Annotated in this window: 443 protein-coding genes, 15 tRNA genes, 3 other RNA genes, 11 pseudogenes, 3 riboswitches and 1 other annotated feature (2 of these 476 running past the window's edge); of the genes and pseudogenes, 188 read left to right on the top strand and 284 right to left on the bottom strand. The window is 58.2% G+C overall.

The genetic code is table 11. The features are described from left to right. The 12 genes from OGM67_03165 to OGM67_03110 all read right to left on the bottom strand — a co-directional run. On the bottom strand, positions 1–292 hold the start of the coding sequence (locus OGM67_03165; GenBank protein UYJ35348.1) for a SpoIIIAH-like family protein. It extends 359 nt beyond the left edge of the window; the window shows 292 of its 651 coding nt (coding positions 1–292); it begins with the start codon at positions 290–292; its stop codon lies beyond the left edge, outside the window. Next, on the bottom strand, positions 289–834 hold the full coding sequence (locus OGM67_03160; GenBank protein ID UYJ35347.1) for a stage III sporulation protein AG: 546 nt from the start codon (positions 832–834) through the stop codon (positions 289–291). Before OGM67_03160 ends, OGM67_03165 begins: the two co-directional genes overlap by 4 nt. After that, positions 831–1,268: a hypothetical protein gene (locus OGM67_03155; GenBank protein UYJ35346.1), complete on the bottom strand. Its 438-nt coding sequence runs from the start codon at positions 1,266–1,268 to the stop codon at positions 831–833. The genes OGM67_03160 and OGM67_03155 overlap by 4 nt, the downstream gene beginning before the upstream one ends. Before the next feature lies 1 nt (position 1,269). Continuing rightward, on the bottom strand, positions 1,270–2,277 hold the full coding sequence (locus tag OGM67_03150) for a stage III sporulation protein AE (protein ID UYJ35345.1): 1,008 nt from the start codon (positions 2,275–2,277) through the stop codon (positions 1,270–1,272). 14 nt (positions 2,278–2,291) lie between these two features. After that, on the bottom strand, positions 2,292–2,675 hold the full coding sequence (locus OGM67_03145) for a hypothetical protein (GenBank protein UYJ35344.1): 384 nt from the start codon (positions 2,673–2,675) through the stop codon (positions 2,292–2,294). A gap of 3 nt (positions 2,676–2,678) precedes the next feature. Continuing rightward, positions 2,679–2,873 (bottom strand): stage III sporulation protein AC, encoded by a 195-nt coding sequence (spoIIIAC, locus tag OGM67_03140; GenBank protein ID UYJ35343.1) that lies wholly within the window; start codon positions 2,871–2,873, stop codon positions 2,679–2,681. 11 nt (positions 2,874–2,884) lie between these two features. Then, on the bottom strand, positions 2,885–3,358 hold the full coding sequence (locus OGM67_03135) for a hypothetical protein (protein ID UYJ35342.1): 474 nt from the start codon (positions 3,356–3,358) through the stop codon (positions 2,885–2,887). Then, positions 3,355–4,242, bottom strand: a complete 888-nt coding sequence (locus OGM67_03130; GenBank protein ID UYJ35341.1) for an ATPase, T2SS/T4P/T4SS family — start codon at positions 4,240–4,242, stop codon at positions 3,355–3,357. Before OGM67_03130 ends, OGM67_03135 begins: the two co-directional genes overlap by 4 nt. A 131-nt stretch (positions 4,243–4,373) precedes the next feature. Next, positions 4,374–6,365 carry an NAD-dependent DNA ligase LigA gene (gene ligA, locus OGM67_03125; protein UYJ35340.1) on the bottom strand — a complete coding sequence of 664 codons (1,992 nt, stop codon included), beginning with the start codon at positions 6,363–6,365 and terminating at the stop codon, positions 4,374–4,376. Positions 6,366–6,428: 63 nt separating this feature from the next. Further along, positions 6,429–7,064, bottom strand: coding sequence for a hypothetical protein (locus OGM67_03120; protein UYJ35339.1), 636 nt, complete (start codon positions 7,062–7,064; stop codon positions 6,429–6,431). A gap of 79 nt (positions 7,065–7,143) precedes the next feature. Then, positions 7,144–7,680 carry an NADH peroxidase gene (locus OGM67_03115; protein ID UYJ35338.1) on the bottom strand — a complete coding sequence of 179 codons (537 nt, stop codon included), beginning with the start codon at positions 7,678–7,680 and terminating at the stop codon, positions 7,144–7,146. 121 nt (positions 7,681–7,801) lie between these two features. Further along, the gene (locus OGM67_03110) at positions 7,802–8,332 is read right to left on the bottom strand and encodes a Gx transporter family protein (GenBank protein UYJ35337.1); all 531 of its coding nucleotides are present in this window, start codon (positions 8,330–8,332) and stop codon (positions 7,802–7,804) included. Between the two features lie 273 nt (positions 8,333–8,605). Between OGM67_03110 and OGM67_03105 the strand changes: the two genes are divergently transcribed. The 3 genes from OGM67_03105 to OGM67_03095 all read left to right on the top strand — a co-directional run bounded on the left by OGM67_03105 (position 8,606) and on the right by OGM67_03095 (position 11,936). Then, positions 8,606–9,202, top strand: coding sequence for a DUF4358 domain-containing protein (locus OGM67_03105; GenBank protein UYJ35336.1), 597 nt, complete (start codon positions 8,606–8,608; stop codon positions 9,200–9,202). Positions 9,203–9,340: 138 nt separating this feature from the next. Beyond that, the gene (locus OGM67_03100) at positions 9,341–10,735 is read left to right on the top strand and encodes an MBOAT family protein (GenBank protein UYJ35335.1); all 1,395 of its coding nucleotides are present in this window, start codon (positions 9,341–9,343) and stop codon (positions 10,733–10,735) included. Positions 10,736–10,751: 16 nt separating this feature from the next. Further along, positions 10,752–11,936: a DHHW family protein gene (locus OGM67_03095; GenBank protein UYJ35334.1), complete on the top strand. Its 1,185-nt coding sequence runs from the start codon at positions 10,752–10,754 to the stop codon at positions 11,934–11,936. A gap of 45 nt (positions 11,937–11,981) precedes the next feature. On the opposite strand, the gene OGM67_03090 is transcribed toward OGM67_03095, so the two are convergent. From OGM67_03090 to OGM67_03075, 4 genes are all read right to left on the bottom strand, one after another. Further along, complete coding sequence (locus tag OGM67_03090) at positions 11,982–12,899, bottom strand: hypothetical protein (protein ID UYJ35333.1); 918 nt, start codon at positions 12,897–12,899, stop codon at positions 11,982–11,984. Next, positions 12,869–13,867, bottom strand: coding sequence for a hypothetical protein (locus tag OGM67_03085; protein ID UYJ35332.1), 999 nt, complete (start codon positions 13,865–13,867; stop codon positions 12,869–12,871). Before OGM67_03085 ends, OGM67_03090 begins: the two co-directional genes overlap by 31 nt. Beyond that, positions 13,857–14,903, bottom strand: a complete 1,047-nt coding sequence (locus OGM67_03080) for a spore germination protein (protein ID UYJ35331.1) — start codon at positions 14,901–14,903, stop codon at positions 13,857–13,859. Before OGM67_03080 ends, OGM67_03085 begins: the two co-directional genes overlap by 11 nt. Positions 14,904–14,968: 65 nt before the next feature. Next, positions 14,969–15,304: a hypothetical protein gene (locus OGM67_03075; GenBank protein ID UYJ35330.1), complete on the bottom strand. Its 336-nt coding sequence runs from the start codon at positions 15,302–15,304 to the stop codon at positions 14,969–14,971. Positions 15,305–15,644: 340 nt separating this feature from the next. On the opposite strand from OGM67_03075, the gene OGM67_03070 reads away from it, so the two are divergent. Together OGM67_03070 and OGM67_03065 are read left to right on the top strand one after the other, a co-directional pair. Continuing rightward, complete coding sequence (locus tag OGM67_03070; GenBank protein UYJ35329.1) at positions 15,645–16,022, top strand: DUF421 domain-containing protein; 378 nt, start codon at positions 15,645–15,647, stop codon at positions 16,020–16,022. Positions 16,023–16,033: 11 nt separating this feature from the next. Further along, positions 16,034–16,402 carry a DUF4363 family protein gene (locus tag OGM67_03065; GenBank protein UYJ35328.1) on the top strand — a complete coding sequence of 123 codons (369 nt, stop codon included), beginning with the start codon at positions 16,034–16,036 and terminating at the stop codon, positions 16,400–16,402. On the opposite strand, the gene nrdR is transcribed toward OGM67_03065, so the two are convergent. The 33 genes and pseudogenes from nrdR to OGM67_02900 form a co-directional block, all read right to left on the bottom strand. After that, positions 16,382–16,855 (bottom strand): transcriptional regulator NrdR, encoded by a 474-nt coding sequence (gene nrdR / locus OGM67_03060; GenBank protein ID UYJ35327.1) that lies wholly within the window; start codon positions 16,853–16,855, stop codon positions 16,382–16,384. The two genes, OGM67_03065 and nrdR, sit on opposite strands and share 21 nt — an antisense overlap. A gap of 26 nt (positions 16,856–16,881) precedes the next feature. After that, a complete protein-coding gene (locus OGM67_03055) occupies positions 16,882–17,157 on the bottom strand; it encodes a hypothetical protein (protein UYJ35326.1) in 276 nt (91 codons plus the stop codon). Further along, entirely contained in the window at positions 17,130–18,314 is a 1,185-nt protein-coding gene (secF, locus tag OGM67_03050) for a protein translocase subunit SecF (GenBank protein ID UYJ35325.1), read from the bottom strand. Before secF ends, OGM67_03055 begins: the two co-directional genes overlap by 28 nt. Then, a complete protein-coding gene (locus OGM67_03045) occupies positions 18,205–19,197 on the bottom strand; it encodes a hypothetical protein (protein UYJ35324.1) in 993 nt (330 codons plus the stop codon). The genes secF and OGM67_03045 overlap by 110 nt, the downstream gene beginning before the upstream one ends. A gap of 44 nt (positions 19,198–19,241) precedes the next feature. Beyond that, the gene (locus tag OGM67_03040; GenBank protein ID UYJ35323.1) at positions 19,242–20,522 is read right to left on the bottom strand and encodes an aminotransferase class I/II-fold pyridoxal phosphate-dependent enzyme; all 1,281 of its coding nucleotides are present in this window, start codon (positions 20,520–20,522) and stop codon (positions 19,242–19,244) included. A 229-nt stretch (positions 20,523–20,751) separates the two neighbouring features. Continuing rightward, positions 20,752–21,090: RNase P RNA component class A (gene rnpB, locus OGM67_03035), an RNA gene on the bottom strand. Between the two features lie 67 nt (positions 21,091–21,157). Further along, positions 21,158–21,412 (bottom strand): pro-sigmaK processing inhibitor BofA family protein, encoded by a 255-nt coding sequence (locus OGM67_03030; protein UYJ35322.1) that lies wholly within the window; start codon positions 21,410–21,412, stop codon positions 21,158–21,160. Beyond that, entirely contained in the window at positions 21,409–21,621 is a 213-nt protein-coding gene (locus OGM67_03025; GenBank protein UYJ35321.1) for a hypothetical protein, read from the bottom strand. The genes OGM67_03030 and OGM67_03025 overlap by 4 nt, the downstream gene beginning before the upstream one ends. Before the next feature lie 10 nt (positions 21,622–21,631). Further along, positions 21,632–23,108, bottom strand: a pseudogene (gene spoIVA, locus OGM67_03020) (stage IV sporulation protein A). A 14-nt stretch (positions 23,109–23,122) separates the two neighbouring features. After that, the gene (locus OGM67_03015; protein ID UYJ35320.1) at positions 23,123–24,679 is read right to left on the bottom strand and encodes a hypothetical protein; all 1,557 of its coding nucleotides are present in this window, start codon (positions 24,677–24,679) and stop codon (positions 23,123–23,125) included. 218 nt (positions 24,680–24,897) lie between these two features. Next, positions 24,898–25,530, bottom strand: a complete 633-nt coding sequence (locus OGM67_03010) for a thiamine diphosphokinase (GenBank protein UYJ35319.1) — start codon at positions 25,528–25,530, stop codon at positions 24,898–24,900. Next, entirely contained in the window at positions 25,527–26,387 is an 861-nt protein-coding gene (gene rsgA, locus OGM67_03005; GenBank protein ID UYJ35318.1) for a ribosome small subunit-dependent GTPase A, read from the bottom strand. Before rsgA ends, OGM67_03010 begins: the two co-directional genes overlap by 4 nt. A gap of 14 nt (positions 26,388–26,401) precedes the next feature. After that, positions 26,402–28,321 carry a Stk1 family PASTA domain-containing Ser/Thr kinase gene (gene pknB / locus OGM67_03000; protein ID UYJ35317.1) on the bottom strand — a complete coding sequence of 640 codons (1,920 nt, stop codon included), beginning with the start codon at positions 28,319–28,321 and terminating at the stop codon, positions 26,402–26,404. After that, positions 28,314–29,063 carry a Stp1/IreP family PP2C-type Ser/Thr phosphatase gene (locus OGM67_02995; GenBank protein UYJ35316.1) on the bottom strand — a complete coding sequence of 250 codons (750 nt, stop codon included), beginning with the start codon at positions 29,061–29,063 and terminating at the stop codon, positions 28,314–28,316. The genes pknB and OGM67_02995 overlap by 8 nt, the downstream gene beginning before the upstream one ends. A gap of 35 nt (positions 29,064–29,098) precedes the next feature. After that, entirely contained in the window at positions 29,099–30,136 is a 1,038-nt protein-coding gene (rlmN, locus tag OGM67_02990; GenBank protein UYJ35315.1) for a 23S rRNA (adenine(2503)-C(2))-methyltransferase RlmN, read from the bottom strand. Between the two features lie 36 nt (positions 30,137–30,172). Continuing rightward, a complete protein-coding gene (rsmB, locus tag OGM67_02985; GenBank protein ID UYJ35314.1) occupies positions 30,173–31,480 on the bottom strand; it encodes a 16S rRNA (cytosine(967)-C(5))-methyltransferase RsmB in 1,308 nt (435 codons plus the stop codon). Further along, complete coding sequence (fmt, locus tag OGM67_02980; protein UYJ35313.1) at positions 31,477–32,397, bottom strand: methionyl-tRNA formyltransferase; 921 nt, start codon at positions 32,395–32,397, stop codon at positions 31,477–31,479. Before fmt ends, rsmB begins: the two co-directional genes overlap by 4 nt. A 3-nt stretch (positions 32,398–32,400) precedes the next feature. Continuing rightward, positions 32,401–32,916 carry a peptide deformylase gene (def, locus tag OGM67_02975; protein ID UYJ35312.1) on the bottom strand — a complete coding sequence of 172 codons (516 nt, stop codon included), beginning with the start codon at positions 32,914–32,916 and terminating at the stop codon, positions 32,401–32,403. A 33-nt stretch (positions 32,917–32,949) separates the two neighbouring features. Continuing rightward, positions 32,950–34,152 (bottom strand): primosomal protein N', encoded by a 1,203-nt coding sequence (gene priA, locus OGM67_02970; GenBank protein UYJ35311.1) that lies wholly within the window; start codon positions 34,150–34,152, stop codon positions 32,950–32,952. Continuing rightward, the gene (locus OGM67_02965; GenBank protein ID UYJ35310.1) at positions 34,082–34,888 is read right to left on the bottom strand and encodes a DEAD/DEAH box helicase; all 807 of its coding nucleotides are present in this window, start codon (positions 34,886–34,888) and stop codon (positions 34,082–34,084) included. The genes priA and OGM67_02965 overlap by 71 nt, the downstream gene beginning before the upstream one ends. Then, positions 34,875–35,219, bottom strand: a complete 345-nt coding sequence (locus tag OGM67_02960) for a hypothetical protein (protein UYJ35309.1) — start codon at positions 35,217–35,219, stop codon at positions 34,875–34,877. The genes OGM67_02965 and OGM67_02960 overlap by 14 nt, the downstream gene beginning before the upstream one ends. After that, positions 35,216–35,794 carry a guanylate kinase gene (gmk, locus tag OGM67_02955; protein UYJ35308.1) on the bottom strand — a complete coding sequence of 193 codons (579 nt, stop codon included), beginning with the start codon at positions 35,792–35,794 and terminating at the stop codon, positions 35,216–35,218. Before gmk ends, OGM67_02960 begins: the two co-directional genes overlap by 4 nt. A gap of 43 nt (positions 35,795–35,837) precedes the next feature. Further along, positions 35,838–36,052: pseudogene (locus tag OGM67_02950) on the bottom strand (DUF370 domain-containing protein). Positions 36,053–36,068: 16 nt separating this feature from the next. After that, positions 36,069–36,948, bottom strand: a pseudogene (locus tag OGM67_02945) (YicC family protein). Positions 36,949–37,111: 163 nt separating this feature from the next. Continuing rightward, on the bottom strand, positions 37,112–38,515 hold the full coding sequence (locus OGM67_02940; GenBank protein ID UYJ35307.1) for an oxaloacetate decarboxylase subunit alpha: 1,404 nt from the start codon (positions 38,513–38,515) through the stop codon (positions 37,112–37,114). Between the two features lie 22 nt (positions 38,516–38,537). Continuing rightward, entirely contained in the window at positions 38,538–38,915 is a 378-nt protein-coding gene (locus OGM67_02935; protein ID UYJ35306.1) for a biotin/lipoyl-binding protein, read from the bottom strand. A gap of 31 nt (positions 38,916–38,946) precedes the next feature. Next, positions 38,947–40,269 (bottom strand): propionyl-CoA carboxylase, encoded by a 1,323-nt coding sequence (locus tag OGM67_02930; GenBank protein UYJ35305.1) that lies wholly within the window; start codon positions 40,267–40,269, stop codon positions 38,947–38,949. Between the two features lie 137 nt (positions 40,270–40,406). Beyond that, the gene (locus OGM67_02925; GenBank protein UYJ35304.1) at positions 40,407–41,216 is read right to left on the bottom strand and encodes an rRNA pseudouridine synthase; all 810 of its coding nucleotides are present in this window, start codon (positions 41,214–41,216) and stop codon (positions 40,407–40,409) included. A 12-nt stretch (positions 41,217–41,228) separates the two neighbouring features. After that, a complete protein-coding gene (ytfJ, locus tag OGM67_02920) occupies positions 41,229–41,618 on the bottom strand; it encodes a GerW family sporulation protein (protein UYJ35303.1) in 390 nt (129 codons plus the stop codon). Between the two features lie 210 nt (positions 41,619–41,828). Next, a complete protein-coding gene (locus OGM67_02915; GenBank protein UYJ35302.1) occupies positions 41,829–42,662 on the bottom strand; it encodes a hypothetical protein in 834 nt (277 codons plus the stop codon). A gap of 6 nt (positions 42,663–42,668) precedes the next feature. Continuing rightward, complete coding sequence (scpB, locus tag OGM67_02910) at positions 42,669–43,241, bottom strand: SMC-Scp complex subunit ScpB (GenBank protein ID UYJ35301.1); 573 nt, start codon at positions 43,239–43,241, stop codon at positions 42,669–42,671. Next, entirely contained in the window at positions 43,238–43,963 is a 726-nt protein-coding gene (locus OGM67_02905) for a segregation/condensation protein A (GenBank protein ID UYJ35300.1), read from the bottom strand. Before OGM67_02905 ends, scpB begins: the two co-directional genes overlap by 4 nt. 4 nt (positions 43,964–43,967) lie before the next feature. Next, positions 43,968–44,624, bottom strand: coding sequence for a site-2 protease family protein (locus tag OGM67_02900; GenBank protein UYJ35299.1), 657 nt, complete (start codon positions 44,622–44,624; stop codon positions 43,968–43,970). A gap of 215 nt (positions 44,625–44,839) precedes the next feature. Here OGM67_02900 and rpmB point away from each other — a divergent pair, with 215 nt between their 5' ends. From rpmB to OGM67_02885, 3 genes are all read left to right on the top strand, one after another. Continuing rightward, positions 44,840–45,028: a 50S ribosomal protein L28 gene (gene rpmB / locus OGM67_02895; GenBank protein UYJ35298.1), complete on the top strand. Its 189-nt coding sequence runs from the start codon at positions 44,840–44,842 to the stop codon at positions 45,026–45,028. Between the two features lie 76 nt (positions 45,029–45,104). Continuing rightward, positions 45,105–45,278: a DUF4250 domain-containing protein gene (locus OGM67_02890; GenBank protein UYJ35297.1), complete on the top strand. Its 174-nt coding sequence runs from the start codon at positions 45,105–45,107 to the stop codon at positions 45,276–45,278. 43 nt (positions 45,279–45,321) lie between these two features. Beyond that, positions 45,322–46,515 (top strand): ATP-grasp domain-containing protein, encoded by a 1,194-nt coding sequence (locus OGM67_02885; protein ID UYJ35296.1) that lies wholly within the window; start codon positions 45,322–45,324, stop codon positions 46,513–46,515. A gap of 83 nt (positions 46,516–46,598) precedes the next feature. Here OGM67_02885 and OGM67_02880 read toward each other — a convergent pair whose 3' ends face one another. Then, positions 46,599–47,936: an MATE family efflux transporter gene (locus tag OGM67_02880; protein UYJ35295.1), complete on the bottom strand. Its 1,338-nt coding sequence runs from the start codon at positions 47,934–47,936 to the stop codon at positions 46,599–46,601. A 228-nt stretch (positions 47,937–48,164) separates the two neighbouring features. On the opposite strand from OGM67_02880, the gene OGM67_02875 reads away from it, so the two are divergent. Continuing rightward, positions 48,165–49,007 carry a sugar nucleotide-binding protein gene (locus OGM67_02875; protein UYJ35294.1) on the top strand — a complete coding sequence of 281 codons (843 nt, stop codon included), beginning with the start codon at positions 48,165–48,167 and terminating at the stop codon, positions 49,005–49,007. 61 nt (positions 49,008–49,068) lie between these two features. Here OGM67_02875 and OGM67_02870 read toward each other — a convergent pair. The 34 genes from OGM67_02870 to OGM67_02705 all read right to left on the bottom strand — a co-directional run bounded on the left by OGM67_02870 (position 49,069) and on the right by OGM67_02705 (position 84,047). After that, positions 49,069–49,145 (bottom strand) — tRNA-Pro (locus OGM67_02870). Between the two features lie 161 nt (positions 49,146–49,306). Beyond that, a tRNA-Pro gene (locus OGM67_02865) sits at positions 49,307–49,383 on the bottom strand. Between the two features lie 127 nt (positions 49,384–49,510). Beyond that, positions 49,511–49,863, bottom strand: a transfer-messenger RNA (tmRNA) gene (gene ssrA / locus OGM67_02860). 49 nt (positions 49,864–49,912) lie between these two features. Continuing rightward, positions 49,913–50,380 carry an SsrA-binding protein SmpB gene (gene smpB / locus OGM67_02855; protein ID UYJ35293.1) on the bottom strand — a complete coding sequence of 156 codons (468 nt, stop codon included), beginning with the start codon at positions 50,378–50,380 and terminating at the stop codon, positions 49,913–49,915. A gap of 72 nt (positions 50,381–50,452) precedes the next feature. After that, positions 50,453–51,049, bottom strand: coding sequence for a recombination mediator RecR (gene recR / locus OGM67_02850; protein UYJ35292.1), 597 nt, complete (start codon positions 51,047–51,049; stop codon positions 50,453–50,455). A 10-nt stretch (positions 51,050–51,059) separates the two neighbouring features. Beyond that, positions 51,060–51,401 (bottom strand): YbaB/EbfC family nucleoid-associated protein, encoded by a 342-nt coding sequence (locus OGM67_02845; protein UYJ35291.1) that lies wholly within the window; start codon positions 51,399–51,401, stop codon positions 51,060–51,062. 21 nt (positions 51,402–51,422) lie between these two features. Then, positions 51,423–53,129, bottom strand: a complete 1,707-nt coding sequence (gene dnaX / locus OGM67_02840) for a DNA polymerase III subunit gamma/tau (GenBank protein ID UYJ35290.1) — start codon at positions 53,127–53,129, stop codon at positions 51,423–51,425. A 64-nt stretch (positions 53,130–53,193) separates the two neighbouring features. Further along, an RNA gene (gene ffs / locus OGM67_02835) (signal recognition particle sRNA small type) lies at positions 53,194–53,293 on the bottom strand. A gap of 81 nt (positions 53,294–53,374) precedes the next feature. Next, positions 53,375–53,602 (bottom strand): acyl carrier protein, encoded by a 228-nt coding sequence (locus OGM67_02830; GenBank protein UYJ35289.1) that lies wholly within the window; start codon positions 53,600–53,602, stop codon positions 53,375–53,377. A gap of 19 nt (positions 53,603–53,621) precedes the next feature. Then, positions 53,622–54,797: an alanine racemase gene (locus OGM67_02825; GenBank protein ID UYJ35288.1), complete on the bottom strand. Its 1,176-nt coding sequence runs from the start codon at positions 54,795–54,797 to the stop codon at positions 53,622–53,624. Next, entirely contained in the window at positions 54,794–56,320 is a 1,527-nt protein-coding gene (locus OGM67_02820; GenBank protein UYJ35287.1) for an amino acid adenylation domain-containing protein, read from the bottom strand. Before OGM67_02820 ends, OGM67_02825 begins: the two co-directional genes overlap by 4 nt. 15 nt (positions 56,321–56,335) lie before the next feature. Continuing rightward, positions 56,336–57,913: an MBOAT family protein gene (locus OGM67_02815; GenBank protein UYJ35286.1), complete on the bottom strand. Its 1,578-nt coding sequence runs from the start codon at positions 57,911–57,913 to the stop codon at positions 56,336–56,338. Between the two features lie 18 nt (positions 57,914–57,931). Further along, entirely contained in the window at positions 57,932–59,260 is a 1,329-nt protein-coding gene (locus tag OGM67_02810; protein UYJ35285.1) for a hypothetical protein, read from the bottom strand. 167 nt (positions 59,261–59,427) lie between these two features. Then, positions 59,428–61,833 carry a homocysteine S-methyltransferase family protein gene (locus tag OGM67_02805; protein ID UYJ35284.1) on the bottom strand — a complete coding sequence of 802 codons (2,406 nt, stop codon included), beginning with the start codon at positions 61,831–61,833 and terminating at the stop codon, positions 59,428–59,430. A gap of 11 nt (positions 61,834–61,844) precedes the next feature. Then, a complete protein-coding gene (locus tag OGM67_02800) occupies positions 61,845–62,513 on the bottom strand; it encodes a methionine synthase (protein UYJ35283.1) in 669 nt (222 codons plus the stop codon). After that, the gene (locus tag OGM67_02795; protein ID UYJ35282.1) at positions 62,513–63,376 is read right to left on the bottom strand and encodes a methylenetetrahydrofolate reductase; all 864 of its coding nucleotides are present in this window, start codon (positions 63,374–63,376) and stop codon (positions 62,513–62,515) included. The genes OGM67_02800 and OGM67_02795 overlap by 1 nt, the downstream gene beginning before the upstream one ends. Before the next feature lie 16 nt (positions 63,377–63,392). Next, entirely contained in the window at positions 63,393–64,364 is a 972-nt protein-coding gene (locus tag OGM67_02790; GenBank protein ID UYJ35281.1) for an MBL fold metallo-hydrolase, read from the bottom strand. Further along, positions 64,354–67,713, bottom strand: a complete 3,360-nt coding sequence (locus OGM67_02785) for a DNA translocase FtsK (GenBank protein ID UYJ35280.1) — start codon at positions 67,711–67,713, stop codon at positions 64,354–64,356. The genes OGM67_02790 and OGM67_02785 overlap by 11 nt, the downstream gene beginning before the upstream one ends. 344 nt (positions 67,714–68,057) lie before the next feature. After that, positions 68,058–69,410, bottom strand: a complete 1,353-nt coding sequence (locus OGM67_02780; GenBank protein UYJ35279.1) for a HAMP domain-containing histidine kinase — start codon at positions 69,408–69,410, stop codon at positions 68,058–68,060. Continuing rightward, on the bottom strand, positions 69,392–70,063 hold the full coding sequence (locus OGM67_02775; GenBank protein UYJ35278.1) for a response regulator transcription factor: 672 nt from the start codon (positions 70,061–70,063) through the stop codon (positions 69,392–69,394). Before OGM67_02775 ends, OGM67_02780 begins: the two co-directional genes overlap by 19 nt. Before the next feature lie 11 nt (positions 70,064–70,074). Next, positions 70,075–70,935 (bottom strand): conjugal transfer protein TraX, encoded by an 861-nt coding sequence (locus tag OGM67_02770; protein ID UYJ35277.1) that lies wholly within the window; start codon positions 70,933–70,935, stop codon positions 70,075–70,077. A gap of 57 nt (positions 70,936–70,992) precedes the next feature. Continuing rightward, positions 70,993–71,736 carry a thioesterase gene (locus tag OGM67_02765; protein ID UYJ35276.1) on the bottom strand — a complete coding sequence of 248 codons (744 nt, stop codon included), beginning with the start codon at positions 71,734–71,736 and terminating at the stop codon, positions 70,993–70,995. 143 nt (positions 71,737–71,879) lie between these two features. Continuing rightward, a complete protein-coding gene (locus OGM67_02760) occupies positions 71,880–73,121 on the bottom strand; it encodes a spermidine/putrescine ABC transporter substrate-binding protein (GenBank protein UYJ35275.1) in 1,242 nt (413 codons plus the stop codon). Between the two features lie 2 nt (positions 73,122–73,123). Then, the gene (locus OGM67_02755) at positions 73,124–73,975 is read right to left on the bottom strand and encodes an ABC transporter permease (GenBank protein ID UYJ35274.1); all 852 of its coding nucleotides are present in this window, start codon (positions 73,973–73,975) and stop codon (positions 73,124–73,126) included. 1 nt (position 73,976) lies between these two features. Then, positions 73,977–74,798 carry an ABC transporter permease gene (locus OGM67_02750; GenBank protein UYJ35273.1) on the bottom strand — a complete coding sequence of 274 codons (822 nt, stop codon included), beginning with the start codon at positions 74,796–74,798 and terminating at the stop codon, positions 73,977–73,979. A 3-nt stretch (positions 74,799–74,801) separates the two neighbouring features. After that, entirely contained in the window at positions 74,802–75,848 is a 1,047-nt protein-coding gene (locus tag OGM67_02745; GenBank protein ID UYJ35272.1) for an ABC transporter ATP-binding protein, read from the bottom strand. A gap of 284 nt (positions 75,849–76,132) precedes the next feature. Beyond that, positions 76,133–77,335: an MFS transporter gene (locus OGM67_02740; GenBank protein UYJ35271.1), complete on the bottom strand. Its 1,203-nt coding sequence runs from the start codon at positions 77,333–77,335 to the stop codon at positions 76,133–76,135. A gap of 293 nt (positions 77,336–77,628) precedes the next feature. Continuing rightward, on the bottom strand, positions 77,629–78,267 hold the full coding sequence (locus OGM67_02735) for a TetR/AcrR family transcriptional regulator (GenBank protein UYJ35270.1): 639 nt from the start codon (positions 78,265–78,267) through the stop codon (positions 77,629–77,631). 261 nt (positions 78,268–78,528) lie between these two features. Then, positions 78,529–79,335 (bottom strand): hypothetical protein, encoded by an 807-nt coding sequence (locus tag OGM67_02730; GenBank protein ID UYJ35269.1) that lies wholly within the window; start codon positions 79,333–79,335, stop codon positions 78,529–78,531. Continuing rightward, positions 79,329–80,027, bottom strand: coding sequence for an ABC transporter ATP-binding protein (locus tag OGM67_02725; protein UYJ35268.1), 699 nt, complete (start codon positions 80,025–80,027; stop codon positions 79,329–79,331). Before OGM67_02725 ends, OGM67_02730 begins: the two co-directional genes overlap by 7 nt. Before the next feature lie 3 nt (positions 80,028–80,030). Next, entirely contained in the window at positions 80,031–80,408 is a 378-nt protein-coding gene (locus OGM67_02720; GenBank protein UYJ35267.1) for a GntR family transcriptional regulator, read from the bottom strand. Between the two features lie 135 nt (positions 80,409–80,543). Beyond that, positions 80,544–81,479: a lysophospholipase gene (locus OGM67_02715; GenBank protein UYJ35266.1), complete on the bottom strand. Its 936-nt coding sequence runs from the start codon at positions 81,477–81,479 to the stop codon at positions 80,544–80,546. 2 nt (positions 81,480–81,481) lie between these two features. After that, positions 81,482–82,747 carry a replication-associated recombination protein A gene (locus OGM67_02710; GenBank protein UYJ35265.1) on the bottom strand — a complete coding sequence of 422 codons (1,266 nt, stop codon included), beginning with the start codon at positions 82,745–82,747 and terminating at the stop codon, positions 81,482–81,484. 424 nt (positions 82,748–83,171) lie between these two features. Then, positions 83,172–84,047 (bottom strand): prepilin-type cleavage/methylation domain-containing protein, encoded by an 876-nt coding sequence (locus tag OGM67_02705; GenBank protein UYJ35264.1) that lies wholly within the window; start codon positions 84,045–84,047, stop codon positions 83,172–83,174. 466 nt (positions 84,048–84,513) lie between these two features. Between OGM67_02705 and OGM67_02700 the strand changes: the two genes are divergently transcribed. The 3 genes from OGM67_02700 to OGM67_02690 are packed head-to-tail and all read left to right on the top strand — an operon-like array spanning position 84,514 to position 86,535. Continuing rightward, complete coding sequence (locus OGM67_02700) at positions 84,514–84,942, top strand: MarR family winged helix-turn-helix transcriptional regulator (GenBank protein ID UYJ35263.1); 429 nt, start codon at positions 84,514–84,516, stop codon at positions 84,940–84,942. Then, positions 84,923–86,026: an NADH:flavin oxidoreductase gene (locus OGM67_02695; GenBank protein ID UYJ35262.1), complete on the top strand. Its 1,104-nt coding sequence runs from the start codon at positions 84,923–84,925 to the stop codon at positions 86,024–86,026. Before OGM67_02700 ends, OGM67_02695 begins: the two co-directional genes overlap by 20 nt. A 2-nt stretch (positions 86,027–86,028) precedes the next feature. Beyond that, complete coding sequence (locus OGM67_02690) at positions 86,029–86,535, top strand: flavodoxin family protein (protein ID UYJ35261.1); 507 nt, start codon at positions 86,029–86,031, stop codon at positions 86,533–86,535. Between the two features lie 176 nt (positions 86,536–86,711). Here OGM67_02690 and OGM67_02685 read toward each other — a convergent pair whose 3' ends face one another. The 8 genes from OGM67_02685 to OGM67_02650 all read right to left on the bottom strand — a co-directional run bounded on the left by OGM67_02685 (position 86,712) and on the right by OGM67_02650 (position 95,052). Beyond that, on the bottom strand, positions 86,712–87,503 hold the full coding sequence (locus tag OGM67_02685; protein UYJ35260.1) for a TPM domain-containing protein: 792 nt from the start codon (positions 87,501–87,503) through the stop codon (positions 86,712–86,714). Between the two features lie 16 nt (positions 87,504–87,519). Further along, on the bottom strand, positions 87,520–88,596 hold the full coding sequence (locus OGM67_02680) for a Trm112 family protein (GenBank protein UYJ35259.1): 1,077 nt from the start codon (positions 88,594–88,596) through the stop codon (positions 87,520–87,522). Next, the gene (locus OGM67_02675) at positions 88,596–89,033 is read right to left on the bottom strand and encodes a hypothetical protein (GenBank protein ID UYJ35258.1); all 438 of its coding nucleotides are present in this window, start codon (positions 89,031–89,033) and stop codon (positions 88,596–88,598) included. The genes OGM67_02680 and OGM67_02675 overlap by 1 nt, the downstream gene beginning before the upstream one ends. A gap of 50 nt (positions 89,034–89,083) precedes the next feature. Beyond that, the gene (locus OGM67_02670) at positions 89,084–90,406 is read right to left on the bottom strand and encodes an SPFH domain-containing protein (protein ID UYJ35257.1); all 1,323 of its coding nucleotides are present in this window, start codon (positions 90,404–90,406) and stop codon (positions 89,084–89,086) included. A 63-nt stretch (positions 90,407–90,469) separates the two neighbouring features. Further along, positions 90,470–92,221 (bottom strand): zinc-ribbon domain-containing protein, encoded by a 1,752-nt coding sequence (locus OGM67_02665; GenBank protein ID UYJ35256.1) that lies wholly within the window; start codon positions 92,219–92,221, stop codon positions 90,470–90,472. A gap of 42 nt (positions 92,222–92,263) precedes the next feature. Further along, a complete protein-coding gene (locus tag OGM67_02660) occupies positions 92,264–93,883 on the bottom strand; it encodes a hypothetical protein (GenBank protein UYJ35255.1) in 1,620 nt (539 codons plus the stop codon). A gap of 48 nt (positions 93,884–93,931) precedes the next feature. Then, on the bottom strand, positions 93,932–94,648 hold the full coding sequence (locus OGM67_02655; GenBank protein ID UYJ35254.1) for a hypothetical protein: 717 nt from the start codon (positions 94,646–94,648) through the stop codon (positions 93,932–93,934). Positions 94,649–94,665: 17 nt separating this feature from the next. After that, a complete protein-coding gene (locus OGM67_02650; GenBank protein ID UYJ35253.1) occupies positions 94,666–95,052 on the bottom strand; it encodes a hypothetical protein in 387 nt (128 codons plus the stop codon). Between the two features lie 200 nt (positions 95,053–95,252). Here OGM67_02650 and OGM67_02645 point away from each other — a divergent pair, with 200 nt between their 5' ends. Genes OGM67_02645 through OGM67_02635 form a run of 3 tightly spaced genes read left to right on the top strand, consistent with a single transcriptional unit; the run spans position 95,253 to position 98,531 of the window. Then, entirely contained in the window at positions 95,253–96,899 is a 1,647-nt protein-coding gene (locus OGM67_02645; GenBank protein ID UYJ35252.1) for a hypothetical protein, read from the top strand. Beyond that, positions 96,896–97,882 (top strand): hypothetical protein, encoded by a 987-nt coding sequence (locus OGM67_02640; protein ID UYJ35251.1) that lies wholly within the window; start codon positions 96,896–96,898, stop codon positions 97,880–97,882. The genes OGM67_02645 and OGM67_02640 overlap by 4 nt, the downstream gene beginning before the upstream one ends. Beyond that, a complete protein-coding gene (locus tag OGM67_02635; GenBank protein UYJ35250.1) occupies positions 97,860–98,531 on the top strand; it encodes a response regulator transcription factor in 672 nt (223 codons plus the stop codon). Before OGM67_02640 ends, OGM67_02635 begins: the two co-directional genes overlap by 23 nt. Here the strand turns inward: OGM67_02635 and OGM67_02630 are convergent. After that, positions 98,509–99,651, bottom strand: coding sequence for a HAMP domain-containing histidine kinase (locus OGM67_02630; GenBank protein UYJ35249.1), 1,143 nt, complete (start codon positions 99,649–99,651; stop codon positions 98,509–98,511). The genes OGM67_02635 and OGM67_02630 overlap by 23 nt on opposite strands. Continuing rightward, entirely contained in the window at positions 99,648–100,325 is a 678-nt protein-coding gene (locus OGM67_02625) for a response regulator transcription factor (GenBank protein ID UYJ35248.1), read from the bottom strand. The genes OGM67_02630 and OGM67_02625 overlap by 4 nt, the downstream gene beginning before the upstream one ends. 188 nt (positions 100,326–100,513) lie before the next feature. Between OGM67_02625 and OGM67_02620 the strand changes: the two genes are divergently transcribed. The 8 genes and pseudogenes from OGM67_02620 to OGM67_02585 all read left to right on the top strand — a co-directional run bounded on the left by OGM67_02620 (position 100,514) and on the right by OGM67_02585 (position 105,657). Then, complete coding sequence (locus tag OGM67_02620; GenBank protein ID UYJ36182.1) at positions 100,514–100,654, top strand: CD1871A family CXXC motif-containing protein; 141 nt, start codon at positions 100,514–100,516, stop codon at positions 100,652–100,654. Further along, positions 100,647–101,527 (top strand): annotated as a pseudogene (locus OGM67_02615) (4Fe-4S binding protein). The gene OGM67_02620 and the pseudogene OGM67_02615 overlap by 8 nt, the downstream one beginning before the upstream one ends. A 2-nt stretch (positions 101,528–101,529) precedes the next feature. Further along, the gene (locus tag OGM67_02610) at positions 101,530–102,444 is read left to right on the top strand and encodes a TlpA family protein disulfide reductase (protein ID UYJ35247.1); all 915 of its coding nucleotides are present in this window, start codon (positions 101,530–101,532) and stop codon (positions 102,442–102,444) included. A gap of 177 nt (positions 102,445–102,621) precedes the next feature. Continuing rightward, positions 102,622–103,269 (top strand): endonuclease III, encoded by a 648-nt coding sequence (locus OGM67_02605; GenBank protein UYJ35246.1) that lies wholly within the window; start codon positions 102,622–102,624, stop codon positions 103,267–103,269. Continuing rightward, on the top strand, positions 103,262–104,014 hold the full coding sequence (locus tag OGM67_02600; protein UYJ35245.1) for a GntR family transcriptional regulator: 753 nt from the start codon (positions 103,262–103,264) through the stop codon (positions 104,012–104,014). The genes OGM67_02605 and OGM67_02600 overlap by 8 nt, the downstream gene beginning before the upstream one ends. 55 nt (positions 104,015–104,069) lie before the next feature. Next, positions 104,070–105,023 (top strand): aspartate carbamoyltransferase, encoded by a 954-nt coding sequence (gene pyrB / locus OGM67_02595; protein UYJ35244.1) that lies wholly within the window; start codon positions 104,070–104,072, stop codon positions 105,021–105,023. After that, positions 105,010–105,438 (top strand): aspartate carbamoyltransferase regulatory subunit, encoded by a 429-nt coding sequence (locus tag OGM67_02590; GenBank protein UYJ35243.1) that lies wholly within the window; start codon positions 105,010–105,012, stop codon positions 105,436–105,438. Before pyrB ends, OGM67_02590 begins: the two co-directional genes overlap by 14 nt. 15 nt (positions 105,439–105,453) lie before the next feature. Then, positions 105,454–105,657 (top strand): ferredoxin thioredoxin reductase catalytic beta chain, encoded by a 204-nt coding sequence (locus OGM67_02585; protein ID UYJ35242.1) that lies wholly within the window; start codon positions 105,454–105,456, stop codon positions 105,655–105,657. A gap of 257 nt (positions 105,658–105,914) precedes the next feature. On the opposite strand, the gene OGM67_02580 is transcribed toward OGM67_02585, so the two are convergent. Beyond that, on the bottom strand, positions 105,915–108,251 hold the full coding sequence (locus OGM67_02580; GenBank protein ID UYJ35241.1) for an ATP-dependent Clp protease ATP-binding subunit: 2,337 nt from the start codon (positions 108,249–108,251) through the stop codon (positions 105,915–105,917). A 91-nt stretch (positions 108,252–108,342) separates the two neighbouring features. Here OGM67_02580 and OGM67_02575 point away from each other — a divergent pair, with 91 nt between their 5' ends. The 4 genes from OGM67_02575 (at position 108,343) to OGM67_02560 (ending at position 113,009) form a co-directional block, all read left to right on the top strand. Then, positions 108,343–110,082: an ABC transporter ATP-binding protein/permease gene (locus OGM67_02575; GenBank protein ID UYJ35240.1), complete on the top strand. Its 1,740-nt coding sequence runs from the start codon at positions 108,343–108,345 to the stop codon at positions 110,080–110,082. Next, positions 110,079–111,836 carry an ABC transporter ATP-binding protein/permease gene (locus OGM67_02570; protein UYJ35239.1) on the top strand — a complete coding sequence of 586 codons (1,758 nt, stop codon included), beginning with the start codon at positions 110,079–110,081 and terminating at the stop codon, positions 111,834–111,836. Before OGM67_02575 ends, OGM67_02570 begins: the two co-directional genes overlap by 4 nt. A 41-nt stretch (positions 111,837–111,877) precedes the next feature. After that, positions 111,878–112,888: an aspartate--ammonia ligase gene (gene asnA, locus OGM67_02565; GenBank protein UYJ35238.1), complete on the top strand. Its 1,011-nt coding sequence runs from the start codon at positions 111,878–111,880 to the stop codon at positions 112,886–112,888. A gap of 45 nt (positions 112,889–112,933) precedes the next feature. Then, positions 112,934–113,009: transfer RNA gene (locus OGM67_02560), tRNA-Thr, on the top strand. 150 nt (positions 113,010–113,159) lie between these two features. On the opposite strand, the gene rsmA is transcribed toward OGM67_02560, so the two are convergent. From rsmA to gmd, 15 genes are all read right to left on the bottom strand, one after another. Next, positions 113,160–114,023 (bottom strand): 16S rRNA (adenine(1518)-N(6)/adenine(1519)-N(6))-dimethyltransferase RsmA, encoded by an 864-nt coding sequence (gene rsmA / locus OGM67_02555; GenBank protein ID UYJ35237.1) that lies wholly within the window; start codon positions 114,021–114,023, stop codon positions 113,160–113,162. 22 nt (positions 114,024–114,045) lie between these two features. After that, on the bottom strand, positions 114,046–115,263 hold the full coding sequence (locus OGM67_02550) for a S41 family peptidase (GenBank protein ID UYJ35236.1): 1,218 nt from the start codon (positions 115,261–115,263) through the stop codon (positions 114,046–114,048). A gap of 159 nt (positions 115,264–115,422) precedes the next feature. Next, positions 115,423–116,634 (bottom strand): peptidoglycan DD-metalloendopeptidase family protein, encoded by a 1,212-nt coding sequence (locus tag OGM67_02545; protein UYJ35235.1) that lies wholly within the window; start codon positions 116,632–116,634, stop codon positions 115,423–115,425. Between the two features lie 30 nt (positions 116,635–116,664). Further along, positions 116,665–117,567 carry a permease-like cell division protein FtsX gene (gene ftsX / locus OGM67_02540; GenBank protein ID UYJ35234.1) on the bottom strand — a complete coding sequence of 301 codons (903 nt, stop codon included), beginning with the start codon at positions 117,565–117,567 and terminating at the stop codon, positions 116,665–116,667. Positions 117,568–117,592: 25 nt separating this feature from the next. Further along, positions 117,593–118,351, bottom strand: coding sequence for a cell division ATP-binding protein FtsE (ftsE, locus tag OGM67_02535; GenBank protein UYJ35233.1), 759 nt, complete (start codon positions 118,349–118,351; stop codon positions 117,593–117,595). A gap of 165 nt (positions 118,352–118,516) precedes the next feature. Then, a complete protein-coding gene (locus OGM67_02530; protein ID UYJ35232.1) occupies positions 118,517–119,602 on the bottom strand; it encodes a helix-turn-helix domain-containing protein in 1,086 nt (361 codons plus the stop codon). Positions 119,603–119,849: 247 nt separating this feature from the next. Beyond that, positions 119,850–120,476, bottom strand: coding sequence for a sugar transferase (locus OGM67_02525; protein ID UYJ35231.1), 627 nt, complete (start codon positions 120,474–120,476; stop codon positions 119,850–119,852). Between the two features lie 3 nt (positions 120,477–120,479). Then, positions 120,480–122,465 carry a polysaccharide biosynthesis protein gene (locus tag OGM67_02520; GenBank protein UYJ35230.1) on the bottom strand — a complete coding sequence of 662 codons (1,986 nt, stop codon included), beginning with the start codon at positions 122,463–122,465 and terminating at the stop codon, positions 120,480–120,482. Positions 122,466–122,656: 191 nt separating this feature from the next. After that, positions 122,657–124,498 carry a glutamine--fructose-6-phosphate transaminase (isomerizing) gene (gene glmS / locus OGM67_02515; protein UYJ35229.1) on the bottom strand — a complete coding sequence of 614 codons (1,842 nt, stop codon included), beginning with the start codon at positions 124,496–124,498 and terminating at the stop codon, positions 122,657–122,659. Between the two features lie 401 nt (positions 124,499–124,899). Next, positions 124,900–125,781: a class B sortase gene (locus OGM67_02510; protein UYJ35228.1), complete on the bottom strand. Its 882-nt coding sequence runs from the start codon at positions 125,779–125,781 to the stop codon at positions 124,900–124,902. 196 nt (positions 125,782–125,977) lie between these two features. Beyond that, positions 125,978–128,401 carry a phenylalanine--tRNA ligase subunit beta gene (gene pheT, locus OGM67_02505; protein UYJ35227.1) on the bottom strand — a complete coding sequence of 808 codons (2,424 nt, stop codon included), beginning with the start codon at positions 128,399–128,401 and terminating at the stop codon, positions 125,978–125,980. Between the two features lie 19 nt (positions 128,402–128,420). Beyond that, positions 128,421–129,443 (bottom strand): phenylalanine--tRNA ligase subunit alpha, encoded by a 1,023-nt coding sequence (pheS, locus tag OGM67_02500; protein UYJ35226.1) that lies wholly within the window; start codon positions 129,441–129,443, stop codon positions 128,421–128,423. A 345-nt stretch (positions 129,444–129,788) separates the two neighbouring features. Continuing rightward, positions 129,789–131,105 carry a sugar phosphate nucleotidyltransferase gene (locus tag OGM67_02495; GenBank protein ID UYJ35225.1) on the bottom strand — a complete coding sequence of 439 codons (1,317 nt, stop codon included), beginning with the start codon at positions 131,103–131,105 and terminating at the stop codon, positions 129,789–129,791. Positions 131,106–131,116: 11 nt separating this feature from the next. After that, the gene (locus OGM67_02490) at positions 131,117–132,061 is read right to left on the bottom strand and encodes a GDP-L-fucose synthase (GenBank protein ID UYJ35224.1); all 945 of its coding nucleotides are present in this window, start codon (positions 132,059–132,061) and stop codon (positions 131,117–131,119) included. Between the two features lie 33 nt (positions 132,062–132,094). Then, entirely contained in the window at positions 132,095–133,183 is a 1,089-nt protein-coding gene (gene gmd, locus OGM67_02485) for a GDP-mannose 4,6-dehydratase (protein ID UYJ35223.1), read from the bottom strand. A 218-nt stretch (positions 133,184–133,401) separates the two neighbouring features. On the opposite strand from gmd, the gene OGM67_02480 reads away from it, so the two are divergent. After that, the gene (locus tag OGM67_02480; protein UYJ35222.1) at positions 133,402–134,262 is read left to right on the top strand and encodes an AraC family transcriptional regulator; all 861 of its coding nucleotides are present in this window, start codon (positions 133,402–133,404) and stop codon (positions 134,260–134,262) included. Between the two features lie 46 nt (positions 134,263–134,308). Here the strand turns inward: OGM67_02480 and OGM67_02475 are convergent, their stop codons facing one another. The 7 genes from OGM67_02475 to OGM67_02445 all read right to left on the bottom strand — a co-directional run bounded on the left by OGM67_02475 (position 134,309) and on the right by OGM67_02445 (position 142,037). Continuing rightward, on the bottom strand, positions 134,309–135,607 hold the full coding sequence (locus OGM67_02475) for a WG repeat-containing protein (protein ID UYJ35221.1): 1,299 nt from the start codon (positions 135,605–135,607) through the stop codon (positions 134,309–134,311). 27 nt (positions 135,608–135,634) lie between these two features. Further along, on the bottom strand, positions 135,635–136,507 hold the full coding sequence (locus tag OGM67_02470) for a tRNA 2-thiocytidine biosynthesis protein TtcA (protein UYJ35220.1): 873 nt from the start codon (positions 136,505–136,507) through the stop codon (positions 135,635–135,637). A gap of 3 nt (positions 136,508–136,510) precedes the next feature. Next, entirely contained in the window at positions 136,511–137,641 is a 1,131-nt protein-coding gene (locus OGM67_02465; GenBank protein ID UYJ35219.1) for a cysteine desulfurase, read from the bottom strand. Between the two features lie 107 nt (positions 137,642–137,748). Then, positions 137,749–139,281 (bottom strand): DUF6056 family protein, encoded by a 1,533-nt coding sequence (locus OGM67_02460; protein UYJ35218.1) that lies wholly within the window; start codon positions 139,279–139,281, stop codon positions 137,749–137,751. After that, on the bottom strand, positions 139,268–140,032 hold the full coding sequence (locus tag OGM67_02455) for an alpha/beta hydrolase-fold protein (GenBank protein ID UYJ35217.1): 765 nt from the start codon (positions 140,030–140,032) through the stop codon (positions 139,268–139,270). The genes OGM67_02460 and OGM67_02455 overlap by 14 nt, the downstream gene beginning before the upstream one ends. A 12-nt stretch (positions 140,033–140,044) precedes the next feature. Then, a complete protein-coding gene (locus OGM67_02450) occupies positions 140,045–140,881 on the bottom strand; it encodes a YdcF family protein (GenBank protein ID UYJ35216.1) in 837 nt (278 codons plus the stop codon). After that, entirely contained in the window at positions 140,862–142,037 is a 1,176-nt protein-coding gene (locus tag OGM67_02445) for a phosphopentomutase (GenBank protein ID UYJ35215.1), read from the bottom strand. Before OGM67_02445 ends, OGM67_02450 begins: the two co-directional genes overlap by 20 nt. Positions 142,038–142,275: 238 nt before the next feature. Here OGM67_02445 and pyk point away from each other — a divergent pair, with 238 nt between their 5' ends. Next, positions 142,276–144,021, top strand: a complete 1,746-nt coding sequence (pyk, locus tag OGM67_02440) for a pyruvate kinase (GenBank protein ID UYJ35214.1) — start codon at positions 142,276–142,278, stop codon at positions 144,019–144,021. Between the two features lie 9 nt (positions 144,022–144,030). After that, positions 144,031–144,492, top strand: coding sequence for an S-ribosylhomocysteine lyase (locus tag OGM67_02435; GenBank protein UYJ35213.1), 462 nt, complete (start codon positions 144,031–144,033; stop codon positions 144,490–144,492). A 213-nt stretch (positions 144,493–144,705) separates the two neighbouring features. On the opposite strand, the gene pta is transcribed toward OGM67_02435, so the two are convergent. From pta to OGM67_02325, 22 genes are all read right to left on the bottom strand, one after another. Continuing rightward, entirely contained in the window at positions 144,706–145,671 is a 966-nt protein-coding gene (gene pta / locus OGM67_02430) for a phosphate acetyltransferase (protein ID UYJ35212.1), read from the bottom strand. 189 nt (positions 145,672–145,860) lie between these two features. Continuing rightward, positions 145,861–146,037 (bottom strand): hypothetical protein, encoded by a 177-nt coding sequence (locus tag OGM67_02425; GenBank protein ID UYJ35211.1) that lies wholly within the window; start codon positions 146,035–146,037, stop codon positions 145,861–145,863. An 82-nt stretch (positions 146,038–146,119) separates the two neighbouring features. Then, positions 146,120–146,356: a DUF1294 domain-containing protein gene (locus OGM67_02420; protein ID UYJ35210.1), complete on the bottom strand. Its 237-nt coding sequence runs from the start codon at positions 146,354–146,356 to the stop codon at positions 146,120–146,122. Between the two features lie 105 nt (positions 146,357–146,461). Then, a complete protein-coding gene (atpC, locus tag OGM67_02415) occupies positions 146,462–146,875 on the bottom strand; it encodes an ATP synthase F1 subunit epsilon (GenBank protein UYJ35209.1) in 414 nt (137 codons plus the stop codon). A 12-nt stretch (positions 146,876–146,887) separates the two neighbouring features. Then, a complete protein-coding gene (atpD, locus tag OGM67_02410) occupies positions 146,888–148,282 on the bottom strand; it encodes a F0F1 ATP synthase subunit beta (protein UYJ35208.1) in 1,395 nt (464 codons plus the stop codon). A gap of 28 nt (positions 148,283–148,310) precedes the next feature. Beyond that, positions 148,311–149,165 carry an ATP synthase F1 subunit gamma gene (gene atpG, locus OGM67_02405; GenBank protein UYJ35207.1) on the bottom strand — a complete coding sequence of 285 codons (855 nt, stop codon included), beginning with the start codon at positions 149,163–149,165 and terminating at the stop codon, positions 148,311–148,313. A gap of 21 nt (positions 149,166–149,186) precedes the next feature. Then, entirely contained in the window at positions 149,187–150,707 is a 1,521-nt protein-coding gene (gene atpA / locus OGM67_02400) for a F0F1 ATP synthase subunit alpha (protein ID UYJ35206.1), read from the bottom strand. Positions 150,708–150,749: 42 nt separating this feature from the next. Next, a complete protein-coding gene (gene atpH, locus OGM67_02395; protein ID UYJ35205.1) occupies positions 150,750–151,286 on the bottom strand; it encodes an ATP synthase F1 subunit delta in 537 nt (178 codons plus the stop codon). Further along, positions 151,283–151,789: a F0F1 ATP synthase subunit B gene (gene atpF / locus OGM67_02390; protein UYJ35204.1), complete on the bottom strand. Its 507-nt coding sequence runs from the start codon at positions 151,787–151,789 to the stop codon at positions 151,283–151,285. Before atpF ends, atpH begins: the two co-directional genes overlap by 4 nt. Positions 151,790–151,818: 29 nt before the next feature. After that, positions 151,819–152,058, bottom strand: coding sequence for an ATP synthase F0 subunit C (atpE, locus tag OGM67_02385; GenBank protein ID UYJ35203.1), 240 nt, complete (start codon positions 152,056–152,058; stop codon positions 151,819–151,821). Then, positions 152,040–152,954: a F0F1 ATP synthase subunit A gene (locus tag OGM67_02380; protein ID UYJ35202.1), complete on the bottom strand. Its 915-nt coding sequence runs from the start codon at positions 152,952–152,954 to the stop codon at positions 152,040–152,042. Before OGM67_02380 ends, atpE begins: the two co-directional genes overlap by 19 nt. Beyond that, positions 152,951–153,379: a hypothetical protein gene (locus tag OGM67_02375; protein UYJ35201.1), complete on the bottom strand. Its 429-nt coding sequence runs from the start codon at positions 153,377–153,379 to the stop codon at positions 152,951–152,953. The genes OGM67_02380 and OGM67_02375 overlap by 4 nt, the downstream gene beginning before the upstream one ends. A 15-nt stretch (positions 153,380–153,394) precedes the next feature. Then, positions 153,395–153,661 carry a hypothetical protein gene (locus OGM67_02370; protein UYJ35200.1) on the bottom strand — a complete coding sequence of 89 codons (267 nt, stop codon included), beginning with the start codon at positions 153,659–153,661 and terminating at the stop codon, positions 153,395–153,397. 118 nt (positions 153,662–153,779) lie between these two features. Continuing rightward, positions 153,780–154,121 (bottom strand): hypothetical protein, encoded by a 342-nt coding sequence (locus OGM67_02365; GenBank protein ID UYJ35199.1) that lies wholly within the window; start codon positions 154,119–154,121, stop codon positions 153,780–153,782. Between the two features lie 95 nt (positions 154,122–154,216). Beyond that, entirely contained in the window at positions 154,217–154,894 is a 678-nt protein-coding gene (gene plsY, locus OGM67_02360) for a glycerol-3-phosphate 1-O-acyltransferase PlsY (protein UYJ35198.1), read from the bottom strand. Between the two features lie 3 nt (positions 154,895–154,897). Then, a complete protein-coding gene (gene der, locus OGM67_02355) occupies positions 154,898–156,241 on the bottom strand; it encodes a ribosome biogenesis GTPase Der (protein UYJ35197.1) in 1,344 nt (447 codons plus the stop codon). Positions 156,242–156,258: 17 nt separating this feature from the next. Next, positions 156,259–157,587 (bottom strand): DUF512 domain-containing protein, encoded by a 1,329-nt coding sequence (locus OGM67_02350; GenBank protein ID UYJ35196.1) that lies wholly within the window; start codon positions 157,585–157,587, stop codon positions 156,259–156,261. 71 nt (positions 157,588–157,658) lie between these two features. After that, positions 157,659–157,844 (bottom strand): 50S ribosomal protein L32, encoded by a 186-nt coding sequence (gene rpmF, locus OGM67_02345; protein ID UYJ35195.1) that lies wholly within the window; start codon positions 157,842–157,844, stop codon positions 157,659–157,661. Positions 157,845–157,868: 24 nt separating this feature from the next. Next, positions 157,869–158,369, bottom strand: coding sequence for a YceD family protein (locus OGM67_02340; GenBank protein UYJ35194.1), 501 nt, complete (start codon positions 158,367–158,369; stop codon positions 157,869–157,871). A gap of 159 nt (positions 158,370–158,528) precedes the next feature. Further along, on the bottom strand, positions 158,529–158,933 hold the full coding sequence (locus tag OGM67_02335) for a type IV pilus twitching motility protein PilT (protein ID UYJ35193.1): 405 nt from the start codon (positions 158,931–158,933) through the stop codon (positions 158,529–158,531). 47 nt (positions 158,934–158,980) lie between these two features. After that, the gene (locus OGM67_02330; protein UYJ35192.1) at positions 158,981–160,315 is read right to left on the bottom strand and encodes a glucose-6-phosphate isomerase; all 1,335 of its coding nucleotides are present in this window, start codon (positions 160,313–160,315) and stop codon (positions 158,981–158,983) included. 110 nt (positions 160,316–160,425) lie between these two features. After that, positions 160,426–161,601 carry a D-alanyl-D-alanine carboxypeptidase gene (locus OGM67_02325; GenBank protein UYJ35191.1) on the bottom strand — a complete coding sequence of 392 codons (1,176 nt, stop codon included), beginning with the start codon at positions 161,599–161,601 and terminating at the stop codon, positions 160,426–160,428. Positions 161,602–161,738: 137 nt separating this feature from the next. On the opposite strand from OGM67_02325, the gene mtaB reads away from it, so the two are divergent. Both mtaB and OGM67_02315 read left to right on the top strand, forming a co-directional pair. Beyond that, complete coding sequence (mtaB, locus tag OGM67_02320) at positions 161,739–163,037, top strand: tRNA (N(6)-L-threonylcarbamoyladenosine(37)-C(2))-methylthiotransferase MtaB (protein UYJ35190.1); 1,299 nt, start codon at positions 161,739–161,741, stop codon at positions 163,035–163,037. A gap of 244 nt (positions 163,038–163,281) precedes the next feature. After that, on the top strand, positions 163,282–164,805 hold the full coding sequence (locus tag OGM67_02315) for a 4Fe-4S dicluster domain-containing protein (protein UYJ35189.1): 1,524 nt from the start codon (positions 163,282–163,284) through the stop codon (positions 164,803–164,805). A 63-nt stretch (positions 164,806–164,868) separates the two neighbouring features. On the opposite strand, the gene OGM67_02310 is transcribed toward OGM67_02315, so the two are convergent. From OGM67_02310 to OGM67_02275, 8 genes are all read right to left on the bottom strand, one after another. Then, on the bottom strand, positions 164,869–165,354 hold the full coding sequence (locus OGM67_02310; GenBank protein UYJ35188.1) for a 23S rRNA (pseudouridine(1915)-N(3))-methyltransferase RlmH: 486 nt from the start codon (positions 165,352–165,354) through the stop codon (positions 164,869–164,871). A gap of 10 nt (positions 165,355–165,364) precedes the next feature. After that, positions 165,365–166,153: an MBL fold metallo-hydrolase gene (locus OGM67_02305; protein UYJ35187.1), complete on the bottom strand. Its 789-nt coding sequence runs from the start codon at positions 166,151–166,153 to the stop codon at positions 165,365–165,367. A gap of 59 nt (positions 166,154–166,212) precedes the next feature. Then, on the bottom strand, positions 166,213–167,496 hold the full coding sequence (locus OGM67_02300; GenBank protein UYJ35186.1) for a UDP-N-acetylglucosamine 1-carboxyvinyltransferase: 1,284 nt from the start codon (positions 167,494–167,496) through the stop codon (positions 166,213–166,215). Positions 167,497–167,675: 179 nt separating this feature from the next. Next, positions 167,676–169,505, bottom strand: a complete 1,830-nt coding sequence (locus OGM67_02295) for a peptidoglycan DD-metalloendopeptidase family protein (protein UYJ35185.1) — start codon at positions 169,503–169,505, stop codon at positions 167,676–167,678. A 41-nt stretch (positions 169,506–169,546) separates the two neighbouring features. After that, positions 169,547–170,458 (bottom strand): RluA family pseudouridine synthase, encoded by a 912-nt coding sequence (locus tag OGM67_02290; protein UYJ35184.1) that lies wholly within the window; start codon positions 170,456–170,458, stop codon positions 169,547–169,549. Between the two features lie 137 nt (positions 170,459–170,595). Continuing rightward, positions 170,596–173,451, bottom strand: a complete 2,856-nt coding sequence (gene uvrA / locus OGM67_02285; GenBank protein ID UYJ36181.1) for an excinuclease ABC subunit UvrA — start codon at positions 173,449–173,451, stop codon at positions 170,596–170,598. A gap of 52 nt (positions 173,452–173,503) precedes the next feature. After that, complete coding sequence (gene uvrB / locus OGM67_02280; protein ID UYJ35183.1) at positions 173,504–175,540, bottom strand: excinuclease ABC subunit UvrB; 2,037 nt, start codon at positions 175,538–175,540, stop codon at positions 173,504–173,506. Between the two features lie 167 nt (positions 175,541–175,707). Continuing rightward, entirely contained in the window at positions 175,708–176,433 is a 726-nt protein-coding gene (locus tag OGM67_02275) for a DNA repair protein RadC (protein UYJ35182.1), read from the bottom strand. A gap of 156 nt (positions 176,434–176,589) precedes the next feature. Here OGM67_02275 and OGM67_02270 point away from each other — a divergent pair, with 156 nt between their 5' ends. After that, on the top strand, positions 176,590–177,558 hold the full coding sequence (locus tag OGM67_02270; GenBank protein ID UYJ35181.1) for an RluA family pseudouridine synthase: 969 nt from the start codon (positions 176,590–176,592) through the stop codon (positions 177,556–177,558). A 70-nt stretch (positions 177,559–177,628) separates the two neighbouring features. On the opposite strand, the gene OGM67_02265 is transcribed toward OGM67_02270, so the two are convergent. The 8 genes from OGM67_02265 to OGM67_02230 all read right to left on the bottom strand — a co-directional run bounded on the left by OGM67_02265 (position 177,629) and on the right by OGM67_02230 (position 188,813). After that, positions 177,629–178,738 (bottom strand): hypothetical protein, encoded by a 1,110-nt coding sequence (locus OGM67_02265; GenBank protein ID UYJ35180.1) that lies wholly within the window; start codon positions 178,736–178,738, stop codon positions 177,629–177,631. Between the two features lie 16 nt (positions 178,739–178,754). After that, complete coding sequence (gene ftsH, locus OGM67_02260; protein ID UYJ36180.1) at positions 178,755–180,791, bottom strand: ATP-dependent zinc metalloprotease FtsH; 2,037 nt, start codon at positions 180,789–180,791, stop codon at positions 178,755–178,757. 100 nt (positions 180,792–180,891) lie between these two features. Continuing rightward, positions 180,892–181,434, bottom strand: coding sequence for a hypoxanthine phosphoribosyltransferase (gene hpt / locus OGM67_02255; protein ID UYJ36179.1), 543 nt, complete (start codon positions 181,432–181,434; stop codon positions 180,892–180,894). Between the two features lie 13 nt (positions 181,435–181,447). After that, positions 181,448–182,713 (bottom strand): tRNA lysidine(34) synthetase TilS, encoded by a 1,266-nt coding sequence (gene tilS, locus OGM67_02250; protein ID UYJ35179.1) that lies wholly within the window; start codon positions 182,711–182,713, stop codon positions 181,448–181,450. A 115-nt stretch (positions 182,714–182,828) separates the two neighbouring features. Then, positions 182,829–184,232: a replicative DNA helicase gene (gene dnaB, locus OGM67_02245; GenBank protein UYJ35178.1), complete on the bottom strand. Its 1,404-nt coding sequence runs from the start codon at positions 184,230–184,232 to the stop codon at positions 182,829–182,831. A 22-nt stretch (positions 184,233–184,254) separates the two neighbouring features. After that, a complete protein-coding gene (gene rplI / locus OGM67_02240) occupies positions 184,255–184,701 on the bottom strand; it encodes a 50S ribosomal protein L9 (protein ID UYJ35177.1) in 447 nt (148 codons plus the stop codon). 30 nt (positions 184,702–184,731) lie between these two features. Then, entirely contained in the window at positions 184,732–186,699 is a 1,968-nt protein-coding gene (locus OGM67_02235; GenBank protein ID UYJ35176.1) for a DHH family phosphoesterase, read from the bottom strand. Positions 186,700–186,812: 113 nt separating this feature from the next. Further along, positions 186,813–188,813, bottom strand: coding sequence for a ribonuclease J (locus tag OGM67_02230; GenBank protein UYJ35175.1), 2,001 nt, complete (start codon positions 188,811–188,813; stop codon positions 186,813–186,815). 290 nt (positions 188,814–189,103) lie between these two features. Here OGM67_02230 and rnhA point away from each other — a divergent pair, with 290 nt between their 5' ends. Next, the gene (gene rnhA / locus OGM67_02225) at positions 189,104–189,565 is read left to right on the top strand and encodes a ribonuclease HI (protein ID UYJ35174.1); all 462 of its coding nucleotides are present in this window, start codon (positions 189,104–189,106) and stop codon (positions 189,563–189,565) included. Between the two features lie 24 nt (positions 189,566–189,589). Beyond that, positions 189,590–189,985, top strand: coding sequence for a hypothetical protein (locus OGM67_02220; GenBank protein ID UYJ35173.1), 396 nt, complete (start codon positions 189,590–189,592; stop codon positions 189,983–189,985). Positions 189,986–190,076: 91 nt separating this feature from the next. Here OGM67_02220 and OGM67_02215 read toward each other — a convergent pair whose 3' ends face one another. The 6 genes from OGM67_02215 to OGM67_02190 form a co-directional block, all read right to left on the bottom strand. Beyond that, the gene (locus OGM67_02215; protein ID UYJ35172.1) at positions 190,077–190,718 is read right to left on the bottom strand and encodes a GyrI-like domain-containing protein; all 642 of its coding nucleotides are present in this window, start codon (positions 190,716–190,718) and stop codon (positions 190,077–190,079) included. A 12-nt stretch (positions 190,719–190,730) separates the two neighbouring features. Continuing rightward, positions 190,731–191,063: a hypothetical protein gene (locus tag OGM67_02210; GenBank protein UYJ35171.1), complete on the bottom strand. Its 333-nt coding sequence runs from the start codon at positions 191,061–191,063 to the stop codon at positions 190,731–190,733. A gap of 18 nt (positions 191,064–191,081) precedes the next feature. Further along, positions 191,082–192,344 carry a diaminopimelate decarboxylase gene (locus tag OGM67_02205; protein UYJ35170.1) on the bottom strand — a complete coding sequence of 421 codons (1,263 nt, stop codon included), beginning with the start codon at positions 192,342–192,344 and terminating at the stop codon, positions 191,082–191,084. Positions 192,345–192,486: 142 nt separating this feature from the next. Beyond that, a complete protein-coding gene (locus OGM67_02200) occupies positions 192,487–193,872 on the bottom strand; it encodes an MATE family efflux transporter (GenBank protein ID UYJ35169.1) in 1,386 nt (461 codons plus the stop codon). Between the two features lie 227 nt (positions 193,873–194,099). Then, positions 194,100–196,517: an ATP-dependent DNA helicase gene (locus OGM67_02195; GenBank protein UYJ35168.1), complete on the bottom strand. Its 2,418-nt coding sequence runs from the start codon at positions 196,515–196,517 to the stop codon at positions 194,100–194,102. 36 nt (positions 196,518–196,553) lie between these two features. Next, positions 196,554–197,120, bottom strand: coding sequence for a uracil-DNA glycosylase (locus tag OGM67_02190; GenBank protein ID UYJ35167.1), 567 nt, complete (start codon positions 197,118–197,120; stop codon positions 196,554–196,556). Positions 197,121–197,190: 70 nt separating this feature from the next. Between OGM67_02190 and OGM67_02185 the strand changes: the two genes are divergently transcribed. From OGM67_02185 to OGM67_02170, 4 genes are all read left to right on the top strand, one after another. Further along, positions 197,191–197,808 (top strand): glycerol-3-phosphate acyltransferase, encoded by a 618-nt coding sequence (locus tag OGM67_02185; GenBank protein UYJ35166.1) that lies wholly within the window; start codon positions 197,191–197,193, stop codon positions 197,806–197,808. Positions 197,809–198,000: 192 nt separating this feature from the next. Next, positions 198,001–198,077, top strand: a tRNA-Asp gene (locus tag OGM67_02180). Between the two features lie 3 nt (positions 198,078–198,080). Continuing rightward, positions 198,081–198,156: transfer RNA gene (locus OGM67_02175), tRNA-Thr, on the top strand. A gap of 45 nt (positions 198,157–198,201) precedes the next feature. Next, positions 198,202–198,277 (top strand) — tRNA-Trp (locus tag OGM67_02170). Positions 198,278–198,883: 606 nt separating this feature from the next. On the opposite strand, the gene OGM67_02165 is transcribed toward OGM67_02170, so the two are convergent. The 13 genes from OGM67_02165 to OGM67_02105 form a co-directional block, all read right to left on the bottom strand. Next, positions 198,884–198,959 (bottom strand) — tRNA-Trp (locus OGM67_02165). 46 nt (positions 198,960–199,005) lie between these two features. After that, positions 199,006–199,081, bottom strand: a tRNA-Thr gene (locus OGM67_02160). Positions 199,082–199,084: 3 nt separating this feature from the next. Then, positions 199,085–199,161 (bottom strand) — tRNA-Asp (locus tag OGM67_02155). A gap of 132 nt (positions 199,162–199,293) precedes the next feature. Beyond that, a complete protein-coding gene (locus OGM67_02150; GenBank protein UYJ35165.1) occupies positions 199,294–200,526 on the bottom strand; it encodes a U32 family peptidase in 1,233 nt (410 codons plus the stop codon). 80 nt (positions 200,527–200,606) lie between these two features. After that, positions 200,607–201,935: an endolytic transglycosylase MltG gene (mltG, locus tag OGM67_02145; protein UYJ35164.1), complete on the bottom strand. Its 1,329-nt coding sequence runs from the start codon at positions 201,933–201,935 to the stop codon at positions 200,607–200,609. Between the two features lie 49 nt (positions 201,936–201,984). Next, entirely contained in the window at positions 201,985–202,806 is an 822-nt protein-coding gene (locus OGM67_02140) for a hypothetical protein (GenBank protein UYJ35163.1), read from the bottom strand. 73 nt (positions 202,807–202,879) lie between these two features. Beyond that, positions 202,880–203,554, bottom strand: a complete 675-nt coding sequence (locus OGM67_02135; protein UYJ35162.1) for a thymidylate kinase — start codon at positions 203,552–203,554, stop codon at positions 202,880–202,882. Next, positions 203,555–204,328, bottom strand: a complete 774-nt coding sequence (gene thyX, locus OGM67_02130; protein ID UYJ35161.1) for an FAD-dependent thymidylate synthase — start codon at positions 204,326–204,328, stop codon at positions 203,555–203,557. 1 nt (position 204,329) lies between these two features. Next, a complete protein-coding gene (locus OGM67_02125; GenBank protein UYJ35160.1) occupies positions 204,330–206,951 on the bottom strand; it encodes a UvrD-helicase domain-containing protein in 2,622 nt (873 codons plus the stop codon). 64 nt (positions 206,952–207,015) lie between these two features. Then, a complete protein-coding gene (locus tag OGM67_02120) occupies positions 207,016–208,074 on the bottom strand; it encodes a rod shape-determining protein (protein ID UYJ35159.1) in 1,059 nt (352 codons plus the stop codon). Next, positions 208,071–210,329 carry an ATP-dependent RecD-like DNA helicase gene (locus OGM67_02115; GenBank protein UYJ35158.1) on the bottom strand — a complete coding sequence of 753 codons (2,259 nt, stop codon included), beginning with the start codon at positions 210,327–210,329 and terminating at the stop codon, positions 208,071–208,073. The genes OGM67_02120 and OGM67_02115 overlap by 4 nt, the downstream gene beginning before the upstream one ends. A 209-nt stretch (positions 210,330–210,538) precedes the next feature. Beyond that, the gene (gene metK / locus OGM67_02110) at positions 210,539–211,687 is read right to left on the bottom strand and encodes a methionine adenosyltransferase (protein ID UYJ35157.1); all 1,149 of its coding nucleotides are present in this window, start codon (positions 211,685–211,687) and stop codon (positions 210,539–210,541) included. 81 nt (positions 211,688–211,768) lie between these two features. Then, a riboswitch (SAM riboswitch) is annotated at positions 211,769–211,867 on the bottom strand. A gap of 144 nt (positions 211,868–212,011) precedes the next feature. After that, a complete protein-coding gene (locus OGM67_02105) occupies positions 212,012–212,608 on the bottom strand; it encodes an ECF transporter S component (protein UYJ35156.1) in 597 nt (198 codons plus the stop codon). Between the two features lie 127 nt (positions 212,609–212,735). Continuing rightward, positions 212,736–212,875, bottom strand: a riboswitch (FMN riboswitch). Positions 212,876–212,989: 114 nt separating this feature from the next. Between OGM67_02105 and OGM67_02100 the strand changes: the two genes are divergently transcribed. Beyond that, positions 212,990–214,054, top strand: coding sequence for a mechanosensitive ion channel (locus tag OGM67_02100; GenBank protein ID UYJ35155.1), 1,065 nt, complete (start codon positions 212,990–212,992; stop codon positions 214,052–214,054). A 45-nt stretch (positions 214,055–214,099) separates the two neighbouring features. Here the strand turns inward: OGM67_02100 and OGM67_02095 are convergent, their stop codons facing one another. From OGM67_02095 to coaBC, 7 genes are all read right to left on the bottom strand, one after another. Beyond that, positions 214,100–214,582, bottom strand: coding sequence for a hypothetical protein (locus tag OGM67_02095; protein ID UYJ35154.1), 483 nt, complete (start codon positions 214,580–214,582; stop codon positions 214,100–214,102). Between the two features lie 9 nt (positions 214,583–214,591). Further along, the gene (locus OGM67_02090; GenBank protein UYJ35153.1) at positions 214,592–215,113 is read right to left on the bottom strand and encodes a hypothetical protein; all 522 of its coding nucleotides are present in this window, start codon (positions 215,111–215,113) and stop codon (positions 214,592–214,594) included. 45 nt (positions 215,114–215,158) lie between these two features. After that, a complete protein-coding gene (locus tag OGM67_02085; GenBank protein ID UYJ35152.1) occupies positions 215,159–216,445 on the bottom strand; it encodes a glutamate-cysteine ligase family protein in 1,287 nt (428 codons plus the stop codon). Positions 216,446–216,540: 95 nt separating this feature from the next. Then, positions 216,541–217,503: a P1 family peptidase gene (locus OGM67_02080; GenBank protein ID UYJ35151.1), complete on the bottom strand. Its 963-nt coding sequence runs from the start codon at positions 217,501–217,503 to the stop codon at positions 216,541–216,543. Between the two features lie 118 nt (positions 217,504–217,621). Next, entirely contained in the window at positions 217,622–219,166 is a 1,545-nt protein-coding gene (guaA, locus tag OGM67_02075) for a glutamine-hydrolyzing GMP synthase (GenBank protein ID UYJ35150.1), read from the bottom strand. Between the two features lie 206 nt (positions 219,167–219,372). Continuing rightward, positions 219,373–221,220: an asparagine synthase (glutamine-hydrolyzing) gene (asnB, locus tag OGM67_02070; GenBank protein UYJ35149.1), complete on the bottom strand. Its 1,848-nt coding sequence runs from the start codon at positions 221,218–221,220 to the stop codon at positions 219,373–219,375. A gap of 59 nt (positions 221,221–221,279) precedes the next feature. After that, positions 221,280–222,473, bottom strand: a complete 1,194-nt coding sequence (gene coaBC / locus OGM67_02065; protein ID UYJ35148.1) for a bifunctional phosphopantothenoylcysteine decarboxylase/phosphopantothenate--cysteine ligase CoaBC — start codon at positions 222,471–222,473, stop codon at positions 221,280–221,282. A 219-nt stretch (positions 222,474–222,692) separates the two neighbouring features. On the opposite strand from coaBC, the gene OGM67_02060 reads away from it, so the two are divergent. The 3 genes from OGM67_02060 to OGM67_02050 are packed head-to-tail and all read left to right on the top strand — an operon-like array spanning position 222,693 to position 224,286. Then, complete coding sequence (locus OGM67_02060; GenBank protein ID UYJ35147.1) at positions 222,693–223,469, top strand: type III pantothenate kinase; 777 nt, start codon at positions 222,693–222,695, stop codon at positions 223,467–223,469. After that, on the top strand, positions 223,466–224,068 hold the full coding sequence (locus OGM67_02055) for an alpha/beta hydrolase (protein ID UYJ35146.1): 603 nt from the start codon (positions 223,466–223,468) through the stop codon (positions 224,066–224,068). The genes OGM67_02060 and OGM67_02055 overlap by 4 nt, the downstream gene beginning before the upstream one ends. Beyond that, positions 224,065–224,286 (top strand): hypothetical protein, encoded by a 222-nt coding sequence (locus tag OGM67_02050; GenBank protein UYJ35145.1) that lies wholly within the window; start codon positions 224,065–224,067, stop codon positions 224,284–224,286. The genes OGM67_02055 and OGM67_02050 overlap by 4 nt, the downstream gene beginning before the upstream one ends. 186 nt (positions 224,287–224,472) lie before the next feature. Here OGM67_02050 and OGM67_02045 read toward each other — a convergent pair whose 3' ends face one another. Then, entirely contained in the window at positions 224,473–225,774 is a 1,302-nt protein-coding gene (locus OGM67_02045; protein UYJ35144.1) for a galactokinase, read from the bottom strand. Positions 225,775–225,993: 219 nt separating this feature from the next. Here OGM67_02045 and OGM67_02040 point away from each other — a divergent pair, with 219 nt between their 5' ends. From OGM67_02040 to OGM67_02015, 6 genes are all read left to right on the top strand, one after another. After that, positions 225,994–226,857 (top strand): AraC family transcriptional regulator, encoded by an 864-nt coding sequence (locus OGM67_02040; GenBank protein ID UYJ35143.1) that lies wholly within the window; start codon positions 225,994–225,996, stop codon positions 226,855–226,857. 21 nt (positions 226,858–226,878) lie between these two features. Next, a complete protein-coding gene (gene rlmD / locus OGM67_02035) occupies positions 226,879–228,240 on the top strand; it encodes a 23S rRNA (uracil(1939)-C(5))-methyltransferase RlmD (GenBank protein ID UYJ35142.1) in 1,362 nt (453 codons plus the stop codon). 28 nt (positions 228,241–228,268) lie between these two features. Continuing rightward, positions 228,269–229,366 (top strand): GGDEF domain-containing protein, encoded by a 1,098-nt coding sequence (locus tag OGM67_02030; GenBank protein ID UYJ35141.1) that lies wholly within the window; start codon positions 228,269–228,271, stop codon positions 229,364–229,366. 444 nt (positions 229,367–229,810) lie between these two features. Next, positions 229,811–230,203, top strand: a complete 393-nt coding sequence (locus OGM67_02025; GenBank protein ID UYJ35140.1) for a zinc-ribbon domain-containing protein — start codon at positions 229,811–229,813, stop codon at positions 230,201–230,203. A 6-nt stretch (positions 230,204–230,209) separates the two neighbouring features. Next, on the top strand, positions 230,210–231,064 hold the full coding sequence (locus OGM67_02020; protein ID UYJ35139.1) for a DUF5685 family protein: 855 nt from the start codon (positions 230,210–230,212) through the stop codon (positions 231,062–231,064). Beyond that, complete coding sequence (locus OGM67_02015) at positions 231,057–231,797, top strand: J domain-containing protein (protein ID UYJ35138.1); 741 nt, start codon at positions 231,057–231,059, stop codon at positions 231,795–231,797. The genes OGM67_02020 and OGM67_02015 overlap by 8 nt, the downstream gene beginning before the upstream one ends. Before the next feature lie 97 nt (positions 231,798–231,894). Here the strand turns inward: OGM67_02015 and OGM67_02010 are convergent, their stop codons facing one another. Genes OGM67_02010 through OGM67_02000 form a run of 3 tightly spaced genes read right to left on the bottom strand, consistent with a single transcriptional unit; the run spans position 231,895 to position 233,890 of the window. Continuing rightward, positions 231,895–232,575 carry a YkgJ family cysteine cluster protein gene (locus OGM67_02010; GenBank protein UYJ35137.1) on the bottom strand — a complete coding sequence of 227 codons (681 nt, stop codon included), beginning with the start codon at positions 232,573–232,575 and terminating at the stop codon, positions 231,895–231,897. Next, positions 232,572–233,399: an alpha/beta hydrolase gene (locus OGM67_02005; GenBank protein UYJ35136.1), complete on the bottom strand. Its 828-nt coding sequence runs from the start codon at positions 233,397–233,399 to the stop codon at positions 232,572–232,574. Before OGM67_02005 ends, OGM67_02010 begins: the two co-directional genes overlap by 4 nt. A gap of 32 nt (positions 233,400–233,431) precedes the next feature. Continuing rightward, positions 233,432–233,890 (bottom strand): C-GCAxxG-C-C family protein, encoded by a 459-nt coding sequence (locus tag OGM67_02000; protein ID UYJ35135.1) that lies wholly within the window; start codon positions 233,888–233,890, stop codon positions 233,432–233,434. Between the two features lie 237 nt (positions 233,891–234,127). Here OGM67_02000 and htpG point away from each other — a divergent pair, with 237 nt between their 5' ends. After that, positions 234,128–236,029 carry a molecular chaperone HtpG gene (gene htpG, locus OGM67_01995; protein UYJ35134.1) on the top strand — a complete coding sequence of 634 codons (1,902 nt, stop codon included), beginning with the start codon at positions 234,128–234,130 and terminating at the stop codon, positions 236,027–236,029. 226 nt (positions 236,030–236,255) lie between these two features. On the opposite strand, the gene OGM67_01990 is transcribed toward htpG, so the two are convergent. The 6 genes from OGM67_01990 to OGM67_01965 all read right to left on the bottom strand — a co-directional run bounded on the left by OGM67_01990 (position 236,256) and on the right by OGM67_01965 (position 240,964). Then, positions 236,256–237,224, bottom strand: a complete 969-nt coding sequence (locus OGM67_01990; protein ID UYJ35133.1) for a GIY-YIG nuclease family protein — start codon at positions 237,222–237,224, stop codon at positions 236,256–236,258. Between the two features lie 162 nt (positions 237,225–237,386). Then, on the bottom strand, positions 237,387–238,217 hold the full coding sequence (locus tag OGM67_01985) for an energy-coupling factor transporter transmembrane protein EcfT (protein UYJ35132.1): 831 nt from the start codon (positions 238,215–238,217) through the stop codon (positions 237,387–237,389). Continuing rightward, a complete protein-coding gene (locus OGM67_01980) occupies positions 238,207–239,931 on the bottom strand; it encodes an ABC transporter ATP-binding protein (GenBank protein UYJ35131.1) in 1,725 nt (574 codons plus the stop codon). The genes OGM67_01985 and OGM67_01980 overlap by 11 nt, the downstream gene beginning before the upstream one ends. Before the next feature lie 76 nt (positions 239,932–240,007). Beyond that, on the bottom strand, positions 240,008–240,559 hold the full coding sequence (locus tag OGM67_01975) for an ECF-type riboflavin transporter substrate-binding protein (GenBank protein ID UYJ35130.1): 552 nt from the start codon (positions 240,557–240,559) through the stop codon (positions 240,008–240,010). A gap of 246 nt (positions 240,560–240,805) precedes the next feature. Beyond that, positions 240,806–240,881, bottom strand: a tRNA-Gly gene (locus tag OGM67_01970). Between the two features lie 7 nt (positions 240,882–240,888). Beyond that, positions 240,889–240,964: transfer RNA gene (locus OGM67_01965), tRNA-Phe, on the bottom strand. 223 nt (positions 240,965–241,187) lie between these two features. On the opposite strand from OGM67_01965, the gene OGM67_01960 reads away from it, so the two are divergent. Beyond that, positions 241,188–241,697, top strand: coding sequence for a transporter (locus tag OGM67_01960; GenBank protein UYJ35129.1), 510 nt, complete (start codon positions 241,188–241,190; stop codon positions 241,695–241,697). 126 nt (positions 241,698–241,823) lie between these two features. Here OGM67_01960 and OGM67_01955 read toward each other — a convergent pair whose 3' ends face one another. The 6 genes from OGM67_01955 to OGM67_01930 form a co-directional block, all read right to left on the bottom strand. Further along, complete coding sequence (locus OGM67_01955) at positions 241,824–243,491, bottom strand: formate--tetrahydrofolate ligase (protein ID UYJ36178.1); 1,668 nt, start codon at positions 243,489–243,491, stop codon at positions 241,824–241,826. Between the two features lie 45 nt (positions 243,492–243,536). Then, positions 243,537–243,630: riboswitch (ZMP/ZTP riboswitch) on the bottom strand. Positions 243,631–243,679: 49 nt separating this feature from the next. Further along, positions 243,680–245,188, bottom strand: coding sequence for a hypothetical protein (locus tag OGM67_01950; protein UYJ35128.1), 1,509 nt, complete (start codon positions 245,186–245,188; stop codon positions 243,680–243,682). Between the two features lie 16 nt (positions 245,189–245,204). Further along, positions 245,205–245,744, bottom strand: coding sequence for a sigma-70 family RNA polymerase sigma factor (locus tag OGM67_01945; protein UYJ35127.1), 540 nt, complete (start codon positions 245,742–245,744; stop codon positions 245,205–245,207). Positions 245,745–245,893: 149 nt separating this feature from the next. Next, positions 245,894–246,682 (bottom strand): glycosyltransferase family 2 protein, encoded by a 789-nt coding sequence (locus OGM67_01940; protein UYJ35126.1) that lies wholly within the window; start codon positions 246,680–246,682, stop codon positions 245,894–245,896. A 2-nt stretch (positions 246,683–246,684) separates the two neighbouring features. Beyond that, positions 246,685–247,614: a homoserine O-succinyltransferase gene (gene metA / locus OGM67_01935; protein UYJ35125.1), complete on the bottom strand. Its 930-nt coding sequence runs from the start codon at positions 247,612–247,614 to the stop codon at positions 246,685–246,687. 144 nt (positions 247,615–247,758) lie between these two features. Beyond that, on the bottom strand, positions 247,759–248,958 hold the full coding sequence (locus OGM67_01930; GenBank protein UYJ35124.1) for an FKBP-type peptidyl-prolyl cis-trans isomerase: 1,200 nt from the start codon (positions 248,956–248,958) through the stop codon (positions 247,759–247,761). 236 nt (positions 248,959–249,194) lie between these two features. Here OGM67_01930 and OGM67_01925 point away from each other — a divergent pair, with 236 nt between their 5' ends. From OGM67_01925 to purB, 20 genes are all read left to right on the top strand, one after another. Beyond that, positions 249,195–250,487 (top strand): adenylosuccinate synthase, encoded by a 1,293-nt coding sequence (locus OGM67_01925; protein ID UYJ35123.1) that lies wholly within the window; start codon positions 249,195–249,197, stop codon positions 250,485–250,487. Positions 250,488–250,566: 79 nt separating this feature from the next. Next, on the top strand, positions 250,567–251,763 hold the full coding sequence (locus tag OGM67_01920; GenBank protein UYJ35122.1) for a cation diffusion facilitator family transporter: 1,197 nt from the start codon (positions 250,567–250,569) through the stop codon (positions 251,761–251,763). Between the two features lie 148 nt (positions 251,764–251,911). Next, the gene (locus OGM67_01915) at positions 251,912–253,087 is read left to right on the top strand and encodes an NADP-dependent malic enzyme (GenBank protein UYJ35121.1); all 1,176 of its coding nucleotides are present in this window, start codon (positions 251,912–251,914) and stop codon (positions 253,085–253,087) included. Between the two features lie 2 nt (positions 253,088–253,089). Beyond that, a complete protein-coding gene (locus OGM67_01910) occupies positions 253,090–253,929 on the top strand; it encodes a fumarate hydratase (protein UYJ36177.1) in 840 nt (279 codons plus the stop codon). A gap of 3 nt (positions 253,930–253,932) precedes the next feature. Further along, the gene (locus OGM67_01905) at positions 253,933–254,151 is read left to right on the top strand and encodes a hypothetical protein (GenBank protein ID UYJ35120.1); all 219 of its coding nucleotides are present in this window, start codon (positions 253,933–253,935) and stop codon (positions 254,149–254,151) included. Beyond that, positions 254,151–254,717: a Fe-S-containing hydro-lyase gene (locus OGM67_01900; protein ID UYJ35119.1), complete on the top strand. Its 567-nt coding sequence runs from the start codon at positions 254,151–254,153 to the stop codon at positions 254,715–254,717. The genes OGM67_01905 and OGM67_01900 overlap by 1 nt, the downstream gene beginning before the upstream one ends. Then, a complete protein-coding gene (locus OGM67_01895; protein ID UYJ35118.1) occupies positions 254,714–255,454 on the top strand; it encodes a class D sortase in 741 nt (246 codons plus the stop codon). Before OGM67_01900 ends, OGM67_01895 begins: the two co-directional genes overlap by 4 nt. Positions 255,455–255,499: 45 nt before the next feature. Beyond that, positions 255,500–255,583, top strand: a tRNA-Leu gene (locus OGM67_01890). 122 nt (positions 255,584–255,705) lie between these two features. Then, positions 255,706–256,908, top strand: a complete 1,203-nt coding sequence (spoIVB, locus tag OGM67_01885; protein UYJ35117.1) for a SpoIVB peptidase — start codon at positions 255,706–255,708, stop codon at positions 256,906–256,908. 287 nt (positions 256,909–257,195) lie between these two features. Then, positions 257,196–257,954 (top strand): sporulation transcription factor Spo0A, encoded by a 759-nt coding sequence (spo0A, locus tag OGM67_01880; GenBank protein UYJ35116.1) that lies wholly within the window; start codon positions 257,196–257,198, stop codon positions 257,952–257,954. Between the two features lie 473 nt (positions 257,955–258,427). Then, positions 258,428–258,925, top strand: a complete 498-nt coding sequence (gene purE, locus OGM67_01875) for a 5-(carboxyamino)imidazole ribonucleotide mutase (protein UYJ35115.1) — start codon at positions 258,428–258,430, stop codon at positions 258,923–258,925. Positions 258,926–258,975: 50 nt separating this feature from the next. Then, positions 258,976–259,689 carry a phosphoribosylaminoimidazolesuccinocarboxamide synthase gene (locus tag OGM67_01870; protein ID UYJ35114.1) on the top strand — a complete coding sequence of 238 codons (714 nt, stop codon included), beginning with the start codon at positions 258,976–258,978 and terminating at the stop codon, positions 259,687–259,689. Positions 259,690–259,849: 160 nt separating this feature from the next. Beyond that, positions 259,850–261,334 carry an amidophosphoribosyltransferase gene (gene purF, locus OGM67_01865; protein UYJ35113.1) on the top strand — a complete coding sequence of 495 codons (1,485 nt, stop codon included), beginning with the start codon at positions 259,850–259,852 and terminating at the stop codon, positions 261,332–261,334. Positions 261,335–261,437: 103 nt separating this feature from the next. Continuing rightward, entirely contained in the window at positions 261,438–262,478 is a 1,041-nt protein-coding gene (purM, locus tag OGM67_01860; protein ID UYJ35112.1) for a phosphoribosylformylglycinamidine cyclo-ligase, read from the top strand. Then, positions 262,475–263,068: a phosphoribosylglycinamide formyltransferase gene (gene purN / locus OGM67_01855; GenBank protein ID UYJ35111.1), complete on the top strand. Its 594-nt coding sequence runs from the start codon at positions 262,475–262,477 to the stop codon at positions 263,066–263,068. The genes purM and purN overlap by 4 nt, the downstream gene beginning before the upstream one ends. 3 nt (positions 263,069–263,071) lie before the next feature. Next, on the top strand, positions 263,072–263,803 hold the full coding sequence (locus tag OGM67_01850; protein ID UYJ35110.1) for an IMP cyclohydrolase: 732 nt from the start codon (positions 263,072–263,074) through the stop codon (positions 263,801–263,803). Between the two features lies 1 nt (position 263,804). After that, positions 263,805–264,986 (top strand): phosphoribosylaminoimidazolecarboxamide formyltransferase, encoded by a 1,182-nt coding sequence (locus tag OGM67_01845; protein UYJ35109.1) that lies wholly within the window; start codon positions 263,805–263,807, stop codon positions 264,984–264,986. A gap of 229 nt (positions 264,987–265,215) precedes the next feature. After that, positions 265,216–266,499, top strand: a complete 1,284-nt coding sequence (purD, locus tag OGM67_01840) for a phosphoribosylamine--glycine ligase (protein ID UYJ35108.1) — start codon at positions 265,216–265,218, stop codon at positions 266,497–266,499. 196 nt (positions 266,500–266,695) lie between these two features. Then, positions 266,696–270,382 carry a phosphoribosylformylglycinamidine synthase gene (locus OGM67_01835; GenBank protein ID UYJ35107.1) on the top strand — a complete coding sequence of 1,229 codons (3,687 nt, stop codon included), beginning with the start codon at positions 266,696–266,698 and terminating at the stop codon, positions 270,380–270,382. 63 nt (positions 270,383–270,445) lie between these two features. After that, complete coding sequence (purB, locus tag OGM67_01830; GenBank protein UYJ35106.1) at positions 270,446–271,882, top strand: adenylosuccinate lyase; 1,437 nt, start codon at positions 270,446–270,448, stop codon at positions 271,880–271,882. Positions 271,883–271,958: 76 nt separating this feature from the next. On the opposite strand, the gene OGM67_01825 is transcribed toward purB, so the two are convergent. From OGM67_01825 to OGM67_01760, 14 genes are all read right to left on the bottom strand, one after another. Continuing rightward, positions 271,959–273,110, bottom strand: a complete 1,152-nt coding sequence (locus OGM67_01825) for an FtsQ-type POTRA domain-containing protein (GenBank protein UYJ35105.1) — start codon at positions 273,108–273,110, stop codon at positions 271,959–271,961. Positions 273,111–273,176: 66 nt separating this feature from the next. After that, positions 273,177–274,295 (bottom strand): undecaprenyldiphospho-muramoylpentapeptide beta-N-acetylglucosaminyltransferase, encoded by a 1,119-nt coding sequence (gene murG / locus OGM67_01820; GenBank protein ID UYJ35104.1) that lies wholly within the window; start codon positions 274,293–274,295, stop codon positions 273,177–273,179. A gap of 44 nt (positions 274,296–274,339) precedes the next feature. Next, positions 274,340–275,620 (bottom strand): FtsW/RodA/SpoVE family cell cycle protein, encoded by a 1,281-nt coding sequence (locus tag OGM67_01815; GenBank protein UYJ35103.1) that lies wholly within the window; start codon positions 275,618–275,620, stop codon positions 274,340–274,342. A 61-nt stretch (positions 275,621–275,681) separates the two neighbouring features. Next, on the bottom strand, positions 275,682–276,692 hold the full coding sequence (gene mraY, locus OGM67_01810; protein UYJ35102.1) for a phospho-N-acetylmuramoyl-pentapeptide-transferase: 1,011 nt from the start codon (positions 276,690–276,692) through the stop codon (positions 275,682–275,684). A gap of 86 nt (positions 276,693–276,778) precedes the next feature. Then, positions 276,779–278,143 (bottom strand): UDP-N-acetylmuramoyl-tripeptide--D-alanyl-D-alanine ligase, encoded by a 1,365-nt coding sequence (locus OGM67_01805; GenBank protein ID UYJ35101.1) that lies wholly within the window; start codon positions 278,141–278,143, stop codon positions 276,779–276,781. Positions 278,144–278,202: 59 nt separating this feature from the next. Beyond that, the gene (locus tag OGM67_01800) at positions 278,203–280,662 is read right to left on the bottom strand and encodes a penicillin-binding transpeptidase domain-containing protein (GenBank protein ID UYJ35100.1); all 2,460 of its coding nucleotides are present in this window, start codon (positions 280,660–280,662) and stop codon (positions 278,203–278,205) included. Positions 280,663–280,827: 165 nt separating this feature from the next. Beyond that, the gene (locus OGM67_01795; GenBank protein ID UYJ35099.1) at positions 280,828–281,304 is read right to left on the bottom strand and encodes a hypothetical protein; all 477 of its coding nucleotides are present in this window, start codon (positions 281,302–281,304) and stop codon (positions 280,828–280,830) included. A gap of 12 nt (positions 281,305–281,316) precedes the next feature. Continuing rightward, positions 281,317–282,240: a 16S rRNA (cytosine(1402)-N(4))-methyltransferase RsmH gene (rsmH, locus tag OGM67_01790; GenBank protein UYJ35098.1), complete on the bottom strand. Its 924-nt coding sequence runs from the start codon at positions 282,238–282,240 to the stop codon at positions 281,317–281,319. A 19-nt stretch (positions 282,241–282,259) separates the two neighbouring features. Then, positions 282,260–282,676 (bottom strand): division/cell wall cluster transcriptional repressor MraZ, encoded by a 417-nt coding sequence (gene mraZ, locus OGM67_01785; GenBank protein ID UYJ35097.1) that lies wholly within the window; start codon positions 282,674–282,676, stop codon positions 282,260–282,262. A gap of 403 nt (positions 282,677–283,079) precedes the next feature. Continuing rightward, positions 283,080–283,553 (bottom strand): ATPase, encoded by a 474-nt coding sequence (locus OGM67_01780; protein UYJ35096.1) that lies wholly within the window; start codon positions 283,551–283,553, stop codon positions 283,080–283,082. Beyond that, a complete protein-coding gene (gene rsmD / locus OGM67_01775; protein ID UYJ35095.1) occupies positions 283,550–284,098 on the bottom strand; it encodes a 16S rRNA (guanine(966)-N(2))-methyltransferase RsmD in 549 nt (182 codons plus the stop codon). Before rsmD ends, OGM67_01780 begins: the two co-directional genes overlap by 4 nt. 163 nt (positions 284,099–284,261) lie before the next feature. Next, positions 284,262–284,336: transfer RNA gene (locus OGM67_01770), tRNA-Gly, on the bottom strand. A gap of 50 nt (positions 284,337–284,386) precedes the next feature. Beyond that, positions 284,387–285,484 carry a hypothetical protein gene (locus OGM67_01765; GenBank protein UYJ35094.1) on the bottom strand — a complete coding sequence of 366 codons (1,098 nt, stop codon included), beginning with the start codon at positions 285,482–285,484 and terminating at the stop codon, positions 284,387–284,389. 356 nt (positions 285,485–285,840) lie between these two features. Then, the gene (locus OGM67_01760; protein UYJ35093.1) at positions 285,841–286,479 is read right to left on the bottom strand and encodes an orotate phosphoribosyltransferase; all 639 of its coding nucleotides are present in this window, start codon (positions 286,477–286,479) and stop codon (positions 285,841–285,843) included. Positions 286,480–286,664: 185 nt separating this feature from the next. Between OGM67_01760 and OGM67_01755 the strand changes: the two genes are divergently transcribed. Continuing rightward, positions 286,665–287,567 (top strand): DnaD domain protein, encoded by a 903-nt coding sequence (locus OGM67_01755; GenBank protein ID UYJ35092.1) that lies wholly within the window; start codon positions 286,665–286,667, stop codon positions 287,565–287,567. 3 nt (positions 287,568–287,570) lie between these two features. Then, positions 287,571–288,530 (top strand): ATP-binding protein, encoded by a 960-nt coding sequence (locus tag OGM67_01750; protein UYJ35091.1) that lies wholly within the window; start codon positions 287,571–287,573, stop codon positions 288,528–288,530. A 55-nt stretch (positions 288,531–288,585) separates the two neighbouring features. Here OGM67_01750 and OGM67_01745 read toward each other — a convergent pair whose 3' ends face one another. The 8 genes from OGM67_01745 to OGM67_01710 all read right to left on the bottom strand — a co-directional run bounded on the left by OGM67_01745 (position 288,586) and on the right by OGM67_01710 (position 298,806). Further along, on the bottom strand, positions 288,586–289,950 hold the full coding sequence (locus OGM67_01745; protein UYJ35090.1) for an MBOAT family protein: 1,365 nt from the start codon (positions 289,948–289,950) through the stop codon (positions 288,586–288,588). A gap of 18 nt (positions 289,951–289,968) precedes the next feature. Beyond that, the gene (locus OGM67_01740) at positions 289,969–291,066 is read right to left on the bottom strand and encodes a hypothetical protein (protein UYJ35089.1); all 1,098 of its coding nucleotides are present in this window, start codon (positions 291,064–291,066) and stop codon (positions 289,969–289,971) included. 18 nt (positions 291,067–291,084) lie between these two features. After that, on the bottom strand, positions 291,085–292,863 hold the full coding sequence (locus OGM67_01735; GenBank protein UYJ35088.1) for an HAD-IIIC family phosphatase: 1,779 nt from the start codon (positions 292,861–292,863) through the stop codon (positions 291,085–291,087). Between the two features lie 128 nt (positions 292,864–292,991). Beyond that, on the bottom strand, positions 292,992–293,249 hold the full coding sequence (locus tag OGM67_01730) for a TIGR03905 family TSCPD domain-containing protein (GenBank protein ID UYJ35087.1): 258 nt from the start codon (positions 293,247–293,249) through the stop codon (positions 292,992–292,994). A gap of 11 nt (positions 293,250–293,260) precedes the next feature. Then, a complete protein-coding gene (locus tag OGM67_01725) occupies positions 293,261–294,127 on the bottom strand; it encodes a PHP domain-containing protein (protein ID UYJ35086.1) in 867 nt (288 codons plus the stop codon). Positions 294,128–294,369: 242 nt separating this feature from the next. Further along, complete coding sequence (locus OGM67_01720) at positions 294,370–294,753, bottom strand: BlaI/MecI/CopY family transcriptional regulator (protein UYJ35085.1); 384 nt, start codon at positions 294,751–294,753, stop codon at positions 294,370–294,372. 12 nt (positions 294,754–294,765) lie between these two features. Further along, entirely contained in the window at positions 294,766–296,775 is a 2,010-nt protein-coding gene (locus tag OGM67_01715; GenBank protein UYJ35084.1) for a M56 family metallopeptidase, read from the bottom strand. Between the two features lie 348 nt (positions 296,776–297,123). Continuing rightward, positions 297,124–298,806 carry a phospho-sugar mutase gene (locus OGM67_01710; protein ID UYJ36176.1) on the bottom strand — a complete coding sequence of 561 codons (1,683 nt, stop codon included), beginning with the start codon at positions 298,804–298,806 and terminating at the stop codon, positions 297,124–297,126. 216 nt (positions 298,807–299,022) lie between these two features. Here OGM67_01710 and OGM67_01705 point away from each other — a divergent pair, with 216 nt between their 5' ends. From OGM67_01705 to OGM67_01690, 4 genes are read left to right on the top strand one after another with little or no spacing between them, the layout of a single operon-like run. Continuing rightward, positions 299,023–299,700 (top strand): hypothetical protein, encoded by a 678-nt coding sequence (locus tag OGM67_01705; GenBank protein UYJ35083.1) that lies wholly within the window; start codon positions 299,023–299,025, stop codon positions 299,698–299,700. Continuing rightward, a complete protein-coding gene (locus OGM67_01700; protein UYJ35082.1) occupies positions 299,693–300,220 on the top strand; it encodes an HAD-IIIA family hydrolase in 528 nt (175 codons plus the stop codon). Before OGM67_01705 ends, OGM67_01700 begins: the two co-directional genes overlap by 8 nt. Positions 300,221–300,229: 9 nt before the next feature. Next, positions 300,230–301,039: a VanW family protein gene (locus OGM67_01695; GenBank protein ID UYJ35081.1), complete on the top strand. Its 810-nt coding sequence runs from the start codon at positions 300,230–300,232 to the stop codon at positions 301,037–301,039. A gap of 12 nt (positions 301,040–301,051) precedes the next feature. Continuing rightward, positions 301,052–302,581 carry a YifB family Mg chelatase-like AAA ATPase gene (locus OGM67_01690; GenBank protein UYJ35080.1) on the top strand — a complete coding sequence of 510 codons (1,530 nt, stop codon included), beginning with the start codon at positions 301,052–301,054 and terminating at the stop codon, positions 302,579–302,581. Between the two features lie 80 nt (positions 302,582–302,661). Here the strand turns inward: OGM67_01690 and OGM67_01685 are convergent, their stop codons facing one another. The 7 genes from OGM67_01685 to OGM67_01655 all read right to left on the bottom strand — a co-directional run bounded on the left by OGM67_01685 (position 302,662) and on the right by OGM67_01655 (position 310,481). After that, positions 302,662–303,714 carry a glycosyltransferase family 4 protein gene (locus OGM67_01685; protein UYJ35079.1) on the bottom strand — a complete coding sequence of 351 codons (1,053 nt, stop codon included), beginning with the start codon at positions 303,712–303,714 and terminating at the stop codon, positions 302,662–302,664. Then, the gene (locus tag OGM67_01680) at positions 303,707–304,867 is read right to left on the bottom strand and encodes a glycoside hydrolase family 3 protein (protein UYJ35078.1); all 1,161 of its coding nucleotides are present in this window, start codon (positions 304,865–304,867) and stop codon (positions 303,707–303,709) included. The genes OGM67_01685 and OGM67_01680 overlap by 8 nt, the downstream gene beginning before the upstream one ends. A gap of 303 nt (positions 304,868–305,170) precedes the next feature. Beyond that, positions 305,171–306,214, bottom strand: a complete 1,044-nt coding sequence (locus OGM67_01675; protein ID UYJ35077.1) for a DUF4340 domain-containing protein — start codon at positions 306,212–306,214, stop codon at positions 305,171–305,173. A gap of 9 nt (positions 306,215–306,223) precedes the next feature. Then, positions 306,224–307,645 carry a GldG family protein gene (locus OGM67_01670; GenBank protein ID UYJ35076.1) on the bottom strand — a complete coding sequence of 474 codons (1,422 nt, stop codon included), beginning with the start codon at positions 307,643–307,645 and terminating at the stop codon, positions 306,224–306,226. 15 nt (positions 307,646–307,660) lie between these two features. Then, positions 307,661–308,524, bottom strand: a complete 864-nt coding sequence (locus OGM67_01665) for an ABC transporter permease (protein UYJ35075.1) — start codon at positions 308,522–308,524, stop codon at positions 307,661–307,663. Continuing rightward, on the bottom strand, positions 308,521–309,507 hold the full coding sequence (locus OGM67_01660) for an ABC transporter ATP-binding protein (GenBank protein ID UYJ35074.1): 987 nt from the start codon (positions 309,505–309,507) through the stop codon (positions 308,521–308,523). Before OGM67_01660 ends, OGM67_01665 begins: the two co-directional genes overlap by 4 nt. A gap of 209 nt (positions 309,508–309,716) precedes the next feature. Then, positions 309,717–310,481: a DUF975 family protein gene (locus OGM67_01655; GenBank protein UYJ35073.1), complete on the bottom strand. Its 765-nt coding sequence runs from the start codon at positions 310,479–310,481 to the stop codon at positions 309,717–309,719. A gap of 276 nt (positions 310,482–310,757) precedes the next feature. Between OGM67_01655 and OGM67_01650 the strand changes: the two genes are divergently transcribed. Then, positions 310,758–310,844, top strand: a tRNA-Leu gene (locus OGM67_01650). Positions 310,845–310,870: 26 nt separating this feature from the next. On the opposite strand, the gene OGM67_01645 is transcribed toward OGM67_01650, so the two are convergent. The 3 genes from OGM67_01645 to OGM67_01635 all read right to left on the bottom strand — a co-directional run bounded on the left by OGM67_01645 (position 310,871) and on the right by OGM67_01635 (position 314,132). After that, positions 310,871–312,907, bottom strand: coding sequence for a recombinase family protein (locus OGM67_01645; protein UYJ35072.1), 2,037 nt, complete (start codon positions 312,905–312,907; stop codon positions 310,871–310,873). A gap of 21 nt (positions 312,908–312,928) precedes the next feature. Next, positions 312,929–313,588 (bottom strand): SHOCT domain-containing protein, encoded by a 660-nt coding sequence (locus OGM67_01640; protein ID UYJ35071.1) that lies wholly within the window; start codon positions 313,586–313,588, stop codon positions 312,929–312,931. Positions 313,589–313,781: 193 nt separating this feature from the next. Then, positions 313,782–314,132 (bottom strand): helix-turn-helix domain-containing protein, encoded by a 351-nt coding sequence (locus OGM67_01635; protein UYJ35070.1) that lies wholly within the window; start codon positions 314,130–314,132, stop codon positions 313,782–313,784. 169 nt (positions 314,133–314,301) lie between these two features. Here OGM67_01635 and OGM67_01630 point away from each other — a divergent pair, with 169 nt between their 5' ends. Continuing rightward, positions 314,302–314,520 (top strand): helix-turn-helix transcriptional regulator, encoded by a 219-nt coding sequence (locus OGM67_01630; GenBank protein UYJ35069.1) that lies wholly within the window; start codon positions 314,302–314,304, stop codon positions 314,518–314,520. 38 nt (positions 314,521–314,558) lie between these two features. Continuing rightward, positions 314,559–314,822, top strand: coding sequence for a hypothetical protein (locus OGM67_01625; GenBank protein UYJ35068.1), 264 nt, complete (start codon positions 314,559–314,561; stop codon positions 314,820–314,822). Here OGM67_01625 and OGM67_01620 read toward each other — a convergent pair. Then, positions 314,819–315,028, bottom strand: coding sequence for a hypothetical protein (locus tag OGM67_01620; protein UYJ35067.1), 210 nt, complete (start codon positions 315,026–315,028; stop codon positions 314,819–314,821). The genes OGM67_01625 and OGM67_01620 overlap by 4 nt on opposite strands. A gap of 63 nt (positions 315,029–315,091) precedes the next feature. Here OGM67_01620 and OGM67_01615 point away from each other — a divergent pair, with 63 nt between their 5' ends. The 42 genes from OGM67_01615 to OGM67_01410 all read left to right on the top strand — a co-directional run bounded on the left by OGM67_01615 (position 315,092) and on the right by OGM67_01410 (position 338,220). After that, positions 315,092–315,262, top strand: coding sequence for a hypothetical protein (locus OGM67_01615; GenBank protein UYJ35066.1), 171 nt, complete (start codon positions 315,092–315,094; stop codon positions 315,260–315,262). Positions 315,263–315,276: 14 nt separating this feature from the next. Beyond that, entirely contained in the window at positions 315,277–315,630 is a 354-nt protein-coding gene (locus OGM67_01610) for a DUF3846 domain-containing protein (protein ID UYJ35065.1), read from the top strand. Beyond that, a complete protein-coding gene (locus OGM67_01605; protein UYJ35064.1) occupies positions 315,627–315,830 on the top strand; it encodes a hypothetical protein in 204 nt (67 codons plus the stop codon). The genes OGM67_01610 and OGM67_01605 overlap by 4 nt, the downstream gene beginning before the upstream one ends. Next, positions 315,823–316,029 (top strand): hypothetical protein, encoded by a 207-nt coding sequence (locus OGM67_01600; GenBank protein ID UYJ35063.1) that lies wholly within the window; start codon positions 315,823–315,825, stop codon positions 316,027–316,029. Before OGM67_01605 ends, OGM67_01600 begins: the two co-directional genes overlap by 8 nt. A gap of 10 nt (positions 316,030–316,039) precedes the next feature. Next, a complete protein-coding gene (locus OGM67_01595) occupies positions 316,040–316,324 on the top strand; it encodes a hypothetical protein (GenBank protein UYJ35062.1) in 285 nt (94 codons plus the stop codon). 14 nt (positions 316,325–316,338) lie between these two features. Next, positions 316,339–316,584 carry a hypothetical protein gene (locus tag OGM67_01590; GenBank protein UYJ35061.1) on the top strand — a complete coding sequence of 82 codons (246 nt, stop codon included), beginning with the start codon at positions 316,339–316,341 and terminating at the stop codon, positions 316,582–316,584. A gap of 30 nt (positions 316,585–316,614) precedes the next feature. Further along, positions 316,615–317,547, top strand: coding sequence for a DUF1351 domain-containing protein (locus OGM67_01585; protein ID UYJ35060.1), 933 nt, complete (start codon positions 316,615–316,617; stop codon positions 317,545–317,547). Then, positions 317,531–318,475, top strand: a complete 945-nt coding sequence (locus OGM67_01580; GenBank protein ID UYJ35059.1) for a recombinase RecT — start codon at positions 317,531–317,533, stop codon at positions 318,473–318,475. The genes OGM67_01585 and OGM67_01580 overlap by 17 nt, the downstream gene beginning before the upstream one ends. Next, complete coding sequence (locus tag OGM67_01575) at positions 318,475–319,119, top strand: MBL fold metallo-hydrolase (protein ID UYJ35058.1); 645 nt, start codon at positions 318,475–318,477, stop codon at positions 319,117–319,119. The genes OGM67_01580 and OGM67_01575 overlap by 1 nt, the downstream gene beginning before the upstream one ends. After that, positions 319,116–319,598, top strand: a complete 483-nt coding sequence (locus OGM67_01570; GenBank protein UYJ35057.1) for a hypothetical protein — start codon at positions 319,116–319,118, stop codon at positions 319,596–319,598. The genes OGM67_01575 and OGM67_01570 overlap by 4 nt, the downstream gene beginning before the upstream one ends. A 16-nt stretch (positions 319,599–319,614) precedes the next feature. Next, positions 319,615–319,983 carry a DUF3268 family zinc-finger domain-containing protein gene (locus OGM67_01565; protein UYJ35056.1) on the top strand — a complete coding sequence of 123 codons (369 nt, stop codon included), beginning with the start codon at positions 319,615–319,617 and terminating at the stop codon, positions 319,981–319,983. Next, positions 319,980–320,309, top strand: a complete 330-nt coding sequence (locus tag OGM67_01560; protein ID UYJ35055.1) for a hypothetical protein — start codon at positions 319,980–319,982, stop codon at positions 320,307–320,309. Before OGM67_01565 ends, OGM67_01560 begins: the two co-directional genes overlap by 4 nt. A 39-nt stretch (positions 320,310–320,348) precedes the next feature. Next, on the top strand, positions 320,349–321,197 hold the full coding sequence (locus OGM67_01555; GenBank protein UYJ35054.1) for a DUF6291 domain-containing protein: 849 nt from the start codon (positions 320,349–320,351) through the stop codon (positions 321,195–321,197). Continuing rightward, complete coding sequence (locus tag OGM67_01550) at positions 321,151–321,513, top strand: hypothetical protein (protein ID UYJ35053.1); 363 nt, start codon at positions 321,151–321,153, stop codon at positions 321,511–321,513. Before OGM67_01555 ends, OGM67_01550 begins: the two co-directional genes overlap by 47 nt. Then, positions 321,503–322,030 (top strand): Holliday junction resolvase RecU, encoded by a 528-nt coding sequence (locus OGM67_01545; protein UYJ35052.1) that lies wholly within the window; start codon positions 321,503–321,505, stop codon positions 322,028–322,030. Before OGM67_01550 ends, OGM67_01545 begins: the two co-directional genes overlap by 11 nt. Before the next feature lie 6 nt (positions 322,031–322,036). Continuing rightward, entirely contained in the window at positions 322,037–322,519 is a 483-nt protein-coding gene (locus OGM67_01540; GenBank protein ID UYJ35051.1) for a hypothetical protein, read from the top strand. A 3-nt stretch (positions 322,520–322,522) separates the two neighbouring features. Next, positions 322,523–323,485, top strand: a complete 963-nt coding sequence (locus OGM67_01535; GenBank protein ID UYJ35050.1) for an SAM-dependent methyltransferase — start codon at positions 322,523–322,525, stop codon at positions 323,483–323,485. Between the two features lie 14 nt (positions 323,486–323,499). Continuing rightward, the gene (locus OGM67_01530; protein UYJ35049.1) at positions 323,500–324,567 is read left to right on the top strand and encodes a tyrosine-type recombinase/integrase; all 1,068 of its coding nucleotides are present in this window, start codon (positions 323,500–323,502) and stop codon (positions 324,565–324,567) included. A 10-nt stretch (positions 324,568–324,577) separates the two neighbouring features. Then, positions 324,578–324,901, top strand: a complete 324-nt coding sequence (locus tag OGM67_01525; GenBank protein ID UYJ35048.1) for a hypothetical protein — start codon at positions 324,578–324,580, stop codon at positions 324,899–324,901. A gap of 86 nt (positions 324,902–324,987) precedes the next feature. Next, positions 324,988–326,391, top strand: a complete 1,404-nt coding sequence (locus OGM67_01520) for a ParB/RepB/Spo0J family partition protein (protein UYJ35047.1) — start codon at positions 324,988–324,990, stop codon at positions 326,389–326,391. Next, positions 326,388–327,125, top strand: a complete 738-nt coding sequence (locus OGM67_01515; GenBank protein ID UYJ35046.1) for a hypothetical protein — start codon at positions 326,388–326,390, stop codon at positions 327,123–327,125. Before OGM67_01520 ends, OGM67_01515 begins: the two co-directional genes overlap by 4 nt. Beyond that, positions 327,122–327,286 (top strand): hypothetical protein, encoded by a 165-nt coding sequence (locus OGM67_01510; GenBank protein ID UYJ35045.1) that lies wholly within the window; start codon positions 327,122–327,124, stop codon positions 327,284–327,286. Before OGM67_01515 ends, OGM67_01510 begins: the two co-directional genes overlap by 4 nt. An 11-nt stretch (positions 327,287–327,297) precedes the next feature. Continuing rightward, positions 327,298–327,510 carry a hypothetical protein gene (locus OGM67_01505; protein ID UYJ35044.1) on the top strand — a complete coding sequence of 71 codons (213 nt, stop codon included), beginning with the start codon at positions 327,298–327,300 and terminating at the stop codon, positions 327,508–327,510. Continuing rightward, positions 327,507–327,770: a hypothetical protein gene (locus tag OGM67_01500; protein ID UYJ35043.1), complete on the top strand. Its 264-nt coding sequence runs from the start codon at positions 327,507–327,509 to the stop codon at positions 327,768–327,770. Before OGM67_01505 ends, OGM67_01500 begins: the two co-directional genes overlap by 4 nt. 188 nt (positions 327,771–327,958) lie before the next feature. Continuing rightward, entirely contained in the window at positions 327,959–328,945 is a 987-nt protein-coding gene (locus OGM67_01495) for a phosphoadenosine phosphosulfate reductase family protein (GenBank protein UYJ35042.1), read from the top strand. Continuing rightward, positions 328,933–329,292 (top strand): hypothetical protein, encoded by a 360-nt coding sequence (locus OGM67_01490; GenBank protein UYJ35041.1) that lies wholly within the window; start codon positions 328,933–328,935, stop codon positions 329,290–329,292. Before OGM67_01495 ends, OGM67_01490 begins: the two co-directional genes overlap by 13 nt. Beyond that, positions 329,289–329,453 carry a hypothetical protein gene (locus OGM67_01485; GenBank protein ID UYJ35040.1) on the top strand — a complete coding sequence of 55 codons (165 nt, stop codon included), beginning with the start codon at positions 329,289–329,291 and terminating at the stop codon, positions 329,451–329,453. Before OGM67_01490 ends, OGM67_01485 begins: the two co-directional genes overlap by 4 nt. Positions 329,454–329,465: 12 nt before the next feature. Continuing rightward, entirely contained in the window at positions 329,466–329,813 is a 348-nt protein-coding gene (locus OGM67_01480) for a hypothetical protein (GenBank protein UYJ35039.1), read from the top strand. Between the two features lie 3 nt (positions 329,814–329,816). Beyond that, positions 329,817–329,978, top strand: coding sequence for a hypothetical protein (locus OGM67_01475; GenBank protein UYJ35038.1), 162 nt, complete (start codon positions 329,817–329,819; stop codon positions 329,976–329,978). Then, positions 329,975–330,172, top strand: coding sequence for a hypothetical protein (locus tag OGM67_01470; protein UYJ35037.1), 198 nt, complete (start codon positions 329,975–329,977; stop codon positions 330,170–330,172). Before OGM67_01475 ends, OGM67_01470 begins: the two co-directional genes overlap by 4 nt. 10 nt (positions 330,173–330,182) lie before the next feature. Next, a complete protein-coding gene (locus OGM67_01465) occupies positions 330,183–330,533 on the top strand; it encodes an ASCH domain-containing protein (GenBank protein UYJ36175.1) in 351 nt (116 codons plus the stop codon). Then, complete coding sequence (locus OGM67_01460) at positions 330,523–330,801, top strand: DUF1653 domain-containing protein (GenBank protein ID UYJ35036.1); 279 nt, start codon at positions 330,523–330,525, stop codon at positions 330,799–330,801. The genes OGM67_01465 and OGM67_01460 overlap by 11 nt, the downstream gene beginning before the upstream one ends. Further along, positions 330,802–330,999 carry a hypothetical protein gene (locus OGM67_01455; GenBank protein ID UYJ35035.1) on the top strand — a complete coding sequence of 66 codons (198 nt, stop codon included), beginning with the start codon at positions 330,802–330,804 and terminating at the stop codon, positions 330,997–330,999. Next, positions 330,987–331,163, top strand: a complete 177-nt coding sequence (locus OGM67_01450; GenBank protein ID UYJ35034.1) for a hypothetical protein — start codon at positions 330,987–330,989, stop codon at positions 331,161–331,163. Before OGM67_01455 ends, OGM67_01450 begins: the two co-directional genes overlap by 13 nt. Positions 331,164–331,177: 14 nt before the next feature. Further along, entirely contained in the window at positions 331,178–331,594 is a 417-nt protein-coding gene (locus OGM67_01445) for a hypothetical protein (protein UYJ35033.1), read from the top strand. 244 nt (positions 331,595–331,838) lie between these two features. Continuing rightward, entirely contained in the window at positions 331,839–332,840 is a 1,002-nt protein-coding gene (locus OGM67_01440) for a hypothetical protein (protein ID UYJ35032.1), read from the top strand. Beyond that, positions 332,837–333,535, top strand: a complete 699-nt coding sequence (locus OGM67_01435) for a ParB/Srx family N-terminal domain-containing protein (protein ID UYJ35031.1) — start codon at positions 332,837–332,839, stop codon at positions 333,533–333,535. The genes OGM67_01440 and OGM67_01435 overlap by 4 nt, the downstream gene beginning before the upstream one ends. Continuing rightward, positions 333,526–334,677 (top strand): phosphoadenosine phosphosulfate reductase family protein, encoded by a 1,152-nt coding sequence (locus tag OGM67_01430; GenBank protein ID UYJ35030.1) that lies wholly within the window; start codon positions 333,526–333,528, stop codon positions 334,675–334,677. The genes OGM67_01435 and OGM67_01430 overlap by 10 nt, the downstream gene beginning before the upstream one ends. Beyond that, positions 334,658–335,191 (top strand): ParB N-terminal domain-containing protein, encoded by a 534-nt coding sequence (locus tag OGM67_01425; protein UYJ35029.1) that lies wholly within the window; start codon positions 334,658–334,660, stop codon positions 335,189–335,191. The genes OGM67_01430 and OGM67_01425 overlap by 20 nt, the downstream gene beginning before the upstream one ends. Before the next feature lie 296 nt (positions 335,192–335,487). Then, positions 335,488–336,048 carry a hypothetical protein gene (locus OGM67_01420; GenBank protein UYJ35028.1) on the top strand — a complete coding sequence of 187 codons (561 nt, stop codon included), beginning with the start codon at positions 335,488–335,490 and terminating at the stop codon, positions 336,046–336,048. Further along, a complete protein-coding gene (locus OGM67_01415; protein UYJ35027.1) occupies positions 336,035–337,957 on the top strand; it encodes a phage terminase large subunit family protein in 1,923 nt (640 codons plus the stop codon). The genes OGM67_01420 and OGM67_01415 overlap by 14 nt, the downstream gene beginning before the upstream one ends. An 8-nt stretch (positions 337,958–337,965) precedes the next feature. Continuing rightward, positions 337,966–338,220: a hypothetical protein gene (locus OGM67_01410; protein UYJ35026.1), complete on the top strand. Its 255-nt coding sequence runs from the start codon at positions 337,966–337,968 to the stop codon at positions 338,218–338,220. 72 nt (positions 338,221–338,292) lie between these two features. On the opposite strand, the gene OGM67_01405 is transcribed toward OGM67_01410, so the two are convergent. After that, positions 338,293–338,511: a hypothetical protein gene (locus OGM67_01405; GenBank protein UYJ36244.1), complete on the bottom strand. Its 219-nt coding sequence runs from the start codon at positions 338,509–338,511 to the stop codon at positions 338,293–338,295. On the opposite strand from OGM67_01405, the gene OGM67_01400 reads away from it, so the two are divergent. From OGM67_01400 to OGM67_01260, 29 genes are all read left to right on the top strand, one after another. Further along, complete coding sequence (locus tag OGM67_01400) at positions 338,471–339,979, top strand: phage portal protein (GenBank protein UYJ36174.1); 1,509 nt, start codon at positions 338,471–338,473, stop codon at positions 339,977–339,979. The genes OGM67_01405 and OGM67_01400 overlap by 41 nt on opposite strands. Next, positions 339,939–341,213 carry a Clp protease ClpP gene (locus tag OGM67_01395; protein ID UYJ35025.1) on the top strand — a complete coding sequence of 425 codons (1,275 nt, stop codon included), beginning with the start codon at positions 339,939–339,941 and terminating at the stop codon, positions 341,211–341,213. Before OGM67_01400 ends, OGM67_01395 begins: the two co-directional genes overlap by 41 nt. Continuing rightward, positions 341,206–341,619, top strand: coding sequence for a head decoration protein (locus tag OGM67_01390; protein UYJ35024.1), 414 nt, complete (start codon positions 341,206–341,208; stop codon positions 341,617–341,619). Before OGM67_01395 ends, OGM67_01390 begins: the two co-directional genes overlap by 8 nt. A 14-nt stretch (positions 341,620–341,633) precedes the next feature. Continuing rightward, complete coding sequence (locus tag OGM67_01385; GenBank protein UYJ35023.1) at positions 341,634–342,722, top strand: major capsid protein; 1,089 nt, start codon at positions 341,634–341,636, stop codon at positions 342,720–342,722. A 17-nt stretch (positions 342,723–342,739) separates the two neighbouring features. Further along, a complete protein-coding gene (locus OGM67_01380; protein ID UYJ35022.1) occupies positions 342,740–343,174 on the top strand; it encodes a hypothetical protein in 435 nt (144 codons plus the stop codon). Continuing rightward, positions 343,171–343,536, top strand: coding sequence for a hypothetical protein (locus OGM67_01375; protein UYJ35021.1), 366 nt, complete (start codon positions 343,171–343,173; stop codon positions 343,534–343,536). Before OGM67_01380 ends, OGM67_01375 begins: the two co-directional genes overlap by 4 nt. Further along, positions 343,533–344,201: a hypothetical protein gene (locus OGM67_01370; protein UYJ35020.1), complete on the top strand. Its 669-nt coding sequence runs from the start codon at positions 343,533–343,535 to the stop codon at positions 344,199–344,201. The genes OGM67_01375 and OGM67_01370 overlap by 4 nt, the downstream gene beginning before the upstream one ends. Before the next feature lie 5 nt (positions 344,202–344,206). Next, complete coding sequence (locus OGM67_01365) at positions 344,207–344,716, top strand: hypothetical protein (protein ID UYJ35019.1); 510 nt, start codon at positions 344,207–344,209, stop codon at positions 344,714–344,716. Continuing rightward, on the top strand, positions 344,692–344,958 hold the full coding sequence (locus OGM67_01360) for a hypothetical protein (GenBank protein UYJ35018.1): 267 nt from the start codon (positions 344,692–344,694) through the stop codon (positions 344,956–344,958). Before OGM67_01365 ends, OGM67_01360 begins: the two co-directional genes overlap by 25 nt. Before the next feature lie 12 nt (positions 344,959–344,970). Next, on the top strand, positions 344,971–346,395 hold the full coding sequence (locus OGM67_01355; protein UYJ35017.1) for a phage tail protein: 1,425 nt from the start codon (positions 344,971–344,973) through the stop codon (positions 346,393–346,395). A 14-nt stretch (positions 346,396–346,409) separates the two neighbouring features. After that, positions 346,410–346,928, top strand: a complete 519-nt coding sequence (locus tag OGM67_01350) for a phage major tail tube protein (protein ID UYJ35016.1) — start codon at positions 346,410–346,412, stop codon at positions 346,926–346,928. A 163-nt stretch (positions 346,929–347,091) separates the two neighbouring features. After that, entirely contained in the window at positions 347,092–347,451 is a 360-nt protein-coding gene (locus OGM67_01345; protein ID UYJ35015.1) for a hypothetical protein, read from the top strand. A 176-nt stretch (positions 347,452–347,627) separates the two neighbouring features. Next, a complete protein-coding gene (locus OGM67_01340; protein UYJ35014.1) occupies positions 347,628–351,809 on the top strand; it encodes a phage tail tape measure protein in 4,182 nt (1,393 codons plus the stop codon). Beyond that, a complete protein-coding gene (locus OGM67_01335; protein ID UYJ35013.1) occupies positions 351,809–352,021 on the top strand; it encodes a tail protein X in 213 nt (70 codons plus the stop codon). Before OGM67_01340 ends, OGM67_01335 begins: the two co-directional genes overlap by 1 nt. A gap of 30 nt (positions 352,022–352,051) precedes the next feature. Continuing rightward, complete coding sequence (locus OGM67_01330) at positions 352,052–353,077, top strand: contractile injection system protein, VgrG/Pvc8 family (protein UYJ36173.1); 1,026 nt, start codon at positions 352,052–352,054, stop codon at positions 353,075–353,077. Then, a complete protein-coding gene (locus OGM67_01325) occupies positions 353,077–353,460 on the top strand; it encodes a hypothetical protein (protein ID UYJ35012.1) in 384 nt (127 codons plus the stop codon). Before OGM67_01330 ends, OGM67_01325 begins: the two co-directional genes overlap by 1 nt. Next, a complete protein-coding gene (locus OGM67_01320; protein UYJ35011.1) occupies positions 353,457–353,855 on the top strand; it encodes a phage tail protein in 399 nt (132 codons plus the stop codon). Before OGM67_01325 ends, OGM67_01320 begins: the two co-directional genes overlap by 4 nt. Positions 353,856–353,867: 12 nt before the next feature. Next, on the top strand, positions 353,868–354,188 hold the full coding sequence (locus OGM67_01315) for a hypothetical protein (GenBank protein ID UYJ35010.1): 321 nt from the start codon (positions 353,868–353,870) through the stop codon (positions 354,186–354,188). Next, a complete protein-coding gene (locus OGM67_01310) occupies positions 354,181–355,353 on the top strand; it encodes a baseplate J/gp47 family protein (GenBank protein UYJ35009.1) in 1,173 nt (390 codons plus the stop codon). Before OGM67_01315 ends, OGM67_01310 begins: the two co-directional genes overlap by 8 nt. Continuing rightward, positions 355,340–356,260, top strand: coding sequence for a phage tail protein I (locus OGM67_01305; protein UYJ35008.1), 921 nt, complete (start codon positions 355,340–355,342; stop codon positions 356,258–356,260). The genes OGM67_01310 and OGM67_01305 overlap by 14 nt, the downstream gene beginning before the upstream one ends. 12 nt (positions 356,261–356,272) lie before the next feature. Next, positions 356,273–356,584, top strand: a complete 312-nt coding sequence (locus tag OGM67_01300; protein ID UYJ35007.1) for a hypothetical protein — start codon at positions 356,273–356,275, stop codon at positions 356,582–356,584. 1 nt (position 356,585) lies between these two features. Beyond that, a complete protein-coding gene (locus OGM67_01295; protein ID UYJ35006.1) occupies positions 356,586–357,065 on the top strand; it encodes a hypothetical protein in 480 nt (159 codons plus the stop codon). Beyond that, complete coding sequence (locus tag OGM67_01290) at positions 357,062–357,430, top strand: hypothetical protein (GenBank protein UYJ35005.1); 369 nt, start codon at positions 357,062–357,064, stop codon at positions 357,428–357,430. The genes OGM67_01295 and OGM67_01290 overlap by 4 nt, the downstream gene beginning before the upstream one ends. 14 nt (positions 357,431–357,444) lie before the next feature. Next, a complete protein-coding gene (locus OGM67_01285) occupies positions 357,445–358,533 on the top strand; it encodes an SUMF1/EgtB/PvdO family nonheme iron enzyme (protein UYJ35004.1) in 1,089 nt (362 codons plus the stop codon). Positions 358,534–358,755: 222 nt separating this feature from the next. Continuing rightward, positions 358,756–359,106 (top strand): diversity-generating retroelement protein Avd, encoded by a 351-nt coding sequence (avd, locus tag OGM67_01280; protein ID UYJ35003.1) that lies wholly within the window; start codon positions 358,756–358,758, stop codon positions 359,104–359,106. Between the two features lie 310 nt (positions 359,107–359,416). Next, complete coding sequence (locus tag OGM67_01275) at positions 359,417–360,502, top strand: RNA-directed DNA polymerase (GenBank protein UYJ35002.1); 1,086 nt, start codon at positions 359,417–359,419, stop codon at positions 360,500–360,502. Positions 360,503–360,678: 176 nt separating this feature from the next. Further along, positions 360,679–361,686: an N-acetylmuramoyl-L-alanine amidase gene (locus OGM67_01270; protein ID UYJ35001.1), complete on the top strand. Its 1,008-nt coding sequence runs from the start codon at positions 360,679–360,681 to the stop codon at positions 361,684–361,686. Positions 361,687–361,702: 16 nt separating this feature from the next. Then, a complete protein-coding gene (locus OGM67_01265; GenBank protein UYJ35000.1) occupies positions 361,703–361,996 on the top strand; it encodes a hypothetical protein in 294 nt (97 codons plus the stop codon). Then, on the top strand, positions 361,993–362,262 hold the full coding sequence (locus OGM67_01260) for a phage holin (protein UYJ34999.1): 270 nt from the start codon (positions 361,993–361,995) through the stop codon (positions 362,260–362,262). Before OGM67_01265 ends, OGM67_01260 begins: the two co-directional genes overlap by 4 nt. Positions 362,263–362,319: 57 nt before the next feature. Here the strand turns inward: OGM67_01260 and OGM67_01255 are convergent, their stop codons facing one another. The 7 genes from OGM67_01255 to OGM67_01225 form a co-directional block, all read right to left on the bottom strand. Continuing rightward, a complete protein-coding gene (locus tag OGM67_01255) occupies positions 362,320–362,586 on the bottom strand; it encodes a hypothetical protein (GenBank protein UYJ34998.1) in 267 nt (88 codons plus the stop codon). Between the two features lie 4 nt (positions 362,587–362,590). Further along, positions 362,591–362,806, bottom strand: a complete 216-nt coding sequence (locus tag OGM67_01250; protein ID UYJ34997.1) for a hypothetical protein — start codon at positions 362,804–362,806, stop codon at positions 362,591–362,593. Positions 362,807–362,824: 18 nt separating this feature from the next. Next, positions 362,825–363,016 (bottom strand): hypothetical protein, encoded by a 192-nt coding sequence (locus OGM67_01245; protein UYJ34996.1) that lies wholly within the window; start codon positions 363,014–363,016, stop codon positions 362,825–362,827. A gap of 51 nt (positions 363,017–363,067) precedes the next feature. Then, positions 363,068–364,000 carry an amidoligase family protein gene (locus OGM67_01240; protein ID UYJ34995.1) on the bottom strand — a complete coding sequence of 311 codons (933 nt, stop codon included), beginning with the start codon at positions 363,998–364,000 and terminating at the stop codon, positions 363,068–363,070. Between the two features lie 14 nt (positions 364,001–364,014). After that, positions 364,015–364,593, bottom strand: coding sequence for a hypothetical protein (locus tag OGM67_01235; protein UYJ34994.1), 579 nt, complete (start codon positions 364,591–364,593; stop codon positions 364,015–364,017). Between the two features lie 126 nt (positions 364,594–364,719). Then, positions 364,720–364,950 (bottom strand): hypothetical protein, encoded by a 231-nt coding sequence (locus OGM67_01230; GenBank protein UYJ34993.1) that lies wholly within the window; start codon positions 364,948–364,950, stop codon positions 364,720–364,722. A gap of 89 nt (positions 364,951–365,039) precedes the next feature. Further along, positions 365,040–365,174 carry a hypothetical protein gene (locus OGM67_01225; protein UYJ34992.1) on the bottom strand — a complete coding sequence of 45 codons (135 nt, stop codon included), beginning with the start codon at positions 365,172–365,174 and terminating at the stop codon, positions 365,040–365,042. A 145-nt stretch (positions 365,175–365,319) separates the two neighbouring features. On the opposite strand from OGM67_01225, the gene OGM67_01220 reads away from it, so the two are divergent. Next, positions 365,320–365,529, top strand: coding sequence for an XRE family transcriptional regulator (locus tag OGM67_01220; GenBank protein ID UYJ34991.1), 210 nt, complete (start codon positions 365,320–365,322; stop codon positions 365,527–365,529). 43 nt (positions 365,530–365,572) lie between these two features. Here OGM67_01220 and OGM67_01215 read toward each other — a convergent pair whose 3' ends face one another. The 7 genes from OGM67_01215 to OGM67_01185 all read right to left on the bottom strand — a co-directional run bounded on the left by OGM67_01215 (position 365,573) and on the right by OGM67_01185 (position 373,740). Then, the gene (locus tag OGM67_01215) at positions 365,573–365,827 is read right to left on the bottom strand and encodes a helix-turn-helix transcriptional regulator (GenBank protein ID UYJ34990.1); all 255 of its coding nucleotides are present in this window, start codon (positions 365,825–365,827) and stop codon (positions 365,573–365,575) included. Positions 365,828–366,091: 264 nt separating this feature from the next. Beyond that, positions 366,092–366,178, bottom strand: a tRNA-Leu gene (locus OGM67_01210). 157 nt (positions 366,179–366,335) lie between these two features. After that, positions 366,336–367,754 carry a glycogen synthase GlgA gene (gene glgA / locus OGM67_01205; protein ID UYJ34989.1) on the bottom strand — a complete coding sequence of 473 codons (1,419 nt, stop codon included), beginning with the start codon at positions 367,752–367,754 and terminating at the stop codon, positions 366,336–366,338. Positions 367,755–367,916: 162 nt separating this feature from the next. Continuing rightward, positions 367,917–369,041, bottom strand: a complete 1,125-nt coding sequence (glgD, locus tag OGM67_01200) for a glucose-1-phosphate adenylyltransferase subunit GlgD (protein UYJ34988.1) — start codon at positions 369,039–369,041, stop codon at positions 367,917–367,919. Next, positions 369,035–370,258 carry a glucose-1-phosphate adenylyltransferase gene (locus OGM67_01195; protein ID UYJ34987.1) on the bottom strand — a complete coding sequence of 408 codons (1,224 nt, stop codon included), beginning with the start codon at positions 370,256–370,258 and terminating at the stop codon, positions 369,035–369,037. Before OGM67_01195 ends, glgD begins: the two co-directional genes overlap by 7 nt. Before the next feature lie 137 nt (positions 370,259–370,395). Continuing rightward, positions 370,396–372,480, bottom strand: coding sequence for a 1,4-alpha-glucan branching protein GlgB (gene glgB, locus OGM67_01190; protein ID UYJ34986.1), 2,085 nt, complete (start codon positions 372,478–372,480; stop codon positions 370,396–370,398). Positions 372,481–372,729: 249 nt separating this feature from the next. After that, entirely contained in the window at positions 372,730–373,740 is a 1,011-nt protein-coding gene (locus OGM67_01185) for a GDSL-type esterase/lipase family protein (protein ID UYJ34985.1), read from the bottom strand. A 378-nt stretch (positions 373,741–374,118) separates the two neighbouring features. On the opposite strand from OGM67_01185, the gene OGM67_01180 reads away from it, so the two are divergent. Next, positions 374,119–374,958 (top strand): DegV family protein, encoded by an 840-nt coding sequence (locus OGM67_01180; GenBank protein UYJ34984.1) that lies wholly within the window; start codon positions 374,119–374,121, stop codon positions 374,956–374,958. Positions 374,959–375,171: 213 nt separating this feature from the next. Here the strand turns inward: OGM67_01180 and OGM67_01175 are convergent, their stop codons facing one another. From OGM67_01175 to OGM67_01165, 3 genes are all read right to left on the bottom strand, one after another. Then, a complete protein-coding gene (locus tag OGM67_01175) occupies positions 375,172–376,032 on the bottom strand; it encodes a LysR family transcriptional regulator (GenBank protein UYJ34983.1) in 861 nt (286 codons plus the stop codon). A gap of 133 nt (positions 376,033–376,165) precedes the next feature. Beyond that, positions 376,166–377,125 carry an exonuclease domain-containing protein gene (locus OGM67_01170; protein ID UYJ34982.1) on the bottom strand — a complete coding sequence of 320 codons (960 nt, stop codon included), beginning with the start codon at positions 377,123–377,125 and terminating at the stop codon, positions 376,166–376,168. A 3-nt stretch (positions 377,126–377,128) separates the two neighbouring features. Further along, positions 377,129–377,944 carry a Cof-type HAD-IIB family hydrolase gene (locus tag OGM67_01165; GenBank protein UYJ34981.1) on the bottom strand — a complete coding sequence of 272 codons (816 nt, stop codon included), beginning with the start codon at positions 377,942–377,944 and terminating at the stop codon, positions 377,129–377,131. A 471-nt stretch (positions 377,945–378,415) separates the two neighbouring features. Here OGM67_01165 and OGM67_01160 point away from each other — a divergent pair, with 471 nt between their 5' ends. The 4 genes and pseudogenes from OGM67_01160 (at position 378,416) to OGM67_01145 (ending at position 380,446) form a co-directional block, all read left to right on the top strand. Continuing rightward, positions 378,416–378,973, top strand: coding sequence for a manganese efflux pump MntP family protein (locus tag OGM67_01160; protein ID UYJ34980.1), 558 nt, complete (start codon positions 378,416–378,418; stop codon positions 378,971–378,973). 259 nt (positions 378,974–379,232) lie between these two features. Then, positions 379,233–379,556, top strand: a complete 324-nt coding sequence (locus tag OGM67_01155; GenBank protein UYJ34979.1) for a PadR family transcriptional regulator — start codon at positions 379,233–379,235, stop codon at positions 379,554–379,556. After that, positions 379,553–380,140: a DUF2812 domain-containing protein gene (locus tag OGM67_01150; protein ID UYJ34978.1), complete on the top strand. Its 588-nt coding sequence runs from the start codon at positions 379,553–379,555 to the stop codon at positions 380,138–380,140. Before OGM67_01155 ends, OGM67_01150 begins: the two co-directional genes overlap by 4 nt. Before the next feature lie 111 nt (positions 380,141–380,251). Next, positions 380,252–380,446: pseudogene (locus OGM67_01145) on the top strand (hypothetical protein). Between the two features lie 181 nt (positions 380,447–380,627). Here OGM67_01145 and clpB read toward each other — a convergent pair. Beyond that, the gene (clpB, locus tag OGM67_01140) at positions 380,628–383,240 is read right to left on the bottom strand and encodes an ATP-dependent chaperone ClpB (protein ID UYJ34977.1); all 2,613 of its coding nucleotides are present in this window, start codon (positions 383,238–383,240) and stop codon (positions 380,628–380,630) included. Between the two features lie 551 nt (positions 383,241–383,791). Between clpB and OGM67_01135 the strand changes: the two genes are divergently transcribed. The 3 genes from OGM67_01135 (at position 383,792) to OGM67_01125 (ending at position 385,232) form a co-directional block, all read left to right on the top strand. Continuing rightward, positions 383,792–384,073 carry an autorepressor SdpR family transcription factor gene (locus tag OGM67_01135; protein UYJ34976.1) on the top strand — a complete coding sequence of 94 codons (282 nt, stop codon included), beginning with the start codon at positions 383,792–383,794 and terminating at the stop codon, positions 384,071–384,073. Next, positions 384,060–384,725, top strand: coding sequence for an SdpI family protein (locus OGM67_01130; GenBank protein UYJ34975.1), 666 nt, complete (start codon positions 384,060–384,062; stop codon positions 384,723–384,725). The genes OGM67_01135 and OGM67_01130 overlap by 14 nt, the downstream gene beginning before the upstream one ends. A 129-nt stretch (positions 384,726–384,854) precedes the next feature. Next, positions 384,855–385,232, top strand: coding sequence for an SdpI family protein (locus OGM67_01125; GenBank protein ID UYJ34974.1), 378 nt, complete (start codon positions 384,855–384,857; stop codon positions 385,230–385,232). Between the two features lie 292 nt (positions 385,233–385,524). Here OGM67_01125 and pepT read toward each other — a convergent pair whose 3' ends face one another. Then, positions 385,525–386,739, bottom strand: a complete 1,215-nt coding sequence (gene pepT, locus OGM67_01120) for a peptidase T (GenBank protein ID UYJ34973.1) — start codon at positions 386,737–386,739, stop codon at positions 385,525–385,527. A gap of 195 nt (positions 386,740–386,934) precedes the next feature. On the opposite strand from pepT, the gene OGM67_01115 reads away from it, so the two are divergent. From OGM67_01115 to OGM67_01060, 12 genes are all read left to right on the top strand, one after another. After that, positions 386,935–387,984, top strand: a complete 1,050-nt coding sequence (locus tag OGM67_01115; GenBank protein ID UYJ36172.1) for a polysaccharide biosynthesis protein — start codon at positions 386,935–386,937, stop codon at positions 387,982–387,984. After that, positions 387,981–389,180, top strand: a complete 1,200-nt coding sequence (locus OGM67_01110) for an NAD-dependent epimerase/dehydratase family protein (protein UYJ34972.1) — start codon at positions 387,981–387,983, stop codon at positions 389,178–389,180. The genes OGM67_01115 and OGM67_01110 overlap by 4 nt, the downstream gene beginning before the upstream one ends. A gap of 14 nt (positions 389,181–389,194) precedes the next feature. After that, a complete protein-coding gene (wecB, locus tag OGM67_01105; protein ID UYJ34971.1) occupies positions 389,195–390,370 on the top strand; it encodes a UDP-N-acetylglucosamine 2-epimerase (non-hydrolyzing) in 1,176 nt (391 codons plus the stop codon). A gap of 18 nt (positions 390,371–390,388) precedes the next feature. Further along, complete coding sequence (locus tag OGM67_01100) at positions 390,389–391,606, top strand: glycosyltransferase family 4 protein (protein ID UYJ34970.1); 1,218 nt, start codon at positions 390,389–390,391, stop codon at positions 391,604–391,606. A gap of 197 nt (positions 391,607–391,803) precedes the next feature. Beyond that, complete coding sequence (locus OGM67_01095; protein UYJ34969.1) at positions 391,804–392,523, top strand: glycosyltransferase family 2 protein; 720 nt, start codon at positions 391,804–391,806, stop codon at positions 392,521–392,523. After that, positions 392,520–392,873: a DUF2304 domain-containing protein gene (locus OGM67_01090; GenBank protein UYJ34968.1), complete on the top strand. Its 354-nt coding sequence runs from the start codon at positions 392,520–392,522 to the stop codon at positions 392,871–392,873. The genes OGM67_01095 and OGM67_01090 overlap by 4 nt, the downstream gene beginning before the upstream one ends. 27 nt (positions 392,874–392,900) lie before the next feature. Beyond that, positions 392,901–394,403: an MBOAT family protein gene (locus OGM67_01085; GenBank protein ID UYJ34967.1), complete on the top strand. Its 1,503-nt coding sequence runs from the start codon at positions 392,901–392,903 to the stop codon at positions 394,401–394,403. 18 nt (positions 394,404–394,421) lie between these two features. Further along, positions 394,422–395,795 carry a hypothetical protein gene (locus OGM67_01080; protein UYJ34966.1) on the top strand — a complete coding sequence of 458 codons (1,374 nt, stop codon included), beginning with the start codon at positions 394,422–394,424 and terminating at the stop codon, positions 395,793–395,795. 2 nt (positions 395,796–395,797) lie between these two features. Further along, positions 395,798–396,337 carry a hypothetical protein gene (locus tag OGM67_01075; protein ID UYJ34965.1) on the top strand — a complete coding sequence of 180 codons (540 nt, stop codon included), beginning with the start codon at positions 395,798–395,800 and terminating at the stop codon, positions 396,335–396,337. Then, complete coding sequence (locus OGM67_01070; GenBank protein UYJ34964.1) at positions 396,337–397,356, top strand: acyltransferase family protein; 1,020 nt, start codon at positions 396,337–396,339, stop codon at positions 397,354–397,356. The genes OGM67_01075 and OGM67_01070 overlap by 1 nt, the downstream gene beginning before the upstream one ends. Before the next feature lie 142 nt (positions 397,357–397,498). Then, the gene (locus OGM67_01065) at positions 397,499–397,828 is read left to right on the top strand and encodes a PadR family transcriptional regulator (GenBank protein UYJ34963.1); all 330 of its coding nucleotides are present in this window, start codon (positions 397,499–397,501) and stop codon (positions 397,826–397,828) included. Between the two features lie 3 nt (positions 397,829–397,831). Further along, positions 397,832–398,527 (top strand): hypothetical protein, encoded by a 696-nt coding sequence (locus OGM67_01060; protein ID UYJ34962.1) that lies wholly within the window; start codon positions 397,832–397,834, stop codon positions 398,525–398,527. 246 nt (positions 398,528–398,773) lie between these two features. Here the strand turns inward: OGM67_01060 and leuB are convergent, their stop codons facing one another. From leuB to OGM67_01040, 4 genes are all read right to left on the bottom strand, one after another. Continuing rightward, a complete protein-coding gene (leuB, locus tag OGM67_01055; protein UYJ34961.1) occupies positions 398,774–399,844 on the bottom strand; it encodes a 3-isopropylmalate dehydrogenase in 1,071 nt (356 codons plus the stop codon). A gap of 119 nt (positions 399,845–399,963) precedes the next feature. Beyond that, the gene (gene leuD / locus OGM67_01050; protein UYJ34960.1) at positions 399,964–400,446 is read right to left on the bottom strand and encodes a 3-isopropylmalate dehydratase small subunit; all 483 of its coding nucleotides are present in this window, start codon (positions 400,444–400,446) and stop codon (positions 399,964–399,966) included. Positions 400,447–400,449: 3 nt separating this feature from the next. Continuing rightward, positions 400,450–401,709, bottom strand: coding sequence for a 3-isopropylmalate dehydratase large subunit (leuC, locus tag OGM67_01045; GenBank protein ID UYJ34959.1), 1,260 nt, complete (start codon positions 401,707–401,709; stop codon positions 400,450–400,452). A gap of 57 nt (positions 401,710–401,766) precedes the next feature. Continuing rightward, the gene (locus OGM67_01040) at positions 401,767–403,434 is read right to left on the bottom strand and encodes a 2-isopropylmalate synthase (protein UYJ34958.1); all 1,668 of its coding nucleotides are present in this window, start codon (positions 403,432–403,434) and stop codon (positions 401,767–401,769) included. Positions 403,435–403,516: 82 nt separating this feature from the next. Next, positions 403,517–403,767, bottom strand: a binding site (T-box leader). A gap of 201 nt (positions 403,768–403,968) precedes the next feature. Here OGM67_01040 and OGM67_01035 point away from each other — a divergent pair. Next, positions 403,969–405,108: a hypothetical protein gene (locus OGM67_01035; protein UYJ34957.1), complete on the top strand. Its 1,140-nt coding sequence runs from the start codon at positions 403,969–403,971 to the stop codon at positions 405,106–405,108. Positions 405,109–405,158: 50 nt separating this feature from the next. Here the strand turns inward: OGM67_01035 and OGM67_01030 are convergent, their stop codons facing one another. The 4 genes from OGM67_01030 to OGM67_01015 all read right to left on the bottom strand — a co-directional run bounded on the left by OGM67_01030 (position 405,159) and on the right by OGM67_01015 (position 409,432). Beyond that, the gene (locus tag OGM67_01030; protein UYJ34956.1) at positions 405,159–406,664 is read right to left on the bottom strand and encodes an IMP dehydrogenase; all 1,506 of its coding nucleotides are present in this window, start codon (positions 406,662–406,664) and stop codon (positions 405,159–405,161) included. A gap of 209 nt (positions 406,665–406,873) precedes the next feature. Then, positions 406,874–408,079, bottom strand: coding sequence for a DUF4097 family beta strand repeat-containing protein (locus tag OGM67_01025; GenBank protein ID UYJ34955.1), 1,206 nt, complete (start codon positions 408,077–408,079; stop codon positions 406,874–406,876). Further along, the gene (locus OGM67_01020) at positions 408,076–408,396 is read right to left on the bottom strand and encodes a PadR family transcriptional regulator (GenBank protein UYJ34954.1); all 321 of its coding nucleotides are present in this window, start codon (positions 408,394–408,396) and stop codon (positions 408,076–408,078) included. The genes OGM67_01025 and OGM67_01020 overlap by 4 nt, the downstream gene beginning before the upstream one ends. A gap of 316 nt (positions 408,397–408,712) precedes the next feature. After that, positions 408,713–409,432 carry an ATP-dependent Clp protease proteolytic subunit gene (locus tag OGM67_01015; protein ID UYJ34953.1) on the bottom strand — a complete coding sequence of 240 codons (720 nt, stop codon included), beginning with the start codon at positions 409,430–409,432 and terminating at the stop codon, positions 408,713–408,715. 245 nt (positions 409,433–409,677) lie between these two features. Here OGM67_01015 and OGM67_01010 point away from each other — a divergent pair, with 245 nt between their 5' ends. From OGM67_01010 to OGM67_00990, 5 genes are all read left to right on the top strand, one after another. After that, positions 409,678–410,319 carry a redox-sensing transcriptional repressor Rex gene (locus tag OGM67_01010; protein ID UYJ34952.1) on the top strand — a complete coding sequence of 214 codons (642 nt, stop codon included), beginning with the start codon at positions 409,678–409,680 and terminating at the stop codon, positions 410,317–410,319. A 137-nt stretch (positions 410,320–410,456) separates the two neighbouring features. Then, the gene (locus tag OGM67_01005) at positions 410,457–411,065 is read left to right on the top strand and encodes a thymidine kinase (GenBank protein ID UYJ34951.1); all 609 of its coding nucleotides are present in this window, start codon (positions 410,457–410,459) and stop codon (positions 411,063–411,065) included. A 560-nt stretch (positions 411,066–411,625) separates the two neighbouring features. Continuing rightward, positions 411,626–413,011, top strand: a complete 1,386-nt coding sequence (locus OGM67_01000; GenBank protein UYJ34950.1) for an extracellular solute-binding protein — start codon at positions 411,626–411,628, stop codon at positions 413,009–413,011. Between the two features lie 124 nt (positions 413,012–413,135). Beyond that, positions 413,136–414,047 (top strand): sugar ABC transporter permease, encoded by a 912-nt coding sequence (locus OGM67_00995; GenBank protein UYJ34949.1) that lies wholly within the window; start codon positions 413,136–413,138, stop codon positions 414,045–414,047. 13 nt (positions 414,048–414,060) lie between these two features. After that, a complete protein-coding gene (locus OGM67_00990) occupies positions 414,061–414,921 on the top strand; it encodes a carbohydrate ABC transporter permease (protein ID UYJ34948.1) in 861 nt (286 codons plus the stop codon). Positions 414,922–415,327: 406 nt separating this feature from the next. Here the strand turns inward: OGM67_00990 and OGM67_00985 are convergent, their stop codons facing one another. Next, complete coding sequence (locus tag OGM67_00985) at positions 415,328–416,191, bottom strand: AraC family transcriptional regulator (GenBank protein UYJ34947.1); 864 nt, start codon at positions 416,189–416,191, stop codon at positions 415,328–415,330. Between the two features lie 131 nt (positions 416,192–416,322). Between OGM67_00985 and OGM67_00980 the strand changes: the two genes are divergently transcribed. From OGM67_00980 to OGM67_00955, 6 genes and pseudogenes are all read left to right on the top strand, one after another. After that, positions 416,323–417,876, top strand: a complete 1,554-nt coding sequence (locus OGM67_00980; GenBank protein UYJ34946.1) for a glycoside hydrolase family 28 protein — start codon at positions 416,323–416,325, stop codon at positions 417,874–417,876. Between the two features lie 3 nt (positions 417,877–417,879). Beyond that, positions 417,880–419,032: pseudogene (locus OGM67_00975) on the top strand (glycoside hydrolase family 88 protein). Positions 419,033–419,044: 12 nt separating this feature from the next. Then, entirely contained in the window at positions 419,045–419,176 is a 132-nt protein-coding gene (locus OGM67_00970) for a hypothetical protein (GenBank protein UYJ34945.1), read from the top strand. Positions 419,177–419,190: 14 nt separating this feature from the next. Continuing rightward, positions 419,191–419,502: a TIM barrel protein gene (locus OGM67_00965; GenBank protein ID UYJ34944.1), complete on the top strand. Its 312-nt coding sequence runs from the start codon at positions 419,191–419,193 to the stop codon at positions 419,500–419,502. 51 nt (positions 419,503–419,553) lie between these two features. After that, positions 419,554–419,856, top strand: a complete 303-nt coding sequence (locus OGM67_00960) for a sugar phosphate isomerase/epimerase (GenBank protein ID UYJ34943.1) — start codon at positions 419,554–419,556, stop codon at positions 419,854–419,856. Positions 419,857–419,869: 13 nt separating this feature from the next. Beyond that, on the top strand, positions 419,870–420,844 hold the full coding sequence (locus OGM67_00955; GenBank protein ID UYJ34942.1) for a pectinesterase family protein: 975 nt from the start codon (positions 419,870–419,872) through the stop codon (positions 420,842–420,844). A gap of 169 nt (positions 420,845–421,013) precedes the next feature. Here OGM67_00955 and tuf read toward each other — a convergent pair whose 3' ends face one another. From tuf to rpsL, 4 genes are all read right to left on the bottom strand, one after another. After that, positions 421,014–422,219, bottom strand: coding sequence for an elongation factor Tu (tuf, locus tag OGM67_00950; GenBank protein ID UYJ34941.1), 1,206 nt, complete (start codon positions 422,217–422,219; stop codon positions 421,014–421,016). Positions 422,220–422,326: 107 nt separating this feature from the next. Beyond that, positions 422,327–424,423 (bottom strand): elongation factor G, encoded by a 2,097-nt coding sequence (gene fusA / locus OGM67_00945; GenBank protein UYJ36171.1) that lies wholly within the window; start codon positions 424,421–424,423, stop codon positions 422,327–422,329. Positions 424,424–424,478: 55 nt separating this feature from the next. Next, complete coding sequence (gene rpsG, locus OGM67_00940; protein ID UYJ34940.1) at positions 424,479–424,949, bottom strand: 30S ribosomal protein S7; 471 nt, start codon at positions 424,947–424,949, stop codon at positions 424,479–424,481. Between the two features lie 110 nt (positions 424,950–425,059). Further along, a complete protein-coding gene (gene rpsL, locus OGM67_00935; GenBank protein ID UYJ34939.1) occupies positions 425,060–425,485 on the bottom strand; it encodes a 30S ribosomal protein S12 in 426 nt (141 codons plus the stop codon). Between the two features lie 628 nt (positions 425,486–426,113). Between rpsL and OGM67_00930 the strand changes: the two genes are divergently transcribed. Continuing rightward, positions 426,114–426,419, top strand: a complete 306-nt coding sequence (locus tag OGM67_00930) for a hypothetical protein (GenBank protein UYJ34938.1) — start codon at positions 426,114–426,116, stop codon at positions 426,417–426,419. 179 nt (positions 426,420–426,598) lie between these two features. On the opposite strand, the gene pepF is transcribed toward OGM67_00930, so the two are convergent. The 4 genes and pseudogenes from pepF to OGM67_00910 form a co-directional block, all read right to left on the bottom strand. Further along, entirely contained in the window at positions 426,599–428,401 is a 1,803-nt protein-coding gene (gene pepF, locus OGM67_00925; protein ID UYJ34937.1) for an oligoendopeptidase F, read from the bottom strand. Between the two features lie 162 nt (positions 428,402–428,563). Further along, positions 428,564–428,914: an arsenate reductase family protein gene (locus OGM67_00920; GenBank protein UYJ36170.1), complete on the bottom strand. Its 351-nt coding sequence runs from the start codon at positions 428,912–428,914 to the stop codon at positions 428,564–428,566. A gap of 118 nt (positions 428,915–429,032) precedes the next feature. Then, positions 429,033–432,633: pseudogene (gene rpoC, locus OGM67_00915) on the bottom strand (DNA-directed RNA polymerase subunit beta'). A 53-nt stretch (positions 432,634–432,686) separates the two neighbouring features. Next, positions 432,687–436,509, bottom strand: a pseudogene (locus OGM67_00910) (DNA-directed RNA polymerase subunit beta). Between the two features lie 453 nt (positions 436,510–436,962). Here OGM67_00910 and OGM67_00905 point away from each other — a divergent pair. Then, the gene (locus OGM67_00905; GenBank protein ID UYJ34936.1) at positions 436,963–437,601 is read left to right on the top strand and encodes a DUF6198 family protein; all 639 of its coding nucleotides are present in this window, start codon (positions 436,963–436,965) and stop codon (positions 437,599–437,601) included. Between the two features lie 89 nt (positions 437,602–437,690). Here the strand turns inward: OGM67_00905 and OGM67_00900 are convergent, their stop codons facing one another. From OGM67_00900 to OGM67_00835, 14 genes are all read right to left on the bottom strand, one after another. After that, the gene (locus OGM67_00900; protein ID UYJ34935.1) at positions 437,691–439,073 is read right to left on the bottom strand and encodes a sodium-dependent transporter; all 1,383 of its coding nucleotides are present in this window, start codon (positions 439,071–439,073) and stop codon (positions 437,691–437,693) included. A gap of 197 nt (positions 439,074–439,270) precedes the next feature. After that, the gene (rpoD, locus tag OGM67_00895; protein ID UYJ34934.1) at positions 439,271–440,368 is read right to left on the bottom strand and encodes an RNA polymerase sigma factor RpoD; all 1,098 of its coding nucleotides are present in this window, start codon (positions 440,366–440,368) and stop codon (positions 439,271–439,273) included. Positions 440,369–440,422: 54 nt separating this feature from the next. Continuing rightward, positions 440,423–442,207 carry a DNA primase gene (gene dnaG, locus OGM67_00890; protein UYJ34933.1) on the bottom strand — a complete coding sequence of 595 codons (1,785 nt, stop codon included), beginning with the start codon at positions 442,205–442,207 and terminating at the stop codon, positions 440,423–440,425. A 186-nt stretch (positions 442,208–442,393) separates the two neighbouring features. Further along, positions 442,394–443,395: a deoxyguanosinetriphosphate triphosphohydrolase gene (locus OGM67_00885; GenBank protein UYJ34932.1), complete on the bottom strand. Its 1,002-nt coding sequence runs from the start codon at positions 443,393–443,395 to the stop codon at positions 442,394–442,396. Positions 443,396–443,544: 149 nt separating this feature from the next. Continuing rightward, positions 443,545–444,162: a YigZ family protein gene (locus OGM67_00880; protein ID UYJ34931.1), complete on the bottom strand. Its 618-nt coding sequence runs from the start codon at positions 444,160–444,162 to the stop codon at positions 443,545–443,547. 66 nt (positions 444,163–444,228) lie between these two features. Next, entirely contained in the window at positions 444,229–444,435 is a 207-nt protein-coding gene (gene rpmE, locus OGM67_00875; GenBank protein UYJ36169.1) for a 50S ribosomal protein L31, read from the bottom strand. A gap of 280 nt (positions 444,436–444,715) precedes the next feature. Beyond that, complete coding sequence (locus OGM67_00870; GenBank protein ID UYJ34930.1) at positions 444,716–446,959, bottom strand: topoisomerase IV; 2,244 nt, start codon at positions 446,957–446,959, stop codon at positions 444,716–444,718. 12 nt (positions 446,960–446,971) lie between these two features. Continuing rightward, complete coding sequence (locus OGM67_00865) at positions 446,972–448,951, bottom strand: toprim domain-containing protein (GenBank protein UYJ34929.1); 1,980 nt, start codon at positions 448,949–448,951, stop codon at positions 446,972–446,974. A 185-nt stretch (positions 448,952–449,136) separates the two neighbouring features. Then, a complete protein-coding gene (locus tag OGM67_00860) occupies positions 449,137–450,024 on the bottom strand; it encodes a glycoside hydrolase family 25 protein (GenBank protein UYJ34928.1) in 888 nt (295 codons plus the stop codon). A gap of 262 nt (positions 450,025–450,286) precedes the next feature. Further along, positions 450,287–450,796, bottom strand: a complete 510-nt coding sequence (locus OGM67_00855; protein ID UYJ34927.1) for a GNAT family N-acetyltransferase — start codon at positions 450,794–450,796, stop codon at positions 450,287–450,289. Next, positions 450,793–451,377 carry a pentapeptide repeat-containing protein gene (locus OGM67_00850; protein ID UYJ34926.1) on the bottom strand — a complete coding sequence of 195 codons (585 nt, stop codon included), beginning with the start codon at positions 451,375–451,377 and terminating at the stop codon, positions 450,793–450,795. Before OGM67_00850 ends, OGM67_00855 begins: the two co-directional genes overlap by 4 nt. Next, entirely contained in the window at positions 451,377–452,120 is a 744-nt protein-coding gene (locus tag OGM67_00845; GenBank protein UYJ34925.1) for an SDR family oxidoreductase, read from the bottom strand. The genes OGM67_00850 and OGM67_00845 overlap by 1 nt, the downstream gene beginning before the upstream one ends. Continuing rightward, positions 452,117–452,578 carry a nucleoside deaminase gene (locus OGM67_00840; protein ID UYJ34924.1) on the bottom strand — a complete coding sequence of 154 codons (462 nt, stop codon included), beginning with the start codon at positions 452,576–452,578 and terminating at the stop codon, positions 452,117–452,119. The genes OGM67_00845 and OGM67_00840 overlap by 4 nt, the downstream gene beginning before the upstream one ends. 9 nt (positions 452,579–452,587) lie before the next feature. After that, a complete protein-coding gene (locus tag OGM67_00835; GenBank protein ID UYJ34923.1) occupies positions 452,588–453,499 on the bottom strand; it encodes a CPBP family intramembrane metalloprotease in 912 nt (303 codons plus the stop codon). 379 nt (positions 453,500–453,878) lie between these two features. Here OGM67_00835 and OGM67_00830 point away from each other — a divergent pair, with 379 nt between their 5' ends. Further along, the gene (locus tag OGM67_00830; GenBank protein UYJ34922.1) at positions 453,879–454,757 is read left to right on the top strand and encodes a LysR family transcriptional regulator; all 879 of its coding nucleotides are present in this window, start codon (positions 453,879–453,881) and stop codon (positions 454,755–454,757) included. A gap of 223 nt (positions 454,758–454,980) precedes the next feature. On the opposite strand, the pseudogene OGM67_00825 reads toward OGM67_00830, so the two are convergent. From OGM67_00825 to OGM67_00815, 3 genes and pseudogenes are all read right to left on the bottom strand, one after another. After that, positions 454,981–456,265: pseudogene (locus OGM67_00825) on the bottom strand (NAD(P)-dependent oxidoreductase). An 89-nt stretch (positions 456,266–456,354) separates the two neighbouring features. Beyond that, on the bottom strand, positions 456,355–457,092 hold the full coding sequence (locus OGM67_00820; protein ID UYJ34921.1) for a nucleotidyltransferase family protein: 738 nt from the start codon (positions 457,090–457,092) through the stop codon (positions 456,355–456,357). Beyond that, positions 457,082–457,513, bottom strand: a pseudogene (locus OGM67_00815) (nucleotidyltransferase family protein). The gene OGM67_00820 and the pseudogene OGM67_00815 overlap by 11 nt, the downstream one beginning before the upstream one ends. Before the next feature lie 167 nt (positions 457,514–457,680). Here OGM67_00815 and OGM67_00810 point away from each other — a divergent pair. Then, positions 457,681–458,402, top strand: a pseudogene (locus tag OGM67_00810) (acetate kinase); it runs 486 nt beyond the window's last position.

Genomic DNA, 458,402 nt, shown 5'->3' with positions numbered 1-458,402 from the left:
CGGAATCCTGATTTACGCTGACAAGCTGTGCTTCGCCGTAGTTCTTGTCAGCGTCATCAACGGCGGAGACTTCTGCGTCCTCGGCGCCCGCAGCGGCTTCCACGGCCAGCGGGTCGGTGACAGGGGCAGCGGCGGCAGTCTCCACCGCTTCGGCAGTGGTATCGGATACAAGCAGGCTGGGCGGTGCCCCGCGGGAGAAAGACCAGTTCAGATATACGGCGGCCCCCAGCGCCAGTGTCAGGACGGCGGCTGTAGCGCCGCGGCTTTTCAGCTTGGCTGTAAGTTGCTTCATGGTTTGCCCTCCTCTTCATTGGTCGATGCCATCTTTGCTACGGTGATATGGTTGGCGCCTACGCCGGTCAGTGCCTCCACCAGCGCGGTCACGCGGTTCTGCACAGCCGCCGTGCCGCCGCCCTCACAGACAACGGCTACGCCCAGCACACGGGGTGTCTGTACGGTCTCCACAAGTCCGTCTGCGCCGCCGCTGCCCAAAAGCACATGGGTGGAGCCGCCATCGCGGTCCGTGTCCGTTGCATAGACGCTCTCACTGCCTGATTCCAGCGTGACCATGACGGCGGTATCGCCTGCGCCGTCCACACAGCGAATCAGTGCGGTCAGGCGGCTTTCCAGCTGGGCGGCGTAGTCGGCGGCCGTCTCCTGCACGGCGGCGGGGGCGGGCTGCGCTGCATCGTCTGCCGGCAGCCAGGCGGAAAATGCCAGCAGCACAAGACCTGCCAGCCCCATCAAAACCAGCAGATTGACACGCTGCTTTTCATCAGCCAGCGCGGTGCGCAGCCTTGCGGCCAGCGGGGCGATACACTCCCGGGCGGTCATGGTGTGCCCTCCGCTATGCACCAGGGCAGATCACCGGCATTGACGGCCAGCAGGGTTTCTATCGCGGCGCGGTCGCGGATGTCTACCGGTGTAATGACGCATCTGCCGTCCTGCCAGCTGACGGCGGCGCGGATGCCCGCACCCCGCAGGACTTCCCTGACAGCCTCCACAGAGGCAGTCAGGCCAAGCTCGCGGCTGTAGGCCGAGAAATCAGCGGAGGGGCGGTTCTGCCCGGCAGGCAAACTGCGGAGCGTCAGCACAATGCTGTCCCAGTCAATACCGCCGAGCATCTGGATGCCCGCTGTTAAAATATACAGCACCAGCACGGCATTTATGACGGATTTGAAGCCGTTGTCCGGCCAGAAAAGCCGCAGCATGCCCGCCAGTGCCGACAGCACACAGCAGCCCAGTGCCAGATGGCGGAATGATTCCATGCTATCCCCCGTTCCCTGCCAGCAGCAACAGCGCCGTGGACAGAAAAATCATAAAAAAATAAAGCACCAGCACCGATCCGCAGAGGCGTGCCCCCTCAAAGTACAGTCGGCAAAGCTGGGCACAGGGCTTTTGCCCGGTAGCCCCGGCAATGACACCGGCTGCCGCAAAGACGAGCGTATAGGCAATGCTTTGCAGAAAGACCGGTGCAAAGAGCGCCGCCAGCGCCAGCAGCCCGGCCAGTGCAAGGGACCCTTTGAGCAGCTGCAGCGCCGCTGCCGCTCCGGTCAGTGCGGCGGCAGCGGCATCCCCCACAACCGGGATCGCGCCCTGTAAAAGGCCCTTGCCGGTCCGCAGAGCGGCATTGTCCACCGTTGCGGCCAGCGTATTCTGCAGCCCCAGCACAAGGCTGAACAGTGCCCCGCAGACCTTGAGCAGCCAGTGCATGCAGCGGGCAAACAGCGCAGCGGCATCGGTGATGCCGCGGTTGCCCCAAAGACAGGCACAGACAGAAAAACAAAAGTATATCTGCATGACGGGCAGCAGCAGCTTCCGGATGACCGCACACAGAAAGCCTGACATGGCAAAGAACATCCCGCTGTAAACCAGCGCCCCGGAGGTCTGCCCGCCTGCGGCAGCCACACCGCCGAATACCGGCACAAAGGCGGTCAGATAGGTGCTGCAATCCTGCGCGGTCGAGCCGACAAGCGCCGTCAGCTGCATCGCGGTGGAAAGACTCAGCGAGCCGAAGCCCAGCACGGCAAGGATCTCAACATAAGCGCCGGCAGGTCTGCCGACCAGCAGCCCCAGCAGTCCTGCCAGCAAAAGATACCCGGCAGACTGCGCCGCAAAGTGCAGCGTGGGCTGAAAGCCGCTGACGATCCAGTCCCCCAGCAGCGCTGCAATGTCGGCAAGGGTCCATCCGGCGGCATCGGTGATGTCCGCGGGGCTGTCCTGCAGAATGTCCTGCACCTCCTGCGGCAGCTCGTCCGCAAAGGCAGGGGGCGGCACCGCCAGCAGGAAAATTACTGCAAATAGTCCGCAAAGGAGCCGAGCAGCGACCGCAGCAGCGGCAGAGCCTGCAAAAGCACCAGCACCCGGCCGCAGAGCTCGATGGCGGTGGAGGCCGCGCAAAGACCGGCCTCGCGGCAGGTATCGGCGGCAAACTGCGCGACCAGCGCAATGCCTAGGGCGCGCAGCAGCACCGCCGGGCTCTGCCCCTGAAAGTAGACCTCCAGTGTGCGAAGCCAAGCGAGCAGCGGCTCGATCTGGTGCATCGCCACAGCAAGCAGCCCGGCGGCGGTGCATACCGAGACCAAAAGCGCAAAGGCAGGCTGGTCCTTTTTTAAAAGAAGCGTCAACACAGCCGCCACAAGTACGGCAGCGGCCAGCTTGCATAATAAGATCATAGGTCATAGCTCAAACAATGCTTTTATCAAAACAAACAGGTCGCTGATCTGCCGCACCAGCATTGTCAGCACTACGATCAGCCCGGCCAGGGTCGTCATCATGGCCTGATCCTCCCGGCCGGAGCGGATGAGCAGCTGATTCAATACGGCCACAATGATGCCGGTGGCCGCAATCTTAAAAACAAGGTCAATGTCCATGAGGCCACTCCTTACCACAGCAAAATGGCGGCCAGTACGCCCAGACAGGCCCCAAGCCGGGGCCAAAGCAGCTGGGCGGCACGGTACTGCTCTGACCGGCTGCAGGCCTCCCCCTCACAGAGTGCGGCCAGCCTGTGCAGCGCCGCACAGGCGGTCAGGCGCGGTGATTCCTCAGCGGTGCGAAGCGTCTGCAGGGCCTCGCACCGCAGGGCCTCGGGCAGGCAGGACGGAAGCTGCAGGTCTGCCAGAGCTGCAGCACCAGCCGGGCAGAAGTCTGCAAATTCCGGGCAGCGCGCTGCGCGGTGCAAAAGCTCCGGGCCTGCAAGGGCCTGTGCGTTGAGCAGCTCTGCCAGATAGCCGAACAGCCGGGACAGGCTGTGCAGCTGCCGCTGGCAGTCCCGGATATGGGCTGCCGCCGTAAAGCCACAGCCCATGCCTGCACAGAGCAGAAGCATACCGCCCGCAACGTGCAGCAACGCTGTCACAGTGTGACCCACTGTGCCACGGTGCCGGGGTGGGCACGCCCGGACAAAAAGGCGGCTTTTGCAAAGGCGCCTGTGGCCAGCAGTGCGGCCAGCGGTGGCTTTTTATGTAGACCCGCCGGGGTATCGCAGTGTACAGTTGCAAAAAACACAACACCGGAGGCAACTCCCTGCGCAACAGCCTGTGCGTCCTCCGCTGTGCCCAGCTCATCACAGACAAGGATCTGCGGGTTCATGCAGCGCAGCGCCATGGCAATACCCTCCGGCTTGGTGCAGCGGGCATAGACATCGCAGCGGATCTGTGCGGCACGGGGCAGGCTGCCAGTCTCACAGGCCATCAGCTCACCACGCTCGTCAATGACGCTGACGAGGGAGTCACTCTCACAAAGCCGCTGTACGATCGATCGCAGCAGTGTTGTTTTGCCGCTGCCCGGCGGGCCGGCCAGCAGCAGTCCCCCGGTCCGGGCGGCCACGGCCTCCTCCAGCGCGGGCGGCAGTGGGCAGGTGATCCAGCGCGCGATGCGCAGATTCAGCGAGGTCACGGCAGAAAAGCCGCCCGGCCCCCGGCAGCCTGCCACCCCGATGCGGCAGCCGCCCTGCACGGTGAAATAGCCCTGCTGCAGCTCGTCCTCGTATGCGTAGACCGAACGGCGGCAAAGCTGCAGAAAGCAGTCCCGCAGCATGTCCGCCTCCATTGCAGCGGGTAGCCCCGCACCCGGCAGGAATTTTGCGGCGGGGCACAGCCGCCCACGGATCGTAAACTGTATCGGCTGCCCCAACCGCAGGCGGATCTCCTGTATATGCGGTGCGCAGCGGGCATCCAGCCTGCTAAGCGGTGTGCGCAGCGCAGGCGGAAGGCTATCAAGGATGCGGTAATACTCGTCCATCGTTTCTTCACCTCACACTGCCACTGTATGCCCGCCTGCGGGCGGATAGAACCGGGACGGCACCGCATAAAAAAACAGGACATCCCACATCGGGATGCCCTGCAAGGAAACGGCGTATAGAATGAAAACGGTTATTCGGATTTTTCTCGGATCAGCGCGTAGAGACCGGCCTCATCCAGCACCGGAACGCCAAGCGTCTGCGCCTTGGTCAGCTTGGAACCGGCCGCCTCACCGGCTACGACATAGCTGGTTTTTTTGCTGACGGAGCCGGCGGCCTTACCGCCGTTTTGGACGATCAGCGCCTCTGCCTCCTGCCGGGACAGGGTGGGCAGCGTACCGGTGACGACCAGCGTCATGCCTGCCAGTGCGGTACCCTTCTTCTCGCCGGTCCACTGCATGTTCACGCCGTCGCGCTCCAGACGCTGCAAAAGGTCGGTAGTGCCGTCCTTGGCGAAAAATTCCAGCACACTCTGCGCCATGACCTCGCCGAAGCCATCGATCTCGCACATCTGCTCGGCGGTGGCGCGGCGCAGCGCGTCCATGCTGCCGAAATGCTCGCCCAGCAGGGCGGCAGCCTTGTCACCGATGTTGCGGATGCCGAGGCCGAAGATCAGCTTATCCAGATTGTTGCGCTTGGAGTGCGCGATCGCATTCAGCAGGTTCTGGGCACTCTTCTTTTTAAATTTGTCAAGTGTGAGCAGCTGCTCCTCGCTCAAGGTGTACAGATCTGCCACGGTGGTGACAAGCCCCTTTTCGATAAGCTGCACAGCCACCGCCTCGCCCAGACCATCGATGGCCATGGCATTGCGGGAGGCAAAGTGGATCAGATTGCGCAGGCTTTGGGCCGGGCACTCGGGGTTGACACAGCGCAGGGCGGTCTCATCCTGCAGATGCACGACAGGTGCGCCGCAGCTGGGGCAGGTTGTGGGCATGGCAAAGGGGCGGCTGCCCGGCAGACGGGCCGACACGCCGATGACCTCCGGGATGATATCACCGGCCTTGCGGACCTTGATGGTGTCACCGATGCCGACACCCAGACTGGCGATAATATCGCCGTTGTGCAGGCTGGCGCGGGACACACTGGTGCCCGCCAAAAAGATGGGGTCAAATACGGCAGTCGGGGTCAGCACGCCGGTGCGGCCGACCGTGACTTCGATGTCGCGCACAACGCTCTCCTTGACCTCCGGCGGATATTTGAACGCAATGGCCCACCGTGGAAACTTGTTTGTGCTGCCCAGCGTGCGGCGGGCGGCCAGATCATTGACCTTGATGACAGCGCCGTCAATATCGTATTCCAGCGTGCCGCGCGCCTCGCCGATGGCCTCGATCTCCCGGATCGCATCTTCAATATTCTCAAACACGCTGTAGCGCGGCGAGACCGGGAAGCCCAGCGACTTGATGTAATCCAGTGTTTCGTGGTGCGTCTTGAAACTGCGGCCCTCGCACTGCTGCAGGTTGAATACAAAGATAGACAGCCCGCGCCCGGCGGTGATTTTGGCGTCCTTCTGGCGCAGCGAGCCGGCCGCCGCGTTGCGGGGGTTTTTAAAAGGCGTTTTGTCCTCAAGCTCCTGCTGCTCCTTCAGTTTGAAGAAGGCGGAGTGCGGCATATAGACCTCACCGCGCACCTCGAGAAAATCCGGCGCATCGGGCAGCTCATGGGGAATATCCCGTATGGTCAGAATATTCTCGGTCACATCCTCACCCACTACGCCGTCACCGCGGGTAGAGCCGCGCACCAGCTGGCCCATGCGGTACTCAAGGCTGACAGAGAGACCGTCGATTTTCGCCTCAACTACATACTCAGGCTTTACACCGGCGTCGCGCACGCGGGCATCAAACTCGCGTAGCTCATCAAAGGAGAAGGCGTCCTGCAGGCTTTCCATCTTGACGGCGTGGGTTACCTTGGTAAATTTGCTGCTGGCCGTGCCGCCCACATGCTGGGTCGGGGAGGCCGCCGTGACAAGCTCGGGATATTCAGCCTCAAGCTGTTTCAGCTCGCGGTTCAGGGCATCGTACTCGAAATCCTCCAGCTCGGGGGCGTCCTGATCGTAGTATAAGCGGTTGTTTTTTTCTATGATGACGCGCAGTTCCTCCGCGCGTTTGCGTGCCTGTTCTAATTCCATTTTGCTCCACTCCGTTTGTTGGTATCAGCGATGTCTTAGTATACCACATTTTCGAGTGCAAATTCAATCCTGCCCGGTCGCATACACATCGGGAATCTCGCCGCCGGCAAGCAGGCTGACGAGCGGGCAGGTCTGCTCCACGGTCAGGGTGGCGGTGCTGCCGTCCAGAATCATATTTACGGTGACGGATAGATGTAAAACCGCACAGTAGCGTGTGGTGTTGATCGAGAGAGACTCCGCAGTCTGCCGGATTTCCCCCTGCACATAGCCCTGCGGCTGCAGCTGTACCGGCCAACCGGGGCCAAGCCCGCTCAGCAGGGAATTGTTGGTCAGACTGCCGAAGGGTACACGGTAGGAAATCTCCGGCAAGGCGTCCATCTCAGCCTGTACGGCAGCGATGAGCGCTGCCTGCGCAGCACCGGCGCGTGCGGCATCCAGGCAGAGGATGCCGCCGTAGTCGGCAAAAAGTGTGTTGCAGAGTGCAGGCTGCCGTGAAAGCTCTGCCGCAACGGCACGGTTGACAGCCTGTACGGTGGCGGCGCGGGCTTCGTACTCGGCCAGCTCGTGCAGGGTGGGCTTGATGACGGTGTTGACATAGTGGTTTATATGCAGGGCTCCCGCCAGCAGCACTGTTGCAGCCAGCCACACAAGGCTGTGCCGCTTTGCCCTGCGCCGCCCTGCTGCTGTACAACGCCGCATACCACCACCCCCTCTTTATGCTATGCAAAAACGCCCCGGGGCGTTCAGGCTCCGGGGCGCGAGGTGGATTTTGGAAAAATTATTTGAAATAGCGATCCAGCAGACCCTGCATGCCGCGGCCGTGGCGGGCCTCATCCTTTGCCATCTCATGTACGGTGTCGTGGATGGCGTCGAGGTTCAGCTCCTTGGCCTTCTTAGCCAGATCCATCTTGCCGGCGCAGGCGCCGCACTCGGCGTCAACACGCATCTGCAGGTTCTTCTTGGTGCTGTCGGTCAGGACCTCGCCCAGCAGTTCTGCAAACTTGGAGGCGTGCTCGGCCTCCTCAAAGGCATAGCGCTTCCATGCCTCGGCGATCTCGGGATAACCCTCGCGGTCAGCAACGCGGCTCATAGCCAGATACATACCGACCTCGCTGCACTCGCCGTTGAAGTTCTCGCGCAGACCCTGCTTGATCTCCTCGGGAACATCCTTGGCGATGCCGACAACATGCTCGGTCACATAGGTGTTATCCTTCTTCTCAATGAACTTGGATGCCGGGGCCTTGCAGACCGGGCAGAACTCGGGGATGGAACCCTCAGCGATATAACCACAAACGGTGCAAACATACTTAGCCATAAGAATTGCCTCCTGTTATTTTGTAATTGCTCATAGGACACATTCCTGTGTCTGTGCCTCTATTATACGACATAGCTTTGCAGGTGTCAAGGGGTAAAACTACATTTTTTAAGAAAGATTCTTATTTTTTAAATGGACTCCCCTGCCGCTGCTCCCCCGCAGAGGCAGGCAGGGCAGCGAATAAGGCGCGGGAAAGCAAACAGCTGATGCCGCCCACCGCAAGGCCTGCCGCCAACAGCACGGGGGCGTACCCCAGAGCCATCGCGCTGGAAAGCAGCACTGCTGCCCCCGCCAGTTGGCCGAGGTTATGCGCCAGTGCAGCACCGGCACAAAAGATATACCCGCTGATCGGCAGGTGCAGCAGCACCAGCATGACAACCAGCGATAAACCGCCGCCGCAAAGGGAAAGAAAACCGGCGGTGGCGCCCCGCGTCAAAAAGGCGAACAGTGCCTTCAGCACCACCAGCAGCAGCGCGGTGCGGGTGCGCAGGAACAACAGCGCATACATGACAACCACATTGGAAAGCCCGAGCTTTATGGCAGGCATCAATCCCAGCAGCGGTGATACCAGTGATTCAAGGTAGGACAGTGCGATGGCCAAGGCAAACAGCATGCCGGTCCAAGCAGTCTCCCGCGCCTTTGTATTGCGCATGGTGGGCACCCCCCTTTTTCTGTAAGCTGCAGTTATCGGCGTCTCTGGCAGCAGGTAGTCACGCCGTATCACTTTGTTTTGAGTGTACCCGCCGGGGGCGCGTTTGTCAAGGCATAAAAAATTTACATATTTCCCGGCGGAAACACCCTGCGTTTTGCCGCGAACAGCTTGAAAAAGATGGCAAGATAGTGTATTCTTATAATGTATCGGGCAAGCTATGCCTGTGCGTAGAGGAAAACAATATCATACACTATATAAAGGAGAACTAAACCCATGAAAAAGCTGATTCCTGTAATTCTTTGCTGCGCTATGCTGCTGGCCGCCTGCGGCTCCTCTGCAGACAGCACCTCCACTGCTGTCTCCTCTGAGAGCAGCTCTGCTGCGGAAAGCACCATCGGCGGTGCCGATGGCCCGACGGATATCGTCATCAGCGAAAGCACCGATGCCTCCACCGGCGAGGAGGCCAACACCGCCAATCTGGATGCCGCCGTTGCTGCTATTGAGGCGGTCAACCCCATCGCCAACCCGCGCGCACTGGACGATTTCTCCGTTGAGAATGAGCTGATGCTGACAATGGACAACCTTGTTGCCTACAAGGGCGATGTGACTAACGATCAGGCGGACTGCGGCCTTGTCTTTGTGGCACAGGCCAAGGATGGTCAGGTCGATGCCGTCAAGAGCGAGCTGGAGGCCTACAAGGCAAGCCTGTCTGCCAATGACCTGTATGCTGAGTTTGCCGATAAGATCGCGCTGGCCAAGGATGCCCGCATCGTGACCAACGGCAACTATGTGGCCATCGTCATTGCCGGTATTGCAAACCCTGACTACGCTGCCATCGACACCGCACTGGAGACGGCGCTGAATTTCTGATGAGACCCTGAAAGAAGGCCGCTGCCGCTCGGCAACGGCCTTTTTTCATAACGACCACCAATGCATTGCCGCCTGCCCTGCGCCGTATCGGCGTTTTGGTTCGCACGGTGATGCCATCAAAAGAAAGGGAGTTCCGCCATGGTTTTTAACAGTGTGGTGTTCCTGTTCTGCTTTCTGCCGCTTTCCCTGCTGCTGTATTATCTGGTACCCGGCCGTGCCAAAAATGCAGTGCTGCTGGCGGAGAGCCTGCTGTTCTACTGCTGGACCGGCGTTGCATTTCTGCCGTTGATTGCGATTCTGATCGCATTCAACTATCTGTGGGGCCTGCTGACGGCCCGGGCCAGAACAACGCTGCGCGGGCTGCTGCCGCTGGCGGCGGTGCTGGTCAACCTTGGGGTGCTGGTGTATTTTAAGTATGCCAACTTCCTGATCGACACGCTGAATCAGATCGGCCACTTGGGGATCGCAGCGCTCAACATCGGTACGGTGCTGCCGCTGGGCATCAGCTACTATATCTTCAAGATCATCAGCTATGAGGCAGATGTCTACACCGGCAAGATCGAACCGGAAAGAAATCCGCTGACCTTTGCCGTGTATGTGCTGTTCTTCCCGCAGCTGATCGTCGGGCCTATCGTCAAATACCGTGAGATGGCGGATCAACTCCATGACAGCAAAAACCGCTGCACGATGGAAAAGGCGCAGCGCGGTGCCGAGCTGTTTGTCTTTGGTCTGGCCAAAAAGGTCATTCTGGCGGATTCTATCGGTGCGCTGTGGACCGGCATCATCGGCGCAGGCGGTGTGGGGCTGGCCAATGTCTCCACCCCGCTGGCCTGGCTGGGGATTTTGGCCTACAGCCTGCAACTATACTTTGACTTTGCCGGCTACAGTGAGATGAGTAACGGTCTGGCGGCGCTGCTCGGCTTTGACTGCCCTGCCAACTTTGACCTGCCCTATATCTCGGGCAGCATTACCGAGTTCTGGCGGCGCTGGCATATCACCCTGTCGGGGTGGTTCCGGGATTACATCTATATCCCGCTGGGTGGTAACCGAAAGGGGCAGGCGCGGCAGCTGTTCAATATGTTCCTTGTCTGGGCTGCTACCGGCATCTGGCACGGTGCAAGCTGGAACTTCATTGCTTGGGGGCTCTACTACTTTGTGCTGCTGACGATCGAAAAGACCTTCCTGCTCAAATACCTGAAAAAGGGCAAGGTCTGGCCGCATCTTTACACCTTGTTCTTTGTCGTGCTGGGCTGGGGTCTTTTTACAGCCAACCAGCCCGGTGCACCGCTGGGACTGCTGCTGCAAAAGCTGTTTGTGCCGCAGGGCGGTATCTCCGCTGTGTATAGTCTGCGCAACTACGGCGTGCTGCTGGCGCTGGGCTGCGTCTGCTCGTCTGCGCTGCCGCGGCGGCTCTGGGATAAGATCAGCCGGAACACGGTAGCCAAGCTTCTTGTGTTTACCCTGCTGCTGGTGCTGTGCGTCTGCTATGTGGTGGCTGCCACCAACGCAACAGCGCTGTATGCCAATTTCTGAGAGGAGGAACTGCTGTATGTCAAAGGTCATATACCGCAAGGGCGGCGGCAGGCGCCGCGTGGGCTTTCCGCTGCTCGTCCTCTGCGCTGTGCTGCTGTTCGGCTTTTCGGCTGTGAATATGCTGTGGCCCAAGCGGGAGCAGCTTGAGCTGGAAAACCGCAAGGCCGCACAGTTCCCTGCATTCAGTGTCAGTGCATTGCTGGACGGAAGCTGGCAGAGCGGCTTTTCCCGCTGGATGCAGGATCAGTTCTCCTTCCGTGATGCGGCGGTCAACACCCAGCGTGCCGCAGACGAGATTCTCTTCCGCAAGGCTGAGGAGGGCGGTATCCTGCTGGGCAAGGACCGCTGGATGTTTACAAAGCTGTTCACAGTGGACGATGCAACGGAAAAGCAGCTGAACAAAAACATCGCGGCCGTCAGTGAGTTTGCTGCCAATCACCCCGGCAAGGTTACCTTCCTGCTGGCTCCATCGGCCAGCGTCATCTACCCGGAGGAACTGCCCGCAGGCGCACCGATGGTGGATGAAAACGCGATGCTCGATGATATTTTTGCCAAAGTCGGCCAGAGCGCAGGAATCATCGACCTGCGCGAACTGTTTGCAGCGCGCAAGGACGAGTATCTGTATTTCAAGACAGACCACCACTGGACGCCCAACGGTGCCTACCGCGCGTATGAGGCATTCTGCGCACAGAAGGGGCTGACGCCCTTTGACCGCGATGCCCATGAGGGTGCGACTGTGACCGGCTTTGAGGGAACCCATTACTCCGCTACCCGCCTTTGGAATGTGGAGGACGACACGATCACCTACTACCCGCTTGACAACCTGATGACGATCTATAAGATCACAGGCGAGGCCGCCTATGAGCCGGAACGAACCGAAAACCTGATCAACGCCGACAAGTTTGCGACCCGCGACAAATACGCGGCGTTTCTGGACGGCAACAACGGCTACTCGACCATCGAGGGCAACGGGACAGGCAGTATTCTGGTTGTGAAGGACAGCTACGCCAACAGCTTTATCCCCTATCTGACCGCCAACTACGCCAAGATCGGCGTGGTGGATTTCCGCAACTTCAAGTACGGCCTTGATTCTACGATTGAAAAAGAGGGCTACGATGAGGTACTCGTGCTGTATAACTTCCAGACCTTTATAGCCGACACAAACCTGATTTATATTACCCGGCCCACCACCCTGCAGTAATCAGCTGCGCCCGACCCCGCATTTTGCGGAATCGGGCGCATTTTTTTATTCCCATAGAATCGTAAGCTGCGGGGCCGGTGCCGGGCTGCGGGGGCCGTACAGATTGGCGTGCCAGAACTGCAGGTGAAAAAAGTCGGCCGATCGTTCAGCGGTGAGTGCGGAAAAAGCCTGCAGCAGCTCGGTGCAGAACAATGCCTGCAGATCCTGCCCCGTCTGTGTGAGGACTTCAAACGCTGTATCGCGCAGGTGCAGCTGTACGGTGGTATCCTGCACCGTTACAGCAATGCGGGCGCGGCACAGGGCAGTCCCGTCCGCATAGGTCGTATAAAGGCGGTCCGTCTGTCCGCAGAGCACGGCGGCCAGCTGGGCGGCCAGACCTGCAGCGCGGTAAGGGGCGGGCTGCTGCTTTGCAAGCAGCAGAAGGTCATACCCGCTGTCGGCGCGGTAGCCGGGCACGGTGCAGCAGTCCGCCTGTGTAAAAAGCTGCTGCAGGCCGCAGTGCAGGCGGTATTCGGAGCGAACCGACTTCATGTCCTCATACAGGGCGGCGGCATCCTCAGCCCAGCTGTGGGGGGCTGTATCCAGCGCAAAGACCGAAAGCTCTGGCGCGGGCTGGGCTTTGTCGTAGAGCAGACTGCCCAGCTCGCGGGCAGTTTGCCAGTCGGCATCGGCCGGCAGAACGGCTAGATCAATCAAGCCGTAATAAAGGCGGCCCGGCAGCGTAGTTTCGGCCCGGTGGAGGGCCTGAGCAGCGGTGAAACCGCGTGCGGAGGAGGTCTTGTAGTGAAGGCCGTCCTCATTGTTGTTCTGGTCAGCCAGCAGCAGACAGACGGAATACTGTCCCTGCTGCCGTGCGAAGAACACGGCGCGGACAATCTCCCGCTCCGACAGCGCCTGCCCGCAGCCGCAGAGAAAAAGCGTGATGCAGGCGATCAGCAGCGCCTTATACTTCGGTACAGACATGCGGCCCCACCTCCAATCCAGGTCAGCAGCACAAAGCCCCAGGTCAGCGCACTGCGCAGCGGCAGCGCTGTGTCCAGGTCGATCTTGCGCAGCACGGCGCAAAGCAGCCAGATGCCGCCCAGATACACAGGAAAGCGGTCCAGCCCGGCGGCACTGTTCTCCGCCTTGCTTCGGCCGCCCAGCAGCCGCACCAGCGCATAGAGATAGAGTGCCAGCTTGACGGTGACAGCCATGACCCACAGGATGAACTGCAGCCATTCCAGCCGGTTGAAGATGGATAGAGCACCGCACCGCGCGGCGGCGTGGACGGGGTCTGCCCGCAGCGGCATGGCAGCGCCGTAGAACAGCTCAAGCAGCAGATGGATTGAGACATCGAATGCCAGCGCATACCCGGCCAGCCGCAGCAGTGTATGACGGCCGCGCTTGTCCTGTGCGGGCCAGAGGGCGGGCAGCAGATACTCCGGGTAAAGGGTCAGCTGATCCTTGGCGGCGGTGAAAAAATCTGCGCGCGTAAAAACGCTGTACTGCAGGTTCGTGATCCGCAGACGCGGCAGCACCGAGATCAGCATGACAGCGGTGGCTACCGCCAGCAGACAAAGCACGGCACGGGCCGTCTGCGACAGTGCAGATACCCGCCGCAGATAGACGACCGGCAGCACCGCCAGCAGACAGACGGAGCTCAGTGTGATCGCCCCGGGATAGAGCCGGTCGGCAAGCTGCCAGAGCCGCAGCAACTCCAAAACCGAGGAAAACACAAGCAATGCGCCGAACAGCAGCCTTAAAACCGGGTCGCAGGCCAGCCGCCAGCACCGGGCAAACAACCAGCCGACCGCCGCAAGCAGCAGTGCGCAGAGCGGGGCTGCTGCCAGACCGGCCCGGGGGCGGTAGGCTGTCTGGCTGCGCAGCAGCACGTTGACGAGCAGGCTGACGAGCAGTGCAGCAAACAGGCTGGGACATTCACGCTTCATGCTGACCGATCACCTCCCCGGAGCGGGCAAGGCGGCTCCAGATGCTGCGCACAAAACCGTCCCGCACGCTGGCCCTGCCCAGTGGCAGCAGCGGATAGAGATAGTCGTATCCAAAAGGCTCACTGCCGCAGGCCATTGCCAAAATCGTCAGTGCGGCGCAGGCCAGCCCCGGTACGCCAAAGCACCCTGCCAGCAGGATCACCGCGAAGCGGAACAGAATGGACTGCTCATACAGTGACGGAACGGCCAGCGTGGCGATGGTGGCTGCAGCAGCCATCGTCAGAACCGGCACGCTGACGATGCCGGCGCTGACGGCGGTTTCCCCGATGATGAGCGCCCCCACCAGACTGACCGTGTGGCTGATAGATTGCGGTGCGCGCAGACCGGCCTCGCGCACGATCTCAAGCAGCAGCGTTACGCAGAGCATTTCAAGCATGGGCGGCAGCGGCGTGGCAGCCTCCCCGCGGGCCAGCTTTGTCAGCAGCTGAATGGGGATGATCTCCGGCGCAAAAGCAACGGCCATGACATACAGCCCCGGCCCGAACACTGCCAACAGAAAAGCCAGATATTTCAGAATACGGATGAGGCCTGCAAACACAGCGCCGGAAGCGTAGTCATCAAGGCACTCAAAATGCTCAGCAAAAAAGCTGGGAATAATGAGCGCATAGGGGCACCCGGCTACCAGCACCACAACCTTGCCCTCGCACAGGCGGGCGCAGGCTGTGGCCGGGCGCTCGGTGTATGCGGCAGCCGGGAAGAGATTCAGCTTGTCCTGCTTGAGGAAGGAGGCAAAATAGGCGCTGTCGAGAAGGACCGGGATCTCGACATTTTCCAGCCGTGCGCGCAGCGCGGAAACGGTCTCCTCCGGGGCAAGGGCTTTGTCATAGCAAAGGCAGTATTCGGTTTTGGCGCGGGTATGGGCGGTTGTGATCTCCGCTACAAGGGTACCGGTGCGGAATTGACGCCGCAGCAGGGAAATATTGTTGCGCAGCAGCTCGGTAAACGCCTCCTGAGGGCCGCGCAGATTTCCCCTCACCCGTTGGGGTTGAAACGGCGCGCTGTGGCATTTCCTGCGTGGAAAAGGCAACCGCCCGGCTCACATCATCGATCAGCAGCACGGACAACCCCATTGCAGAGCAGCTCCACAAGGGCGGTCCTGTCGGTAACGGCCTCGGCCTCGGCGGGAATGCGGCTCTGGGTCAAAAGATAATCGCACAGTCCTGCCCCGCCGCCCAGCATGGCAGGGTCACGGTCCAGCATATCCAGCGCCATGCGGCAAAGCTTTTCCGGGGAGGAAAGCCCTGTAAACATGACGATGGCACATCGAATACCTGCAATCATCAGGCGCTTGGTATAAAAATCATCGGAACGGCCAAACATTTCTTCCAGAAACGCAAGGTTCTCGTCAAGCGAACGGTACAGCGGTTTTGGTGGCATCGGTGTTCCCCCTCTCACGCAGGATAGTGTGAGCCGTTCAGGGGTGTTTTATAAGGAGGCGGCAGGATGATTTCTACGGTGGTGCGCACGGTGCTGGTCTACTGCGCCGTCACGGTTGCCATGCGCCTGATGGGAAAGCGCCAGCTGGGGGAGCTGCAGCCGGCCGAGCTTGTGACGACATTGCTGATCTCCAATGTGGCATCGATCTGTATTGATGAGCCGGACCTGCCGCTGCTTGCAAGCCTTGTGCCGATCTTTCTGATTACGGCACTGGAAATTTTAAACTCTACCCTCTTGTGGTTCAGGCCCGGCCTATGCAGAGCTGCTGCTGGGCAGGCCTGTGACCGTCATACGCAATGGAAAGATACAGCAGGATGCGCTTGCGCAGCTGCGCATCACGGTATCCGATCTGACAGAGGCACTGCGCGGCAGGGATATTTTCTCTCCGCAGGAGGTCTATTGGGGCGTGGTAGAACCGAACGGCAGTATCTCGGCGGCCTCAATGCCGAAGGACGGTCAGGAACCGCCCCTGCTGCCGCTTCTCATCGACACGGCTGCCTGCAGGGAAAACCTTGCCTTTTTCGGGATGGATGAGGCGGCGCTCGATGCCCTGCTTGCGGAGCGGCACACGACACGAAAGAATGTGTTATTGCTGCTATACAACGGCAAACGGTCCGTACTGATACAGAAAAAGACCGCCCCCGAGGGGACGGTCTGAAAAAGGTGTTTATGAAACGAAACTGGTATGCCGTTGTGATCCTGTTGATGCTGTGTCTGCTGCTGTTGGCCGCAGGGCGGTATGTGGATCGAACCACCGAGGCACTTGTGCAGCAGGTGCAGGCCGCGTATGCCCTGGCCATGCAGGGGGACTGTCCTGCAGCCCGCCGTGCCTACGGCAGGGCTGCGGAAAAGGCACGGGAAAGCAGCGGTCTTTTAAATCTGCTGGTGCGCCGCAATATCCTTGACCAGATGAACCAGACGATGGCGGTGCTGCCGCCCTGTGCCGAGACGGACAGTCTGGCAGATCTGGAGATGGAGACACAGCGCGCCTGCACACAGATTAAGCAGGTGCGGCAATCATTTTTCGGCGGGCTTTGAGCGGCTGTCCAGCATATCCTTCAGCTCTTCCATGAAGGTGTTGACATCGCTGAACTGACGGTAGACCGAAGCAAACCGCACATAGGCCACATCGTCCATCTGCTTGAGCTCCTGCATAGCCAGATCGCCGATGTGGATGGAGGAAACCTCGCGGTCGTAGGAGTTGAGCAGCTGCTGCTCAATACGGTCGACCGCAGCGTCAAGCTGGGTATAGCTGACCGGGCGTTTTTCACAGGCGCGCAGCATGCCGTTCAGCAGCTTCTGGCGGTCAAACACCTCGCGAGAGCGGTCCTTTTTTACGACCATCAGCGGAACTGTCTCAACGATCTCGTAGGTCGTAAAGCGCTTTTTGCAGTTCAGGCACTCACGGCGGCGGCGAATCTTCTCGCCGTCCTCTGTCGGGCGGGAGTCGATGACCTTGGAATCCACTTCACCGCAATAGGGGCATTTCATATCGGTTTACCTCCTTGTGTGGATTTTCAGGCCTGTTTGGCAGCCTTTTTCTTGGTCTTCCAATCGACCCAAAGCGGCGTGGCGATGCAAATCGTGCTGTAAACACCGCTTACCATGCCGAACAGCAGCGGGAATGCGAAGGAATAGATGCTGTCCAGACGGTAGATGACCGAGACGATGCAGACAACTCCCAGCGCCAGACAGGTGGTGATGGAGGTCATCAGGGAGCGGGCGAAGCTCTGGTTGACGGACAGATTGACCAGTTCAGCCAGACTCAGCTGCTTTTTTGCTGTACAGGGCACTGTTCTCCGCGGATACGGTCATAGATAACAACGGTATCGTTGATGGAGTAGCCCAGAATCGTCAGCAGAGCGGCGATGAAGTTGCCGTTCAGAGGAATGCGCAGGATAACAAAGACGCCGAACACAACAAGCATGTCGTGCAGCAGGGCCACAATGGCGGTGGAGCCGGCCTTGAGACCGCCGATCCTGCGGAAACGATAGGCTACATACAGCAGGATCAGCACGCAGGCAGCGACCAGCGCCACAATGCTCTTGAGCATAAACTCCTTGCCGATGGTGGCATCGACATTGCTGACCTCGTTCTGAACGAAGGCGTTATCGGGGTACTGCTCGTTCAGGGTGGCCAGCAGGCTGTCCAGCTCCTCGGTAGTCAGGGTATCGCTGCCGGGCAGGGTGACCGTCAGGGTCTGGTTACCCGAAATATCAGAGCCGGTCTGCAGGGTCAAGTTGCTCTTGTTCAGCTCGGTGCTGATGGTGGACTTCAGGTCGTTCAGATCGGCATCGCCCTCATAGGCCAGCGTGATCATAGAGCCGCCCTTGAACTCGACATCCATCTTGACGCCGAACACACCGCAGAAAACCAGCACAAGGGCGAGCAGTGCGCAGGAGAAGGTATAGAACTTCTTGCGGTTGCCGATGAAGTTGATGGACGGGGTCTTAAAGTCGGCACCGCCGTCCTTACGGCCGCCGAACAGCCATGCCTTGCGCAGCGGCTTGAAATTGACAGCACCGCGGATCATAACGCGGGTCGCCCAGACGCCAAACACGAAGTTGAGCAGAACGCTGGTCAACAGGGTGAAGCCAAAGGAGTAGATCGTACCGGCAGTGGAGGGGCCGAACCAGAAGAAAATCGGGTTGAACACCTTGGCCCAGAAGCCGTCCGTGGGGCCGAAGGCACCCATCAGGATCGCGGCAACGATCACGATGGTCACATTGCCGTCAATGATGGGCGTCAGGCCCATCTTGAAGCCGCTCTTGACAGCGCCGTCAAGAGTCTTGTTCTTGGACAACTCCTCCTTGATGCGCTCGGCCGTGATGACATTGGCGTCAACGCCCATGCCGATGCCGAGGATGATACCGGCAATGCCGGGCAGCGTCAGCGTGGAGCCGGGGGAAAACGGTGAAATAACCGGAGACGACCGCCAGCGTAGCCGCAACCTGACCCAGCAGGGAGATGACGGCGATGGTGCCGGGCAGACGATAGCGGCAGATCATCATGATCGCAACGAGGATAAAGGCAATGATACCGGCCTGCACCATGACATCCAGGCTCTTGGCGCCCAGAGACGGGCTGATGGTGGAGTAGCTCTCAGCAGACAGAGCAAACGGCAGAGAGCCGGAATTGATCTGGTTGGCCAGCGCGGAGGCGCTATCCTGATCAAAGTTGCCCTTGATGATGGCCTCACCGCCGGTGATGGCCTCATTGACGGTGGCGGTGGAGATATTGTTGTCATCCAGCCAGATCGAGATGGTGCCTTTGTTGGCAGCCAACTCGGTGGTGGCGGAGGCAAAGGCGGAGGCACCGTTGGAATTGAACTTCAGCTGTACGACCCAGCCCTCAGTCTCATTGTAGGCGGCGTTGGCGGAAGCCACATCGTCACCGCTCAGGATCTCCTCACCCGTGGCGGAAGAGCCCTTGCGGAATACCATCTTGGCCGTGGTGCCGATCTCGTCAATAGCGGTCTGCGGGTTAAAGTCCGCCTCGTCGCTCTTCCACGGGAAACGCACGATGATACGATCTTTGTTGTTGTCAACATAGCTCTCGTAATCGGTGATGCCGAGGCCGACAAGGCGGTCCTCGATGACCGTTTTGGCTGCTGTCATCTGCTCATCGGTGGCATCCACATCACCGGCAGGCATGAATGTGACATCCACGCCGCCGCGGATGTCGATACCGAAGCGGATATCAGATGCGCCCTTGACATAGACATTCTTGGTATCGCCATAGGTATAGCTTACACCGAGGATGGCCGTCAGGGAAAACAGCACGATCAAAATTGCCACGACAAACAACGGCCATGACTTCCCTTTTCTGTTCATAGAAACCTCCAAAAACTTGCCCGCACCGGCGGGCGGGATAGATTTTACTGCTTGTCAGCAAGCAGCTTTTCAACAACTGCCAGACGCACACAGACGCAGAGCAGTGCAGAAGCGGTTTCGACCTCGTCCAGACTCGGGTAGGTCGGCGCAATGCGCAGATGCGAGTCATCGGGGTCCTTGTGGTACGGGTAGGCCGAGCCGGCACCCGTCAGGGTCAGGCCGCAGTCCTTGCAGAGTTGGGCCACACGCTTGGCACAGCCGGGCATGACATACAGGCTGATGAAGTAGCCGCCCTTGGGGTTGGTCCAATGGGCAATATCACCGCAGGGGGTCAGTTCGGCGGCAAAGGTGGTCTTTACCGCGTCAAAGCAGGGCACCAGACGGCGGCGATGCTTGGCCATGTGTGCCAGCACGCCTTCCTTATTTTTCAGGAAACGGACATGGCGCAGCTGGTTCATCTTGTCATAGCTGATGATCATCGTCGAGAAGCGCTTGCACATGTACTTCATCGAGTTCTCGCTGCAGGCAATGGCAGACACACCGGCACCCGGGAAGGTGATCTTGCTGGTGGAGGTGAACATAAAGACGCGGTCCTCATTGCCGTACTTTTTGGCCTCGTTCAGCAGGACCGGGGTCTCGATGATCTCCTCGGTCAGATGATGGACGATATACGCCTCATCCCAGAAAATCTTGAAATCAGGGGCAGCGGTCTTGAGGGCAGCAAAGCGGCGGATCGTCTCATCGCTGTAGGTGTAGCCGTCCGGGTTGGAATACTGCGGCACGCACCAGATACCCTTGATGGTGTCATCCTCGGCAACCAGCTTCTCGATCCTGTCCATATCGGGACCGTCGGGGCTCATGGGGATGCTGATCAGCTCAAAGCCCATCTCCTCGGTGATGGCAAAGTGGCGGTCATAGCCGGGCACCGGGCAGAGGAACTTGCGGTTCTCGACCTGACTCCACGGCTTGGGAGAATCCTGAAAGCCGAACATCATGCCGATCGCGACCAGATTGTACATCAGCTGCAGGCTGGAGTTGCCGCCCACAAAGACCTCGTTTGCTTTGATGCCGAACACATCGGCAAAAAGCTCGCGGGCCTCCTCCAGACCCTCAAGGTTGCCGTAGTTGCGCACATCGGTGCCGTCGGCAGCGGTGTAATCATCAAGCTTGAGCAGGTCCATGGCCAGATCCATCTGGTGAGGGCCGGGCTTGCCGCGAGCCATGTTCAGCTTCAGGCCCATGTCCTGAAACTTTTTGTACTGTGCCTCGAGCGCGGCTTTTTCAGCGGTGAGCTCGTCATGATTCATTGCAAAATAATCTGCCATAAGTACGATCCCCCTAATTCATTTCTATACTTTTCCCATACAGCTGCGGTATAAGTGCCCCTCTATCTTGGCACAACCACAGGCGTACACTAAATTATATACGATTTATCTGAAATAAACAAGCGGTTTTTGCCCGGTTTTGCGCTTTTTTATGTAGAAAAGGAACAGAAAAATACAAAAAAGCACATCTGTCTCAAAAAACAGGTGTGCTTTAACCGATTACAAAAGAAAAACGACTGGAACGTAAGCCGGGTTCTGTATCAAACGACGATCTATCTTGTCCTTGCGTTGCCGCAAGGCTCACGCCATCACCGGGACGCGCGAGACTCCGCATAATGTCCCATACGGATGTTGCTTCGAGCAGGGTTTACATAGCCGCAAAGTCGCCAGTGCGCTGGTGAGCTCTTACCTCGCCTTTCCATCCTTACCGCTTTCGCGGCGGTTTCTTTCTGTTGCACTATCCCTGGGGTCACCCCCGGCTGCCGTTAGCAGTTACTCTGTCTCTGTGAAGCCCGGACTTTCCTCAGGCAGCCCTTGCGGGCTGTCCCGCCGCCGTATGTTCCACTCGTTTTCCCAAAAAGTATACCATATTCCCGGCGCTTTGGCAAGAAAAATTATAAGCACCGTATCAGCCCCTACAGCAACAGCCGCAAAATCAGCAGTGCCGTCACGCCGGGCAGGCCCAATACCCCGGCACAGAAGGCCGTAAAGCGATTCAGTGGCAGACTGATCCCGGTAATAGGCTCCAGCAGGCCCAGCAGTGCCAGTACCCCCAAGCCGCATACCGCGCCGCCCAGCAGACTGCGCAGCCCGCAGTGCTGGCGGGCTGCGCAGCGCACCACGCTCAACAGGCAGACGACTGCCGCCGCATAGGGCCAGTAAGCCGTCATGGGTCCTCCCTGTCTGCCCGCAGCAGGCGCAGCAGCGCGCGGCAGCGGCACATTAGCGCCGCATGCAGGTAGGTCAGCTGCTCGATGGAAAATGGGTCCTGTGCCTCCCGGAAGGCGCTGTCAACGGCGCGCATCGCCTGCATTGTGCTGTCCAGCTCGGCCTTGGCGGCGCGGCGCTCCCGTTCGGCTCTGGTAATGCGTCTGAACATAACCCCTCCGTCACAGCAGAATACAGATCAGCCCGTCACAGCCCTCGTTGATGATGCGCTCAAGGGTCTGCTGCAGACGGGCGCGCGCCTCCTGCGGCATATGCAGCAGCTTGGCCTGTACGCCCTCGCTGACAAGCTCATTCAGGCTCTTGCCGAAGATGTTCGTGCTCCACAGCTTGCCGGGGTCGGTCTCAAAATCCGAAAGCAGGCTTTTGATGAGTTCCTCGCCCTGCTGCTCACTGCCCACTGTGGGGGAAAGCTCGGTGTGGATGTTGGCGCGCATGATGTGCAGGCTGGGGGCGCTGGCGCTGAGTCGTACCCCGTACTGGCCGCCCTGCCGCACGATTTCAGGGTCCTCCAGCGTCAGCTCATCAATGCCCGGCATGACGATCCCGTAGCCAGTAGCCTCGACCTGATCCAGTGCGGATTTGATCTTGTCATAGGCGCGCTTGGCCCGTGCCAGACTGACAACACAGGGCAGCAGGCTGGCTTCATCCACGATGTCCAGCCCGGTCTGCTCGCCGAGGATCCGGTAAAAAATATCGGGGTCCACGGTGACACGGAGCGTAACGCTGCCGGTGGCGAGATCCATACCGGCGAGGGAGGCGCCGGTGATATACTCGCAGCCAAGCTGGGGGCGTTTGCCGGCAATGTCGGCCATCTTGTGCAGCGAGGCAGCAAAATCCAGCATGGCGGTGTAGACGGCACTCTGCAGCCAGTGTCCGCTTTCAAGCATCGTCACCCAGCCGGGCATCTGCACAGCGATCTCCCGAATGGGGAACTCATACAAAAGCGCCTGCAGCAGCCGGTCAAGTGTTTCCACAGTCATTGTGGTGCAGTTCAGGGGGGAAAACGGCATGCCCGTAGCTTTCGGTCAGCTCAGCGGCAAGGCGGCGGGAATCCTCGCTGTCCGGGTCGGCGCAGTTCAGCAGGATGATATAGGGCTTGCCGATAGCGTCCAGCTCGGCAAGGATGCGGCGCTCCGCCTCCAGATAAGCCTCTCGCGGCAGGTCGGCAACCGAGCCGTCCGTTGTGACAACGAGCCCGACCGTGGCATGCTCCCGGATGACGCAGCGTGTGCCGGTCTCGGCTGCCAGGTCGAACGGTACCTCGTGGTCGAACCAAGGGCTTTTGACAAGGCGCGGCGCTTCGTTTTCCTCATGGCCCAGTGCGCCGTCCACCATGTAGCCCACACAGTCGATGAGCCGTGCCCGGAAGCTGCCGCCGCCCGAAAGTTCGATCCGAACCGCCTTCTCGGGGATGAACTTTGGCTCGGTGGTCATGATGGTGCGCCCGGCAGCGGACTGGGGCAGTTCATCATGGGCACGGGCCCGGCGTGCTTCGTTTTTGATGCGGGGCAGCAGCATAAGCTCTGCAAAGCGCTTGATGAAGGTGCTTTTGCCGCTGCGCACCGGCCCCACAACACCGAGGTAGATGTCCCCGCCGGTGCGCTGGGCAATGTTCTGGTAGATCTGTTCCTGTGTCACGGGTGTACCCTCCTTTACAGCGCAGCCGGAATCAGCAGGCAGGCGGCCTCGGTGGTCAGCTCCTGAGGCGGCTTGTCGGTCGTATCAAGATGGTTGGCGGCGGCAAGGTCCCGGGCGCGCGCATGGTAGCGCTTGGCAATGTCAAAGATGCGTTCCCCCTGCCGGGCATAATAGATGTACAGGGCCGGGCCGTCAGCGTCATCGTAGGCCTCCCCCAGCTCCACATCGCAGAGGGCGTCCGTACTGGCGGCCTGCATCAGGATACCGCTTGTCTCGATCTCAAGATCGACCCGCAGCCGTGCGCCGCTCTTGCTGCTGACGACCCGGACGGCAGCAGCACCCATGCTGGGCCACGCGGCATCTGCCGTGCCGGGCCAGACACCGTCCGGCTGCCAGAGAAAGGTCTTGTCATAGCAGGTCAACTCCCCGCGTGCATCGCCGATCAACACATGGGCGGTGCCCTTTCCCTGCAGGCGCAGGTGGGTTTCGGCCCTGTCACCGTCCGCAGGGACGGCGCAGGCTGCCCCCAGCGTTACAAAGCAGCCGATGACCGTTCCCTCGGCATCGGGCAGATCGTCCTCAATGGAAACGGAGATACGCCCCGAGAGGTCGGCAGTTTTCTGCAAAAGGCGGCACGGCGTTTGAACGGTCTGCGTCTTGCAGAGCGTTGAGTAGGCATCGGCGGCCACGCGGTATTGTACGGCACGCCAGACCTCAATGCGCAGCTTCCATGTCACCGAGAGCGAGGCCTCCCCTGCGCCGCCCGTACTCTCCGCTGCGCTGAGAACGCAGGCCAGCACCTCACCGCGCACCAGCGGGGCATCGTCCTCCGCCACGCCGGGCAGTTCAATCGTCTGTTGAACGGGAATATCCCTGCTGCGCACGGTCAGCTCGCCGCTGTCGGTATTCTGGCTGCAGATCTGTAGCTGCAGGGTCCCCTGCACGCTGGCCTGCCCGGCGGCCAGAACTGTGCTGCCTGCGGTAAAGCTGCCGGTGATGTCCAGCACATTCTCCCCGGCGGCGGGCAGTGCGGCAGACGACTCGGCTGTCAGCGTTTTTTCCTCAGTCACGGCGCATTGCATGCCCTGCAAAATGCGGGTGTACTGCTCAATGCCGCAGTCGGCCAGCGAGGTCAGCAGTTCAAGCTCCCGCCGCACAGCCACGGCGGCACACAGGATGTACGCCCCGCGAAGATCAATGCGATGCTCACTGACTGCGCGGCAGTTGCAGTATTCCGGCTCCCCCCAGACCTGCGCAGGCCCCTCGGCATACTGCCCGGCGGGCAGCTCGACCGATTTTTCAAAGGCAAATTTCTGCTCTGTGCGCAGCAGGCGGGCACCGGGCTCCTCGCTCTGGTAGTAAACGGTACAGCGCAGATAGCCCTCAGTCTGCCATCGGTTGCCGGTCACGCGGTTCTGCAGCACAACGGGCGTGATCAGGCATTTGACGATCTTAAAGACGGCGGGCAGATAATCGGGGATCAAAAGCTCGGTCTCCACAGGTAATTCCAGCCGCGTTTCCCAGCGGCCGCCATAAGATGCTATGGTGTCTTTGAACACCTTCAGTTCCATATTGCTTGCCCCTTTCCGGTTATGTTCTGGGGCATTATATGCGGCAGGGCAAAAAAATAGCCCCTGCCCGTAACAGGCAGGGGAAAAAATCATACCCTGAAGGCTGCGCGCAGAAGCCAGCGCAGGCCGCGCGGGCAGCGAACCACGACCACATGCATGACATACACCTCACTTTCCGTGTCTGTGTACGCCATACTATGCAGCGCGCTTACGGTGTGTTACGCATCATCGCGGGTCAGCACCACAACGCCGCAGCCGCTGCTGCACTGCAGGCAGGCGGTGTCAGCAGTAAATTCATTGCTGACGCCGAGGGGATACTCTGCGGTAAGAACGGCGTCCTCGAGCGGGTAGTACACGCCGCGCAGGCAGACGCCGGTGAGCGTTCCCTCCATAGGAAAGAGGGAGAGGAACTTCCAGTCGTGGTGTGCCAGCACCAGCGCACGGCCCGGGGTCAGAAAGCGCAGCTCGCTGCGCTCATCGGCCAGCAGGACGCTGACGCCGTTTTTGGCAAGGTACAACCCGGTAGCCAGATTGGCAAGAGTATGCTCAAGCCGGGCACCGCCCAAGGCACCCAGCAGCGTGATCTCATCATAGCCCTGCTCCAGAAGCCAACGCGCGGCATACTGGGTGTCGGTGTCGTCCTTCACATGGGGCAGAACGATGGTCTCCTGTGCAGTTTCGGGCTGCGGGGCGGAATCGAAATCACCCACGATCAGATCAGGCTGTAAACCGAGCCGCGCAGCATTGCGGTAGCCCGCATCGCAGGCTACGATAAAGTCCCCGGGCTGCACATAATGACCGAGGGCAGCCGCTACCGGCACAGCGGACAGGATAACGGCGCGCTTGCTCATTTTTCCCACTCCTTCCGCGCATTGGCCTCCTCATACATGGCAAGGTAGCTGGCGTAGCGCGTTTTGCTGATGGTTCCGGCCTCCACGGCCTCGCGCACGGCGCAGCCGGTCTCGCTGCGGTGAGAGCAGCCGGTAAAACGGCACTGCCCGAAATACGGCGCAAACTCCGGGAAGGTATGCTGCAGATCTTCCTTGGGAATACGGCAGAGCTTTTGTGCTTCAAGGCTGGCAAAGCCGGGGGTGTCCGCCAGTCTGCCGCCGCAGATCTCAAAGATCTCGACCTCGCGGGTCGTGTGGCGGCCGCGGCCCAGCTTTTGGCTGATCTGGCCGGTCTCTCGGTTCAGTGCGGGGGCCAGCGTGTTGAGCAGCGTTGACTTGCCGACGCCGGAATTGCCGCAGAAGGCGCAGAGGTGACCGCTGATATAGCGCTTGACCTCATCGAGGCCCTCGCCGGTCTCGTAGTTCAGCTGCACAAGCGGGATACCGCTGCCCGTGTAGGCGGTGCGCAGCATATCGGCGGCGGCAAGATCTGCCTTGGTGACCACCAGCACCGGCTGCACATCCTTGTAGATGGCGGCTGCAGCCAGTTGATCCAGCACAAGGGTGCTGGGCACTGGCTGGGTCGTGCTGGTGACGATGAACAAAATATCCAGATTGGCGATCGGCGGACGAATGAAAACATTTTTGCGGGGCAGGATCTCATCGATCATGGTGCCGTCGGCAGAAAGGGTCACATTGTCCCCTGCCACAGGCGTGATGCCGCGCTTGCGGAAGATGCCGCGGGCTTTACATTCCACGATGCCGTCCGGTGTTTTGACATAGTAAAAGCCGCCGATGCCTTTGGTGATATAGGCCATGTTTTCCTCACTTATCAGCCGATGGGATTGCCCTGCGCATCACATTGCTGGCCGTTCTCATTCCACATCGAGCCATCGGTACGCTGGTGGATCTGGTGGCTGCCGTCAGCACTCCACCAGGTGCTTTCCTGTACGGTAATCGTGCCGTCCGGGTTGACGGTCGGGCCGGTCTGCTCAGGCTCCGGTGCGACCTCGGGCACACCCGTGGAAACTACCAGCGTGATGACAGAGGATTTGCGCACGGTGGTATTCGCCTCAGGCGACTGGCTCAGGACGGTGCCGGCAGGCTGGTCGCTGGCCTGCTCAATCGTGCGGATGGACAGGGTCAGGCCCTTCACATCATTGCGGGCGTCCTCAATGGTCTTGCCGGTCAGGCTGGGCACAGTCACATCGCGGGCAACCTCAGAGCGGCTGACATACAGGATGACGGTGGTATCGCCCTCGACCGTTTCACCGGCGGCGGGCTGAGAGTAGATGACTGCGCCGTTGGCAACGGAGTTGTCCACCATCGGCTTCTTGGTCACGCGCAGGCCCATATCCTTGAGGGTCTGCTCGGCATCCTCGGCCACCATGTTCTTAGTCTCAGGGATCGTGACATACTGGGTGCCAAGGCTGACCGTCAGCACGATGCGCTGCTTTTCCTTGACGGTACGCCCTGCCTTAGGGGTCTGGCGGATGATCGTGCCGGCCGGCTCGCTGGAGTATTCCTCCGGAAATTCGGCGCGCAGCAGGTTGTTGTAGTCAGTGGCGAGAAACTCGTCCTTCGTCATGCCGACAAAGCTGATGACCTGCACATCGGCACGGTTGGAGAAGAGCAGGTTGCTGGAGTTTGTGAAGATCAGGTAGATGAGAATGGCAGCGCCGATAACGAACGCCACGGCCATGCCGAAGAAGATCGGCAGCAGAGAAAAGCCCCTGCCGGAATTTTTCTTCTTGCGCTTGGCCGATTTGCCGCGGCCCGGGTTGGCCGTGCCGACCCGGCGGGCATCGCTTGTGCGGATATTTGCGGATTTGGCGCTGGGCTTGGCACTGTTTACCACGCGGTTGATGCTCCTTTCCGGGTTGTCCTCGGCATTGCGGTATTCGTATTCAAAACGAATGGAGGGGTTGCGCTTGAACTCCTCGATGGCATCCAGCATTTCCTGGGCACTCTGATAGCGCTTGTCGGGGTCTTTTTCCATTGCCTTTTCGGTGATCTGGCGCAGACCGGCCGGGGTGTTGGGGGCAATCTCTGCCAGGGGCTTCGGCTTCTCGGAAATCTGCATGATGGCGATGGACACGGCGCCGTCACCGTCAAACGGCAGGCGGCCGGAGAGCATCTCATACAGCATAACACCGACAGAGTAGATGTCGGTGCGGGCATCGGTGCGTTCTCCCTTGGCCTGCTCCGGGCTGATATAGTGTACCGAGCCGATAGCCTTGTCGCTGACGGTCTGGCTCTGCGCGCGGGAGAAGCGCGCAATGCCGAAGTCCATCATCTTGATGGAGCCGTCCGCCAGCAGCATGATGTTCTGCGGCTTGACATCGCGGTGGATGATGCCCTTGGAGTGTGCATGCTGCAGGGCGCTCAGCACCTGTGTGGCAAAATGCACGGTTTCCTTCCAGGTCAGCGCGCCGCCGCGCTGCTTGAGGTATTCCTTCAGGGTGATGCCGTCCACATATTCCATAACGATGTACTGCAGCTTATCGGTGACAGATACATCGTAGACCTTGACGATGTTGGGATGGCTGAGGATGGAGATGGCCTTCGATTCGTTTTTGAAGCGTCGGACCAGCTCCTCATTGTCGAGAAATTCTTCCTTCAGAACCTTGACGGCGATCTGGTTGCCTGTTTTCAGATCAGTGCCGCGGTAGACATTGGCCATGCCGCCAACGCCCACAAGCCCCTCAATCGAGTAGCGGCCGTCCAGTCGTTTGCCAATCAGATTATCCATTGTTGACCTCCGTAGTTTCCACGCCCATCAGCAGGACCGTAATGTTATCCTGTCCGCCCGCCTGCAGGGCGCGGTCTACCAGGATACTGGTTGCATCAAAGAAGGGTACCTCACACAGTACCTGTGCAATATCGTCGTCCGACACCATATTCGTCAGACCGTCTGTGCAGAGCAGTAAAATATCCCCTTCTTCAATCTCGCAGCGGTTGTACTCCGGCACAATATTGGCCGAGACACCCAGCGCCCGGGTAATCAGGTTTTTTTGCGGGTGTATGGCCGCCTGCTCACGGGTGATCTGGCCGCTGTCCACAAGCTGCTGTACCATCGAGTGGTCGCGGGTGATCTGCCGCAGCGTACCTGCATGGAACAGATACGCGCGGGAATCCCCGGCGTGTACCAGATGGGCCATGCCGCGGCTGGCGTAGGCACAGACGCCCGTGGTGCCCATGCCCTGCATCTCCGGGTCGGAGGTGGATTTTTCATAGACGGCGCGGTTCGTGATGTCGAACCCGCGCATGATAAAAGTCTTTTCCATCCCGGGCTGCAGGGCCTTCATGTGGCGGGCAAAATACTGCTGCATGGTATCGGTGGCAATGCGGGCGGCAATGCGCCCGCCGTTTACACCGCCCATGCCGTCGCAGACAATGCCCCAGGCGGTGCCGCCTGCCAGCTGCTGCGCACAGTAATTGTCCTGATTTTCCTGCCGGCAGCTGCCGATGTCAGTGATCGCGGCGATCTTCATTCAGGTTGAGTCCTTTCTGCTGCCAATGGCAGAGCTTATTTTCCCTGCGCATCCTCGCGGCGCAGCTGGCCGCAGGCGGCGCTGATGTCGGTTCCGAGACGGCGGCGCACGGTGGCGTTGACGCCAAGCGCCTCAAGCTCCTTCTGGAAGCGGTGTACATTGGCATCATCTGTGGCGGAGTAGGGGCTGCCGTCCACCGGATTGATGGGAATAAGATTGACATGCGCCCCCATGCCACGGATGAGGTCGGCCAGCTTTTGGGCCATCTCACTGCTGTCATTGACGCCGCGCACCATGGAATATTCAAAGCTGATGCGGCGGCCTGTCTCCTTCTGGTAGCGGCGGCAGGCGGGGATCAGCTGCTCAAGCGGGTAGGCATCGTTGACCGGCATCATGCCCGAGCGCGTCCGGTTGTCCGGCGCGTGAAGGGATACCGACAGCGTAAGCTGCAGATGCCGTTTGGCCAGCTCGTCTATCTTGGGCACAAGGCCGCAGGTGGACAGGCTGATGTTGCGCATGCCGATGTTGACGCCCTCCGGGCAGGAGATGATCTCAAGAAAGTCCATCACATTGTCAAAATTGTGCAGCGGCTCGCCGATGCCCATTAAAACGATGTGGGAGACACGCTCCCTGGAGTCCTTCTGTGCAGTGTAAATTTCCGATGCAATCTCCCCTGCTGTCAAATCACGCACACGCCCGGCCTGCGTCGATGCGCAGAAGCGGCAGCCCATGGCGCAGCCGACCTGTGTGGATACACAGACAGTATTGCCGTATTTGTAGCGCATCAGAACGGTTTCGATGCAGTTTCCATCGGCCAGTTCCAAAAGATATTTGACGGTGCCGTCCCGGGATTGCTGGCGGCGGCGGATCGACGGTGCCGCAATCGTACACTGCTCCGCCAAAGCGGACAGCAGTGTTTTGGGCTGGTCGGTCATCTGGGCAAACTCCGTCACAAGCTTCTGATGCAGCCATTTGAAAATTTGCTTGGCGCGGAATTTCGGCTGGCCCAGACCAACGATGTAGGCGGTCAGCCGATCCAGCGTCATATCGGAAATACAGATCTTTTCACTCATGCGGGGTCACCTCCCTTTATAATAACGGATCATAGTTCAGTTTCGTTCCAGAATGGCGGCAAAAAAGCCGTCCGTTCCGGTTTTGTGCGGCAGAAATACCGTGCCCAGCGGTGTAATATCTGCCCCGGGCAGTGCGCTCTCGGGCTGCACAAGATGGAAATCAGGATTGGCAGAAAGGAATTTTTCCACCTGATTTTGGTTTTCCTGAACATTTACTGTACAGGTAGAATACACCAAACGGCCGTTTTCGGCAAGGGAATCCGCCCCGTTTTGCAGGATTTTTTGCTGTGTGTCGAGCAGATTCTCTATCCCGTCCAAATCCTTGTAACGAATGTCGGGCTTTTTGGCGATAACGCCCAAGCCGGAACAGGGCACATCGCAGAGCACACGGTCGAATTTCGGCCAAGTGTTATTGTGGACGGCGGCATTGTTCTCTACCGCTACGGCGCAGGTGATGCCGCAGCGGTCAAAGGCCTTTTGCAGCAGCGGCACCCGGCTGGGGGCAAACTCACCGCTGACAAGGCGGCCGTTGTCCTGCATACACTCGGCCAGCGTCAGGCTTTTGCCGCCCGGCGCAGCGCAGAGGTCAAGCACCTGCTGCCCCGGGCGTGCATCCACACAAAGGGCGGCGAACTGACTGGCCAGCCCCTGCACATGGAAAAGCCCCTTTTGGAAGGCGGCGCTTGCGGCAGGCGAGCCGGCAAAATCAACGATCAGCGCACCGGGCCAGGGGCCGGGGGAAACGGTGTGCCCTTCGGCCTGCAGCAGTGCTGTCAGGCTGGCGTCATCGGTGCGCAGCGTATTCACGCGGATCGTAGTTTTGGGCTTGCGGTAAAAGGCGGCTGCCAGCGGAAAGGCCTCTGCCCCGAGCTGCGCATAGAGCAGCTCCGCAACCGAGCGGGAAAGGCAGTAGTAGACCGACAGCCGCTCCAGCGGGTCAGGAAAATCGCTTTCCGAAACGGCAGCTCCGGCAGCGCGGCGCAGCACAGCGTTGACCATGCCGGCAGCGCTGGATTTGCCCAGCGCCCGGGTCAGCTTGACCGATTCATTGACAGCGGCGGGCAGCGGCACATTCATATACCGCGCCTGCGCCAAGCCTGCACGCAGTACGGCACGCACAGGCGCATCCAGCTTGGCGAGGGGCTTTTTTGTGAATTGGTTTAAGATATAGTCCAACAGAGGCAGGCGCTCAAGCGTTGTATAGAAGATGCGCGCAGCGAAGGCGGCGTCGCGGCCTTCCAAGGGTGGGGCGCATTTCTTCAACTCAGCATCCAGCACCAGATTGGCGTAACCGGCCTGCTCTTGATGGATCAATGCCTTGACGGCCAGACGGCGCGGCGTCACAGGCTGTCCCCCGCTTTCAGGCGGCGGCCGGCAGCCCATGCAGTGCCCGCCATTGGCTTGCCGCCCTCGGGCGTGACGGTCAGCAGTGCGACCGCGCCGTTTGCGGCAGCAATGGTCAGCGGCTTGAGAGCAAGCACTGTGCCGGGGGCTGCCCCAAGCGGATTCTCCGCCAAGCGGCTTTCCAGCACCTTGATGCGCTTGCCGTCCTGTGCAAACCAAGCCACCGGCCACGGGTTCATACCGCGCACCCAGTTGTGGATGTGGGCGGCGTCCTGCGTAAAGTCGAACTGTGCCATATCCTTGGTCAGCGGCGGGGCCATGGTGGCCTGAGTGTCATCCTGCTTCTGCGGTGTCAACTCCCCTGCCTCGATTTTTTCCAGCGCAGTGACCAGCGTTTTTGCGCCGACAGCGCTGACACGGTCGAACAGCTCGCCGCTCGTCTCCTCGGGGTCAATGGCGATCGGCTCCACCAGCAAAATGTCACCGGTGTCCAGCCCTTCGTCCAGCTGCATAATAGTGACCCCGGTCCCGGCGTCACCGTTCAGAACGGACCACTGGATGGGGGCGGAGCCGCGGTATTTCGGCAGCAGCGAGACATGCAAATTGATGCAGCCGTACTTGGCTGTATGCAAAAGCTGCGGCGGAATAAGGCAGCCATAGGCCACAACAACCACGACATCGGGGGCCAACTCCCTGATGATGTCATCAGAGGAGCCGTCCCGCAGGGTGCGGGGCTGGTAGACCGGGATGCCATGCTCGACAGCCAGCTGCTTGACCGGCGGTGCGGTCAGTATCTGCTTGCGGCCTACAGGCTTATCACGGCGGGTGAATACAGCGCAAACCTCATGCCCGGCGTCCAGCAGGGCGGCAAGGCTTTCGGCGGCTATATCAGGGGTTCCCATGAACAGGATGCGCATAAATCAGTCCTCGTTTTCCTCGGGGTAATCGTCCTCATAGAAATGCTCGGCAAGATCCATGATGGTAATGCCGTCCAGATGGTTGTTCTCATGCTGGATGCAGCGGGCCAGCATGTCATCGGCCTCCATCTCAAACCACTCGCCATGGCGATCCTGCGCCTTGACCTTGACATGCTTCGAGCGCTTGATCGCGCCGTTGTGCCCCGGGAAGGACAGGCAGCCCTCGTACAGCTCGACCTGCTCATCGCTCAGCTCAAGAATCTCGGGGTTGATGAACTCAATAAACTTGTATTCGTAGTTCTCGGGGACTTCCTCGGGCAGGTCGCGGTCGTCAAGGCAGATGAACAGGCGGCGCATCATGCCTACCTGCGGGCCGGCCAGACCAAGACCGTTTGCGTCGAGCAGGGTCTCCTTCATGTCGTCAAGCAGGGTGCCCAGACGATCGTCAAACTTGGTAACGGGGCGGCAGACTTTTTTCAGGATCGGGTCGCCGTCCTGAACGATTGTACGCAGTGCCATAAAAATAACCTCCAAATTTTGGGCGGTGATGCTTTACAGATCACCATCGGAATTGAAATCAAGGATCACGGATGCCTTCTGCGGCAGCTTTTCCGCATCGTAGGCATCCAGTGTCTCGTGCAAAAGCGCGCGGAACGCCGCGTCATTGCGGCATTTCAGCGTCAGCTTGTAACGGAATTTGTTGTTGAGCATTGTGATGTTCATCGGCGCCGGACCCAGAATGCGCAGCGGAATATCCGGCTTTTGGGCAGCATGCTCTCCCAGCAATACGCCGAACCGCTGCGCAGCAATCAGCACAGCGCCCTCCTGATCACCGATAAAGCCGATGACCACAAAGGAACAGAACGGCGGGTAAAGGCCAAACTTGCGGAAGGTGATTTCCTCCCGGTAAAAGCCCTCGTAGTCCTGTGCGGCGGCCAACTGCAAAACAGGATGATCCGGCACAGAGGTCTGGATGAGTGCGCGGCCTGGCAGCTCAGCCCGACCGCCGCGCCCTACGACCTGCGTAATGAGGTTGAACACACTCTCATAGGCGCGGAAGCCCTGACCAAACAGCAGTGAGTCGATGCCTAAGACCCCTACCAATGTGACCTTTTCAAAGTCAAGGCCCTTGGCAACCATCTGGGTGCCGAGCAGGATGTCATAGTCATGGCGCGCAAACTGCGCCAGCATTGTCTCATGGGCATCCTTGCGCGAGGTAGAGTCCTGATCCATCCGCAGGATGCGGGCTGTGGGCAAAAGCCCGGCCAGTTCTTCCTCGACACGCTGCGTGCCGAAGCCGCTGTAGTTGATTTTGCCGCCGCATTCGGGGCAGGTCTGGGGCAGCGGCTGCACCGTATGACCACAGTGGTGGCAGAGCAGTGCCTGCTGCGGCTTGTGGTAGACGAGCGGCACGCTGCAGTTGGGGCATTTCAGCACATGGCCGCAGACGGTACACATGCCGATGGTACGGTAGCCGCGGCGGTTCAAGAGCAGGATGCTTTGCTCGCCGTTATCCAGATTTTCCTGCAGCTCGCGGGCAAGGCGGACACTGACCTCGCGCGGGTTGCCCGCAGCCAGCTCGGCCCGCATATCAATAAAATCCACATGGGGCAGCGGCCGTCCACCGTAGCGATGGCGCAGCTCGACAAGCTGCAGACGGCCGCTTTTTGCGGCATAGTAAGTTTCAGTCTGCGGCGTGGCGGAGGCAAACAGAAGCAGTGCGTTTTCCATCACGGCGCGTTTTTTTGGCCACATCGTGGGCATCATAGCGCGGGGCAGACTCACTCTGATAGGTATGCTCCTGCTCCTCGTCCATGATGATAAGGCCGAGATTCTGCAGCGGTGCAAAGACGGCGCTGCGGGTGCCTACTACGATGTCGGCATTGCCCTGCTGGATCATCCGCCACTGCAAAAGCCGCTCGGTATTGTTGAGCGCCGAGTGCTGCACAGCCAGACGGCTGCCGAAGGTGGATTTGAGACGGCGGATCATCTGCGGTGTCAGGCTAATCTCCGGCACCAGCACCAGCGCTCTGCGGCCCAGCGCAAGCGTGTGCTGGATCAAACGCAGGAATACGATGGTCTTGCCGCTGCCGGTCACGCCATGCAGAAGCGCCGCGTGGGGCTTGTCATCCTCAAGGCTGGGCAGCAGCTCCTGAAACACCTGCTGCTGCTCTGCAGAAAGGGTAAGCGGCTGCGGGTCAAAGGGGATCGCAGCAAACAGATCAAGAGCCTTGTCCTGCTCGGCGGCCGTCAAAATTCCCTTTTTGACAAGACCGTCCAGCGTTGCCCGGGAAATTCCCACTTCATCCAGCTGTCGGGCAGTCAGGGGGCCATTTTTCAGTGCCTCGACTGCCGCCAGCTGGCGTGGGCCGGGCTTTGGCTTTTCGGGCAATGCACGGGCCAGTGTGTAGAGCTTTTCGGTGGAGCGGGTCAGCCGGCTCTGCATGACAGGGCGTCCGTCCACCGTCGCGGGCCGGTTACTGCGCCCCATAGGGAATGACAGCCTTGACGGCCTCAAACCAGGTGCAGAAGGTGCGCTCCTTCAAAAAGCGAACCAGTTCCAGCAGGTCGGGCGTCAAACGGGCCTCCTCGGGCGCGGCATCGTACAGGGATTTCAGCCGCTGGGGGGCATCGGTCTCCTCCGCTTCCTCCACCGCCAGCACGACCGCCATCCGAGCCTTATTGCCCCGGCCGAACGGCACCAGTGCCATGCTGCCGGGGTAAACCTTGCCGACAAGCTGTGCAGGGATGAGGTAGGAATACAGCCGGTCAAAATGGATATTGGCGTCATTTACAGCCGCCCGGGCAAGCAGCAGACTCATTCGTCGCTGCCGTGCTGCAGTCTGAACTGGATGATGGAGTAAAGGCTATCGGCGCAGGAATCCACGGCGATATTGACCACATGCTCATCGTAGTTGACCGAGTTGGCGATCTCAGTTTCGGCACGCTTGAGGCGGCGCTGGATGGTTGCCTCGTCCTCGGTGCCGCGGCAGCGCAGACGGCGCTCCAGCTCGGCCATGTCCGGGGGCAGGATAAAAATCGTGGTGGCACCGGGGTACATTTTTTTGATGTTGCCGGCACCCTCGACCTCAATGACCAGAATGACCGGGATACCCAGCTTCATGCGGCCCTCGATCTCGCTGCGCAGCGTACCGTAGTAATTCTCGCAGTATTTGGTATGCTCTACGATCTGGTCATGCGCCAGATGATCCTCAAAGTCCGCCACTGACATAAAATGGTAGTTGATGCCGTCCTTCTCCCCATCGCGCGGCGCGCGGGTCGTGGCTGAGACGGTATGCTGGATTTCGGGGTGCTTTTTCAGCAGGGCCGCCACAACGGTATCCTTGCCGGTGCCGGAGGGGCCGGAGACTACAAACAGATATTTCTCGCCTTTCATCGTTACTTCTCTTTTCTTCGCTTTCTTCTGCAGCACGCCCGGTGATGCTTTCCAATGGGATGCCGGACAAAATGACATGGTCGGAGTCCATGATAAGCACAGCCCTGCGTGCGCCGCCCGTAGCTGGCATCGATGAGAGCGCCCTTCTCGCGGGCATCCTGCACCAGACGCTTGATAGGGGCGGAATCCGGGCTGACAATGCCGATGATGCGGTCGGCGTTGACCATATTGCCGAAAACCGATGTTCAGCAGCTTCATGGTGTCCCCCTCCCGTTTACTCAATGTTCTGGATCTGCTCACGAATCTTCTCAATTTCGGATTTCAGCTCTACCACCAGCCGGGTGATGGCAACATCCTGACATTTGGAGCCGATGGTGTTGGACTCGCGGTTTAATTCCTGTGTCAGGAAATCCAGCTTACGGCCAATCGGCTCGTCCAACGCAAGGATCTCGCGGTACTGGGCCACATGGCTGTGCAGGCGGACGGTCTCCTCGTCGATTGCCGTTTTAATCGGCGAAGATCGCAGCCTCGGTTACAAGGCGGCCCTCATCAATGCTGCGGTCACCAAGCAGCTCCTGCAGGCGGGCATACAGCTTGTCGCTGTAGGCCTGCACGCGGCCTGCGCTGTTCTCCTCAATCTGGCCGACGAGTGCTTCGATCGTGGTCAGGCGGCCGGAGACATCCGCCTTCATCTTTTCACCTTCCACGGCGCGCATGGCAATGAAGGCGTCCACGGCCTGCTCGGCAACGGCGCGAACATCTTCCCACAGCTCGTCCTCATTTGTGGGGGCGGCAGTCTGGGTCAGGACATCCGGAAAGCGGGACAGCATGCCAACGGAGACATCGTTCTTCAGATCCATCCGCTCTGCCATGGCATTGAGCGCGGCGCGGTAGCCTTCTGCCAGCTGCCAGTTGACGGAGACAACGGTGTCTGCGGCTGTCACGGTCTGGATGGTGAGGCTCAGCTCCACCTTGCCGCGGCTGACCTTGGCAGCGACCAGCTTTTTCAGCCGATCATCCAAAAATGCGCAGGAGCGCGGCAGCCGGGAGGAATACTCAAAAAAGCGCGCATTGACGCTGCGCAGCTCAACCTTGATGTCACGGCCATGCAGCAAAGCCCCTGCGCGGCCGTACCCTGTCATGCTCAAAACCATAACCTACACCTCATAAAACACATATATTGTATATTGTACTATTTTTGGGGGCTGGATGCAAGGCTGGCGGTCGTTTTTTGCAAAATTTCACCTGTTTTTTTGCGTGAGCGCCACAAAAATAAAAAGCCGCCCCCGCGGCAAAGCGGGAGCGGCTGTATAGAAATCAGACGGGATGAGACTTGTTCTCGTAGTCGGCGTGCAGAGCATCGACACCCTGCAGGCGGGCATTGCGCTTCTCAAAGAACTTGGGAGCGACCTGCGGGAACATGGCGTAGGTCAGGACATCCTCCTCCTGAATGGCGTACTTGGAGGCCTCAGCCTTCAGCTTATCCATCTCAGGGGCCAGAGTGTCGGCAAAGCGGCAGGTGATGGGCTCCTCACCCTTCAGGATGAAGTCGCTGAACTCCTTCTTGATGGGCGCAGGGGTCTTGCCGTAATCGCCGTGGACCAAACCCTTGAACTCCTTGGTGACCATCTTGTAACGCTCACCCATGATAACGTTAAAGACAGCCTGTGTGCCAACAATCTGGCTGGTCGGGGTGACCAGCGGCGGATAACCGGCATCCTCACGGACGCGGGGAATTTCCTCCAGAACCTCCTGAAGCTTGTCCTCCTTGCCGGCATCCTTCAGCTGCTTGAGCATGTTGGAGAACATGCCGCCCGGCACCTGATACAGCAGGGTGTTGGCATCGACGCCCAAGGACTTCTGGTTGATCTGACCGTTGGCAATGTATTTCTCGCGCAGCTTGTTGAAGTAAGCGCGGACAACATTCAGCTGGTTCAGGTCAAGACCGGTGTCGTAGTCGGTGCCCTGCAGGGCGGCGACCAGACTCTCGGTGGGCATGTGAGAGGTGCCCAGAGCCAGCGGACTCATGGCGGTATCCACAATGTCGGCACCGGCCTCGATGCCCTTCAGGATAGACATAGAGGCAAGACCGGCGGTGTAGTGGCTGTGGATGTCAACGGGGATCTTGACAGTCTCTTTCAGCTCCTTGACCAGATCATAGCAGGTGTAGGGCTTGAGCAGGCCAGCCATATCCTTGATGCAGATGGAATCAGCACCCATCTCCTCCAGAGTCTTGGCATAGTTGGCAAAGTACTCGTTGTTATGAACAGGGCTCAGTGTATAGCTGATGCAGGCCTGAACATGCGCGCCCTCCTTGTTGGCTGCCTTGATGGCAGTCTGCAGGTTGCGCGGGTCGTTCAGTGCATCGAAGATGCGGATGACATCAATGCCGTTGGCAACGGACTTCTGGACAAAGTACTCGACGGCGTCATCTGCGTAGGGGCGGTAGCCCAGCATGTTCTGGCCGCGGAACAGCATCTGCAGCTTCTGGTGGGGCAGCTCCTTGCGCAGGATGCGCAGGCGCTCCCACGGATCCTCGTCGAGGAAGCGGATGCAGGAGTCGAATGTAGCGCCGCCCCAGCACTCAACGGAGAAATACGGGATCTTGTCCATTTCGGGCAGGATGGGGCGCATTTCATCCATGGTCATACGGGTGGCCAGCAGAGACTGGTGGGCGTCGCGCAGGACGACCTCAGTGATCTTAATGGGTTTCTTAGCCAATGTAATTCACCCGGCCTTTCTATTAGTTCATCGTGATGAGCAGGTCGCCGGAGTTGACAACATCGCCCTTGCGCACATTGACGCTGGCAATGGTGCCGTCCTGCGGTGCGCTGATCTCGTTCTCCATCTTCATGGCCTCGAGGATCAGCAGGGTGTCGCCGGCCTTGACGGAGTCACCGGCCTTGACCTTGACATCCAGAATGTTGCCGGGCATGGGGGCAGTGACGGAGACAGCACCGGCAGCACCGGCGGGGGCGGCAGCAGGTGCAGGAGCAGCGGCGGGAGCCGGGGCGGCTGCGGGGGCAGCAGCAGGTGCGGCAGCGGCAACGGGGGCACCGGTGCCCTCCTCAACGGTGACATTATAAGCAACGCCGTTAACGGTAACGATCAGGTTTTTCATAGAAATGTCCTCCCTATTTCAAGGTTGATGATTACAGGGTGATATTGCCGTGCTTCTTAGCCAGACGCACAGCACGCTTGCCTACCAGCATATCCAGTGCCTGAGCAACGCTTGCGCGGGCGGTGGCAGCATCGGCAACGGCGTCGGCAGAGCCGTTTGCAACAGCGGCATCGGCGCTGCAGACCTCCTTGGTGTAGGCAGCAGCCTTGGCCTTGGTGGCGTTGACGATGTTGTCAGAAGCAAAGATCTCGTCCTTGTACAGGACCGTGACGGCAGCCTCAGGGGCCAGCGGAGCCACGGTGCAGCCCTGCACGGCAACGCGCCAGTCAGCGCAGGCGGCAAAGACGGTGTAGGCGGGGCCGACAGCCTCACCGGCCAGAACAGCGACCTTGACAGTCGTGGCCTCGGCATAGACACCGGCCATACGGGCGGCCTGACGGATGCCGCCGGCCTCATCGTCACCCTCACTGCGGCCGAAGCCCTCGGTATTGACGATGGTCACAACAGGGATGCTGTAGGCATCGCACAGGCGGACAAAACGAGCGGCCTTAGCGGTGCATTTGTGGCACAGAGCCTTCTTCTCGGTGGCGACAATGCCAACGGCGCTGCCGTTGATGGTGGCCAGAGCGGTGACAATGTTCTTGCCGTAACCAGCGTACAGCTCCACAGCGCTGCCTTCGTCAGCCAGTGCGGCGACAGCGTCAGCGGCGGTGTACTTCACAAGGTCGAGAGCCTTGGAGGGAGCGGCAAAGTCGAACAGAGCGGGGCCGGCCAGATTGTTGGCAGGCAGCAGGGCAACGATGGAAGCAGCCTGCTTGGCGGCGGCGACTGCGTCTGCTGCGGTGACGGCGGCGACACCGGCCTTGGCAGCAAATGCGGCAGAGCCGGCGTTGGCAACCTTGTCCTCGGCATTGAACGGAGCGTTCAGGAACAGCTCGGCGTCCTCAGCCATGACGCAGACATCTGCGGAGGCGGCGTTGATGGCGTTGGTGCCTGCACAAGTGCCGGTGACAACGGCAATCTGCGGCACAACACCGGAAACGCGTGCGATCTCAGCGGTCAGGCGGGCGTTAGCGTTGAGCAGTGCAAGGCCGCCCTCCAACTTGGCACCCGTGGAGTCGTAGAAGGTCACGACCGGCGCACCGGTCTCGGCGGCCATCTCCAGCACGCGGATATTCTTCTCAATATCCTGCACGCCGACGGGAGAGCCGTCCTCAAATACGACATAGGCGTTCTGGCCGTTTGCACAGCCGTAAGCAGCACTTACTGCGCCATCGGTAAACAGCGGCGAGTAGGTGCCGTCATCAAAAAATGCTGCAAGGATCTCTGCCTTGCCGGGCTTATTTGCTGCCATACAGGTTCCTCCTATGGTAAAACTGACTGTTTTTTATAAAATTACTTCACAAAAAAACGCCATTTGACTGAATTATACTACGATTTTAATATTTTCACAAGTGGAAGTTTGCATATTTTTAGAATTTTCTGCATTTTTCAGTCGGAATTGCTGCGCTTTTTCAGGGGGCCGGGGCGTTTTGCCGGGGCAGCGGGGCGGGCAGACCCCTTGGCGGTGGATTTCATGGCGGCATTGCGCAGAGCGTTGATCTCACTCTTTTTCAGCTCGCGGTACTCACCGGGCTGCAGCATGCCGAGCTTGACGGGACCCTCGGCGCTGCGGCGCAGGCGCACGACCTGCAGGCCGACTGCGGAGCACATGCGGCGGATCTGGCGGTTGCGGCCCTCATGCAGAGTGATCTCCAACACGCTGCGGCCCGGCTCGTCCACGACGACATGGATGACACAGGGCTGCGTCTTGACGCCGTCATCCAGTACAACGCCGCTGGACATCTCGATGATTTGCTGCTCAGTGGCGCGGGGGTTGACCGTTACGCGGTACAGCTTGCCGACACCGCCGGACGGGTGGGTCAGCATATTGATAAAGGCACCGTCATCGGTCATGAGCAGCAGCCCTTCGCTGTCCTTGTCAAGACGGCCAACGGGGCGCAGCATGGCGGGCACATCGGCCACCAGCTCCATGACGGTCTTGCGGCCGCGGTCATCCGCGCGGGTGGTCAGATAGCCGCGCGGCTTGTGCAGCATGATGTAGGTGTACTGGCGCTTGCGCACGATGCGGACGGTCTTGCCGTCGATCATGACCTTGTCGTAGTCGGGGTCCATCTTGTCCCCCAAGGTGACGGGGTGGCCATTGACCTTGACCTTGCCCGCTGCGATCAGGCGCTCCGCCTCACGGCGGGAGCAGATGCCCTGATCAGCCAGCACTTTTTGCACTCTGTATTCTGCCATTCAATATACTCCTTATTCAGCGGGCTTATCAGCGCCCGGCTTTTCTTTTTTGATCAGTGCGGCGACCTTGTCGACCAACTCCGGCAGGGAGGCAATCACATTGTCCACGGCGGAGACCTTCTCCACCAGCTGGACGGTGCGCACATTGCCGTTGGAGACAACGAGGAACGCGACCGGCGTGACCGAGACGCCTGCGCCGCTGCCGCCGCCGAACATCTGCTTGCTGGAGGCGGGTCCCACATCGGAGCCGCCGGATGCAAAGCCGAAGGTGACGCGGGAAACGGGAATGATGGTGGTATCATCGACATGGATGGGGTCACCGATGATGGTCTCTGAGTTGACCATGTCACGGATCTTCTCGATCGTAACGCCCATCAGGCCCTGAATAGGATGCTCAGCCATGGAAAATTCCTCCTTTTATATAGGGCAACACCGCACAATTCCCGCCTGACGGCTTAAGCGCCGCTCCGGCGGCTGCGGCACGGCATCTGCGTTGCCAAAATGCTCGATAAGACATCCAGTATTATCTGCGCTTTTGGCTTAGCATCTGCCGCACCTCGCTCGCCGTATCGGCACTTAGAATTATGCGGTATTGCCATAGAAACCAACGAATTACGATGTGTGTGCAGGCTGCAGCTGCGGGTCTTTCCACAGGCGGTGCAACAGCCGCAGAAGGAGCCAGAGCAGTACGCCCGCGCAGGATTTGAGTGAAAATGAAATGCTTCGCTCCCCTGCCCGCTGCCCGGTGAAATCAGGCTCCAGCCAAAGGCGGTCGCTCTGCAGCCGGACATGCTGCTGCACAAAGGCCAGCAGATTATTGGCCAGCGCCATCTCTGCGCCGTAAAGTGCAGCGGTCGCAGCGGCTTCATCTGCGTGAACAGTCCAGAAAATATCCAGATGCGTCACACGCAGCGTGCGCAGACACAGCCTGCCAAGCCAGCCAGTGTGGTCCAGCATGCAGCTGGCGAAGGCCATCGGGTCGTCGGACAGAAGCTGCCGGGCTGCGTTGATATGCTCCGAGATGCCGAAGGGCAGTGAACCCTTCGGGGGCGTGCTTTCAGGCTCCGGCGGCGCGGTGTCAGCGCTGCCGGGCTGCGGAGCAGCTGCCGGCTCAGGCGGTGCCTGCGGTGCGGCAGCCTTCGCGGCAGGCGGGGCGCTCGGTTTGCCCGCTGTGGCAGCGGGCCGCATTTCCCCTTCTGTGGCTGCCGGTTTACCTGCGGGCGGTGCGGGGGCGGGCGCAGGCTGCGGCGCTGCAGGGGAATTACCCGCGCCGCCCCGCGGCCAAAGCGTAAATTGCAGCGGCCCGTAATATGCCCTGACCTGCAGGCTGCCGGGGTGGTAGGAAACCCGTATCCCCAGCGGCAGAACGAGCGCGGCGAGCAGGATAACCAGCAGCGCCAGCAGTATCCAGCCAATCAGCCGCAGGATAAACAAGAGAACAGCCATCGGCAATCACTTCCATTCCAGCTGCTCGGCATCGCTGTCGGCTTCGGGAGCGGGCTCTTCCTGCACCTCGCCGTGCAGCGGCGGCAGATCATTGAGGCTGCCCAGCCCAAACACGCGCAAAAAGGTGTCGGTAACTTGAAAGGCAACCGGCTTGCCCGGCAGATCCAGACGGCCGGCCTCCTCGATCAAGCCCTTATCAAGCAGCTTTGTGACGGTGGATGAGGAATCTACGCCGCGGACCTGCTCAATAAAGCTGCGGGACACAGGCTGGTTGTAGGCGATGACGGCCAGTACCTCAAGCGCCGCGGGTGAAAGCGGCGCATTACGGCGGGTGTCGAGAATCCGCTTGACCATTTCGCCGTAATACGGGCGGGTCGTCATCTGCCAACGGTCAGGCTCAAAAAACAGGAGGACCATGCCGCTTTCCTGCTCGTCAAGCCGTTTTTGCAGCTTTTGCAGCAGCTCGGTGGTTTCGTCTGTGTCCAGCCGCAGAGCATCCGCCAGGCGGGCGGTTTCCACCGGCTCCGCATGGGCAAACAGCATGGCTTCCAGAGAGCCAAGCTCCTGTCGTTCTGTCATTGCGTTTTGTCCTTTCTTCTGCGGTGTGTGCGGTCAAGCTGCAGGGCGCCGCTGTCGTCCACCTGAACGCGGCCGGCGCGGATCAGCTCCAGAAGGGCCAAGAAGGTGGCAACATTCGTGCTGCGGCTCTCCTCGCGGCTGAACAGCTCGCCCATCTTCTGCAAACGACCTTTGAGCAGCCCGCGCAGCATATGGGAAACACGGCTTGCAACGGAGACGAAGGGCGCTGTGACCAGCGGCTCAAACTTTTCCTGTGTGGGCTTCCGCTTGCGGGTGCTGCGGCCCATCAGGTTGAACCAGGCCTGCACCAGCCAGTTCGGGTCATGGCGGCGGGTATACTCGGCAGCGCCGACAAGCGGCATCGGCTCGCGCGCTGCGGTGTATAGATCCCGGGCACGGCTGCCCAGTTGGGCGGCAACCTCCTTACAGGCGCTGTACTCGATCAGGCGGCCGGTAAGCTCGGCCTTCATCCGCTCGGCCTCGGGGCTGCGGGGCAGCAGCAGGGCGCTTTTCATCTGTACCAGATGGGCGGCCATATCGATAAACTCGCTGGATACCTCCATCCTGTCCTGCTGCATCTCCCGGATGGCGGCGGTGTACTGCTCGATCAAGGCCATGATGTTGATGTCATAGAGGTTCATCTTATTTTTGCCCACCAGATAGAGCAGCAAATCAAGCGGGCCCTCAAAATCTTCTATCTTGAATGTCAGAATTTCCGGCAAAAAATCAATACCCCCACAACAATTCCACAAAGCCTGTCAGCTGCAGCATCAGCCGCCACATGCCGTTTACAAGCCACGACAGCGGTATATCCAACAGGCCCAAAAATACAAGCGCCAGAACGGTCAGCATAATGTACCGTTCATATTTCATGGCCTTGAAGTAGAGCCTCTGCGGCAGGAACAGCAGCGCGATGCGGCTGCCGTCAAAGGGCGGCACCGGCAGCAGGTTGAAAACGCCGAGACTCAGATTCATGGCAACCATATAATAAAAGAACATCAACAGAGCAGGCAGCGTCTGCCCCAGCCCGCTGTACCAGCAGAGCTTGTACAGGATCATCGACACCCACGCAAGCAGAAAATTGCTGGCCGGCCCGGCAGCGGCGGAAAGCGCCATGCCGAGCTTTGGATTTTTATAATTGTACGGGTTGATCGATACAGGCTTGGCCCAGCCGACACCGCCCACCAGCATGCAGAGCGCACCAAGCGGGTCAAAGTGGTGCATCGGGTTCATCGACAGACGCCCGGCCCGCACGGCGGTATCATCCCCCAGAAGATGGCTGGCCAGTGCATGGGCGGATTCATGAAATGGGATCGCAATCAGCACTACCACGGCACGCAGCAGATACTGCACGATCCGCGCCGGAGACAACAGTCCGTTCAAAAGCCAACACCACCCCATTAAAATTCTTTTCTATTATATCGTAGAAACCGCGGCAAGACAAGCCCCGCAGGGCCGCAAAACACAATATTTAGCGCCGGATTCAGACAAAAACGCAAAATTATGAAAAAAATTGAATTTTTTTCTTCAAAAACTCTTGCATTTTCTGCACATATACGCTATACTGTTAAAGCTATTGAAAAGGAGGTGCAAGCATTATGGCCAAATGTTCTTGCTGTGGCAAGGGTGTCACGTTCGGTATCAAGGTTTCTCACTCTCATCGTCGGAGCAACCGTACCTGGAACCCCAATGTCAAGCGCGTGAAGGCGATCGTGGACGGTTCCCCGAAGTATATCTACGCCTGCACCCGCTGCCTGCGCTCTGGTAAAGTTACCCGCGCGGTCTGATTGGAAGGAAAAAATGCCGGTCACATCGTGTGACCGGCTTTTTCTCTTTTTTATGGAATTTTTAGGAGGTAGACCCATGCTCCCCCATGACCCGATTATGCTGCTGAGCTATGTGAATACCCAGCTGCGCGACCGTGATGCCTCACTGGATGCTTTCTGCGACCGTGAGCAGGCGGACCGGCAGGCGCTTTGTGCGGCGCTTGCAGAGATCGGCTATGAGTACAGCCGTGAACAGAACCGCTTTGTATAAACGGCATATGCGCATCTTTTGAGAGAGGAAGTTGAAGAACCCGATGAACTTTATCTTTGTCAGCCCGCATTTTCCCAACACTTACTGGAATTTTTGCGACCGGCTGCACCGCAACGGTGTCAATGTGCTTGGCATCGGTGATGCACCGTTTGATGAGATTCCCGGTGAGCTAAAGCACTGCCTGACGGAGTATTATCGCGTGGATAATCTGGGCAGCTATGAGGAGATGCTGCGCGCTGTCGCTTACTTCACCTTCCACTACGGCAAAATTGACTGGATTGAGTCGAACAACGAATACTGGCTTGAGATGGATGCCCAGCTGCGCACCGATTTCAATATCAATACCGGTGCCAAGAATGATTTTATCGAGCGCATCAAGTACAAGAGCCGCATGAAGGAAAGCTACCGTGCAGCCGGTGTGCCAGTGGCACGCCACCACATGGTCAGCACTCTCGCGGCGGCCCGGGCGTTTATCAAGGAGGTAGGCTACCCTGTTATCGTCAAGCCGGATAACGGCTGCGGTGCCGAGGCTACCTATAAGCTGAAGAACTTCTCAGAGCTGAAAAAATTCTATGCCGAGCCCCATGCGGTGCAGTACATTATGGAGGAGTATATCAACGGTACGATTGTCAGCTTTGACGGCGTGGCCGACAGCCATTGTGTGCCGCTGTTCTACACCTCCAATGTGTTCCCCACCCCGATGCTGGACATCGTCAGTAAGAACGGCGATTTGAGCTACTGGACGCAGAAAACGGTTCCTGCGGCGCTCAAGGATGTGGGCTTCCGCACGATCAAGGCCTTTGGCGCTAAAAGCCGGTTTTTCCACTGTGAGTTTTTCCAGCTGAACGAGGATAAGCCGGGCCTTGGCAAAAAGGGCGATTATGTGGCACTTGAGGTCAATATGCGTCCGGCAGGCGGTTACACCCCCGATATGATCAACTATGCCAACTCTGTGGACTGCTACCAGATCTGGGCAGACATGGTATGTTATGATGAGGTGCGCAGTCTGGACCTGAATGGCCACAAGTATTTCTGTGTCTACGCTGGCCGCCGCGACTGCCACCAGTACAAGCACACCCACGCCCAGATCCTGGCGCGATACGGCAGCCGGATCAAGATGTGCGGGCGCATCCCGCAGGCATTGCGCCTAGATATGGGCGACCAGATGTATACGGCGGTCGTCCGCTCCACAGCGGAGCGTGATGCGTTCATCCGCTATGTGCAGGAGCAGGCATAAACACTGAAAGCCGGTGCTTTCCCAAATGGGAGGGCACCGGCTTTTTTTGGCATTGCCGCACGGGGCGTGCGGCGCTTGGGCGATTATATTCTGTTGAGCTTTACGCTTTTGTGGTAAACCACCAGCGAGATGGCAGCCGTCAAAAACTCTGTCAGCCAGAAGGCATGCCAGATACCGTCTGCGCCTGCAAAGTGACAAAACAGCCAGGCCAGCGGCATGATGACAACAATGTAGCGGCACAGGGAAATCACCAGAGACTCTATCCCCTTGCCAAGCCCCTCCAGAGCGCCGGAGACAACAACCGAAATCGTGGATACCAGAAAGCCCGTGCAGATGATGCGCAGCGCTGCGGTACCGATGGCAATGGTTTCAACATTAGTGCTGAACAACCCCATCAGCTGCTCCGACAAGACGAGGCATAGCAGCGTGCCGGCGGCCATAATGGCGGCGCACATGGCCATGGCAGTGCGGTAGACCTTTTTGACACGGCCATACTCCCCGGCACCATAGTTATAGCCAATGATGGGGCGAAGCCCCTGCACGATGCCGTTTGCCGGCAGATACAGGAAGGTCTGTAATTTATAATAGATGCCCAGCACAACGATATAGCTCTGTGAATAGACTGCCAACAGAGAATTAAGAAAGGTGATGAGCACCGACGGCAGCGCGAGATTTAAAACGGCGGGCACGCCGATCGAGTAAAGCTGCAGCCCCATTCTGGGGTTGAAATGCAGGCAGCTGCGGCGCAGATGTACGGGAATCGGACGGACAAAATAGATGATGAGATAGAACACCACCTGCATCATCTGACCGATGCCGGTAGCCAGTGCGGCACCGGCAATCCCCATCTCCGGGAAAGGGCCGATGCCGAAGATGAGCAATGGGTCCAGAACAATGTTGCAGACAGAGCCGAGCGACAGCCCTGCCATCGTGATCTTCATGCAGCCTACAGCTTGAAATATCTTTTCAAAAGCCATAGCAGCCATGATGATAACGGAAAAGAGAAACGCGATGCGCGCATAGGTAAGCCCCAGCGCAATAACGGTTTCATCCGTAGTGAAGCTGCGCAGGAAACGCGGTATGACGGCAATACCGGCAACGGAGGCAATGATGCCGTGCAGCAGGGACAGCACCATGCCGTGCGTCGCGGCGGTGTCAGCCTTCTCCTGATTGCCAGCCCCCAGATGCAGTGAAATCAACGCGCTGATGCCGATGCTGAAGCCGATGGCAACGGCGTTGATGAAGTTCTGCACAGGATAGACCAGCGAGAGGGCTGTCATAGCCTCCTCGCTGATGCGGGCCACATACAGGCTGTCCACAATGTTGTACAGCGCACTGACCAGCATGGAAGCGACCATGGGCAATGCCATGCTGGTCAGCAGCGGAAATACAGGTTTTTCTTTCATAAAGGTATCGTTCATACGCGTGCACTCCTTTTTTTGCACAAAAATCGCATAGAAAAAGCCACACAATGACCGGCTTGCACGGGTCATTGTGTGGCGAAAAGTAGTATCGGAACTGTAAAAATCCACACTGTGTTTTAGTAGAAAATAGTATACACAATGCCGCAAAATTTGTCAAGCAACTTGCATAGGGTGGGCAAAAACGGTACAATAAAGGCAATCCATGTACGATGCGGAGGGTGTTTTATGAAAAAGGTTCTGGTTTCCGGTGCGGGCGGCTTTGTGGGGGCGCGTATCATGACCCAACTGGCCGATCGGTATGAGCTGTGCAGCTTTCCGAAAGGAATGCTCGCCGCAGCAAACGAAACAGCAGTACAGGAGCATATCTGCCGAACACAGCCAGATGTGATCCTGCATACAGCGGCGATTTCTGACACGGGCTACAGTGAAAAGCATCCTGAGGAATCCTACCGCGCGAATGTTTTGCTCCCGCTTTGGATGGCACAGGCGGCAAAACGCGTAGAGGCAAAGCTGATATGCTTCAGCTCCGATCAGGTGTACACGGGCCTTAACGAAAACGGGCCGTTTGCAGAGGAACAGCCGCTCTGCCCTGCAAATGTCTATGGGCGCCACAAGTGGGAGGCTGAGCAGCGGGTGCTGTCTGCCCTGCCTGATGCCGTGATGCTGCGTGCGACCTGGATGTATGATCTGCCGGGGTACGGCCTGCCGATACGCGGAAATTTTGTGCTGAACCTGCTCACTGCGGCTATGAGGCAGCAGACGGTGCGATTCTCCTGCCATGACTATCGTGGCATCACCTATGTGCGCGAGGCCGTTGAAAAGCTGACGCAGGTTATGGAGCTGCCGGGAGGTATTTATAATTTCGGCAGCGAAAATGACTGCGATATGTATGAAACGGCGCTGCGCGCCTGCGAACAGCTGAATATCCGCCCTGACATAGAAAAGCAGGATTGGAAGCGCAGTCTGCGAATGGATGGCGGTAAGCTTCGCGCAGCGGCAGGAAGCGGCTTCTCCGATTTACAGACCGGGTTGATGCAGTGCCTGCAGGACTACGGCTTACAGATGTAATAAAAAACACCCGCCGGAGACGCTCCGGCGGGTGTTCTGCTGCTTGCTACAGCCCAATGTTTGGTCCGAGTGGCGAGAGTCGAACTCACGGCCTCTTGAACCCCATTCAAGCGCGCTACCAAACTGCGCTACACCCGGTCGAACCGGGCTGTCTCAAGTCAGCCTAATTATTATAGCGAATCGAGAGCGAAATGTCAACACCTATTTTGAAAAAATATGCAGAACAAAATCAAATCAAAATAAAAAATCGCTGAACCAAAACGGCTCAGCGATTTTGCTGATTGTCACAGCCCAATGTCTGGTCCGAGTGGCGAGAGTCGAACTCACGGCCTCTTGAACCCCATTCAAGCGCGCTACCAAACTGCGCTACACCCGGTCAACCGAGCTGTCTCAAGTCAGCTTAATTATTATAGCGAATCGAGAGTGAAATGTCAACACCTATTTTGAAGAAATATCTAAAAATAAAAACAGCGTATATTCCAACGAATCTACGCTGCTTTTTATGGTGGAGCTGACGGGAGTCGAACCCGTGTCCGAAAAGAAATCGGTTAGAGTATCTCCGGGCGCAGTGTGTTTATTGGATTTCCCTTGGTGCGGGCGAGCACACACGCACTACACCTTGGTAGCTTCATAAATTCATGCCGGGCCGCAAAGCTTAAGCCCGTTCACGTTCAGTACCTAATCGACGCCCTGACCCTATGCGGTACTAACACAGGCAGGACGGTAGCGCCTAATTAGGCAGCTACGGCAACAGGATAATTGTTGTCAGTTAATTTAAGTTGGCGCTTTTATCGTGGGTCACCGCCACGGCCCGCTGCTCACGCCTCTCTCTCCCCGTCGAAACCATTACAGCCCCGCATATTCGGTGGGGTGTCCCCCACCGGGAAAGTGAAGTGAAAACAACCTTATCGCTGCGTTTTCATAGCGCGGTCAATATCGCGCTTGGCATCGCGCGCCGCAGCAGACGCACGCTTGTCATACAGCTTTTTGCCCTTACACAGGCCCAGTTCCAGCTTGACGCGACCTTTTTTGAAATAGAGCGACAGCGGAACCAGCGTGTATCCCTGCAGCTTGATTTGCTGGCTCAGACGGCGGATCTCTGCCTTGTGTGCCAGCAAACGCCGCGGGCGGCGCGGATCTTTATTGAAGATGTTTCCCTGCTCGTAAGGGCTGATGTGAATGCCCTTTGCAATCAGCTCCCCATCGTCAATATCGGCCCAGGAATCCTTCAGGTTTACCCCGCCGGCGCGCAGACTTTTGACCTCGGTGCCGACCAGCTCGATGCCGGTCTCCAACGCCTCGATCACAAAGTACTCATGGCGTACCTCGCGGTTGACGGCAATCATTTTTTTTCCGCTTTTGTCCTCAGCCATGGGTACACCTCCTTTGCACTGGCAGGATACTCATTGTAGCGCACCTGCGCTTAAAAGTCAAGAAAAATTGTGTCACAGCTCGCCGCGGCCTGCCATGGCGCGGTAAAGGGTGGTTTCATCGGCATATTCCAGACTGGAGCCGACAGGCAGGCCGTAGGCAAGGCGGGTCGTTTTGACGCCAAGCGGCTTGATAAGCTTGGCGATATACATGGCGGTGGCTTCCCCCTCGACCGTGGGACTGGTGGCCATAATGACCTCCTTGACGGTGTCATTCAGGCGGGCCAGCAGCTCCTTGATGCAGAGCTGATCGGCACCGATACCGTCCATGGGCGAGATTGCGCCGTGCAGTACATGGTACAGACCATTATACTCATGGGTACGCTCGATGGCCTTGATGTCGCGGGGGGATTCTACCACGCAGATCACGCTGCGGTCCCGCTTTTGGGACGCACAGATCTTGCAGACATCACCTGTGGTGAAGTCCTGACAGATACGGCAGCGGTGCAGATCTTTTTTGGCGTGCTCGATAGCCTGAGCCAGCTCCATCGCCTGTTCCGCAGGCATGGACATGACCTGATAAGCCATCCGCACGGCGCTTTTGCGGCCGATACCGGGAAACCGGGCGAACTGGTCAACCAGATTTTCCAGCGGCTCCGTTTTTTGAAACATGGTGTGCCTCTCAGCCCAGGCCGGGGATGTTCAGACCGCCGGTCATCTTGGACATTTCCTCCTCGGAGTCCTTGTCAACCGCAGAAGAAGCGCTGTTGACAGCAGCTGCGATGAGGTCCTCCAGCATCTCGATATCGTCCGGATCAACAGCCTCAGGCTTGATCTTGACGGCGGTGATCTCGTGCTTGCCGTTCATCGTGACAGTGACCATCTCACCGCTGGCGGTGCCGGTATATTCCTTGGCCTCCAGCTCCTCCTGTTTGGCGCGGATATCATCCTGCATCTTCTGGACCTGACGCATCATGGCGTTGGGATCGGGACGGCCGTAGCCTTTGGGCAGTCTTGCTTTCATAGGTTTTTCCTCCAAATAAATTTACTTGTCAATGATTTTCAGGTCAACGCCCAGCGCCTGCATGGTGTGCAGGGTTTCATCCAGACTGACAGCGGGGCTGCTGTTTTCGGCGGCTTTCGGCTCTTCATAAGGGCCGATGCTGTACTTGGTTTTGGAAACGCGGTAAATCGCTTCCTTCAGCCGCTTGCTGACCTCGCGGTTGCTGCGGATATAATCCCGGAAGGCATCGCTGCATTCAAACAGCACACGCTTTCCGTCACAGTAGGCTTTTGTGCCCCGCAGAAAAGAAATCAGCATGGCATCATTCTCTTCAAGGTCGGACAGCACAGCAGGCCAGAAGCCGAACGGCTCCAGCGGGCCGACAGAACGCGCCGCCTCCGCTTTGCGCGGTGCGGGCTTAGGGACGGCGGGCTGTGCGGCCGGCACAGTCTGTTGGGGCGCGGGTTGTAGCTCGGGCTGCAGGAACGGCGGGTCGTCATCAATGGGCGGCGGCAGATCATCCGGCTCAGCCGAAGCAGCAGACGCAGTGCTTGACTGCGCAACCGGGGGCACGATGGCAGCAGCCGGCTGCACGGGCGGTGCAGATGCAAAGGCCTGCGGTGCTGCGGGGGCCGCGACCTGCTGTACCACAACAGGGGCTGCGGCAGTGATCTCCGGCTGCGTCAGCGAAAAGACAGCCAGCTCCAGTTCGATGCGCTGGTCGGTGCCGCGGCTCATCTTCTCAAGTGCGGAGCCGAAGGCGTTGATGGCGCGGATGGCATCGCCCTGCGGGAAATCCTGGCGCTGATTGTAGGCAGCCTCCTCCTCGGGAGAGATACCGGCCAGCAGTGCCGTGCCGCCCGGCAGGGCGCTGAGCATCAGGTTTCGGTAATGACCGGCAAGCTCTATGCAGAGGCGCCGCATGTCAACACTCTGCTGGCGCAGGGCGGCAATCTTTTCAAGCGCGGCAACCGAATCCCCGGCTGCAATCGCATCACTGATCTCAAACAGGTATCCCCTGTCTGTGACGCCTGCCATACGGCGTACCAGCGCTTCATCTACCTTATTATCCACACCGGCGCAGGTGTCGAGTATAGACAGTGCATCACGCATGGCACCATCGGCCAGGCGGCCAATCAGCTGTGCGGCGTTTTCGTCCAGATCGATTTTTTCCTGCCCGGCTACATAAAGCAGGCGCTTGGCAATGTCATCTGCCGTGATACGGGTGAAATCGTACCGCTGACAGCGGCTCAGGATCGTGACAGGGACCTTCTGAACCTCGGTCGTTGCCAGAATGAAGATGACATGCTCGGGCGGCTCCTCCATCGTTTTCAGCAACGCATTGAAGGCTGCCGTGGAGAGCATGTGGACCTCGTCAATGATATAGACCTTGTACTTGCAGACCGAGGGCAGATACGCCACCTCGTCCCGCAGGTCGCGGATGTCGTCAACGCCGTTGTTGGAGGCAGCGTCCATCTCGATGATGTCCATGACAGCGCCGGAGTCGATACCCTTGCAGATCTCACATTCGCCGCAGGGGTCAGGGCTGGAGGTATCCAGACAGTTGACCGCCTTGGCGAAGATCTTGGCGCAGGTCGTTTTGCCGGTGCCGCGGGTGCCGGTGAACAGATACGCATGGCCGATGCGGCCCGCTGCGATCTGGTTTTGCAGGGCTGTGACGATGGCTGTCTGGCCGACAACATCTGCAAAGCGCTGGGGGCGCCATTTGCGGTATAAGGCGCGGTACATCTGCCCACCTCCCGTTAAGATACAAATAAAGCGGGCAGAGCACGCGGCTGCGCTGCTTTGCGTACAGATGCAGGCTTGACCGCGGCACTGTGCAAGCACCGCTTAATGCTGCTCGGTTCCCCGCCTGACATGGTTCACAGGCTGCCCACGCGCGGGACCTGCATCTGTACGCGAAACAGCGCAATTCAGCCCTGTCCGCTTTTAGTATTATACAATAAGTCCCGGATAAATGCAAGCGTTTTCCGTCAATCTTCCTGCAGGCGCTCCACCATCTTGTAAAGGGACTCAGCACTGTTGAAGTTCTGCGGCATGATCTCAGAGGCGGGGATAGAGATGTCATACGCTTCATTCAGTGCGGAGATGATTTGCAGGATGTCGAAGGAATCGAGAATGCCGTCATCGATCAGCGTGGTGCAGGTCGTGAAATCTACATCCTCCTTGATCTCGCTCAGGATTTCCAGTAATTGTTCCATAATAATGCTCCTTTTTGGTTTACATATCCCCCAACGGGGTGTTGAGGGGGTGAGTTGGTGTGAGGGCGCGGACAAGCTGCGGCGCGCCGTTTTGCCACAGTACGATCTGCGGCAGGTCGCGGCTGAGGAAAAGCCCCAGTCCCTCTGTGACAGAGTAAGCGCCGGCATTTTCAAAGACGAGCAGGTCGCCGGGCTGCAGCCCGGTCAGGGAGATGCTGCGCACCAGAACATCGTTGGTCGTACACAGGCTGCCGCAGAGTGTCCAGTCCTGCTGCGTCCCCTGCTGCGCGGCAAAATGGCGCAGGTGCGGGCGCTTCATTCCCATGATCTGTCCCAGATAGTTCAGGTGGTTCATGCCGCCGTCCACTATGCAGTAATGCTGGCCGTCATGATCCTTGCAGTCCATGGCGGTTGTCAGGTAAAAGCCGCATTCGGCGGTGTAAAAGCGGCCCATCTCAACAGTCAGGTGCGCCCACCCTGCAGCCTCCTGCAGTGCAGGGGCGAGGGCTCTGGCAGGGGCAAGGGTGTCGGTGAAGTCATCGCCGTCAAAGTACGGCACAGGCAGGCCGGGGCCATATTCCAGCTCCGGCAGGCGCAGGCCGAAGGTCTGCTCGATCTCATCATAAAGCGCCTGCAGCATGGTCAGCTCTTTTTGCTGGGAGGTCAGCTTTTTGCGCTGGGTGCCGACAAAATAGTGAATGCCGATAAAGTCAAGATCCGGTGTTTCTGCGCGGTTTTTTAAGGCGGAAAAAAGATCCTGCTTCGACATGCCGAACTGACTGCCGGCGTTCAGCCGCAGCAGCACAGGCAGACGACGGCCCGCCGCGCGGGCAGCCTCCTGCAGATAGCGGACCTGCAAAAGGGATTCTGCGGTGTAGTTTCCGGCACCGTCTGCGACGGCACGGGCAATGTCGGCAGGTGTTTTGTTGACGCCGGAATAGATGACACGCGCATCCGCTGCCTGCAGGCTCTCACATACGGACAGCTCGCCGGGGCTGCATACCTCCAGCCGCGCAGTGACGGCGGACATGGCGGGCAGCAAAAACGGATTGGCCTTGATGGAATAGCAGAGCTTAATGTCCGGGCCGAATACCTCCTGTATAGCGCGCACACGCGCCTGCAGGGCATCTGCATCAAAGACAAAGGTCGGCGTGCCGTAGGCGGCCGCAAGCTGCTGCAAAATGGCATCTGTCATTTTCGGGCTCCTTTTTTGGTCAGTGCGGCCAGTGCCGTGCGGTCGATCTTGCCGTTTTTGTTCATCGGCAGCTCGTCCAGCTGCAGGGCCGTGTTCGGCTGCATAAAGGGCGGCAGGGCTGCTTTGAGCGCGGCCAGCAGGGCCGCTTTTTCGCAGCTGCCGGTATAGAACAGGTGCAGCCGTTGCTTCTCTGCATCAAAGATGCAGCAGGCGCGCGTCACAGCATCGCAGCGCATGGCTGCGGCCTCGATCTCGCCCAGCTCTACGCGATGCCCCATGTGCTTGATCTGAAAATCCTTGCGGCCTATGTAATAGAACTCCCCCGCCGCATCGCAGCGTGCAAGGTCGCCTGTGCGATAGATGCGCTCATACCAGCGGGTGTTCAACGGATTTTGGGTGAAGGCTTGCGCCGTGCGGGCCGGGTCGGCGTAGTAGCCAAGCGCCAGCGCCGTGCCGGAGACACACAACTCCCCTGCCTGGCCGGGTTCGGTGACAAGGCGGTCATTTTCGTCCAATAGAAACACCTTTTCATTGGGGAAGGCGTGTCCGATGGGAAGCACCTCCTCCGGGGCAAAGACACGGTCCGGCAGGATGTAGTAGGTGCAGTTGCAGGTGATCTCAGTAGGGCCGTAGAGGTTTACGAAACGGGCCTGCGGCAGGGCGGCCTTCCATTTGTTGAGATGCTTTATGGGCATGACCTCGCCGCTGAACAACACCTGCCGTATTGCGGTAGGCACGCGGTAGCCGAAACCGTTCATGATCGAGACAAAACACATCGCGCTGACAGCCCAGACCAGCGTTGTGACCGCATGATCTGCCAGATAGTCCATCAGCTTGGTGGGCTGGCTGAAATAGGCACGCGGGATGATCTGCACCTTGGCACCGGTGTATAAGGCGGTGTAGAGATCCTTGACTGAAACATCAAAGTCAAACGGAGCCTGATTGCCGAGAATATCCTGCGCTTTTATGCCAAAGATGGCGGCAAACTGCGGGATAAAGTCCAGCACCGAGCGGTGGCTGACCGTGACCCCCTTGGGAACGCCGGTGCTGCCGCTTGTAAAGTTGATGTACAGCGGGTCTACATCCACAGCCTGCGCACGGCGTGCAGCCAGCAGCGAAGGCTGTACCGCTGCTGTGAGCAGATCCTCCAGCAGGTAAACGCTGCAGGAACAGCCGAGCGCCGCGGCGGCGTCCGCATGGTCGCGGTCAGTGATGAGCAGGCACGGCTGCAGTGTGCTCAGCACCTGCTGTGTGCGAGCGGCAGGCTGGCGGGTGTCCAGCACGGAATAGCAGCAGCCCGCATAGACAGTGCCGAGCATTGCGGCGAAAACCGGCGCGGATTTTTCCAGATAGAACGCGACCGGGCAGCGCGGCGCGGTATGACCGGCCAGAAAGCTGCCGGCGCGGCGGGCGTTTTCTGCCAGCTGCGCCCAGGTGTAGTCCTGCTGCGCATCGCCGACAGCGGCGCCCTCCGGAGTATGGGCTGCGGTAGCTTCAAGCCAATCCAGAATATTGGTCTGCATATAAAATCTCTTTTCTTAGAAGTTTGCGTAAAGGAAACCGGAGGTCTCGGTCACGCAGATGAAGCTGAGGGTGACCAGAAACATTACAAGGTAGTAAAGACCCCAGCGCAGGGCAAGCGGCAGCCGCTGAACCTCTGTATACGGCTCGCGGCCCAGCTCTGCAATCAGGCTGTGAACAAAGACCAGCACAGTGCTGATGGCAACGATGCCCCACGCCGGCCCCGTGACAGCGGCAAAGGCGGCGGGAGCCTCAGCAGTCAGCGCCTCGGGGCGGAAGCTCACAAAGGTGTTGCGCAGATAAGCGGCTCCGAGGGAAAGCCCCAGCCGATCAAAATACCAGCCGATATTAACGATGACGAAGGTCCGCAGGATGCGGAAGATATGCCATGTACGGCTCTCGGTGGGGATATGCAGGGCGGTGTTCATTTTTTTGAAGGCAGGCTCGAGCAGATCGGCAAGGGCGATGACCATACCGTTATACAGGCCCCATACAAGATAATGTGCCTGCGGACCGTGCCAGATGCCGACTACGGCGAACACCAGCAGGTTGGCAACTGCAGCCGGCAAAACACGGCCGAAGTGCTTGCCCCAGTGCCCGGTGGCCCATTTGCCGAATCGCTGCATCGGCTTGGTCAGCGCGAACGGGTAGAACAGATAATCACGCATCCATGCGCCGAGGGAGATATGCCAGCGCCGCCAGAAATCTCCCAGCGAGGTGGAAAAATACGGCTGGCGGAAGTTGGGCATCATCTCAATGTCGAACAGTTGCGCGACACCCAGCACCATGTCGATGCCGCCGGAAAAATCCGCATACTGCTGCAGCGAATAGAGCAGGATCGCCAGCAGTGCCATCGACCCGGCGAGGGTGGGATCGTTCCGGTCAAGGATCGCGGCAATCGTAGGCGCAGTCAGGTTGGCAATGGCATACTTTTTCATCGCACCGAACAGGATCACAAAGAGGGCACGCTTGGTGCGCTCCCACTCCCAAGAATGCGCGGCGGTCAGTTGGGGCTCCATTGCTCCGTACCGGTTGATGGGGCCTTGGATCAGCTGCGGAAAAAATGAAATAAACAGCAGAAAACGGGCGGGGTTCTTTTCAGCCGGGTGGCGGCCGCGGAAGCAGTCAATCAGATAACCAATCGCCTGAAAGGTATAAAAGCTGATGCCGAGCGGCATGACCAGCCCCAGAGCCGAGGGTGCGGTGGCCGCCACCGCACCAGCCAGCAGGCGTACAAAATATGACCAATATTTAAAATAGCCCAGCACCAAAAAATTAGTGACCAGCACAAGCGCAACAACACCCTTTTTGCGGCGCTGCGTCTTGGCTTTGACAGCTTTCTTTTCGTCCTTTGTGATGCCGGGCGCTTTGCGCCGTGCGGCGCAGTCGGCGTCAAGGCGGGCAAGCCAGAGCCCGCCGCCCCAGACGGTCAGTGCGGTAAAAAACAGAAAGAAAATTCCCTGCCAACCGCTTGCCGCAAAAAAGACAAGGCTGATCGCCAGCAGGCAAAGCCACTGGCAGCGGCGCAGCACGGTGTAATACAGCACCAGCCCGACTGTGACGAGAAGGACAAATGCAAATGAGTAAATCTCCACAGTTTTCCTTTCTTTCTGTTAATAATCAACTTGCTGCTCATAGTAGCGTTCAAAAGGAACATCAGAGCCTACAACACGAGCATTAACGCGGAAGGTGTAGGTGCCGTGCTCCGTGACAGGATATTCAGCCCAAGAACGGTCTGTATAATTTGAAAAAGTGTGGTATTCTGTGTCATTAGGACCTTTGACAAGGTATTCATACTCTGCCTGTACACTGGGGCCGTGGTAGCAATTTGCAAGCAGAATAAATTTGTCACTATGCGATTCAATTAGAAAATAAACATTTGTGATATAATTTACCCGGGCTAAATATTCCTGCGGAGTTATAAATAGGGCATTGACATCCGCGCCGCTCTGACGCAACTGCAGAAACTTTGCCATCGACTGGCAGAAGGCTCGTCCGCCAGTTTTGTTCATGTGAGTATGATCGCTATAGTAGGAAAGCTCTTTATTTTTAAATAAAGAATCTTTTGCAAGATTAAAATCATAATAGGTCGCTCCGTGCGCCGCAAAAAAATCGCAGAAGGTCTGGTAGGTCTCAAAGTAATTTTCATAACTGACAATATCCAGTACCGGTTTCGGAGGACAAATTACAATCAAGTCAACATTATGTGTACGACATTGGTCGCAGATTTCAGCAAGCTCGTCATATCTTTTCTGTAAAAAGGTATGCGCAGAAAAATTCCATGTATTTTCAACACCAATGGTATCGAAATCAATCGTTTTATCTGGCGCATTCTGCCGATGGGATACATCGATTTCGCCAACAGAAGAGGCGGCAAAATTAGACTGTAATCGTTCTTTGATGTTTGCTGTCTCTTGTGTGATAGCCGCTTTCCAGTCTTTAGGCCAAGTACCGCTTTGCCAAGGAATAAGTGCGTTAAGTGAGGTGTCCTTGAAAAAGTTTGTTTTGCCTGTCATGTAGCGCAGTAATACGGAGGGAATCTGCGCTACAGGTGCAGTCTCCAGTTTACCATACAGAAAAGCATATTGAGCCTTTGGATAGGGGTCACTTCCCATATTGTAGTAATCCATAACCAAAATTGCGGTTTTGGGATGATGCTCCTGCAATATCGTATCGACTGCAATCTCAGTCATATCCCAGGATTGCATATTAGTTGCAAGACTACAGACGGATAGACCTGTGTTCTGGCTAAGTTCATCCTCTGGCAAGGCACAAGTAGCCAAGGACGAGCCGAAAACAGCCAAGTCGATGTCTGTTTTTTGATAATAGTTGCGCCACATGGCAAGGCTGGATCCATTGTCCGGCGGCATAAAGCAGCAGAGGATCAGATTTAAAAAGACGAAAATCGCCAGAAAAGCGGCGACCTTAGCAGCATGTTTCAAAAGAAAACTCCTGTAAACCACACAAAATAAGGAAAATGTACAAAAGCGCTAAACAAAGCTAGTATACCGCATTTTTACAGAAACTGCAAGGTGTATGGGGCATACCTGCATTTTTTACAACTTATTGCGAAAAAACCGCGTTTCATCAGCAAAACGCGGCGGTGGTATTATCCCAAAAGCTGTTTGGCCAGATCAGCGCTGGCCTTGGCATCTTTGCAGTAGTAATCGGCACCGATGCTGCGGGCGTAGTCCGGTGTAAGAACAGCGCCGCCCACCATGACCTTACAGTCTAATCCGGCGGCGTGCAGCGCCTCAATCGTGGCCTGCATATTGGGGACGGTGGTCGTCATCAGGGCAGACAGACCTACAAGCTTTGCACCCGTCTGTCGCACAGCCTCGACCACGCGCTCGGGGGCGACATCGCGGCCAAGGTCAAGCACATCGTACCCGTAGTTTTCCAGAATAACGCGGACGATGTTTTTGCCGATGTCGTGTACATCGCCCTTGACGGTGGCAATGACGATCTTGCCCTTGCTGCCCTGCGCCTGCCCGGAGGCGGCAATCTTCGCCTTGATGGACTCAAAGGCAGCCTGAGCAGCGGTGGCTGCCTGCAGCAGCTGCGGCAGGAAAACCGTTCCCTTTTCAAAGCCATCCCCCACGGCGTCCAACGCGGGAATCAGAGAGGTGTTTACGACATCGAGCGGCTCCCGCATCGTCAGGGCGGCGTCTGCGGCCGCGCGGGCCTCGGCCTTTAAGCCGCGCCGCACCGCCTCAAACAGTGCATCTCCGCCCGGGGCGGCCGCGCCGACCTCGGCCACGGTGGCGGCGGACTTGCTCGTCTGGGTGGTCTGGATCTGTACATCGGCGTAGGCGGCTACATAGTCGGAGCTTTGCTTGTCCTGACTTGTCAGCACTCGGTAGGCGCGCACGGCGGCCATCATCTCCGGCGTGTTGGGATTCATGATGGCAAGGTCAAGCCCCGCCGCCATGGCCATTGTCAGGAAGGTGGTGTTCAGATAGCCACGGCACGGCAGACCAAAGCTGATGTTGGAAACGCCCAGCACCGTGCGCACACCTAACTCCTTTTTGCAGAGGGTCAGCGCCTCCAGCGTCTGAACGGCACCCTCCTGCTGGGCGCTGGCGGTCAGCGTCAGGCAATCAATGTAAATATCCTCATTCGGGATACCGGCCGCATTGGCGGCAGCGGCAATGCGTTTTGCAATGGCAAAACGCCCTTCGGCGTCAGCCGGGATGCCATGCTCGTCCAGTGCCAGGCCGACAACGGCAGCGCCGTATTTCTTGCATAGGGGTAGGATGGTGTCCAGCGTCTTCTGCTCACCGTTGACCGAGTTGACGATGGGCTTGCCGTTGTAGATGCGCAGCGCGCGGGAAAGAGCCTCCGGATTGGAGGAATCGAGCTGGAGCGGCAGATCCGTGATGGCTTGCAGGTCCTTGACAAGCTGCTCCAGCGTGGCGGCCTCGTCAATACCGGGCAGACCGGCGTTGACATCCAGCACCTGGGCACCGACCTCGGCCTGGGCTACGGCTTGGGCGCAGGGATAGGCGCTGTCACCGTCCCGCAAAGCCTGCTGCAGCCGCTTTTTGCCGGTGGGATTGATGCGCTCTCCCACAACGGTGATGCCGTCCACCTCGACAAAGCGAACCGGCGTACACAGACAACTGCGGCGGATAGGGATCTTGTCAGCAGGAACCAGCGGGGCAAAGGTCTCCCGCAGCTTGGCGATGAAGTCAGGCGTTGTGCCGCAGCAGCCGCCCACCATGGAAACGCCGATCGAGGCATAAGCTTTCATCTCTGCGGCAAATTCCGCGGCATTCAGGTTGTAGCTGCCGTCCGGGTTGGGCAGACCGGCATTGGGCTTGACAAAAACCGGTACACCGGCCGGGACGCTGCGGCAGAGCCGCTGTGCAAACGGCAGGATCTCCTTGGGACCCAGCGAGCAGTTGATGCCCACGGCATCGGCACCGAGACCGGCTGCCGTGACGGCGTAGCTTTCCACCGTACAGCCGGTAAAGGTGCGGCCGCGGCTCTCAAAGCTCATTGAGGTAAAGACCGGAAGGGCACAGTTTTCCTTGGCGGCGAGAATGGCCGCCTTCAATTCATACAGATCGGTCATCGTTTCAAGAAAGACAAGGTCCGCCCCGGCTGCCGCACCGGCACGGATGACCTGCGCAAACTCGGCGTAGGCATCCTCAAAGCGCAGGGTGCCGGCCGGGACCAGCAGCTCGCCCAGAGGGCCGATGTCCAAGGCTACCAGTGCACCGGTTTCTGCGGCGGCGCTGCGCGCACAGGCAATCGAGGCAGAAACGACCTGCTCGACCGTGCAGGGGCAACCTGCAAGCTTTTTGACGTTGGCACCAAAGGTGTTGGCCAGCAGGATGTCCGCGCCGGCGCGGGCGTAATCGGCGTGGATGGCAGTCAGAGTATCCGGCATTTCCAGAGCGGCCAACTCGGGCTTTTGCCCGGGCTGCAGGCCGCGGGTCTGCAGCTGGGTGCCCATGCCGCCGTCCAGAAGGACAAAGCGTTTACGGTCAAATACTTCACGGATCTGCATACGATTCTCCCCTATCGATCTTGTTTGAAACAGGTCGTGCCGCGCTTGCGGAACGAACAGGTATCCCGTAGATGGCAGGTCGCACAGCCTGCACGGGTGCCAGTCACGGGGTGATCGGCAATGCCTAAAATGGCGGTGGTGCTTTTGCGTGGGGTCAGCAGGTGCTGGGGGGTCACAGCCAGACCGCAGCCTCGCACACTGTCCACGGTCAGGCAAAGGGTATCGTTCAGTTCCAGCGGGCAGTCGCCGTAGCCGGGTGCATAGCGCCCCGTCATGAAAACGCCCTGCGCCTGCACAGCGGCGCGCAGCTCACTTTCCAACTCATCACAGACCTGCTCCAGCAGTACGGAGGCCAGTGCATCGGCGGCGGTTGCCAGCGCAATGTCGGATACCTCCATCCGGCGCAGCAGCTTGTCGATCTCAGACCCAAGAGTCGCAGCCAGCAGCAGCACCTCCCCACAGCCGAGCAGGTGGCGGGTAAGATCTGTGCCGCAGTCCTCAAGCGGCAGTGCTGTGCGCGGCAGGCGGCGGTATACGGCGCGCGGAGCAGCCGCTGCCAGCACCTGCTCCTCTGCCTTGTCCAACAGGGCTGCGGTAGCGGTGTCCGGCGTCCAACCGGCGGCCCCCATATAGCGCAGCGCTGTGGCGCGGTCAATGGCGGCGGGCTTGCGGCGCTCCATTACAGCAGATCCCGGATGCCGTCGTAGACCTTGGCGGCCACGGCGGCATCGTTCATGGCATACAGGTGGATACCATCGGCACCGCCCTCGATCAGATCGCGCAGCTGTTTGACAGCATAGTCGATGCCGGCATCATACAGCGAGGCCGGATCGTCCTGATAGCGGGAGATCATACGGGTAAACTCCGAGGGCAGGCTGGCCGAGGAAAGTGAAACCGTGCGCTCGATCTGGCTGCGCTTGACGATCGGCATAACACCGGCCGAAACAGGCAGCGTGATGCCGGCACGGCGCGCCAGATTGAGGAAGCGATAGAAATGCATGTTGTCAAAGAAAAGCTGGGTCACAAGATGCTCGACACCGGCGGCCTGCTTGATCCGCAGATTCTCAACATCGTGCAGCAGGGTGTCGGCCTCGGGGTGCCCCTCCGGGTAGCAGGCACCGTGTACCGAGAAATCAGGCTTCTTCCATTTGATGAAGGAAGTCAGGTCGCTTGCATGGCGGAAGTCCGGGCTTTCGGGGCGGGTGGGGCTGCGGTCGCCGCGCAGGGCCAGTACATCGCGGACACCGACAGCCTCGAGCTGGTCGAGGATCTCAGCCGCGCGGATCTGGTCGTTGCCCATGCAGATCAGATGCGCAAGCGTGGGGATCTGCAGCTCGTTCTGGATATAGTCGGCAACTTCGGCAGTGGAAACGCCGCCGGCAGAGCCGCCCGCGCCGAAGGTGACGCTGATGAACCCGGGGTTGAGCGTCTGCATCTGCTGCAGGGTGGCTTTCAGCTTGTCCATCTGGGTGGTCTGTCTCGGCGGAAAGCACTCGATCGAGAAAACACAGCGTTTAGCTTTGAATTGTTCGGTGATCGTCATTTGTAACTCCTTGTCGTTACGCCGCAGGCGCGCAGGCATCTGCGGTGGTCTCCACGCTGAGCGTGTTATTCTGCCATAGAAAGGTGAGGCTGCCCTCCTGATCGGTGCGGTACACCTCGGCCCCGGCAGCTGCAAAATTTTCAAGTGCGGCGCGGTGGGGGTGGCCGTAATCATTATCAAGCCCGCAGCTGACGGCCACGGCGGCAGGCCTGACAGCCTGCAAAAAGGCTGCACTGTTGGAGGTATACGACCCGTGATGCCCTGCCTTGTAAAGCACGGCATGCAGGGCGGGGCCGTAGGTATCAAGAAGCCGCTGCTCAGCGGCTTCCTCGGCATCGCCGGTGTCGAGAAAACGAAAGTCTCCGACCGTGAACATCGTACAGAGCGAAATATCGTTGACGCTTGCGGCATCTTCGCTGCCGCCCTGCAGAATCATGAGTGTGCCGCCGCCCAGCGGGTAGCGATCCCCGGACTCCGCAGTGATTAGCTCGGTGCCGCTTTCTGCGGCACATTCAGCCAGCTGGCGGGGCCAGTCAGCGGTATCATCGGCACCCGGCTCCCACAGCGGCAGCAAAAGCTGTTTGACCGGGAAATCGGAAAGCACCGCCCGGACATTGCCGGTATGGTCGGCGTGGGGATGCGTGAGCACCAGATAGTCCAGCGATTCGACATCGAGTGCATGCAGGTCGTAGAGCAGTGCATCCTCGGCCTCGGCGGGGCCGGTGTCGATCAGGCAATACACACCGTTCTGACAGATCAAAACGGCATCCCCCTGCCCGACATCCAGCACATACACGGCGGTGCTGCCGGGGGCAGGCTTTGGTACGCTTTCCTCCGTGCGGAGCGGTACGCCCAGCGCAGCGCGCAGCTGCTGCCAGTCTGGCAGAGGGCCGCGGCCGCCCGCCAGCTGAATGATAAAGGCAGAAAGCAGCAGCAAGCCAGCCAGCACAGCGGCTGCGATGCGCCAGCCCTTCTGCTTATTCATCATATTGACCGTTGAGCTTGCGCTCCTCCCACTGGGCTTTTGTCACCAGCACGGCACGGGGCTTGGCACCCTCATAGGGGCCGATGATCTTTTCCTGCTCCATCTGGTCCATGATGCGGGCCGCGCGGGCGTAGCCCAGCTTGCAGCGGCGCTGCAAAAGGCTGGTGCTGGCCTGTCCGGCCTCGATGACGCACTCAACAGCCTGCTCAAACATGGCATCCAGTGCGCCGCCTGCCTCGCCGTCATCGTCCCCGCCCCGCTTGCTGCCCTTTTCGGCAACGGCGCGGCGCTCCATCTCGGCTATCATTTCCTCATCGTACTGTGCGGTGGAGGTGGACTTGATAAAGCTCAGCACGGCACCGATCTCCTCATCAGTGACAAAGGTGCCCTGCACACGGACCGGCTTCGATGCGCCGACCGGCAGGAAGAGCATGTCACCGTTGCCCAGCAGCTTTTCGGCGCCGCCGGAGTCCAGAATGGTACGGCTGTCGATCTGGCTGGAAACGGCAAACGCGATGCGGCTGGGGATGTTGGCCTTGATAAGGCCGGTGATGACATCGACACTGGGACGCTGTGTCGCAACGATCAGGTGGATACCGGCGGCACGGGCCTTCTGCGCAATGCGGCAGATGTAATCCTCGACCTCCTTGCCGGCAACCATCATCAGATCCGCCAACTCGTCAATGACGATGGCGATATAGGGCAGATGCTCCATGCCCGTTTGGGCAGCCAGCTTGTTGTAGGCCTTGATCTCACGGACATTGTTCTCGGCAAAAAGCTTGTAGCGGCGCTCCATTTCAGCTACGCTTGCACCCAGCGCACCGGCTGCCTTGCGCGGCTCGGTCACAACGGGCATCAAAAGATGCGGGATGCCGTTGTACTCCGCAAGCTCAACGACCTTCGGGTCGATGAGGATGAGCTTGACATCCTCCGGGCCGGAGCGGAACAGGAAGCTGATGATGATAGAGTTGACACAGACAGATTTACCGCTGCCGGTAGAGCCTGCAATCAGCAGGTGTGGCATTTTGCACAGGTCAGCAACCTGCGCCGTGCCGGCAATATCCTTGCCAAGCGCCATCGTGAGGGGGCTGCGCATATTGATATAATTCTGGGATTCAAAAACCGCGCGGATGTTGACCGTGGAGCGGATCTTATTGGGAACCTCGATGCCGACTGCGGGCTTGCCGGGGATGGGGGCCTCGATGCGCACGCCTGCCGTGGCAAGATTCAGTGCAATATCATCGGAAAGGCTGGTGATGCGGCTGACCTTGATGCCCGCCTGGGGCTGCAGCTCATACCGGGTGACAGAGGGGCCGCGGCAGATGTCGAGCATCGTGGTCTTGACGCCGAAGCTGTCCAGCGTATTTACCAGAATATCAGCGTTTTTCTTCATCTCGCGGGCGGCTCCGGCCTCGTCATCGGGGCGGGTCGCGTTGAAGAGATTCAGCGACGGATAGCAGTAGGGCTCAGGCGGCTGTTCCACGGAGGTGGGCAGGCGCATGGCGTTCGGGTCAGCCTTCGCCGCACAGGGCGGTGTATGGACCGGCGCACCGGCCGAGTTGCCGACGGCAGTGCTGACCTGCACGCGGGCAGCCTGCCCCTGCTGAGGTACGGTAAAGCTGCTCTGGGTCGTCTCGGCAGCCGGGCGGGTCATGGGCTGTGCTGCGGATGTGCTGTTGGCAGCGGGAGCCGCTGCAGGCTCTGCCGCCATAGCGTCCAGCATCTCGGACACCGAGCGGCCGGATTCCCAGGCGGCGCTGACTGCGCTGCCCGTATCACTGAAGCTGCCGCCCAGCGTCGGAATCGGTGCGGCAATGGGGGCTGCCGGGGCTGCGGGAGCGGGCGTACCCAGCGGGGGCATGTCCTTTGCAGCCATACCGGCGGCAAGATCCGCCGGAGAGAGCACTACGGTATCGCCCTGTACCCGCCCGGTCATGTCGAGCTGCGGCAGCTGTACGGGGGTCTGCTCCGGCTCCTCCTCCACAGGGATAAGCGGTGTGTCAAAGCGCGGCTCCTGCGGCACCGGGGTCAGCGGGGTCTCAAACTCTGCAGGCACAGGCAGTTCAAGGGTTGTCTCGGCGCTGACCTCCTGCGGGGTGTAGTAGGGGGCATGTCCGCTGACGGCACGGTTGATCAGTGCGTCCAGCTCATCAATGGGCTGCTGGGCAGCCGGTGCAGCAGCGGGCGATGCCGGTTCCTCGGCAGGCTCTAGCTGCAGCTCAAAATCCTCCTGCGGGGCAGGCGCGGGCTGCGGCGGCTGGGCGTAATGGAGCGGGCCGCTGGCCTTGCCGGACAGGGGGTCCATGCCGAAGGTGCCGCCCGGCCCGATGCTGACCGGCTCAAGCGGGTCGTTGGCCTCCGCCTTGCGGCGGGCGCTTTCGGTGCTGGACGGGCCGAGGTCTACATCAAAGCCCGGGCGTGCTGCGGCAGACTGCGCAGTAAAGGGGGCTTCGGGCGTGACCGGTGTGACGGGGGCTGTGTACGGCTGCCGGGACGGTGCAGCCTGCTGCTTCGGGAAGCGGCTGGTGTCAGCAATGACATCATAGACAGGATGGTGCGGCCGGGTGGCGGAATCGGGCAGCGCACCGGTCAGGTTCTCAACGCTCTCCTCCTCCGGTGCAGCGTTGAAAAGCCGGGTGTCGTAGGCTGTTTCAGCGGCAGCGCGCTCCTGCTGGCGCGTTTGAAAGGCTTTATACCGCGCGTCCAGAAAGAGGACAATATCGACCGGGGTGATGGCAAAAAAGAACATCACACCCAGCAGAAGGACGAGCAGCATAATAATATTGGAAGCCGGACGGCCGAACAGCGCCAGCAGGGTGGCGCCGATGGGGGCACCCAGAACGCCGCCCTCCCAGAAATAGGTGCCGCCGCGGGTGAAGAGCATCTTGATGATCTCCCCTACCTTGAGGCTTTCCACATTCAGCTTGGAGAAGATGACCGGCACGCTGGCGCAGAGAATCCCCATCAGGGAGACCTTCCCCGCAAAGAGCGCTACGCGGTAGCCGGAGGCCAGCAGATAGGCAAGATACAGCAGAAACGGCCCGACCAGATAGGTCGTGATGCCGAAGATGCCAAAATACCAACTGCGCAGCGTGCTCCAGAAATTCTGGCCGGGCACCAGCACAAGCGCTACGCACAGCAGGCCAAGGCCTACCAGCAGAACACTGCGGGTAAGGTTCGGGGTCTGCGCACGGCGCTGGGCGCGGCGGGACGGCTGCCGTTCATGCCCGGCACTGCTGCGTGCGGACGCAGTGCGCCCCGCATTGCTGCGGGAGGTACCTTTGGCAGAGCCGGAGCGCTTTTTGGTGCCGGAGCTCTTTGTGGATTTTTTGCCGGAACGAGATTGTGCCATGGTATTGCTTTTCCCTCTCTTGCTTTCTCAAAAAACGATATGCATACAGTTTATAATAATACAGCCTGCATATACAGGCGGATAAGGACATACGACTTTTATTTTATCACGATTGAAAAACCTTGTAAAGTGAAATGCTGTCTTAAGAATGTGAAATGGAGATACAAAAAAAGAAATCCCCGCCCTGAGGGATGGGCGGGGATTTACAAGAAAGGAGGAGAAGAACACATGAAAAATGTGGTTAAAGCTATTTGACTTGGGGTTCATTTAGCTTGCAACTAAATTGTAACTGTTTTGTCACCGAATGTCAAGAGTGTTTTGTCATTTTTTTGTAATTTCTCAATTTATTCACAAATGGGCAGGCAAAGCTCGGCGCAGCCGCCGGGTGTGTTGGATACCCGCAGGGTACCGCCATGGGCTGCAGCGGTCCTGCGTGCAGAATACAGTCCCAAGCCCTGATGGGCACTGTCGCTGCGCGCGGCATCTGTGTAGAACATCTCCCCCGCCCGGGCCAGTGCTGCGGCGGTAAAGCCGGGGCCGGTATCGGTCACGCGCAAAATAAAGCGGTTGTTTTCCCTTGCAACGGTCAGGGTGACGGTTCCGCCGCGCGGAGTGTGGGCGGCGGCGTTGTCCAAAAGGTTTTCCGCAGCACGCAACAGGTCGTTTTCTGCAGCACGGATCGTCCCCTGCCATTCCTCCTGTAGTATAAATTGGATTCCGGCAGGCGCGCAGAGGGCGCGGGCTGTCTGCGCCAGCCGTTCCGTGAGGGCGTGGCTGGCCAGCGATGTTTGTACGGCAGGTGCTGCGCCGGCTGTGCGCAGAGCGGCCAAATAGTGGCGTGCGCGCTCTGTGCCGCGCAGGATGGCTTCGACCTGTGTCTGCTGGTCGGCGGACAGAGCATCCTCGGCCAGCAGGTCGGCGTTGCCTTGTATGACGGTCAGCGGTGTTTTTAAGTCATGGGCTAATGCGGCGATCTGCTCGGTGCGCTGCTGCTCCATCCGCCACTGGCTTTGCAGGCTGTCCGTCAGTTCGCGGCCCATCGTCTGTAAGGCCTGTAAGGTGGCGGCAAATTCCCGGATGCGCACGCCGTCCGTGTCAATTTGCTCCAGCTGCCGGGCGGCAATAGCATCTACGGCCGCGTTCAGCCGGGCAGTCTCTGCGGCAAAGGCGCGCACGGTGCAGTGGGTCTGCCAGCCCAGCCAAACGAGGATGAGCACCGCCAGCAGCAAAATATAGCAGGTCTGGAAATCCGGCAGCGTGTCCCGCAGGGCCGGGTCAGCGTAGGGCAAGGCATAGTCGTACTGTAAAAGGCAAAAGCTTCCGTCCGCCATTTTAACATCGTACTGGTACTGCATCAGCACCAGATTGCCGCTGCCGCCGTGAAAGGCGTTGAGGGCAATTTTCAGATGCCGGTCATCCATGTTGGTCTGCAGCACTGCGTCATTCTGCACCACAGCCCAGCGGCATAAGTCGCTGATCTGCAGGGAATCGAAGGTGTCTGCCGTCATCGAGGCCACGGTCTCCCGGGCCTCGGCACAGGCCTGGGCAGACGCCACGGCAGGCAGCAGAAAACCGATGTTTATCAGCTGCATAAAAATGCCCCACCAGAGCACCAGAATCAGAGCGCACCCGCCGCCGCACAAAAGGAGATACCGCAGCAGAACACTGCGCAGGGATGTCAGTTTTCGTTTTGCCATTGGTAGCCTACTCCCCATATCGTTTGCAGCACCTCCCCTGCCCCGGCCGCGCGCAGCTTGGCGCGGATGTTCTTGATGTGCTGGGTGATGGCCGTGTCATCCGCTGTACCATCGTAACCGAACACCGCTTCATAGATTTGTTCTTTGGAAAAGGTCTGCCCTGCATGGAGGGTCAGCAGCTCGCAGATAGCGTACTCGGATTTTGTCAGGTGCAAAGGCGTGCCGCCAACGCTGGCTTCCTTGGCGGAAAGATCCAGCGCCACCCCGCCGCGGGTGATCTTATGGGACGGTGTGCGGTTCTGCCGCCGCAGGTGTGCTGCAACACGCGCACGCAGCTCCGCTATGCGGAACGGCTTGGTCAGGTAATCGTCCGCGCCAAGGCCAAGGCCTGTCAGCACCGACGGCTCATCGGTACGCGCGGTCAAAAATAAGATCGGCGCGTCTGTCTCGGCGCGGATGCGCCTGCAGACGGCGAAGCCATCCTCGCCGGGCATCATCACATCCAGCAGGATGCAGTCTGCCCAGCGGCAGAGCGTATCGGTCAGCTGCGTGCCGGAGGTGCGCGTTTCTACGGTGTGGCCGTCACGCTCAAGCGCTGTTTTTAGCAGCGTACAAAGGTCACGGTCATCATCGACCGCCAGAATGTTTGCCATAATAGCCCCTTTTATTGCAGTAAGCTGTAAACAAGACAGGATGCACCGTAAAGCAGGTAGACATGTGCCGGGTAGAACCGGTAGAACAGCTGCTTGTGGCCGCTGCCGCGCTGGCCGTTGTACAGCGCCATGCCGATAACGGCAAAAACGCCGAGCCACTCATAGTAGACTGTGAACATCTGGGAAAAGGCAAAATCCGGCAGACCGCGAACCTGCAGAAAGACCAGAACAAAATCACACAGGAAGGTCATAGCCGCCCAAACGACCAGCCGCAGGCGCTTGTGGTTATACAGCGCATACAGCGCGATGCCGCCGGCCAGAAAAGACCAGCCGCCATCGGTGATGGATGTCCACAAAGGCAGCGGCGCGGTGATGACCCACGCCAACACGGAGGAGCCGATCGGCGCGTCCTGAATTTTGGGAAAAAGCATCAGCAGCGCTACGATGCAAAACGGCCAGAGAATCGGCATGGCAGCAGCCAGTGCGCCCCGCACAAACCGGCGCTGACGCAGCCAGTCAATGCCCTGCCAGATGATGCAGAGCAGCATCAGATCCTGAAAAATGGCATTCATCGGGTAGAAGCCGTCCCCGCGGCGGAAGGCCCCTGCATAGAGCATGAAAAATTCCACCGTGCCCATCGCAGTACCGATGGCCCAGATGCGCAGAAAGTAGCGCCTGCGGTCATGGGTGTGGGCGAAGCCCTCCACGGTGCAGAACAGGAACAGCGGCGCGGACAGCCGTGCCAGCATACTGAACCATTCCGGCACAACGCCCGTAAATTCAAAAAAGTAGTGAATGTGATCCATCACCATGAGCACCAGCGCAATGGTTTTGAGCGCCGTGCCGGTCAGGCCGAATTTTTGCTTTGTCATAATAATAACCCCTTTACATTGTCGATGTAAACAGTGTAACAGGGGTTTGTGTAGAAATTATAAGCGTTTGAAAATCAGCTGTGCCTCAAAGGCGGATTTGCCTTCCCGCTCGCCTTCAAAATAGAAGGTGTCCTCTGCCGGTCTGGCGCGGCGCAGGGTGAAGCACTCCCCGCGGGGAACCTCACGGTGGTAGCTGATCGTAAAATCGCGGATTTGCGCGGTATCCCACACCTCCCATGGCACGGCGTCGCAGACGATGTCGGCATATCGGGTATTGTTCAGATGCCCGTTCATATCGCAGCGGGAGTAGACAGCCTGCTGCTCCCCCAGCACCTCGCAGTCCTCAGGGGCGATGCGGGGCAGTTTGATCGGCAGCTCAAACGGGACATCGGCGGCCCACTGGTCATTGAACTGTTCGGGGTGCTTGCGCAGGATGATGCGCTTTTCCGTATCAATGAGCACCCAGCGGCTGTCCATGACGGCGGCCTCTGCGCCGGAGGCATCATAAAAATGAGTGATGCGCTTGTTGACAGCCCGCTTGCAGTTTTCCGGCTGGGTGAGCAGGGTCAGCTCCTCATCAACGCGGGGCAGGCGCTCAATGTGCAGGGCCAGCTTGGCCAGCACATAGGCGGTGTGGGTCTTGCGGTACAGGGCATCGTTCAGCCCTACGGCCTCGGCGTGGGCGGTAGCGACCTGCTGGGCATAGCGCAGCAGGGCTCCCAGCTTGACATTGCCGAGGTGGTCGCCGTCCGTGCGGTAGACGGTGAATTTCTCTGTATAGGTGGTTTGCTTTTCGGGCATAGATGCGCCCTCCTTACCAATCAAATCAAAAATTACAAATGCTCAAATGGAGTATAGCACAGTCAGAGCAAAAATGCAAAGCGGCGTGCCAGCGCAGTGAAAATAAAAATGCAGTGCATCATGAAGCGATGCACTGCAGGGGGTCAGTAATTGTCGCGCGATTTCTTGCGGAGCTTGCGCCAGATGTTGAATGCGGAAATGAGGAGCGCGAGCATCAGCAGCACAACGACCATCCAGCCGCTGCCGCCATCCTCAAAGCTCTTCATCTCGCTCCACTGGGCATCCATGGCGGCGTTGATGTCATCGGGCAGCGTCTCAAAGACCTCCGCCTTGTCCAGAACCTCCGCGCTCGGGTAGGCGATTTCGCTGTACTTCAAATCGTCGTCCAGCATCTCCCACACGGCGGTGATGGGGGTGGAATAGCCGATGAAGTCCGCGTTGGCAAGGCCGACGTCCGGCTCACACAGGTAGTTGATGAACATTTCGGCGGCTTCCTTGTTCTTGGCGTTGGCCGGAATGCACATGCTGTCGATGAAGAAGTTGACGCCTTCCTCCGGGTGGACGAAAGCAAGGTCTGGGTTTTCGTCGATCATCGTGATGGCATCGCCCGCATAGTAGGGCGCCATGGCGGCCTCGCCACCCTCCATCTTGTCAAAGACCTCGTCCATGACGTAGGCCTGCACGATGTTCTTCTGGGCCTTCAGCGCATCGGTGATGGCGGTGATCTCGTCCACCGACTGCGGATTCATCGACAGACCAATCGTCTTGGCTGCAATCGCGTAAGCGTCGCGGGAATTGTTGAACATCAGCACATTGTTTGTGTACGCAACATCCCACATGTCCGCCCATTTCGTGGGCGGCTCCTCGACCATCGTCGTGTTGTAGATCAGGCCCGTTGTGCCCCACATGTAGGGCACGCTGTACTTGTTGCCTGGGTCGAAGCTGCGGTCCAGATATGTTTCACCGATGCCGGCAAAGTTCGGAATGTTGTCCATGTTCAGCTCGGACAGCATGCCCTCCTTGGCCATCTTGCCCACCATGTAATCCGACGGGAAGATAACATCATAGGATACGCCGCCGGATTTCAGCTTGGCATACAGGCTCTCGTTGGAGTCGTAGGTCGTGTAGTTGACCTTGATGCCGGTCAAATCCTCAAAGGCGGACAGAACGTTGATGCTCTCGTCAGAACCATCGGAGATGTACAGGCCGTTGTTGTAGACATTCAGCGTGATATGGTCGTTGGCAAAGCGCTTCCAATCGTAGTCGCCGGAGACGGAAATATCCTCGTTGACCTCGATGTCATCGGCGGCCAGCACCGGCGCGGCGCTCATCATGGTGACAGTCAGTGCGGCCAGCGCTGCAGCGGAAAACTTTTTCAGCTTCATCTTCAGCGCCCCCCTTCGTCCAGCATGGCTTTGCGGATGGCCTTCTGGTTGCGGCGGTAGGCGCGGGAGTCTGCGGCGTTGGAAATCAGGATGATTGCCAGAATGACGCAGAAGATGACCGCCGACAGCGCGTTGATTTCGGGGCTGACCTTCTTGCGGGTCATCGAGTAGATGGCGATAGGCAGTGTCTGCATTGTGCCGGAGTTGAAGTAGGAAATCATGAAGTCGTCAATAGAGTAGGTCAGGCAAATGAGGAATGCCGACAAGATGGCCGGGGACAGCTGTGGCATGATGACTTTGGTGAAAGCCTGGCGCGGTGTGCAGCCCAGATCCAGCGCTGCATTGTACAGGCTGGGATCGAGCTGGCGCAGCTTGGGGCCTACGTTAAAGATAACATAGGGAATGTTGAAGGTGATGTGCGCGATCAGCAGTGTTGTCCAGCCGAAGATGCCGCTCTCGCCGCCGATGCCGAAGTTCTGTGCCATGACAAAGAGAAGCATCAGCGAAACGCCGGTGATGATCTCCGGGTTGACGACGGGCACATAGCTGATGTTGTTGACGATGAGTTGGCTCTTGCGGGACATCGAGTTGATGCCGATGGTCGCCAGCGTGCCCAGCACCGTGGCAATGACGCTAGAAACCAGCGCCAGCACAAGGCTGAGCCCCAGCGCCGAGAGGATCATCTCGTTGTGGAACAGACTCTTGTACCAGCCGAGGGTAAAGCCCGTAAAGTTGGAACGGGACTTGCTCTCGTTGAAGCTGAAGGCAATCATGACTGCGATGGGCAGGTACATGAAGCAGAACACCAGAATGACGTAGGTGCGCATGAGCAGCGCGGAATGTTTCTTTGCCATCTCACATCACTCCTTCCATCTCGGACTCGTCAAAGCTCGAAGTGAAGCTCATGCAGAGCAGGACGATAACCATCAGCACCAGACTCATGGCAGAGCCGAGGTTCAGGTTGTAGGAGTTGCCGAGGAACTGCAGCTCAATCAAGTCGCCAATCAGCAGGTTGGAGCCGCCGCCCAGCATACGGCTGATAATAAAGGTGGAAACAGCCGGAACAAATACCTGCGTAATGCCGGTGGCAATGCCGGGGCCGGTCAGCGGCACCAGCACGCGGAACAAAATGTGCCAGACATTGCAGCCGAGATCCTGTGCTGCCTCAATGATCGAATCATCGATCTTGGTCATCGAGGTATAGATGGGCAGGATCATAAAGGGCAGATAGTTGTACACCATACCCAGCACAACGGCACCGGAGGTGTTGATCATGTTGAAGGGACCAAGGCCGAACAGGCCGAAGAATTTGTTGATGAGGCCGTTTTTCTCAAGCAGGGTCATCCATGCGTAGGTGCGCAGCAGAAAGTTCATCCACATGGGCAGCATAATAAGCATGAGCATGATATGCTGCTTGTTGGCGCGCAGGCGGGAGAGAAAATACCCGACCGGGAACGCCATGACCAGGCAGACTACTGTGGAAATGGCGGCCAGAATCAGGCTGCGGGCAAACACACTGGAATACCGGCCAATCTGGGTCAGGTTGTCAAGGGTGAACTGCCCGTCGGCGTTCGTCATGGCGTACCAGACGACGATGACCAGCGGCACGACAGTGAAAACGGCCATCCAGAGCAGATACGGTCCTGCCAGCCAGCGGGAGGACTTGGATTTGAGCATTGCTTACACCTCCGAACGCTTCATGATATGAATTTCGTCCGGGCCGATGTTCATGCCGATAAGCTCACCGGGCTGGCTGGCCTGCGTGGAGTGGATGATCCACTCATAGCCTTCGACATCAACATGCATTTCAAAGTGAACGCCCTTGAAGATGACCTCACGCACAAGGCCGGTCAGCATACCGACAGAGGGCGGCACAATCTGCACATCCTCGGGGCGGATAACGACCTGCACAGGCTCGTTCGGCTTGAAGCCGCGGTCCACACAGGTGAAATCATACCCGCCGAAGTTGACAAGAAAGTCCTTGAGCATGACGCCGTCCACGATGTTGGAATCACCGATAAAGCGCGCGACAAAAGCGTTTTTAGGCTCGTTGTAAATGTCTTGCGGGGAACCGATCTGCTGAATTTTGCCGCCGGACATGACCACAACGGTGTCCGACATGGTAAGGGCCTCCTCCTGATCGTGGGTGACATAGACAAAGGTGATGTTCATCTCACGCTGCAGGCGCTTCAATTCCAGCTGCATCTCCTTGCGCAGCTTGAGGTCAAGTGCGCCCAAAGGCTCGTCCAGCAAAAGGACGCGCGGCTGGTTGACCAGACTGCGGGCAATGGCAACACGCTGCTGCTGACCGCCGGACAGCTGATGGATGCTGCGGCGCTCAAACCCTTTCAGGCCGACGATCTCGAGCATTTCCAGCACCTTGGGGCGGATTTCCTCCTCGGTCATCTTTTTCAGGCGCAGGCCGAAAGCGACATTCTCAAACACATTCAGGTGCGGGAAGAGCGCATACTTCTGGAACACCGTGTTCACCGGCCGCTTGTAGGGCGGCATGTTGGCGATGTCCTTGCCATCAAAAAAGACATTGCCCGATTTCGGGGTGACAAAACCGGCAATCACACGCAGGGTTGTCGTCTTGCCGCAGCCGGAGGGGCCGAGGAAGGTGACAAATTCCTTGTCGTGGATGTCCAGCGAGAGTCCGTCCAGGACCTTTTGTCCATCGAAATCGACAACAATGTCTTTCAGAGATACGATCAGATTTTCATTCATTTTTATTGCATCCCCCTTTGCGGAATTTCCCGGCACAGGACCTTCTCATTGCGCCGTTTCTTCCTTAGGCCGGCACAAAGTCCTTGACGAGTCAGCGTCAATTATGCCGCCCCGCAAAGGTTTGTTACACGGCCCCACGCGCAGGGGGCCGCTGCAGCAGCACATACAACGCCAATGTGTCAGGGCAGAAAAGATTTGCCCTATAGATGCACACACAAGATACATTATACGGTTTGCAGAATGTTTGTCAATAAGAACTTTTTAATAAATTGGTAAAGAAGCGTTCATGATTTTGTAAAAGAGACGGCTTTTTTGAAAATGTGCGATGCAGCAAGGTTTATAAAAATCGAGGCAGCCGCCGCCGCAAAAAGCACGGCACTGGGCAAAGCGGCAAAGAGGCCATACAAAAGCCCGAGCGCAGCCTGCCCGGCTGGCTGGGTCAGGCAGGCACAGACAGTGATAAGGCTCATAAAGCGGCCTGTCTGCCCGGTGGGGGCATGGGCCTGGATTGCAGTAAACAGCAGGATTTGAAACAGTGCGGCGGCAGCCATCATGCAAAAAGCTAGTGCTGTGACGGCGATGTACCCGGCTGCGGCAGGCATACACGGCAGAACGGCCAGCCCGAGCAGTGCGCACACTGCCGTAATGCACCAGAGAGCCGCTGTGCCGCGGCGCAGGGACAACCGCTTTGCAAACGCCCCGGCCAGCACGCCGCCCAGCAGACCACCGGCACTCATGGCAGACTGGGTGATGGCCAGAGCGGTGTCGGAGAAGGCATAATAGCGGACGACCAGCAGCGGCACACCGACAGTAACCGCGGGTACGACAGCCAAATTGAGCAGGGCCAGCACCGCGGCCAGCCGAAGCAGCGGCCTTGCCCGGAGGAAAAGTGCTTTGGGCGGCAGACGCAGGCATGAACGTGCGGCGGGTGCATGCGGAATTGGCAGTGTACGCTCCCAGAAGGCGGATACGGCAAAGCAGACAGCACAGAGCAGCAGCAAGCCGCGCAGCTCAAGAGTGTGCAGTAAGACACTGCCCAGCAGAGGACCAAGCAGCTCGTCGATGGTATCCACCAGCTGGATGACTGCATTGCCCCGGGCCAGCGCAGCCCCGTCCAGCAGCAGAGGCAGACTGGCCTGCACGGCGGGCTGGTACAGCCCTTCCACGGCATACAGCAGGCAGAGTGCGGCCAGCACAAGCGGCGTTACGGGCGCAGCGGGAAGTATGACTGCGGCTGCGGCCATGCCGATGGCGGATACGGTATCCAGCACAGCCATGATTTTTTGTTTACGGCAGCGGTCTGCCAGCACGCCCCCTGCCAGCGTGCCCAGCAGCATCGGCACAAGGGCCAGCGCTGTGACACTGCCGTACAGTGCGGCGGAGTCAATCCGGCGCAGAAGATACAACGGCAGCGCAAACCGCAGTGCGGCATTGCCGAACAGCGTGATGATCTGGCAGACTGTTATTCTATAAAATGTAGGATTCATGGAGATGTGCCCCCCCCTGTTATGATAGTTTTGTACATACATACCGACTGGCGGTTTGTATGCGGGATGAATAATACGGCGGCTGAAACCGCCGTTGGAATGATAGGTTGTATTATATAAGGATAAGGGGCTTTGTGGGGGTGATCGCTGCGCACCCGGGGTTGCGGCAACAGCAAGGTCCCCGGGCGGATATGGAATCCGCCCCTACGGTGTAGGGGCCGATGCTCGTCATCGACCCGGAGATGCCCGACGCCACACGGCTTCTGCGGGCGAGCAATCAAGCCCGAAAAGCATCACTCTGCTTCGCAGAGCGCCGCCAGCTCCTCCGACTGCTCGTCAGTGAGAAGATCAAGGCCGAGGGCCTGTGTCAGCTGTTGGAATACCGCACACCGCGCGCGCTGCCGGGCGGGCGTGGTGGGGCGCGTCTGCGGGTTCAGCCAGAGGTCCGCCAGCAGGAACAACGCCTCGCACAGGGCGTCGGGGTCCGGCGTGTGAATGCTGCCGTCTGCTGTTCCCTGCCGGACCATCGGCTCCAGATACAGGGGGATGGTCTTTTCCAGCAGGTCGTGCAGCTCGATGGATAAAAACTGCGGGTCGTCCCAGAGACGCGGCAGTGCGCGCTGCAAGGTCTGCTGGCGCTGCGGAACCAGGCACACCGCAAAGACAGCCTGCAGCTTTTGCAGTCCGGTCAGCGAGGCATCGTCGCGGATGCGGGCCAACTCCCCCGTGACCTGTGTGCCCAGGCGGTCCCCGACCCTGGCAGCGATTTGCTCCTTCGATTGGAAGTGGTGGTAGACGGCTCCCTTGGAAAGGCCGGTGGCGTCAATAATGTCCTGCAGCGTTGTGTGGGCATAGCCCTTTTCCGCAAAGAGCTCGGCGGCGGCGTTCAGGATTTTTTCTACGGTCTGCTCCGGGTATTTGTTGCGCGGCATGGGATACACTCCTTTTTACAGACTGCTGGTCTGTATGCTTACTATACTGCAAATTGTAAGCAAAGTCAAGACATTTGCGCCGGATTGTTAGGAACGCCACCAACGCCACAACTGGCAAGCTGCACTGCTTTACATGCAGCGCTGAAAAAGCTCTATGAAAAGGGTCGGCACGGCGCGCAGGTGATAGCAGATTCTATAAAGTAAAAACGGCACAGAACGCTGCAGCTTTGCGTCCTGTGCCGTTTGGCTATTTGGCTATAGTCACGCCAGATTCAGCCGCTTTGTCATGAGCCACTGGGTCAGTGCCCACAGCAGGGCATCGACAAGGGCAATCAGCGCAAAGATGGCGAACAAGGTGAGCACGATAACGCCCAAGGTATTGTCGGAACCAAAAAACGACGCGCCGCTGAAGCCGGTATTGTTAAGGTACTTATACCCGCGGAACGCGACAAAGACTGCCGTCACAAGGGCTGCCATCTGCCCGATAAAGCCGATGACAAAGTAGGCGGCAATGCTGATGAGCAGCCGCTGCTGGGTAAACTGCGCGGCAAAGGCACAGGCCAGATATGCGTGCAGCAGTGCGCCCGCGATAAGGGCCAGTATAATCAAAAGCATTGCAGACCAGATGGCGACATCCTCGGCAGTGACGCGACTGAAATCAGATGCAAACCCGCCGCCACTGACCGTGTCGGTAGTAAGCATGCCGCAAAGTGTAAAAAATACCATGCCGAACAGCGTCCATACCGTGCCGCAGATGACCTTAGCAGCAATGTGCTGCCAAATGGGCACGGGCAGAGCCAGCATCAAGTACCCGCGCTCGCCCAACAGGCGGTAAAACTGCTGAATTTCAATAAAAGCGCAGATGGCGAGCACAACAAGAAGGCTCACGGCAGATGCCAGTGCCAGCAAGGCCATGGCGACCCCGGCCAGCGGCAACCTGTCGGAGGTGTTCTGGACAAAATGGCTCAGAATATTAGTAAAAATGTTCAGCACAAGCACGCCCGCCGCAATGGGCAGAACAACACGGCCTGTGGATTTGAACTCATAATGTAAAAGCTTCGTCAGCATTTGTAAACCTCCCGGAAGTAAGCGTCTACGCTCTCCCCTGTTTCCTCGCGCAGCTCGTCAACGGCGGCCTGGCGCAGGACCTTGCCGTCCTGTAAAAGAATGACCTCGTCCAGCACCTTCTCAATGTCGCCGATGAGGTGCGTGGACAGCATAAGCGCGGCATCCTCACTGTAGTTGTGCAGGATGGTGCTTAAAATGTAGTCGCGGGCGGCGGGGTCCACGCCGCCCAGAGGCTCATCCAGCAGGTAGAGCCTGGCGGCACGGCTCATCGTCAGGCAGAGCTGCATCTTTTCCTGTGTGCCCTTGCTCATGGAACCGATTTTGTCCCGCCCGCCGATATGCAGGTCGGCCAGCATGGCGTTTGCCTTGACTTTGTCAAAATCAGTGAAGAAATCCGCGTACAGGCTTACGGCATCGTCGGCGGTGAACTCCGTCGGCAGGGCCATACGGTCCGGCAGATAGCTGGTGACGGCCTTGGTGAAAACGCCGACAGGAACTTTATCAATAATGACGCTGCCCGTCGTGGGCTGCAAAAGCCCGGCAGAGATTTTCATAAGCGTTGTTTTGCCGCTGCCGTTGGGGCCAAGCAGGCCAACGAGCTTGCCCGGCGTGACGGCAAAGTCCACGCCGTTCAGCGCAGCAGTGCGGCCATAGCGCTTGGTCAGACCGTGTACCTCATAAATTGTATCCATAGTTTACTCCTTTTTTGGTGCCTGCTGTGCGGTCTCGCGCAGCAGGGTCTCGATTTCGGCTTTGGTCAGGCCGAGGGCCTGCATCTGGTGCAGAAACTCCGCCGCCAGCGTACCGGCGCGCCGACGGCGCAAGGCCTGCAGGGCAGTGTCATCCGCTGTGACGGTGCGCCCGGCGGTGCGCTGCGCCTGCAAAAGGCCGCGGCTTTCCAGCTCCTGCAAAGCGCGCTGCATGGTGTTAGGGTTGACCCCGGCGTCAGCGGCCAGCTCCCGCACGGGTGGAATGCGGCTGCCGGGCGGGAACTCCCCCGCAACGAGGGCAAGCTCCAACTGCTCGACCAGCTGCACATAGACCGGGCGGCCCGCAGTAATGTTCCAGTTCATGGTGTTTCATGCTCCTTTTGTATTATTGTGTTAAGAGCTTAATACAATAATACACGTGGGATGCAGCCTTGTCAATAGAAAAAACAAAAAAAATCCCCCGCCGGGCTGGCGGAGGGAATATTGCATGATACAACGTCAGGAAATGTGATCCTCGATCCATGTCAGCACATAGTCAAAGACCTCATCACGGTTGGTCTCGTTGTGCAGCTCATGGCGGCCGCCCTCAAAAATCTGGCAGGTCAGATCCTTGACACCGGCATCGCCCAGCATCGCCCAGACTTTGCGGACGCCCTTGCCGTAATCTCCAACAGGATCGCCGTCACCGGCAATCAACAGAACGGGCAGTTCCTTGTTGATCGACTCAGCCCAGGCCTTGCTGCTGACATGGTTCAGCGTGGCCAGCATCTCCCGGTAGGTGGAGGCCGTAAACTGGAAGGTACACAGACCGTCCGCATCATAGGCATTAACAACAGCCTCATCACGGGTCAGCCAGTCATTGGCAGACTTCGCGTTCTCGATTTTTTTGCAGTAGCTGCCGAAATTCAGCTTGACCATCAGCGGCGAAACATAGCGCGGCCCCTTGACGCGGGCAATCAGCCCGGCTAGTTTTTGGCCGATGACATTCATAAAGCTGGGACCTGCTGTGCCGGAAATGACCAGTGCCGTGATGCTCCCCGGCCACTTTTCGGCGTACCAGCGGGCGTAAAAGCTGCCCATGCTGTGGCCGTACAGGATAATGGGCGTATCCGGGAAACGCTCATGGAGCAAGCCGTTCATTGTGTGCAGGTCGTTCAGCAGATGCAGGCGGCCATCCGGCTCGCCGTAGTGGCCGTGCTCCCCTGCCTTGGCGGTGTCGCCGTGGCCGAGGTGGTCATTGCCCGCAAGGGCAATACCGTGGGCGGCATAAAACTCTGCCATAGGGGCATAACGGCGCACATACTCGCACATGCCGTGGCTAAGCTGCAGTACCGCACGCACAGGCTTGCCGGGCATGGTGTACAGCACAGCGGAGGAGGTATGGCGGCCGTCCGAGGACGGGAAGGTAATGGTTTCGCAGTGGAGTTCGGGCATGGTCACAGCTCTCCTTTGATTTTTTTCCAGTATTGTGCGAAGGCTTGCTCATTCTTGTTGTCACCGGGCTGATAATAGCGCCGATCCTTGATAGCATCCGGCAGATATTGCTGCTCGACCCAGTGATTGGGATAATCGTGCGGGTAGATATAGTGCTGGCCTTTGACTTTAGCGTCCGCGCCGTCATAGTGTTTATTCTGCAGCTGCCTCGGGATGGGCCCGGTGCGCCCGGCCTGAATATCGGCAATGGCTGCATTGATGCCGTCATGGGCGGAGTTCGATTTTGGGGCGGTGGCCACCAGCACCACAGCATCCGCCAGCGGCAAACGAGCCTCCGGCAGGCCGACAGCATTGGCAATATCGACCGCAGCCTTTACGATGGGGATGATCTGCGGCCACGCCAGACCAACATCCTCACAGGCGCAGACCATCAAGCGGCGGCAGGCGCTGGGCAAATCCCCTGCCTCAAGCAGGCGGCCCAGATAGTGCAGTGCAGCGTCCGGGTCAGAGCCGCGCATGGATTTCTGATAGGCGGAAACGATGTCATAGTGGTCATCGCCCAGTTTGTCATACCGCATGGCGGTGCGGGTGGCCACCTGCTGGATCATGTCAAGCGTGATGGTGCGGCAGCCGTTTTCGATGGGGGCTGCTGTGACGGCAAATTCCAGATTGCCGATTGCCTTGCGCATGTCACCGCCAGCGCTCTGGGCCAGATAGTCAAGGGCATCTTCCGGAATGAAAACCGGCGATTGATCCTCAGCGCCCAGCCGTGCGGCAGCGCTGCGCAGACCGGCACGAATATCGTCGGCGGTCAGCGACTTGAATTCAAACACCGTGCAGCGGGACAGCAGGGCGTTATATACATAAAAGTAGGGATTTTCCGTGGTGGAGGCAATAAGGGTGACAGTGCCCTGCTCAACACATTCCAGCAGGCTCTGCTGCTGACGCTTGTTAAAGTACTGGATCTCATCCAGATACAGCAGAATGCCACCCGCTGCCCCCAGTGTGCCGATGTCTGCCAGCACGGACTTGATATCGCTGGTTGAGGCCGTGGTACCGTTGAGCTTGTGCAGCTGCATACCGCTGCCCGCCGCAATGATGCTGGCAACGGTGGTTTTGCCAACGCCGGATGGGCCGTAGAAGATCATATTGGGGATTCTGCCGCTTTCGACCGTGCGGCGAAAGACCTGATTTTTGCCGAGTAGATGCTGCTGCCCGCAGACCTCATCCAGCGTGCGCGGGCGCAGGCGTTGTGCCAATGGCTCCATTGTGATTCCCTTTTTATATTATAAATAGGTTGATGCTCCGATTGTGCAGCAAAAGCGATGCTGCTATAGACAATTATACGGAATAACGGCAGCAGAATCAAGTGTAATCGTGCAGGATAACAAAGTGCGTTGCCGGGGGTAATCTGTGAGGAAAAAAATAAGCAGCACCATATCGCGGTGCTGCTTAGTGTGTTGAAAAGCGCGTCTTTCATTGCATGTCAAAAAATCACATTCTTGGCCTATTGAATGTGTAGGGGTGACCATTCGGTGCCCGCTGGCTTGGCGAAGAAACGCGTTTTCCGGGAAAGCTTTTCACAGGCTAAGGGGCAGGGGCGAGCAATGCTCGCCCCTACAAGAGATTTTTGATAGCCTGAGGCGAACAGTGTTTGTTCGAAAGCCTGATGCAGCAACGCTTTTAGCGGGATTATTTGGGGAGAGTTTCCGCGTATTTGGAATATTTATCTTTTACAAACTCTGAATAAGCGGCGTAGGCATCCTCAAGGGTTTCATATTTTGTGCCTTTGGTATAATCTTTGAATCTATCACCATTGGGAATGCGCTTCGAGATGGCGACATATGTTTGAGAACTGTTTTTGACAGGTCTTTCGGCGGTTATTGTTTCTGAAATATAGAACCCGCCGGTATCCGTACTGATAATAACAGGAATCGTTGTGTCGGCACCGACTTTATTTGTATCCACAGAGGTCCAAAACAAATAGGTATGCTTGTATTCGGGTCGTGCATCCCCGAGATACGCCCAAGTGCCATAACTCAGTAAACTGTTTTCGATGATACCTTGTTGTAGTTGCTTTAACATACTTGAATTTGGGCATTTCGAGTCTATTTCAAAAGTAGGAGTGGGGTACTTAACCAAAAATCCGGCTTTATTCACCAGACCGTGTATATCACTGAAATTCATTTCCACCTTTGTATTGTTTCCACCGCTTCCGCTCCATGTAAAAACAACGCCGACCGTAGCATCGTAGGAAACCTCACATACCCCGCCTGCAGTCGGGATGCCCTTCCAGTTGGCGGTTTCTTTATCCGCTTTATAATGCGTGATGCCCGCAATCGTGATGGGATCCATGGACTGCCAGTCATCCTGCTTTTGTTTGAGGTTTACCGTTTTGACCTGATTCTCCGTGTCGTTGGTCAGCGAGGCCGTCAGCACCTCCATATACGCCTCGCGCACATGGAGGACATCAGCGGTCTCAAGACTTTTCTCAATATATCCCTGCAGGGCGGGTATCAGCATCGCTGCAAGAACCGCGAGAATGGTAAGAACAACGATCAGCTCCACGAGAGTGAAGCCCCTTTTGTTATTCCGCAGTTTGTATTTCATTCATTCCCCTTGTCAATAAAACAATCCCCCGGGCTTTGGATAAAAGCCCGTCCGCCTTCTGACAGTTAGAATAGCTTTGACAAGTGGTAGTCATCATACCTGTCGCATTGCCCCGCGGGCCCCAAACAGTCAGTTGCGTGTGATATTATAGCAGAAGATGAATTGTCATACAACAGGAAAAGACAAAAAAATCGCAAGATTTTTCAAATGAGTAGGTGCTTTATTTGCTTTTCCCTGCCAATCAGCACCGGAAACGGCAGAAGAAAAGCAGCCTGACCGCCCTCAGCCGATAAAAAACAGCCGATTTGCGAAAAAACGCAATTTTTAAAGAGCGCAAGACAGCAATTTTTTACATCTTCGCTACTTGACAAAATCAAGTATCTGGATTATACTGACAATCGAAAGGAGTTGAAATCCATCTGCCATGTATCAGAAAACACTTTCCTATTATGTCGCTATGCTGTACCGCAGTTTTTCCGCCTTTACCGGGGAGCGCCTTCAGGCGGTAGGTCTGAATTTCGGACTCGTGTTTTTTATCGTGTATATCGGGAAAAAGCCAAACTGCACACCGTCAGAGCTGACTAAGGAGCTGGCCCTTGATTGGGGGCACAGCCAGCGATGTGTTAACCGACTGGTGGAGGACGGCTTTATAACCAAAGAAAAATCCGGGCGCCATTACCTGCTGAACCTGACGGAGCGCGGGCAGGAGGCCTTTGAGGCCGCCCACCGGGTTTTCTTTGACTGGGACAGCACTTTTATGACGAATCTCAACGCGAAGGAAAAAGAGCAGTTGCTTACTTTACTGGAAAAAGCAGCACAGGAGGTACCGCATCATGTACGAAACGATCAATAGTTCTGTCAATTACGGCGGTTTGGAGCTGAAAAACCGCATCATCTTTGCGCCGACGACCTTCGGTTTGTCGGACGAGGAGTATTTTGAAAAAATCCGCCGCATCGCTGCGGGCGGCTGCGCCATGGTCATCATCGGCGATGTGCCTGTGGGCAAAAGTATGATCGAGAAATCTCTGTTCGACAAGAAGGGCTTTGCCTATTACCAGAAGCTGACCGAGATCGTCCACAGCTACGACTGCCGTATCTGCGCGCAGCTGCACCAGTCGGATTCCAACATGCTTGCCATGCTCAAGTATGTGCCCGGCGTGCTGACCAAGAAAATCTCGATGCAGGAGCTGCGTCCCCTGCTGAACGCCGAGGTCGCGCCCTACATCTCCAAACTGTCTGTGAAGAAGATCAAAAAGATCACCGATGGCTTCGGCAAGGCCGCTGAACTGGCGGTCAAGGCCGGGTTTGACATGGTGCAGGTCCACGGTGACCGTATGTGCGGCAGCTTCAGTTCGACAGTCTTTAACAAGCGCACCGATGAATACGGCGGCAGTGCTGAAAACCGTGCCCGTTTTGCGGTCGAGGCTGTCAGGGCCATTCGCAGCCGTCTGCCGGAGCTGCCCATCGACTACAAGCTGGCTGTCCGTCAGGAGGAGCCGCATTACGGCAACGCCGGTGTGCTGGAGTCTGAGCTGGGCGTCTTTGTGCCGATGCTGGTAGATGCCGGTGTCACCAGCTTCCATGTAGCACTGGCCAACCATTCCAGCCTGGAGGATACGATCCCGCCGGCAAACCACCCCTATTTCAAGGGTCAGGGCTGCTTCCTGAAATACTGTGATGAGGTGCGCCAGTTTACCGATAAGCCTATCACCGGTGTGGGCGGTCTGACTGATCCCGCGTTTGTGGACGATCAGCTTGCCTCTGGCCGCATCACCTGCGCAGCCATGAGCCGCCAGCTGCTGGCTGACCCGGAATGGCCGAACAAGGTTGCCGCCGGTCAGCTCAAGGAAATCCACCGCTGTGTACGCTGCAACAGAAAGTGCCTCGGCGGCCTGCAGCAGCATCAGGGCACGCACTGCATTTATGAGAAAGGCTGATTATGAAGACTTCTGTCGTGTTCAGCAGTAAGACCGGCAACACACAGCAGCTGGCAAATGCCGTTGCCGCTGCCCTGCCGAAGCAGGAGCTCCTGTATACCGGTGCGCCGAATGAGGCAGCCCTTGCGGCTGACCGCCTGTATATTGGGTTCTGGACGGATAAAGGCAGCTGCAACCGTGAGATCGCCGCTTTTTTGAAGCAGGTCAAGGGCAAGGAGGTGTTCCTGTTCGGCACAGCCGGCTTTGGCGGGGACGCAGCCTATTTTGATAAGGTACTTACCGCCGTCAAAAAGCACCTTGACCGCAGCAATACGGTGATCGGCACCTATATGTGTCAGGGTAAGATGCCCCAGTCTGTGCGGGAACGCTATGTGAAGATGCAGGCCAGTCCCCTGCCCATCCCGAATCTTGACAGCCTGATCGAGAATTTTGACCGCGCAGCCACCCACCCGGACGCAGAGGATCTGCACTGGTTGACAGCTGCCGTTAAGCAGACGGAGAGCCGCTGATCACGGTCAGCCATAATAAACCAAACAAATACGCCGCCAAAGAGCGCGATACAGAATCGCAGCCCTTGGCGGCGTTTGTTATATAGATTGTCTGAAAGGCGTACCTGTTTTTCGCACAAAGGACCGACCTTGCCGAAAAAGCGGTGCTGCATTCTCTGCAATGAGAACGGTACAGTTTAGAATTTTCCGCCCGAGCTGCCGCCGAAGCCATCGCTGTCGGTACTCGAGCCGCTCGAGCTGCTCGAGCTGTCGTCCTTGACGGGGTCGTACGTTTCGGTCTCGGTGGTGTGGGTGTAGGTGTCCTCCACCACGGACAGCGCCAGACCCTCGGCGGGCATGTAGGCGTTGGCATGGGTCTGCTCGTTGGCAGTTTTCATCTGCGCGTAGAAGATGCCGCAGACGATGCTCGCCACAGCCAGCGGAATGACAAACACAAACACCCACTTGATCCAACCCTTGGCGGGGTCGTTGCCGCTGTCCAGCGGCGCACCCTTGTCGGCATAGAAATCAAGCGTGTCAGCGCACATTTCTATGTAAGTGTCGGAGGCCTTGTAATACGATCCGTCCGAGAGCATCGGCACGATCTTATCCTCGATCTGTGCGATGCGGTAGTCGGTAAAGGCGGTCACGCCGCCGCCGTAGGTGATGGTCACATAATCGCGGGAATCCAGCGCAATCAAAAACAGGATACCGCTTTTGCCCTCGCCGTAGCCAAGGTCATAGTTGCGGTACCAGTCCTTGGCAAATTCGCGCACGTTCTGGCCGCCGATGTCAGCCACTGTCAACAGGTAGACATTGACACCGTGTCCGGCACTGGCATCCTGCGCCTTTTGCTCCAATTCAGCGGTCACTTCGGGTTTGAACAGCTCGTAGGTGTCCATCACCAGCGGCATTTCGGCAAACGCCGGTACAGCGCAGAGCAAGCACAGCACCAGTGCCGTAAGCAGAGAAAACAGTTTCTTTTTCATACTCTGTTTCCCCCTTTCAAAGCAGGATGGCAAGCAGGATCATCAGCGGAACACTGATGCCCGCGAACCAGGCGGCCACCTTTCGCTTATCAACCGGCAGATCGCCGACCAACTTGCCGGTCTGCCCGTTCATGGCGAACAGATAATCCTTGCCCTGCCATTTGGTGTGCAGCATCCACACCGGCAGCAGCGCGTAGTGCTTGGCGGTGTAATCAATGCTGATATTCTCGCTCAGGGTGCTTACGCTGTTGTAGCCGGTAATGCTGGCCGAAAGCTCGCTGCTGACCGAATTCTGCATACGGCTGTGGGCGCGGGCCTGGCAGGTGTCGGCGTCCTCGTCGTATTTGTCGGCCATGTAGCCCGGCAGATAGGCGGTCGAGAAGGGCTGGAACGCGCGGTAGTCATAAGGCTCGATGGCATCCATATGGCCGTTGGGCATCTTAGTCGAGCCGTCCACCGGCACGCCCATGAACTGCGTGGTACCGGCGCGGCGGACATCATAGTGCTTGGTCGTGGTGATGACGTAATCGCCCTTGCGGTGGCTGGAGCTGGTCGTGGCTTCATATAGGCCCGAGCCGGAGGCGTTGGCATCGAACAGCCAGAACGGGACATACACGCCCTTGATCTCCTCGATATGGTTCTGCGAGGAGAAGGCATTGGGCAGGAACCGCTTCCCGCGATAGTATTTTTTCAGCGCGGCCTTGGCGGCGTTCTTATCCAGCACAAACGGCAGGACAAGCTCAGGCCGCTGCATGCCGCTGAACTGCCCCGCAATGACCGTTGGGTTGCCGCAGTACGGGCAGCTTGTCGCGGCGGTCGTCTCGTCACAGATCAGCTCTGCGCCGCAGGACGGGCAGGAATAGCTGCGCAGCCCGGCGGCCTCGTTTTCGCTCCAGACGGAGTCGGGCGGCGGTGCCTGTTTATTCTGTGCTGCGGTTTCGGCAGCGGCTTCTTTTTCGGCATAGAGCGCTTCGATCTCAGCAGTATCGTAGCTGCTGCCGCAGAAGTCACACACCAGCTTTCCGCTGGCACCGTCAAAGTGAAGCGGACCGGTACAGGCAGGGCATTGGTAGTTGGTAAGCTGCGTTGCCATTATGCGTCACCTCTCTTTCCTTCGGTTTGCAGCTGCCCTGCCAGATCCTCAAAAAAGTCACGCAGGGCGCTGCGCGTATTGCCATCGGCATCCAGATAACGGTAGATGATCTCGTCATCCGGGGCTTTGTAAATCAGGCAAACGCTATTTAACGTTTCATCGGTAATAAATAAGCCGGCAGGATTTTTCTTTTCGTCCGGCAGGCTTTCCAGCCCCAGCTTTTCTGCCAGAGTCAGGGCTTCTTGCCAATGGGTGTCCTCAACAGGGATGTTTTCCAGCTCCACCCATTCATCATCCTTGTAATTACAGCTGAACAGGCAGCCGTCAGCCGGGTCGTTTCTTATGCTAAACCCATAGGTGTCGTCATAGCACATGCCGGAATAACTGATGCTGATACCGGTCAGTGTGCCGGGCGGCGCTTTTTTACAGCCGGACATTGTCAGAAAAGCAGTTGCGGCGCAAAGCACCGCAGCAATTTTTTTGCGCATCACTGGCCAAACGGCTTACCGCACTCCGGGCAGAACTTGGGCGGATGGGCCGGGTCATCCGGGGTCCAGCCGCACTGGCTGCACTTGGCGGGAGCCGGTGCGGGCTTGGGGCTGCCGCAGTTACAGCAGAACTTACCGGTGTTGGAGGTGCCGCAGCTGCATACCCAGCTGCCGGCTGCGGGTGCCGGGGCAGGCTTGGGGCTGCCGCAGTTGGCGCAGAATTTGCCGGTGTTGCCGGTCTGGCCGCAGCTGCAGGTCCAGCCTGCGGGAGCGGCTGCCGGGGCCGGGGCGGGCTGTGCGGCGGCCTGCTGCTGGGCGCCCATCTGGTACAGGTTCTGGGCGTTCATGCCGCCCGCCGCACCGGCCATATTCATGCCCATAAAGGCCATGGCGGGGCCTGCGCCCTGATTGCCGGCTGCGGTCTGCATGGCGCTGGCCTGTGCGCCGACAAGATGCGCAGCGGCGCGGGTCGGGTCCATAAAGGCTGCGTTGCGCTGCATTTCCTTGAGCATCTGCTCGTCTTCCTCGCTGGCCTTCACGCTGGAAACACCGAAGGATACGATCTCAATGCCGCGCAGCTTGCCCCACTTGGCGGAGAGTACATCGTTGAGAGCCTCGGCAAGCTCCATCGTATGGCCGGGCAGTGCGGAATAGCGGATGCCCATATCGCTGATCTTGGCAAAGGCGGGCTGCAGGGCGGTCATCAGCTCGGATTTCAGCTGCCCGTCGATTTCATCGCGGGTGTAGCCTTCCTCCACATTGCCGCAGACATTGGTGTAGAACAAAATGGGGTTGGTGATGCGGTAGCTGTACTCACCGAAGCAGCGGATGGCAATGTCGATGTCGATGCCGGCGCGCTGATCCACCACGCGGAAGGGCACCGGGCTGGGCGTGCCGTATTTGTTGCCCACCAGCTCCTTGGTGTTGAAGTAATAGATGCGCTGATCCATCGGGGCCTCGCCGCCGAAGGTAAAGCGCTTGCCGATGTTCTGGAACACTGCGCCGATCGAGTCGGACAGGTCGCCGCTGAAGAGCGAGGGCGCGCTGCCGGTATCGTAGGTGTACTCACCTGGCTCGGCGCACATATCCACGACCTTGCCCTGCTCAACGATCATGGCACACTGGCCGTCGGCAACGGCCACGATCGAGCCGTTTGTAATAATGTTGTCGCTGCCCTTTGTGTTGGCGCTGCGTCCGCTCTGGCGTTTCCAGCCGCGGGTAGCCAACAGGTCAGCCGGCATGGCTTCACAATAAAAGTATTCCTTCCACTGGTCGGCCATAACGCCGCCAGCAGCGCCCATTGCAGCTCTGATAAGTCCCATAATGATCCTCCTATGTCAGGGGCGGGCAGAACCCGCCCCATTTTGTACAGATAAATCAGGTCGTTATTTGTTGGCCAAGGCGGCCTTGTACTCCTCATAGCGGGGCGGCAGTTCCTCCAGCTCCTCGTTCCACTCGGTGCCGTCCAGCCTCATGTAGAAGCTGATTGCACAGGCCGTACCGTCCTCGCCCTCGTAGTCATACATGAACAGCGAGATGCTGTCGTTATACGGGTACAGGTTGAACTTATACGCATCGCTCTTGGTTATGTTCTGGTCAAGCACCCAGTCGTAGCCGTCCAGAATAGGCTCGATATGGTCATCATAGACATTGACCCACATCGTGATGACCGGGTCATCGGGCATGCCGTCACGGTAAACCTCAAAGTAGTGGCTGCCGTCCTCGCTCTCACCGATGTAGCCCCAGCAATCGTAGGTGTCGGTGTCAAAGTAGTCACGGTTCGGTACATTCTTGTAGTTTTCCATCCGGAACCAGCCGTACCAGTTGGTGTTGCCCAAATCAGCGTAGGTGTTGCCGTCATCGTAGGTGTAGGGCGGGTCAGGCTCATCCGGGCCGTCGATCCAGTCGTCGCCGTCATATTCGTCATCGCCGCCGTCCAGCAAAGCGGGGTCAATTTCGGGCTTGGTGTCGCTGCGCTTAAAGACCATGGTCATACCGTCAAACTCAATGGTCAGCAGGTCACCCTCGCGGGTGTAGGTCATGGCCGGGGTATTGGGGTCGGTCAGCGCGTAGAAGCTGCCGTCCTTCCATTGGAAGGTGACAAAATCCTCCATGTAGGTTTCGCCGGTGCCGTCCGCGCGCAGCTCAATGTAGAAGTCCTCCATATCGACGAGGGCAAGCTCCTCCTTGGAGAGGGTGTACTCGCTGTCGGAGGCGGATTCCAGCACATAGATGCCCACATCGGTATCGCTGCCTGCGGCGGCGTCCTGCGTCATGCTGTCACCGTCCAGAGGCTGCTGCATGGTGCTGCCGGACTTGACGAAGTAGAGCGTCACGCCCTGTCCCTGCACATCGTTCAGGGTCAGGATCTCGTCTTGTAGGGTGCCGGTGCAGCTCAGGCCGCCGCAATCCAGTTGGAAGGCCCCGCCGTTCAGCGTCCACTTGCCGTAGGACTTGGTGCCGTCCACCGTTACAACGCACTTGCCCTTATCATTCAGATCCATCAGGAACCCGCTGCCGAAGGCATCCTCGACCTGCGTCACGGAGCCGCCGATCTCGGCGTAGGCTGCTTCCCAAGTGCCCTGATTCGGGTCACTGGCGTTCGGCTTGCCGGTGCGGATGGAGCCGCTGATCATTGTTACGATGATCATAAGCAGGAATATCACCGGGATGGCGATCAGGATCATCCGCTTGGGGGTCATTGGTGCGCGGGGGCGCTTGGGCTTGCCGCCGGGGGCTACATTGCCGTAAGGGTTGCCGCCCGTGCCGCCGGGTGGCGGCGGCGTGACAGCATGGGGAGCATCCGGGGGTGTGTTTCTGGCGTAAAGCGGTGTGCCTGCGCCGGTCTGCGGCGGTGTGCCGGGCGCATTGCCTGCGTAAGGATTCGCTGCGTTCGTCTGGGGCTGCGGGGCGGCAGGTGCGCCGCCTGCATAGGGATTGCCGCCGCTTGCCTGCGGCTGTGGGGGCGTCTGTACAGGCTGTGGGGGTTGCGGTGCAGCCTGAGTCGGCTGAACCGGGGGCTGGGGCACAGCTGCGGGCTGTGCGGCGGGCTGCGGTACGGATACTTTTGCACCGCAATTCTCGCAGAATTTAGCACCGGGCTTTAACTCGGCACCACATTGCGTACATGTTGCCATAGTGTCTGCCTCCTTTTATAAAGTAATATTTCAGACTCTTGCTTATTCCTGTGTCATTTCAAACCATACAGCTTCCTGCTGCGGCAGGTTCAACAGGGATTCCCCGCCGATGTGCATTACACTGACTCCGCCGTAATCATCGGGCATCATAGCCAGCGTTTCGCGCTGCGTGCGCCCTGAATCCATACGGAACAACGAAACGGAGCAGATCCAGCCGCGGTCATCCATACCAAGGTAGGAGATGCTGCTGTCCCATGTGGCCGGAATCCTCTGGCCGTTGGCGTATGCGCCGGTATAGAAGTTCGGCTGATCCTCGCAGATTTCAAACCAAGTGCCGGTCTCCTCACTCACAAAGGAGCCGACCATGCTCGGAATGCTCAGCGGGGCGGTGTTCCAGACAGCCTCCATCAGGTTGAATTTTTCGTTATCGCGGGAAACGCCGTACACGGTCGCGTACTCGGCGCCGTACTCCGCATCGTAGGCCGTGCCGGTCTCAAACCGGACAATTCCGTTGATGCCGAAGAGCGGACCGCCGTTGACCATGGTGCCGCACTGTGCGCCGCTGATGACATCAATGTATTCGACATTGCCGTTCTCGGTCAGAAGGAAAACATAGGGGGCGTAGTCCTGCCCGATGCTGGTCATCAGCATCTTTACATAGTTGCCGTAACAGCCGCTGACCGCGAACTCGGTCTTGTCGCCCAATTCGTACCATTCCTTCATGGCTTGGTAGGTCATAGCACCGTCAGGGGTAACATAGTCGGTCAGGGCGCGTACCGTCACCTCGCCTGTGGCAGTCACATCGCAGGTAAACCATTCATCCTGCCCGTGCAGGATCTGGCCGCTGGCCTGCCGCTTGTCGGGGTAAACATCTATGTCCGTCCACATCATGCCGGCCCCGGCAGGGTTGTATATCGGCACGGTGACGATAAGACCGCCTGTGTAGTAGGGGTAGACGGCAAAGTAGGTAAACACATTGCTCAGCTCGTTCAGGCTCTGTGCGCGCATCTGGTAAAGCTGGGATGCGTAGCTGGGGTCGTCGCCGCCGTAGTAGGTATCGAAATGCTGGGCCACGGCGCGCCGCAGTGCTTTTAAGGTCAGGTCGTTGTCGGTGTAGCCAAGGTATTCGAGCATTTCGATGTTGGAAAGTTCCTTGCCGGTTTCAAAGTTGTAATGGTAGGTGCCCACATCGCGGTTGTACATTGTGTCAACGCTTGTGATCTGCAGGCTCAATACCGGGCCGGTCCAGGTGCTTATCCAGATGATGTAGTTTGTGTCGATAAAATCATTGCGGGAGCGGGCATCCTCGGCGCGCTCTACCAGATAGCCGAAGCGGTAGCCGATCATTTCGTTGATGTTCCTTGCGCCCTCGGTATCATCATCGATCTGCGGGACTTGGTAGAAGTAGGTGTCCTCGATGTCGTAGGGGTTGGTGTAGCTGAATTCCACATCATACAGTGTAGAGATGCGGGAATCATCAAACCTGCGGGATGACTGCGGCTTTTGCGGGGTCTCCTCCGTAGCTTCTACATTTTTAACGGAGGTCTCGCTCACTGCGCTTGCGGCCGGTTCGGTCGGTTCGGGCTGTTTGCTGTCCTGTCCGCAGCCTGCCGCAGACAGCAGCATCGCCGCCGCCAATAGTACGGCAAAGCGTTTTTTCATGGTTGGTTCACCCGCCTTTCGGTTGAGAGTGCAGTAAGCTGCCTGTGCTTAGCCAAAGGTGACGCTGTTCAGAATGGTGTCGCCCTCGGTGCCGGGGTCGATGTCCACGCCGGAGATCTTGATGGCCAGCCAGCCGCCGGTGGGCATCTCGCCGTAGTATTCCGTCCACCACATGCCCACGTTTTTGTAGGTGCGTCCGGCCATCTCCACGCCGCCGATGGTGCGCGGGGCAAGCTCCTGCACATTTTCAAAGTCGTCGTAATAATAGTTGATTTTGTCCAGACCGCTTTGCAGCTCAAAGGTTATGCGCGGGTCACCGGAGAAGATATGGCTGGGGTCATCGGTCGGGAACAGCTTGATATCCGCGAAACGGGGCGAAACGGACTTGTACCAGCCCTGGTCGGGGCAGGTTACGTTGAGTGTCAGTGTGTAGTCTGAACCGAATGCCTCCAGCGTCTGGGTGTTCAGGCCGGCGGCCGATGGATAATCGGGATTGTCCGCAGGCGCGGAAGCAGGAGTCGGTTCGGCGGTGGCTTCCGGCTCCGACGCTGCAGCGGGCTCCGATGCAGGCTCGGATGCCGTGTCGGTCTTGGGCTCCGCCGGGGTCTCCGTCTGGGGTTCAACAGCCGGTTCGGCGGCCTGCGCTTTCAGGTCGGATAAACCGGAATCGACCTCTTTGGTCACATCCCCCTTGGAGCAACCGGCCAAAGCCATAAGCATCATGGCTGCCAATGCGGCAGCGAGCGTTCGTTGTACTTTTTTCATAGCTGTCCTCCTTTTGGTCATAAAGTGTCCATCATAGCGCTCAAATAGGCAGGCGAGACGGAAGCGTAGACGAAATCATCGACAATGTGGTCCTTTTTTGCCAGGCACACGGCGGTAGCCAACTCGGGATATTCGGCCTCATCCACAAGCAGTACCGTTTTGCAGTGCGGGCAGACACCCCGCAGGTCGTTTGCCAGCAGCAGTCTGTCCTGCAGGGTGCGCGGCGGATGCGGACAGACCTCCAGCAGCAGGACATCCGCCCGGCAAGAACGGCATAGCTTTATAATATCCTTTGTCTTAGGGCCGGCGTTTTGTACCTGAAAATCCGGTCTGCCGTGTTTCAGTGCCATTGTCAATGCGCTCGTCATCACAGAGTATTGGGCGTCCAAAACGATCCTTCGCACGGCGCAGCCCTCCTTCCCTGCAAAGAATACGATTTGTCAATTTCATCATACAGGATCGGAAGAATTTTTGCCCCCACCATTTGGATAGTTTTTTTAAACTTTTTTCTGCCTTTTCCAACACTATTGCAAAATTAGGCGGATTGCGTCATAATAATACTGTAAAAAGACAGCACGATACCCTTTCGGAAAGGACAGGCGCTATGACAAAGGTACGGCTTGGCAATCTGTATTTAGCCGCTGCGGTTGCAGGGGTGATTCTCTGCGCTGTCCTGATGCGGGCATTTTATATGCCGTATTCCGGCTTTTTGCGCACAGTGCTGTATAATATTCTGATCTTTTCATGGGCGGTATCGGTCTGGTGGCGTATCCTGCACGCACAGACCCGCCGCTGCCTGCTGGGCGCTGCCGCCCTGATGCTGTTCTGGCTGGATATCCGCCTGATCCGCTATGACTTTGCCCAGACACCGGAGATGCTGCGGCGATTGTGGTATGCATACTATATCCCGATGCTGCTGATCCCGACCCTTGCACTTTATACGCTTTTCTTTTTGGATCGGGGGCAGTCCGGTCCACTGTACAAATATCGGCATCTGATCTTTGTATTTCCTGTGGTGCTGTTCTGCCTCGTGCTGACAAACGACTGCCATCAGCTTGCGTTTGCGTTCCCACCCGGGCAGGAGGTACTGGGCAGCCCCGATTACACCTATCGATTCGTATATTACCTCTGTCTGCTGTGGATATTTTCCTGTGCCGTGTTCACGGTGGTGTACCTTGTACGGCGTTGCCGTATTCCGCATACAAAGCGCATCCTATGGCTGCCGCTTGTGCCGATTTTTTTGGCCACGCTCTATGCTTTACTGTACAAGCATATTTTACATGTGCCGTGGATGCATGCGATCGCCGGTGATATGACCGTGGTGCAATGCCTGACCTTTACAGCGTCCTTTGAGGCGTGCATCCGGTGCGGGCTTATCCAATCCAACATGGGGTATGCCACGCTGTTTGAGGTATCTATGGCCAAAGGGCTGATCACAGACCGGGCGTTTGTGCCTGTGCAATCCTCGATGCAGGCAGCGCCGCTCCGCGAGGAGCAGCTGCGGCAGGCGCTCACCGGCAGTGTCCAGCTGGACGCCACGACCCAGCTTCACGGCCACCCGATCCGGAAAGGGTATGTTTTCTGGCAGGAGGACATCACCGAATTGGTGGCACTGCTGGAGGAACTGCGCCTCACGCAGGAGGAATTGCATGACATCGGGGATGTCATACAGGCGGAAACAGCCCAGAAGGCACAATGGCTGCAGCTGAGCGAGCAGAACCGGCTGTATGACAAAATCGAGACCGTCACAGCCCGCCAGCTGGCACGGATACAGGAATACCTGATTGCACTCAAAGCCACAGACGATGTCGATGCCGCACGCCGGCTGCTGAAGCACATCGTCATTTTGGGGACCTATATCAAGCGGCGCAGCAACCTTGTTTTTGTCTGCGACAAGGCGGAGGATATCGACACCACAGAGCTGCGGCTGAGCCTGTTTGAATCGGCAGAGAGCCTGCGCCTGAGTGATATACGCTGCGCCGTACAGATCGCCGACACAGCAAAGATTCCCCCTGCGTCCGCCGTGGTAATCTATGACGCCTTTGAAGCCATCATAGAAGCGACCCTGCCGGGATTGCAGGAGATCCTTTTCTGCGCCGAGCATACGGCGCAGGGCTGGGGGCTGCGCTGCAGCGTTCAATGCACCGACGCTCCCGCTGCGCTGCCCGGCCTGCCGCAGATGCAGCTTGAACGGGATGATGACGGGCTTTTGTATTTCACGATGTTTCCGGCAGAAGGAGGCGGCCTATGATTTTCCGAATCTCCCGCAACGCTGTCAAGGAAGGCTTTGACACGCTGCCGGCGGCCATCTGCTACTTTGATCGCAATGGCCTGCTGCGCCTGATCAATCACAGGATGCAGGAAATCTCCGCAGTCCTCTGCGGCCGCGATCTGCAGACCCTTACGGATCTGGAGCAGGCGCTGCACAGTCCCGGCGGCGGTGTGCAGCTGCGCGATGAGGCCGCCCGCATCTACGCATTCCCGGACGGAACGGTGTACCATTTTGCGGTGCGCCCTGTTCAGGACAAATACGGCATACAGTACACCGAGGTGATGGCCACCGATGTTACCCGGCTGGCGGCATTGCATGCTGCACTGCAGCAGGAAAACGAGCGCCTTGCCGATGCGAACCGCCGCGCAAAGCGCTTATATGACAATATGCCCGACATTGTGCGGGAGGAAGAAATTCTGAAAATGAAGATGCGGGTGCATGACGACATCGGCCATACCCTGCTTGCCGCACGGCGCGCACTGCGGCATGAGCATGACCTTGCCCGGATCAAGAGCGAAGCTGCAAAGTGGGAAAGTTCCATCTCCCTGCTATGCCGCACCCGGCAGGAGAATGCTGCTGAGGACCCGCTGAGCTATATGCAAAGGCGGGCGGCTGTTCTGGGCGCAACCGTACAGCTGCGCGGTGCGTACCCTGCGGCACGCGCCACCCGCGAGTTCTACGCACTGATCCTGCGGGAGTGTACCTCCAACGCTGTGCGGCATGCGGGCGCCACGGAATTGTACGCCGACTCCGAGCATCGGCCGCAGGAATGGCACCTTTGCATCACGAACAACGGCGCGCCGCCCAAGGCGAAGATAAAAGAAGGCGGCGGGCTTTCCTCGCTCCGCCGCCGTATTGAAAAAGCAGGGGGTACGGTAACCGTACACTCCCTGCCTGTATTTGTTCTGGAAGTAACCCTGCCCGATAAGGAGAGCATTTATGATACGCGTTATGATCGTTGAGGACCAAAAGCTGGTCCGGAGCCTGCTTGAAAGCTATATTCAGAACGAGGACGGGTATCAGCTTGCTGTGTCTATCCCCGGCGCTGCAGAGGCTCCGATCCTGTGCGATACCGAGGACATCGACCTTGTGCTGATGGATGTGCAGACCGAACACCGCGAAAACGGTCTGGCCGCCGCCGAAAAGATCCATAAGGCGCACCCGGGCATCAAAATCGTGGTCGTTACCTCGCTGATCGACCATGAAATTTTAAAGCGCGCCAAGGCGGCAGGTGCAAACAGCCTGTGGTATAAGGACGGGGATGAAAGGACCCTGATGCAGGTCGTGCGCAGTACTGTGCAGGGGGCGCATATCTTCCCCGATATGCCGCCGAGCGTAAAGATCGGCATGACGATGAGCAGCGACTTTACCCCTGCTGAGATGCGCGTGCTGCGCCTGTTGGTGCGCGGGCTTTCCTACAGCGGGATCGCCAAGGCGCTTTGTGTGGAACCCTCGACCGTTAAATATCATGTCATCAATATGCTGCAAAAGACCGGGCTGGAAAACAAGCTGCAGCTTGCCATTGCCGCCAGTGAGGCAAAGCTGGTGGTAGAATTGGCAGAGGAACAAGACACCGCAGACACGGCTGTCAAGCCTGAATCGGTAGGGTGACCGTGAACACCGTCCCCTGCCCGTCAGCCGGTTCAACTGTAACGGTGCCGCTGTGCAGCAGGGCAATCTCCCGCACAAGCGCAAGCCCAAGGCCCACGCCGCCCATCTCCCGGCTTCTGGATTTATCTACCCGGAAAAAGGGCTGGAACACACTCGCCCTATACTCCTCAGGAATGCCGCAGCCTGTGTCTGCAACACGCAGCACAGCGCTGCTTTTCTTTTGTTGGATCGTGATATGCACAGAACCGCCGGGGGTATTGTACTTGATGCCGTTTTCGACCAAATTAAAGAGCAGGCGGTAGATCAGGGTGTCGCTGCCCCTGATGCTGACATCCTCACATTCCTGAAAGAGGGTGACGCTACGGCGCTGTGCCAGCGGGCTCAGGTCGGCCACGATCTCATCGGCCAGCGGGGCCAGCTCGATAAGATCCTCACGCGGGATCGACTGCAGATCGCTCATTTCCAGCAGTGTGCGGACAAGGCCTGCCAGACGGGACACCTGATCTGTCTGAAAGCGGATCAGGTCGGCGACCTCGCTGTCGGCATCGGGGTGCTCCTCGGAAAACATTTCCAGCTTGGCCTGCATGATGGCCAGCGGTGTTTTCAGCTCATGGGCGGCATTGCCGGCAAACTGACGCTGCAGGTCAAAGGACTGCGCCAGCCGGTCCAGCATACGGTTGACGGACTGGCTCAGGTTGCGAAATTCCGGGATCGTGTTTTCCTCTAAGCGAACCTCCACAAGGCTGTCCTGATCAATGCGTTCGGCCTGCTGCGCAAGCTTTTTCAAGGGCTCCAGCGCCTTGCCGCTGACGAAATAGGCAATCGCTGCGCTCAGCAGCGTTACCGCTGCCGTGATGCACCAGCCCTTGCGCCCGAAAACAGCCTTGGCATCGTAGACCTCCTGCGAAAACTGTACAAGAAAGTCCGACATCTGATCGTCCGGTATTTCAATCGTCAGGTTTTCATCATCGCTCTGCTGGTATTGCAGGACATACCCGTTCAGATTGTCCATACCGGTGGCGCCGGAGCGGTAGAGCAGCAGATTCAGGCAGATGCAGGCCCCGGCAATCAGCACAGCGGTCATCAGCGTGATTCGCCACTGAAAAGATATGCGATTCATGGTTCATTTTTCTCCAATTCATATCCCTCACCGATGCGGTTCCGGATGGGGTCATACCCCAGTGCGGTGCGCAGCTTTTTTCTCAGGGCTGAGATATGCACGCGGATCGAGTTGCTGAACGCATCGACACTGCTGTCCCAGACATGCTCGATCAACTCCTCCTGACTGACAGGACGCCCCTGATGCAGCAGCAGATATTCCAGCACGCCGCTCTCCTTGCGGGTCAGCGGGATGGGCTGGCCGTCTGCCATGGCAAGGCGGCTCTTGGTGTCAAAGGTCAGCCGCCCGCACCGCAGGCATACATCACGCTGGATAAACTGCCGCCGGGTCAGGCTGCGCACACGGGCCTCCAGCTCAGCCAGATGGAACGGCTTGGCCAGATAATCATTGGCACCTGCGTCCAGCCCCTCCACCTTGTCGGAAATTTCACTGCGGGCGGACAGGATCAGCACCGGCGTTTCAAGGTCGGTCCTGCGCAGCGTGCGCAGAACGGTCATGCCGTCCACCTTCGGCAGATTGAGATCGAGCAGGACAAGATCGTACCGCTCTGCGGCAAGCAGCTCAAGCGCGGCCTCTCCGTCACCGCAGTCATCCGTTTCGTAGCCGGAGCGGCGCAGCTTTTTAGCTACGCTTTCCCGCAGGGTCGGTTCATCCTCTATCAACAAAAGACGCATAAGCGATCATCTCCCTTATTTTTAAGGTTCTTTTTGGCGCTGCACACGGCAAAAGCATTGCAGCGATACCTTTATAACAGTCATTATAGCAGATTTCGATAAAGTCTGCGTTAATTTTTTCTTAGCAGAAATTTTATACCGGCAGGTGTATACTAATCTCATCAAACAGAAAGGAGCAACCGCAAGTGATAAACAAAAAAGCAATCGCCCAGTCGGTGCTGCTGTTGGCCGCCGTTTTGATGATCGGCTTCGGCATCTGGCGCGGGGAGGCAAATACGGTGATGGCAAAGGCTATCCGGTTGTGTATGGAGTGTGTTGGCATTGGATAAGAAAAAAAGTTCTTTTCTGGCCCGTTTTCGGGGCTGGATACAGGCAGGCGCAGCGCTGCTGACGAACATCCACCTGCCGAATTTTGCCAAGGGTGTTCTGTATCAGGGCAAGGGAAAAACAGTCTGTGTACCGGGGCTGAACTGCTACTCCTGCCCGGGCGCGGCGGGGGCCTGCCCGATCGGCGCGTTTCAGGCTGTGGTCGGCTCGTCAAAATTCCGGTTTTCCTATTATATTACCGGCATCCTGATTTTGTTGGGGGTGCTGCTGGGGCGGTTTATCTGCGGCTTTCTCTGCCCGTTCGGCTGGCTGCAGGAGCTTTTGCATAAGATCCCTCGCCCAAGCGCTCCACCAAGCGACTGAAGCCGCTGCGCTATCTGAAATACGCCGTGCTGCTCATCATGGTGGTGCTGCTGCCTGCGCTTGTTGTCAACGAGATGGGAATGGGTGATCCGTTCTTCTGCAAGTATCTCTGCCCGCAGGGCGTGCTGGAGGGTGCGATTCCCCTCTCACTGACCAATGCAGGGATACGCGCCGCGCTCGGCAAGCTGTTCAGCTGGAAGCTCTGCATCCTGCTGGCGGTCGTTGCTGCCAGTGTGGTGTTTTACCGCCCGTTCTGCAAGTGGCTCTGCCCGCTGGGGGCCTTTTACGCGGTCATGAACCGAGTATCTCTTTTCCAGATGCGGGTAGACACCGACAAATGCGTGTCCTGCGGTGCCTGTGCGCGGGCCTGCAAGATGGATGTGGATATTACAAAGACACCAAACCACGCGGAGTGTATCCGCTGCGGTATGTGTATAAAATCCTGCCCCACCAAGGCGATACACTATCAGTACGGCTTTGGCGATAAGGCAGATAACAGTAAGGAGATTTGAGTATGAAACGAATTGCAGCAATTTTGACCAGCATGGTTCTGGTATTTTCCCTCGCCGCCTGCGGCAGCCAGCAGGCAGGCCCCGCCGCCGGCAGTGAAGCAGCCTCCACCGCCAGCAGTGAAGCAGCCTCCGCCGCCAGCAGTGAAGCAGCCTCCACCGCACAGACAAAAACCGAGGAGCAGCTTCTTGCAGAGGAAAACGACATTCTGGGCGCGAACGATGAACTGTGGGAAAAGGTTTTTGCCTCGATGGACAAGAATGTGACGCAGACCACCCTCAGCAACAATTACGGCGAGTTCCTTATGAGTGCCGTGGACAACGCGAAGGATCAGTTCACCGAGGAGGAGTACGCCTCCCTCAAGGCGGACGCGGATAAGATCCGTGAGATCGAAAATCAGATCGCAGCCCTTCCTCAGGAGGATGCCGCCAGCCAGAGCGCAGCGGAGAACGGCAGCACCTTCCCCCAGTTTGAGGGTAAGGACCTTGACGGCAACAGCGTTGACAGCAGCCTGTTTGCCAACAATGCGTTCACCGTTGTAAACTTCTGGTTCAGCGGCTGCAAGCCCTGCGTGGATGAGATGGATGACCTTGACGCACTCAACCAGCGCATCAAGGAGCAGGGCGGCGAGGTCATCGGCGTCAATACCGAGACACTGGACGGCAACGCGGACAACATCGCCACCGCCAAGAAAATTCTGGAATCCGCGGGCGCATCCTTCCGCAATATCTACTTTGACCCGAACGGCGAGGCCGGTAAGTTTGCACTGGGCATCATGGCCTTCCCCACTACCTGTGTTGTGGACCGCCAGGGCAACATCGTCGGTGAGCCGATCATGGGTGGCATTGATCAGGAGGCCAACATGGCTACACTGCAAAAGCTGATTGACGAAGCTGTTGCAAACGACACCGGAAAATAACAAAAGATAAAGCACAGCCGTACCGAACCCCTGCTGCCCGATGGACAGCAGGGGTATGGTGCTGCCCGGGCAAAAACATTTACCGCATTGTGTCCCAAAACATCATACTTCTGGACTTGATTAGAGGGCAGTATCGTGGTAATATTAAAGAAATAGCACGAAACGGAGAAATACACGGTGACCAAGAAGGAACTCGCAGCGGTCTGTATTGCGCGGCTTAAGGCCGAATACCCGGCAAGTGACTGCACGCTGGACTATGACCACGCATGGCAGCTGCTGGTGTCGGTGCGGCTGGCAGCCCAATGCACCGATGCACGGGTGAATGTCGTTGTGCAGGAGCTGTTTGCCCGGTTTCCCGGCGTCAGGGAGTTGGCCGCCGCCAGCCCGGAGGAGATCGAAGCCATTGTCAAGCCCTGCGGGCTGGGCCATAGCAAGGCGCGGGACATTTCCGCCTGTATGCGGATGCTGCGGGATAAATTTGACTGCCGTGTGCCCGATGATTTTGATGCGCTGCTCTCCCTGCCGGGGGTTGGCCGCAAAAGCGCCAACCTGATAATGGGGGATGTCTTCGGCAAGCCGGCCATCGTGACAGATACCCACTGCATCCGCCTGTGCAACCGCATCGGTCTTGTGGACAACTGCAAGGACCCGGCTAAGGTCGAGAGGGAGCTGTGGAAGATCATTCCCCCCGAGGAGGGAAACGGCTTCTGCCACCGCCTGGTGGATCACGGCCGCGCAGTCTGCACGGCGCGCACAAAGCCTTACTGTGACAAATGCTGTCTGGCCGATATCTGCCGGGCGCGAAAGGAATTTGCCAATGAATAAAACGACGGAAAACCGCCTTGGCGGCGAGCTGCGCAGCCAGCAGACCGCCCAACGCCTGCTGGAGGAGCTGCGCGATGGAATCTACGCTGCCGCACCACAGCTGCCCAGTGAGTTGGAGCTGGCTGAGGCGCTGGGGGTTAGCCGCACCGTGGTGCGCGATGCCCTGAGTGAGCTGGAGCGCGACGGTTATCTGGAGCGGGTGCGCGGCATCGGTACGCTTGTCAACCGTGATGTGCTGATGGTTGAGAACCGCATGGATCAGAAGCTGGAGTTCAACAAGATGATCCGCGCAATCGGGCGAGTGCCGCACAGCGATAACCTGATGGTCACACGGGAAACCGCAACGCCCGAACTGATGGAGCGGCTGGCCCTTGACCCGGAGAAGGAACATACGCTGGTGTTTGTGCGCCGCCGCGTGCTGGCAGATGAAACGCCGGTGCTGTACTCCACCGATATTCTGCCGCTGGCACTGTTCGGCGGCAAGCGGCTCGATTCGATCGACTTCAGCCGCCCGATTTTTGAGATCGTTGAGCAGCACTGCCGCGTGGAGGTAGCCGAGACATTGACAACGCTGCACGCTGTAATGGGTTCACCGGGCATCCGCCGCCAGCTGGGGGTGCGGCCTGATCAGGCGCTGCTGCAGCTGGATGAGATCTGCTACTCCCGCACCTGCAAGCCGGTGCTTTGCTGCCAGACCTGCTACACGGATTTCTTTGATTTTGCCATGGTGCGCAAACTGGTTTGATTGTAAGCGGCATACCGCCGCTTAGAATATAGAGCTATTATAAAGGGGATTGTGTATGAGACATTTGATCGACCCGGCGGATTTTACGCTGGAAGAAACGCTCAGCCTGATGGACCTTGCCGACCGTATCCACGATGATCCGGCCGCTTATAAGGATGTTGCCGCGCGCAAGCGTCTGGCAACGCTTTTCTACGAACCGAGCACCCGTACCCGCCTTTCGTTTGAGGCGGCCATGCTGAACCTGGGCGGTCAGGTGCTGGGTTTCCCGGATGCCGGTGTTTCCAGCGCCTCCAAGGGCGAGACCGTAGCCGATACCATCCGCGTGATCAGCTGTGTGGCAGACATTGCCGCCATGCGCCACCCCAAGGAGGGCGCCCCGCTGCGCGCGTCCCGCTACAGCCGCATTCCGGTCATCAACGCCGGTGACGGCGGCCACAGCCACCCCACCCAGACGCTGTTGGACATGATGACGATCCGCCAGCGCAAGGGGCACTTGGATCATCTGACCATCGGCTTCTGCGGCGACCTCAAGTTTGGCCGCACGGTGCACAGCCTGATCAAGAGCCTGTCCCGTCTGCCGTGCATGAAGTTTGTGCTCATCTCACCCGAGGAGCTGCGCGTGCCGGACTACATCATCAGCGAAATCCTCGAGCCTAACAACATCCCCTATGTTGAGACACGCAACATGGAGGAGGCTCTGCCCGATTTGGACGTCCTCTACATGACCCGCGTCCAGCAAGAGCGGTTCTTTAATGAAGAAGATTACATCCGTCTGAAAAACAGCTATGTCCTGACAAAGGAAAAGCTGGCTCTGGCCCCCGCGGATATGCCGGTGCTGCATCCCCTGCCCCGTGTGAATGAGATCACGCTGGATGTGGATGACGACCCGCGCGCAGCGTACTTTGACCAGGTGCAGAACGGTGTCTATATGCGCATGGCGCTGATCATGACTTTGCTGGGTCTCAAAGACCCCAAGACCGGGGAGGTAGCGTTCAATGTTGAAGGTTGATGAAATCCAGAACGGCGTGGTCATTGACCACATTACCGCAGGCACGGGTCTGGCGCTCTACCACATGATGGAGCTGGAAAAGCTGAACAATGCCAGCGTGGCACTTTTGCAGAACGTCCGCAGCCAAAAGGACGGAAAAAAGGACATAATAAAGATCGAGGGCGATGTCAGCAAGATGAGCTTTGACGTTCTCGCCTATGTCGACCCGAAAATCTCCATTACCTTTATCCGGGACGGCAAGGTGACGGAGAAGAAACACCCCGAGCAGCCCAAGCGGCTGGTCAACGTCATCAAATGCACGAACCCGCGCTGCATCACTTCTATCGAGGAGGGCTGCGACCATATTTTTGCACTGACGCCGAGCGGCCGTTACCGCTGCATCTACTGCGAGCAGGAGTTCCGCGTCAAACCGTAAAGTGAGGTAACTGCGATGGAAAAGCCAAAGTTTCATCTGAATCCCAACGAGGAGATTGTCAAGACCATCCGTGAGGGTTTAAAGCGTACGGGCGGATACTGCCCCTGCCGTCTGCAGCATATCCCGGAAAATATCTGCATCTGCAGCGAGTTCAAGCAGCAGCTGGCCGACCCGGACTATCACGGCCCCTGCCACTGCGGCCTGTATGTGAAGGATTGAAGGCTGTTCCGAAGCTAAGGCAACACCGCACAATTCCCGCCTGACGGCTTAAGCACCGCTCCGGCGGCTGCGGCACGGCATCTGCGTTGCCAAAATGCTCGATAAGACATCCAGTATTATCTGCGCTTTTGGCTTAGCAGCTGCCGCACCTCGCTCGCCGTATCGGCACTTAGAATTATGCGGTATTGCCCTGATAAAAATAGGGAGGCATCCGTCTGCTACAGGCGGATGCCTCCCTATTTGTTTGTGCAGCGGCGTTACACACAGGCCGTCAGGGTGTCCTGCGTCAGGATGATGTGCCCGTTTGCATCGGCATCGGCCGTGTAGACTGTGCCGGGCTGGGCAGTGCCATCGGCGATCCTGTCGGCCAGTGCCTGCTCTACTGCACGGCTGACCGTGCGGCGCAGCTCCCGCGCGCCGTAGGGCGGCACCTTATCCCCTGCCAGCGCCTTGGCGGCTGCGGCAGTATGGCGCAGGGTGTAGCCCTGCCCGGCTGCGCGTTCCTCCAGCTCGCAGAGCAGCCGGTCGGCAATGCCTGCCAGCTGTTCCGGGCCGAGCGGGTCAAACAGCACGGTCTCGTCCAGACGCCCCATCAGCTCGGGGCGGAAGAACTCCCTCGCCTCCCGGATTGCCTGCTGGCCGCGGCGGTCCTTTTCCGCCCCGGCAGCGCCGAAGCCCATGGGGGCCGTCTGCCCGGCAAGGCACCGCGCACCCAGATTGGAGGTAAGCAAAATGATGGTGTTGGAAAAATCCGCTCTGCGGCCCTGTGCATCGGTCAAGGTGCCGTCCTCCAAAATCTGCAGCAACAGATTTTGAATATCGCTGTGTGCCTTTTCGATCTCATCAAACAGCACAACGCTGTAGGGGCGGCGGCGCACAGCCTCGGTCAGCTGGCCGCCCTCGTCGTGGCCTACATAGCCCGGAGGCGCGCCGATGAGCCGTGCCACGGTGTGACGCTCCATATATTCGGACATATCAAAGCGCAGCAGTGCCTTCTCGCTACCGAACCAGCCCTTGGCCAGTGTGCGGGCCAGCTGGGTCTTACCCACACCGGTAGGCCCCAAAAACAGCATCGCGCCGATGGGACGATTGTTCTCCCGCAGGCCGGTGCGGCTGCGGCGTATAGCGGCGGCTACCGAGGCTACAGCCCGCGGCTGGCCGATGACCTCTGCGGCAAGGCGCTGCTCCAACTGTGCAAGCCGCTCACGCTCGGCCTCCCCCACACGCTCGGCGGGTACACCGCTCGCCTTGCTCACCACACGGGCAATGTCTGCCGGGGTCAGCGCTTTTTTCTCGCTGCTGTTTTCGGCAATGCGGCGTGCAGCCGCGGCTTCGTCCAGCAGGTCGATGGCCTTATCGGGTAGATACCGCCCCGGCAGATACCGCACACTCAGCTCGACTGCCGCATGGATGGCTGTGGACGGGATGGCCACCCCATGGTAACGCTCATACCGGGGCATCAGGCCCGCGAGAATCGTTTCGGCAGCGGTTGGTGTCGGCTCCTCGACCATCACCCGCCCGAACCGCCGCTCGAGCGCAGAGTCCTTCTGGATTGTCTTGCGGTATTCCTCCGGCGTGGTCGCACCGATGAGCTGTATCTCCCCGCGCGCCAGCATCGGCTTTAGGATGCTGGCGGCATCGATAGCCCCCTCCGCTGCCCCGGCACCGGCAATGATGTGGATCTCATCAATGAACAGGATGGTCGAGCGGTCGCGGTAAAGCTCCTCAAGCAGGTTTTTAAAGCGCTCCTCGAAATCACCGCGGTATTTCGTGCCCGCCACCATCGAGGCCATATCGAGCGATAAGACCCGTTTGCCCCGCAGGGCCGGGGTAATCTGCCCAGAGGCAATGCGTTGGGCCAGCGCTTCGGCCAGTGCGCTTTTTCCGACACCCGGCTCCCCCAGCAGGCAGGGATTGTTTTTCTGGCGGCGGCAAAGGATCTCCACCATCCGCTCCAGCTCACTGTCACGGCACAGCACCGGGTCCAGACGACCCTCCTGTGCAAGGCGTGTCAGGTCGCGGCCGTATTTTTCGCTGGGTCGGCCCGTGCGGCTGGCTGCCATCCGGGGCTGTGCGGGCAATACCAGCTGACCCGAGAGCTGGCGGCACTCCCGCGCGGCCTGCGGCAGCTCGACACCAAGGGAAAGCATCCAGCGGCTGGCTGTGCAGGTGGAATCCTCAAGCATGGCGCAGAGCAGATGCTCATTTTCGGCCCGGGCAGCACTGGAAGCGTGCGCCCCCAGCACAGCAAACTCCATCGCCTTGCGCAGCTCCGGTGCAAGGTCGCAGCGGTGCAGCCTGCGCGGTGCGCCTTCGGCCCGGGCGGCGCTGCAGTTGGCCAGCGCTGTGGTGGTGACCCGCTTGCGGCGCAGGAAGTCTGCTGCACTGCCGCGTGCCGTCTGCACCAGCGCCAGCAGCAGATGGCCTGTGTCGGCCTGACAGCAGCCCTGCCGACCTGCCAGTACCAGCGCGGTGCGGACGGTGCGCGCCGCCGTGCGTGAAAAACCTTTGTAGCTGTAGACCCAGAACATCTGCATATCCTCCTCTTGTATCTGCCCATTGAAAGTATAGACGCCGGACGGATAAATAATCATCGAAATCGGTTGAATCAGGATATGACAAATTCCCGAATTAGTGGTATAATAATGCAGTTACACGCAATCTGTACCTATGAGGTGGTCTTTCATGCACAAATTGATGCGCTATATCAAGGGCTATGAGCGACAAGCCCTGTTGGCACCGCTATTCAAGATGTTGGAGGCCTGTTTTGAGCTGTTTGTACCGCTGGTCATCGCCAGCATCATTGATACAGGCATCAAAAACGGGGATGCAGCTTTTATCTGGACGCGCTGCGGCCTGCTGGTTCTGCTGGCTGCCATCGGTCTTGCCAGCAGCCTGACGGCCCAATACTTTTCAGCCACGGCGGCACTGGGCTTTGGCACGGCGCTGCGCAGGGACCTGTACCGTCATATTGACACGCTGAGCTACAGCGAGCTGGACGGTATCGGTACCCCCACGCTGGTCACGCGGATGACCAGTGACATCAATCAGGTCCAGAACGGTGTGAACCTGACCCTGCGCTTGCTGCTGCGCTCGCCGTTCATTGTTATTGGCGCACTTATCATGGCATTTTCAATCAGCCCCAAACTGACGCTGCTTTTCCTCGGCGTTACCGTTGCGGTTTCGCTGATCATCTGGGCAATCATGCGGATCACGGTGCCGATTTACCATGAGGCACAGAACGGCCTTGACCGTGTGACGCTGCTGACCCGTGAAAACTATGTGGGTGCCCGTGTGGTGCGCGCCTTTGCCCGGCAGGCCGATGAATTGGCTGCCTTTGTCGAGACGAACGATCATTTGAAATCGCTGCAGTTTGCAGCGGGCCGCATCTCCGCCCTGATGAATCCCCTGACCTATCTGGTAGTCAACCTCGCCGTGGTAGCGTTGCTGCTGCGCGGCGGCATGGAGGTCGATGCCGGTGCGCTGACTCAGGGTGAGGTTATCGCGCTGATCAACTATATGAGCCAGATCCTTCTGAGTCTGCTGCGTCTGGCAGACCTGGTCGTCTCTGTAACGCGCGCGTTGGCCAGCGGTATGCGTGTGAATGAGATTCTGAACACCCGCACTACGATGGAAGACCCCGGTACGGCACCGCTCGCGGTTGACGGTGCTGGCGAGGCGGTCCGGTTTGAGCATGTGGATTTCACCTATCATGGTGCGGGCGCACCCAGCCTGACCGATATTTCCTTTGCGGCCGGCTGCGGCGAGACCATCGGCGTGATCGGCGGTACCGGCAGCGGCAAATCGACCCTGATCGATCTGATCTGCCGCTTTTACGATGCCGACCGCGGCACGGTGACACTGTTCGGCCATGATGTAAAGCAGTACAGCTTTGCACAGCTTCGCAGCCTTGTAGGCATCGTACCCCAGCAGGCGGTGCTGTTTACCGGCACCATCCGCGACAATATGCAGTGGGCCGCCCCAAATGCCACCGATGCGGAAATCTGGGAGGCGCTTGAAATCGCACAGGCCGCAGATTTTGTCCGCAGCAAGCCCGGCATGCTGGATGCCCCTGTGGAAACGGCCGGACGCAACTTTTCCGGCGGGCAGCGCCAGCGGTTGACGATTGCACGCGCACTGGTACCGAAGCCGAAAATTTTGATTCTCGATGACAGTGCCTCCGCGCTGGATTTCGCCACCGATGCAGCCCTGCGCAAGGCCATTAAAGAAAAAACGCAGGGTATGACGGTCTTTATCGTCTCCCAGCGCGCGGCGAGCGTGCAGCGCGCTGACCACATTCTTGTGCTGGATGACGGCACTTTGGCCGGTGATGCCCCCCATGCCGCACTGCTGCAGAGCTGTGAGGTCTATAAGGAAATCTGCCTGAGCCAGCTGAGCAAGGAGGAGGTGGCCAAAACACTATGAGCAAGACATCGAAGAAGCTTGACCGCAATACGATCCAACGCGTTCTGCAGCTGATCCGCCCCTACAAGGGCATGGTCATTCTTACGCTTACATTGGCGCTCATCACCGTTGTCACCACCCTGCTTGCACCGGTGCTGGCCGGCAGGGCGGTCGATAAGATCGTGGGGCCCGGGCAGGTCGATTATCAGGGGCTTGGCCGCATCGCATTGGCTATGGCTGCCACGATCGCCTGCACGGCGCTCTCCCAATGGCTGATGAATGTTGTCAACAACCGCATCACCTTTCAGGTCGTGCGGGATATGCGGGTGCGCGTGTTTGAGCAGCTTGAGATTCTGCCACTGAAATATATGGACGCCCACCGCCCCGGCGATGCGATCAGCCGCATCACGACCGATGTGGAGCAGTTCAGTGACGGCCTGCTGATGGGATTTACCCAGCTGTTTACCGGTGTGCTGACCATTCTGGGTACCCTGGGGGTCATGCTCTATATAGACTGGCGCATCGCGCTGGTGGTCGTGGCGCTGACACCGCTCTCCATTTTTGTGGCGCGCTTTATTGCGACACACACCTATTCTATGTTCCGGGTGCAGAGCGAGACCCGCGCCGAGATGACCAGCCTTGTGGAGGAGCTGATCGGCAACGAGCATCTGGTTCGCGCCTTCGGCTATGAGGCGCGCGCCGAGGAGCGCTTTGACCGTATCAACCGCGACCTGCAGCGCTGCGGTGTGCGGGCAACCTTCTTTTCTTCGACCACGAACCCCTGCACCCGCTTTGTAAATTCACTGGTTTACGCCTCGGTCGGCATACTGGGCGCATTTGTTGCGATTGCCGGCGGTATCACGGTCGGTGAGCTGAGCGTCTTTTTGAACTATGCCAACCAGTACACAAAGCCCTTCAATGACATCTCCGATGTCATGACCGAGCTGCAGAATGCGCTGGCCTGTGCGCAGCGGGTGTTTGATCTGATCGATGAGACACCGATCATCCCTGATGCCCCCGATGCCGTGAGCCTGCCCCACGGCGCCGGCAGCGTGGCCTTTGAGCATGTGCGGTTCCGCTATCAGGACGATGTACCCCTGATCGAGGATATGAACCTCAAGGTCGAGCCGGGGCAGCGCATCGCGCTGGTCGGTCCGACCGGCTGCGGCAAGACCACCCTTGTAAACCTGCTGATGCGGTTCTATGAGATCAACAGCGGCACGCTGCGGGTGGATGGACACCCCATCGACACGGTAACGCGGGACAGCCTGCGCGCCAATCTTGGCATGGTGCTGCAGGAAACATGGCTCAAAGCCGGTACGATTGCAGAAAACATCGCCTACGGCAAACCGGACGCCACCCGCGAGGAGATCATAGCCGCAGCCAAGAAGGCGCGCGCCCACAGCTTTATCTGCCGCCTGCCGAACGGATACGACACACAGGTTGCCGAGGACGGCGGCAATATCAGCCAGGGGCAGCGGCAGCTGCTCTGTATTGCGCGGGTCATGCTGCGGCGTCCGCCGATTCTGATTTTGGATGAGGCCACCTCCAGCATTGACACCCGCACCGAGGTGCTGGTGCAGGATGCCTTTGAGGAATTGATGAAGGGCCGCACAAGCTTTATTGTGGCCCATCGCCTGTCCACCATCAAAAATGCTGACCAGATTCTGGTGATGAAGGCCGGCAACATTATCGAGCGCGGTACGCATGATGAACTGCTGGCGCAGGGCGACTTTTATAAGCAGCTCTACGAAAGTCAGTTTGCCAAGGCGTAAGCATAGGGTCAAAATCTGGGAAAGAAAAAGGAGATTCTACTATGAGCAGCATTATCATTCCGGAAGGGTACCAAAGCCTGCTGGGGCTGTATGACACCCAGAAGGCCATCGGCCTTATCAAAACGATCTTTCAGGAAAAGCTTTGCATGGCACTGCATCTCAAGCGCGTCACGGCTCCCCTGTTTGTCATGCAGGGCAGCGGTTTGAATGATGACCTGAACGGTGTAGAGCGCCCCGTTGCGTTCGATGTGCCCAGCCTGAACGAACAGGCCGAGGTCGTCCACAGTCTGGCTAAGTGGAAGCGCTATGCCCTGTACAAGTACGGCTTCCGCCCCGGTCAGGGCATTGTGACCGATATGAACGCCATCCGCCGTGATGAGGAGCTGGACAACCTGCACAGCATCTATGTTGACCAGTGGGACTGGGAGCGTGTTATTACCGCTGACCAGCGCACGCTGGATTTTCTGCGGGAGACCGTCCGCGACATCGTGGATGCGGTCTGCGCGACCTCGGATGAGCTGCGCTGGAAGTTTCCTGAGCTGAAGAACATTCATCTCGACCGCGATGTAGCTTTTATCACGACACAAGAGCTGGAGGACCTCTACCCGGAACTTACCGCCAAGCAGCGCGAAAACGCCTTTGCCAAGGAGCATGGCACGGTTTGCATTATGCAGATCGGCGGCAAGCTCCGCAGTGGCAAGCCCCACGATGGCCGTGCCCCCGACTACGATGATTGGGCGCTGAACTGCGATATTCTGTTCTGGCACAAGCCTCTTGGTTGCGCACTGGAGCTGTCCAGCATGGGTATCCGCGTGGATGCTGAATCGCTGCGCCGCCAGCTGGACGAGGCAGGCTGCCCCGAGCGCGCAGAGCTGCCCTTCCACAAGATGCTGTTGGACGGCACGCTGCCCTTGACGATGGGCGGCGGCATCGGCCAGAGCCGCCTTTGCATGCTGCTGCTCGGCAAAGCTCATGTAGGTGAGGTTCAGGTCAGCCTTTGGGATGATGCCACGGTAAAAGCCTGCCGTAATGCCGGTGTAGAATTGCTGTAAGTCTTGACAAAGCGCTGCTGTTTGTGGTATTATTATCTAGTACCCGCTAGTATAGCACAATTGGCAGTGCAGCTGATTTGTAATCAGCAGGTTGCAGGTTCGATTCCTGTTACTAGCTCCATACGAAAGAGCGCTGCAAGGTTTAATTTTACCTTGCAGCGCTCTTTTTAGTTGTTAAACTATGCCTTTTCCGGTGTCGTATATTTTCAGTAAAAACTCCCGGCTGCAATCAAGCGACCGGGAGTTTGTTTAGTATGGCATCGTTGAGGAATTATTTTGTATGCAGCGCGTTCTGCAGGGCACAATACTCCTCCAGCGTAAGCTGTTCGGGGCGTGCGCGTTCATCAAGACCGGCTGACTGCAGCGCGGTCAGGACCTGTGCCTTGGGCAGGTGCAGGCCGTTGGCAATGGCGTTGGCTGCGGTCTTGCGGCGCTGTGAGAAGGCAGCGCGGATCAACGCAAAGAAGGCGGCCTCGTCACCGTTCGGAACCTGTACGGCGGGAGTCTTGCGCACATCCAAGCGAATGACGGCGCTTGTCACCTTGGGGGCGGGGTAAAAGCTGCCGGGCTGCACGCTGAACAATAATTTCGGCTCCGCATAATAGGCCACCGCGTAGCTGATCGCACCCGCATCGCGGGTGCCAGGGGCGGCGCACAGACGCTGTGCGGCCTCCTTTTGCACCATGACGGTGATGTTCCGGATAGGCAGCTTTTCCTCCAGCAGGCGCATCAGGATCGGGCTGGTGATATAGTACGGCAGGTTGGCACAGACAGCCACCGGCTTATCGCCAAACTCCTCAGTCAGCAGCGCCTTCAAATCCACCTTGAGGACATCGTTCAGTACAAGCTTGAAATTATCATACCCTGCCATCGTCTCCTCAAGGAGCGGCGGCAGACGCTTATCTACCTCGATGGAAACGACCTTATCCGCGCGCTTGCAGAGCTGTTCGGTCAGTACACCGATGCCGGGGCCGACCTCAAGGGCACCCCAGCCGGGGCCGATGCCGGCGGCTTCGGCAATGCGGGGACATATACCCGGGTTAATGATAAAATTCTGGCCAAACCCTTTGGAAAGGGCAAAATCGTACCGCGCACAGAGGTCACGGATGGTAGACAAGTCGGTCAATGTGGGCACGGCGGCTTCCTTTCAGCGTATATCAGTTCTGGCCGGTCAGCGACATGGCCGCATTAACGGCCTTGCTGATCTGCGGGTCAGTGTCGATCGTGTAGTCGTAGTAGGAGTTCTGTTCATCAACAGAGAGTGTCGCGTCAATATCGGGCTTCAGACCCTCGTTGTTCCAGCTCTGATCCTCGTTGTCGAGCAGCAGGCCGGAGGTAATATAGGCGGCAGAGCCGTCCGAGAAGCTCTGCACATCGCTGAGTACAACGCCCATACCGGCCGTTTTGGTGCCGACAATCGTGGCACCGCCCATCTTGCGCAGGGCATTGGCAAACAGCTCGGCACTGCTGGAGGTAGCTCCATTGACGAGGCAGACCATCGGAACATTGATCTCGTTCTCATCGGACATGCGCAGCACGGTCACATTGCCGTCCTTATCCTGCTGCTTGGCGATCTCACCGGAGGGTACGCAGTAATCCGCTGCGACAAGCCCTGCATTGAGGTTTTCACCGGCGTTGTCGCGCAGGTCAAACACCAGACAGGTTGCCCCCTGCTGCAGCAGGTTGTCCACGGCAGTTTTAAACTCGCTGGCGGTGCCTGTGGTAAAGGCGTCGATGCGCAGATAGCCGCAGGTGCCGGCGGTCAGCTGGCTTGTTGAGATGGTGGGGGTCTTATAGTTGGAGTGTACAAGGCTCAGCTGCTGCTCCTGACGGTCGGGCGTCAGGTAGGTGATGACTGTGGTAGTGCCCTCCTCACCCAGCAGGCGGGAGGTCAAACGCGCGGTAGATCCGATATTTTTGGTGGATTCCTCGCCAATGGCAGTGATAAAGCCGCCGACCTGCAGGCCGGCCTCACTGGCGGGGGAATTGTTGTATACGCGGATGATGCGCGCATAGCCGGAGGAGGCATCGTTGACAACGGCCACGCCGATGCCGGTGAGGGTGCCCTTCTCGATGGCCTGCTTTTCGCTGTACTCCTTGGCGGTATAGTAGACAGCATATCGGTCGTTGATGCCGCTCATATAGCCGGCGGCCAGCTTATCGTTCAGGGTGTCCTCATCAATGGTGAAGAACTCCCCTGCGCGGACAAAGCGGTCGATCTCCGACAGCTTGTTGTACTGGCGTTCCTTATTTTTGACGCTGGACACGGTCGTGTTGAACATCTTCATCGACACGACCATCGTCAGCGAGAAGGTGACAGCCATTGCGATGATGGCGATGGTGGCTGCCACGCCGAGACTGATTTTTTTGCTCATGGCTCTGATGGCTCCTTACTATTTTTGCGTTTATGCCCCGTAGGCAAGGGAGAAAAATACCGTAGAGAAAAGGCTCAGCACCATAAGAACGGCGACCACCAGACAAAAAATGCGCACGGCGGTTTTATGCTTCTGCGGCTTCATAAGGACTCCCCTTTCTTAGGATAAGTAATTCATGACATTGACCAGAACATTGTTGACCTTCATTTCCAGATGCAGGTGATTGCCGGTGGAGTTGCCGGTGGAGCCGACATACCCCAGCGTCTGTCCTTTGGAAACGCTCGACCCGACGCTGACGATGGGCGCACTGTTCATGTGGGCGTACAGTGTGGAATAGCTGTTGCCGTTGTCATCCTTGCCGTGGTAGACCTGAACATAATAGCCCCAGCTGTAGTGGTAGGCGGCTGCGGTGACAACGCCGCCGCTGACGGCGTAGATCTCGGTGCCGCCCGGCGCGGCATAGTCGGTGCCGCGGTGGCCGTTGCCGCCAAAGTAGCAGGAAACATACTTATAGGTGGCAAGCGGGCGGCCAAAATCCAGCGAGCATTGTATTGAGGCGTTTCCGTAGGCCTGGTTGGCGGCGTTCAGGGCTGCATCCAGCTCTTTGGCTGCCTCGTCCACTTTTTTGTTGGCCTCGATCTGGGCCTCTTTCAGGGCCTGTTCCTCGGCCTCCGCCTTGGAGATGCTCTCGTCTGTCTGGGAGATATTCTCCGCAAGCTCACTGGTTTTGCTGTTCAGTGCGGCCTTCTGGGCCTCGTAGTCGGCTTTTGTTGCCTCCAGATCCGCCTTGGCCTGCTCCAGTTCGGCGCGCTGCTGCTCCAGCTGGGTATGCTCGTCCTCAAGCTGCTGGCAAATCTCCTCGTCCTTGCTGACAATCTGCTCCAGTGTGGTGGCAAAGGTAAGCAGCTGGTACAGGTTGGTCGCACTGGACAGCAGCGCAATGGAACCGCCGTCATTCAGTCGCTGCATCGCGCGCATACGGTCCTTGAAATCTGCCCAGCGCTGATCGTATTCAGCCTGCTTCTGGTCAACCTCCTGCTGCTTTTGATTGATCTCGTCCTGTTTGTTGACGATATCATTATCCAGACCGCCGATCTGCTCGGTCAATGTGCCAATCTGGCTGAGCAGCAGTGATTTTTGCTGCTCCAGCTGTGTTTTGAGCGCCTGCGCGTCCGCTTTGTCGCTCTGTGTTTCTTTCAGCTGTTGGTTGACTTTTTCCAATGCGGCCTGCTGCTCCTGCAGCTTTTGGCGCAGGTCGCTGACACTGGCAGCCGCCAGCGGCGTCATAACGGTGGAAAGCGTCATCGTCATGGCAACTGCTACGCTGAGCAGCAGTGAGATAAATTTTTTGCTGTGCGAAAAATGCTTCATCTTTGTTTGCAATTCCCCTGCTCGTTGCTGTTATACATTCAGATGCTTGCGGATGCTGGTGGCGGTGCCGAGGCCGCAGAGCACAAAGCCCAGCAGCACAAAGCCGCCGACAATGTAATACCATACATTTTCCAGCGGAACCAGCTGACCGCCGAACATCTGCGAGAGGTTGGACGGGTTCTCGGCATACCAGCGGCAGAGGGCATAGTACGCGCCGCAGACGATGCCGGAGGCAAGCGCAGCGGAGATCAAGCCGGAGGTAACACCCTCCACAAAGAACGGGAAACGAATAAAGCCGTTGGTGGCACCCACCAGCTTCATGATGCCGATCTCCTTGCGGCGGTTGAACACCGTGATCTTGATTGTATTGTTGATGACCACGATGGACACGATAGCCAGCACCGCTACAATGCCGTAGCAGGCGTAGTTGATGACGCGCTGCAGTGAGGTAAAGGTGTCTGCCATGGCAAGCGGCGCCTTGACGCTGGCCACGCCATCGATCTGCATCAGCTGGGCGGAGACGGCCTCAATGTTGTCAGGGTCATCCACCGTCACGCGGTAGTTGGGCGTGAACGGGTTATCGTCCTGAAAGACCTGCTGCAGGTTGGTATAGTCCTTAAGCATATCGCCGTAGGTCGCAAGAACATCCTCGGGCGACATGTAGGTCACACCCACAACATGGGGGGTGTTGCGGATGGCCGCATCGGCAGCGGCGATCTGGTCCTCGGTGGCATCGTCCATATAGATGACCGTCTCATTCTGGTTGCCGATATATTCGACCATATAATCAATGTTGACGCCCAGCAGGTAGGCAGCGCCGATCAGCAGCATGCAGACGGTCAGCACGCCCATCGAGGCAAAGGTCATAAGCCGGTTGGCACGCAGATTGTGCAGGCCCTGACCGACAAGGTAGGTAAAGCTGGAAAAACGCATGGTGTCCCCTCTTTAATATCACAGATCAGTCTTCATCGTAGTCGTAATCGTCCTCTTCCCGCTGGGCCATAGCGGCTGCGTAGCGGCGGGCGGCCTCGGGGTGCGCGGTGTCGGAGGCAACCATGCCGTTGGCCAAAGTGATGACGCGGTTGCCATACTTGCGGGCGAGCTTATGTACCAGCTCATGCTCATGGGTGACGACCACAACGGTGATGTTGACCTTATTGATGGCCTCAAACAGCTGCATGATGTCCATGGACATCTCAGGGTCGATGTTGCCGGTGGGCTCGTCCGCGATGATCAGCTTGGGGCCGTGGGCCAGCGCGCGCGCTACGGCGACACGCTGCTGCTCGCCGCCGGAGAGCTCGTCCGGCAGACGATCCATCTTGTCCTCAAGGCCGACAAGCGAGAGCGCGAAGGGCACGCGGTCCTTGATCTTTTTGGTGGAGATGTTCGTCACACGCATGGCGAACGCCACATTCTCATAGACGGTCATGGTCGGAATCAGGCGGAAGTCCTGAAAGACAACACCCATCTGCCGGCGCAGATACGGCACCTTGCGCCGGCGGATCTTGGTCAGATCCTGCCCATTGATGAATACCTTGCCCTCAGTGGGCTTTTCCTCCATCTGGATCAGCTTCAGAAAGGTAGATTTGCCTGCACCGGAGTGGCCAAGGATAAAGACAAATTCGCCCTCCTCGATATGGATGTTGATGTCCTCCAACGCAACATTTTCATCGTTGTGGGTCTCATAGGTTTTATATACATGCTCAAAATCGATCATTGAGGATTCTCCTGCCGCAGCGCGGCTGTCCTGTTTACGGTTACAGTCATACATATAATAGAATACCATGCAGCGCGCCTGCGGTCAAGGTGTTTTCCGGCTGCCAAAAGCAGAAAAATGGCGCTGCCTTGCGGTGCAGCGCCATTTGTGAAAGTTTTATTAAAATCAATATTTGGCCGGATTGGCGGAGAGGTACTTCTTGACCATCAGGGCCACCTTAAAGACGATGGCATCATCAAAGTTGCGCAGGTCAAGGCCGGTCAGCTTGCGAATCTTTTCCAGACGGTAGACCAGCGTGTTGCGGTGGACAAACAGCCCGCGGCTCGTTTCCGAGACATTCAGGTTGTTTTCAAAGAAGCGCTGGATGGTGAACAGCGTCTCAGCGTCGAGACTGTCAATGCTCTCCTGCTTAAAGACCTCCCGCAGGAAGGCCTCGCAGAGGGTCGTGGGCAGCTGGTAGATCAGGCGGGCGATGCCCAGATGGTCATAGCTGATGACCTGACGCTCGGTGTCAAACACCTTGCCGACCTCCATTGCAATCTGTGCCTCCTTAAAGCTGGAGGCCAGATCCTTGATGTTGCCGATGGGGGTGCCGATGCCGACCACGGCCTTGATGTAATGGTCGCCCTGCAGCGTATCCACAATGGAGGCAGCCAGCTTTTCCATATCGCGGGTGTTGTTGTCCGGCTTGATCTCCTTGACGAGGACGGTGTCCGTCTCGCTGATGTTAAAGACAAAGTCCTTCTGCTTGTCCGGGAAAAGACCGCTGACAACATCATAAGCGGAAATGTCATTGCCGGAGGTCACGCGGATGAGCAGCACAACGCGCTGTACATCGGAGACAAAGTGCAGCTCGCGGGCCTTGGCGTAGATGTCGCCGGGCAGGATGTTGTCCAGCACGACATTTTTTATGAAGTTTGTCTTGTCGAACTTTTCATCGTGATACTGCTTGATGCTCTGCAGGCTGATGGACAGCATGGCGGCAAACTGCTCCGCCGTGGTATCGGTGCCCTCCACAAAGACGGCGTAGTCATTATGCTTGGCGTTGGAGAACTGATGGTAGGCATAGCCATCGCGCACAAAGGCATCGCCGGCCGTCTGGCGGACGGTAGCTACGCCCTCGCGCACCTCACCGATCTGCCCCAGTTCGGAGCAGGAGATCACGGTGCCTGTCTCGTCGATAACGCCGACAACACGGTCCACTGCGTCCTTCATCTGGTACACCACATTCTGGAATACCCTGTTAGCCATAATATGTGACTCCCCTTTTGCTGTTATTTAGACAGTCTGCACCGGCGTGCAGTGCGGGCTATACATGTTTGGCAAAACTGCCGTTTGGTAATCTGCCCGAAAACCAAATCTTCATAATGTATATTTTACACAATTCACTTGGCTTTTGCAACATATTTTCACGAAAATCGCAATATTTTCTTGTACATTTTTCAAATCGAGCAAAAAAATGTACCCGCCGCAGGGTTTGCGGCAGGTACAGCGTCCGTCATTTTGACGATTTTCCGGTTTTTGTCTGGTCAAGCGCGCCTGTGCCGCCCTCGACAACACCGCGGTGCTGGAATACATAGGTGATGCTGCGGAAGAAAATCTTCAGATCCGCCCAGAAGGTCAGGTGCGCGGCGTACTCGCCGTCATAGCGCGCCTTCACATCAATGGGCAGCTCATCGCGTCCGTTGACCTGTGCAAGCCCCGTCAGGCCGGGACGAATGTCATTGGCGTGTACCTTGTCCCGCGCTTCGATCAGATCATACTGGTTGTAGAGCGCCGGGCGCGGGCCGATGACGCTCATCTGCCCGGCCAGAATATTGTAGATCTGGGGCAGCTCATCAAGGCTCGTCTTACGCAGAAAGGCACCGCTGCGGGTTATGTAGCTGTCGGCATTCTTCAACAGATGGGTCGGCACATCGTGGGGAGTATCTCCGCGCATCGTGCGGAATTTAAGAATGTTAAAATGCGTTTTGCCCTTGCCGACACGGCGCTGCTTGAAAAAGACCGGCCCCGGGGAATCCGCCTTGATCCACAGCGCAATGATCCCCATTGGAATTGCCAGAAGGATCGTGGCGGCCAGTGACAGGATAATATCGAGCAGACGCTTTACATAACGCTGATACATAGGTCAGTCCTCCTTGGCAGCGGGCTTGTCCCCCTGCAGCTTGCGGTTGACTTCTTCCTTGGAGAAGATGGCCGTGTTGCCGGTGGCGGCCACAACGGTATGGTCTGCACGCACACGCCGGTTGGGGTGATAGGTGGGCACCATCTCCTGCAGAATGTCAACAACATCGTTATCGTTGTGACGGGCGGCCGTTTTGAGCGTCTGCAGATCGGTGTAAAATTTTTCAAGGTCGATCTGCATCGGCGGCGCAATGAAGATCTTGTTGTGGGCCGTCTTGGCCATCTTGTCCTGCTCTGTGTCCATGAGCAGCTCCTCATACAGCTTTTCGCCGGGGCGCAGGCCGGTGATCTTGACCTGCATGTTGACGCCCGGCTCGTAGCCATAAAAGCGGATCAGCCGGTTAGCAAGGTCCATGATCTTGACCGGTTCCCCCATATCCAGCACATAAATGCTGCCGCCCTTGGCAAGTCCCCCCGCCTGCAGCACCAGCTGCGCAGCCTCGGTGATGGTCATAAAGTAGCGCACAATATCCGGGTGGGTGATCGTCACGGGGCCGCCGCGCTTGATCTGCTCCTCAAACAGCGGGATAACACTGCCGTGGCTGCCCAGCACATTGCCGAAGCGCACAGCTACGCAGGTCATGTCTGTGCCGCGGGAGAAGGTCTGGATCAGCATTTCACACAGGCGCTTGGTACAGCCCATGACATTGGTGGGGTTGACGGCCTTATCGGTGGAGAGCTGAACAAAACGCTCCACGCCGTGCTCCGCCGCAGAGGTCAGCAGATTCTTAGTGCCGAACACATTGTTCTTGACGGCCTCGGCCGGGCTGATCTCCATAAGCGGCACATGCTTGTGGGCCGCAGCGTGAAAGACAACGGACGGATGGTAGGTGTCAAACACCTCATCCAGACGGGCTTTGTCGCGGATCGAGCCGATCAGTGTGATGACGGGAGCCTCCGGGCCGTACTTGTTTTTCAGCTCTGTCTCAAGCTCGTAGGCACAGTTTTCATAGATGTCGAAGATCAGCAGCCGGCGCGGCTGGTAGCGCATGATCTGGCGGCAAAGCTCACTGCCGATGGAGCCGCCGCCGCCCGTGACCAGCACGACCTTGTCATGCAGATACTCCGAGATCTGGGCATTGTTCAGCTGGATTTCATCGCGGGAGAGAAAGTCGGCCGTGTTCAATTCACGGAAGCCTGCTGCGACAGGATTGCCGTTTTCATCGACAGCCTGCGGGTCGCTGAGCATCCGCACACGGCAGTGGGTAGAGTTGCAGAGGTTGATGATCTCACTGAGGCGGTCGCCCTTGACGGTGGTGATGGCAATGACGATCTCGAGGATATGATATTTGCGCACAAGCTCCGGTATGTCAGAGATCGTGCCGCGCACAGGCACACCCTGCACGCGCAGACCCTTTTTGGTCAGGTCATCGTCCACCAGGCAGACCGGGTTGCCGAAGCTCTGGTTTTTGTTTTTGCAGAGGTTGACCGCCCATGCACCGGCATTGCCAGCGCCGACGATCAGCAGCGGCGTATCATCCTCCGGCTTGTTGGCCTTGGTATCCTGCACGGTGCGAAGCAGACGCCACAGGAAGCGCACGCCTGCGATTGCCGCCGTATTGAACACCGCGCCAAAGATCAGCACGGCACCGGAGATTGGGCGGTTGTGGTAGATGAGGTCAAACAGCATGATCAGGCCGGTAGCCAGACCTGACAGGCAGGTCAGGCGGGCAAGGTCCCGCATACCGGCATATTCCCACATGATCTCATACAGGCCGCCGAACCAGAATACGATCATATAGATCGGCAGCACATACAGCAGCATGGGAGCCATGGCGCGCACGATCTCTACGCGGCGGTAGGCATCGCCGCTGTCAAAGCGGAGCATTACGGCCAGCCAGTAGCATACTACGATAAGCCCGCAGTCCAGCAGCATCAAGGCGATGCGGCGCGGCAGACCCTTAATGATTTGTTTGGAATCCTGTTGCATCTGTTTCGTCCTTTACCAAAGTTCTATTCTCTATACCAAAGGGGGGCCGGTTGAACGGTACCCCTGCTAAATGCAGCCATATAAAAGTATTATAACACACAAATGCCCCGTTTGTCCTACTTTTGCAGTGACAAACGGGGCTAATTTTATATAAAATTTACCAGTAATTTTTGGTAAAACAGACGAAGCTTTTACTCGACCGTCACACTCTTGGCAAGGTTGCGGGGCTTATCGACATCCAGACCCTTGGCGCAGCTGACATAGTAGGCCAGAAGCTGCAGCGGAATGACAGACAGGCTGGTGGCAAAATGCGGGTCGGTTTTGGGGACATAGACCGTGAAGCCGGCTGTGTCCTCGATGCTGTAGTTGCCGTAGGTGGTCAGACCCATCAGGAAGGCGCCGCGGCTCTTGACTTCAACCATGTTGGAAACACTCTTTTCAAATAAGTCGGGCTGTGTCAGGATGCCGACCACAAGGGTGCCGTTCTCGACCAACGAGATCGGGCCATGCTTCATCTCGCCTGCGGCGAAGGCCTCAGAGTGGATGTAGCTGATCTCCTTGAATTTCAGGCTGCCCTCCAGCGCAACGGCGTAGTCAAGGCCACGGCCGATGAAGAAGGCGTCCTTGGCGTTGGCATATTTGCTGGCAAACCACTGGATGCGTTCCTTATCCGCCAGCGTCTTTTCAATCTTCTCCGGCAGGGCCTCCAGTTCTGCGACCAGCTGCTCATACTGGCCGTCAGCCAGTGTGCCGCGCACCCGGGCAAACTCAGTAGCCAACAGGTAGCAGGCTGCCAGCTGGGTGCTGTAAGCCTTGGTGGTGGCCACCGAGATCTCCGGTCCGGCCCAGGTATACATGGTTGCGTCTGCCTCGCGGGCGATGCTGGAGCCGACTACATTCACGATGCCAACGGTGCGCACGCCGCGCTCCTTGCACAGACGCAGTGCCGCCAGCGTATCGGCGGTCTCACCGCTCTGGCTGATGACCATGGCAAGAGAGTCCTGCTCAAGCACGGGGTCACGGTAGCGGAACTCGCTGGCGACATCGACCTCGACCGGGATGCGGGCCAGACTTTCAAACACATAGCGCGCTGCCATGCCCACATGATAGGCCGAGCCGCAGCCGATGATATACAGACGGCGCACATTCTTGATTGCTTCCTCGTCCAGTGCCAGCTCAGACAGGTCGATTTTGCCGTCCTTCAGGCGCGGAGAGATCGTGTCGCGCACGGCCGCAGGCTGTTCATTGATCTCCTTCATCATGAAATGCTCATAGCCGCCCTTTTCGGCAGCCTCGGCATCCCATTCGATGGTTGTGGACTCGCGGGTGATGGGCTCCTTGTCGATGTTGAAGAATTCGATGGAGTCCGGGGTTAGGCGTGCGATCTCGAGATTGTCAATGTAGTAGACCGTGCGGGTGTACTTGAGCAGTGCAGGCACATCGGAGGCGATGATGGCACCGTCCTCACATTGGCCAACGATGAGCGGGCTGTCCTTGCGCACGGCATAGATGACACCGGGCTCATCGGCAAAAAGCACGCCCAGCGCATAGGAGCCGCGTACATGCAGCATCATGCGGGTGATGGCATCCAGCGCGTTGCCTGCAGATTCGCCGGTGTAGTAGTAGTCCAGCAGCTGTGCCACGACCTCGGTGTCGGTCTGAGAGACAAAGGTAAAGCCTTTGTTGAGCAGACGGTCCTTGATCTCCTGATAGTTTTCAATGATGCCGTTGTGCACCACGGCGATCTTCTGGTCACGGGAATAATGCGGGTGCGCGTTGACCACAGACGGCTCCCCGTGGGTGGCCCAACGGGTGTGGCCGATGCCGCAGCTGCCGTGTACAGCATTGCCGCCGTCCGTCATCTCGCTTAAAACCTTCAGGCGGCCCTTTGCCTTTACGACCTCGATTTTGCCTGCGGCGTTCTGCACCGCGATGCCGGCCGAGTCATAACCGCGGTATTCAAGCTTGGACAGACCGTCCAGCAGAATAGGTGCAGCCTGTGCTGCACCGGTAAAGCCTACGATTCCGCACATAACAGGTATCCTCCTTTATGCAGTTGTTCAATAAGACCTTCCCACTTTAACGGGCAAAAGTAAAAAATACTTGTATAGTATATTCCTTTTTGCACAAAATGTCTACTGTTTGGCCTAAATTTGCTATACTGTATGCCACACAAAAACAATGCGGGCGGCCGTCAAGGGCTACGGCCGCCCGCTGCGCGGATTCTCCTTTTCCCGTTTCTTACACCATATAAGACCGAATCAAAAGTATCGCGCATTGGATAGCGTACCATATCCGGCGAAGAATAGCAAGTATAAAACGGAATTTTTCCTGCTTTTTGTGCTGCTTACAAAAGATTATTAAGTTTGTGCTGTCATTGCTTTGATAAATTAGGGCGTATCGTCCCTGCTGCCATTCGTGCGATATCCCCCTTTCAGGAGACCCGGCGCGCCACAACCACATAGCGCCCATTAGCGGACGAATACTCACAGGTTGAAAGGGTCAGCAGCTGCTCCCCGTAAGTCGGGCGGATGCCGCTGTCCACATCACTGCGGGACAGAACCTCCTCCACATAGGCATCGTAGGTCTGCGCGTCCATATCAATATACTGGTTATAGACAAACGAGGTGTCGTTTACAACATCAATGGCGAACGCGCCGAATACCTCGTATTTTGCATCTCCGTACACGGTGTCAAACTCAATGAAGGGATGCTCCTGATAGTAGCTGGCCTTTTTATACTCGGTCAGGCAGCCAAAGATCGCGCCGGTCTTCATATTGTGGCCGTAGATGACAAGGTTATCACTCTCAGCATTGGCACCGAGCGTTGTGTTTTCGTCAAGGTACGGCACGCCGTAGATGCTGTAGCTCTTGTCAAAGTCGTGACGAAGATAGAAATCCTTATTGTTTGGCGCGTACATAACCGGGAAATCCAACTCTGTGCCATCAATCGAGAGCCACCCGATGAAATCGCTGTTCTTATCGCGCAGGGCGGCAAACTTGGCTCCGTTGGGGTTGACGCTCTCCCCGGACGGCTGTGGTTCGGCAGATGTATCGATCATAGACTGCAGCTCGGCAAACTCGTTTTCTGTCCTGCGGTCATCCGCAAAGCGCTTGACAAGCAGCCCGGCACTGACCAGAAAAACAACGCCGAAAAAGAGCATGGCCAGCGTGTAGGCAAGGCTGCCGCGCTTTTTCTCGGGGCCAGCAGGTGCAGTCGGGGCAAAGTCTATATCGTTGTCCTGATCGTAAAGGGCTGCATGGGGCGCGGCGGGCGGCTCTTGCGGCGCAAGGTCGCTGCGATGGATTTTTGCCATAGTGATTCTCCCTGTCTGAATGTCAAGTCTAGGTTTACTATACGATGCTGCAGAAGAAAATGCAAGAGGATACGGGCGAAAAATCGGCCTCAGAATTGTAAAGCCAGATGAAGATAGCGCTTCCACAGAAAACGCTGCAAAAAAAGTGCTGCTGCACCAGAATCAGATGCAGCAGCACTTTATTTACACAAAAGGATCACTCGCGGATCTCAATGCCCAGCTTGAATTTAAGGTTGCCGAGAATCTTCTTGACGAAGCGGTCAATCTCATCGGGCGTCAGGGGCTTGGCGTCCGGCTGGAAGGAGAGGCTGAACGCCATGCTCTTTTTGCCCGCACCCAGCTTTTCACCGCGGTAGATGTCAAACAGTTCGACCTTGACAAGCTGCTTGCAGGCGCGCTGCATCTCGCTTACGAGGGTGCCGCACTCCATGCTTTCGGGGGCTACAAGCGCCAGATCGCGCTGTACCGGGGCCAGCGCAGGGATGGGCTGGTAGTGGATGGCTGCGGGCACCAGCGCGTGGAAGGCCACCCAGTCGATCTCGCCCAGATAGATGTTCAGGTTGCCGCGGCTATCCTTGGGCAGCTTAAGCTCGGCGGTGACATCGTTGGCCAGCTTGCCGAAAACGCCGATACGCTCCCCCTTGCAGAGGATATAGGCGGCGATGCCGGGATGCAGCCATGCAACATCGGCCGCACGCGCAACGGTCAGCTCGACACCGAATGCTGCGCCGAAGCTTTCGACCGCGCCCTTAACGGCAAAGAAGTCCTCCTCGCTGCCCCATGCGGCAAAGCCAAGATGCAGGCGCTCCTCCGGCAGCTCGGTGATGGGCTGCTGCTTCGGAATGTAGATGTTGGACATCTCGAAAAGGCGGCCCTCGGCATTGCCCTTGCGCAGGTTGTCAACGACCACATTCAGCAGGGACGGTGCCAGCAGCGGGCGCATGATGGTCAGATGAGAGGAGATCGGGTTCAAAATGCGGATGACATTGCGCTCGGGGGCATCAGCGGCAATGTGTAGCATATCCAGATCTGCATCAGCGTAGAAGGCCAGTGTTTCTGCCTCATAGAAGCCCTGCGCACACATGGTACGCTTGGCCTTGGCCTGTGCCTTCTGCTCCGCCGTCAGACCGCCGGTGGTGACAGTGGCAGCCTTCAGGAAGGTAGGCACGATATGCTCATAGCCGTACTCGCGGATGACCTCCTCGGCAAGGTCGGGCTCGCCGACCTCGATGTCCTCGCGCCAGCGGGGCGCAACGACCTGCATCATGTCGCCGTCCGCCGCAAGCTTGACCTCAAACTGCAGGCGGTTCAGAATGTCGAGAATGGCGTCAGTCGGAACGGTGATGCCCAAAATCGCGTTGATGCCGCTGACCTTGGCAGTGAAATGCTTACCCTCACGCGGGGCACCGGCCGAGCAGTCGAAATGGGTGGCGGTGACCTCGCCGCAGCCCAGCTCCTGAATCAGATGCAGGGCGCGGGCCATGCCCAGCTCGGTTGTATACTCCGAGATGCCCTTTTCGTAGTGGCTGGAGGCATCGGTGCTCTGGCCCAGGCCGCGGGCAGTCTTGCGGATGTTGTCGCGGGCGAACTTGGCGCTCTCAAACAGCAGCTGGGTCGTGGTGCTCTTGATCTCGCTGTTCAGCCCGCCCATGACGCCGGCCAGCGCGACCGGCTTGGAGCCGTCGCAGATGACGAGGTTGTTGGGCGTCAGGGTGAACTCCTTCTCATCGAGCGTTGTGATCTTCTCGCCGTCCTTGGCGCGGCGGACGAGGATCTGGCAGCTATCCAGCGTGTCCATGTCAAAGGCGTGCATCGGCTGGCCGATCTCCAGCATGACATAGTTGGTAATATCGACTACATTGTCGATGCTGCGCAGGCCGCACAGGGCCAGCTGACGGCGCATCCAGCGCGGGGACTCGCCCGGTGTGATGTTGCGTACATAGTGGCCGATATAGCGCGGGCAGAGATCCTCCGCCTCAACGCGGATGGAGAGGCGCGGCTCGGTGTAATCGCTGACGGTGTAGTCGGTGGCGGGCATTTTGAGAGGCTTTTTCAGCACGGCTGCAACCTCGCGGGCAATGCCCAGCACGCTCTGGCAGTCGGCGCGGTTGGCGGTGATGGAGATGTCAAAGATATAATCGTTGAGTCCCACGACCTCCTGAATCGGCGTGCCGGGAACGGTGTCCTTCGGCAGGTCGAGCAGACCGTAGACCTCAGAGCCGGGATAAAGATCATCGTTCAGCCCCAGTTCCTCGCCGCTGCAGAGCATGCCGTTGGACTCAATGCCCATCAGGGGCTTGGCCTTGATGGTGATGCCGCCGGGCAGCGTGGAGCCGTCCAGCGCGGCGGCGGTGTGCATACCGGCATAGACATTGGCTGCGCCGGTAGAGATCTGGATGTCGTGGCCATAGTCACCGCAGTCCACCTTGCAGATGTGCAGATGCGTTCCCTCCTGCGGGACGCACTCTGTCACAACACCGACAACGACCTTGGAGATCTCACCGCCGAGGTCGATCAGCTCCTCGACCTCAAAGCCGCAGCCGAAGAGTTTATCCTCCAGCTCCTGCGCGGTGACATCAATGTCAACATATTGCTTTAACCAGCTGAATGGTACTTTCATACTCTGTACTCCTCCCCTGTCAATCCTCGAACTGCTTCAAGAAGCGCAGATCGTTTTCAAACATCAGACCGATGTTGTTGATGCCGTATTTCAGCATGGCGATACGCTCGATACCGATGCCAAAGGCAAAGCCGGAGTAGACATTGGGGTCGATGCCGCAGTTTTCCAGCACGCTGTGATGCACAACACCGGCGCCCAGGACCTCGATCCAGCCGGTATGCTTGCAGAGCGGGCAGCCCTTGCCGCCGCACTCAAAGCAGGAAACATCGACCTCAACGCTTGGCTCGGTAAACGGGAAGTAGGACGGGCGCAGACGGGTCTTGACCTCGGCACCGAACAGGGCCTGCACGAACTTATCCAGCATGCCCTGCAGGTCGCAGAGGGTGATGCCCTTGTCAACGACCAGACCTTCCATCTGGTGGAACATCGGGGAGTGGGTCGCGTCCGAGTCGGAGCGGAACACACGGCCGGGTACCAGCACCTTGATAGGGGGCTTTTCACGATCCATTACACGGATCTGGCCGCCGCTGGTCTGGGTGCGCAGCACAATGTCATCCGCGACATAGAAGGTATCCTGCATATCGCGGGCGGGATGGTTCTTCGGCACATTCAGGCGGGTGAAGTTGTGGTCATCGTCCTCGATCTCGGGGCCTTCATAAATTTCAAAGCCCATGCCGGAGAATACATCAATGATCTCGTTCTTGACGAGGGTGATGGGGTGCAGGTTGCCGGTCGTGCGGATCTTGGCAGGCATCGTAATGTCCACCGTCTCGGCAGCGTTGCGGGCAGCCAGCGCCGCCTTCTCGACCTGCTCAGACAGGGTCTGGTACTGAGCCTCGACCCACTGCTTGAATTCATTGATGGTCTTGCCGACGGCGGGGCGATCCTCCTTGGGGACATCGCGCAGGCTCTTGGTCAGGCCTGCGACCTCGCCGTTTTTGCTCAGGTATTTCTGCCAGAAGTCAGAAAGCTGGGCTTTGTCAGTGACGGCTGCGCCGGCCTGCTCAATAGCGGCGCGCAGCTCCTTGATTTTTTCTTCCATAGTACACCTCTGCTTGGCTTTTGGGCCGGAGCCAAATAAAAAGGCCCCGTCCCTGTGTGAAATCAGGGACGAAGCCTTGTAAATACAATTCTCCGCGGTACCACCCGTGTTCCGTATTATGCAATACGGCACTCTTTGCTGCGGGTAACGGTGCAGGGCCGTTGCGCACTACCGGGCCGTTGGGCCTTTCCCGCGCACCACTCGGGAGGGAACTTCCGCGCATAGTCCCTGCAGGCAGCTTACAGCCGGTGACCGCCCTCTCTTACCCAAGGCGCATTGCGCGTACTTACTCCGTCATTGTGTTTTGCGAATACTTGTTTAGTATAGCGCGAAATTTGCGGCCTGTCAAGCCTGCGGCATGGGATACTTCTGCTTATCCTCCACGCTGATGGCCTTGCCAAGCTGCACCTCGATCACCTTCAGCTCGGTATCAGCCAGGATCGTGTGCTTGCAGCCGGCTTTCATCGTCAGGATATCCCCTGCCTTGACGGGCTGTGCCCTGCCGTCCAGAATTGCGCGGCCGGTGCCCGAGATAACGGTCCAGACCTCATCGCGGTTCTCGTGGCTGTGGTAGTTCATGCCGTGACCGGCGTTCAGCGTGATCTTGATGGTCAGGCTTTCATCCTCGACATCCAGCACACGGAAGGAGCCCCACGACTTTTCAGCAAACATGATCTGCTGGTGGATGCTGTCCACATAGGGCTTGATATAGCTGGACTGCTCCTTATCGGAGACAAGGATGCCCTCCGGGCTGGCAGAGACAACAACATCCTTCAGTCCCATGCAAAGCACCGGTACATCCAGTTCATTGAGAACATGCACATTCTCACAAGTCTCATTCAGCATGGCCTTGCCGATGCTCGGCTCCTGCATGGCTTCGGTCAGGGTGTTCCAGGTGCCCATATCCTTCCACTGGCCTGCAAAGCGCATGACCTGAATCTTCGATTCATTCTCAACGACCGCATAATCGAAGCTGATCTTCTTCAGCGTCTCATATTTACGGAAAAGGTCCTGATAATCGGTAAAGTCGATCAGTTCATGTGCTTTGTCCAGCACATAACGCAGTTTGTAGGCAAATACGCCGCCGTTCCAAAGCGCCCCCTGCGCAATGTACCTTTCCGCTGTGGCGGCATCGGGCTTTTCCTTAAAGGTCTTGACCGGGCTGACAGCATCGGCGCTCTCCGGGATGATGTAGCCGTACTTTTCGCTGGGATAGGTCGGCTCAATGCCCATGAGCGAGAGGTTGGCGCTGCCCTTTTCCGCAAGATCGGAGAGATCCTTTAACGCGGCAAAATAGTCGTTGTTGACATACGGATCCACCGGGCAGACGACCACAGCCTCATCGAGGCCCACGCCCTTTACATCGTGCAGAAAGGCCGTGGCCAGTGCGATTGCCGGGAAGGTATCGCGGCGGCAGGGCTCAACGCAGACGCCGACCGAATTGCCAAGCTGGTTGTGGATGGACGACACCTGCGTCTTGCTGGTGGCGATCGTCACGCTGGCATCAGCATCCACCTCTTTGATCTGGCGGTAGACGCGCTGGACCATCGACTCGTAGCCGTCATCGGTCTTGAAGATCTTGATGAACTGCTTAGAACGGATATCGTTCGACAGCGGCCACAGGCGCTTGCCGGAGCCGCCGGACAGCAGAATGATATTCATAGCATTTCCTTTCAGCGCTCGGCGCGCATCGGGTTGTGTAGGAAGTCCTCATAGGACAGGCGCAGGCCGTCCTCCAATTCGGTCTTGTAGGTCCAGCCGAGATTCGTAGCCTTGGAGACATCCAGCAGCTTGCGGGGCGTGCCGTTGGGCTTGGAGGTATCCCACTTGATCTCGCCGGTATAGCCCACGACCTTGGCAACCAGCTCGGTCAGCTCCTTGATGGTCAGTTCCTTGCCGGTGCCGGCGTTGACCGTCTCGTTACCGGAGTAGTTGTTCATCAGGAAAACGCACAGGTTGGCCAGATCGTCCACATACAGGAACTCGCGCAGCGGAGAGCCATCGCCCCAGCAGGTAACACTCTCCACACCGTTGACCTTGGCCTCATGGAAGCGGCGGATCAGCGCCGGGACCACATGGCTGTGGGTCGGGTGATAGTTGTCGTTAGGGCCGTACAGGTTCGTGGGCATGACCGAGATATAGTCGGTGCCGTACTGGCGGTTCAGGAACTCGCAGTATTTCAGGCCGCTGATTTTGGCGAGGGCGTAGGCCTCGTTGGTCTTTTCCAGCTCGCTGGTCAGCAGGCAGCTTTCCTTCATCGGCTGGGGCGCCATACGGGGATAAATGCAGGAGGAGCCGAGGAATTCCAGCTTTTTGCAGCCGTTCTGCCATGCGGAGTGGATGACATTCATCTCCAGCGTCATATTAAACCACATAAAGTCAGCCAGTGCCTCCTGATTGGCAACGATACCGCCGACCTTGGCGGCTGCCAGAAAGACATACTCGGGCTTTTCCTCTGCAAAAAAGCGCTCGACATCCTCCTGACGGCAGAGGTCCAACTCCTTATGTGTGCGGGTGATGATATTGGTGTAGCCCTGACGCTGCAGCTCGCGCACGATGGCGCTGCCCACCATGCCGCGATGGCCGGCGACATAAATTTTAGCATTCTTTTCCATCATGATTGTTACCTTCTTTTGATGCTTTTGATGAAATTATTTGATAACGCCCTTCTCGAGATATTCAGCCAGATTGGTCTTGATATGCTCCTCGGCGCGCTCTACGGCGACCTTCTTCATATCATGATCGACCATGATCTTGACAAGCTCTGCAAAGGTGGTCTTGGTGGGGTTCCAGCCCAGCTCGCGCTTGGCCTTGCTGGGGTCACCCCACAGGTTGACAACATCAGTGGGGCGGTAGAAATCGGGGCTGACCTCGATGACGACCTTGCCCGTAGCCTTGTCGATGCCCTTTTCGTTCATGCCCTCGCCCACAAATTCCAGCTCGATGCCGACATTGTGGAAGGCCAGCTCGCAGAACTCGCGCACGGAGTGCTGCTCGCCGGTGGCGATCACAAAATCCTCGGGGGTCTTGTTCTGCAAAATCAGCCACATGCACTCGACATAATCCTTGGCATAGCCCCAGTCGCGCAGGCTGGACAGATTGCCGAGATAGAGCTTGTCCTGCTTGCCCTGCGCAATGCGGGCAGCAGCCAGCGTGATCTTGCGGGTGACGAAGGTCTCGCCGCGGCGCTCAGACTCGTGGTTAAAGAGGATACCGGAGCAGCAGAACATGTTGTAAGCCTCGCGGTATTCCTTGACGATCCAGAAGCCGTACTGCTTGGCAACAGCGTAGGGGCTGTAGGGATGGAACGGGGTGTTCTCGTTCTGGGGGACCTCCTCGACCTTGCCGTACAGCTCGGAGGTGGAGGCCTGATAGATGCGGCAGGTGTCCTTCAGGCCGCAGAGGCGCACAGCCTCCAGCACGCGCAGTACGCCGGTGGCATCGACATCGGCCGTGAACTCCGGCACATCGAAGCTGACCTGCACATGGCTCTGGGCGGCCAGATTGTAGATCTCATCAGGGCGCACGGTGCTGACGACCGAGAGGATGCTCATCGAATCGCTCAGATCGCCGTAGTGCAGGTGGAAGTTGGGGTGACCCTCCAGATGGGCGATGCGCTCACGGTAATCAACGGAGGAGCGGCGGATAACGCCGTGGACATCGTAGCCCTTCTCAAGCAAAAACTCTGCCAGATAGCTGCCGTCCTGACCGGTAACACCGGTGATCAGTGCTTTTTTCATAATGCGGTTTCCCTTTCATCTGTATCTTGCGCGGTGATTTTGCGCGTAGTTCTCTGTATGTTTGTTATTCTACCGCATTATTTTTCTTTTTTGCAGGGCGAATCTTGCAAAAGACTAGCATTATATTGACTTTTTTGGTATACTGGGTTTGCAGTGCTGAGAGGCTAAGATGTCGGGGCGGGCATTGCTTACCCACACAAAACAAGGAAGGTACAGTTATGGAAGCACCGTTATTTGACGGCAAGCTGGTGCATTCCCAGCGCATTATTTATACACCCTCCCCCTTTGCACGGTCGAATCTTGTGCATTTGCAGGAGGTTGGCCGGCTGCAGGCGCGCAGCCCCCATGCCAGCACCCGCAAGGGGCTGGCCTCCTACCTGTTCTTCATGGTGGAGAGCGGCAGCGGCACCTTGGAATATGATGGCACCACTCGCGCCCTGCGCGCCGGGGACTGCGCATTTCTTGACTGCCGCAAGCCGTACCGCCATTATACGGGCGAGGACCTGTGGCAGCTGCGCTGGGTGCATTTTTACGGCCCGAACATGGGGGCTATCTACAAAAAGTACGAGGAGCGCGGCGGTCAGCCAAGCTTCCGCGCCGAGAATGCAGCCGCCTATGCCGCGCTGCTGGAAACCCTGTATACGCTGGCAGATTCCGACAATTATGTGCGCGACATGCAGATATGCGAAAAGCTGCTGGCCCTGCTGACCCTGCTGATGCAGGAAAGCTGGCACCCCGAGGCCGTGCGCGCAGGAGGTGCAAAACGGCAGAATCTGCAGGAGATCAAGGACTATCTTGACGCCCACTATGGAGAAAAGATCACGCTGGACGCTTTGGCGGAGCAGTTTTACATCAACAAATTCTACCTGACCCGCGTTTTTAAGGAGCAGTTCGGTCAGACGGTCACAGGTTACCTGATGCAGCTGCGCATCACACAGGCAAAGCGCCTGTTGCGATTCAGCGATAAAAATATTGAGACCATTGCGCAGGAATGCGGCATGAGCGATGCCAATTACTTTTCACGCATCTTCAAAAAGGTGGAGGGCACAACACCGGGTCAGTACCGGCGGCAATGGTAAGCAAAGCGCAGGAGCCATGCTTGGGCGGCATGGCTCCTGCGTTGTTTCATTGCGTTATTTTTTCAAGGTGATCCATGCTGACCCAGCCGTGCCACCTGCCGTAAAGAGTCAGCATCCAGCAACCATCCTCGCTGCGGCCCAACTCCTGCAGGGCAGTGTATTCCGGCACAAGGCTGATTTTTTCGTAGCTTGTGTCCGGCCCTACACGCAGCCGCAGGCCTCCGGCTGCGGTGACCCGCCAAAAGGCGTCTGTTGCCTTTAGCTCCTTCGGACCAACCTGAAAGCGCATTTTGGCATCCTGCCAATGCTCCGGCACGCCGGGCAGCGTTCTGCTTTGCCAGTGTCCGTCCCGCTGCAGCCAGAGGATATGGCCATTCCAAGCGGCACCTGCATAATCGCAGGGGATGTACTCCTTCCCGGCGGCGTCCAGCACACCCCATTTCCCGTCACGGCAGATGGCAGCATACCCATTCAGCAGGGGCGAGGCATACTTTGGCGTGTAATCCTCATAAAAATCCAGGCCGCCGTAGACTGCGTCATACACGGCTTGTGTTACCTGATTTCCCTTCCGGTCAAGGTAGGCCCATTTGTCACCGATTTTCACCGGGGCCAGGGGTTGGTCATAAAAGCAGCCTGCGGACGCATAGGTAATGCCGTTCAGAAGGTCTCCTTCAGAATTGGCAAAAACAATTCCGCCGCCCTCGGCTGTCGTATAATAGTCCGGGTCACCGTTTCCGGATGTCCACACACTCCGCACACAGGGCAGATAATCCCCATACAGAGCATCGCCATCGTTCAGTTCGGCAGCACCGCCCATCATGCCGGCGCTTTTGCATACGCGGCCGGTGTTGATGTCATAGGTCCATGTATAACTCTGCCCGTCATGCTCACCGGTGCAGAGTGTACCGGCATTTTCTGCGGCGAGCGCCGCCTCATAGCTGTTGCGCTCCGCATCATCCATCGGGGCCGAGGTGCTGAGAAAATGCCAGCGCAGACAGCCGTTGGCGCAGCGTTCGATCGGCCGGTCGGAGATACAGGGCAGCAGGACGGTGCCGTCACTTTTCATCAGGCCCCATTTTCCGTCCATACACATCGTATAATAGCCGTCTGTGGCAAGCCCGTCCTGCGCCAGCAGCTGGCCGCTTCGGGTATCCTGCTGCTGCAGCTGGATGGCCGTATATTCACTGGCTGCGGTTTCATCTGTTTGGTCGGGCTGGCTGGTCGGGGCAGTTTCCGGTATCTGAGCGGGCGTTGTCGTCGGCGCAGGTGTGCCGATCACATCAGCCGGCCGTGACGCGCAGCCTGCCAGCAGCAGTATTACAAGGGCGCAAAGGATCCGTTTCATAGGTACCCCCTGTGTATAGCAGCCAAATCATTCCCGGGCGTTTTTCAGCTCCTCCTCAATACGGTCAAACCGCTCTAAGAAGGAATGCTCCTCTCCCTCGGTCTTGTAGCCGGGCATCGTGTCCAGCGCAACAGCGTGGATGCTGCGGAAGATGCTGTTCTCAATATTCGGATTGTCACGCATCAGGCGGCGCAGCAGGACCTTGATTTCCTGCCGCTTGGAGCCGCCGCCCCCATTGTCGCAGATGGTGCATGCCTCGGTAAAGCGGCAGGCGCACTGGATAAATTCAAGGTCATTGTACCGCCGCCATGCGATGATGTCCTCCTCACGGATGCAGTAGAGCGGTCGGATCAGCGTCATACCCGGGAAATTTGTGCTGTGCAGCTTGGGCGGCATGGCCTGCAGCTGCGAGCCGTAGAACATGCTCATGACGGTTGTCTCGATAACATCATTGAAATGATGGCCGAGCGCGATTTTGTTGCAGCCAAGCTGCTGCGCTTTTTTATACAGATGGCCACGGCGCATCCGGGCACAAAGGTAGCAGGGGGATTTATCGCTGTTGTTCGCCACATCAAAGATATTTGTTTCAAACACCGTGATGGGAATATGCAGCAGTGCGGCGTTGCTCTCGATCTTTTGGCGGTTGATTTCGTTATAGCCGGGGTCCATGACGAGATAGACCAGTTCAAACGGAACCTCGCTGTGGCGCTGCAGCTCCTGCAAAAGCTTGGCCATGACCATAGAATCCTTACCGCCGGAAATACAGACGGCGATCTTGTCCCCCGCCTGAATCAGCTCATACCGCTTTACGGCCACGATAAAGGGTGTCCACAACTGCTTGCGAAATTTTTTGATGATGCTGCGCTCGATTTTTTGATATGCTTCTAATTGGCGTTCCAACGGTCAATTCTCCTTGTTTGTCAGGGTTTTGTAGCAGGTATCGAAGGCCTGCAGGAAACCTTCGATTTCTTCCTCGGTCGTCAGGTGGCTTATACTGATGCGCCAGCTGGACAGCGCATTGCGGCGGTCACGGCTGACGGCAAACACGGCCTTGGACGGCATCCCGTCCGAGGAACAGGCAGATTTGACCGAAACACAGACCCCCTGCTCGCTGAGAGCCTGCTGGAACCGCGTCCCCTTGATGCCAGTGACGCTGACATTGATGATGTGCGGCACTGCAGTTTCGGGGCTGTTGATGCGCACAAGGCTGTAGCGCCGCAGCGCTGCCACAAGGCGGTCATGCAGCAAGCGGACCTGCGCAGTGCGCGCCGCCTGTGCATCCAGCGCCAAGGTCAACGCCGCATCCAGACTGACCGCCAGCCCGAGCGTTGGTGTGCCGCTGCGGTAGATCGTAGTGCTGGCCCCGCCGGAGATCTGCGGTGTGATCACCAGCCCGCGCCGCTTATACAGCGCACCGATGCCGTTGAGGCCGTAAAATTTATGGGCCGTAAAGCTCATGGTGTCCACGCCGTCCAGCCAGAGGTCCGTTTTGCCAACGGCCTGTGTTGCGTCCACATGCAGGCGGCAGCCGGGGTACGCTTTGACGAACTCTGCAATTTCTCGAATGGGCTGCACGGTGCCCAACTCACTGTCCACGGCGCAGACTGCTACCAGAACTGTATCATCGCGCAGCAGCTCCCGCAGCTGGTCAAGGTCTACTCTGCCGTCACGGCCGATGCGCAGCAGGTCGATCTCGTATCCCTGCTGCTGCAGGACGGATAAGGACGCCCCCACAGAGGAATGCTCCAGCTCGGTGGAGATAATGTGCTTACCGATATGCCGTGCGGCCTGTGCAATGCCCTTGACAGCAAGGTTGTTGGCCTCGCTTGCGCCGGAGGTGTAGATGATCTCAGCCGGCTGCACGCCGAGGCGCTGCGCAATAGAGCTCGTCACACGGTCCATCTCAGCCCGGGCCTGCTGCCCGACGATATGGGTGGAGTTGGGGTTGGCAATGTAGCGTTGCTCCGCCGCGATAAAGGCGTTCAAAACGACCGGGTCTGCCGGGGTGTTGGCGGTATAATCAAGGTAGATCATGGCGTGTGCCCTCTTTTACAGTAGTATACCGGAATAGTATACCGCAGTTTCCTACTTTGTCAATAGGAATTGACACCACGCAACCCCCCTGCACAAGGCCGGGGAAATCATCCGTTCGGCTCAGCAATCGTGACGGACTGCTTGTCAAAATAGGGCGTCAGGCCCCACATGTCCGGCCCGGGCGCCACATCAGTGTAGAACAGGAGCCAGGGGCGTTCCTCGCCGTTCAGCGGGCGGATGGTTACATCCTGTTGGACGGCATCGGTCAGAACCGCCTCCCGCGCATCCAGTGCCGCAGCGTAGCGTGCGGCCTGTCCGTCTGCCAGCTCATAGGCGGCCTCCAAGCTGGTGGCAAAGTGGTTATCCTGCCCCTCCTTAACGGTGTGGCTGCCGATGCAGGCCATGCAAACCAGCATACAGGCAGTCGCCTGCGGCAGACGCCGGGCATGGCGTTTACAAAACTGCTCTGCACCATGCAGGGAAAGGCCGCGCACACGCTCAAGCCAGCCGAGCAGAAGAAACTCTGTAGCAGCCAGCCCCAGCACAAAGGTCATCCAGACGACATTCAAAAGCCGCCCCGCGCCGATGCCGCCCATTGTGTAGGACGGCAGGAAAATCATGCCCCACATCAGTACAAAGGTGACTGCCGCGCCAAAAAACGGGTAGCGGAACACACGGTCCGGCAGAGCGGCACTGCGGGCAAGGTGAAGCAGCGGAAACGCCAGCAGCGCCAGCAGGCAGAGCAGTGGTACATCCAGCCAGCGGATCCACTCCATCGCGGCAAGGATAAAGCTTTTGATAACAGCCTCGGCGAAGCCTGCACCGGAAAAGCCTGCTGTGCGCACCCGCGTGCCGGGGGCCAGCACATTAAGCAACAGCCCAAGGACTGCCGCCGCAAAGGCGGGCAACTGCCAGAAGTTACGCCGCCGTGCGCAGAGCACTGCCGCGAGCAGCAGCAAAAGAAGATTCAAAAGCCCGGCTACCTGATGGCCGCCGCCGATGACCAGACTGCACAAGCAGCCTGCGGCTGCGTACAGCACCCTGCGCCGCAGCGTAAGCTGCGCAGCAAAGCAGAGCGCAAAGGCAAGGCCCGCGTTCAGCACCGCAAGCGAGAAATACGGCAGGTAGTTCATCGCGCCGTTGAACCAGTACAGCCCCTCGACCGGGGCGGGCATTCCCTCGATAAAAGCGAAGGTCAGCAGCAGCGCCAGCGCCCAAGGCAGCCGTTTTTGCGCCGCAGACAAGCGCAGCACTACACAGCGCGCCAGCCCGTACAGGCAGAAAAAGAGCGGCAGCAACACACAGAGCAGTGTGACGCCGTAAACCCGGTTGCCGAAGATAGCAGGCTGAAACGCCAGCGTAAAGCCGGAGACATACAGCCCCTGCCAGTTCTGATAGTAGTAGACATTGGTGTCCCACGCGGCCTTGAGCAGCCGCGGCAGGTCGAAGCCGTACTGCTGTATGACCGCATGGGTGCGGGCCGCGTAGATATAATCATCCGCCGAGGGGCGGGCAAAGACGGCCAGTGCAAACACCGGCACCAGCAGCAGGCCGATCAACAGCGCAAAACGGCGCAGCCAGCGCTTTTGCGCGGCTGCATCGTGCCAGAAATCCATATACAAATCCTTACTTCTTGTCATCCAGCGTCATCTGCAGGAAGTAGACCCACTGCTTCTCCCACCAATACCAGTCGTGGGACACATCCTCGCCCCAGATATCAACGATGGGATGGATGCCCTTGCTCTCGAGAATGGCCTGCAGCTCTCGGGTGGAGGCCAGCAGGTCCCCCTCCCAGGCACCCTGACCGCAGCACATGATGAACTTATCGGCCTTTTCAAACAGCTTCATGTAGGGGTGGGTCGTGGGAAAATTGCGCATGTAATCGCAGGGGGAATTGCGGTAGACAAGATCGTCCATATACCCGCCGAAGAACATGCCGGAGGAATACAGGCCGCTGAGTGCGATCGTGCCGTTGAAGATGTCCGGGCGGCGCAGGAAGAAGTTGACGGCGTGGCCGCCGCCCATGCTGGCACCGCCGGTCAGAATCTTGCCGGTGTGGTCATCGCCCTGCTCACGGTTGATCTCAAGCAGGCGGGGCACAAATTCCTCGCAGATATAATTGTACCAGCGCTCCTGCATCTCGATACGCGGGCGCTCGGGGCCGTTGTTGTCCCAGCTTTCGGGGTCGATGCTGTCCACTGTGAAGATCTGCAGCCGGCCGTCATCCACCCAGCGGGCAGCGGCGTTGCACATGTTGCGGTCCTCCCAGTCAAAGAAGCGGCCGCTCTGGCACGGGAAAATCACGATGGGCCGTCCGGCGTGGCCGTAGACCTTGAACTCCATAAATCGGTTCAGAAAACGGCTGTACTCTTTGTAATAGCGGATCTGCATGGCAGTCCCCTCCTATTTGTAAAAGAATTTCTTATTCAGATCCAGCAGACCGACCATTGCATGCATCGGCCCGGAGGATGAGGTTTTGAATACCCAGTAATAAAGCAGCGCCAGTGCCTCCCGCATATAGCAGGGCAGCACACTGCGCAGCGGTGTTGCAGCGGCAAGCTCAGACACATTGGTAAAGCCAGCCATTGCGGCATACTGCCCAGCGCGGTAGCAGTGGAATTCATTGGAGACATAGACGATGGGGGTCGTCTGTGAAAAGCCCCGCGACTGCAGCAGCGCCAGTGAAAAGGCAAAGTTCTCCTCCGTGGAGGTGGAGCGGTTCTCAGACAGGACCCGCTCGGGCGGCAAGCCCTTCGCAATCAGATAGTCCCGCATGGCATCGCCCTCAGGGACCCACTCATCACGGCCCTGCCCGCCGCTGGTGACGACCAGCGTGTCGGGGTGGGCAGCGGCGAACGCATAGGCCTTGTCAAGGCGGTATTGCAGCAGCTTGCTGGGCTTGTCCCTGTGCAGGCCCGCCCCCAGCACAATCACGGCCTGCTCGTTCCCTGTAGGCGGGTGAAGATACCCGCTGACAGCAACAAAGGCAATAACAGCCAGATAAAGGCAGACCAGCACCGCCAGCACCCCAAAAACCACGCGCCCGATACCTGCAGAAAACCACGCATTAACGGGTCTGCGAAAGACAGCGTAGCCGGTAACGCAGCCGGTGAGCAGCCAGACCATAAGGTTGCCCATGTTGAAGTTGGAAAGGAACACCAGCGAGAGGGAGTAAACCACCAGCACCGCCGCCAGCAGGTAAAGAAGCAGTACGCCCACGTTACTTCGCAATTTCATCATAGACGCCGCAGCCCGCCGGGCAGTACGCAACGCCCAGCGCCTTGCAGACCGTGTCGGCGATGGTCGCAAAGCTGTAGCGTGTATGCAGGTTCACACCGGGGCGGATCTCATCGCCATACACAAGGAACGGCACATGCTCACGGGTGTGGTCGGTGGTCTTGGTGTAGCTGGGGTCGCAGCCGTGGTCAGCGGTGACCATAAGCACATCGCCGGGGCACATTTTGTCCATAAAGGTCGGCAGCCAGTCATTGAACTCTGCAGCGGCAGCGGCATAGCCGGCAATGTCACGGCGGTGGCCATACAGCATGTCAAAGTCAACGAGGTTGACGAAGGCAAGGCCCTCAAAATCGCGGTCGGCCAGCTCCAGCGTCACCCGGAGCCCCTCGGTATTGCCGGAGGTGCGGATGGTTTCCCCAATGCCCTTGCCTGCAAAAATGTCGTGGATCTTACCCACACCGATGGTCTGCTTTCCGGCAGCGAGGATAGCGTCCAGCATTGTATCGCGCGGCGGCACCAGACTGTAGTCATGGCGGCGCGGCGTGCGGGTAAAGTTGGCGGCGCAGTCCCCCACAAACGGTCGGGCAATGACACGGCCGACGCCGTACTTCCCGGTGAGCAGCTCCCGCGCCTCGGCACAGATCTCATAGAGCTTTTCCACAGGGACAAGGGCTTCGTTCGCAGCGATCTGGAACACGCTGTCGGCGGAGGTGTAAACGATGAGCGCCCCGGTCCGGAGATGCTCCTCGCCGTAGTCGCGGATGACATCGGTGCCGGAATAGGGCTTGTTGCAGAGGACCTGATACCCGGTTTTGGCCGTGAATGCATCAAGCAATTCCTGCGGGAAACCGTCCGGGAAGGTGGGCAGCGGCTCAGCGCTGAGCAGACCCGCGATCTCCCAATGGCCGATGGTCGTATCCTTGCCGGCGCTTGCCTCGCGCAGGCGGGCAAAGCTGGCAACGGGCGTTGCCTCCGGCTTACCGCAGGTCACACCGTCCAGATTGAAAAGGCCAAGCTTTGCCAGATTTTCTCCCTTGAAATTGGGATGACCGGCGATAGCGGCCAGCGTGTTTGTACCGGCATCGCCGAACTGCGGCGCATCCGGCTCTGCGCCAACGCCAAAGCTATCCAGCACGATCAAAAATACGCGTTTTGCCATAATCTTTCTCCTGTGTAAGTTGGTATACAGTTATTATTATCGCTATTATACCGTAAAGCTGCCAAAAAGTAAACACGAAATGCAGAGCACACCACCTGTAAAAGAGCAATAAATGTATGGTAAAATTTTTTGTCCGCAACTTTTTCCCTCTTGTTTCCCCGGGCTGACTTGTAGTATAATACCGCTAAGGTTTGCCAAAGTATATAAATATGTGGAATGTTTATGGAGGATATGTTTTATGCGCAAAACGAAAATTGTCTGCACAATGGGTCCGTCTACCGATAAGCCGGGGATCCTGCGTCAGTTGATGGAAAATGGCATGAATGTTGCCCGTTTCAATTTCTCCCACGGCGACTATGAGGAGCATAAGGGCCGCTTTGACAAGGTGCGTGCCCTTTCCAAGGAGCTGGATCTGCCCATTGCCTGTATGCTGGATACCAAGGGTCCCGAGATTCGTCTGGGTGAGTTCAAGAACGGTGTGGAGAAGCTGACCACCGGCCAGAAGTTCACCCTGACCTCCCGCAATGTCGAGGGCACCAACGAGATCTGCTCCGTCACCTACAAGGACCTGCCCCACGACGTCAAGCCCGGCGGCCGCATCATGCTGGATGACGGCCTGATCGAGCTGCGCATTGATGAAGTCGGCGATACCGATATTGCCTGCACCGTCTGCAATGACGGCACCATCAAGACCAAGAAGGGCGTCAACGTTCCCGGCGTGCATCTGTCCATGCCGTATATGAGCCAGCGCGACACGAGCGATATTCTGTTTGGTGTCGAGCAGGGCTTTGACCTGATCTCCGCCAGCTTTGCCCGCAACGCGCAGGACATTATGGACATCCGCCACATTCTGGACGAGCACAACTCCAAGATCCGCATCATCGCGAAGATCGAGAATCAGGAGGGCATCGACAACATCGACGAGATTCTGACCGTGGCCGACGGCATCATGGTTGCCCGCGGCGATATGGGCGTTGAGATCGACTTTGCCGAGATCCCGGCCATCCAGAAGCACCTGATCGACCGCGCCATGAGCGCCGGTAAGATCTGCATTACCGCTACCCAGATGCTGGATTCCATGATTGTCAACCCCCGCCCGACCCGTGCCGAGATCACCGATGTTGCCAACGCTATCTATGACGGCACCGGCGCTGTCATGCTCTCCGGCGAGACCGCCGCGGGCAAGTACCCCGTCGAGGCGCTGAAGGCCATGGCTACGATTGCCGAGACCACCGAGGCAGACTCCAGCTTTGACAGTCTGGTCCATCACTCCCGCAGCGATTCCTCCCGCCTGAATGTCAGCGCTGCCGTTGGCCATGCCGCCTGCACCACCGCTACAGACATCGGCGCTTCCGCCATCATCACGGCTTCCAAGAGCGGTGAGACCGCCCGCCTGCTGAGCCGTTTCCGTCCTGACACCCAGATCATTGCCTGCGTGCTGGACGATACGACCCGCCGTCAGCTCAATGTCTATCGCGGTGTCACCCCGCTGATGATGGATTACGCAACCTCCACCGATGAGCTCATCAGTATGTCGGTTGCGAAGGCCAAGAGCGCGGGCCTTGTGCAGGACGGCGACCTCGTCGTCGTCACCGCCGGTGTTCCCGTCGGCATCTCCGGCACCACCAACATGATTAAGGTCCATATGGTCGGCGATTCCCTGCTGGCCGGTGTCGGCATCGGCAACCACAACGCCAAGGGTGAGGTCTGCGTGTGCCGCAACGCCACCGAGGCTACCAAGAAGTTCAAACCCGGCCAGATTTTGGTCGTACCCTTCACCACCAACGACACGCTGCCTTTCATGCGTGAGGCTGCCGGTATCATCACCGAGGAGGCCGGTACGAACAGCCATTCCGCCATTGTCGGTCTGACGCTGGATAAGGCCGTTATCGTTGGTGCTACCAATGCCACCCGCACGCTGAAGGACGGTATGGTCATCTCGATGGACTGCTCGCGCGGTATTGTGCAGGCTATGGCGAAGTGAGGCTGTGAAATGGAACGCATTGCAAGCTTTTGTGTTGACCACACCACTCTGCTGCCGGGTATGTACCTCTCCCGCCGTGACGGAGCCGAGGGCGAGATCCTGACCTGGGATATCCGGATGAAGCAGCCCAACAAGGGCAGCTACCTCTCCCCGGCTGCCGCCCACACGCTGGAGCATCTGTTTGCCACCTACGCGCGCAACAGCAAATACAGCAAGGGCGTTGTCTATGTCGGCCCGATGGGCTGCTTGACCGGGTTTTATCTGGTCACCACCGGTCTGACCCCTGCCGAGGCACTGGAGCTGACCCGCAGCGCCTTTGCATGGATGGCTGAATTTGAAGGAGAGATCCCCGGAGCGTCCGCCGTGGAATGCGGCAACTATCTGATGATGGATCCCATCGCTGCCCGCGCCGAGGCCGCTGCCATGCTGCCTGTGCTGGAGGCTCTGGACGCTGAAAAGCTGCATTACTAATCAGCAATATATAAATAGTATGCCCGCTGCGGAAACGAAGCGGGCATTTTTAGCGGGCGGATATGGAATCCGCCCCTACAGAATACAGGGGTATACATAGCAAGCTGTCAAAAAGCTCTTGTAGGGGCGAATTCCATATCCGCTCCTGCAACGCAAAAACCGCCACCCACTGAAAAACAGCGGGTGGCGGTATCATTATGCAGGGATCTTAACTCAGATCAGCGCGGCAGTGATGAGGGCCATCTTGTAGACCTCCTCGGCGTTGCAGCCGCGGGACAGGTCGTTGATAGGGGCATTCAGGCCCTGCAGAATGGGGCCGTAGGCCTCGAAGCCTCCCAGACGCTGTGCAATCTTATAGCCGATGTTGCCGGCGTTGATGTTGGGGAAGATGAAGGTATTGGCATAGCCTGCGACCTTGGAGCCGGGTGCCTTCAGCTGGCCGACCTCAGGGGCAACGGCGGCATCAAACTGCAGCTCACCGTCAACCTTCAGATCGGGGCAAGCCTCCTGCACACGCAGGGTAGCATTGCGCATCTTATCAACAGTCTCACCCTTGCCGGAGCCCTTTGTGGAGTAGGACAGGAGTGCAACGCGAGGGTCGATGCCAAAGACCTCGGCGGTATGTGCAGTCTCGATGGTGGACTCAACGATCTCATCCTCGGAGGGGTCGATATTGATGGCGCAGTCACCCATGGCAATGCTCTCGTCACCGCGCATCAGGATAAAGCAGGAGCTGACGGACTTGATGCCGGGCTTGCACTTGATCAGCTGCAGTGCGGGACGCACGGTGTCAGCGGTAGAATAGGTGGCGCCGCCCAGCAGGCAGTCAGCCTTGCCCATCTTGACCAGCATGGTGCCGAAGTAGTTGCCCTTGGACAGAGCGGCACGGCACTGCTCATCGGTCATCTTGCCCTTGCGCAGCTCGACCATCTTGGCGACCATCTCGTCAAAGCCGGCATATGCAGCAGGGTCGATGATCTCGGCACCGGTAATATCAAAGCCGCCCTCGGCAGCAGCCTGCTTGACAGCCTCGACCTCGCCCAGCAGAATGACCTTCAGGGTCTTGCCGGCCAGCAGACGGCTTGCGGCGGACAGGATACGGGCGTCCGTGCCCTCGGTAAAGACGATGGACTTCGGCTCAGCCTGCAGCTTCTTCTCAAAATTCTCGAAAATGGACATACTCTGATAACCTCCATGATTTTAGCAGTCTACGGCTGCTCAACACTTACATTGTTATTATAGCACCCATTTTGCGCTTTGCAAAGAAAATGTGCGAATGCGGGGGAATCTCCGCAATAAATGCATAGTTTGGCAGACAAAAGCAAGATAATTCACAAAGTTAATAAAATGTCAAGAAAACATTGCGAATTATTTATCAAATTTGCCTGTGTAAGAAAAGCCATAGCTTCTGTAAAAGGCCGCAATATCCGCGCGGTTGCGCACAGCCACTGCGTTCAGCAGCCTGCCATCCGCTTTGCTGCGAAAGCCAATGACCGTCTCACCGGTGCAGATGCTGCTCTCAAGTGCTATATCAGACTCCTGCATTCCGTCCGGCGGTGTCAGTACGGGCGAAGCCTGTCTGCGGAGCAGTCTGTTCCAGAATGACACCGGGTACACCTCCCCTGCTTCAGTGCGTCAGATAGATGACAGCCGCTGCCTGTACCGCCAAGATCAACGGCATACCCACCACAAAATACCAGTGGCGGGTCTTATGATGGAACAGATACATACCGGCCCAAGCTCCGGCACTGCCGCCCAGCAGGGCTGCGCCGAACAGCACGCGCTCCGGGATACGCCATTGGCGCGTGCGGGCGCGGTGCTTATCAATCCCCATCAGGCAAAGGGCCAGCGTATTTATTATCATAGAATATATCAGTGCAGTATTCATGGTATTATTATACGCGCTCTTATTGTAAAGCGCAAGACATAGCAAAATGCCCCCGCCATTAAGCGGGGGCAAAGGTGTAGATCAGATATCCTTGCGGGCAGCTACACTGCTGCGCACGAGTGCGCGTCTGAGGCGAGCCTCGGCCAGCTCCATATCGCGCTTGTCGAGATTTTTCTGGGCCAGTATCTCCTCGGCACGCGCCTTGCTGCGGGCCGCGCGCTCGGCATCAATGGCATCAGCCCATTCAAAGGTAGTGGCCAGCAGGTGGCACTCGCCCTGCATCATGCTGAGCATACCGCCCATGCAGGCGGCGCGGCGGGTGGTACCGTCCTCCAGCTTGATATGAGCCTCGCCCATGCCCAGTGCCGTACAGAAGTCAATATGCTTTGCCAGCAGCTGGACCTGACCGTTGATCGTGCGGCAGGACACCGATGTGACCAGCCCGTCATAGGCGACGCCGTCCGGCGTCATGATCTTGAGCGGGAAAGTTGCCATACGACCACCGCCTTACTGCTGCTTGGCCTTGGCCAGAACATCATCAATGGTGCCGGCAAACAGGAAGCAGCTTTCGGGGATGCTGTCGCACTCACCGTTCAGGATCATCTTAAAGCCGCGGATGGTCTCCTTCAGCGGCACATACTGACCGGGCATACCGGTAAACTGCTCTGCCACATGGAAGGACTGGGACAGGAAGCGCTGCACCTTACGGGCGCGGGCAACCGTAATCTTGTCATCCTCGGACAGTTCGTCCATACCCATAATAGCGATAATGTCCTGCAGCTCCTTATAGCGCTGCAGAACCTGCTGCACGGCGCGGGCAACCTCGTAATGCTCCTGCCCGACAACTTCAGGCGAGAGGATACGCGAGGTGGAGTCCAGCGGGTCCACGGCCGGGTAGATACCCTGAGAGGCAATGTCACGGCTCAGAACCGTGGTAGCGTCCAGATGGGTAAAGGTCGTGGCAGGCGCCGGGTCGGTCAGGTCATCGGCAGGCACATAGACAGCCTGCACCGAGGTGATGGAGCCCTTGCGGGTGGAGGTGATACGCTCCTGCAGGGCGCCCATCTCGGTGGCCAGCGTGGGCTGGTAGCCAACGGCGGAGGGCATACGGCCCAGCAGCGCCGAGACCTCAGAGCCGGCCTGCGTGAAACGGAAGATGTTGTCAATGAAGAGCAGCACATCCTGATGCTTGACATCGCGGAAATACTCCGCCATCGTCAGGCCGGACAGGGCCACGCGCATACGCGCTCCCGGCGGCTCATTCATCTGGCCGTAGACCAGCGCCGTCTTGCTCAGAACGCCGCTCTCGCGCATCTCACCGTAGAGGTCATTGCCCTCACGGGTGCGCTCGCCGACGCCGGTAAAGACAGAGTAGCCGTTGTGGGCCGTGGCAATGTTATAGATAAGCTCCTGAATCAGAACGGTCTTGCCGACACCGGCACCGCCGAACAGACCGATCTTGCCGCCCTTGGCGTAGGGGCAAATAAGGTCAACGACCTTGATGCCGGTCTCGAGAATTTCAGTGGCAGACTCCTGCTCATCAAAGGCAGGGGCTGAACGGTGGATGGGCCAATGCTCCGCATTCTGGGGAGCAGGCTGCTCATCAACGGGATCACCGAGCAGGTTGAATACGCGGCCGAGGCACTCGTCACCAACGGGGACCTTGATGGGCTCACCGGTGTCGATCGCATCCGTACCGCGGACAAGGCCGTCTGTGGCGGCCATCGCAATGCAGCGGACCACATTGTCACCGACATGCTGGGCAACCTCAACGATCAGCTTTTTTCCGTTGTTCTCCAACTCGATAGCGTTGAGCAGGGCGGGCAGTTCACCGTCCTTGAATCGGATGTCCAGTACAGGTCCCATGACCTGCACTACCTTTCCGATGTGTTTTTCTGGCATAGCACACACTCCTTTAGTGGGCTTTTCGTTAGCTTTCCGCGTCAGCACCGGCCACAATCTCGGTAATTTCCTGCGTGATAGCGGCCTGACGGGCGCGGTTGTAGTACAGGTTCAGGTGGTCGATCATCTCACCGGCATTCTTGGTGGCGGCATCCATGGCCATGCGGCGCGCGCCCTGCTCACTGGCAACGCTCTCGCAGAGGGCACCGTAGACAACACCGGCCAGATACTCCGGGATGATCGCATCAAAGACCGCCTTGCTGTCCGGCTCATACAGCATCAGACTTTCGTGCTCGTAGCCCGGGTCCGGGCGCGGCGCATCGAAAGGCAGAACCGGCAGCACGGTGGCCGTCTGGGTCAGCATAGAGACAAATTGCGTAAAACCAAGGCGTATCTCATCAAACTCCCCTGCCAAAAACTTCCGGCAGACCAGCCGCGAAATTTCAAAGCAGTCACTGACCGACAAATCGCCTGCTTCGGCAAAGCTTGTGGTCAGAATCTCAGCCTTACGGCGCTCAAAATGCTCGACCGCTTTTTTGCCTATGGGCAGCACACAGTAGTCGCTGCCCTGTGCATCGGCCTCGACAGCCTTCAGGATATTGGAGTTATAACCGCCCGCCAGACCGCGGTCACCCGCGATGACGATATACAGGCGGCGGTTTGTCGCCCGCTTGGCGAGGTAGGGGCTGTCAAAGTCTGAATCTGCACTGGCGATGTCGTACAGGGTACGGTAGAGCGTTTCAAAATACGGGCGGCTGCCCTCGACGCGCTCCTTTGCACGGCGCAGCTTGCTGGACGCAACAAGCTCCATGGCCTTGGTGATCTGCATGGTGCTTTCGACGCTTCGGATACGCAGCTTGATTTCTTTCATGGAACCGGCCATCGGCGGCACCTCCTTTGCAGTTTATTTTTCTTTCAAAAATTCAGCCGTAAAGTCGGCGAGCACCTGCTTGAGCTGCTCCTCCGTCTCAGGCTTGAGATCACCGGAGGTGCGGATGGTCTCCATCACACCGGCGGCGGTGACATTTTCGTCAAGGTAAGTGTACAGGCGGCGCTCATACTCGACAATATCGGGCACCGCAACCTCTTTGAGGTAGCCGTGGATCGTTGCATAGAGAATAGCGACCTGCTTTTCAACGGCAACAGGGCTGTTGCGGTCCTGCTTCAGCACCTCAACGATGCGCTCGCCCTGTGCCAGACGCGCCTTGGTATCGGCGTCCAGATCGGAGCCGAACTGGGCAAAGCCCTGCAGCTCACGATACTGAGAGTAGATCAGCTTGAGCGTACCGGCGACCTTCTTCATCGCCTTGATCTGGGCATTGCCGCCGACACGGGAAACCGAGATACCGGGGTTGACAGCGGGGCGGATGCCTGCGTGGAACAGCTCCGTCTCGAGGAAGATCTGTCCGTCCGTGATCGAGATCACATTCGTCGGGATATATGCCGAGACATCACCGGCCTGCGTTTCAATGATGGGCAGCGCGGTCAGAGAACCGCCGCCCTTGGCATCACTGAGCTTGGCCGCGCGCTCGAGCAGACGGCTGTGCAGGTAAAAGACATCGCCGGGATAGGCCTCGCGTCCCGGGGGACGGCGGATCAGCAGCGAAAGCGCACGATAGGCAACAGCATGCTTGGACAGGTCATCGTAGATGATGAGGACATGCTTGCCCTTGTTCATGAAATACTCGCCCATAGCGCAGCCTGCGTAGGGGGCGATATACTGCAGGGGGCTGAGCTCCGATGCGGTCGCACAGACAACGGTCGTGTATGCCATAGCACCGTTTTTCTCAAGGTTCTCCACCAGCGTTGCCACGGTAGAGCGCTTCTGGCCGATGGCAACATAAATGCATAGGACATCTTTGCCCTTCTGGTTGATGATCGTATCGGTCGCAATGACCGTTTTACCGGTCTGGCGGTCACCGATGATCAGCTCACGCTGGCCGCGGCCGATGGGAATCATCGAGTCGATGGCCTTGATGCCGGTCTGCAGCGGCTGCTTGACCGGCTGGCGCTCCAGAATACCGGGGGCCGGGCTCTCGATGGCGCGGTAGTCGGCAGCCTCAATGGGGCCTTTGCCGTCAATGGGCTGGCCCAGCGCGTTGACCACGCGGCCAATCATACCCTCACCGACAGGCACGGAGACGACCTTGCCGGTACGCTTGATGGTACTGCCCTCTTTGATGCCTTCATCGTCACCAAGCAGGACGATGGAGACACTGTTTTCTTCCAGGTTCTGCGCCATGCCGTAGGTACCGCTCTCAAACTGGACCAGCTCACCGGCCATACAGTTGTCAAGCCCCGCAGCGCGCGCAATACCGTCGCCCACCATCGTTACCGTGCCCGTCTCGGTCTGCTCAATGGCATTCTCATAGTACTTGATCTGGGAACGGATGATGCGGGAGATCTGTTCGGGTTTCAGTTGCACTGTTTGGTTCACCACACAATCTATAGAATGGGTGCAATTCCTTTAAAGGGTGGCACCGTCGATTTCCTCACGCAGACGCTCGAGATGGCGCTGCACGGTGCCGTCCAGGCGTGTGCCGCCCATATCCAGCCGGATACCTCCCAGAACGGTGGGGTCCACGGTCTCGGTCAGGACGATGTTTTTGCCTGTCATATTCTGCAATTTTGCCAGCAGCTTTTCACGGTTGGCCGCGGTCAGCGCAACAGCCGACACCGCCGTGACCTCGAGAATATCGTGGTCGGCGTTGTAGCGGTCGCGGTACGCCCGCAGGCAGCCGGGAAGCTCAGCGATGAGGTCCTCCTCGCACAGAAGCTTGAGGAAGTTGACCAGATACGGGTGGGCACCCTCGAAGGCCTTTGCCAGCAGGTCGCAGCGCTCCTGTTTGGGTACGCTGGGCGTTGCCAGCAGCCGCAGATACTGTGGCTCGGCCTTGATGCTGTCCACCGCAGTCTGCAGCTCCTGTAAAAGCCGATCGGTCAGAGCCTCCTCTGCCGCCAGATCATACAGGCTGCCGCCGTAGCGTTTCGCAAGCTCGGTCATGAGGCATCCCCCACATTCCGGATAAATTCATCGATCAGGGCCTGATGATCAGACTCTCTGATCTCGCGTTCCACGACCTTGCCCGCGATCTCGACAGCCATGCTGCCGATCTCGTTTTTCAGGTCGTTGACAGCCTTCTTGCGTTCCTGTGCAATGTCAGCCTCCGCCGCTGCGCGTATGGATGCAGCCTCGGCTTTTGCCTCGTTGACGATCTCCTCCTCGCGCTTCTGGGCACGGGCGGTCGCCTCACGCAGCATTGTGTCGCGCTCATCCTTAATGCTCTGCAGATGATCCGCGTACTCTTTCTCAAGGTCGGCGGCCTTCTGCTTGGCAGCATCGGCATCGGCGTACATCGTATCGATCTCCTGCTGACGGTCATCGATCATCTGCTTTACCGGCTTGAAAAGGAACTTTTTCAGTACGGCAAAGGTGATGAGCATATTGCAGAAGGTAAACAGCGCAGTCCACGGGTTGACGCCTACAAAACTTTCAAAGCCCGTCATGAGCTATTCCTCCATTTTCGGCAGTAGTATCAGAAGACGAAGAGCAGCAGCAGCGCGATGACCAGCGAGTAGATACCGGTCGACTCGGTGATGGCGCAGCCCAGAATCATGTTGGTACGCAGGTCGTTGGCCATTTCAGGCTGGCGGGCCATGCCCTCCAGCGCCTTGCCGACGGCGTTGCCTTCACCGATAGCCGGGCCGATAGCACCAAAGCCCATTGCGATACCGGCGCCGATGGCGCAGGCAGCTTTTACGATTGCAGCTTCCATAGAAATATCCTCCTAAATAATAAATACGGATTCAGGCTTCCTCCGGGGGGCGGGCAGGCATTGCCCACGTACACCATTGTCAACAGGCTGAAAACAAGGGCTTGTACGCCGCCGGAGAAAATATCAAAATACAGGCTCAGGATGCCGGGAACACCGACCTCCAGATAAGGTACGCCTGTCAGCCCCAAGAGGGAGAGTGCGCCGGTCACGGCAAAGACCGTGCCAAAGATTTTACGGGCCATTTTTTTGCCCTTGACGCCGCTGTACAGCAGCGCCGCACCAATGGCAAGGATCACGATGCCCACCACAATGCTGCGGCCCACAAGGCCCAGCACGGCAGCCGAGACGGTTGCCAGCGCCGAATAGACCAGACTGGTCAGAACGCTGCCGCCAGCAATGTTGCCGAAATGACGGAACGCCATAGAGATCGGCTGTGCGATTTCAGAGACAAGGTTCATCGGCGTCATAACCACGATGGGCTCGGTAAAGCCCTTGAGCCAGCCGCCCACGCCGTTGCGCTTGATGGAACAGCCCCAGCATAGAAAGCTGGTCATCAGTGCCCAAGTAAAGGTCGTGGACAAATCAGCGGTAGATGAGCGGAAAATACCGGTCATGCCGATAAAAGAACCGCAGATCGAGCTGAGGAACAGCGCGCCGATATAGGGCGTCCAATAGCTGTTGTGCTTGCCCATCGTGCTTTCGACCATGTCGTAGAGCATCGTCACGCCCTTTTCAACAAGCACCTGCCGCCGACCGGGTCTCTTTTGCAGGTTGCCGCCCAGCACAACGGCCGCCGTGCAGAGCAGCACCATGACTACAAAGGAAGAAACGGTCGTCTGGGTAATGTCGATGCCGCCGAGCAGCGGTATAGTAAAGTAGATTTTCGGACCATTCATGGGGTTGAATCACCGTCCTTTTCAGACTTTGCGGGGTCCTTACGGAAAAATTCGATCAGCTTCAGGCTGACCTGTGCAAAGAGAAGCGGTAGGATCGCCGCCACCGGGTCGCACAGCTTTGCCCGGAAGATCAGGATATAGAAGATCACCAGCACTACCGGCCGCACCACGCTGGAGGTCTGGATCTCAAGCTGTGCCTTTTGGGGGCTGCCGCCGTTGGCAGCGCGATCCAGCGCATTGGACACCGTGATGCTCAACGCGAGGAAGTTGCCCATGGCCAGCACAAACCCGATCAGCGCACCGACCAGCACTTCCGTAGTATAATAACCGGCCAGCGCATACACTGCCAGCATAGCGGCGATACAGAGTGCCACGGCAACGGCCAACTGGCCGGACTGCCGCAAAATGTCCTGATGCTTGCGCAAGGGTCATGCCCCTTTCTAATGATTATTAAAGGAAACCGATGGCGGCTCCTTGTGCTCTGCTGTCTTTCCCTGCCTGTCCAGCGCCTGCAGCGAGCTGCGCAGACAGCTGACAGCCGCCAGCACACCGATGGCTACGCCCACGCCTACGATCCATCCGCCCAGCTGAAGCTGACGGCGCAGCCAGACCGCACCTATGATACACACCACAGGCGGAATCACAACAGACAACCCAAACTGGGTCAGCCAGACCAGATGGCGGGCGGCATCGTATAGGCTTTTCATTATACTGTTCCCCACCTTTGCCGTATACTCACAGTATACAACAGAGTGCACTGTATTTCAACAGTTATTTTTCACGCGCGCCATGTATTTTGTATAGTTTTCATACTGTGTTCACAATTTACGACATGGTAAATTCTGTCTCTCCGAAATGCAGCTGCTCTGCTTCTCCGGGTGCGGGTGCCGCTATGACCCCCAGTGTCAGCAATACCGGATAGAGATAGCTTGCCCCATAGAAGCCAAGCTTTTTAGGGCCGCTGATCTCAATCCCCGCCTCCTCCAGGGCGGAAATTTTTCCCAGTGCGTTTGCTACGGTAGAGACCGTGATAGACTTCTGCCGTCGATCCACAAACAGCTCCCCGCCCCGGATCGTGTAGGTAAAGGGCAGACCCTTGGCTGTGTGAAATACCTCCTGTTGGTGCTGCTGCAGCAGTGCCCAGACAGCATCAATCGAATCTGCCATGGCGCGTTACCTCCCTAGTATAACGGATAAACAAACGGAAACTCAATGTACAAAAAACACCGCATGACCAAAATCATGCGGTGGAATTGGACAGGTTACTTCTTCTGTCCGAAACGGTATTCGGTGCCTTTGCGCAGCCGCTCAATGTTGGAGCGGTGCAGCCAGATAACCATAGCGGCCATAAGGCAGCAACAAATCGTGCTGAACACAACTGTCGGCACGCCTGCGCCGTGCGCGATGAGGTTGATGAGGGTACCGACAGGGTACAGAGCAGCGATGATAATGCTGCCAAGCGAGACGATATGGGTAATCGCAACCTCGATCAGGAAAACAACCAGCAGGACTGCACAGACGAGCGGCTCGGTGGCAAGCGCCGCACCGGCACCCACCAGAACGCCCTTGCCGCCCTTGAAGCCGAAGAAAATCGGGCGGCTGTGGCCGATCATGCAGAAGATGGCGGCCAGATACGCACCGCAGACGGGGTCCAGCGGATTCTGCCAGGCCGCACCTGTGCCGGAGAGCAGCGCGTCAAAGATAAAGCGGCCCAGGTTGACGGCGGCCACGCTCTTGCCCACATCGCCGATGGTGGTGAACACAGCGGGCAGCTTGCCGTAGGTGCGCAGCACATTCGTCATGCCGGCGTTGCCGCTGCCATGGTTGCGCACATCATCGTTGTACATGACTTTAGAAATCAGCACGCCGAACAGGATACTGCCCAGCAGGTAACCGCCTGCTGCGGTCAGCACGCAGGCCAGAAGGATATTTTTCACCATGGGTTACACCTTCCCTGCTTTGACCGCGCCGTCGCCGTGCTCGCGGGTGATCATCTTGATGGGGGTGCCGGTCAGACCGAAGGTCTCTCGGATCTGGTTTTCCAGATAACGCTGGTACGAGAAATGGAACAGAGCCTTCTGGTTGACGAAGCAGACGAACGTCGGCGGGCGGGTCGAAATCTGAGTAATATAGAACACCTTCAGACGCTTGCCCTTGTCGGACGGCGGCTGGACCTTGGCGGTGGCACGGGCCAGCATCTCATTCAGCGCACCGGTGGGCACGCGGGTGCCGTTCTGGACATCGACAAAATGAATGGTTTCAAACAGCTTATCGACACGCTGGCCGGTCTTGGCGCTGATGAAGATGATGGGGGCATAGGACATGAAGCTGAAGTCCTCCTCCAGCTTTTTGCGCATGGCGTCCATCGTGTAGCTGTCCTTCTCGACAGCGTCCCACTTGTTGACGGCGATGATGCAGGCCTTACCCTGCTCGTGGGCATAGCCCGCGACCTTGGAGTCCTGCTCGGTAAAGCCGACCGTGGCGTCGATCATGATGACGCAGACACGGCTGCGCTCGACCGCGGCCAGACTGCGCAGAACGCTGTAGCGCTCCACGCCGCTCTCCACCTTGCCGCGCTTGCGCAGACCAGCGGTATCGGTAAAGACGAACTTGCCATACTTGTTCTCGACCATTGTGTCGATGGCATCGCGGGTGGTGCCTGCCTCGTTGGCAACGATGAGACGGTTTTCGCCCAGAATGTGGTTGATCAGGCTGGACTTGCCGACATTGGGGCGGCCGATGACAGCAACGGTGATGCGGTCATCGGTGTCCTCTTCCTCCTCCTCAAAATTGAGGTGAGCGCAGACGGCGTCCAGCAGGTCGCCGGTGCCGTGGCCATGTACGCCGGAGACCGGGATCAGCTCACCGAGGCCGAGGCTGTAAAAATCATACAGCTCCATCGGCGGCTCGCCGACCTTGTCGCACTTGTTGACGGCCAGCACCACGGGCTTGCCGCTGCGCATCAGCATACTGGCAACATCCTGATCCTGCGGCGTCACACCGGCGGACAGCTCAGTCACCATGACGATGCAGTCGGCGGAGTCGATGGCCAACTGGGCCTGCTCACGCATGTGGGCCAGCAGGCCGTCATCAATGCGGGGCTCTATGCCGCCGGTGTCCACCAGCAGGAACTTGTGGCCGGACCATTCGCAATCGCAGAAGATACGGTCGCGGGTAACGCCCGGCGTGTCCTCGACAATGGCGAGGCGCTGGCCGGTCAGCTTATTGAAAATGGTGGACTTACCCACATTGGGGCGGCCCACAATGGCTACGATCGGTTTTGCCATGTCTGCCTTCCTCCCTCTTATCGTTTGAGTTTAATCTTGCGTTTATGACTGCTCAGGTATGCCTTACAGCACCCGCCGCCATCGGTGGGGATGCTGATAGCACGGCAGCCCAGCTCCCTGCCAAGCTGCTCGAGCGTGATGTCGTCCAGAAACTGGCCCTTTTCATCGCGAACCATAACCTCGGGCACGGCGAGCAGGTCGCTCTGCAGCCTGCCACGGCACTGCCTGATGATGTCGGTGCCGGTCACAAGCCCCGCCACGCTGACATTGCCGCCGAAGAATTCATTGCGGATCGCGTGGACTGTGACCTGCACCTGCGGATATTTCCGCATCAGGGCCTCGGCGCAGTCTTGGATGAGCGGTGCAGCGAGCGTGCCTGTTACAACATCAAGACTGTGCGGCAGCACAAGGCCCGCGTAGTTATCCAGCTCCTCCATGAAGGTGTCATGGTAGAGCCGCCACATGCCGACCCCGTCCTCCAGCTGGGCAAATTCATCGTAGAATTCTGCCGGGGGGATCGGGCGCTCAGCGGTGAGATACCACTCGTCACTGGGATAGACGATGCTGCGGCCGTACTCGGCGCGGCATCGGGCCGCGAATTCCTCGAGTATATCGAGCGTGGCGGCGGCGCTTTCCTTATCATACGCGGTAAGCTTGTACAGGCCCTTTCGGTAATCGGTCACGCCGGCCGGCACAGCGGCGATGCTGCCCACCCGGGGGTGCAGGGCCAAAAGATCCTGCAGGGTGCGGCGCAGTTCCTCCCCGTCATTGATGCCGCGGCACAGCACCAGCTGACAGTTCAGCTCAATGCCGCCCGCCGCAAGTTTGGGAAGATACTGCAGTACCTCACCGCCGCGCTTGTTGGCCAGCATCCGCACCCGCAGCTGCGGGTTGGTAGTGTGGACTGATACAAAAATGGGGCTGATGTGCATCTGGATGATGCGGTCGATCTCATGCTCTGACAGGTTTGTCAGTGTGATATAGTTGCCAAACAGAAAGCTGAGGCGCTCGTCATCGTCCTTGAAGTAGAGCGGTTCCCGCATACCGGGCGGCAGCTGATCAATAAAGCAGAACATGCAGTGATTGGAACAGCTGTGCTTTTCATCGCCCAGATAGGTCTTGAAGTTGCAGCCAAGCGGCTCATACTCCCCTTTTTCTACCTGCACGGTACGGTGCTGCTCATGCTCACACAGGGCAAGCGAAAACTGAGCCGGCGTTGTATAGAACTGATAGTCCAGTGCATCGTTCAGGGGGTGGCCATCGATGGCCAGCAGGGCGCAGCCCACGGAAATACCCAGCCTTTCTGCGGGGGAATTTTCATCTACTGCCGTCACATACAGGGCCATTCGTCACACTCCTCTTCCGATGGTTATTCAACAAAAAATGGGGAAGGCATCGCCCTCCCCACGCAAGAGACTTACGCCTCTTTCTTGATGACTTCCTGGCCTTTGTAGTAGCCACACTTGCCGCAAACCTTATGGGGAACCTTCAGTTCGCCACACTGCGGGCACTTCACCAGCGTAGGCGCCTCCAGTTTCCAGACATTAGAGCGACGTTTATCGCGGCGGGCTTGAGAATGCTTTCTCTTGGGTACGATAGCCATAATCGGACACCTCCTTGGTGAAATTCAACTTAATAGTTGTTTTAATATGCTAAGCCTTGCATCTGCAGGGGCAGCATCGTCTGCCGGCTGGCAGGAACACCCTGCCGCCTTCTTCTTGCCGCAGATGGGGCATAGACCTTGACAATCAGCACTGCACAGCAGCACTGCGGGAACCTCAAAGATCAGCTCCTGATAAGCCAGCTCCTCAAGGTCGAGACAATCCTTTTCATTGCACGGCAGTTCAAAATCAGGGTCATCCAGATCACGATCCCGCACAAAATACTCGCGCTCAAAATCGTAATCACGGCTCAACGGCTCAAGGCAACGCGCACACTCGGCATCAACATGTGCCTTTACATGCAACAGCAACGCTGCGCCTTCCTCGGTGAGCGTCGCCGTAAAGTCACATATGGCCGGGGCGTTTACACGGTATCCCCCGAAATCCGCCTGTGAAAAGTCAGCCTCATAATGCGCCGCATAGGGCTTTCGGCCGCTTTCCAGAAATGAACGAAGATCAAATTGCATAGTACACCTCAAAAGGTTGCTTAAATAGTATACACAAGCTGAGGGGTCTTGTCAACACATAAAACACAAAAACTTGATATTTTTTAAGATTTTCTGCACAAAATCAGGGCGGGAAGCACTTCCCCGCCCTGAAATCTCAAATCCAGTGGTTCAGACCGTTCAGATAACGAACTTCTTCAGCTCCTCCGGCAGATCGGCTGCGTCAGCGGAAACCGTGACAACGACCTCGATGTTGGAGGTGATCTTGTCGATTGCGTTCAGAACCTTGACAGCAGCGTCCATATCGTGGTCGATGATGCGCAGGATGCCGTCGATGAACAGCTCGGTAATATCGTAGTTGCCTGCCAGCACGCCTGCCACAAAGCCATACAGCATATCAGCACCGGCAACGCCATACTCGTCAACGTCTACCAGACGGGCGGAGTGGTTGATCTCGGTGGTGAGCTTCATGCACTTTTCAATGACAACAATGTTGCCGGAGGTGGTCTTGACGGCCTTGTCGATCATGTCGATCATGGTCTTGGTCTTACCGGAGCCTTTGGTTCCAACAATCAGTTTCAGCATAGGGGGTTACCTCCTTATATTCGTCAGCGCGTATAACGCGTAGTTCCTTAGTCTTTCAGGGCTGCTTCCAGCTCTGCCTTACGGTCCTCATAGCCGGGCTTGCCCAGCAGGGCGAACATATTCTTTTTGTAGCTCTCAACGCCGGGCTGGTCAAACGGGTTGACGCTCAGCAGATAGCCGGAGACTGCGCAGGCCTTCCAGAAGAAGTAGATCAGCTCGCCGACATCGTGGGCGGAAAGGCTGTCTACCTCGATCAGGCCCAGCGGCACACCGCCATCGGTATGGGCAAGGATCGTGCCCTCCATCGCCTTGCGGTTGACAACGCTCATATTCTGATTTGCGAGGAAGTTCAGGCCGTCAAAGTTGCCCTCCAGCTCCTCAATGTAGAAGTCCTCGCGGGTGTTCTTCACATCCACATAAGTTTCAAACATGACGCGGGCGCCGTCCTGCAGGAACTGGCCCATCGAGTGCAGATCGGTGGAGAAGATGCAGGAGGTGGGCATCAGGCCCTTCTGATCCTTGCCCTCGCTCTCGCCGAAGAGCTGCTTGTACCACTCGTTCATCATGGTAAAGTCAGGCTCAAAGCAGGCCAGCGTTTCCACGCTGCGGCCCTTGCGGTACAGGATATTGCGGGTCATGGCGTAGCGATAGGCATCGTTATCCATGCTCAGCTTGCCGAACTTCTCGCGGCCATCGGCAGCACCTTGCATCAGCGCATCAATGTCAATGCCGGCGCAGGCGATAGGCAGAAGGCCCACGGCGGTCAGGACGGAATAACGGCCGCCGACATCATCGGGAACCACAAAGGTCGGCCAGCCCTGCTCGGTGGCCAGCTGCTTCAGCGTGCCTTTGGCGCGGTCAGTGGTAGCGTAGATACGCTTGTTGGCCTCCTCGACGCCAACGGAATCCTCCAAAAGCTTGCGCAGCACACGGAAAGCGAGGGCAGTCTCGGTGGTGGTACCGGACTTGGAGATGACATTGATGGAGAAACGCTTGCCCTTCGTCAGCTTGATGATGTCATTGAGCGCGGTCGGGCTGATGGTATTGCCGCAGAAGTAGATCTTCAGGCCGTCATCAACCTCATTGTGGTACAGGCCCTTGACGGCCTCGACCACGGCGCGGGCGCCCAGATAGGAGCCGCCGATGCCGGCGACCAACAGCACATCGGAGTCAGAACGAATCTTCTGCGCGGCCTCCTTGATGCGGGCAAACTCCTCCTTGTCATAAGCAACAGGCAGGTCAAGCCAACCCAAGAAGTCATTGCCGGCACCGGTTTTGGTTTCCAGCTGCTTATGGGCCAACTCGACCTGCGGATAGATTGCCTCATATTCTTCAGGACGGATGAATTTTGTAAGATGCTTACCGTTAAAAGTAACAGCCATCTTGAACTCCTCCTTTGTTATTTTTATATCCCAATCATACCGTTTTCTGTCGGTATTGTCAAGCAAAAACCGGGGGCTTTTTTCGACTTTTTCATGAAATTTGCACAAAATCAGTTTTGCAGGATGAGGCTTTCGGCCAGTCTGCGCAGGCAGTAGCCGAAACTTAACGCTTCAGCGTCCTGCGCCGCTGTGATGGGGTAGGACTGCAGCTCAGCGCCGCCGTTTCGTATCGTCACGCGCCCCACCGTCTGCCCCGCCGCTATGGGTGCCGTCAGACTTTCGGGCAGCTCCACAACCGCCTGCAGCGTGCCGCCCTCCCCCTTCGGCATCAGGTAGCGCCCCGGTGCTGCGTAGGTCAGTGCCACCGCGTCCGTAACGCCGCGCTTGATCGGGAGGGTCTGGGGCGCATCGGCAGGCAGCTCTGCCTCGGCGCTTTCAAAGTGTGAAAACCCATAGTCCAGCAGCGTAGTGGCTGCCTGAAACCGCTCCTTGCCGGAGGCTGCACCCAGCACTACCGCAATCAGCCGCAGGCCGTCCCGCTCGGCACTGGCCGAGATGCAGACGCCCGCCTTGCCGGTCGTGCCGGTTTTCAGACCGGTGATGCCGGTATAGCTTTTCAGCAGTTTATTTGTGTTGACAAGCTGCGTAGCGCCGCCGCGCAGGGTGTCAATCCAGACGGAGCAGTAATCCCGTACCTCGCTATGGTGAAGCAGTATTTCACGGCTCATCAGAGCTACATCACGGGCGCTGGACAGATGCCCCTCTGCATCAAGGCCGCAGGCGTTGACAAAGTGGGTGTTTGTCATGCCAAGCTCTGCGGCGCGGGCATTCATCTGCTCAGCAAAAGCAGTCTCACTGCCGCCGATATATTCAGCCACCGCCACGGCGGCATCGTTGGCGCTTGAAATGCAGATCGCCTTGAGCATCTCCTTCAGCGTCATCTGTTCCCCCGGCTCCAGCCAGATCTGGCTGCCGCCCATATGGTAGGCGTGTTCACTGACAGGGACAGCATCGTCAAGCCGCACCCTGCCCGCCTCCAATGCTTCAAAGGTCAGCAGCAGCGTCATGACCTTGGTGATAGAGGCAATGGGGCGGCGGTCATCGGCGTTCTTTTCATATAATACGGTGCCGGAGTCCTCATCGATCAGGATAGCCGCCGCACAGGGCAGGTCAAAATCAGCCGCCGTTGCCGGGGTGACGCCTTCCGCCGAGGCCGGAAAGGCGCGCAGAATCGAAAGCGCTGCCAGCATCAGGCAGAGCAGCAGAGTCACAGCACGGTTTTTCATCGCAGCACACCTCCGGCGCAAATCGCTTTGTATAAAGCTATGCGGTCATGTTCCGAATTAGTATTGCGCTTTGCTTCAGATTCCATTATAATAAATTGTATCTGTACACTCTATTGAAAGTAAAGGAATCACAAACCATGCGGGTAACTTTTTACACCTTGGGCTGCAAGGTAAACCAGAACGAGACCGGCGCGCTGGCGCAGCTGTTTGAGGAGAACGGCTACACCGTTGTCTCCAATGAGGAAAGCGCCGATGTCTATATCGTCAACAGCTGCACTGTGACAAACTTCGGCGATCAGAAAAGCCGCAAGTGGCTGCGCCGCGCCAAGCGCGAGAATCCCGGTGCCGTGACGGTGCTGACCGGGTGCTACCCGCAGGCCTTCCCCGAGGAGGCCGCCGAAATTGCCGAGGCCGATGTCGTGACCGGCTCCGGCAACCGCCGCGCCATTCTGGCCGATGTACAGAAGGTGCTGGACGGCGAGACCGAGCGTGTGGTGGACATCCGCCCGCACGAAAAGGGAGAGCGGTTCGAGGAACTGCCGATGGACAAATTTGCCGAGCACACCCGCGCCTTTGTCAAGGTGGAGGACGGCTGCAACCGCCGCTGTGCCTACTGCGTGATCCCCCGCGCCCGCGGGCCGGTGCGCAGCCGTGACGAGGCCAGCATACTGGACGAGCTGCGCCGCTTGGCGGATGCCGGCTACAAGGAGGTCGTGCTGACGGCCATCAGCCTGCCCAGCTACGGCACCGACAGCGGCACAAGCCTTGCAGAGTTGATTGAGAAGGCGGCCGCCGTGCCCGGTATTGAGCGTATCCGTCTGGGCAGTCTGGACCCCGATATGCTGCACGATGAGGATATTCGCCGGATGGCTGCGGTGAAAAAGCTCTGCCCGCAGTTCCACCTGAGCCTGCAGAGCGGCTGTGATAAGACGCTGCGCGCGATGCGGCGCCCCTACACTACCGCGCAGTATGCCGAGATTGCTGATAAGCTGCGTGAAGCCTTCGGCGCGGAAAATGTCAGCTTTACCACCGATGTCATCGTAGGATTCCCCGGCGAGACCGAGGAGGATTTTGAAGCCAGCATGGCCTTTGTGACGGGCATGCGTTTTTTGAAGGTGCATGTGTTCCCCTACTCCCGCCGCGAGGGTACGGCAGCCTACGATTTTCCGGACCAGCTGCCCGAGCATGAGAAGGAGGCCCGCAGCCGCCGCATGACTGCCGCCGTGGAGGAGGTGCGTGCCGCTGAGGTGCGTGCCGTACAGGGCCGCACCGCCAGTGTGCTGCTGGAGACCCCACTGTCCGCCACGATGTTCACCGGCTATACGCGGCAGTATCTGCCCGTGCTGGTCAACGCGCCGGGCTGCAAGACCGGCGATATTGTAGAGGTAACACTCGGCGAATGGGACGGCAAGCGCTGCCGTGCAGCGATTGTGTAAACCATGTAGCTGTAGGAGATGATGCTCGCATAGACCCCTGCAAATTCAGTATGCCGCCATGCAGCAAAAAGAAATCTACCCACGCGCAGGAAAATTTCTGGATTTTGCAGGGATTTTCCTGCTTTTTTGTTGCCTGCCCTCTTGCAATAAATACGGTTTTTTGGTAAAATTTTAACAGGAGCGGGTTTGCCCGCCGACAAGTCACTTTTGTAGCAAACGGAGCAATTAAAAAGGAGCAAAAACAATGAGAGGCATTTATACACCCGTAACGGATATCCGTCGTAAGGTGTTCACTGAGGTTGCCCGCATGGCCTATGAGGTCAACGAGCTTTCCGATTACGAGAAGCTGATGCGTGAGCTGCCCTTCAAAATTATTCCCGGTGAGGAAAAGTCCCTGCGCAGCAGCATCTTTCTGGAGAGAGCTATCATCTCTGAGCGCGTCCGTCTGGCCATGGGCATGTCCCTGCGCCCGCTGGACGAGAGCGTCCCTGCCAGCGAGGGCTTGGAGCACAGCGTCATCGCCGACAAGTACTACGAGCCGCCGCTGATCAATGTTATCAAGTTCGCCTGCAACGCCTGCCCGGAGAAGATCATCAAGGTCACGGCCATGTGTCAGGGCTGCCTTGCTCACCCCTGTCAGGAGGTCTGCCCGAAGCATGCCATCAGCTTCCGCAACGGCAAGAGCCACATCGACCAGAGCCTCTGCGTCAAGTGCGGCCGCTGCGTCAACAGCTGCCCTTACAGCGCCATTGTTAAGACCGAGCGTCCCTGCGCTGCGGCCTGCGGCATGGGTGCCATCCACTCCGATGCACACGGCCGTGCCGAGATTGACTACGATAAGTGCGTTTCCTGCGGCATGTGTCTTGTCAACTGCCCGTTCGGCGCCATCGTTGACAAGGGCCAGATCTTCCAGCTGATCCAGTCCATCAAGCGCGGCGATGAGGTTGTTGCTATCGTTGCCCCCGCTTTCATCAACCAGTTCCCCGGCATGACCCCCTCCAAGCTGAAGGAAGCCATGCGTCAGCTGGGCTTTGCCGATGTGGACGAGGTTGCCATCGGTGCTGACCTTTGCACCATCGACGAGGCCAAGGACTTTATGGAAGAGGTCCCCGGCAAGATCCCGTTCATGGGTACGTCCTGCTGCCCGGCCTGGAGCGTTATGGCCAAGAAGCTCTTCCCCGAGCAGGCCGAGTGCATCAGCATGGCCATGACCCCCATGGTGCTGACCGCCCGCCTCATCAAGAAGGAAAAGCCCAACGCCCGCATCTGCTTCGTCGGCCCCTGCGCCGCCAAGAAGCTGGAGGCCAGCCGCCGCTCCGTCCGCAGTGAGGTCGACTTCGTTCTGACCTTTGAGGAACTGATGGGCCTGTTTGAGGCCAAGTCCGTTGACTTTGCCTCCCTGCCTGACAACCCGGCAGACGCCTTCAACAATGCCAGTGCCGATGCCCGCGGCTTTGCTGCCTCCGGCGGCGTTGCGCAGGCCGTTGTGAACGCCATCAAAAAGATGGATCCCGACCGCGAGGTCAAGGTCATGAGCGCACAGGGTCTGGCCGACTGCAAAAAGATGATGATGATGGCCAAGGCCGGCAAGTACAACGGTTACCTACTGGAGGGTATGGCCTGCCCCGGCGGCTGCATTGCCGGTGCCGGTACGCTGGCTGACCCCGCCAAGAGCGTTGCCATGCTGAACAAGTACAAGAACGAAGCCAGCATGAAGGTTGCCACCGAGACCCCGTATCAGGATTCTCTCAACCTGCTGCACTACTAATTTATAAATAGCAAACGCCCTGTGGAGTGATTCGCTCCACAGGGCGTTTTGTTTTACAAAAAATTATTTATGGTATTTCATTCCCGCATTGATCGTGCAGGCGCGGTAGAGCTGTTCCGTCAAGACAAGGCGGGCAAGCTGGTGAGGCAGCGTGATGCGCCCCAGACTGATGCGTGCCTGCGCCGCGCGCTTAACACTGTCGTCCAGCCCGTGGGAGGAGCCGATGACAAAGGCCATATCCCCTGCACCGCTCATGGCACGGTCGGCGATCATAGCAGCCAGATCCTCACTCGACACCTGTTTGCCCTCCACACAGAGCGCGACAAGATACACGCCCTTGCGCACCGATGCAAGGATGGCCTCGCCCTCCTTCTGCAGGGCTTTGGCTATCTGCTTATCGCTGGCATTTTTGTCCGCGATCTGTACCTCCGGCAACTCCACGATGCGGAAGTTGCAGAAGCCGCCCAATCGTTTCTGGTACTCGGCCACACCGGCCGCAAAGTAGGCGGCGTTCATCTTGCCGATACAGATCAAATCAATATTTTGCATGGTAGCCCCCTTAAAACTCGATGTACGGGCTTACCTCGTTGCGGGACTGCGTCTGGATCAGCACATCCCGTCCCGGCTGTATGCCCGCCGCAAGCAGCACATTGTACACGGTGGTCATCACCAGCTCAGGCGAATTATTCGTCTGGCTCAGGTGGCACAGTGCGAATTTCTTACAGCCGTCCTGAATGAGATCCAGAATTTCCGCTGCGCAGGCCTTGTTGTCAAGGTGGCCGCGGTCACTGGCGATGCGCACCTTCAGATAATAGGGGTACGGCCCGCCGTGCAGGCTGAAGGCATCATAGTTTGCCTCAAGCGCCACAAGGTCACAGCCCATCAGCTTGTCCTGCACCACCGGTGTCAAATAGCCGAGGTCTGTTGCCAGTGCCATGACATGACCGTCCGCCGTGCGGATGCGATAGCCGCAGCAGGGCACATCATGGCTGGTGGGAAAGCTTGTCACCGTGAAATCACCGATTTCCAGCGTCTGGCCGTCCACGGGAACGGCGTCCACTGCCGGCGGGATTGTACCGCGTGAGGCAAGCGTGTCCAGCGTGTCGGCGCAGCCGTACAGCGGGATAGGGTGCTTTTTCAGAAAGGTATCGAGTCCGGAAACATGGTCAGAATGCTCATGGGTGATCAGGATGCCCACACAGTCACTGACCGCCAGACCGAGGGATTTCAAGGCTGTAAGGGTCGTGCGGCAGCTTTTGCCCATATCAATAAGCAGATATTGCTGACCGCAGCGGACAAGCCCGCAGTTTCCGGAGGAGCCTGAATACAGGGTGGTGAAATATGCCATTTATTCTTCCTAACGCTTTCCATAAAAATTGGGCCGCCAGAAAGCGGCCCAAAGTGCTTTTACATTGCCCGGCTCACAGCGTTGGCCGGAATCTCGACGCGGCGGATGTCCGCCCCCAGTGCCTGCAGCTTCTCTACGATGTTCTCGTAGCCGCGCTCGATGTGAATCGTTTCGTCGACCTCGCTGACACCGTTGGCGGCAAGGGCGGCCATAACCATGGCAGCACCGGCCCGCAAATCGGTTGCGCGCAGCGGCGCGGGGTGCAGCTCACGCACGCCCTCAATGACGGCCACCTGACCGTCCACCTGAATGTTAGCCCCCATGTGGACCAGTTCATCCACATAGCGGAAGCGGTTCTCCCAGATGCCCTCCGTCACGATGGAGGTACCCTTTGCCAGCGTCAGCAGCGCCGTCATAAGAGGCTGCATATCCGTTGGGAAACCGGGATGCGGCATCGTCTTGAGCTTGAGCGGCTTCAGCTCTCCGCTGCGGGTGATGCGCAATGCATCGTCAAATTCTTCGATCTCACAGCCTGCAGCCCGCAGTTTGGCCGTAATAGGCTCCATGTGCTTGGGGATGACATTGTGCAGCATGATGTCACCCTTTGTGATGGCGGCGGCCACCATATAGCTGCCTGCCTCGATCTGGTCAGGAATGATGGAATAGTTGCAGCCATGCATCTGTTTGACGCCGTGGACCTTAATGACATCGGTACCGGCGCCGTGTACATCAGCACCCATCATGTTCAGGAAGTTGGCAAGATCTACGATATGCGGCTCACGCGCAACATTTTCAAGGACAGTCGTGCCCTCGGCCAGCACGGCAGCCAGCATGGCATTCATCGTGGCGCCAACAGAAACCGTGTCGAAAAAGACATGTGCGCCTGTCAGATGCTCAGCCTTGACATGAATCTGGCCGTACTCAACGGAATCCTCTGCCCCGAAGGCGGTAAAGGCCTTGAGATGCTGGTCAATGGGGCGCGGGCCAAGATTGCAGCCGCCCGGCATGGCAACCTGACCGGAGCCGAAGCGCCCGAGCAGCGCGCCCAGAAAATAGTAGCTGGCGCGCATCTGGCGGGACAGCTCGTTCGATACCTCGGTACATTCCAGATGGGTCGTATCGATCTCATAGGTACTGCGGCTGACCATGCGGATATTGGCACCCAGCTCGCTTAAAATCTGCAGGGATGCCATCACATCGCTGATGCAGGGCAGATTTTCAATCAGGCATTTTCCGCCTGCCAAAATCGTGGCGGGCAGTATTGCAACCGCGGCGTTCTTTGCGCCGCCAATGTTGACATCGCCAACCAGCGGCTTCCCTCCGCGAATAACATATTTCTCCAAGTGTAGCTCTCCTTTGTGCGGCGGTCTGTCCGACCCTCATTGCAGGGCAAACCTATAGTACACACTTTCCTAGATTATACAACATTTTGCGATGGTTGAAAAGTCCTGTTCTATATATTTGCAATAAATTTGTAAAATCGTACAAGTTGCAGGCCCGGCGGTGAAAGCTTTTTACAGAATCACATACCCGGGAACAGGGTGTAAGCACTGAACAAAACACCGTTACGGAGCATCTCAAAGTGGCAGTGGTTACCGGTGGAGTTGCCGGTAGAGCCGACATAGCCGATGGTCTGACCCTGCGTGACAGCCTGCCCCTGCGTGACCGCGATCTCGGACATATGGCCGTACAGCGTTTTGTAGCCGTTGCCGTGGTCGATCTCGACGTAGTTGCCGTAGGAGTAATGCCAGCCCGCTGCAATGACCGTGCCGGAGTCGGAGGCGATGATCGGCGTGTGGTAGGCAGCGCAGATGTCCGCGCCGCGGTGTCCGCCCGGAAGGCTTGCCCAGCGGCTGACATACTTGTAGCCCGGCACCGGCCAGATGAAGGAGCCGGAGCCGATCTTGGCAACCATGCCGCTCTTCAGCTTCGTGCCGGTCACGGTAATTTTCGGCGTGGCGGCCTGCAGCACATTGTAGGCCACAGCCTGACGGTCCGTCACGGTCCCGTCGATCATCGTGGTCTCATAGGTAATCTCCTCCGAGCCGTCAACACCCTCCTGCAGCGTCACGACCTTGCCGAAATCGTACTGGTCAGACTCAGAATTCTGGGTGTCATAGGGGATCGGAACCGTCTCGGTATCGCGGCGCACGACCTTGACCTTGATCAGCTCGGCCGAGGAGGCACCGGTCAGCAGAACAGTACCCTCCGGAATTTCCTGATCCAGCGTCAGCAGCTCCGGGTTCATCTGCGCCAGAGAGTCAAAGGAAACACCGGTCGTATAGACAACGCTCTGCACCGTATCCCCCTCCACGGCCGTGTAGGTGTGGATACCGCCGCCCTCCGTCAGGGCGCTGATAACATCGGCATAAGAGCTGATGGATTTCTGCAGATAAACGCCGTCCACAAGGCGGATGTTGTGCGCAAAGGCGGTGTAGACATTGCTGTCCATCGAATCCTCAAACGGTGCCTTTACATTCTCAAGATAGGTGCGCAGATGGTCACCCTCGGTCGTGACATAGAGCAGCTGATCGTCAACATAGACGGCCGTGCCGTTGATGATCTCATCGCTGGCGGTGCGCAGGATGGCGTTTGCGATCTCGCTCTCAGTCATCGTCTGACCGCCGATGGCCAGCGTATAGGTCGGGTAAACATCCCAGTTTGTATCCGCCGCATCGGAGCCGGCGGCCTGCAGCATACGCTTGGCCGTATTGATACGGGACTGCACATCTTCGCGGGCGTTTTCAAACACCTGCTCGCTCTCCACAGCACCGACATGCTCGCCGTCCACTTGAACATTCAGCACAAAATGCAGGCCCAGACCGCCGCGCACAACGACCACAAGCGCAGCCGCTGCCACAGCGGGCAGTATGTAGGTAATAGCGTTCCACAGAAGGACCGAATACTTACGGATACCGCTGGCCAGATAGCGTGCCTTGGCTGCGCGTACCTCCCCGGCACCGCTGTCCTCCAACTGCGCAGGCAGCTCATGTATATGGCGGATGCCCGATGCGATGCGAACAAAGGGGCCGGCCAGATCTTCGATCAGGGTGATCAGGCCGATCAGGATCGGGCGCAATACGATCAGAAGCAGATTCAGAACGGTATCCGCGATGCCGCGTACCACAGTGCTGACCTTACGGCGGACACACACACCGACATACTCGACCCAGAAGCCGACCATGTACAGCATGTCGCCGATCGCATTCCGGCGGTTGAGATCCTTCATATATTGGGAGGCTTTGCGGCGGTTTTCACTGCGCTTTTTCTCCTGATTGGTATGCGCAAAACGCTCGGCCGGCTTATCCGCCGTCTCGATGCGGTTTTCTTTTTCAGTTTGCGTGGGATTCAAAATACGGAAGCTCCTTTCCGTGTGAAGCGGTTTTGCAGCCCTCACTCACAGGGCAGCTGCATCAGGGTCCAGCCCTGCAGCAGGTTTTCAACTTCGGCCAGTGCGGTCATATCGGCAGGCAGTGCGCTCTCGACCCGGACGATTTTTGCTGTCAGCGGGTGTGCAAAGCAGATGATTCCGCAGTGCAGCGCATGGCGGGCAATCATTTTATCCGAGCCGCCGTAGAGAGAATCGCCTGCCAGCGGGTGGCCGATGTGGGCCATGTGTACCCGGATCTGGTGGGTGCGGCCGGTGCGCGGTATGCAGGCAACCAGACTGTGGCCGTGCCCTGCAGCCAAGACCGTGTATTCGGTCAGGCTGTACTTACCGTCCGCGCGCACGCAGCGGCCGATGATCGAATCACCGCGCCGCGCAATGGGGGCCTCGATACGGCCCGGACCGAGCGGCATCGTGCCCTCCACGATCGCAAGATAGCATTTACGGGCGCTGCCTGCCAGCAGCGGGGCAGCAAAAGCGTTCTGCGCGCAGAGCACCAGTCCGCTTGTGTTTTTATCAATGCGGTTTACAGGACGGAAAATACCGTCCTTCCCCTGCTGATGCAGCCGGTACAGCCAGCCGTTGGCCAGCGTGCCGTCCGGGTAATTCAGTGTGGGGTGTACGGCAATGCCGGCCGGCTTGTCCAGCACGGCGGCAAACGCATCCTCATAGGCAACGGAAAACGGCACAGGCTGCGGTACAACGCTTGTCTCCCGCTCTGGTGGGAGCGCGAAGCGGATACACTGGCCGGTATGCACCGGCTCATTCGTGCGGATGGCGCGGTCATCGGCAAAAAAGCCGTCCCCGTCATACTTGACGGATTTGATCAGCCCGGCCGTAACCCCCTGCATCCGCAGAAAGAGCCCCAGTCGGCAGCCATCGTTTTCCGGCGGCACGGTATATCGCAAAACGGTCACAGTGCCGCCCTCCTTAAAGCCTACTTGCGGGTATTATACCACAAAACCGCGCCGTATGCAAATCCCAATGTATGGAATGGTGCGCGCAAAAAAATGGCACAGCAAAAAACAGCTCTCCCGCAGGAGAGCTGTCCGTGTTATTTTTGTGATTGTTTAAGTTCTGCTGCCCGCTCCAGCACCGGCTTGAGGTATTGCCCGGTAAAGGAGTCGGGGTTTTGCGCGACCTCCTCCGGGGTACCGGTGGCCACGATGGTACCGCCGCCGCTGCCGCCCTCCGGGCCGAGGTCAATGATATAATCCGCGCGCTTGATGACATCGAGGTTATGCTCGATCACGATGACCGTGTTGCCTGCATCGACCAGCTTATCCAGCACCTTGACAAGGCGGTGAACATCCGCCACATGCAGACCGGTGGTGGGCTCGTCCAGAATATAGACGGTCTGGCCGGTATCACGGCGGGCCAGCTCATTGGCAAGCTTGACGCGCTGGGCTTCGCCGCCCGAAAGCGTTGTGGCTGCCTGTCCTAACTGAATATAACCCAGACCGACCTCCTGCAGCGTCTGCAGCTTGCGTGCGATCTTCGGGATATTGGCGAAGAATACGCAGGCCTCCTCCACCGTCATGTCCAGCACATCGGAGATATTCTTATCCTTGTACTTGACCTCAAGTGTTTCGCGGTTGTAGCGCTTGCCCTTGCAGACATCGCAGGGCACATAAATATCGGGCAGGAAGTGCATCTCGATGGTCAGGATGCCGCCGCCCTCGCAGGCCTCGCACCGGCCGCCCTTGACATTGAAGCTGAACCGTCCCGGTCCATAGCCGCGCATCTTGGCGTCCTGTGTGTTGGCAAACAGGCTGCGGATGTCCCCGAACACGCCGGTATAGGTAGCCGGGTTGGAGCGCGGGGTGCGCCCGATGGGCGACTGGTCAATGCCGATGACCTTATCGACCCACTCCATGCCCTGAACCTCCTCACATTGGCCGGGGCGGCTGCGGGCACCGTTGAGCGAGGCTGCCAGCGTTTTATACAGGATCTCATTGACAAGGGTGGACTTGCCGGAGCCGGACACACCCGTGACACAGATCATCTTGCCCAGCGGGAAATCCACCGTGATGTCCTGCAGGTTATTTTCATGTGCTTTGACGATGCGCAGGAATTTCCCATTGCCGGGACGCCGCGCTTCGGGCACCTCGACATATTTGCGGCCCGAGAGGTATGCACCGGTGATACTGCGCTTGACCTTGCAGATATCCGCCACACTGCCGGCGGCTACGATCTCACCGCCGTGGACGCCGGCACCGGGGCCGACATCCACAATATAATCCGCCTGGCGCATCGTATCCTCGTCATGCTCCACCACGATCAGGGTGTTGCCAAGGTCGCGCAGACGCTTCATCGTGGCGATCAGCTTATCATTGTCACGCTGGTGCAGACCGATGCTCGGCTCATCCAGCACATACAGCACACCGGTCAGGGCACTGCCGATCTGGGTTGCCAGACGGATGCGCTGGCTCTCACCGCCGGACAGGGATGCTGCACCGCGGGATAGCGTCAGGTAGCCAAGGCCAACACTTTTCAGAAAGCCAAGCCGCTCCCTCACCTCTTTAAAGATCGGCGCACCGATCATCTCATCGCGGGCACTGACCTTGGCCGTGCTGATAAACTCCAGTTCCTCGTTGACACTTTTCTCACAGAAGTCAGAGATGTTGATGCCGCCCACCGTGACAGCCAGGCTGGTCGGCTTCAGGCGGCGGCCGTGGCAGGCCGGGCAAACCTCGCTGGACATGACGAGGGCGATTTCTTCCTTGACCCACTCGCTGCTTGTCTCGCGGAAGCGGCGCTCAAGGTTGGGGACGATGCCCTCAAACTGGTTGTAGTAGGTGCCGGAGCCGAACATGCTCTCACGCTGCATCTCGATGCGCTCCTCACCGGTGCCGTACAGCAGGGCATGCAGAGCCTCCTTGCTGAAATCCTTGATGGGAGTATCGAGCGTAAAGCCGTACCGCTTGCCGAGTGCGTTGTAGGTCATCTCGGAGATCGAACCCTCGGCATAATACCAGCCGCTGGCCTTGATAGCGCTTTCACGGATGGACTTGCGCTTGTCGGGAATGACGCGGGCGGGGTCTACCTTCATAAAGGTGCCGAGGCCGGTGCATTTTTCGCAGGCACCGAAGGGGTTGTTGAAGCTGAACATCCGGGGGGTCAGCTCCTCGACCGAGACACCATGCTCAGGGCAGGCATAGCTCTGGCTGAACATCATCGGCTCGCCGCCGATGACATCAATAACGACCAGTCCGTTGGCCTGCGCCAGCGCGGTCTCGATGGAATCAGCCAGACGGCCGCGGACCGTATCGTTGATGACAAGGCGGTCTACCACGATTTCGACCGTGTGCTTGATGTTCTTTTCAAGGCTGATTTCCTCGCTCAGATCGTACATATTGCCGTCGATCCGCACGCGGGCAAAGCCGGCGCGGCGGGCCGCATCCAGCTCCTTTGCCTGCGTACCCTTGCGGGCACGCACGACCGGGGCCAGCACCTGAAAGCGGGTGCGCTCCGGCAGCTTCAGCACCTCGTCCACCATCTCGTCCACAGTCTGCTGTGTGATCTCGCGCCCGCAGATAGGGCAATGCGGCACACCGATGCGGGCGTACATCAGGCGCAGGTAGTCATAGATCTCGGTCACCGTGCCCACGGTAGAGCGCGGGTTGTGGCTTGTGGTCTTTTGGTCGATCGAGATGGCCGGGGAAAGGCCGGTGATCTCATCTACATCCGGCTTTTCCATCTGCCCCAGAAACTGGCGGGCGTAACTGGAAAGGCTTTCCATATAGCGGCGCTGACCATCCGCAAAGATCGTGTCAAAGGCAAGGCTCGACTTGCCGGAGCCGGACAGACCGGTCATGACGATCAGCTTGTCACGCGGCAGCGTCAAGTCAACATTTTTCAGGTTATGCTCCCGCGCGCCCTTGATGACAATGCGGTTGTTCGGGTCGATCTTGATTTTTGAATTGCGTTTTGCAGGCGTTTTTTCGGGTACGGTACTCAATTTACTTTTTCCTCCTGCCCTTTCGTGTTTTGGCAGCAGCTCTGCGCTCGCTGGTGTCAGCCGTGGTGGGGTCCTCGCCTCGTTCCAGACGCTGGATCTCATCGCGCAGCTGGGCGGCCAGCTCAAATTGCAGCAGGCGGGCGGCCTCCTTCATCTCCTTGGTCAGCCGCTCAATGGTCTGCTGACGCTCGGCGCGGCTCATGCGGTGCTGGCGCATCCGCTTGTTTTCCTCGCTCATGCTGATTTCCAGCCCGCCGCCGATGGCCTTGACGATGGTTTTCGGCGTGATGCCGTGTTCTTTGTTGTATGCGTCCTGAATCGCGCGGCGGCGCTCGGTCTCGGTGATAGCACGCTCCATGCTGGGTGTCACCTCATCGGCGTACATCAGCACTACGCCGTTTGCGTTGCGGGCCGCGCGGCCGATGGTCTGAATCAGGCTCGTCTCGCTGCGCAGGAAGCCCTCCTTGTCGGCATCGAGGATCGCAATCAGCGAAACCTCCGGCAGGTCAAGTCCCTCGCGCAGCAGGTTGATGCCTACGATCACATCAATGGCACCAACGCGCAGATCCTTGATGATCTCCATTCGTTCAAAGGTATCCACCTCATGGTGCATATATTTGGTTTTAACGCCGTGCTCCTCCAGATAATCGGTCAGATCCTCGGCCATCTTGACGGTCAGCGTTGTGACCAGAGCGCGCTCACCGCGTTCAATGCGGGTGCGTATCTCGCCCAGCAGATCCTCGATCTGACCATCGACCGGGCGCACCATAATGACCGGGTCGAGCAGGCCGGTCGGACGGATGACCTGCTCTGCCACACGGCTGGAATGCTGACGCTCGTATTCGCCCGGCGTGGCGGAGACAAATATCTTTTGATGAATCTTTGCCTCGAATTCCTCAAATTTCAGCGGACGGTTGTCAAAGGCGGACGGCAGACGGAAGCCGTATTCCACCAGCGTTTTTTTGCGGCTGTAGTCACCGCCGAACATGCCGCGCACCTGAGGCAGCATGACATGGCTCTCATCGACCATCAAAAGGAAATCATCCGGGAAATAATCCAGCAGCGTTGTCGGGGTCGAGCCCGGCGCACGGCCGGACAGCACGGCAGAGTAGTTCTCGATACCCTTGCACATGCCCACCTCCTGCAGCATTTCCATGTCGTAGTTGGTGCGCTGCTGGATTCGCTGGGCCTCCAGCAGCTTGCCCTCCTCGGTAAATTTTTGGACCTGCTGCTCCATCTCTGTGCGGATCTTTTTCAATCCCTCCTGCATCTTCTCAGGCCCGACGATGTAGTGGCTGGCCGGGAAGATAGCCACATGGCGCACCACATTTTTATGCTCGCCCGTCAGTGGGTCAAATTCAATGATGCGGTCGATCTCGTCGCCAAAGAACTCTACCCGGATGGCGTACTCGTCGTTGTAGGCCAGATGAATGTCCACCGTATCCCCTTTTACGCGGAATTTGTTCCGGATGAAGTTCATATCATTGCGCTCATACTGCAACTTGACCAGTCGGCTGCAAAGTACATCACGCTCCATCTGCATACCGGGGCGCAGGCTGATGACCATGCTGCGGTAGTCAATGGGGTCACCCAGCGAGTAGATGCAGGATACCGATGCCACAATGATGACATTGCGCCGCTCCGACAGCGCGGCCGTAGCTGAGTGGCGCAAGCGGTCGATCTCGTCATTGATGGCGCTGTCCTTCTCTATATAGGTGTCGGTGGAAGGGATATAAGCCTCGGGCTGGTAGTAGTCATAGTAGGAGACGAAATACTCCACCGCATCGTCCGGGAAAAAGCTGCGCATCTCGGTACAGATCTGGCTTGCCAGCGTTTTGTTTGGCTCCAGAATCAGTGTGGGGCGGTTGCACCGTGCGATGATGTTCGCCATTGTGAAGGTCTTGCCCGAGCCTGTGACACCCAGCAGGGTCTGGGCGCTGTCGCCCTCCTCAATCCCCTTCACCAAAGCCTCGATTGCCTGAGGCTGATCACCGGTCGGCTGGAACGGTGCCTGTAAATGAAACTGCTGCTCTTCCATAGCGCATCCTTTCGCATACAACAATTAGTTGTATGTTGATTATAACACGACACCTTTCCCCTGTAAAGCCCCCTGTCTATATTTTGTACGCAGGGGGCCTGAAAATGCGCCCTGCCGGTTTGGGCGGCAGGGCGCGGGGCAGGTAATATGCTTTGATGAAAAGGGCGTTATCGGCTTGCGGCTTGCACAACGCCGCCGTCCGCACGGTATTCCGGCAGGCTGCCACGCATGAGCATCGAGCAGGCATCCTCCCCCGCCACAATAATATGGTCTATGATTGTAAAGCCAAGCTGGCCGGTGACCTCCATGATGCGGTAGGTCGTCAGGCGGTCAGCCTCCGATGGCAGCGCCAGCCCGGAGGGATGATTATGGGCCAGAATCCCGCAGGTCGAGTTGGTGCGCGCCACGGCCCGCAGCAGCTTGCGGGTGTCAACCGTAACACGGTTTGGCACCCCCTCGGCAATGCGCAGGTCCTGCATGGGGCGGCAGGCATCATCCAGCAGGATCAGATAGAGCTGTTCATTCTGGATACCGCGGAACAGCGGCTTGACATATTCAATGGCAGACTCTGCCTTGCGCAGCGACTGGCGTGTGACGCGCTTTTTCAAGGTATAATAGCGGCTGTACGCCATGACGGTCGAGATCAGATGGGCGCTTTTGGGGCCGATGCCATCTACCTGCGCCAGCTCCTCCGGCTCAGCCTCCATGACCTTGCAGAAATCACCAAAATGCTCGATCAGGCGGTGTGCCAATTCATTGGTATCCATGCGCGGGATAGAAAGGTACAGCAGATATTCCAGCGCTTCATGTTCCGCCAAGCTCTCCAAACCGTCGCGCTCCACGCGGGCCTGCATCCGCGCGCGGTGGTTTTCGTGCAGGTTGCTCGCTGCCATTTTTTCTCATCCCCTGTCTTTACCTTTTACTGATTTTATTATATACTCTATAAAGGCGTTTGCCAACCATTTTATCAAGTAGAATCCCGAGTAATTCTAAAGCCATACCGCAGCGCGGAATTGTGCGGGCTGTTTTATGAGCATAGTGAGGATACGATGAAAAGTTTTACCGCAGGACCGAATGAGAACGGCGTTCGTCTGAGCCGTTTTGTCGAGGGTGTGACTAAGGACATGCCCCGCAGCATGATGTACAAGGCGTTCCGCAACAAGCGCATCAAGGTCAACGGCAAGCGCGCCGAGCCTGACACCCGGCTGCAGACCGGTGACCTGATCGAGATGTATATCAATGATGAGTTTTTCCCGGCGGGCGGCACTGCAGTAAAAACGTCCAAGCCGCCCAAAAAGCAGCCCCCTGTTACGGTGGTGTATGAGGATGACAACTTTGCCGTGCTGTACAAGCCTGCCCACTTGCTCTGCCACAGCGACCGTACCGGTGACCCCAATCTTGTTGATGCCTTTGCAGCGTATCTGGAAAGCAAGGGTGAATATGACCCCCGCGCCGAAAAGCGGTTTGCGCCGGCGCTCTGCAACCGCCTCGACCGCGGCACCGAGGGGCTGGTGCTGGCAGCTAAAAGCTATACCGCGCTGCGGGATCTGAACGCCATCATCCGCGATGATATGATGCGCAAGGAATATCTGACTATCACGGTGGGAGCGCCGCCGCAGGGTCGCTTTATAGCGTGGCTGCAGCACAGTGAAAAAGGCAACAAAGTGCGCATCCATGCGCGGGAGAGCGAGGGCTATAAGCAGATCATCACGGAGGTTACGGTAATTCGTCAGGCGGGTCCCTTTGCGCTCTGCCGTATCGGGCTGATTACGGGACGCACCCACCAGATCCGTGCGCATCTCGCATATCTGGGCCACCCTGTGCTTGGCGACATCAAGTACGGCAACCGCAAGATGAACGAGCGCACCGGGCTTAAAACGCAGGCGCTCTGTGCCCAGCGGCTCACCTTTGGGCGCATTCCGGAGGAGAACACACTGCACTACCTCTCCGGAAAGGTCATCAAGCTGAATGACCCCGAGATTGTCAGAACCTTTGACCGCCTGACGGCGGAGCGGTAATACGCCGCGCCATTATTTAAAAGAAAAATGCCGGGCCGTCCCCACTTCAGGGAGACGGCCCGGCAACTTTTTATGCCAGAACGAAATGGTATACCAGAGAAAGCGCTACGATCAGTGCGCAGGTGATGGCCGTGATAGGCGGTGCCAGACGAATGATGCGCTCTGCCATGACATCATCCTCGCTGGTCTCGTCGTCATCGGCGTAGCGACCGCGCTTCTTGGACTTTTTGCGGTCCTCGTAATCGTCATCATCGTCATAATCCAGATCCTCGGAATCGAACATCTGGGTGCCCTCATCATCGTCCTCATCGTCAAACAGACGGCCCTTGGGGGCATAACGGCGCACACGCTCGGCCTCCTCGTCCTCATCGTCCTCGGACTGCGGCTCAAAGGCAGCGGTAGCCTGCTCGGGCTCATAGGCCTGCTGCGGCGGGATCTCCTGCTGGCCGGTGATGGCGGCCTGCACAGCAGCTGCCGTGGCACGCGGATCGCTGGCGGCCGGGGTCGGCTGTACCTGAGGCTGGGGCGCTACACTGCTGGCAACAGAATTAACCTCCTGCTGCTGGCGCTCCACCGCCTGACGAGCCTCCTCCAGAATGGAGGTCAGCGTAGCCTTGATGGAGGCGCGGTCACCGCCGCACTCCGAGCAGACGGTGGTGTTTTCCTCATTGGGATGGAACGCGCCGCAGGCGCAGAACCAGCCGTACTCGTTATCCTGGGGTACGCAGGTCAGCTGGGCATTGCCGGTGCGCTGCTGCAGCGTCTTGGCAATGGAGCCGGGCAGTACACGGGGCAGGTTGAGGCGCACACGCTTATAGCTGCGCAGGTCAACGCCGCGGCCGTTCAGGAAGGCGCGGTCCTGCTCGACCTCAACGCTGGAGACCGGCGTATCGCTGACATAAACGGCATCATCACTGCCGAACACAGCGCCGGGCTGGGCGTTGAGCTGCTCATAGTAGAAGTCATCCTCACACAGGACCTGACCTGCGGCATCCTTGCATTTGAAGTGGACAACCAGACCGGTCAGCGGCTCGGTGCCGACATTCTTGAAGGTCAGGCAGACTGCGACCTCGCCGGTCATATCGCCTTTCAGCAGTTCGACACGCACGAACTGCACCGGGCTGCCAGCCGTGTAATAGTTTGCGCGGGACTGCGCCATCAGGGTAAAATTCTGATCCATAGTTTACACCTACTCTTTACTCTTGCGTGTCGGGCTGGGCATTGTCCGGCTCGGCAGGCTGCGGGGTTGCGGGTTGTTCGGCAGGCTGCACAGGTTCTGCATTTTCCGGCGCAGGTGCTTCGGGCTTGGCGGTCTCACCGCTGGCGATGTCATAGGGCGGCAGGGTCCCGCCCTCCATCAGCGTCTTGAACTCCTCGCCGCTGATCTTCTCGCGCTCCATCAGGACGCCTGCCACCTTGTGCAGTTCGTCCATGTGCTCGGTCAGGGTGCGGCGGGCCGTCTCATAGGCCTCATCCACAATATCGCGGATCTCGTTGTCGATTTCGGAGGCGATGGCCTCGGAATAGCCCTTTCCCTGACCGAAATCACGGCCCAGGAAGGTCTCGCCGGGATCGCTGCCGTAGACAACCGGACCCATCCGCTCAGAGAAGCCGTACCGCGTGACCATGGCGCGGGCCGTATCGGTGGCGCGCTGCAGATCGCTGGATGCACCGGTGGAAATATCCTCCAGCACAAGCTGCTCTGCCACGCGGCCGCCCAGCAGCGTCACGATATTTTCAAACATTGCGGTCTTGGTGATATAGCTGGGATCCTTTTCCGGCAGGTACATCGTATAGCCGCCCGCGCCGCCGCGGGAGATGATGCTGATCTGGTGTACCGGGTCATGGTGCTTGCTGAAGTAGCCCGTGATGGCGTGGCCTGTCTCATGATAGGCAGTCAGGCGGCGCTCCTCATCGGTGACAACATGGCTCTTTTTCTCAGGGCCCATCATGACCTTGACCGAGGCTTCCTCAATCTCCTTCTCGGTGATGGCCTTCTTGCCCTGACGGGCGGCCAGCAGCGCAGCTTCGTTGACGAGGTTCTCCAGATCAGCGCCGGAGAAGCCGGCGGTGGAGCGGGCAATCGTCTTGAGGCTCACATCGGGGCCGAGGGGTTTGTTCTTGGTATGGACGCGGAGAATCTCCTCACGGCCCTTCACATCGGGCAGGCCGACATAGACCTGACGGTCAAAACGGCCGGGACGCAGCAGCGCCTTATCCAGAATATCCGCGCGGTTGGTGGCGGCCATGACGATGACGCCATCGTTGGCATCAAAGCCGTCCATCTCAACCAGCAGCTGGTTCAGGGTCTGCTCGCGCTCATCGTGGCCGCCGCCGAGACCTGCACCGCGCTGACGGCCCACTGCATCGATCTCATCAATAAAGATGATGGAGGGCATCGTCTTTTTTGCCTTTTCAAAAAGGTCGCGCACACGGGAGGCACCGACACCGACATACATTTCCACGAAGTCGGAGCCGGAAATCGCGTAAAACGGCACCCCCGCCTCGCCGGCGCAGGCGCGCGCAAGCAGGGTCTTACCGGTACCCGGGGGGCCCACCAGCAATACGCCGTGGGGGATGCGGGCACCCAGAGAGTTGAACTTGCCGGGAGCCTTCAGGAACTCAACGACCTCCTGCAGCTCGGCCTTTTCCTCGTCAGCACCGGCGACATCGGCAAAGGTTGCCTTGCGCTGGTTTTCCTGCTGATCCTTGACCTTGGCGCGGCCGACATTCATGATGCCGCCGCCTGCACCGCCGCGGTACATCGACATGAACAGCATACCGATGCTGCCGATCATCGCCACATAGAAGATGATCTCCAGCCAGGGCACGCTGGTCTTGGCAGCAACATAGTCAAACACCATAGGGGCATCCGGATTTGCAGCGTTGTATTCATCCACAAAGTCGGAGATCTTTCCGGTGTTGAAGTCACCGCCGTAGGGCAGCTTGTAGGTCATATAGACCGTGCCGCCGTTGGCGGGGAGCGTATCGTTGTTCGTGCTGCCCATGCTCAGCAGACCGCCGCTGGGCATGGTGGTCGCTGCGTTGGACTCCGGCAGGGCAGCCTTGCCCTCCTTGAGCCACATTTCAAGGCTGCCGGTGCCCAAGTCCAGACGGAACGAGGTCACCTGCTGGTTTTCAAAGTAGTAATAGATTTCGGAGTAGGTCGTGTCTTTATTGCCGGACGCTGCCAACAGGGGCGAAAGGCTGACGAAGAACAGGACCAACACCATCAGGACGGCCACCACAAGGATGCCGCTGAACTTCGGTTGTTTGTGCTGCAAGAAATCAACTCCTATCCGGTGTAGCCACCGGGCATTTTGGTTTTATGGCTCAGTCGGAATATACTTCCGGCTTGAGTACGCCTACATAGGGCAGGTTACGGTATTTTTCATCGTAGTCAAGGCCATAGCCGACCACAAATTCATCCGGGACCTCAAAGCCGCAGTAATCCGGCTCGATGTCCGCCATGCGGCGGCTGGGCTTGCTGAGGATGGTACAGATCCTGACGCTGTTGGGATTGCGCATTTTCAGCACCGGGACCAGCTTGGACAGCGTGATGCCGGTGTCAAGAATATCCTCGACGATCAGCAAATCCTTGCCGGTCAGGTCTGCATCAAGATCCTTGATGATCTTGACAAGGCCGGTCGAGGATGTGTTGGCGCCGCCGTAGCTGGAAACGACCATAAAATCAATGGCGCAGGGCATCTTGACTGCACGCATCAGGTCCGCCATAAAGACAACGGAGCCTTTCAGGATGGAAACCATCAGCAGATCCTTTCCCTCATAATCGCGGGTGATCTGCTCGCCCAGTGCGGTGACTTTGGCTTTCAGTTCTTCTTCCGGCACAAGAATGTGGTCAATATCGTTGTCCATGTTGTGCATAGGATTATGCCTCCCCTGTTTTCTCTGTCCGCACCGTCAGTACCTCATGGGTGTACTCATCGGGGGCGCATCCCTCGGCAAAGCCGCAGCCCCACAGCCACAGTACCTCGCTGCCGTCCGCCAGCAGCGGCAGCAGCGGCCGCTCTGCCTGCGGAATGCCGAGTTCATTGTAATATTTTTTGAGTGTCTTGCGCAGATGGCGTCCGGCCGGGCGGAAAAAATCCCCCGGCTGCCTTGTGCGCAGAATAACATTCCCTTGTATTTTAGCACAATCTGCGCAACAGTTTAAGTCTTTTTTGAAAATTGGTTGATTTTTTAGAAATTCTTCATACTTTACGACCTGAAATTTCACAAAATAACCACCCGGCAGGCGATACGCGCCCGGTTCAAAGGGCTGCGGCGGGGCGGGCAGCCTCTGCACGCCCTCCCCCGTCAGGCAGACAAGCATTCCGTCACGGAGCTTATAGTTCACCTGCGGGGTCAGCTGAACGCCGCCCTCCCCCTTTAAAACGAGAAAGCGAAGCAAACTGACATACTTTTCCTCCGCATCGCGCACGGGGCTGACCAGCGCGTGGAGCGCTGCGTCCAGCACCGGTCCCTCTGCACGGCGCAGGGTGGCCGCATCATAGCCGCCCGGTACAGCGGCCGCCTGCAAAAGCGCGGCGGCCTCCGCCGTAAGCCACTCGTCCATGGCGCGCATCTGGCGGCAGAGCCGGGCAATGCTGCGTTCGGCTGCCGGGTTTGCGTATTGCAGTGCCGGGATGGCATCGTGGCGGATGCGGTTGCGGGCGTAAACATCCTCGGCGTTTGTCTCGTCCTGTATGTAGTGTTGCCCCAGCGCGGCGCAGTATGCCTCGGTATCGGCACGGGTCAGGCAGAGCATCGGCCGCACATAGCAGCCGCGGCGCGGCGGTATGCCCGCCAGCCCGTGGAGGCCTGTCCCCCGCGCCAGACGAAACAGCACCGTTTCGGCCTGATCAGACATTGTGTGCGCAGTGGCAATGACAGCCTCCTGCCGGGCGGCCAGCTCGTCAAACCAGCCGTAGCGCAGCCCGCGCGCCCAATCCTCACTGGGGTGGGGCGGAATCTCGATTCCCTCCTGCACAGCATCATATAAGAACAGCTCAACACCGTTTTGGCGGCAGAAATCCGCCACGAAATCAGCATCACGCGCGGCGGCCGCGCCCCGTATCCCGTGGTTGACATGGGTGGCCTGCACCTCAATTTCAAGTGTGCGGCGGTGGCGCAGCAAAAAAAGCAACAAAGCCATTGAGTCTGCCCCACCGGAGCAGGCAGCAATGACTCTGTCGCCAGACTTGAACAGACCCTGTCGGCGGCAGTCCGCCAAAAGAGTCTCCTCCATACGCTGTACTGTTTTTTCTGCGTCAGAATTCATGGCTCACATCCAGATTGCTGAACCGCGTGTGGGCGCCGTCCCAGCCAAGGCGGACAACGCTCGTCTCACCGTGGCGGTTTTTGGCGACAATGCACTCGGCCTCATTCTCGTTGGCCTGACTGTCCTCCCCATTCTGGGAGTTATAGTAGGCTGCACGGTAGAGGAACAGCACGATATCGGCGTCCTGCTCGATCGAGCCGGAGTCACGCAGGTCAGACAGCTGGGGGCGGTGGTCAGACCGGCCCGCCGTTTTTTCCGCTGCACGGGACAGCTGCGAAAGCGCAATGACCGGAACATTCAGTTCCTTGGCCATGATCTTCAGGTTTCGGGTTATGTCACTGATCTCCTGCACGCGGCTCTCGGTGCGCTTGGCGCTCTGCATCAGCTGCAGATAGTCGATGATGACCAGCCCTATCTTTTCTTTTTTGGGGTCCTGATTGATCGTGCGGATCTTCGCCTTGATCTCCGGCACCGAAATACCGGAGGAATCGTCCATATAAATAGGGGCGTTGTAGAGCAGCGAGGTTGCCTGTGCAAAGTCGTTCCAGTCGGAGTTGTTCAAACGGCCGGTACGGAACGCCTGACTGTCGATGTTGGCCGTGCTGGAAAGGATACGATCCGTCAGCTGCTCGCAGGTCATCTCCAGACTGAAGATGATCGTGGGAATCTTCTGCTGGCGGGCCACATTCGTTGCAATGTTCAGCGCAAACGAGGTCTTGCCCATACCGGGGCGGGCGGCCAGAATGATCAGATCCGACCGCCCCAGACCGGTCAGCACGGTATCCAGATAGTTAAAGCCCGTCGGAATGCCGGCGAACTTATCGCGGTCGGCACCGCTGAGCTTCTGCATCGTGTCGATGACCTCGAGAATGGACTCGCGGATGGTCTTGACACCGGTCTTGTCGCGGCCGGAGCGGATGTCATAGATCTTCTGCTCAGCACTTTCCAGCAGCAGATCGGCGTCCTCGCCGGAGGCTGTCTCGCTCAGGATACCGCGGGCCGCATCGATCAGGCGGCGGGCCTGATACTTCTCCTTGACGATCTTGAAGTAGGAATCAACATTGGAGATGGCGGGCACCGTCTCGGCAATGCGGGTGATGTAGACCTTGGCGTCATCGGCGCTGGCAAAGGCCCCGCCGTTGGCAAGAGCGTTGACCAGCGTGATGACATCGACCGCCTCGCTCTCGGTATAAAGCGCGCGCATCGTCTCATAGACGGCACGGTTCTGGTCCGAGTAGAACATCTCGGGCTCCATGTCTGTGATCAGGCGGTTCAGCACCGTCTCATCCATCAGCGCGGCACCCAGCACACTCTGCTCGGCCTGCATATTGTAGGGCATCTGGATGCCCAGGCTGGACAGGCTTACTTCCTCATTTTTCGGCATGGCGGACATCCTCTCCCTTCCCGCAAAGTAATTACAGCTCCTCGACCTTCAGCTTGAAGGGAGCGACAACACCGGCGTACAGACGCACCGAGGCATCGTAACTGCCGAACTCCTTGATGGCGGAGGGCAGCTCGACCTTCTTCTTGTCGATCTCGGTGCCGGTCAGGGCCGTCAGCAGATCTGCGACCTCCTTGCCGGTGACCTTGCCGTACAGCTTGCCGGACGCACCGCCCTTGACCTTGGCGGTAACGGTCTGGCCCTTGATCTTGGCGGCAAGGGCCTCGGCTGCAGCGCGGGCCTCGGCCTCGTGGTGGGCCTTGGCCTCGCTCTTGGTGCGGGCCTGATTCAGGGCAGCAGCATCTGCGGGGGCTGCCAGATTGCGCGGGAACAGAAAGTTGCGGGCGTAGCCGTCCGAAACTTCATGGATCTCATCTTTCTTGCCAATGCTCTTGACGTCCTGTTTGAGAATGATCTTCATAAGGATTTCCCTCCCGAATTTATATCCCGGTTACCGTGCGGTATTTTCCTTTTGCGCCGCGCGGTACAGGTCAATTTGTTCACGGATGCGATGTTCCGCATCCTCCAGTGTGCAGTTCTGCAGCTGGGCGCCCGCCATCATCAGATGACCGCCGCCGCCCAGGGGCTCCAGAATGACCTGCACATTCAGCGCGCCCATACTGCGCGCAGAGATATTGACGCCGCCGTTTTTGGCGACTGCCACAAAGCTGGCGTCCACACCGTTGATGGTCAGCAGATCGTTGGCCGCCATCGGCAGCACAACATTCATACCGGCATCCAGCTCATCAGACAGGGCTATCGCGCAGCCCTTGTATATGTAGGCCCCCTCCACGATATGGGCACGGGCCTCATACTCCTCTTTAGAAGTGTTGAAGAGCAGCTTGGTGTCAGCAGTCTGGGCGCCGCGGCTGCGCAGCCATGCGGCAGCCTCAAAGGTGCGCACACCCACATGCAGCGCAAAGCTGCGTGTGTCGAGCATAATGCCTGCCAACAATGCGTTGGCCTCCAGCGGGGTTATGTTATTCTCCTTGGGCATGAACTGCAGCAGCTCACACACAAGCTCACTGGCGCTGGATGCATAGGGCTCATGGTAGAGCAGCAGCGGGTTGTCGATATGGCCCACCGCCATACGGTGATGGTCTATGACAACGACGCGGCTGCATTTTTCGTAGATTTTCTGGCTTTCAAGCAGGCGCTTCTGGTAGGTGTCCACCACGATGAGCAGCGTGTTGGGTGTGATGACATCCAGCGTCTGATCCGGGGCAATAAAATCATGCCCCTCACCTGCATCGATCACGGTTTTAAGCAGCGGCCCGGCCAGTGTTGCCTCGCTGTTGACGGCAATGACCGCCGGGACGCCGCACATCTTGCAGATGCGCAGCGCACCGATAGCCGAGCCGATCGCGTCCAGATCGGACATGCGGTGGCCCATGATGATCACGCTGTCGCTGCGGCGGATCAGGTCGCACAGTGCATTGGCTATGATGCGGCTGCGGACATGGCTGCGTTTCTCCACGCCGTGGGAAATGCCGCCGTAAAATTCAAAGCCATCCACCGTTTTGACAGCCGCCTGATCACCGCCGCGGCCGAGGGCGATGTCAATGCTCTCCCGCGCCATCTGGTGACACTCCTGCAGCGTCTTACCGCCGTGGCCGACACCGATGGAAAGAGTTGTAAGCCCGCCGGGATGCAGCGCGCGCACCCTGTCCAGAATGTCGAACCGCCCCTCCAGCATCCAGCGGACATCGCGTTCCTCGACCACTGCAATGTAGCGGCTGTTTGAAACGCGGCGCAAAAAGCCGGTGCTGTGGCCGATATACTCCTCCAGCAGGCTGTTGATGGATTCCAGCTCCTTGGCCTGCTCGCTGTCCTTCATATCGTCAAACAGCTCGTCATAGCTGTCAATGACGATGATCAGGCAGGCAGGACGGCTCTCATTATACTCGTCAAGTGTTTCCTTGTAAAAGGTATCATCGATCAGATACACAAGGCTGGCACCGCGGCTGCCCTTGGCGGCGGCGGAGTACGCCGTAAAGCGCCGTTCCCCCACCGTCAGATCCTGCCCGTGCGGGCGGGAGCAGACGGCCAGATCCAGCTCCGGCAGAACGCGGTCCACCGGGCGGGTCACGGCGTCACAGTCATCGAGAACCTGCTCTCTGAAGTGGCCGTTGTACCACAGGATACGCCCGTCATTCACAAGCACGGTAGCGATGGGCAGGTTGGTCAGACTGTACTGGATGCGGCTGTTCTCAAAGTCCGTGCTGCAGAGCTGCTTTGCCAGAAAGGTGCGCAGACGGCGGCGCTGATAAAGCACCACGCACAGCGCAATGAGGATCAGCACCGCAGGGATCGCCAGCAGCTGCGGCTTGACCAGTGCCACCGGCACGACCATGACGGCAACCGCTGCAAGCAACAGCAGCATGACGGCGGCCGTATCCAGACCATCCTTGTGTTTCATCGTACACTCCCCTGTTCTATCAGGAAAAAGCATTTAGTCCATGCCGCACAATTTCAAGTTCCGCATCCGCAGAGCGGTGCTTAGCAGCAGGCGCAAATCGTGCGGGGTTGCCTTTATACTTCCAGCAGAATCGGCAGGATCATCGGGCTGCGCTTGGTGCGGCGGTAAATATAGCTGGACAGCGATTCCCGCACACGAGCCTTTACGCTGGCCCAGTCATGCATATTGTCGGCGAGGCTGCGGTCAAGGGCCATCTCGACCTGCGTGCGGGCCCCCTCCATCAGTTCCTCGCTCTCGCGCACATAGACAAAGCCGCGGCTGACGAGATCGGGTCCGGACAGCACCTGCCCGTTGCTGCCGTCGATGGCGGCCGTCACGATGATGATGCCGTCCTCCGACAGATGGTGGCGGTCCCGCAGAACCACATTGCCGACATCGCCGACACCGTAGCCGTCCACCATCACAGCGCCCGCCGTGACGGTATTTTCAACGGTCATGCCGTCCGCAGAGATGCGGATATTCTGGCCGTTCTCGGCAATATAGATATTCTGCTTGGGGATATAACCCAGATGCTCCGCCGTCTCGGCGTGGCGCTTGAGCTGCTTGAACTCACCGTGTACCGGCAGGAAGAACTGCGGATGCGCCAGCGTCAACATGAGCTTCTGCTCCTCCTGACAGGCGTGGCCGGATACATGGGTGTCATACATGTTCTCGTAGATGACCTCGGCACCCAGCGTCAGCAGGCCGTTGACGACCTTCGTGACGGTCTTTTCATTGCCGGGGATGGGCCGGGCCGAGATGATGATAAAATCATTGGGGCCGACGCGCACCTGACGGTGGCTGGCCTGCGCCATGCGGGAGAGCGCGCTCAGCGGCTCGCCCTGACTGCCGGTGGTGATGAGGACGACCTTTTCCGGCGGGTACTTGTTGATCTCGTCGATCGTGATAAGCACATTATCCGGGGCATGCAGGTAGCCCAGCTCCTTCGCCATCTCGGTGTTGGAGACCATGCTGCGGCCGCTGACGGCCACCTTGCGGCCCGACTCAATGGCCAGATCAATGATCTGCTGCACGCGGTAGATGTTGGAGGCAAAGGTTGCCACGATGATGCGGCGCTTGCCCGCCTTGGCAAACAGGCGGCGCACCCCTTCCGCAACCGTCTGCTCGGTCGCGGTAAAGCCGGGGCGCTCTGCGTTGGTGGAATCCGCCAGCAGTGCCAGCACGCCCCTGCGGCCGTACTCGGCAATGGTGGGCAGGTCGGTGACGGCGTCACCGGACAGCGGCGTATAATCGACCTTGAAGTCACCGGTATGGATGACCACGCCGGCCGGGCAGTCGATGGCAAAGGCCAGCGAATCCGGGATGGAGTGGTTGACATGGATGGGCTCCACAGTAAAGCAGCCCAGCGTGACCTTCTGGCGGGGGCGGATCTCATGGAAGATGGCGCTGGACGCCAGACCATGCTCCTCCAGCTTGTTTTTGATCAGGCCGATGGTCAGCTTGGCGGCGTAGATCGGCACATTGAATTTTTTGAGCAGGTACGGCAGACTGCCGATGTGATCCTCATGGCCGTGGGTGATGAACAGACCCTTGATGCGGTCCTTATTTTCCAGCACATAGGTAAAATCCGGAATGACCAGATCAACGCCGAACATATCAGCATCGGGGAAAACAAGTCCGCAGTCCACGAGGATCATATCCCCCTGGCATTCATACAGCGTAATGTTTTTGCCGACCTCACCGAGGCCGCCCAGCGGGCAGATGTGCATGGGGGTGGCCGGGGTCATCTCATAGGGCTCCGCTGCGCGCTGCGGGCGGCGGCCGCGGCGCTGGGGGCGCGGGGCGGTATTCTGCCCGGCGGCAGCGTTCTGGCTGCTCTGGCGCGGGCGGCGGGGCCGCGGAGCCGGGATGCTCTGCACGGCGGATTGCTCTGCGGCGGCGGGGGCTGCCGGGCGCGGCTTGCGGGTGCGCGGCTTATGCTGCGCGGGGGCAGCGGCATTCTCGCCCTGCGGCTTGGGTGCGCGGGGACGGCGCTGCTGCGGCGCACGGCCGGTATTCTGTCCGGCCTGAACAGGCTGGGTGTTATTTTTGCGTTTTGGCTTAAACTCTTCCATCGAAAACCTCCGAATCATCGTATTTCTGGGCTGATACCTGCCTGCTGCAGCTACCGAACTCCCTGTCAAACGGTTGCGATTTATGTATTTTTCAGAGCGATTACACTCCTATGCCTATGAGATGGGCGCGGAAAGCCCGCCTGAAAAGACGCGGCCAGGCCCGATAAAACACACAACATTGCAATTACATCTTATTATAATCAGAATCGGCGTCCATGTCAAATCCCTTGCCATATGATTTCAAAGCGGGTATAATAGAATATTATAGACAGAAATTCGGAGTGCAACACATGAAGCAGATTGAAATTTATACGGACGGTGCCTGCAGCGGCAACCCCGGGCCGGGCGGCTGGGGGGCGATCCTGCGGTTTCGCACGGCGCAGAAGGTGTATGAGAAGGAGCTTTCCGGCGGGGAGGCGAACACGACCAACAACCGCATGGAGATGACAGCCCTGCTGGAGGCGCTGCGCCAGCTCAAGGAGCCCTGCGCCATCGACCTGTACAGCGACAGCAAATATGTCATCGACAGCCTGCAGAAGGGCTGGGCCAAGGGCTGGCGTGCACGCGGGTGGAAAAAGGCCGACAAATCCCCTGCCTTGAACCCGGACCTGTGGGCCCCGCTGCTGGCCGAGAGCGAAAAGCATGAGATCACCTACCACTGGCTGAAGGGCCACGCAGGCCACCCCGAAAACGAGCGCTGCGACCGGATGGCCGTGGAGCAGAGCAAAAAATACGGCGGGCGTCAGGCCTGAGCCCTTACTGTAAGGAGAAACAGCATGGATGGATTCAATACTTTTGAAAAGCAGGATAAGGTCCTGCTGGGTCTGAACAGCGGCCGCGATGCCGCCGCTGCACTGCGTATTTTGCAGCAGCAGGGCTTTGCCGTGCAGACCTTTACCGCAGAAAATGCAGTCACCCCCGCCGAGCTGCTGCGCCTGCTGGCAGACAAGGCTGCCGAGCTGGACTGTGCATTCATCGCCACCGGCCACTATGCGCGGATAGAGGTGGACAGCGAGGGGCTGTCCCGTGTGCTGACCGCCGAGGATGCCGAGGCCGACCAGAGCGCGGTGCTGGCCGACCTGCCGCAGGAGATACTGACCAAACTCGTCCTGCCGCTGGGGGATTTCACCAAAGCGGATGTGGAGGAGATGCTGGCAGAAGCAGCGGAATAATTAAAGAGCGCCTGTGCGGATTTTGAAACCGCACAGGCGTTTTGCTTTTTGGGTTCGCTTTTTACTGCAGGGCCTTCTGTATGTCTGCGAGTCACAGCTTTCTGATGGGGTGGCGTATCACGGTTTTCAGCTTATCCGGGGCTGTTTTGCGCACATCGGAAAGGTAGATCTCATGGTGGCGGCGTGTCTGTGTCAAGTCATTGGTGTAACCGTTGGCTGCCAAAAAAGCATCCATGACCGCAATCGTCTCCGGCTCCCTGTCGTAGGGGCCGATGTGCATGCACTGCACGCACAGTCCCTCCTCAACCGTCAGAAATTCCACGGCAGAGAAATCCTGCTTCTTTTTCGCTGCAGCCTCCTGCACCGCCCACGCGAAATCCGCCTTTGTCACAAAGTCCGGCAGACGGATAACGGATACCCACACAAAGCGCTCCTTATGCGCGTAATTTATGGCGTCCGCGGCGTCCGCACCCTCCTGCTGCCAGAATCCCTCGAGCGGCGGGACAACATAATCAAAGTAACCCTCGATACGGTGGTCACCCTTTTTGCTCATCTTGATGGTATAGGCAACGCCGTACAACAGGCCAATGGCCTGCTGATACGCGCCGTTCTCCTCATTCGGGTCACCCTTGCCGCGCACGGCAAGGTAGTTCATCGGCGGCACCGTAACAAGCGCCGGCTTTGTTTTGGGCAGGTAAAACTCTTTGTATTCCTTCTTGAAATCAAAGGCCATATGAAGCCCCCCTTATTTTTTCTTTTTATGCTTCGGCCAGGGCCACCATTTGCCCTCTTTTTCGTGCATCCAGTGGGCTAAGGGATAGAACAGCAGTGCCAGACCGCCGAGCAGGATCAGGATAAAGAGCCAGTTTGCAAAGGTGAAAATGACATCCAGCGCAGCCAGTGCCGCCAGAAAAAAGCCGGCGTACATCATGAACTGCCCGTTGTGTACAACATAGCCGTTCCAGTTTTCGGGGCGTATCTCCTCACGGCCCTGATCGCCCCAGACGCGGGGATTCTTCATCGTGGAATAGCCGTAAAAAGCCAGCACCATGCCGATGACAAACAAAAACTCAAACAAGGGTATTGCCTCCCGATATTATTTTTTGAAGAAAGGGCTGAAATCGAAGGTTGCGAAGTAATCCGCCGGTGTTTCGGCACGGCGGATAAGCTGGTGGGAGCCGTCCTCCTTCAGCAGGACCTCGGCACTGCGCAGCTTGCCGTTGTAGTTGTAGCCCATCGAGAAGCCGTGAGCACCGGTGTCGTGGATATAAACGACATCCCCGATCTCGATCTCGGGCAGCATGCGGTCGATGGCAAACTTATCATTGTTTTCGCACAGGCCGCCGGTCACATCGTATTTATGGTCGCAGGGGGCGTCCTCCTTGCCCAGCACGGTAATATGGTGGTAGGCGCCGTACATAGCCGGGCGCATCAGGTTGGCGGCGCAGGCATCCACGCCGATGTACTCCTTATAGATATGCTTCTGATGCAGCACGGTCGTGACAAGCGCACCGTAGGGTGCCAGCATAAAGCGGCCCATCTCGGTGAAAATCGCCACATCGCCCATACCGGCCGGAACCAGAATTTCCTCAAACTTTTTGCGGACACCTTCGCCGATGGCTGCAATGTCGTTGCTGCGCTGGTCGGGGCGGTAGGCGATGCCCACACCGCCCGACAGGTTGATGAATTTGATCTTGGCGCCGGTGCGCTTATGCAGGCGGACAGCCAACTCAAACAGGACACCGGCCAGCTTGGGGTAATAGTCATCGGTGACGGTGTTGCTGGCCAGGAAGGAGTGGATACCGAACTCCTCGGCACCGGCAGCCATCAGTTTGGTGTATGCCTCGGCCATCTGGTCCTCGCTCATGCCGTACTTGGCATCGCCGGGGTTGTCCATGATACCGTTGCCCAACTCAAACACACCGCCCGGATTGTAGCGGCAGCATACGGTCTTGGGCACACCAGCAACCTTCTCGAGAAATTCGACATGGGTCAGATCATCCAGATTGATGTACGCGCCGAGGTCGTAGGCCTTCTTCATATCCTGCGCCGGGGTGTCGTTGGAGGAAAACATGATGTCACTACCCCGGAAGCCGCAGGCCTCACTCATCAGCAGCTCCGTATAGCTGGAGCAGTCAACGCCGCAGCCCTCCTCCTGCAGGATCTTGAGCAGGTAAGGGTTCGGCGTGGCCTTTACGGCGAAATATTCTTTAAAGCCCTTGTTCCAGCTGAACGCAGCGTTGACCCTGCGGGCATTTTCCCGGATACCCTTTTCGTCATAGAGGTGGAACGGGGTGGGAATATCGGCGGCGATCTCTTTCGCCTGTGCAAGCGTGATAAACGGCACTTTCTTCGTCATGGTACACTTTCCTTTCCCTCAATATACTTTCAAAGATGCTTCTATTATATACGCTTTGCCGACCGACAGCAATAGGCAATGCAAAAACAGACACACTGTAAAATACAAAAAGGGCCGTCCCTTAGCGGGACAGCCCCAAATATTATAAAATCGGCTCCGCGTGGTCACCCTGTATATGCAGCTTGGCAGCCAGCAGACGGTTGTCCAGCTGGCGGCAGGTCCATATATACGCGGGATAGAGGAATACGCAGGCAGCAATCCACGCGGCCGGGTTGGACAGCTCGGCACCGAAGTAGCCCAGCACCGGCACCAGCGCAATAGCCACCACCGTGCGGGCCACCATCTCAGCCACACCGGCCATCATGGCAAGCGTTGAGAAGCCGAGACCCTGAATGGTGTAACGCCAGACGATCAATGCCCCCAGCGGCACGAAGAATACGCTGTTCCAGAACAGATATTCGCGCCCCATGGCCACAATGTCAACTTCCTTGGCAGTGTCCAGAAACAGCCCCATGATCTGCACATCGGTAAAATGCAGGACGAAAGCCGATGCCACACCGTAAATCAAAATAATGAGCATTGCGCTGTTGACGCCCTGCCGCACGCGATCCATGCGGGATGCACCAAGGTTTTGCCCGGCGTAGGTTGCCATGGCCGTGCCGACGCTCTCCATCGGAACGGTCAGCAGACTCTGGGTCTTGCCTGCTGCGGTGACGGCGGCAACGGCGGTGCTGCCCAGCACATTGACCGCCCACTGCATGATGACGCTGCCAATGGCCGTGATGCTGCACTGCAGACCCATGGGTATACCGATGCCCAGCAGACGGGCGCAGGCCTTTTTGCTGTAGGTAAAGTCAGATTTCTGCATCTTCAGCACATCAAATTTACGGCTCAGATAGATAAAGCTCAGCACACCGGAAATGACCTGCGAGATGTCAGTGGCCAGCGCCGCCCCCAGAACACCCATCTGAAACGGGATGATGAACAAAAGGTCGAGCCCGATGTTGAGCGCACTGGTCAGGATCAGAAAGTACAGCGGCGTTTTGCTGTCGCCCAGTGCGCGCATGATGGCCGCCACCATGTTGTACAAAAAGATGAACGGGATTCCCGCAAAGATCCAGCCGATATAGATGACAGCACCGTCAAGGATGTCCGCGGGCGTCTGCATCAGCTGCATCATGGGGCGCGTCAGCGCCACGGTCGCCACGGTCAGCACCACGCTGCCCGCAATGCAAAGCCACGCGGCGTTGGCCACATGGCGGCGCAGATCACTGTAATCCCGCGCGCCGAACAGCTGCGCGATGGGGATTGCAAAGCCGTTGCAGACGCCAATGACAAAGCCGAGGATCAGATAGTTGACCGACCCGGTCGCGCCGACCGAGGCCAGCGCACCGACACCGCAGAAGCGGCCGACAATGATAGTGTCCGCCAGCGCATAGAACTGCTGGAACAGGTTGCCCAGCACCAGCGGCAGCGTAAACATCAGAATAACTTTGAGCGGACTGCCGCTCGTGAGGTCTTTCGTCATAATTTTTCCTTGCCCTATTATATACATGCAAAATTTCGTGCGGATTGTATTATAGCACGCACGCCTGTAAATGCAAGAGGATAAATCATGCAAATTTTGCGATTTTTGGGGCAAATAAGCCTAAAGCCTTCTCCTTCGGGGGAAGGTGGCCCCGCAGGGCCGGATGAGGGGCAAGTCTGCGCAATCGCTTATAAGCGGGTGTCATAAGCAAGTACCGCCCTCATCAGTCAGCGGGCGGGGCCGCTGACAGCTTCCCCCTCGGGGGAAGCCTCTCTGCCCCAGAACCGTTCCAGCTCCCCGGCCAGCGTCTCGGCGCTTTCCACGACCCGCAGATGCTCCCAGTGCGGCGGCATCAGCCGGCGGGTATCGGGTGCGGCAAAGCGGTCGTCAATGAGCAGGACGACGCCCCGGTCCTGCGGTGTGCGGATGACCCGCCCGGCAGCCTGCAGGACCTTGTTCATGCCGGGATAGCGGTAGGCGTAGTCAAAGCCGGTGCCGCGGGTCTTTTCAAAATAGTCCCGCAGCTGCTCCTGCCGGGGGCCGATCTGCGGCAGACCGGGGCTGACGATAGCCGCGCCGATCAGACTCTCCCCTGTCAGGTCCACGCCCTCACCGAATACGCCGCCCAGCACGGCAAAGCCCAGCAGCGCCTCCTCGCCCTGCTCTCTAAAGCGTTCCAGAAATGCGGCACGCTGTGCTTCGTCCATGTCGCTCTCCTGACTGAGGATCGGCATATCGGGATAGCGGGCTGTGAAATCCTCCCGCACCTGCTGCAGATAGCTGTAGCTGGGGAAAAACGCCAGATAATGCCCGCGCCGCGCACCCGCCATGATCGCCAGAAGGTCGGACACCTTCGCAATGCTGTCCTCCCGGTCCTTGTAGCGGGTGCTGACATGACACGCACACCACAGCCCCAGATTGCCGGGGTCAAACGGGCTGCGCAGCGCCACGGCCCGGGCGTCCGGCAAGCCGCAGAGATCTTTATAGTAGCCTGCCGGGGCCAGCGTGGCGCTGAAGAGCACCGCGGCGCGCCCCTTGGCAAAATCCGCCGCCAGAAAATCGCTTGGGTCCAGACAGAGCATAGCGGCGCGGACCTCACTGCCGTGTGCGGACACCTGCAGCACAAAGTGGTCGTCAAAGGTGTCTGCCACACGCAGCCATGCCCGGATGTCAAAGTAGAGCTGCAGCAGCGCCTCATGCGTTTCATCCGGGTCACGATGCTCATCGAGCCAGATTTCCAGCGGCTCACAGAGCTTCGTGAGGGCGCGGTCCAGTGCTTCTGCCCGACTTTCTTCAAAAAAGGTTCTGCCAAAGCGGCTGTCGCCGGGCGTTTCCTCACAGCGGTGCCTCCACTCGATAAAGAGATTGTTGACCTTCGTCAGGGCGTTTTTCAGGCTGCTTTTCCCCTTGCCGAGCCTCTTTTTAGCATCGTAGAAGGCACTTTTTGTCAGCACCGCGCTGTGCATATCGCGGGCGCGGCCGGGCAGGTTGTGCGCCTCATCCAGCAGGAAGATATAATCGCCCGCCGTATCAAAAAAGCGGACGAGATGCACGACCGGGTCAAACAGGTAGTTGTAATCGCCCACGACCACATCACACCAAAGGCTCAGATCCAGTCCCAGCTCAAACGGGCATACCTTGTGGCGGCGGGCCAGCGCCTGCAGGGCCTCGGCAGTCAGGGCGTGGGTGTCCAGACCATCCCACAGTGCCTGTTTTACTCGGTCATAGTAGCCGTTGGCATAGGGGCACGCCTCCGGCGTACACTCACGATGCTCCTGCAGGCAGATTTTGTCCTTGGCGGTCAGGGTGACGCTGCGCAGCTTGAGTGCCGGGTCGGCTGCGCGCAGCAGCGCGAGGGCGTTTTCGGCCGCTGCCCGGGTCGTGCCGCGCGCCGTCAGGTAGAACACCGGCCCGCCCTCTCCCACAGCCTTCAGCGCAGGGAAAAGCACGCTCATCGTCTTTCCGATGCCGGTGGGGGCCTGACAGAGCAGGTGCCCACCCTCGGTGCAGGCCTTGTACACCGCACCGATCATGGCCCGCTGCCCGGGCCGGTAGCTGTCAAAGGGAAAGCGGAGCGCGGCCAGCGAGGCCCGGCTCAGCCGCTGCCACTCGGCGGCGCGCTTGGCCCAGGGGGCATACCGGGTCAGCAGGTCGGTGACGATGGCGTTCAGGGCATCCGCTGTATAGTCGTGACTAAAGCGAAATTCCAGCTCCTCATCCACCTGATAGTAGGTCAGCCGCACCCGCATGGCGGATAGCCCCTGCTGCGCGGCATAGATGGCTGCATAGATCTGTGCCTGCGCCCAATGCTCCGGGCTTTGCTCGCCGGTGATAAGCTCCGGCGGCAGCGTTGTGGTCTTGATCTCGTCAATCGTTGTCATGCCGTCCGTGTCGGTAAAGATGCCGTCGGCACGCCCCTCGAGCGTGTAGCACACACCGGCACAGCTGCGCTGCTGCCTGAGGGATACCTCCGCCTGATAGTCGGGGAATTCCTTGACAGCGGCCCGCTGCAGCTTGCGGTGCAGGCGCGCACCCTCAAGGGCACGGTCAAAGCCGGTAAAGCGGCTGTCGATGCTGCCGGTGCGCAATAAAAATTCCACCAGACGCCGTATGGGCAGCGTCAGTGCCAGTGTCTCAGGCTCCATGCTGCTTTCCTCCTTGCATCGGGTGGTATACTGGTTTTAATAGGTGTGCTCACAGACCTGTGTGATCTTTTCCCGCAGGCTGACAAAATCGCCGAACACCGCAGGCTTGTTGACCGGATAGCGCAGCAGCGCCGCAGGGTGGTAGGTCGCCATAAAGAGTGTCCCCTGCTTTTCGTAAAATCTGCCGTGATCGCGGGAAATCGAAAAGGCCGGGTCCATCATCTGCTGTGCAGCCACGCGGCCCAGACACACAACGATCTTGGGGCGTATCAGCTGGAACTGCTGGCGCAGCCACGGCATACAGGCGGCAGATTCCTCCGGCAGCGGGTCACGGTTCTGCGGCGGACGGCATTTTATGATGTTGGCAATATAGACATTTTTCTCCCGGCTCAGGTCAATTGCTTCCAGATAATGGTCGAGCAGCTGGCCGCTGCGCCCCACAAAAGGCAGGCCCTGCTCGTCCTCACTGGCGCCGGGGCCTTCACCCACAAACATGACCTCTGCTGTGGGAACCCCCTGCCCGAACACGACATGTGTGCGGGTGTCGCACAGTGCGCAGCGGCGGCAGTTCAGACATTCATTCTGCAATGCTTGCAAATCCATCTATAACACCTCACGGTTAAACGGCGCAGTGTGCGCCTATACTGTATAAAAACGAAGAGGGGGCTTGGCAGTGAGCTGGGGATATGGGGTATTTTTGCGGTTGCTCTGCCTTGCGGCGGGGTATCTGTTCGGCTGTTTTCTCACGGCCGAGGTGGTGGCACGCTGCACAGCCGGGGAAAGCGCACGGCAGATCGGCAGCGGAAATCCGGGCATGGCCAACATCATGACCCATTTGGGTAAGCGCGCCGGTCTGCTGGTGCTGGCCGGCGATGTGCTGAAAACCGCCGCTGCCTGCTGGTTCTGCTGGCAGCTTGCACCGGAGCTGCACCTCACGGCCCTGCTGTACGGCGGGTTCGGTGCGGTGCTGGGGCACAACTGGCCCTTCTGGAACCACGGGCACGGCGGCAAGGGCGTGGCCGTGACCTGTGCATGGCTGATGCTGTATCTGCCCGTCACAGGGGTGCTGTGCTGCCTTGCGGGCGGCATTGCGGTACTGCTGACCGGTTACCTGCCACTTGGCGCCGTGTTGATTGCGGCGCTGGCCGTGCCGGTAGGCTGGCTGCAGTACGGCGGCGAGGCCGGTGCGATCCTGCTGCTCAGCGCTGCTATCATGCTGGCCCGGCATTGGGCGGGCCTTGTGCGGATGTACCGAGGCGAGGAGCCGCAGTTTTTCCGCCCGAAGCACTGATACTATGATACCACCCCCTGTGTCGAATTGCAACGCCGGAGAAAAAACAGCGAAGAAAAGCATCTTTTGCAAATGCCGCGAAGAAAGTGGAAACAAATGCAAAAACTTTCAAAAAAAGTGTTGACATTTGTTCCGCAAGCCGCTATAATAGACAACGTTGCAGCTGCCACGGCAGCGCACAAAGCTGGGTATGGCCCGGTAGTTCAGTTGGTTAGAACGCTAGCCTGTCACGCTAGAGGTCGTCAGTTCGAGCCTGATTCGGGTCGCCATAAGCTGCTATAGCTCAGCTGGTAGAGCGCATCCTTGGTAAGGATGAGGTCAGCAGTTCAAATCTGCTTAGCAGCTCCAGTATAGTACCCACAATGCAAAAACGGCATCGTGGGTATTTTTCATAGGGGCATAGCTCAGTTGGTAGAGCAGCGGTCTCCAAAACCGCGTGCCGAGGGTTCGAATCCTTCTACCCCTGCCAAAAGACCGTCAGTGAAAAGCTGACGGTCTTTTTGTATTTGCAGGCGGAAAATAAGGTCTTACAGCATGATTGCAGGCATTGGATACATCGGGCAGGTCATGCCATTTTACCTATGGCAACACCGCACAATTCCCGCCTGACGGCTTAAGCACCGCTCCGGCAGCTGCCGCACCTCGCTCGCTGTATCGGCACTTAGAATTATGCGGTATTGTCCTTTATTAAAAAACGCATCAGAGCAATATAGAGTGGGCGGACAGCACTTACAATTTGAATGTCGAATGACTGCTTTGTAGGAGTGCGCCGTGTGCACCCCTACTTTTTGCGTAAATAGTCGTTCCGGAAAAGAAGCAGTTTCGTTAAGCTGGCGGGCGAACAATGTTCGCCCCTACAGTTGTCGCCAGACCCAGCATAGCGCAAGACGGCCATGGCATCTGCAAGCGTATTTTGATGTGAAAGCAGACTGACCCCTGCAGGCAAGCCCATCAGGAGAACACAACACATGCATAGTACAGGTAGCACTGTATTGGCAGTCTGGCCCACTTGCTTGCCGGAGATTTTTCGATATATAAACACAAAAAGACCGTCAGCTTTTCACTGACGGTCTTTTGGCAGGGGTAGAAGGATTCGAACCCTCGGCACGCGGTTTTGGAGACCGCTGCTCTACCAACTGAGCTATGCCCCTATAAAAAATACCCACGATGCTATTTTTCGCATTGTGGGTATTGTACTGGAGCTGCTAAGCAGATTTGAACTGCTGACCTCATCCTTACCAAGGATGCGCTCTACCAGCTGAGCTATAGCAGCTTATGGCGACCCGAATCAGGCTCGAACTGACGACCTCTAGCGTGACAGGCTAGCGTTCTAACCAACTGAACTACCGGGCCATACCCAGCCTGCGCGGCCTTGCAAGGTGTCTACCTCACGACCAGCGCAGGAACTATTATAAGGGATGTTCTGCAAAAAGTCAAGCGATTTCTGCAGATTTTTAAATTATTTTTTCGCAGATAATTTCGGCTTCACTCCGCCTTTTTCTGCATACGGATCAGGCTGTAGGGCATCAGGGGGGCCTCACAGGGGATGGTGTACTGCATCATGGGATGCGGGGTGGCGTCCACGCGCTCGCCGTTGGCGTTTTCGATCCAGGCGGGTGCCAGCGGAATGACGCTGCCGTCAGGCTGCAGAATTTCGATGCTGTCCCCTGCCGCGAACTTACCGCGCTGGGTGCAGTGGGCAATGCCGTTTTCCCAGCTTTCCACCGTGCCGATGAAATCCCAGTCGCGCACATAGGTGTGGCTGGGCGTCTGCTGGGCCTGCTCCTTGCCAAAGTAGAAGCCCGGCGAATAGTGGCGGTGGCTTGTACGGTTCAGCTCCTCGATGACCGCATCGGGCAGTTCAAAGTTATCATTGTACGGATCAGCAAGGAAGGTGTCCAGCGCGCGGCGGTAGGCACTGACCACGGAGGCCACATAGTAGAAGGTCTTGGCACGCCCCTCGATCTTCAGTGAGTCAACACCCGCCTTGCAGATCAGGTCAATGAACGGAGCGGTGCAAAGATCATTGGCATTCAGGATATAGCTGCCATTGTCGGGTGTCTCCCCGATCTCCATGTACTGGCCGGGGCGATGCTCCTCCACCAGATTATACTTCCAGCGGCAGGGCTGGGCGCACTCGCCGCGGTTGCCGCTGCGGCCGGCCATATAGCTGGACAGAAGGCAGCGGCCCGACACACTCATGCACATAGCGCCGTGGACAAAGGCCTCCAGTTCCAGATCGGGCGGGCAGTTGTCGCGTATCTGGGCAATCTCGGTAAGCGGCAGCTCCCGCGCAAGGACAACGCGCTTGGCACCCAGCTCATAGCAAACCTTAGCCGCCTCATAGTTCGTAATGCCCGCCTGGGTCGAGACATGGCGCTCCACCTGCGGGGCGTATTTTTTGGCCAGCGCCAACACACCCAGATCGGCGATGATAAAGGCATCCACACCGGCCTCGGCGGCATCCTGTATATACTGCGGCAGCTTGGACAGCTCCTCATTGGTCGGCAGGGTGTTAAGGGTCAGGTAGACCTTTTTACCGCGGGCATGGGCAAAGATGCAGCCCTCGCGCAGCTCCCCTACCGTCAGGTTTACAGGGGCCGCGCGCATACCGAATTCCGGCAGGGCGCAGTAAACGGCGTCAGCGCCGTACATCACAGCATATTTCAGGGTCTCCAGGCTGCCCGCAGGGGCCAGCAATTCCGGTTGCTGCAGCATTGATGATTCCTCCGTTTTTACATGATTCACCCGTAAGGGCCGGGTATGCCCGGCCCTGTCGTGAAAGACAGCTGCGGGCCTTACGAGGCCCAGCCTGCCTTGACGCAGTTCTGGTAATGCTCGTCCGCAGTCTTGGCGTAGAAATACTGCCCGGCCACATCGGTGTCAGGGTGGCCCGTGACGAAGAAGTAGTATCCCTCGTCCAGATACTGCTGGTCGGGGTTCAGCGCTGCCTCGATGGCGGCATAGCCCGGGCAGGAAATGGGGCCTGCGGGCAGGCCGCTGATGGCGTAGGTGTCATAGAGAGCCAGCACATCCTCCGGGATAGCTCCCTGCTCCGGCCAGCCGAAATACTCGGCAGTCGGGGAATTCCAGAGATAGTTGTTCTCACGGTCCTGCATAATATAGCTCGAAGCGTTGGATTCCAGCTTGTGCTCCGCCCACTGCGGGTCAGCCGATTCAAGACGGTTGTGGAAGCAGGCGCTGACCTTGGAATCCTCGCTGGCAAGGCCGGCCTCCTCCTGAATGAAGCTGGCCAGCTTGACAACATCGTCAAGGCTGGTGCCCTTGGCGGCGATGGTATCGGCCAGATCTGCCGTCTTGGCGTCAAACTCACCGTAGAGCTGGTTCACATAGTAATAGACGCTCTCATCGGCATAGAGGTTGTAGGTGTCAGGGAACAGGTACCCCTCGCACTTCATCAGGCGGCCATTGTCCGGGATAGCGTTCCAGAAATCATACTGGCTCCAGTCCGAGCCATCGGTGCCGTTGGCGCAGGACAGGAAGGTGTCCACATCCTCCACAAGGCCGGCATCGACAAAGATCTGGGCCACGCCCACAGCGGTCGTGCCCTCGGGGATCGTTACATTGACGGTGGGACGGCGGGTCACAACGGACAGGGCCTTGATGATCTCGTTGTAGGCCATGCCGGACTGGACCTCAAAGCTGCCGTACTGAATCTCCCCGGCTTTGCCGCTGTACTTGACATACTGCTTGAACAGCCAGTCATACTGGATAACGCCGGAATCCTTGAGCTGCGTGGCAATGCTGGACACGGAGGAGCCCTCCGGCACGGTGATAGTCTGTACCTCGCCCAGCGTTCCCTGACCGTCCAGCTCGGCGTAGAACTGGGACACCTTATATCCGCCGAAGCCGACCAGAGCCAAAATCACAAGCACGATCAGGCAGCCGACCGGAAAACGGCGGCGGGGCTTTTCCTCCTCGTCCTCCTCATACGCCTCGTATTCCTCGGGCTCGGGGCGTTTTTTAGGCTTTTCTTTTTTTGGCTTCGGCGGCTCCTGACGCGGCTCCTCGCGGCGGGGGGCCGGCTGCTGCGGGGCAGCAGTCTGCGGCTGTACGGCGGGCTGCTGCGCCCCGGACGGTTCCGGATTTGAACGATTGATCCTCATGGGATACTCCTAACTTTGTGTTTCCTGTTGATGGTTTTTGATTCAGCGGTCACAACAGCATCCTGAAATACGCATCTGTTGTCGGGAATGGTCTGCCCAAAAAGGCGATCATGCCGTAGCCGCAGCGGCGTCCGGCCCCCAGATACAGGGTCTGGTTCTCCGCAAGCAGGATACGGGCATTCTGCGCACCGGTTTTTTCCCGCGCAGCCTGCAGCAGCAGGTCGGCGCAGTGGTCGTTATCAGCCTGCAATTCCAGAAATTGCAGCGTATCGCCCTTGGTATAGTATAACCCGTATCCGCGGCGGTTGGACACCACAGTCAGCCCGCGGCGGTAAAGCTGGGTCATGATCTCATTCATCGCCTGCTCCGGCAGGCAGATGCAGCCGGGCTGGTAGATATGGCGCATCTCGACCAGCTTGTGTACGGTCAGGCTGTCAAACACCGCCTGCGCGAGCAGATCGCGGCGGATGGGCGTCTGCAGCAGCCGCAGGGGCAGCTGACCGGCAAAGCCGAGTGCCTTGAGCGTTTCCGCATTCTGGGTGCCATCGGAGGTCATGACGGCAAAGTCAAACCCGCTGGCCCCATAGGCACGCAGACAGCTTTCGATCCATTTGGGCAGCAGGCGGTCCAGCGGCACGCCCTGTGCCCCCGCCGCCCCGCAAAGCCAGATGCCGTGATGCTGGCCGTACTCGACCGGTACGGCGGCCAGCATTGCTGCGGGGGGCTGGCCGTTTTTTTCCAGCACCAGAATATTTTCAAGCCCTGCCACATTCTGCAGCCAGCCTGCGGCATCGGCGCGGTTGGTGCCGGCCGCTTTGCAGCGCAGCGCCACCAGCGCGGACAGATCTTCTTCGGTTGCCTTGCGCAGCATGGGCCTCACCTCTTTTGTCAAATTTTACTTCTGCACAGTGGTTCTTTTATATCAGCGGAATGCCGGTCCCATTTTACAGGACCGTCTTCAGCTGTGCAAGGATTTCATCGTTGATCTCCTCCACCGGGCGCATCGTCTTTGTTCCGTTGACATTGACGGTACACTCGATGCGGTGCCAGCCGAGGGTACGGGCGCAGTACTCGGCGGCGGCGCGGCTGCGTGCCAGATACTCGGCATCCCGCTCCTGAATATCACGCTTGCTTTCATCACCGTGGTAACGCTCGGTGATCAGCCGCTGGGAGACCTCGGGATCAACGGCCAGATAGACCACGGCGTCCGGCGCAGGGATGCCAAACTTCTTATACTCAAAGTCGAACAGCCAGTTCAGAAAGCCATCCCAGTGCATCGGCGGCAGCTTGGAGCATTGATGCACCGCATTGGAGGTCGTATAGCGGTCTGAGAGGACCAAACCGCCCTCCCGGTAAAACTCACCCCAGCCGGTCTTATAGCTGGCATAGCGGTCCACGGCATAAAAGCTGGAGGCCGCGTAGGCGTTCACATCATCAGGCTTATCGCCGAAGGCACCCGAAAGGTACATCCTGACCAGTGCCGAGGACTCGCTTTCATAGTCCGGAAAGGTGATCTGCCGCAGATCGTACCCCTGCTGCTGCAGGCGCTGCGCCGTCAATTTTGTCTGGGTTCCCTTGCCGGAGCCGTCCAGCCCCTCAAAAATGATAAGCTGCCCCATTTACACTGCCTCCTCTTTGAGCTTCGCGTATTTTTCGCGCACCTCGGCCTGCTTGCCGCAGCACATGCGACCCTCCGGGCAGGGGCCGGTCAGGCAGCGCGGGCCTGCCGCCGCAAAGACATGCGGTGCCAGCGGCAACACAAGGCGCAGCATCTCATCGGCCACAGCGCGTATCTCCCACTGGGCGCGGTTGCAGCAGCGCAGATTAAAGAAATTCTGCAGGCTGCGGCAGTTCATCGTCATGACCATCTTGGTCTCACAGGCGTTGGGCAGCACAAAGCGCGCATCCTCATTGGCCTGCTTGGAGGCCTTGGCGCGGGCGGCCTTTTCCGTAAGACCCTCGGCCATAAAGCGTGCCGTGTGGGCATCTTCCAATGTACGGACGAGCGCAAGATACTTTTCGGCATCCTCGTTCATCGAGGCAATGAACTGCGCCTTGGCCTCAGGGATAGCCTCGATCTCCGGCGGAATGACATAGCGGAAATCGTCCAGCCGGACATAGCGCTGACTCTGCACGCTGAAGCTGCCGATGCGGTGGCGCGTTACCTGTGCCAAAAAGGTGCGGGACACGCCCTCGATGCCAAAGGTGAAGCTTGCATGCTCGATTGGGCTGGCATGGCCGAGATCCGTCAGCTTTTGCAGGAAGGCCGCCGTCTTTTCAGGCGTCAGACCGTCAAGCAGCGTTTCAATATGTGCGTCCGAGTAGCAAAGCTTCGCCGCTGCGGCAATCGTTTTCTCGGGGTCATTCGTATGGGCAATGAGCTGAACTAACATATCATTCCTCCACCTTTTTCAGCGGCGCATAGTTGGCCATTGTTTTTTTGACGCCTACGCGGTCGAACTGAATTTCAACGATGCAGTCCCCCGCGATGGGCGTTGCCTTCAATACCGTGCCGCGGCCGAATACGCGGTGATCCACAACATCGCCGGGCGCATAGCTGACGGTTTCCTTCTTTTTGGGGGCCGCTGCGGCCGGTGCGCCCGCCAGTGTGGAGGTGCCTGCCCCGGCCGGGACTGCGCTGCCTGCCCCGCGGCTGCGGCCGTAGCCGGAGCCAAAGCCTGTGCTTTGCACCGTATGGCGGCCGCCATAGCTGTTGGGACTTTCATGCCCGCCGCTGGCAAAGCCGCTGCTGTAGCCACCGCCGAAACCGCCGCGCGGACGGGCGTTGTACTCACTGTTCAGGTAGCCACGGGACGCGCCGGAGTAGCCGCTGCGCCCGCCCGGCACATTGGTGCTGTAGCTGCCGTACCCTGCGCCGAAACCGCCGCCATAACCGGCAAGCTCGGGGCTTTGGCTCTCGTCCAGCAGATTCGGGTCAATCTCGCTCAGGAAGGCAGACGGCGGGTTGCGGCGCGTCTGGCCGAAGATCATCCGCGTGCGGGAGGACGAGAGATACAGCTCCTTTTTGGCGCGGGTAATGGCCACATAGCAAAGGCGGCGCTCCTCCTCCATGTCCTCCTCGTTATATTTGGCCATATCACCGGGGAAGATGCCGTCCTCCATGCCGATGACAAAAACATAGGGAAATTCCAGACCCTTGGCCGAGTGGATCGTCATCATCGTCACACTGTCGGCATCGTTGTCATAGCTGTCAAGGTCAGAGATCAGCGCGACCTCCTCGAGGAAGCCGGCAAGGGTCGCGTCCTCGCCGTTCTGGTCTGCGTAGGTCTTGATTGAGCTGACGAGCTGCCCCAAGTTCTCGAGGCGGGTCTCCCCCTCCTCCTTCATGGCCTTGAGCATGGCCTCGTAGCCGCTCTTTTTGATAACATCACCGACAAACACATCCAGCGGCTCACTGACTGACAGATCACAAAGCTCGCGGTACATCTCATAGAACCGCTCCAGCGGTGCGGCGGCACGCTGCAGTGCAGGGTAGTCCCGCACATGGGCGATGATCTCCATCATCGGCACACCGGCAGCGGAGGCAAGCTCGCCGATCTTTTCGATGGTCGTCATGCCTATTTTACGCGCAGGCTCGTTAATGATACGGCGCAGCCGCACATCATCGCGCGGGTTGACGATGACGGCCAGATAGCTGTTGATGTCCTTGACCTCCTTGCGGTCAAAGAAGCGCTGACCGCCCACAATGCGGTATGGGATGCCTGCACGGGCGAAATAGGTTTCAATGGGGTTGGACTGGGCGTTCATGCGGTAGAGCACGGCGTGATCTTTCAGGCTCGCGCCCTCGCGCAGATGCTCGCCGATGACATCAGCGATATGGCTGGCCTCGTCCTGCTCGTTCGTGGCCGTGTAGTGGTGGACCTTTTCGCCGTCCCCGCTCTCGGTCCAGAGGGTCTTGCCCTTGCGGCCCATATTGTTTTTGATGACGCTGTTGGCGGCGTTCAGAATATTCGCGGTGGAGCGATAGTTCTGCTCAAGCCGGATCGTTTTGGCACCGCTGAACACCTTCTCAAAATTCAGGATATTTTCGATCGTAGCGCCGCGGAATTTATAGATGGACTGGTCGTCATCGCCGACAACGCAGACATTGTTGGTGCCGCCTGCGAGCAGCCGCACCAGATGGAACTGGGCCACACTGGTGTCCTGATACTCATCCACAACGACATAGCGGAAGCGGTTCTGGTAGTATTCCCGCGCCTCGGCATCGTTTTGCAGCAGCCGGACAGTGTGGAAAATCAGGTCGTCAAAATCCATCGCGCCTGCCGTCTTCAGGCGGCCTGCGTAGGCTGTGTAAATTTTGGAGATAAGCTGCGCCTTGGTGTTGGCAAACGGCTCACCGGCCACCTCCTCGGCAGACATGAGCTTATCCTTGAAGGAGGAGATCTGCGCAATGGCCGACTTGACAGGCAGGAACTTATCATCGATCATCAGATCCTTGTAGATCTGCTTGATCACACGCTGCTGGTCATCGGAATCATAGATCGTAAAGCTTTTGGGAAAGCCGATGCGCTCGGCATCGCGGCGCAGCATCCGCACGCAGGCAGAGTGGAAGGTGGAGGCGTTGACATCGCCGCCGAGGGTGTCCCCCAGCATGGCGCGCAGTCGCTCCTTCAGCTCCCCTGCAGCCTTGTTCGTAAAGGTGATGGCCAGTACATTCCACGGCCGGGCCGGGCGCACGGCCAGATAGGCGGTTTCCCGGGGAAGGTCGCGGCCGTTGGCCACAGCAGTGCGCAGGTCGTTGAGGTCAGCCTCGGTCACAGGGCGGGGCAGCTCGCGGCTGCCGTGGGCCGAGCCGAAGCGGATGATGTTGGCGATGCGGTTGACCAGCACGGTGGTCTTGCCGGAGCCTGCACCTGCCAGAATCAGCAGCGGGCCTTCGGTGGCAAAGACAGCCTGCCGCTGCACAGAGTTAAGCCGGGCAAAGCGGGCTTCGATATATTGATCGCGCAGGGCGAGATATTCGGTGGTGATGTCGGGCATGGGAAGTCCTTTCATGGGGTGTTCGTACCCCTACACGGCGGGTTGTCTCTGCAGAGAATATTTTTTATTATACCACACTTCACTCCGCAGAGAAAGGGTCATAGGTGTGGTTCAGGCGCTTGTTCCAGCTTTTGGGCGTGGCATCGCGGAAGCCCGCGGTGAGATATTTTCCCTCGCTCAGGCTGATGGCCGTACCGCGCGCCACACAGTTGAGCGGGTCGGGCGCAATGGCCACATCGGTGTGCAGTTCCCCTGCGATATAGCTTGCCAGCCCGCGCAGCAGAGAGCCGCCGCCGGTCAGCAGCACGCCGGTGGAGGATACATCCGCTGCCAGTTCGGGCGGGGTGCTTTCCAGCACATTGCGGGCGGCAGCGGCAATGCGGGCGGCCAGCTCCTGCACAGGCTCATAGAGATCGCGGGTGTAGACAACGCGGCGGGCAGGCAGGTTCGTCTCCCAAGAATGACCGCGCACCTCCATAACACCCTCAAATTCGCTTTTGGTGCAGCAGGCCACCTGCTTTTTCAGCTGCTCGGCGGTCAGCGGGCCGATGGCAATCTGGAATTTTTCCTGCACATACTGGGCGATGCAGTTGTCAAAGGCGTTGCCCGCCACCGGCAGGCTGGCCGCCTTGACCCGGCCGCCCATGCTGATGACAGCAATATCGGTGGAGCCGCCGCCGATGTCCACAACCATGCAGCCGTGCGGCTGGCGGATCTGCAGCCCGGCGCCGAGCGCAGCGGCCACAGGCTCATCCACCAGAAAGACCTGCCTGGCCCCTGCCGCCATGACGGATTCCACCACGGCGTCCGCCTCGATGCCGGTGATAGCGGCCGGCACGCAGACGGCGATGCGCGGCTTGAAGAAACGGGAGCGGCAGACCTCGTTGACAAACCGCACGATCAATTCGTTCGTCATGCGGTGATCCTGTATAATGCCGTCACGCAGCGGGCGCACAAGGTCGATATGGGCAGGCGCGCGGCCCACCATCTTCAGGGCGGCGTCCCCCACTGCAAGGATGGAGTTGGTGCGGGTATCCACCGCGCCGATGGTCGGCTGGCGGAACACAACACCTTGCTCCTCGGTCGCAATGATGATCGAGGTTGTACCCAGATCAATTCCGATGTCGTATTGTTTCATGGATCGTTCTCCATAGCTAAGTTGGTATTGCCATTGTCCGCCGGGGTCGCGGCCTCTTTTAAAAGGTAGCGCAGACCGCTGAACCGCATGTTCTGGCGTACATTCTGCACCATGGCCTGCTCGGTGCGGGCTGTGCCGGTCAGCACGCAGAGCCTGCGCGCGCGGGTCACGCCGGTATACAAAAGATTGCGATAGCACAGCCTCGCCGGCACATCGGCCGCCGGCAGCACAACAGCCGGAAACTCCGACCCCTGACTCTTGTGTACCGTGACAGCGTAGGCCGGCTCCAGCTCATTAAGCTGGTCGGCGGTGTAGGTATATTTGCGGTCATCCATCTGCACCGTAACACTGCGGGCGTCCACATCCACGCCGGTAATGACGCCCATATCACCGTTATAGGCACCGACACCGGCCTCCGCACCCTGACGCTCAAAGGTGATGTCATAGTCATTCTTGATTTGCATGACCTTGTCACCCAGCCGCAGGATCTTGGCGCTCTCCGCCGTGCCAAGCTGTGCCTTGCCCTTGGCGGGCGGATTCAGGATCTCCTGCAGGCGCTTGTTCAGCTCCACGCTGCCGGTCGGGCCGACCTTGGTCGGGCAAAGCACCTGAATATCCCGGACCGGGTCAAAGCCGTAGGCCTTGGGCAGGCGGGTGCTGACGAGGTCGCAGACGAGCTTCTGGCAGGCAAGGCCGTTGGCCTCAATCATGAAGAAATCGTCCTGTGCCCCGCCCTTTTGGGGCATTTGTCCCTCCACGATGCGGTGAGCGTTCTGGACGATCAGGCTTTTTTGCGCTTGGCGGAAGATATCGGTCAGCCGCACAGTAGGGACAACATCGGCACGCAGTATCTCGCCCAGAATGTTGCCCGGTCCCACGCTGGGCAGCTGGTCGGCGTCCCCCACCATGATGATGCGGCAGTGGTAGCGCGCCGCCGCAAGCAGGGCCTGAAACAGTTTGACATCCACCATGCTCATCTCATCGAGGATGATGACATCATATTTTAAAAGGTTCTTCTCGTTATGGATAAACCGCACATTGCCGGTGCTGTAGTCCACCTCCAGCAGGCGGTGGATCGTTGAGGCCGCATGGTGGGTCAGCTCACTCAGGCGTTTGGCTGCGCGGCCCGTGGGCGCACAGAGCGCAACACGGTCATACATAGCCTCATACAGGGCCAGAATCGCATTGACCGTTGTTGTTTTGCCGGTGCCGGGGCCGCCGGTCAGGACCATCACCCGGCTGGACAGCGCCAGCCGGATTGCCTGTTGCTGCAGCGGTGCATAGGCGAAGCCCTGTGCGATCTCCAGCGCGCGTATGTCGGTGTCCAGCGTCTTGGGGGCCTCGGTCGGGAAGGTCGAAAGCTGCCCGAGGCGGGCGGCAATATCCTCCTCCGCAGCGTAGAGATCGGGCAGATAGATATACTCCGTGCCGTCAAAGGTGCGGGTGCGCAGCTCCTCGGTTGAGAGCAGTTCCTCAAGCCCGGCTTCGATTTCCGGCGGGGCCACCCGCAGAAATTTCGAGGTTGTTTCCAGCAGCTTGCCGCGCGGCAGGCAGGTGTGACCGTTGCCTGCATTGTGGCGCAGTGCATACAAAAGCCCTGCTGTGACCCGCAGGCGGCAGCCTGTCTCAAACTGCAGGGCGGCAGCAATACCGTCCACCTGACCGAATTTGAGCTGCAGCGGCTCCCCGCAAAGCAGATAGGGGTTCTGGGTCAGTGCCTCCACGGTATGCGGGCCGAAGGCGCGGTAGGCAGTGACCGCCTGCTGGGCGGTCAGCCCGTAGCGGGCAAACCATGCCACGACCTCCCGCACACCGTACATACGGCGGAATTCATTGGAGATGACGGCGGCCTTCTGCTCGGTGATGCCCTTGAGCTCACAGAGGCGCTGCGGCGTCTCGGCGATGACTGTCAGGGTATCCTCTCCAAAGCGGGAGACGATCTTTTTGGCGGTGGAGGGTCCGATATAAGGCAGCACACCGCTGGAAAGATAGCTTAAAATGGCGCTTGTATCCTCGGGCAGACGGGCCTCGATGGTCTCGGCACGGAACTGCTCACCATAGCTGGGGTGGTTGACCATGTGGCCGTAAACCGTCACGGACATGCCGTTGTCCACACCGCCCACATTGCCGGCCACCACAACATCGGTCCCGTTTGCATCGACCTCAAAAACCGCATAGCCGGTATCGGCATTTTCGAAGATCACATGCTCGACCGTGCCTTCCAGCTTCATCAGCTGCTGTTCGTTCTGCTCCATCCTTGCCCTCCTTTCCCGCAAAATCGCCGCACTTTCACAGATAAAGATATTATACCCCATACAGGGGCATTTGGCAAACCAAAAATCGGCGGTACGGATGTAAAATGTTTGGCAGGATTGCAGATATATTTTTTGAAAAGCCACCTTTGCCCCGCGCACAAAAAAGCGCCCCGCACCATTGGCGGTGCGGGGCGCGGCATAAGCAGCGGTTATTCGGCAACGGCGGCCTTCAGGGCCTCGGCGCGGTCGGTGTTTTCCCACTTGACGCCCAGATCCTCACGGCCCATGTGGCCGTAGGCGGCCAGCTGGCGGTAGATGGGCTTGCGCAGGTCAAGCTCACGGATGATGGCGGCAGGGGTCAGGTCAAAGACCTTCTCAACAGCCTGTTCGATCTTCTCATCGGCCACCTTGCCGGTGCCGAAGGTATCGACCATGATGGAGACCGGCTTGGCCACACCGATGGCATAGGCCAGCTCGACCTCGCACTTGGTGGCAAGACCGGCGGCAACCACATTCTTAGCGACCCAGCGGGCGGCATAGGCGGCAGAGCGGTCGACCTTGCTGGGGTCCTTGCCGCTGAAGGCACCGCCGCCGTGGCGGGCATAGCCGCCGTAGGTATCCACGATGATCTTACGGCCGGTCAGGCCGGAGTCACCCTGCGGGCCGCCAACGACAAAGCGGCCGGTGGGGTTGATGTAGTACTTGGTGTTCTCGTCCAGCAGCTCTGCCGGGATAACCTTCTCGATGACCTCACGGCGAATGTCCGCATGCAGCTGCTCCTGACTGACATCGGGGCTGTGCTGGCTGGAGATGACCACGGCGTCCACACGCACAGGCTTGCCGTCCTGATATTCGACCGTGACCTGACTCTTGCCGTCCGGGCGCAGGTAATCGAGGGTTCCGTTCTTGCGGACCTCGGTCAGGCGCTTCGCCAGCTTGTGGGCCAGGCTGATGGGCAGCGGCATCAGCTCGGGCGTTTCATCGCAGGCATAGCCGAACATCATGCCCTGATCACCGGCACCGGCAACCTCATCGTTGGTGCCCAGCGCAATGTCGGGGCTCTGGCCGTCAATGTTGGTGATGACACCGCAGGTCTCGCAGTCAAAACCATACTTGGCGCGGTCATAGCCGATCGAGCGGATGACCTCGCGGGCAGTGCCGGGGATATCGACATAGCAGTCGGTCGTGATCTCGCCCATGATATGGACAAGGCCCGTGGAGCAGGTCGTCTCGCAGGCAACGCGGGCACCGGGGTCCTGAGCCAGAATGGCATCGAGGATTGCGTCGGAGATCTGGTCACAGATTTTGTCGGGATGCCCCTCAGTGACAGACTCGGATGTGAAAAGAACTTTGGACATTGTATAAGCCTCCTGTTAATTTAGGCAGAAACGCAACCCCCGGAAACAAAAAGCGCGCAGCCGAAAAGACTGCGCGCAAAACGCTTATCTTTCGGTTTCCCGCAGGACTTGGCACCTTGCGTTCTCACGCAGGTTGCCGGGCTTCATCGGGCCTGTTCCCTCAGCCGCTCTTGATAAGTTGCTATTCTGTTGTTGTGAAGTTACTATACCACAGGTTTTTGTTTAAGTCAACGATAATTCGTTGTGCAGTTCGGCAGGTTTGCACAAAAGTAGGACATTTTGATGTCCGTGTGTGGTTTTTGCGGTTAGGGTTGGCCGCGCGCCTTACTTTCTGCCGTGCAGGATCGGAGACAGCGGCTTATAAATCAGGAAGCAGAGCGCCGCGTCCAGCAGCCCCTTAAAGAGGGTAAACGGCAGGTTAAAGGTCAGCAGGCAGGCCAGAAGTCCGTCCACGCTGGGGTTGATGGCCTGATACATGCCGATGATGGCCTCCAGCGGCAGGTGGTACAGCACCACATAGGCCGGGTAAACCACAAAATAGTTGTACGGCACACTGACAAGCGCCATGACCAGCGCACCGGCGCCTGCGCCGATGAGTGCGCTGCGGCGGGTCTTGCTGCGCTTGTAGACGAAACCGGCCACACCGACAAAGAGCGCGCCCATAACAAAGTTGAACAGCTCACCCACGGCAGCGGTGCTGGTGCTGGGCAGCTTGATCAGGTTTTTGATCAGGCAGACGGCAATGCCGGACACAGGGCCGTAGGCATACGCCGCCAGCAGGGCGGGCAGCTCAGAGACATCCAGCTTGACAAAGGACGGCATGATGGGAATGGGAAATTCCAGATACATCAGCACAGCAGCTACCGCGCCGAGCATGGCGGTCCCGGTGAGTTTACGGACATTGGTGACAGAGTTTTGCATAGTGAGATTCCTCCCGATATAATTTGTGAAAGCCGATTCACGAACCCGGGAGGCTCCGCGCATTGCAAAATAAAACACCCTGCCGTATAAGCATACAGCAGGGCGCACAAAAAGCAATACAGACAGCTTTCCGTTTCTTTCATCCGGACTATACCGTCGGCCCCGGAATCACACCGGGTCAGCGGCTGCTTGCGCAGCCGGTCGCGGGCTTGCGGCACAACGCCGCTCACCGCCGGTGGGGAATCGCACCCCGCCCTGAAACAGACTTTCTGCTAAAGATTATAGCACAGGTTTTACAAAATGCAAGAGGTTGTGCTATAATTGGATAGAAGTTTTTCCATTGCCGCCGCACAGCGGCACACAAATATGAGGTTTCACTCTATGCCTGAAATATCTGAACTGGCCTTTGACTTTGGCACCTTGATCCCGGCGCTGGTATTTGCAGCGCTGGCCGCCGTACTGCCGGAGCTTTACAAGTTTCTGGCGCGCAAATTCCTCGGCCGCATAAAAAAACATATCGCATCCTGGCTGCACATTCTGCTGGAAAGCTATATTGTGCCGATTGCGATGATCCTGCGGGTCCTTCTGGCCTGCTTTGCTGTCACACTCCTTCCCTTCAGCTTTGTCCATGGGGAGGTTTTCAGCAGGCTGCTTGGCACGGCATCCGGCCTGCTCATCACCGTTTTCATCGGTCTGGGCAGTTGGCAGGCCGCACCGGTAACACGGCTGCTGCTCCACAGCGCCGAAAACCACCTCGATATGACCACCAACCAGACGATGGGGCGCTTTTTTGAGAATATCTTCCATGCGCTTGTCTTACTTTTTACCGGCATTGCCATGCTGGACCAGCTTGGGGTCCCGGTCAGCGGCCTGTTGACCGGTGCCGGGGTCGCCGGTCTTGCGGTCTCACTGGCGGCGCAGTCAACGCTTTCCAACCTGATCGCCGGTGTCACCCTTGTGCTGGAGCACCCCTTCGGCATCGGAGATTATGTGGTGCTTGGCAGCTATGAGGGCACGGTCGAGGATATCTCCTTCCGCTCGACCCGGATCCGCACAGCAGACAATGTGGCAATCACGATTGAAAATTCAAAGATCTGCTCCGAATATATCCAGAACTGCGACCGCCGCACCAGCCGCCTCTGGACCTTTACCATCGGCCTGACCTACGATACGCCGCGCGGCAAGATTGAAACACTCTGCCGCAAGCTGGCTGCGCTGCTGCAGGCCCACCCGGATGTGCTGCCGGACGGCGTCAGCGTAACGCTGGACAAATTCAACGACAGCAGCATTGACCTGCTTTGCCGCGTCTATGTTTCAAGGGTCTCTCTGCGGGAGTTTCTCAAGGTCAAAAATTGTCTGAACCTGCAGATTCTCGATCTGGTCCGCGCCGAGGGCTGCAGCTTTGCCTTCCCCACGGTGACGGTGGACATGCCGGAAAACACATAAAAGAAAACCGTCCGTCGGCCTTTTCATGGCTGGTGGGCGGTATTTTTATCCCGTAATATCGCTTCTTCTGCTCACAACCAGCAGGGTATCGCTCCCCTGCTGTGTTTTTACGGTAAACTCAAAATTGTAGGCTGTGTCAAGTCGATAGGACACGCTGTCATCCCCCTGTGTCAGCCGATAATCCAACTCAACCTGTGGCTTTACGCGGTCATAATCAACATACAACTCGCCGATGCTCTCAAGAAAGACGAGGCTTATATCATCTGCCGTGACACCGTAAAATGTTACGACCGGCGCCCCCTCCGCCTGCACGGCGGGCATATCCAGATAGTTGTTCCTTGCCGAGTCCTCCCGCGTGTGGGCGTACAGGACCGGCGCATCGCTGAGAAGCTCGGCACCGCTCAACTCGATATGTACCCCGGTAACAGGCAGATCTGTCTGCCATACAGGGGTGGGGTCTGCAGTCCGGGCGCAGCCGCTCAACAGTAAAGCGGCCAGTGCCGCGGCCGCGACAGAGATTTTTTTCATAGATGCCTCTCATTCATATGGGTCGTAGGGTGGCCGGGGCAGGTCCTGCCCGACCTGCAGGGTGCGCGGGCAAAGACCGGTCTCCGCCTGTACAAAGCCCATCAGCATACCCATATGCATATACAGGTGCCTGTATTGTGCCAAGATCAGGGTAAACCGCGTCCACTCGCAGTTTTCCGGCCGCTGCAGCAGGTCCTCATCGTGCAGCGAAGTCAGATAAATAGACAGCTTCGCCTTGATCGTGTAAAAATAATCGTCCGTATCGTGCCTGCTCAGGTGGGCCGCCGGATAGATTGAAAGCTCCTGCAGATGCGGCGTGTGGACCGGCGGTTCCACAAAATCGTTGTCGCGCGGGTTAATGAACCACTGATCCAGATGGTGCAGCGTGTGGTAAACATGCTGCCAGAGCGGCGCGCCGCCGTAGCAGGTATCCCACAGCTCATCGGGGATGCAGTCCATCACATTCTGCATCTCCCACAGGGCGCGGACCGTCATCTCCGCAATAACTGCATGATACGATGTTTCCCGCAACTGCACACGCCCCCTTTGGGCCAGTATGTGCTGCGGCAGGGCGGATTATTCGTTGTAGTTTTCTACCTCGCGGATCGTCTTGCGGTTCATCAGCAATGTCATAAAGGGTTCAAGCAGGGCGCGCTCCTCCTGCGAGGGTGTGCGGCTGCGGGCCTGCATCAGCAGCCAGGCAATCTCGCTGCCGATGGGGCGGCCGTAGACAAGTGCATTGTAGCCGTCCTTACAAACCGCGCGCTTCGCGTCCGTAATATCCAGCGTTGTAACGCCGCTATAGTGGCGCAGCACATTCTGCAGCGCCGCCGGGCTGCCGAACACGGCCTTCACAAGCTGCAAATACGCCGCGACATAGCGGGGCGGCATACAGTCTGCAGCGCATAGTTCAATTCTTGATTTCAGCCGCACATCATAGAAAAACATCGACAGAACCTGCGCAGCCTCCCTCCGGTTGATGTGCGCACCATACAATTCCGGGGCGGTCTTGCTGCCTACCGCCTTGGTGCGGTTCGTGCGCCAGGCCACGATCTGCGGCTTGGTCAGCACAGTCTCGGCATAGCGGGCAAAGCCGAAATCCGGATCCATCAGATGCGGGATTACCCCGCAGCGGTCGCGGTCCACATCCTGCCGAACGCGGGCAGATATGCCGTAGGCGCTGTTGCGGCTTGTCTGATACACCGGCGCATTGTCACTGAGTAGCACAAAGAACGGCGTCAGCAGGCTGGCTGCCCGCATTTTGCGCACAAAGTCCTGCTCGCTGAAATAATCAATGGAAAGTCTTGTTGCTGCGGTCGCCCGCAGCATCTGGCCGCCGCAGGCACCGGTGTTCTTAAAGTAGCGGTCCAGTGCCTCGGCCCGGTTTTGGGGAATCAGCGGCAGCGCCTCAGCCCGCTGGGTGGGGTGGTATCCCACCGTCCACGCGCGCAGACCGCAGGCAGCCAGCGTCAGGCACAGCTGCAGGTAAAACCGGTTGTAGCTGTCCATGATATCCTGAACATCCCGCTGGGGCGTCAGAGTGATCTTCAGCTGGCAGGCCGGGCCGATAACTGCCGACAGTGCGGGAGCACGGAAGCCTAGGTATTCGCTCTCCGAGATAACGGGGGCATCCCCCTGCTGCTGCAGATCCCGCAAAGCCGCCTGCAGCTGCGCAAATGTGACCGCTCTGCCGTCAGAGTGTGTCACAAAATGCTCCACCTCCAGCCCGAGGGAGAGCTTGCCCTCCACCTCGCAGTCGGCCTCAAAATACCCCTTCATTGTCCTGATTTGTTCGTCCAGCTTCGCCATAGTAAAATGGTTCTCCCCATGATCGGTGATGTCTATAGCGATATTATACGCCAAAATCCGGGGCGGTGCAATCGCCCCAGAGTGTTATTTTACAGCGGTGCTGTTTTGTTTGCGGCCACCCCGCAGTGCGGGGATCGTGCAGTGCTGCCTTACAGGCTGCTGACCGCCGGGAAACCATAGGCAGGCTCCGCAGCCTGCACGGCCCGCAGAATGGCCTTGGCCATCACACGCGCCCCCAGTGCCCCCACGACATCCTGATCAGCGGCCACATCGCCCAGCGAAACAGCGTAGATGCTGTCCCCGTCTGCCGTGGTATGCACCGGGCAGATGGCGCGCGCATACCCGTCCTGTGCCATGCCAGCGATCTTGCACAGCCGGGATTTGTCAAACCGTGCGTTCGTAAAGACAACACCGATCGTTGTATTGCCGACGAATTTGTTTTCCTTTACCTCAATGCTCTGCAGCGCAAGCAGCTCGGAGTCGAGGAAGGTCCTGCCGTCATCCGCCAACAGGCCTGCGGCCTTGCGGCCCGTCTCATAGTCGTAAATATCGCCCAACGCATTGACCGCCACAACCGCACCGACCTGCAGCGGCCCCACCTGCACGGCATAGCTGCCGATGCCGGACTTCATGCAGTGGTCCATGCCCAGCAGCTTGCCCACGGTTGCGCCGGTGCCCGCGCCATAGTTGCCATCACGGTAGTTGCCGGCTTCCGCGTTCACGCAGGCCTGATACGCCATGGCAGCATCCGGGCGGGTGTGGGCGTCAGCCACGGTCAGATCAAACAGATCTGACTGGCAGACCAGCGGCACCTTTGTGACCCCAACATCAAAGCCGATGCCGCGCTCCTCAAGATACCGCATAACGCCGCCGGCCGCGTCCAGTCCAAAGGCACTGCCCCCCGCCAGCACAATGGCGTGGATGACCTGCGCCGCCGCCAGCGGCTTGAGCAGCTCGCTCTCGCGGGAGGCCGGCCCGCCGCCGCGTACATCCAACCCCGCCGGGGCACCGTCCTGCCCCAGCAGAAACACCGTGCAGCCTGTCCCCGCCGCCGTGTTCTCAGCCTGACCGATGTTGAGATTCCGGAATGAAGTAATAGGAATTTCTTTCATGATGGTTCTTCTCCTTTTGCCGTTCTTTTGCCTTTATTGTACAACTTTCCCCTGCACCATGCAACGAAAAAATCCCGCCGGGCAAAGTCCCGGCGGGAAGGTGGTCAGTTAATGGGGATTATTCAAACTCAATCGTTGCCGGCGGTTTCGTGGTGTAGTCGAACATGACGCGGTTGATGTTCTTGACTTCGTTCACGATGCGGTTGGCTGCGGTGGTGATGGTTTCGGTCGGCAGGATCGTGACCTCGGCGGTCATAAAATCGGTGGTGGTTACGGCGCGCAGGACGATGGCGTAATCGTAGGTGCGCTCGTCACCCATGACACCGACGCTGCGCATGTTGGTCAGCGCGGCAAAGTACTGGCTGGGGCGCTGGGCCATAGGAAGCTTATCGACCTCCTCACGCCAGATGGCATCGGCATCCTGCACGATGGCGACCTTTTCGGGGGTCACATCGCCAATAATGCGGATAGCCAGACCCGGGCCGGGGAACGGCTGGCGGGCAACAAGGTACTCGGGCAGGCCCAGCTCGCGGCCGGCCTGACGGACCTCGTCCTTGAACAGGTCGCGCAGCGGCTCCACGATCTCCTTGAAGTCAACATAATCGGGCAGACCGCCGACATTGTGGTGGCTCTTGATGGTGGCGCTTTCGCCGCCGAGGCCGCTCTCCACGACATCGGGGTAGATCGTGCCCTGTGCCAAAAAGTCCACAGCGCCGATCTTTTTTGCTTCATCCTCGAACACACGGATGAACTCCTCGCCGATGATCTTGCGCTTGCTCTCGGGGGCCTCTACGCCGGCCAGCTTCTTGTAGAAGCGGTCGCGGGCGTCAACGCAGACAAAGTTGATGTCAAACTGACCGCCCTCGCCAAAGACCTCACAGACCTGCTCGCGCTCATTCTTGCGCAGCAGACCGTGGTCAACGAAAACGCAGGTCAGCTGCTTGCCGATGGCCTTGGCCAGCATAGCCGCGCAGACGCTGGAATCGACACCACCGGACAGGGCGCACAGCACCTTGCCGTCGCCGATCTTCTCGCGCAGGGCCTTGACGGAGTTCTCGACAAAGGAGTCCATCTTCCAGTCACCGGCGCAGCCGCAGACCTTATACACAAAGTTGTGCAGGATCTTGGTGCCGTTCTCGGTGTGCAGGACCTCGGGGTGGAACTGCACCGCATACAGGCCACGGGCCTTATCCTGCGCAGCGGCCACCGGGCAGTTGGGGGTATGGGCAATAATCTCAAAGCCGGGGGCTGCCTGCTCGATGTAATCGTTATGGCTCATCCAGCAGACATTCTGGGCGGGCAGCGTATCAAACAGCGGGCTGGCGGTGTCCAGATCGACCAGCGTTTTGCCGTACTCACGCTCGGGGGCCTTGCAGACCTTGCCGCCCAGCATGTGCATCATCAGCTGGCTGCCGTAGCAGATGCCGAGGATGGGCACACCCCAAGTAAAGATTTCGGGGTCGATCGTGGGCGAATCCGGCAGATAGGCGCTGTTGGGGCCGCCGGTGAAGATGATGCCCTTCGGGTTTTTGGCCTTGATCTTGGCAAGGTCGGTACGGTAAGAATAGATTTCGCAATATACGTTGCATTCGCGGACGCGGCGCGCGATCAGCTGATTATACTGGCCGCCGAAATCCAGAACGATAACGGTTTCCTGCTGCATGAGGGGTCTCCCTTCTCTATTTGTAGTCCTATTGAGTTATTATAGCACATCGGGCAAGGTTTGAACAGATGGGGAGGAAAAATAAATTATTTTTGCGGGGAAGTTCTGTTGTAACGGGAACGAGCTGCAGCGGCCAGAGGACTGGCCGCCCTACCCGCGGGGCAAAGGCCGTAGGGCGGTCAGTTCCCTGACCGCCGCCCTCCACATCACACCAGCTCCACCTTATACTTCTCTAGCCAGTAGTTCAGCTGGACAAACCATGCGATGGTCTGCGGAGTTGTCATAAGCTGGCCGTACCATGGGATGGGGTTATCCGCGCCCGACGCCAGCAGGTTTTCCAGTGCGTCAGCCTTGATAATGCGCAGGATCGGCGCGGCCGGGTCAGCCAACACACCGCGCAGCTCGGCCGAGACGGCCGCAAGGTAGCTGGGATTCCATGTCTTAGGGTAAGGGCTTTTGCGCCGCCACAGCACCTCATCCGGCAGTACGCCCCGCATTGCCTCGCGCAGCAGGCCTTTTTCCTGATTTCGGTAGTCCTTGTATTCCCACGGGACAGAGTAGAGGTACTCCGCAATGCGGTAGTCGCAGAACGGCACCCGGACCTCCAGCCCGCTGTACATGCTCATGCGGTCCTTACGGTCAAGCAGAGTCTGCATAAACCATCTGAAATTCAGGTTCATCATCTGGCGCATACGCTGTTCCTCTGCCGACAGGCCGGGTCGGACGGAGGTTTCTGCCAGCGTTTGGCGGTAGCGGGCATCCACAAAAGCAGCCGGGTCAATGCTGCCCAGCACACCGGGCTTGAGGAAGGAGGCGCGATAGGCTGTGGACTGCGCCCATGGGAAGCCATATTTTTCCCGCACTGCCGGGTCGCGGTACCACGGGTAACCGCCGAAAATCTCATCGGCGCACTCTCCCGACAGCGCCACCGTGGCATGGGGCTTGATCTGCCGGCAGAACAGCAGCAGCGATGCATCGACATCCGCCATACCGGGCAGGTCACGCGCATCCACCGCTGCATACAGCGCCGGGACCAGCTCCGGGGTGTCCAGCGTGATCCAATGGTGGCGGGCATGGAGAAATTCATTCATTTTGCGGATATAGGGTGCATCCGCACCGGGCTGAAATTTTGTAGCATGAAAATACTTTTTATTGTCGCGGTAGCCAACCGAAAAAGTTTGCAGCTGCTTTCCCTGCGCCGCAAAATTGGCGTCCGCAATGGCGGAAATCAGGCTGGAGTCCAGCCCGCCGGACAAAAATGCAGCAACCGGCACATCGGACACCAGCTGCCGCTCGATGGCATCTGTCACAAGCTCGCGCACCTTGCGGGCTGTCGCAGCAAAATCATCGGGATGCTCATGATCCTCAAGCCGCCAGTAGGTATGCAGTGTCAGTCGAGCCGTGTCGGCCTCGTAGATAGCATACTGCCCGGGCAGTAACTCCTCTACCCCGCAGAACACGCCGCAGCCGGGTGTGCGTCCGGGGCCGAGCAGCAGCACCTCCGCCAGACCGGCAGCATCCACCCGCGGCGGCACGGCCGGGTGGGCCAGCAGGGTTTTGATTTCGCTGCCGAAGATCAGGCTCTGCTCCGTCAGGGTATAGAACAGCGGCTTGACACCGCAGCGATCCCGCGCCAGAAACAGCCTGCCCGCGTTCACCTGCCAGACCGCAAACGCAAAAATGCCATTGCACATTGCCGTGCAGCTTTCACCCCATTCTGCAAAGGCATGGAGTAGCACCTCGGTGTCGGAGTGCCCGGCAAAGCGGTGACCGCGGTGCAGCAGCGCAGCCCGCAGCTCAGGCGTGTTGTACAGCTCACCGTTATAAACCAGCACATAGGTTTCCCCCTGCCAGTCCAGCTGCATAGGCTGCAGGCCGTTCTCAAGATCCACGACCGCCAGCCGTGCATGGATCAGCGCCGCACGGCCGCTGATGAACATGCCCCGCTGGTCCGGGCCGCGGCGCGCCAGCGTCTGCTGCATGGCGCAGTAGGCCGCATACCGGCTCTGTATCGTCCGGGGGTCGCGCCCGACCTGCCCCGCAATTCCGCACATAAAAAAGCCCCCTTTGCATGATTCATAAATGAATATGCGGAAGGGAGCGGGGGTATGTGTTATTTATTGGCGATCGCGTCTGCGATCTGCCCGGCAACACCGTCCTTGCTCTGCAGGGGCAGCTCGGTGATGCCCTGCCCGGTAATGATCGTTACAACATTGGTATCGACGCCGAAACCCGCACCGGGGACCTTCAGGTTATTGGCAACGATCATATCCATGTTTTTCTTTTTCAGCTTGGCGGTAGAGTTCTCGATCAGATCGCGCGTCTCCATCGAAAAGCCGCAGACAAACAGCTTTTCCGGCTTGTGTGCGCCCACCCATGCAAGGATGTCCTCAGTGCGCTCAAGGGCAATGCTCATCTCGCCGTCATGCTTTTTCACCTTGTCGGCTGCCACGGTGGCAGGGCGGTAGTCCGCCACGGCAGCCGCCATCACCAGTGCATCGGCGTCCATGGCATGGGTCTTTACAGCCTCAAAGAGGTCGGCTGCTGTTGTGAACGGCACAGTCTTGACAAACGGAACAGGCGGCAGCGTGCAGCCGGTCGAAGCAAGAAGCGTGACCTCTGCGCCGCGCAGCATACAGGCACGCGCCACGGCATAACCCATCTTACCGGTGGAATGGTTTGTCAGGTAGCGCACCGGGTCCATGGATTCCTGCGTTGCACCGGCCGACACAACGACTTTTTTGCCGCGCAGATCCTTTTCACAGGCAAGCTCGCGCAGCACATAGTCCACCAGCACGCCCTCCTCAGGCAGCCGGCCGGAGCCGACATCGCCGCAGGCCAGCATACCGGAGCCGGACGGAATGACGGTGAAGCCATAGTGTTGCAGTGTTTTGAGGTTATCCTGCGTGATGGGATTTTCCAGCATGTGGGTGTTCATGGCGGGCGCAACCAGCTTGGGGCAGGTCGCAGCCAGCGTGACGGTGGTCAGCATATCATCGGCCTGACCGTGGGCCAGCTTGGCGATGACATTGGCCGTGGCAGGCGCAATGAGCATGAGGTCCGCCGCATTGGCAAGGCTGATATGCGCCACATCGTACTGGAAGTTGCGGTCGAAGGTATCCACCTGACAGCGGCGGCGGGTCAGCGTTTCAAATACCAGCGGAGAGATAAACTCAGTGGCATTTTTGGTCATCAGGACATGAACATCGGCCCCCAGCTTGACCAGCGCATGCGCCACATTGGGCATTTTATAGGCCGCAATGCCTCCGGTGATGCCGAGGACGATGGTTTTTCCGGTAAGTAACATAAAATCAACACCCTTAATATAACTAGATAAGAGATACTAGATAAAAGATAATAAAATTGGTGGAGTTTCCTCCTTTGGCGAAAACAAAATTTGTATTGTGGTTATTATAGCAGATTGACGCCTTATATGCAAACAAGTATAATAATTTTGAGTGGCGCAAAGCGACGCGATCCACCATATTTCTTATCTCTTATCTTTTATCTATAAAAGGAATTTATTATGGTTTTAGCAGTTGACATCGGCAACTCCAACATCTGTATCGGCGGTCTGACGGGGGCAGAGCATTGCTCTATCCAGTTCACAATGCGAATGGTCACGCGGCCCCGCTGCACAGCGGATGAGTATGCCGCCGAGATGAAATTCCTGCTGCGCCGCCTGCAGGTAGACCCTGCCGCCTGTGAGGGCGTCATTGTCTGCAGCGTTGTCCCCCAGCTGACCGAGGTGCTGGCAGCGGCCTGCAAGCGGCTGACCGGGCAGGAGTCGCTGATCGTCAGCTGTGGTCTGGACACGGGGCTTAGCTTTCAGGTTGACGAGCCTGCCAAGGTCGGCCGTGACCGCATTGCCGATGCCGCCGCTGCCTCTGCACACTATCCCCTGCCCTGCATGACAGTCGATCTGGGCACTGCCACGACCTACAATGTCATCTCTGCACAGCGGGCGTTTCTGGGCGGCTTCATCGTACCCGGTGTGCAGACCAGTCTGCGGGCCATCAGCGCAGGCACAGCCCAACTGCCGCCCATTGCACCCGAGCCGCCCGAGCATCTGATTGGTGCCAACACGGTGGCCGCACTGAACAACGGGGCCATGTTTGGCACGGCCGCCCAGCTGGACGGACTGGCTGATCGAGTCGAGACGGAGCTTGGCCAGCCTCTGACCGTCGTTGCGACCGGTGGACTGGCGCCGTACATTATGCCCTGCTGCAAGCGCAAAGTCATCTATGACGCAGACCTGCTGTTTAAGGGGCTGGCGCTGATTTGGGAGAAAAATCACCTATGAAGAAGTTGGTTGTATATATCCACGGAAAGGGCGGCAGTGCGGCGGAAGCCGAACATTACAAGGAGCTGTTTCCTGCGTATGACGTCATCGGATTCGATTATCAGGCACAGACACCTTGGGACGCTGTTTCGGAGTTTACGGCATTTTTCACACCTTTGCGCCAGCAGTACGATACGGTCGTACTACTGGCAAACAGCATTGGGGCATTTTTCTCGATGAGCTCGTTATCCGAGAAGTTTATTGACCGAGCGTTGTTTATCTCCCCCATCGTGAATATGGAAACGCTCATTTCCGATATGATGGGCTGGGCTGGGGTGACGGAGAATGTGCTGCACGCGCAGGGCGAAGTCGCCACCGATTTTGGCGAAACCCTGTCGTGGGAGTATCTCTGCTACGTGCGGGCACATCCGCTTGTGTGGGATGTACCAACCTGCATTTTGTACGGCGAAAAAGACAATCTGACCTCCTATGAAACGTTAGCCGCGTTTGCGCAGAAAGTCCATGCGCCTATTACGGTCATGCCAAGCAGTGAGCATTGGTTCCACACCGAAGAGCAGATGTCGTTTTTGGACGAATGGGTCAAAGGACAATGTTCATGAAAAAGCTGTATGGGATTTTGAAGGCCGCCCTCGGGGGTTTCCTCGGTGTGTTTTTGGGCATGACAACGTACACCTGCTGGGACTACCGCGCCCACCCCGGGCTGTATGCGCTGCAATCTGCGCCATGGTATCTGAGCATACAGATTCATGCGGCGTTTACCATAGTGGTGTGCGGGATGCTGGCACTGGGAATATGGATTTTGCGAAAGAAAATGTAATCCTGTAGGGCGGCCTGTCCTCAGGCCACCGCGGAGGGAGCAAAATTCTTCCCTATAAATCTACGGATAAGAGGGTGTCTGCCGTAAGCATACGGGCCGGGCATGCCCGACCCCTACAGGCGTAATATAAAATACCGTACCGGCACATTTCTGCACTGGTACGGTATTTTTATGCTTTATCCAATTTTACATGTCGGGCGTAACAGGCACGGCACCGTAGTTGCGGATGTTCAGCACATGGCAGCTTCCCTCGCCGAAGCAGCCGTCAATGGCTGCCTTGTAGGCGTCCAGTAGCTCCACAGGGACAAAGGCCTGAATGGTACCTGCAAAGCCGCCGCCCTGCAAGCGCCATGCACCGCGGCCGTTCAGCACCTTCTGGCTCAGCGCCAGCGCCAGCGGCACACCCTGCTCCTGCGGGGCCTTGATGCTGTAAGCATTCTGGTTGAACTCAAAGCTGGAGTGGCCGCCCTCGATGATCAGGCGCAGGAACGCATCAAAATCGTCCTCACGCACGGCATCGCAGAGCTGGGCGGCACGGCGGCAGTCGTTGTAGAAGTGAATAGCGCGGACAACAGCGCGGTCCCCCACAGCCTTGCGCAGCTGCGGGATAGCCTTGTAGAACTCATCCTCGTCCACATCGCGCAGGACCTTTTTGCCGAACTGCTCAGCCACGCTCTCCATCTCACGGCGGATGGCGGCATAGTCGTCAGTCAGGTCGGCATGGCTGCCCTTCGTATCGCTGATGCACATGACAAAGCCGTGCTTGGCAAGGTCAATGGCAGTCTGACCTACAACAGGCTTTTCGGGATTCTTGAAGTCGATGGTGATGACACCGCCTACCGCACAGGCCGTCTGATCCATCAGTCCGCAGGGCTTGCCGAAGAAAACATTCTCCGCAAACTGGCCGATCTGTGCGATCTTGACCTGACTGAACTTCTCCATATCATTGTTGTTATATTCGCCGCGCAGGATGGCACCGATGCAGACCTCAAACGCTGCAGAGCTGGACAGGCCGGAGCCGCGCAGCACATTGCTGGTGCTGTAGCAGTCAAAGCCGCCCACCTTGCCGCCGGCATCCACAATGCCCTTTGCCACGCCGCGGATCAGAGAGGCGGAGTGCTCGGCCTCCTGCGGCTGCGGGACCAGAACATTGACATCGACATCGTCGATCTTGTCAAAGCCCAGAGACTTAACGCGGATGATGTTCTCCTCATTGGGGGAAACGACCGCAACCATATCCAGATTGACGGAGCCGGCCAGCACTACGCCGTTGTTATGGTCGGTGTGGTTGCCGCCGATCTCGGTGCGGCCGGGGGCAGCGTAAAGACGGACCGTGCGGGAGGTGCCGTACTTCTTTTCAAATTCATCGATCAGGTCGGTATAGCGCTTGCGCTGCTCCTGCACGGCGGATGCACCGTACAGCTTGGTAAAGGCGGCGTCATATTCGCCCTGTGCGATCTGCTGTTTAAGTTCAATGGTATTTGCCATGATTCCACTCACCTTTCCTGTCGGGCGGCTCTTTTCGTAGATATGCACAAAATGAGCCTTTCTTTTTTAGGCAGACAGCCAAACGAACAGCTCTCTGTCGATTTCTTGTTTTCAGTATAGCAAATCCTGCAAAAAAAGCAAACATAATTTCAGGCTCTTTTATGGACTTTTGATGAATAGCTTGCTATAATAGAAATATCACAGAAGTGAGGTGCAGCCATGACCATCAATGAGATGAAGCAATCCTACAAGCAGAGCTACACAGATAATGTCGAGCTCTCAATTTTTAACTGCGGACGTGAGCAGTGCCAGCCGGGCCACACCTGGGGCCCCGGCGTGCGCGACCACTACCTGATCCATCTGGTCGTAGCGGGCAAGGGTGTCTATCAGGTCAACGGTGCATCGCACACCCTGCAGGAGGGTGATCTGTTCCTCGCCAAGCCGAACCAGCTCATCACCTACGCCGCCGATGAGACCGACCCGTGGGAGTATTACTGGGTCGGCTTCAACGGCGCGTGCGCCAATAAGCTTGTGCAGCAGACACCGTTTTCCGAGGCGCACCCTGTACACCACTGCCGGGATCTGCAGACCGCGCGGGAAGCGCTGTACAACATCTATCTTTCCCGCGGGCCGGAGCCTCACTGCGAGGCAATGATGACGGGCTACCTGTACATATTTATGGCGCACCTGATGAAGGAAGCCCGCGAGGCCATGCCCAATGTAGGCTCGTCGAGCAGCCAGTATGTGCTGGCTGCCATCAAGTTCATCCAGTTCAACTACTCGCACGACATCTCGGTGGACGACATTGCCAAGGCGGTCGGCGTCAGCCGCAGCCATCTGTATCGTGTTTTCATGTCGAATGTCGGGCAAAGCCCCATCGACTACCTGACGAACTACCGTGTCAGTGAGGCCTGCAGCCTGCTGAAAAACTCCGGCCTTTCCATTGCTGAGATTGCCGTGTCGGTGGGCTTCTTTGACCAGTTCTACTTCTCCCGCGTGTTCAAAAAGGTCAAGGGCGTGCCGCCGAGCAAGTATCTGTCCGCGCTGGAAAAGGAAACCGCCCTGCAGAACACCAACCCGTAACTTTATTTTTAAGGAGCAGACATGCCTTTTACGAAAAATCAGATCATCACCCTTGAGATCAAATCCATCTCCAATGACGGAAACGGCGTGGCCCACAAGGACGGTCAGGCCGTTTTTGTGCCGCTGACCGCCCCCGGCGACATTGCTGAGGTTCGCATCGTAAAGCCGATGAAAAGCTATGCCTTCGGCCGAGTGGAGCGGCTGCTGGCCCCCGGCCCGGACCGCATCCGGCAGGACTGCCCCGTTGCCGGCCCCTGCGGCGGCTGCGGGCTGCGCCATATCCGCTACGAGGCAGAGTGCGCCGCCAAGACACAGTTTGTGCGGGACGCCTTTGCGCGCATTGGCAAGCTGGATGTCCCCGTGCGGGAGGTGCTGGCTGCCCCTGCTGCCGACCGCTACCGCAACAAGGTGCAGCTGCCGGTCGGCACGGATGAAAATGGGCATATCGTGACCGGTTTCTTTGCCGGACGCAGCCACCGCATTGTTGCCTGTGCCGATTGCCGCCTGCAGCCGGAGTGGATGAACCAACTGGCCGCGCGCGCCTGTGCGCTGCTTGAGGAAAACGGCATCACTGCCTACAATGAGGAAACACACACCGGCCGCGTGCGCCATTTGTACATGCGGCAGGGCTGGCACAGCGGCCAGCGGCTGCTCTGCTTTGTTGTGAACGGCAACGGCCTGCCCAACGAAGCAGAGATTTGTGCTATCTTGCAAAAAGAATTTGATTTAACAACGATTTTAATTAACCGCAACAGTGAGCGCACCAATGTGATTCTGGGCCGCAGGACCCGCACCGTGCTTGGCCCCGGCGTCATTGAGGATACACTTGCCGGCGTCCCGCTGCGCATGGGTGTGCATGAGTTTTATCAGGTGAATACCCCCGCTGCCGAAACATTGTACGCCAAGGCACGGGAGTATGCCGGGCTCAAGGAGACAGATTTTCTGCTTGACCTCTACTGCGGCATGGGCACGATCGGACTTTCGATGCTGCCCGACTGCCGGCGTCTGGTCGGTGTCGAGGTCGTGCCGCAGGCCGTGGACGGTGCCAAACAGACAGCCGCCCGTCTGGGGCTGGATGACGACCGGGCGGATTTCCGCTGTCAGGATGCCGGTGCGGCAGCCGCACAGCTGGCCGCCGAGGGTGCCCGCCCCGATGTGATCGTAGTGGACCCGCCCCGTAAGGGCTGCGACGAGGCCACCCTGACCGCCATTGCCGAGATGGCCCCCCGCACGGTAGTCATGGTCAGCTGCAATGCAGCCACCGCCGCACGCGACACCCGCTGGCTGACCGAGCACGGCTACAAGGCCGTGGAGGTGCAGCCGGTGGACCTTTTCCCCCGGACGCGGCATGTAGAATGTGTTGTCCTGCTATCGAAGGTATAAATAAGTTTCACTGGTGAAAGGGTTTGTCATGACCGGGTATTTTCATGTCTTAACAGCCATTGACATTTTTGTGCTGAGCTTTATGTGTATTCTCACAAAGCTGAGCGAATCATTGAACAAAAAGCAAAAGCGAGGTTTTTTCCTCGCCTTTACGCTTATTGCAGGGATCTCCGTGCTGGAGGTGGTCACCCTTGCCGTCAACGACACGCCGTCAGGGCTGCGCTGGCTGAATATCGTGTCAAACTACTTAGGCTTCGGCCTGTCGCCCGCAGTGTCTCTCTGCCTTGTGTATGTGCTGGACAAAAAGACTGCCCTCCGGCGCGGCTTTAAGGCAGCGGTATGCTGCGAGATCGGCTATCTTATCTTTCTGGCACTGTCCATTCCCTATGGACTTATATTTTCCGTCAGCGCCGACAATGTCTATGCGCGCGGCAGATATTTTTACATTTATGTCATTGTCTACTTTGCGGCAATTTTGTATCTCTCGGCATCAACGATCATTACCGGCCGTGAGTTCCAGAACCGGAGCCGGGCGCTCATCTATCCGCTCATGCTCTTTCTGACGGCGGAGACTGTGATTCAAATTGCACTGCCTGATCTGCATGTGACCTGGCTGTGTGTCACGCTGTTGTCGGTACTGTATTTTACCTACTGCAATGAGATGTGGAACCAGCTTGATGCACTCACAGGGCTTTTAAACCAGAACAGCTATCTGAACCGCACGGCCGAGATGAGCCGCAGCGGCGGGCTGCTGATCGTTTTTGATGTGGACAATTTCAAGCAGGTAAACGACTGCTACGGCCATCTGCAGGGCGATGCCTGCCTTGCCGCGATCGCAGCCTGCCTCAAAAAAGCGTATGCCTGCTGCGGGTACTGCTACCGCATCGGCGGAGATGAGTTTTGCGTACTGCTGAAAAACACCGCTAAGGAGGCCGCCTGCGCAGAGGAATTTTTGCGTCAGCTGGAAAAGAAGCGTCGAGAGCTCACCTTTTTGCCGACCGTTTCCTACGGCTCGGCCCCATTCTCAGGCGAGGATGTGGTTGCCATCAAGGATCAGGCCGACCGTGCCATGTACCACTACAAAAAGGCGCGGAAGGAGCGGGCGGCGGCGATTGTGCCGGAGTAATTTTGACGGTGGATGTAAAAAGGCGGATTGAGCATAAGTATGCAGCCATATAAGTTCTATCGTTAATTTATTTTTCCTAATCCAGCATGGCATATATGCTAACAAGCACGCGAAAGAATCAACTATAAATTCGCGCGAAATTTTCAAAGGGTATTGTGAAAGCTGCTTTTGCAGCAAAGAGTAAAAGACAACTTACTTATGCCCAATCACAATGAAATGATTCCCGAAAACAAAAAGCACTCTGTCTCTGTGCAAACACCTACCAATTTAGACTCAATCTCTAAGATTGTCAAATGGATAGCGATATTGATTGTTGCTATACTGATTGCCCTCTTTGTGTTTGTTCAAACTCTATTTCCCGCTTGTTCACGATTTGCCCATATTTGTGTGTCATACTGAAGTGTAAACGATGCGGCTTTGCTGCGAAAAGGTGGTTTTTGTATAATGAAAGGCTGGTTTCAGCGCTTTATGTCCGGCCGCTATGGGTTCGACCAGTTCAGCGGCTTTCTCTGCATTGCATCCCTCATTCTCATCGTCATCGGTGCGTGGGTCTCCCCTGTGCTGTATTGGCTGGGACTGGCTGCTATCATTTACAGCTATTTCCGCATTTTGAGCCGCAACACCCGCAAGCGCTACGCTGAAAACTTAAAATATCTTTCCTATCAAAGCCGCGCCGCAGCATGGTTCGCCAAACAGCAGGTGCGATTCAAGCAGCGCAAAGAATACCACTATTACCGCTGCCCCCAGTGCGGCCAGCAGCTGCGCGTACCGCGCGGGCGCGGTAAAATCAGCATCACCTGCCCCAAGTGCGGCCACCAGTTCATCAAAAAGAGTTGACGCCGTATGTTTGGATATGTTACGATTTACCGCAAGGGTCTGGCAGATGCCGAGATGGAGCGCTATCAGGGCTATTACTGCGGGCTGTGCCAGGCGCTGGGCCGCCGCTTCGGCCGCACCGGGCAGCTGACGCTGAGCTATGATATGGCGTTCGTCTGCATCCTGCTGACTGCGCTGTACGATGAGCCTACCGCCTTTGCTGCGGGGCGCTGTGCCCCCCATCCCCTTAAAAAGCGCCCCCGCGCCGACAATTCGTTTACCGAATATGCGGCCGACATGACTGCCGCGCTGGCATATTATAATTTTATGGACGACTGGCAGGACGACCACCGCCGCGCCAGTCTGGCACAGGCGCAGCGGCTTGAGCCGTATCTGCCCGCCTTGCGCCAGCGCTGGCCCCGCCAGATGAGCAAAATCACTGCGATGCTCGACCAGCTCAATGTGCTGGAGGGCTCGGGCAGCCACGATCTGGACGCGCTGTGCAACACCTTCGGCGCGCTGCTGGGCGAGGTTTTCGCCTGCAGGGACGATATATGGGCACCGGCGCTGCGCGGCATGGGGCAGGGACTGGGGGCGTTCATCTACCTGATGGACGCCTACGATGACCTGCAAAAGGACGCCCGGCGCGGCCGCTTCAACGCGCTGCAGCAGCTGGCGGATGAGCTGCCGCCCGCCACCTACGAGCAGCGCTGCCATGAGCTGCTGACCCAGCAGATGGGCCGCTGCGCACAGCATTTTGAGATGCTGCCGATTCTGAAGGACACCCCGGAGGGGAAGCTATTGTACAACACGATTTATTCCGGCGTATGGAGCAAGTACGCGCTGGTACGCAAGCACAGGGAGGCACAACGCCATGACTGATCCATACAGCGTATTGGGCATCACCCCCGGTGCCGATGACGAAACAATTAAAAAAGCCTACCGCCAGAAGTGCAAGCAGTACCACCCCGACCTGCACCCCGATGACCCGGCGGCAGAGGAGCATTTCAAGGAGGTTCAGGCCGCCTACAGCGAGATCATGCGCATCAAGCAGGGCGGCGGCACCGCCTACCGGCAGGGTGGGCAGACCTACGGCCAGAGCAGCGGCTACAGCCAGCAGTATCAAGACCCCTTTGCGGGCGGCGGCTTCGGGTTCGGGCCATTCGGCTTCGGCTATTACAGCACCGGCAGCTCGGCCGGGCGGCAGAGCTATGGCAGCGCCGCCGGTGACCCTGAACTGCGGGCGGCGGCAAATTATATCCGCAGCGGCTTTTATGAGGAGGCTCTCAACACGCTGAACGGCATCTCTGCTGCGGGCCGCACCGCCCAGTGGCACTACTACGCAGCCCTTGCCAATCAGGGGTTGGGTAACAACATCCGCGCGCAGGAGGAGGCCCGCACGGCGGTTTCGATGGAGCCGAACAACTACGCCTACCAGAATCTGCTGGACCAGCTGCAAAGTCCGGGCCGCAGCTACACAAGCTACCAGCAGCCGTACGCCCAGCCCAGCGGCCGTCCCGGACAGTTTTGCCTGTCGTTCTGGATGTACCTGCTGGTTTGCAACATCCTGAGTTGGTGCTGCTGCGGCGGACGCGGCGGGTTCTTTATCTGCTGATTCCATGAATAAAAAACGCTGTGACCTTTTGGGAAGGGTCACAGCGTTTTTTATTGCCCGGCAGGAGCCGCACATGTGTGGCCCCCGCCATTTTTGTTTACAGCATCCTGTCAAGCAGCGGCAGCAGAATTTCTATGTTTTGGCAAAACTGCGGGTAAAATTCATCGCCGAGTGAATACTCATAGTAGAGCGCACGCTCAATGCGTCTGGCAGCAGCCGCAAAGCGGGGATTTTCCTGCCCGCCCGCCGCCTGCAGCCGTTGGGAAAGCCGGGTACACACAACAGCCCACCGCGCGTCTATGCCCGCCCGCTCGGTAACAGCGGCATCGTTCAGATAATCCCGAAGGGTGCGCGCCTCCCCCGTCCGTGCGCCGCACAGCGGGGTCTGGACATAATACTCGACTGCTGCAGTTTCGGTGTCGATGCTCTGCCCCAGCGGATAGAGGGCGCAGGCCAGTGGGCGGGCTGCATGGATGGCGCAGGCGCTCCCCTCAAAAAAGCGGCAGTTTCCGGTTTTGGGGTCGGGCGTCAGGCGCAGGGCCGGCAGGCAGCTTTCGGGCGCAATATAGCTTTTGCAGAACGCCGCCGCCACAATGCGCGGCGAGAGCCGCAGCCGCCGCGCAATACGGTACAGATCAAAGCCGGACAGCACCAGATCACGCCTTTGGCGGCAGCAGTCACCGCAGCCCGCACAGGCAAAATCGAACGGTTCCCCCGCGGACAGGCGCGGGCAGGCGTCCCAGCATTCGCCGCAGCGGCCGGGTTCTACCGCCCTCACAGGTGGAAATCCAGCGTGTCGGCCAGCCAATCGGTACACAGGGGCACCCATGCGCTGTTGTGGCGGTTAGGGGTGTTGACCTCCTGCGTGCAGGTGCTGGTGCCGTGGCCGTCATGTGCGAAAAGGTGCAGCTCAAACGGTACCTTATGGGCAGTCAAAGCCGTGGCCAGCAGCATGGAATTCTGCACCGGCACCGCGGCATCCTCCACAGTGTGCCAGATGTAGAAGGGCGGCAGTCCGTCACTGACCTGATTTTCGAGACTCATCGTCCCGCGCAGGGCGGCATCATCACCGCAGAGGTTGCAGATCGAGCCGTCATGCCGGAATTCGCCGCTGGTGATGACCGGGTAGCCCAGCACCACGGCATCGGGCAGGGCCTCTTTTCCGCAGATGCCGAGTGCCTGCTGAACCGGCTCAGCGTCCCACAGGATTGCCGTGGACGCCGCAAGATGGCCGCCTGCCGAGAAGCCGCAGACCGCGACCTTGGCCGGGTCGATATGGAGCTGCACTGCGTTCTTGCGGATATGCAGGATAGCACCGGCCGCATCGATCAACGGCTGCCAGCGCAGCGCAGGCTGGCTCTCCTGCCCACGGCAGGTATAATAAAGGATAAAGACATTGTAGCCTGCCTGCAGAAACTGCATAGCGACCGGGTCAGCCTCCCGCGAACTGCAGTAGGCATAGCCGCCGCCCGGCAGGATCAGCATGGCAGGGCGGGTGTTGAAAGCGGGCATTTCGGTGGTTTCCTCCCGCAGGTAGCCGACAAGCGATGCGCCGCCGGGAAGGGTGTGGGTGTAGCATTGCATGGTGATTCCTCGATTCAATGATTCGTTGATTTGTTTTTGTAGGGGCACATTCAATCTCTCGGGTGCGCCGCGATGTACTCCGCCATAATGTCAGCGGCTACGCGGCAAAGCTCCGGGCAGGGGCGCTTTTTGTAGTATTCCGGGGTGCGGGGGCTGGCAACCGGGCTGCCCTCGGCCTGCTTCAGACCCAGCAGTTCCCGGCAGATCAGGGTATTCGGGCCGCCGTTGCGGGCCTTGTACTCATCCGCCAACGCCTGCACATCGGTGTAAAGGGCTGTCTTTTTTGCCGGGTCATCGCTGCCGTAAAGCGCCCCCAGCACCAGCGTAATGCCGGAAAAGGCACCGCAGACCTCCCGCATACGGCCGAAACCGCCGCCGAAGCCTGCCGAAATCTGCAGGGCCTGCTTTTCGTTCATGCCCATCTCCTCCGCAAAGGCAACCGCCACCGATTGGCAGCAGTTATAGCCTTTAAAAAATGCCGCATAGGCGCGGTCACCATAGATGCTCATAGTGGTATTCTCCTCTGGTAAGGATCGTTGCAGAGGCCGATGCGAGCATCCGCCTCTGTACTTATTATCTTATATTGTAAGCATACCTCAAAATCCGATGCTTGAAAAGACCTGAATTTAAATTTTTTGTTAAAATAGCCCACAAGGGTTGCACTTTATAAAAAAGAGTGCTAAACTAGCTTTAGCAGTTGAAATAAACGAGTGCTAATTTCATTTGTATAAGTGAGGTTTTCTACTATGGCTATGCATCAATTCAAGGCCGAGAGCAAAAAGCTGCTTGACCTGATGATCAATTCTATCTATACAAACCGCGAGATCTTCCTGCGTGAGCTGATCTCCAACGCGTCGGACGCCTGCGACAAGCGCTATTTCAAGAGCCTGACCGATACCACCATCGGCATCACGAAGGACGATTTGAAGATCCATGTCCAGCCGGACAAGGACAGCCGCACGCTGACCATCAGCGATAACGGCATCGGCATGACGAAGGAGGATCTGGAAAAGAACCTCGGCACGATTGCCAAGAGCGGCTCGCTCGATTTCAAGACCGAAAACCAGAGCGATAACATCGACATCATCGGCCAGTTCGGTGTCGGCTTCTACTCTGCCTTTATGGTAGCGAAGAAGGTCACCGTCATCTCCCGCGCGCAGGGCGCTGACACGGCCTGGAAGTGGGAGTCCACCGGTGTGGAGGGCTACACCCTGACTGAGGCTGACAAGGACGATGTGGGCACCGAGATCATTCTGGTGCTGAAGGATGATACCGATACCGACAACTACAGCGAGTATCTTGAGGAATACACACTGGCAAACCTTGTCAAGAAGTACAGCGACTACATCCGCTTCCCCATCACGATGTTCCGCGAGAAATCCCGCCAGAAGCCGAAGCCGGAGGACGCCGGTGACGACTACAAGCCCGAGTATGAGACCTACACCGAGCTGGAGACGCTGAACAGCATGGTGCCCATCTGGAAGCGCCCCAAGAGTGAGGTCAAGGACGAGGACTACAACGAGTTCTACAAGTCCAAGTTCATGGACTATACCGACCCGCTGCGGGTCATCACCAGCCGGACCGAGGGCACTGCCACCTACACGGCGCTGCTCTTTATCCCCGGCTCCACTCCCTACGACTACTACACCAAGGAGTACGAGAAGGGTCTGGCCCTGTATGCCTCCGGCGTTATGATCATGGAGAAGTGCGGCGATCTGCTGCCTGACTATTTCAGCTTCGTCAAGGGCGTTGTGGACAGCGAGGATCTGAGCCTGAACATCAGCCGTGAAACACTGCAGAAGGATAACCAGCTCAAGCTGATGCGCAACTCTCTGGAAAAGAAGATCAAGAACGAGCTGCACGCGATGCTCGTCAACGACCGTGAGAAGTACGAGACCTTCTGGAAGAGCTTTGGCCGCCAGATCAAATTCGGCATCTACGGTGACTACGGCATGCACAAGGATCTGCTGGGTGATTTGCTGATGTTCTACTCCGCCAAGGAGAAGAAACTCGTCACGCTGGATGAGTACATCGAGAAGATGCCCGAGGAGCAGAAGTTCATCTACTTTGCCGCCGGTGACGACACCGACCGCCTGAGCAAGCTGCCCAACGCCCAGCTTGTGCTGAGCAAGGGCTATGATTTGCTGCTCTGCACCGAGGATGTGGATGAGTTCTGCCTGCAGGTCATGCATGAGTACAAGGAAAAGACCTTCCAGAACATCAATGCCGGTGACTTGGGCCTTGAGACGGAGGACGAGAAGAAGGCAGCCGAGGCCGCCGAGACCGAGAACAAGGATCTGTTTGAGGAGATCAAGAAGGATCTGAACGGCAAAGTCAAGGAGGTCAAGGTCAATCCCACCCTGCAGGAGCATCCCGTTACGCTGACCGCTGAGGGCGGTATCTCGATGGAGATGGAGAAGGTCCTGCGCCGTATGCCGAACGCCGAGGGCGTTGAGAGCACGAAGGTGCTGGAGCTGAACCCCAATCACACCGTCTTTGCCGCACTGAAGGCCGCCCACACCGCCGGTGACGCCGACAAGGTCGCCAAATACGCTGAGCTGCTCTACGATCAGGCGCTGCTGATTGCAGGTCTGCCCATCGAGGACCCTGTTGCGTATGCACAGCTGGTCTGCGGATTGATGCAGTAAGATTTTGATACAATAACACAGCCGCCCGCCTAGGTATGATGATACCTGAGCGGGCGGCTGTGTTTTTGACAGAGTTGCAGGGGCCGGGCATGCCCGGCCCGCCAGCTTCTGGCCGATTGATGTCTGTTGGGAACTTTGTAGGGGAGGCATTTATGCCTCCCGGGGCGCATGCGGCACCTGCAAGGTTCACGGGAGGGATGAATCCCTCCCCTACGCAGAAATAACTTTAATTATCTGCCTTTTCCAGCTGTTTTAATGTTCTTCCATCCTGTGTTTTCCATTCAACATAGCCGCTTGTGCTGGCTGCACACACAAAGCTGGATGCACCGGAAGGTGTATTGAACAGCACATCCTCCTGCAAAACGCCATTTTCATCAATGGCATTTTTATATTGCTCTCGCTTTTTCAAAACAAATTCCGGACAGCTTTTGGTTGGCTTCATTGAGAGTACACTCCCCTTCTTCACCACAAAGCCATCACTTGTACGAATGGCTGTTGCTTGAACGCCGTTTTTCACGCAGAGCAGCATTGGTTCTTCCGTCCCCACTGTATCCGCGCTTGTCGGCTCCACCAGCGGTACAAACACCTTGTGACCCAAAATACCTACGACAATTTTGGCATAGTCTATGAAGTCCTCCAGTTCACTTTGCTTTTCCTCGGAAGGGTTTCCCTGCGCAGGGTCAACGCCATTTTTCACATCGTAGCGCTTAGCCTCCATCGCCAGCTGGTAGAAGCGATGCTCAAGGTAGCTGATCTCCGTTGGGCCAAGGGAATCATTGGAGGTCGTGATGGCGATAGCCTCTGTCCAGTAGTCTTTTTCTGGGTTGCTGTTGTGCTCCTGCAGCCGGTTCAAAATGCCATCCCCGTTCTTTCGGACGCTGGCCTGCCCTATGTAGACAACGGCTTTGTCGTGTTCCTCGTCCTTACCAAAAAGGAAGTACACACCTGTCTGCTTCAGTTCCTTTCGATCTTTGCACAGGTCCAATGCCGTACGGGGGATCTTAAAAGCAAGTCCCGTCCAGTTTGCCAGTGTACACTTCACGCGGCCATTGACACTTCCATCCATCAGATATAAATTCAGACTTTTTCCTCGCGGCATAGCAGTTTTCTCCAATCTGTGATTTGATTCTAGTATAGAAGAATTTCTCTGCAAAAGCAACAAGGATTTTTGTTTTGCGTGACCGTGCGTGGCCACGGGCGCATATAGAATACGCCCCTACGGTGTATACCGTAAACGGGTGTTCAAGGGGTGCTTGCGGGCCGGGCATGCCCGGCCCCTACAGCTCTATAAGGCATAAAAAATGCGTCCCAGCGGAGTTGTTATCCGCAGGGGCGCCTTTTACATTTCTATGCTCTTTTACACAAACGGATTATAAAACCGGCCGAATTTGATTGTTACAGTCAGACTGATGAGCAGCAGCGCAGCACCAAAGCCCAGCGCGATAAAGTCGCGGCGAGCGAAGGGTCGGCGGGTGTACCAAGTGCGCTTGTCGCTCTTACCGAAGCCGCGCAGCTCCATCGCGTTGGAGATCGTGTCGATGCGGTTCAGGCTCGTCAAAATCAGCGGCAGCAGGATGCTGACAGCGTTTTTCAGCCGTTTGAAAAACGGCTCACTGCGGCCCAGCTCTACACCGCGCGCCTGCTGCGCCTGACTGATGCTGTGATAATCGCGCTGGATATCCGGGATGTAGCGCAGCGCGATTGCCACTGAATAACCGACCTTGTAGGAGACGCCGATGCTGTTCAGGCTGGCGGCGAACTCACTGGGGTTGGTGGCGGAGATAAACAAGATGGCAACGGGAAGTGCCACAAAGTATTTGAGCGAGATATTGAACATGTAAAACAGCTGCTCTGCGGTCAGGTCATACCGCCAGAAAAGATGGCACAGCACCGTGCGGGTGCCGTAGAGGGTCGTGCCCTGATTCGGATCAAACAGGAAGATAAACAGATCGTTCAGCGCCAGAAACACCAGCATGAACACCAACATGAAGCGGACCTCGCGCAGCTTGATGTTGCTTAGCTTGAACGCCGCAAAGCTGACCGCCATCAGCCCAAGCAGCACCCATGTGTTGTAGGTGATCATGCTGGCAAAGGTAAACAGCAGAAAGAAGGCCAGCTTTGTCGTGCCGGTCAGCTCATGCACCACGCTTTTGCGCGGCAGATAGTTTAAAACGGTATTAGCAGCCATCCGCACGCACCTCCCTGTCCGCTGCGATAAAGCGTTCCACAAAATCCTCCGCCGGGGCAATGCCGCAGCGGTTGGCCAGCGTGTAAAGGCTGGTCTCCTTCAGCGCCGCCTGCTCGATGAGCATCGGGTCGCAGAGGATAGCCGCTGCAGACCTGTCAGCAATCAGCCGCCCATCGCAGAAGGCCAGCGCACGGGGCGTGTATTCCAGCATCAGGTGCATGTCGTGGGTAATCATCACAACGGTCACGCCCTTTGCGTTCAGCCCGCGCAGAAACTCCATAATATCGGTATAATGGCGGAAATCCTGTCCCGCTGTCGGTTCATCCAGAATGATAAGCTCCGGGTCCTGCACCAGTACGCTCGCAATCGTGACACGCTTCTTTTGACCAAAGCTCAAAGCGGAGATCGGCCAGTTGCGGAACGGGTACAGACCGCAGACCCTGAGTGTTTCCTCGACCCGGGCGCGGATCTCGTCCTCCGACAGACCCATGCCCTGCAGGCCCATGGCGACCTCGTCAAAGATCATTGTCTTGGAGATCATCTGGTTGGGGTTCTGCATGACATAGCCGATGTGCCGGGCACGGCGGCGGATGTTTTCGTCTTTGAGATTCTTACCGTCAAACCATATTTCTCCGCAGTCGGGCGTCTCAAAGCCGCAGATCAGCTTGGAGAGGGTGGATTTGCCCGCACCGTTGCGGCCAACGATGCTGACCATCTCCCCCCTGCCGATCGTAAAGCTGACATCGGACAGGGTATGCTGGTCCTTGCTGTAGCCAAAGCTGAGGTTTTTGACCTCAAGCAGCGGGGCGGGGGTCGGCTTCGGCGCAGGCAGCGGCTCCGCCTTGAACCATGTTTGCAGCCGCGCCGTATCGGCATCATCCAGCGCGACCGAGTCGATATGCGCAGGGTGCTTGTCCGGCGTGATGTCAATACCGGCATACCGCATGGCCGTCAAGTAGAGCGGCTCACGGATGCCGTTTTCCGCCAGCAGAGAGCCGGAAAGCAGCTCATCCGGGTGCAGGTCGGCCAAGATCCGGCCGTCATTGACCAGCACGATGCGGTCCACGCTGCGCCAAAGCACATCCTCCAGACGATGCTCAATGATCAGGACCGTGGTGTCGGTTTTCTTCTGGATCGTGTCGATCAGCTCAATGGCCTGCTTGCCGGTGGCCGGGTCCAGATTGGCGAGCGGTTCATCAAACAGCAGCACCTTGACCTGATCGACCATAACGCCCGCCAGACTGACGCGCTGCTTCTGCCCGCCGGAAAGCTCGTGCGGTGCATAGTCGAGGTGGTTTTCGATTCCGACCAGCTCTGCGGCCCGGCGAGTGATCTCGTGCATTTCGTCCTGCGGGGTGCAGCTGTTTTCCAGCGCAAAGGCGATGTCCTCCCCCACGGTCAGCCCTATGAACTGGCCGTCCGGGTCCTGCAGCACGGTGCCTACATGCCCGGCCAGCTCAAAGATACTGCTGTGGGGCGCGTCAACGCCGTCCACAATCAGACTGCCCTTGCATTCGCCGGGGTTGGAGAAGGGATTCAGACCGTTGATGCAGGCCGCCAGTGTGCTTTTGCCGCTGCCGGACGGACCTGCAATCAGCACGCGCTCGCCCGGGTAGATGTCCAGATCAATGTCGTGCAGGGTTGGCTGCTTCTGCGCACGGTACTGGAAGGAAAAATTACGGAAGGATATGATCGGGGTTTTGGTTTCAGCCATACGGCACCTCGCAGGGTGATGTCACAAGCAAAAAGCCTTCCCGCATTCGTGGGAAGGCATACGGGTTTTGTCGAGGTTACTCTTTGTCCAGAGAGCCCTTCTTGGCGATGGTCTTGGTGTAGGCCAGAATCAGCAGGCCGCCGACCACAACAGCCGTGATGATGTTGGACAAAGCGGCAAAGGCGCCCTGTGCAAAGACCTTCTTGACAGGCTCGGCATAGATCAGGATATCCAGCACGGGGGCAACCACGATCCAGGCAACGGCATGCGCAATAAGGTTTGCAACGGCAAACATGGCAAACTTGGCCTTGTTGAAGTTGCCCTCCTGCACATTCAGCTTCTTGGCAAACAGGCCAACAACAACGCCCGTGAAGGCAGAGGCGATGACCCAGCTCCACCACGGAATGCCACCCCAGGACAGGTCAATCAGGGCATGGCCGATGAAGCCGATCAGAGCGCCGGCTACAGGACCGTACATGGCCGCCAGCAGGCCCAGAACGGCGTACTGCAGGCTGATGTTGGTGTTGGGCACCGGGCTGGGAATCGCCACAAAACGGCCCAGAACAAAGAAGAGAGCTGCGCCGATGCCAACTGCAACGAAGGTTTTGATGTTGTTATTGTTTTTCATGATTCCGCACTCCTTTTATAAAATACCGCAATCGTTCTGCTGCCACAGGCAGCGAACATTTTAGGGCAATACCGCATAATTCCAACCGCTGACATGGCGCTTGCATACGCCCGCAACACTGATACTGTACGGCAACGGTTAAAGTATACCGTTGTGTACATGCAGGTGTCAATGGGCAAAATGCAGGGTATGCCCTATTTTTCGCGTTTCGGGTACAAAAAAACCACCCCGAAGGGTGGTCTTATCTGGAGCGGCCGACGAGGCTCGAACTCGCTACCTCCACCTTGGCAAGGTGGCGCTCTACCAGATGAGCTACGGCCGCATAAAAATGGTGCCTCCGATCGGAATCGAACCAATGACACGGGGATTTTCAGTCCCCTGCTCTACCGACTGAGCTACAGAGGCGGACAACGCATTAGATTATACCGGATACCGCCGCGATTGTCAAGCGTTTTTGACAAGTTTTTTCTGTAATTTCTGTAATAAAATGCCCTGCAAAAATGCGCTGGAAAAGCTGCAGAAAATATGCTATAATTTTTCAAAATACTGTCCGTTCCGCAGTACGACCCGCGCCGGCGGGCGGAGCTGTGCGCTGCGGCAGAAAAATCAACCTTGGAAGGAGCGACCCATGAACGAACCCAGACGACGCCTGACCAACCGCGCCCTGCACGGCAGAGAGGAATGGATCAAGCGCATTTTCCGTGATCAGATCGCCGAGGCCGCCGGCATATTGGAGGTCGTGCTGTCGGGCATTGTGCTGATCGCCCTGCTGATGAGCATTGTACCGCTGCTCAGGCTCATGCCGGGGCTTTTGACCGATGCCGACAGTATGGAGGTGCATACCTTCCTTGAACGTGCGCTGGATATTGTCATCGGCATAGAGTTTATCAAGATGCTTGCCAAGCACAGCCCCGGCAGCGTGCTGGAGGTGCTGCTCTACGCCATTGCCCGCCACATGATCGTCGGCCATGAGGATGCCGTTCAGAACCTCGTCAGTGTGGGGGCCATTGCGCTGATCTTCGTTATCCGCAAGTATTTCTTTGTGCCGTCCTTCGGCCATAAGATGCCGGGCGGCGGTACAGCCCCCGATATGGAACAGCAGGAGAAACAGCAGGCAGAGCATACCGGCGAGGCATAAGGCTGAACGCTCCCCCGCCATATCCTGACCGTGCAAAGCAATACCCCCTTCGGGCAGCTGCGGAAGCGATGGCAACATTGCTTCTGCAGACCCGGAGGGGGTGTTTTGTATGGCTTGTGCAGACGATCAGAACAGGCCGGTGATCTTGCCGTGGACATCCACATCAATGTCCATCGCAGCAGGGTGCTTGGGCAGGCCGGGCATCGTCATGATGCTGCCGCAGATCACGACCACGAATCCGGCACCGGCAGAGAGCCGAACCTCACGCACATTCAGCGTAAAGCCTTCGGGCGCACCGGTCAGCTTGGCATTGTCACTGAAGGAATACTGCGTTTTGGCGATGCAGACCGGCAGATCGCCGTAGCCCTGCGCCGTCAACTCGTCCAGCGTCTTTTTCGCGGCGGCAGTGTAGCTTACCCCGCCCGCGCGGTAGATCTTTTTGGCAACCGCTTCGATCTTATCGGTCAGCGGTGCATCCAACTCATACGTATAATGGACGCGCGCGCTGTCATCAAGAATAGACAGCACGGTCTCGGCCAGCGCCTTGCCGCCCTCGCCACCCTTGGCAAAGACCTCGCTCAGTGCGCAGGGCACACCGGCCTTTTTGCAGACATCGTAAATGATGTCCATTTCCTCGTCTGTATCAGTGGGGAATGCGTTGATTGCCACACAGACCGGCAGACCAAAGCCCTGCAGATTCTCGATATGGCGGGCCAGATTGACAGCGCCCGCGCGCACAGCCTCGGCATTGGGCTTGCCCAGATCGGGCTTGGCCACGCCGCCGTGGGATTTCAGCGCACGGACGGTAGCCACCAGCACAACGGCAGCGGGGTTCAGGCCGGCATAGCGGCACTTGATGTCCAAAAATTTCTCAGCACCAAGATCAGCGCCGAAGCCTGCCTCGGTGACTACATAGTCAGCCAGCTTCAGGCTCAACTTGGTGGCAATGGCGCTGTTGCAGCCGTGCGCAATGTTGGCGAACGGGCCGCCGTGGATGATGGCCGGGTTGTGCTCCAGCGTCTGGACCAGGTTCGGATCGAGAGCGTCCTTCAGCAGGGCGGTCATGGCACCGGCAGCGCCGATCTGACCGGCTGTGACAGGCTGGCCGTCGTAGGTATAGGCGCAGACGATGCGGGACAGCCGCGCCTTGAGGTCCTCAAGGTCGGTGGCAAGGCAGAACACCGCCATGACCTCGCTGGCGACCGTGATGTCAAAGCCGTCCTCACGCGGGGTGCCGTTGACCTTGCCGCCCAGACCGTCCACAAGGAAACGGAGCTGACGGTCGTTCATGTCCATGCAGCGCTTCCATGTGATGCGGCGGGGGTCGATGTTCAACGGGTTGCCCTGCTGGATCGAGTTGTCGATCATGGCGGCCAACAGGTTGTTGGCGGTGCCGATGGCGTGGATGTCACCGGTGAAATGCAGGTTGATGTCCTCCATGGGCACGACCTGTGCATAGCCGCCGCCGGCCGCGCCGCCCTTAATGCCGAACACAGGTCCCAGAGAGGGCTCACGCAGGCAGAGCATCGTCTTTTTGCCAAGGGCATTCATGGCATCGGCCAGACCCACGCTGGTCGTGGTCTTGCCCTCACCGGCGGGCGTGGGGCTGATGGCGGTGACGAGAATCAGCTTGCCCTCGGGCTTGTCGCTTTTGGCCAGCTTATGGTTGAGCTTGGCCTTATAATGGCCGTAAGGGATGATGTCCTCGCCCTGCAGGCCCAGCTTGCCCGCGATCTCCGTGATGGGCTTCATTTCGGCGGCCTGTGCAATTTCGATGTCGCTCAGCATAACGATACCTCCATATTAAACAAAAATGGGCTGCACACACCATACACCAGTGTATGCAGCCCAGACGGTCGGCTTAAAAAGCAAGCTGTTATGCCGCGTCCCCCGTGGTAAACCCCACGCTATTCCGTCGGTCGGCGGCCTTGCATAGTGTTACTGTACCACACTACCAACAGGTTTGTCAAGGGCGACTTTCTTTATTGCAACGGCAGCGTGACAGCACGGCTTTCGTCCGCATGGTATCCGCCGCTGAACACATACCGGAACTCGCTGATTTTTGCTACCTGCGCGGGGTCTGCGGTGTAGTAGTCGATGCGGCAGCTGATGATGCCGGTGGTCGGGTCCACCGTGCTGCTGCGCATAGCATAGGAATTGGTGTTCGTGTCGATATATTCCTCGTCCTGCGGCGTCAGCTCACAGCTCTGCGCATAGCCGTAGGGTACCATCTGCCACGTCAGTGCCCGCCCCTGCACGGCAAAGTTCTGCAGGGTGTAGCCGCCCGCATCGCTGGTTGCAATTTTAACGCCCTGCTGCATTTCGTCCACGGTCACGGTGCGCTCCTCGTATTCGTACACACCGCTGTGGTACACGGGGGTAAAGGTGATGCTTTGGGCATTTTCGGCCGGCACGGTATAGGCAACAGCACCGCCGGATACGCCGTCGGGGGAGCTGGGCAGCAGTTCCCGCCCCGTATCGTCGGTCAGGATCATTCCGCCGTTGAAGATCACAGGGTTGTCCGCATCCTCACCACGCAGCTTCTTTTCCTCATCCTCGCTTACCACACCAAAGGGGTGCGTTTCGGCAAATTTTTCATCCGCCTCGGAATGCACCGCAAGGCTGCCGCTGCCGGTGCCGAAACACAGGCTGTCCAGCGTGATGGGGTTATCGCCCAGCAGGGCATCGGTAATGCCGAAATCCAACACCGTCGGCGCAACGCGGCGCGCCCCGGCACGCACCTGCTCGCCGTTCAGCTCCATTGTGTAGCTAAGTCCCGGTTCGCCCGCAGCAGCGTGGGAATCGAGCAGGCGCAGCATAACGGTATCGCCCTGCGGTTCCTCCGGCAGCTGGTAGTGCAGCCACAGCCGGAAGGTATCGTCACCCTGCCGGTAGAAATCACTTTGCATCGTGTAGATTTCCTCGCCGCCGTTGATTTGCGCTGCCATCCATGGCGTATTGCTGCTGAGCTGTTCCCATTCGGGGTAGATGCTGTCGGCGTCCAGAAATTTCGACATCACATTCTCACCGCTTACGGTAAAGAAGCAATCCAGCGTGGCGGCGTCCATAGACACGGTGTCCAGCGTGTAGTTGACGCCGTCCAGCGTCTGCGTCTGGCCGATTTCGGTATTGTGGCCTTCCGTATCGGTCTGCTGCCCGCCGTACTCGCCGCGCGGGGCGTCCAGCACATTCTGCACCTGTGCCTGCGATTTGGCATCGGTGAAAAAAACGATTTTTCCGCCGGCCAGTTCCTTGATATACGGTGCTGCGGCAATGCCTGCCGAAAGCACACAGGTTGCTGCCGCGGCAGCGGCCACGCACACGGGTACACGGCGGTGCTTTTTCAGCTTGGGCGGCGTGTAGCTGCCCGCCTTCTCTATTTTTTTCAGCGCCATGTCATAGATGCGCTTTTCTTCCTGCTTGCTCAGCGGCATGGTTTTTGTGGGATACTGTTCCAACAGGGAATCAGCGTTTTCTGTATAGTTACGCATAAGCTGCAACCCCCTCTTAATAAGTATTGCGCAGCGCGGCAAACTGTTTGCGCAGCTTTTCGCGCCCGCGGGAAAGTCGGACATTGACGGTATGTTCCTGCATGTTCAGCCTGCGGCCGATTTCGCGGCAGGACTCCCTGTAATAATAGCGGCGGAAAAATATCTCCCTGTCCGGTTCCGGCAGTTCGGTCAGCAGTTGGGCAATCAGTTCCTCCGCCTCGGTGGAGCGGCGCTCGGTCATCCAGTCCTGCGCCAGTTCGTCGTTCAGCTCACATTCCTGTTGTCGGGGCCGCAGCGCCCGCCAACGGTCGATGGCTGCATTGCGCGCCGTCACGCACAGCCAGGCGCGCAGCAGACGGTTTTGCTGCTTAAATTCGGCTGCGTGTTTCCATGCTGCCACCAGAACGTCGGCGGCGCACTCCTCGGCATCCTGCGGGTTGTTGGGCAGAATACGGCAAATGACGGTATGGATCAGCCCGCCGTACTGTGTCAGCAACAACTGCAGCCCCGTTTCGGGTTCTGCCAGCAGGGCATCTATGATTCTGTTATCCTCCATGGCGTTGTGATTCTTCCTTTCTGATTCAAGGCCTTGTACCCACTAAACGGCCGCACGGCAGGAAATGTCACAATAGCCGCGCAAAAAAACTACAACCACCCGCAAAAACGGGTGGTTGCACAATTTTCATTTGTTTTGCAATGCTGGTATCAAACCTTGCCTTTCCCGCAGCCCCACTTTTTGAAATACCGCCCCATGCTGACAAGCTGCATCTTGAACTTGCCTGCATCGCGCATCGGGGCGCGGTGCCATGCGTGGATGGCGGAAAACTGCGGGGCCAGCCAGACGGTGCCCTTCTGCAGTACCTTCTGGGTCAGGTCGGCGTCCTCCACATACATGAAATACGCGGGGTCAAAGCCGCCGATCTCCTTAAAAACATCGGTGCGCACCGCCATAAAACTGCCGGTGCAGAATTCGATGCGGCGCGGCGCGCTCAGGTCCTCGTCCTGCATTGTGTAGTGGTCATCGGCCTTGGCAAAGCAGCCGCCAAAGCGTGGGGCCAGCTGGCGCGCCAGCAGCAGCCAGGGGGTGGGCTTGCGGCGGGGCAGGTGCTGCAGCCGTCCGTCCGGATAGCGCAGCTGCGGCGTGGCCATGGCAGCGCCCTTCCGGGCCAGCAGCCAGTCGGCCATCGGCTCAAGCACATCCCCGGTCAAAAGAATGTCCGGATTCAGGATGAAATGCACCGCACTGTCCAGACGCGGGATGACCGCGTTGTGACCCTTGCCGAAGCCGAGATTCTGCGCCAGCGGCAGAACGGTAACGCGAGCATCACCAAAGTCGGTCTCAGCCAGCCGTTGGCCGCAGCCGTCAGGGCTGCCGTTATCGACAACATACAGGGCAAAATCAGGGGCGGGGGTATGCTGCAGAATGCTGCGCACCGCGGCGCATACCTCCTCATAATCGCAGTACGCCACAATACAGGCGCTGATTTTCGGCATAATTATTTCTCCAATGCTTCCAGATGGGTCAGGTCATACGGCGTATCCTGATACACATAGTAGTTGAGCCAGTTTGTGTAGAGCAGGTAGCCGTGGGCGCGCCAGCGGAACAGCGGGTCGCGGTCCGGGTCATCCTCGGGATAGTAGTTGCAGGGAATGTTGATGGGCTTGCCGGCCTTCACATCGCGCTTGTATTCCTTGTCCAGCGTGTACTTGTCATACTCTGGGTGGCCGATGACGAAGATCTGCCGGCCGGACTCGGTCGAGAGCAGCATCGGGCCAGCCGTATCGCTCTCCGCCAGAATGCGCAGATCACCGCAGGCATCAATGGCGGCGCGGTCCGGCCCGGCCCAGCGGCTGTGCGGGGCATAGAACACCTCATCAAAGCCGCGCACCAGCGGGTTGGACGGGCGGGTGACGCGATGCTCAAACACGCCGAACATCTTTTTGTCCAGATGCACCTTGGGGATGCCAAAATGGTAGTACAGGCCCGCCAGCGCACCCCAGCAAAGGTGGATCGTTGAGTAGACATTCTCCTTGGTGTAGTCCATGATCCGGCAGAGCTCGTCCCAGTAGTCCACGGCCTCATAGTCCAGATCCTCAATGGGGGCGCCGGTGATGATCATGCCGTCAAAACGCTCGTTCCGGATCTCATCAAAGGTCTTGTAAAAAGCCTTCATATGCTCGGGTGCGGTGTGGGTCGTGCTGTGGGTGGCAGTCTGCAAAAAGGTGACCTGCACCTGCAGCGGGCTGTTTGCCAGCAGGCGGGCCAGCTGGGTCTCTGTCACGATCTTGGTCGGCATCAGGTTGAGGATCAGGATGCGCAGCTGGCGAATATGCTGGCTCATGGCGCGCTCCTGATGCATGACAAAGACATTTTCCTGCTGCAGCTCGTCATAGGCGGGCAGGTTTTTCGGGATGATCAGCGGCATGGGAGAAGACTCCTTACTAACTCAGAATCCGGGTGCGGCGGCGGTGCCGGCCCGTTTGGATGGTACTATTATATAGACTTTTGCGGCAAAAAGCAAGAAAAATGCCCCCGGCAGGTGTCGGGGGCATGGGGCGGTCAAAACCGCTTACTCATATTTGACATTGTCGATGAGGTTCTGCATCACATCGCTCTGCAGCACATTCATCTTGACATAGTTCTCGCCATAGGCGGTCACATACTGGGTGGGGTCGGTCATGCCGTAGTAGCGGCCGAAATCGGCGTTCATCGTTGCGGTGTCGCAGCGGAAGCCCATCTTCTCGGCCACGGCCTGCATGAGCAGGGCCTGCTGGGTGATGGAGCGGATGCTGTCGTGCGCATCCTTGAGGTAGGCGTCCACATTGTCATAGCTGCTGCCCATCATGCCGGAGGCAAGCAGGGCGTCCATGGTGGTGCCGTAGTTCTGCGCGTAGGTGTAGATGCGGTACAGCAGCACATCGCGGTAGTAGTCCAGCGCAATCTGGGGCAGCTCATCGGTGTAGCTGACCTTATCGTGCAGGGCGGAGTAGACCTCGCTGGACTGATTATCATAGAGCATCGTGCTCTTGACAAACGCCTTCAGCTCGTCAATGTTGTTCAGGTTCATCGTGGCGGAGAGATTCTCCTTCACCCAGTCGTCGGTCAGCTCCGGGGTGACGGACTCCTTGATGTAGTGCAGGGTCGTCTCAAAGACAGCCTCCTTGCCGCTCAGGTCCGCGTTGCCGTAGTTTTCGGGGAAGGTGACGGTGACATCAAAGGTCTCGCCGGGGGTGTGGCCGACGATCTGATCCTCAAAGCCGTCGATAAAGGTACCGCTGCCGAGAGTCAGGTCGTAGCCGTTGCCCTGACTGTCTCCGCCGTCAAAGGCAACGCCGTCGATTCGGCCCACATAGTCGATGTTGACGGTATCGCCGTCCGCCGCGGCGCGGTCGGTGACCTGCGTGTCGGTCGCAAAGCTGGCAAGGACATTCGTGTTGATATAGTTGGTGATGTCGTCCTCACTGACCTGACCGAGATCAGCGCTGATCGTAATGTCAGCGTAGTCATCGGGCAGATTTACATAGTCGGCAGCGGTCACGCCCTTGAGGTAGCCGTTCTCATCAAACGCATCGGAAAAGCTGAAGTCAGCCAGATAAGCGTAGGCAGAATCATCGGCGGTCTCGCCGGTGGCGGCGGTGTCGGGGGTTGCAGCCGTCTCAGCGGTGGAGGCAGCTGCCTCGTCCTTGCCCTTGCCGCAGGCGGTCAGGGCAGCGGTCATGCCGACAGCCAGACCAAGGGCCATCAGACGATGGATATGAGTCAGTTTCATGGGTATCTCCTGTTTCTTTATAAAATTGCATACCACAATATTATACACTCTTTTTTGAAAAAGTAAAATGAAAATCTGATGAAAACCCCGCCGACGGAAAACGCTGCCGCGAAATCTTGTACAAAAAGGCTATAGCAATCCCTTGACGGCTATGTTATAATAGAAAACGGCAGCGGATCCCGGGGATTCCGGAAAAGGCTGAAATGCCTATTTACTTACAAAAGAGGTAGAAACGTATGCTTACTTCCATTACCGGCATCAACTGGGGCGACGAGGGCAAGGGCCGCATGGTCGACCTGCTCAGCCAGAACTATGACATTGTTGCGCGCTATCAGGGCGGCGACAATGCCGGCCACACCGTCAAGAACGAGCGCGGCAAATTCGTCCTGAACCTGATTCCCTCCGGCATTCTGCGCCCCGACGTTGTCTGCGTTATGGGCGGCGGCATGGTCATCGACCCCGAGCACCTCGAGAAGGAAATCGCCTCCCTGACCGAGAAGGGTGTTGAGATCAGCCCCAAGAACCTGAAGATCTCCGACCGCGCGACCATCACCATGCCCTTCCATGTCGCACAGGACGGCCTTGAGGAGGAGCGCCTGTCCAAGACCGGCGCTCAGTTCGGCTCCACCAAGCGCGGCATCGCCTACAGCTACGGCGATAAATACATGAAAAAGACCCTGCGCATGGGCGACCTCGTCCACATGGACGCCGGCGTCAAGAAGCGTCTGGAGACGATCGTTGAGTCCAAGAACCTGACGATGGTGAACATCTACGGCCAGAAGCCCGTCAGCGTTGACGAGATGTGGGCATGGTGCGAGAAATATTCCAAGCTGTTTGCCCCCTACATTTGCGATGTGGGCGACTACCTCGACAAGGCCGACCGCGAGGGCAAGAAGATCATGTTCGAGGCCCAGCTCGGCGCACTGCGCGACATCGACTTCGGCATCTACCCCTACACCTCTTCCTCCAACACCGTGTCTGCCTACGCCCCCATCGGCGCCGGCATCCCGGGCCACAAGCTGAACCTTTCCATCGGCATCATGAAGGCTTACTCCTCCTGTGTCGGCGAGGGTCCCTTCACCACTGAGCTGGCTATGACCGAGGCCGAGAAGGACATGCTGCGTGAGCACGGCCACGAGTACGGCGCTGCCACCGGCCGTCCCCGCCGCGTCGGCCCGTTTGACGCTGTGGCAAGCCGCTACGGTGTTCAGTGTCAGGGCTGCGATGAGCTGGCCTTGACCCTGCTCGATGTCCTCGACTATATGGAGCAGGTGCCCATCGTCACTGCCTACAAGCTGACCGACGGCACCACCACGACCCGTTTCCCGATGGGCAAGACGCTGGACGATGCCCAGCCTGTTGTGGAGACCGTGCCCGGCTGGCACTGCGACATCACCGGTGTGCGCAAGTTTGAGGACCTGCCCAAGGCTGCTCAGGACTATGTAAAGCGTCTGGAGGAGCTGGTCGGCTGCAAGATCAAGTACATCTCTGTCGGACCCGAGCGCGACGCCTGCATCGTCCGCGACTAAATCGCGCCCGATCAATACTATCCATACAAACGGCAGACCCTGACACGGTCTGCCGTTTTCTAAAAAGGGGCGTTCCTGTTTGATACAATTTCTGATAAAAACCTTTATCAAAAACCATGAAAAGACCGAGGACCGCGCCGTCCGCACGGCCTACGGCAATCTGGCCTGCATCGTCAGCGTGGTATGCAACCTGCTCTTGGCTGGCGGCAAGATCGCTGTCGGCGTATTGACCGGCAGTGTGGCCGTGACCGCCGACGGTATGAACAACCTGTCTGATGCAAGCTCCAACATCGTCAGTCTGCTTGGCTTTAAGCTTGGCGCGCGCCCGGCCGACTCAGAGCATCCCTACGGCCACGCCCGGTATGAGTATCTGGCCGGGCTGGCTGTCTCGGTCATGATCCTCGTCATCGGCGTTGAGCTGCTGAAGGAAAGCTTTGCAAAGGTGCTGCACCCCACGGCCGTGGACTTCAACTGGGTCATGGTCGCGGTGCTGGCGGCTTCCATCCTTGTCAAGCTCTGGATGGCAAGGCTCAACCACAAAATCGGCACGGACATTGAGTCCGAGACTCTGCTGGCCACCGCCGCCGATGCCCGCAACGATGTCATCACCACAGCCGCGGTCCTTGCTGCCACCGTGCTGACAAAGCTGTCCGGCTTTACCCGTCTGGACGGTTTGATGGGCCTTGGCGTGGCGGCATTCATCCTGTACAGCGGCGCTGCACTTGTGCGCGATACCATCAATCCGCTGCTCGGTGCGGCACCCGACCCGGAGCTGGTCGAGCATATCGAAAAAAAGGCAATGAGCTACCCCGGTGTGCTGGGCGTACACGATCTGATGATCCACGATTACGGCCCCGGCAGCCGGTTGGTCAGCTTCCATCTGGAAATGGATTCCAAGGATGATGTCATGCACAGCCATGATGTCATTGACCGCATTGAGCGCGACCTGCTGGTGCAGGACGGCCTGATTGCCACGATACACTTTGACCCGGTCGTGACCGGCGACCCCCATGCGGACGAGCTGAAGGCGTTCTTGCAGCAGGAGATCCGCAAGCTTGAGCCGCTGGCGAACATTCACGACCTGCGCATCGTGCCCGGCCCGACCCATACCAATGTAATCTTTGACTGCGCCGTGCCTGCCGAGTACATGACCGACAAGCAGCACCGCGGTGTCAAGCTTGTCAGCGCCCTGCGCAATTCCGTACAGGAAAAATGGCCTGATCATTTCTGTGTCATAAAATTGGAACCGGACTATGCGCCGATACACCATGAATAAAAGAAGTAACTCTGTAGGGGCAGGGCATATCCTGCCCTCAACATAAAATCCATAGCGATTTGGCGGCAAGGCTGCGGACCGGACATGTCCGGCCCCTACCGAGCACCATTACGGAAAGTAAAATTATATAGTAAGGAGAGGTATCCCCATGGACTATAACAAAGCCGCGCTTGAACTCCACAGCAAATTCCCCGGCAAGATCGCCGTACAGAGCCTTTGCGAATGTAAGGACCGCGATGCGCTGTCCACCGCCTACACCCCCGGCGTGGCTGAGCCCTGCCGCAAGATCAAGGCGAATCCCAACGATGTCTACACCTACACGATGAAGGGCCGCACCGTGGCCGTAGTCACCAACGGCACTGCCGTGCTGGGGCTTGGCAATATCGGCCCCGAGGCCGGTCTGCCGGTCATGGAGGGTAAGTGCGTCCTGTTCAAGGAGTTCGGTGGTGTCGATGCGTTCCCCATCTGCCTGAACGCCAAGACGAAGGAGGAGGTCATCGCAGCGGTCAAGGCCATTGCGCCGACCTTCGGCGGCATCAACCTTGAGGATATCCGCAGCCCGGAGTGCTTTGAGATTGAGGCAGAGCTTGAACGCGACCTTGAGATTCCCGTGTTCCATGACGATCAGCACGGCACCGCCATCATCGTGCTGGCAGGTGTGCTCAACGCCCTGAAGGTCGTCGGCAAGCGCATCGAGGATGTCAAGATCGTCCAGAACGGCCCCGGCGCCGCCGGCACAGCCATCATCCACATGCTGCAGGTCGCGGGTGCCAGAAACATCATCGCGGTCGATGAGCATGGCATCCTGCTGCCCGGCCGCCCCGCCGGGCTGGAGGGTCACAAGGGCAAGCTGGCCGAGGAAACAAACCCCGAAAAGCTGTCCGGCGGTCTGGCGGAGGCCATCAAAGGCGCTGACATCTTTATCGGCACCTCCATTGCGGGGGCACTTACCCCCGAGCTGGCCGCCACAATGGCAAAGGATGCCATCGTCTTTGCCATGGCCAACCCCACGCCCGAGATCATGCCTGACCTTGCCAAACAGGCGGGCGTCCGGGTCATCGGCACCGGCCGCTCCGACTTCCCGAATCAGGTCAACAATGTGCTGGCGTTCCCCGGCATCTTCAAGGGTGCGCTCTCGGTCCGCGCCCGGGACATCAACCCCGCCATGAAGATGGCAGCCGCCAAGGCCATTGCGGGCCTCATCCCTGACGATGAGCTGAACGAGGAAAACATTCTGCCTAAGGCGTTCGACCCCCGTGTGGCCGATGCCGTAGCCGCAGCCGTTGCACAGGCTGCACGGGAAAGCGGCGTGGCGCGCGTATGAGCATCCGTGAAATTTCTGCTGCTGCCATCACCGATGCGGTGGAGGCGCTCTGCATCGAAGCAAATACAAAGCTGCCCTCCGATGTGAAGGCGGCGCTCGATCAGGCTGAGGCTGCCGAGCCGTGGCCGCTCGCCCGCGAGACACTCGGTCTGCTGCAGCAAAATCTGGTCGTGGCAGCCGATAAGGAACTGCCCATCTGTCAGGACACCGGCATGGCCTGTGTCTTTATCGAGCTGGGGCAGGACGCCCACATCAGCGGCGATCTGACGGAGGCCGTCAACGAGGGCGTGCGCCGCGGCTATGAAAAGGCATTTCTGCGCAAGTCCATCACAGCGGACCCGCTGCAGCGCGTCAACACAGGGGATAATACGCCGGCGTTCCTGACCGTGCATCTCGTCCCCGGCAGCGGCTGCAGGATCACCGTTGCCCCCAAGGGCGCCGGCAGTGAGAACATGAGCCGTCTTGCCATGCTCAAGCCTGCCGACGGCGTGGAGGGCGTGAAAAAATTTGTGCTGGATACGGTGGAGCAGGCAGGGGCCAACCCCTGCCCGCCCATTGTGCTGGGCATCGGCATCGGCGGCAGCTTTGACCATTGCGCAGCCCTTGCCAAAAAGGCGCTGCTGCGCCCGCTGGACAAGCCGAACACCAACCCGTATTACGCTGCGCTGGAAAAAGAGTTGCTGGACGCCATCAACGCGACCGGCTTCGGCCCGCAGGGCTTTGGCGGTGCCACGACCTGTCTGGGCGTTGCCATTGAGCAAAAGCCCACCCATGTGGCCTGCCTGCCGGTCGCAGTCAACATCAGCTGCCATGTGACCCGCCGCGCCAGCCGGGAGGTGTAACCGATGCCGAAACCGACCATTGATATTCCGCTGGACGAAACGGAGGAAAAGGCACAACCTGCGCAGGAAAGAAAAGCCTCCCGCATAGACATCCCGCTGGATGAGGACGGCAAACGCGCCGAGCAGCTCGACATTACGATGGCAGAGCTGGAATTTGTCAACCGCCACCATGAGGAATATAAGGAGCTGCGCCGCCGCGCGCGGGAACAGGAGGGCCGCTGATGCAATATATTTTACAAACACCGCTTTCCAAGGCGGATCTGGCCCCGCTGCAGGCCGGAGATACCGTGCTGCTGTCCGGGGTGGTCTACACCGCCCGCGATGCCGCCCATGCCCGCATGATGGAGCTGCTCGATCAGGGCAAGCCGCTGCCGTTCCCCATCGAGGGCGCAGCAATCTACTATGTCGGCCCCACGCCGGAGCGCCCGGGCTGTGCCATTGGTGCCGCCGGGCCAACGACCTCAGGCCGGATGGATGCCTACACCCCGCGGCTGCTCGATCTTGGCCTTGCCTGTATGATTGGCAAAGGCAAGCGCAGCGAGGCCGTCAAGCAGTCAGTCGTGCAGAACGGCGCAGTCTATCTGGCGGCCATCGGCGGGGCCGGTGCCCTTATGGCCAACAGCGTCCAGAGCTGCGAGGTGATCGCATGGCCTGATCTGGGCTGCGAGGCTGTGCGCAGGCTGGTCGTCCGGGATTTCCCGCTGACCGTTCTGCTGGACGCCCACGGCGGCGATCTCTACCAGAGCGGCCCTGCCGCCTACCTTGCCGCTCGGGAGAGCCGCACATGAACCCCCGGCTGACGAGATGTCTTGCCCTCTGCGCGCTGGCGCTGGCGGTCTGCATCGGCATCGGTGCGGCGCTGGTTCTCTCCAAGAACCGGCAGAGGGAGGCCGAGGCAGCTGCCGCTGCGGCCAGTCAGGCAGCAGCCAGTGAGGCTGCCGCAAAAGCAGCCGAGGAGGAGGCAGCCCGCGCTGCCAGCGAGGCCGCAAGCGCCGCAGAGGTGGAGCGTCTGGCAGCGGAGGCAGCCGCCGCAAAGCGGCAGGAGCAGGTCGATGCCGCGCAGGCCGCGCATGACACAGTTGCTTACGGGGACAAATTGGGCCGCATCTGGGTCGAGGGCACCAAGGTGGACTGTGCGCTCTACTGGGGCGACAGCGAGAGCCAGTTCAGCCGGGGCGCCGGCTGCCGCGCAGAGAGTGACTGCGTGCTGCCCGGCGAGAACGGCACCGTTCTGATCGGTGCGCATACCGGTACCTACTTCTCAGACCTCGGTTCAGTTCAGCTTGGGGCAATAATCCATCTGGAAACCGACTGGGGTGATTTCACCTATCAGGTGACCGACATGCAGGTCATTCTGGAAACCGACATTGACAAGGTGCGTCTGGGGGCAACCGAGCCCAGCGTCATCCTGTACACCTGCTATCCCTTCGGTATCCTGACCCACACGACCCAGCGCTATGCCGTTTATGCCGACCCTGTCAGCGCCGATGCAAGCGGCGTCATTCCGGCCGATACGGCGGAATAAGACCATTGACAAAACACGCCAAAGTTGCTACACTAATACTGCTGTGCAGCCATGGCGGAATTGGCAGACGCGCTGGTTTTAGGGTCCAGTGTCCAAGACGTGCAGGTTCAAGTCCTGTTGGCTGCACCATAATAACAACAGCGCAGATTGGCATAATTGCTTATCTGCGCTGTTTTTTTGTTGTCTTGTGAAGAATAGCCGACATAATCTGTCTGTTGGCTGCACATGCTATCCCAAAGTGAGGGATGCAGATGCAAAGAAAATGGCGGTTGGCGGCGGCAGCGGCTGCGCTGCTGGCACTGCTGGGAACGGCAGTCATTGCCGGGCTGGCAGCGGCTTTGCCGGATACACTTTATACCGATGAACCGGCAGCAGAGCTGCGCATCGCTTCGCTGCCGTACCTTTCTGCCCGCAACAAGCAGGGCGCTGTGCCTGCGGACAGCACCGCGCCCGACACAAGCAGCAATGTTACGCTGGCACTGTTCGGGGTGGTTCCTGTCAAGACGGTGCGCGCAGTCACCACGGCGCGGCGCACGGTGCAGCTGTGCGGTACCCCCTTCGGGGTCAAGCTGTTTTCCGATGGCGCACTGGTCGTGGCATTCTCTGACCGGTACACGGCGCTGGGCAGCGAGAATCCCGCCAAGGCGGCGGGGCTGCGGCTGGGGGATCTCATCATCTCGGCAAACGGGCAGCCGGTGCGCAGCAATGAGGATCTGACCAGCGCCATACAGGCGGCGGGCGGTGCGCCGCTGACTGTGCTTTACAGACGCGGCGAAAGCCAATGTACGGCGGTGCTGACGCCGACTCGGGACGAGAACGGCTGCTACAAGGCGGGCATCTGGGTGCGGGATTCGGGGGCGGGTATCGGGACGCTCAGCTTTATCGACCCCCTGCACGGCACCTTTGCCGGGCTGGGCCATTCCATCAGCGATGCCGACACCGGCGCGGAATTGACACTGCTATCCGGTGAGATCGTGCCTGTGACGGTCACGGGCTGTGTCCGCGGCGCTGCTGGCAGCCCGGGCGAGCTGCGCGGGGAGTTTGCAGCATCGCCGGTCGGCAGAGTGCTGGCCAACGATGCGGCGGGGGTGTACGGCAGCTACAGCGGCCCGGCAGCGGGGCAAAGCGTGGAGGTTGCCAACCTGCAGGAGGTCACCACAGGCCCCGCCGAGCTTTGGGCTACCGTGGAGGGAACGGCCGCCAAAGCCTATGCAGTGCGCATTGAGCGGATGACCATGACAGGAACAGACCCAAACCGCAATCTGCTGATCCGCGTGACCGATCAGACGCTGCTTGAAAAGACGGGCGGTATCGTACAGGGAATGAGCGGCTCACCGATTGTGCAGAACGGCCGCCTTGCCGCAGTGCTGACCCATGTGCTGGTAAACGACCCTGCGAAGGGGTATGCGATCTTTGCGGCAACGATGCTGGAAAAGGCAGACGCTGCCGCCTGACTTCACCGCCGGGAAAAGCAGAAAAAGGCCTGACCGCCGCGCCCTGCAGCCGGAAGCGTGCAAAAAGCGTAAAATTGAGCAGGATTGTGTAAATCTGTGCCGAAATACGGCGAAAAAGAGAGAAAGCTGTCGAACGAAAGTTTGCTTAAATAAGAGAAAAGTCGTGTCGAACCACTTGCGAAAGCTGGTAATTTATGGTAAAATTTCCATTGTAAACGAGGAGCCCATCAAAACGGGATCGATGCGCGGACAACGCGCAACTCAGAAAGTATGGAGGATATGTGACGATGGAAAAGATCAAATTTGTAATGACCGACACGGACCCGCAGGTGTCTGCACTTTGCCGCCATGTTCTGGAGGAAAAGGGCGTCTCAGTGACCATCTGCGAAAAGAACGGTGCCAAAGCGCTGGAGACCCTGCTGACGATCCATCCGCAGGCTGTGCTGCTGGATGCCTTTATGCCGGACTTGGACGCCATCACTGTCAAGCAGCGCTACGAGGCTCAGAACACCAGCAGCACCCGCACGACCTTCTTCGTTACCGGGGCCTTCCAGAGCGAGGAGATCGAGCAGGAGCTGCTGGACAGCGGATTTTCGTTCTTCTTCGTCAAGCCGTTTGACGAGACCGTGCTGGTCAGCCGTGTGCTGAAGGCGGCAGGCAACACAGCCCGCCCGCAGCTTACCTCGCTCGACAGTGACGAGCTGACGGTCACCGAGATTCTGCACCAGATCGGTGTGCCGGCCCACATCAAGGGCTATCAGTTCCTGCGCGATGCCATCCTGCTGACCATCGCGGACCACGGCTACATCAATGCCGTCACAAAACGCCTTTATCCGGAGATTGCCAAGCGCAACATGACCACCGCCAGCCGCGTGGAGCGTGCCATCCGCCACGCCATTGAGGTAGCATGGGATCGCGGTGATGTAGACACGCTGAACAGCTACTTCGGCTATACGATCCACAATCTCCGCGGCAAGCCCACGAACTCAGAATTTATTGCCATGATCTCGGACAAGATCCGTCTGGATAAAAAGCGCCACGCATAATGGGCGCAATCTTTACCAAAGCTGCACAGACAGGAAAACACCTGCCTGCGCAGCTTTTTTGACGCAGACGAAATTTGTGCCGAATATTACAGGAAACTTATTCAGCAGGTTCTGCCGCATAGCTTCCGGCGTAGCAGCGGACAGGATTTCGCGGTATTATACAAAGTATGACATTTGCCCTAAAGAACCCATCAAAAACGACAAAAAGTACCGTTTAAAACCCGGCCGGGTGGTAGTTTGGCTGAAATGTCCGCGGGGTGCTTGCATTTTCTTTTCCCAGAGTTTACACTTAAAGCACAGGACAATATCTTACTTTATATAAAGGAGGATCTTCCGTGGCAATTGCAATGCAGCAGCTTGGTTTTGGCGCGGGCGTTCTGTACCATCATACCCTTTTCACATTATGACCGCAGCGCAGTGTACCCTGACAGGCCACTGCGCTGTTTTGCTTTGTAAGGGAGGTTATTAACCGCATGAAAAAAGTTGCGATCATCATGGGCTCTGACAGTGATTGGCCGGTAGTCAAGTCCGCCTGCACGGTACTGAAGGAATTCGGCGTGCCGTATGAGGCCCATATTCTTTCCGCCCACCGCACGCCGGAGGCTGCCGCCGCCTTTGCGAAGTCGGCCCGCGCCAACGGGTACGGCGTCATCCTGTGCGCAGCCGGTATGGCTGCCCATCTGGCCGGGGCCTTTGCCGCCAACACCACGCTGCCCGTTGTGGGCATCCCGATGAAGGGCGGTGCCATGGACGGTCTGGATGCCCTGCTGGCCACCGTGCAGATGCCCAGCGGGTTCCCCGTTGCGACCGTGGCGCTGAACGGTGCCAAAAATGCAGCTTATCTGGCTGTGGCGATCCTCGCCGTGGCTGATGACGCGCTGGCTGATAAGCTGGATGCGTTCCGGGCTGACACCGCCGCCGCCATTGCAAAAAAGGACGCAGCCATCGCCGCTGAGGCCGCCGCGCTGTAAGTCCGTCACACTTGTTTATCCATCATCAATCTTTAAAAGGAGCGTTTATCATGAATTACGAAGTCAAAGAGCAGCTGTACGAGGGCAAGGCAAAGCAGGTTTTCTCCACCAATGATCCCGAGATCGTCATGGTCCACTATAAGGACGATGCCACCGCCGGTGACGGCGAGAAGAAGGGCACCATCCGCGACAAGGGCATCGTCAACAACAAGCTGTCCAACGCTCTGATGCAGAAGCTGGAAAAAGAGGGCATCCCCACCCATTATGTTGAGGAAGTCAACGACCGCGACACCTTCGTGAAGAAGGTCGAGATCGTTCCTCTGGAGGTCATCGTCCGCAATGTTGCCGCCGGTCATTTCAGCCTGCGCATGGGCGTGCCCGAGGGCAAGGTTTTCAAGACCCCCATTCTCGAGTACAGCTACAAGAACGATGATCTGCATGATCCGTTCATCAACCACTACTACGCTCTGGCTCTTGATCTGGCCACTCAGGAGGAGCTGGACACCATCGCCAAGTACGCCTTCAAGGTCAACGAAGTGCTGAAGAAGATCATGCTGGACGCCAACATCCGTCTGGTCGACTTCAAGCTCGAGTTCGGCCGCCTGCCTGACGGCACCATCATTCTGGCAGACGAGATCAGCCCCGACACCTGCCGCTTCTGGGATGCCACCACCGGTGCCCATCTGGACAAGGACCTCTTCCGCCGCAACATGGGCGGTGAGGCCGACGCCTATCAGGAGGTCATGAAGCGCCTGCTGGGCTAAGCCATTTTTACAGATGAGGTGCAGCGTGGCCTGCCCTCAGGCTGCCGCACATTCCATTATGCGCCTTTTCCGTAGGGGTGCATTCCATATGCGCCCGCAAGAGGCATCTTACCCCGGGCGGATATAGAATCCGCCCCTACGGTATTTTACATTCCGATAAATGGAGCAAAAGATGAGCGAATTTTCCCATTATGCCGAGGGCCTGCACGAGGAGTGCGGCGTCTTTGGTATCTACGATAAAACCGGCGCGACCGATATGGTCAGCGCCGTCTACAGTGCATTGTACGCGCTGCAGCACCGCGGGCAGGAGAGCTGCGGCATCGCCCTGAATGTGGACGGTGTGCTTTCCGGCTACCGCGATCTGGGCCTTGTCAGCGAGGTTTTCACCAAGCGCGTGCTGGAGGAGCTGCCGCATGGTGCCAAGATGGCCACCGGCCATGTGCGCTATGCCACCGCCGGTCAGCGCAGCCGGTCCAACGCGCAGCCGATGATCCTGCATCACTGCAAGGGTGCCATGGCTGTCTGCCACAACGGCAATCTGGTCAACGCCCCCAAGCTGCGCCGCAAGCTGGAGATGAGCGGTTCTATCTTCCACGGCACCTCCGATACCGAGGTCATTGCCTACCTGCTGACCCAGAACCGTCTGCTGACCCCCAATATCGAGATGGCTGTCAGCCGCACGATGGATGACATTGAGGGTGCTTACAGTCTGGTCATCATGACCCACACCAAGCTTATCGCCGCGCGCGACCCGCACGGCTTCCGCCCGCTCTGCATCGGCGAGCTGCCCGATGGCTCCGGCTGGGCCTTCGCCAGCGAGAGCTGCGCGCTGGATGCAGTGGGTGCCAAGTTTGTGCGCGATGTCAAGCCCGGTGAGATCGTGATTGCCGACCACGAGGGTCTGCGCAGCATCGAGGATCACTGCGGCACCGCCCCCCACACCCTGTGCGTGTTTGAGTACATCTACTTTGCCCGCCCCGATTCCATCATCGAGGGCACCTGCGTGCATGAGGCCCGCCTGCAGGCCGGTCGTTTCCTTGCGCAGGAGCATCCTGTGGAGGCCGATGTTGTCATCGGCGCACCGGATTCCGGCCTGGACGCCGCGCTCGGCTATGCGCAGGAGAGCGGTATCCCCTACGGCGTCGGCTTTATCAAGAACAAATATGTCGGCCGCACCTTTATCCAGTCCACCCAGGCCCAGCGTGAGAGCAGCGTGCGCATCAAGCTGAACGCCATCTCCGCCACCGTCAAGGGCAAGCGCGTTGTGCTGGTCGATGACTCGATCGTGCGCGGCACGACCAGCGCCCGCACCATTCGCCTGCTGCGCGAGGCCGGTGCCAAGGAAGTGCATTACCGCATCAGCGCCCCGCCCTTTGCCCACCCCTGCTACTTCGGCACCGACATTCCCGATGAAAAAGACCTGATTGCCACCGGCCACACGGTCGAGGAGATCAACGAAATGGTCGGCTCCGATTCGCTGGGCTACCTGAGCATTGAGCATGTCCAGCAGCTGGGCATCCACAGCAGCTGCGGCTACTGCACCGGCTGCTTTACCGGCAAATATCCGGTCAACCCGCCCACCGAGACGATGGAGATCATCTACGACAAGCCGTTGAGCGTGTCGAACCCGAATAAGAAATTGTAACCGCAGGAGCGCATTTCCTATGCGCCTGCAAACGGCAATCTCACCCACGGGCGGATAGGGAATCCGCCCCTACGAATCCATTCGCAAGGGAGATATTTCGATTATGGAAAAAAGTTATTCTGCCAGCTACGCCGCCGCGGGCGTGGATATTACCGCCGGATACCGCTCAGTAGAGCTGATGAAGCAGTATGTTGCCCGCACGATGACGGAGAACTGCATTGGCGGTCTGGGCGGCTTCGGCGGTCTGTTTGAGCTGGACTGCACCGGCATCGAGCATCCGGTCCTGATCTCCGGCACGGACGGCGTCGGCACCAAGCTGCGCATCGCCATGCTGCTGGACAAGCATGACACCATCGGCATCGACTGCGTGGCCATGTGCGTCAATGATGTCATCTGCGCCGGTGCCAAGCCGCTGGTCTTTTTGGATTACATTGCCTGCGGCAAGAACATCCCTGAGAAGATTGCCGAGATCGTCAAGGGCGTAGCCGAGGGCTGCGTGCAGGCGGGCTGCTCTCTGGTGGGCGGCGAGACCGCCGAACATCCCGGCATGATGCCGGAGGAGGAGTACGATCTGGCCGGCTTCACGGTTGGCGTTGTGGATAAGGCCAAGATTCTTGACAACTCCACGATGCAGCCCGGTGATGTCATGATCGCCCTGCCCTCCACCGGTGTACACTCCAACGGCTTCTCGCTGGTGCGCAAAATTTTTGACATCGACAATGACCCCGATGTGCTGAAAAAGACCTTTGACGGCATGGACAAGCCGCTGGGCGAGGCCCTGCTGGCCCCCACCAAGATCTATGTCAAACCGGTTCTGGCTGTCATGGAGCAGGTCACGGTCAAGGGTGTGTCCCACATCACGGGCGGCGGCTTCTATGAGAATATCCCCCGCAGCTTGAAGAAGGGCTGTGCAGCCCGCATCGCCAAGGCCGATGTGCGCACCCCTGCCCTGTTTGAGGTAATGCAGCGCGAGGGCGGCATCACCGAGCATGACATGTTCAACACCTTCAACATGGGTGTCGGCATGGTGCTGACCGTTGCCGCTGAGGATGCAGACAAGACCATCGAGATCCTGCAGGCCAACGGTCAGGACGCCTACCGTCTGGGCACCATCGTTGAGGGTGACGGGGTCGAGCTGGTATGAAGCGTGTAGCGGTACTGGTATCGGGCGGCGGCACCAACCTGCAGGCCCTGCTGGAAAGTGAGCGCCGCGGCGAGAACCCTGACGGAAAGATCACGCTGGTCATTGCCAGCAAGCCCGGCGTGTACGCGCTGGAGCGGGCCGCCAATTTCGGCGTGGAGAGCGCTGTTGTCAGCCGCAAGGAGTATGCAGACAGCGCTGCCTTTGATGCTGCCCTGCTGGGCGTTTTGCAGGCCCATGACATTGATGTGGTCGTGCTGGCAGGCTTCCTGAGCGTGCTGGGCGAAAAGGTCATTGCGGCCTACCGCAACCGGATCCTGAATGTCCACCCGAGCCTGATCCCCAGCTTCTGCGGGCCGGGCTTCTACGGGCTGAAAGTGCATGAGGCTGCGCTGGCCCGCGGCGTCAAGCTGACCGGTGCCACCGTCCATCTTGTCAACGAGGAATGCGACGGCGGGCCGATCCTGCTGCAGAAGGCTGTGGCTGTACAGCCCGGCGACACCCCCGAGACTTTGCAGAAGCGCGTCATGGTCGAGGCCGAGTGGCAGCTATTGCCCAAGGCGCTGGCCATGGTGTGCAGTGACGAGGTATAAACCATGAAAAAGAACATCTATAAATATCTTGCCGGGAACGACTACCCCGGCCGCGGCATTGTGCTGGGGCAGAGCCCCGATGGCCAGAAGGTATTTGTTGCCTATTGGATCATGGGCCGCAGCGCCAACAGCCGCAACCGCGTGTTTGAGCCGATCACGGGCGGCATCCGCACGGTAGCCGCCGATCCCGCCAAGCTGGAGGATCCGCATCTGATCATCTACAATGCGGTGCTGACCCTGCGGGAGACCACCGTTGTGACCAATGGCGACCAGACCGACACGATTGCACAGTTCATGAACGGCAATCTCTTCCCCGGCTACAGCTTTGAGGCAGCGCTGGCCACCCGCACCTATGAGGATGATGCCCCCAATTTTACGCCGCGCATCTCCGGCGTGGTGGATATGCGCCGCGGCGGCTACAAGCTCTCCATTGTCAAATCCAACGAGGGCAACGCCGCCAGCGTCCAGCGCCAGACCTTCGACTACCCCCAGCCTGTGGCCGGTGAGGGACATTTCATCAGCACCTATGTCAAGAACGGTGCGCCCATCCCCAGCTTTGCGGGGGAGCCGCTGCGCGTTGCCATCGACACGAACGATGCCGACCAGTTTGCCAAGCAGCTGTGGGCCAGCCTGAACGATGACAACAAGGTCAGCCTCTTTGTGCGCAGCATTGCACTGGAGACCGGCAGCTATGAGGATATTATTCTGAACAAATACACCGCTGTGGAGGGCTAACATGAACGAATTTCAGCTGAAATACGGCACCAACCCCAACCAGAAGCCTGCCCGCATCTATATGGCTGACGGCTCCGAGCTGCCGGTTCAGATTTTGAACGGCCGCCCCGGCTACATCAACTTTCTGGATGCCTTCAACTCCTGGCAGCTGGTGCGCGACCTGAAGAAGGCGCTGGGCCTGCCCGCCGCTGCCAGCTTCAAGCATGTCTCCCCCGCCGGTGCGGCCATCGGCCTGCCCCTGGATGACACGCTGCGCGCCATGTACCACATTGCGCCCGAGACCGAGCTTTCCCCGCTGGCCTGCGCCTATGCCCGCGCCCGCGGTGCCGACCGGATGTCCAGCTTCGGCGACTGGATCGCACTTTCCGATGTCTGCGATCTGGCCACCGCCAAGCTCATCCAGCATGAGGTTTCTGACGGCATCATTGCCCCCGGCTACGATGCCGATGCCCTCGAAGTCCTCAAGGGCAAGAAGAAGGGCAACTACAACATCGTTGCCATCGACCCCGGCTATGAGCCGCAGCCTCTTGAGACCCGCACCGTCTTTGGCGTGACCTTTGAGCAGGGCCGTCAGGATCTGGAGATCTCCGATGCCACGATGCTGCAGAATCTCGTCACCGAGAACAAGACCCTGAGCGCCGAGCAGCGCCGCGATCTGATCATCAGCCTGATCGTGCTGAAATACACCCAGTCCAACAGCGTCTGCTATGTGCAGGACGGCCAGACCATCGGTGTGGGCGCCGGTCAGCAGAGCCGCGTACACTGCACCCGTCTGGCAGGCCAGAAGGCCGACAACTGGCAGCTGCGCCACATGCCGAAGGTGCTGGGCCTGCCCTTCCGCGAGGATATTGCCAAGCCCAACCGCGACAATGCCATTGATGTCTATATCGGCGAAACGCCGGAGGATGTCATCGGTGATGATGTGTGGGCCGAGACCTTTACCGAGCAGCCCGCCCCGCTGACTGCTGAGGAGAAGCGCGCATGGCTGGATGCCGTGACCGGCGTCAGCCTTGGCAGTGATGCCTTCTTCCCATTCGGCGACAACATTGAGCGCGCACGCCGCAGCGGCGTGACTGCCATTGTGCAGCCGGGCGGCTCCATCCGCGACGCACAGGTAATTGACACCTGCAACAAGTACGGCATTGCGATGGCGTTCTGCGGCATCCGCTTGTTCTACCACTAAGCCTTTTTCAACGCGCCTGCGGCGTTTTGTCGTCGCGGGCTGTTGATGTTTGTAAGAGGTGTGCCTTCCCCTGCGGGGGAAGGTGGCCGAGGCTCCGACCGAGGCCGGATGAGGGGCAGCAGTATCGCAGCCACCCGCACATGGGATATTGCGGTAAGACCGCCCCTCATCAGTCACCTTCGGTGACAGCTTCCCCCCAGGGGGAAGCCTTATGTTAGGAGGTCACATCATGAAAATTCTGGTTGTAGGCGGCGGCGGGCGTGAGCACGCCATCATCCGCGCGCTGAAAAAAAGCCCCCGCTGCACCGAGATCTGGTGCGCACCCGGCAACGGCGGCATCAGCTATGATGCCCGCTGCAAAGCTATCCCCGCCACCGATGTGGACGCCATGGTGCAGTTTGCCAAGGCTGAAGCCTTTGACTATGTGGTCGTTGCACAGGACGACCCGCTGGCGCTGGGCATGGTGGACGCACTGGCCGCTGTCGGCATTCCCGCGTTCGGCCCGGACAAGGCTGCGGCGCGCATTGAGGCCAGCAAGGTATTCAGCAAGGATTTAATGAAGAAGTACGGCATCCCCACCGCCAAATATGAGACATTCGATGATCCTGAAAAGGTCATGGATTACATCAGGGCCGAGGGCAAGTACCCCGTGGTCATCAAGGCAGACGGTCTGGCGCTCGGCAAGGGTGTGCTGATCTGCCAGAGCGAGCAGGAGGCTGCTGACGGCGTCAAGGAGATCATGCTGGACAAAAAGTTCGGTGCCTCCGGCAACCATGTCGTTGTTGAGGAGTTTTTGACCGGCCCCGAGGTCAGTGTGCTGTCCTTCTGCGACGGCAAGACCGTTAAGCCGATGGTTTCCAGCATGGACCACAAGCGCGCGCTGGATCATGACGAGGGTCTGAACACCGGCGGCATGGGCACTGTGGCTCCGAACCCCTACTACACGCCCGAGATGGCCGACCGCTGCATGAAGGAGATTTTCCTGCCCACGGTGGCCGCCATGCAGGCTGAGGGCTGCCCCTTCAAGGGTTGTCTCTACTTCGGCCTGATGCTGACGCCCGACGGCCCCAAGGTCATTGAGTACAACTGCCGCTTCGGCGATCCCGAGACGCAGGTCGTGCTGCCCCTGCTGGAGAGCGATCTACTGACCGTCATGGAGGCCACCACAAACGGTACGCTTGACAAGACGGAGGTTCGTTTCCGCGATGGCGCGGCCGCCTGTGTGATTCTGGCAAGCGGCGGCTATCCCCTTGCCTATGAGAAGGGCAAGGAGATCACCGGCCTTGACAACGGCCAGCTGAACGCGACCGATGTGACCGTCTACCACGCCGGCACCGCCGTCAAGGAGGGCCGCCTTGTTACGAACGGCGGCCGTGTGCTGGGCGTGACTGCCACTGCCGACACCCTGCCCGAGGCCCTGAAAAAGGCTTACGCCGCGACCGAGAGCATCCACTTTGACAAGCTGCACAAGCGCAGCGACATCGGCGCACGGGCATTGGCCGCAATGCAGTAAAAAGGCTTCCCCATTGGGGGAAGCTGTCACCGAAGGTGACTGATGAGGGCAAACCTTCCGCAGCAATCCGTCAACGGGATATAGCGGTACACTTTCCCCTCATCCGGCCTCGGACGGGGCCTCGGCCACCTTCCCCCAAGGGGGAAGGCTTTCCGTCCGTCACTTCCTGCAAAATCAACTCTCAGGAGGAAATAGTATGGTATATCGTATTTATGTCGAGAAGAAGCCCGGCTTTGATGGCGAAGCACAGGGTCTGCTCCATGAGCTTGTCGATCTGGTCGGCATCAAAAGCCTGACCGGCCTGCGTCTTTTGAACCGCTACGATGTCGAGGGCATCGACAATGCACTGTTCCAGCAGGCCATCCCCACCGTGTTCTGCGAGCCGCCGGTGGATGTGACCTATGACACCCTGCCCGAGGCCAAAACGGTCTTTGCGGTCGAGTACCTGCCCGGTCAGTTTGACCAGCGCGCCGACTCTGCCAGCCAGTGCATCCAGCTGCTGAGTCAGGGCGAGCGCCCGGATGTCCGCTCTGCCCGCGTCTATCTGCTGGACGGCGAGCTGACTGCCGATGATCTGGCCGCTATTAAAAAGTATGTCATCAACCCGGTCGAGGCCCGCGAGGCCGCCCTTGAGGAGCGCGCCACCCTGAAGATGGAGTTCGCCATCCCCACCGAGGTCGAGACGCTGAACGGATTCACCGCGCTGGACGATGACGCGCTGGAGGCATTCCGCACCGAGAAGGGTCTGGCTATGGATCACGCCGACATCGTGTTCTGCCAGGATTACTTCAAATCCGAGCATCGTGACCCCACCATCACCGAGATCCGGCTGATCGACACCTACTGGTCCGACCACTGCCGCCACACCACCTTCGGTACGATTCTTGACGACGTCAAGATTGATGACGAGCTGGTACAGGCCGCCTTTGACCGCTATATGGCGCTGCGCGCCGAGACCGGCCGCGATAAGAAGAACCGCACCCTGATGGACTGCGCCACAATCGGTGCCAAGGCCCTGAAGCAGCGCGGCATCCTCAAGAATCTCGACGAGAGCGAGGAGATCAACGCCTGCACCGTCAAAATCAAGTGCGATGTGGACGGCGAGCAGCAGGATTGGCTCTTCCTCTTCAAGAACGAGACCCATAACCATCCCACCGAGATCGAGCCGTTCGGCGGTGCTGCAACCTGCATCGGCGGTGCCATCCGCGACCCGCTGTCCGGCCGCAGCTATGTCTATCAGGCTATGCGCGTGACCGGCGCAGCCGACCCGCTGAAGCCTGTCTCTGAAACGATGCCCGGCAAGCTGCCCCAGCGCAAGCTGGTCACGACCGCTGCCGCCGGTTATTCCAGCTACGGCAACCAGATTGGCCTTGCCACCGGTCAGGTTGCAGAGCTGTATCATCCCGGCTACGCCGCTAAACGCATGGAGATCGGCGCCGTCGTGGGTGCCACCCCGGCCAGCCATGTCCGCCGCGAGGAACCCGCCCCCGGCGATGTGGTCATCCTGCTGGGCGGCCGCACCGGCCGTGACGGTGTGGGCGGTGCAACCGGCTCCTCCAAGGCACACAAGCTGACGAGCCTTGAGACCTGCGGTGCCGAGGTCCAGAAGGGCAACGCCCCCATCGAGCGCAAGCTGCAGCGTCTGTTCCGCCGTGAGGACGCCTGCCGCCTGATCAAGCGCTGCAATGACTTCGGTGCGGGCGGTGTGTCCGTTGCCATCGGCGAGCTTGCTGACGGCCTGCACATCGACCTGAACAAGGTCACCCGCAAATACGAGGGTCTGGACGGCACCGAGCTGGCAATCTCCGAAAGCCAGGAGCGCATGGCTGTGGCCGTGGCTTCTGAGGATGCCGAGACCTTTATGAAGTACGCCGCCGAGGAAAACCTTGAGGCGACCATCGTTGCCACCGTGACCGAGGAAAAGCGGATGCGCGAGGTCTGGAACGGCAAGACCATCGTTGATCTTTCCCGTGAGTTCCTGAACTCCAACGGTGCCGAGCGCCACGCCAGCGCACATATTTTGCCAGGCCATGTCTGGCAGCCGCAGTTTGCCGGCGCCACCTTTGAGGAAAAGCTCGAGTCTATGGTCAGCGACCTGAATGTCTGCAGCCAGAAGGGTCTGGGCGAGCGCTTTGACTCCACCATCGGCGCCGCGACCGTGCTGATGCCCTACGGCGGCAAGTACCAGCTGACCCCCACGATGGCCATGGCCGCCAAGCTGCCCGTTGACGGCGAAACCACCACCTGCAGCGGCATGGCCTGGGGCTTTAACCCCTATCTGACTGAGGCCGACCCCTACCGCGGTGCCTATCTGGCCGTGGTCGAGAGCGTGACCAAGCTGGTCTGCGCCGGTTTCCACCACAAGGATATGTACCTGACCTTCCAGGAATATTTTGAGCACATGAACAACCAGCCCGAGCGCTGGGGCAAGCCGATGGCCGCCCTGCTTGGTGCGCTGGATGCCCAGATGGGTCTGGGCATCGCCTCGATCGGCGGCAAGGACTCGATGTCCGGCAGCTTTGAGGGGCTGGATGTGCCCCCGACGCTGGTCAGCTTTGCCACTGCCATCGGCAACACCCGCGATGTGCAGAGCCCTGAGTTCAAGAAGGCGAACAGCTCTGTTGTTATTCTGCGCCCCAACTACAAGAACGGCCTGCCTGAGATCGGCAGCCTGATTGCGATCTACAAGACCGTTGAGCAGATGATCGACGAGGGCAAGGTGCTGGCCGCTGCCACCCCCGGCTACGGCGGTGTGGCCGAGGCACTGTTCAAGATGTGTGTCGGCAACCATGTCGGCCTGCAGTTGTCCAATGACATTGACCTGAACAGCCTGTTCAAGCCTGCCTACGGTGCGGTCATTCTGGAGCTGCTGGACGCTTCCGCCGGCGAGTTCCTCGGCTTTACCACCGTGGATTATACGCTGGAGGCCGAGGGCAGCAACATTAACCTGTCCCGCCTGCAGGAGCTGTGGGAGGCCAAGCTTGAGCCTGTTTTCCCCTACCGCAAGGCCGGTGAGTTTGTGCCTGCACTTGAGCATGACTGCCCCGCCAACAAGCGCGTGGCTCCCGCCGTGCGTCTGGCAACGCCGCGGGTCATCATTCCTGTCTTCCCCGGCACCAACTGCGAGTACGACACGGCCCGTGCCTTCCGCCGTGCAGGCGGTGACCCGCACATTCTTGTGCTGAAGAACCTGTCCCCCGCCGATGTTGCCGAGAGCTGCGAGGCACTTGTCCGTGAGCTTGATAAGGCGCAGATCCTGATGCTGCCGGGCGGCTTCTCCGGCGGTGACGAGCCCGATGGCTCTGCCAAGTTCATTGCCTCCTTCTTCCGCAATCCGGCCGTAGCCGATGCGGTCAACCGACTGCTGAACCAGCGTGACGGTCTGGCCTTAGGTATCTGCAACGGCTTCCAGGCACTCATCAAGCTGGGCCTTGTCCCCTACGGCGAGATCCGTCCCATCACGGAGGAGGACCCGACGCTGACCTTCAACACGATTCATCGCCATCAGAGTATGCTGGTGCGTACCCGCGTTGCCAGCAACAAGAGCCCGTGGCTGAGCCGCTGCGACATCAATGATGAGCATCTGATCGCCATCAGCCACGGCGAAGGCCGCTTTGTCTGCAACGAAAAGCTGCTGAACCAGCTGATCGAAAATGGTCAGGTCGCAACGCAGTATGTGGACCTGACCTGCCGCCCGACGATGGACATGCGTTACAACCCGAACGGCTCTGTGCTGGCCATCGAGGGCATCACCAGCCCGGACGGCCGCGTCTTTGGTAAGATGGGCCACAGTGAGCGCAGCGGCGAGCAGCTTTACAAAAATGTCACCGGTGACAAATACCAGCCGATCTTTGAGGGCGGCGTGAACTACTTTAAACTTTGATATTTCGGAATGATTCTGCTATACTGAAACTATAAGTTTTAAAGATTGTGAGGATTTGACCCTATGGCACAACACAACCGTTACATTTCCCCCTTCTCTACCCGGTATGCTTCGGATGAGATGCAGTATATTTTCTCGGACGACAACAAGTTCAAGACATGGCGCAGGCTGTGGATCGCACTGGCTAAGGCGGAAAAGGCCCAAGGCCTTGCCATCACCGATGAGCAGATCGCCGAGCTGGAGGCCCACAAGGACGATATTAACTATGAGGACGCCATCGCCCGCGAAAAGCTCGTCCGCCATGATGTTATGAGCCATGTCTATGCCTACGGCCTGCAGTGCCCCAAGGCAAAGGGCATCATCCATCTGGGTGCTACCAGCTGCTATGTCGGTGACAATACCGATGTCATCGTCATGCGCGAGGCACTGCAGCTTGTGCGCAAGAAGATCATCGGCGTGCTGGCCAATCTGGCCAAGTTTGCCGAGGAGTACAAGGCCATGCCCTGCCTGGCCTATACCCACTGCCAGCCCGCGCAGCTTACCACCGTCGGCAAGCGCGCCACCCTTTGGATGAACGAGCTGTACATGGATCTGGAGGAAATCGACCACCAGATCAGCCAGCTGGCCCTGCGCGGCGTCAAGGGTACGACCGGCACTCAGGCCAGCTTTGTGGAGCTGTTCAACGGCGATTCCGCCAAGATCAAGGCCGTTGAGGCCGATGTCTGCGCCCAGATGGGCTTTGCCAAGGTCGTGCCGGTCTGCGGCCAGACCTACAGCCGCAAGGTGGATTACAATGTTCTGTCCGCTGTGGCCGGCCTCGGCCAGAGCGCTATGAAGATGGCCACCGACATCCGCCTGCTTGCCAACTTCAAGGAGATGGAGGAGCCGTTTGAGAAGAACCAGATCGGTTCCTCCGCCATGCCGTACAAGCGCAACCCGATGCGCTGCGAGCGCATCTGCGCGCTGAGCCGCTACCTGATGGTGGATGTGCTGAACCCCGCCATGACCAGCGGTACCCAGTGGTTCGAGCGCACGCTGGACGACTCTGCCAACAAGCGCATTGCGATGGCAGAGGGCTTCCTTGCGGCAGACGCCATCCTGAACATTCTGCTGAATGTCTCTGACGGTCTGGTCGTCTACCCGAAGGTCGTGCGCGCCCGCGTTATGGCCGAGCTGCCCTTCATGGCCAGCGAGAACATCATGATGAAGGCCGTCAAGAAAGGCGGCGACCGTCAGGAGCTGCACGAGCGCCTGCGCGAGCATGCCGTGGCTGCTGCCGCCGTTGTCAAGCAGGAGGGCAAGCCCAATGACATGATTGCCCGTGTCGAGGCTGATCCTGCCTTCGGCCTGAGCCGTGAGGAAATTGAGGCTGAGCTCAGCCCCGAGGCCTTCACCGGCCGCAGTGCCGAGCAGGTCGCCGAGTTCCTGCGCGATGTTATTCAGCCTGTTCTGGACGCCAATGCCGAGGATGTTGGCCAGCATGTCGAGCTGAATGTCTGATTCAGCCTGTACACACCACTAAACGCTGCATAAAAAAGCACCGTCTGCTTACGATTGAAAGCAGGCGGTGCCTTTTTTATTGATTTTCTTCCGATTCTTCCGGAGGCGGTGTCTCGGCCGGTACGGGCGTGGGCGTGGGTGCAGGGTCATCGGGCGAGAAATACGCGCGGATATCACCGTTGCTCTGCTGGTTGGAGATGTCCAGCACACCCTTATCGCTGGCAGAAAGGCCCTTTTCGGGGTCGGCCAGCGCCGCAGCCGCCAGCCGCAGCTTGTAGGCAAGGTTCATCTCACTGCCAAGGCGCACCTGTATGCGGTTCTGATAGGTAAACTGAATATCACTCAGGTCGCGTATATCCAGCGCGGTCGCGCCGTCAAACAGTCCGTTTGAGAGCAGACCGTCCCGCAGCTCTGTGAGCGTCTGTGCAGCCGAGGCCTGCAGACCTGCTGTTTCCGCGGTGGCCTGCTCCCCGCCGAGCAGCGAGTTGTAGCTTTCCGGCACGATGCTCTGCCCTACTGCCGGTGCAAAGTCCGCAGGCAATGTCAGTGACAGCAGGATCAGTCCCTCGGGCTGGCTCACCTCGGTGCGCAGGATCTTGAGGGAATCGCTCAGTACCATCCAGCCGCCCGCGTACATGCAGGCAAACCGCTCGACTGCCGGTTCTACTTTGATAACGACCGTTGCCGGGAGCTGGATCTCAACGCCGACCTGCTCCAGATACGGGAACTGCTGCGCAAGCTGTGCAGTTTTTTCTGCGGTGGAGAAGCCGAAGAGATTGGAATTTTTCTCAATGCCGAGGGCGTTGACCAGCTCTTCTTCCGTGTAGATGCCGGTGTCGGCCGGGGTGGTACGGTCGAAATTCTCGACACGGAAGATCGTGACCTTGAACAGCAGATTGACGGACACGAATGCGCCCACGGCCAATACGGCCAATACACCCAGAATCCCCAGTGCGCGGCGGCGGTTGCGCTGGCGGATCAGCTCTGCCTGCGTTACGCGCCGCTGCTTTCTGGGGCTGCCGGGGCGGTAGCCGGCCTTTTGCGGATTGATCTGCTGGGTCGCCTGCGGGCGTCTGGCGCGTGGCTCGCGGGGCTGGGCGGTGGGCGGTTCCCTGCGGGGGGTCTCCCTCTTTTCCAGTCCCATGCGGCTGCCGAGGCTGCGGCGGTTGCTCTGCGCGCCGGAGTCGCTCACGGTTCTCTGCCTGCGGCTGCGCTGGTCGTTCCCCATATGAGCGGCTCCTTTCGTTTGGGATTTGGCATACAGAGCAGGTCACTATAAATGCTGCCTGCCTTTTCAGTCCTTCATCAGTTCCAACAGCTTTTCGGTGATGAGGTCCAGACTGTGGGGGTTGCCCAGCGTCTTGGCGTTGGCACCCATCTCGGCCAGCTTGCCGGGGGTGTTCAGCAGCTCCTCCACCGTCTTGACCAGCCCTTCTCCGGTCAGGTTCTTTTCCTCGATGACAACAGCAGCACCGGCCTTCTGCAGCTCCATCGCGTTATAATACTGGTGGTTTTCGGCCACGTTGGGGCTGGGGATCAGCACCGAGGCGCGGCCCACGGCCTCCAGCTCTGCCAGCGTCAGCGCGCCGGAGCGGGCAATGACGAGATCGGCCGCTGCCAGCAGCTGGGGCATGTTGTTGATGTACTCGGTCACGATCAGGTTTTCGCCGGGGGCGAAGCCCTTCTCCTTTTCAAGGTCCTCAAACAGCTTGACGCCGCGGCTGCCGGTGGCGTGCAGATGCAGCGTGTTCCGGCCGGTCTGCTTTTCCCATGCGCAGAGATCCGCTACGACCTGATTGATACGGTCGGCACCCAAGCTGCCGCCAAAGCTGAGGATGACCGTGCGGTCCCCGGCGTTCAGCTTGGCGCGGGCGGCGGCGCGGTCTGCCGTCAGGACCTCGGGGCGGACCGGGTTGCCGACAACGGTCGTTTTATCCGGTGCGCCGAGCTTTTCGACAGCATCGGCACTGGCGGCCAGCACGATGTTGACCTCTCTGGCAAGCAGCTTGTTCGTCACGCCGGGGAAAGCGTTCTGCTCATGGATGGCCGTCTTGATGCCGCGGCGCGCGGCGGCGCGGACGATCGGCCCGCTGACATAGCCGCCGCAGCCGATGACTAGATCGGGACGCACCTGATTCAGGATCTTCTGGGTACGCGGCCCGGACAGTGCCAGATGCCAGATTGCGACAAGGTTACGGCCGATGTTTTCCAGATTGAGCCTGCGCTGAAAGCCGTTGATTTCAATATGATGGAACGGGTAGCCGGCCTTCGTCACAAGGCCGTACTCCATCCCCTCACGCCGGCCCGCAAAGTGGATCTCTGCCGTTGGGTCCGCCGCCTTCAGGGCGCCGGCGATGGCCAGCGCCGGGTTGATATGACCGGCGGTGCCGCCGGCAGCAATTAAAACACGCATGATTGGCCTCCGTATATAAAAATCTGCCTCACAAATGCAAACAGTTACACCGTGGTTTTGCGGTAGCGGCTGTGCTGCAGTATACGCTCCGTCTCGGCGCGGTGCTGGTCGGCAAGGCGCTTTTCCCGCGCATTGCCCGCGCGGGAGATACTGAGCATAACGCCCATCTCGCCAAGCAGGAGCAGCAGACTTGTGCCGCCGGACGAGAAGAACGGCAGGCTGATGCCGGTGTTGGGCAGCAGCGCCGTGCCAACGCCGATGTGCAGAAATACCTGCCACCCCACCTGAGAGATGATGCCGATGCCCAGCAGGGTGCCGTACAAATCAGGGGCGCGCAGCGCAATGCAGACCCCCTGCACCAGAAGCGCCGCAAAGAGAGCGATCAGCGCCAGCGCACCGACAAAGCCCAGCTCCTCACCGATCACGGCAAAGATAAAGTCGTTTTCGGCATAAGGCAGCCACTGGTGCTTCTGGACGCTGTTGCCGATGCCGACACCGAACAGCCCGCCGGTGCAGATCGCATAGATGCTCTGCAAAGTTTGCCACTGCATGCCTGCTGTGTTTGTGGGGGTCAGGCCCCAGACGCCGCCTAGACGGCCGGCTGCATAGCCATCGCCGCTGGCGAGGTGCTTTAAGAATGCAATCACGCCTGCCGCACCCGCCGCACCGACCATCGGCCACCATCTCATGGCGGAGCCGTTGCAGAGGATCATCGTGCCGAAGATCGCGCAGAGCAGCAGGATCGCCGAGTTGTGCGGCTCAAGCTTGAGCAGGATAAGGATCGGCACAAGCGGCAGTGCGGGCTTGAGAAGTCCGTACCAGATCGATGTTTTATGGGCATGGTCGCGGTCCAGCATATCAGCCGTCCAGAGCATCACAGAAAACTTGGCCAGCTCAGACGGCTGCAGCGAGAAGGAACCGCCTGCAAAGTAGACCCAGCGGTAGGTGCCGTTGGTATCCTCCGGGCTGAGCAGCGCCGCGATGAGCAGCACAACGGTAATGATGTAGAAGCTTTCGTTCATATACCGCAGGGCGCGATAGTTGATGTTTGAGATGATGAGCATTGCCACAAGGCCCAGCACCGCAATGACGCCCTGCGGGCGGATGAAGTGGTAGACATCCCCGTAGTTCGCATAGCCGCTGGAATAGCTGGCCGAAAACAGCATGACAAGGCCGTAGCCCATAATGACGATGAGCGTTGCCACAAACCCGTGGGAGACCGGCCCACGCTCCAGCTTAGGCAGGCGGATGACCGCCAGCATGCGCAGAATGTTGCCGATGGTATGATCAAATAAAAGCCCCAAAAGGCTGGTTGCCGTATTCACGGGCCGTCACCTCCCATTCTAAAATCAAAAAGCAAAGGCCGGGGGCTGCCCCGGCCCTGTGTTATGCCACGCAGATGTACAGCATGCCCATCGCCACACCGATGGCGGCGATCAGGGCAAAAAAGCCATCGATCTTGACCTCACGCCAGCCGCGCATCTCAAAGGCGTGATGGATCGGCGTCATGCGAAAGATGCGCTTGCCGTGCGTTGCCTTGAAGTAGGCGCGCTGGATCACGACCGTCATGGCATCCCAGATGTAAACGATGCCGAAGAAAAGCACCAGCTCAGGGCGCTGCATCACAAAGGCCAGCGCCGTCACGATGCCGCCGAAGAACATGCTGCCGGTGTCCCCCATGAACACCTTGGCCGGGTAGAAGTTCCATACCAGAAAGCCCGCGCAGGCGCCCGCCGTGACGGCCGCAACAAGCGAAACATGGACAAAGCCCAGCAGGCTGCCCGCCAGCAGATAGCCGATCATTGACACAAAGGTCACGCCGGTGCAAAGGCCATCCAGACCATCGTTCAGGTTGACGGCGTTCACCAAAAAAATGATGCCGAAAAACGCGATGGGATAGTAGAGCAGACCCATATCCACAAGCCCGAAGATCGGCAGCTGCACCTCGGTCGTAAGCAGGCCCAGACTGTTAAGGCCAAGCATAAACCCAAAGGTCAGCGCGATCTGCAGGATCATCTTCTGTGCCTCGGTCAGGCCGAGGTTGCGGTGCCGGATGACCTTGATAAAGTCATCCAAAAAGCCGATCAGCCCCGAGCCGAACGCCAAAAACAGCACCAGCAGCACCGCCTGCATCTGGGGCAGGCCCAGTGTGTCGGGCAGCTTGGGGCGGAACATGGCCCAGGTAAGACCCAATGTCGCCAGAATGCCCAGAATAAAGCAGAGACCGCCCATGGTGGGGGTGCCGTTTTTCTTGTTGTGCCAGGTGGGGCCCTCATCCCGGATGGTCTGCCCAAAGTGCAGACGGTGCAGCACCGGGATCATAAATTTGCCCGCCACCGCCGTGATGGCAAAGCCGCCGACAGCCCCTGCCGCCAGCAGGTATGAGATTTGCTCCATGCAATGATTCCTCCGATCAATAGGTACAGGGGGGATCGCTCTGCGCGATCCCATAGGTGCCCCTGCGGAGGAGCCCTTTTGGTTTTTTACCCCTGCGGCAATTCCCTGTAGAAATCCTGCAGCAGCTGCTCCAGGCCCATGGCGTGGCTGGCCTTTGCCAGTACAGCGTCACCGGGGCGCACGAATTGCCGTAAATATTGTAGCACTTCTGCTGCCGTTTGGCAATGCACAGTTGCAACACCGTGCGCCTTGGCGGCCTCGGCCATGGCTGCGCTGCAGGGGCCATAGGCGATCAGCTGATCGACCCCTGCGTCTGCGGCCCATGCACCGGTGTTGCGGTGGCCTTCCTCACTGGCGGTGCCCAGTTCCAGCATATCACCCAGCAGGGCGATCTTGCGGGGGTTGGGCAGCTCCTTCAGCACCGAGAGCGCTGCCCGCATACTGTCGGGGCTGGCGTTGTAGCAATCCTCGATGAAGGTCACGCCGCCGTGCTCCACAATATGCTGGCGCATGCCGGTCGTTTGGTAGTCGGCCAAGGCTGCCGCGCAGCGGGCCGCATCCAAGCCCATACGGGTGGCGGCGGCATAGGCTGCCAGCGCGTCATAGACTGTGTGAAGCCCCACCGTGGGGATGGATGCCGCAAAGCTGCCGTATTCACGGTCCACGATACGGAACGCCGTGCCGTTGGCCCCGGCCGTGATGTCCGTCGCGCGGACATCGGCGTTCTCGGCCTCAATGCCGAACCAGACAGCCCGCAGACGGGACGGAACCTGTGCGGCAGGCAGCAGATCATTGTCGGCGTTCAGCACCAGCGGGGCGCCGTCCGGCAGACCGGTGCAGATTTCCATCTTTGCCTTCAGTATATTCTCCCGGGTGCCGAGATTTTCCAGATGCGAGACACCGATCATTGTGATAATGCCTGCGGACGGGCGGGCGCAGCGGCTCAGCCGCTCGATCTCGCCCGCGTGGTCCATCCCCATCTCAACCACGGCATACTCGGTGGCATCGTCCAGCCGGAACAGCGTGTTGGGAACGCCGATGTCGTTGTTCTGGTTGCCCTCGGTTTTGAGTGTGGTACCAAACGCAGACAGCACCGCGTAGCAAAATTCCTTGGTCGTGGTCTTACCCACGCTGCCGGTAACGCCGATCATTTTGGGGCTGAAAAGCATCCGGTAGTTGGCGGCCATACGGATCATGGCGCGGGCGCTGTCCGGCACGATAACAGTGCGATCCGCCGGGACCCCCTCGACCGGGTGGTTGGCGATGATATAGGCGGCACCGTCACGGTAGGCACCGGCGGCAAAATCATGTCCATCGACACGCTCACCGGGGAAGCAGACAAAGACGCAGCCCGGCTCGACCTTGCGGCTGTCCGTAACGACTGCATGAATGCTGACAGGCTCGGCCAGCGTCAGGCCGGCCAGCAGCTCATTGGCAGGAATCTTTTGCATGAAAAAGGACCTCCTTGGATGGGTTTACTGGTATAAAGATTGCAGCCGCAGCAGGCGGATCACCCCTCCTCGTTTGCAGGGTCGATGTTCTCCTCCACGGCGGGAGCTTCCTCGGCGGGGGCTTCGGCCCCGGTGTCCATCGTGAGGGTCACAATGGTGCCGTAAGCGGCGGTCGTGCCGGACTGAACATCCTGCGCCACGACCTTGCCGCTGCTGTCCCCGCTGAACTGCACATTCAGGTTGGCTGCGCGGAGCATCTGCTCGGCAAAGGTGCCGGTCTTGCCGGTCACATCGGGGACTGTGGTCATTGCGTTCTGATCGGTGGCAGTGTACAGATAGACGGTCGAGCCTGCGGGAACCACGCTGCCACCCACCGGGTACTGGTAGACGATGGTGCCGCTGCTCGGGCCGATGAGCTTGTGCTTGAGGCCGAGACGGTTCAGGGTGACCTGTGCATTCGTCCAGGTGTACTCCAGACAGGTCTGCACCTTTACGGTGCCGGTCGGGTTGTAGGCGGCGTCCTGCTCAACACCCAGATAGGGTGCGATCTCGCTGATGATGTTGCCTACGACCGGCGCCACGACCTGACTGGCATAGTCCTTGAACCAACGCGGGTCGTCCAGCAGAACGAACACCTCGATCTCCGGATCATCGATGGGCAGTACAGCGGCAAAGCTCATCATCTTATAATAGTCGCCGTCACCGCGCAGGTGGCGGTCGGTGCGCTCTGCCGTGCCGGACTTGCCGCCGATGCGGTAGCCCGCTACATAGGCGTTGGCGCAGGAATGGTAGTTCCCTTCCCCGTGGACATTGTTTTCCATCATGGAAAGCAGCTGGCGGCTGACCTCCTCGGAGATGACCTGACGGCGGATACTTGTCTCGGTCTGGGTGACGATGTTGCCGTCCTTATCGGTGACGGAATCCACCACATAGGGGGTGACCAGATAGCCGCCGTTGGCAATGGCCGCCACGGCCGTGGCCATCTGCATCGGGGTGATGGACTCGTTCTGGCCGAAGGCTGCCGTATAGAGGTTTGTATCGACCTCCGCCATCTGCTCGGCGTTGTAGACGCTTGTCCAGCGGGTCTCATTGGGCAGGTCGATGCCGGTGGGCTGGGTGAAGCCGAACGCCTGAATATAGTCGTAGAAGATCTGCGGCTTCAGTGTTTCGGCCGCCTGAATGAACCAGAGGTTGCAGCTGTGGTTCAGCGCGCCCGCCATGTCCTGTTCATAGTGGACCTCGCCGTTGGCGCAGCGGTAGGTATGCTCCCACAGTTCGCTGCCCTCATTGACGGTCAGGCTGCCGCCGCAGTAGAAGGTCTGGCTCGTGCTCATGATGCCGGAGTCCAGCCCTGCCGATGCGGTGATGAGCTTAAAGACAGAGCCGGGCATATACAGCTCGGTGATGTTCTTATTCTTCCACTGGGCCTCGCGCATCATACCCTGCAGCTGGGTGTATTCGCTGGCGACCTCGTTGCCGTCCTCATCAACCGTTTTGTCGCGGCTGATCTTGCCGTCAGCGATGATGTCCTTGACCGCCTTTTCCCCAAGGCGGCCCTCCAGCCAGTCGATGTCCTCGGCGTCGATCTCCTCTTTATCCAGAATGGCCGTCATCTTGGCGTCCGTGATTTTGTAGGGGTCGTTGGGGTCAAACTGCTCGATGGATGCCATAGCCAGAATTGCGCCGGTCTTGACATTCATGACGATGGCGCTGCCGCGGCCGTGTACCGTGAAGGTGTTCATTGCCTCGGTCAGGTACTGCTCCACAATGGCCTGCACATTTTCGTCAATGGTCAGGTACAGATCGTTGCCGTCAATGGCCTCGTGCAGATCAGACTGGCCTGACGCAAGAGCATTGCCGTTGACATCGGTTTCGGCCACGCTGCGGCCGGGCGTTCCGGCCAGCGTTTCATTGTAGTATTTTTCCAGACCGTAGGCACCCTCGCCGTCGCTGTTGCAGAAGCCCAGCACCGATGCAAGGAATTCTCCGTAGGGGTAGCTGCGCGTACTGGCCTGCTCAGTCGATAGATAGAGGATGCGCTTGCCGGTTGTGCCGTCCTTCTCCGGCTCCATGCGGTAGGTATCAGCATAGCTTACAATGGCATCTGCCACCGGCTTTTCCACGCCCTTGGCCAGCATACGGTACTGGTACGGCGTCCCGCTTGCATTCTTGGCGGTCAGGATCTCATACAGCGCGTCCGCCGTAGTGCCATCGCCGAGCAGATCCGCAAGCTCCTGTGCGGCGGTACGCAACTGTGCCTCAGTGGCACCGCTCTTTGCAATGGAGGACGGGTCGGCAACAATGTTCCATACCGTGTTGCTCTTAGCCAGCAGCTTGCCGTTCACGCTGTAGATTGACCCGCGCAGCGCCGGCAGCGTGATGTCCTTCATCTGCTGGGTCACGGCCTCGGTGCGGTACAACTCTGCATCGCGCAGCTGCAGCGCATAAAGCTGATAGATCAGCAGGCCGAACCCGGCAATGATGAACACCGCCACGCAGAACATGGTGCGGGCCTTCATGCCGCTGTCCGCGCGGGCGCGGCGTCTTCTGGGCGGAATGTTTGGTTGATTTGTTGGTTGTGGCATCGGCATTCCCCTGTTTGGTGGGTGCAGGATTTCAAAAAGCCTTTTTGCCGTCGGCTGTCGCGCCGCGCAGCAAAAAGGCTCATAGCTGCATATTTTTTGTTACGGGTTCAGGTTGTTCAGCAGGCTCAGTGCCGCAGTGCGCACCTCACCCAGCAGCTTGCCTGCCGTGTTGGTGCTTTTCTGGATCACACTCTCGTCCTCCAGCTGGACATAGGTGATCTGGCTGGGGTCAAGCTTGACAAGGCCCAGCTGACCCTCGGCCACCTCCTGCAGGCTGGCGCGGCTTGTAATATCACTCATGCGGGTGCTGAGATAATCATACTCGCTGCGGGCGGCGGCCAGCTGGGTGTTGACCTCGTTGATTTCGCCGCTCAGCTCCGTCAGCTTGGCATGGCTGTACAGCACACTGATAACCAGCCCCAGCACAATGGCCAGCGCAAGCACGCGCGCCACCATGCGGGCAAAGCGGCGGGCACGGTTCAGCCCGTAATCACCGCCGCGCACTACTTTAACAGCGGGCTGCGGGCGCTCCAGCCGGGGCGCGGCTGCACCGTCATGCAGCATAACAGTTGTCATGGTTCTTGCCTCTTATACTTTCTCCAACACTCTCAATTTGGCGCTGCGGCTGCGGCGGTTGGCCTCCAGCTCCGCAGCGTCTGCTTCGATGGGCTTGCGGGTGATCAGCTTTGCCTTGGCCACACCCCCGCAGGTGCAGACAGGCTGTTCCGGCGGGCAGGTGCAGCGCTGCGCCCAGCGGCGGAACTTATTCTTGACAAGACGGTCCTCCAGACTGTGGAAGGTGATGACGCAGAGCCGCCCGCCCGGAGCCAGACAGTCAAAGATGGCATCGAGGCCCTCATTCAGTGCATCCAGCTCGGAGTTTACAGCGATGCGGATGGCCTGGAAGGTACGGCGCGCCGGGTTCTTCGCCTTGCGGCGCTCTGCCGGGGGCACGGCGGAGGCTACGATCTCCGCCAGCTGCATCGTTGTGGTGATGGGCTTTTCTGCGCGGGCGGATACGATCCTGCCGGCGATCTGCCATGCGTAGGGTTCCTCACCGTAGTCACGCAGGATGCGGGTCAGCTCCTCACGGTCAAGGGTGTTGACCAGATCCGCGGCGGTGGGGCCCTGCTGGCTCATGCGCATGTCAAGCGGTGCATCGGCATGATAGGAGAAGCCGCGCGCCGCATCGTCCAGCTGATGGCTGGATACGCCGAGGTCTAGCAGGGCCCCGTTGACCGCCGGGATGCCAAGCTCCGCAAGGACACGGGCTGCCTCACGGAAATTGACCTGTACCACCTGCGCCGGCAGACCCTTGAGCCTTTCGGTGGCCACTGCCACCGCATCCGGGTCCTGATCGAGCGAGATCAGGCGTCCTGTGGTCAGGCGTTTTGCGATCTCTCTGCTGTGGCCTGCGCCGCCGGCGGTGCCGTCCAGATAAATGCCGGCGGGGTCAATGTTCAGCCCATCCAGACAGGGCTGCAGCAGTACGGGGATATGTGAAAATTCCATGTTCTATCGTCCTATAATATCAGAAATCAAGATCTTCCATCGCAGCGGTGAAATCCTCATCGCTCGTTTCCTGATTGGCGTTCCACGCCTCGGTGTTCCAGATCTCAGCAAAGCTGCGGCTGCCGATGATCGTCACATCATGGTCAAGGCCTGCATACTCCCGCAGCTTGGCGGGCAGTTGGATGCGGCCCTGCTTGTCCGGGCTGACCTCCACCGCAGAGGCGTAGAGCATACGGCTGACCTTGCGGCCCTTGACAAGGCCCTTTTCCTCGATCTTGGCAGCGACCTTTTCAAATTCCTCGGCCGGGAAGGCGGCCAGACAGTGGTCCAGCCAGCGGGTGACGATGAAGGTCTCCCCCATCGCATCACGGAAGCGGGCGGGGAAATTCAGACGACCCTTGGCGTCGATGGCGTAATCATACTGACCGACCAGCATCTGTCCTTCCCCTCCCTTCGTCAGGCTGCACAAATTTACGGCAAGATTTTTTACGATGCCGCGTTCTCTTTGTGGATAACTCTGTGGATAACGTGGAAAACTACCCACGCTTAACCACTTTTGTTGTTATTCTCACCACAATTACCCACCTGTGGTAAGATAATAGTACCATTTTATCCTGCAAAAAGCAAGGGCAGACGGGGAAAAACTGCGCCGCAAACTGATTTTTCACAGTTTGTACAAAGGGGCGCTGGCTGCACACAGCGGTTTGCATCAAATGCGCAGCCGCTGCGCTTTTTCGCCCATAGGCGCAAAAAAGCCGCACCGTTTTACACGGTGCGGCGTACATTTTGTAATAGCGAAGATTTTTTCAGCGGAATTGTGCCGTAAATAACAACAGTGATTACTTTTGCTGTCCGCGGTTCGGGCGGGCGGCGCTGCGCAGGTTCATGCGGACATTCTTGATGTCTGCCACACTGCGGGCCAGCACCTCCTCAGAGTTTTTCAAAATGCCCTCACAGTAGACCGTTGCATTGCGGCTCAGCTCCTTGGCCTGTGCCTGCGCCTTGGTAACGATCTCCGCCGCATACTGCTGGCTGCGGCGGACGATCTCCTGCTCACTGGTCAGGTTGCGGGCTTTTTCCTCGGCCTGCTGGATGATACTTTCCGATTCGATGCGGGCATTTTTCATGATCTGCTCGCGGTCATTGACGATTTTCTTGCTTTCGCGGACTTCATCAGGGAGGTTGTTGCGCACCTCGTCAATAATATCGCGCATACGGTCCACATCGACCACCCGCTTAGATGCGGCGAACGGCACAGCCGTACCCGCCTCCAGCGTTTCCTCCATCAATTCCAGCAATTCTTCTACGTTCATGCCTCTTCCCCTCTCTCATAGCGGCTGACCTTGATCTTGCCGTAGTTGTATTGCTTTACCAAAGTCAGCGCCCCGGCCTGCTCAGGCAGGTCGGCCTCACGCTCTGTTTCGCAGAGGACCACACCGCCGGGGGCCATCTTAGCGGCCAGCAGCGGCAGCACAGCGGCCACGGTATTCTGGTGGAACGGCGGGTCGAGCAGCGCCAGCTCAAACGGGCCGCGGATGTTAGCCAAAAAGCCTTCGGCCTCACTCTGGCGGATATCACTCTGGCGCTCGACCCCCGCTGTCTTGCAGTTGGCCCTGACTACAGCCAGTGCCTCGGCAGAGCGGTCTACAAAAAGGCAGCTTTTAGCGCCGCGGGACAGTGCCTCAATACCCAGCTGCCCGCTGCCTGCAAACAGATCCAGCACCCGTGCCCCCGGCACAAGGAACTGCACGCTGGAGAACATGGCCTCCTTCACACGGTTGATGGTCGGGCGGGTAATATCCTCGCCCGGCAGTGCCTGCAGATTCTTACCGCGGGCTGTTCCGGCAATCACGCGCATGGTGCCGCACCTCTTTCCTTTCAAATTATACAGATTCAGTATTTATTATGGGGCTTTCCCGCGCCCTTGTCAAGAGCGCAAAATGTAAAATAAAGTGGCAAAAATGTTACAGCAAGCCCAAAACAAAACTCCCAAACCGTATCCCGGTTTGGGAGTTTTGTTTTGGAGCGGCTGATGGGAGTCGAACCCACGTCCTCAGCTTGGAAGGCTGATGTACTAGCCGTTGTACGACAGCCGCGCAACAACTAGTATTATATCGTTCTCCCCGCCATTTGTCAAGTAGGCAGCTTACAGCTTCATCAGTTCCGCTTTCAGGTTTTTCAGTTCTTTTTCAAGGCGGTCTTTTTCTTTGTTGTAATCCTGATAGGCCTGCAGCCGGGCTTCTACAGCGGCATCCTCGGCGCTGAGGTAGCCGCTGTTCATCGAGGCTGTGTAGCTGAACTTTTTCAGCGTGCCGCTGAAGTCGATGACCATGAACTGTCCCTCTGCAGGCTGCACAGTGCCGGCGCCGAACATTCTGTGGGTGATCTTGCAGCCGGTCAGATCCGGCAGCTCGGCAGGGCTGGCCAGCAGCTCCTGCAAGCTCTGCTCGCACTCGCCGATGCGGACGCACAGTTCAGCGCGGGTATTTTTCTCCTTGACAGCCTTGGCGCGCTCTTTGGTGGTGGCGCTGCGTGCATAGCCCTTGGGGTAAAACTGCTCGGTGTAGGCTGTGTGCAGGATGTCGTAGACCAGCAGATGGAGGCTGTCCTCTATGCCGCCCAGTTCCTGCGCCGCATACGCCTTGTGCAGGGCGATCAGCTCGGGGTAGTTTTCCAGCTCCCGCAGCAGGTCATTGCACATGGTATAATAACGGGGCAGATCCAGCGCTGTACCGCCGCCGAAATCGGCCTCATAGTCAAAATACTCTGCCCACGCCTTGGCCTCGGCCGCATGGTAAAAGTAGTTGTCGTGCGGCTCCCACAGGTTCAGGAAAAAGAGCGCGTTCGCGGCATTCATTGTATACTTGCTCAGCCGCGGAAACACGCGGCGGAAGCGGCCGTTGATCTGATCCGCGAACAGCTCGGCGCGGCCGCGGCGCTTTGTAATATCGCCGTCATCCTCTTTAAAGAGCCAGCGGAAGCACTCGCGCACAAGCTCCACCTCTGCATCGCGCAGCATCAGGTCCTGCAGACCGCCGACAGGCTGCAGCGCCGGATTGTCCAGCGCCTGCTTTGCCTGCTGCATTGCATCGCCGAACATGACGGGAAAGTCACTGTCATCTATATCCCAGTTTACGCCAAAGCAGTCCACCGCGCGCCAGATCGTCCCTTCCTCTGCCGCCGTGCGGCTTTTGCAGTGCTGGATGTATTGTGCAAGAATTCCATTGAGATTTTCCGTGTTCAAACCAATTCCTCCTATTGCAACACCGCACAATTCCCGCCTGACGGCTTAAGCACCGCTCCAGCGGATCTCCGCGCCAAGAGCCGCCGCAAGCAGCGGTTGCGCTCCGAAGCGCCTCGCTGCGGCTCGGTGTGCGGCACGGCATCTGCGTTGCCAAAATGCTCGATAAGACATCCAGTATTATCTGCGCTTTTGGCTTAGCAGCTGCCGCACCTCGCTCGCCGTATCGGCACTTAGAATTATGCGGTATTGCCCTATAAAAAGTCAGCCTTCCTATTATAAAGGGCAGAGCACGGAGCGTCAACCGATAAAAAGCAACAAAAAGCCCCCTCCTTCGAGGGGGCAAAATCGTCACAAACTTACAGACTGGAATAGCCGAAGCTATTGACAAGGGCATCAATTTTCTTGCCCTGCTTGCACCAGGGGCAGTTGTGGGCGTCATAGGTCTCATAGTCGGGCAGGTCATGGGGGTCAAAGATGCTTGCCACCGGATAGCCCGCGCACTCCTTGACCGAGGCAAAAATTGCCGCGATGCCGGCCGGGTCACCGCCGTAGTAGCGGATGGCCTCGACCGCGCCCTGCACCGTATAGCCGGTGGTGACCGAGGCTGCCAGCACAAGTACATGCTTGCCCGCGATCATAGGGGCCGTGTTCTCACGGAAAAGAAGCTGGCTGCCGGTGGTATGCTCCGGCGTGACCACATAGATCGTCTGGTGCGCGTTCATATTCGTATAGCCGGCCTTGGTCAGTTCGCTTGCCATGCAGGCGCCAATGACCTCGGTACCGTCCAGACAGAGGATGGTATCCACGATGGTCGTCGATTTATAGGCCCGCACCAGCTCTGCTGCGGCCGCGCGTGCCTCCGACAGGCGGAACTTTGTCAGCGTGACATCAATATAATAGTTGATATGGCTGTGGCTGGTGGCATAATGCCCCTTGCTGACGCGCAGCTGCAGGTTCGGCTTACCAGTGGGCAGTTTTACAAGATTCATCGCCATGGTGGAATCCCCCTTAATGCTTAAACTGTTTATGGTATTATTGTACAAATTTTTGCATCAAAAAACAAGAAACGCATTACCCAAAATCACAGTCTGATTTTTGGGCAGTTTTTCGGGCAAAAGTGGACAAATCGGCTGCCGCGTGGTATAATTATTAAATTATTAAAGTGGGGAGGTTTGCGGATATGGGCTACCGGTTGGCGGACAACACCGGCGATACCCTTGCGGTGCCGCAGCTTGTGCTGACACACCTGTGCCAGACTGACGGCGATACAATCCGGGCGGCGCTGTATATTTTGCAGACCCGCGACACCGACCCCCGCACGATGGCCCGGGCGTTAGCGCTGCCCAGCATCGAGGCCGCCAAGCGCGCGCTGCAGTACTGGGCGGGTGCCGGGCTGCTGGTGAACGAGCGCAGCGCAGCCCCCGCCCCAGCCGAGCCTGCCCATGTGGATCTGGCCAGCGCGATCAACGACCCCTATGTAGCGGTGCTGTGTCAGGAGGCGCAGAACGCCTTCGGCAAGACGCTGAGCCGGAGCGAGCTGCAGCGGCTTGTTGACCTATATCTGGCTGACGGCTGGAAGCCCGATGTGATTCTGCTCTGCTGCGCCGAGGTAACGCGCATCGGCCGGCGCACCGTTGCCGCCGTGGCGCATCTGCTGGCCCGCTGGCGTGAGGACGGTGTGGAAAACGGCGAGGACGCCGAGCGCTGGCTCAAGCGCGCCAAGCAGCGCGAGGACTGGTGTGCTGACGCCGCCGCCCAGTTTGGTGTTGAGCCGCGCGCCCTGACAAATTGGGAGCGCCGCGCGATTGCCCGCTGGCATGAGGAAATGGGCATCGGCCACGAGATGATCGACGAGGCACTGCTGCGGGCCAACGGCAAAAATACGGTGCGGTATGTGGACGGCATCCTGCGCGCATGGCGCGCGCAGGGCATCACGACTATTGATGCCGCCCGCAAGCAGGGCCAGCTGGAGGGCAGCAACATTGTCATGACTGAGCGCCCCGGCGCCCAGCCGCCCGCCGCCAGTGCCCAGAAGGACCTGTTCAACCGCGACTGGGCTGCGATGTTTGACGAGGAGGGATGATCCATGCGCACAAAAGACGAACTGTTCCGCGCCGCGCAGCGCGAGGTAGCCGCCCGCCGTCAGCAGGCTGTCATGCAGGCTGAGACTGCCCGCCGCGCCGCCTATGCCGCCCACCCGGCACTGGCCGAGGCTGACAACGCCCACATGCGGGCCGGGCTGGGCCTTGCCAAGGCCGCCGCGCTGGGCGGCAGCATCGAGGCTGCCCGCGCCGCGCTGACCCGCGCGGACGAGGCACTGGCCGCCGCCGTAAAGGAGGCCGGCTATGAGGAGAACGCCTTTACCCCCGCCTACCGCTGCCCCCTGTGTGAGGACACCGGCATGCGGGGCGGTATCCCCTGCAGCTGCGTGGCCGAGGCAGCCCGCCGCCTGCGCCGCGAGGAGATCAACGCCGCAAGTCCGCTTGGGCTTTGCCAGTTTGCCAGCTTTGAGGTTGCACGCTACAGTGACACCGTAGAGCCGGAGCTTGGCATCTCCCCGCGCGAGTATATGGGCAAGCTGCTGAATTACTGCCAGACCTACGCCGCACGGTTCAGCCAGAACAGCCCGAACCTGCTTTTTATGGGGCATACGGGGCTTGGCAAAACGCATCTGGCATTGGCCATTGCCGATGCTGTGCTGGAGGGTGGCCACGATGTACTGTATACCAGCGCCGCTGCACTGGCAGCCCAGCTGGGCCGGGAGCATTTCGACTATTCCACCAAGGATGAATGGCTGGCCGCCTGCCAGGAGGCCGACCTGCTGATCCTTGATGATCTGGGCACAGAGTACATCACGCCGCTGACCATCAGTGTACTGTATGAGCTGATCAACACCCGTATGCTGACCCACCGCCCCACGATCTACACGACCAACATCACGGATCAGACCGTTTTTATGGCCCGTTACACCGAAAAGGTCGCCAGCCGTATGCTGGGCGGCTGCAAAATGTTCAAATTCTTCGGTGCCGACCAGCGATTGAAATAAACAAAAAGGATGCGAACCGCTGCGGCTCGCATCCTTTTATTTTATTGCCGTATCGTCAAAATCTTGCATAAAGGAAGCTGCCGCCGCCGAGGAAACGCCCCATAAAGAGAAAGGCAAAAACAGCCATCTCATAAACCGCCCAGCGGGCCGGGAGGGGCAGCGCGGCGATTTTTTCCCGCAGTGAGATACCGCGCTCATGCAGCACATCCACCGCCAGCAGGCAGACCATGCCCGCGTAGAGAGTCAGCTGCTCCTGCATGCTGGTCAGGCCCAGCTCCCAATAGTTGCTGAACACGGCATGCCCGCCGTTGCAGAGTATGCCGCGGAAGATCTGTGCGGCATTGCTAAGACTGCTGGCGCGGAAGATGACAAACGCCCCCACCAGAACACCGAAGGCCACTGCCATGCGCAAGGCATGCCGGATACGCCCGCCGTGGCGGGGCGGGAGGTGATTCTCCGCCGCCTGACACAGGCCGTGCAGCCCACCCCAGACAAGGTAGGTCCACCCTGCACCGTGCCACAGGCCGCTGACCAAAAAGGTAAGCAGCAGGTTGCGGTCCTTTTGTGCTTTGGTGCAGCGGCTGCCGCCCAGTGGGATATAGACATAATCCCGCAGCCAGCGGGAGAGGCTGATATGCCACCGCGCCCAGATATCCTTGACTGAATCCGCAAAGAAGGGCTGGCGGAAGTTTTCGGGCAGCGTCAGGCCCAGCACCTCACCGACGCCGAGAACGATGTCCGTATAGCCGGAGAAATCCGCGTAGAGCTGCACTGTAAACAGCACAGACCCCAGCAAAAGCTGGGTGCGGTCATAGGCGGCGGGATTTGCAAACACCGCATCCACCACAACTGCGGCACGGTCAGCCACCGCCAGCTTTTTGAAGTACCCCCATGCACTGCGCTGCACACCGCGCCAAGCGCGGGCGGTGTCCCATCGTGCAGGGCGGTCCATCTGGGGCATCAGCTCATCATAGCGGTTGAAGGGGCCCTGCGTGATAGAAAGAAAAAACGAGGCATAGCACAGCAGCCGCGCATACTGTTCCTCCGGCAGAAGCTTGCCGCGGCGCACATCACAGAGATAGCTTATAAGCTGCAGCGTAAAGTAGCCGATGCCCAGCGCATTGGCCAGCTTGCCCTGCCACCCGAAGGCCGCAGGCAGATATTTGAGCAGCAGCAGCGGAAAAAGCGCAGCCGCCAGCCCTGCATAAAAGGTGCCCTTTGCGGCCGTTCTGCGCCCGCACCACCAGACCAGAAAGGTGCAGGCCAGCAGTACCGGCAATGCCTGCCAGCACAGCACGGCATAAAAGACAAGGTTTGCCCCCAGCATCAGCTGCCAGCGGCGCGGCGGCGGGCAGGCATACCAAAGCCCCGCCAACAGCGCTGCAAACAGCACAAAGCCGGGTGATGTCACAGCAATCATGGCGGGGCCTCCTTCGTATCAGTGTACATCCTTCATCAGGATGGATTCATCCGGCGTCAGCGTCAGCTTATCTTCGACCGTATCATAAAACAGGTCGGCGACATTCTCCCCTGCCGCATCGCGGCGGATAGTATCACAGAGAACAGCGGTAAATTTATCCGCACCTGCACCGTTCAGGTGGTGTGCATCGGAATAATCGCCCACCGTAAGATGCAGCGTGTCCCAGTCGCGCCAGAGGGAGAAATCCCAGTAGACAAGTCCGTCCCGCGCCGCGCAGAAGGTGTTGAGTGCATCCACATAGGACTGATAATTGTCGGTGTTATACAGATAACCACTGGGCAGCGGCGCTGTAAAGAGGACGAGCCGTATGCCGTTTTCCTCACAGAAATCCGCGATTTTGGTCAGATACTCCCAGCCGAAATCGGACAGCGGCGCATCGGCGTCCACATCCAGCAGCGTGCCGAAGCCGTACTTCGGCACACCCTGTGTGTAGATAAAGCCGCGGCCGCGGTAGGCCTCCCCGCTGTCGGGATAGCTGACATAGGCATAGTTGCCCGGGTCGTAGCCGTCCGTCAGCTTGGCCCGCCACAGGGCGGGCATCGCCCTTGGCGAGGCAATGCCGTGCCGCGCCGGCAGCAGCAGGTCGGCAAAGCCCGCAAGGCCGCCCATCTCCCACAGGTATTCATACCGGTTGGGGGAGGCAGCGCTCATGTGGTCTGTAAGCAGGTAGCAGGCCATCGGCACATTGGCGGACCGGCTCTCGTTATAACCGGTGTAGAACATCTCAAGGTAGACCGTTTTAAGGTCGTTTTCGGCAGCAGCCTCGCGCAGCATGTAGTAGGAGCCATCAGGCAGCTGCTGAGATGACCCTGCGTTGAAGCTGTAGGTGCCGAGTGCTGCGTCCACGGCGGCCGGGTCTACGCTGCGGTAGCAGTGAGACGAGCCGAGGAACAGGGTGTCGATATTGCCCGCGTCCGCATACAGCTCCTGCAGCATGACCCGGGAGTAGGAATGTACATCGTCCACCAGCAGAAAATCCGCAGCCGCCAGCAGTGCCGCCGTCAGCAGCACAAACAGCGCGGCAGCCGCCGCTTTTTGCAGGATGGTTCGTTTCATAGCATCTTCCCTGTCGTATCAGCGTTCGATCTTCATGTGGGGGTGCTTCGGCTCATAGCCGGAGACCTCCAATCTCCACTCGGTGTTGCCTTCGGCATCCTCTGCCGTTTTGGCAAAGCCGAACTGTGCGTAAAATTTACGCACCATAGCATTTTTGGCTGTGGGGTAATAGTGGCCTACAACGGTTTTCACACCGGCGGCGGCAGCCTGCGCCATAAGGGTGTCCATCATGGCATCCTCCATACCGCGCTTGAGCACACGGCAGCTCATGAGCCAGAGCGTCAGGTCGAGCAGATCACCCTGACGCTTGCCCGCCACCACCGTGACAATGCCGTTGTCGCCGAATTTATCCACCAGCTTGCCGCACAGGCAGAGCGCATCGGCATCCGCCGCCATTGCGCGGATGTCATCCTCGCTGCAGCGCAGCGTTGTGAGGTTGAACTGGTTGGATTTGTTGGTCAGCTGGGCGATGCGCTGGATGTAAAGCGGCTCAAAGCCGCGGATCGTGGCCGTCATCTCCAGACTGTCCAGATATTGGCCGTAATCGGTAAAGGCCGCCTGTGCTTTGGCCCGCTCGGCATTCTGGTGGTAAAGCTCGGTTTTTTTCAGATCCTCTTTGGAGAGAGCCGTGACCTCAAAATAACCGCCGTGGTCCAGCGTCTTGATATAGTTCTCGGCACCGTCGAGCGCGGGCACCGCCACGCCCGGCACCTGCGCAGCCACAATGGCGCGCTCAGCCGGGTTGTCATCGGCAAAGACAAAGCTGTCCGCACCAAGGCTCAGTTCTGCGGCGATTGCCTTCAGATTGAGATCCTTCGGCTCCCAGTTGGCCTTGATGGCCACAAAGTCATCGGGACGCAGCACGCCGTCCGGGTGGTTGAGGCCTGCAATGGCGTTAGCCTCCTCGTTTTTGGAATCGACCGCCAGAATCACGCCGATGGATTTCAGCGCCTTGCAGTAGCTTTGGAACTCGGCAAAGACCTGCCCTTCCGGCACCTCGGGGCCGATGGCAAGGCCGTCCACACCATCGTCCCCCACAATGCCGCCCCAGAGCGTATTGTCCAGATCGAGGACCAGCGCCTTTTTGTTGCGGCCGTACAAGGACTTGATGATATTGGCCACGCTGTTGGCCAGTGATGGGATTGCGTCCAGACACATGGCATATTTGTACATATGCCAGAAGAAGGCATCGCCCCAGGCGGTCAGTCCGTAGTCTGCCGAAAGATAGTCGATGTCATTGATGTAAAAATGCTCATGTGCGGCCGCGTAGGCATAGAACCGCTGGTTCAGGCGGCTGATAAAGTTGGAGCGGCCGTGGGGGTCCCAGATGTCGCGGTTGCCCATCAGGCGGTAGTTGGGCCGGTCAAAGTTGTTCTGGATGACCGGGCAGGCAAATTTCTGCTCCAGCGCCTGCCACATGGTTTCAAAGTGAGCATACTGCTCGTCCAGCATGGCGTCAATGTCCGCCTCGCTGTCGGCAGTCGTGGGCAGCGCGGTCAGGTTGCGCCAGCTTGTGTGGATATAGATAATATCCGGGTGGAACTCGTCCAGCTCCGGCGTGCCGAACATGGCGTCCTGCCAGTATTGGGCGTATTCACTTTGGTAAAATTCCGCCTCGATGCCGTACTGCAGCAGAAACAGCCCCAGCTGGTCGGCCACCTCATTGGTGGTAGAGCCGCCGAGGATGGCGATTTTTTTGTGCAGCGGGTGCGGGTTCTGGGCCAGCAGCTCGCGGCGCAGTCTGCGTTTTTTGCGCAGCAGGGTCTCGGTATCAAGCGGATACTGGAAGCAGTCCATGGGAAGCTCCTTTTATAGTAATAAGCCTTGTGGGCAAAATGTAGGGGCGCATTCTATATGCGCCCGCAAGGTGTGCGGCTGCCGCAGACGGCCCGGGCGGATATGGAATCCGCCCCTACGGACCTTTATCAGCCCATCTCCGCCAGCGCGCCCTTGAGCGCCTGGGCGATCTGGTCGGGGCAGCTGGTGGGCTTGCGGCCGCAGGTCGTGCCCTCCATGCGGGCAATGGCGTCCTCGGCCTTCATGCCGGGCAGCAGCTTGGCGATGCCCTTCAGGTTGCCGTCACAGCCGCCCATGACCTGCACACCCTTGATGGTGTGGTCATCGTTCAGCTCAACGATGGTGCGGACGGAACAGGTGCCTTTATTGTTGTAGGTGTATGTCATGATATTGCTCCTTACTCTGACTTTTTTCGTGTTGCCTTGCGCGCCTTGGCAATATCGCCGATGCGCGCAATCATTTCGTCACTGGTGGAAAATGCTCCCACCGGGCGCGGGGTCACGGTGTTGATGCCGTGGTAGTCCGTGCCGCCGGTAACGATCAATCCGTTTTCTTTTGCCAGGCGGGCAAGCTCGGCCTTGTCCTCCGGCGTGTTGCGGGGGTGGTCGATCTCCACACCGTCCAGCCGCCCGGCGGCGATCAACTCCCGCGCAAGCTCCATGCTGTGATAGACGCTGGGATGTGCCAGTACGACCACCGCGCGGCTTGCCTTGATGACATCCAGCACCGTGTCGACCGGCTCATACCGCGGCGTGTGCAGGATGCGCCCGCGCACAGGCTTCAGCCCGAACAGCGACTTATAGACGGTATTGTACATGCCGTCCGCCAAGCCGTACTGCCACAGCACCCGCATGACATGGGCCTTGAACAGCGTACCGCTGTCCTTGGCAAGGGCAAGCGCCTCCTCGGTGCAGAACTGCGGGCAGATCGCCTCCAGCTCCTTGCAGCTCTGCAGCATGGCGGTCAGGCGGCGCTCTGCCATCATGGCGGAAAAGTCCGCCAGTGCGGCGCAGTCGTCCGGCCAATAGCAGAGCAGATGCACGCGGTGGGCGCGCTCATAGTCGTAGGCGGTCAGCTCGGTGGCCGGGATGAGGTGGACGCCGTTCTGCACCGGATGGGCGTAGGCGTACCGCACGCTCTGGATCGAGTCGTGGTCAGAGATTGCCAGATGCGTCATTCCCGCGCAGGCCGCCAGAAACGGCAGCTTGTCCGCCGGGGTAGAGCCATCGGAAAATGTCGTATGCGTATGCAGGTCACCGGGCATAAGCGTCACCTCACTTGCGAATGCGGATACTATGGGACATATTATTATACTACAAGTCGAGGGAGGATTGCAAGTAGGGGCGGGCAGTGCCCGCCCGCAAACATTCCGGCCTCCGCTTGGTTCCCGGGTCGATGACGAGCATCGCCCCCTACAGCGTAGGGGCGGATTCTATATCCGCCCGGGATCCTTGCTGGTTGCGACAGGTCTGCGGGCGAGCAATGCTCGCCCCTACAAATTTTACTCTATTTTCGTTCTTTTTTCAGTTCCTCCAGATATGCCGCCAACTCGTCGATGTCGGCATCGGTGAGGGTATCGGTTTCGGCAAGGGCGGCTACAAAGCTGCGGGGGCTGCCGCCGAACAGGCGGTGCCACACGCTTTTGCTCTCGGCGGGCAGGTATTCACTGCGGGTCAGGGTTGCGGTGTAAAGGTACGCCCTCCCCTGCTTTTTACGGTTGACACAGCCCTTTTCTTCCAACCGGGCCAGCAGGGTCAGCAATGTCGTGCGGGCGCGCGGCGGGCCGGGCAGGGCCGCTTCCAGCGCGGCGGCGGTCAGCGGCGCGGCGGCGTCCCACAAAGCGTTCATGATTTCCAGCTCTGCATCAGGCAGGCGTTTGATTTTTGGCATGGGCGTTTCCTTTTAATCCAGGCTGTGGCCGCCGACAACGACCGTGCGGGCATCAAATTCCAATTTGGCGTCACCGTTGTAGACATTGAATACATATTCCTGTACACCCGGCCACTCGGCAAACAGATACGCACCCTCTCGTGTAAAGCTCCAGACGCCGGGGTCATCGCTTTCGAGGCTTTCCGGCGATGGGAAGCCCGGTATGGCGGCTGTCTTTGGTTCCGAAAAGTCCAGCGCGTTCAGTTCGTCATAGGTCAGATAGACCGGCAGGCGGTTCCAGTCCATTGTATCGCTGAAATCCGTATTCAGCATCAGCAGGGCGTCGGCCTCGCCGTAAAAATACCGGTTGCGGTAATAAAGGTAGGTTTCCAGCTCGTCCTGCGGCCAATCGCCGGGGTTGCCAAAGTCCCGCGCTCCTGCCTGTGCCAGCGTGTTGCACTGGTGCAGCAGCATACGGTACTGGTTGTTGGTCAGGTCCAGCTCCCGCGCCATCGGCAGAATCTCAAAATGCGCCGATTGGTTCGGGTCGTCGGCAGACTGCCAGCCGCTGATGACCTCACAGGGCTGCGATTCGTCGAACGGCGCAATCAGATAGACATGAAAGCGTCCCTCGCCGTATTGTTTGCCCAGATACCAGCCTTCGGGCGTCAGCTCGGCTTCAAAGGTCGCTTTGACCAGTGCGCCCCGGCCGTCGTTCAGGTAGTCGCGCCAAGTTGTGCCGTCGCCGCGCCGGGTTTCCAGCAGGGCGGATATATATTCCGTGTCGTAATCCTCGGGCTCCACAAGGCCGCACGCGCCGCCGTGGTAGTAGTAGCCGTTTCCGTCTGTCAGATACTCACTCCAAAGGAAGTCCGCACCGCGGCGCACGGCTGCGGCCCCCGCCTCCATTGAGACGGGCGGCGGCTCCGGGGTCACGATGGGGTTGGCGGTCTCGGACGGCTCCGGTGCGGCAGCTGCGGCGGGTTCCTGCTCGTCTTGCGGGGCCGCGTCGGCGGGCTTGCAGGCGACCAGCCCGCCCGCGCAGCAGGCAGTCAGGGCCAGCACAGCCAGCAGGGCGCGTCCGCGGTGCTTGGGGGCGGTGTCCCACAGGGCGGTCATGCGCTGTTTGAGCTGGCGTTTGCTCAGGGCAAAGCCGCTTGTCAGCGCAGGGCCGCAGTTCCGGCGCACAGCGGTCATCAGGGCATCGGCGTAGGCCGCGCGGTAGGCGGCATCGCGGCCGTGCAGGGTCTCGGCGTCGCAGGCTTCCTCGATATCACGGCCCGCGCGGGCAGAGAGCAGCCAGACAGCCGGATTGTACCAGTGCAGGATGCACACCAGTGTGAGCAACAGCTTTTTAGCAACATCATGCCGCTTTATGTGGGTCAACTCGTGGGCCAGCATACAGTCTGCGCCCTTCGGGGCCTCACCTGCCGGGACCAGCAAAACAGGATGCAGCGCCCCCGCCACCATGGGGCTGCGCACCAGCGGCGTGGCCTGCATTTGCGGGCATTGGCCCTGCGGCAGGGCGTCACGCCAGCTTTTAGCCACCGGCTGCGCGTTGCGGCCCACGCTAATACGCCAAACGGCATAGCCGCCGAACTGGTACACTGCAACGGCCAGAATGCCCAGTTCCCAAACCAGCGCCGCAAGGTTTCCACGGGTGGTGTTGATGGCAAGGCGTTCCAGAATCGTGCGGCGGCCGGTCTGGATCTCTGTGCGGGGCACGATGTAATGCGTGGTGTTGTCGGCGGCCGTGGTGGTTCTGTAGGGCACATTGCCGGCGGGCTTTTGGGTCGTCTCCTCCTGCAGGACTGTCACCGGGGTGTAAAGCGGTGCGGCACTGACTGACACCGCCGCCGGGGCCTGCGGTACAAGCGCGCGCACCGGCACCAGAAACAAGACCGCCAGTGTGACCCACAGTCGGCAGAGCCACCGCGGGCCATACCGTTTTTGCAGCTTGGGGACTGCGGCCAGCAGGGCCAGCACCACAAGGCCCAGCAGCAGGCCTTGTGTTAAGTAGGCGATAAAAACAGCTTGATACACAGGTAAGCCCCCTTTTTATTCTACAGATGTAGAGGATAGTTTTATTCTACAAGTGTAGAATTGTATTGTCAAGTGGCATGGGTAACGAATTTTGCGGGGAGTTTTTAGGGAAAGTGCGCGGTGGCGGAGAGCCTCCAAAGCCCCTCAGGCCTCGCAAGCTCGGCCAGCTCCCCTGAAAGGGGCGCCTTTTTACGCGGGCAGTGCCCGCGAGGATGCTCCCAATTCTGGGGAGGTGGTCGAGCGCCAGCGATGACCGGAGGGGCTTTTCCCGTTTGCCGTCAGGATAAACAAAAAGACGCACCGCATCCAAAAGCGGACACGGTGCGTTTGCTTATGCTATGCTAAATTTTACGCCAGCAGCGGCTTGCAGGCCTCGGCCAGCTTTTCCTTCTGGGCTTCGGCCTCGGCGAGGTCCTTGCCCTTGGTGGTAAAGTAGGTCTTGATCTTCGGCTCGGTGCCGGAGGGGCGCACGACAACCGTGGCGCCGCTTTCCAGCGTGTAAATCAGGACGTTGGCGGCGGGCAGGCCGGTCTCCTCGGGCTTCTTGTAGTCCACGACCTTGACGACCTTGTCACCGGCAAAGTCCTTCGGCGGGTTGTCGCGCAGGTTCTGCATGATGTCGGCCATCTTATCCATGCCGGACAGGCCCGGGAACTCAAAGCTGTCCACCTTGTTCAGGTAGCGGCCATACTCGGCGTAGATGCGCTCCAGTTCTTCCTTGATGGAGGAGCCCTTGGCGCGGTAGTAGGCGGCCATCTCGCAGATCAGCATCGAGCCGATGATAGCGTCCTTGTCGCGGACATAGGGACCGGCCAGATAGCCGTAGCTTTCCTCAAAGCCGAAGATAAAGCGGTCAACCTCGCCGTCAGCCTCCAGCTTGGCGATCTGGTCGCCGATCCACTTGAAGCCGGTCAGCACATTGCGGCACTCGACGCCGTAATGCTCAGCGACCTTGTCAGCCAGCGGGGTCGAGACGATGGATTTGCACATGACGGGGTTCTTGGGCATCGTGCCCTGCTCAATGCGGCCCGCGCAGATGTAGTCAAGCAGCAGAACGCCGACCTCGTTGCCGGAGAGCAGCTCATAGCTGCCGTCCTTGCACTTGACGGCGATGCCGACGCGGTCGGCATCGGGGTCGGTGGCCAACATCAGATCCGCGCCGGACTTTTCGGCCAGCTCAAGGCCGAGGCGCAGAGCCTCAAAGATCTCGGGGTTGGGATACGGGCAGGTCGGGAAGTTGCCGTCCGGGTCCTTCTGCTCGGGCACGATGGTGATGTCGGTGATGCCGATGTCGCCCAGAACATGGGTGACGGGCACAAGGCCGGAGCCGTTCAGCGGGCTGTAGACCAGCTTGAGGCCGGCTGTCTTGCAGATGCCCGGGCGGATGGAGCGTGCCTCGATGGCGGCATACAGCGCGTTGATGCAGTCCTCACCGACATACTCGATCAGGCCCTGCGCCAGACCGTCCTCAAAGGAGATCAGCTTGGCACCGGTCAGGATGTCGGTTTTCTGAATTTCAGCGTAAACGATGTCGGCAGCCTCATCGGTCATCTGGCAGCCGTCCGGGCCGTAGGCCTTGTAGCCGTTGTACTTGGCAGGGTTGTGGCTGGCGGTAACCATGATGCCCGCGTTGCAGTTATAATAGCGGGTGGCAAAGCTCAGCGCGGGAACAGGCATCAGAGCCTTGTAGATACGGACCTTGATGTCGTTTGCGGCCAGCACCTCGGCGGCCGTTTTGGCAAACAAATCGCTCTTGATACGGCTGTCATAGCTGATGGCAACGGTCTGGCTGCCGCCCTGCGTCTTGACCCAGTTGGCAAGGCCCTGTGTTGCCTGACGGACAACATAAATATTCATGCGGTTGGTGCCCGCGCCGATGACGCCGCGCAGACCGGCGGTGCCGAACTTCAGGGCCACGGCAAAGCGGTCCTGAATGGCGGCATCGTCCCCCTTAACGCTTTCCAGCTCGGGCTTGAGGTCTGCGTCATCCAGCTCGGCAGCCAGCCAACGCTCATACATATCCTGATACATAAGTAAAACACCTTCACTTTCCATAGGAAATACTAACTAGGCATACTCTAAATATACCAACTTTGCCGTAGCCTGTCAATCGAATTTTGTTTATTTTTGCCTGATTTTTACAGTTTCTTTCGCCTTTTGCCCTTGCCAAACGGCGTTTTCCAGTGTATAGTGAAGGTATCTGCTCTGCACCTCGATGATTGTATCCAAGGAAAGCCGTGGACCTATATGAAACATACGCCTGAACTCATCGTCATGCTAACTCACAACGACATCACTGTGCCCGATGCCGCCGCAGTCTTTGCCCGGTGTCAGCACACCCGCGCCCAGTATTGGGGCTTTAAAGAGGAAGGGCTTCCCTTCGCCGAGATGCAGGCCCTGTTTGCCCGGATGAAAGCCTGCGGCAAGACGACCTGTTTGGAGGTTGTCGCCTACACCGAGCCTGAATGCCTGCACGGGGCCGAAATGGCCGCTGCCTGCGGGTGTGATATCCTGATGGGTACGGTCTACTCTGACGCCGTCCATGCTTATTGCCGCGCCCATGGGCTGCGGTATATGCCCTTCGTTGGGCAAATTTCTGGCCGTCCCTCTATCCTGCACGGCACCCCGGCGGGGATGATCTGCGAGGCCGAGGGCTATTTGGCCAAGGGCGTGGATGGCATTGATCTGCTGGGCTACCGCTATACCGGCAACGCGGCGACGCTGAACCGTACGTTCATCGCGGCGGTCCATGCGCCGATCTGTCTGGCGGGCAGTGTGAACAGCTTTGCCCGGTTGGATGAAATCAAAGCTGTCGGGGCCGCGTATTTCACCATCGGCAGTGCCTTTTTTGCACACGCTTTTGGCGGGGATATCGCCGACCAGATCAACACCGTCTGCGACTATATGGAGGCCCCGCATGCTTGAGCGTTGGTACCCCACGGCCCATGTTCCCAGTGTATTTGCCATCGACTATGAAAAGCTGGCCGCGCTGGGCTACAAAGGCATTCTGTTTGACATTGACAACACGCTTGTCCACCACGGCGACGATTCCACGCCCGAGGTGGATGCGCTGTTCCGCCATATCCACAGTCTGGGGCTGAAAACACTGCTGCTCTCCGACAATTCTGCCGCGCGCATCGAGCGATTCAACCGCAATATCCGCACGCTTTTTATTGCCGAGGCGGGCAAGCCCGCCCCCGCTGCCTACCGCCGGGCCTGCGCCATGCTGGGCCTGCCGCCCGAGCAGGTCGTCTGCGTCGGCGACCAGCTGTTCCGGGATATCCGCGGCGCGAACAGCGCCGGGCTGGACAGCATCCTGGTGGATTTCATCCGGCTGCCCGGCGAGACGCACTATGGCAAAAAGCGTGTGCTGGAAAAAATCATCCTCTGGTTTTACCACCGTGACCCGCGCCGCCGGGGCCGTTTGGACGGCATAGGAAAGTGAGGCAGCTTCATGTTCTGCGATATCAGCCCGACCTGTTACAAAATTGCGCTGCAAAAGGAAATCTGCAAGCGCCATATCAAGAATTTTTTCGCGCAGGAAAACTATGCCGACACGCAGGATACCGCGCCTCTGCCCTGCATAGTGGCGCAGTACAGTTCGCACCTCATCAAGCGCGGCAAGGGCATCGACCCAGTCCTGCAGGAGAACAAGGCCGTCAACATCCGCCTTGCCAATGAAAGGCTCAACGGCATTCTCATCCGCCCGGGTGAGACGTTTTCCTTCTGGCATCGGGTGGGCAAGACGACCAAGCGCAAGGGCTACCGGGATGGGCGGATTTTGGTGCGTAATCATATTCTGCCGGGCATCGGCGGCGGGCTGTGCAACCTGGCAAACACGATTCACCGCGTTGTGCTGGTAAGCCCTCTGACTGTGACCGAGTTTCACAAGCACTCCGACGCGCTGGCCCCCGACGAGGGACCGCGGGTGCCGTTCAGTTCCGGCACGTCGGTGTTTTACAATAACGGCGACTACCGTTTTAAAAATGAGACGGACCAGACGTTCCAGCTGCTGTTGTGGTGCGATGAGGACAACCTCTACGCCGAACTGCGCTGTGAGCGCCCCCTGCCCTGCCGCTACCGCATTGTGGAGGAAGGGCACCACTTCCAAAAAGAGGGCGGCAAATATTACCGTGTGTCGAAGATTTACAAGGAGACACTGGACGCACAGACCGGGCAGCTGCTGCATCGGGAGCTTGTGCTGAACAACCATTCCGAAGTCATGTATGACCCCGCGCTGATTCCCGGCGTGGAAAAGCTGTAAAGGGAGCCGCCTATGTATGCAAAAGTGACAAGCCTTGGTGTGACCGGGTTGGCGGGGTATCTTGTGCAGGTCGAGGCTGATCTTGCGGGCGGGCTGCCGCAGTTCAATCTGGTCGGCCTGCCGGACTCCGCCGTCAAGGAGAGCAGCGAGCGGGTACGCAGCGCCGTGAAAAACCTGCACTATGCGTGGCCCGCCAGCCGCATCACGATCAATCTGGCCCCCGCCGATGTGCGCAAGACCGGGCCGGTATATGACCTGCCGGTATTTGTGGGGATACTGGCCGCGCAGGGCAAGCTGCCCGCCCCCGGCGGCGAGCGGGCATTTCTGGGTGAGCTGGGGCTGGACGGCACACTGCGCCCCGTGACCGGTGTACTGCCGATGGCCCTGGCCGCGGTGCAAAACGGCGTAAAGGAGCTGTTTTTGCCCGCCGAGAACGCCGCCGAGGCTGCCGTAGCGGAGGGGCTGACCGTCTATCCCGCGCGCAGTGCGCAGGATGTTGTGCTGCACCTCTGCGGCGCGGAACCCATCACCCCCGCCGCACCCGATGGGTACGATGAAAACGGCGTCTGGCTCGGGCCTGACATGGCCGATGTGCGCGGGCAGAGCGAGGCCCGCCGTGCCATGGAGGTTGCAGCGGCCGGCGGGCATAATCTTCTACTCGTAGGCCCGCCGGGGACCGGAAAGTCGATGCTTGCCAAGCGGCTGCCGGGTATTCTGCCGCCGCTGAGCTATGAGGAAGCGTTGGAAACAAGCGCGATTTATTCAGTGGCCGGGCTTTTGCGGGGCGGCGCCGGGCTTATCCGGGAAAGGCCGTTCCGCAGCCCGCACCACAGCGTCAGCTCCACGGCCATCGTGGGCGGCGGGTCCGTACCCCGCCCCGGCGAAGTCAGTCTGGCCCACAACGGTGTGCTGTTCTTGGATGAGCTGCCGGAGTTTGCACGCGACACACTGGAGGTGCTGCGCCAGCCGCTGGAGGATGGCAAGGTCACCGTCAGCCGCGTACACGGCAGTGCGTCCTACCCCTGCAAGTTTATGCTGGTGGCCGCCATGAACCCTTGCAAATGCGGGTATCTCGGCCACCCGACACGGGAGTGTACCTGCACGCCCAGCGCCGTGGACGCCTACCGGCGGCGCATTTCAGGGCCGCTGCTGGACCGCATCGACCTGCATGTGGAGGCACTTCCGGTTGAATATGACGATCTCGCGTCCGAGCAGGGCGGCGAGTCCAGCGCCGATGTGCGCGCCCGGGTCATCGATGCCCGCGCCCTGCAGCGTGAGCGCTACCAAGCCCTGCCCGGTGTGCGGTGCAATGCGCAGCTGCCGTCCAGCGCCCTGCGCCGCTACTGCCGCATGACCCCCGCCGCCGAAAAGATCCTGCGCGGCGCGTTTGAGCGTCTGGGCTACAGCGCCCGCGCCTACGACCGCATTTTGCGGGTGGCCCGCACCGTGGCCGATTTGGACGGCAGCGAGCTGCTTGACGCCGCCCATCTTTCGGAGGCACTGCAGTACCGGAGTCTTGACCGGAAATTTGGGATGCGATAAAACCGATACCGCCCGCCGCTTTCCACTGGAAAGCGGCGGGCGGTTTTTTGCTGCGCAGGGCAGCGTTTGGAACAGTGTGGTTACGCCGTAAGGATCTGCAGCAGTTTTTCTGCACTGCGGTCCCAGCTGTAGCGGGCCAGCACGGCGGCGGCGGGTGCCTGTGCGGGGGTGATGCTGTCAACATCGCCGTGGTTGACGGCAAGGTCGATATAGGCGGCACTGGGGCCGTAGACCTCGCGCATACAGGGGGTATCGCTGACAATGATCTCGGGCGCACCGCAGGCGGCAGCCTCAAGCGGGGGGATGCCGAAGCCCTCATACAGGGTCGGGAAAAGGAACGCACGGCAGCGGGCCATTAACGCCTTGGCCGCACCGTCCGATACATAGCCCAGATACAGCACATTCGGCAGATCGGCAAGCCCAAGGCGCTCTGCCTGGGCCGCAAGACTGCCGCCGCCTGCAATGGCAAACACCGCATCGGGCCGGGCCTTGGCTGCACGCAGCACCCACGGGAAATTCTTGTTCTTGAGCAGATTCGCCATGCTGAAATAATACGCGCCTGCTTTCAGCTGCGGGTAGGCTGCAAAGATGCTGTCATCGGGCGTGATGCGCTCCATCTGCTGCCAGGCGTTGTAGACGACCTCTATTTCGGACGCAGGCACGCCGTAATATTTGGTAATCTCGCTTTTGGAGAACTCCGATACCGTGATGATGCGCTCGGCTTTTTTGGCAATGCGGCGATACTGCAGGCGGTGCCACGCCGCACTCAGCCGGCCGCGCGGATTGGTATAGAAGTCCGGGCGGGCGCGGTAGCAAACATCGTGTACGACCGCAATGCCCCGAAAGCCGAACAGCGGAATGACATTGCAGGTGGCAAGCCCCTTGGCACCGCGCTGCTTCAGATAACGCGGATAATCCAGCTGCTGCCATACACCGCCCTTGTGCGTGCCGAAGGGCACAGTCTTTATGTTTGTATACGGCGGTGTCTCAACCCCCTGCGGGGTGACGATCTCCACAAGGCCGGGCGGCACAATGCGATCGAGAGCTGCGAGCAGCTCGATGGAATAGCGCTGAATTCCGGAAAGGCGCTGGGCAAAAAAGGAGCCATCAACGGCCCAGACAGTTTCAGACATGAGTAAATACCTCTTTATAGCGCAGAATTTTGTTGACGCTTTGGTCAAGGCGCTCCTGCGTGATCGTACCGTTTTGTACGGCCTCCAGCACGGCAGCGTAGGCCTCCGGCAGGGAGTTTGGCATCAAAAGTACATCACAGCCCGCCTGCAGGGCCAGCACAGCAGCCTCGCCGGGGGTGTAGGCATCGGCGATGGCATCCATCGCCAGCGAATCGGTGACGATCAGCGTGTCTTCGGCGTTCGGAATCATTGCGACCAGCTGCGGCGAGAGTGTGGCCGGGGTATCGCTGCCTGTCACATTCGGCGCAGCAATATGCCCCACCATAACGGCGTGCAGGCCGGTGTCTGCCCCAAAGGGCAGCAGCTCGCAGCTTGCCAGCTCCTCCTGCGTTTTGTAGGTCACGGCCAGCGCTGTGTGGCTGTCCTCGGCGGTGTCGCCGTGGCCGGGGAAATGCTTGAGGGTCGGCAGAATGCCGTTCTGCCGCAGTCCGTCTGCCATAGCGGCGGCCATGGCAGCAGCGGTATCGGCATCGGACGAGAAAGCGCGGGTGCCGATGATCGGGTTATCCGGGTTGGTGTTCACATCGGCATCGGGCGCAAAGTCCATAGTAAAGCCGTATTCCTTCAGATAAGCGCCGATGGTCTGCCCCATGGCGCGGGCATCCTCGGGGTTGCCGCTCGCGCCCACGGCTGCGGCGCTGGCGTAGCGTGGCAGCGTAAACGCATCGTTGTTCGCCAGACGGGCGATAAGACCGCCCTCCTCATCCACCGCGATAAACAGCGGCGTGGCGCTTGCGCCCTGCAACTCTTTATTAAAACGCGCCAGCTGGGACGGCGATTCGATGTTTTTGCCAAACTGGCAGATGCCGCCCACGGGGTATTGCTGTAGCGCCCTGCGCATATCGTTTGTCACAGTGGTCACGCCATCGGCCTTCGCATCGTTGATCGTTTCCTGCGAAAGGCTCAGGTCGAGTGCATCCGGGCGGACGATGAAAAGCTGACCGACCTTTTCTTCCAGCGTCAGCGCATCGGCGGGCTGCGCCTCTACGGTCGGTGTCGCTGCCGGGGCGGGCGTTGGGGTGGGCGTTGGCACGGCCGCATTGCAGGCGCAGAGCGCCGCCAGCAGAACGGGCAGAAAAAAGCGCTTTTTCATGGAATACCACCTTTCCGGGGGAGCGGGCAGCGGCCCCTTTTGTATCGTGTATTCTATAAGTAAATACATCGTGTCAAAAACCACATTCCTGGTCTATTGAATGTGTAGGGGCGACCATTGGTCGCACGCCAACCTGGCGCAGCAACGCGTTTTCTAAGAAAGCTTTTTCACAGGCAAACGGGCGCGGGCGAGCAATGCTCACCCCTACAAGAGTTTTTTGACAGCCTGATTATATAGTAGCATATTTCCCGACCGCGGGCAAGAAAAATGCGCTGCCCGGCGCAGGGCAGCGCATTGGTATCGTCATTCCGGCAGGCTGTCGGCGTAGTCATCCTCCCCGCCGACGGGGTACTGCGCCACCGGGTCGCTGGCGGCGGTCTCGGCGGTGGCCGTTTCCTCGTATAAGCTTTCCTTTGTCACCGCGTAGGCAAGCTTGGAATCGGCGTTGACCTCATACACAACAGTCGGTGCGGCATCGCTGGCAAGATAGCACAGGCTGTCCCCGTCACTTCCGTCCGCAGCAGCGGCCACCGCATTGCCGAACCGCACGGTCAGGCTTGTGCCGTCAGTGAAGGTCAGCACGGCCGTGACATCGGGGCTGTCCAGACCGTAGGCGGTATCGGCCTCGGGCGCAGTGACGGTCCACGCCGTCTGCATCTGCAAAATCGTGCTGGCCATCTTTTTGATGCTGCTCTGGCTCACGGGATAGTCCGGGTCATCGGTCAGCGTCCAGCTGCCGTCCGTCTGGGTAAACTGCAGGTCGTTCACCTGCATGGCCGCCACATCGCTCAGCGTCTTGTCGGTCAGCGTCTGCGCCTTGTAGAGATCCCGCGGGGACTTGCTCAGGGTCGCAAGGTCGCTGCGCATAACGGTATACGCTGCACCGCTTTCATCGTAGACATAGTAGACATCGGCAACGGCGTTCAGCTGGTCCACCGTCAGGGCAAGGGTCTTTTCCCCCGCGCCGATGGTGATGGTCATCTGGGGTGCAGCGCTCTTTTCGGGCAGCTCGGCAAGGTCACTGCCCTCCAGCTTGCGCAGCGCCGCCAGCGCGGCATACTGCTCCACAAGGCTTGTGACCTTTTCCTGATCCAGCGGCAGGGCCGGGTCGGAATCCAGCATCCAGTCCCCTGTGCTGCCCTTGAGCAGCGTCACATCCATATTATTGCCGGAGTAGGCCAGCCGGTCGATCTCCTCTGCCGTAAAGCCGCACAGCGGGATCGTTGTATCTGCGGCATCCGTGCTGCTGCGGGTCAGCACCGCCAGCAGGATGCCCAGCAGGGCGGCTGCGGCAAGCAGCACGGCCAGCGGCAGCAGCTTTTTTGTTTTTTTTGCGTTGTTCTTCATGGCTCTCCTTTATCTGCGGCGGCGCACCACGCAAATCACCGCACCCGCGATCAGACAGACGATGGGCAGCACCAGCGTAAACAGCACGCCCAGCGGCACAGCCGCCGAGACCGGCACATTCAGCGAGGCGGCGCTCATGCTCTTGGCATTGATGACTGCCGTAGTCTGCGCACCGTTCAGCCAGTTGACGGCACTGCCCAGCAGCTGTGCATTGCCGCCTGACACCTGCTGGTTGATGCTGCTCAGCAGCAGGTTCGGGCAGTTGACCCAGACGACACGCGCCCCGGTCGCGGCATTCTCAGCCGCAACGGCCACGGCAAAGCTGCCCTCGGGGTCGGTGTCAGCCTTCTGGGCGGTCTCGGCAGTGGCGTAGTTTTCCATCGCGTAGGCTGTATCACCGGTGGTCAACAGCTGGGTAAAGGTAAATTCGCTGTCCTCATCGGTGGTGATGCCCTGCGCGATGGGGGTGTAGACCATCATGCTCTGCGACACGCCCGCTGTGATCTCATTGCTGACCACCGTGGGCAGCAGGTAGGTCTGCGGGTAACCGTAGGGGTAATGGTCGGCGTCCGTTTCGATCAGCAGACCGGGCTGGCGGTTCATGCCGCAGGCGGTCAGCACAGAATCCAGCTTCGGCGTTGCGGTCGTAAAGTCGGTGGTCACAAACAGCTTGCCGCCGTTTGCAACATACTCGTTCAGCAGCGCTGCCTCGGCATCGGTCAGGTCTGCCCCCGGCGCGTTGATGAGCAGTGCGCCGGCGTCGGCCGGGATGCTGCCGCTCGTCACAAGGTTCAGCTCTGTCACCGTGACGCCGGCGTTGTTCAGAGTCTCGGTAAAATCGCTGGTCAGGGCCGTCTCCCCATGGCCGGTCAGCTCATACAGCTGGTAAGCCTCGGTGCGGGTGACCTTGGCGATGCCGGAGGTGATGGCGTTTTCTGCCTGAAAGCTGTAGTTTGCCGTGCCGGTGGTGTAGTAGCTTTCAAGGTCCATCTCATACATGTCATTGTAGGAAAGGACGGTGTTGTTTTCCCCGCTGACCAGCACGACACTGCCGGTGGAGGCACCGTCATACTGCTGGGCAAAGGTCGGGTAAAGCACCGGGTCCCGCTGCTGCCAGCTAAAGTGGCTGCTCTCGCCCGCATAGCGGTCAAGCAGGCGGGTGATGTTGGCGTCCTCCTGCCCGCTCTCGGCCAGATAGTAGGCGGTCACATCGGTGTTCAGCTCATGCAGCAGGTTCTCGGTCGTATCGCTCAAGGTAAAGAGTGCGGTCGTGGAGATGTCATACTGCATATATTTTGTAGGCAGTGCGCGGACGACAAGGTTCAGCAGCACGACCACCGCCAGCACGACCGCTGCCAGCACACTGGCGTACAGGCCGCTGTGCAGGGTGCGCTTGCTGCCGCCCTGCCAAATACCATTCTGTTTTTTCATGCTCAGTGTACCTCCTCAGTTCCAACGGCGGCGTGCAAGCGCCTGCCCGGTCAAAAAGAGGAACAGCCCCATGACCGACAGATAGTAGACAATGGCCGGGATACTGAACATCCCGCCCACAATGTCCTTGAACGGCTCAAACAGGGCCAGCGCGGACAGCACCGCATTGAAGGCCGTCAAAAGCCATGCCGGGCGCAGCTGAAACAGCACAAACAGCACCACCGCGCCCGCACAGAATACTACAGCGCCCGCCGCCAGCCGTTTGCAGATGACGCCCACCAGAACAGACGCCACCAGCAGCACGATCATAAAGACAATAAACGCCAGCAGGTTGCCGGTCGTGAACATCGTCTGGATGCCGTTCATCAGGTAGGCCACCAGCAGCGCGCCGAAGGTGGCAAGATAGGCCAGTATCTGGTTTTCGGTCAGAGCGGAGATCCAGGTGCCCACAGCCAGACAGGCGCCGCCCAGCAGCAGATAGCCCAGCAGGGCGCTGTAGGCCGCCACCAGCGACACCGTGCCGAATGCCTGTAGCAGCAGCGGCATCACCACAGCTGCCGCCAGCGGCAGCGCAAAAACAGCGAGCTCTGCCAGAAACTTACCAGCCACAATGGCCGGAATGCTGACCGGGCTGGTCAAAAGCAGCTGGTCGGTCTTGTTTTTGCGTTCCTCGGCAAAGCTGCGCATGCTGATGGCCGGCAGCAGGAACAGCAGGATCATCGTCATGGTGTAGAGCACCGAGGCGAAATCTGACGAAGCATAGAGCAGATTGCGGTTTGTAAAGTACAGGCCCAGAAAGAAAAGGCTGACGGCGGCAATGACCCAGCCGATCATACCGGTAAAGCAGCTCTTGAATTCGCGCTTGAAAATAGCTGTCATTGCTCGTCACCCTCCTTTGTATGGTCCTGCTGCGGGGTCTGCTGTGTCTCCGGGGCCTCGGTCAGCTGCAGGAATACATCCTCCAGACTCATCGTCTCGGCGCGCAGGTCCAGCACCGGGCAGCCTGCCCCGGCCAACGCCTGTGAAAGCGCACCGCGCAGGTCGGTGCCCTCGGTGCTGACGGCAGTAAAGCTGACCTCGCCGTCCTTTTCCTCAGTCACGGTCAAGTTCGTCAGGCCCGGCACGGTACCCGCCGCCGCAAGGATCTCCTCCCGGCTGCCTTGAGCCGTAGCGGTGATGGTTCCCTTCGCGGTCAGTCTGGCGGCCAGCTCCTCCGGTGTACCCTGCGCTACCAGCCTGCCGTGGGCAATGATCAGCACCCGATCACAAACGGACTGCACCTCGCTCAAAATATGGCTGGATAAAATGACCGTGTGGGTTTTGCCCAGATCCCGGATCAGAGAGCGGATCTCGATCATCTGCGCGGGGTCAAGGCCGACGGTCGGCTCGTCCAGAATGATGACCTTGGGTGTGCCCAGCAGCGCAGCGGCAATGCCGACACGCTGGCGGTAGCCCTTGGAAAGGTTGCGGATGAGCCGCTGCTCCATCCCCTGCAGACCCGCGCGGGCAGCGGCATGCTCTACCGCCGCAATGCGGTCTGCCTTTTTGCGGGTGCCCTTCAGCTCGGCCACAAAAAGCAGATACTCCCGCGTGGTCATCTCCGGATAGAGCGGCGGCAGCTCCGGCAGATAGCCGATGCAGGCCTTAGCCTCAGCGGGTTCCTCTGCAATATCATGGCCGTCGATCCGTACGGTGCCGTCTGTGGCGGAAATATAGCCGGTTATGATATTCATCGTGGTGGACTTGCCTGCCCCGTTGGGACCCAGCAGCCCGTAAATGCAGCCGTCCTCGACGGTGAAGCTGATATCCTCCACCGCGGTGTGGCCGCCGTAGCGCTTTGTCAGATGCTCTACCTCAATCAAAGTGCGCACTCTCCTTTATCACTTGGGTTCAAGGGCATTGCTGCAGTGCAGAAATTGTGCAGGGATGCCTAGGCTTCTATTATAATTTGAAAATGTGAAAAAATTGCGTGAATGGTTTGAAGAAGTGTGAAATCCTGCGCGCCGATACAGCAAAAAACGCCGCGAAATACAGGCAGCTGCCCGTTTTCGCGGCGTTTCTTTAAGTAAGCTCAAAAGGTATCGTGGCGCACAAAGCCGCCCAGCTCATCGGTGGTGGTCATGCCTGCAGCCAGCGCCTTGCTGCGCATAGCGGCATAAAACTCCGCATAGGTGGCCTGCATGTACGGCTCCAGAAAGAAGCCGCCGATGCCGAAGGTGAACGCGCAGAGCAGCAGCCAGCCAAAGAAGGACAGCTGCAGGACGAAGTAATTCCACTTTTCGCCTTCCATCATTTCCTTGCTCAGCTCCATGGCGCGGGTAGCGGACATGTAGGGATTTTCGGCCAGCAGATAAGGTACGAGCGTGTAGCAGTAGTCCCAATAAATTCCCGGCACAATGAGCAGAAGGAAGCCCAGAAAAACCTTTAAGTTGGTGAGCAGCTGCACGATGATGGGGTTGCCGTAGGGCTGGCGGAAGGTGCTGACAACGGTGGAGGCCGGGGTCAGGGATTGGCGGCTCTCCATAAAATAGCGGCAGCGGCCGACCTTGAGCGGATACAAGACGAACAGCACCCAACAGATGCTGATAATAGCACCAATAAACGCACCGACTGCGAGTGCCGCAAGCATATTGTCCGGGATGTTGCTGAACATCTCATAAATCGAGGCTGTGTCCCCACCGGCGGTATCCACGGTCTGCCGCGCCGCGCTGCCGCTGCTGGCACTGGCCCCGCCCAGCCCGACAAAGCTCAGCACAAGGCAGACCCAAAAGCTGCGCCAGTACCGTCCCTGCAGTGCCTGCTTGGCGTTGGATTTTAAAAGTTCGCGTGTCCACATAAGCGTTTACCTCCCTATTTCATACAGTATATTCCCTGCGTTGTAAGCACCACAAGGCGGGAATTGTGCAGAATATTGTATTTATATTATAGCAGTTTATGGCGCAAAAGCAAGTATTGCGCCGCATCACTTTGTCGATTCAGCGTCATCCTTTGAGTTTGTTCACAAAAATATAAAAAAGTTCTGTTTTTTTGCAAAAAGCGCTTGACATTTACCGGTTGTTTGGCTATAATAATACCTGTCGTCAGGCCAACGGCCAAGGCGAAAACAAAATATGCGGATGTGGCGGAACTGGCAGACGCGCTAGATTCAGGTTCTAGTTCCCTTAAAAGAGTGTGGGTTCAAATCCCTTCATCCGCACCAAAGAAACCACCTAGAAACGAAAGTTTTTAGGTGGTTTCTTTTTTTGTCTGAGAAGCTTTCTGTATTATAGCTGTACCGGGGAGTTTGGCAATATTATAATGTAAGGGCCGTACAGGGTAAATTTCTCCATCTTGTTCAAGCATATCTTTGTAGGGGTGCAGTGTCTGCACACACCCGCAGTATATGTGAATAGCCTTTCCGGGAGGGCGGTACCGAATCAAGCTTGCGGGCAATCCATGTTCGCCGCAGGCTGTCAAAAAACTCTTGTAGGGGCGAGCATTGCTCGCCCCTACCCGTTTATCTGCGAAAAAAGCTTTCCCGGAAAGCGCGTGGTTGCGCCAAGTTGGCGGGCGACCAATGGTCGCCCCTACACCTTCATTAGGCCAAGGAACTTCCTTGCTATCCAACAGAAAAGACCGCTTGCCAGACTTGATGATTCGGGTCGTCCCATAGCCAACGCACCAACAAAAAAGCCTCGAACCTAAGTTCGAGGCTTTGGTGCGGTTGTGGAGAGCTAAAACGAACTTTTCTGCATCCTGTGGAGATGCCTCAAAATCCGAGGATTCGGGAGAATCCCCCGGACTTTCGGGAGAATCTTCCGCGCCGATGGGAATATCTACCGGCATTTTTCCGCCTGTCGGGTCGAAGGTGATCTTGAAGTGGTCGTCATAAAGGTCAACCCGGACAAGGAATGTATCGAACAGGGCGGCCAGATACTTTTTGTTGTTCACATCGCCCGTGCGGTAAATGTCCAGCAGGCTGACGAAATCCTCCCGGTTGATGGGAACCATCTCGGCCTTGGCCGTGTCGATTTTGGCAAGCAGCTGGCCGTGCTCCTGCTCCAGCGCCAGCAAGCGGGCTTTCGTAGTGTCTGTGATGATGCCCATTTCAATTGCCTTCATAATGTTGGCAGTTGAGGTCTCGTTGGAATAAAGCTGCTGCTGCAAGCTTTGCAAGCGGTATTTGATTTCCGTGCGGGCGTTATAGGCCATCGTTTCATCCGCCATCATCTGGATGTTTTCATCGGTGAGCAGCTGCTGCTGGATAGCGATAGCCACGGCCTTTTCAATCTGGTCGCGGCGGACGGCCTTCTTATCGCAGCTGTGGTCAGTGCGGCGCTTCTGGCAGGTGTAGTAATAGTGCATGGCCCCGGTCTTGCTGGTGCCAGCAATGCCCGTCATGGGGCTGCCGCAGTGGCCGCAGTACAGCTTCCCGGTCAGCAGGTATTCTTCATAGCCGCTGCGCTTACGGCGACCCTGCGGATTCTTCTTCACTTTCAATACCTCCTGCACTTTGTAAAAAAGCTCGTCCGATACGATACGCGGCATACCGCCCTCAACGCGGATATCACGGTAAATGTAGATACCCCTGTACCGCTCATTGCGGCAGATCGTGTGAAAGCTGCTGCGCCCCCACTCTGCCCCTTTCTTGGTCTTGATGCCCCGGCGGTTCAGATCGCGGGCTATGTCGATGAACGGCTCATAGCACGACACCCGGGTAAAGATTTCTTGCACGATGGCTGCCTCTGCTTCATCCAGCACGACCTTTTGATCTTTGCCGGTCTTGTAGCCAAGCGGCAGGCTGCCGTTGGACATGCACTTGCTGGCGTTGTCCATCAGGCCGCGCGAGATGTCCTCGGCCATGTTCTCTGAATAGAACTGATTGACATTCATCATGTTCCGCAGGGCAAAGCGCCCGGCGGCAGTGTCGTCAAAATCTTCCTCGGCGTAGATGGTGCGGATACCATTACTGCGCAGCTGCTCCTCGTTCATCATGGCTTGCAGCATATTCCGGCCCATGCGGTTGGACTTCCATGCAAGGACTACATCAAACTGCCGCAGACTGGCATCTTTCATCATCCGCTGGAAATTCGGGCGGCGGTCCGTTTTGCCACTGATGGCGCGGTCAGCATATATTTCAATGACGGTCACGCCCTCACGGGCGGCCAGTTCCCGGCACTTTTCCACCTGCTGCTCGATGGAGCAGTCACGCTGGTTGGCGCTGGAATAACGAGCGTAGATGACAGCACGGGCTGCGGAATTAGTGTTGATTCGCTTTTTCATGCCGTCACGCTCCTTTCGGTTTTACAGGCCAAGCAACTGCTTCTTCTTTGCCTCAAATTCTTCCTGCGAAATGATTCCATCGTCAAGCAGGCCCTTGTACTTGCGGATTTCATCAGCTGCAGACGGCTTTTGTTCAATAACCTGTGGCGCAGGCTGCGGTGCAACTGCCGGCGCGGGTGCCTTTGCCGTCCAGTTGGAGATATAATCGCGGATTTTGTAGGCTGTCGGAAGTTCCGTTGCACTGCAACCATACACATGATTGCCGCCGCCGACTGCACTGCTGACGCCGTAGCCAAGATTGATATTTGCGGTGGCCGCCTGAGCTGTCGCAATGCGTATTCTGTTGGGACCGATGCTGTGTTCCTCTATCGTAAAGGACAACACATTCTGCAGAGGGATACTCTCATGCATTTTATCCCATTTGATATCCAGATAGTTTGCATGAAGCTGGATAAGGCCGCTTACGATGGCAAGGGTGTACAGCACTTCATCGGTAGGCTTTTCAAGCTCTTCAGGTTTGATTCCCTTTGCCGCAGCTTCCATTGCCATCTTGCGCTTATACTCTTTCCGGTGCTGCTCGATGGCCTCGTCCCGGAGCTGCATTGCGCACAGTTCGCAATAGCCCTCTTGGTTTACATGAAAGAACAGACCGCTTTTACCACATCTTCTACAACGTGCCATGATAATGCCTCCTGTTTATTTTTGCGTCCTTTTGGGATATTCTTGCATTTTCATGCAAAAACCGTGTGCCTGTGATATAATGCGGATATGCCGGCAATATTTTTGGGAATGGAGTGAAGTGGTATGAACCCCGATGAGCTGAAGGAACTCACTATGCTATTGTCCGGCCTGTCCTACGATGACAAAATCGCGTTCAGGGATTTTCTGATTTCGTTGAAAGGTAGCGCAGATAATTCAGCGCCTCTTTCTTCTGATCGGCTGTCAGACCCATAAACAATTTGATGATTTCTGCATTAAGGCTGTCCTCTTCACTGGGGGCAGCCTTTTTTGCTTCTTCGGCTTCTTCATCCCAGCCCATGATGTAAGACGGCGTTGTTTCCAGCGCGTCCGCAATGGCTTTGATTTTGGACTGTTTCAAAGAATACAGGTCCAGTTCGATTTTATTGATTGATGACCGTGACTTATATCCAACCTTTTTTGCGAGGTCGTCCTGAGACATATTAAGTTCTTCGCGGCGGATTTTGATTCTCTGTCCAATCGTCATTCTTCTTATCTCCTTGAATCTGATGCCTTTATTATAATACGCAGTAGCTCCAGCGTCAACAATTTTTCAAGTTTTGATAAAAAATTGTTGACAATCAAGCTACATGGTGGTAATATACGAAACAGTAGATGAAACATCTACACGCCAACTACGAAAAGAGGTGACAAAAATGACGAATACCGATTTGCTCAAGGCCAAGATTGAGAGTTCCGGTTACAAGTTGAAGTACATTGCAGCGAAGATTGGCCTGTCGTACCAGGGCTTTTTGAACAAGATCAACAATAAGACCGAGTTCACTGCACCGGAGATCAAGGGACTTTGCGACCTGCTGGAAATCTCTATCGAAGAGAAAGAACCGATTTTTTTTGCCAGTAATGTAGATGAATAATCTACAAACGAGCTTTTGACAAAAGGAGGTGAACCAACATGAACAAACAGACCGAAGCGCCGTGGCCACCTGAGGACGAAATCCTCCAGCACTACGGCTACGCACCCGCTGATGTCCACCGCAACGGTGTCGGGGTTGGCTACTGGAAACGCGAAGAAGCGCTGGCCCGCTTTGCCGAGCAGCCCGAAGAATTGAAGTACCTTTCGGACAAAAAGAAAATCCGGATCGTCTTTGAATACGACCCGGATTTCCCGGTGGCGCTGCATATTTGTTACGCCACGCTCAAGTGTAATGAGGGTTAGTTGCCCATCTTAGTACAGCGGCAACCTGTTGGGAACACGGGAGAAGACACGAAATCTTCTTTGCGGTCCCATGCGACATCAACGTATTCCAAGCCGCTGGTGCCGTATCCATCATAGGTATCGAAAGCGACCACATCAATCCGCTTAACGGCTGCAACCCGTTCAGACGGTTCAAGGCTGGTCAAATCGACACGGTACATCAGCATAATTTCACCTCCCTTCATGGCTATTGTACCACCCAAGGGAGCGAACGTACAGGAGGAGCCAAAATGCCCTCGCAAGAAATCAAAACTAAAAATCCCCTTGGCGCATCTGATGAACACATGGAAAATTTTGCGGCGGCCTTTACGCAGTGCTTCTACGACTATATGGCCCACCCCGATGCCAAGGAACGGATGGACGAAATGGAAATCAAGCTTAAAGCTCGCGGGATTTTATGAGAGGAGGATAGAAAATGATGCGAGGACTTGTGATCACCACCAACGGTGATATGCGAGTGCAGACCTTTACCGCACCGGCGCTGGAGGATGTGCAGAAAGTTGTCGGCGGCTATGTGGAGACTGTTCCCGTCCGCAACATCGAGGGTCACTACCTGCTGATGGTGGACGAGGATGCCCGCCTGCAATGGCCGAGGCCCGTTGTCAACGAGGTTGCCAGCTTTCTGGCCTGCACGAAGATTTTCGGCACTGTAGTTCTGACCAGCGCCTACGGCCCGGAACTGGGTCTGCCCGATGACATTGCCCGTGTTCTGGGGGATGTCATCATGGCAACGCTGCCGGGCCGGTGCAGATGGGAGGGTGAAGCATGATCCGTTTGCTGAAAAAGGCAATGCAGTTTGTCTGCCTTGCGCTGATGCTGGTGGTGCTGATGGCCGTGGTTTCCGTGGCCGATGGCGATATGCCCCTGCTGAACGGCGTGATTCTGTTCATCAGCTGTCTGCTGGGCGTAAATACCTGCCTTGGAATCTGGTTCAAGCTGGACGATAAGGAGCGTGGCCGCCGTGAGTAATCTGCCCGATGCCGCCTACATCCGCAACCTGCGGAACTCTGGCTACCGTGACGGCAAAGACCCGACCTACCCGGTCTGCCCGATATGCGAACAGACCTGCGAAACCATCTACATCAGCGCCGACAACGAGATCGTTGGCTGCGACCAGTGCATGACGACCCGCAATGCGTGGGAAGTCACCGAATGCTTCGGAAAATGAGAGGTACAAAATGATTGAAGCAAAACAAACCCACTGCGGGCAATATAAGCCGTATGGCGACTTTTTTCGCATCTGGAATGTTCAGACAGATCTTCCGCAGGATGAAGTTGTCAAATGGTGCTTTGAAAAGCTCTATTGCGGAAAGGTTCTTCCGATTCACGCAGAATGGAAAGCAAATATCGCCTATGGAGCGCCCCATTTCAGCGATCCCGGCTATTACTTTGCTGGTTACTACGCCATCAGAGAGATTGATGGCGGTTTCGAGTTCAAAGTCTGCGAACCGTTTTGCGACTGACAAGGAGTGTTTTGATGAAGTTCTATTTCACCTACGGCAGCAGCGGCATGGCCTACGAGGGCGGCTGGACGGAGGTTGAAGCTCCATCCAGAGCCACCGCCATGCAGGCGTTTTCCGCTTTCCACCGCCCCGTCAACGGCATGACGGCCTGCCCGGACATCTACACCGAGGAGGCATTCCGCAAGACCGGGATGCTGGATGGCGGCAACTTCGGTGCTAAGACACGCGAGAAAATCACCATTACGCGGGAGTTTTTCTAAATCCCGCACACAAAGAAAGGAGTATACCACATGGACGGAAATTCCGAACAACTGCAAGTCATCAACTTAAAGCAGCTGCCCATCATCGAGGAGCGGCTGCGGGATGTCAAAGCCAAAATCGAACAGCGGACCAGCGCCGTCATGGCTCTGGCCGTGACCGAGGAAACCCGCACCGATGTCAAGAAGATCCGCACCGAAGTCCGCAAGGAGTTGGAGGGTTACGAGGCCCAGCGCATGGCCGTCAAAAAGGCCATTATGACCCCCTACGAACAGTTTGAAGCTGTCTACAAAGAATGCGTCTCGAACCCCTACAAAGCCGCCGATGAAGCGCTTGGCAAGAAAATTGCTGATGTGGAGGTCGGCATCAAGCAGCAGAAAGAGGACGATGTCCGGTCTTTCTTTAACGAACTGACCAGTGGCTTCGGGCTGGATTGGCTGAAGTTTGAACAGATGAATCTCAAGGTCACGCTGACCTGCACCCCCAAGGCCATGAAGGCCGCCATCACCCAGAGCGTCACCAAGATTGTCCGTGACTGCGCCGCGCTGGAGGAAAACCCGGACCGTGACGAGATCATGGTCGAATATCAGAAATCGCTCGACCTTGGTTCTGCCTGCCAGATCGTGCAGCAGCGTCACAAACAGCTGGAAGCCCAGCGCCGCGCTGCCGAAGAACGCCGCGCCCGCCAGCAGGCTCAGCAGGAGGCCGAAGCCAAGGCCAAGGCAGCCATTGAGGCTGAGGCCGCCAAGAGGGCGGTGGAGCAGCCCGCCCCGCCGCACGAGGTCGCTACACCCCCGCAGGCGGAAAGCCCCGCACAGGCCCCGGCAGCCGCCCCCGCGCCTGCTGCTGCCCACGCCGAGAAGAAATATCTTGCCAAGTTCGCTGTGACGGGCACGCTGCCGCAGCTGAAAGCACTGAAAGCATTCATGGAAAAGGAAGGTATGCAGTATGACACAATCTCTTAACAGCGCCCCGCAGAAACAGAAGTTCAGCGTTGCCATCAACAGCAAAATGTATCAGAACCTTATCGCCAGCACGCTGCGCGACCCGGCCCGTGCCCGCCGCTTTAGCGCCGCGATCACCAGCGCCGTGGCCGTCAACCCCGCCTTGCAGGAATGCGATGCCGGCACGATCCTTGCCGGTGCTCTGCTGGGCGAAAGCCTCAACCTCAGCCCTTCCCCGCAGTTGGGTCAGTATTACCTCGTGCCGTTCAAGCAGAAGGCCAAGTATGACCGCGACGGCAACATGATTCGCCCGGAAACCACCACCGCCACATTCGTGCTGGGCTACAAGGGCTACATCCAGCTGGCGCTGCGCAGCGGCCAGTACAAGGATCTGGATGTCATGGTCATCAAGCAGGGCGAGTACATGGGCAAAGACCCGGAAACCGGCAAGGCCAAGTTCCAGTTCATCGAGGACGATGACGAGCGCGAGACCCTGCCCACCATCGGCTACATGGCCTACTTCGAGTACCTCAACGGTTTCCGCAAGGTCGTCTACTGGTCCAAGGAAAAGATGATGACCCACGCAGATACTTTCTCCAAGGCGTTCAGCCGCCAAGGCTATGAGGACTTGATAGCTGGCCGCGTTCCCGAAAAGGATATGTGGCGCTACTCCTCGTTCTGGTACAAGAACTTTGACGACATGGCGAAAAAGACCCTGCTGCGGCACATCATCAGCCGTTGGGGCATCATGTCCATTGAAATGACTACTGCGCTGGAGCATGACGATGCCGTCAACGTGGCCGATGACGGGCAGATTGTGACCGAGACCGTGGAGGCCGCCCGCGCCAGTATCCCGGCAGACGCGCAGGAAGTGCCGAGCACCGAACCCGAAGCACCCGCCCCGACAGCAGAGGCCGAGCCCGAAGCTGTTGACATCAGCGCACTTTAATGGAGTACAAAATCATTTCCACCGGCAGCAAGGGCAATGCCGTGGTGGTGGATGGTTGCATCTTGATTGACTGCGGCGTTCCGTTCCGCCGTCTGGAAAGCGTCTACCGCGATCTGGACGCGGTGCTGCTGACACACATCCACAGCGACCACTTCCAGCCAAAGACGCTGGCTCGGCTGGCCGCCGAGCGCCCGTCACTTCGGTTCTTTGCCTGCCCGTGGCTTGGGCCTGACCTGCAGAACGCGGGCGTACCGCTGCGGCAGATCACCATCACGACACCTGACCGCTGGTACGACACCGGGTACTGCTTCGTCAAAGCCTGCGAGACAAAGCACAATGTGCGGAACTGCTGCTGGCATATCTGGTTCAACGATGGCAGCAAGGTCTTCTACGCCACCGACATGGGCAACCTCAACGGCATCACAGCCCCGTACTATGACCTGTATCTGGTCGAGGCCAACTACCGCGACGAGGAAATCCAAGCCAAAATTGCCGAGAAAAAGGTCAACGGCGAGTACATCTACGAGAAGCGCGTCCTCCGTGACCACATGAGTGAGCAGGATGCCATCGACTGGGTGTATGGCAATATGCGCCCCGATTCAACCTATGTCTGGCTGCACTGCCACAAGGAGGAATCCAAATGAGGGCGCGGCTGGTGCGCATGGAGCCCGGCTACCGTGGCCGACAGCGCATCGTCATCGAGATTGCCGGGGATTTCCGGGAACAGTTCGACCAGCTGCAAGGGGCGCTGCTGGAGGTGCAGATCACCCGCGCGATACCCCGGCGCAGCTTAGCGTCCAACAACTACTTTCACGCGCTGGTGAGCCGCATAGCCTCCACCGTCTGGGGCGAGTTTGACGAAATAAAAAGCGATCTGGTGGTCGAGTACGGAACGCCGTGTCTGGATAAGGCCGGTCAGGTCGTCATGGTGGACTTACCGGAGGGCACCGACCCGCACAGCTATTACCCCTACACCCGCCTTATCACCACCCACGAAAAGGACGGCAGCCGCTATTGCAGCTACATCCTGTACAAGCGCACCAGCGCCATGAACAGCTCAGAAATGAGCCACCTCATTGACGGCGCACGGCAAGAGGCCCACGAGTTGGGCATTGACATTTGAAAGGAGCGTGACCCTTATGCAAAAAGTGATTTGCCCCTACTGTGGCCGCGTTGCCAAATATGTAGATAGTTCTGTTATCTACTACGGTCATAGCTACGGCATGGCTTACCTGTGCCGCCCATGCAACGCCTATGTAGGCGTACATTCCGGCACAGACCGCCCCAAAGGCAGCCTTGCCAATGCGGAACTTCGGGGCTGGCGCAAGGCAACACACGCCCGTTTCGACCCGCTGTGGCAAGACGGACCATTCAAAAAGCGCAATGCAGCCTATCGGTGGTTGTCTGAACAAATGGAACTGCCGATTGAACAGACCCATATCGGTATGTTCACTGTTGAGCAATGCAAGGCAGCGTTGGAAATCATCAATAAAGGAGTTTCTGTATGAAAAATTATTCTCCAGCCGACATGGCTATTAAAAATATGCTGGATGGCATGAGCCATAACGGCAGCACGTTCCCCGGCACCGAAGCCTTGATGAAAGAGATTGGGGCCATCATCGACCAGTACGGCGCAGATGATGAAGATCTGGTTTGCATCCCGCTCTCCCGATATGATGAACTGCTCCGCAGCGAGAGCGAGATCGACATCCTCTGCACCCTTGTGGAATCTCCCCATGTGGAAAGCAAAACCGCCCTGGCTGCGCTGGAAAGCGTTGCCGATATGCGGGATAAGCGTCTAAACGACTGTGAGGACGACACCGATGAAGAATAAACCGTCCTGCCCGCCCGGTGGGCCAAGGGAGGTGGTGCAATGCTCCGACCTTATTTCTGTGCCTACCACAGCTACCTTGAAAACATGGAGCTTTTGAACTCGGAGGAACGTGGACGGCTTTTCACCGCCCTGCTGGAATACAGCAAGGATGGCACATTGATACCTCTCACCGGAAATGAGCGGTTTGTTTTTCCCGGCATCCGTTCCCAGATTGACCGGGACAAGGAGCAATGGAAAAAGACTGACGAACAGCAAGCGTCCTATGGCCGTAAAGGTGGCCGTCCACGGAAAAAACCGCCTGACGGAGAAAATGAAAAAGCTACCCTTTTAAATGACACAGATAAAAAGGGTGGCTTTTCTGAAAAAGGCTCCCTTTTTTCAAAAAGCCTAGAGAAGGAGAAGAAGAAGGATAAGGAAAAGGATAAGGATAAGGATAATATATCTTCTTCTACTGCTACTGCTGAAAACGACATTTCCGCTTGTGTCCAAGCCTACGAGCAGAACATCGGCCCTATCGCACGGGCAGCGTTTGATGACATTTCCCGCCAGCTGGCCGACCTGCCCGCAGACCTGATCTGCGAGGCCATCGGCGAGGCGGCGCTCAACAATAAGCGCAGCTGGAATTATGTTAAGGCTATTCTCAAGCGCTGCCGGGAGCAGAACATCCTGTCCGTGGATGCCTACCGCGCCGAGAAAGAAAACCACGCCGCCGCAGCGGCGGCCAGAGCCACGCCCGCTGCTCGCCCACAGAGCAAACAGGCGGCAGTACGCGAACGGCTCAAAAAGCGTCTGGAAGAGATGGGAGGTGCGCAGAGTGACGACCCAGCAGACAACCGAATTTATGTTGAAGCTACTGAACTGGTGGCCGAACCTTTACCGGGAGAATGACCCGGACGAAATGTCCGATGCGTGGGCGGTGTCGCTGACCGATGTTCCCTATGATGCCGCCATGGCCGGGGCGGTTGCCCTCAGCCGCACGATGAAGTGGCCGCCCACTGTGGCCGAGATCCGCGAGGCAGCCAAGCCGTACATAGGATTTCAGCCCGATTTGATAAATGTGCGGGTTGCCATTGATGCCTACGAAGAACTGGGTCTGCCGCTGCCGCCGTGGTTCTACGCCGCCGCGCAGAAGTACGCGGACAAGTTGCCAGCAGCGTATCAGCCTGCGGCACTGCTGCAAGGAGGTTTGCTTAATGGAAAATAACCGCAAAGACCCCCGCCGCCAGCTGATCGGCGCGGTGAGCAAGGCGCTGGGCCAGCAGTTTGAGCGCGATATCAACGCCGCGTTCGACCACTACCGCCGTCTGGGCGTGGCATCCATCGAAAAGACGCCCGAACCGTTCCACATGACGGGCCGCGAGAACGGCGGCAAGGTCGTGGGCTTCTACGAGAAAAAAGCCCAGCCTGACTACGCAGGCACACTCCGCGGCGGAAGGTCTGTCTACATGGAGGCCAAGTTCACCGGGTCGAACCGCATGGAGCAATCCCGCGTCAGCCCCGGCCAGACCGAGTATCTGGACGAAAAGATGCGGCTTGGCGCTTTCTGCTATGTTCTGGCCGGATTTTCCCACGGCGGTGCGTACTGCATCCCGTGGAGCATCTGGCGGGCCATGAAAGAACACTACGGCCGTAAGTACATTACCGAAAATGACATTACACAATACAAAATTTCGAGAACCACCACAGGCATGCTGGCGATTCTCGGCACCGGAAAGGAGTAAACCCCTATGAAAATGAATGAAGAAGCGACTTTCGCCGTCTACCAGAAAAAGCTGAAGGGCATCTGCGAGGAAAACGACTTGCAGGCCACTTTCAACCGCAGCGGCTACCCGCTGACCATGACGGTGCGGCCCCTGCAAGATGTGGCCGACCAGATGTCGATGCTGGAAAAGGTCGAGGACAACGGCTACACCAGCCCCGATGCGTCCATCAAGTTCAGCTACGAGGACGGCGCCATCAAGTACACCTTGAGCAAGGAGTTCGTGATCTCCGATGCGCTGTTTACCAAGCTGAAGAACCTGTTCCGCAATCTGCACGACACTTGGCTCCAGTATTTCCATCGCACCGTTATCCAGAAAAAACTGTTGAATGCCAATGTGCCCGACATCCCCGAAGATGCGGACGGCTTCGGTGACATTGACCCGGATGACCTTAACGCGGATGGTCTGGTCGATACCACCCCGCCCGAAGACACGGACGAGGAGGAGTAAACCATGGCAAAGGTGGTGCGGGGCGTTGACAGCTACAAAAAGGAGTTCTTGAGCATCTTCAACAGCCTGTGCGGCAGACATGGCCGATGGGAAGTCTGGTCGGATTTTATCCAGCTGACGGCCATCGACATAAGCAATGCGACCGACAAAGGCAACGCGCCGAAGCGGGCCACAGATGCAAGGAACATCGCCAAAAAGTACAGCAAGGACGAAATCAAACGCATGGCCGAAATGCTGATGCAAATGGTTTATGCCATTGACGAGAATCCCGACCAAGATTTTCTTGGCGAGCTGTACATGACCTGCGAGTTGGGCAACGACCACGCCGGGCAGTTCTTTACCCCCTACAACGTGTGTCAGGCAATGTCGGAAATCAGCTTCGACCCCGCGCGGTTTGAGGATAAAGGCTTTGTGTCGGTAAATGACTGCGCCTGCGGCGCGGGGGCGCTGCTCGTCTCGTTTGCCAATGCCTGCAAGCGGCACGACATCAACTACCAGCAGAAAGTGATGTTTGTTGCACAGGACATCGACTACACCGTTGGGCTGATGTGTTATATCCAGCTTAGCTTGATGGGCTGTGCCGGATATGTTGTTATCGGCGACACACTTATCAACCCCTGCACCGCCTACGATAAAAAAGGCCTGCTGCCCGCAGGCGACCCGGAACGGATCTGGTTCACGCCGCTGTTCTCCGATGGCATTTGGTACGGACGCCGCCTGGCGGCACAGATGGATCTGCTGATTTCGGGAAGTTCACGGAAAAGCCCCGAAAATGTCAATTCGTTCACGGAAAAGCCTGAAAAAGTGGCAGTTTCGCCCGCGAAAGACACAAAAAAGCCCTGTTCGTTCACAGAACCTGCAAAAGCAGCAGCGCCAGTTTCCACCCCGGTTTCCACTAAAAAAGTGGAAACATGGAAACCCGCCGAGTTGAACGAAACCAAGAACGGGCAGCTGACTTTTTTCTGAAATGAGGTGATGACATGGAAGATGAAAAACTGGCCGATAAGCTGCTGGACCGCATTCTGATGGTTCTGATGCCCTACGACCAGATTGATGTGGAGAGAATCAAGGCCAAGCTGACAGTGGTTTTGGATGACTACCAAATTTGCCCCAAGCAAGAGGCTCTGGCGGTCTACACCGAGGGCAAAAACGACTACTATCTCCGAAAATTCCTGCTCGCCAAGGCCGTTGCAGGGCGGCAGGAGCGTACGCTGCGCCAGTACAAAGATGAAGTCGGCAGGGCGCTGCGAGGCATCGGCAAGGATGCTGACACCATAACCGCAGATGACATTCAAGTCTATCTGGCGAAAGTTTTGTCGAGGGGCGGGTCGAAATGTTACTGCGACAACATCCGCCGAGACCTCAGCAGCTTCTACAACTGGCTCTACCGTGAGGAAATCATCCGCACTAATCCGATGAATAAGATCGACAACATCAAGTTCAAGCGGGAAAAGGAAAAAGCCCTCACCGACATGGAAATCGAAATGATGCGGCAGGCCTGCCAGACCACTATGCAAAAGGCAATTATGGAAATGCTGCTCTCCACCGGCTGCCGTGCAGCAGAACTTGTATCCATCAAAATCGCGGACATGGACGAGGATAAGGTTTCTATTCTGGGCAAGGGCGGCAAGTGGCGCACGGTGTACATCAACGCCAAGGCTTTCGTGGCTATAAAAAATTATCTGGCTGACCGCAAAGACACAAACCCCTATCTCTTCCCGCGAGAAATCAATACGAAGGATCGCACGATGATTTCCAACTTCAGCCGAAAAGACTGGTTCAAAGACCCCCGACTGGTGACAAAAGCGGACCACTTCGGGCGCGACAGCGTCAACAACATGGTTCGCACTATCGGTAAGCGGGCCGGGGTCAAGGGTGTGCATACTCACCGTTTCCGCCGCACCTGCGCCACGCAGGCACTGCGGCATGGGATGCCGATTGAACTGGTTTCCATGATGCTGGGCCACGAGCAAATTTCCACCACACAGATTTATCTGGACATCCGTGATGACGATCTGCAAGCAGCCCATCGCAAATATGTTGTGTGAGGTGTTATCCATGACACAGTTATATGTTTTGAGCCAGGACGGAACTTCGGCTATCAATCTTAGCCAGTTCGAGTATGTCTACATTGGCGAGGACAACAGAATCAAGGCTGTCAACGGCCAGAAAATGATCCGCTTGGGGGATTACAAAAGCCGAGATGGCGCAAAATTCGCCCTTGCCACGATGCTGTACTACGCCGGCAAGAATCCGGGGGCCGGCTGGTATCAGATGATGCGCGGCGATGCCGCCGAGGAACACGTTGTCCGCAGCCGTGACCCCGCTCCGAACCAATTTGCCGCCAACGGCAAAAAGCCGGTACGCCGGGGCGGCTCTTAATCTAACTTAATCTAAATCTCAATCTAATTTTTAGATAGTTTTAGCAAAGAACTTAGCCAATCCAATAAGCAAAGGAGTATACCACTATGAATACCAAAGTCACAATGATTCCTGTTGCACAGCTGCACCCCCACCCGGACAACCCCCGCAAGGATTTGGGCGACATTACCGAGTTGACCGCCAGCATCAAGGCAAACGGCGTTTTGCAGAATCTGACCGTTGTGCCCCGCGCAAACCCTGATGTGAATTACGAGGAACTGTGCCGGCAGTATTACGGCGACCCCACCGAGGAAAACCGCACGAAGCTGAACCAGTTCCGCAGCACGGATGGCTACACCGTCATCATCGGCCACCGCCGTCTGGCCGCTGCCAAGGCTGCCGGGCTTATGGAATTGCCCTGCATCGTGGTTGAGGACATGACCCTCGAAGAGCAAATCTCTACCATGATGACCGAGAATATGCAGCGCAGCGATCTGACTGTCTATGAGGAGGCCGAGGGCTTCCAGATGATGATGGACTTCGGCAACAGCGTGGAGCAGGTCGCCGACAAGGCGGGCTTTTCCGAAAGCACGATTCGCCGCCGCGTGAAACTGCTCTCACTTGATCGCGAGGCGTTCAAAAAGAGCGTCAAGCGCGGCGCCACGCTGGCCGACTTTGCTCTGCTGGACAAGCTGGACACCGAGGAGGCCAAGAACGAGGTTTTGAAAAGTGTCGGCACCAACAACTTCCGTGCCTGCCTTGACCGGGCCCTGCGGGAGCAGAAAGACCGGAAAACGATGAACGCCGTCCGGGAGGTGGTTGCATCTTATGCAACTAAGGCCGACAGCAAAGCGGATATGCCGGAAAACTGCCTGTTCTATGCTAGCTACGGCTCATGGTCGAGAATCGCCGAAGCTCCGGCTGATGCCGGAGAACACGCCTACTGGTACACGGAGAGCGGCTACGGCATCACTGTCTACCGCGAACGCACTGAAGAAGACAAGCCCGCCGAGAAGACCCCGGAGCAGCTTGCGCGGGAGGCCAAAATCGAAGAATGCTGCGAGAAATGCCGCGCCATCGAGGAGGACGAGGAATCCGCCTACCGTCTGCGGCTGAACTACCTCAAAGAATACGGATTCCCCAAAAAGGCTGCCGAGGCCGTCACCCTTGCCGCCTGCCGCATGATGATCTTAAACCCCGATACACTGGGCGATATGGACGAGGACACTATCGAAGCCGTCTATGGCGAGGTCATATACGATGCCGAGCATGAACTTGATACCGCTGAACTGCTGGAAAAGGCACAGGAAAACCCAATGCGGATGCTGATGGTTCTGCTGTTCGCCTTGACAGAGCCTGTGAATCACTGGATGCACGATATCGAGTGGCCTGACGGGTTCTACAAGTGCATCAAAGAAAACACATTCTGCCTGCAATGCCGTTTTGACAGGAAAAAGCAGGCACAGCGGCACTGGTGCCGCGTAAATGCAAAACGAGGAGAAAGACCGTGAAAAGGAAACATGACCTTTTGAAAGAAAAAAGCAAGACCCGCGATGCGGTGGGCCAGATTTCCAGCTGGTGTCTGCTGATTGCCCTGCATCAGCGGTTTGGTGTCGGTGCTGACCGCATGGAGCGTATCGCCGGGAAGGCCGAAAAGTTGCAAAAAGAAATCGCCGCCATCATTGACGAACACGGCACGGCTGCCGGTATCGCGGAAATGCAGCGCCGCTTAGATGGCATCTGCCTCACTGAAATGCGGGTGCCGCTGAACCGCAACACAAAAAACCGCCGCGAGGTAGAGCTCCGTATGGCTGCCGACCAGACTGTGACCGCGATGTGGTGCTGCTTCGCCCTTGCGATCCATCAGACGCTTGGCTTTGGCCGTGACCGCCTGAACAGGCTGCACAAGGAAACTGTGGAGAACTACCGGCAGTTCAATGAATGGAATGGCAGCGGCAGCCGTGATGAACAGCAGTACGCTTTTGAAAGGCTGCGCCATTGCGCAGAGCAAGCACTGCGGTCAGAGGTCGTCATCGTACAGGAAAATGACGATTACGACAGCCGCGCCCGCCTGTGGGAACGGCAGCTTGAGGATTCCATCAAGGCCGGTGTCCACAAGGCCAAGGTCGAAACCAAGCGCAAAGCCCGCGTCAACGCGCTTGCTACCAATGTTCTCTCGGATGCCGCCCGCCAGCAGGCAGCGCTGAAAGTGCAACAAGACTTTTTTGGAGGTGGGTATCGGTGATTCTTGAAATTCTGGCCGCCTTCTTGAAGATGGCACTTACCTTTGCGGTTCTCTGCATCGTGGCGGGTACTGCGGCCTTTGCTGGCGGCATTGTGGCGCTGGCCGTGGCCCTGCTGCACCGGCTGGCGGATGAAATCGACAAGCGGCGTGGCCGCAGATAGGAGACGCTGAAATGAAAATCAATGACCTCGGTTTCGATAACCTCAACAGCTGCTGCAAGCCGCTGGAACGGCCCAGCAAAGAACTGGTTCGGCAACTGGATATTCTGGCCGTGGAGCGCCGCCCGGAGGCTTGCCTCGGCTGCGGGATGGAGCATGACTGTTCTGTCCACGGATGCGCCGTCATCAACAAGGCGGCTGATCTTTTGCGAGGTGATGTGAAATGATGGTTTTTAACTGCAAGGCTTGCGGAAAGCCGATTGTGTTTATTACCACCGTGGCCGGGAAAAAGATGCCCTGTGACGCGATGGTGCGGGCCTACGAGCCAGACGCGGACGGCCCGGACACCATTATCACCAAGGACGGCCAGACGGTGCGTGGGCGCGTCTTAGCGCCTACTGCAGACAGCGGCAAGCTGGGGCGTATTCCGCACTGGGCAAGTTGCCCCGGCGCCGCAGGGCTGCGCAGAACGCGGAATCCGAAGTGATTTTTGCTGAAATGCTTACTTTACGCTGAAATTTAAGCGGATTGCGCTGAATTTGCGTATAACTTGCGTAGAATTGCGTGAAATTTGGAACTGACTTGGAACTGACTTGGAACTAAATTGCAACCAGTTTTAATTGTTCAGTCACAATCAGCGATTATTTCAAAAGATAATCGAAAGATGGAGAAATAATGAACCGAGAAGACTACATCGCAAAGGCCCCTACCTTTACGATATATGACGGCTTTTGCAAGACAAAAAGCGTCCTTGAAAATCACAGCAGAATCATAGTCTCCGTATCTGGCGGATCGGACAGCGATGACATGGTAGACATTGTCGAGCATCTAAAGCCAGATGATGGGTGCAAATCGGTTTACGTCTGGTTCGATACGGGCATTGAAATGGCTGCCACAAAGCGCCATCTAAAGTACCTGCAAGAGCGCTATGGCATCGAAATTCACACGGAATCTGGACATAAAAAAGTTGCTGCTGCCGTTCTTTCCGATGGGTACCCCTTTATGAACAAGGTTGTATCAGAATACATTGACCGTTTGCAAACGCATGATTTTCAGTGGGAAGACAAGCCTTTTGATGTGCTTTGCCAAGAATACCCAAACTGCAAAGCAGCCTTGCGGTGGTGGTGCAACAACTGGAGAAGCGAACCGCACAAGCCGCTCCAAACAGAAATTGCATCCAGAGGCAGGCTGAAAGAGTTTATGATTTTGAATCCGCCAACATTCCGCATATCCAAGCGATGCTGTGACTCGGCAAAGAAAAGCGCCGGCGACTTGGCAAGGACAAAGTTTGATGTCGAGATCCAGCTAATCGGGGTGAGAAAAGCCGAGGGCGGGCCGAGATCCACCGTCTATAAAAGCTGTATGGCTGACGGAAAGCACGGATTGCAGCATTTTCCTCTGTTCTGGTGGAGCAATGATGATAAGCGGGCATTTGAGAGAACTTATGATATTCGACACAGTGATGCCTACACCGTCTATGGTTGCTCTCGCACCGGTTGCGCAGGGTGCCCGTTTGGCAGCAGGTTTGAATCTGAACTTGAAATGCTAAATACATTTGAGCCAAGCCTTGGCGTGGCTGTTTCACACATCTTTTCTCCATCATACGAATACACACGAGCATTCAGGGATTTTAAAAAGGAGGCCACAAGATGGAATTTATAGATTTTCTGCGGCAGATGGACCGCGTGTGTGAGAATTCTGACCACTGCCAAAACTGCCCGCTCAAGCCGTTCCCGTGCAATGACGATATTGCCAGCATAGCGCGGAATGTTGACGATCAGACCTTGCGGGAAATGGAAGATGTCGTCAAGGAGTGGAACGAAAAGCACCCCGCCAAAACCCGAAAAGAAGTATTTTTGCAGGAATTTCCGAACGCATTTTTGCAAGATGACACGATTTCGATTTGCCCGAAATGCCTTGACAAAGACTACGAGCCAAACAGTGGTTGTGCATCAACAGGCTGCGGCGGCTGTCGATTTGATTACTGGTCGAAGGAGGTATGGGAATGATTTTGCCGATTGTAGTGACCGCGCTGATCCAGACGGCTGCCTGCGTGCTGTGCGTGGGGCTGGGCTATCAGATGGGATTCCGTGAGGGTGAGCAAATCGAGCGCGAAAAGCATATCGAGGATGACAGCCCCATTGGAATGGAACACCGGCACGGTGAATAGGAGGAATGACAGATGTTTTGCAATATTCCGGGAATGAGCCAGCCGAAAGATGCCACGGCACCGGCTACCGAAATGGACAAGTTGGCCGCCAAACTGACCGAGATGGGCATTCAGTTTGAAGATCGCCAGATATGCTTTACCATAGGTCGCCAGATTGCCGTCTACGAAAAAGGTCGCAAGGTGTGGGATGCTGTTTGCAGCCCGTTTCACTACGGCGGCCAGTGCGGACTGCTGGAGGTCATGGGTGTCATCGTGGACGGAAAACGCGAGAACGGCGAGGTGAAAGGCTGGCAGACCGCTGATGATGTCATCCAGATGGTGAAGGCGTACAAATGCAATAAGATGGTGGAGGAGCGATGATATATGAACGAGGATAAAAGCCCTAAAGTTTGTCCGCTGCTGAAGCAGCATTGTCTTGAATCAAGCTGCGCGTGGTATATGCAGGGCTGCCGCCGCTGCGCTCTGCTGGTGCTGGGTGAGGCTGGCGAAATCGCCACCACCACGGCCATCATCATCCCAAAATGAATGCGCCCTGCCGAGACTGCCCGGAGCGATGCATCGGCTGCCGGCGCAACTGCCGCCGCTGGAAAGCCTATCAGCTGACGCTGAAGATTATCAAGGTACGGGCAAAAAAGCACTGTTACCTTGACCCGATGCCCGATTCCCGGACGAACGAAGTCAAAAACCGCACGAAAAAATACAAAGGCTTCAGCCAGTGAGGTGAATGTGATGCTGACACTCCCCATCAAAAGAAAGTGGTTCGACATGATCTGCCGGGGCGAAAAACGCGAGGAATACCGTGAGCCTACGGACTACTGGAAAGAAAGGCTTTTCCGCGCTCGCGGCAGGGCACCCGAAAATGAAATACCGGACCCGTTTCATCTGAAAATATTCCCTATCCAAATCCGCGCGGGCTATCGGCAGGACAGCCCTACGGCGTGTCTCATGGTGACGATTCAATTCGGAAAATACGGTGTGCCGGAATGGGGTGCTGACCCGGGCAAAGAGTATATCATTATCAGAATTCTAAGCGTCGAAGATATTCATAATTGGAAAGCGAGTGAAACTGATGGAAGATAAACGAATTGCTGCGCAGAAACGCGCGGCAGAGTATAACCGCAAGATGATTGGCCAGCTGTACCGGCACTTCAAGGGTGACTTCTACCGGGTCCTGTTTGTGGCAGTACACAGTGAGACAGCAGAACTGCTGGTCATTTATTGCAAGCCAGAAGACACAACCAAGGTGTGGGCTCGACCTCTGGCGATGTTCCTTTCCCCGGTGGACACCAAAAAATATCCGGACGCAAAGCAGAAAATGCGCTTTGCACTGGTACGGGAGGTGAAATAGATGGTATTCTATAAATGTGATATTTGCGGCTGCGCGGTGCAGCATCCGCAGATCCTGCCGGCCGTCATTATGGACCGGGATAGCGCCTTGTACGAGGGCCGCGAAACCGTGGATGTCTGCCCGAAGTGCATGGCCGCTATATGTCAGGCGGTCAGCGAACTGCAAGAAGTTGCCGAGGGTGCGCAATGCTTGTCGTGACCGTGCTGGTGGACGGCGGAGATCAAGAAGCGCTGGGCGCCAAGGAGGCTATATGCAACCTGTTGGAGCGGTTCGGCAGTGTCCGGGCCTACAAGGTGCGCGAGGTCAAAAAGCCGCCTGCAGAACAGACCGAGCAGCTTAGCTTCACCGCCAAGAAAACATGATTTGGGAGGAAACCATGACTTTGCAGGAATTGAGCGAACACTACCAGCTGCGGGCACAGCTGGAAAAGGACGAGGATATACTGTACAACCTGCGCATGGCTGCTATCCCATCGGCCCACCCACTGGATGGTATGCCCCGCGCCCCCGGCGTGAGCGATAAGGTCGGCGCACTTGCCATCGCTATTGTGGACATGGAGGAGCGCATTGCCTATCTGAAAGAGCAGATCGCCCAGCAGGAAGGAAAAATCTCGGCGTGGATATCGACCATTGAAAACGACCAGACGCGGCAGATATTCCGCATGAGGTTCATTGGCTGCCTGACATGGGCCGAAGTTGCACAGGTCATCGGCGGGCGGAATACCGAGAACGGCGTGAAGTCGGTGTGTTACCGATACTTAGGAGCTTCTCCCGATGGTTGCGGCGGTGAGTAGCCCTGCGCTGCTTGCAACTGCGCTTAAAGGATGATATTGTTATACTCGTAAAATTCAATCAAGAACCAAGGCGACCACCCGTCAAACGGTGGCCGCCAATTTTTATGCAAGGAGGTCGATGTTTGCAGACCGTCCGGCGCTTCTCCTTTACGCCGGGTGTTGGTGATGTCCCCGACACGAATAGCGGGAACATCATCCGAGGCAGTTCGCCATGCTTCGGAGACAAGCAAAGGAGAAATACCTCATGTATCAGAAAATCAGAAATAAATTCCGGGAAAGACCGACCCTGTTCTATGCCTGCTCCATCGTGGCATCGTGGGCGGGTGTCGGCTCTTTGATGAACTTTCGCACCATTGCACTGAACTACGGCGCAGTACCGGCTATCATCTGGGCTGTGTTCAACTCGCTGGCCTGTATCCTGTTCGGCCTGTTCGTTGACCGCGTTCCGTCCATCAGACGCATCATGCAGAGCAAAGTCATGTTCTACTTCATCGGTCTGCTGACGCTGTTCCAGACATGGACGCAGATGTCGGGCATCTATGAGATCTTCGGAGACACACCAATAGGCACAAGCGGCGGTATGGTTATCGTGTATATAACCTGCGCCGTTTTTCTTATCATGCTGCTGAAAGACGGCATGATCCGCAACGTGCTTTCCGATGGGTTCTCGTGGGTGGTCGTGTATGGGCTGCTGGGCGTTGTGGTTGTTGCCGCGCTGATTTACACACGCGGCGCGTTTGCCAGCATTGATATGGGCACAAATGCTGCCGGTATCAAGGCGGGCGTTTACAACGGTCTGCTCCTGCTTCCCGGCCCGTTTGCCTGTCCGTATTACTACTCGCTGTACGAATACAACGACAGCAACGCAGACGGCACACGCCGCAGCAACATCAAAATGTCCTTTGTCTGGGCGGGGCTGATGTTCGGCATTTACATGGTGCTGGCAGCGCTGCTGACATGGGTTCAGTTCAGCCCCGTGCTGAACGTGATGAAAGCCATCCTGATCACGGTCATTGCGATTTCCTCTTTGTCCACCTATCTGTATTGCGAATATCTGGTATTTGGTAAAAAAATCGGTTTCGCGCTGGATGTCTTTACGGTTGCATCATGGCAGATTCTTATTCCGCTGGGCGTTATGGGAATCTGGCAGCTCATGAGCACCATCCGCATCTATGTGGTGCTGGTTGCTGTCGTGATTTCAATCGCGGTGAATCTCACCTCCGACAAAAAGGAGGCTGCGCAATGAAAATCACAGTAAAGAAGCTGGCCGACCTGCGCAAGCCTGCGCACAATATCCGCCGCCACTCCGACAAGCAGATCACCGAGTATATCCGCAGCATTGAAATGTTCGGACAAATTAAACCGCTGGTCGTGGACGAGCTCGGAGAAATCATCGCGGGCAACGGCCTATTTGAAGCCCTGACCCGCATGGGCCGCGAAACCTGTGACTGCTATGTTGTGACCGGGCTGACCGATGTGCAGAAGAAAAAGCTGATGATGGCCGACAACAAGGTCTATGAACTTGGCTTTACCGACACTGATGCCATCGAGCAGCTTGTGAAGGAACTGGACGGCGACACGGATGTGCCCGGTTGGGATGCAGACCTCTTGAAGATGCTTGATTCCACCATCGAAGAGGCTGACGAGATCGTGAACGATTACGGCTCGTTCCCCGACACCGAAGTGGCGAACATGAATCGCCGCCCGGTGGAGGAACACATTCCGTATGCGGACACACCCAGCTATCCTGTGACCCCGCCCTCAGACGAAACACAGTCTGCACCTGCTCAGCCCGCCGCGCAGCCGCCCGCTGCCGTCTCCGCCGATACAGGGGTATCGACATATACCCCGCAGGACAGTCCCGCACAGCCGCCCCAGAGCGGCGATGACGGGCGCAGATATATCATCTGCCCGAAGTGTGGTGAGCGGATATGCCTATAAAAGTGGTTGAGGGCAGCATGAATGTGCTGGACGCGGCCATAACCCGCGTGCGGAATGTGTTCAAGAACGACTGCAAAATCTATCTTAGCTTTTCCTCCGGCAAAGACAGTCTGTGCATGGCAAGCATCGTCTATGACCTGATCCGCGCCGGCGAGATTGACGGTACAAAGCTGACGGTGACCTTTATTGACGAGGAGGGCTTGTATCCCTCCATGGTCGAAGCGGCACACCGCTGGCGGCGCAACTTCCTGTCTGCCGGCGCAAAATTCCTGTGGTTTTGTCTGCCGTTCAAGCAGGTGTCGGTCATCGACCATCTTTCGAGCTCGGAATCATGGATAACATGGGAGCCTGGCAAGGAAGATGTCTGGATGCGCAAGCCGCCAGACTTTGCCATCATGTACAGTCCATATCTGCACTACCCCGGAGAAATGAACTATCAGACATTCTGCGGAAAAGCGTTTGCTGACGGCATCCAACTTGTCGGCCTGCGCACAGCAGAAAGCCTGACCCGCCTAAAGTGCATTGCCAACGCCAAAATGGAGCGCATTGTGCGCGGCGGGAAATTTTACCCTATCTACGATTGGCGTGATTCCGATGTTTGGCTTTACATCAAGCAGCGGGATCTTGAATTTCCTGAAATCTATATGCGGCTATACGAGGCCGGCGTCAGAAAGAACGCCTTGCGCCTGTGCGCTTTCTTCGGAGATTGCAGCACACAGGGTTTGCGCTGGGTAGCTGAAACAGATGCCGACCTGTGGGATAGAATCCAGAAACGCGAGCCGAACGCCTACCTTGTACTGCTGTACTGGGATAGCGAAATGTTCCGCCGCTCTACCAAGAAGCGCCGTGACCTTGAAGCCGGCACCGAGAAAAAGGACTACAAAGCCCTGTGCAAAGACATCCTGTTCCTGCACCCGGAGAAATACACCATCGCCAAGGACACAAAAGCCCACCTTGATATGTGGCGCGGAATGTTTATCAAAACCTACGGCATCGCCATGGACAAGCACTACAAGACCATGTACGAGGGCCTGCTTTACGGCGACCCTAAAATGCGTGTGCTGCGAATCCTTTGGACGGAAATCTACAACGACCACAATATGATGATCAAGGAGGCCCAACGTGGAAAACAACAGCATTGATTTATTCGCACCGTTGGCATCCCTGCAATGGGTGGACCGCGACAAGCTCCATGCCAACGACTACAACCCCAACAAAGTAAGCGAGGAAAACCTCAAACTGCTGGTACAATCCATCCTCACCAACGGCTGGACGCTGCCTATTGTGGTGCGGCCTGACTACACCATCATAGACGGATTCCACCGCTGGACAGTATCGGGCCGCGAACCCCTGCGCACAAAGCTGGGCGGCAAAGTACCCTGCGTTATTGTGGACCATCACGGAGACGAGAGCGCGGATGTGTACGGCACTATCACTCACAACCGTGCGCGTGGTACGCACCTGCTGGAGCCCATGAAAGCCATCGTAAAGAAGCTGATGGACGAGGGTAAGACCGTGGAAGAGATCGGCAAGCAGCTGGGCATGAAGCCCGAAGAGGTGTTCCGCCTGTCTGGCTTTACCCGGGATGAGTTCTTGGAGCTTATGACGAAAGATCACCCAGTTTACTCCAAGGCGCGGGTCATCCGCAGCGTGTGAGTTGCGCGTAAGTTGTTCGCACGAAAATCGCACGGCGTGTGATCTGTGTAAGCGAGCGTGCGTTTTGCCGCGTGTTTTTTGCGCGATTCTCGCTCATTTCTGGATGGCTGGACCATCAAGCGGCAGCCTGGCTGGGCAAAAGGTACTGTGAAACCCCGACCCCGACCTGAGCGGGGCCGACGAGCCCAAAAGGCGCTTAGTTAGTGGGGTGATTTTTGGGGATTTCGCTACGGTTTGTAATACGATTTTTACTGATTTTATCCACTTTGTACACGCGGAAAGGAGTTGATTTTGAGATGGCTGCGAGAGAAAAAGTTGCGGACAAAAATGTTGCCACGACTGAGCTTGCCGCTGTGCTTGGAATCAGCGCCAGACGAGTGCAGCAGCTGGCCCAGGACGGCATATTGGACACCGTAGAGCGCGGAAAATTTGAGCTCGGCGCGGCGGTGCAGGCCTATATCCGTTTTCTTGGGCGGGATGCCATGACCGAGGAGGATAAAAAGCTGGAAAGCGCGAAGCGCAAGGCCGAGGCCACGCTGAAGCTGTCAAAAGCAAAAATCGCAAAGGCACAGGCGGACGAACTGTCCGGCCAGATGCACCGCAGCGAGGATGTGGCCGCCATGACCGCCGACCTTATCTATACGATACGCGGTGCGCTGATGGCTTTTCCGGGCCGCGTGGCGATTGATGCCGCCGCCATAACGGACGCCGCTGAAGAAGCCGAGTACCTGCGCAAAGAGGTCAATATCCTGTGCGCCCAGCTGGCGCAGTACCGCTATGACCCGAAAGCCTATGAGGCACGGGTGCGGGAGCGGATGGCTTGGGGCGAGAAAGACCACGAGGATGACGATGAGTAGCGCCGCCGACATCAAGAGGCTGAACGCCGTACTTGCCAAGGTGCTGGACGGCATGAAGCCCCCGGAGGATGTGACCGTTACCGAGTGGGCTGAAAAGCACCGCAAGCTGTCCAGTGAATCCAGCGCCGAGGTCGGCACATGGCGCACGAGCCGCACCCCATACCTGCGAGAACCGATGAACGCCTTTTGCGACCCGAAAATCCACCACCTTGTGATGGTGGCCGCCTCGCAGGTCGGCAAATCCGAACTGATGAACAACTGCATGGGTTACATCATCGACTGTGACCCCGGCAGCATCCTGTTTATCCAGCCCACGACTGTGGATGCCAAGGAGTACAGTAAACTGCGCATAGCCCCCATGATACGCGACTGCCCGACACTGCGGCGGCGAGTGGCTGACCCCAAGAGCCGCGACAGCTCCAACACGATTTTGCAAAAAAGCTACCCCGGCGGCATCCTGACGATGTGCGGATCTACCGAGGCCCACGCGCTGGCATCGAAGCCTATACGGTATGTGTTCGGTGACGAACGAGACCGCTGGGCGGCCAGCGCAGGCATCGAAGGTGACCCGTGGGGGCTGGCTATGGCCCGACAGACCACATTCTACAATGCCAAGGCTGTTGAGGTTTCGACCCCCACCGTCAAGGGCTCCAGCGTTATCGCAAAAAGCTATGCCAAAGGCACTATGGAGCGCTGGATGAGCCGCTGTCCGCATTGCAGGGAGTACCACGAAATCCAGTGGGAAGACATACGCTATGAATCCGAAACAGGTATCGTGAACAATGAGAAAACCTACAAGGTCGGAAATGTCTGGTATGTCTGCCCCGGATGCGGGTGCATCAGTGATGAATATACCATGAAACGCGCTCCGGCCAAGTGGGTTGCGGACAACCCTGCCGCCTACGACAACGGCATCCGCAGCTTTTGGCTGAATGCCTTTGTGAGCCAGTGGGCCACATGGAAGTCTATCGTGCTGAAATTCCTTGAAGCCATTGGCGATACAGCCAAGATGCAGGTCGTGTACAACACCTGTTTTGGCAAGCTGTGGGAAAACCGCGGCGACATACAGGACGAGGATACGCTGCTGGGCCGCCGTGAGGAGTACGAGGCCGAGCTGCCCGATGGCGTGCTTGTACTGACTGCCGGCATTGACACGCAGGATGACCGTATGGAGTACGAAATCAAAGGCAACGGCCACTTCAACGAGACATGGGGCATCGAAAAAGGCATTGTGATGGGGCGACCCGATGACGATGCCACGTGGGAGCAGTTGGACAATCTGGTCTTTAACCGCTATTTTCAGTTCAAAGACGGAATCAAGCTGCGCGTTTCAATGTCCTTCGTTGATGAAGGCGGCCATTTTACCCAAGAGGTGCGCCAGCGCTGCCGGGAACGCATAGGCCGCAAGGTGTTCTGCATCAAAGGCTTTGCAGGCCCGGACAGGCCCTACACCGGGCCGCCCAAGCAGGTTAAAATCGTGGTGAACGGCACCCATGTGGGCACCTGCTGGCAGTACCAGATCGGCGTTGATGCCGGAAAGCAAATCATTATGGATAATCTGCGAGTCGGCACGGTTGGGCCGAAATACTGCCATTTCCCGAAGCGGGATGACTACGGCATCGGCTATTTCAACGGCCTGCTGTCGGAGCATCTTGTGTACAAAAAGGACAAGCGCCAGCCATGGCAATGGGAGAAAATTCCCGGCCACGAGCGAAACGAGGCGCTGGACTGCTGCAACTATGCAATGGCGGCCTTCAAGGCGCTGCCGTGCGACCTTGACGGCATTGACCGGGCACTGAAACGCGCCCGCGGCGTGGCGGTTGATGCACCTGCCGCGCTGGAAGTACCGCAAACCAAAAGCCCGCAGCCGAAACGGCGCGGGCTTTCCAAATACTATGATGAATGGTGAGGGTCATTATGGACAGAACGATGATTGAAAAGCGGCTGAAATTCCACACCGAAAGGCTGGACAATCTGTATGATGCCTACAATGCGCTGGTAAACAGCCGCGCAAAAAGCTACCGGCTGGATGACCGCGAACTCACCAGATTCGACCTTGACACGCTCAGCGATGAAATTGAAGATGCCGAGCGGAAAGTCGAGGAACTGACCGCGCTGCTGAACGGCCAGAGCGCCCGCAAGGCGTTCGGCGTGATCCCGCGCGATTGGTGACACCCTACTTTGGGTACTGGCCGCTCCCCAAGCTATAACGGCGGCCTTTACCGCGGGCGATGGTTTCTTTCACTACTCCTTTTCTTTTCCGTCTGCCCGCTTAGTTTGAAAATTACGGAGGCGATTGTACTTGAGCAACATGAGAAAGCCCAGCGCACCGCAGGCAAGCGGATACAGCAACGCCGGCGGCAGCCTTACACGGCGGGCCACGCGCAGTTTTAGGCCCGACAGCAATTCGCCGAGCCAAGATATAAACCAGAATAGCGCCACACTGCGCCAGCGCAGCCGCATGCTGTATATGAGCAGCCCAATTGCGGCAAGCGCCATCAACACGAACCGCACCAAGGTTGTGGGCACCGGCCTGACGCTGAAAACGGCCATTGACCGCGATGTGCTGGGACTGACCCCGGAAACAGCCAAAAAGTGGCAGAGCCAGACGGAGGCCGAGTTCCGATTGTGGGCGGAGAACCGCCGCAACTGTGACGCGCTGGGCATGAACAACTTTTACGGATTGCAGCAGCTGGCCTTGAAAAGCTGGCTGATGAGCGGTGATGTGTTCGCCCTTATCAAGCGGGCGCAGCAAGCCACAAAGCTGAACCCCTACACGCTGCGGCTGCATCTGGTGGAGGCTGACCGCGTCAGCACCCCGGACACCTGCGGCGATGTCATGAACCGTTGGGCAAACATCACCGAGGGCAAGAACACCAACAACGGCAACAAAATCTATGACGGCGTGGAGGTAGACGGCAGCGGCCTTGCCGTGGCCTACTGGGTGCGCAACACCTACCCCCGCGAGATTTCGCAGGAGCAAACCAAGTGGCAGCGCATTGAGGCCGTGGGCAGGCAGACTGGCCTGCCGAACATCCTGCACATCATGGACAGCGAGCGCCCGGACCAGTACCGCGGCGTGCCGTATCTGGCCCCGGTCATTGAAATGCTGCTCCAGCTGCGGCGCTACACGGAATCCGAATTGATGGCCGCACTGGTGCAGAGCTTCTTTACCGCGTGGATCGTGACCGATACCGACAAGACCGCTATCCCCACCAATGAGGCGGGCGGCGGCGATATTGCCGGTGTGCCTGTTGAAAACCCCGACACCGACAACATCAGCCACAGCGACAATGAGTACGAGATGGGGCCCGGTCAGGTTTATCACCTCGGCCCGGACGAGGATATCAAGTTTGGCAGCCCCAATGTACCGACAGCCGGGTTTGATACATTCGTAAAAACCATGTGCAAGATGGTGGGCAGCGGCCTTGAACAGCCCTACGAGGTGCTGCTGAAAGAGTTCAACAGCAATTATTCCGCCAGCCGCGGCGCCCTGCTGGAAGCGTGGGAGGCGTACAAGATGCGCCGGGTCTGGCTGGTGGACGGCTTTTGCCAGCCGGTGTATGAACTCTGGTTGGCCGAGGCCGTAGCCCGCGGGCGTATCAAAGCGCCGGGCTTTTTTGATGACCCGTTGCTCCGCGCTGCATGGTGCGGGGCGCGGTGGATCGGCCCTGTGCAGGGTACGCTTGACCCCAAGAAAGAGGTCGAGGCAGCTATCCTGCAAGTACATCATGGTTTCCGCACCCATGAGCAGGTTGCCCGCGAACTGGGCGGCGGTGACTGGGAGGAAAATGTTGAGCAGTTGAAGCGTGAGAATGAAATGCTGAAAGCTGCCGGCGTAGAAAAAGTGGAAGAAACCACCAAAAGCATGATTGAAGGAGGAGACGAAGATGGCGAAGGCCAGCAAAATCCCGGTGGCGGTGATGAATAACCTGCCCGCCGCCGTGAGCATCCAGCGCCCGTGCTACGCTATGGCAACCACGGACGGCCAGAGCGCCGATATTACCATGTACGGCGAGATTGTCGAGGAACAGCCCGTGGACTGGGGGACGGGTGAACCCATCCCCGGCCAGTACATCATTGAGAGCGAATTTCTGGACGATCTGAACAGAATTTCCGGGTGCGACAATATTACCATCCACATGGACAGCTTGGGCGGCAATGCCGGGGTATCTATCCTGGTCCACAACAAGCTGCGGGATTTGGCTGCCAAAGGTGCAAAGCTGACCTGCATTGTGGATGGTGTTGCCATGAGCGGCGGCAGCCTTATCATGTGCGCCTGCGACACGGTCAAAGTGAATCCCTCAAGCCTTGTGATGATCCACAAGTGTTGGTCGTTCATCTGGGGCGCGTACAATGCCGAGGATCTGCGCAAGGCCGCCGATGTCAACGATGCCTGGGATAAGAGCCAGGTCTCCATCTATAGGCGCAAGACCGGGCTCTCCGAGACAGTGCTGCTGCACATGATGGCAGACACTACCTACATGACCGGCAAAGAGGCCGTGGAGAAAGGCTTTGCCGATGAACTGCTGGACGATGCCGAGCCGCTGGAGATTTCCGCCAGCGCCGACAGCCAGACGATTTCCTGCAATGGCCACGCGCTGCGGCTGATGCCCGGCGTGAAGCTGCCCGACAATATCCCTTTGGCAAAAGCGCCCGCCCCCGTGGCGCCCGCTGCTGCAAATACAAAAACGGCGGTAGAACCCGCCAACACCAACGAAGGAGGACAAACCCCTATGGCAAACGAAACCAATGGTGCCCAGACCCCCGCGCCCGCCGTGGAGAACCCGCAGGCCGCAGTCGATGCCGCCGTAAGCGCTGAACGCCACCGGCTGGAAGAAATCGACCAGATCGCAGGCCTGTTCAACGCCGAGATGGTCCACGAGGCCAAGTATGGCGCAACCGCCTGTGATGCCCGTGAACTGGCGTTCCGTGCAGCGAAGCAGGCCACCCAGCAGGGCCGCGATTTCCTGACCGCGCTGGGCATTGACAACCAGCAGAGCGGCACCCAGAGCGTGAGCGCTGTACCCGGCGAAAGCGCCGAGGGCAGCCCGGAGGGCACCCCCGCCGAGCTGACCCCTGCCGAGAAGATGGCAGCAGCCCGCCAGAGCGTGAAAGCGCTGCTGCACCCCGAAACCAACAAGGAGGGCAAGAACAATGGCTGAAAAGGAACTGAGCAAGAAGCTGGGCGAGGTCGAGGTTGACGGCCTCGTGACCGCCATCGACCCGCACATCGTCATTGGTGCGGGTGTGATCCGCAAGGCATCCAGCGGCACCCTGAAGCTGACCCGTGGCACGGTGCTGGCAAAGTCTACCGGCACTGCCGGTGACAACAAGCTGGTCGTGCTGGGCACCGCCGCCAGCGGTGATACCGAGACGCTGACCGCCAACTGCATCCTGTGCGATGATGTGGAGGTCGGCACCGCCGCAGATGCCACCGTGGCCGTGTATTTGGCTGGCTGTTTCAATCCCGACAAGCTGACGATGGCCTCCAGCTACACCATGAAAGAGGCCGACAAGGATGCCCTGCGCGATGCGGGCATTGTCTTTAAGGCTGCATCGCCGATGTAAAGGAGGACACAACAATGCCTGCAATTTCTTTGAATATGCTGGAAACCTACACCCTGATGGCTATTGGTGAGGAGATCGTACCCCGCGCCAATTTCTTCCGTGACCGCTATTTCCCGACCGATGCCGGTGACCTGTTTGCCAGCGACAAGGTTCTGACCGAGTACCGCAAGGGCGACCGCAAGATGGCCTCTTTCGTGTCCCCGCGCGTTGGTGATATCCCGATGGACCGCCGCGGCTACGAAATCCACGAGTACCAGCCCGCATTCATCGCGCCCAGCCGCCCGCTGACCGCCGATGAACTGAACAAGCGCGGCTTCGGTGAAGCACTGTACAGCCAGAGTACCCAGGCCCAGCGCGCTGCTCGTCTGTTGCAGGATGACTTGCGCGACATGGATCTGCGCATTGAGCGCCGCGAGGAGTGGATGTGCGCTAAGACCATGATCGACAACGGCTGCACGATGCAGGAGTATCTGGATGACAAGACCAAGGGCGATACCCTGATCGTGAAGTTCTACGATACCGCCACCGAACACAAGTACACACCCGCCAAGAAGTGGAACGCCGCCGGTGCTACCTACGCCGACTTCAAGAATGATGTCATCGCTGCCTGCCGTCTGCTGACCCGCCGCGGTCTGCCCGCTGAGGATATGCTGATTGGTGCTGATGTGAACAGCTGGCTCCAGTCTAATGCCGAGTTCCAGAAGCTGCTGGACCGCAACAGTGGCATCCTCACCGGCACGGTGAACGAGCAGCTGACCCGCTATCCCGGCGTGACCTATATCGGGCGCTTCAACTTCGGCGGACACAATCTGGATCTGTTCTGTGTGGACGAGGAGTACGAGGACGAGAACGGCCAGAGTGCCAAGTTCTTCCCTGCAACCAGCGTGGAGATCACCGCCCCCAGCTGCGGCCATCTGATGTACGGCAAGATTACCCAGATGGACTACGGCCAGACCGACTTTACCTCCTATGTGGCAAAGCGCGTTCCCAAGCTGATTGTGGACCAGCCGAACGACCGGCGTAAGCTGCGCTATGCCTGCCGCCCGCTGGCCGCCCCGAAGAACTACACCCCGTGGATTTACATGGAGAGCGTCATCGACTAAGCCGGAAGGAGTACGCCATGAAAGTGAGAATCATCTGCGGCAGCTACGGTTACCGCACCAAGTACGGCGTGAAGCCTGTAATGCTGGGCGAAACCTGCGAGGTTGACGGCATGGAGGCGGGCCGCCTGGTTGGGCTGGGCATTGCCGAAATCGTGGACGCACCCGCCTCGCCGTCTGCCGCCGCCCCTGCACAGGCTGCCGCCGAGCAGGAATATAACGATACCCCCGCCGAGGAGAACGCCACAGAAAAGCCCGCAGCCGCCCATCTGGTGCCCGAAGACCTTGCCGACATGACCGTTGCCAATCTGAAGAAGATGGCCGCCGACATGGGCATTGACACCAAGGCGCTGAAGACCAAGGACGCGCTGATTCAGGCAATCTGCGCCGAGGAGGTTTACCCCGGCGAACCTATGGACGGCCCCGATCTGGGCGCTGAAGCGCCCGTGGTGTGAGCGGGTTCCGTGACGCTGTGCAGGATGACCTGCATGGCGTTTTTTTGAACCTTGACGAGTTTGCCGAGCGCCACACGGTCATTTATGACGGCGAAACCTACGAGGATATCCCGGTAGTTATCACCGGGCTGCACGAGCGTGACCGCCGACAGCTGCAGAGCGACCATGCGCAGGGGCTGTACCTTGTGAGCCGCGTTATGCACTGCGCACTTGATGATCTGGGCGGCAATCAACCCGAAAAAGGCTGCCGTATCCGCATCAACGAGCGCGAGGGCGGCAGCTTTTTCCATGATTACTATGTGGCATCGTCCATCTGCGAGATGGGGATGCTGCGCGTAGAACTGGAGGATGTGGACGAATGAGCGTTTCTACCGCGTCCAACGGCGCTATCAACATCTACCTTACAGGCGGTGCGTTGGACAGGGCCGAGAAGATGCTGGCGGGTATACCCGGCGGCACCGAAAAGGCCGTGAAAAGCGCCATGAGCCGTGCTGTGAGCAATATGCGCAGTGGCTATGTCAAGGAAGTCCAGAAAAAATACGACATCAGCAGTGCCAACCTGCGGACCGACAAGAACATCAAATGCCGCTATTCCTACGCAAGCGGCAGCGTGACCGCTACCGTGACCTTTGCCGGGAAGAAAATTCCCTTGTATCGCTACAACGGAACGACCCCCAAGATTCCGAAATACGATACGAGCCGCCGTGTGCCTGTCGTTATCAAAAACGAGACGAAAATGGCGCACCCCGGCATCACGGCGCGGGCGCACATTTTCAAGGATACATCGCCGTACCTCATTGATGAGAGCTTTGTTGCTACGATGAAAAATACTCACACGGGCATTTTTGAACGTGACGGCACAACAATGGGAAACGGCGGCGATGGCATCACCGAGAAGATGGGCCTTTCCATCCCGCAGATGGTCGGAAACGAGGAAGTCCGCGAGAACATCGCCGATGAAGCGTGGAAGAAGTTCGATGAACGCCTTGACCATGAGATCATGGCGCTGATGAACGGCTGGAGGTAATGTAAATGACTACGCTGATTCTGTTGGACAGGCTGACAGAGTTTACCCGCGATGCGGTGAAGGATCTGCTGCTGCCTGCTCGTCAGCAGGAAAACGATGCCGAAGCCCCTGCCATGAGGGCGGCGGAGGTGTATAAAATGCGGCTGCCCGATTCCGGCAGTGCCAAGAAGAAAGCGCCGTACATCATCCACCAAGTCGTGACCACAAACGACTTGCAGCCGCAGGGCGAACGAATCCACGCCACGGCCAAGCTGCGCACGGTGTTCTGTGTGTACAGCCCCAACGAGGAAGAAGGCTCGTTGATGCTTTTGAACCTTATGGAGCGGCTGCGCATTGCGCTGCTGAAGCAGGTCGTCATCGGCCACCAGTTTACGCTGGACACCACGGCGGGGCTGGAACGGCTGATGTATCTGGATGACACAGCGCCCTACTACATCGGAGAGATGGCGACAGAATGGATCCTGCCGCCTGTCCAGAGGGAGGTAAGCCCATGGGAACCAAACCCCAGACCATGACCGTTGAGGATGCGTTCTGCGTCTATCTTGGCCCGACCATTGTGGGGGTCATCCAGTACGGAACCATCTACATGGGCAGCAAGGAACAGGCTTTGAAAACCGCCACTGCTGCCATTGAGAAGTACCCGTTGATAGCGCGGCTGATCGTGACGAGCAAGACGCTTGCCCAAGACCGCATCAAAATCAAAACACCGGGCAATCTGCTGTACGAAACGCGGCGGCAGCTGACCCGGAAATTTTAAGGAGGAAAACCTATGCCTACGAAACATGGCGTGTATACCACGCAGGCCGCTACCGGCGTGAGCACCCCGTCCGTTGCTGACAGCGGCATCCCGTTTGTTGTCGGCGCGGCCCCGGTGCAGTCTGCCGACAATTATTCTGCCGCAGCGCTGGGCCTGCCCGTGCTTTGCACCAGCTTTGCCGAAGCAAAAGCGGCGCTGGGGTATAGTGACGATTTTGCCAGCTATGACCTGTGCGAAGTGATGTATACCCACTTCCAGCTGTTCGGCTGTCAGCCCGTCATCCTGTGCAATATGCTGAACCCCGCCACGATGAAAGCAACTGTGACTGCTGCCGACATCAACCTGACCGACCACAAAGCGCTGCTGCCCATTGATGCCATCAATGATGCTTCGCTGGTCGTAAAGCCCAGCACCAGCGGCAGCGCACTGACCAAGGGCACCGACTACGAGGCCTACTACAGCGGGGAGAACCTTGTCGTTGAGGCCATCGAGGGCGGCAGCGCCTATTCTGCCGCCAAGCTGAACATCGCCTACAACAAGGTGGATATCAGCAAGGTCACCAAGACCGTTGTTGCCGGTGGCTTTGCTGCGGTTGACAGCTGCATGAGCACCGTGGGCACCGTGCCCGACCTGCTGCTTGCCCCGAAGTACAGCAGCGAGAGCGAGGTTGCCGCCGTGATGGCAACCAAGGCGGGCGGCATCAACGGTATGTTCGGCGCTAAGGCGCTGGTCGATCTGGATACCGCCACCGCGAACAGCTACACTGCCGCTGTGTCCACCAAGGCCGACAAGGGCATGACCGATGCCAACGAGATCGTGTGCTGGCCCATGGCTATGCTGGGTGACCGCAAGCTGCACATGAGCTGCATTGTGGCTGGCCGCATGGCTGCCACCGACACCGACAATGCCGGTGTGCCCTACGAGAGCCCGTCCAACAAGGACGCAAAAATCGACGGCCTGTGCCTTGCCGACGGTACCGCCGTGGTGCTGACCTTTGAGCAGGCCAACGCACTGAACGGCGGCGGCATCGTGACTGCGCTTAACTTCATGGGAGCGTGGAAAGTCTGGGGCAACTACACCGGATGCTATCCGTCCAGCACCGACCCCAAGGACATGTTTATCCCGTGTGGGCGTATGTTCGCCTATGTGCAGAACACCATCATCCGCACCTGCTGGCAGTTCCTTGACAAGCCCATGAACCGCCGCCTGCTGGATACCATCACCGACACGGTGAATATCTGGCTGAACGGCCTTGTGGGCAGCGGCTACCTGCTGGGCGCCCGCGTGGAGATCAGTGAGGACGAGAACCCCGTGACCCAGCTGATGGCGGGCATCATCAAGATTCATGTCTACATGACCCCGGCTAGCCCGGCACAGGAAATCGACTTCGTTCTGGAGTATGATTCCAGCTATGTGACCAGCGCTCTGGCCGCGTAAAGGAGGAATAAACAATGCCGAGAGTAGATCAGTCTACCATCAACTGGGCCGTCTATGAGGACAACACCGAGTACGCCGGCATGGCACAGGCCACGCTGCCGAACCTTACCGCGCTGACCCAGAGCATCAGCGGTGCGGGCATCGCGGGCAATGTCGATGCAGTCATTCTGGGCCACTTTGATGCCATGAGCATGACGCTGAACTACCGCACTATGACCGAGCAGGCTGTACGCCTGAGCGAGCCCCGCCGCCACAACATCGACCTGCGCTATGCTGTGCAGGATGAAGACCCTGTTGCGGCTGCTGTGCAGATTCGCGCCATCAAGCATATTCTGGTGGTTATCCCTAAGACGCACACCCCCGGTACTGTTGCCCCGGCTACCCCGGAGAACGGTACCGGCGAGTTCGCCGTGCGTTACTGGGCCACCTATATTGACGGCAAGAAAGTCCGCGAGATCGACCCGCTGAACTTTATCTGCCTGATCGATGGCACCGACTACCTGGCCGATGTCCGCAAGGCCCTGGGCAAGTAATTTGCCCGGTAAGATCCGCTGACCCTGCCTGTAATTGCGCGACAGATGGCTCACACATTTATGACAACACCCCATGCTGGTCAGCAAATTACAGGCAAGTTAGATATGCCCGGAGAGAAGCCCTCTCCGGGCATTTTTTTGAAGAATGAAAGGAGTTTGGCAAATGAGCGCCATTGACAACAAGCAGCTGAAAGCTGCACAGGCCGAGGCGGCAACCGCCACCGATACTTATACCCATGTGTTCAAGAAACCGTTCACCTATGAGGACAAGACCTACGAACAGCTGACGCTTGATTTCGGCAGCTTGACGGGGCGCGACTTCATGGCGATTGACCGTGAGGTGCGCGAGCGCGAAGGGCGTGTGCCCATTGTGCCGGTGTACGACACCAGTTTCCTGATGCGCATGGTCTGCCGCGCCAGCAAGGAGAAAATCGACTATGACACGATTGTTGCTGCGCCGTTTGCAGAGTTCAACGCGATCCGCGATAAGGCGCGCAGTTTTTTGCTGCGCACGGAGATGTAATAGACCGGGACTGCCTGTGGCTGCGTAAGCAGTGCATGATGCTGGCCCGGAACTGTTGCACCCCCGTGGATTACTGGCTGTCAATGACACTGGCCGAGTTGCAGGTCTGGATTGATGCCAACAACGGCCTGTTTGACAAGGACAATGCCAAACAATAACCCATAAAGGAGGCTGCCGTGGCAAGCCGTAAAGAATACGAAATGCTATTCCAGTTGGATGCAAAGCTCGGCAGCAGCTATACATCCACATTTTCCAAAGCAAAGAGCGGCCCCAGCGAACTGCAAAAGGAAATCCGCAGTTTGCAGAGTGTGCAGGCTGACATATCGGCCTACACCAAGCAGCAGGCCGCCGTTGAAAAGACCCAAGCCAAGCTGGACAATCTGAACAAGCAGTATCAGTTGCTACAGCAGGAAATCAAGGAGACCAGCGGCCCGACCACTTCCCTTGAACGCGAGAGCGCCAAGCTGGAGCAGCGCATTGGTGACACAAGCAATGCACTGGCGGCCCAAAAGGAAAAGCTGGGCGCGACTGCCAAATCGCTGAATGAGGCAGGCGTCGGCACGGACAATCTGGGCGCAAAAAGCCAAGATCTTGCTGATAAGCTGAACACCCTGCGGGCCAAGGAAGAAGCCGCAGCCGAGAGTGCCGAGGAATACGGCGATAAGGGCACGAGCTCCATCGAAGCCGTATCGCAGGCATTTGCTGCCGCAAAAGTCTATGAAGCCCTTGAACAGATCAAGGATGCGTACATGGACTGCATCAACTCTGCCGGTGACTTTGAAGCGTCCATGAGCAACGTGGAGGCGTTGAGCGGTGCCAGCGGCGACCAGCTGCAGGCCCTGACCGACAAGGCCAAGGAGATGGGCGCGACCACCAAATTCACTGCCGGTGAATCGGCAGATGCACTGTCCTACATGGCGTTGGCCGGGTGGGATACCCAATCGATGCTGCAAGGCATCAGCCCCGTCATGGAGTTGGCCGCTGCTGCCAACATGGATCTGGCATCGGCCTCCGACATCGTGACCGACTACCTGACCGCATTCGGCCTGACGGCATCCGACACCACGCATTTTGTGGATGTGATGGCCTATGCCATGAGTCACTCCAACACCAATGTGGAGCAGCTGGGCGAAGCCTACAAGGCATGCGCCGCAACTGCAAAATCCATGGGCTACTCCGTAGAGGAAACCACGGCTGTGCTGGCTACGATGGCGAACGCCGGTGTCAAGGGCGGCGAGGCCGGTACGGCTCTGAACGCCATTATGACCCGCCTTGCCACCAACACCAAGGGTTGCGCCGATGAGCTGAAAAAGTACGGCGTAAGTATCTATGATTCGCAGGGCAACATGAACAGCCTGTCGGACATTCTGACAGGTTTGTCTGCCGTGTGGGACAACCTGACAGACCAAGAGCAGGCCAACCTTGCGAAAACCATTGCCGGCACGAACCAGTATTCCAAGCTGCAAACGATTATGGCCGGGTGCAGCGAACAGGCAGCCAAGGGCGGCCAGAGCTTCAGTGACTACGCTTCTGCACTTGAAAACTGCTCCGGCACTGCCGGGAAGATGGCCGGCACGATGCTGGACAATCTGAACGGCAAAATGACGCTGTTTGAATCTGCCGCAGACGGCTTGAAAATTTCTGTTGGTGAGCAGCTGACCCCTGCCATGAGCGACTTGTACGAAGTGGGCGCAGATGTGCTTTCCGGCATGACCGAGTTTGTCAACGACAATCCCGGCGTAGTAAAGGGCATAACAACCACCGTTGCCGTACTCGGTACGGCGGCTGCTGGTATCGCCGGTGTGACAGCGGCCGTCAACCTTGCCAGCGCGGCGGCTGCTGCCTTTACGGCAGTGACGAGTGTTGCCCTTGGTCCGGTTGCGCTTGCTGTTGCCGGTGTTGCCGCAGTGACCGGTGCTTTCGTGGCTGTTACGAGTGCCGCAGATGCTGCGGTTGAGGCATCCGGTGACTGGCCGCCCGCGCTGGACGAGATCACCACCGCCGCCAACGGTGTGACCAACGCGCTGGACGATGCCAACGCCACCATGCAGGCCAGCGCCGAAACTACAATGGCGACTGCCGGCACGGCGGATCTGTACATCACCAAGCTGGAAGAAATGGGCGACTATGCCAAGCTGAGCGCCGATGACCAGCAGGAATACCGCAATGTGCTGACGCTGCTGTGTGACCTGATTCCCGATCTGGCCGGGTATATTGATACCACCACCGGCAAGATACAGGGCGGCACCACAGCGCTGCGCGGATATGCCAAGGCATGGCAGGACAGCGCCAAGGCGCAGGCCTACCAAGAGTTCATGTCCGATGTGTCGCAGCAGTACAACGATGTCACCAAGGAGCTGTACCAGAACCAGCTGAAGCTGACCGAGGCACAGACCAAGGGCGAAGCCGCCAGCAAGGGCATGGACGAGACCTATCAAAAGCTGCTGTCCACCCTGGGCATGACGGATGACGAATTCCAGAAAACCTACGGCAGCGTGAGTGCCATTGCGGGTGTTCACCTTGACCCCGAGATCGCTGACGAGGTTATGGACCTGCGCGACAGCTACGAGGAATATTCCAACCAGCAGCTGGAGGCCGCCGAAAACGAAAAGGTCTACCAGCAGGCCGTTGACGATGGCATCACCAAACAGGGCGAGGCCCAGCAGGCCATTGAAGACGCGCAGACCGCCTACGAGAATCTGGAGGCCGCCCAGTCCGGGGCCACAAGCTCTGCATCCGAGGGCGCGGCTGAGCTCGGACAGGCCATCAGCGATGTGACAGGCGAAGCCCAAAAGCTGGTTGAAGCCTACAACACCGCCTATGATGCTGCCGAGAAATCCATCGGCGGCCAGTACGAGATTTGGGATAAGGCATCCAGCGTAAGCGCCACCAGCGTGGACACACTGAACAAAAACCTTGAAAGCCAGACCACCTACTGGCAGGACTATAACACCAACCTTGATGCCCTGCGCGAAAAAGCCGGGAGCATAGAGGGCTTGAGTGATATGGTAGCCGGCTTCGCCGATGGCAGTAAGGAATCTGTGGACGCTATCGCCGGTATGGCCCAGGCGGCCCAGGATGGCGGCGGCAAGCTGGAAACGATGGTGAAGAACTGGCAGGATCTGCAGCAGGCACAGAAAGATGCCAGCGGTGCGCTTGCCGATTTGACCACAGATTTCAGCGACAAAATGGATGAACTGGCTCAAAAGGCCGGTGACACCGTAGATGAACTGGACATGAGTGCCGAGGCTGCAAAAAACGGCAAGGCCACGGTGCAGGCATTCATCGACAGTGCATCCAATATGCTGCCCGATGTGCAGACCGCCTATGCGAAGATTGGCACGGCTGCGGCCAATGCCCTGCAAAGCAAGCTGGACAAAGCCAACACCAGCGGACGCGTCCAGAAAACCGGCGCACAGGCCACAGGTACGCGCAATGCCGAACCCGGCTGGACGCTGGTTGGCGAGTACGGGCCGGAAATCGTCTACATGCAGGGCGGCGAGGGCGTTCTGAATGCCGCCCAGACCAAGGATGTGCTGCCCGCACTGGATGACCGCTACACCGATACCCGCGCTGAGAATGCCGAAGCGCCTGCCCCGAAAGAAACGGCGCAGGCTGCCGAGAGCGCCGCCGTCAACCCCCACGAGGGCATACGGAACGACACCAGAGCAGCCCAGACCCCTGCCACAACCGCGCGAGTGATGCCACAGACGGCTGATGGGCCCGCAGAGGCGGTCTCCGCGCCAGCCGTGAACCAACCCAAGGTAGACATACCCCAAGAGGTCGAGGCGGCGCAGGAACCTGTCTCCGCCGCCGTGGCAACCGATGTACCTGACACTGTGAGCGCGGCTGAACCATTTTCGGGAATTCCCGAAAATGGTATGCAGTACGCCGAGACTGTGCAGGCAGAGGACGCCTACCCGGCAAGTGCTGCCCAGCCCGCCGCTGAGGCGGCTGCTTTTGCCCCTGCCGAGGCTGATAAGGTAGACATACCACTTGATGGGCAAACGCCCGAAAACGGCTTGTCTGCCGCCGAGATGAACCATGCCGCTGAAGCTGACGCAATGCTGGCCGACTATACCGCTGTTATCAGCCCGCGGGCCGTGGATGCGATGGGCAGCTTTGCCGCCCAGAACGCCAAGCCAGCCGCCGAGGCGGTACAGGCTGAGAGCGCCAAAAGCAGCACCACAACCCAGTTGCAGCCCATGAGCCTTTCGCCGGTATTCCAGATCAGCGGCATGCAGGACAGCCAGCAGCTGCGCAGCGCACTGAACCAGAGCGTTGAGGATATGCGCCAGATGATACTGGATGTTGTGCAGAGCGCCAGAGATGACGAGGAAAGGATGAATTTCAGCTAATGACCTATACGACTGTACAGGGCGATATGTGGGATTCCATCGCCTATAAAATCTTTGGCAATGTAGCTGCCACCGACCAGCTGATGGCGCTGAACCAGCAGTATCTGCACACCTACATTTTCCCGGCAGGGGTCGTACTGACCCTGCCCGAAGCCAAAACGGAAAGCGAGCAGCCGACCGGAATGGTGCCGTGGAAGAAGGTGGACGCATGAGCGTTTTAAGCCCGCCGCAGCAAGTTGCTGATGTGGTTTGACGGCGTGAATATCAGCGATGATATAGCGCCGTATTTTTTGACCGCGACCTACACCGACAACGATGACGGCGTATCCGATGATTTGCAGGTCACTTTGCAGGACCGCGATAAAATCTGGATGAAAAGCTGGCTGAACGAAATGGTGAACGCCGCTGCCGGGGATGCCTTGAAAATCCGTGCCAAGATCTGGATAAACTACTGGAACGGCTACGATGTGGAGGAGTTCCTCGACTGCGGCGAATTTGAGCTTGATTCCGTCTCGTTGTCCGGCCCGCCGAACACGGTGACCATCAAGGCATGCAGCCTGCCGTTTACGAGCCAGATACGCCAGACCAAAAAATCCAAGGCGTGGGAAAATTACAGCCTGTCCGCAATCCTTGCAGAAATTGCAGGGGCGAACGGCATGGGATATTTCTTCGATACGCCGAACGACCCCTTTTATGACCGCGTGGAGCAAAGCAAGACCAGCGACATCACCTTTTTGCAGCGGCTCTGCACCAATGCGGGGCTGAATATCAAGGCTACCAAGGGCAAGCTGGTCATCTACGACCAGAGCGACTACGAGCAGCGGCCTGTTGTGATTGAGGCGGATTACCGCGATACCAGCTTTACCAAGTGGAAGTTGGACACCAAGACTGCCGACACCAAGTACGCCAGCTGCCGTGTGAGCTATGTTGAGCCCGCCACAGGTGCCTGCATTGAGTACACGGCCTACACCGAAGACTATGACGAGGACGCCAAGACTAACCAGCAGTTGGAACTCTACGCCAAGGTCGGCAGTGTGGCCGAAGCCAAAACGATGGCTGAAAAGCACCTTCGGCTGCACAACAAATTTTCTAAGACAGTACAGTTTACCCACACAGGCCATGTTTGGTATGTGGCCGGTGTGGGTATCCGTGTCAAAGGCTACGGCTTTTGGGATGGACGCTATATCTGCACACAGGCAAAGCACACAATCAACGAAAACGGCTTTACAACAACCGTTACAGGCCGCAGGATACTGGAGGGATATTGATGGCTGATGAAGTAACCAGACTGCGTATCGGCACCGTGTCGGCTGTCGATAAGGCCAATCTGGCCGCCCGCGTCATTTTCAAGGACGAGAACATCGTATCCGGCTGGCTGCCTGTTTTGCAGCGAACCGGGGAAATTGTTACAGTTGCCACTGCCGGCAAGCACGACCACGATGTTGACGGTGACTGCACAGTGAAAAATACCACCAAAACGCCGACCACATGGACAGACAGTGAGGGCAAGGTGCATACCAGCTATGAAACCGCTCACAGTCATGGGGCCAAGGTGAACTACTGGCTGCCAAAGGTCAATGAGACCGTGGCGTGCCTGTATCTGCCGACCTTTAACGGCGATGGTGTGATACTGGGGGCGATTAAAACATGATTGTCGGCTGCCTTGGAGACCTTATCTTTCAGGTCAGCTCTGATACGGTGTTGACCGTAAGCAACTTTGTGGAGAGCGCATCCACCCGGTACGCCATCCACCAGCGCCACAACAACAGTGCCTGCCTCGAGTACACCGGCATGGACCCCGACCAGCTCACCTTTGATATTGAGTTGTCCGAGTATCTGGGCGTGTATCCGCAGAGTGCCATCAACATACTGTGGGGCTACATCCGCAGCGGACAGCCGGTATCCATGGTGCTGGGCCGGACCGTGTACGGGAAATGGCGCTGGGTAATCAAGAGTATGGCCATCAAGATGAAGCACACCGACAAGGACGGAACATGGACGCACTGCACCGTCAGTGTGACCTTGATGGAATATCTGGCGCAGTAAGGAGGGCTGAAAATGAGTTACCTTGTGAGCGCCCTGCCGGACGATGAACTGCTTTTGAACTGCACCGACACCGTAACAAGCGTGCTGCAGAACATCAAGTGCATCATCCAGACCCGCAAGGGCGACATACCCCTGCACCGGGGCATCGGCCTGACGGGGAGCTGGATCGACAAGCCGATTACGGTTGCCCCTACACTGATGGTGGCAGACCTCAAAGAAGCCATAGAGGAGGGCGAGCCCCGCGCCGAGTTTGTGCAGGCGACCTTTGAGATTGACCCGAACGACCCGGCGCATCTAATCCCAACCGTGGAGGTGAATATCCGAGATGAGTAGAAACCCCTTGTATCAGTTCGTGGACACCGACACGACCAAGCTGGAGGCCGCGCTCGTGGATGCCTATGAGGCTATTGTCGGCCACAGCGCCCAGCCCAGCAGCCCGGAACGCATTTTTATTGCATGGGTCGCAAGCATCATTTTGCAGGAAAGGGTGTATCTGAACCATGCGGGAAACCAGAACATACCGAGCCGCGCCGAGGGCGCGAACCTTGATGCCCTGGGCGAGTTGTTCTACCAGCATACGCGCCCGGCCGCGACCTCCTCCACCGTGACGATGCGGTTTAATATCAGCGAGGCGCAGACCAGCGCTGTGCTGATCCCGAAAGGTACGCGCGTGAGCAATGGGCAGAATATGTTCTGGGCTACCGTGGAGGACCGCTACATTGCAGCCGGGCAGACCCACGGCGATGTGACAGCCGAGTGCATGACTGCCGGCACAGCGGGAAACGGCTACCTTGCAGGCCAGATCGCCACCATTGTGGATGTGTTCGACTACTACACCAGCTGCACCAACCTGACCGAGAGCGGCGGCGGCAGCGATGCCCCCACCGATGACGAGTTCTACGAGCAGCTGCGCCAGAGTGAGGACAACTATTCCACTGCCGGGCCGAAAGGCGGCTACATTGCCAAGGCCAAAGCCGTGAGCAATGACATTGCCGATGTGCTGCCCAACAGCCCGACCCCCGGCGAGGTGCGCATCTATGTTCTGATGGAAGACGGCACGATTGCCGGGCAGGAAGTAAAGAATGCCGTGCTGGCTGCCTGCAACGCCGATGAAACCCGCCCGCTGACCGACCATGTACTGGTGGAAGACCCCGAAACGGTGGAGTACGATATTGACACGACCTACTATCTGAACCGCGGCGGCCCGTCTGCCGCTGATGTGCAGAGCGAGGTCAACGCCGCCGTGGATGCCTATGTGAAATGGCAGGCCGGCAAGCTGGGCCGGGACATCAACCCCAGCGAACTGACCCACCGTATGATGGTGAACGGTGTAAAGCGCGTTGTTATCCGCAGCCCTGTCTACACAGAGCTGCGCAGCGGCAATGTGGCTACCGATGCCAGCGGGCGTGTGGCGCTGGCCGACCTGACGGATACCGTGCCGCAGGTTGGTAAGTTGCGTGGCCGCACCGTGACGAGCGGAGGGTATGAAGATGAGTAATACCCCCACCGCCGAGGAGTTCCTGCGGGCGCTGCCGCCCGTACTGCGCAATGACAGGCGCATGATAGCGCTGGGGCAGGTTGTGGCTGAAGAACTTTCGGACCGCATGAGCGAGATCGAGAAAGCGGCCATCTATCCCCGCATTGACGAACTGGATGAAGCACTGCTGGACATACTGGCCTACGATTTCAAGGTGGACTGGTACGGCTATGACTACCCGCTGGAAACGAAGCGGGCACTGCTGAAATCCAGCTTCTATATCCACCGTCACCTTGGCACCAAGGGCGCTGTTGAGGCGGCCATTCAATCGGTGTACCCCAAGAGCATCGTGGAAGAATGGTTCGACTATGTGGAGGGCGGCAACCCCTACACATTCCGCATTGTACTGGACGCATCGACCCCCGCCGTGCCGGTGAACAACACAGACCTTTTGCGGGCGGTAAACCTGTACAAAAGTCTGCGCAGCCATCTGGACGGCATCATGTTCCGCAGCACACACCGTTTCGAGATCCGCACAGGCTGCGGATGGTGCGTGTACACGGCCCGCCTGTGCGGTACCTATCCGGTGCAGGCCAGGGAGGGAGCTATCTACAATTTCCCTGTAGTGGTGGAGACCGAGCACGGCGGCGAGGCGTACACCATGCCGCTGACAGGCCAGCCGACTGCCGGCACATTCCCGGCTCCTGCCGTGCAGGGCGTTATCGCCGGGGAAAATGTGGCCGTTGCCACAGCCGAAGATGGACAGACCTATACAAGCCCAATGACGGGCTATGCCACGGTGGGTACACACCCCGCTGCGGCAGTGCAGGGGTCTATCCTTGACGGCGTACTTATGACCGACACAGCCAGCGGGAGCGCGGGCTTCGAGGCTACCCCCTGCGGGCTGGAGCCGGGATCACTTTTTTAGGAGGTATGACCCATGATTGACAGTGCAGGGTTTACCGACCTGCGGAACTACATCAAGCGGCGTGTCGCTTATGCCAAGTACCGTGTCGGCAATACCTACATCAAAACGGACCTGTCCGATGTGGCGGTGCTGCCTAACGGCACGGTGCGGGCACAGCTGACCATCAGTGCCGAGAGCACCCCGCTGACCGTGACCCGCGTGGAGCTGTACAACTCTGACAACGCCCTGTGGGCGCATCAGGATTGCAGCATCACGGTCAACACCGGGCAGACGGGCATCTTGTACTGGTTCGACTTTACCGTGACCGAGCAGGAGGTGAAATGAAATGTATAATCCTACCCCGTGGAAAGACCATGTGACGAATCCGAGCAACTGCTTCAACATCACGAAGAACGATGACGGCACCTACCAGATCACCCGCGCCGGCACTGTGATGCAGCAGGGTACGCCGCAGGATGCGGCACATTTTACCAACCAAGAGGACGGCATTTGGGAGTTGTTTGCCTGCTATGGCCTGCTGCTGAACTACGCCCGCCAGATGGGCTGGGATGTGGAGCGCGGCAGCATCAATCTGACGAACACCGCCAAGCCGTACCCGTTCAACAACAGTCAGAAGACTGTGGCCTTGCAGATGCAGCGCCCCAGCCGTGACTATATCGTCATCACCGAGGCCAGCAATGTGAAAGGCAACCTCGGTCAGATCGAGGTTAGCGACAAGTTGTCCAACGGCTTTAAGGTCGCCTACACCGGCAGCGCCACTGCTGCCACCATCAACTACATAGTGATCGGAGGGTACATGAAATGATTATCGTTGAGAAGAACCCCGGCCAGAAAATCGACTACGAGGTGAACAAGACTAAGATCACCTTTGACGATGACCTGACCCTGAACCTTGCCAAACGCGAGGAAGACTACGCCGTACACATTGATGTGTGCTTTGACGAGGACGGGGCGCTGTGCATCGGCGCTGCTGCCGGGCGCAGCTATGTAGCCCAGATCGACATCCCGCCCCGCCAGTACAAGGAAGTGCCTGCCACGTCGGCGGAGACGACCACCGGCGAGGCGGCAGACGATGCAGACGGTAGCCATACCCCGCAGCAGACAACCGCAAGGGAGCCGCTGCCGTTGGACATGAACACCGTGACGCTGACGCTGTGGAGCATCGAGTAAGGAGGTAAACCCCTATGGCTGATAATTTTGACCTGATGGCAACCGCACTGAAAGCGGTCTGCCCGAACAATGAGATCCTGCTGGACAACGCCGGCAAGCCCAGCGTTATGGTCCGCATCCCGAAGATGACCTATGCCCAGCTGGGTATGGGCGAATCCACCGCACTGTTCCCGGCGTTTATCATCAACGGGCAGGAAGTGGACGAAATCTACATCTCCAAGTATCTGAACATCGTGCAGAATGGCCGTGCGTACAGTCTGCCCGGCGTTGACCCTGCCGCAAGCATGAACTTTGACCAGGCCCGCAGCTACTGCGAGGCAAAAGGTGACGGCTGGCACTGCATGACCCGCATGGAGTGGGGTCTGCTGATGCGCATCTGCGAGATGCAGGGCTTTATCCCGCTGGGCAACAACAACTACGGCAAGCACAGTTCGGAGCAGTTCTACAAGGCTATCAAGACCTATGACGACAGCGGCAAGACCGGACGCACCGCTACCGGCACCGGACCGCTGACTTGGTACCACGACAACAGCCCCAGCGGTATTGCTGACCTTGTCGGCGATGTGTGGGAGTGGGCCGGTGGTGTCCGCACTGTGTACGGCGAGCTGCAGGTCATGGCCAACAACAATGGCGCAGACGCTGCCAACTCGCAAGGCACCAGCAGCACCAAGTGGATGGCTATCAGCGCTGATGACGGCAGCTACATCGCCCCGGACGGCAGCGGCACTACAGCCAACTCCGTCAAGCTGGACATCGTCAGCGGGCACATCCAGTGGTCCAAGACCATTACCACCCGCAACAAAGATTCCGACTGGCCGAGCTGCAGCTTTGCTGCTATCACCTGTGACAGCACGATCAGTGATGCCGCCAAGCTGGTATTGCAGTGCCTTGGTATGCTGCCGTACAAGGCCACAGATTTGTGCGCTAAGGCGGGTCACCAGTGCTGGTTCCGCAACCTCGATGCCGAGCGCGCTTTCTTTTCGGGCGGCTCCTGGATCAGCTCTTCCTATGGCTTGGCTTCGTTCAACGGCCGCAACCCGCGCTCGGCTTCGGGGGCGTACTTTGGCTTCCGCGCCGCTTTTGTAAAACTGCCCACTGCGTAACTGCGCACTGGAGACCGCGCGATAGCGCGGTCTTGGGCAGCAGAGCGATTGCGGGATAGCCGCGCACAGAGATTTCCTCAGTCCGGCCCCGAAGGGGCCGGTTTATAAAATTGATTTTTCGGATTTTGGGTATTTTCTGCGATTTTTCCGACAGAATCTACCAAAACGACCCGCCGGGCGGGAAAAAGCTATATAATGCCCTGTGGGCTGGAGGTGCTGACAATGGCCGAAGAACTTAAAATCATGCAGAAAGTCTTTGACATGATGCAGTATGGGTACGGAGCCCTTGCGCAGTATCCGAAGTCTGAAAAGTTTGCTCTCTGCACCGACATTAAGCGCTGCATGGACACCATGCTGGAGCGCACGATTGAGGCGCAGAAGAAATACTACAAAAAGACTACCTTGCAGGATCTGGATGTGGAAGTGGCAAAGCTGCGGGCCTACCTGCGGTTGAGCCATGAACTCGGCTTTCTTCCGATGAAAAAGTACGAGGTCTGGAGCGGCATGGCAGTCGAAATCGGAAAGATGCTCGGCGGTTGGCTTAAAACCATCAAGAGCCAGCCGAAGACATAGGGTATCAGCCGTGACGCGCTTTCTATTCGGGCGGCAACTGGAACAACTCTTCCTATGGCTTGGCTTCGTTCAACGGCAACAACCCGCGCTCGAATTCGAGGGCGAACATTGGCTTCCGCGCCGCTTTACCTCATAGTCAGATATTGCAAGCTCGCGGGCTTGCTCTCAGTACAGAGGGATAAAGGGGCTGGTCTCCTTGGTTGCAGAGTAAAAGCTGCGGCCTTAAAATTTTAGCAGCTTTGCCGGTGTTCCGATGGCATACCGCCATACGGCACCTGCGGGGCTGCGAACCTCAAGGAGTGGCTTTAGATTGGAAAAACACAGACATATTTTTGAGCAGTTTGCAACCTTCGACAATATGTATGATGGTTATTTGCTGGCGCGAAAACATAAGCGCTATCAGGATTGTGTGCTTGAGTACACCAATCTCCTTGAGGATAATTTGATCGATGCGGTGAATCGGCTTCAATGGCATGAGTACCAGACAGGGCCGCTTCACCAATTTTATGAGTATTACCCCAAGAAACGAATCATCAGCAGCCTGCCTTTCTATGACCGCGTTGTAAACTGCGCTGCGTACAATGTGACGTGGCCGATTTACAGCAAGTCGTTCTACGAACACAGTTATGGCAGCGTTCCCGGTAAGGGCCCTGTGCGGTGTGCAAACACGATACAGGGCTGGATGCGAGAGGCTGCGGCCAAACCCGGCGACTGGTACTTTGTGAAGATGGACATTACAAAGTTCTTCTTTCGTATTCCTACCGAAGTACAGCTGCGGGAACTGGGCCGCCCGCTGGATGATGCCGACATGATGTGGTTCTTTGAACGCGCTATCCGCTGCGATGGCCGCCCGCTGGGGCTGCCGCTGTACTGCACCGATGTTACCACAGCGGAACGCATTGCGGGCCGCGGGATGCAGGTGGGCAGTTTGGTATCGCAGATGACGGCCAATGTGGTTATGACACCTGCGGATCACTACATCAAGCGGGAGTTGTGTGCGCCGTATTACGCCCGGTACATGGACGATATGGGTGCAATCATCGAGGGCAAGGCCGCCGCGTGGGAACTTGTGGAGGAAGTGGACAACTACCTGCAAACAAACCTTGGGCTGAATCTGAACCAGAAAACCGCCGTCATTCCCATCGGAAACCCGGTGGAATTCGTGGGGCGGAAAATCAGCCCGGTCAAAATTGAACTGCGCCGGCAGACCACCCTCGGCATGAAAAAGCACTTACGGTATGTGCAGGATGCCTATGCTGCGGGTGAGACTGATCTTGACTATGCGTTGAGCGTCATCACCAGCTACCGGGGGCTATTCAAGGATGTTACCAGCGATGCTTTCCTTGAAAAGATGCTGGATGAATTCGTACTATCCCGGCCCGCGCTTGAAGCGTAGGGCGACAACTCAATAAGAAATCGGCAACCCAGCCACTGCGGCAGGGCTGCCGATTTTTTATACAAATTTTTACCGAGAGGAGCGACAGACCATGACCGACAAGGAACTTGAAAACGGCGTTGACATCACTGCTGAATGCGATGCTGAGACCAGCAACGGCAAGGGGGTTGAGGACGATGAGTGATTGCTCTTTCGTAGACCTGACTTGCATTTCGCCCAACTGCAACCGCCCACGCAAGTACGCTGTCAGCAAAATCACCCCGCACCACATGGCGGGCAATCTGACGCTGGAGCAGATCGCTGCCATGGAGGCCAAGCCCAGCCGCCAGATGTCCAGCAACTATGCGATTTCCAGTGACGGCGGTATTGCGCTGCTGTGCCACGAGGCAGACCGCAGTTGGTGCAGCAGCAGCCCTGCCAACGACCACAGGGCCATTACCGTGGAGGTTGCCAACGACCAGATTGGCGGGCAGTGGCATGTCTCTGATGCAGCGCTGGAGGCGCTGGTAAAACTGTGCGTGGACATCTGCCAGCGCAACCCCGCGCTGAAGAATGGTCTCAACTACACCGGCGATGCCCGCGGCAACCTTACCAAGCACAGCTACTTTACCAGCACCGCTTGCCCTGGCCCGTACCTTGGCGGCAAGTTCAGCTGGCTGGCCAAGGAGGTCAACAAGCGGCTGGCCGGTGGCGTTACCGTGGTGGGCGATGCCCTGCGGGCGGGGATGGCACTGCATCTGGAGCGCGCCAACCTGTACATCGCCAGTGCTTCGCTGGCTATCGCCGGGGTGCGCACGGGCACCTATTACCTGTGGGGCACCGAGGTGGTCAATGGCCGTGTGCGCATTACCAACAGCACCAGCAATGTGGGCAAGTACGGCAAGGTCACTGGCTGGATTAGTGTGGACGATGCCAAGGCTGGCGCCGGGCTGCGTGACCAGACCACCGACAGCCGCGGCCTGACAAAGATCGTCATCGACTACGCCAGCAATGTGCAGGCCATGGCGGTGTACAATCTGGCCCAGCAGCTTGACCTCGTTGCCCCTGGCTACTACCGCAGCAGGTACATTGATGCCGCCAAGACGGCGCAGTACATCGAAATCGGTCAGATCAGCGCGGGCGATGCCGAGCATGTCACCACCCTGTGCAAAAAGGCTGCCATCGAGTACAAGACCGCTGCATAGTTGGGAGGTGGAGGCAATGACCGAATGGGGCGTTGTGGGCGTGATTGTTGTGCTGCTGGGTTTGCTTGGCACTGTGACCGCGCCTATGATTCGACTGAACACCACCTTGACCAAGCTCAACGACAAATTCGACACCTTGGACGAAAGGCTGACGGATGTGTCGGCGAGCAACCACGCATCCCACAGGCGGCTGTGGGAACATGAAGAAATGCAGGACTCCAAGCTGCACGACCATGAGACCAGAATTCAGATTCTGGAGCATGGGCCGGGCTGTCCTGCGAACCATTCCACAAAGGAGGAATATACATGAATATCAACTGGCGCGTCCGTATCAAAAACAAGGCGTTCTGGCTGGCTCTGATCCCGGCTGTACTGCTGCTGGTGCAGGTCGTGGCTGCCGTGTTCGGCTACACGCTCGACCTCGGTGATCTCGGCAACAAACTGCTTGCCGTTGTCAATGCGGTGTTTGCCGTACTGTCGATCCTCGGCATTGTGACCGACCCGACCACGGCGGGCATCGGCGACAGCCCGCAGGCGATGACCTACGAAGAGCCCAAACAGAACCCCTATAATTAAAATGAGCCCCCCGGCTGACTACCGCAACAGGTAGCCCGCCGGGGGGCTTTTTGTGGTTTATTTGTACATGCTATTGATTAGGCTTGTCTGCTCCCACTCTTCCGGCGGTAGGGGCAGGCCCGCAAACGCGCGGAGAGCCTCGTCAGAGCCGCAGTCATCGCAGATATATAGACCGCTTACCTCTCTGGACAATGCGTTTGAGGAGGCGGCCCGCTGGGTCTGTGGGTCGATCTTGAGCGGCTTGCCGCAGCGCGGGCAGAACGGCCAGCCGTTTTTCTGGTCAAAAATCATGCGGGCGGTGAGCTCGGCGTTGGTGAATTTCATGGTATCAGGCCTCCTTGATTTTTGTGACGATAATGGAGATACCGCAGATGCCGCCGATGGACGGGTAGCACTCGGACCAGCACTCGATGACCTCATACTGCTGCATGACGGGCAGGGGCAGGTCGCCCGCCGGGCCGAAGTAGATGAGGTCGGCGTCTGCCTCGGCCATGCGGATGTGGGTGTCGAGGTCGAGGGGCTGTAAAAAGTCGGTCAGCGTCATTGCGGTTTCCTCCGATAATCAGTAGATGGCGTCCAATGTTTCAAACTCTTGGCCGGGACGCGGTGGGGTGATACTCAAGATGAAGCGTTCCCGGTCAGCCTTGGATGCGAACTCGTACACTTCACGAAGTTTGCCGTCAATGCGAATTCCAAGCTGGTAGGGGCCATTGCGAACGGTACGGATAAGCTGTCTGTATTCTGCTGGTGTCATGGTTTGTTCCTCCCAAGCGCCCGTATAGCCCGGTAGCACAGCTGTATCATGTTAGGCGGCGGTCACGGCGGGGGCTGTCTCAAAAGCGGCGGTGAGGTGGAGGCGGGCTGTCTTGAATTCCGGCCCGCGCATCCCAAGGCGCTTTGTGAGGACACGCATCATCAAGTCGTGTTTCTGCTGCTGAGTGTACCCGGCAATGGACTTGAAGTGCAGGTTGTCGTGATCGCAGTTGATGGACCACGCGCTCATTGCCAAGCAGAATTGGATGTAGGCCTTGATACGGCCCGCGTGGGTCGTGCCGTTGAAGAGGCGGAATTCCACGGTGCCCTTGGTGAAGAAAGCGTGTAGGTTGATGCCGTGGTAGCGCGTCTGGTTGTAATGCACGTGGCTGATGCCGCCGCTGTACCCGTCATTGACGGAGCTGTACCAGATTTCCTCGGCTGCGGTACGGCTGCTGCGTCCCTGCTTCTTCATGGCCTTGAACAGTTTCGGGCTGATCTTGTGGCACCATTGGTCGGCACGTTCTCCAATCTGGAGGGATTCATAGAACAGGTCTTGCCGACCTGTGGCGAAATTCAGCAGGCGGGAAAGACTTTCGGGCGTATGGTTTGCGCCGTCAACATGGACATGGATGCCGCAGGACGCATTTGCCATAGCGCCCTTTTTGACGAGGGCGCGGACGATGGCTTGCAGATCCGGGATGTCCTCATACTGGAGAATCGGAGTGACGACTTCGCATTTGTACTCGTCGTTGGCATCCACAACATGGCCGTTCACGCGGCGCTGTGGGGTGATGGAGGCATCCCGCATACACTTCCAGCGGCGGCCCTTGTTGTCTACGGCCTCGTAGGTCTTGTAGGCCGTGCCCATAAAGCGGGTGCCTATCGTGCCGTAGTAGTCGGCAATGACCTGTGCGGCTGCCTGACGGGTGATGCCGGTGAGTTCGATTTCAACGCCGAAGTTCTGGTTCTGGATGGTAATCATTGTGGTGGCCTCCCTTAGTGCAGACGGTAAAGTTCATTGCGATAGCTGACGATATAGCCCTTGCTGTCCTTGTGGATGCGGACATTGGCTTTCTGGACGCGGGTGCAGCCTGTGCGCTTTTTGACGATGCTGACCGCCAGAGGGAGGTAGCGGTCAGTCAGATCGATGTAGGGGCTGGTCTCGCTCTTTGCCTTGTAGCGTTCCACGCTGAGGGCTTCGGCCTGTTCTGCCTCTGCTTTCGTGCCGTAGAATGTGTTACCGCGGCGCTTGCTGGAGCCGATTTCGTAGAAGCGCTCACTCTCGATGACCTCAAGTCGGTTGTTCCAGATAGTATTGTAGCGGACGGTGTCGTAGGGAACGACCTTGTCTGCGGGAGTGCCGACAACGATTTCCAGACCGGACAGGCTGTTGAAGCTGTCGTACTCGGTGAAGCTGTCCAGCAGGACGCGGACAACCTGCTTGCCGTCCGTCAAATCAACATGGGCAACCTCGCCCTGACTGCCGCTCATCGTGGCGGTGTTGATGGTGTAGCCCTTTGCGATATACTCGGCGACTTTAGCGGTGAATTTCTGGTTGATATCGATGTACTTCATTTTGTTTCCCTCTTGTCTTTTCTGCCTTACTCTGATAAAATAGAGGGCGGCCGGGGTAAGGCTCCCGGCTCGCCGTTATTGATTTGCGGTGCGGAGTGGCGTTCTTAGCGGGGCGGCCACTCTTTTTTATTCCATTGCGGTCGTGATGCTGTCGATTACCTCGTTGAGCGTGTCGGCGGCATCGTTCAGATTGTCACACGCTTCATCAGCGCGTTCGTACTTTTCGCTGCTCTGGAGGTTTTCGGGGATATTGTCGCGGTATTCTTCTTCCTCGTAGGTGATTTCTTCGAGGTCGGCCTTGATGTCCTCCAGCCGGTCAATGATGGTCTGCAAATTCTTTCTGCGAATCTTATTCATATCATTTTCTCCTTGCTTTATCGGCTATACGTGTGTATAATCAAAGAAGTGGGGGCGGCGGCTCCATCCGCCGCCCCTCTTCTACGGAATTACTGTTCCGTGGGCTTGCCCTGAATCAGCTTGCTGGGCTTTATCGTGATCGTGATCCGTTCTGCCAGTTCGGGATGTTCGACCAAGATTTCCAGAAGCTTTTTCAGGGCTTCTTTTGTTTCGGGCTTGTCCATGTTGTCTCACCTCCTTTCAACATCTTTATTATACAGGATTTCCTTTATATTGTCAAGGGTTTTCTTTAAGATTTTCCTTTATTTTTTAAATATTTCCCTTGACGCGGTAAAGGTTTTCCTATATAATGATAGCGAGGTGATAACTATGGATTTCTCCACAAAAATCAGAATGGGCGAGGCAGTAGCCAAAATGTCAGAGGCTGAGCTTGCCCGCAAGATAGGCACGACGCCGCAGGCATTCAACCAGCGTGTGAAAACAGGAAAGTTCAAGTACGAGGAATTAGAAAGCATCGCATCCGCTCTCGGCGCGGAACTGGTACTGAAATTCCGCTTTTCAGACGGAACCGAGGTGTAAAGGAAAAGCCCGAACCGCATGGCAGTCCGGGCAAGGGATAGGATTATTTGCGGCGCTCCGGGGCGGGGCCCATTCGCTGCCGTGTGCGTTCGTCTATCTTTTCCTCGCGCACAAGAATCTCGTTGATGTCACAGTCCAGCGCTTTGCATATCTGGTCGAGCTGCTCCAGACTGACCCGGTCCGTCATTTCGTGGTACAGGTCGTTGATAGTAGAAGCCCTGATTCCTGTCTCTCGGACGAGATCCGCTTGCGTCCACTTCCTTTCGCCAAGGCGGGTGGACAGTAAAATTCTAATCATAGAACCTATCTCCTTTACGTCGTATTCTATCAAATCCTCACGGGTTTGTAAGGAATATGGTAGAATTTGGCGTGGAAACGGTATATTCTAACGCAAAAATTTCACAATTTATACAACAAAAAAAGAGGGGCAATCGCAGCTTTTCCACCTGTTGCGATTGCCCCTCTTTTTGTTGTCAATGAGTCAGTGAGGGAATAGAACAAAACAAAACGAACACATTACCGACCATTTTAACGGTTGTCTTGTGTTCGTTTTGCTCTCGTTTGGTGCGGATGAAGGGATTTGAACCCACACTCTTTTAAGGGAACTAGAACCTGAATCTAGCGCGTCTGCCAGTTCCGCCACATCCGCATATTTTGTTTTCGTCTTGGCCGTTGGCCTGACGACAGGTATTATTATAGCCAAACGCCCGGTAAATGTCAAGCGTTTTTTCGCAAAAAAAGTGATATTTTTCCCGCAAAAAAGCGGCCGTCTGCTTTTTGACAGACGACCGCATTTTATTTGCAGATTACCAGAGATTTACGACCTCGTTGTACAGGCCTTCGTAGCTCTTGGCGGAGTTGGACCAGCTGAAATCGCACTCCATTGCGCGCTTGACCAGCACGGGCCAGCCATCCTTCTGCCAGTAGCCCTCCTTGGCACGCCAGCAGGCTTCATACAACTCGTGGGCGTTATAGTTGGCAAAGGTGAAGCCGTTGCCGTAGCCATCGCCGGAGTCGCGGATGGAGTCCTTCAGGCCGCCTGTCTCGCGGATGATGGGAATCGTGCCGTAACGGCAGGAGACCATCTGCGCCAGACCGCAGGGCTCGGAGCGGGACGGCATCAGGAACATATCTGCGCCGGCGTAGATTTCCTGCGCCAGCTTGGCGTTGAAGCCGATGTAGACACCGACACGGCCCGGATTGCGGGCGCACAGTTCATTGAAGAAGTTCTCGTACTGGGCTTCGCCGGAGCCGAGGACCACCAGCTCGATGCCCTGCTGCAGCAGGCCCTCTGCAATGGCCTGAACCAGATCCACACCCTTGTGGCCAACCAGACGGGTAACCATGGCCATGACCGGGCTGCCGTCCTTATGCAGCCCAAACTCGTCCTGCAGGTAGGCCTTGCAGGCTGCCTTTCCATCCTGGAAGGTCTCGGCATCGTAGTTTTTGGCGATGTCGGGATCGGTCGCGGGGTTGAAAACATCCACATCAATACCGTTGAGGATGCCGCACAGCTTATACTGCTTCTGGCGCAGCAGGCCGTCCAGACCATGGCTGAACCACGGATCCAGAATTTCCTGTGCGTAGGTGGGGCTGACGGTTGTCACCTTGTCGGCACACTCGATCGCGCCCTTCATGAAGTTGGCGCAGCCGTCATACTCGACCACATGGGCGTCGCGGGCACCGATGCCGCAGGTATCCTCCAGAATATCCAGACCATACTTGCCCTGATAGGCGATGTTGTGGATGGTAAAGACCGTCTTGATGCGGCTGAACTTGTCCAGATGGCGGTAGTACAGGTTGAGATAAACCGGGGTCAGCGCGGTCTGCCAGTCGTTGCAGTTGATGATGTCCGGCTCGAAATCGGTGTAGAACAGCATTTCGAGGATGGCGCGGGAGAAGAAGGCGAAGCGCTCGCCGTCATCGTAGAAGCCGTAGAGGCCGCTGCGCTTGAAGTAATACTCATTATCAATGAAGTAGTAGACCACGCCGTCGCGCTCGGCCTTGAACAGACCGCAGTACTGGCTGCGCCAGCCCACCGGCACGCTGAAGTTGGTGACATAGGTCAGCGTATCCTTGAATTTCAGATCACCGTACAGCGGCATAACCACGCGGGCGTCAATGCCATCGCGGACCAGTGCCTTGGGCAGAGCGCCCGCAACATCGGCCAGACCGCCGGACTTGGCAAACGGGGCAGCCTCGCTGGCTGCATACAGAATTTTCATAAGCACCTCCGTGCGAATTTCACAAAATGAGGGCGGGGGAAATCTTCTGCTCTCCCCCGCCCTCTCATCAAAGCCGGCTCCGGGGAGAGGGAGTTCGACCTCTATGAGCGTTATTTTTCCCCCAACACCGGCGGCGGACCGCCGGTGCGGATGGCGTACCGGTTATACGCTGTGGTTCTTAGCAATAAATACCGGGAAGGTGTCGGTGCCGGCAAGCTTCTTGTCCTCCGTGATGTGGACATTCTTGTCGGTCACGACATACTCAACATTGGCGTTGGGCTCGACCACGGTATCCTGCATCAGCACGCAGTTCTTGACGACAGCGCCCTTCTTGATCTTGCAGCCGCGGAACAGCACGCTGTTCTCCACGGTGCCCTCGATAACGCAGCCGTCCGCCAGCAGGCTGTTCTTGACGGAGCTGCCCTGCAGATAACGGGTCGGGTTATCGTCACGAATCTTGGTGTAGATGGGGGCCGGTCCGAACAGTGCGTTCATGCTGCCGTCCTGCAGCAGGCGCATATTCTCATCGAAATAGCTCTTCATGTCGGAGATGCGGGCCGCATAGCCGTCAAACTCATAGGACTGGACATTCAGCAACTTGAGGTTGCGGGCCAGAATGTCGCGCTCAAAGTAGACCAGACCGCGGACAGAGGCATCGTGGATCAGGTGGATCAGGCTCTCGCGCTCAATGACATAGATGTTCATGGCGAGGTTCTGCTCACCCATGCGGTAGTCATTGGAGAGAATCTCGGTCACACGGCCGTTCTCATCGGTGCGGATGGTGTAGTTATCACTGCGGGCACCCTCGGGGATGGGGGCGCGGTTGTAGACCATCGTGACATCAGCGCCGGACTTGACATGGGCATCCACCAGCTTGCCGAAGTCAAAGTTCATGGCAATGTAGGAGTCGGACAGGATGACATAGCGCTCCTTCTGATCCTCGAGCCAGTTCAGGATGCTTTCGAGAGCGTCCACACGGCCGGAGTACAGCTTGACGCTGCGCTCTGCAAAGGGAGGCACAATGTTCAGGCCGCCGCGCTTGCGGGTCAGGTCCCACTCACGGCCTGCGCCGAGGTGATCCATCAGGGAGTGGTAGTTTTTACGCACGATGACAGACACATTGTCGATGCCGGCGTTGGCCATGCTGGACAGCGTGAAGTCAATCAGGCGGTAGCGTCCGCCGAAGGGGATGGAGGCCATCGAGCGCTCCGCCACCAGTTCGGGAACGAGGTTATCATAGGTGTTGGCGAAAATGACGCCAAGAGCGTTTACATTGCTGTTTACCATTGTTCCTCACCATCCTTTACATCGCTGGAAACCATTGCCTTGGGGCCGACCGTTGCACCCTTGCCGATGACAACGCCGGAACCAACGGTAGCCACATCACCGGGCTCGGCAATGTTCAGGCCGCCCTCCGGCATGGCACCGACGGTGGCGCCCTCCTCGATCGTGACATTCTCCGCCACAATGCAGTGCTTGACGGATGCACCCGCCTTGATGACAGTGCCGCCCATAACAACGGCTGCCTCCACGGTGGCACCCTTTTCCACAACGGCGCCGGGGAACAGGATGGAGTTATTGACCGTGCCGTTGACCTTGCAGCCCTCGGATACCATGGAGTTGACGATGGTGGCGTCACTGCCGATCTGCTGGCAGGGACGACCGGTGTTGCGGGAATAGATCTTCCAGTTTTCATCGAACAGGTTGATGCCGGAATGCTTGGGGTCCAGCACCTCCATGTTGGCCTGCCACAGGCTGCCGATGGTGCCGACATCCTTCCAGTAGCCGCTGAAGTGGTAGGCGTACATACGGCGGCCGTCCTTCAGCAGGTTGGGAATGACATTCTTGCCGAAATCGTTCTCGGAGTTGGGGTCAGCCTCATCCTCGGTCAGGTACTTCTTCAGGATATCCCAGTTGAAGATGTAGATACCCATGGAAGCCAGATTGGACTTCGGGTTCTTCGGCTTCTCCTGGAATTCGTTGATGCGGTCGTCCTCGTCAGTGACCATCAGGCCGAAGCGGGAAGCCTCGCTCCATGGCACCTCCATAACGGCAACGGAGAATTCTGCGTTCTTTTCTTTGTGGAAGCGCAGGAAGTCAGAGTAATCCTGCTTGCAGATCTGGTCGCCGGACAGGATGATGACATACTTGGGATCATAGCGGTCAATGAAGGACAGGTTCTGATAGATGGCGTTGGCGGTGCCCTTGTACCAGTCAGAGCCGCTGGCCTGCTGGTAGGGCGGCAGGACATGTACGCCGCCGTGCAGACGGTCCAGGTCCCAAGGCTGGCCGTTGCCGATATACTCATTCAGGACAAGCGGCTGATACTGGGTCAGAATACCAACGGTATCAATGTCGGAGTTGACACAGTTGGAGAGCGGGAAATCGATGATACGATATTTTCCGCCAAACGGAACGGCCGGCTTGGCGAGCTTTTGGGTCAGCGCATAAAGGCGTGAGCCTTGGCCGCCTGCCAGGATCATTGCGATCATTTCTTTAGCCATAAGATTTCTCCCCTTAAATTTCGGCGTATGCCGTTTTTAACTTTATGACATTACCGCATACTCTCGGCTGCCGCCTGCTGCGATGCTTATGCCCGCAGGGCAGGGATTTTGCGGTGATGCTTTTTATCCAAAGGCGGTCATACCGTCGTTTTGGCTTTGGGCGGGCGTCCCCGGCGTTTGGGGGCTGCCTCCGTCTTGGCCGGTGCTGCAGGGGCAGCGGCCTTTGCAGTGGCTTTCGTTGCCTTTTTGGCAGCGGGCTTTGTCGGCTCTGCCGCCTTTTTGTCAGCAGCATCCGCCTTCTTGGTCCGCGGCTTGCGGGCTGCGGGTACACTGAGGTAGAGGGTGGACATCGGCGGCAGTGTCAGCGAAATATGCTGGTCAAAGCCGTGCATCGGGCCCTTCTCGCTCTTGACCGTGCCGTTGGTGACACCGGAGCCGCCGTACTTCTTGTCATCGGAGTTGAGGATTTCCTTGTAGCTGCCGGGGTTCGGCACGCCCATCTGGTAATCCTTGCGCAGCACGGGGTTGAAGTTGCAGACAACAAGGAGCATCTTCCCTGCCGCATCACGGCGCAGGAAGGCTATCACACTCTGCTTGCTGTCATCCGGCACGATCCACTGGAAGCCCTCCCAGCTGTAATCCACCTGCCACAGGGCGGGCGTTTCGCGGTAGAAGTGGTTCAGATCCTTGACATAGCCCTGCAGTTCGCGGTGCTTGTCATAGCCCAGCAGCATCCAATCCAGCTGCTTTTTCTCGTCCCACTCGATGAACTGGCCGAAATCCTGCCCCATAAAGAGCAGCTTCTTGCCGGGGTGGGCCATCATATAGCCGAAGAAGGTGCGCAGGTTTGCGAACTTTTCCTCATAATCGCCGGGCATCTTGTTCAAAAGGCTGCACTTGCCGTGTACGACCTCATCATGGCTGATGGGCAGCACAAAATTCTCGCTGAAGGCATAGAAGAAGCTGAAGGTGACCTTGCCGTGGTTGCCCGCGCGGAAGAGCGGGTCGGTCTTCATGTAGCTGAGCATGTCGTTCATCCAGCCCATGTTCCACTTGAAGTTGAAGCCCAATCCCCCATCGGCAGCCGGCTTTGTGACCAGCGGCCATGCCGTGGATTCCTCGGCAATCATCATTTTATGGGGATACCGGCCCAGAATGGCTGTATTCAGCTTTTGCAGGAAGGCGATGGCCTCCAGATTTTCCTTGCCGCCCTTGACATTCTGCTCCCACTCGCCGTCCTTGCGGTTGTAGTCGAGATAGAGCATGCTGGCCACGGCGTCCACGCGCAGACCGTCCACATGGTAGCGATCCACCCAGAACATGGCACTGGAGATCAGGAAGCTTTCGACCTCCTTCATGCCGTAGTTAAAGACCATCGTGCCCCATTCCTTGTGCTCGCCGCGGCGGGGGTTGGGGTCCTCATAGCAGGGGGCGCCGTCAAACATGTACAGGCCGTAGCCGTCCTTCGGGAAGTGGGCAGGGACCCAGTCCAGAATGACGCCGATGTCCGCCTGATGCAGCTTATCCACCAGAGTCATGAAATCCTTGGGGGTGCCGTACCGGCTGGTGGGCGCAAAATAGCCCGTGACCTGATAGCCCCAGCTGCCGTCAAACGGATATTCGGTGATGGGCAGCAGCTCCACATGGGTGTAGCCCATCTCCTTGATGTACGGGATCAGCTCCTCGGCCAGCTCGGCATAGTTGTACGGGACGCCGTTCTCGGGGTCCTTCATCTTCCAGCTGCCGACCTGCAGCTCATAGATGGACATCGGGCTGTTGATCACATCCCGCTTTTGCTCATCCTTGATCCAGGCGGCATCACCCCACTCATAGCCCTCAATGTCATAAACCTTGCTGCCGTTGGAGGGGCGGGTCTCGGTATGGAAGGCATACGGATCAGCCTTATAGACCAGCTCATCCGCCGGGGTGGTGATGCAGTATTTGTAAACATCAAACTGCTTGATGCCGGGTACAAAGCGCTCCCAGATGCCGTCCGTTACCATCTCCATCGGATGCTCGCCGGGCGTCCAGCTGTTGAAGTCGCCCACAATGGAAACGGCCTTGGCATGCGGTGCCCAGACGCGGAACACCACGCCGGCCTCCCCGTTCTGCTCACACAGATGGGCGCCAAAGTAGCGGTAAGCCTCCTGATTGTTGCCCTGTTTGAACAGATAAATGGGCAGATCGGAGCTTTTTGGCGTTTCTTTGCGCTGTTTCAACATAATCTCCCCTTTTGGCGGTGCTGTACCGGGTACAATGCACCGACTTTGTATGATCTCTGTATCTATATTACATGTTTCATGCGGGAATTTCAAGGGTTTTTGTGTAATATTCCGCTAAAATTTTCGTATGTTGCCTGTTCGTTTTGTACAAGTTCGACATATATCGAGGTGTTTTTCGTACGACTGTACAAAAAATTCCCCTGCAGGGTGTTTTTTACACCCTGCAGGGGATTTGTACAAAATACTTCTTTATGCGCCGTAGATATAATAAGGGTTCTCGCCGCTGTACACGCTGCGGCGGTTCCAGACGGTATGGGTGGCCAGATACTCGGCCCATGCATGATAGCCCGCCGCATTGAAATGCACGCCGTCCTTGGTGGCATAGTCATCGATCTGGCTGCCGTCCGCCGTGTTAGTCAGGGTCTCCCGGATATTAACATAGTAACAGCCCTTGCGCAGCGCCATATTGGCCAGCAGATCGTTGACGGTGGCGATGCGCTGGTTGTCCAGCCCCGGCTTGGAAGCTACGACCGTCTCCTGCACGCCGGGGATGGCCTGGATATAAAGGATGACGCCGGGGTTGAGCTGCTCGCGCAGCATGTCAATCAGACGCTCATAGTAGGCAATGAAGCTGTCCTCACTGCCCTGCACAACCAGATTGTTGGTGCCGACCAGAATATACAGATAGTCCGGCTGGCTGGCCGCAATGGTCTCCATCGGGGTCTCGGTCGCGCCGGTGACAGCGTTCTTGACGCTGACATTGTTGACAAAGGTCTGCACGCCCGCGCTGACATAGGTCGCATAGTGCGCATTGTGGTAGCCTGTGTCATAGATGCCGAGGCCGGAGGCAATGCTGTCCCCCGCAAAGGTCACGGTGTTGAAGTAGTCCTTCGTCACCGTGCCCAGCATCGGGACCGCCACCATCCGGTGGTCGGTGTTCAGAAACTCCGTATCTATGGTCTGGGCGACCGGCTCGGACTTGTCCCACACGGCGGTATCCACGCTCTGCACAAGGCGCTGCGGCTCGGCGATGGGCTGCTGGGTCGGTGCGGCCGTAGGGGCCATCGTAGATTCCGCCGTTGCAGTCGGCTGTGCCGCGGCGCTGTCTGCCTCCTGCGGTGCAGGGGTGCCGTTGTCACGGAACCAGTAAAACCCGGCCCCGGCGCAGAGCAGCGCCAGAAGCACGATCAGGGCCAAAAACAATTTCCGCTTGCGCCGCTTGCCGGCAACCTCACTGCGGTAGGTATAAAAATCAGCCATAAAAGCCTCGCTTCTCTTTTCCTGAAAACAATACACTGTTATTATACGCCACAAAGTCCCCGCACACAAGAGCCGCGAAAATGTTTTACAAATTTGTAAACCGGAATTGTAGGGCAATACCGCATAATTCCAAGTGCCGATACGGCGAGCGAGGTGCGGCAGCTGCTAAGCCAAAAGCGCAGATAATACTGGATGTCTTATCGAGCATTTTGGCAACGCAGATGCCATGCCGCAGCCGCCGGAGCGGTGCTTAAGCCGTCAGGCGGGAATTGTGCGGTGTTGCCGTAGCAAAAATAAGCTTGACGCACCCCCGTGCTGCCCCTATAATATAAGTAAGAGTATGCGTGACCATCAGTCACAGAACGGAGGTCCTGCCCCATGGCATGGATGATCGTATGCGACAGCTCCTGTGAGATCCGCGAGCTGCAAAACCCTGCACCCGGTGTGCAGTTTGCCCTTGCACCGTTTAAGATTCGCGTTGGCGAGCGGGAATATGTCGACCTGCCCACGCTGAACACCCGGCAGATGCTGCAGGCCATGACCGACTACAACGGTGCCAGCACCACCGCCTGCCCCAGCCCGGAGGAATGGGCCGAGTATTTCCTGCTGGCGGACAATGTCTTTGCCTTCACGATCAGCAGCAACCTGTCCGGCAGCTACAACGCCGCCATTGCAGCGCGTGAGATGGTGCTGGAGGAGCATCCTGAGAAAAATATCTTCGTGCTGGATACACTGAGCTGCTCCGGCGCGCTGGCCGGTGCTGCCGAGCTTGCCAACAAGCTGATCGGCGAAAACCAGACCTTTGAGGACATCTGCTTTGCGCTGCAGAAGTTTGCCGAAAGCACCCATATCCTGTTTGCTCTGGCCAGCTTTGACAATCTGGCCAAAAACGGCCGCGTCAGCAAAGTGGTCGGCTTTATTGCGGGCCGCCTGAATATGCGCGTGCTGGGCCGCCGCACATCCGAAGGGCGCATTGACTTCTATTTCAAGACCCGCGGCGAGACCCGCGTGCTGGCAAAGATCCTTGAGCAGATGGTCGAGGACGGCTATGACGGCGTACACCCGGTATTGATCAGCGAGTGCGGGAACCAGACCGCCGCCCAGCTGCTGCACCACGGCATCGAGGCCAAGTGGCCCGGCGCGCCGGTGCGCATTGTCCCCTGCTCCGGTCTGTGCAGCTTCTACGCACAGGATCAGGGCATCATTATCACGTATTGAGGCAAAAATATACCGCCGTGCATGGATTTGCACGGCGATTTTTGTTTTGTTGGCTTCCCCCTTGGGGGAAGCTGTCAGCGGCCCTGACCGCTGACTGATGAGGGGCAGGTGTACGGCCATCATCCGTTGGCGGGATATAACATATACCCGCCCCCTCATCCGGCCTCAGGCGGGGCCTCGGCCACCTTCCACCGCCCGCGGGGGAAGGCATTCTTATTCCGGCAGCCGCTCCTTCACGAAATCCAGGAACGCCTGCGCAGCGGGGGCGAGATTTTCCCCGCAGGCAAGGCCGATTTCCATCATCTGGTGGGGTGCCATCGGGCGTTCGACCACGCCGGGGTAGCCCGGCTGGTGGTTGATGGCATTGTTGACGCTGATGCCCAGACCCGCCGAGACCATGGCGTAGGTGGCCGTAATATCCATTGTGGAATACCGGGCATCGGGGCGCGCCTTGATCTTATCGAAAATCAGGGTGATGTCCGTCTCCATGCCGGGGTAGCTCTCGATGAAGGGCTCGGTTTTCAGGTTCTCTACCGGGATAGCCTCCTGCGCGGCCAGCGGGTGGCTCTTGGGCAGCAGAACCATCAGCTCATCCTGCCGGATGGGCAGCCAGACCGGCAGATCGTCACGGTGACTGATCAGGCAGAAGTCGGTGCGGTGATCGAGCAGCATCTCAGCCAGTTCGCTGCTGGTGCCGTTCACGATCTTGATGACCACGCCGGGATGCCGGGTTCGGAAGGCCGCCATCATCTGGGTGACCCACTCATAATAACAGTTGTATGCCGTGCCGATGACAATCGTGCCGCAATCCGCGCCGCGCACCTTGGCCGCAATCTGCTCCAGACGCTCCTGCGCAAAGAGCAGCTCACGCACGGACGGCAGCAGCTGGCGGCACTCCTCGGTGGGCTGCACGCCGCTTTTGGCGCGGTAGAGCAATGAAAAACCAAGTTCCTTCTCCAGCGTTGCCACGCTGCGGCTGATGCCGGAGACGGTAAAGCCCATCTCCTCCGCTGCAGCGCGCAGGCTGCCGCGGTCGATTGCCTTCAATAAGATCTGCCAGCGTTCTGTGTCCATTCTGCACCTCATATGTTGCTTTAGTTGCAATCTTGTAAAAGCCATGTTCCGTTTTCATCAATCATAGTGCAGTTTCCCGCTTTTGTCAAGCCGGAAAGCAAAAAAGGCTCCCCGCAGGGAAGCCTTCTCTGTGTTATGTGCGGTTTTCCCGTTCCTGCTTGCGCTTTGTGCGCTCCAGCAGGGCGGCCTTCTGCTTATCCCATTTGGCATCATACTCCGGGGTGGCAGCATCCAGACAGCGGCCGAAACTCCAATGCAGGCCGTCACGGCGGCTCAGCTTGAAGCGCAGATACCAGTGCCCGCAGTAGGGGCAGCTGCTGCGGGTGAAATACCCCGTGTTGCCGCGCTTGAGCCATACCTCGTCATTCGTCAGCGGTGCGCCGCACTCGGGGCAGTTTACCTTGTACAGCTCCGGCAGATTGCGGTAGTCATCATGCTCCAGCCGGTTCATGAACAGCTGCACATCACAGCCTGTCTTTTCACTGCCGAGCAGCGCCTCGGTCAGCAGCTCCTCCTCCGTCGGGTAGGTGGCAAGTCCCTCGGCCAACGGCAGCTTGCGGCAGATCTTGGCCGTGTACAGCGCATCATCGAGCGCATTGTGGAAAGGCTCCTCCTTGGGGATGCCCAGCCGGTCAACCACGCTTTCCAGCGTCAGGCCCTCGCCCTCCCTGCGGGGGTAGGCCTGCAGAAAGATCCGCTGCAGATCATACCAGCGGTCCGGCCAGTTTTCGTCCAGCCCGACCAGAAAGAGATTCTGCTTCAGCACCGGCACATCATCAAGCCCCCACTCGGCCAGCTCGGCGTCCGGCCCGGCCCAGTCAAGGAATTTCTGCAGGCCCTCCCGCATCGGCAGCCCCGCGTCCAGATCCCCTTGGGAAAGGCCGGTAACCTTGGCGATATGGTGCTGCAGCTTGCGGAAGATGCGCGGCCTGAGGTTGACCTCAAAGGTATCCAGTACATCGCCGCGTGCATTGATGCGGACCGCACCAATCTGAATGATTTCACCGCGCAGCGTCAGCTCTGCACCGTGATAGAGGAAGGTTTTCGGCTGATAGCCGATGTTCCATTCCAAGTCGAAAACGATCAGATTCACAGGTCAGTTCTCCTCTAAAATAAACTTCTCGACCACAAGGCCCACGCCGTCATGGTCGTTGTCGGCGGTCAGCCAGTCTGCTGCGGCCTTGACCGGGGCCTGTGCATTGCCCATGGCCACGCCCAGACCCGCCAGACGGATCATAGGCAAATCATTCCAGCCGTCACCGCAGGCCATCAGGTTGGCGGGGGTCAGCCCCTTGGCACGCAGCAGAATCTCCAGCGAGGTATCCTTGCCCACACCCAGCGGCATTGTTTCAATAAAGAAAGGCTGGCTGCGGCAGATGGACAGCTTGCCGGCAAATTCCTGCTGCATCAGCTCCTCGACATGGGGCATATCCGCCGGGTCACCGGTCAGCAGCAGCTTGTTGATGGGGTAGGTCACCTCAGCGGGGAGGTTCTCGACCTGCCGCACGGGAATACGATTGATGCGAGCCTCCTCCTGCACATAGGGGCTGGCGGGGTCCTCGGTCACGATGCCGTTTCGGTCATAGGTCAGCGGCACGACATTCCAATACCGGCTGAAGGTGCAGACCGGCTCGATGAGCTGTGCCGGGAAGGCATACTGTACAAGCGTTTCCCCGGTCTTGCAGTCGATGATCTTACCGCCGTTGTAGCTCAGGATACAGCCGCCGTATTTTTCCAGCTCCAGCTCCTTAGCCAGCGGCTCAATGCCGACCGTGGGACGGCCGCTGGCCAGCACGATACAGACACCCCTTTGCGCTGCCGCCTGCAGGGCCGCTTTGGTGCGCGGTGTGATGATTTTATCCGTGTTGGTCAGTGTGCCGTCAAGGTCCAGTGCCAGGATTTTATATTGCATGGTGATTCCCCCGGATGCAGATTGCAGATTTGTGTATATTGTACTCTAAAATGGTGGAATATGCAAGATGGTTAAAGTTCCTTGCCTTCCCCCGAGGGGCTGCGCCCGCAGGCGCGTGTCGGAGCGCAACCGCCGTAGGCGGCTCTTAGCGCGTAGACTGAAGGTGGCCCCGCAGGGCCGGATGAGGGGCAACTTTACCGCAGTCAAACACAAATGAGCTATAACGGTAAGGTTGCCCCTCATCAGTCCGCAAGAATTAGCTATTTCTAACGCATTGACAAACATTCCCGGCTATGGTACACTGCTGAAAGCAATAAGGGAGTAGTCAGCGCGGGGTGGAGCAGCCGCCGCGCAGTTCTGCCAACACAATGAGCCTTGCGGCTCTGGCTTTACTTTAAAAGACGAGACTTATCTGCCCGCAAACGGGGCAGATAAGTCTTTTTTTATTCCCTGAAAACGGAGGAAAAAATTATGACTTTGTTTGACCTGATCCTGATTGCCGTCAGCCTCTCGATGGACGCATTTGCCGTTTCGATCTGCAAGGGGCTGTCTGTCCGCAGGGTGAACCTTACCCACGCCCTGACCTGCGGGCTTTGGTTTGGCGGCTTTCAGTTCCTGATGCCCACGCTGGGGTATTTTCTGGGCGACCACTTTGCCGTGGTGCTGACGAAATTCGGCCCCTGGATCGCCTTCGTGCTGCTGGCGCTCATCGGTGCCAACATGGTCAAGGAGAGCTTTGCCGGAGATGAGCAGCTGGACGACGACTATTCCGCCAAGGCGATGCTGCCGCTGGCGATTGCCACCAGCATTGACGCCTTTGCTGTCGGCGTCAGCTTTGCCGCCATGCAGGTGGATATCCTGCCTGCTGCCGGGCTTATCGGCATCATCACCTGCCTGCTGTCCGCTGTCGGCGTCAAGGTGGGCGCGATGTTCGGTGACAAATACCGCGCCCCCGCTGAGCGCATCGGCGGTATCGTTCTGATTTTGATCGGCATCAAAACGCTGCTGACCGGGCTGGGGGTACTGTAAAACCGGCGCCCCTGCAGCCTTAGCGTAAACGCCTGTCTGCCGTGCTGCATACCCAAACAAAAACGCTCATATACGGTAAAAAAGCAACAACACAAAATGAGAACAACGAACCCCTCTATTCTGTATGAAAGTGGAGCAGCAACACGAAAATGTTGCTGCTCCATTTTCATGCCCCTTAAATAATTTCCTTGAACCTGCTTGACTCATATTACGGTTAGTGATATATTTATTACAGTAACCGTAATACGGAGGTTGGACTATGAGAGACAATGCAAAAAGTGGCGCACTTACAGAAGTGACCTTTTATATTTTACTCTCTCTTTATACACCAAAACACGGATACGCCGTTATGCAGTTTGTTGAAGAAAAAACGGGCGGGCGGCTTTCGTTAGGAGCAGGCACTTTATATGGAGCATTAAACTCTTTGCAGGACAAGAAGTGGATTGAACCTTATGGAGATAGTGAGGGAAGAAAAAAAGAATACCACATTACAGCACAGGGAAAAGAAATTGCAGAAAAAGAGCTTGCAAGACTAAATGAACTTGTAAGTGTTGCAAGTGAAATTATTGGAGGTGCAGTATGAGTAAAAAATGTTATCGTTTTTTTGGCGGATTGCTAAATACGCAGGAAAAATGGCTAAACAAAATGTCTGAAAAGGGTTATCGACTTGTTCGGACAGGAAAACTGTTATACGAATTTGAAAAATGCAAGCCCGATGAAGTGATCTATTGCGTAGAGTTTATTGGAGAAAAATCAAAAGAGAGTTCAATAGACTATGCTAACTTTTTGAAGGATATGGGATATCAGGTGTTTTTCAAAAATATCAATCTAAACTATTCTGTTGGAAAAGTTCGTTGGCGCCCATGGGCAGAAAGGGGCGGTCGTATTGCGACAAACACAACAACTTTTAATCGAGAAATATTGATTGTAGAAAAAACAAATGATGGAAAGCCTTTTGAACTCCATACCTCTTATGACGATAAAGAAAAATATTATCGCAACTTACGCAATCTGTGGCTATTTCTACTGCTCATGTTTGCACTATTCGCAGTTGCAATGCAATCAATAATCTTTGGTATTTTTGCGTTGGTTTCTATAATTCCTGGCAGTATATATCAAATACAGATAATGAAAAGTCGGAAGGAAGCCAAGACACAGGAATGGTGAGGAAATAAATAGCAAACCCAGCTGAGCCTGTCAACGGTCAAGATGAACGGTGCAAATGCGCCGCCGTTGACAGCCTTGCCCGTCTTTGCTGTTCGGTAATCAAGAGGCTGACAGCACAAAATCCCCACGCCGGGGACGCTGGAATACCGCAGGACAGGCAGCACCCGCCGCTACCACCCCGGCTATGAGTGTAAGTGGGCGACCAATACCGTTGTGCATAAGTGCAGTTATGACGAGAACAAGGCCCGCAGACAGGACCTTGAGATTTATTATTCTTTTGTTGACAAGGTGGACTTGCCCGAATAACCGCCCGACCTATCCAACACAAGAGCTAAGTGACGGATAGGAACAGCAATTTTTTTACACTTCTATTACTTCTTTATCACACAACAGTAAAACGCTCCGGGCTGTATGGAACTCCACACAGCCCGGAGCGTTATTTATTGTGCGGGTCGATGCAAGCATCCGCCCCTACAGCCTGTCGGCTTCAACGCAGTACAAGCTTGCCCTCGGCATCTGCGTCCACAGTCAGGGTATCCCCTGCCGCATGGGAGCCGCCGATGATCTCCTTGGCGATCATCGTCTCGACATGGGCCTGAATATACCGCTTCAGCGGGCGGGCACCGTAGATCGGGTCATAGCCGCCGTCAATGATGGCGTTCTTCGCCGCATCGGTGACGACCAACTCCAGCTGCTTGTCGGCCAGACGGCGGCGCAGGTCAGCCAGCATCAAATCCACGATGGAGCCGATTTCCTGCTTCGTCAGGCTCTTGTAGTATACGATGTCATCCAGACGGTTGAGGAACTCGGGACGGAACTGCCGCTTGAGCAGCTGGTCGATGGCGTTCTTAGCCTCATCGGACAGCTCATTCTTGCCCATCGCACGGCTCTTTTCAAGATCCTCCAGAATCAGGTCGGAGCCGAGGTTGGAGGTAAGGATGATAACCGTGTTCTTGAAGTCCACCGTGCGGCCCTGACTGTCGGTAATGCGGCCGTCATCCAGCACCTGCAGCAGGATGTTAAAGACATCGGGATGCGCCTTTTCGACCTCATCGAAAAGCACAACACTGTAGGGATGGCGGCGCACAGCCTCGGTCAGCTGGCCGCCCTCCTCATAGCCGACATATCCCGGAGGCGCACCGATCAGACGAGATACGCTGAATTTCTCCATATACTCGGTCATGTCGATACGGACCATGTTCTTCTCATCGTCAAACAGGGCCTGCGCCAGCGCCTTGGCCAGCTCGGTCTTGCCGACACCCGTGGGGCCAAGGAACAGGAAGCTGCCGATCGGGCGGTTGGGGTTGGCGATACCGGCGCGGGAGCGCAGGATCGCGTCCGCGACCTTCTGCACGGCCTCGTCCTGACCGATGACCCGCTGATGCAGCGTGTCCGGCAGGCGCAGCAGCTTTTCGCGCTCGCCCTCGACCAACTTGGAGACCGGGATACCGGTCCAGCGGGCCACAATGCGGGCGATCTCATCATCCGTCACACGGTCACGCAGCAGGCTGGATTCCTTCTTCGCCTCGGCGATTTTTTCTTCCTCTTCCAGCTGCTTCTGCAGGGTGGGCAGCTTGCCGTATTGCAGCTCGCCGGCCTTGGCGTAATCACCGGTGCGGGTAGCCTTTTCGATTTCAGCCTTGGTGGACTCCACCTCGGCACGCAGGCTCTGCACCTTGTTCACGGCGTTCTTCTCGTTTTCCCACTGGGCCTTCTTGCTGTTGAAGCTGTCGCGCAGTTCAGCCATCTCTTTTTCAAGAGTGGCCAGACGCTGCTTGGACAGTTCATCGGTTTCCTTCTTTAAGGAGGCCTCCTCGATCTGCAGCTGGGTGATGCGGTGGTTCATTTCATCGAGTTCCGCAGGCATCGAATCCAGCTCCGTCTTGACCATGGCGCAGGCTTCATCCACAAGGTCAATGGCCTTGTCGGGCAGGAAACGGTCGGTAATATAGCGGTCGGACAGGGTCGCGGCGGCGATGAGCGCAGCGTCCTGAATTTTGACGCCGTGGTAGACCTCATACCGTTCCTTCAGACCACGCAGGATCGAGATGGTGTCCTCGACGGTCGGTTCGTTGACCATGACAGGCTGGAAACGGCGTTCCAGCGCGGGGTCCTTCTCGATATATTCGCGGTACTCATCAAGCGTAGTCGCACCAATGCAGTGCAGCTCGCCGCGGGCCAGCATCGGCTTGAGCAGGTTGCCGGCATCCATCGCGCCATCAGTTTTGCCGGCACCGACGATGGTGTGCAGCTCATCAATAAAGAGGATGATCTTGCCCTCGGACTTCTTGACCTCGTTCAAGACGCTCTTTAAGCGTTCCTCAAACTCGCCGCGGTATTTGGCACCCGCGACCAGCGCACCCATATCCAGACTGAACACGGTACGGTCCTTCAGATTTTCGGGCACATCACCGCGCACGATACGCTGGGCAAGGCCCTCGGCGATGGCAGTCTTGCCGACACCGGCCTCACCGATCAGCACAGGGTTGTTCTTGCGCTTACGGGAAAGGATACGGATAACGTTGCGGATTTCCGAATCACGGCCGATGACAGGGTCCAGCTTGTTGGCGCGGGCCATCTCGACAAGATCCTGCCCGTACTTTTTCAGGGCGTTATAGGTGTCCTCCGGGTTATCACTCGTCACACGCTGGTTGCCGCGTACCGCACTGAGCTGCTGCATAAATTTCTCAGTCGTAATGCCGAACATCTTGAAAATTTCATTAGCAGCCTTACCGGGACGCTGCAAAACACCAAGGAACACATGCTCTACGCTGATGTATTCATCCTTCATCTGCTTGGCCTGTTGTTCCGCTGCGTTGAGGGCGCGGTCAAGATCGCTCGAGATATAAATCTTCTCCGGGTCACGACCGGAGCCGGTCACACGGGGCAGTGCCTCCACCTTCTGCAAAGCCGCCTGTGCAAAGGCATTGGCGTCCACGCCGAGGGTCTGCAGCATCTGCGGGATTAGCCCGTCCTGCTGCTGGGCCAGCGCGGCGAGCAGATGTTCCTGCTCCACCGCGTTGTTGGAATATTCCACCGCGATGCGCTGTGCAGCCTGCAGAGCCTCACGGGTCTTTTGTGTCATTTGTTCGATATTCATAGTGCGTACCTCCTTCATTGCAGATATCGCATTGCTTGGCAGTCAGATATTTAGATTGCTAATTCGTTTGTACTTTCAGTGCCTTTGAGCCATTTTCTGGAAGCTCGTTTGTTTTTAGCACTCTATCTATCCGACTGCTAATATTGTAGCACATTCCCATACCGTGTCAATAGGGAAATTGAAAACAAATTGTGAAATTGCAAGAAAAATCGTCGGTATAAATCGTAGAAGAAGGCGGAGGGCGGCAGATAGTTAGATATTTTTCTAAATATCTATTGACAAGGGCAGGCGCTTAGCGTATAGTAGGGGTATGGATAGTTAGACGGTTATCTAATTATCTATTTGTTATGGGTGATTGCACCGTAGGGGCGGGGCTCTGCTCCGCCCGGAAAAGCCGCAGCCACCACTATGTTCCCGGGCGGATATGGAATCCGCCCCTACGGCGTAGGGGTCGATGCTCGGCATCGACCCGCAAAGTTCTCACCACGAGAGCGGGCACGGGCGGAGCAGAGCCCCGCCCCTACATATGGTAAAGGAGGATGTCAGCCTGCATGGGAGACGCTTTTAAGGCGCTGGCCGACCCGACACGGCGGCGCATTTTAGAATTGCTGGCACAGGGCGATCTGACTGCCGGGGAGATCGCCGCACATTTTGAGATGACGAAACCGTCTGTCAGCCACCACCTGAACATTTTAAAGAGTGCCGAGCTTATCACCGATGAGCGGCGCGGCCAGAACATCGTGTACAGCGTGAATCTGACCGTGTTTCAGGAATTGATGAAGTGGTTTTACGACTGCGGCCTTGTAGGAGGGCACAACGATGAAAAAGAATAAGCTGTTTTGGATCTTAACCGTAGGCTGCGCGCTGAATTTTGCCGCGCACCTGTACTTCTACCCTTCCCTGCCGGACATTGTGCCCACCCACTGGGGCGCAAGCGGACAGGTCAACGGCTGGGGGCCGAAATCCACCATTTTGATTTTGGCCGCTCTTCCGTTTGCAATGCTTATTATGTTTGAGGTCATCCGCAAAGTCGACCCCAAGCACCAGAATTTTGAGAAATTCGGCAAGGTGTGGAACCTGTTTGTGGTGCTGTTCACCGTGATGATGGCCATGTTCAGCTGGCTGAGTGAACTGGCTGTGTTCGGCAAGCTGCCGGACAACAGCAACATTGTCAGCATTCTGGTCTGCGGCGGCATCGGCGTGCTGTTCATTATTTTGGGGAATTTTATGCCGCAGGTCAAGCAGAACTACACCTTTGGCTGCCGCACGCCGTGGGCGCTGAACGATGAGCACAACTGGCAGCGTACCCAGCGCATGGGCGGGTATACCTTTGTTATCATGGGCATCTCGCTTTTGGTGATCGCTTTTCTGGGCGGTCTGCTGGGTGACGCCGGGTGCATGATTCTGCTGCTTGTCGCCGTTTTCGGCGGCAGCGCATGGATCTATTTGTATTCGTATCTGGTGTATATCGGGAAGATGAAGTGATTTCTAAAAACGCCGTGTAGGGGCCGGGCATGCCCGGCCCGCGGCTTTCCCGCAAAAGGGCGTTTCCCGTCTGGTTGCGGGCCGCACATGTGCGGCCCCTACATCCTGCTTAAAGTGGAGGTGAATTTTATGTGGTTTTGGTGGTTTATGTTACTATGTGATATGCTAGTTCCCATTGTTATGGTTATTGTAGGAAGAATGATGTGGAAACACTGCCCAAAGCATATAAATAGTCTGGTTGGGTATAGGACAACTCGCTCCATGAAAAATATGGACACTTGGAAATTTGCCCACGACTACTGCGGAAAACTTTGGTGGAAAGTAGGATGGGTAACGACTATAGCATCCGCTTTGATACATATTCCGTTATACCATAGTGATGAGAATACGATTGGAATTGCAGGGCTGATTCTTGTGGCAATTCAATGTTTTGTTATGGTTGCATCAATTTACCCGACAGAAAAAGCCTTGAAAAAGCATTTTAATGACGACGGAACGCGTAAATAACTCCCCGTTTGCATGGGCGGTATAGATGTTGCCCGGAGAATGTTGCAGCTATGGGCAGGTGCACGGGAGGGATGAATCCCTCCCCTACCAACGACATGAACGAGAGTCCGTAGGGTGGCCAGACCTCTGGCCGCCGCTGCGTCACAGCCCGCAAATGGGTCACACCGGCAAACGCGCCCCTCATCAGTCGGCGGTCGGGGCCGCCGACAGCTTCCCCCATGGGGGGAAGCCATATAAACAACCAGCCCGCGCTTCTTTTTTGAAGCGCGGGCTGTTCCTTATTTATAAAGCGTTACTTGTATAGCTCCACCAGATTCAGCAGGATCTCAACGCCCTGATCCATCTTCTCGGCGGTGATGCACTCACACGGGCCGTGGAAGTTGAAACCGCCGGTGCCGAGGTTCGGGCAGGGCAGCCCCATATAGCTCAGGGTCGCGCCATCGGTGCCACCGCGGACGGGGCTTTCGATCGGTGCAAGGCCTGCTGCGCAGATCGCCTTGCGGGCGTTTTCGACCAGATGGAAGTGCGGCTGGATCTTCTCCAACATATTATAATAGCTGTCCTTGATGTCCAGCTCCACGGTACCGGCGCCGTAGCGCTCGTTGAGGCAGTCTGCAATATGCTGCATCTGGGCCTTGCGGGCGGCAAACATGGCGGCATCGTGGTCACGCACGATGTAGCCCAGATGCGCGGTGGTCACATCGCCCTGCATGCTGGTCAGGTGGAAGAAGCCCTCGCGGCCCTCGGTATGCTCCGGGCTGGAGAAGGCGGGCAGTGCGGCGTGGAACTCCATCGCCACATTCTGGGCGTTGATCATCGTGTTCTTCGCGCTGCCGGGGTGGACACTGAAGCCGTGGACGGTCACGACCGCGGCGGCGGCGTTGAAGTTCTCGTAGCTGATCTCACCGACATCCTCGCCGTCAACGGTGTAGGCGTAGGCTGCACCGAAGCCCTCTACATCAAACAGGCTTGCGCCCTCGCCGATCTCCTCATCGGGGGTAAAGCCGATGCAGAGCTTGCCGTGGGGGCGGTTTTCAGCGATGATGCGCTCAATCGCGGTCATAATTTCGGCAACACCGGCCTTGTCATCTGCACCCAGCAGCGTGGAGCCGTCGGTCGTGATTAGGGTCTGACCCTTCATCTCGCGCAGGAACGGGAAGACCTCCGGGTCAAGCACCGCACCGGTGGCCGGCAGGGTGACTGGGCCGCCATCATAGTTCTCATGGATCTGCGGCTGCACATTTTCACCGCTGGCATCGTCCGCCGTGTCCATGTGGGCGATAAAGCCGAGGGGCTTGGCGCTCTCCTGCCCCGGGGTGGCGGGCAGGGTGGCATAGACATAGCAATGCTCATCTACATGGGCATCGGCAAGACCAAGCTCTTTCAGCTCCTCAACGAGGATTTTGGCCAAATCAAACTGGCGCAGCGTGCTGGGGTGGGTGCCGCTGGCAGGGTCAGAGGTCGTGTGGACTTTTACATATTTTAACAGTCGTTCGTAGGCGCGCATGGGCGGGTCCTCCTTGTAAAAACATTCGGCATGACGCCGGACTTTTGATTTCGTGGCCATTATACCACAAAAAGCAGCAATTTCCAACCCCATGCCCTTTTCAAGCGGGGAATTTTGTGCTAAAATAAATAAGATTATAAAGGTAAACTGCGCCCATGCGCGGTCAAATATAAGGAGGCCATCATGGCAGACAGCATTTTTAAGGATAAGACCCTACTCATCACCGGCGGCACCGGCAGTTTCGGCCATACCGTGCTCAAGCATTTTCTCACCACCGACATCGGCGAGATCCGCATCTTCTCCCGCGATGAAAAAAAGCAGGACGATATGCGCCATGAGCTGCAGGCCCAGTACCCCGAGTACGCCAACAAGGTCAAGTTCTACATCGGCGATGTGCGCAATCCGCAGTCCATCCGGGACGCCATGCCCGGCGTGAATTACATCTTCCACGCAGCTGCGCTCAAGCAGGTGCCCAGCTGCGAGTTCTTCCCGATGCAGGCCGTGCAGACGAACATCATCGGCACCGACAATGTGCTGCACGCCGCCATTGACGCCGGCGTTGAGCGCGTGGTCTGCCTGTCCACCGACAAGGCTGCCTACCCCATCAATGCGATGGGTATTTCCAAGGCGATGATGGAGCATGTCATCTTTGCCAACGCCCGCGTGGCGGCCGAGCGCGGCGGCACGACCATCTGCTGCACCCGCTACGGCAATGTCATGTGCAGCCGCGGCAGCGTGATCCCGCTGTTTATCGACCAGATCAAGGCGGGCAATCCCATCACGATCACCGATCCTAACATGACCCGTTTCCTGATGAATCTGGACGAGGCCGTGGATCTGGTCATGTTCGCGTTTGAGCATGCCAACCCGGGCGACCTGTTCATCCAGAAGAGCGATGCCTCCACCATCGGCGATCTGGCCAAGGCTGTGCAGCAGCTGTTCGGTGATACCGGCACGAACATCATCGGCACCCGCCACGGCGAGAAGCTGTTTGAGACGCTGATGACCCGCGAGGAGCGGCTGCGCAGTGAGGATATGGGCGGCTACTACCGCGTGGCGGCCGACAACCGCGACCTGAATTATGATAAGTTCGTTGTCAAGGGCGAGGTCCACACGATGGCCGATGACTCCTACACAAGCCACAACACGAACCGCCTCGATGTCGAGGGCACTGTCAAGAAGATCCTGACCACCGAGTATGTGCGCAACGCACTGAAGGAGATGGAGGCCGAGAAAAAGGCATGAAAATTCTCGTGACCGGCGCCAAGGGCTTTGTGGGCCGCAACCTCTGCGAAAATCTGAAGAACCTCCGCGATGGCAAGGACCGCACCCGCCCTGCCCTGACCGTGGATGAGGTGTTTGAGTACGACCTTGACACGCCCCCCGCAGAGCTGGACAAATTCTGTGCCGAGGCCGATTTTGTCTTTAACCTTGCGGGCGTCAACCGACCCAAAAGCAATGACGAGTTCATGCAGGGCAACTTCGGCTTTGCCTCCACCCTGCTGGACACGCTCAAATCCCACGGCAACACCTGCCCGGTCATGCTGTCCAGCTCGATTCAGGCGACCCTGATTGGCCGCTACGGTGAGAGTGACTACGGCAAGAGCAAGCTTGCGGGCGAGGAACTGTTCTTCGACTACAGCAAGGCCACCGGTGCGCCGGTGCTGGTCTACCGCTTTCCGAATTTGTTCGGCAAGTGGTGCCGTCCCAACTACAACAGCGCCGTGGCGACCTTCTGCAATAACATTGCCAACGACCTGCCCGTCACGGTCAACGACCGCGCGACCGAGCTGGAGCTTTTGTACATTGACGACCTGATCACCGAGATGCTCGATGCGCTTGAGGGGCATCCCCACCGCTGCGATTACAACGGACTTACGCCTGTTTTTTGCGAGACGGGCCGCTATTGCGCTGCGACCGTGACCCACAGGGTCACGCTGGGCGAGATCGTTGACCTGCTGGAGCAGTTCAAAGCGCAGCCCGCTACGCTGGTGATGCCCCGCATCCCGGCGGGCAGCTTTGCCAAAAAGCTGTACTCGACTTATCTGTCCTATCTGCCAAAGGAGAAGGTCTGCTTTGCACTGAAAAAGAACGAGGATGCCCGCGGCAGCTTTACCGAGCTGCTGAAAACCGAAGGCTGCGGCCAGTTCAGTGTGAATATCTCAAAGCCCGGCATCACGAAGGGCCAGCACTGGCACAATACCAAGTGGGAGTTTTTCATTGTTGTTGCAGGCCACGCCCTGATTCAGGAGCGCCGTATCGGCAGCGATGAGGTGCTGGAATTTGAGGTGCGGGGCGAGGAGCCGCAGGCCGTTCATATGCTGCCGGGCTGTACCCACAATATCATCAATCTGAGCGAGACGGAGGATCTTGTCACGCTGATGTGGGCAAATGAGTCGTTTGATGCGAACCACCCGGATACGTTTTTTGAGAAAGTCTAAATGAGGAGGAACCCATGGCTGATTACAGCAGCGTTTCTTTTAAAAATAACGGCAAGCTGAAATTGCTTATCATCGTCGGCACCCGGCCGGAGATCATCCGGCTTGCAGCCGTCATCAATAAGACCCGCAAGTATTTTGATGTCATTCTGGCCCACACCGGTCAGAACTACGACTATAACCTGAACGGCGTCTTTTTCCATGATCTGGAGCTGGCCGACCCCGAGGTCTATATGGATGCCGTGGGCGCCGACCTCGGCGAGACGATGGGCAACATCATCTCCGAGAGCTACAAGCTGATGGCGGCCATCCGCCCTGATGCCGTGCTGGTGCTGGGCGACACGAACAGCTGCCTCTCCGTCATCGGTGCCAAGCGGCTGCATATCCCCATCTTCCACATGGAGGCCGGCAACCGCTGCAAGGATGAGTGCCTGCCGGAGGAAACGAACCGCCGTATCGTGGACATCATCTCCGATGTAAACATGGCCTACTCTGAGCATGCCCGCCGCTATCTGGCCGACACCGGCCTGCCGAAGGAGCGCACCTATGTGACCGGCTCCCCGATGGCTGAGGTGCTGCACCAGAATCTCGAGAAAATCGAGGCATCGGACATTCACGCGCGTCTGGGGCTTGAGAAAGGCAAATACATCCTGCTCTCCGCCCACCGTGAGGAGAACATCGACACCGAGAAAAACTTTACCTCGCTGTTCACCGCCATCAACAAGATGGCCGAAAAGTACGATATGCCGATCCTCTACTCCTGCCATCCGCGCAGCCGCAAGCGGCTGGAGCAGAGCGGCTTTAAGCTCGACAAGCGCGTCATCCAGCATGAGCCATTGGGCTTCCACGACTACAACTGCCTGCAGATGAACGCCTTCTGCGTTGTGTCCGACTCAGGCACGCTGCCCGAGGAATCGAGCTTTTTTACCAGCGTCGGGCATCCATTCCCGGCGGTCTGCATCCGCACCTCGACCGAGCGGCCCGAGGCGCTTGACAAGGCCTGCTTCATTCTGGCGGGCATTGACGGCGACCATCTGCTGCAGGCGGTGGATGTAGCCGTTGAGATGAACAAAAACGGCGATTTGGGCACCCCCGTGCCCGACTACACCGACGAAAATGTCTCCGACAAGGTCGTCAAAATTATCCAGAGCTACACCGGCGTTGTCAACAAGATGGTGTGGCGCAAATACTAAACAGGAACACGATAGCTTATGCGCATACTGGTAGTGACCCAGCATTTCTGGCCGGAAAATTTCCGCATCAACGATATTGTCGAGGGCTTTGTGCAGGACGGTCTTTCCGTGGATGTACTGTGCGGCCTGCCCAACTATCCGCATGGGGAATGGTTTGACGGCTACAGCGCCGACGGCCCTTTTGAGGAAAGCTATAAGGGTGCCCGCGTATTCCGCGCAAGAGAGATCCCGCGCAAGGGCAACACCGGCAAGACGATCTTTTTGAATTATGTAAGCTGGCCGCTGTACGCGGCAGCAGCCCTGAAGCGCCTGCCCGGCGGGTATGATGCGGTGTTCTGCTTCAACACAAGCCCTGTGCTGATGTGCTGGCCTGCGGTGCTGTATGCAAAAAAGCACCATGTACCGTTCACAAATTATGTGCTTGACCTCTGGCCGGAGAATTTGTACAGTGTGCTGCCCGTCAAAAACCGGTTTATGCGGTGGGTGGCACAGTCGGTCAGCGACAGCCTGTACAAGCGCTGCGACCGACTGATTGCCATGAGCGAGCCGCTGCAGGAGCGTCTGTGCGCCCGCACCGGCAAGACAGCGGCGCAGGTGGCGGTCATTCCGCAGTACTGTGAGGATTTCTACGCCGTGCCGCAGCATGATGCTGCACTGGAGCAGCACTTTGCCGGGCGGTTCAATCTGGTATTCACCGGCACCTTTACCCCTGCACAGAGCCTTGACATGGTGCTGCGCGCCGTGCTGGACGCCCGCGCCGCCGGGGCCGAGCGGCTGCACCTGCTGCTGGTCGGGGACGGCATGAGCCGCGAGGCCCTGCAAAGCCTCGCCCATGAGCTGCATGCCGGGGATGCCGTGACCTTTTACGGCAGTGTCCCCGCCGCTGATGTACCCAAGTTCACCGCGCTGGCCGATGCCCTGCTGATTTCCCTCTCCGACTCGCCCGATCTGGGCCTGACGGTCCCCGGCAAGCTTGCAAGCTACATGGCCGCCGGCAAGCCGGTGCTGGCCTCAATGAACGGTGCAGGCTATACGGCTGTGCAGGAAAGCGGCGGCGGGCTGGTCAGCCCGGCCTGCGACCAAAAGGCACTGGCAGAGAATATGCTGGCGCTGTATGGCATGACCGATGCCGAGCGCGCGGAGCTGGGGCGCAAGGCCTATGCGTATTACGCTGCACATTACCGGAGAGCCGAGTTGTTGAAGCGGTTGGAGGAATTTACGGTGGAAGGGAAATGAGGAAGCCCACGCAGCCCATTTTCGAGTGGCTTTGTAGGGAGGGGTTTTGACCCCTCCGCGGGGCGTTGAGGACGCCGCCCCCTACAAGCCGTCAGGCAGAGTTGTAGGGGCCGCACATGTGCGGCCCGCAGCCTTGCCGTTACCGCCTCTATCCCCCACAAAACGCAACACACCCAAAATTGAGAGGTATACCCATTTTGGATAAAAAAATTCTGGTGATCATCCCCTGCTATAATGAGGAGGATAACATCGTCAATACGGTGGAAAACCTGCGCGCTACCTGCCCGGAGGTGGACTTTCTTGTCGTGAACGACTGCTCGACCGACAGCAGCGCTGCGCTGCTGAAAAGCCGTCATTATCCGTTTCTCGATCTGCCCGTCAATTTGGGCATCGGCGGCGGCGTGCAGTGCGGCTACCTGTACGCCGTGCGCCACGGCTATGATGTCGCCGTACAGATGGACGGCGATGGCCAGCACGACCCCGCCTACCTGATGGAGGTCGTGCAGCCGGTGCTGGACGGCGTCTATGACATGTGCATCGGCAGCCGCTTTATTAAAAAAGAAGGCTTCCAGACAAGCTTTATGCGCCGGGTCGGCATCCGCTGGCTGAGCGGTATGATTCGTCTGCTCTGCGGCAAGCGTGTGCTGGATGTCACCAGCGGCTTCCGCGCCACCAATTTGGCCATGACCGCTTATTTTGCGCAGCACTACGCCACCGATTACCCCGAGCCGGAGGCCATTCTGGCGGCAAGTCTGGCCGGTTTCCGCGTGGGAGAGGCCCCCGTCATCATGCGGGAGCGGCAGGGCGGTGTGTCCAGCATCCACAGCTTCAAGAGCGCTTACTACATGATCAAGGTCTCGCTGGCGCTCATCATCGATCGCTTATCCATCCGTAAAGTAAAAGGAGGCCGCGCATGACTGCACACCTGCAGCTGTTTATGATTTTGGGCGCTATTGTGCTGCTGCTCATCATCTTTGCCCTTTTAAAGCGCGGCCTTATGAGCGTAAAATACAGCCTGCTCTGGCTGGCGCTGGCTGTCGGGCTTGTCATTGCCGCCGCCTTCCCCTATGTGGTGTATGTGCTGCGCGACCTGCTTGACATTGAGATGCCGGTCAACCTCGTCTTTCTGCTGATGTTCTGCTTCGTGCTGGTGGTGCTGCTGTCCCTGAGCATCGCCATCAGCCAGCTGGCGGACAAATGCAAGCGATTGACCCAGGCCAACGCCATACTGGAAAAGCGCGTCCGCGACCTGGAAGAAAAGCAGTGACCCTGCGCCCGAACGGAGAGAGGAATCATGACAATAACCTGGGAGCAGATCCTCGCTTTTTTGTGTGAGGATCAGACGATGGCGATCACCTCGCTGTTGTTTCTTGCCTTTTTTGCGGCGGTGGCGCTCATCAACTATGCCCTGCCCCGCGTGCTGCGGCCGTACTTTCTGCTGATCGCAAGCTACGGCTTTTTCTGCTATGATCCCGTAAACCGCCCGCTGGTCTGGGTCATGGCGGCGGCAACGCTCATCACATGGCTCTGCGGGCTCATCATCGGCAAGGTTCGGTGCAAGCCGGTGCGTATTCTTGCACTGCTGGCCTCGGTCGGGTTCGGCATCGGGATTCTGGTCTACTACAAGTATTGGAACCTTCTGGCAGACTCGCTGGGCGGCAGCCTGCTCTCCCGCCGGGAAAATCTGCTGGCACCACTGGGGCTGAGCTACTTTACCTTTGCGGCCATGAGCTATACCATTGATGTCTACAAGCGCCGCTGCCGGGTCGAGACGAACCCGCTGCACTATGCGCTGTTTGTCAGCTTCTTCCCCACGCTGATCAACGGCCCGATCGAGCGTTACCCCCAGCTGCGCCCGCAGATCCGCAAAAGCCGCCGCTTCAGCTACCAGCGCTGCGCGGGCGGTGCTTTCCGCATGCTGTGGGGCTACACCAAAAAGATGGTCCTTGCCGACAATTTGCGGCAGTATGTTGCAGCCGTCTACGGTGATATTTCCGCCGTGGGCGGGCCGAACCTGACGGCGGCCACCGTGCTGTTCGCCGTACAGCTGTACATGGATTTCTCCGGCTGCTGCGACATTGCGCTGGGTGCAGCCCGCATTTTGGGCTATGACCTGATCGAGAACTTCGAGTCCCCGTTTGAGGCGCGCACCTTCAACGATTTCTGGCGGCGGTGGCATATCTCAATGACCAGCTGGTTCCGGGATTATGTCTACTTCAGCTTGGGCGGCAGCCGGTGCGCCCCGTGGCGGCATTACTTAAACATCGTCATCGTCTTTGTCTGCTCCGGCCTGTGGCACGGCGCGGACTGGCGGTATCTGGCATGGGGCCTTGCCACCGGCCTGTGCGCCGCCTTCGGCGTGATGACGGCCAAGGCGCGCAAAAAGCTGAATCGCTTCAACCCGCTCTACCGTATGGGCTGGTTCAAGGCGCTGTGGCAGTGCCTTGTGACCAATGCGCTGTTCTGCCTGACGCTGGTCTTTTTTGCCTCGGCCATCTACAACACCGACCCGTTTGCGGTCTATGGCTCACTGCTGCAGGGCTGGGACGGTCTGGCCGGGTCGTGGGCGCAGGTGTCGGGGCTGATCTACAGCAGCGGCATTGACGGCCGCCTGCCGGTCGTGCTGCTGTTCGGCTGCTTTGTCGTCTTTGCGGCGGAGCACGGCGGCCGCAGCGTGTCCCGCTGGATACGCCAGCAGGTCTGGCCGCTGCGCTGGACGCTCTACTACGGCGCTGCCGCAGCGATCCTTTTCTTTGCCGCATTCGGTCAGTCGGCGTTCATCTACCAGCAATACTGAGAAAGGGCGGTGTAATCCATGGCTAAATCCCCTACCCCGGTCCCCGCACCGCCGGTCAAGATCCAACGCGGCGCACCCACAAATACCCCCGTGAAAAAACGCCGCCGGAAAAAGCGGGTCAATCCGTTTGTGCTGCTTCTGCGCGGGCTGGCGCGGCGCATCTACTTCGGCGTAAAAACCGCCTTCAAGTTTTTGCTGCTGGTGCCGATTCTCGTCTTTATGGTAGCATTCAGCTACAATGTGGACCGCAGCGGCCTGTTTCAGGGTGCGCTGGCGCCCCGCCGTATCGTGGATCTGATGCTGCAGGGCTATGATGTGACAAATTTTGAGCAGATGGACGAGCGTCAGGTGGTACAATTATTTGCACAGGATGTACCCGAAACGCCTGAGGCTATCGGTATCGGCTCCAGCCGCGTGCTGCAGTTCAACCGTGAAAACACCGGTGTTGAGAGCTTCTTCAACATGGGCGTCACCGGCGCTGATGTGCGCGACAACATGACCAGCTACTACAAGATGGTCACCTACGGCAAGGCCCCCCGCGTGCTTTTGTGGAGCCTTGACCCATGGGTGTTCTACGGCAGCGAAGCTGCGTTTGACGCCCGCGCCGATGCCGACCTGTACAACGAATTTTTAACCAAGGTCCTGAATGTTCCCACCGATTATGAGGAGCCCGACAAGGTCGAGCTGTGGAAGGCGCTGGCTGACCCGGCCTACTTTCAGGGCAATGTGGACTACTATGTCAAGAACCGCGGTCAGACCACTGTCACCGATGACGAGGGCAACACCATCGAGTTCAACCCCGTGCAGGGCGACCCCTACGACCAGCCCACCACCATCAAGCGGTCGGACGGCAGCGTGCTGTATGATATTGCCTTCCGCAGCCAGACCGAGGATCAGATCCGCACGCTGGCGGCCGAGGCCTGCATGAGCTTCAACAGCGTACATATGGAGGGTTTTGACGAGTTGAGCGACACCCAGATCCGGGCGTTTGACTCCTTTATCAAGTACGCGCAGTCTCAGGGCACCACCGTCATTTTGGTGCTGTCACCGTGGCATCCGTATCTGTACGGGTATCTGCTGACCGAGCCGGAGCAGCACAAGGGCTTTTTCCTTGTGGAAAACTGGCTGCGGCAGTATTGCGCCGACAACAATGTACCGCTGTACGGCAGCTATGACCCTGCCTGCATCGAGGGTCTGCAGGAGACTGACTTTTTTGACGGCCTGCACTGCGGCGGCACCGGCATTGAGCGGTTCTTCCCCGGCATACCGCAGGCCTTGGCGGATCTTGAGAACGGCACGCTGGCCAATCCGCTGGATGTCCACCCGCGCACCAGCCTTGATGACCCCAACGCTGAACCGGTTGACTCCGACATGAACCAACAGGAGGGATAACGATGGCTTTCCTTGAGATTTCCTTTAACGCAAAGCGCCCGCTGATTTTGGGGCGCGGCGGCTTTGGCACCCAGCTGAACGACTGGCTCCTTGACGAGGGCTGGGGCAGCGCGGATTTTCTGGACGACAATGCCCCCGATGCCGTGGGTGGTCTGCGTGATTACCCGGACCCGGCCATCCTGCACCCGGGCCGCCCTGCCTTTGTGGCGCTGGGCGATAACAAGCTGCGTGTTGAGCTGCTGCAAAAGCTGACGGCTGCGGGATATGCCACACCGGTGTTCATCAGCGATGCCGCCTCGGTCAGCCCCAGCGCTGTGCTGGAGCCGGGCTGCATCATCATGCCGCGCGCCTATGTGGGGGCCGGTGTCCATCTGGGCGTCGGCTGCATCGTCAATGCCGGGGCCATCGTCGATCACGATGCCGCGCTCGGCCGCGGTGTGCATGTGGCACCCGGCGGCATCGTCAAGGCGGGGGCCGTGGTTGCTGAGTACGCCAAGGTCGATTCCGGCGAGGTCGTCCGCTCCCCGTGGGAGGACCGTTGATGGCCCCCCGCCGTGATTACATTGACGAACTGAAGGGTCTTGGCATCCTGCTGGTGGTGTTCGGCCACTTTATGGAGCAGTACCGGATGAACTATCCGTTCGTCAGTGCGACCTTTTTCTGCATCTATGCCTTCCACATGGCGCTGTTCTGCGCCTGCAGCGGTCTGGTGGCGCGGTTCAACCCGCGCAAGCTGGTCACCCAGCAGCTTTGGCTCTATTTCCTTGGGCAGAGTCTGATGCTTGTCTTTCGCGCAGTCGTTCTGCGGGAGGATTTTGCCGAGAGCGGCGGTGTGCTGGCCGCTCTGCTGCTGCCATGGCGGCACATGTGGTATCTGTATGCGTTGATCTTCTGGCACCTGACGCTGCCGCTGCTCTGCCTGCTGCGCGACCGGCTGGGGCTGGCCGGCTCCTGTCTGGGCATGTCGCTGGCGGTGGCCGTGGGGCTGGCCGGCGGGCTGATAGACTGGCCGTTCATGCTTGTGCGGGTGTTCGCCTTCTTCCCGTTTTATGCCTTTGGCGTACTGTTCCGCCCACAGCTGGATACGCTGGCCGCCTTTGCCGCACAAAACCGTGCTGCACGGCTGCTGCCTGCAGCAGGTCTGGCGGTCGGCTACGGCCTCTACTTTATCCGGGTCTTTTGCTCGGAGACGATCTTGGACAACAGTGCCGAGCTGTTCCACGATGTAAGCTATGCGGGCGGCGACCGGCCGGAATACCGCATCGTCTTTTATCTGGTCGGCATTGCTACCACGGCGGCGCTTGTGGCAGCCTTCAGCAGCGGGCGCCGACTGACCGGTCTGGGGCGGCGCACCCTTGCCATCTACCTGCTGCACCTGCCGATTCTTGCATTGCTTGTGCAGCTGCAGCTTTTTGAGCCGCTGCGCGGTGCGCCCGTGGCATTGCCCGTGCTGTGGTACACGCTGCTGGCCGCCGCAGCATTGGCCGTGCTGAACTGGCAACCCGTGCAGACCCTCTTTGATTTTGCCGCAAACTGCTGGTATAAGCGCGGCAAATCGTAACAGCGAACAGCAAACCTCGATCTGGTTTTGCACCTCCCTTTTTAAAAGGGAGGTTTTTTATTTTCTGCTTGACAGCAGAACTACTTTGCATTACAATATAGTCAATGAACATGGTAATACAAGGTAGTCAGGAGGGTAGACGATGTTTGATCGCGCGCAGCTGCGCAAGGGAACGCTGGAGGGGTGCATTTTAAAGATCATCTCGCGTGAGGCGGCCTACGGCTATGCCATCGCCGTCACCCTGCGGGAGAGCGGCTTTGCCGACCTGACCGAGGGCACGCTCTATCCCCTGCTGCTGCGGCTGGAGCGCAAGGGGCTGATCGCGGCGGAGTACCGCGCCGGCTCCGGCGGCCCGAGCCGCAAATATTACCGGCTGACGCCTGACGGCGAGCAGTATCTGGCAGAATTTGCGGCGGCATGGCAGACCACCGGTGCCGCCGTAAACCGCATTATGCAGAATAAGGAGGGCTGAACCATGAAAACAATGCGCAACGAATACCGCGACCTGAAAAAAGAGAACGACCTGATTTTTTCAACGCTGGCAGAGTACGACCGCGACACCATCACGGAAATCATCAGCGTAGCGGACAACACACGCGGCATCGGGTACGAGATCGAGCTGATCCGCAAGGACCTGATTGCGATGGCGGCACAGGCCGAGGCCCGGCGCGACTATCTGCCGTCGGTCATCGGGGATGTAGACGTTTTTAAACGGAATCTGCTGGCCAGCATGCCCAAACCGAAGTTTGCGGATTACATGGCAGACAGCCTTGTGTGGCTATGCACATTTGCGTTGGCCTCCGCCGCGACCTATACGGTGATAGGCCGCCCGTGGGACTGCCATTACGACTCGGTCTGGCTTGTGCTCTGCATTGCCATTATGATGCCCAGTGCGTGGCTGCTGCAGCGCATTGTCCCCGCCGAGTGGGCGGCCTCTACCGAAAAAGGTGTGCGGTACGGCGCCATTACAGCCGCCATGATGCTTTTGTGGTTCGTGGAGTTTTGGCTCGTCGACAAATGGGTCACGCCGCTGCTGCCCACGGTGGGCCTGCCCAACCTTGCGGCAGTCATCCTGTTCGGCGCGGCACTGGCGGCGTTGCTTGTCTGGCGCAACCACCGCCGCAACGAGCTTGCCGAAAAGCGGCCTTGGCGGGATGTGATGGAGAAATAAAAGCATCCCCCGATGGTGCGTAACCATCGGGGGACGCTTTGCCTTCCCCTGCGGGGGAAGGTGACCGAACGCAGTGAGGTCGGATGAGGGGCGAGCTTTCCGTAATTACCCATAAACGGGTTGCTGCGGGAAGGTCGCCCCTCATCAGTCACCTTCGGTGACAGCTTCAGTCTCCGCGCTAAGAGCCGCCTACGGCGGTTGCGCTCCGACACGCGCCTGCGGGCGCAGCCCTGCGGGGGAAGCCTTTTAAATATGCTCCAAAATCTTGTTGCCCATCTCGGTGCAGCCAACCTTGGTGCAGCCGTCTGCCATCATGTCGGCGGTGCGGTAGCCGGCATCGAGGACCGCGTTCACGGCAGCCTCGATTTCATCCGCCTCGGCCGGCATGTCAAAGCTGTAGCGCAGCATCATGGCGGCTGAGAGGATGCAGGCGATCGGGTTCACGACATCCTGCCCGGCAATATCGGGCGCAGAGCCGTGGATCGGCTCATACAGACCGCAGGTCCCCTCGCCCAGAGAGGAGGACGGCACCATGCCGATGCTGCCGGTGATCTCGCTGGCTTCGTCGGAAAGAATGTCGCCGAACATATTTTCCGTCACAATAACATCAAACTGCGCGGGGTTCTTGCAGATCTGCATGGCGCAGTTGTCCACAAACATCTCACTGTATTCGACCTCGGGGTACTCGGCCTGCAGGCGGTGCATGACGGCGCGCCACAGACGGCTGGTGTCCAACACATTGGCCTTGTCCACACAGGTCAGCTTTTTGCGGCGCTTCATGGCTGTTTCAAAGCCGATGCGGCCGATGCGCTCGATCTCATGCTCCGCGTAGGGCATTGTGTCGATGGCGACCTTCTCGCCGTTCTGCTCAATCGTCTTATGCTCGCCGAAATAGACACCGCCGATCAGCTCACGCACAACAAGGAAGTCAATGCCCTTATCCACGATGGACTTTTTCAGCGGGGAGGCATCGGCCAGCTGCGGCCAGATCTTCGCCGGGCGGTTGTTGGCGTACAGGCCCATGCCGGCGCGCAGCCGGAGCAGGCCCTTTTCGGGGCGCTTTTCGCCGGGCAGTCCCTCCCACTTGGGGCCGCCGATGGCACCGAGCAGGACACTGTCAGCGTTTTTGCATTTTTCCAGTTCGGATTCCGGCAGCGGGTCACCGAATTTGTCGATGGCCTCGCCGCCCATGTAGGCGCGGGTATAGGTAAAGGTATGGCCGTGCTTTTCTGCAATTTTATCCAGCACGCGCACCGCCTGTGTCACGATCTCCGGGCTGGAGCAGTCACCGTAGATCAGAGTGATGTTTTTCTGCATAGTTCTGTTCTCCCTCTCGTTGCTATTGTAGGGGCGGGACATGTCCCGCCCTCGGCCTTTCCATCACAGCACTTTTGCCGTAAAGCCGCGGGCCGGGCATGCCCGGCCCCTACAGGGCATCAGTCCTTCAAGCTGTTCATCAGCCCGCCCTTGGCAATGATGTTCTGGATAAACGGCGGGAACGGCGCGGCCTGAAAGGTCTGGCCGGTGGTTTCGTCCGTAATGACGCCGGTGTCAAAGTCGATGCTGACCGTGTCGCCCTCGGCGATTGCCTCGCTTGCGGCGGGACATTCGAGGATCGGCAGGCCGATATTGATGGCATTGCGGTAAAAGATGCGGGCAAAGCTTTTGGCGATGACGCAGCTGATGCCGGACGCCTTGATGGCAACGGGGGCATGCTCACGCGAGGAGCCGCAGCCGAAGTTCTCGCCGCCGACCATGATGTCACCGGCCTTGACGCGGGCGACAAAGCTCTTGTCGATGTCCTCCATGCAGTGGCTCGCCAGCTCGGCGGCGCTCTGGGTGTTCAGATAGCGGGCGGGGATAATGACATCGGTATCAATGTTATCGCCGTATTTAAAAACAGGACCTCTTGCGTTCATAGCTCAAACCTCCCTGGGGTCGGTGATGTAGCCGGTCAGTGCGCTGGCCGCCGCCGTGGCGGGGCTGGCAAGATAGACCTCGGAGTCCACATGCCCCATGCGGCCGACAAAGTTGCGGTTGGTGGTGGAGACACAGCGCTCCCCCGCTGCCAGAATACCCATGTAGCCGCCCAGACAGGGGCCGCAGGTAGGCGTGGAGACGATGCAGCCTGCATCAATAAATGCCTCGGCATAGCCACGCAGGATGCACTCCTTGTAGACGGCCATCGTGGCGGGGATAATGATGCCGCGCACACCCTTGGCAATGTGCTTGCCCTTCAAAATCTCGTAGGCAGCCTGCATATCCTCAATGCGGCCGTTCGTGCAGGAGCCGATGACGATCTGGTCGATCTTGATGTCTTTGCCCTCTTTCGCAAGGTGGGTGTTCTCCGGCAGGTGCGGGTAGCTGACGGTAGGCTCAAGCGTGTCAAGGTCGATCGTGATGGTCTGTTCGTACTCGGCATCAGGGTCAGCCTCGTACTTCGTCCACGGGCGCTGGCTCCGGCCTTTGAGATAGGCCTCGGTCGCTTCGTCCACGGGGAAGATGCCGTTCTTGGCACCGGCCTCAATGGCCATATTGCAGATGCAGAGCCGGTCCTCCATCGTCAGGCTGCTGACGCCCTCGCCGGTAAACTCAAGGCTCTTGTACAGCGCACCGGATACACCGATTTTTCCGATGAGGTGCAGGATGACATCCTTGCCGGTGACGGGTTTGTGCAGCTGACCCTTCAGCTCCACCTTGATGGCGGCGGGGACCTTAAACCACGCCATGCCCTTTGCCATGCCGGCGGCCATATCGGTGGAGCCGACGCCGGTGGAGAACGCCCCTACCGCACCGTAGGTGCAGGTGTGGCTGTCGGCACCGATGATGCAGTCACCGGCGGTCACGATGCCTTTTTCGGGCAGCAGGGCATGCTCAACGCCCATCTGGCCCACATCGTAGAAGTTGAGAATGTCGTACTTGTCGGCAAATTCGCGGCACTGCTTGGACTGCGTTGCGCTCTTGATGTCCTTATTGGGGACAAAGTGATCCAACACAATATTGACGCGGGTCTTATCAAACACCGAGTCAAACCCGGCTTTTTCAAATTCATTGATGGCGACCGGGGTCGTGATGTCATTGCCCAGCACGATGTCGAGCTTGGCATTGATGAGCTGGCCCGCCGTCACGGCTGCCTCGCCGCAGTGGGCCGCTAAGATTTTTTGGGTCATGGTCATGCCCATGGTCGTGTACCTCCGTTTTGTGTTCTTTGGCTTCCCCTTGAGGGGAAGCCAAATCAACTATCTATTATTGATCGCACTCACCAACGCCTTAATGCCCGCCACAATAATATCCGTGTGGGTGCCGCAGCCCCAGGTCTCCTCGCCAGAGGCCCATTTCAGCCCAACATAGGAGCAGGCGCGGGCGTTCGTGTCGGCGTCCAGCGCATGCTCGCTGTAGTGTACCAGCGTAAAGTGCATCCCGGTCTGCTGCTCGATGGCCGTAGCCACAGCATCCAGACGACCGTTGCCAGTGGCCGTGCAAGGTGTCGTGCTGCCGCCGCTGGTGATCGTCACCTTGGCGGTGATGCTGCCGTTCTCGTTCTGGACAAAGTGCGCCTCGGACACATTCAGCGGCGCGGTGTGGTTGAGATAGCTCTTTTCAAAGACGGCGAGGACCTCCTGCACGCCCAGCTCACGATGCTCATGATCGCTGACCTCCTTGACGCGGTAGCCGAGATCCTCCCGCATTTTGGGCGGCGGGTTGTAGCCGTAGTTCTGCTGCAGCAGGAAGCCGATGCCGCCCTTGCCGCTCTGGGAGTTGATGCGGATAACATCGGCATCGTAGGTACGGCCGATGTCATGCGGATCGATGGGAATATACGGGCAGGTCCATTCATGGAGCTGCTTTTCCTTGCGCCATGTCATGCCCTTGGCAATGGCGTCCTGATGGCTGCCGCTGAACGCCGCAAAGACAAGGGCGCCGGCGTAGGGGGTACGCTCATACACATGCATCCGGGTAACGCGCTCATACACCTCGCAGATGGCAGGCATATTGCTGAAATCAAGGTGCGGGTCTACGCCGTGGCTGTACATATTCATGGCCAGCGTGATAGCGTCCACATTGCCGGTGCGCTCACCGTTGCCGAAAAGGCAGCACTCGATGCGCTGGGCACCGGCCAGCACGGCCAGCTCAGCATCCGCCACGCCGCAGCCGCGGTCGTTGTGGGGGTGGGTGGACAAAATGACACTGTCGCGGTATTTCAGGTGCTTGGAGCACCACTCGATCTGGTTGGCGTAGATGTGGGGCATGCTCATCTCGACCGTGACAGGCAGGTTGATGATCATCGGGCGGTCGGGCGTGGGCTGCATGACATCCAGCACGGCGTTGCAGACCTCAACCGCGTAGTCCGGCTCGGTGCCGGTAAAGCTTTCGGGGCTGTACTCAAACAGGAAGTTGCCCTCGTACTCCTCACTGAGCTGCTTGACAAGCTTTGCACCGTCCACGGCGATCTGCTTGATCTCCTCCTTCGACTTTTTGAACACCTGCTCGCGCTGGGCAACGCTGGTGGAGTTGTAGAAGTGGATGATGGCCCGCGGTGCGCCCTTGACGGCCTCGAAGGTCTTGCGGATGATATGGTCGCGGCACTGGGTCAGCACCTGCACCGTCACATCCTGCGGGATACGGTTGCCGTCAATGAGGGTGCGCAGGAACTCATACTCGGTCTCGCTGGCCGCCGGGAAGCCGACCTCGATTTCCTTAAAGCCGATTTTGACGAGCATATCGTAAAACTCAAGCTTTTCCTCAAGGCTCATCGGCACGATCAGGCTCTGGTTGCCGTCGCGCAGATCCACGCTGCACCACGCCGGGGCTTTCTCGATGTGGTCCTTCTGGGGCCACTCATAGACATGGCCGGGCTCTACCGGCGGCGGATAATACCCTACACTGTACTTGGTTGCGTCCATCATAACTAAAAATGCCTCCTTCAAAGCGTTCGGTTCGCACTTTGAGGGAGACAAAAAGAAACCGTCCCCCAAAGGCGAAAGACCTTTGAGAGACGGGAGCAAAATTCAAACTTGCTGTACCCGCGGTACCACTCTCATTGCCGTGTAACGGCCGCTCTGTACGATCAGCCCTGCGGGCGAATCGCGCCTGTATGATAACGGTCAGGCTCCGTCCGCACCTACCTGTCAGCGCGGCTGCTCCGAGGCCAGTATACAGCACCCGCCATACCGCCTTGCACCGACCGGCGGCTCTCTGTAACGGGATGAGCGCTGCTTTCTCCTCTTCACTGCATTTGGAATGGTTTTATTTTAGCGGATTGCAGCGGGAATGTCAAGAGATTTTTGCTGTTTTTTCAAGGATGTGTTTTGGTTGGAGCAACAATGTTTGTAGGGGGCGGCGTCCTCGACGCCCCGCGGGCGCATACGGAATGCGCCCCTACTTTTCTTTTTTTATTATGTATGCTATAATGTTTTCACTTGATTTGAAAGGATTCATCTATGCTTTACCATAAATACAAGCCGCTGGCATCGCGCGTCTACTGCACGGGGCTGGCGCTGCTGCTGGTGCTGTCCGAGGTTTTCAGCTCCAACGTACAGGATACGCTGCCGGGTTTCAGCCGCATCATGCGGCTGGGGCTGACCGGGTGCGCCGTGCTGCTTCTGGCCGGGAAAATTATCCTGCTGACCGGGTACGAGGCCCGCTGGCAGAAGGTGCTTATCGCCGTTGTGCTGGTCTACACGGCGTTTTCGTCGTGGTACGGCGGCGACCAGTGGTTTTTTCTGGCAGCGCTGGTCGGGCTGGGGGCCAAGGATGTGGACCTGCAAACGGCGCTGCGCGTCTATCTGATCACCGCTGCGGCGGGGCTGGTGCTTGTGCAGGTCCTGCACTTTGCCACACCGCTGATGCCCTATAACTTCTACTGCCGCAACTGGGATTTCGGCTACGGCCACTACAACGGATTCGGCGCTCGGCTGGTCGGTGTCTTTTTTGCGTGGGGCTGGCTGCGTCACGACCGGCTGCGGGCCTTCGACTGGGCCGGGCTGGCGGCGCTGGCGATCTTCACCTACAAGGTGCCCGGCAGCCGTGGGGCCTTCGGCGGCATGGCGGTGTTGTTTGCGCTGTTTTTTGTGCAGCGTTTCCTGCCGAGGCTGTTCGACAATAAGATCTTTTATGCACTGGCACTTGCCCTGCCGATCGCGCTGGCGGCTTTCAGCCTGTACGCCGGATATGTCTACAATCCGGAATGGCCGTATGAGCGTATGGCGCTGCTCCTGTTGAGCATCGCCCTGTCCGGCCGGTTTGAAATCTGGCACAATGTGTTCTGGAGTGCGCCCCTCTCGCTGCTGGGCGGTCTGCCTACCGACGGTGACGAGCATCACGCCATCGACAACACCTTTCTGGCTGTGCCGATGAACAAGGGCGTGCTGGGCGCAATCTTAGTTGCAGCGGTCTTTCTGCTGCTGCTGTGGCGGCTGGCAAAGAAGCATCGCTCGACCGAGGTCATCTGTCTGGTGGCGCTGACGCTCTATCTCTTTATGGAGAATAAGCCGTTTTTACTCTCCGCCAATCCGTTTTTGCTGATGCTGCCGGTGGTGTTTTTTAACGCAGAGGTTGGCAAAGCACAATCCGAATCGTAAAAAAGCCGCCGACCGGTTTTTGTCCGGTCGGCGGCAATTTTTATTATGGCTTAGCAGTTCTGCGGGCCGTTCTTCAGGATAACGTCATGGCTGCCACCCTCAACAATGGAGGTAGAGGACACGACTGTCAGGCGGGCTTTCTCCTGCAGCTCGGGGATGGAAAGCGCGCCGCAGTTGCACATGGTGGAGCGCACCTTGTACAGGGTGGTCTGCACACCGTCCGCCAGAGAGCCGGCGTAGGGAACATAGGAGTCAACGCCCTCCTCAAAGCTCAGCTTCTGTGCGCCGCCGAGGTCATACCGCTGCCAGTTGCGGGCGCGGTTGGAGCCCTCGCCCCAGTACTCCTTGACATAGTTGCCGCCAACGCGCAGCTTGTTCGTCGGGGACTCATCAAAGCGGGCAAAATAACGGCCCAGCATGACGAAGTCAGCGCCCATGGCCAGTGCCAGCGTGATGTGGTAGTCCTGCACGATGCCGCCGTCAGAGCAGATGGGGATGTAGATGCCGGTCTCCTTATAATACTCATCGCGGGCCTTGGCAACCTCGATGACAGCCGTAGCCTGACCGCGGCCGATGCCCTTGGTCTCGCGGGTGATGCAGATGGAGCCGCCGCCGATGCCGATCTTGATGAAGTCTGCACCTGCCTTGGCAAGGAAGAGGAAGCCCTCGCGGTCAACAACATTGCCTGCGCCGACCTTAACCTTATCGCCGTAGTTCTCGCGGATCCAGGCGATGGTGCGGGACTGCCACTCGCTGAAGCCCTCGGAGGAGTCGATGCAGAGCACATCCACACCGGCATCCACCAGTGCGGGCACGCGCTGGGCGAAGTCGCGGGTGTTGATGCCGGCGCCGACCACATAGCTCTTGTTCTCGTCGAGCAGCTCGTTGACGTTCTCCTTGTGGGAGTCGTAGTCCTTGCGGAAAACCATATACTGCAGGTGGCCCTCGGCGTCGATCAGGGGCAGAGAGTTGATCTTGTTGTCCCAGATGATGTCGTTGCAGTCATGCAGGCTGGTGGTGTCGGGGGCCGTGACCAGCTTGTCCAGCGGGGTCATGAATTCGGTGACCTTGAGGTCCATCGTCATGCGGGAGAGGCGGTAGTCGCGGCTGGCCACGATGCCCAGCAGCTTGCCGTGGGCAGTGCCGTCATGGGTGATGGCAACGGTGGAGTGGCCGGTGCGGGTCTTGAGGTCCAGCACATCGCCGAGGGTGGCCTCCGGCGGCAGGTTGGAGTCAGAGGTGACAAAGCCCTTCTTGTAGGCCTTGACGCGGCGGACCATATCGGCCTCCTGCTCAATGGTCTGAGAGCCGTAGATGAAGGAAACGCCGCCCTGCTTGGCCAGCGCAATCGCCAGCTTTTCGCCGGAGACGGACTGCATGATGGCAGAGACCATCGGGATGTTCATCTCCAGCGGGCAGGTCTCCTCGCCCTTGCGGTACTTGACCAGCGGGGTCTTGAGGCTGACAGCCGTGGGGACGCACTCCGAGGAGGAATACCCCGGAACCAGCAGATATTCACCAAAAGTACGGGACGGCTCGGAAAAATAGTATGCCATAATACACTCTCCTGACTTTCCTGTTTCGACATTTTTCGTATTAGAAAGATTGTACCACAACCGCGGACAAAATACAAAGGATTCCTGCGGAAATCTTTCTTGCACCGCAAAAACGAAAGTTGTGGAATTTGAACAAGTTTTCGGGGCAGGAGTATGACTTTGTGGCGGCCAGGCGGGCCGATGCGAGCATCGGCCCCTGCCATACGGGATTACTGCGTCGTCGTCAGCACTACATCGCCCATCGACGCGGTAAGGGTCACGCTGCGGGGCGCGGCGGCTGTTTGGGTGTAGATGCTGCTCATCGTCCTGCCGTTGAACATCACATTCCCCATGGACGTTTGCAGGTCAAGCGCGTAATCGTCGGGCCTGCCGTCCACCGTCAGGCCAATATCGCCCATGGCAGCTTCGACTTTAGCGGTTTCAACGCCCGCCAGCAGCCCCAAATCAAAATCGCCCATTGAGATATTCGCCGTAAACTGCTCTGCCTGCACGGTGCTACCGGTAAAGTTGCCCATCGCCAGGTCTAAGTCGATGCTGTCGGCGGCGATGGTATCGCTGTTGTCAAATTCTGCATCGCCCATAGCGGCAGTGATGGAGAGCCTTTTAAAATGGAAGGTATTCGCATCCGGCACGGACAGGACAAACTCAGGCTCGGGCCCCAGCTCTTTGCCGAGGTTGTAGTTGGCGGGCACCTTGTAGCTGACACGCACCGGGCTTGTGTTGTCGCCCGTGTTGGTAAAGGTGAACCAGTCCTGACGCAGGTTCGTGCAGGAAAGGGTCGGCTCCGCCGCACCACTGTCCACAACGACTGTGACCGCGCCGTAGTCGATGTCGAAGGTTATATTTTTGGCGTCGGCCAGACCGGTGGTGAAATCCATCTTCTCCAATGGGCTGCCGCTGTCCGCGTCCTCGGTGGCGGCTGTCCCGTTGTAAAAATCCTCGGTGCGGACAAGACCGGATGCAGCAGTTTCTTCCTCCGTCGGCGCAACAACCATCGACGCCGTGCCGCCGCTGGGCTTTGCAAAGCTCAGCACAAGGACACCCAGCTGGACGAGCAGCGCCGCAGCAATGACAACGGCGAAAATCAGCCACATGGTTTTTGCCCCGGGGCCGTGCTTTTGAGGCCGGGCAGGCTGCGGGTCGGCTGCGGGCGGCTCCGGGGCGGTGGGCGGCACGGCACCGCCGCGTGCGCTCTCGGGTGCGGCGGGGTCGGCGTCCGGCGTCAGCCCCTCCCCTTCCAGAATTTTGCGGGCGGCCTCGGCAGGGTCGCCCAGCTCGGCGGCGGTGGTGCCCTCGTTGTCGGGGCCTGCGGCGTCGAAGTATTCCTCATAATAATTCAGTGCGTCGCGGCGCGCATCGGCAGGCAGGGCGGACAGCCGTTTTTCCAGCTCCGATAAGTACTCGTATTTTTTCATTGCTGCTCCCCCTTAAAGAGCTTGTTGATTTTTGTGGTGTAGGCTTCCCACTCGGCGGTAAATTCTTCCAGCCGGGCGCGGCCCGCGGGCGTGATTTGATAGTAGCGGCGGTTACGGCCATTGAAGGCTTCGTCATGGACGGTCAGGCAGCCGTCCTTTTGCAGGCGGCGCAGCACCGGGTACAGCGTGGATTCCGACAGGTCCAGCACCGCGCGGACCTCCTGCGTGATCTTATAGCCGTAGGTGCCCGTTTCCTCCCGCCCGACGACAGCCAGCACAATGGCATCCAGCAGCCCCGCCGTGGTGTTGATGGCCATAGGGTGCCCCCTTTCCGGGTGTATGGTGTATTGGGTTATATATTATATAGCATATAATATTGTAGATTGCAATAGGCTGCCGCAACAAAATTATGTAGGGGCGGACATGGTTCACCCCCGGTCTCGTGTGGCAGTACATACGCTTCCGCGCCGCCGCATAATAGGGGCCGGACATGTCCGGCCCTGGCGCTATAAGGTATAGCCGCGTTTACGGGAAGGTCGCGGGCCGGGCATGCCCGGCCCCTACAGGGCTGCACGCCCGGAATCGCGCGGTTACCGCAGAGTTGGCAGACAAACAAGATTTGCCCGTCCGCCTTTACTGCTCTATTTCCTTATATAAATAGGCCAGTGCATCCTCCAGCCCGCCCAGCTGGTCGATCAGTCCCTCCTCTACAGCCTGATGACCGTCCAGCACAGTGCCCATATCCATGACCAGCTCCCCTGTGTTGTGCATCAGCTGGGTGAACCGCCGGGCCGTGATGCCCGAGTGATGCGCGACAAAGCTGACGATCCGCTCCTGCATCTGCTCAAAATAGCGCAGCGTCTGCGGCACCCCCAGCACCATGCCGGAATGGCGCACCGGGTGGACCGTCATTGTTGCAGTGGGTACAATAAAGCTGCGGCGGGCGGCCACGGCCAGCGGGATGCCGATGGAGTGGCCCCCGCCCAGCACGAGCGTAGCGCTGGGCTTGCTGACCCCTGCGATCAGCTCGGCCAATGCAAGGCCGGCCTCGACATCGCCGCCGACCGTGTTTAAGATCACCAGCAGCCCCTCGACCTCGGGGTCCTCCTCAATATCGACAAGCTGTGGGATGACATGCTCATATTTTGTCGTCTTTTGCGCATCCGGCGCGATGCTGTGTCCCTCGATCGTACCGATCACCGTCAGGCAGTGGATGGCATGACGGCCCTTTGTGGCAGGCACAATGCCGTCCTCCTTGATCAAATCATGCTCTAACCGCTTTAAAGCGGCCTCCTCGGTGGGGTTTTCGGTGATTTGAGGCTTGCTTTTTGGCTTTTTTGCGTTTGTTTCCATCTTCATTCTCCTTTGTTGCACAGCTGCACACAGAAAAAGTCTGTCCTCCCGGCAGGCAAAATATGCACGGTTTTGCAGAATAGGCAACTCGTGTTTGTCGATGCCGCCAAAAAGCTTTGTTAGGTTTTTGTATATCCCTATAATATTTGGGAAATCCCGCAAAAAACTTAGACAAAAAATTGACAACTGACGCGGCGCATTTTATAATAAGTTATAAGATAAATACAGATAAGAGGTATTCGATCATGGCTGTCCAAAATAAGGTGTCGCTTCCGGTCATCAAGCGGCTGCCCAAATATTATCGTTATCTGACCAATCTGTCCGCTGACGGGAAGGACAAGATCTCCTCCAGTGAGCTGGCCCACATGATGGGCACCACCGCCAGTCAGGTGCGGCAGGACTTCAACTGCTTCGGCGGCTTCGGCCAGCAGGGCATCGGCTACAAGGTGGATGTGCTGCGCACCGAGATCGGCAAGCTGCTCTTCGGTGACGGCGAAAGACTGCCCACCATTCTGGTCGGTGCCGGACGCCTCGGCTCGGCAGTTTCAAGCTTCATCAGCCGTGACACCAACGGCTACCGGCTGCTCGGCGTCTTTGATGTCAACCCCGACCTCATCGGCAAGGAGATGTGCGGCGTTCCCATCCTGCCCCTGAGTGATCTGGACAAATTCTGCGCAGAGCATCACCCCGAGGTAGCGGTTCTCTGTGTGCCGCGCCAGAGCGCTATGGATCTCGCCGGTGAGCTGGTGGAGCAGGGCATCAAGGGCTTCTGGAATTTCAGCCATTACGACCTGTCCGTTGAGTATCCCGATGTCACGGTGGAGAATGTCCATCTGGGCGACAGCCTGATGAGCCTGGGGTACAGGCTGAGAAATCAGGAAAAGTAATATTTCTATAAAAGACCGCCTTGTAGGGGCCGCACATGTGCGGCCCTCAGCCTACTGGTTGACGCGCGATTGCGGGAAGGTTGAGGGCCGGGCATGCCCGGCCCCTACGGTTATCAATAAACCGATAAGGAGCCAACATGGCAAAACTATATTTTCGGTACGGCGCAATGAACAGCGGCAAGACCACTGCCCTGATGCAGGTCGCCCACAACTATAAAGAGCGCGGTATGCGGGTGCTGATCCTCAAGCCTGCCATCGACACAAAGGGGCAGGACTCGATTGTCTCCCGGCTGGGTATCTGCTGCAAGGTGGATCAGCTCGTCACCCCCGAGGTGGACATTACGGAGTTGGTCCGGGCCGATGAGGCTGCCCACGGCAAAATTGCCTGCGTGCTTTGTGATGAGAGCCAGTTTTTCACGCCCGAGCAGGCCGACCAGCTGTTTCTTGTCACGGTCGATCTGGGCATTCCGGTCATCTGCTACGGCCTGCGGGCTGATTTCATGATGCGCGGCTTTCCCGGCTCGACCCGGCTGCTGGAGATTGCCCATACGATCGAGGAGCTGAAAACCATCTGTGCCTGCGGGCGCAAGGCCATCTGCAACGGCCGCAAGGTCAACGGCGAGTTCGTCTTTGAGGGCGCGCAGGTCGCCATCGACACGGTGGATAATGTCGAGTATCAGAGCCTTTGCCCCCAGTGCTGGTACCGCGAGTACCGTGCTTTTCTGGCGCGGCACCCCCACAAATAAGATATTCCGCACAGATTTTGTCCCGCCGCTGCACACGGCGGGATTTTTTATGCGCTTGTTTTGCAGTCATCTGCACTGCAAAATCGGTGTGTTTTACAGCTATACAAAAATTTCGGCCCCATCACGCCAGCCTGCCTGCGCAGCGCCGCGGATGCCAAAAGCGCAACTATATTGCACCGCGCGTATTTAGATGCAATATTATTTGCAATTTCGCACTTTTCTTGCAGAAACCCTGCATTTTTTGCGATTTCCCGCGCATTTCGACAGGTAAGAAAAAGCGCGCTTGCGGCAGGAAGGCAAAGCAAGCTGCGCGGCTTTTTGTAGCAACCTGCACAAACGGTGTTGTTGATATTCGTTGATTTTGACGGTGGTGTCAAATTGGTTACAGGCAACAAAGCAAGATTTGTTCGGTTTCTTTGCGAACACACCAATTTGACTGTTTATTTTGCGTGAACATTTTGTTATCATATAGACAAGCGAAAGGCAGATGTTGTGGTGCGGTTCCCGCACACAGCAGCCTGCGTCAATACATCGCACAGCAATATTAGGAGGACAAAAACATGAAGAAGGCAATTTCTCTCGGTGTTGCCGCCGCCATGGCAGCCACCCTGCTGGCCGGCTGCGGCACGGCCGCCAGCAGCGCCCCTGCTGCTTCCAGCGAGGCCGCCAGCACGGCAGACAGCACTGCTGCCAGCTCTGAGGTTACCGCTTCCGAGGCCCACGAGATCAACACCACCGATCCCATTGAGCTGACCATCAGCTGGTGGGGCGGCGACTCCCGCCACGAGGCTTACCAGAAGGCTCTGGAGGCTTTCCACGAGAAGTACCCCAACATCACCGTCTCCCCCACCTACGGCGCATGGTCCGGCTGGGAAGAGAAGCAGTCCACCGCACTGGCTGCGGATCAGGGCTCTGATGTCATGCAGGTCAACTGGAACTGGCTGTACCAGTACAGCCCCACGGGTGAGAAGTTCGTCGATCTGCGCGAGTACAGCGACATCATCGACCTGAGCCAGTGGAGCGATGCCGCCAAGAACGCCTGCATCGTTGCCGACAGCCTGCAGGCTGTGCCCATCTCGATGACCGGCCGTATCTTCTACTGGAACATGAACACCTTCAAGCAGGCCGGCATTGAGGAGGTTCCCGCCTCTTATGATGATCTGATCGCCGCCGGCAAGGCCTTTCAGGAGAAGCTGGGCAATGATTACTATCCTCTGGCCATCGGTCAGTATGACCGCATGATCCTGATGACCTTCTACCTTGAGTCCAAGTACGGCAAGGCCTGGGTCGAGAACAACGAGTGCCAGTACACCGAGGAAGAGGTCGTTGACGGCCTGAACTTCATCAAGTCCCTCGAGGACAACCATGTCATCCCCACCCGTCCGACCATGATCGCCGCAGGCTTCGACTCTATCGATAAGTCTCAGGAGTGGATCGACGGCAAGTACGCCGGCATCTTCGAGTGGGATTCTTCCGCCAACAAGTACCAGTCTGCTCTGGCTGACAACTCCGGCTTCACCGTCGGTGAGGAGATCAAGTTCGGCGACAAGGCCAACGGCGGCTTCTCCAAGGTCTCCATGGGCATGGCCATCACCTCCTCCTGCCAGCATCCCGTTGAGGCTGCTGCCCTGATCGACTTCCTGTGGAACGGCGAGGGCGCTGCCATCATGGGCTCCGAGTGCGGCATCCCCGCTTCCACCGCCGGTCTGGCTGCTGCTCAGGCTGCTGACGCCGTGAAGCCTCTGGTCCTCGAGGCCAACACCAAGGTTCTGGCCTTCGTTGACATGCCGCTCGACCCGTACTTCGAATCCAGCAAGCTGAAGGACACCACCGATGGCGTCTACACCGATGTGTTCGACGGCTTCAGCTACGGCGACTACGATGCTGAGGAGGCTGCCGAGATCCTGCTGGACGGCGTTTCCGGTGTGCTGAGCGCCAACGCCTGATCCCTTAGCAACGGTAAAATCTTTTAGGTAATACCAGCCGGTCCCAGCCCCGCTCTCAGGCATGGCGGGGACCGGCTCTTTATGTTGAAACGCTATACAGCAATTAGTGATAGGAGGTTTTTGGATGAGCTCTGCAGCACCCAAAACGACCCAGCGCACACCCTTTAAGCGCTGGTGTGATGAAAACACCGGCCTGTTCTTCCTGATTCCTTGGATTCTCGGCTTTCTGATCTTCAAGGCTTATCCGTTTGCAAGCTCTCTGTTCTACAGCTTTACCGACCTGAACTTCTTTAAGGGCATCAGTCAGTACGGCATTATGAACTATGTGGAGATCTTCACCAGCCGCAAGACGCTCTCCGTTTTGCTGACCACCGTGAAGTACGCCTTCATCACCGTGCCTCTCAAGCTGGTGTTCGCCCTGTTCATCGCCTACATCCTGAACTTCAAGATCAAGTTCGTCAACCTGTTCCGCACGGTCTACTACATTCCGTCCATTCTGGGCGGCTCTGTGGCCATCGCCGTTCTGTGGCGTGCCCTATTCAAGGACACCGGCGTTGTCAACACGATCCTCGGCTTCTTCGGCGTGCAGGGTCCCGACTGGCTGGCTGACAAGACATGGGCACTGTTCGTCATCTGCCTGCTGCGTGTGTGGCAGTTCGGCTCCGCCATGGTTCTGTTTCTCGCTGCCCTGAAGGGTGTTCCCGCCGATCTGTATGAGGCCGCCACCATCGATGGTGCCTCCAAGACCAAGCAGTTCTTCTCGATCACCGTGCCGATGATCACCCCCGTTATCTTCTATAACCTTGTCACCCAGATCGCACAGGCGTTTCAGGAATTCAACGGCCCCTACATCATCACCCAGGGCGGCCCGCGCAATGCCACTACGCTTGTTTCCCTGCTGGTTTACAACTACGCCTTCAAGTCCAACGAGATGGGCATGGCGTGTGCGCTGGCCTGGGTCATGTTCATTGCCGTTGCTCTGCTGACTGTGATCGCTTTCACCAGCCAGAAGCACTGGGTCTACTACGCTGATTAAGGAGGATTGAAAAATGAAACTTTCTACCGCCCATAAAATCGGCCGTTTCTTCCAGTACTTTGTGCTGATCCTTGTCGGCGTTATCATGATCTACCCGCTGGTCTGGATGGTGGGCGCCACCTTCAAGTCCAACGCTGAGATCTTCTCCGGCATCGGTTTTCTGACTGCCAACCCCACGCTGCAGGGCTACATTGACGCCGTCAGCCAGAACTACGGCGGCGACATCAGCATCTGGCGCGCTTTCATCAACACCTACAGCTTCGTTATCCCCAAGGTCATCTTTACCGTCATCAGCTCTGTCATTGCCGCTTACGGCTTCAGCCGCTTTAAGTTCAAGGGCCGTGACCTGATGTTCGGCATCATGATCTCCACCCTGTTCCTGCCGCAGGTCGTTCTGAACGTGCCCCAGTACCTGATGTACAACTCCTTCGGCTGGATCAACAGCCCCTTCTACCTGCCCCTGTGGGTGCCCACCCTGTTTGCCACCGAGACCTACTTCGTCTACCAGCTGGTGCAGTTCATGCGCAGCATTCCCCACGATCTGGACGAGGCGGCTGCCATCGACGGCTGCGGCCCGGTCAAGATCCTGTACAAGATCATTGCCCCGATGCTGAGCCCCTCTCTGGTAGCCTGCGGTCTGTTCCAGTTCATGTGGAGCTGCAACGACTACATGGGTCCCCTGCTTTATGTCCAGACCCCCAGCAAATACCCGATGTCCATCTTCGTCAAGCTGTCCATGGACGCTGACAGCGGTTTCAACTGGAACCGCATTCTGGCTCTCTCCCTTATCTCCATCATCCCGCAGCTGGTCGTTTTCTTCTGCGCGCAGGATGCCTTCATTGATGGTATCTCTGCCGGTGCTGTCAAGGGCTGATGCCGCCCCGCAGCGCTGAATAATTTCTTCAGGCACACGGCTGCCCCGTACCACATCCAAGGGGTACGGGGCAGCCTTTATTTTGAAAACTGGACTCCCCTGCCCTTCTATTGGGTGATGAGGGGTTGTATGATAGAGAGCCTTCCCCGGAGGGGAAGGTGGCCGAGGCTCCGCCCGAGGCCGGATGAGGCGAGACTGTACCGCTATTACCCGTGTACGGGCTACGGCGGCAAGGTTTGCCCTCATCAGTCCGCTGCGCGGACAGCTTCCCCCGATGGGGAAGCCTAAGGCAACACCGCATAATTCCCGCCTTACGGCTTAAGCACCATTCCGGCGGCTGCGGCACTTAGAATTATGCGGTATTGCCCTAAAGAAAAAGCGCCCCTTGCGGAGCGCTTCCCTGTTCTTACTTATTCGCTCTCTTATAATACTGCCGGTACTGCTGCGGGGAAAGCCCCGTGGCATCCTTGAACACGCGGCGGAAATGCGCGGTCGTCATAAAGCCGGTCTTTTCGGCAATATCAGAGATGCTCTCGTTGGATTTTTCAATCAGATTCTGCGCGGCCTTGATGCGCACACCGTTGATGTACTCGATCAGGCTGAGGTTGATGGACTTTTTAAAGAGGCGGCTGAGATAGTAGGGGCTGATATAAAATTGGTTGGCAATGCCGGTCAGGGTCAGCTTCTCCGCATAATGCTCCGCGATATAGGCCTGAATCTGGTCAACGATGTGGTTGCTTACGCGGCCGCTGTCGCCGCCCTTCTCCTGCTGCTGGCGGCAGAGCTCCTTCAGCTCAAGCAGCAGCGTTGCCAGCAGCATCCTGCGCATGGCATCGGCCTCGGGCGAGGTTTCCTCCTGCAGGGTAAGAAGCTGCTGCAGTATGCCTTGGATATGGTTCTGCTGCTTGACCGTGATGACCGAGAGCAGGTGGTTATGCTCCTCACTCAAAAAAGAGAAGAAGTCCACATCCGGGAACAAATCGGTAATTTTATCAAGAAACTCGCGGCTGAAGTTGACCACGATGCGGCTGGACGCACCATCCCCCAGCGCGGCGGTCTTATGGATCTGATTTTCACCGATCAGCACCACACTGCCCGCATTGACGATGTAGGCGGCATCCTCGATAAAATAGCGGCGGCTGCCCTCGATCTCATAGTAGATCTCATACTTATGGTGGATATGGAAGCTGGCCATCTCGTAGCCGGTATCACGGTCGACCCGGTCGATGAAAAAGTCCACATGGGGCGAGTAGACATATTCCAAAACCATACTGCTGCTCCTGACTGCCGCGGCGCGCTGCACCCGGCGTTTGATTCTTGTTCTATTTCTAAGGATAGCACAATTTTTGCTGTTTTTCAAACTATTTTTATACAAATTTTCAATCATTTGGGGGTTCACTCATGAAAATCACGCTTGTTCGTTCTATGTCACGCAGCGCGGTGTTTGAGCTGGTCAATGACAGCTGCTATCGCGCCCCGGCGCCCTACACCGTCACGCTGGACGGTGCCGCCGTCTGCAGCGGGGATACGAACGTATTTTCGCTCTATTCTCTTGAGCCTGCCCATACCTATACCCTTGCTGTGACGCTGGACGGCGTGACCGACACGCTCACCTTCACCACCGCAGAGGAGAGCTTTTTTGTCGATGCCAGCCGTTACGGCCTTGTGGCAGACGGCGTGACTGACAACACCGCCAAGCTGCAGGCGGCGCTTTCCACCTGCCCGGCCGGCGGTACGGTCTATCTGCCCGCAGGCACCTACCGCACCCAGAGCCTCTTTTTGCAGAGCAATACGACCCTGTATCTTGAAAAGGGCTGCACGCTGCTCGGCGGCACCGACCGCCGTGACTACCCGATCCTGCCGGGCGTTCTCCCCTGCCATAACGAAAAGGACGAGCAGTATCTGGCCCTGTGGGAGGGCAACCCCCTCGACAGCTTTGCCGCACTCATCAATGTGATCAACGCGGAGAATGTGACGATCACCGGCGAGGGAACGCTGGACTGCAACGCCCAGAACGGCGACTGGTACCAGAACCCGAAGCAGAAGAAGATCGCATGGCGGCCCCGCCTTTTCTTTACAAGCGGCGCCAAAAATGTTGTACTGCACGGCGTGCTGGCCTGCAACAGCTACTCTTGGACGATTCATCCGACCTACTCCGAGAATGTAGACATTCTGAACATCCGCATCCGCAACAGCTCCCAAAGCCCCAACACGGACGGCATCGACCCCGAGAGCTGCAAGAATGTCAACATCATCGGCAACCATGTCCATGTCGGTGACGACTGCATTGCGCTCAAGTCGAGCAAGCTGTTCCTTGGCATGAAGCTGCATGTCCCCTGCGAGAATGTTATCATCCGCAACTGCTGCCTGAGCCGCGGTCACGGCGGTCTGGTCATCGGCAGCGAGATGAGCGGCGGCATCAAAAATGTCACAGTGACCCAGTGCCTGATGGACCACACCGACCGGGGCTTACGCGTCAAGACCCGCCGCGGCCGCGGCAAGTACGCGGTCATTGACGGGCTGGCTTTCCGCAATGTCGTGATGGACGGCGTTCTGACGCCCTTTGTCATCAACATGTTCTATTTCTGCGACCCGGACGGCCGCACCGACTATGTACAGACGCATGAGCCTCAGCCCGTGGACGATACGACCCCGACCCTCGGCAAGCTGGAGATGGAGCATATCGTAGCCACCGATGCCCAGTATGCGGGCTGCTGGTTCAGCGGTCTGCCGGAGCAGCCCATCGAGGGCGTGACAATGCGGGATGTGAAGATCAGCTTTGCACCCGATGCGCGCCCCGGGCAGGCAGCCATGATGTGCGGCGCAGGCGCCAGCTGCAAGGTAGGCATCCACGCCGAGAATGTGCGCAAGATCGCACTGCACAATGTAGAAATTACCGGTTACGAGGGCGAGCGCCTGCAGCTGACCCATGTTGACCGCTATGAGGAGGACTGAACCATGACCCATGACGAGATTCTGACCACACTGGGCCACTATGTAGATTACCTGATTGCCGGCTCCACCGCCGAAGCACCGCTCTGGAACATTGAAAAGGTGCGCAGCGGCAAGCCGAACAAATGGAATTACATCGACGGCTGCATGATCACCGCCTGTCTGAGCCTCTACCAGACGACCGGGGACGAGAAGTTTCTGGCCTTCTCCCGCAATTTTCTCGATTATTTTGTCAAGGATCACGGCGTCATTGAGACCTATGACCCGCAGGAGTACAACCTTGACAATGTGAATCAGGGCAAGAACCTGTTCACCCTCTATGACCTGACCGGCGAGCAGCACTACCGCGATGCCATCGAGACGATCCGCAGCCAGCTGGAGACCCAGCCCCGCACCAAGGAGGGCAACTTCTGGCACAAAAAAATCTACCCGAATCAGGTCTGGCTGGACGGCACCTACATGGCCCAGCCCTTCTACATGGAGTATGAAACACGCTGCAACGGGATGCACGGCTGCATTGACAGCTACAAACAGTTCATGAATATCCAGAAGCACATGAAGGACCCCAAAACCGGCCTGTACTACCACGGCTATGACGAGAGCCGCGAGATGTACTGGGCCGACCCCGTGACCGGCTGCAGCGCCAACTTCTGGCTGCGTGCCATGGGCTGGTTCCTTGTTGCGATGGTCGATGTGCTCGAGCGCATGGACGATATGCTCTATTATGAGTACCGCGCAATCATGTCGATGCTCAAGGACGCTGTGGACGCAATGATCGCGTTCCAGGATGCCGAGAGCGGCATGTTCTGGCAGGTCATCGACAAGGCCGGTGTGGAGGGCAACTATCTGGAGACCTCCGGCAGTGCGCTGTTCGCCTACGCCGTGCTGAAGGGGTGTGCGCCTTGGCTACCTGCCCAAGCGGTACGCCGCCTACGGCGAGAAGGCCTTCTACGGCACCTGCGACCGTCATCTCGGCGTGGGGCGCAGACGGTGCCCTGCAGCTTGGCGGCATCTGTCTGGTGGCCGGGCTTGGCGGCGCTACCGCCGCGACGGCAGCCTTGCCTACTATTTCAGCGAGCCGGTCGTTGAGAACGACGCCAAAGGTGTCGGTCCCCTGCTGCTGGCCTACACCGAGATCCTCGCCGCGCGCAAGAAGTAAGGAGGCTGCACCATGCCGAATTTTATTGTAGGCGCCCGCCTGCACGACTATGGCAAGGGCACGCCGGAGGAGCTGTTCGGGCAGGTCTCTGCCGATGGCTTTGCGGCTGTGCAGCTTGCATATAAAAATGCGTCCCCTCTGTAAAGAGCTACGCCGATGTGACGGATGCGCTGGTGGCCGAGACGGTTGCAGCCGAAAAAGCACACCGTATTCAGGTCGCCGTGCTGGGCACCTATGTCGAGCTGGCCATAAATGATGAGAGCCGCCTTTGCAATGTAGCCGATTTCAAGAGCCAGCTGGCTGTATGCAAGGCGCTGGGGGCCGGGTGCATCGGCACCGAAACCACCGCCATGTCCAAGCAGCCTGCCGGGACGACCCGTGCGCAGGCGCAGGAGCTTCTCTGCCGCAGTCTGGCAGAGATTTTGCCCGCTGCCGAGACGCTCGGCGTTACCGTAGCATCGAGCCTGTGACCTATCACAGCATGAACTCCGCCGCAGCCACGCGCCACATTCTGGACCACGATGCGCAGCCCGAATCTGAAGGTCATCTTTGACATGAGCAACCTTGTATCTGCTGAGAATGTAGACGCACAGGACCGCATCTGGTACGATATGGGCGCACTGCTGGGGGATCAGATCGTGGCTGTCCATTTCAAAGGGCAAGCGTTTGCGCCGGACGGCAGCCTGCTGCACACCAGCTTAGAGGAGAGCCGCACCGACTATGCCGGGGCGTTTGCCATGCTGCGCCAGCTGCCCCAGCCGCTCTTCCGGTGCTGCGCGAGGAGGCTGTGCCGGCGCGTGCGGCCAGTGACATCGCTTTTATGAAAGGATTTTTCTGATGGCTGAACACGAAAGAAAAACACTGGTCGTGGACGAGAGCGGCCGCGGCGATTACCGCACCCTGACGGAAGCCGTGGCGGCCTGCGCCGAAACGCCGGAGCTGCCGGTGCGCTTCTACATCAAGCACGGCATCTATGAGGAGCGGCCCTTCATCGAGCTGGCTGACTATATCATTGAGGGCGAGTACCGCAATGCCACCGTTATCACCGCCTCTGTCGGCGGCCGTGACCCATGGCCGGGCGAGGCCAAGACCGGCACCTTCCGCAGCGAAACGCTGTTTCTGGGCGGCGGCAAGGCGGTCGTGCGCAACCTGACCATCCAGAATAACGCCGGTGACGGTGCAAAGGCCGGTCAGGCGCTTGCCGCCTATGCTGATGCCAGCCGTGTGCTGATGGAGGATGTAAACCTCTACGGCAATCAGGACACCCTTTTCACCGCTCCCCTGCCCCTGCAGGAGCGTGAGAAGAATGGCTTCCGCGGCCCGCGCGAGAATGCCCCCCGGTTGGACACGACCCAGTATTACCGCCGCTGCACGATCCGCGGCAACATTGATTTTATCTTTGGCGGGGCCAATGCTGTGTTTGACAGCTGCCGCATTGAGCCGTGGCACCACAAGACCGGCATCTGCTACATCACGGCCCCCAGCACCCCCGCTGGCAAGCCCGGCTACCTCTTTGTAGACTGCACCGTAGCGGGCAACTGCGCCCCCGGCAGCGTCTATCTGGGCCGCCCGTGGCGCGCTGACGCGGCCTGCTACTGGCTGGACTGCTCCCTGAGCGAGGAAGTCTGCGCCGGCGGCTGGGACAACTGGCATGACCCCGAGAACGAAAAGACCGCACGCTTCGGCGAATACGGCTCCACAGGCCCCGGCAGCGCCCCTGCGCGCGCCTTTGGCAGCGTAGATAGCATTGCCGAGGCGGATGCCCAGCGTGCAATGCTGGCGCGTTTGCGGGCCGAATTCGGGCTTGTATAAGCACCAACAATAAAAGCCATACGGAACAGGCATACTCACCTGCTCCGTATGGCTTCTTTGTTTTTTCCTGCTGCCTGTTACGGCGGTTCCTGCGGCAGGCTGATGGGTACAAAAAATGGGCGCTGCCCTTGCGGACAGCGCCCATAGTATTGCTTTTCAGAGCAAGAAATTACTTCTCGATCTTGGAAACAACGCCGGAACCAACGGTGTGGCCGCCCTCGCGGATAGCGAAACGCAGGCCCTCCTCCATGGCAACGGGGGTGATCAGCTCAACGTGCATATCAACGTTGTCGCCGGGCATGCACATCTCAGTGCCCTCGGGCAGGGTGATGATGCCGGTAACATCGGTGGTACGGAAGTAGAACTGAGGACGATAGTTGTTGAAGAACGGGGTATGACGGCCGCCCTCTTCCTTCTTCAGGACGTAAACGTGACCGTCGAAGGTGGTGTGGGGATGAACAGAACCGGGCTTGCACAGGCACTGGCCGCGCTCGATCTGGTCACGGTCAACGCCACGCAGCAGGGCACCGATGTTGTCGCCAGCCTGAGCGAACTCGAGGCTCTTGCGGAACATCTCCAGACCGGTGATGGTGGTGGTCATCTTCTCTTCCTTGATACCAACGATCTCCATCTGATCGCCAACGTGAGCAGTGCCACGCTCGACACGACCGGTAGCAACGGTGCCACGGCCGGAGATGGTCATAACGTCCTCAACGGGCATCAGGAAGGGCTTGTCAGCAGCACGGTCAGGAGTGGGGATGTAGGTATCAACAGCATCCATCAGCTCCCAAATGCACTTGTACTCGGGGGCGTTGGGATCGGTGCTGGTGCTCTCCAGAGCCTTCAGAGCAGAACCACGGATGATGGGGGTGTTGTCGCCATCGAAGTCATACTCGTTCAGCAGCTCACGGATCTCCATCTCAACCAGATCCAGCAGCTCCTCATCGTCAACCATGTCGCACTTGTTCATGAAGACAACGATCTTGGGCACGCCGACCTGACGGGCGAGCAGGATGTGCTCACGGGTCTGGGGCATGGGACCATCGGTAGCAGCGACGACCAGAATAGCGCCGTCCATCTGAGCAGCACCGGTGATCATGTTCTTGATGTAGTCAGCATGGCCCGGGCAGTCAACGTGGGCGTAGTGACGCTTCTCGGTGTGGTACTCAACGTGAGCAGTGTTGATCGTGATGCCACGAGCCTTCTCCTCGGGAGCCTTGTCGATGCTGGAGTAATCCATGAAGTCGGCATCGCCCTTCAGAGCCAGAGTCTTGGTGATGGCAGCGGTCAGAGTGGTCTTGCCGTGGTCAACGTGACCGATGGTACCAATGTTGACATGCTCCAAAGAGCGGTCAAATTTTTCCTTTTCAGCCATTGGAAGTGTCCTCCTTTAATTAAAACATTTGGTAGTCTTGCGTAAGACTATCATACAAAATTTAAAGAGAAAAAGCAAGTCTATTTTATAAAGTATGACTTATAAAATCAGGCTTTGTGAGCGCGGTCGGCCATGATCTTGTCGGCAACGCTCTTGGGAACCTGCTGATACTCATCAGGCTCCATGGAGTACTGGCCACGACCCTGCGTCTTGGAGCGCAGGTCGGTAGCATAACCGAACATCTCGGACAGAGGAACCAGAGCAGTAACACGAGCCGTGCCACCCTCGGACTCCTGATTGTTGATCTGGCCGCGACGGCTGTTCAGGTCGCCGATAACGTTGCCCATGTACTCATCAGGCACGATAACATTGACCTTCATGATGGGCTCCATGATGACGGGATCGCACTTCTTCATGGCCTCCTTGAATGCCATAGAACCGGCGATGGAGAACGCCATTTCAGAGGAGTCGACCTCATGATAAGAACCATCCCACAGGGTGACCTTGACATCCACGACGGGATAACCGGCGAGAACACCCGCCTTCATAGCGCCCTGAATACCGTTGTCAACAGCGGGAATATATTCCTTCGGGATAGCGCCGCCAACGACACCGTTGACGAACTCATAACCCTTGCCGGGGTTGGGCTCCAGCTTGATCTTGACGTGACCATACTGGCCCTTACCGCCGGACTGGCGGGCGTACTTGGTCTCCTGATTGGCTTCCTTGCGAATGGTCTCGCGGTAAGCAACCTGCGGAGCGCCAACATTAGCCTCGACCTTGAACTCACGCAGCAGACGGTCGACGATAATCTCCAGATGGAGCTCGCCCATGCCGGCGATGATGGTCTGACCGGTCTCTTCATCGGTCCAGGTACGGAAGGTCGGATCCTCCTCAGCGAGCTTTGCCAGAGCAATGCCCATCTTCTCGGAGCCAGCCTTGGTCTTGGGCTCGATGGCAACGCGGATAACAGGCTCCGGGAAGTTCATGGACTCCAGAATGATGGGGTGCTTCTCGTCGCACAGCGTGTCACCGGTGGTGGTATTCTTCAGGCCGACAGCAGCCGCAATATCGCCCGCGTAAACGGTGTCGATGTCCTTACGGTTGTTGGCGTGCATCTGCAGGATACGGCCGATACGCTCGTTGTTATCCTTGACAGAGTTGTAGACGGTAGTGCCTGCGTCCAGCGTACCGGAGTACACACGGAAGAAGCAGAGCTTACCGACATACGGGTCAGTCATGATCTTGAAGGCCAAAGCTGCGAACGGCTGGTCGTCGGAGGAGATACGATCCTCCTCCTCGCCGGTCTCGGGGTTGGTGCCCTTGATGGCTGCAACGTCGGTAGGAGCCGGCATGTAGTCAACAATGGCATCCAGCAGCTTCTGAACGCCGCGGTTCTTGTAGGAGGAGCCGCAGACAACGGGAACGATCTCGTTAGAGATGGTAGCCTTACGCAGAGCCGCCTTGATTTCTTCCTTGGTCAGCTCTTCGCCGTCCAGGTACTTCATCATGAGCTCTTCGTCGGTCTCGGCAACAGCCTCGATCAGCTTGTCATGGTACTCCTGAGCCTTCTCCTGCATATCCTCAGGAATAGGCTCAACGCGGACATCATTGCCCATGTCATCATAGTAGATGTCAGCCTGCATGTCGATCAGGTCGATGATACCCTTGAAAGTATCCTCCTGACCAACAGGCAGCTGGATGGGCACACCGTTGGCGTGCAGACGATCATGGAGCATCTGAACGCAGCGGTAGAAATCGGCACCCATGGTATCCATCTTGTTGACGTAGACCATGCGGGGAACCTTGTACTCGTCAGCCTGACGCCAAACGGTCTCAGACTGCGGCTCAACGCCACCCTTGGCGGCCAGAACGGTAACAGAGCCGTCCAGAACGCGCAGGGAACGCTGAACCTCAACAGTGAAGTCAACGTGGCCCGGGGTGTCGATGATGTTGATACGATGACGGTTCTTCTTGAAGAGAGCCGGATCGTGCTGAGTCTCGGTATGGCTCCAATAGCAGGTGGTAGCAGCAGAGGTGATAGTGATACCACGCTCCTGCTCCTGTTCCATCCAGTCCATCGTGGCAGCGCCGTCATGAACTTCACCGATCTTATGGTTAATACCGGTGTAGTACAGGATGCGCTCGGTGGTGGTGGTCTTACCTGCGTCGATGTGGGCCATGATACCGATGTTACGGGTCATTTGCAGAGATACATCTCTCGGCGTAGCCATGGCTTAAACCTCCTCAGACAGCTTATCAATAACGATAGTGGGCAAAAGCCTTGTTGGCCTCGGCCATCTTGTGCGTATCCTCGCGCTTCTTGACGGAACCGCCGACACCGTTGGTGGCGTCGATGATCTCAGCGGCCAGACGAGCAGACATGGTCTTCTCGCCGCGGGCGCGGCTGTAAGCGGTCAGCCAGCGCAGGCCGAGCGTCTCGCGGCGGGCAGGGCTGACCTCCAGGGGGACCTGGTAGTTAGCGCCGCCGACACGGCGGGTCTTGCACTCGAGGTTAGGCATGATGTTCTCCATAGCCTTCTCGAACATATCGAGCGGGTCGTTGCCGGTCTTCTCCTTCACGATGTTGAATGCATCGTAAACGATCTCCTGAGCAACACCTTTCTTGCCATCCAGCATGATGTAGTTGACCAGACGGGTGACAACCTTGGAATTGTAAATAGGATCGGCCAGAACTTCGCGTTTTGCGACATTACCTCTTCTGGGCATCTTTCTTCCCTCCTTCACATAGAATGATATCATCGGTACTCGAAAGTTAAGAAACTCCCGTTGTGCCACAAAAAAGGCGTTGGCCTATTTTATGGCGAAAAGATGTTTCCTTACTTCTTGGCACCGGCCTTGGGGCGCTTAGCACCGTATTTGCTGCGGGCCTGATTACGGTTCGCAACACCCTGCGTATCCAGAGTACCACGGATGATGTGGTAACGGACACCGGGCAGATCCTTGACACGACCGCCACGGATCAGAACAACGCTGTGCTCCTGCAGGTTATGGCCGATACCGGGAATGTAAGAGGTGACCTCGATACCATTCGTCAGGCGGACACGGGCAACTTTACGCAGAGCAGAGTTGGGCTTCTTGGGGGTCATGGTACGCACAGCAGTGCAGACACCACGCTTCTGCGGGCTGTTCAGGTTGGTGTACTCCTTTTTCTGGGAGTTGTAGCTCTTCAGAAGGGCGGGTGCAGTGCTCTTTTTGACCAGGACCTCACGGCCTTTGCGCACGAGCTGGTTAAAAGTAGGCATTTCTTTTCTCCTTTCTTCACTTATTGACGCGCTTTTTGCGGTTGCTGCGACCTTTAGGCCGCACTATTCCCCGCAACTCACGCAATGATTATATTACAGTATTCCGACCGAATTGTCAAGAGTATTGCCAAAAAAATCTTGAAAAAATCGTGCAATACAGAGAATTTTATTTTTTCAAAGCCAACCACCTGTTTTTGCCGCCTTCCGCAGGACTGCAGCCTGCTTTTGGAAGGCTTTGCACACCGATGATCCGACAGCGGTACACACGGCTTTTCCCGATGCAATGCGCCAAAGCAGCATCTTTTGTCCATAATTCAGACATTTTTATACATATTTCACAATTTTTGTCCGAAAGAATCGTAGGAATGACAATACGGTTTTTTATTGCACCGAGCGCGGGTTTTTGTTATACTATAATTACAGGCAAGGTAATGATGAGCCTGCCGAAAACCTTTATTCAGCATGAAATTCAAGGAGGTATTGACAATGAAAAAACTGCTAGCCGTTCTCATTTCCCTGTGCATGGTATCCGCATTCGCTGTACCTGTTTTTTGCAGACGCAAACAGCGATTACATCGCCGCAGTCAAGGCCTATCAGGCGCAGATTGCAGCCAAGGAAGCCGCTTATGTGGCCGCTGTCGATGCCTACTCTAAAAACGCAAAGGCAAAGGCTGACGCCGACAGCGCCGCGATCCTGAAGGCCGCCAGGGCCGCACAGGCAAAAGCCGATGCGGAGTGCCTTGCCGTTATCGCCGCAGGAAAAGCCGCACAGGCTCAGGCTGACGCCAGAGTAGCCGCCGTAATTGCCGCCGGCAAGGCCGCGCAGGCTTCCGCCGATCAGCGTGAGGCCGCCTACGCCAAAGCCGTAAAGGCATATCAGGATCAGATTGCAGCCCGTGAGGCCGCCTACATCAAGGCAGTTCTGGGCAAGTAACATCGCATACCTATTATTAAAGAGGAGCGCCCGCGGAGGGCGCTCCTCTTTTTGGTGTATTGCGTCTGTGGGGGCCGGGCATGCCCGGCCCGCTCATGTAAGGTGAACAGGCGCCTGCCGGAGGGTTGCGGGCCGCACATGTGCGGTCCCCGCATCTCTACCCGGTTGCAGGGACAGGCTTACTGCAGCTTCGCCAGTGTTGCCTCGGCGTCATCCAGAATGCGCTCAAACTTCTCAAGAGCCGCATCGACCGGCGCAGGGGTGGCCAGATCCACGCCAGCATGGCGCAGCTCATCCAGCGGATAGGCGCTGCCGCCCATCGACAGGAACTCCTTGTAGCGCTTGACGGCAGGCTCGCCCTCCTTCAAAATACCCTCGGACAGTGCCACTGCCGTGGAGTAGCCGGTCGCATACTTATAGACATAGAAGGGACGGTAGAAGTGCGGGATGCGGGCCCACTCATACTGGATCTCCTCATCAATGACCATATCCTCGCCGAAGTAATCCATGACCAGACGCTTGTACAGCTCGTTCAGGGCGGCGGCGTTCAGCGCCTCGCCGCGCTCGACCATCGCATGTGCCTCGCGCTCAAATTCAGCAAACATCGTCTGGCGGTAAACGGTCCCCTTGAAGTTCTCGAGGTACTGGTTCAGCAGATAGAGGCGGGTCTGGGGGTCATTCTCGTTCTGGAGCAGCTGCTCGATGAGCAGGTTTTCGTTGACGGTGGAGGCAACCTCCGCCACAAAGAGGGTATAGTCCGCGTACTGCGGCGGCTGATGCTGGCGGGAGCGCCAGCTGTGGATGGTGTGGCCCATCTCATGCGCCAGCGTGGAAACGCTGTCCAGCGTACCGCTGAAGTTGAGCAGGATATAGGGGTTGGAGTCATAGCAGCCGCCGGAGTAAGCGCCGCCGCGCTTGCCGCGGTTGGGGTAGACATCGATCCAGCGCTCGGCGTAAGCCTTGCGGACAGTCTCCTGATAGTCCTCCCCCAGCGGTGCGACTGCCTTCAGCACCATCTGCTGTGCCGTCTCATAGCTGTAGGTCTTTTTCAGATCGCCGACCAGCGGTGCATAGACATCGTAGAAGTGCAGCGCGTCCACACCCAGCATCTTTTTGCGCAGGCGGACATAGCGGTGCATGGCCGGCATGTGCTTGCGCACCGTTGCGACCAGATTGTCGTAGACCTCAACCGGCACATTTTCCCCCGCCATCGACATAGCACGGGAGGACGGATAGCTGCGGGCTGCGGCCTCGGCTGCCGCTGCCTTGACAGCGCCGGAGTAGGACGCAGCAAAGGTGTTGATGTGCTGGCGATAGCTCTTGTAGTAGCTGTGGAAGGCATTCTCGCGCAGGGTGCGGTCGGTGCTCATCTCAAGCGGCACAAAGTTGGAGCCGGTGACCTCCACGGTCTCCCCCTCCCCGTTCTTGACTGCATCGAACACCATGTCGGCATCCTCGAGATTGTGGTAGATCTCAGACGGCGCGGACATGACCTCGCCGAAGCTGGCCAGCAGCTTTTCCTCGGCCTTGGTCAGGGTGTGCGGCTTGCTGCGCAGCAGGTCCTCCAGATTGAATTTGTACTCTGCGACTGCGGGGTCGTTGACGATGGCCGCCAGCTTGTCCTCGGGCAGGCTCAGGATCTCGGGCTGGGCGAAGGACAGCGCCGTGACCATCTTGACATATTTGCTGCCAACGCGGGCATACATGCTCTGGGCGGCGTTATCGCGGGTGTCCTCATCGTGGCGCTGCGAGGCATAGCAATAGAGGCGCTCCACCTTGCGGCTCACCTCGGTGGAGGCGTCGAGATAAGCCCCGATCGTGACAGCATCGCTCAGCTTGCCTGCAAAGGCAGACAGACTCTCGATGTCAGCATCCAGACTTTCCAGCGCAGCCTCCCATGCAGCGTCGCTCTCATACATCGGCGTCAGATCCCACTGGAACTGCGGGTCCAGCTCACTGCGCTCTTTCAAAATTTCAGCCATTGTGTTCTCCTTATTAAAAAATTTTATTATGCAGAGGATGCAGGGCGAACATTATTCGCCCGCAGTGCGCGGCAACGGCAAGGCAGGGGCGGATTCCATATCCGCCCGGAAACTGGCGGCAAGCGCCGGGTTCCGCGCGCGGGCAATGTCCGCCCCTACAGGTCACAGAAGAGCCTTTTCCCACTCAGCGGGCTTGAATCCGGGCAGGACGAAATCATCGCCCACCAGCAGCGGGCGCTTGACCAGCATACCGTCCGAGGCCAGCAGGGCGATCTGCTCCTCCTCGCTCATAGCGGGCAGCTTATCTTTCAGGCCCAGATTTTTGTAGACAAGGCCGCTCGTATTAAAGAACCGCTTGATGGGCAGGCCGCTCGCAGCGATCCATGCCCGCAACTCGTCAGCGGTAGGGTTGTCCTCTTTAATATGGCGGGCGGTGTAGACAATGCCGTGTTCATCCAGCCATTTTTTGGCTTTCTGGCAGGTGGAACACGGCGGATACTGCAGGAACAGCATAGTTTCACTCCCCTTTGCTTTGTCCATTCATTATAACTCGCCTGCGTGTGTGTGTCAATCACGGACGGTATGCAAAAAAGGATTCCCGCCGTGGCGGCGGGAATCCTTTGCGGTTTATTTAGTGGTCGTAAGCAGCCTCAGCGGCATCGCGGGCGATCTCCGCCTGCACAAGCTCCTCCTCGACCTCCGGCAGACCAGTGCCGGCGGGGATGAGCTTACCGATGATGACATTCTCCTTCAGGCCGGCCAGCGGGTCAATCTTGCCCTTGATGGCAGCCTCGGTCAGGACACGGGTGGTCTCCTGGAAGGAAGCAGCGGACAGGAAGGAGTCGGTAGCCAGGCTGGACTTGGTGATGCCCAGCAGGACCTGGCTGGCCTGAACCAGCTTCAAATCGGTCTCACCGGCATCAATACGGGCCTGAATCTCCTCGTTCTTGATCATGACATCGCGGCGGTTCACGATGCTGCCCATGATAAAGTCGCTGGAGCCGGAATCCTCGATACGGACCTTGCGCATCATCTGGCGGACGATGACCTCGATATGCTTATCGTTGATGTCAACGCCCTGCAGACGGTAGACCTTCTGGACCTCGCTGATCAGGTAGTTCTGGGTGGCGATAGCGCCTTGAATCGCCAGAATATCCTGCGGGTAGGCATGGCCCTCGGTCAGCAGTGCGCCCTTGGCGACCTCGTCGCCTTCCATGACCTTGAGACGCTGACCGAAGGGGATCAGGTAGCTCTTGGTGATGGGTGCGCCGTTCTCGTCCACGCCGTTGATCTCGGCATGGCGGGTCTTTTTGGTATCGTCAATGTGGACGGTACCGGCGATCTCGGACATGATGGCCATCGCCTTCGGGCGGCGGCTCTCAAACAGCTCCTCAACACGGGGAAGACCCTGTGTGATATCTTCGGCCGATGCGATACCGCCGGTATGGAAGGTACGCATGGTCAGCTGGGTGCCGGGCTCGCCGATGGACTCAGCGGCGATGATGCCGACAGACTCACCGACCTTGACGCACTGGCCGTTGGACATGTTGGAGCCGTAGCAGCGTGCGCAGACGCCCACATGGGCGCGGCAGGTCATGACGGAGCGGATCTCCAGCTCGGTGATGCCGGCGTTGACGACCTTCTCGGCGTCAAACATATCCATCATCTTATCCTTGCTGACGAGCAGCTCGCCCGTGGCGGGATCGTGCACATCATGCAGGGAGTAACGGCCGTTCAGACGCTCCTTGAAGCTCTCGACAACAGAGTTGCCCTCGCTGATCTCGCGGACCCAGATGCCCTCGGTCGCGTGGCAGTCCTCCTCGCGGATGATGACCTCCTGAGAGACATCAACCAGACGGCGGGTCAGATAACCGGAGTCCGCAGTACGCAGAGCGGTATCGGCCAGACCCTTACGGGCGCCTCGAGAGGAGATGAAGTATTCCAGAATATTCAGGCCTTCACGGTAGTTGGCGCGGATAGGCATTTCCAGCGTCTTGCCGGCCGTGTTGGCCAGCAGGCCGCGCATACCGGCCAGCTGCTTGATCTGGTCCATAGAACCACGGGCACCGGAATCGGACATCATATAGATGGGGTTGCGCTGGTGGTTCTTCTTCAGGTTGTCGCTCAGAGCATCGGAGACTTCCTCGGTGGCGGCCTGCCAGATCTCAACGGTCTTGCGGTAGCGCTCCTCATCGGAGATCAGGCCGCGGTTGAAGTTCTTCATGACCTTCTCGATCTTCTTATCGGCAGCAGCCAGAATAGCGGGCTTTTCCTCGGGCATGATAGCATCGGGGACAGCGACCGTGATGGCGGACAGGGTGGAGTACTTGTAGCCCTGTGCCTTGATCTGATCCAGCATCATGGCGCAGGTCTTGGTGCCGTGCTTCGTCAGGCAGCGGCTGATGATGTCGGGCAGGCCCTTCTTCGTCAGCTTGTCGCTCTTGCCGCCGGAGGCGATCTTGAGGGTGCGGGGGTTCATCTCATAGTCGAACTTCGTAGCCGGGTCGGTACGATCGACATAGCCCAGATCCTGCGGGATCGGGTTGTTGAAGATGATCTGGCCCATCGTGGTATCGACCAGACCGGTCTCCTCCACGCCGTCAAAGGTCATGGTGCGGCGCACCTTAATGGGTGCCTGCAGGGTGATCAGACCCTCGGAGTACGCCATCATGGCCTCGGCCTCATCGCGGAAGACCTTGCCGTGGCCCTTATCCTCGGGGTTGACGAGGGTCAGGTAGTAGCTGCCCAGAATCATATCCTGCGTGGGCACGGTGACGGGCTCGCCGTCAGAGGGCTTCAGCAGGTTGCCGGAGGCCAGCATCAGCATCTTGGCTTCGCGCTGTGCCTCGGTGGACAGGGGCAGATGGACAGCCATCTGGTCGCCGTCAAAGTCAGCGTTGAAGGGGGTGCAAACCAGCGGGTGCAGCTTGATGGCACGGCCCTCGACCAGCACCGGCTCGAACGCCTGAATGCCCAGACGGTGCAGCGTAGGCGCACGGTTCAGCAGGACGGGGTGGCCCTTGATGACGGTCTCGAGAGAATCCCAGACCTCGGGGCGGGCGCGCTCGACCATCTTGCGGGCAGACTTGATGTTGTTGGCCTTCTCCTTCTCGACCAGATCCTTCATGACGAAGGGCTTGAACAGCTCGAGGGCCATCTCCTTCGGCAGGCCGCACTGATACATCTTCAGCTCGGGGCCGACAACGATAACGGAACGGCCGGAGTAGTCAACACGCTTGCCCAGCAGGTTCTGGCGGAAGCGGCCCTGTTTGCCCTTGAGCATGTCGGACAGGGACTTCAGCGCACGGTTGTTGGCACCGGTGACCGGGCGGCCGCGGCGGCCGTTGTCGATCAGGGCGTCCACAGCCTCCTGCAGCATACGCTTCTCGTTGCGGACGATGATGTCGGGGGCACCCAGCTCCAGCAGGCGCTTCAGACGGTTGTTGCGGTTGATAACGCGGCGGTACAGATCATTCAGGTCGGAGGTCGCAAAGCGGCCGCCGTCCAGCTGCAGCAGGGGGCGCAGATCCGGCGGAATGACGGGGATAACCGTCATAATCATCCACTCGGGGCGCTGGTTGCTCTCGAGGAAGCTCTCCACGCACTCCAGACGCTTGAGCAGACGCACGCGCTTCTGGCCGTTGGCATGCTCAAGCTCCTCACGCAGCTCCTTGCTCAGCTTGTCGAGGTCGATCTCGGCCAGCAGCTTCTGGATCGCCTCAGCGCCCATGCTGGCTTCAAACGTATCCTCGTACTTTTCACGCATCTCCTTGTACTCACGCTCGGTCAGCAGCTGCTTTTCTCCAGCGGGGTGAAGCCGGGGTCAGTGACAATGTAGTTGGCGAAATACAGGACCTTGTCCAGCTGACGGGGGCTGATGTCCAGCATCAGGCCGATGCGGCTGGGAATGCCCTTGAAATACCAGATGTGCGAGACAGGTGCAGCCAGCTCAATGTGGCCCATGCGCTCACGGCGGACCTTGGCGCGGGTGACCTCGACACCGCACTTGTCGCAGATCTTACCCTTGTAGCGGATGCGCTTGTACTTGCCGCAGTGGCATTCCCAGTCCTTGGTAGGTCCAAAAATGCGCTCGCAGTACAGGCCGTCGCGCTCCGGCTTCAGGGTGCGGTAGTTGATGGTTTCGGGCTTGGTGACCTCGCCGTAGCTCCAGGCACGGATCTGGTCCGGGGAGGCAAGGCCGATCTTATCGAATCGAATTCTTTATTTTCCATTCAGCGAACCCTCTCAAATTCAATATGACACACGATACACTCGATCAATTCGATCAATCGTCGAAGGAATCGGACTCGATCGCGGCGAGGTCGTCAGCCGTGGGGCCGGCATCCTCATCCAGATCATCGTCAAAGCCCTCGTCGGCATCCTTGACGCTGTAGTCGTCCTGCAGCTCACTCTCGACCATGACATTATCGCCCAGGTCGTAGTCGTTGTTCTCAAAGCTGCTGTCATCGTCGTCAAACTCCTGACGCATATCGACGGCGTTGCCTTCCTTATCCTGCACAACGATATCCAGACCAAGGCTCTGCAGCTCCTTGAGCATAACGCGGAAGCTCTCGGGATACCGGGGCGCGGGATCGGCTCGCCCTTGACGATGGCCTCGTAGGTCTTGACACGGCCCACGACATCGTCGGACTTGATGGTCAGAATCTCCTGCAGGGTGTAGGCGCGCCGTAAGCTTCCAGCGCCCAGACTTCCATCTCGCCGAAGCGCTGGCCGCCGAACTGTGCCTTGCCGCCCAGAGGCTGCTGGGTGACCATGGAGTAGGGCGGTGGAGCGGGCGTGGATCTTATCATCGACCAGATGATGCAGCTTGAGGTAGTACATATAGCCTACCGTGACCTTGTTGGGGAACTGCTCGCCGGTACGGCCGTCATACACGGTGGTCTTGCCGTCATCGGTCAGATCGATCTTGGAGAAGTCAATGACATGGCCCTTCTCGCCATCAGACGATCGAGGTGGGTCGGGTACTCGGGGGCGTTCTCGCCGTGCCACTTCTCGCGGGCCTCGGCGAAGCAGTCGCGCAGGTCAGACTCGTGGGCACCGTCAAAGACGGGGGTCTGGACCTTCCAGCCCAGCGCCTTGGCGACATAGCCGAGGTTGACCTCCAGAACCTGACCGATGTTCATACGGGAGGGAACGCCAGGGGGGTTCAGCACGATGTCCAGCGGGGTGCCATCGGGCAGGAAGGGCATATCCTCCTGCGGCAGGATGCGGGAGACAACACCCTTGTTGCCGTGACGGCCTGCCATCTTATCGCCAACGCTGATCTTGCGCTTCTGGGCAATATAGCAGCGCACGCACATGCGCACGCCGGGCTGCAGCTCATCGCTGTTCTCGGGAGTAAAGACCTTGACATCGACCACGATGCCGTAGGCGCCGTGGGGCACACGCAGGGAGGTATCGCGGACCTCGCGGGCCTTCTCACCGAAGATGGCGCGCAGCAGGCGCTCCTCGGCGGTCAGCTCGGTCTCACCCTTCGGGGTGACCTTGCCGACAAGGATGTCGCCCGTCTTGACCTCGGCGCCGACGCGGATGATGCCGCGGTCGTCCAGATCCTTCAGTGCATCATCGCCGACGTTCGGGATATCGCGGGTGATCTCCTCGGGTCCGAGCTTGGTGTCGCGGGCCTCGGTCTCATATTCTTCAATGTGGATGGAGGTGTAAACATCCTCGCGGACGAGCTTCTCGTTCAGCAGAACGGCGTCCTCGTAGTTGTAGCCCTCCCAGGTCATGAAGCCGACCAGAGCGTTCTTGCCCAGACTGATCTCACCGTTGCGGGTGGCGGGGCCATCGGCCAGCACATCGCCGGTCTTGACGGCATCGCCGACATTGACGATGGGGCGCTGGTTGTTGCAGTTGCCCTGGTTGGAGCGCATGAACTTGATCAGCTCATAGGTATCGGCAGAGCCGTCGGCGCAACGGACAACGATCTTGTCGGCGTCAACATACTCGACCGTGCCGTCATGGGCGGCCAGCACGCAGACACCGGAGTCGGTGGCGGCCTTATACTCCATGCCGGTAGCGACAATGGGCTGCTGGGTGACCATCAGAGGCACAGCCTGACGCTGCATGTTGGAGCCCATCAGGGCACGGTTGCAGTCATCGTTCTCGAGGAACGGGATGCAGGCCGTAGCCACAGAGACCATCATGCGGGGAGAAACATCCATAAAGTCGACCTGAGAGGCCTCAAACTCCTGAATGTCGTTGCGGTGGCGGCCGGAAACACGGCTGCGGACAAAGCGGTTGTTCTCGTCCAGCGGCTCGTTGGCCTGCGCAACAATATACTCGTCCTCCTCGTCGGCAGTCATATAGACGACCTCATCGGTGACGATGCCGGTGGCCTTGTCAATGCGGCGGTAAGGTGCCTCCACAAAGCCGTACTTGTTGATCTTGGCGTAGGTAGCCAGATAGGAGATCAGACCGATGTTCGGGCCTTCAGGCGTCTCGATGGGGCACAGACGGCCGTAGTGGGTGTAGTGAACGTCGCGGACCTCGAAACCTGCGCGGTCACGGGACAGACCGCCGGGGCCCAGAGCGGACAGACGGCGCTTGTGGGTCAGCTCGGCCAGAGGGTTGTTCTGGTCCATGAACTGAGACAGCGGGCTGGAACCGATGAACTCCTTGATAGCGGCCACAACCGGGCGGATGTTGACCAGACTCTGCGGGGTGATCTTTTCGCCGTTCTCCTGATTCTGCAGGGTCATGCGCTCACGGATGACGCGCTCCATGCGGGAGAAGCCGATGCGGAACTGGTTCTGCAGCAGCTCACCAACGCTGCGGACACGGCGGTTGCCCAGATGGTCGATCTCATCGGTCACGCCGATGCCGTGGTCCAGACCCAGCAGATAGTTGACAGAAGCAAAGATGTCGTCAACGGTGACAGTGCGGCTGATCAGAACATCGTGGTTCTGGCGCAGCAGCTCCTTCTGCTCCTCCACATCGGAGGTGGTGTCGAGGATCTTGCGGATCTCGGCGAAGTTGGCGCGCTCGTTGACGCCGGCCTCCTCCTCAACATTGAAGCTGAAGAAGTTCTGGGCATCGACACAGCCGTTGGAGATGACGATGAAGGGATGAGGCTCCTCACCCTTGTGCTCGACCAGAATGACCACGCGGGTAACACCGGCGGCATCGATCTCCTCGGCCTTGGCCATGTTGATCTTCTCGCCCTTGGCGGCCAGCAGCTCGCCGGTCAGGGGGGCGATGATATCCTCAGCCGCCTTGTAGCCGGCGATGCGGCGGGTCAGGCTGAGCTTATTGTTCATCTTGTAGCGGCCGAAGCGGGCCAGATCGTAACGGCGCGGGTCAAAGAACAGGTTGTTCAGATGTGCGCGGGAGTTCTCGACCGTCGGAGGCTCGCCGGGGCGCAGCTTGCGGTAGACCTCGAGCAGGCCTTCCTCGGTGTTGTGGGTGATATCCTTCTCGAGGGAGGCGTTGATCTTCGGCTCGGAATCGCCGAAGAATTGCTTGATCTGGTCATCCGTGGACAGGCCCAGCGCACGCAGCAGCGTGGTGACGGGCAGCTTGCGGTTCTTATCGATGCGGACATAGTACACATCGGAGGAATCGGTCTCATACTCCAACCATGCGCCGCGGTTGGGGTTCATGGTGGCGGTGAACAGATCCTTGCCGGTACGGTCCTTGCTGGAACCGTAGAAAACGCCGGGAGAACGGACCAGCTGAGAGACGATCGCGCGCTCTGCACCGTTGGAGATGAAGGTGCCGGCATCAGTCATGAGCGGGAAGTCGCCCATGAAGATCTCCTGCTCCTGCACCTCGCCGGTCTGCTTGTTCAGCAGGCGGGCCGTGACATACAGGGGTGCCGCATATGTGGCATCCCGCTCTTTGCATTCTTTAATAGAATACTTGGGGTTCTTGTCCAGCCGGTAATCGACAAACTCCAGCACCAGATTGCCGGTGTAGTCCTCGATCGCGGCAATGTCGTGAAAGACCTCGTGCAGGCCCTCCTCCAGGAACCAGTTGTAAGAGTTTTTCTGGATCTCGATCAGATTGGGCATGCCAATCACTTCGTTGATGCGGGAAAAGCTCATGCGGGTCGTTCTGCCGTTTTGTACGGGCTTGACCTTAACCATAAAACGCGACCACTCCTATTCCATAGATTGACAAAGTTGGCGAAAGCCGCCCGAAAAAGCGTTGTGAAAGGTAGGCATATTCGTCATTTTTCACAAACTTTTCAATTTCACTGTTTTTGCGAAATCTCTTTAGGGCGCTCTATTCCATTTTTGTGATACTGTACCAGTATACAGGGAAAAAGGCTTGCTGTCAAGGGTTTTTCAGCTTTTTTATGAAGTTTTTTGCCCGCATCGAACGCCCGGGCGGGTGTAACAAAATTTCAGCACTTTGCTGATTTTGCACCGTCCGCCCGCACTTGACAAATTCAGCAAAGCCGATATGTACCCCCGCTTTCAGCAGTTTTCACAAGGATCGCCGACAGTTTTTAGAGAGGTTTACCCTTGACAAGCAGGTGTTTTTTACGACATAGTTATAGTACTATTTCTCATTCTATAAAGATTGGATGTTTTGACATGAGCATTTTGGAGCAGAAAATCAGCGCACGGCGCATCTTAGGCATGATCGCGGGCGTCGTCATCATCGGCATCGGCATTGCAGTTTTCAAGTTCTCCCATCTGGGCAACGACTCCATCAGCGCACTGAATCTGCGGTTGGCTGAGCTGGCCGGCCTGCCATTCAGTATTGAGAATGTGCTTATGAACCTGTTTCTGTTTGTGCCGCAGCTGATTTGGGGGCGGCGGTACATTGGGCTGGGCACCATCATCAACAGCTTTTGCATCGGCTTCATTGTCACCTTCACGAGCAATGCGATGACGGCGGCCTTCGGCTCTGCCGACACCCTGCCCGTCCAGCTGTTCTGGGTGGCTGTCGGCGTGTTGGTCGTGGCCTTCGGGTGTTCGCTGTACCAGACAGCGGATTTGGGCGTTGCACCCTATGACGCGCTTTCGCTGATGATGTCCGACCGGCTGCCGCTCCCCTACTTCGGCTGCCGCGTGTTTACCGATGCACTGTGCGCCCTGCTTGCCTATCTGCTGGGCGGGCTGATCGGGTTGGGCACGCTGATTTGCGCGTTCGGACTCGGACCGTTTGTGCAGTTTTTCACGAAGCATTTTTCGGAGAAGGTTTTGCGGTACAGCCCAGCGAAAAAGTAAGCGGCTGTGGAAACGCTCCCGGGGCATCGAGGACGCCGACCTCTACAACGAGAAAAGCCTTCCCCCTGTGGGGGAAGGCTTTTTTATTTTCACATCTTGATAATCCCAAACGCGTTGGCAACCGAGCTTGCCAGAATGACGGCGGCGAAGATCGGGCAGAGCCAGCGGATCATGAAACGGAACACCTTTTTGCGGCGGAAGGGCTGGCCATCCAGCTCAACCTCCTCCTCAATGCGCTCCACGCCGATCACGCGGGAGACCAGCAGGCAGGTGGCGATAGCCGCGATCGGCATCATGACTGAGTTGGTCAGGAAGTCGAAGAAGTCGAGGAACTGCATGCCGATGACCGTCACACCGGCCAGCGGGCCGTAGCCGAGGCTGGACAGCGTGCCGAGCGCGACCATGATCACGCCGACCAGCACCGTGGAGCGCTTACGGCTCCAGCCCAGCTCATCCTCAAAGGTCGAGACGGCGCTCTCAGTCAGGGCAATCGAGCTGGTAACCGCCGCAAACAACACCAGCAGGAAGAACAGCACGCCGACCACCGTGCCCAACCCCATGCTGGCAAACACCTTGGGGATCGTGATGAACATCAGGGCCGGGCCGGCCTGCAGCGTATCCGGGTCCCCACCGGAGAAGGCAAACACCGCGGGAATGATCATCAGACCTGCCATGATGGCGATGGCCGTGTCAAAGATCTCGACATTCTGGGTGGATTCCTCGATGGCGACATCCTTTTTCATGTAGGAGCCAAAGGTCACAAGGATGCCCATAGCGATCGAGAGTGAGTAGAACATCTGGCCCATTGCCGCAACGACCGTCATCCATGAGAAGTTGGCCGGGTTGGGCACCAGAAAGTACTTCACACCGGCGAGCGCGCCGGGCCGCGTTACCGAGTAGGCCGCGATCACGACCGACAGCACGACCAGCACCGGCATCATAAGCCTGGAAACGCGCTCCACGCCGTTGCGCACACCCGCAAAGATGATGCCCAGCGTGAAGATTGCAAAGAGCAAAAAGCAGAGCTCTGCGGAGGCACCGTCCGCAATAAAGGTGCTGAAGTAGCCATCCGCAGCCACCCCCTGCGCATTGCCGCGCAGGTACTCAAACAGATATTTGATGACCCAGCCGCCGATGACCGAGTAGTACGGCACGATCAGCACCGGAATGATGGCGTTGATCCAGCCGCCAAAGCCGAGAAAGCCGTTTTTGCGGCCCTTGCCCGCAAACGAGGCATACGCACCGACCGGGCTTTTGCCGGTCATGCGGCCGAGCGCTGTCTCGGCCATGATCATGCTGTAGCCAAAGGTCAGCGCCAGCACGATGTAGATCAGCAGGAAGATGCCGCCGCCGTATTTGGCTGCCAGATACGGAAAACGCCAGATGTTGCCCAAGCCCACCGACGCACCGGCCGCCGACAGCACAAAGCCGATCTTGCCGGAAAATGAGCTTCTGTTTTGTTTTTGTTCCATGATTCTCCTATTTCCTCCGTGTTTTTATATTTCGCACAAGGGCAAGTGTAGCACAGTCACGGAACATTTACAATCAAGCATCTTTCAAGGAAGTGTTGACAATCGTGCAACACTTCGCAAAATCTGCATACAAAAGTCCCATGCCCAACGCCTTGGCGGCGCGGGCATGGGACCTACTGGTTTACTTTATGTACCCATCAATCCAGGAAATCGCGCAGCTTTTTGCTGCGGCTGGGGTGGCGGAGCTTGCGCAGGGCCTTGGCTTCGATCTGGCGGATACGCTCACGGGTGACATTGAACTCCTTGCCGACCTCCTCCAGCGTGCGGGGGCGGCCGTCCTCAAGGCCGAAGCGCAGGCGCAGAACCTTCTCCTCACGCGGGGTCAGTGTCTTGAGCACATCGGCCAGCTGCTCCTTCAGCAGGGTCTGGCTGGCGGCCTCGGCGGGCACGGGGGCGTCATCATCGGGGATGAAGTCGCCCAGATGGCTGTCCTCCTCCTCGCCGATGGGCGTCTCGAGGCTGACAGGCTCCTGCGCCACGCGCATGATCTCACGGACCTTGTCCACCGGCATTTCCAGACGCTCGGCGATCTCCTCGGCGCTGGGGTCGTGGCCGTACTCATGCAGCAGCTGGCTGGAAACCTTCTTGACCTTGTTGATGGTCTCGACCATATGAACGGGGATGCGGATGGTGCGGGCCTGATCGGCGATGGCGCGGGTAATGGCCTGACGGATCCACCATGTCGCATAGGTGGAGAACTTGAAGCCCTTGGTGTGGTCGAACTTCTCGACAGCCTTGATCAGGCCCAGATTGCCCTCCTGAATCAGATCCAGAAACTGCATGCCGCGGCCGACATAGCGCTTGGCGATGGAAACGACCAGACGCAGGTTTGCTTCGCTCAGGCGCTGCTTGGCCTTCTCGCCATCGGGGCCGCCCGCCTGAATCTTGAGAGCCAGCTCAGTCTCCTCATCGGGGGTGAGCAGCGGCACGCGGCCGATCTCCTTCAGATAGACCTTGACGGGGTCGTCGATCGTGATGCCGTCGGCGGTCAGGCCGTCCTCGTAATCATCGGCGCCGTCATCGGCACCGGAGACCGTATCATCGACCTCCACGGGGGTGTCGTCCACGATCTCGATGCCGTTGCTCTCAAGCTCCTCATAGAGCTTTTCCATTGCCTCAACATCCAGAACGTTGCCGTTTTCCTCCATTGCATCGCTGATCTCACTGCTGGTCAGCTTGCCGATGCGGCGACCGTTGTCAATCAGCGTGCGGATCGAGTCTTTCTTCTCTGCCATAAGTAGGTTCTCCTTTTGGTTTTATATTGTTGCAACAAATCTGTCGGAATGTCGTTATTCTTCTGGTTCTTCAGCCTTGGCGCCCTTCTTTTTGCCCATGTTGGCAAAAAAGTCGGAGAACTGGCTGTCGTCCATCTGGCGGACCTTCTCGTCCAGCGGTCTGGCGCTTTCCAGCCGGTCAAGGTACATGTCGATGTCCTGATGCTGCAAAGGCGCATCGTGGTTCTGCGCCATTGCAAGCGCAAGCTGCTGGAACGCCTTGTCGTCCAGCAGCTGCTGCAGCGTTGTCAGGTTCAGCGGCTGGCCGCTGTCAGCACACTGAAAGATCGCCTGCAGAACGCTCTGCAGCTCCGGCACCAGCACAGTCGCCATATCAAGGCGGCGGCGCACATAGGGAATCTCGTCCGGGTTCTGCATCAGGGCTGCCGCCAGCTGGCGGGCCGCTGCCGCTGCGCCCAGCGCAGACTCCCCGCTGCTGGTGTAGGGCACCCGGATGTCGGCGGCGATCCCCTGCTTGGACAGCTCCTGCTGCTGTCTGCGGCGGTCGCGGCGCGCCGCCGTCTGGACTGCGCCCTGCATCTGGGACACGATGGCCTGCTTGGACACGCCGGTCTCGTCCGCCAGCCGCCCGGCGTAGACATCCCGCGCCGTGGGGCTGACGCCCCGCTCGGTCAGGATGCCGATGGCCTCGCGGATATAGCTGAGCCGGCCGTCATCGCTGCGCAGGTCGTACTTGGCCTTCGCTTTTTTCAGCTGGAACTCCGTCGGGTTAGCCGTGCCGTTTAAAAGCATCTCAAACCGCTCGCGGCCGTACTTTTTGATAAATTCGTCCGGGTCCTTGGCACCCTGATAGCTCAGTACGCTGACCTTCATCGGCGTGTTGGCCATGATGCCCAGACTGCGCTCGGTAGCCTTTTGGCCGGCCTCGTCCGAGTCGTAGCTGAGAACGACCTCGTCCGCGTACTCGCTCAGCAGCTTGGCCTGCTCAGCGGTCAGCGCCGTGCCGCAGGCACAGACCGCCGTGTCAAAGCCAGCCTCGTGCATTGCAATGACATCCATGTAGCCCTCGCAGAGGATGTAGCGCTTGCTCTTGGACTTTTTGGCGATGTTGAGCGCAAAAAGTGTGTGGGACTTGTGGTAGACCATCGTTTCGGGGCTGTTGATGTACTTGGGCTTGGAATCATCCAGCACACGGCCGCCGAACGCAATGATCGCGCCGCGCACATCAATGATCGGCACCATGACGCGGTGGCGGAAGATCGTGTACAGGTTGCCGCGCTCACTGCGGCGTATCAGGCCGGAATGCTCGAGCTCATCGTCCTGAAAGCCGCGGCGCTTGAGGTAGTTGACAAGGCCGAAGCCCTCATTCGGCGCATAGCCCAGCCCAAACCGGCGTATGGCCGCATCGGACAGGCCGCGCTTTTCCTTCCAGTATTTCCGGGCCAGCGCAGCCTCCGGCGTCTGAGCGTTCAGATTCTCATAAAAATAGCGGGCGGCACAGCGGTTGATCTCCAAAAGGCGCTGGCGCGCGCGGGATTCACGGTCATCCTCCTCGGGCAGGGGCATTCCGGCGCGGGCCGCCAGCTGCTTGACGCTCTCGACATACCCAAGGTTATTGTATTTGCGCACAAAGTTGATGACATCCCCCGCTGCGCCGCAACCAAAGCAGTAAAAACTCTGGGTGTCCGGATAAACAACGAAGGACGGCGTTTTTTCATTGTGGAAGGGGCACAGCCCGCTCAGGGTGCGCCCGCGTCGGCGCAGCTGCACATACTGGCCGATGACTTCTTCAATATCATTGCGGCGAACGACCTCCTGTATGTATTCCTGAGGGATCATAGGTTGACTGCACCTCCGTTTCTGAAAAAGTATTTGTTTTTAGATAAAAGATAATAGATAATAGAATTGGTGGATCGCGCCGCGGTGCGCCGCTCAAAATTCCTCTATCTAATTTTGTTTTCGACCAAAGGGAGAAAACTCCACGTTTTTTCTTATCTCTTATCTCTTATCTTTTATCTATTATCTTTATAAGACGTGCCACTTCTGCGGTATGAACAATTCTTCAAACAGGCGGGTGGCAAACTCATCGCTCATGCCGCTGATATAGTCGGTCACGGCGCGGTCCACCCCCTCGTTGTAGGCGATCTGCATGTAAAAATTCGGCATCAGGGCGGGCTCGCTGCTCAGGCGGTCATACAGCTCACTGATGAGCTTGTCCACCTTTTTTTCCTCGCGCTTAGCCTCCCGGTCCACATAGACCGTGGCATACATAAAGTCCTTCAGCACCGCATAGGCGGCATCGACCTCAGGCGAAAAGCAGATCTGGCCATCACTGCTGTGGGTCACCAGATCGGTGATCATCGTGGTAATGCGCTCGGACTTTGTATGGCCCAGCACAGCCGTTGCCTCGGGCGGCAGGCGGCGCGGGTCAAGCACCCCCGCCGTGATCGCATCCTCAATATCGTGGTTCAAAAATGCGATGTGATCCGCACGGCGCACAACACAGCCCTCCGGTGTGCGGGCCCAGGCGCCGGTCGTGTGGGTCACAATGCCGTTGCGCACCTCCCAGGTCAGGTTCAGACCCTGACCGTCCCGCTCGAGAAAATCCACAACGCGCAGGCTCTGCCGGTAATGGGTAAAGCCCCCCGGGCAAAGCCGGTTAAGGGCGCGCTCACCCGCATGGCCAAAGGGAGTGTGGCCCAGATCATGCCCAAGGGCAATAGCCTCGGTCAGGTCCTCATTCAGCCGCAGCGCGCGGGAGACCGTGCGCGCGATCTGGGACACCTCAAGCGTATGGGTCAGCCGGGTGCGGTAGTGGTCCCCCTCCGGCGAGAGAAATACCTGTGTTTTCTGCTTCAGCCGGCGGAAGGCCTTGCTGTGGAGAATACGATCCCGGTCGCGCTGGAAGCAGGGCCGGATCGGGTCCTCCGTCAGCGGCAGGCGGCGGCCCAGACTATTCGTGCTCAGGGTCGCGCAGCTGCTCAGGGTCTGCCGTTCAATGGCCTCGGTCTCTTCACGGATCGTCATAGTGCGCCCCCTTTTCCTGATCCTCTATCTATAAATACGACAAAAGTATGGGAAACACTCTTTTTTTGTGGGGATTTTTTTGAAATATTTTCACGGTTGCAGGGGGCGGCGTCCCCAACGCCCCGCGGGCCGATGCAAGCTGCCGCAATTCAAAACGGGGCGTACTGCGGTTTGGAAATCTCCACCTCAGCCCCGCCGCGCGTCAGCTCGTTCAGTGCGGTGCAGAGCGCACCCTCCTGCCCTGCGGGCATACGCCAGCAAAGGGTCACGGCATCATCAAAGACCGGCTCGTCCAGTCTTGTTTCCGCCGCCGCAATGATGCGCTGGGCCTGTTCAAACTGGGCATAGCTCACACGGACACTGCAGTCCACCACAAGGCGCATACTGACAAGCTCTGCCTGCTGCAGTGCGCCGGAGGCCGCCGCCGTGTACGCCCGCACCAGCCCGCCGGTGCCGAGCAGAATACCGCCGAAATACCGCGTCACTACAACGATCACATCGGCCACGCCCGCGTGGCCGATCGTCTCCAGCACCGGGGTCCCGGCGGTTTTGGCGGGCTCGCCGTCATCAGAATACCGCGTTCGGCCGTTCTGCAGCACATAGGCATAGACATTATGGCGCGCCGTGCGGTTGGCGGCGCGCACTGCGTTCAGCACGGCGAGGGCCTTTTCCTCGGTATCGGCAAAGGCGGCCGTGGCGATAAAGCGGCTGCGCTTTTCCTCATATTCAAATGTGGAAGTGCCGCGTATGGTTTTATAGTCGGCCATGGCGCAAACCTCACTCTATAGCAAAAATACCCCGGATGAAAGAACATCCGGGGTACAAAAACGGAATTACTTGCCAGACTTGGCGAAACGGCGCTTGAAACGCTCGACGCGGCCACCGGTATCGACCAGCTTCTGCTTGCCGGTGTAGAACGGATGGCACTTGCTGCAAACTTCGACGTGGATCTCCGGCTTGGTGTCACGGGTGTGGATCACATTGCCGCAGGCACAAGTGATGGTGCAGTCCACATAGTTCGGATGGATGCCCTGCTTCATGGTTAAATTCACCTCTTTCTCGATCATGATAAAAGGAGCCATACTTGATATATGTGCTCATCACAATCTCCGAATTGCGGCTACCAGCGTTCGCCATCCTGTGCGGACGGAGCAGCCATCTGAACGATTGCTGAAATATTTTAGCACAAGTCTCGTCCGTTGTCAAGCACTTTTTTCAGTCGACACCGTAGGGGCGGATTCCATATCCGCCCGTCAGACGGCAGACACCTTGCGGGCGCATATGGAATGCGCCCCTACGGAGATTTGTGCACTATTTTCTTTACAGCGTCAGCTGCTCGATGCGGTCATCCTCCTTGAGGGTGGCGCCGGCGGCAGGCAGGGTACGCACACGATAGCGCGGGGCATCGTTGAGTTCCAGCCCCTCGGCCAGCGTCAGGCGGGAGATACCGGCGTTCTTTTTCAGCGTCACCACATTGACACCGGCGGTATCGCGGGTCGCCTTTTCAGGGATGAGCGCGCTGCCGACCAGCAGCAGGCGGTTGTTTGTGGTAAAGATGGCCAGTTCGGTCTCCTCGGGGATAAAGCGCATAAAGGCAAGCTCTGCCTTATCGCTGTACGCCTTGAGCAGCTTGCGGCGGTTCTGCTTTGTCTCATAGCTGGACAGCGGGACCTTGGCACATTTGCCGTTCTCATAGAGGAAGAGCATCCAGCCCTTGTAATCGGGCGTGACCACCATATACAGCGGCACCTCACCCTCCTCCATGCTGAGGGCGGAGGCTACATAATCGCCCAGCACGCTGGCCTTGCTGTCGGCAAAGTCATAGGCGTGGGACTTGTAGACCTGACGGTGATTCGTGAAGAAGAGCAGCTCGGTGCTGTTCGTGCTTTCGCAGGTAAACAGTACCTCGTCACCGTCCTTCAGCTTCTGCTCACCGCTCATGCGCAGGCTCTGGGGCGTGATTTTTTTGAAGTAGCCGTCCCGCGTGAAGAACAGATGCACCGGGTAATCGGGGATCTGCTGCTCGGGTTCCTCCGCCTCAGAGGCCGGGATCTCGTACATGATCTCGCAGCGGCGGGGCTTGCCGTACTTTTTGGCTACATCGCCCAACTCCTTCATGATGATCTTATTGATGCGGGCCGGGCGCTTGAGAATATCCTCAAGATCGGCAATGGCGCTTTCGAGCTCCTCGATCTCCTCGGTGCGCTTGAGGATGTACTCGCGGTTGAGGTGGCGCAGCTTGATCTCGGCCACATATTCAGCCTGTACCTCGTCAATGCCAAAGCCGATCATCAGGTTGGGTACGACCTCGGTCTCCTCGGCCGTGTTGCGCACGATCTCAATGGCCTTGTCAATGTCGAGCAGAATCGCCTTTAAGCCCTTGAGCAGATGCAGACGCTTCTGCTTGCCCTGCAGGTCGTAGTAGGTGCGGCGGCGCACACACTCGGCGCGGAAGGCAATCCACTCCAGCAGGATGCTGCGCACACCCAGTACCTTGGGCTGGCCCGCGATCAGCACATTGAAGTTGCAGGCGAAGCTGTCCTCCAAGGGCGTGGCCTTGTACAGGCGGGCCATCAGCTTGTCGGGGTCCTGACCGCGCTTGAGGTCGATGGTCAGTTTCAGACCGTTGAGGTCGGTCTCGTCGCGCATGTCGGAGATCTCACGGATCTTGCCGAGCTTGACCAGCTCGGTGATTTTGTCCATAATGGCCTCGACCGTTGTTGTGGGCGGGATGCGGGTGACATCAATGCAGTTGTTCGCCTTGTCGTAGCTCCACTTGGCGCGGACGCGGACACTGCCGCGGCCGTTTTCCAGCACATTCTGCATCTCGGCGGCATCGTAGAGAATTGTGCCGCCGCCGACAAAGTCCGGCGCGGGGATGATCTCCCGCAGGTCAGCCTGCGGGTCCTTCATCAGGGCGATCGTTGCATTGCAGAGCTCCTCCAGATTGAAGGAGCAGATGTTGGATGCCATGCCGACCGCGATGCCCAGCGTATTGTTGGCCAAAATTGTCGGGAAGGTGACGGGCAATAGGGTCGGCTCGGTCGTGGTGCCGTCATAGTTCGGCACAAAGTCCACGGTGTCCTTATCGATGTCGCGGAACAGCTCGTCACAGACCGGCTCAAGCTTGGCCTCGGTATAACGGGCAGCGGCATAGGCCATATCGCGGCTGTACGCCTTTCCGAAGTTACCCTTGGAGTCCACGAACGGCACCAGCAGGCTCTCGTTGGAGCGGCCCATACGCACCATCGTGTCATAGATGGCCGCATCGCCGTGGGGGTTCAGGTGCATCGTGCTGCCAACGATGTTGGCGCTCTTGGTACGGTTGCCCTTCAGCAGGCCCATGCCGTACATCGTGTAGAGCAGCTTGCGGTGGGCAGGCTTGAAGCCGTCGATCTCCGGCAGAGCGCGGGAAACGATAACGCTCATCGCATAGGGCATATAGTTGGTTTCCAGCGTGTCGGTGATGGCAGATTCCAGCACCTCACCCGCCGATAAAATTTCGACATTATCCCCCAGCTGCGGGCGCGCGGGGGTCAGTTTTTTCTCTTTCTTTCTTGCCATAATCTATCCTTCTCAGCTTACATCCAGATCGTCCAGATACTCCGCGCCGTGCTCGGCGATATGCTCCTTGCGGCCCTGCAGATTATCCCCCAGCAGCAGGTCAAAGACGGCGGCCGTGCGCTCGGCATCGGTGGGCAGAACCTTGATCAGGCGGCGGCTCTCGGGGCTCATCGTGGTCAGCCACATCATCTCGGGGTCGTTCTCGCCCAGACCTTTGGAGCGCTGGATCGTGTACTTTTCGCCCTCAATGCGGCGCAGGATATCGGCCTTTTCCGGTTCGGTGTAGGCGAAGAAGGTCTTATTCTTCGTGTTGATCTCGTACAGCGGTGATTCCGCGATATAGACATAGCCCTTATTGATGAGGGTCGGCGTCAGGCGGTAGAGCATCGTCAGCACGAGGGTGCGGATCTGGTAGCCGTCCACATCGGCATCGGTACAGATGACGACCTTATTGAACCGCAGGTTGTCCAGATTGAAGCTGGCCAGATCCTTATTGTGGCTGCCGCCCAGCTCAACGCCGCAGCCCATGACGCGGATCAGGTCGGTGATGATCTCCGACTTGAAGATGCGGGCGTAGTCGGCCTTCAGGCAGTTCAGGATCTTGCCGCGGATCGGCATGATGGCCTGAAATTCCGAATCGCGGCTCTGCTTGACCGCGCCCATAGCGGAATCGCCCTCCACGATATACAGCTCACGGCGGGCGGCGTCCTTGGTGCGGCAGTCCACAAACTTCTGTACGCGGTTGGCGAGATCCATCTGCTGGGTCATCGTCTTTTTGATCGTGATGCGCGCCTTCTCGGCGTGCTCGCGGCTCTGCTTATTGATGAGCACCTGCTTACAGGCCTTTTCGGCCTCATCGGGATGCTCAATGAAGTAGACCTCGATCTGATGCTTGAGGAACTCGGTCATGGCCTGCGCCACAAACTTGTTCGTGATGGCCTTTTTCGTCTGGTTCTCATAGCTTGTGCGGGTCGAGAAGCTTGATGATACCAGCACAAGACAGTCCTGCACATCGGCGAAGGTGATCGCGCTCTCGTTTTTCTTGTACAGGCCCTTGGTTTTCAGCCAGCCGTTGATCTGGCTGACGAAGGCCGTGCGCACGGCGCGGTCGGGGCTGCCGCCATGCTCCAGCCAGCTGGAGTTGTGGTAGTATTCCAGACACTGCACGGTGTTGGAGAATGCGAACGCCACATTCATCTTGACCTGATAGTCCGGCTGGTCGGCGCGGTCGCGGCCGGTGGCGGCGCCGCTGCAGAAGTATACCGGCGTCAGGGCCTTATCCCCCACCAGCTCATTGGCATAGTCGGTGATGCCATGCTCATAGAGATATTCAAACTTTTCAGCCTCACTGCCGGACTTGTCGGTAAATACCAGCGTGACGCCATCGTTGACGACAGCCTGACGGCGGAGCATATCCTTGAAGGATTCCGCCGGGACAGCAATGTCGGTAAAGACCTCGGTGTCGGGCTTCCAGCGGATGACCGAGCCGGTGCGCCTGCCCTTGAACGGTTCCTTCTGCAGGCCGCCCACATTCTCGCCCTTTTTGAAATCGAGGTGGTAGTGGAAGCCGTCGCGGTAGACATCCGCCGTCATCCACTCACTGGCGTACTGGGTGGCGCACAGGCCCAGACCGTTCAGGCCGAGGCTGAAATCATAGTTGCCGCTGCCCTCGGCATATTTGCCGCCGGCGTACAGCTCGCAAAAGACCAGATCCCAGTTCCAGCGCTCCTCAGCCTTATTATAATCGACCGGAATGCCGCGGCCGAAGTCCTCGACCTCGATGACATGGTCCGGAAACAGCGTGACATTGATGCGGTTGCCATGGCCATCGCGCGCCTCGTCGATGGAGTTGGAGATGATCTCAAAGATGGAATGGGCGCAGCCCTCCACACCGTCAGAGCCGAAGATGACCGCCGGGCGCTTGCGCACACGGTCGGCGCCTTTCAGCTGGCGGATACTGTCATTGCCGTATTCCTGTTGTTTTTTTGCCATGCGGCGGTTCCCCCTGATGTATATTGAAACAGTGGTAGTTTTTGCACATATATTTTTATTAAACCACAGTTTGGAAGTGTTTGTCAAATCGACTTGCACTCTGCGGGCAGGTTGTAGAGGTCGATGCTCGCATCCAACCCTGCAAATTCAGTGTAATACAACAAACCGTTGTTGTCAAGTTGTGTTTATGAATTGCAGTCACAATTACACGGTTCGACCCGGTTGCGGTCGCCGATGACAGCGGTCCAATACTCGCTGCCGCGGTAGCGGAAGATGACCCAATCATAGCCGTTGCATTTCCGGGTGCTCTGCTTGACCACGCAGTAGCTGCCCAGCGGCAGATAGCCGACCACATCGTTGAAGTTGGCGGAATAAAAATACTCACACCGGGCGTTGAACACCACAAGCCGCTGTCCCGCCACCACTTCCATGGAAGGGCCGGAGGCCCCATAGTTGTTGTAGCCTCCGGCCTGTATCTCCGGCAGAAAATCCCGGTAGCAGCGGTTGAGGTCGCAAGCGCCGGAGATGCCGTTGACCACACCGCTGCCGGTGTACTGCCACATGGCATAGCTGCCGTTGTAGCCAAGGGTGGCGCGGTAGTCTGCCACCCACAGTGGGTAGCGGCTCAGGGCGGCTGCGTTGAGATTGCTGTTGATGTAGTTGGTGTAGCTGTACCAGCCCGCGTACCACTTGCGCTGGTAGAGGATATCCATGGCGTACTGCACAAGGCTGGTCAGCTCTGCACGGCCAAGGCTGGTCAGGCTGGCGTCCTCGACATCCACAAAGACCGGATATTCCAGCTGCAGCCCCTGCATGACATTCAAGAAGGTCGTCAGCTCATTGGCCACAGCCGCCCGTGTGCGCGCGTAGGTATAGTAATAGACCCCCACGCGCAGGCCTGCCGCCTTGGCCCCGTTGACATTCTGCAGGAAATACGGGTCCACATACAGTCCGCCGCTGTTGCTGGACCCCACGCGGACCATGGCAAACTGCTTGCCGGCCGCCGCCACCCGGCCCCAGTTGATATTGCCCTGGTAGCGCGACACATCAATGCCGTACTGGTACACAGCCATAAAAAGCCCCCCTTTGCGGTATAGTATGCAAAGAGGGGGGGTGGTGTGTGTAGTATCCTCAGACTGTCAAAAAACTCTTGTAGGGGCGAGCATTGCTCGCCCGTGCCCGTTTGTCTGTGAAAAAGCCATCTTAGAAAACGCGTTGCTTCGCCAAGTTGGCGGGCGACCAATGGTCGCCCCTACACATTCAATAGGCCCAAAATGTGATTTTTTGACACGCTGGTATCCTGCTCCCGCTGCGAGGGCGGCAGCGATGGGGCATTTACGCCAGACGCCGTTCCGCAAGCAGGACGATGCCGCGCTCCTGCGCGGCTTCCCTTAACACAGCAAAGCCGTTTTTGCGCCAGAAATGATTGGACTGCGGGTTTTCCTTGTCAATGCCGAGGCGTACCGCCGTATAGCCCAGCGCACGCAGCGCAGCCAGCACATCGCGGACGATCATCGTGCCGGTTCCCTGCCCCTGCAGGTCCTTGTTCATCATGAAAAAGCCGATGAACGCCGTGTCTGCGTCCGGGTAACCGTCGATCAGATCCATAACAGCAACCAGCGTATCCGCGTCAAAAAATCCGACATAGTGCTTCTGCGCCGGTGTAGTGCCCGGCGGGCAGAGCGTCAGGTCCTGCCGCACACGCTCGGGCGTTGTGCCGCCGCCACAATATCTGAAGTACTGGTCATTGCGCAGCATCCATGCGTACAGCATCGGCACATCGGCGTCCGTCAGACAGCGAATTATATACGTACCGGATAGCTTTTCAATCTGTATATTTTTCATAGCAATTTGATCCTCAAATCTCCCAGCAGCGACACCGCCTCCGGCAGTGAAAATTTTGCATCCTGCAGCTTGCAGCCGAAGATATCGACTTTATATCCGCTGGCCTCCTTGAAGTTTGACTTCCGCATATCGCACTGGTAAAATTCGGTGTCCAGCAGGTCGCATTTCTCAAAATCTGCACTGACGAGATTGCACTTGGCGAACATCGAGCGCTGGATCTCGTTGCCTGCAAAGTTGAATTTTGTAAAGTTCATCTCGGTGAAGGTGTTGTATTTCAGGCTGCAGCCCTGCAATTTTTCAATCGGGTCGGCAAACGAGCCGTCCCCCTGCAGGGACATCCATTCGATATTGTTGAGGGTGCAGCTTTGAAACTCCGTAAACTTTGCGCGGGACATCGTGGTTTTCAGGTCAGTAATCGTACAGCGGATGAACTGGCACTCACTCAGCACGCTGTGGTCCAGCTTGCAGTTTTCAAAGGTGCAGTCGATGAAGGTGCAGTCGGAGAAGTCGCAGTCGTAAAAGGTTTCCTCTGTAAATTCAAGGCGCGAAAAGCGCTCTCCCTCGCGGTATTCGGCGCGCATCAGATCACCAGCCCTCCGTTGACACCCAGCACCTGACCGGTGATGTAGCCGCTGGCCTCATCGGCCAGAAAGACCATCGTGCGGGCGATCTCGTCCGCCGTGCCAAGGCGCTCCACAGGGGTTTCCTCCGCCAAAGCGGCGCGGTCCTCTGCGGTAAAGCCCGCCATCATGTCGGTGTCAATGACGCCCGGCGCAATGACATTGACTGTGATGCCGCTGGGGCCCTCCTCCTTGGCGAGGGCCTTGCCAAGGCCGATCAGCCCCGCCTTGGCTGCGCTGTAGGCCACCTCGCAGCTGGCACCGGTCTGCCCCCACATACTGCTGACCAGCAGGATACGGCCGTATTTCTGGTGTACCATGCCGGGCAGCACGGCGCGGCAGGCGTAGAACGCACCGTCCAGATCAACGGCCATCATCCGGTGCCAATCCTCATCGGTGGTGTCGGTAAACAGCTTGACCTGCGCAATGCCCGCATTGCAGACAAGCACCTGCAGGCCGCCCAGCTCCCGCTGTGCCTGCTCCACGGCGGCCTGCACCTGTGCAGAATCCCCCGCATCGGCCTGTATTGCCAGAAAGCGGCCGCCCTGCGCGGCGGCTGCGGCGCGGCGCAGCACCGCCTCGGCGGCGTCCGGATGGGCGTTGTAGGTAAAGGCAACATCATACCCGGCGCGGGCGAACGCCAGCACCGCCGCCGCGCCGATTCCCCGGCTGCCGCCGGTGATGAATACATGGTTCGTAGTCATTTTTTCTTCCGTTTCTCTCTCAGCATCGCAAAAAAGTCCTGCAGCAATGCCTGTGCCTCCTCTTCCAGCAGGCCCGATTCCATGACCGGGTGATGGTTGAAGGGTAGCGCAAACAGGTCGGTCAGGCTGCCGCAGCAGCCCGCCTTGGGGTCGCGTGCGCCGTAGACGACCCGCTTCAGGCGGCTGTTGATGATAGCCCCGCTGCACATAGGGCAGGGCTCCAGCGTCACGAACAGCTCACATTGCCAGAGCCGCCAGCCGCCCAGCGCCTTGCAGGCTGCATCAATGGCCAGCAGCTCAGCGTGGTAGGTGGCGTTTTTGCCGCTCTCGCGCAGGTTGTGGGCGCGGGCGATGATCTCCCCGTCCTTGGCCACAACCGCCCCGACCGGGACCTCGCCCAGTGCGGCGGCAAGCTTTGCCTCTGCCAGCGCGGCGCGCATCAGTTCTTCATCGGTCATAGCTCCCCCTCAATGCACAAAAAACACCGCATATACAACCAGAAAGATCACAGCGGCGCTGTAGGCCGGGCTGGTGAACACCGCCAGCACATCCACGCCGGGGCGCAGACCGGCCGAAAAGCGAAAGCCCTGCTGCCGGGCGTTCCAGATCATCCAGCCACCGAACACCGGGAAAAAGAGCAGGATGAACAGCTCAACGCCGAAGGACAACTCCGCCGGGGCGTAATACCGCAGGTAGATCGTCAAAAACGCCAGCGTGTTGTTTGCAAGGTGCAGCAGCATACCCGGCAGGATGCTGCCCGACCGCTCGGTCAGCCAGCCCAGAAAGACCCCGCAGGCAAAGGCTGTCAGCCCCTGCGCCAGATCGAGATGCAGCAGACCGAAGAGCAGCGCCGGCGCAAAGATGGCCGCTGCGCTGCCGCAGGGGCGCATCAAGCCCTGAAACGCCCCGCGGAAGAGCAGCTCCTCGGCCACAGCGGGCATGATGCAGAGCGATATAAAGCAGACAAGCAGCTCGGGTCCACCGCTGGGCAGCAGCTCGCTCGTTGTCGGGTTGTCTGTGATATGGTTGATGAGCGCCCCGGCAAGGTTGGCAAGGTTGGCCACACCGAGAAAGACCGGCAGACAGAAGCCCGGGCTCCATGGGGCCGGCAGGGCGATGCGCAGATCCACCTGCCGCAGGCGGGTCAGCTTGAGCAGAAAGGCCAGCGTCAGGGCGATGGCCCCAATGCCGACCAGCAGCTGAAACAGCGCTGCGCTGACATCACTAAAGCCGAGGGGCTTTGCCAGACTGGCCCCCGGATGTGCCAGCCCCATAAGGGCGCTGACCAGCAGGGCCAGCAGGCTGCGCCCCAGCAGATATACAAGGGATGCCGCCGCACAAGCGCCCGCTGCGCCCCGCACCCCGCGTGATTTTGCCATGTGATTTTCCACCTTTACATTAAAGGCTTCCCCCTTGGGGGAAGCTGGCCGTGCAACGGCCTGATGAGGGGCCGGTCTGCCGCAGCCACCCATTCACGGTTTGCCGCGGGAAGGCCCACCCCTCATCCGCCCCTTCGGGGCACCTTCCCCCTTGGGGGAAGGCTTTATTAGTATCATACCACAAACCGGCCAATAAAAAAAGCCCCACCGGTGTGCGGGCCGGTGGGGCAAGGTCGGAGGGAGAGGAGTCTTTTTCATGTCTGCGTTGTGCGCCGCAGGCATTGACTTTCTGCTATCATAATAGTACATTATAGACATGAAGTAAAGCTATACTATTTCATACGAAGCATGAATTAAATTCACCACAGGAGATGTGATCATGACCCTGACCGACTGCCAGCTGCTGAGTATCGTGGCGCAGCTGGGTACCTTTGCCGCCGCAGCCGAACGGCTGCACATTACTCCCTCCGCCGTGAGCCATGCCGTGTCCGGCGTGGAGGCCGAGTGCGGCTTTCCGCTTTTCACCCGTACAAAAAGCGGCGTCACGCTGACCGCTGCCGCCGAGAACCTGATGCCCGCGATCCAGCAGATGCTGGCAAGCAGCGAATCGCTGGAGCAGTCCATTGCCCAGATCAACGGCATGCACAAGGGTGCGCTGCGGCTGGGGGTGTTCAACTCGGCCTGCGTGACATGGCTGCCGAAGATCGTGCCGGGCTTCCGCGCGGCATTCCCCGGCATTGATGTGCAGATCTATCAGGGCTCCTATGATGACATTACCGGCTGGCTGAAAACCGGCGCGGTAGAACTGGGTTTTCTGTCCAACTCCAGCGCCCGCGATCTGGATTTTGAGCCTCTCTACGATGACCGGCTCATCTGCCTTGCGCCGCCCGACTACAAGCCCCGCCGCCCCGGTGTTGTCCGGGCCGAGGAGCTGCGCGGCCGGCCCTTTGTCAGTCAGCAGTCCGATGTGGACGCCGACATCCAGAGCTATTTCAAAAAGAATGACCTGCATGTGTCGAGCCGCTGCTACATCGTGGACGACCAGAGCATGATCGCCATGGTAGCCTGCGGGCAGGGCCTTGCCCTGATGCCCGAGCTGATGTTCAAGGAGGGTGCCGCCAGCGCAGGGTGTCAAGTCCTGCAGTTGGAGCCGGCCGCCAAGCGCACCATCGGGCTGGCGTGCCTGTCGCGCGGGGTGCTCTCCCCCGCCGCGCGGGAGTTTGTGAAGCATGCAAGGGAGTTTGCAAGGAAAAGGTAAGCCGCGCGGTAGGGGCCGGGCACGCCCGGCCCGCTGGTTTACGGCACTCCCCTTTTACGGTTGATTTTGTAGGGAGGGGTAAAACACAAAGTTTCTCACCGCCGTAAACGGGCACGGCGGCCAGAGGGCTGGCCGCCCTACATGCGTCCCGGAAATATTTCATCGCGCAGTACAGCAAAACACCCCCGTGCCGTTAAATTGGCGCAGGGGTGTTTTTATTTACTTAGTTTCCCTCATCATACTCTGCCACAGGCACATTTGCGTACTCATCGGGCAGGTCGGGCGGCAGGGTCTGCATGTACTCGTGCATGGCCTCGGCCACATTTTTGCTGTAGGCCACGGCCTCGACCACAGTGCGGGCACCCTTGACGGCATCGCCGCTGGCGAAGATGCCGGGGATGCTGGTGCGGCCGACCTCATCGGTCTCAAACAGGCCGCGCGGGGGTCGTCTTGAGGTTCTTGGTGCTGTCGGTGATGGTGGTGCAGGGACCCTGACTGATCGAAACGATCACGCTGTCCGCCGGGTAGAGCTTTTCGGTGCCGGGCAGCTCGGTCAGGGTGCCGTCCTCGGCCTCGTTCAGGTCAATGAACACAACGCCCTTGTCGGTGATCTCAACAGGCTTTTTGTTGAAGATGAAGTTGACACCCTCCAGCTTGGCATAGCTGGCCTCATACTCACTGGCGGTGATCGTCTTTGAAAGCGAGAAGCACTCAAGATGCCGCGTGCCGTGGCGGATGGCGGTGCGGGCGACATCCATCGCCGCATTGCCCGCACCGATAACGATGACGCGGCTTCCCAGATGGTAGACATCGGGGTTTTGCAGGTAGTTGATGGCATAATGCACATTGCCGAGGCTCTCGGCCTTGATGTGCAGCGTGTTGGGACCGCCATACCCCGGTACCGATGAAGATAGCCTTGTAGCCGTCACGGAACAGATCCTCGATCTTGAGCGCCTTGCCCACATCGGTGTTGGGGCGGACCTTGATGCCCTTCAGCCGCAGATGGCGGTATTCAAAGTCGTCCAGCACCGTCCTTGGGCAGACGGAACTCGGGGATGCCGTAGCGCAGCACGCCGCCGATCTTATCGTGGCTCTCAAAGATCGTGACATCATACCCATAGCGCGCCAGAATGACCGCGATGGTCAGGACCCGCCGGGCCGGAGCCGATGATGGCAGCCTTTTTGCCGTTGGACGGCGCAGGGCCTTGCGTCATCTGACTGGCGTAGGTAGAGGAAAATATAGTTTTCAATGACCGAGAAATGGACCGGCGTGCCCTTGATGCCGCGCACACAATGTCCCTCGCACTGCTTTTCATGGTGCAGACCAGAGAGCAGACGGTGGTCAGGGGGGTTGTTTTCCAAACAGCATACGGCCGGCCTCGTCCAGCTTGTTATCCTTCAGCAGGCGGATGACCTCCGGGATTGGTGTGGATGGGGCACCCCTGCTGACAGCGGGGCACCTTACAGCCAAGGCAGTGGTTCGCTTCGTCCATTACATGCAGCGCCATGTTTTACTCCTTCATTTCGTACCTATTTTGCGCGTTAAAAATGCAACAATGTTGTATCACACGCATGTTTTCTCCATATCATGCTTATATTACCACCGGCTTAGCAGTAAACGCAAGCCCCATCGGCTGAATTTTTTCTCTGCATAATGACGAAAAATCCACAGCGCGCTATGCAGTCTGCCGATTTCAGCCGCCTGCGGGCTAGTTTGCACCAGCTCTGCCAGTGCCGTGCCCGCCGGCAGGGCGGCGCATTTCAGGCGCGGCAGCGCGATTTTTTTTGCGCCCAGCACATGCAGGTAGGGCGGCATTGGCAATTCTGCCGGAAACTGCAGCGCGGCGTCCAGCACAAGGCGGCGCAGCCGTGCATGGGGATAGCGCTTGGTTTTCAGCCGAGTGTAAAGGTCGTCCAGACCGTCTGCCTGGACGTACCGATGCTGCAAGGCGGTTCTCCAGCCCCTCACTGATACCGCGCAGCTGCGCAAAATTTCCGGCGGCTGCATCCGCAGCTGCGTCAGGACCGCCACCTCAAATTTTGCACTGTCGAGCAGCAGCCCCTCGGCAGCCGCCTTTGCGTAAAGCGCCGCTGCACCGGCGGGCACAAAGGCAGTCCATTCCGGCAGGGGCAGGCCGCGCAGGTAGCTGGCGCTGGCCATCGGCGTACCCCCATGCTCCCCTGCCCCGCCGCCGTGGGCCGCCCCCAGCCGGGGCAGCGCAAGGGGCGTCAGCGCAGCGCCCTGCGTCAGGATTGCCTTGCAATTCGATACCCAGAATGTTGTTCGGCGTGCGCAGCAGCGTCCCCATGCCGGGGCGCAGGGTCTCGGCAGCATCGGCCCGGGCGGCGGCATAGGTCATGCCGCTCGCAAGTTTTTTACGGATCAGCGCGTTTATCTCGCCGCTCAGCAGCAGCTGCGCTGCGTCCAGCAATGCGGCGGCATCGGGCGTTTCCGCACCGAAGGCCAGCGTATCGCAGCCCAACGCCGCCAGCAGATGCACCCCCGCCGCGGCGAATTGCTCCGCCGTGGCGCAGGCGTAGGGCGCGGGCAGCGCAATGACGATGTCGGCCCCTGCGCCCAGCGCGGCGCGCACCCGGACCGATTCCGGCAGGATGGGTACACCGCCCCGCTGCACAGCGCCGCTGCTCAGACAGACAGCCACGCAGTCGGCGCCCGCTGCCCTGACCGCCGCAAGCTGGGCTGCATGGCCGTTGTGAAAGGGGTCATATTCGGCTATGATGCCTGCAAATTTCATAGAAAAAATCTCCCGACAGATTGTTAAAAAAGTACTTTGCCCGTACTGTGCAAAAATTGTGCTATCTTGCAGAACTTGCGCTTGAAAATTCATATCTTCCATTATATAATAAAATCAACGATTGTGAAAGGGCAAATCTGCCCTGCCAAATTTAAGGAGGATATTCCATGAAAGTTCTGGTTATCAACTGCGGTTCTTCCAGCCTGAAGTACCAGCTGATCGACATGGAGGGCGAAAAGGTCCTGTGCAAAGGTCTGTGCGAGCGCATCGGCATGGAAAGCAGCATGATTACCCATGAGGCCAACGGCCATAAGGCAACCACGCCCGCCATCTTCCCCACCCATACCGAGGCCTTTACCGAGGTCGTGAAGAAGATGACCACCGGCGGGGGCAAGGTCATTGAGAGCGTTTCCGAGATCGACGCCATCGGCCACCGCGTGGTCCACGGCGGTGAGAAGTTCAAGGAGAGCTGCCTGATCACCCCCGAGGTCGTCAAGGCGATCCACGACCTGAGCCCGCTGGCTCCTCTGCACAACCCTGCCGCCATTCTGGGCATCGAGGCCTCCTACAAGGTCTTTGGCGAGGACAAGCCGAATGTTGCGGTCTTTGACACGGCTTTCCACTCCACCATGCCCCCGAAGGCTTATATGTACGCCATCCCCTATGAGTACTATGAGAAGTACGGCGTCCGCCGCTACGGCTTCCACGGCACCAGCCACAAGTATGTCAGCCACCGCGCTGCCGAGTTCCTTGAGGAGCCTATTGAGCGCCTGAAGCTGATCACCTGCCATCTGGGCAATGGTTCCTCCATCGCCGCTGTCGATCAGGGCAAGGTCATTGATACCTCGATGGGCATGACCCCGCTGGCCGGCCTGATGATGGGCACCCG

The sequence above is a fragment of the Oscillospiraceae bacterium genome (assembly GCA_025757985.1).
In the GTDB taxonomy this organism is placed as follows: domain Bacteria; phylum Bacillota; class Clostridia; order Oscillospirales; family Ruminococcaceae; genus Gemmiger.
Note: the sequence above shows the minus strand (reverse complement) of the source record. Positions and strands in the feature narration are given on the sequence as shown.

Coding starts and splice junctions, on each gene's coding strand:
- OGM67_03160 (UYJ35347.1), bottom strand. CDS start 834: ATGACCGCCCGGGAGTGTATCGCCCCGCTGGCCGCAAGGCTGCGCACC.
- OGM67_03155 (UYJ35346.1), bottom strand. CDS start 1,268: ATGGAATCATTCCGCCATCTGGCACTGGGCTGCTGTGTGCTGTCGGCA.
- OGM67_03145 (UYJ35344.1), bottom strand. CDS start 2,675: ATGATCTTATTATGCAAGCTGGCCGCTGCCGTACTTGTGGCGGCTGTG.
- spoIIIAC (UYJ35343.1), bottom strand. CDS start 2,873: ATGGACATTGACCTTGTTTTTAAGATTGCGGCCACCGGCATCATTGTG.
- OGM67_03130 (UYJ35341.1), bottom strand. CDS start 4,242: ATGGACGAGTATTACCGCATCCTTGATAGCCTTCCGCCTGCGCTGCGC.
- ligA (UYJ35340.1), bottom strand. CDS start 6,365: ATGGAATTAGAACAGGCACGCAAACGCGCGGAGGAACTGCGCGTCATC.
- OGM67_03120 (UYJ35339.1), bottom strand. CDS start 7,064: ATGCGGCGTTGTACAGCAGCAGGGCGGCGCAGGGCAAAGCGGCACAGC.
- OGM67_03115 (UYJ35338.1), bottom strand. CDS start 7,680: ATGGCTAAGTATGTTTGCACCGTTTGTGGTTATATCGCTGAGGGTTCC.
- OGM67_03110 (UYJ35337.1), bottom strand. CDS start 8,332: ATGCGCAATACAAAGGCGCGGGAGACTGCTTGGACCGGCATGCTGTTT.
- OGM67_03105 (UYJ35336.1), top strand. CDS start 8,606: ATGAAAAAGCTGATTCCTGTAATTCTTTGCTGCGCTATGCTGCTGGCC.
- OGM67_03100 (UYJ35335.1), top strand. CDS start 9,341: ATGGTTTTTAACAGTGTGGTGTTCCTGTTCTGCTTTCTGCCGCTTTCC.
- OGM67_03095 (UYJ35334.1), top strand. CDS start 10,752: ATGTCAAAGGTCATATACCGCAAGGGCGGCGGCAGGCGCCGCGTGGGC.
- OGM67_03090 (UYJ35333.1), bottom strand. CDS start 12,899: ATGTCTGTACCGAAGTATAAGGCGCTGCTGATCGCCTGCATCACGCTT.
- OGM67_03085 (UYJ35332.1), bottom strand. CDS start 13,867: ATGAAGCGTGAATGTCCCAGCCTGTTTGCTGCACTGCTCGTCAGCCTG.
- OGM67_03075 (UYJ35330.1), bottom strand. CDS start 15,304: ATGCCACCAAAACCGCTGTACCGTTCGCTTGACGAGAACCTTGCGTTT.
- OGM67_03065 (UYJ35328.1), top strand. CDS start 16,034: ATGAAACGAAACTGGTATGCCGTTGTGATCCTGTTGATGCTGTGTCTG.
- nrdR (UYJ35327.1), bottom strand. CDS start 16,855: ATGAAATGCCCCTATTGCGGTGAAGTGGATTCCAAGGTCATCGACTCC.
- OGM67_03045 (UYJ35324.1), bottom strand. CDS start 19,197: ATGAACAGAAAAGGGAAGTCATGGCCGTTGTTTGTCGTGGCAATTTTG.
- OGM67_03040 (UYJ35323.1), bottom strand. CDS start 20,522: ATGGCAGATTATTTTGCAATGAATCATGACGAGCTCACCGCTGAAAAA.
- OGM67_03030 (UYJ35322.1), bottom strand. CDS start 21,412: ATGACGGCTTACTGGCCCTATGCGGCGGCAGTCGTCTGCCTGTTGAGC.
- OGM67_03025 (UYJ35321.1), bottom strand. CDS start 21,621: ATGTTCAGACGCATTACCAGAGCCGAACGGGAGCGCCGCGCCGCCAAG.
- OGM67_03015 (UYJ35320.1), bottom strand. CDS start 24,679: ATGGAACTGAAGGTGTTCAAAGACACCATAGCATCTTATGGCGGCCGC.
- OGM67_03010 (UYJ35319.1), bottom strand. CDS start 25,530: ATGAGCAAGCGCGCCGTTATCCTGTCCGCTGTGCCGGTAGCGGCTGCC.
- rsgA (UYJ35318.1), bottom strand. CDS start 26,387: ATGGCCTATATCACCAAAGGCATCGGCGGCTTTTACTATGTCAAAACA.
- pknB (UYJ35317.1), bottom strand. CDS start 28,321: ATGGATAATCTGATTGGCAAACGACTGGACGGCCGCTACTCGATTGAG.
- OGM67_02995 (UYJ35316.1), bottom strand. CDS start 29,063: ATGAAGATCGCCGCGATCACTGACATCGGCAGCTGCCGGCAGGAAAAT.
- rlmN (UYJ35315.1), bottom strand. CDS start 30,136: ATGAGTGAAAAGATCTGTATTTCCGATATGACGCTGGATCGGCTGACC.
- fmt (UYJ35313.1), bottom strand. CDS start 32,397: ATGCGCATCCTGTTCATGGGAACCCCTGATATAGCCGCCGAAAGCCTT.
- def (UYJ35312.1), bottom strand. CDS start 32,916: ATGGCACTGCGTACAATCGTTCAGGACGGCGACCCGATCCTGAAAAAA.
- priA (UYJ35311.1), bottom strand. CDS start 34,152: ATGTGGCCAAAAAAACGCGCCGTGATGGAAAACGCACTGCTTCTGTTT.
- OGM67_02965 (UYJ35310.1), bottom strand. CDS start 34,888: ATGGGGCGCAGTAACCGGCCCGCGACGGTGGACGGACGCCCTGTCATG.
- OGM67_02960 (UYJ35309.1), bottom strand. CDS start 35,219: ATGAGTCTGCTGCTTGCCCGGGCGGCTGTAAATGACGCCAATATCCAT.
- gmk (UYJ35308.1), bottom strand. CDS start 35,794: ATGAAAGGCGAGAAATATCTGTTTGTAGTCTCCGGCCCCTCCGGCACC.
- OGM67_02935 (UYJ35306.1), bottom strand. CDS start 38,915: ATGAAAAACCTGATCGTTACCGTTAACGGCGTTGCTTATAATGTCACC.
- OGM67_02930 (UYJ35305.1), bottom strand. CDS start 40,269: ATGGCAGCAAATAAGCCCGGCAAGGCAGAGATCCTTGCAGCATTTTTT.
- OGM67_02925 (UYJ35304.1), bottom strand. CDS start 41,216: ATGGCAGAATACAGAGTGCAAAAAGTGCTGGCTGATCAGGGCATCTGC.
- ytfJ (UYJ35303.1), bottom strand. CDS start 41,618: ATGGCTGAGCATCCTATTCAGGGCCTGATGGGCGTTACGATCGAGAAG.
- OGM67_02915 (UYJ35302.1), bottom strand. CDS start 42,662: ATGGCTGTTCTCTTGTTTATCCTGCGGCTGATTGGCTGGATACTGCTG.
- scpB (UYJ35301.1), bottom strand. CDS start 43,241: ATGACAGAACGACAGGAGCTTGGCTCTCTGGAAGCCATGCTGTTTGCC.
- rpmB (UYJ35298.1), top strand. CDS start 44,840: ATGGCCAAATGTTCTTGCTGTGGCAAGGGTGTCACGTTCGGTATCAAG.
- OGM67_02890 (UYJ35297.1), top strand. CDS start 45,105: ATGCTCCCCCATGACCCGATTATGCTGCTGAGCTATGTGAATACCCAG.
- OGM67_02885 (UYJ35296.1), top strand. CDS start 45,322: ATGAACTTTATCTTTGTCAGCCCGCATTTTCCCAACACTTACTGGAAT.
- OGM67_02880 (UYJ35295.1), bottom strand. CDS start 47,936: ATGAACGATACCTTTATGAAAGAAAAACCTGTATTTCCGCTGCTGACC.
- OGM67_02875 (UYJ35294.1), top strand. CDS start 48,165: ATGAAAAAGGTTCTGGTTTCCGGTGCGGGCGGCTTTGTGGGGGCGCGT.
- smpB (UYJ35293.1), bottom strand. CDS start 50,380: ATGGCTGAGGACAAAAGCGGAAAAAAAATGATTGCCGTCAACCGCGAG.
- recR (UYJ35292.1), bottom strand. CDS start 51,049: ATGTTTCAAAAAACGGAGCCGCTGGAAAATCTGGTTGACCAGTTCGCC.
- OGM67_02845 (UYJ35291.1), bottom strand. CDS start 51,401: ATGAAAGCAAGACTGCCCAAAGGCTACGGCCGTCCCGATCCCAACGCC.
- dnaX (UYJ35290.1), bottom strand. CDS start 53,129: ATGTACCGCGCCTTATACCGCAAATGGCGCCCCCAGCGCTTTGCAGAT.
- OGM67_02830 (UYJ35289.1), bottom strand. CDS start 53,602: ATGGAACAATTACTGGAAATCCTGAGCGAGATCAAGGAGGATGTAGAT.
- OGM67_02825 (UYJ35288.1), bottom strand. CDS start 54,797: ATGACAGATGCCATTTTGCAGCAGCTTGCGGCCGCCTACGGCACGCCG.
- OGM67_02820 (UYJ35287.1), bottom strand. CDS start 56,320: ATGCAGACCAATATTCTGGATTGGCTTGAAGCTACCGCAGCCCATACT.
- OGM67_02805 (UYJ35284.1), bottom strand. CDS start 61,833: ATGCAGATCCGTGAAGTATTTGACCGTAAACGCTTTGTCCTTCTGGAC.
- OGM67_02800 (UYJ35283.1), bottom strand. CDS start 62,513: ATGGAGCGCCGCAAGCCCGCCGCCATTGACCGCGCCACAGCGCTGCGC.
- OGM67_02795 (UYJ35282.1), bottom strand. CDS start 63,376: ATGACGATCACCGAACAATTCAAAGCTAAACGCTGTGTTTTCTCGATC.
- OGM67_02790 (UYJ35281.1), bottom strand. CDS start 64,364: ATGATGAATAAGCAGAAGGGCTGGCGCATCGCAGCCGCTGTGCTGGCT.
- OGM67_02785 (UYJ35280.1), bottom strand. CDS start 67,713: ATGGCACAATCTCGTTCCGGCAAAAAATCCACAAAGAGCTCCGGCACC.
- OGM67_02780 (UYJ35279.1), bottom strand. CDS start 69,410: ATGGCAAAACGAAAACTGACATCCCTGCGCAGTGTTCTGCTGCGGTAT.
- OGM67_02775 (UYJ35278.1), bottom strand. CDS start 70,063: ATGGCAAACATTCTGGCGGTCGATGATGACCGTGACCTTTGTACGCTG.
- OGM67_02770 (UYJ35277.1), bottom strand. CDS start 70,935: ATGACAAAGCAAAAATTCGGCCTGACCGGCACGGCGCTCAAAACCATT.
- OGM67_02765 (UYJ35276.1), bottom strand. CDS start 71,736: ATGCCCGAAAAGCAAACCACCTATACAGAGAAATTCACCGTCTACCGC.
- OGM67_02760 (UYJ35275.1), bottom strand. CDS start 73,121: ATGAAGCTGAAAAAGTTTTCCGCTGCAGCGCTGGCCGCACTGACTGTC.
- OGM67_02755 (UYJ35274.1), bottom strand. CDS start 73,975: ATGGCAAAGAAACATTCCGCGCTGCTCATGCGCACCTACGTCATTCTG.
- OGM67_02750 (UYJ35273.1), bottom strand. CDS start 74,798: ATGCTCAAATCCAAGTCCTCCCGCTGGCTGGCAGGACCGTATCTGCTC.
- OGM67_02745 (UYJ35272.1), bottom strand. CDS start 75,848: ATGAATGAAAATCTGATCGTATCTCTGAAAGACATTGTTGTCGATTTC.
- OGM67_02740 (UYJ35271.1), bottom strand. CDS start 77,335: ATGAATCCTACATTTTATAGAATAACAGTCTGCCAGATCATCACGCTG.
- OGM67_02735 (UYJ35270.1), bottom strand. CDS start 78,267: ATGCCGCGCAACAAATACCCGGAGCAGACCGTAGAAAAAATCCTGAAC.
- OGM67_02730 (UYJ35269.1), bottom strand. CDS start 79,335: ATGCTGACGAAGCTTTTACATTATGAGTTCAAATCCACAGGCCGTGTT.
- OGM67_02725 (UYJ35268.1), bottom strand. CDS start 80,027: ATGGATACAATTTATGAGGTACACGGTCTGACCAAGCGCTATGGCCGC.
- OGM67_02720 (UYJ35267.1), bottom strand. CDS start 80,408: ATGAACTGGAACATTACTGCGGGCCGCCCGGTCTATGTGCAGCTGGTC.
- OGM67_02715 (UYJ35266.1), bottom strand. CDS start 81,479: ATGCCCGAACTCCACTGCGAAACCATTACCTTCCCGTCCTCGGACGGC.
- OGM67_02710 (UYJ35265.1), bottom strand. CDS start 82,747: ATGGAGCCATTGGCACAACGCCTGCGCCCGCGCACGCTGGATGAGGTC.
- OGM67_02700 (UYJ35263.1), top strand. CDS start 84,514: ATGTATCAGAAAACACTTTCCTATTATGTCGCTATGCTGTACCGCAGT.
- OGM67_02695 (UYJ35262.1), top strand. CDS start 84,923: ATGTACGAAACGATCAATAGTTCTGTCAATTACGGCGGTTTGGAGCTG.
- OGM67_02690 (UYJ35261.1), top strand. CDS start 86,029: ATGAAGACTTCTGTCGTGTTCAGCAGTAAGACCGGCAACACACAGCAG.
- OGM67_02685 (UYJ35260.1), bottom strand. CDS start 87,503: ATGAAAAAGAAACTGTTTTCTCTGCTTACGGCACTGGTGCTGTGCTTG.
- OGM67_02680 (UYJ35259.1), bottom strand. CDS start 88,596: ATGGCAACGCAGCTTACCAACTACCAATGCCCTGCCTGTACCGGTCCG.
- OGM67_02675 (UYJ35258.1), bottom strand. CDS start 89,033: ATGTCCGGCTGTAAAAAAGCGCCGCCCGGCACACTGACCGGTATCAGC.
- OGM67_02670 (UYJ35257.1), bottom strand. CDS start 90,406: ATGGGACTTATCAGAGCTGCAATGGGCGCTGCTGGCGGCGTTATGGCC.
- OGM67_02665 (UYJ35256.1), bottom strand. CDS start 92,221: ATGGCAACATGTACGCAATGTGGTGCCGAGTTAAAGCCCGGTGCTAAA.
- OGM67_02660 (UYJ35255.1), bottom strand. CDS start 93,883: ATGAAAAAACGCTTTGCCGTACTATTGGCGGCGGCGATGCTGCTGTCT.
- OGM67_02655 (UYJ35254.1), bottom strand. CDS start 94,648: ATGAAAAAAGTACAACGAACGCTCGCTGCCGCATTGGCAGCCATGATG.
- OGM67_02645 (UYJ35252.1), top strand. CDS start 95,253: ATGACAAAGGTACGGCTTGGCAATCTGTATTTAGCCGCTGCGGTTGCA.
- OGM67_02640 (UYJ35251.1), top strand. CDS start 96,896: ATGATTTTCCGAATCTCCCGCAACGCTGTCAAGGAAGGCTTTGACACG.
- OGM67_02635 (UYJ35250.1), top strand. CDS start 97,860: ATGATACGCGTTATGATCGTTGAGGACCAAAAGCTGGTCCGGAGCCTG.
- OGM67_02630 (UYJ35249.1), bottom strand. CDS start 99,651: ATGAATCGCATATCTTTTCAGTGGCGAATCACGCTGATGACCGCTGTG.
- OGM67_02625 (UYJ35248.1), bottom strand. CDS start 100,325: ATGCGTCTTTTGTTGATAGAGGATGAACCGACCCTGCGGGAAAGCGTA.
- OGM67_02610 (UYJ35247.1), top strand. CDS start 101,530: ATGAAACGAATTGCAGCAATTTTGACCAGCATGGTTCTGGTATTTTCC.
- OGM67_02600 (UYJ35245.1), top strand. CDS start 103,262: ATGAATAAAACGACGGAAAACCGCCTTGGCGGCGAGCTGCGCAGCCAG.
- pyrB (UYJ35244.1), top strand. CDS start 104,070: ATGAGACATTTGATCGACCCGGCGGATTTTACGCTGGAAGAAACGCTC.
- OGM67_02590 (UYJ35243.1), top strand. CDS start 105,010: ATGTTGAAGGTTGATGAAATCCAGAACGGCGTGGTCATTGACCACATT.
- OGM67_02585 (UYJ35242.1), top strand. CDS start 105,454: ATGGAAAAGCCAAAGTTTCATCTGAATCCCAACGAGGAGATTGTCAAG.
- OGM67_02580 (UYJ35241.1), bottom strand. CDS start 108,251: ATGATTATTTATCCGTCCGGCGTCTATACTTTCAATGGGCAGATACAA.
- OGM67_02575 (UYJ35240.1), top strand. CDS start 108,343: ATGCACAAATTGATGCGCTATATCAAGGGCTATGAGCGACAAGCCCTG.
- OGM67_02570 (UYJ35239.1), top strand. CDS start 110,079: ATGAGCAAGACATCGAAGAAGCTTGACCGCAATACGATCCAACGCGTT.
- asnA (UYJ35238.1), top strand. CDS start 111,878: ATGAGCAGCATTATCATTCCGGAAGGGTACCAAAGCCTGCTGGGGCTG.
- OGM67_02550 (UYJ35236.1), bottom strand. CDS start 115,263: ATGAGCAAAAAAATCAGTCTCGGCGTGGCAGCCACCATCGCCATCATC.
- OGM67_02545 (UYJ35235.1), bottom strand. CDS start 116,634: ATGAAGCATTTTTCGCACAGCAAAAAATTTATCTCACTGCTGCTCAGC.
- ftsX (UYJ35234.1), bottom strand. CDS start 117,567: ATGCGTTTTTCCAGCTTTACCTACCTTGTCGGTCAGGGCCTGCACAAT.
- ftsE (UYJ35233.1), bottom strand. CDS start 118,351: ATGATCGATTTTGAGCATGTATATAAAACCTATGAGACCCACAACGAT.
- OGM67_02530 (UYJ35232.1), bottom strand. CDS start 119,602: ATGGCTAACAGGGTATTCCAGAATGTGGTGTACCAGATGAAGGACGCA.
- OGM67_02525 (UYJ35231.1), bottom strand. CDS start 120,476: ATGTATCAGCGTTATGTAAAGCGTCTGCTCGATATTATCCTGTCACTG.
- OGM67_02520 (UYJ35230.1), bottom strand. CDS start 122,465: ATGCAACAGGATTCCAAACAAATCATTAAGGGTCTGCCGCGCCGCATC.
- glmS (UYJ35229.1), bottom strand. CDS start 124,498: ATGTGCGGAATCGTAGGCTTTACCGGTGCAGCACAGGCTGCACCTATT.
- OGM67_02510 (UYJ35228.1), bottom strand. CDS start 125,781: ATGGCAAAAATCCATCGCAGCGACCTTGCGCCGCAAGAGCCGCCCGCC.
- pheT (UYJ35227.1), bottom strand. CDS start 128,401: ATGAAAGTACCATTCAGCTGGTTAAAGCAATATGTTGACATTGATGTC.
- pheS (UYJ35226.1), bottom strand. CDS start 129,443: ATGGAAGAAAAAATCAAGGAGCTGCGCGCCGCTATTGAGCAGGCCGGC.
- OGM67_02495 (UYJ35225.1), bottom strand. CDS start 131,105: ATGAATATCATTCTGCTGTCCGGCGGCTCCGGCAAGCGCCTGTGGCCG.
- OGM67_02490 (UYJ35224.1), bottom strand. CDS start 132,061: ATGATGGAAAAGAATGCTAAAATTTATGTCGCCGGCCATCGCGGCATG.
- gmd (UYJ35223.1), bottom strand. CDS start 133,183: ATGAAAAAAGCACTGATCACCGGTGTTACCGGTCAGGACGGCAGCTAT.
- OGM67_02480 (UYJ35222.1), top strand. CDS start 133,402: ATGGAAGCACCGTTATTTGACGGCAAGCTGGTGCATTCCCAGCGCATT.
- OGM67_02475 (UYJ35221.1), bottom strand. CDS start 135,607: ATGAAACGGATCCTTTGCGCCCTTGTAATACTGCTGCTGGCAGGCTGC.
- OGM67_02465 (UYJ35219.1), bottom strand. CDS start 137,641: ATGATCTACCTTGATTATACCGCCAACACCCCGGCAGACCCGGTCGTT.
- OGM67_02460 (UYJ35218.1), bottom strand. CDS start 139,281: ATGACAAGAAGTAAGGATTTGTATATGGATTTCTGGCACGATGCAGCC.
- OGM67_02455 (UYJ35217.1), bottom strand. CDS start 140,032: ATGCAGATCCGCTATTACAAAGAGTACAGCCGTTTTCTGAACCGATTT.
- OGM67_02450 (UYJ35216.1), bottom strand. CDS start 140,881: ATGATGAAATTGCGAAGTAACGTGGGCGTACTGCTTCTTTACCTGCTG.
- OGM67_02445 (UYJ35215.1), bottom strand. CDS start 142,037: ATGGCAAAACGCGTATTTTTGATCGTGCTGGATAGCTTTGGCGTTGGC.
- pyk (UYJ35214.1), top strand. CDS start 142,276: ATGCGCAAAACGAAAATTGTCTGCACAATGGGTCCGTCTACCGATAAG.
- OGM67_02435 (UYJ35213.1), top strand. CDS start 144,031: ATGGAACGCATTGCAAGCTTTTGTGTTGACCACACCACTCTGCTGCCG.
- pta (UYJ35212.1), bottom strand. CDS start 145,671: ATGTCCATTTTCGAGAATTTTGAGAAGAAGCTGCAGGCTGAGCCGAAG.
- OGM67_02425 (UYJ35211.1), bottom strand. CDS start 146,037: ATGCAGGAGTCTGATATAGCACTTGAGAGCAGCATCTGCACCGGTGAG.
- OGM67_02420 (UYJ35210.1), bottom strand. CDS start 146,356: ATGATAATAAATACGCTGGCCCTTTGCCTGATGGGGATTGATAAGCAC.
- atpC (UYJ35209.1), bottom strand. CDS start 146,875: ATGGCAACTTTCCCGCTCAAGATCATGACGCCGGACGGCGTCGCCTAT.
- atpD (UYJ35208.1), bottom strand. CDS start 148,282: ATGCCAGAAAAACACATCGGAAAGGTAGTGCAGGTCATGGGACCTGTA.
- atpG (UYJ35207.1), bottom strand. CDS start 149,165: ATGGCCGGTTCCATGAAAGAAATCAAGCTGCGTATCCGAAGCGTCGAA.
- atpH (UYJ35205.1), bottom strand. CDS start 151,286: ATGACCGAGCTTGCGAAACGCTACGGCGGCAGCCTGTATGATCTGGCG.
- atpF (UYJ35204.1), bottom strand. CDS start 151,789: ATGACGGGCTTTGAAAGTTTTGTAGGCGTCAACCCGTGGACTGCGCTG.
- atpE (UYJ35203.1), bottom strand. CDS start 152,058: ATGGAAGCTGCAATCGTAAAAGCTGCCTGCGCCATCGGCGCCGGTATC.
- OGM67_02380 (UYJ35202.1), bottom strand. CDS start 152,954: ATGAATGGTCCGAAAATCTACTTTACTATACCGCTGCTCGGCGGCATC.
- OGM67_02370 (UYJ35200.1), bottom strand. CDS start 153,661: ATGAAAAGCCTATACGATGCCGCCCGCCATCTGGTCTGGCTGACCCAG.
- OGM67_02365 (UYJ35199.1), bottom strand. CDS start 154,121: ATGGCAGATTCGATTGATGCTGTCTGGGCACTGCTGCAGCAGCACCAA.
- plsY (UYJ35198.1), bottom strand. CDS start 154,894: ATGGTGAAAAATATCCTTCTGGCCTGCGTGCTGACCGCAGCAGGCGGT.
- der (UYJ35197.1), bottom strand. CDS start 156,241: ATGGCAAAACCGATCGTAGCCATTGTGGGCCGCCCCAATGTGGGTAAG.
- OGM67_02350 (UYJ35196.1), bottom strand. CDS start 157,587: ATGGCCCTGTATGTGACGGCAGTAGATGAAAATTCCCCCGCAGAAAGG.
- rpmF (UYJ35195.1), bottom strand. CDS start 157,844: ATGGCTATCGTACCCAAGAGAAAGCATTCTCAAGCCCGCCGCGATAAA.
- OGM67_02340 (UYJ35194.1), bottom strand. CDS start 158,369: ATGCAATTTGATCTTCGTTCATTTCTGGAAAGCGGCCGAAAGCCCTAT.
- OGM67_02335 (UYJ35193.1), bottom strand. CDS start 158,933: ATGCTGAAACTGATTGTTGGAACCAAAGGCTCCGGTAAGACCAAGACC.
- OGM67_02330 (UYJ35192.1), bottom strand. CDS start 160,315: ATGGCTGTTACTTTTAACGGTAAGCATCTTACAAAATTCATCCGTCCT.
- OGM67_02325 (UYJ35191.1), bottom strand. CDS start 161,601: ATGAAAAACCGTGCTGTGACTCTGCTGCTCTGCCTGATGCTGGCAGCG.
- mtaB (UYJ35190.1), top strand. CDS start 161,739: ATGCGGGTAACTTTTTACACCTTGGGCTGCAAGGTAAACCAGAACGAG.
- OGM67_02315 (UYJ35189.1), top strand. CDS start 163,282: ATGAGAGGCATTTATACACCCGTAACGGATATCCGTCGTAAGGTGTTC.
- OGM67_02310 (UYJ35188.1), bottom strand. CDS start 165,354: ATGCAAAATATTGATTTGATCTGTATCGGCAAGATGAACGCCGCCTAC.
- OGM67_02305 (UYJ35187.1), bottom strand. CDS start 166,153: ATGGCATATTTCACCACCCTGTATTCAGGCTCCTCCGGAAACTGCGGG.
- uvrB (UYJ35183.1), bottom strand. CDS start 175,540: ATGGAAGAGCAGCAGTTTCATTTACAGGCACCGTTCCAGCCGACCGGT.
- OGM67_02275 (UYJ35182.1), bottom strand. CDS start 176,433: ATGGCAGCGAGCAACCTGCACGAAAACCACCGCGCGCGGATGCAGGCC.
- OGM67_02270 (UYJ35181.1), top strand. CDS start 176,590: ATGAAAAGTTTTACCGCAGGACCGAATGAGAACGGCGTTCGTCTGAGC.
- OGM67_02265 (UYJ35180.1), bottom strand. CDS start 178,738: ATGGATCAGAATTTTACCCTGATGGCGCAGTCCCGCGCAAACTATTAC.
- ftsH (UYJ36180.1), bottom strand. CDS start 180,791: ATGGTGTTGGTCCTGTTCTTCGTCAGCCTTTCGCCCCTGTTGGCAGCG.
- hpt (UYJ36179.1), bottom strand. CDS start 181,434: ATGGACAACGATATTGACCACATTCTTGTGCCGGAAGAAGAACTGAAA.
- tilS (UYJ35179.1), bottom strand. CDS start 182,713: ATGGCTTTGTTGCTTTTTTTGCTGCGCCACCGCCGCACACTTGAAATT.
- dnaB (UYJ35178.1), bottom strand. CDS start 184,232: ATGTCCGCCATGCCGAAAAATGAGGAAGTAAGCCTGTCCAGCCTGGGC.
- rplI (UYJ35177.1), bottom strand. CDS start 184,701: ATGAAGATCATTCTCAAACAGGACGTCAAGAGCATTGGCAAGAAAGAT.
- OGM67_02235 (UYJ35176.1), bottom strand. CDS start 186,699: ATGAAACACAAGGATGGTCTGGATACGGCCGCCGTCATGCTGCTGTTG.
- OGM67_02230 (UYJ35175.1), bottom strand. CDS start 188,813: ATGGAAGAGTTTAAGCCAAAACGCAAAAATAACACCCAGCCTGTTCAG.
- rnhA (UYJ35174.1), top strand. CDS start 189,104: ATGAAGCAGATTGAAATTTATACGGACGGTGCCTGCAGCGGCAACCCC.
- OGM67_02220 (UYJ35173.1), top strand. CDS start 189,590: ATGGATGGATTCAATACTTTTGAAAAGCAGGATAAGGTCCTGCTGGGT.
- OGM67_02215 (UYJ35172.1), bottom strand. CDS start 190,718: ATGGCCTTTGATTTCAAGAAGGAATACAAAGAGTTTTACCTGCCCAAA.
- OGM67_02205 (UYJ35170.1), bottom strand. CDS start 192,344: ATGACGAAGAAAGTGCCGTTTATCACGCTTGCACAGGCGAAAGAGATC.
- OGM67_02200 (UYJ35169.1), bottom strand. CDS start 193,872: ATGACGAAAGACCTCACGAGCGGCAGTCCGCTCAAAGTTATTCTGATG.
- OGM67_02195 (UYJ35168.1), bottom strand. CDS start 196,517: ATGGAGCCTGAGACACTGGCACTGACGCTGCCCATACGGCGTCTGGTG.
- OGM67_02190 (UYJ35167.1), bottom strand. CDS start 197,120: ATGGATTTGCAAGCATTGCAGAATGAATGTCTGAACTGCCGCCGCTGC.
- OGM67_02150 (UYJ35165.1), bottom strand. CDS start 200,526: ATGCTGCAGCAACCGGAATTGCTGGCCCCTGCGGGCAGCCTGGAGACC.
- mltG (UYJ35164.1), bottom strand. CDS start 201,935: ATGAGGATCAATCGTTCAAATCCGGAACCGTCCGGGGCGCAGCAGCCC.
- OGM67_02140 (UYJ35163.1), bottom strand. CDS start 202,806: ATGCTGCGCAAGGCAACCGAAGAAGATCTGTCCGCGCTGGTGGCGCTG.
- OGM67_02135 (UYJ35162.1), bottom strand. CDS start 203,554: ATGGGGCAGCTTATCATTTTTGAGGGGCTGGACGGCTCCGGCAAGGGA.
- thyX (UYJ35161.1), bottom strand. CDS start 204,328: ATGTTAGTTCAGCTCATTGCCCATACGAATGACCCCGAGAAAACGATT.
- OGM67_02125 (UYJ35160.1), bottom strand. CDS start 206,951: ATGAAAGGACTTCCCATGCCCGACATCACCACCGAATATCTCGCCCTG.
- OGM67_02120 (UYJ35159.1), bottom strand. CDS start 208,074: ATGAAACAATACGACATCGGAATTGATCTGGGTACAACCTCGATCATC.
- OGM67_02115 (UYJ35158.1), bottom strand. CDS start 210,329: ATGGAGCAGAACGAACAGCAGCTGATGAAGCTGGAAGGCACGGTCGAG.
- metK (UYJ35157.1), bottom strand. CDS start 211,687: ATGTCCAAAGTTCTTTTCACATCCGAGTCTGTCACTGAGGGGCATCCC.
- OGM67_02105 (UYJ35156.1), bottom strand. CDS start 212,608: ATGCAAAACTCTGTCACCAATGTCCGTAAACTCACCGGGACCGCCATG.
- OGM67_02100 (UYJ35155.1), top strand. CDS start 212,990: ATGCCTGAAATATCTGAACTGGCCTTTGACTTTGGCACCTTGATCCCG.
- OGM67_02095 (UYJ35154.1), bottom strand. CDS start 214,582: ATGAAAAAAATCTCTGTCGCGGCCGCGGCACTGGCCGCTTTACTGTTG.
- OGM67_02080 (UYJ35151.1), bottom strand. CDS start 217,503: ATGAAAGAAATTCCTATTACTTCATTCCGGAATCTCAACATCGGTCAG.
- guaA (UYJ35150.1), bottom strand. CDS start 219,166: ATGCAGCAGGAAACCGTTATCGTTCTGGATTTCGGCGGCCAGTATAAT.
- asnB (UYJ35149.1), bottom strand. CDS start 221,220: ATGTGCGGAATTGCGGGGCAGGTCGGGCGCGACCCCCGGACGATACAG.
- coaBC (UYJ35148.1), bottom strand. CDS start 222,473: ATGTTACTTACCGGAAAAACCATCGTCCTCGGCATCACCGGAGGCATT.
- OGM67_02060 (UYJ35147.1), top strand. CDS start 222,693: ATGGTTTTAGCAGTTGACATCGGCAACTCCAACATCTGTATCGGCGGT.
- OGM67_02055 (UYJ35146.1), top strand. CDS start 223,466: ATGAAGAAGTTGGTTGTATATATCCACGGAAAGGGCGGCAGTGCGGCG.
- OGM67_02050 (UYJ35145.1), top strand. CDS start 224,065: ATGAAAAAGCTGTATGGGATTTTGAAGGCCGCCCTCGGGGGTTTCCTC.
- OGM67_02045 (UYJ35144.1), bottom strand. CDS start 225,774: ATGGCAAATACCATTGAACTTAAACAGCAGATCGCACAGGGCGAATAT.
- OGM67_02040 (UYJ35143.1), top strand. CDS start 225,994: ATGACCATCAATGAGATGAAGCAATCCTACAAGCAGAGCTACACAGAT.
- rlmD (UYJ35142.1), top strand. CDS start 226,879: ATGCCTTTTACGAAAAATCAGATCATCACCCTTGAGATCAAATCCATC.
- OGM67_02030 (UYJ35141.1), top strand. CDS start 228,269: ATGACCGGGTATTTTCATGTCTTAACAGCCATTGACATTTTTGTGCTG.
- OGM67_02025 (UYJ35140.1), top strand. CDS start 229,811: ATGAAAGGCTGGTTTCAGCGCTTTATGTCCGGCCGCTATGGGTTCGAC.
- OGM67_02020 (UYJ35139.1), top strand. CDS start 230,210: ATGTTTGGATATGTTACGATTTACCGCAAGGGTCTGGCAGATGCCGAG.
- OGM67_02015 (UYJ35138.1), top strand. CDS start 231,057: ATGACTGATCCATACAGCGTATTGGGCATCACCCCCGGTGCCGATGAC.
- OGM67_02000 (UYJ35135.1), bottom strand. CDS start 233,890: ATGAGCATCTATGGTGACCGCGCCTATGCGGCATTTTTTAAAGGCTAT.
- htpG (UYJ35134.1), top strand. CDS start 234,128: ATGGCTATGCATCAATTCAAGGCCGAGAGCAAAAAGCTGCTTGACCTG.
- OGM67_01985 (UYJ35132.1), bottom strand. CDS start 238,217: ATGGCTGCTAATACCGTTTTAAACTATCTGCCGCGCAAAAGCGTGGTG.
- OGM67_01980 (UYJ35131.1), bottom strand. CDS start 239,931: ATGGCTGAAACCAAAACCCCGATCATATCCTTCCGTAATTTTTCCTTC.
- OGM67_01975 (UYJ35130.1), bottom strand. CDS start 240,559: ATGAAAAACAATAACAACATCAAAACCTTCGTTGCAGTTGGCATCGGC.
- OGM67_01960 (UYJ35129.1), top strand. CDS start 241,188: ATGAACGAACCCAGACGACGCCTGACCAACCGCGCCCTGCACGGCAGA.
- OGM67_01950 (UYJ35128.1), bottom strand. CDS start 245,188: ATGCGTAACTATACAGAAAACGCTGATTCCCTGTTGGAACAGTATCCC.
- OGM67_01945 (UYJ35127.1), bottom strand. CDS start 245,744: ATGGAGGATAACAGAATCATAGATGCCCTGCTGGCAGAACCCGAAACG.
- OGM67_01940 (UYJ35126.1), bottom strand. CDS start 246,682: ATGCCGAAAATCAGCGCCTGTATTGTGGCGTACTGCGATTATGAGGAG.
- metA (UYJ35125.1), bottom strand. CDS start 247,614: ATGCCGCTGATCATCCCGAAAAACCTGCCCGCCTATGACGAGCTGCAG.
- OGM67_01930 (UYJ35124.1), bottom strand. CDS start 248,958: ATGAAACTGACTCATATCCATCGTCTGATGGCCCTTGGTCTGGCTGTC.
- OGM67_01925 (UYJ35123.1), top strand. CDS start 249,195: ATGCTTACTTCCATTACCGGCATCAACTGGGGCGACGAGGGCAAGGGC.
- OGM67_01915 (UYJ35121.1), top strand. CDS start 251,912: ATGGACTATAACAAAGCCGCGCTTGAACTCCACAGCAAATTCCCCGGC.
- OGM67_01905 (UYJ35120.1), top strand. CDS start 253,933: ATGCCGAAACCGACCATTGATATTCCGCTGGACGAAACGGAGGAAAAG.
- OGM67_01900 (UYJ35119.1), top strand. CDS start 254,151: ATGCAATATATTTTACAAACACCGCTTTCCAAGGCGGATCTGGCCCCG.
- OGM67_01895 (UYJ35118.1), top strand. CDS start 254,714: ATGAACCCCCGGCTGACGAGATGTCTTGCCCTCTGCGCGCTGGCGCTG.
- spoIVB (UYJ35117.1), top strand. CDS start 255,706: ATGCAAAGAAAATGGCGGTTGGCGGCGGCAGCGGCTGCGCTGCTGGCA.
- spo0A (UYJ35116.1), top strand. CDS start 257,196: ATGGAAAAGATCAAATTTGTAATGACCGACACGGACCCGCAGGTGTCT.
- purE (UYJ35115.1), top strand. CDS start 258,428: ATGAAAAAAGTTGCGATCATCATGGGCTCTGACAGTGATTGGCCGGTA.
- OGM67_01870 (UYJ35114.1), top strand. CDS start 258,976: ATGAATTACGAAGTCAAAGAGCAGCTGTACGAGGGCAAGGCAAAGCAG.
- purF (UYJ35113.1), top strand. CDS start 259,850: ATGGAGCAAAAGATGAGCGAATTTTCCCATTATGCCGAGGGCCTGCAC.
- purM (UYJ35112.1), top strand. CDS start 261,438: ATGGAAAAAAGTTATTCTGCCAGCTACGCCGCCGCGGGCGTGGATATT.
- purN (UYJ35111.1), top strand. CDS start 262,475: ATGAAGCGTGTAGCGGTACTGGTATCGGGCGGCGGCACCAACCTGCAG.
- OGM67_01850 (UYJ35110.1), top strand. CDS start 263,072: ATGAAAAAGAACATCTATAAATATCTTGCCGGGAACGACTACCCCGGC.
- OGM67_01845 (UYJ35109.1), top strand. CDS start 263,805: ATGAACGAATTTCAGCTGAAATACGGCACCAACCCCAACCAGAAGCCT.
- purD (UYJ35108.1), top strand. CDS start 265,216: ATGAAAATTCTGGTTGTAGGCGGCGGCGGGCGTGAGCACGCCATCATC.
- OGM67_01835 (UYJ35107.1), top strand. CDS start 266,696: ATGGTATATCGTATTTATGTCGAGAAGAAGCCCGGCTTTGATGGCGAA.
- purB (UYJ35106.1), top strand. CDS start 270,446: ATGGCACAACACAACCGTTACATTTCCCCCTTCTCTACCCGGTATGCT.
- OGM67_01825 (UYJ35105.1), bottom strand. CDS start 273,110: ATGGGGAACGACCAGCGCAGCCGCAGGCAGAGAACCGTGAGCGACTCC.
- murG (UYJ35104.1), bottom strand. CDS start 274,295: ATGCGTGTTTTAATTGCTGCCGGCGGCACCGCCGGTCATATCAACCCG.
- mraY (UYJ35102.1), bottom strand. CDS start 276,692: ATGGAGCAAATCTCATACCTGCTGGCGGCAGGGGCTGTCGGCGGCTTT.
- OGM67_01805 (UYJ35101.1), bottom strand. CDS start 278,143: ATGCAAAAGATTCCTGCCAATGAGCTGCTGGCCGGCCTGACGCTGGCC.
- OGM67_01800 (UYJ35100.1), bottom strand. CDS start 280,662: ATGAAGGCCCGCACCATGTTCTGCGTGGCGGTGTTCATCATTGCCGGG.
- OGM67_01795 (UYJ35099.1), bottom strand. CDS start 281,304: ATGACAACTGTTATGCTGCATGACGGTGCAGCCGCGCCCCGGCTGGAG.
- rsmH (UYJ35098.1), bottom strand. CDS start 282,240: ATGGAATTTTCACATATCCCCGTACTGCTGCAGCCCTGTCTGGATGGG.
- mraZ (UYJ35097.1), bottom strand. CDS start 282,676: ATGCTGGTCGGTCAGTATGATTACGCCATCGACGCCAAGGGTCGTCTG.
- OGM67_01780 (UYJ35096.1), bottom strand. CDS start 283,553: ATGAACGTAGAAGAATTGCTGGAATTGATGGAGGAAACGCTGGAGGCG.
- rsmD (UYJ35095.1), bottom strand. CDS start 284,098: ATGCGCGTGATTGCCGGAACAGCCCGCGGTAAGAATCTGCAGGCACTG.
- OGM67_01760 (UYJ35093.1), bottom strand. CDS start 286,479: ATGGCGATGAATCTTGTAAAACTGCCCACTGGTAAGCCGAACCTGCAG.
- OGM67_01755 (UYJ35092.1), top strand. CDS start 286,665: ATGGGCTACCGGTTGGCGGACAACACCGGCGATACCCTTGCGGTGCCG.
- OGM67_01750 (UYJ35091.1), top strand. CDS start 287,571: ATGCGCACAAAAGACGAACTGTTCCGCGCCGCGCAGCGCGAGGTAGCC.
- OGM67_01745 (UYJ35090.1), bottom strand. CDS start 289,950: ATGATTGCTGTGACATCACCCGGCTTTGTGCTGTTTGCAGCGCTGTTG.
- OGM67_01740 (UYJ35089.1), bottom strand. CDS start 291,066: ATGAAACGAACCATCCTGCAAAAAGCGGCGGCTGCCGCGCTGTTTGTG.
- OGM67_01735 (UYJ35088.1), bottom strand. CDS start 292,863: ATGGACTGCTTCCAGTATCCGCTTGATACCGAGACCCTGCTGCGCAAA.
- OGM67_01730 (UYJ35087.1), bottom strand. CDS start 293,249: ATGACATACACCTACAACAATAAAGGCACCTGTTCCGTCCGCACCATC.
- OGM67_01725 (UYJ35086.1), bottom strand. CDS start 294,127: ATGCCCGGTGACCTGCATACGCATACGACATTTTCCGATGGCTCTACC.
- OGM67_01720 (UYJ35085.1), bottom strand. CDS start 294,753: ATGCCAAAAATCAAACGCCTGCCTGATGCAGAGCTGGAAATCATGAAC.
- OGM67_01710 (UYJ36176.1), bottom strand. CDS start 298,806: ATGTATCAGGATATGTATGAGCGTTGGCTGGCTGCCGAGCTGGATGAC.
- OGM67_01705 (UYJ35083.1), top strand. CDS start 299,023: ATGAAACATACGCCTGAACTCATCGTCATGCTAACTCACAACGACATC.
- OGM67_01700 (UYJ35082.1), top strand. CDS start 299,693: ATGCTTGAGCGTTGGTACCCCACGGCCCATGTTCCCAGTGTATTTGCC.
- OGM67_01695 (UYJ35081.1), top strand. CDS start 300,230: ATGTTCTGCGATATCAGCCCGACCTGTTACAAAATTGCGCTGCAAAAG.
- OGM67_01690 (UYJ35080.1), top strand. CDS start 301,052: ATGTATGCAAAAGTGACAAGCCTTGGTGTGACCGGGTTGGCGGGGTAT.
- OGM67_01685 (UYJ35079.1), bottom strand. CDS start 303,714: ATGTCTGAAACTGTCTGGGCCGTTGATGGCTCCTTTTTTGCCCAGCGC.
- OGM67_01680 (UYJ35078.1), bottom strand. CDS start 304,867: ATGAAAAAGCGCTTTTTTCTGCCCGTTCTGCTGGCGGCGCTCTGCGCC.
- OGM67_01675 (UYJ35077.1), bottom strand. CDS start 306,214: ATGAAGAACAACGCAAAAAAAACAAAAAAGCTGCTGCCGCTGGCCGTG.
- OGM67_01670 (UYJ35076.1), bottom strand. CDS start 307,645: ATGAAAAAACAGAATGGTATTTGGCAGGGCGGCAGCAAGCGCACCCTG.
- OGM67_01665 (UYJ35075.1), bottom strand. CDS start 308,524: ATGACAGCTATTTTCAAGCGCGAATTCAAGAGCTGCTTTACCGGTATG.
- OGM67_01655 (UYJ35073.1), bottom strand. CDS start 310,481: ATGTGGACACGCGAACTTTTAAAATCCAACGCCAAGCAGGCACTGCAG.
- OGM67_01645 (UYJ35072.1), bottom strand. CDS start 312,907: ATGAAAAAGCGAATCAACACTAATTCCGCAGCCCGTGCTGTCATCTAC.
- OGM67_01640 (UYJ35071.1), bottom strand. CDS start 313,588: ATGGCACGTTGTAGAAGATGTGGTAAAAGCGGTCTGTTCTTTCATGTA.
- OGM67_01635 (UYJ35070.1), bottom strand. CDS start 314,132: ATGACGATTGGACAGAGAATCAAAATCCGCCGCGAAGAACTTAATATG.
- OGM67_01630 (UYJ35069.1), top strand. CDS start 314,302: ATGACGAATACCGATTTGCTCAAGGCCAAGATTGAGAGTTCCGGTTAC.
- OGM67_01625 (UYJ35068.1), top strand. CDS start 314,559: ATGAACAAACAGACCGAAGCGCCGTGGCCACCTGAGGACGAAATCCTC.
- OGM67_01620 (UYJ35067.1), bottom strand. CDS start 315,028: ATGCTGATGTACCGTGTCGATTTGACCAGCCTTGAACCGTCTGAACGG.
- OGM67_01615 (UYJ35066.1), top strand. CDS start 315,092: ATGCCCTCGCAAGAAATCAAAACTAAAAATCCCCTTGGCGCATCTGAT.
- OGM67_01610 (UYJ35065.1), top strand. CDS start 315,277: ATGATGCGAGGACTTGTGATCACCACCAACGGTGATATGCGAGTGCAG.
- OGM67_01605 (UYJ35064.1), top strand. CDS start 315,627: ATGATCCGTTTGCTGAAAAAGGCAATGCAGTTTGTCTGCCTTGCGCTG.
- OGM67_01595 (UYJ35062.1), top strand. CDS start 316,040: ATGATTGAAGCAAAACAAACCCACTGCGGGCAATATAAGCCGTATGGC.
- OGM67_01590 (UYJ35061.1), top strand. CDS start 316,339: ATGAAGTTCTATTTCACCTACGGCAGCAGCGGCATGGCCTACGAGGGC.
- OGM67_01585 (UYJ35060.1), top strand. CDS start 316,615: ATGGACGGAAATTCCGAACAACTGCAAGTCATCAACTTAAAGCAGCTG.
- OGM67_01580 (UYJ35059.1), top strand. CDS start 317,531: ATGACACAATCTCTTAACAGCGCCCCGCAGAAACAGAAGTTCAGCGTT.
- OGM67_01575 (UYJ35058.1), top strand. CDS start 318,475: ATGGAGTACAAAATCATTTCCACCGGCAGCAAGGGCAATGCCGTGGTG.
- OGM67_01570 (UYJ35057.1), top strand. CDS start 319,116: ATGAGGGCGCGGCTGGTGCGCATGGAGCCCGGCTACCGTGGCCGACAG.
- OGM67_01565 (UYJ35056.1), top strand. CDS start 319,615: ATGCAAAAAGTGATTTGCCCCTACTGTGGCCGCGTTGCCAAATATGTA.
- OGM67_01560 (UYJ35055.1), top strand. CDS start 319,980: ATGAAAAATTATTCTCCAGCCGACATGGCTATTAAAAATATGCTGGAT.
- OGM67_01555 (UYJ35054.1), top strand. CDS start 320,349: ATGCTCCGACCTTATTTCTGTGCCTACCACAGCTACCTTGAAAACATG.
- OGM67_01550 (UYJ35053.1), top strand. CDS start 321,151: ATGTTGAAGCTACTGAACTGGTGGCCGAACCTTTACCGGGAGAATGAC.
- OGM67_01545 (UYJ35052.1), top strand. CDS start 321,503: ATGGAAAATAACCGCAAAGACCCCCGCCGCCAGCTGATCGGCGCGGTG.
- OGM67_01540 (UYJ35051.1), top strand. CDS start 322,037: ATGAAAATGAATGAAGAAGCGACTTTCGCCGTCTACCAGAAAAAGCTG.
- OGM67_01535 (UYJ35050.1), top strand. CDS start 322,523: ATGGCAAAGGTGGTGCGGGGCGTTGACAGCTACAAAAAGGAGTTCTTG.
- OGM67_01530 (UYJ35049.1), top strand. CDS start 323,500: ATGGAAGATGAAAAACTGGCCGATAAGCTGCTGGACCGCATTCTGATG.
- OGM67_01525 (UYJ35048.1), top strand. CDS start 324,578: ATGACACAGTTATATGTTTTGAGCCAGGACGGAACTTCGGCTATCAAT.
- OGM67_01520 (UYJ35047.1), top strand. CDS start 324,988: ATGAATACCAAAGTCACAATGATTCCTGTTGCACAGCTGCACCCCCAC.
- OGM67_01505 (UYJ35044.1), top strand. CDS start 327,298: ATGAAAATCAATGACCTCGGTTTCGATAACCTCAACAGCTGCTGCAAG.
- OGM67_01500 (UYJ35043.1), top strand. CDS start 327,507: ATGATGGTTTTTAACTGCAAGGCTTGCGGAAAGCCGATTGTGTTTATT.
- OGM67_01495 (UYJ35042.1), top strand. CDS start 327,959: ATGAACCGAGAAGACTACATCGCAAAGGCCCCTACCTTTACGATATAT.
- OGM67_01490 (UYJ35041.1), top strand. CDS start 328,933: ATGGAATTTATAGATTTTCTGCGGCAGATGGACCGCGTGTGTGAGAAT.
- OGM67_01485 (UYJ35040.1), top strand. CDS start 329,289: ATGATTTTGCCGATTGTAGTGACCGCGCTGATCCAGACGGCTGCCTGC.
- OGM67_01480 (UYJ35039.1), top strand. CDS start 329,466: ATGTTTTGCAATATTCCGGGAATGAGCCAGCCGAAAGATGCCACGGCA.
- OGM67_01475 (UYJ35038.1), top strand. CDS start 329,817: ATGAACGAGGATAAAAGCCCTAAAGTTTGTCCGCTGCTGAAGCAGCAT.
- OGM67_01470 (UYJ35037.1), top strand. CDS start 329,975: ATGAATGCGCCCTGCCGAGACTGCCCGGAGCGATGCATCGGCTGCCGG.
- OGM67_01465 (UYJ36175.1), top strand. CDS start 330,183: ATGCTGACACTCCCCATCAAAAGAAAGTGGTTCGACATGATCTGCCGG.
- OGM67_01460 (UYJ35036.1), top strand. CDS start 330,523: ATGGAAGATAAACGAATTGCTGCGCAGAAACGCGCGGCAGAGTATAAC.
- OGM67_01455 (UYJ35035.1), top strand. CDS start 330,802: ATGGTATTCTATAAATGTGATATTTGCGGCTGCGCGGTGCAGCATCCG.
- OGM67_01450 (UYJ35034.1), top strand. CDS start 330,987: ATGCTTGTCGTGACCGTGCTGGTGGACGGCGGAGATCAAGAAGCGCTG.
- OGM67_01445 (UYJ35033.1), top strand. CDS start 331,178: ATGACTTTGCAGGAATTGAGCGAACACTACCAGCTGCGGGCACAGCTG.
- OGM67_01440 (UYJ35032.1), top strand. CDS start 331,839: ATGTATCAGAAAATCAGAAATAAATTCCGGGAAAGACCGACCCTGTTC.
- OGM67_01435 (UYJ35031.1), top strand. CDS start 332,837: ATGAAAATCACAGTAAAGAAGCTGGCCGACCTGCGCAAGCCTGCGCAC.
- OGM67_01430 (UYJ35030.1), top strand. CDS start 333,526: ATGCCTATAAAAGTGGTTGAGGGCAGCATGAATGTGCTGGACGCGGCC.
- OGM67_01420 (UYJ35028.1), top strand. CDS start 335,488: ATGGCTGCGAGAGAAAAAGTTGCGGACAAAAATGTTGCCACGACTGAG.
- OGM67_01415 (UYJ35027.1), top strand. CDS start 336,035: ATGACGATGAGTAGCGCCGCCGACATCAAGAGGCTGAACGCCGTACTT.
- OGM67_01410 (UYJ35026.1), top strand. CDS start 337,966: ATGGACAGAACGATGATTGAAAAGCGGCTGAAATTCCACACCGAAAGG.
- OGM67_01405 (UYJ36244.1), bottom strand. CDS start 338,511: ATGCGGCTGCGCTGGCGCAGTGTGGCGCTATTCTGGTTTATATCTTGG.
- OGM67_01395 (UYJ35025.1), top strand. CDS start 339,939: ATGGCGAAGGCCAGCAAAATCCCGGTGGCGGTGATGAATAACCTGCCC.
- OGM67_01390 (UYJ35024.1), top strand. CDS start 341,206: ATGGCTGAAAAGGAACTGAGCAAGAAGCTGGGCGAGGTCGAGGTTGAC.
- OGM67_01385 (UYJ35023.1), top strand. CDS start 341,634: ATGCCTGCAATTTCTTTGAATATGCTGGAAACCTACACCCTGATGGCT.
- OGM67_01380 (UYJ35022.1), top strand. CDS start 342,740: ATGAAAGTGAGAATCATCTGCGGCAGCTACGGTTACCGCACCAAGTAC.
- OGM67_01370 (UYJ35020.1), top strand. CDS start 343,533: ATGAGCGTTTCTACCGCGTCCAACGGCGCTATCAACATCTACCTTACA.
- OGM67_01365 (UYJ35019.1), top strand. CDS start 344,207: ATGACTACGCTGATTCTGTTGGACAGGCTGACAGAGTTTACCCGCGAT.
- OGM67_01360 (UYJ35018.1), top strand. CDS start 344,692: ATGGGAACCAAACCCCAGACCATGACCGTTGAGGATGCGTTCTGCGTC.
- OGM67_01355 (UYJ35017.1), top strand. CDS start 344,971: ATGCCTACGAAACATGGCGTGTATACCACGCAGGCCGCTACCGGCGTG.
- OGM67_01350 (UYJ35016.1), top strand. CDS start 346,410: ATGCCGAGAGTAGATCAGTCTACCATCAACTGGGCCGTCTATGAGGAC.
- OGM67_01345 (UYJ35015.1), top strand. CDS start 347,092: ATGAGCGCCATTGACAACAAGCAGCTGAAAGCTGCACAGGCCGAGGCG.
- OGM67_01335 (UYJ35013.1), top strand. CDS start 351,809: ATGACCTATACGACTGTACAGGGCGATATGTGGGATTCCATCGCCTAT.
- OGM67_01330 (UYJ36173.1), top strand. CDS start 352,052: ATGTGGTTTGACGGCGTGAATATCAGCGATGATATAGCGCCGTATTTT.
- OGM67_01325 (UYJ35012.1), top strand. CDS start 353,077: ATGGCTGATGAAGTAACCAGACTGCGTATCGGCACCGTGTCGGCTGTC.
- OGM67_01320 (UYJ35011.1), top strand. CDS start 353,457: ATGATTGTCGGCTGCCTTGGAGACCTTATCTTTCAGGTCAGCTCTGAT.
- OGM67_01315 (UYJ35010.1), top strand. CDS start 353,868: ATGAGTTACCTTGTGAGCGCCCTGCCGGACGATGAACTGCTTTTGAAC.
- OGM67_01310 (UYJ35009.1), top strand. CDS start 354,181: ATGAGTAGAAACCCCTTGTATCAGTTCGTGGACACCGACACGACCAAG.
- OGM67_01305 (UYJ35008.1), top strand. CDS start 355,340: ATGAAGATGAGTAATACCCCCACCGCCGAGGAGTTCCTGCGGGCGCTG.
- OGM67_01300 (UYJ35007.1), top strand. CDS start 356,273: ATGATTGACAGTGCAGGGTTTACCGACCTGCGGAACTACATCAAGCGG.
- OGM67_01295 (UYJ35006.1), top strand. CDS start 356,586: ATGTATAATCCTACCCCGTGGAAAGACCATGTGACGAATCCGAGCAAC.
- OGM67_01290 (UYJ35005.1), top strand. CDS start 357,062: ATGATTATCGTTGAGAAGAACCCCGGCCAGAAAATCGACTACGAGGTG.
- OGM67_01285 (UYJ35004.1), top strand. CDS start 357,445: ATGGCTGATAATTTTGACCTGATGGCAACCGCACTGAAAGCGGTCTGC.
- avd (UYJ35003.1), top strand. CDS start 358,756: ATGGCCGAAGAACTTAAAATCATGCAGAAAGTCTTTGACATGATGCAG.
- OGM67_01270 (UYJ35001.1), top strand. CDS start 360,679: ATGAGTGATTGCTCTTTCGTAGACCTGACTTGCATTTCGCCCAACTGC.
- OGM67_01265 (UYJ35000.1), top strand. CDS start 361,703: ATGACCGAATGGGGCGTTGTGGGCGTGATTGTTGTGCTGCTGGGTTTG.
- OGM67_01260 (UYJ34999.1), top strand. CDS start 361,993: ATGAATATCAACTGGCGCGTCCGTATCAAAAACAAGGCGTTCTGGCTG.
- OGM67_01255 (UYJ34998.1), bottom strand. CDS start 362,586: ATGAAATTCACCAACGCCGAGCTCACCGCCCGCATGATTTTTGACCAG.
- OGM67_01250 (UYJ34997.1), bottom strand. CDS start 362,806: ATGACGCTGACCGACTTTTTACAGCCCCTCGACCTCGACACCCACATC.
- OGM67_01245 (UYJ34996.1), bottom strand. CDS start 363,016: ATGACACCAGCAGAATACAGACAGCTTATCCGTACCGTTCGCAATGGC.
- OGM67_01240 (UYJ34995.1), bottom strand. CDS start 364,000: ATGATTACCATCCAGAACCAGAACTTCGGCGTTGAAATCGAACTCACC.
- OGM67_01235 (UYJ34994.1), bottom strand. CDS start 364,593: ATGAAGTACATCGATATCAACCAGAAATTCACCGCTAAAGTCGCCGAG.
- OGM67_01230 (UYJ34993.1), bottom strand. CDS start 364,950: ATGAATAAGATTCGCAGAAAGAATTTGCAGACCATCATTGACCGGCTG.
- OGM67_01225 (UYJ34992.1), bottom strand. CDS start 365,174: ATGGACAAGCCCGAAACAAAAGAAGCCCTGAAAAAGCTTCTGGAAATC.
- OGM67_01220 (UYJ34991.1), top strand. CDS start 365,320: ATGGATTTCTCCACAAAAATCAGAATGGGCGAGGCAGTAGCCAAAATG.
- OGM67_01215 (UYJ34990.1), bottom strand. CDS start 365,827: ATGATTAGAATTTTACTGTCCACCCGCCTTGGCGAAAGGAAGTGGACG.
- glgA (UYJ34989.1), bottom strand. CDS start 367,754: ATGAAAATTCTGTATGCAGCCAGCGAGGCTGCCCCGTTTGCCAAGTCC.
- glgD (UYJ34988.1), bottom strand. CDS start 369,041: ATGGTAAACAGCAATGTAAACGCTCTTGGCGTCATTTTCGCCAACACC.
- OGM67_01195 (UYJ34987.1), bottom strand. CDS start 370,258: ATGGCTAAAGAAATGATCGCAATGATCCTGGCAGGCGGCCAAGGCTCA.
- glgB (UYJ34986.1), bottom strand. CDS start 372,480: ATGTTGAAACAGCGCAAAGAAACGCCAAAAAGCTCCGATCTGCCCATT.
- OGM67_01185 (UYJ34985.1), bottom strand. CDS start 373,740: ATGGCTGATTTTTATACCTACCGCAGTGAGGTTGCCGGCAAGCGGCGC.
- OGM67_01180 (UYJ34984.1), top strand. CDS start 374,119: ATGGCATGGATGATCGTATGCGACAGCTCCTGTGAGATCCGCGAGCTG.
- OGM67_01175 (UYJ34983.1), bottom strand. CDS start 376,032: ATGGACACAGAACGCTGGCAGATCTTATTGAAGGCAATCGACCGCGGC.
- OGM67_01165 (UYJ34981.1), bottom strand. CDS start 377,944: ATGCAATATAAAATCCTGGCACTGGACCTTGACGGCACACTGACCAAC.
- OGM67_01160 (UYJ34980.1), top strand. CDS start 378,416: ATGACTTTGTTTGACCTGATCCTGATTGCCGTCAGCCTCTCGATGGAC.
- OGM67_01155 (UYJ34979.1), top strand. CDS start 379,233: ATGAGAGACAATGCAAAAAGTGGCGCACTTACAGAAGTGACCTTTTAT.
- OGM67_01150 (UYJ34978.1), top strand. CDS start 379,553: ATGAGTAAAAAATGTTATCGTTTTTTTGGCGGATTGCTAAATACGCAG.
- clpB (UYJ34977.1), bottom strand. CDS start 383,240: ATGAATATCGAACAAATGACACAAAAGACCCGTGAGGCTCTGCAGGCT.
- OGM67_01135 (UYJ34976.1), top strand. CDS start 383,792: ATGGGAGACGCTTTTAAGGCGCTGGCCGACCCGACACGGCGGCGCATT.
- OGM67_01130 (UYJ34975.1), top strand. CDS start 384,060: ATGAAAAAGAATAAGCTGTTTTGGATCTTAACCGTAGGCTGCGCGCTG.
- OGM67_01125 (UYJ34974.1), top strand. CDS start 384,855: ATGTGGTTTTGGTGGTTTATGTTACTATGTGATATGCTAGTTCCCATT.
- pepT (UYJ34973.1), bottom strand. CDS start 386,739: ATGCGCGCCTACGAACGACTGTTAAAATATGTAAAAGTCCACACGACC.
- OGM67_01110 (UYJ34972.1), top strand. CDS start 387,981: ATGAAAATTCTCGTGACCGGCGCCAAGGGCTTTGTGGGCCGCAACCTC.
- wecB (UYJ34971.1), top strand. CDS start 389,195: ATGGCTGATTACAGCAGCGTTTCTTTTAAAAATAACGGCAAGCTGAAA.
- OGM67_01100 (UYJ34970.1), top strand. CDS start 390,389: ATGCGCATACTGGTAGTGACCCAGCATTTCTGGCCGGAAAATTTCCGC.
- OGM67_01090 (UYJ34968.1), top strand. CDS start 392,520: ATGACTGCACACCTGCAGCTGTTTATGATTTTGGGCGCTATTGTGCTG.
- OGM67_01085 (UYJ34967.1), top strand. CDS start 392,901: ATGACAATAACCTGGGAGCAGATCCTCGCTTTTTTGTGTGAGGATCAG.
- OGM67_01080 (UYJ34966.1), top strand. CDS start 394,422: ATGGCTAAATCCCCTACCCCGGTCCCCGCACCGCCGGTCAAGATCCAA.
- OGM67_01075 (UYJ34965.1), top strand. CDS start 395,798: ATGGCTTTCCTTGAGATTTCCTTTAACGCAAAGCGCCCGCTGATTTTG.
- OGM67_01070 (UYJ34964.1), top strand. CDS start 396,337: ATGGCCCCCCGCCGTGATTACATTGACGAACTGAAGGGTCTTGGCATC.
- OGM67_01065 (UYJ34963.1), top strand. CDS start 397,499: ATGTTTGATCGCGCGCAGCTGCGCAAGGGAACGCTGGAGGGGTGCATT.
- OGM67_01060 (UYJ34962.1), top strand. CDS start 397,832: ATGAAAACAATGCGCAACGAATACCGCGACCTGAAAAAAGAGAACGAC.
- leuB (UYJ34961.1), bottom strand. CDS start 399,844: ATGCAGAAAAACATCACTCTGATCTACGGTGACTGCTCCAGCCCGGAG.
- leuD (UYJ34960.1), bottom strand. CDS start 400,446: ATGAACGCAAGAGGTCCTGTTTTTAAATACGGCGATAACATTGATACC.
- leuC (UYJ34959.1), bottom strand. CDS start 401,709: ATGGGCATGACCATGACCCAAAAAATCTTAGCGGCCCACTGCGGCGAG.
- OGM67_01040 (UYJ34958.1), bottom strand. CDS start 403,434: ATGATGGACGCAACCAAGTACAGTGTAGGGTATTATCCGCCGCCGGTA.
- OGM67_01035 (UYJ34957.1), top strand. CDS start 403,969: ATGCTTTACCATAAATACAAGCCGCTGGCATCGCGCGTCTACTGCACG.
- OGM67_01030 (UYJ34956.1), bottom strand. CDS start 406,664: ATGGCATACTATTTTTCCGAGCCGTCCCGTACTTTTGGTGAATATCTG.
- OGM67_01025 (UYJ34955.1), bottom strand. CDS start 408,079: ATGAAAAAATACGAGTACTTATCGGAGCTGGAAAAACGGCTGTCCGCC.
- OGM67_01020 (UYJ34954.1), bottom strand. CDS start 408,396: ATGGCCATCAACACCACGGCGGGGCTGCTGGATGCCATTGTGCTGGCT.
- OGM67_01015 (UYJ34953.1), bottom strand. CDS start 409,432: ATGGAAACAAACGCAAAAAAGCCAAAAAGCAAGCCTCAAATCACCGAA.
- OGM67_01010 (UYJ34952.1), top strand. CDS start 409,678: ATGGCTGTCCAAAATAAGGTGTCGCTTCCGGTCATCAAGCGGCTGCCC.
- OGM67_01005 (UYJ34951.1), top strand. CDS start 410,457: ATGGCAAAACTATATTTTCGGTACGGCGCAATGAACAGCGGCAAGACC.
- OGM67_01000 (UYJ34950.1), top strand. CDS start 411,626: ATGAAGAAGGCAATTTCTCTCGGTGTTGCCGCCGCCATGGCAGCCACC.
- OGM67_00995 (UYJ34949.1), top strand. CDS start 413,136: ATGAGCTCTGCAGCACCCAAAACGACCCAGCGCACACCCTTTAAGCGC.
- OGM67_00990 (UYJ34948.1), top strand. CDS start 414,061: ATGAAACTTTCTACCGCCCATAAAATCGGCCGTTTCTTCCAGTACTTT.
- OGM67_00985 (UYJ34947.1), bottom strand. CDS start 416,191: ATGGTTTTGGAATATGTCTACTCGCCCCATGTGGACTTTTTCATCGAC.
- OGM67_00980 (UYJ34946.1), top strand. CDS start 416,323: ATGAAAATCACGCTTGTTCGTTCTATGTCACGCAGCGCGGTGTTTGAG.
- OGM67_00970 (UYJ34945.1), top strand. CDS start 419,045: ATGCCGAATTTTATTGTAGGCGCCCGCCTGCACGACTATGGCAAGGGC.
- OGM67_00960 (UYJ34943.1), top strand. CDS start 419,554: ATGCGCAGCCCGAATCTGAAGGTCATCTTTGACATGAGCAACCTTGTA.
- OGM67_00955 (UYJ34942.1), top strand. CDS start 419,870: ATGGCTGAACACGAAAGAAAAACACTGGTCGTGGACGAGAGCGGCCGC.
- tuf (UYJ34941.1), bottom strand. CDS start 422,219: ATGGCTGAAAAGGAAAAATTTGACCGCTCTTTGGAGCATGTCAACATT.
- fusA (UYJ36171.1), bottom strand. CDS start 424,423: ATGACCCGTAACATCGGTATCATGGCCCACATCGACGCAGGTAAGACC.
- rpsG (UYJ34940.1), bottom strand. CDS start 424,949: ATGCCCAGAAGAGGTAATGTCGCAAAACGCGAAGTTCTGGCCGATCCT.
- rpsL (UYJ34939.1), bottom strand. CDS start 425,485: ATGCCTACTTTTAACCAGCTCGTGCGCAAAGGCCGTGAGGTCCTGGTC.
- pepF (UYJ34937.1), bottom strand. CDS start 428,401: ATGGCTGAAATTTTGAAAGAGCGCAGTGAGCTGGACCCGCAGTTCCAG.
- OGM67_00920 (UYJ36170.1), bottom strand. CDS start 428,914: ATGCTGTTCCTGCAGTATCCGCCGTGTTCCACCTGCCAGAAAGCCAAA.
- OGM67_00905 (UYJ34936.1), top strand. CDS start 436,963: ATGAGCATTTTGGAGCAGAAAATCAGCGCACGGCGCATCTTAGGCATG.
- OGM67_00900 (UYJ34935.1), bottom strand. CDS start 439,073: ATGGAACAAAAACAAAACAGAAGCTCATTTTCCGGCAAGATCGGCTTT.
- rpoD (UYJ34934.1), bottom strand. CDS start 440,368: ATGGCAGAGAAGAAAGACTCGATCCGCACGCTGATTGACAACGGTCGC.
- dnaG (UYJ34933.1), bottom strand. CDS start 442,207: ATGATCCCTCAGGAATACATACAGGAGGTCGTTCGCCGCAATGATATT.
- OGM67_00885 (UYJ34932.1), bottom strand. CDS start 443,395: ATGACGATCCGTGAAGAGACCGAGGCCATTGAACGGCAGACCCTGAGC.
- OGM67_00880 (UYJ34931.1), bottom strand. CDS start 444,162: ATGGCCGACTATAAAACCATACGCGGCACTTCCACATTTGAATATGAG.
- rpmE (UYJ36169.1), bottom strand. CDS start 444,435: ATGAAGCAGGGCATCCATCCGAACTATGTGGACTGCACCATCACTTGT.
- OGM67_00870 (UYJ34930.1), bottom strand. CDS start 446,959: ATGGCAAGAAAGAAAGAGAAAAAACTGACCCCCGCGCGCCCGCAGCTG.
- OGM67_00865 (UYJ34929.1), bottom strand. CDS start 448,951: ATGGCAAAAAAACAACAGGAATACGGCAATGACAGTATCCGCCAGCTG.
- OGM67_00860 (UYJ34928.1), bottom strand. CDS start 450,024: ATGGCTGTGTACCAGTACGGCATTGATGTGTCGCGCTACCAGGGCAAT.
- OGM67_00855 (UYJ34927.1), bottom strand. CDS start 450,796: ATGAAAAATATACAGATTGAAAAGCTATCCGGTACGTATATAATTCGC.
- OGM67_00850 (UYJ34926.1), bottom strand. CDS start 451,377: ATGCGCGCCGAATACCGCGAGGGAGAGCGCTTTTCGCGCCTTGAATTT.
- OGM67_00845 (UYJ34925.1), bottom strand. CDS start 452,120: ATGACTACGAACCATGTATTCATCACCGGCGGCAGCCGGGGAATCGGC.
- OGM67_00840 (UYJ34924.1), bottom strand. CDS start 452,578: ATGACCGATGAAGAACTGATGCGCGCCGCGCTGGCAGAGGCAAAGCTT.
- OGM67_00835 (UYJ34923.1), bottom strand. CDS start 453,499: ATGGCAAAATCACGCGGGGTGCGGGGCGCAGCGGGCGCTTGTGCGGCG.
- OGM67_00830 (UYJ34922.1), top strand. CDS start 453,879: ATGACCCTGACCGACTGCCAGCTGCTGAGTATCGTGGCGCAGCTGGGT.
- OGM67_00820 (UYJ34921.1), bottom strand. CDS start 457,092: ATGCTGCCGAGACCCTGCGCCCCGGCATGGGGACGCTGCTGCGCACGC.